Source organism: Burkholderia sp. AU31624 (genome assembly GCF_020420065.1).
In the GTDB taxonomy this organism is placed as follows: domain Bacteria; phylum Pseudomonadota; class Gammaproteobacteria; order Burkholderiales; family Burkholderiaceae; genus Burkholderia.
The window spans coordinates 229,735-600,817 of sequence record NZ_JAIZRT010000007.1 but is presented as its reverse complement, the minus strand read 5'-3'; the positions used below and the strand labels follow the sequence as shown (position 1 = coordinate 600,817).

297 protein-coding genes and 5 pseudogenes (1 of these 302 cut by a window edge) are annotated in these 371,083 nt (G+C 66.0%); 146 read left to right on the top strand and 156 right to left on the bottom strand.

Features of this window, described 5'->3' with window-relative positions:
- A pseudogene (locus LGM89_RS27050) lies at positions 1-508 on the top strand (ISNCY family transposase); the annotation flags it as partial.
- A gap of 29 nt (positions 509-537) precedes the next feature.
- Here LGM89_RS27050 and LGM89_RS27045 read toward each other — a convergent pair.
- The 8 genes from LGM89_RS27045 to LGM89_RS27010 form a co-directional block, all read right to left on the bottom strand.
- Complete coding sequence (locus tag LGM89_RS27045) at positions 538-1,539, bottom strand: LysR substrate-binding domain-containing protein (protein WP_226274521.1); 1,002 nt, start codon at positions 1,537-1,539, stop codon at positions 538-540.
- Positions 1,540-2,060: 521 nt separating this feature from the next.
- Positions 2,061-3,554: an aldehyde dehydrogenase gene (locus LGM89_RS27040; RefSeq protein WP_226274520.1), complete on the bottom strand. Its 1,494-nt coding sequence runs from the start codon at positions 3,552-3,554 to the stop codon at positions 2,061-2,063.
- A gap of 16 nt (positions 3,555-3,570) precedes the next feature.
- Positions 3,571-4,902, bottom strand: a complete 1,332-nt coding sequence (locus LGM89_RS27035) for an NAD(P)/FAD-dependent oxidoreductase (RefSeq protein WP_226274519.1) — start codon at positions 4,900-4,902, stop codon at positions 3,571-3,573.
- Positions 4,903-4,908: 6 nt separating this feature from the next.
- Positions 4,909-5,796 carry a dihydrodipicolinate synthase family protein gene (locus LGM89_RS27030; RefSeq protein ID WP_226274518.1) on the bottom strand — a complete coding sequence of 296 codons (888 nt, stop codon included), beginning with the start codon at positions 5,794-5,796 and terminating at the stop codon, positions 4,909-4,911.
- A 161-nt stretch (positions 5,797-5,957) separates the two neighbouring features.
- Positions 5,958-7,253, bottom strand: a complete 1,296-nt coding sequence (glyA, locus tag LGM89_RS27025) for a serine hydroxymethyltransferase (RefSeq protein ID WP_226274517.1) — start codon at positions 7,251-7,253, stop codon at positions 5,958-5,960.
- A 128-nt stretch (positions 7,254-7,381) separates the two neighbouring features.
- Complete coding sequence (locus tag LGM89_RS27020; RefSeq protein WP_226274516.1) at positions 7,382-8,263, bottom strand: glycine betaine ABC transporter substrate-binding protein; 882 nt, start codon at positions 8,261-8,263, stop codon at positions 7,382-7,384.
- A gap of 153 nt (positions 8,264-8,416) precedes the next feature.
- Positions 8,417-9,304 carry an ABC transporter permease gene (locus LGM89_RS27015; RefSeq protein WP_226274515.1) on the bottom strand — a complete coding sequence of 296 codons (888 nt, stop codon included), beginning with the start codon at positions 9,302-9,304 and terminating at the stop codon, positions 8,417-8,419.
- Complete coding sequence (locus tag LGM89_RS27010) at positions 9,301-10,590, bottom strand: quaternary amine ABC transporter ATP-binding protein (protein WP_226274514.1); 1,290 nt, start codon at positions 10,588-10,590, stop codon at positions 9,301-9,303. The genes LGM89_RS27015 and LGM89_RS27010 overlap by 4 nt, the downstream gene beginning before the upstream one ends.
- A gap of 601 nt (positions 10,591-11,191) precedes the next feature.
- On the opposite strand from LGM89_RS27010, the gene LGM89_RS27005 reads away from it, so the two are divergent.
- Positions 11,192-11,782 (top strand): dimethylsulfonioproprionate lyase family protein, encoded by a 591-nt coding sequence (locus tag LGM89_RS27005; RefSeq protein ID WP_226274513.1) that lies wholly within the window; start codon positions 11,192-11,194, stop codon positions 11,780-11,782.
- A gap of 17 nt (positions 11,783-11,799) precedes the next feature.
- Here LGM89_RS27005 and LGM89_RS27000 read toward each other — a convergent pair whose 3' ends face one another.
- From LGM89_RS27000 to LGM89_RS26990, 3 genes are read right to left on the bottom strand one after another with little or no spacing between them, the layout of a single operon-like run.
- Positions 11,800-12,954, bottom strand: coding sequence for a porin (locus tag LGM89_RS27000; protein ID WP_226274512.1), 1,155 nt, complete (start codon positions 12,952-12,954; stop codon positions 11,800-11,802).
- Between the two features lie 34 nt (positions 12,955-12,988).
- Positions 12,989-13,960 carry a sulfonate ABC transporter substrate-binding protein gene (locus tag LGM89_RS26995; RefSeq protein ID WP_226274511.1) on the bottom strand — a complete coding sequence of 324 codons (972 nt, stop codon included), beginning with the start codon at positions 13,958-13,960 and terminating at the stop codon, positions 12,989-12,991.
- A gap of 47 nt (positions 13,961-14,007) precedes the next feature.
- Positions 14,008-15,330 carry an LLM class flavin-dependent oxidoreductase gene (locus tag LGM89_RS26990; RefSeq protein ID WP_226274510.1) on the bottom strand — a complete coding sequence of 441 codons (1,323 nt, stop codon included), beginning with the start codon at positions 15,328-15,330 and terminating at the stop codon, positions 14,008-14,010.
- A gap of 143 nt (positions 15,331-15,473) precedes the next feature.
- On the opposite strand from LGM89_RS26990, the gene LGM89_RS26985 reads away from it, so the two are divergent.
- Positions 15,474-16,526 (top strand): LacI family DNA-binding transcriptional regulator, encoded by a 1,053-nt coding sequence (locus LGM89_RS26985; protein WP_226274509.1) that lies wholly within the window; start codon positions 15,474-15,476, stop codon positions 16,524-16,526.
- Between the two features lie 161 nt (positions 16,527-16,687).
- Here LGM89_RS26985 and LGM89_RS26980 read toward each other — a convergent pair whose 3' ends face one another.
- Positions 16,688-17,257, bottom strand: a complete 570-nt coding sequence (locus LGM89_RS26980; RefSeq protein WP_226204766.1) for a lipocalin family protein — start codon at positions 17,255-17,257, stop codon at positions 16,688-16,690.
- A gap of 250 nt (positions 17,258-17,507) precedes the next feature.
- Between LGM89_RS26980 and LGM89_RS26975 the strand changes: the two genes are divergently transcribed.
- The 14 genes from LGM89_RS26975 (at position 17,508) to LGM89_RS26910 (ending at position 30,089) form a co-directional block, all read left to right on the top strand.
- Complete coding sequence (locus LGM89_RS26975) at positions 17,508-18,119, top strand: sigma-70 family RNA polymerase sigma factor (RefSeq protein ID WP_226274508.1); 612 nt, start codon at positions 17,508-17,510, stop codon at positions 18,117-18,119.
- Positions 18,116-18,850 carry an anti-sigma factor domain-containing protein gene (locus LGM89_RS26970; RefSeq protein WP_226204769.1) on the top strand — a complete coding sequence of 245 codons (735 nt, stop codon included), beginning with the start codon at positions 18,116-18,118 and terminating at the stop codon, positions 18,848-18,850. The genes LGM89_RS26975 and LGM89_RS26970 overlap by 4 nt, the downstream gene beginning before the upstream one ends.
- Positions 18,851-19,001: 151 nt before the next feature.
- A complete protein-coding gene (locus tag LGM89_RS26965) occupies positions 19,002-19,835 on the top strand; it encodes a DUF1295 domain-containing protein (RefSeq protein ID WP_226274507.1) in 834 nt (277 codons plus the stop codon).
- Complete coding sequence (locus LGM89_RS26960) at positions 19,832-20,932, top strand: SAM-dependent methyltransferase (protein ID WP_226274506.1); 1,101 nt, start codon at positions 19,832-19,834, stop codon at positions 20,930-20,932. Before LGM89_RS26965 ends, LGM89_RS26960 begins: the two co-directional genes overlap by 4 nt.
- The gene (locus tag LGM89_RS26955; RefSeq protein WP_226274505.1) at positions 20,929-21,549 is read left to right on the top strand and encodes a lipocalin family protein; all 621 of its coding nucleotides are present in this window, start codon (positions 20,929-20,931) and stop codon (positions 21,547-21,549) included. The genes LGM89_RS26960 and LGM89_RS26955 overlap by 4 nt, the downstream gene beginning before the upstream one ends.
- Positions 21,550-21,659: 110 nt before the next feature.
- A complete protein-coding gene (locus tag LGM89_RS26950) occupies positions 21,660-22,946 on the top strand; it encodes an NAD(P)/FAD-dependent oxidoreductase (RefSeq protein ID WP_373452573.1) in 1,287 nt (428 codons plus the stop codon).
- The gene (locus tag LGM89_RS26945; protein WP_226274504.1) at positions 22,943-23,797 is read left to right on the top strand and encodes a DUF1365 domain-containing protein; all 855 of its coding nucleotides are present in this window, start codon (positions 22,943-22,945) and stop codon (positions 23,795-23,797) included. Before LGM89_RS26950 ends, LGM89_RS26945 begins: the two co-directional genes overlap by 4 nt.
- Complete coding sequence (locus LGM89_RS26940) at positions 23,794-25,011, top strand: SAM-dependent methyltransferase (RefSeq protein ID WP_226274503.1); 1,218 nt, start codon at positions 23,794-23,796, stop codon at positions 25,009-25,011. Before LGM89_RS26945 ends, LGM89_RS26940 begins: the two co-directional genes overlap by 4 nt.
- A gap of 1 nt (position 25,012) precedes the next feature.
- Positions 25,013-25,549, top strand: coding sequence for a chalcone isomerase family protein (locus tag LGM89_RS26935; RefSeq protein WP_226274502.1), 537 nt, complete (start codon positions 25,013-25,015; stop codon positions 25,547-25,549).
- Positions 25,550-25,647: 98 nt separating this feature from the next.
- Complete coding sequence (locus LGM89_RS26930) at positions 25,648-25,818, top strand: DUF2256 domain-containing protein (RefSeq protein ID WP_089498701.1); 171 nt, start codon at positions 25,648-25,650, stop codon at positions 25,816-25,818.
- A gap of 440 nt (positions 25,819-26,258) precedes the next feature.
- Complete coding sequence (locus LGM89_RS26925; protein WP_226274501.1) at positions 26,259-27,206, top strand: hypothetical protein; 948 nt, start codon at positions 26,259-26,261, stop codon at positions 27,204-27,206.
- Between the two features lie 133 nt (positions 27,207-27,339).
- Complete coding sequence (gene folE / locus LGM89_RS26920; protein ID WP_226274500.1) at positions 27,340-28,071, top strand: GTP cyclohydrolase I; 732 nt, start codon at positions 27,340-27,342, stop codon at positions 28,069-28,071.
- 116 nt (positions 28,072-28,187) lie between these two features.
- On the top strand, positions 28,188-28,892 hold the full coding sequence (locus tag LGM89_RS26915; RefSeq protein WP_226274531.1) for a sigma-70 family RNA polymerase sigma factor: 705 nt from the start codon (positions 28,188-28,190) through the stop codon (positions 28,890-28,892).
- A 225-nt stretch (positions 28,893-29,117) separates the two neighbouring features.
- Positions 29,118-30,089 (top strand): MerR family transcriptional regulator, encoded by a 972-nt coding sequence (locus tag LGM89_RS26910; protein ID WP_226274499.1) that lies wholly within the window; start codon positions 29,118-29,120, stop codon positions 30,087-30,089.
- An 85-nt stretch (positions 30,090-30,174) separates the two neighbouring features.
- Here LGM89_RS26910 and LGM89_RS26905 read toward each other — a convergent pair whose 3' ends face one another.
- A complete protein-coding gene (locus LGM89_RS26905) occupies positions 30,175-31,134 on the bottom strand; it encodes an alpha/beta hydrolase (RefSeq protein ID WP_226274498.1) in 960 nt (319 codons plus the stop codon).
- Between the two features lie 354 nt (positions 31,135-31,488).
- Here LGM89_RS26905 and LGM89_RS26900 point away from each other — a divergent pair, with 354 nt between their 5' ends.
- The 5 genes and pseudogenes from LGM89_RS26900 to LGM89_RS26880 all read left to right on the top strand — a co-directional run.
- Complete coding sequence (locus tag LGM89_RS26900; RefSeq protein ID WP_226274497.1) at positions 31,489-32,106, top strand: DUF2878 domain-containing protein; 618 nt, start codon at positions 31,489-31,491, stop codon at positions 32,104-32,106.
- A 266-nt stretch (positions 32,107-32,372) separates the two neighbouring features.
- Positions 32,373-33,062: a hypothetical protein gene (locus LGM89_RS26895; RefSeq protein WP_089498706.1), complete on the top strand. Its 690-nt coding sequence runs from the start codon at positions 32,373-32,375 to the stop codon at positions 33,060-33,062.
- On the top strand, positions 33,050-33,751 hold the full coding sequence (locus LGM89_RS26890; protein ID WP_226274496.1) for a hypothetical protein: 702 nt from the start codon (positions 33,050-33,052) through the stop codon (positions 33,749-33,751). The genes LGM89_RS26895 and LGM89_RS26890 overlap by 13 nt, the downstream gene beginning before the upstream one ends.
- Before the next feature lie 179 nt (positions 33,752-33,930).
- On the top strand, positions 33,931-34,245 hold the full coding sequence (locus LGM89_RS26885) for a hypothetical protein (RefSeq protein ID WP_046546935.1): 315 nt from the start codon (positions 33,931-33,933) through the stop codon (positions 34,243-34,245).
- 76 nt (positions 34,246-34,321) lie between these two features.
- Positions 34,322-34,527: pseudogene (locus tag LGM89_RS26880) on the top strand (MFS transporter); the annotation flags it as partial.
- A gap of 74 nt (positions 34,528-34,601) precedes the next feature.
- On the opposite strand, the gene LGM89_RS26875 reads toward LGM89_RS26880, so the two are convergent.
- From LGM89_RS26875 to LGM89_RS26865, 3 genes are all read right to left on the bottom strand, one after another.
- Positions 34,602-35,045, bottom strand: a complete 444-nt coding sequence (locus tag LGM89_RS26875; RefSeq protein WP_226274495.1) for a hypothetical protein — start codon at positions 35,043-35,045, stop codon at positions 34,602-34,604.
- Between the two features lie 181 nt (positions 35,046-35,226).
- Positions 35,227-36,519 carry an NRAMP family divalent metal transporter gene (locus tag LGM89_RS26870; protein WP_226274494.1) on the bottom strand — a complete coding sequence of 431 codons (1,293 nt, stop codon included), beginning with the start codon at positions 36,517-36,519 and terminating at the stop codon, positions 35,227-35,229.
- Between the two features lie 103 nt (positions 36,520-36,622).
- On the bottom strand, positions 36,623-37,006 hold the full coding sequence (locus LGM89_RS26865) for a hypothetical protein (RefSeq protein WP_089429691.1): 384 nt from the start codon (positions 37,004-37,006) through the stop codon (positions 36,623-36,625).
- 255 nt (positions 37,007-37,261) lie between these two features.
- Between LGM89_RS26865 and LGM89_RS26860 the strand changes: the two genes are divergently transcribed.
- The 3 genes from LGM89_RS26860 to LGM89_RS26850 all read left to right on the top strand — a co-directional run bounded on the left by LGM89_RS26860 (position 37,262) and on the right by LGM89_RS26850 (position 38,896).
- A complete protein-coding gene (locus LGM89_RS26860; RefSeq protein ID WP_226274493.1) occupies positions 37,262-37,702 on the top strand; it encodes an Hsp20/alpha crystallin family protein in 441 nt (146 codons plus the stop codon).
- A 15-nt stretch (positions 37,703-37,717) separates the two neighbouring features.
- On the top strand, positions 37,718-38,125 hold the full coding sequence (locus tag LGM89_RS26855; RefSeq protein WP_226274492.1) for an Hsp20/alpha crystallin family protein: 408 nt from the start codon (positions 37,718-37,720) through the stop codon (positions 38,123-38,125).
- A gap of 207 nt (positions 38,126-38,332) precedes the next feature.
- On the top strand, positions 38,333-38,896 hold the full coding sequence (locus tag LGM89_RS26850) for an Hsp20/alpha crystallin family protein (RefSeq protein ID WP_226274491.1): 564 nt from the start codon (positions 38,333-38,335) through the stop codon (positions 38,894-38,896).
- An 83-nt stretch (positions 38,897-38,979) separates the two neighbouring features.
- Here the strand turns inward: LGM89_RS26850 and LGM89_RS26845 are convergent, their stop codons facing one another.
- The 5 genes from LGM89_RS26845 to LGM89_RS26825 all read right to left on the bottom strand — a co-directional run bounded on the left by LGM89_RS26845 (position 38,980) and on the right by LGM89_RS26825 (position 46,053).
- Entirely contained in the window at positions 38,980-39,234 is a 255-nt protein-coding gene (locus LGM89_RS26845) for a hypothetical protein (RefSeq protein WP_226204794.1), read from the bottom strand.
- A gap of 111 nt (positions 39,235-39,345) precedes the next feature.
- On the bottom strand, positions 39,346-40,968 hold the full coding sequence (groL, locus tag LGM89_RS26840; protein WP_226274490.1) for a chaperonin GroEL: 1,623 nt from the start codon (positions 40,966-40,968) through the stop codon (positions 39,346-39,348).
- Between the two features lie 75 nt (positions 40,969-41,043).
- Positions 41,044-41,361, bottom strand: coding sequence for a co-chaperone GroES (gene groES / locus LGM89_RS26835; RefSeq protein WP_089430123.1), 318 nt, complete (start codon positions 41,359-41,361; stop codon positions 41,044-41,046).
- Between the two features lie 208 nt (positions 41,362-41,569).
- The gene (locus LGM89_RS26830; RefSeq protein ID WP_226274489.1) at positions 41,570-43,900 is read right to left on the bottom strand and encodes a putative bifunctional diguanylate cyclase/phosphodiesterase; all 2,331 of its coding nucleotides are present in this window, start codon (positions 43,898-43,900) and stop codon (positions 41,570-41,572) included.
- 53 nt (positions 43,901-43,953) lie between these two features.
- On the bottom strand, positions 43,954-46,053 hold the full coding sequence (locus tag LGM89_RS26825; protein WP_226274488.1) for a putative bifunctional diguanylate cyclase/phosphodiesterase: 2,100 nt from the start codon (positions 46,051-46,053) through the stop codon (positions 43,954-43,956).
- 107 nt (positions 46,054-46,160) lie between these two features.
- On the opposite strand from LGM89_RS26825, the gene LGM89_RS26820 reads away from it, so the two are divergent.
- A complete protein-coding gene (locus LGM89_RS26820) occupies positions 46,161-46,370 on the top strand; it encodes a hypothetical protein (RefSeq protein WP_226274487.1) in 210 nt (69 codons plus the stop codon).
- Positions 46,371-46,575: 205 nt separating this feature from the next.
- On the opposite strand, the gene LGM89_RS26815 is transcribed toward LGM89_RS26820, so the two are convergent.
- A complete protein-coding gene (locus tag LGM89_RS26815; protein WP_226274486.1) occupies positions 46,576-48,273 on the bottom strand; it encodes a M4 family metallopeptidase in 1,698 nt (565 codons plus the stop codon).
- A gap of 675 nt (positions 48,274-48,948) precedes the next feature.
- On the opposite strand from LGM89_RS26815, the gene LGM89_RS26810 reads away from it, so the two are divergent.
- Together LGM89_RS26810 and LGM89_RS26805 are read left to right on the top strand one after the other, a co-directional pair.
- A complete protein-coding gene (locus LGM89_RS26810; RefSeq protein WP_179254973.1) occupies positions 48,949-49,479 on the top strand; it encodes a toxin in 531 nt (176 codons plus the stop codon).
- A gap of 119 nt (positions 49,480-49,598) precedes the next feature.
- On the top strand, positions 49,599-49,841 hold the full coding sequence (locus LGM89_RS26805; RefSeq protein ID WP_226274533.1) for a hypothetical protein: 243 nt from the start codon (positions 49,599-49,601) through the stop codon (positions 49,839-49,841).
- Between the two features lie 81 nt (positions 49,842-49,922).
- On the opposite strand, the pseudogene LGM89_RS26800 reads toward LGM89_RS26805, so the two are convergent.
- The 21 genes and pseudogenes from LGM89_RS26800 to LGM89_RS26700 form a co-directional block, all read right to left on the bottom strand.
- Positions 49,923-50,440: pseudogene (locus LGM89_RS26800) on the bottom strand (c-type cytochrome); the annotation flags it as partial.
- Between the two features lie 97 nt (positions 50,441-50,537).
- Positions 50,538-50,834: an EthD family reductase gene (locus LGM89_RS26795; RefSeq protein ID WP_226274485.1), complete on the bottom strand. Its 297-nt coding sequence runs from the start codon at positions 50,832-50,834 to the stop codon at positions 50,538-50,540.
- A gap of 36 nt (positions 50,835-50,870) precedes the next feature.
- Positions 50,871-51,602: a hypothetical protein gene (locus tag LGM89_RS26790; RefSeq protein ID WP_226274484.1), complete on the bottom strand. Its 732-nt coding sequence runs from the start codon at positions 51,600-51,602 to the stop codon at positions 50,871-50,873.
- 22 nt (positions 51,603-51,624) lie between these two features.
- Positions 51,625-52,302, bottom strand: a complete 678-nt coding sequence (locus tag LGM89_RS26785; protein WP_226274483.1) for a hypothetical protein — start codon at positions 52,300-52,302, stop codon at positions 51,625-51,627.
- Positions 52,303-52,335: 33 nt separating this feature from the next.
- Positions 52,336-52,992 carry a c-type cytochrome gene (locus tag LGM89_RS26780; RefSeq protein WP_226274482.1) on the bottom strand — a complete coding sequence of 219 codons (657 nt, stop codon included), beginning with the start codon at positions 52,990-52,992 and terminating at the stop codon, positions 52,336-52,338.
- Positions 52,993-53,002: 10 nt separating this feature from the next.
- Complete coding sequence (locus LGM89_RS26775) at positions 53,003-54,502, bottom strand: FAD-dependent oxidoreductase (RefSeq protein ID WP_413227481.1); 1,500 nt, start codon at positions 54,500-54,502, stop codon at positions 53,003-53,005.
- Between the two features lie 131 nt (positions 54,503-54,633).
- A complete protein-coding gene (locus tag LGM89_RS26770; RefSeq protein ID WP_226274481.1) occupies positions 54,634-55,566 on the bottom strand; it encodes an electron transfer flavoprotein subunit alpha/FixB family protein in 933 nt (310 codons plus the stop codon).
- A 16-nt stretch (positions 55,567-55,582) separates the two neighbouring features.
- Positions 55,583-56,332, bottom strand: coding sequence for an electron transfer flavoprotein subunit beta/FixA family protein (locus tag LGM89_RS26765; protein ID WP_226274480.1), 750 nt, complete (start codon positions 56,330-56,332; stop codon positions 55,583-55,585).
- Positions 56,333-56,387: 55 nt separating this feature from the next.
- On the bottom strand, positions 56,388-56,759 hold the full coding sequence (locus LGM89_RS26760) for a DUF4148 domain-containing protein (RefSeq protein WP_226274479.1): 372 nt from the start codon (positions 56,757-56,759) through the stop codon (positions 56,388-56,390).
- A gap of 144 nt (positions 56,760-56,903) precedes the next feature.
- Positions 56,904-58,193 carry an acyl-CoA dehydrogenase family protein gene (locus LGM89_RS26755; RefSeq protein WP_226274478.1) on the bottom strand — a complete coding sequence of 430 codons (1,290 nt, stop codon included), beginning with the start codon at positions 58,191-58,193 and terminating at the stop codon, positions 56,904-56,906.
- A 38-nt stretch (positions 58,194-58,231) separates the two neighbouring features.
- Positions 58,232-59,731: an NAD(P)/FAD-dependent oxidoreductase gene (locus LGM89_RS26750; RefSeq protein WP_413227480.1), complete on the bottom strand. Its 1,500-nt coding sequence runs from the start codon at positions 59,729-59,731 to the stop codon at positions 58,232-58,234.
- A 12-nt stretch (positions 59,732-59,743) separates the two neighbouring features.
- On the bottom strand, positions 59,744-60,985 hold the full coding sequence (locus tag LGM89_RS26745) for a thiolase family protein (protein ID WP_226274477.1): 1,242 nt from the start codon (positions 60,983-60,985) through the stop codon (positions 59,744-59,746).
- A 25-nt stretch (positions 60,986-61,010) separates the two neighbouring features.
- Positions 61,011-62,564, bottom strand: coding sequence for an AMP-binding protein (locus tag LGM89_RS26740; RefSeq protein WP_226274476.1), 1,554 nt, complete (start codon positions 62,562-62,564; stop codon positions 61,011-61,013).
- Positions 62,565-62,606: 42 nt separating this feature from the next.
- Entirely contained in the window at positions 62,607-63,740 is a 1,134-nt protein-coding gene (locus LGM89_RS26735) for a saccharopine dehydrogenase family protein (protein WP_226274475.1), read from the bottom strand.
- A gap of 141 nt (positions 63,741-63,881) precedes the next feature.
- Complete coding sequence (locus LGM89_RS26730; protein ID WP_226274474.1) at positions 63,882-64,850, bottom strand: WD40/YVTN/BNR-like repeat-containing protein; 969 nt, start codon at positions 64,848-64,850, stop codon at positions 63,882-63,884.
- A 30-nt stretch (positions 64,851-64,880) separates the two neighbouring features.
- Positions 64,881-65,165, bottom strand: a complete 285-nt coding sequence (locus LGM89_RS26725) for a hypothetical protein (RefSeq protein WP_226274473.1) — start codon at positions 65,163-65,165, stop codon at positions 64,881-64,883.
- Positions 65,166-65,196: 31 nt separating this feature from the next.
- A complete protein-coding gene (locus LGM89_RS26720) occupies positions 65,197-67,557 on the bottom strand; it encodes an efflux RND transporter permease subunit (RefSeq protein ID WP_226274472.1) in 2,361 nt (786 codons plus the stop codon).
- 63 nt (positions 67,558-67,620) lie between these two features.
- The gene (locus tag LGM89_RS26715) at positions 67,621-69,471 is read right to left on the bottom strand and encodes a DUF1302 domain-containing protein (protein WP_226274471.1); all 1,851 of its coding nucleotides are present in this window, start codon (positions 69,469-69,471) and stop codon (positions 67,621-67,623) included.
- A 78-nt stretch (positions 69,472-69,549) separates the two neighbouring features.
- Positions 69,550-70,914 carry a DUF1329 domain-containing protein gene (locus LGM89_RS26710; protein ID WP_226274470.1) on the bottom strand — a complete coding sequence of 455 codons (1,365 nt, stop codon included), beginning with the start codon at positions 70,912-70,914 and terminating at the stop codon, positions 69,550-69,552.
- A gap of 221 nt (positions 70,915-71,135) precedes the next feature.
- Positions 71,136-71,549: a RidA family protein gene (locus LGM89_RS26705; RefSeq protein ID WP_226274469.1), complete on the bottom strand. Its 414-nt coding sequence runs from the start codon at positions 71,547-71,549 to the stop codon at positions 71,136-71,138.
- 17 nt (positions 71,550-71,566) lie between these two features.
- A complete protein-coding gene (locus LGM89_RS26700; RefSeq protein WP_226274468.1) occupies positions 71,567-72,409 on the bottom strand; it encodes a phytanoyl-CoA dioxygenase family protein in 843 nt (280 codons plus the stop codon).
- Between the two features lie 569 nt (positions 72,410-72,978).
- Here LGM89_RS26700 and LGM89_RS26695 point away from each other — a divergent pair.
- Together LGM89_RS26695 and LGM89_RS26690 are read left to right on the top strand one after the other, a co-directional pair.
- On the top strand, positions 72,979-74,421 hold the full coding sequence (locus LGM89_RS26695) for a TetR/AcrR family transcriptional regulator (protein ID WP_226274467.1): 1,443 nt from the start codon (positions 72,979-72,981) through the stop codon (positions 74,419-74,421).
- Between the two features lie 55 nt (positions 74,422-74,476).
- Complete coding sequence (locus tag LGM89_RS26690; protein WP_226274466.1) at positions 74,477-74,764, top strand: hypothetical protein; 288 nt, start codon at positions 74,477-74,479, stop codon at positions 74,762-74,764.
- An 84-nt stretch (positions 74,765-74,848) separates the two neighbouring features.
- On the opposite strand, the gene LGM89_RS26685 is transcribed toward LGM89_RS26690, so the two are convergent.
- Complete coding sequence (locus LGM89_RS26685; RefSeq protein WP_226274465.1) at positions 74,849-78,463, bottom strand: YadA family autotransporter adhesin; 3,615 nt, start codon at positions 78,461-78,463, stop codon at positions 74,849-74,851.
- 1,138 nt (positions 78,464-79,601) lie between these two features.
- Here LGM89_RS26685 and LGM89_RS26680 point away from each other — a divergent pair.
- Positions 79,602-80,408, top strand: a complete 807-nt coding sequence (locus LGM89_RS26680) for a response regulator (RefSeq protein ID WP_226274464.1) — start codon at positions 79,602-79,604, stop codon at positions 80,406-80,408.
- A 21-nt stretch (positions 80,409-80,429) separates the two neighbouring features.
- On the opposite strand, the gene LGM89_RS26675 is transcribed toward LGM89_RS26680, so the two are convergent.
- Positions 80,430-82,622 carry a TonB-dependent siderophore receptor gene (locus tag LGM89_RS26675; protein ID WP_226274463.1) on the bottom strand — a complete coding sequence of 731 codons (2,193 nt, stop codon included), beginning with the start codon at positions 82,620-82,622 and terminating at the stop codon, positions 80,430-80,432.
- A 397-nt stretch (positions 82,623-83,019) separates the two neighbouring features.
- On the opposite strand from LGM89_RS26675, the gene LGM89_RS26670 reads away from it, so the two are divergent.
- On the top strand, positions 83,020-83,976 hold the full coding sequence (locus tag LGM89_RS26670; protein WP_226274462.1) for a mannuronate-specific alginate lyase: 957 nt from the start codon (positions 83,020-83,022) through the stop codon (positions 83,974-83,976).
- 31 nt (positions 83,977-84,007) lie between these two features.
- On the opposite strand, the gene LGM89_RS26665 is transcribed toward LGM89_RS26670, so the two are convergent.
- Positions 84,008-85,033, bottom strand: coding sequence for an AraC family transcriptional regulator (locus LGM89_RS26665; RefSeq protein WP_089498724.1), 1,026 nt, complete (start codon positions 85,031-85,033; stop codon positions 84,008-84,010).
- 352 nt (positions 85,034-85,385) lie between these two features.
- Between LGM89_RS26665 and LGM89_RS26660 the strand changes: the two genes are divergently transcribed.
- From LGM89_RS26660 to LGM89_RS26640, 5 genes are all read left to right on the top strand, one after another.
- The gene (locus LGM89_RS26660; protein ID WP_226274461.1) at positions 85,386-86,633 is read left to right on the top strand and encodes a dienelactone hydrolase family protein; all 1,248 of its coding nucleotides are present in this window, start codon (positions 85,386-85,388) and stop codon (positions 86,631-86,633) included.
- 40 nt (positions 86,634-86,673) lie between these two features.
- Complete coding sequence (locus LGM89_RS26655) at positions 86,674-87,462, top strand: SDR family oxidoreductase (protein WP_089429707.1); 789 nt, start codon at positions 86,674-86,676, stop codon at positions 87,460-87,462.
- A 70-nt stretch (positions 87,463-87,532) separates the two neighbouring features.
- Entirely contained in the window at positions 87,533-88,771 is a 1,239-nt protein-coding gene (locus tag LGM89_RS26650; protein ID WP_226274460.1) for a styrene monooxygenase/indole monooxygenase family protein, read from the top strand.
- A 5-nt stretch (positions 88,772-88,776) separates the two neighbouring features.
- Entirely contained in the window at positions 88,777-89,304 is a 528-nt protein-coding gene (locus tag LGM89_RS26645) for a flavin reductase family protein (RefSeq protein WP_089498727.1), read from the top strand.
- A gap of 36 nt (positions 89,305-89,340) precedes the next feature.
- Positions 89,341-90,297 carry a transporter gene (locus LGM89_RS26640; RefSeq protein WP_226274459.1) on the top strand — a complete coding sequence of 319 codons (957 nt, stop codon included), beginning with the start codon at positions 89,341-89,343 and terminating at the stop codon, positions 90,295-90,297.
- A 49-nt stretch (positions 90,298-90,346) separates the two neighbouring features.
- On the opposite strand, the gene LGM89_RS26635 is transcribed toward LGM89_RS26640, so the two are convergent.
- The 18 genes from LGM89_RS26635 to LGM89_RS26550 all read right to left on the bottom strand — a co-directional run bounded on the left by LGM89_RS26635 (position 90,347) and on the right by LGM89_RS26550 (position 108,398).
- Positions 90,347-91,321, bottom strand: a complete 975-nt coding sequence (locus LGM89_RS26635; protein WP_226274458.1) for a hypothetical protein — start codon at positions 91,319-91,321, stop codon at positions 90,347-90,349.
- Positions 91,318-91,836, bottom strand: coding sequence for a (2Fe-2S)-binding protein (locus tag LGM89_RS26630; protein WP_226274457.1), 519 nt, complete (start codon positions 91,834-91,836; stop codon positions 91,318-91,320). Before LGM89_RS26630 ends, LGM89_RS26635 begins: the two co-directional genes overlap by 4 nt.
- Complete coding sequence (locus LGM89_RS26625) at positions 91,833-94,568, bottom strand: xanthine dehydrogenase family protein molybdopterin-binding subunit (RefSeq protein ID WP_226274456.1); 2,736 nt, start codon at positions 94,566-94,568, stop codon at positions 91,833-91,835. Before LGM89_RS26625 ends, LGM89_RS26630 begins: the two co-directional genes overlap by 4 nt.
- Before the next feature lie 834 nt (positions 94,569-95,402).
- Positions 95,403-96,383 carry a type II secretion system F family protein gene (locus LGM89_RS26620; protein WP_226274455.1) on the bottom strand — a complete coding sequence of 327 codons (981 nt, stop codon included), beginning with the start codon at positions 96,381-96,383 and terminating at the stop codon, positions 95,403-95,405.
- Between the two features lie 36 nt (positions 96,384-96,419).
- Complete coding sequence (locus tag LGM89_RS26615; protein WP_089498731.1) at positions 96,420-97,397, bottom strand: type II secretion system F family protein; 978 nt, start codon at positions 97,395-97,397, stop codon at positions 96,420-96,422.
- Positions 97,398-97,430: 33 nt separating this feature from the next.
- Positions 97,431-98,798 carry a CpaF family protein gene (locus LGM89_RS26610; RefSeq protein ID WP_089498732.1) on the bottom strand — a complete coding sequence of 456 codons (1,368 nt, stop codon included), beginning with the start codon at positions 98,796-98,798 and terminating at the stop codon, positions 97,431-97,433.
- A gap of 18 nt (positions 98,799-98,816) precedes the next feature.
- Complete coding sequence (locus tag LGM89_RS26605; protein ID WP_089498733.1) at positions 98,817-100,025, bottom strand: AAA family ATPase; 1,209 nt, start codon at positions 100,023-100,025, stop codon at positions 98,817-98,819.
- Positions 100,026-100,047: 22 nt separating this feature from the next.
- The gene (locus LGM89_RS26600) at positions 100,048-100,491 is read right to left on the bottom strand and encodes a TadE/TadG family type IV pilus assembly protein (protein ID WP_089498734.1); all 444 of its coding nucleotides are present in this window, start codon (positions 100,489-100,491) and stop codon (positions 100,048-100,050) included.
- Positions 100,488-101,021 carry a TadE/TadG family type IV pilus assembly protein gene (locus LGM89_RS26595; RefSeq protein ID WP_089498735.1) on the bottom strand — a complete coding sequence of 178 codons (534 nt, stop codon included), beginning with the start codon at positions 101,019-101,021 and terminating at the stop codon, positions 100,488-100,490. The genes LGM89_RS26600 and LGM89_RS26595 overlap by 4 nt, the downstream gene beginning before the upstream one ends.
- Positions 101,022-101,034: 13 nt before the next feature.
- Positions 101,035-102,306: a pilus assembly protein TadG-related protein gene (locus tag LGM89_RS26590; protein WP_089498736.1), complete on the bottom strand. Its 1,272-nt coding sequence runs from the start codon at positions 102,304-102,306 to the stop codon at positions 101,035-101,037.
- A 25-nt stretch (positions 102,307-102,331) separates the two neighbouring features.
- Positions 102,332-102,634 (bottom strand): hypothetical protein, encoded by a 303-nt coding sequence (locus LGM89_RS26585; protein ID WP_089498737.1) that lies wholly within the window; start codon positions 102,632-102,634, stop codon positions 102,332-102,334.
- Positions 102,635-102,654: 20 nt separating this feature from the next.
- Positions 102,655-104,583: a type II and III secretion system protein family protein gene (locus LGM89_RS26580; RefSeq protein ID WP_226274454.1), complete on the bottom strand. Its 1,929-nt coding sequence runs from the start codon at positions 104,581-104,583 to the stop codon at positions 102,655-102,657.
- Positions 104,584-104,682: 99 nt separating this feature from the next.
- Complete coding sequence (gene cpaB, locus LGM89_RS26575) at positions 104,683-105,522, bottom strand: Flp pilus assembly protein CpaB (protein WP_089498739.1); 840 nt, start codon at positions 105,520-105,522, stop codon at positions 104,683-104,685.
- Positions 105,523-105,557: 35 nt separating this feature from the next.
- Complete coding sequence (locus LGM89_RS26570; RefSeq protein ID WP_089498740.1) at positions 105,558-106,958, bottom strand: ATPase; 1,401 nt, start codon at positions 106,956-106,958, stop codon at positions 105,558-105,560.
- Between the two features lie 32 nt (positions 106,959-106,990).
- Positions 106,991-107,530 (bottom strand): prepilin peptidase, encoded by a 540-nt coding sequence (locus tag LGM89_RS26565; protein WP_089498741.1) that lies wholly within the window; start codon positions 107,528-107,530, stop codon positions 106,991-106,993.
- A gap of 54 nt (positions 107,531-107,584) precedes the next feature.
- Positions 107,585-107,791 (bottom strand): Flp family type IVb pilin, encoded by a 207-nt coding sequence (locus LGM89_RS26560; protein ID WP_089429729.1) that lies wholly within the window; start codon positions 107,789-107,791, stop codon positions 107,585-107,587.
- An 82-nt stretch (positions 107,792-107,873) separates the two neighbouring features.
- Positions 107,874-108,065 (bottom strand): Flp family type IVb pilin, encoded by a 192-nt coding sequence (locus LGM89_RS26555; protein WP_089476198.1) that lies wholly within the window; start codon positions 108,063-108,065, stop codon positions 107,874-107,876.
- A 141-nt stretch (positions 108,066-108,206) separates the two neighbouring features.
- Positions 108,207-108,398, bottom strand: a complete 192-nt coding sequence (locus tag LGM89_RS26550; protein ID WP_039355485.1) for a Flp family type IVb pilin — start codon at positions 108,396-108,398, stop codon at positions 108,207-108,209.
- 1,054 nt (positions 108,399-109,452) lie between these two features.
- Between LGM89_RS26550 and LGM89_RS26545 the strand changes: the two genes are divergently transcribed.
- From LGM89_RS26545 to LGM89_RS26520, 6 genes are all read left to right on the top strand, one after another.
- Positions 109,453-110,691: a glycosyltransferase family 87 protein gene (locus tag LGM89_RS26545; RefSeq protein WP_226274528.1), complete on the top strand. Its 1,239-nt coding sequence runs from the start codon at positions 109,453-109,455 to the stop codon at positions 110,689-110,691.
- The gene (locus tag LGM89_RS26540) at positions 110,688-112,067 is read left to right on the top strand and encodes a glycosyltransferase family 87 protein (RefSeq protein WP_226274453.1); all 1,380 of its coding nucleotides are present in this window, start codon (positions 110,688-110,690) and stop codon (positions 112,065-112,067) included. Before LGM89_RS26545 ends, LGM89_RS26540 begins: the two co-directional genes overlap by 4 nt.
- A 24-nt stretch (positions 112,068-112,091) precedes the next feature.
- Positions 112,092-113,135: a glycosyltransferase family 2 protein gene (locus LGM89_RS26535; protein ID WP_226204825.1), complete on the top strand. Its 1,044-nt coding sequence runs from the start codon at positions 112,092-112,094 to the stop codon at positions 113,133-113,135.
- A gap of 15 nt (positions 113,136-113,150) precedes the next feature.
- A complete protein-coding gene (locus tag LGM89_RS26530; RefSeq protein WP_089498745.1) occupies positions 113,151-113,534 on the top strand; it encodes a GtrA family protein in 384 nt (127 codons plus the stop codon).
- Between the two features lie 301 nt (positions 113,535-113,835).
- The gene (locus LGM89_RS26525) at positions 113,836-114,339 is read left to right on the top strand and encodes an inclusion body family protein (protein ID WP_011349899.1); all 504 of its coding nucleotides are present in this window, start codon (positions 113,836-113,838) and stop codon (positions 114,337-114,339) included.
- 65 nt (positions 114,340-114,404) lie between these two features.
- Positions 114,405-115,295 carry an AidA/PixA family protein gene (locus LGM89_RS26520; RefSeq protein ID WP_226274452.1) on the top strand — a complete coding sequence of 297 codons (891 nt, stop codon included), beginning with the start codon at positions 114,405-114,407 and terminating at the stop codon, positions 115,293-115,295.
- Between the two features lie 28 nt (positions 115,296-115,323).
- Here the strand turns inward: LGM89_RS26520 and LGM89_RS26515 are convergent, their stop codons facing one another.
- Both LGM89_RS26515 and LGM89_RS26510 read right to left on the bottom strand, forming a co-directional pair.
- On the bottom strand, positions 115,324-116,262 hold the full coding sequence (locus LGM89_RS26515; RefSeq protein ID WP_089498747.1) for an ABC transporter substrate-binding protein: 939 nt from the start codon (positions 116,260-116,262) through the stop codon (positions 115,324-115,326).
- A 99-nt stretch (positions 116,263-116,361) separates the two neighbouring features.
- Positions 116,362-117,480, bottom strand: coding sequence for a TauD/TfdA family dioxygenase (locus LGM89_RS26510; RefSeq protein ID WP_089498748.1), 1,119 nt, complete (start codon positions 117,478-117,480; stop codon positions 116,362-116,364).
- 434 nt (positions 117,481-117,914) lie between these two features.
- On the opposite strand from LGM89_RS26510, the gene LGM89_RS26505 reads away from it, so the two are divergent.
- The gene (locus tag LGM89_RS26505) at positions 117,915-119,348 is read left to right on the top strand and encodes an MFS transporter (RefSeq protein ID WP_226274451.1); all 1,434 of its coding nucleotides are present in this window, start codon (positions 117,915-117,917) and stop codon (positions 119,346-119,348) included.
- A gap of 52 nt (positions 119,349-119,400) precedes the next feature.
- The gene (locus tag LGM89_RS26500; RefSeq protein WP_226204835.1) at positions 119,401-120,669 is read left to right on the top strand and encodes an ATP-grasp domain-containing protein; all 1,269 of its coding nucleotides are present in this window, start codon (positions 119,401-119,403) and stop codon (positions 120,667-120,669) included.
- 47 nt (positions 120,670-120,716) lie between these two features.
- Here the strand turns inward: LGM89_RS26500 and LGM89_RS26495 are convergent, their stop codons facing one another.
- Positions 120,717-121,592 carry a LysR family transcriptional regulator gene (locus LGM89_RS26495; protein ID WP_226274450.1) on the bottom strand — a complete coding sequence of 292 codons (876 nt, stop codon included), beginning with the start codon at positions 121,590-121,592 and terminating at the stop codon, positions 120,717-120,719.
- 167 nt (positions 121,593-121,759) lie between these two features.
- Between LGM89_RS26495 and LGM89_RS26490 the strand changes: the two genes are divergently transcribed.
- Positions 121,760-122,704: a hypothetical protein gene (locus tag LGM89_RS26490; RefSeq protein ID WP_226274449.1), complete on the top strand. Its 945-nt coding sequence runs from the start codon at positions 121,760-121,762 to the stop codon at positions 122,702-122,704.
- 49 nt (positions 122,705-122,753) lie between these two features.
- Positions 122,754-123,977, top strand: coding sequence for an ATP-grasp domain-containing protein (locus tag LGM89_RS26485; protein WP_226274448.1), 1,224 nt, complete (start codon positions 122,754-122,756; stop codon positions 123,975-123,977).
- 70 nt (positions 123,978-124,047) lie between these two features.
- Here the strand turns inward: LGM89_RS26485 and LGM89_RS26480 are convergent, their stop codons facing one another.
- The gene (locus LGM89_RS26480) at positions 124,048-124,572 is read right to left on the bottom strand and encodes a GNAT family N-acetyltransferase (RefSeq protein WP_226274447.1); all 525 of its coding nucleotides are present in this window, start codon (positions 124,570-124,572) and stop codon (positions 124,048-124,050) included.
- Positions 124,573-125,072: 500 nt separating this feature from the next.
- Here LGM89_RS26480 and LGM89_RS26475 point away from each other — a divergent pair, with 500 nt between their 5' ends.
- From LGM89_RS26475 to LGM89_RS26465, 3 genes and pseudogenes are all read left to right on the top strand, one after another.
- Positions 125,073-126,275 (top strand): ATP-binding protein, encoded by a 1,203-nt coding sequence (locus LGM89_RS26475; protein ID WP_226274446.1) that lies wholly within the window; start codon positions 125,073-125,075, stop codon positions 126,273-126,275.
- 4 nt (positions 126,276-126,279) lie between these two features.
- Positions 126,280-127,992 (top strand): cobaltochelatase CobT-related protein, encoded by a 1,713-nt coding sequence (locus LGM89_RS26470; protein ID WP_226274445.1) that lies wholly within the window; start codon positions 126,280-126,282, stop codon positions 127,990-127,992.
- 257 nt (positions 127,993-128,249) lie between these two features.
- A pseudogene (locus LGM89_RS26465) lies at positions 128,250-129,295 on the top strand (alpha/beta fold hydrolase).
- Positions 129,296-129,341: 46 nt separating this feature from the next.
- On the opposite strand, the gene LGM89_RS26460 reads toward LGM89_RS26465, so the two are convergent.
- The 4 genes from LGM89_RS26460 to LGM89_RS26445 all read right to left on the bottom strand — a co-directional run bounded on the left by LGM89_RS26460 (position 129,342) and on the right by LGM89_RS26445 (position 133,703).
- Positions 129,342-131,111: a histidine kinase gene (locus LGM89_RS26460; RefSeq protein ID WP_226204849.1), complete on the bottom strand. Its 1,770-nt coding sequence runs from the start codon at positions 131,109-131,111 to the stop codon at positions 129,342-129,344.
- A gap of 80 nt (positions 131,112-131,191) precedes the next feature.
- Positions 131,192-132,613, bottom strand: a complete 1,422-nt coding sequence (locus LGM89_RS26455; RefSeq protein WP_226274444.1) for an HD domain-containing phosphohydrolase — start codon at positions 132,611-132,613, stop codon at positions 131,192-131,194.
- Positions 132,614-132,724: 111 nt separating this feature from the next.
- Positions 132,725-133,174, bottom strand: coding sequence for a GNAT family N-acetyltransferase (locus tag LGM89_RS26450; RefSeq protein WP_226274443.1), 450 nt, complete (start codon positions 133,172-133,174; stop codon positions 132,725-132,727).
- A gap of 91 nt (positions 133,175-133,265) precedes the next feature.
- Complete coding sequence (locus LGM89_RS26445; protein WP_089498760.1) at positions 133,266-133,703, bottom strand: tetratricopeptide repeat protein; 438 nt, start codon at positions 133,701-133,703, stop codon at positions 133,266-133,268.
- 386 nt (positions 133,704-134,089) lie between these two features.
- On the opposite strand from LGM89_RS26445, the gene LGM89_RS26440 reads away from it, so the two are divergent.
- Both LGM89_RS26440 and LGM89_RS26435 read left to right on the top strand, forming a co-directional pair.
- Positions 134,090-134,581 carry a hypothetical protein gene (locus tag LGM89_RS26440; protein ID WP_226274442.1) on the top strand — a complete coding sequence of 164 codons (492 nt, stop codon included), beginning with the start codon at positions 134,090-134,092 and terminating at the stop codon, positions 134,579-134,581.
- A gap of 214 nt (positions 134,582-134,795) precedes the next feature.
- On the top strand, positions 134,796-135,419 hold the full coding sequence (locus LGM89_RS26435) for an ATP-binding cassette domain-containing protein (RefSeq protein ID WP_089498762.1): 624 nt from the start codon (positions 134,796-134,798) through the stop codon (positions 135,417-135,419).
- Positions 135,420-135,665: 246 nt separating this feature from the next.
- Here LGM89_RS26435 and pntB read toward each other — a convergent pair whose 3' ends face one another.
- From pntB to LGM89_RS26415, 4 genes are all read right to left on the bottom strand, one after another.
- Positions 135,666-137,078 (bottom strand): Re/Si-specific NAD(P)(+) transhydrogenase subunit beta, encoded by a 1,413-nt coding sequence (gene pntB / locus LGM89_RS26430; protein ID WP_226274441.1) that lies wholly within the window; start codon positions 137,076-137,078, stop codon positions 135,666-135,668.
- 13 nt (positions 137,079-137,091) lie between these two features.
- Complete coding sequence (locus LGM89_RS26425) at positions 137,092-138,684, bottom strand: Re/Si-specific NAD(P)(+) transhydrogenase subunit alpha (RefSeq protein ID WP_226274440.1); 1,593 nt, start codon at positions 138,682-138,684, stop codon at positions 137,092-137,094.
- A 631-nt stretch (positions 138,685-139,315) separates the two neighbouring features.
- The gene (locus LGM89_RS26420) at positions 139,316-140,119 is read right to left on the bottom strand and encodes a lipid II flippase Amj family protein (protein ID WP_089498765.1); all 804 of its coding nucleotides are present in this window, start codon (positions 140,117-140,119) and stop codon (positions 139,316-139,318) included.
- A gap of 99 nt (positions 140,120-140,218) precedes the next feature.
- Positions 140,219-141,124 carry a LysR substrate-binding domain-containing protein gene (locus tag LGM89_RS26415; protein ID WP_226274439.1) on the bottom strand — a complete coding sequence of 302 codons (906 nt, stop codon included), beginning with the start codon at positions 141,122-141,124 and terminating at the stop codon, positions 140,219-140,221.
- Between the two features lie 166 nt (positions 141,125-141,290).
- On the opposite strand from LGM89_RS26415, the gene LGM89_RS26410 reads away from it, so the two are divergent.
- The 6 genes from LGM89_RS26410 to LGM89_RS26385 all read left to right on the top strand — a co-directional run bounded on the left by LGM89_RS26410 (position 141,291) and on the right by LGM89_RS26385 (position 145,608).
- Complete coding sequence (locus tag LGM89_RS26410) at positions 141,291-141,833, top strand: sugar ABC transporter (protein ID WP_089498767.1); 543 nt, start codon at positions 141,291-141,293, stop codon at positions 141,831-141,833.
- 6 nt (positions 141,834-141,839) lie between these two features.
- Positions 141,840-142,166 carry a hypothetical protein gene (locus LGM89_RS26405; protein WP_226274438.1) on the top strand — a complete coding sequence of 109 codons (327 nt, stop codon included), beginning with the start codon at positions 141,840-141,842 and terminating at the stop codon, positions 142,164-142,166.
- 18 nt (positions 142,167-142,184) lie between these two features.
- Positions 142,185-143,030, top strand: coding sequence for an MBL fold metallo-hydrolase (locus LGM89_RS26400; protein WP_226274437.1), 846 nt, complete (start codon positions 142,185-142,187; stop codon positions 143,028-143,030).
- A gap of 215 nt (positions 143,031-143,245) precedes the next feature.
- Entirely contained in the window at positions 143,246-143,992 is a 747-nt protein-coding gene (locus LGM89_RS26395) for an SDR family oxidoreductase (protein ID WP_089444350.1), read from the top strand.
- Between the two features lie 153 nt (positions 143,993-144,145).
- Positions 144,146-145,000: a DJ-1/PfpI family protein gene (locus LGM89_RS26390; protein ID WP_226274436.1), complete on the top strand. Its 855-nt coding sequence runs from the start codon at positions 144,146-144,148 to the stop codon at positions 144,998-145,000.
- Positions 145,001-145,125: 125 nt separating this feature from the next.
- Complete coding sequence (locus LGM89_RS26385) at positions 145,126-145,608, top strand: YybH family protein (protein WP_226274435.1); 483 nt, start codon at positions 145,126-145,128, stop codon at positions 145,606-145,608.
- Positions 145,609-145,706: 98 nt separating this feature from the next.
- Here LGM89_RS26385 and LGM89_RS26380 read toward each other — a convergent pair whose 3' ends face one another.
- Both LGM89_RS26380 and LGM89_RS26375 read right to left on the bottom strand, forming a co-directional pair.
- Positions 145,707-146,654, bottom strand: a complete 948-nt coding sequence (locus LGM89_RS26380; protein ID WP_226274434.1) for a GlxA family transcriptional regulator — start codon at positions 146,652-146,654, stop codon at positions 145,707-145,709.
- Between the two features lie 165 nt (positions 146,655-146,819).
- A complete protein-coding gene (locus tag LGM89_RS26375; RefSeq protein WP_226274433.1) occupies positions 146,820-147,803 on the bottom strand; it encodes an AraC family transcriptional regulator in 984 nt (327 codons plus the stop codon).
- Positions 147,804-148,009: 206 nt separating this feature from the next.
- Between LGM89_RS26375 and LGM89_RS26370 the strand changes: the two genes are divergently transcribed.
- Positions 148,010-148,846, top strand: a complete 837-nt coding sequence (locus tag LGM89_RS26370) for an alpha/beta hydrolase (RefSeq protein WP_226274432.1) — start codon at positions 148,010-148,012, stop codon at positions 148,844-148,846.
- Between the two features lie 243 nt (positions 148,847-149,089).
- Here the strand turns inward: LGM89_RS26370 and LGM89_RS26365 are convergent, their stop codons facing one another.
- The gene (locus LGM89_RS26365) at positions 149,090-149,638 is read right to left on the bottom strand and encodes a glutathione peroxidase (RefSeq protein ID WP_226274431.1); all 549 of its coding nucleotides are present in this window, start codon (positions 149,636-149,638) and stop codon (positions 149,090-149,092) included.
- A gap of 305 nt (positions 149,639-149,943) precedes the next feature.
- The gene (locus LGM89_RS26360) at positions 149,944-150,270 is read right to left on the bottom strand and encodes an EthD family reductase (RefSeq protein ID WP_089444557.1); all 327 of its coding nucleotides are present in this window, start codon (positions 150,268-150,270) and stop codon (positions 149,944-149,946) included.
- A gap of 356 nt (positions 150,271-150,626) precedes the next feature.
- On the opposite strand from LGM89_RS26360, the gene LGM89_RS26355 reads away from it, so the two are divergent.
- Positions 150,627-152,534: a DUF3857 domain-containing protein gene (locus LGM89_RS26355; protein ID WP_226274430.1), complete on the top strand. Its 1,908-nt coding sequence runs from the start codon at positions 150,627-150,629 to the stop codon at positions 152,532-152,534.
- Positions 152,535-152,664: 130 nt separating this feature from the next.
- Here the strand turns inward: LGM89_RS26355 and LGM89_RS26350 are convergent, their stop codons facing one another.
- Complete coding sequence (locus tag LGM89_RS26350) at positions 152,665-153,129, bottom strand: GNAT family N-acetyltransferase (RefSeq protein WP_226274429.1); 465 nt, start codon at positions 153,127-153,129, stop codon at positions 152,665-152,667.
- 150 nt (positions 153,130-153,279) lie between these two features.
- Between LGM89_RS26350 and LGM89_RS26345 the strand changes: the two genes are divergently transcribed.
- The 3 genes from LGM89_RS26345 to LGM89_RS26335 all read left to right on the top strand — a co-directional run bounded on the left by LGM89_RS26345 (position 153,280) and on the right by LGM89_RS26335 (position 155,746).
- Positions 153,280-153,942: a GntR family transcriptional regulator gene (locus LGM89_RS26345; protein ID WP_089498778.1), complete on the top strand. Its 663-nt coding sequence runs from the start codon at positions 153,280-153,282 to the stop codon at positions 153,940-153,942.
- Positions 153,926-155,167: a dicarboxylate/amino acid:cation symporter gene (locus LGM89_RS26340; protein WP_089498779.1), complete on the top strand. Its 1,242-nt coding sequence runs from the start codon at positions 153,926-153,928 to the stop codon at positions 155,165-155,167. The genes LGM89_RS26345 and LGM89_RS26340 overlap by 17 nt, the downstream gene beginning before the upstream one ends.
- Before the next feature lie 174 nt (positions 155,168-155,341).
- A complete protein-coding gene (locus LGM89_RS26335; protein ID WP_089498780.1) occupies positions 155,342-155,746 on the top strand; it encodes a hypothetical protein in 405 nt (134 codons plus the stop codon).
- A 387-nt stretch (positions 155,747-156,133) separates the two neighbouring features.
- Here the strand turns inward: LGM89_RS26335 and LGM89_RS26330 are convergent, their stop codons facing one another.
- Positions 156,134-156,448: a hypothetical protein gene (locus tag LGM89_RS26330; protein WP_089498781.1), complete on the bottom strand. Its 315-nt coding sequence runs from the start codon at positions 156,446-156,448 to the stop codon at positions 156,134-156,136.
- A 201-nt stretch (positions 156,449-156,649) separates the two neighbouring features.
- Here LGM89_RS26330 and LGM89_RS26325 point away from each other — a divergent pair, with 201 nt between their 5' ends.
- The 3 genes from LGM89_RS26325 to LGM89_RS26315 all read left to right on the top strand — a co-directional run bounded on the left by LGM89_RS26325 (position 156,650) and on the right by LGM89_RS26315 (position 158,887).
- Positions 156,650-156,865, top strand: a complete 216-nt coding sequence (locus LGM89_RS26325; protein WP_089444558.1) for a hypothetical protein — start codon at positions 156,650-156,652, stop codon at positions 156,863-156,865.
- Positions 156,866-157,295: 430 nt separating this feature from the next.
- A complete protein-coding gene (gene pstS, locus LGM89_RS26320) occupies positions 157,296-158,303 on the top strand; it encodes a phosphate ABC transporter substrate-binding protein PstS (RefSeq protein ID WP_226274527.1) in 1,008 nt (335 codons plus the stop codon).
- 98 nt (positions 158,304-158,401) lie between these two features.
- Positions 158,402-158,887, top strand: coding sequence for a hypothetical protein (locus LGM89_RS26315; RefSeq protein ID WP_226204895.1), 486 nt, complete (start codon positions 158,402-158,404; stop codon positions 158,885-158,887).
- On the opposite strand, the gene LGM89_RS26310 is transcribed toward LGM89_RS26315, so the two are convergent.
- From LGM89_RS26310 to LGM89_RS26285, 6 genes and pseudogenes are all read right to left on the bottom strand, one after another.
- Positions 158,868-159,467 (bottom strand): DJ-1/PfpI family protein, encoded by a 600-nt coding sequence (locus LGM89_RS26310; protein ID WP_089498782.1) that lies wholly within the window; start codon positions 159,465-159,467, stop codon positions 158,868-158,870. The two genes, LGM89_RS26315 and LGM89_RS26310, sit on opposite strands and share 20 nt — an antisense overlap.
- A gap of 218 nt (positions 159,468-159,685) precedes the next feature.
- Complete coding sequence (locus tag LGM89_RS26305) at positions 159,686-160,099, bottom strand: hypothetical protein (RefSeq protein WP_226274428.1); 414 nt, start codon at positions 160,097-160,099, stop codon at positions 159,686-159,688.
- Between the two features lie 340 nt (positions 160,100-160,439).
- A complete protein-coding gene (locus tag LGM89_RS26300; protein WP_226274427.1) occupies positions 160,440-161,036 on the bottom strand; it encodes a hypothetical protein in 597 nt (198 codons plus the stop codon).
- 267 nt (positions 161,037-161,303) lie between these two features.
- A complete protein-coding gene (locus tag LGM89_RS26295; RefSeq protein WP_226274426.1) occupies positions 161,304-161,678 on the bottom strand; it encodes a hypothetical protein in 375 nt (124 codons plus the stop codon).
- 140 nt (positions 161,679-161,818) lie between these two features.
- Positions 161,819-161,984 (bottom strand): annotated as a pseudogene (locus tag LGM89_RS26290) (IS30 family transposase); the annotation flags it as partial.
- Between the two features lie 268 nt (positions 161,985-162,252).
- Positions 162,253-162,636, bottom strand: coding sequence for an ATP-dependent protease (locus tag LGM89_RS26285; protein ID WP_175240651.1), 384 nt, complete (start codon positions 162,634-162,636; stop codon positions 162,253-162,255).
- 111 nt (positions 162,637-162,747) lie between these two features.
- Here LGM89_RS26285 and LGM89_RS26280 point away from each other — a divergent pair, with 111 nt between their 5' ends.
- Positions 162,748-163,188 (top strand): hypothetical protein, encoded by a 441-nt coding sequence (locus LGM89_RS26280; protein ID WP_226274425.1) that lies wholly within the window; start codon positions 162,748-162,750, stop codon positions 163,186-163,188.
- 371 nt (positions 163,189-163,559) lie between these two features.
- On the opposite strand, the gene LGM89_RS26275 is transcribed toward LGM89_RS26280, so the two are convergent.
- Positions 163,560-165,005: a DEAD/DEAH box helicase gene (locus LGM89_RS26275; protein ID WP_226274424.1), complete on the bottom strand. Its 1,446-nt coding sequence runs from the start codon at positions 165,003-165,005 to the stop codon at positions 163,560-163,562.
- A 379-nt stretch (positions 165,006-165,384) separates the two neighbouring features.
- Here LGM89_RS26275 and LGM89_RS26270 point away from each other — a divergent pair, with 379 nt between their 5' ends.
- A complete protein-coding gene (locus LGM89_RS26270; RefSeq protein WP_226274423.1) occupies positions 165,385-166,119 on the top strand; it encodes an ABC transporter substrate-binding protein in 735 nt (244 codons plus the stop codon).
- Positions 166,120-166,343: 224 nt separating this feature from the next.
- Here the strand turns inward: LGM89_RS26270 and LGM89_RS26265 are convergent, their stop codons facing one another.
- The gene (locus LGM89_RS26265) at positions 166,344-166,988 is read right to left on the bottom strand and encodes a carbonic anhydrase (protein ID WP_089476248.1); all 645 of its coding nucleotides are present in this window, start codon (positions 166,986-166,988) and stop codon (positions 166,344-166,346) included.
- A 364-nt stretch (positions 166,989-167,352) separates the two neighbouring features.
- On the opposite strand from LGM89_RS26265, the gene LGM89_RS26260 reads away from it, so the two are divergent.
- Complete coding sequence (locus LGM89_RS26260; protein WP_089498786.1) at positions 167,353-168,144, top strand: MHYT domain-containing protein; 792 nt, start codon at positions 167,353-167,355, stop codon at positions 168,142-168,144.
- A 163-nt stretch (positions 168,145-168,307) separates the two neighbouring features.
- Here LGM89_RS26260 and LGM89_RS26255 read toward each other — a convergent pair whose 3' ends face one another.
- Positions 168,308-169,237 carry a LysR family transcriptional regulator gene (locus LGM89_RS26255; protein WP_226204904.1) on the bottom strand — a complete coding sequence of 310 codons (930 nt, stop codon included), beginning with the start codon at positions 169,235-169,237 and terminating at the stop codon, positions 168,308-168,310.
- Between the two features lie 112 nt (positions 169,238-169,349).
- Here LGM89_RS26255 and LGM89_RS26250 point away from each other — a divergent pair, with 112 nt between their 5' ends.
- The 5 genes from LGM89_RS26250 (at position 169,350) to LGM89_RS26230 (ending at position 173,779) form a co-directional block, all read left to right on the top strand.
- Complete coding sequence (locus tag LGM89_RS26250) at positions 169,350-170,522, top strand: acyl-CoA dehydrogenase family protein (protein ID WP_226274422.1); 1,173 nt, start codon at positions 169,350-169,352, stop codon at positions 170,520-170,522.
- 39 nt (positions 170,523-170,561) lie between these two features.
- Positions 170,562-170,768 (top strand): FAD-binding protein, encoded by a 207-nt coding sequence (locus LGM89_RS26245; RefSeq protein WP_413227483.1) that lies wholly within the window; start codon positions 170,562-170,564, stop codon positions 170,766-170,768.
- A gap of 76 nt (positions 170,769-170,844) precedes the next feature.
- A complete protein-coding gene (locus LGM89_RS26240) occupies positions 170,845-171,714 on the top strand; it encodes a MaoC family dehydratase N-terminal domain-containing protein (protein ID WP_226274421.1) in 870 nt (289 codons plus the stop codon).
- A 10-nt stretch (positions 171,715-171,724) separates the two neighbouring features.
- Entirely contained in the window at positions 171,725-172,924 is a 1,200-nt protein-coding gene (locus tag LGM89_RS26235) for a CaiB/BaiF CoA transferase family protein (RefSeq protein WP_226274420.1), read from the top strand.
- 3 nt (positions 172,925-172,927) lie between these two features.
- Entirely contained in the window at positions 172,928-173,779 is an 852-nt protein-coding gene (locus tag LGM89_RS26230; protein ID WP_226274419.1) for an HpcH/HpaI aldolase/citrate lyase family protein, read from the top strand.
- Between the two features lie 50 nt (positions 173,780-173,829).
- On the opposite strand, the gene LGM89_RS26225 is transcribed toward LGM89_RS26230, so the two are convergent.
- The 3 genes from LGM89_RS26225 to uvrA all read right to left on the bottom strand — a co-directional run bounded on the left by LGM89_RS26225 (position 173,830) and on the right by uvrA (position 180,661).
- Entirely contained in the window at positions 173,830-174,165 is a 336-nt protein-coding gene (locus LGM89_RS26225; protein WP_226274418.1) for a hypothetical protein, read from the bottom strand.
- A gap of 16 nt (positions 174,166-174,181) precedes the next feature.
- Positions 174,182-174,469 carry a DUF1330 domain-containing protein gene (locus LGM89_RS26220; RefSeq protein ID WP_089429785.1) on the bottom strand — a complete coding sequence of 96 codons (288 nt, stop codon included), beginning with the start codon at positions 174,467-174,469 and terminating at the stop codon, positions 174,182-174,184.
- 297 nt (positions 174,470-174,766) lie between these two features.
- A complete protein-coding gene (gene uvrA / locus LGM89_RS26215) occupies positions 174,767-180,661 on the bottom strand; it encodes an excinuclease ABC subunit UvrA (RefSeq protein WP_226274417.1) in 5,895 nt (1,964 codons plus the stop codon).
- A 368-nt stretch (positions 180,662-181,029) separates the two neighbouring features.
- Between uvrA and LGM89_RS26210 the strand changes: the two genes are divergently transcribed.
- The 3 genes from LGM89_RS26210 to LGM89_RS26200 all read left to right on the top strand — a co-directional run bounded on the left by LGM89_RS26210 (position 181,030) and on the right by LGM89_RS26200 (position 183,478).
- The gene (locus LGM89_RS26210; protein WP_226274416.1) at positions 181,030-182,007 is read left to right on the top strand and encodes a chromate resistance protein ChrB domain-containing protein; all 978 of its coding nucleotides are present in this window, start codon (positions 181,030-181,032) and stop codon (positions 182,005-182,007) included.
- Complete coding sequence (locus LGM89_RS26205) at positions 182,004-183,182, top strand: chromate transporter (protein ID WP_226204923.1); 1,179 nt, start codon at positions 182,004-182,006, stop codon at positions 183,180-183,182. Before LGM89_RS26210 ends, LGM89_RS26205 begins: the two co-directional genes overlap by 4 nt.
- Positions 183,183-183,283: 101 nt before the next feature.
- Positions 183,284-183,478 (top strand): hypothetical protein, encoded by a 195-nt coding sequence (locus LGM89_RS26200; protein WP_226274415.1) that lies wholly within the window; start codon positions 183,284-183,286, stop codon positions 183,476-183,478.
- A 121-nt stretch (positions 183,479-183,599) separates the two neighbouring features.
- Here LGM89_RS26200 and LGM89_RS26195 read toward each other — a convergent pair whose 3' ends face one another.
- The 12 genes from LGM89_RS26195 to LGM89_RS26140 all read right to left on the bottom strand — a co-directional run bounded on the left by LGM89_RS26195 (position 183,600) and on the right by LGM89_RS26140 (position 194,515).
- Positions 183,600-185,042 carry an amino acid racemase gene (locus tag LGM89_RS26195; RefSeq protein ID WP_226274414.1) on the bottom strand — a complete coding sequence of 481 codons (1,443 nt, stop codon included), beginning with the start codon at positions 185,040-185,042 and terminating at the stop codon, positions 183,600-183,602.
- A gap of 14 nt (positions 185,043-185,056) precedes the next feature.
- Complete coding sequence (locus LGM89_RS26190) at positions 185,057-186,331, bottom strand: dicarboxylate/amino acid:cation symporter (RefSeq protein ID WP_226274413.1); 1,275 nt, start codon at positions 186,329-186,331, stop codon at positions 185,057-185,059.
- A 183-nt stretch (positions 186,332-186,514) separates the two neighbouring features.
- Positions 186,515-187,429: a LysR substrate-binding domain-containing protein gene (locus LGM89_RS26185; RefSeq protein WP_226274412.1), complete on the bottom strand. Its 915-nt coding sequence runs from the start codon at positions 187,427-187,429 to the stop codon at positions 186,515-186,517.
- A 246-nt stretch (positions 187,430-187,675) separates the two neighbouring features.
- Complete coding sequence (locus tag LGM89_RS26180) at positions 187,676-187,996, bottom strand: high-potential iron-sulfur protein (RefSeq protein ID WP_226274411.1); 321 nt, start codon at positions 187,994-187,996, stop codon at positions 187,676-187,678.
- A gap of 139 nt (positions 187,997-188,135) precedes the next feature.
- The gene (locus LGM89_RS26175; protein WP_206136804.1) at positions 188,136-188,477 is read right to left on the bottom strand and encodes a cytochrome C oxidase subunit IV family protein; all 342 of its coding nucleotides are present in this window, start codon (positions 188,475-188,477) and stop codon (positions 188,136-188,138) included.
- 7 nt (positions 188,478-188,484) lie between these two features.
- Positions 188,485-189,204, bottom strand: coding sequence for a heme-copper oxidase subunit III family protein (locus LGM89_RS26170; protein ID WP_226274410.1), 720 nt, complete (start codon positions 189,202-189,204; stop codon positions 188,485-188,487).
- Positions 189,201-189,812: a cytochrome c oxidase subunit 3 gene (locus LGM89_RS26165; RefSeq protein ID WP_226274409.1), complete on the bottom strand. Its 612-nt coding sequence runs from the start codon at positions 189,810-189,812 to the stop codon at positions 189,201-189,203. The genes LGM89_RS26170 and LGM89_RS26165 overlap by 4 nt, the downstream gene beginning before the upstream one ends.
- Entirely contained in the window at positions 189,809-191,569 is a 1,761-nt protein-coding gene (gene ctaD, locus LGM89_RS26160; RefSeq protein ID WP_226274408.1) for a cytochrome c oxidase subunit I, read from the bottom strand. The genes LGM89_RS26165 and ctaD overlap by 4 nt, the downstream gene beginning before the upstream one ends.
- A 31-nt stretch (positions 191,570-191,600) precedes the next feature.
- Positions 191,601-192,749, bottom strand: coding sequence for a c-type cytochrome (locus tag LGM89_RS26155; RefSeq protein ID WP_226274407.1), 1,149 nt, complete (start codon positions 192,747-192,749; stop codon positions 191,601-191,603).
- A 104-nt stretch (positions 192,750-192,853) separates the two neighbouring features.
- Positions 192,854-193,369, bottom strand: coding sequence for a hypothetical protein (locus LGM89_RS26150; protein ID WP_089444395.1), 516 nt, complete (start codon positions 193,367-193,369; stop codon positions 192,854-192,856).
- Between the two features lie 218 nt (positions 193,370-193,587).
- Entirely contained in the window at positions 193,588-194,097 is a 510-nt protein-coding gene (locus LGM89_RS26145; RefSeq protein ID WP_089429798.1) for a DUF1269 domain-containing protein, read from the bottom strand.
- 202 nt (positions 194,098-194,299) lie between these two features.
- Positions 194,300-194,515: a DUF3820 family protein gene (locus LGM89_RS26140; RefSeq protein WP_089498805.1), complete on the bottom strand. Its 216-nt coding sequence runs from the start codon at positions 194,513-194,515 to the stop codon at positions 194,300-194,302.
- Between the two features lie 123 nt (positions 194,516-194,638).
- On the opposite strand from LGM89_RS26140, the gene LGM89_RS26135 reads away from it, so the two are divergent.
- Entirely contained in the window at positions 194,639-194,827 is a 189-nt protein-coding gene (locus tag LGM89_RS26135; RefSeq protein ID WP_069250279.1) for a hypothetical protein, read from the top strand.
- 269 nt (positions 194,828-195,096) lie between these two features.
- Here LGM89_RS26135 and LGM89_RS26130 read toward each other — a convergent pair whose 3' ends face one another.
- Together LGM89_RS26130 and LGM89_RS26125 are read right to left on the bottom strand one after the other, a co-directional pair.
- A complete protein-coding gene (locus LGM89_RS26130; protein ID WP_089498806.1) occupies positions 195,097-195,438 on the bottom strand; it encodes a hypothetical protein in 342 nt (113 codons plus the stop codon).
- A 718-nt stretch (positions 195,439-196,156) separates the two neighbouring features.
- The gene (locus tag LGM89_RS26125) at positions 196,157-197,284 is read right to left on the bottom strand and encodes a hypothetical protein (protein WP_226204946.1); all 1,128 of its coding nucleotides are present in this window, start codon (positions 197,282-197,284) and stop codon (positions 196,157-196,159) included.
- Between the two features lie 725 nt (positions 197,285-198,009).
- On the opposite strand from LGM89_RS26125, the gene LGM89_RS26120 reads away from it, so the two are divergent.
- Positions 198,010-198,813: a hypothetical protein gene (locus tag LGM89_RS26120; protein WP_226274406.1), complete on the top strand. Its 804-nt coding sequence runs from the start codon at positions 198,010-198,012 to the stop codon at positions 198,811-198,813.
- Between the two features lie 309 nt (positions 198,814-199,122).
- On the opposite strand, the gene LGM89_RS26115 is transcribed toward LGM89_RS26120, so the two are convergent.
- Together LGM89_RS26115 and LGM89_RS26110 are read right to left on the bottom strand one after the other, a co-directional pair.
- Positions 199,123-200,151 (bottom strand): methionine synthase, encoded by a 1,029-nt coding sequence (locus LGM89_RS26115; RefSeq protein WP_226274405.1) that lies wholly within the window; start codon positions 200,149-200,151, stop codon positions 199,123-199,125.
- A 26-nt stretch (positions 200,152-200,177) separates the two neighbouring features.
- Positions 200,178-201,164, bottom strand: coding sequence for a DUF1852 domain-containing protein (locus LGM89_RS26110; RefSeq protein WP_226274404.1), 987 nt, complete (start codon positions 201,162-201,164; stop codon positions 200,178-200,180).
- Positions 201,165-201,433: 269 nt separating this feature from the next.
- Here LGM89_RS26110 and LGM89_RS26105 point away from each other — a divergent pair, with 269 nt between their 5' ends.
- Entirely contained in the window at positions 201,434-202,342 is a 909-nt protein-coding gene (locus tag LGM89_RS26105) for a LysR family transcriptional regulator (protein WP_226274403.1), read from the top strand.
- A gap of 394 nt (positions 202,343-202,736) precedes the next feature.
- Here the strand turns inward: LGM89_RS26105 and LGM89_RS26100 are convergent, their stop codons facing one another.
- Complete coding sequence (locus LGM89_RS26100) at positions 202,737-203,399, bottom strand: OmpA family protein (protein ID WP_226274402.1); 663 nt, start codon at positions 203,397-203,399, stop codon at positions 202,737-202,739.
- Positions 203,400-203,524: 125 nt separating this feature from the next.
- Positions 203,525-208,252 carry a YadA-like family protein gene (locus LGM89_RS26095; RefSeq protein WP_226274401.1) on the bottom strand — a complete coding sequence of 1,576 codons (4,728 nt, stop codon included), beginning with the start codon at positions 208,250-208,252 and terminating at the stop codon, positions 203,525-203,527.
- Between the two features lie 1,443 nt (positions 208,253-209,695).
- On the opposite strand from LGM89_RS26095, the gene LGM89_RS26090 reads away from it, so the two are divergent.
- Together LGM89_RS26090 and LGM89_RS26085 are read left to right on the top strand one after the other, a co-directional pair.
- Complete coding sequence (locus tag LGM89_RS26090; RefSeq protein ID WP_089476273.1) at positions 209,696-210,532, top strand: response regulator; 837 nt, start codon at positions 209,696-209,698, stop codon at positions 210,530-210,532.
- A complete protein-coding gene (locus LGM89_RS26085) occupies positions 210,525-212,870 on the top strand; it encodes a sensor histidine kinase (protein WP_226274400.1) in 2,346 nt (781 codons plus the stop codon). Before LGM89_RS26090 ends, LGM89_RS26085 begins: the two co-directional genes overlap by 8 nt.
- A 139-nt stretch (positions 212,871-213,009) precedes the next feature.
- Here the strand turns inward: LGM89_RS26085 and yjfF are convergent, their stop codons facing one another.
- From yjfF to LGM89_RS26065, 4 genes are all read right to left on the bottom strand, one after another.
- Positions 213,010-214,098: a galactofuranose ABC transporter, permease protein YjfF gene (gene yjfF / locus LGM89_RS26080; RefSeq protein WP_089498810.1), complete on the bottom strand. Its 1,089-nt coding sequence runs from the start codon at positions 214,096-214,098 to the stop codon at positions 213,010-213,012.
- Positions 214,095-215,135, bottom strand: coding sequence for an ABC transporter permease (locus LGM89_RS26075; RefSeq protein WP_226204956.1), 1,041 nt, complete (start codon positions 215,133-215,135; stop codon positions 214,095-214,097). Before LGM89_RS26075 ends, yjfF begins: the two co-directional genes overlap by 4 nt.
- Positions 215,132-216,646 carry a sugar ABC transporter ATP-binding protein gene (locus LGM89_RS26070; RefSeq protein WP_226274399.1) on the bottom strand — a complete coding sequence of 505 codons (1,515 nt, stop codon included), beginning with the start codon at positions 216,644-216,646 and terminating at the stop codon, positions 215,132-215,134. Before LGM89_RS26070 ends, LGM89_RS26075 begins: the two co-directional genes overlap by 4 nt.
- A 73-nt stretch (positions 216,647-216,719) precedes the next feature.
- Positions 216,720-217,682, bottom strand: a complete 963-nt coding sequence (locus LGM89_RS26065) for an ABC transporter substrate-binding protein (RefSeq protein WP_226274398.1) — start codon at positions 217,680-217,682, stop codon at positions 216,720-216,722.
- 654 nt (positions 217,683-218,336) lie between these two features.
- On the opposite strand from LGM89_RS26065, the gene LGM89_RS26060 reads away from it, so the two are divergent.
- A complete protein-coding gene (locus LGM89_RS26060) occupies positions 218,337-219,383 on the top strand; it encodes a DNA topoisomerase IB (RefSeq protein ID WP_226274397.1) in 1,047 nt (348 codons plus the stop codon).
- 275 nt (positions 219,384-219,658) lie between these two features.
- A complete protein-coding gene (gene proP, locus LGM89_RS26055; RefSeq protein WP_226274396.1) occupies positions 219,659-221,128 on the top strand; it encodes a glycine betaine/L-proline transporter ProP in 1,470 nt (489 codons plus the stop codon).
- Positions 221,129-221,203: 75 nt separating this feature from the next.
- On the opposite strand, the gene LGM89_RS26050 is transcribed toward proP, so the two are convergent.
- The 4 genes from LGM89_RS26050 to LGM89_RS26035 form a co-directional block, all read right to left on the bottom strand.
- Entirely contained in the window at positions 221,204-222,028 is an 825-nt protein-coding gene (locus LGM89_RS26050) for an alpha/beta fold hydrolase (RefSeq protein ID WP_226204965.1), read from the bottom strand.
- A gap of 195 nt (positions 222,029-222,223) precedes the next feature.
- Positions 222,224-223,216 carry a LysR substrate-binding domain-containing protein gene (locus tag LGM89_RS26045; protein WP_089498818.1) on the bottom strand — a complete coding sequence of 331 codons (993 nt, stop codon included), beginning with the start codon at positions 223,214-223,216 and terminating at the stop codon, positions 222,224-222,226.
- Between the two features lie 614 nt (positions 223,217-223,830).
- The gene (locus tag LGM89_RS26040; protein ID WP_226274395.1) at positions 223,831-224,703 is read right to left on the bottom strand and encodes a ferritin-like domain-containing protein; all 873 of its coding nucleotides are present in this window, start codon (positions 224,701-224,703) and stop codon (positions 223,831-223,833) included.
- A 37-nt stretch (positions 224,704-224,740) separates the two neighbouring features.
- Positions 224,741-225,688, bottom strand: coding sequence for a fatty acid desaturase family protein (locus LGM89_RS26035; protein WP_089498820.1), 948 nt, complete (start codon positions 225,686-225,688; stop codon positions 224,741-224,743).
- A 418-nt stretch (positions 225,689-226,106) separates the two neighbouring features.
- On the opposite strand from LGM89_RS26035, the gene LGM89_RS26030 reads away from it, so the two are divergent.
- From LGM89_RS26030 to LGM89_RS25920, 23 genes are read left to right on the top strand one after another with little or no spacing between them, the layout of a single operon-like run.
- A complete protein-coding gene (locus LGM89_RS26030) occupies positions 226,107-227,870 on the top strand; it encodes a fatty acyl-AMP ligase (protein WP_226274394.1) in 1,764 nt (587 codons plus the stop codon).
- A complete protein-coding gene (locus LGM89_RS26025; protein WP_089429816.1) occupies positions 227,867-228,577 on the top strand; it encodes an ABC transporter ATP-binding protein in 711 nt (236 codons plus the stop codon). Before LGM89_RS26030 ends, LGM89_RS26025 begins: the two co-directional genes overlap by 4 nt.
- Positions 228,549-229,766 carry an ABC transporter permease gene (locus tag LGM89_RS26020; protein WP_226274393.1) on the top strand — a complete coding sequence of 406 codons (1,218 nt, stop codon included), beginning with the start codon at positions 228,549-228,551 and terminating at the stop codon, positions 229,764-229,766. The genes LGM89_RS26025 and LGM89_RS26020 overlap by 29 nt, the downstream gene beginning before the upstream one ends.
- On the top strand, positions 229,763-230,503 hold the full coding sequence (locus tag LGM89_RS26015) for an outer membrane lipoprotein-sorting protein (protein WP_226274392.1): 741 nt from the start codon (positions 229,763-229,765) through the stop codon (positions 230,501-230,503). Before LGM89_RS26020 ends, LGM89_RS26015 begins: the two co-directional genes overlap by 4 nt.
- Positions 230,493-231,812, top strand: coding sequence for a hypothetical protein (locus LGM89_RS26010; RefSeq protein WP_226274391.1), 1,320 nt, complete (start codon positions 230,493-230,495; stop codon positions 231,810-231,812). Before LGM89_RS26015 ends, LGM89_RS26010 begins: the two co-directional genes overlap by 11 nt.
- Positions 231,813-231,827: 15 nt before the next feature.
- The gene (locus LGM89_RS26005) at positions 231,828-232,937 is read left to right on the top strand and encodes a hypothetical protein (protein WP_226274390.1); all 1,110 of its coding nucleotides are present in this window, start codon (positions 231,828-231,830) and stop codon (positions 232,935-232,937) included.
- Positions 232,938-232,995: 58 nt separating this feature from the next.
- Positions 232,996-233,250, top strand: a complete 255-nt coding sequence (locus LGM89_RS26000) for an acyl carrier protein (RefSeq protein ID WP_011350104.1) — start codon at positions 232,996-232,998, stop codon at positions 233,248-233,250.
- Positions 233,251-233,257: 7 nt separating this feature from the next.
- Entirely contained in the window at positions 233,258-234,142 is an 885-nt protein-coding gene (locus LGM89_RS25995; protein ID WP_226274389.1) for a hypothetical protein, read from the top strand.
- 1 nt (position 234,143) lies between these two features.
- The gene (locus LGM89_RS25990) at positions 234,144-234,767 is read left to right on the top strand and encodes a hypothetical protein (protein WP_226274388.1); all 624 of its coding nucleotides are present in this window, start codon (positions 234,144-234,146) and stop codon (positions 234,765-234,767) included.
- A gap of 1 nt (position 234,768) precedes the next feature.
- Entirely contained in the window at positions 234,769-235,752 is a 984-nt protein-coding gene (locus tag LGM89_RS25985; protein ID WP_046547055.1) for a ferritin-like domain-containing protein, read from the top strand.
- 3 nt (positions 235,753-235,755) lie between these two features.
- Positions 235,756-236,739 carry a 3-oxoacyl-ACP synthase gene (locus LGM89_RS25980; RefSeq protein ID WP_226274387.1) on the top strand — a complete coding sequence of 328 codons (984 nt, stop codon included), beginning with the start codon at positions 235,756-235,758 and terminating at the stop codon, positions 236,737-236,739.
- A complete protein-coding gene (locus LGM89_RS25975) occupies positions 236,729-237,904 on the top strand; it encodes a PLP-dependent decarboxylase (protein ID WP_226274386.1) in 1,176 nt (391 codons plus the stop codon). The genes LGM89_RS25980 and LGM89_RS25975 overlap by 11 nt, the downstream gene beginning before the upstream one ends.
- 24 nt (positions 237,905-237,928) lie before the next feature.
- Positions 237,929-239,503 (top strand): acyl-CoA ligase (AMP-forming), exosortase A system-associated, encoded by a 1,575-nt coding sequence (locus LGM89_RS25970; RefSeq protein ID WP_226274385.1) that lies wholly within the window; start codon positions 237,929-237,931, stop codon positions 239,501-239,503.
- Positions 239,500-240,591, top strand: coding sequence for a hypothetical protein (locus tag LGM89_RS25965; RefSeq protein ID WP_226274384.1), 1,092 nt, complete (start codon positions 239,500-239,502; stop codon positions 240,589-240,591). Before LGM89_RS25970 ends, LGM89_RS25965 begins: the two co-directional genes overlap by 4 nt.
- On the top strand, positions 240,591-242,441 hold the full coding sequence (locus LGM89_RS25960) for an acyl-CoA dehydrogenase (RefSeq protein WP_226274383.1): 1,851 nt from the start codon (positions 240,591-240,593) through the stop codon (positions 242,439-242,441). The genes LGM89_RS25965 and LGM89_RS25960 overlap by 1 nt, the downstream gene beginning before the upstream one ends.
- Position 242,442: 1 nt before the next feature.
- A complete protein-coding gene (locus LGM89_RS25955) occupies positions 242,443-243,699 on the top strand; it encodes a citrate/2-methylcitrate synthase (protein ID WP_226274382.1) in 1,257 nt (418 codons plus the stop codon).
- Between the two features lie 35 nt (positions 243,700-243,734).
- The gene (locus LGM89_RS25950; protein WP_039347774.1) at positions 243,735-244,397 is read left to right on the top strand and encodes a class I SAM-dependent methyltransferase; all 663 of its coding nucleotides are present in this window, start codon (positions 243,735-243,737) and stop codon (positions 244,395-244,397) included.
- Between the two features lie 3 nt (positions 244,398-244,400).
- Entirely contained in the window at positions 244,401-245,474 is a 1,074-nt protein-coding gene (locus tag LGM89_RS25945; protein ID WP_089498835.1) for a TauD/TfdA family dioxygenase, read from the top strand.
- A 13-nt stretch (positions 245,475-245,487) separates the two neighbouring features.
- The gene (locus tag LGM89_RS25940; protein ID WP_226274381.1) at positions 245,488-246,501 is read left to right on the top strand and encodes an ATP-binding cassette domain-containing protein; all 1,014 of its coding nucleotides are present in this window, start codon (positions 245,488-245,490) and stop codon (positions 246,499-246,501) included.
- Positions 246,494-247,573: an ABC transporter permease gene (locus tag LGM89_RS25935; RefSeq protein ID WP_226274380.1), complete on the top strand. Its 1,080-nt coding sequence runs from the start codon at positions 246,494-246,496 to the stop codon at positions 247,571-247,573. Before LGM89_RS25940 ends, LGM89_RS25935 begins: the two co-directional genes overlap by 8 nt.
- A 53-nt stretch (positions 247,574-247,626) precedes the next feature.
- Positions 247,627-248,169 (top strand): hypothetical protein, encoded by a 543-nt coding sequence (locus LGM89_RS25930; protein WP_059590725.1) that lies wholly within the window; start codon positions 247,627-247,629, stop codon positions 248,167-248,169.
- Positions 248,170-248,171: 2 nt separating this feature from the next.
- The gene (locus tag LGM89_RS25925; RefSeq protein ID WP_226274379.1) at positions 248,172-249,590 is read left to right on the top strand and encodes an FAD-binding oxidoreductase; all 1,419 of its coding nucleotides are present in this window, start codon (positions 248,172-248,174) and stop codon (positions 249,588-249,590) included.
- A gap of 32 nt (positions 249,591-249,622) precedes the next feature.
- Positions 249,623-249,865 (top strand): hypothetical protein, encoded by a 243-nt coding sequence (locus LGM89_RS25920; protein WP_226274378.1) that lies wholly within the window; start codon positions 249,623-249,625, stop codon positions 249,863-249,865.
- Positions 249,866-249,973: 108 nt separating this feature from the next.
- Here the strand turns inward: LGM89_RS25920 and LGM89_RS25915 are convergent, their stop codons facing one another.
- From LGM89_RS25915 to LGM89_RS25905, 3 genes are read right to left on the bottom strand one after another with little or no spacing between them, the layout of a single operon-like run.
- Positions 249,974-251,326: a TRAP transporter large permease gene (locus LGM89_RS25915; RefSeq protein WP_089429834.1), complete on the bottom strand. Its 1,353-nt coding sequence runs from the start codon at positions 251,324-251,326 to the stop codon at positions 249,974-249,976.
- Positions 251,327-251,330: 4 nt separating this feature from the next.
- Positions 251,331-251,903, bottom strand: a complete 573-nt coding sequence (locus LGM89_RS25910) for a TRAP transporter small permease (protein ID WP_226274377.1) — start codon at positions 251,901-251,903, stop codon at positions 251,331-251,333.
- Complete coding sequence (locus tag LGM89_RS25905; protein ID WP_089429836.1) at positions 251,900-252,886, bottom strand: TRAP transporter substrate-binding protein; 987 nt, start codon at positions 252,884-252,886, stop codon at positions 251,900-251,902. Before LGM89_RS25905 ends, LGM89_RS25910 begins: the two co-directional genes overlap by 4 nt.
- Positions 252,887-253,653: 767 nt before the next feature.
- Here LGM89_RS25905 and LGM89_RS25900 point away from each other — a divergent pair.
- The 3 genes from LGM89_RS25900 (at position 253,654) to LGM89_RS25890 (ending at position 255,561) form a co-directional block, all read left to right on the top strand.
- Positions 253,654-254,040 carry a hypothetical protein gene (locus LGM89_RS25900; protein WP_226205010.1) on the top strand — a complete coding sequence of 129 codons (387 nt, stop codon included), beginning with the start codon at positions 253,654-253,656 and terminating at the stop codon, positions 254,038-254,040.
- Positions 254,041-254,386: 346 nt separating this feature from the next.
- On the top strand, positions 254,387-254,965 hold the full coding sequence (locus LGM89_RS25895) for a DUF4337 domain-containing protein (RefSeq protein ID WP_089498842.1): 579 nt from the start codon (positions 254,387-254,389) through the stop codon (positions 254,963-254,965).
- Positions 254,966-255,078: 113 nt separating this feature from the next.
- Positions 255,079-255,561, top strand: coding sequence for a hypothetical protein (locus tag LGM89_RS25890; RefSeq protein WP_089498843.1), 483 nt, complete (start codon positions 255,079-255,081; stop codon positions 255,559-255,561).
- Positions 255,562-255,780: 219 nt separating this feature from the next.
- Here the strand turns inward: LGM89_RS25890 and LGM89_RS25885 are convergent, their stop codons facing one another.
- Positions 255,781-256,866, bottom strand: coding sequence for a helix-turn-helix transcriptional regulator (locus LGM89_RS25885; protein WP_226274376.1), 1,086 nt, complete (start codon positions 256,864-256,866; stop codon positions 255,781-255,783).
- Between LGM89_RS25885 and LGM89_RS25880 the strand changes: the two genes are divergently transcribed.
- Positions 256,848-258,389: a histidinol-phosphate transaminase gene (locus tag LGM89_RS25880; RefSeq protein ID WP_226274375.1), complete on the top strand. Its 1,542-nt coding sequence runs from the start codon at positions 256,848-256,850 to the stop codon at positions 258,387-258,389. The two genes, LGM89_RS25885 and LGM89_RS25880, sit on opposite strands and share 19 nt — an antisense overlap.
- Positions 258,390-258,452: 63 nt before the next feature.
- Here the strand turns inward: LGM89_RS25880 and LGM89_RS25875 are convergent, their stop codons facing one another.
- Positions 258,453-258,704 carry a hypothetical protein gene (locus LGM89_RS25875; protein WP_226205293.1) on the bottom strand — a complete coding sequence of 84 codons (252 nt, stop codon included), beginning with the start codon at positions 258,702-258,704 and terminating at the stop codon, positions 258,453-258,455.
- 505 nt (positions 258,705-259,209) lie between these two features.
- Entirely contained in the window at positions 259,210-259,698 is a 489-nt protein-coding gene (locus tag LGM89_RS25870) for a RidA family protein (protein WP_226274374.1), read from the bottom strand.
- Positions 259,699-259,979: 281 nt separating this feature from the next.
- Here LGM89_RS25870 and LGM89_RS25865 point away from each other — a divergent pair, with 281 nt between their 5' ends.
- Positions 259,980-260,279, top strand: coding sequence for an H-NS family nucleoid-associated regulatory protein (locus tag LGM89_RS25865; RefSeq protein WP_011350136.1), 300 nt, complete (start codon positions 259,980-259,982; stop codon positions 260,277-260,279).
- Between the two features lie 163 nt (positions 260,280-260,442).
- Here LGM89_RS25865 and LGM89_RS25860 read toward each other — a convergent pair whose 3' ends face one another.
- From LGM89_RS25860 to LGM89_RS25835, 6 genes are all read right to left on the bottom strand, one after another.
- Positions 260,443-260,775 (bottom strand): cupin domain-containing protein, encoded by a 333-nt coding sequence (locus tag LGM89_RS25860; RefSeq protein ID WP_226274373.1) that lies wholly within the window; start codon positions 260,773-260,775, stop codon positions 260,443-260,445.
- 221 nt (positions 260,776-260,996) lie between these two features.
- The gene (aroE, locus tag LGM89_RS25855; RefSeq protein ID WP_089498848.1) at positions 260,997-261,836 is read right to left on the bottom strand and encodes a shikimate dehydrogenase; all 840 of its coding nucleotides are present in this window, start codon (positions 261,834-261,836) and stop codon (positions 260,997-260,999) included.
- 7 nt (positions 261,837-261,843) lie between these two features.
- Positions 261,844-263,058 carry a CaiB/BaiF CoA transferase family protein gene (locus LGM89_RS25850; RefSeq protein WP_226274526.1) on the bottom strand — a complete coding sequence of 405 codons (1,215 nt, stop codon included), beginning with the start codon at positions 263,056-263,058 and terminating at the stop codon, positions 261,844-261,846.
- Positions 263,055-263,516, bottom strand: coding sequence for a MaoC family dehydratase (locus LGM89_RS25845; protein ID WP_089498850.1), 462 nt, complete (start codon positions 263,514-263,516; stop codon positions 263,055-263,057). Before LGM89_RS25845 ends, LGM89_RS25850 begins: the two co-directional genes overlap by 4 nt.
- Position 263,517: 1 nt before the next feature.
- On the bottom strand, positions 263,518-263,910 hold the full coding sequence (locus tag LGM89_RS25840) for a VOC family protein (RefSeq protein ID WP_226274372.1): 393 nt from the start codon (positions 263,908-263,910) through the stop codon (positions 263,518-263,520).
- Positions 263,907-264,857, bottom strand: a complete 951-nt coding sequence (locus LGM89_RS25835; protein WP_226274371.1) for a ketopantoate reductase family protein — start codon at positions 264,855-264,857, stop codon at positions 263,907-263,909. Before LGM89_RS25835 ends, LGM89_RS25840 begins: the two co-directional genes overlap by 4 nt.
- Positions 264,858-264,961: 104 nt before the next feature.
- On the opposite strand from LGM89_RS25835, the gene LGM89_RS25830 reads away from it, so the two are divergent.
- Together LGM89_RS25830 and LGM89_RS25825 are read left to right on the top strand one after the other, a co-directional pair.
- Complete coding sequence (locus LGM89_RS25830; protein WP_226274370.1) at positions 264,962-265,882, top strand: LysR family transcriptional regulator; 921 nt, start codon at positions 264,962-264,964, stop codon at positions 265,880-265,882.
- A gap of 355 nt (positions 265,883-266,237) precedes the next feature.
- Complete coding sequence (locus LGM89_RS25825) at positions 266,238-266,777, top strand: cytochrome b (RefSeq protein WP_226205028.1); 540 nt, start codon at positions 266,238-266,240, stop codon at positions 266,775-266,777.
- Between the two features lie 281 nt (positions 266,778-267,058).
- Here the strand turns inward: LGM89_RS25825 and LGM89_RS25820 are convergent, their stop codons facing one another.
- A complete protein-coding gene (locus LGM89_RS25820) occupies positions 267,059-268,225 on the bottom strand; it encodes a porin (RefSeq protein WP_089498855.1) in 1,167 nt (388 codons plus the stop codon).
- A gap of 115 nt (positions 268,226-268,340) precedes the next feature.
- Here LGM89_RS25820 and LGM89_RS25815 point away from each other — a divergent pair, with 115 nt between their 5' ends.
- From LGM89_RS25815 to LGM89_RS25805, 3 genes are all read left to right on the top strand, one after another.
- Complete coding sequence (locus LGM89_RS25815) at positions 268,341-268,877, top strand: hypothetical protein (RefSeq protein WP_226205030.1); 537 nt, start codon at positions 268,341-268,343, stop codon at positions 268,875-268,877.
- A gap of 681 nt (positions 268,878-269,558) precedes the next feature.
- Positions 269,559-270,443, top strand: a complete 885-nt coding sequence (locus LGM89_RS25810; protein WP_226274369.1) for a DUF4365 domain-containing protein — start codon at positions 269,559-269,561, stop codon at positions 270,441-270,443.
- Positions 270,444-270,496: 53 nt separating this feature from the next.
- On the top strand, positions 270,497-271,423 hold the full coding sequence (locus LGM89_RS25805; protein WP_226205034.1) for an HNH endonuclease: 927 nt from the start codon (positions 270,497-270,499) through the stop codon (positions 271,421-271,423).
- 448 nt (positions 271,424-271,871) lie between these two features.
- Here LGM89_RS25805 and LGM89_RS25800 read toward each other — a convergent pair whose 3' ends face one another.
- Entirely contained in the window at positions 271,872-272,765 is an 894-nt protein-coding gene (locus LGM89_RS25800; protein ID WP_226205035.1) for a LysR family transcriptional regulator, read from the bottom strand.
- Positions 272,766-272,871: 106 nt separating this feature from the next.
- On the opposite strand from LGM89_RS25800, the gene LGM89_RS25795 reads away from it, so the two are divergent.
- The gene (locus LGM89_RS25795; protein WP_226274368.1) at positions 272,872-273,480 is read left to right on the top strand and encodes a short chain dehydrogenase; all 609 of its coding nucleotides are present in this window, start codon (positions 272,872-272,874) and stop codon (positions 273,478-273,480) included.
- On the opposite strand, the gene LGM89_RS25790 is transcribed toward LGM89_RS25795, so the two are convergent.
- Positions 273,474-274,880: an MFS transporter gene (locus LGM89_RS25790; RefSeq protein WP_226274367.1), complete on the bottom strand. Its 1,407-nt coding sequence runs from the start codon at positions 274,878-274,880 to the stop codon at positions 273,474-273,476. The genes LGM89_RS25795 and LGM89_RS25790 overlap by 7 nt on opposite strands.
- A gap of 24 nt (positions 274,881-274,904) precedes the next feature.
- Here LGM89_RS25790 and LGM89_RS25785 point away from each other — a divergent pair, with 24 nt between their 5' ends.
- Positions 274,905-275,849, top strand: a complete 945-nt coding sequence (locus LGM89_RS25785; RefSeq protein WP_319001518.1) for a LysR family transcriptional regulator — start codon at positions 274,905-274,907, stop codon at positions 275,847-275,849.
- A 125-nt stretch (positions 275,850-275,974) separates the two neighbouring features.
- Here the strand turns inward: LGM89_RS25785 and LGM89_RS25780 are convergent, their stop codons facing one another.
- The gene (locus LGM89_RS25780) at positions 275,975-276,898 is read right to left on the bottom strand and encodes a LysR family transcriptional regulator (protein ID WP_226274366.1); all 924 of its coding nucleotides are present in this window, start codon (positions 276,896-276,898) and stop codon (positions 275,975-275,977) included.
- A gap of 67 nt (positions 276,899-276,965) precedes the next feature.
- On the opposite strand from LGM89_RS25780, the gene LGM89_RS25775 reads away from it, so the two are divergent.
- Positions 276,966-277,583 (top strand): LysE family translocator, encoded by a 618-nt coding sequence (locus tag LGM89_RS25775; RefSeq protein WP_089434031.1) that lies wholly within the window; start codon positions 276,966-276,968, stop codon positions 277,581-277,583.
- Positions 277,584-277,660: 77 nt separating this feature from the next.
- Here the strand turns inward: LGM89_RS25775 and LGM89_RS25770 are convergent, their stop codons facing one another.
- On the bottom strand, positions 277,661-278,293 hold the full coding sequence (locus LGM89_RS25770; protein ID WP_226274365.1) for an FMN-dependent NADH-azoreductase: 633 nt from the start codon (positions 278,291-278,293) through the stop codon (positions 277,661-277,663).
- A gap of 132 nt (positions 278,294-278,425) precedes the next feature.
- Here LGM89_RS25770 and LGM89_RS25765 point away from each other — a divergent pair, with 132 nt between their 5' ends.
- Positions 278,426-279,304 carry a LysR substrate-binding domain-containing protein gene (locus LGM89_RS25765; RefSeq protein WP_226274364.1) on the top strand — a complete coding sequence of 293 codons (879 nt, stop codon included), beginning with the start codon at positions 278,426-278,428 and terminating at the stop codon, positions 279,302-279,304.
- Between the two features lie 119 nt (positions 279,305-279,423).
- On the opposite strand, the gene LGM89_RS25760 is transcribed toward LGM89_RS25765, so the two are convergent.
- Positions 279,424-280,899, bottom strand: coding sequence for a coniferyl aldehyde dehydrogenase (locus LGM89_RS25760; RefSeq protein ID WP_226274363.1), 1,476 nt, complete (start codon positions 280,897-280,899; stop codon positions 279,424-279,426).
- Between the two features lie 99 nt (positions 280,900-280,998).
- On the opposite strand from LGM89_RS25760, the gene LGM89_RS25755 reads away from it, so the two are divergent.
- Complete coding sequence (locus tag LGM89_RS25755; RefSeq protein ID WP_226274362.1) at positions 280,999-281,652, top strand: TetR/AcrR family transcriptional regulator; 654 nt, start codon at positions 280,999-281,001, stop codon at positions 281,650-281,652.
- Positions 281,653-281,783: 131 nt separating this feature from the next.
- Positions 281,784-282,467, top strand: coding sequence for a type 1 glutamine amidotransferase domain-containing protein (locus tag LGM89_RS25750; RefSeq protein ID WP_226274361.1), 684 nt, complete (start codon positions 281,784-281,786; stop codon positions 282,465-282,467).
- Positions 282,468-282,490: 23 nt separating this feature from the next.
- Here LGM89_RS25750 and LGM89_RS25745 read toward each other — a convergent pair whose 3' ends face one another.
- From LGM89_RS25745 to LGM89_RS25730, 4 genes are all read right to left on the bottom strand, one after another.
- Positions 282,491-282,982, bottom strand: coding sequence for a MerR family transcriptional regulator (locus LGM89_RS25745; protein WP_226274524.1), 492 nt, complete (start codon positions 282,980-282,982; stop codon positions 282,491-282,493).
- Positions 282,983-283,111: 129 nt separating this feature from the next.
- Positions 283,112-284,356 (bottom strand): saccharopine dehydrogenase family protein, encoded by a 1,245-nt coding sequence (locus LGM89_RS25740; RefSeq protein WP_226274360.1) that lies wholly within the window; start codon positions 284,354-284,356, stop codon positions 283,112-283,114.
- Positions 284,357-284,399: 43 nt separating this feature from the next.
- Complete coding sequence (locus tag LGM89_RS25735) at positions 284,400-285,317, bottom strand: acetoacetate decarboxylase (RefSeq protein WP_089476322.1); 918 nt, start codon at positions 285,315-285,317, stop codon at positions 284,400-284,402.
- Positions 285,318-285,649: 332 nt separating this feature from the next.
- Complete coding sequence (locus LGM89_RS25730; RefSeq protein ID WP_226274359.1) at positions 285,650-286,312, bottom strand: glutathione S-transferase family protein; 663 nt, start codon at positions 286,310-286,312, stop codon at positions 285,650-285,652.
- Between the two features lie 123 nt (positions 286,313-286,435).
- Here LGM89_RS25730 and LGM89_RS25725 point away from each other — a divergent pair, with 123 nt between their 5' ends.
- Positions 286,436-287,416 (top strand): helix-turn-helix transcriptional regulator, encoded by a 981-nt coding sequence (locus tag LGM89_RS25725; RefSeq protein ID WP_226274358.1) that lies wholly within the window; start codon positions 286,436-286,438, stop codon positions 287,414-287,416.
- A 198-nt stretch (positions 287,417-287,614) separates the two neighbouring features.
- On the opposite strand, the gene LGM89_RS25720 is transcribed toward LGM89_RS25725, so the two are convergent.
- The gene (locus tag LGM89_RS25720; protein WP_226274357.1) at positions 287,615-288,259 is read right to left on the bottom strand and encodes an HD domain-containing protein; all 645 of its coding nucleotides are present in this window, start codon (positions 288,257-288,259) and stop codon (positions 287,615-287,617) included.
- A gap of 168 nt (positions 288,260-288,427) precedes the next feature.
- Between LGM89_RS25720 and LGM89_RS25715 the strand changes: the two genes are divergently transcribed.
- Positions 288,428-288,835 carry a DUF3224 domain-containing protein gene (locus LGM89_RS25715; RefSeq protein WP_226274356.1) on the top strand — a complete coding sequence of 136 codons (408 nt, stop codon included), beginning with the start codon at positions 288,428-288,430 and terminating at the stop codon, positions 288,833-288,835.
- Between the two features lie 205 nt (positions 288,836-289,040).
- Here LGM89_RS25715 and LGM89_RS25710 read toward each other — a convergent pair whose 3' ends face one another.
- Positions 289,041-290,279: an SfnB family sulfur acquisition oxidoreductase gene (locus tag LGM89_RS25710; protein ID WP_226274355.1), complete on the bottom strand. Its 1,239-nt coding sequence runs from the start codon at positions 290,277-290,279 to the stop codon at positions 289,041-289,043.
- Between the two features lie 292 nt (positions 290,280-290,571).
- On the opposite strand from LGM89_RS25710, the gene LGM89_RS25705 reads away from it, so the two are divergent.
- Positions 290,572-291,849, top strand: a complete 1,278-nt coding sequence (locus LGM89_RS25705; RefSeq protein ID WP_226274354.1) for an acyl-CoA dehydrogenase family protein — start codon at positions 290,572-290,574, stop codon at positions 291,847-291,849.
- On the top strand, positions 291,846-293,240 hold the full coding sequence (locus tag LGM89_RS25700; RefSeq protein ID WP_226274353.1) for an LLM class flavin-dependent oxidoreductase: 1,395 nt from the start codon (positions 291,846-291,848) through the stop codon (positions 293,238-293,240). The genes LGM89_RS25705 and LGM89_RS25700 overlap by 4 nt, the downstream gene beginning before the upstream one ends.
- A 262-nt stretch (positions 293,241-293,502) precedes the next feature.
- Here the strand turns inward: LGM89_RS25700 and LGM89_RS25695 are convergent, their stop codons facing one another.
- Positions 293,503-294,930, bottom strand: a complete 1,428-nt coding sequence (locus LGM89_RS25695; protein WP_089429876.1) for an MFS transporter — start codon at positions 294,928-294,930, stop codon at positions 293,503-293,505.
- 347 nt (positions 294,931-295,277) lie between these two features.
- Between LGM89_RS25695 and LGM89_RS25690 the strand changes: the two genes are divergently transcribed.
- Genes LGM89_RS25690 through LGM89_RS25680 form a run of 3 tightly spaced genes read left to right on the top strand, consistent with a single transcriptional unit; the run spans position 295,278 to position 297,953 of the window.
- Positions 295,278-296,270 (top strand): aliphatic sulfonate ABC transporter substrate-binding protein, encoded by a 993-nt coding sequence (locus tag LGM89_RS25690; RefSeq protein ID WP_226274352.1) that lies wholly within the window; start codon positions 295,278-295,280, stop codon positions 296,268-296,270.
- A 10-nt stretch (positions 296,271-296,280) separates the two neighbouring features.
- Positions 296,281-297,135: an ABC transporter permease gene (locus LGM89_RS25685; protein ID WP_226274351.1), complete on the top strand. Its 855-nt coding sequence runs from the start codon at positions 296,281-296,283 to the stop codon at positions 297,133-297,135.
- Positions 297,132-297,953, top strand: coding sequence for an ABC transporter ATP-binding protein (locus LGM89_RS25680; RefSeq protein WP_089498878.1), 822 nt, complete (start codon positions 297,132-297,134; stop codon positions 297,951-297,953). The genes LGM89_RS25685 and LGM89_RS25680 overlap by 4 nt, the downstream gene beginning before the upstream one ends.
- A 198-nt stretch (positions 297,954-298,151) precedes the next feature.
- Here LGM89_RS25680 and LGM89_RS25675 read toward each other — a convergent pair whose 3' ends face one another.
- The 3 genes from LGM89_RS25675 to LGM89_RS25665 all read right to left on the bottom strand — a co-directional run bounded on the left by LGM89_RS25675 (position 298,152) and on the right by LGM89_RS25665 (position 301,407).
- Positions 298,152-298,682, bottom strand: a complete 531-nt coding sequence (locus LGM89_RS25675; RefSeq protein WP_089429879.1) for an OsmC family protein — start codon at positions 298,680-298,682, stop codon at positions 298,152-298,154.
- Between the two features lie 475 nt (positions 298,683-299,157).
- The gene (locus LGM89_RS25670) at positions 299,158-300,723 is read right to left on the bottom strand and encodes a methyl-accepting chemotaxis protein (protein WP_226274350.1); all 1,566 of its coding nucleotides are present in this window, start codon (positions 300,721-300,723) and stop codon (positions 299,158-299,160) included.
- Positions 300,724-300,996: 273 nt separating this feature from the next.
- Positions 300,997-301,407 carry a VOC family protein gene (locus tag LGM89_RS25665; RefSeq protein WP_226274349.1) on the bottom strand — a complete coding sequence of 137 codons (411 nt, stop codon included), beginning with the start codon at positions 301,405-301,407 and terminating at the stop codon, positions 300,997-300,999.
- A 505-nt stretch (positions 301,408-301,912) separates the two neighbouring features.
- Here LGM89_RS25665 and LGM89_RS25660 point away from each other — a divergent pair.
- The 15 genes from LGM89_RS25660 (at position 301,913) to LGM89_RS25590 (ending at position 355,912) form a co-directional block, all read left to right on the top strand.
- Positions 301,913-302,632: a thioesterase II family protein gene (locus LGM89_RS25660; RefSeq protein ID WP_226274348.1), complete on the top strand. Its 720-nt coding sequence runs from the start codon at positions 301,913-301,915 to the stop codon at positions 302,630-302,632.
- 155 nt (positions 302,633-302,787) lie between these two features.
- Positions 302,788-303,738, top strand: coding sequence for a UDP-glucuronic acid decarboxylase family protein (locus LGM89_RS25655; protein ID WP_089498882.1), 951 nt, complete (start codon positions 302,788-302,790; stop codon positions 303,736-303,738).
- Positions 303,739-303,945: 207 nt separating this feature from the next.
- Positions 303,946-305,256 carry a diaminobutyrate--2-oxoglutarate transaminase family protein gene (locus tag LGM89_RS25650; RefSeq protein WP_226274347.1) on the top strand — a complete coding sequence of 437 codons (1,311 nt, stop codon included), beginning with the start codon at positions 303,946-303,948 and terminating at the stop codon, positions 305,254-305,256.
- A 76-nt stretch (positions 305,257-305,332) separates the two neighbouring features.
- Entirely contained in the window at positions 305,333-306,319 is a 987-nt protein-coding gene (locus LGM89_RS25645; RefSeq protein ID WP_226274346.1) for a TauD/TfdA family dioxygenase, read from the top strand.
- A gap of 193 nt (positions 306,320-306,512) precedes the next feature.
- Entirely contained in the window at positions 306,513-310,928 is a 4,416-nt protein-coding gene (locus tag LGM89_RS25640) for a beta-ketoacyl synthase N-terminal-like domain-containing protein (RefSeq protein ID WP_319001517.1), read from the top strand.
- The gene (locus LGM89_RS25635; protein WP_226274344.1) at positions 310,925-314,248 is read left to right on the top strand and encodes a bifunctional LLM class flavin-dependent oxidoreductase/SDR family oxidoreductase; all 3,324 of its coding nucleotides are present in this window, start codon (positions 310,925-310,927) and stop codon (positions 314,246-314,248) included. Before LGM89_RS25640 ends, LGM89_RS25635 begins: the two co-directional genes overlap by 4 nt.
- Entirely contained in the window at positions 314,245-327,678 is a 13,434-nt protein-coding gene (locus LGM89_RS25630; RefSeq protein ID WP_226274343.1) for a non-ribosomal peptide synthetase/type I polyketide synthase, read from the top strand. The genes LGM89_RS25635 and LGM89_RS25630 overlap by 4 nt, the downstream gene beginning before the upstream one ends.
- A 10-nt stretch (positions 327,679-327,688) precedes the next feature.
- Complete coding sequence (locus tag LGM89_RS25625) at positions 327,689-329,305, top strand: MBL fold metallo-hydrolase (RefSeq protein ID WP_226274342.1); 1,617 nt, start codon at positions 327,689-327,691, stop codon at positions 329,303-329,305.
- The gene (locus LGM89_RS25620) at positions 329,293-333,213 is read left to right on the top strand and encodes a non-ribosomal peptide synthetase (protein ID WP_226274341.1); all 3,921 of its coding nucleotides are present in this window, start codon (positions 329,293-329,295) and stop codon (positions 333,211-333,213) included. Before LGM89_RS25625 ends, LGM89_RS25620 begins: the two co-directional genes overlap by 13 nt.
- Positions 333,210-342,299: a non-ribosomal peptide synthetase gene (locus LGM89_RS25615; protein WP_226274340.1), complete on the top strand. Its 9,090-nt coding sequence runs from the start codon at positions 333,210-333,212 to the stop codon at positions 342,297-342,299. Before LGM89_RS25620 ends, LGM89_RS25615 begins: the two co-directional genes overlap by 4 nt.
- Positions 342,300-342,386: 87 nt before the next feature.
- Positions 342,387-351,905 carry an amino acid adenylation domain-containing protein gene (locus LGM89_RS25610; RefSeq protein ID WP_226274339.1) on the top strand — a complete coding sequence of 3,173 codons (9,519 nt, stop codon included), beginning with the start codon at positions 342,387-342,389 and terminating at the stop codon, positions 351,903-351,905.
- Positions 351,902-352,564: a glycosyltransferase family 25 protein gene (locus tag LGM89_RS25605; protein ID WP_226205096.1), complete on the top strand. Its 663-nt coding sequence runs from the start codon at positions 351,902-351,904 to the stop codon at positions 352,562-352,564. The genes LGM89_RS25610 and LGM89_RS25605 overlap by 4 nt, the downstream gene beginning before the upstream one ends.
- A 54-nt stretch (positions 352,565-352,618) precedes the next feature.
- Positions 352,619-353,101, top strand: coding sequence for a hypothetical protein (locus LGM89_RS25600; protein ID WP_089429894.1), 483 nt, complete (start codon positions 352,619-352,621; stop codon positions 353,099-353,101).
- A 16-nt stretch (positions 353,102-353,117) separates the two neighbouring features.
- The gene (locus LGM89_RS25595; RefSeq protein WP_226274338.1) at positions 353,118-354,821 is read left to right on the top strand and encodes a cyclic peptide export ABC transporter; all 1,704 of its coding nucleotides are present in this window, start codon (positions 353,118-353,120) and stop codon (positions 354,819-354,821) included.
- Positions 354,818-355,912, top strand: a complete 1,095-nt coding sequence (locus tag LGM89_RS25590; RefSeq protein ID WP_226274337.1) for a helix-turn-helix transcriptional regulator — start codon at positions 354,818-354,820, stop codon at positions 355,910-355,912. Before LGM89_RS25595 ends, LGM89_RS25590 begins: the two co-directional genes overlap by 4 nt.
- A 304-nt stretch (positions 355,913-356,216) precedes the next feature.
- Here LGM89_RS25590 and LGM89_RS25585 read toward each other — a convergent pair whose 3' ends face one another.
- Positions 356,217-357,038 (bottom strand): helix-turn-helix domain-containing protein, encoded by an 822-nt coding sequence (locus tag LGM89_RS25585; protein ID WP_226274336.1) that lies wholly within the window; start codon positions 357,036-357,038, stop codon positions 356,217-356,219.
- Positions 357,039-357,145: 107 nt separating this feature from the next.
- A complete protein-coding gene (locus LGM89_RS37225) occupies positions 357,146-357,277 on the bottom strand; it encodes a hypothetical protein (protein WP_256990202.1) in 132 nt (43 codons plus the stop codon).
- 1,165 nt (positions 357,278-358,442) lie between these two features.
- Here LGM89_RS37225 and LGM89_RS25580 point away from each other — a divergent pair.
- On the top strand, positions 358,443-360,191 hold the full coding sequence (locus LGM89_RS25580; protein WP_226274335.1) for a cholesterol oxidase substrate-binding domain-containing protein: 1,749 nt from the start codon (positions 358,443-358,445) through the stop codon (positions 360,189-360,191).
- Between the two features lie 351 nt (positions 360,192-360,542).
- Here the strand turns inward: LGM89_RS25580 and LGM89_RS25575 are convergent, their stop codons facing one another.
- The 6 genes from LGM89_RS25575 to LGM89_RS25550 form a co-directional block, all read right to left on the bottom strand.
- Positions 360,543-361,361 (bottom strand): aspartyl/asparaginyl beta-hydroxylase domain-containing protein, encoded by an 819-nt coding sequence (locus tag LGM89_RS25575; protein WP_226274334.1) that lies wholly within the window; start codon positions 361,359-361,361, stop codon positions 360,543-360,545.
- Positions 361,362-361,453: 92 nt separating this feature from the next.
- The gene (locus LGM89_RS25570; protein WP_226274333.1) at positions 361,454-362,701 is read right to left on the bottom strand and encodes an MFS transporter; all 1,248 of its coding nucleotides are present in this window, start codon (positions 362,699-362,701) and stop codon (positions 361,454-361,456) included.
- Entirely contained in the window at positions 362,698-363,141 is a 444-nt protein-coding gene (locus LGM89_RS25565) for a GNAT family N-acetyltransferase (RefSeq protein ID WP_226274332.1), read from the bottom strand. Before LGM89_RS25565 ends, LGM89_RS25570 begins: the two co-directional genes overlap by 4 nt.
- 7 nt (positions 363,142-363,148) lie before the next feature.
- Entirely contained in the window at positions 363,149-364,594 is a 1,446-nt protein-coding gene (locus tag LGM89_RS25560; protein WP_226274331.1) for a serine hydrolase domain-containing protein, read from the bottom strand.
- A gap of 89 nt (positions 364,595-364,683) precedes the next feature.
- Positions 364,684-366,279, bottom strand: coding sequence for an MBL fold metallo-hydrolase (locus LGM89_RS25555; protein ID WP_226274330.1), 1,596 nt, complete (start codon positions 366,277-366,279; stop codon positions 364,684-364,686).
- A gap of 1 nt (position 366,280) precedes the next feature.
- Positions 366,281-371,083: the final stretch of a non-ribosomal peptide synthetase/type I polyketide synthase gene (locus LGM89_RS25550; protein ID WP_226274329.1), read on the bottom strand. 9,210 nt of this gene lie beyond the right edge of the window; 4,803 of the gene's 14,013 nt are visible here — the last part of the coding sequence; its start codon lies off the right edge, out of view; the stop codon is at positions 366,281-366,283.

Below are 371,083 nucleotides of genomic sequence, written 5' to 3'. Positions count from 1 at the left end.
GGCCAACGAGAGTCTGGACCGGGCGCTGACGTGGCGCGAGCCACGGAAGGTAACGAAGTCGCTCACGGTTCAGTACGACCGGGTGATGTACTTGCTGGACGATACGCCGGAGAACCGGAAGTTGATCCACCGTCAGATCGAGGTATGGGAGTACCCGGATGGGCGGATCGAGATTCGGGCTGACGATCGTGCGTTGAGCTGCAGGCAATACGATCGCCTGGCCGAAATCGATCGAGGTGCCGTCGTCGAGCACAAGCGCTTGAGTCATGTGCTGCAGGTCGCGCAAGCGCTGCAGGCGCAACGCGATAACAGTCGAATCGGTAAAGCTCCGTCACGAACACATCGCGGCGACTCAACCCGGACCGACCGAAACGAACCCCAAGCGGGCAAGAAGAAGCAACGTGAGATCACGCAGGCCGACGTCGAGCATGTGATCGTGGAGCTGGCGCAACGTAGGCAACCCGCCAAGCCAGCAGACAAACCTGGCCGTCGGTCTCCAAAAGCCGGATGCCGATTGGCGCTGGCCGGGGCAGCGTGTCATCGACCGATCTCGACGCCGGCATCGAGCCAGCCGCGCATCATGATAGCGACCTCGTCACGCAGCCACTGGCGGAACAGTCGGTACTCCGGGCGCGAGTGCGCATTCCTGTGCGTGATCAGGTAATGATGGCGATCACGAAACACGAGGACATCCTGCACCGGGCGCACCAGCACGCCCGCATCGATCTGCCGGTGCACGAGGTGGTGCCAGCCCAGCAGCGTGCCCTCGCCGGCCTCGGCCTGCGCGACGAGGAGCCGGTAATCGTTGCTTTCCAGATACTTGCTCCCGGCCAGCGTATCGGTGCCGTCGCTCTGCTGGAACCAGTTGCGCCACACGCGCCAGTCGACGTGCTCGCACACCTGGGCACGGCCGAGCATCGACAGGTTCAGCGTCGGACACGACAGCAGGTCCAGCGGCTTCAGCGACCTGCCATGAAAATGCCGCTCGCGAAACGACGGGCTGCACACCGGATACACGATGTCGTGGAACAGCGGTTCGGCTTCGAACTCCGGGGCGCGCGGCGGGTTCTTCGTAATGATCACGTCAGGCTCGATGAGGCCGTCGAGTTCCATGAAATGCTCGGTGACGATCACGTGCAGCTGGATATCCGGAAACCGCTCGCGAAACGCGGGCAGTCGCGACGACAGCCACAGTGCGGAAAACGTGTGCGACGCACAGACCATCAGCGCGTGCTTGTCGGTCCGGCGCACAGCCTCCGCCGCCTCGGCGATGTTCATGATCGACAGGTACGACGCGTTGTACAGGACCCGCCCGGCATCCGTCAGCGCGATATGCCTGCCCGTGCGCTCGAACAGCGCGACATCGAGCGAATCCTCGAGTTCCTTGATCTGCCGGCTGATCGCGGCCTGCGTCACGCACAGTACCTCGGCTGCCTGAGTGAAGCTCTCGTAGCGCGCCGCCGTCACGAAGCAGCGCAGCGCGCGCAGCGACGGCATCTGCGCGAGAAGTCGGTCGGCAAACAATTGCTTCTTCAACATGGCTTCCACTCTCAAAACGGCGGTCGGACGCTGCGCCGACGAACGCGTCGACGGCAGTCCCGCCGGCTGCCCTCAGTCAGTCTCGTCGCCAACCTTTCAATTAGCCGATATTGCAGCTTGCGCATCGGCCGGGTGACTCGCAAGAGCGGCTCGGCCGTGGAAACGGCGTCACGACGATGCTATTTTCGATCGATTGTGCACCGCATCGCTATTATCGGAAGCGATGATGGGGACGGCAACACGCACGTCGGGCAGACACCTCCGCTCCGTGCCTGGCCGGTGCGCAGCAAACGCAGCCGGTACCGTCACGATGTCGCGCCACGCCGCCAAGTGCGGATCGCGCTTTCCCTCGTGCGTCACCTGCGGGGCGCTCGCCGGCGATCGGCCTGTGACCATTCCCGCGCAACAGGGTGCAGCACGACATCGCGGTCGATCGTCGGCAGAGCGCGCCCCGCCGAAACCGCTCCGCCAACCGGCAACGCGGGCCGTGCGGGCCTGCGATGCCGCGCGCTCCGCATCGCTCAGTCGAGCTTCAGCCAGGTAGTCTTCAGTTCGCAGTATTGATCGTGCGCGTACACGGATTTGTCGCGACCGCCGAACCCCGACTGCCTGAATCCGCCGAATGGCGTCGACAGGTCGCCTTCGCCGAAGCAGTTCACCGTGACCGTTCCCGCGCGAATCCGTGCCGCGACCTTGTGCGCACTGTTCACGTTGTCGGTCCAGAGCGACGCAGCGAGCCCGTAGCACGTATCGTTCGCGATCCGCACAGCATCTTCGACGTCCTCGTACCCGATGAAACAGACGACCGGCCCGAACACTTCGTCGCGTGCGATGCTCATCTCCGGCGTCACCTGGTCGAAGATCGTCGGTTCGACGAACCAGCCGCCGGTTTCGGCGAGAATTGCCTGCCCGCCGCACACCACGTGCGCGCCTTCCGCCTTCGCCTTCTCGATATGGCCGAGCACCTTGTCGTAGTGCTTCTGCTCGATCAGCGCACCGAGCTTCACGTCCGGGTCGAGCGGGTCGCCGGTCTTCCAGCCGCCGAGCACCACCCGAACCTTCTCCAGCAGTTCCGCCTTGAGGCTCGAAGGCACGAGGATCCGCGAACCGGCGCTGCAGTTCTCGCCCATGTTCCAGAACGCGGCCGCGACCGCCTGTTCGGCGACCGCGTCGAGATTCGCGACGTCCGGCAGGATCACCTGCGGGTTCTTGCCGCCGCATTCGAGCACGACGCGCTTCAGGTTCGTATCGGCCGAGTAGTGCAGGAAGCGCTTGCCGGTCGAGGTCGAGCCGGTGAACGCGACGAGATCGACGTCCGGATGGCGGCCGATCGCCTCGCCTGCCTCGCCACCGAACCCGGTGACGACGCTGAACACGCCCGGCGGCACGCCGGCTTCCCGCGCGAGATCGGCGATGCGCAGCGTCGACAGCGACGTCTGCTCGGCCGGCTTCACGACAACGCTATTGCCCACCGACAATGCGGGGCCGATTTTCCACGCGAGCATTAGCGCCGGGAAATTCCACGGCAGCACGGCGCCGACGACACCGATCGGCTCGCGCGTGATCATGCTGACGACACCGCTGCCGGACGGCGACAACGCGTCGTAGCGCTTGTCCGTCACCTCCGCGTGCCAGCGAATGCACGCGGCCGACTCGGGAATGTCGAGCCCCAGGCACTCGCCGATCGGCTTGCCGGCTTCCAGCGCCTCGAGCAGCGCGAGTTCCTCCGCATGCTCGTCGATCAGCTGCGCGACGCGCAGCAGCACCGCCTTGCGATGCGCGGGCGCGGACTTCGACCAGACACCCGACTCGAATGCTTCGCGCGCAGCCGCGACCGCGCGATCGACGTCGCGCTCATTACAGCGCGCTACTTCGGCGAGCACCTTGCCCGACGCCGGGTTGAGCGTCGCGAACGTCTCGCCCGACGCCGCCGCACTGCGCTCGCCCGCGATGAACGCGCGGCCGTCGAGCGACAACGCGTTCGCCTTCTGCTTCCAATCCTGATGGGTCGTCATGTCGTTTCCTTAATGATCAAAGCTCGGCACCGGCCGAGAATTCCTTCGCCCAGATCGTCGCCGACACGGCAAGGTCGACGAGCGGCCGAACCGGCAGCGGCCGCGGATGCGGCTGCTTCAGCAACTGCTGCACGAGACTGTTCGATTCGCCGAGCGCGTATTCGGCGATCAGCTTGCCGGACGACGACCCGCGGCTCAGCCCGAGACCGTTGCAGCCGATCGCCTCGTAGAGACCGTCATCGCGCTTGCCGAACAATGCGCCGTTGTTCGCGGACAGGCACAACGGCCCGCCCCACGTATATTCGAGTTCAACGCCACCGAGCATGGGGAAGCGGCGCTCGAACGAGCGCTGATGCAGATGCCGCGCCTTCGCGAGATCCGCAGGCGACACCCTCACGTCCGGCCGGAACGCGAAATGGTTACGCACGCAAATGCGATCGGTGATCAGGCGCCGCACCGTCGTGCCCATCGGATCGGCCGGAATCACCGCCCACGACCGCGTTCCGCCGAGCTTCGCGACTTCGTCGGCATTCATCTGCCGCGTGAGCGACGCGAACGTATAGACGGGCAGCAATCCGTTCGAATGGATGCCGAAGGTCGCTGCGTACGCATTCGTGCACAGGATGACCTGCTTTGCGACGAGGGTGCCGCCGGCGAAATGCAGCGCGCGCGTGTCGCCGCGCGGCTCGATCCGCGTGACCGGGCTGAGCTCGAACACCGTCACATTGTCCGGCTGCGTGGCCGCGAGGCCGCGCATCAGCGCGGCGGGCTGCACCGTGCTGCAGCCCGGCGTGAACAGCGCGCCCGTGTAGAAGTCGGTGCCGGTCACGGCCCGGATGGCCGGCAGGTCGAGCCACTCGAACGCTTCGCCGATACGCGACAGGCCGTCCGCGAAATGCGCGAGCGCCGCGGCGCCCTTCCTGTTGACCGATGCGTGGAATTTGCCGTCGTCGCGCCAGTCGCAATCGATACCGAAGCGCCGCACGATGTCGCGCACATAGTCGATGCCGTGGCGCTGGAACCGCACGTCGGCGCGGTCCTCGTCGATGCTGCGCGAGTAGCTTTCGCTGCTGATGTCGTGCGGCAGGTCGACGAAGAATCCGGAATTGCGCCCGGCGGTCGTGCGGCCGATCCGGTCGGCCTCCACGAGCGCGATCGACGCGCCGGGCGCGAGCTCCGCGAGCCGGCGAGCCGCGCACAGCCCCGTGATGCCGCCGCCGACGACGACCCAGTCGAACCGGCCATCGGACGTGACGGTGCGCGCGTCCGGTGCGGGCGGCAGGCTCTCCCACCAGCCGTTCATACCGTCCGGCGCCGGAAACCGCGCGAATTCCAGATTCGAACGCATGATGAATTACCGGCCGTCGCGCAGCAGCGGCTTCACGAGCTTCGCGAACGCGTCGCGCTCGTCGCCCGACAGCGCGCCGAGCGGTGCGCGTGCGACCCCGACCGGCAAACCGGCGAGCTCACACCCGTAACGCACGTACTGAATGAACTTGCCGCTGCGCTCGAGCAGTTCGAGCACCGGCAGCAATTGCGCCATCAGCTTGCGGCCGGTCGCGAAATCGCCGCGCGTCACGCACGCATCGAACAGGGCGGTGTGTGCTTCCGGCAGGAAATTCGACGCGCCGCCGACCCAGCTGCGCGCGCCCCATGCGAAGAACTCGAGCGCCTGGTCGTCCATGCCGCAGCTCAGCACGAGCCGGCCGCTGAAATGCGTGGACAGGTGATGCAGATGCGCGATGTCGCCGGTGCTCTCTTTCATCGCAACGAAATTCTCGCGCTCGAGCAGCGTCTCGAGAATCCCGTCACCGATTTCGGTGCCGGTGCGGGCCGGAAAGTTGTACAGCATGATCGGCATGTCGAGCGCGTCGTCGATCGTGAGCAGGTGCGCGAGCAGTTCCTGCTGCGTCGGCTGCGCGTAGTACGGCGCTGCCACGAGCAGCGCATCCAGCCCCGCACGTTTCGCTTCGCGGCCGAGGCGCAGCACTTCCTTCGTCGTCGTCGCGTTGATGCCCGCGGTCAGGAACGTCATGCCGCCGGCAGCAGCCGCGACGGTGTCGAACGTGCGCACGCGCTCGTCGAAGCTCAACGCGTAGTATTCGCCCGTCGTGCCGCCGACGCCGAGACCGGACACGCGGCCGGCGAGATCAGCCGCATGCCGGCCCAGCAGTGCGTGATCGATTTCGCCGTCCGCGTCGAACGGGGTGACCAGCGGTGTGTGTACGCCCTCGAAGCTCATTTCAATTCCTCATTCAGGTGAGTGGGTGCCCGGTTCCCGTCGTCACGCAGGAGCCGGCACTGGACAAGACGTCGGCGCGCGCCACGCGTGTTTCGCGCAGCCACGCCGATCGATTCGTCATGCGGTTCTAACCATGCGTCCGCCCGATCCGGTTCCGGCGATCAGGCAAACGCGTCCGCGTGTGCATAGATCGGAAACTGGGCGCACAGATCGCGCACGCGAGTGCGGACCGCGCGCTCGACGCCCTCGTCCCCGTCCGGATTGCGCTCGAGCGCCGCCACGACCGCGAGGATCATGTCGCCGATCTGCTCGAACTGCGCGGGCCCGAAGCCGCGCGTCGTGCCGGCGGGCGTGCCGAGCCGGATCCCGGACGTGACGGTCGGGTTTTCCGTATCGAACGGAATTCCGTTCTTGTTGCAGGTGATGCCGGCACGCTCCAGCGCCCTCTCGGCCTGCATGCCGGTAATGCGCCGCGCGCGCAGGTCGACGAGCAGCAGGTGGTTGTCGGTGCCACCGGTAACGAGCGTCAGGCCGCCGGCCGTCAGCACCTGTGCGAGCGTTTGCGCGTTGAGCAGCATCTGGTCGATATAGCGCGTGAACTCCGGGCGCAGGGCTTCCGCGAAGGCCACCGCCTTGCCCGCGACGACATGCATCAGCGGGCCGCCCTGAAGCCCCGGAAATACCGCCGAGTTGATCTGCTTCGCGACGTCGGCGTGGTTCGTCAGGATGAAACCGCCGCGCGGGCCGCGCAGCGTCTTGTGCGTGGTCGACGTCACGACGTCGGCGAACGGCACCGGGTTTGGGTGGCGGCCGGCCGCGACGATGCCGGCGATATGCGCCATGTCGACCATCAGCTTCGCGTCGACGCTGTCAGCGATCTCGCGGAACGCAGCAAAATCCAGCGCGCGCGGATACGCGGAATAGCCCACGATGATCAGCTTCGGCCGATGGCGCTGCGCGAGCCGGCGCACGTCGTCGTAATCGATGCGCAGCGTGTCCGGGCTCACGCCGTACTGCACCGCGTTGAACCACTTTCCCGACAGCGCGGGGCGTGCGCCATGCGTCAGGTGGCCGCCCGCATCGAGCGACATCCCCATCACCGTGTCGCCCGGCTTGACGAGCGCGAGCATCACCGCGCCGTTGGCCTGCGCGCCCGAGTGCGGCTGCACGTTCGCGTGGATCGCGTCGAACAGCGCGCACGCGCGGTCGATCGCGAGCGCCTCGATCCGGTCGACATGGTCGCAACCGCCGTAGTACCGGCGCGACGGATAGCCTTCCGCGTACTTGTTCGTCAACACGGTGCCCTGGGCTTCCAGCACCGCCGCGGACGCGATGTTTTCGGATGCAATCAGTTCGATCTGCGTCTGCTGGCGACGCAACTCCAACGCGATTTCAGATGCGATCACCGGATCGCGGCTCTGAAGAGTTTCGGAAAAAAAGCGGGCGTTCTCGTTCACTTGGTGACTCCGCGACGCGATTCGTTACGTGCTGCGTGGATTCAATGCACCGCGCGCTGCCAGGCCGGCGCCGTCGTGACGGCCCCCGGCCCCGGGCCGCCGGCATCGGCGAGCGCACGCGCGTGGCCCTATTGCTGCAGCCAGGCCTTCAGCTTCTCCGGATGGGTGTCGACGAACTTCTTCGCGGCGCTTGCGTAGTCGTTCGTGCTGTTGCCTTCGAACTCAATCGCCTCGACGTCGGCCAGCGTCAGCTTCAGGTGCTTGAAGAACACGTCGGCGCGCGGAAACTTGCCCGCGAACCTCTTCGATGCGAACGCGTGGATCTGCTCCTCACCGCCCAGCGTGCCCTTCGGGTCCTTCAGGTAACGCATCTGCCACTTCTGGAACAGCCAGTGCGGGCTCCAGACCGTCGCGACGATCCACTGCTTCGACTGGTACGCACGCGACACGCTGGCCAGCATCCCGGCCTCGCTCGACGCCTGGAGGGTGTAGCCGTCCAGGCTGTAGCCCTTGATCGTCCGCTCCGACGCCTGCATCAGGCCGCCGCCCGGTTCGATGCCCTGGATCGTGCCGTTCAGCTTGCTCTTGACCTCCGGCTTGTTCAGGTCGGCGATCGACGACAGCTCCGACTCCGGAACGTAGGTCGGCACGGCCCAGCCGTTCTTGCCGCCGGTGTAGATAACGCCCACGTCATCCAGGTCGTTCTTGTACTTCGCGTAGTACGCACCGTGCGTGAGCGGCAGCCAGCCACCGACCATGATGTCGAGATCGCCACGCGCGACGCCCTGATACTGGATGCCGATGTCGGCCTGCACGAACTGCACCGGCTGCTTGAGTTGCGTCTCGAGCACGTACTTCGCGACGTTGGCCACCGCGAGCACGTCCGCCCAGTTGGTGACCGCTATCTTGACCGGCTCCGCCGCCGACGCGGCACCCACACTTGCGCTGCAGGCGACCACCGTCGATATGGCAAGTTTCGCGAGAAGCGACTTGAACGTATGGGTATTCATCTAGTACTCCTTTTTAATCACGCGAATCTTTCGAAGATGAGGAACGCCTTCGATCGGCGTTTCCGGTCTCCACGCACTGCTACACCGGTTCCGCCGCGACACCGTGGCCGCGGCGCTTCATCGTCCTTCAATGATCGTCGACTGCCGTGTCCGTCAGGTCCGTGCCGCGTCGCGCGGCTCAGCCTTGCCGGCGCGCGCGAGCGGCCTTTTCACCTTCTTCTTCGCCTTCACACCGAAGCTCTCGGTCAGGCGATCCAGCACGATCGCGAGCAGCACGACGCCGAGCCCGCCTTCGAAGCCGATCCCGATGTCGAGACGCTGGATCCCGCTCAGCACGTATTCGCCGAGGCCGCCCGCACCGATCATCGACGCGACCACCACCATCGATAGCGCCATCATGATCGTCTGGTTCACGCCGGCCATGATCGACGGCAATGCGTTCGGCAGCTGGACCTTCCACAGCAGCTGCCAGTCGGTGCTGCCGAACGAACGGCCGGCCTCGATCAATTCCTCGCGCACCTGCCTGATGCCGAGTGTCGTCAGCCGCACGACGGGCGGCATCGCGAACACGATCGTCGCGATCACCGCCGGCACGCGTCCGAGCCCGAACAGGATCACGGCCGGGATCAGGTACACGAATGCGGGCATCGTCTGCATGAAGTCGAGCAGCGAGCGCAAGATCATGCCGATCCGGTTGTTGCGCGCCCCCCAGATGCCGAGCGGCACACCGATCACTAGGCTGAAGAATGTCGCCGCGGTAACGAGCGCGAGGGTCGACACCGTCTGCGCCCACAGGCCCATGTAATGGATGACGAGCAGCGCGCAACCGACGAAGATCGAAAACACGACGCCCCGGCGCCACAGCGCGAGGCCCACCAGGATCACGACCATCGCGATGAACGGCACGGCGGCGAGACCGTCCTCGAGTAGCTTCACGACTGCGCCGAGGCCCGCCGAGAACGTGTCGAAGCCGCCACGGAAATGCAGAAACAGAAAGTTGACGACATTCTCCGCGAACTTCCCGATCACCGACGAATTCATGCTGCCCTCCGTTGCATCATCTGCTTGAGTATCGTCCGGCAGGACACGACGCCCGCCAGTCGCCCCGCTCCGTCCGTCACCGGCACGTCGTGCTGCTGCGTCAGCGCGATCGACGCGAGCCGATGCAGGTCCGTATCGATCGACACCGCGTTAAAGTCTTTCAGGAACGCGTCGCGAATCGGCTTCGCGCCGGACCGGTGCAGCGCGGCGGGTGTGACGCAGCCAAGGTAACGGCCGGATTCGTCGCACACGTAGCCGCATTCCGCACCGCTGTCGATCAGCTGGTTCAGATAGCGGTCGGACGGCGTGAGCGCATCGCAGCGAAGCAGCCCGCGCTCGACCGGCGTCATCATGCTCGATGCCTTCATGAAGCGCGACACGTCGACGTTGCGGAAGAAGTCCTGCACGTACGCGTCGGCCGGCGTCTGGATCAGTTCGGCGGGCGTGCCGACCTGGATCAGGCAACCGTCCTTCATGATGCCGATGCGGCCGCCGATCTTGACGGCTTCCTCGATATCGTGGGAAATGAACACGATCGTGCGCTGCTCTTCCTTCTGCAGGCGCAGCAGCTCGTTCTGCATTTCGAAGCGGATCAGCGGGTCGAGCGCGGAGAATGCCTCGTCCATCAGCAGTACCGACGGATTCACCGCCAGTGCGCGGGCAAGGCCCACACGCTGCTGCATGCCGCCGGACAACTCGCTCGGCAGCAGTTTCTCGTACGAGCCGAGGCCAACGCGCTCCAGCGCCGCGCGCGCGACTTCGTAGCGCTGTGTCTTCCTGATCCCCGCGACTTCGAGCCCGTACGCGATGTTGTCGAGCACGGTGCGGTTCGGCAGCAGCGCGAACGACTGGAACACCATCGCCATCTTCTGGCGCCGGACGTCGCGCAGTTCCGGCGTCGACATCGGTGCGATGTCGCGGCCTTCGAGCACGACCTGCCCGGCCGTCGGCTCGATCAGCCGGTTCAGCAATCGGACGAGCGTCGACTTCCCCGAACCCGACAGCCCCATGATCACGAAGATCTCGCCGGCGCGCACGCTCAGGCTCACGTCGTTGACCGCGACCATGTTGCCGGTTTCCGCGAAGATCTCGTTGCGCCCGACGCCGCGCTTCATCATCTCGATCGCACGTTCGGGCTTCGGCCCGAAAATCTTCGACAGGTGCTTGACGGTCAGGATGTCCGCTCCGGTCGCGATACTTGACCGTGCAATCGACGGCGCATCGCCGGCGTGGATTGCTCCGGGGGGAAGTACGTCGCCCGGCGCAAACGTCATATTTGGAGCCATTCTGTCATCCCGACTGACTGGTAAGGGAAGCCGCGAACTTCGTCCGGGTCGTCATCGATCTCCCGCCTGGCGTGGGCCCGATGCCGCTCCTGCGTGGTTGACGGCGCTGATGCAGTGAATGCAGCGTATCAATCCAATTTCGTCGCTCCAGATACATTTTCTGTGCGCTTTTCCATACCTTTGGTAATGCATCGTTTCGGGGCGAAAAAGCGTGATCGCCGCAAAACGGTGCGAAATAGGCGAAAAGCAATACCGGCGCGGCTGTGTGGCATTTTGCGGGGACGGCGGCCCAGCGGAGCGCGCAGCGCGCCCAAGCGTCCGCTAGGGGAAAATCCCGACGCGGGGACCTAAGGGAAACTACCGGGAAATCAGGCCAGCGACTTCGCGAGCCGCTTTGGATCATTCGTACATGACGAATTGCCCGCTGCCCCCTATCAGGGTGCCGGCGGCTGTCGATCGACTGCGCGCCTACCGCGCGGCAACCGCGGCACGCAGATGGCGGCCAATGCCAAGCCCGTCACGCTTTTTCGCTGCCCGCATCGACAGGTTTTGCCTAGACTTTCGCTGATTGGCCTACATCACTCAGGGAGCAGCAAGCAGCATGCATGAACGCCCGAAGCCCATCGCGGATTTCGTCCGGATCGCCGGCGAACTGTTCCAGTCGGAAAAGCTGCCCGCCGCCGCGCGCGCGTTCGCACCGCACGTATTCGCACGATTGCAGCAGCCGTCGGACAATGGCGTGCGCAACGCAGTGCGCTACCCCGCATGCGAATGGCTTGGCCCGGCGCTTCAGGCCGTCGCACGCGTGAACCCGACGTTCGCAGCCGTCGCGCGGCTGATCGTGTCGCTGGAGCCGGTAGTCGGCTGGACGCGGCGTACGTCCGGAAAGGACGGGAGCCCGAACTACATTGATGGGCACGTGAACGGAATGATCTGCGGGCCCGGCGGTGCCGAAAGCCGCGACGACATTCAACTCGGCTTCTCGCTGATGATGCCCGGCGTGCGATACCCCGATCACGGCCACGCGCCGGAGGAAGCCTACGTGCTGATGACCGCCGGTGAATTCCGGCAGCAGAACGGCGAATGGTTCGATCCCGGGGTCGGCGGCGGCATCCACAACCCGCCCGGCGCGCTGCATGCGATGCGCTCCGGCGACGTGCCGTTCCTCGCGATCTGGTGTCTGCTGAATTGAACCAGCGATCGTCGCGATCAGAACGACGTTCGAATGCCTGCCGTCACCGCCCATGGGTCGAATCCCGGCGTCACCGTCGCCGCCGGGTTGTTCAGAAGCGCGAATCCTTGTGTCGAATGACTGTTGTTCAGGATCGTCGTCGCGAAGCCATACAGCTGCGTGCGCTTCGACAGGTAGTACACGTAGCCGACATCGCAAGCGATCGCGCGCGCATCGCCATTCTCGATACGCCGCGACACGCCGACGTTGATGTCGCCGAACCCGACGCGCACGCGCGCATTAAGCAACGCGGCGGAGGCGAACCATCTCGTGCCGTCGGTACGCTTCGAATACACGTAATTCCCGCCCACCACCATGCGACCGAAGTCGTATGCGGCGGTCAGTACATGCGTGAGCTGCGACGACGCGTCGGATGCCGTCGCGCTCGCGTAGTACTGGTAACGGTTGAAGCCATAGCCGACCAGCACGCCGTTCTTCGCGTACTGGAGGTTCGCGCCGACGTTGCGCGCGTTCAGCGTCTGCCCGGCAGGATCCTGCGCACCGAACGAATAGCCGATCTCGCTCGACCAGCCGCCGAGCGCTTCCGGCGTCCGGTAGCGCACCGCGTTCCGGTAGAACCCGCCGGTGCCGCTCGAACCGAGCGTCGTCGTGTGTTCGAGCGACATGATCGCGGCTGGATTCGCGAGCCCGTACGTGCCGACGTCGGACGCGAGAAACACCCAGTAGATCGGCAGGTACAGATAGCCGGCGTCGACGCTGCCGAACGGCCCCGACAACCCGACCGATGCGCCCCGATTGAACTCCGTCGCGCCGCCTCCCATCCCCGATTCGATATTGAAGCCCGTCTCGAGCCGGAAATTCGCGCGATAGCCGCCGCCGAGATCTTCCTTGCCGAGCAGCCCGAAGCGCGATGCCTGCAGGTTGCCGCTGGCCGCCGACGCGGTCGTTCCAGTCGTGCTGTTGAAGCGGCCGTACTGCACGGCTGCATCGACGATGCCGTACATGACCAGCGTCGACTGCGCATGCCCGGCGTGGCTGGCGCAGGCGAGCGCGACGGCACCGGCCGTGCGCAGCCCGGTTTTCAGTCGGGGCGTGAAGCGAAGGCGCCAGCGCAATGCGGCGGCGCGGCGAACGGGACGGATGGCGGCGGTACGGGAAGCGAGTCGGTTCATGACAGCGGCTCTGCGAGGCGAGTGGAGTATCGAGTCAGCGGGTGAAGGAAACCGGGTGTGCAATATCAGAAACCTGGATCGCACGCGGAATGACGTTCGCTCGACGGAACGTATCCGCAACGCGTTGCTGTGCGCCGAGCACGGTCGAATTGACGGGCAGCAGCCCGAATGCGGATCGTGCGAGATAGCGCTCGACGACGGGCTGCGGCACCCCGATCTCGCGAGCAATCAACTGTGCGGCGTCGCTGCGATGAGCGGCCGTCCACGCGTCGCCTCGCGCGACCGCCGACAGCACATCCGACAACACCTCGGGGTGGGCCTTCGCGAAATCCGGCGCACCGAGAAAGAAGCTGTACGGCTGCACGATGCCCGACGCATAGTCGGCGATCGTGCGCACGCCGAGCGTCTGCTGGACGACCGCGAGATACGGATCCCAGATGACCCACGCGTCGACCTTGCCGCCTTCGAAGGCCGCGCGTGCGTCGGCGGGCGACAAAAAGGCGGGCTTGATGTCCGCATAGGTCAGGCCGGCTTTTTCGAGCGCGGCAACGATCAGGTAGTTCGAACTCGACCCGCGGGCGAATGCCACCGTCCGCCCTTTCAGGTCGGCGACCGATTTGAGCGGCGAGCCGTCGAGCACGATGATGGCCTCGTTGTGCGGACCGGCGGGTTCGGCCGCCAGGTAGACGATCCGGGCGCCCGCCGCCTGCGCGAAGATCGGCGGTGGCGAGCCCGTATAGCCGAGATCGATCGAGCCGGCATTCATCGCCTCGAGCAGCGGCGGCCCGGCCGGGAATTCGGTCCATGCGATGTCGAAGCCGCGCGCGGCGAGCGGCTTGTCGAGCGAGCGCTGCGCCTTCAGCAGCGTGAGCGGCGTGCCCTTCTGGTAGCCGATGCGCAGCGTTCGGCCGGTGTCGGCATGCACGCCGCCGGCGAATGGCGCAGCGAACGCGGCCACGGCTGCAGCCTGTGCGGTGCGGAGAAACGAACGTCGGGAAAACTTCATGATCGGAGGTTCCTTATCGGATGGATTCGACGGGAAGAATGTGTGCGCTACGCACGCACCGGTCGCTGGAGCCCAAGATGCTCGCGCAACGTAGAGCCGGTGTAGGCCGTGCGGAACAGCCCGCGCCGCTGCAACTCGGGCACGACGAGCGAACAGAACGCATCGAGGCCGCCCGGCAGTTCGGCCGGCATCACGTTGAAGCCGTCGGCCGCGTCGCGCTCGAACCACGTCTGCATCAGGTCGGCCACGGTTGTCGCACTGCCGACCACCGTCACGTGCCCGCGTCCCGCCGCGATGCGCAGCACCAGTTCGCGGATCGTCAGGCGCTCGTCGCCGGCCAGCGCGGTCAGGAGTGCCTGGCGGCTGCGCTGGCCGCTGTCCGTGAGCGGCAAATCCGGCAACGGACCGTCGAGCGGATAGCCGGACAGGTCGAAGTTGCCGAGCATCCGCGCCAGCATCGCGACGCCCGCGACCGGATCGACGAGCGCCTGCAGCGCGTCGAACCGCTCGCGCGCCTCGTCGTCGGTACGCGCGACGACGACCGACAGGCCCGGCATGATCTTCACGTCGCCCGGCGCGCGGCCCGCGGCAACCGCACGCGCCTTCATGTCGCGGTAGAACGCCTGCGCGGCATCCAGCCGTGCGTGCGCGGTGAACACGACGTCGGCCGTCTGCGCGGCGAGGTCGCGCCCCGCCTCCGATGAGCCCGCCTGCACGACGACGGGCCATCCCTGCACCGGGCGCGGCACGTTGAGCGGGCCCGCCACGGAGAAATGCGGGCCTCGATGATCGAGCACGCGCAGCGTGGACGCGTCGTAGTACACGCCGCTCGCCTTGTCGCGCACGAAGCTGTCGTCGGCCCAGCTATCCCACAGGCCCGTCACGACGCGATGGAATTCCCTGGCGCGCGCATAGCGCTCGTCGTGACCGACGTGTTCGGCGCGGCCGAAGTTGCGCGCCTCCGTCGCGTTGTCGGACGTCACGAGATTCCAGCCGGCCCGCCCGCCGCTGATGTGGTCGAGCGACGCAAACTTGCGCGCGATGTGATACGGCTCGTTGTAGGTCGTCGTCGCCGTGGCGATCAGGCCGATGCGCTCCGTGACCGCCGCGAGCGCAGGCAGGAGCGTCAGCGGATCGAGCCGGTCGGAACGGGCCGATCGCGCGGCGCCGTCACCCACGTTCGCGGCGACACTGTCCGCGACGAAGATCGCGTCGAAGCACGCGCGTTCCGCCGTGCTCGCCAGCGCCGCATACGCACGAAAATCCGTGCCGCCACCGGCCTGCACGTCCGGATGCCGCCACGCGGCTGCATGGTGTCCGGTCTCCATCAGAAAGGCCCCAAGGTGCATGAGGCGGGAAGCTGTCGTCATCCGATATCCTGTCGCGAAAGCAGCGCCTCACCACCCGGCCACGCATCGTTTCGTGCTGGCGACCGCGCTTGGTTAGCGCTAACATTGACACGCAGTTTCCCGTGGCGAATTTGCCGCGTCAAATAACGAAATCAGCGGAACATATGTCCGATTCGACTAAAAGCGATGCCCGGCCACGCCGCACGTCGGGACGCCTGACCCTGCGCGATGTGGCCGATCACGTCGGCGTGTCGCAGATCAGCGTGTCGCGCTATTTCCAGGATCCGGCGCGGCTGTCCGCGCCGCTGCGCGAGCGGATCGCCGATGCGGTAGCGGAACTCGGCTACGTGCCGAATCTCGTCGCCGGCGGGCTCGCATCGGCGCGCAGCCGTGTCATCGGCATGGTGATTCCGAACATCTCGGGGCCCATCTTTGCGAACACGATCCAGAGCTTCAGCGACGAGGTCACGGCACACGGTTACCAGTTGCTGCTCGCATCGAGCTATTTCTCGACGGATCTCGAGGAGAACGCGGTGCGTGGATTGCTCGGGTGGTCGCCGGCGGCGCTCGTGCTCACGTCGCACTTCCATTCCGCGGGAACCGAGGAACTGATCGAACAGACGCAGGTGCCCGTGCTCGAAACGTGGGACTTCCAGCCACGGCGCAAACCGCTGCAGATCGGCTTCGTGCACCAGGAAGCCGGACGCATCGCGGCGCGTCATCTGGTGGAACGCGGCTATCGACGCATCGCGTTCGTGCTGAACAGCGCGGCGGGCGACGCAAGCGCGCGCGAGCGTTGCGATGGTTATACCGAGATCATGCGCGAGCATGGGCGTCAGCCGATCGTGTTTGCACCGACCGAAGCGCAACCGATGCACGCAGGGCGCGAGGCGCTGCTCGCGCTGTGTTCCGTACGCCGCACGGCCGACGCGATCATCTTCGCGAACGACAATCTCGCGTTCGGTGCGCTGCTGTCCGCGCCCGGCGCAGGCGTTCGCGTTCCGGAGCAATGCGCGATCGTCGGCTTCGGCGACTATCCGATGGCGGAAATGCTGACGCCGGGCCTGACGACCGTGCGGCCACCCGCGCGTGAAATCGGCATCACGGCGGCCACGCGGATCTTCCAGCTTCTGCAGGAGGATCCGCCGGCGTTCGACACGCTTCGCAAAGGCCAGCGACCGATGTCGTGCCAACTGATTATCCGGGCGAGCAGTTAACTGCCGAAGGCAACGAACCGGATTTCGCGTTCAGCGACCGTAGGCCAAAGGGCATCATCCCGCCTTTCGCCGCCGCCATCAGCCACGGCCGCGCGCAACCGCGGCGCTCGGCGTTGCTCCAGGCCCGACGGCCCCATGCACGCATGCCGCACGCGGCCGCCCTAATGCACAGTGCGCCGCAACATCGTCGTGTCGTAACCGAGCGCCCGCACCCGTTCGACAAGCGCCGCGGCCTGTTCAGCGGAGGGCTTCGCATCGCGCGTCAGGATCCACAGGAACCGCCCCGACGGTTCACCGACGATCGACCATGCGTAGTCGTCGGCGCGATCGAGCACCCAGTAATCGCCGAAGAAGAACGGCCCGAAGAACGACACTTTCAGCTTTGCGCCGCCGCTGTCGGCCACGATCTTCGCGCGGCCGTCGGCGCTTCGCGCGCGGCCGACCGGCCCGCCTTCGCGGCAGGTATTGCGCACGCCGACGAGACCGTCTTCCCGCTTCGCATACTCGGCCGTCACGCCGTCGCATCCGCGCTCGAAGCGGTTTTCATACCGCGCGAACTCGTACCATCTGCCGACGTAGCGATCGAGATCGACGGATTTCGCGGGTTGCGGAACGTGTGCATTCCCGCTGGGCCCGCCGGCAAGGCCTGCACATCCCGCCAGCACCAGTGCGGCGCCCGCCACGATCACGCCCGCCGCCCACAGCGGTCGGCCAACGCTACTTCGCTTCATCGAATGACTCTCCAGACACGAAACCCGGTCATTGTGCCCTCAACCGACGGTAGCCGGCCGCATTCGCCGCACGTTGCGGCTGCCTGCATCCGCGCGGACGCGTCGCTCGTATCTGGTTGAAAATCTCACAGCGGGCGTCGCGCTGCACAACGTGCAGCGGGCGCACCGCCGATCGTTCGATCAGAGGCATCCGGGAGTGCTATATTTCGCTCGACATTCACATCATGGCGGTCCGCGCCATCCACTTCGCATGAGCGACACGCCAAGCGGTGCCAGCGGCTTCGATCAGTCAACCCCTTCGCGCGATGCCGATGCGGATGTCGCGCGCCGCGAACATCTGAATCGGGTGATGCTTCAGGCAGCAACCGGCGATCAGGGGGCTTTCGCGGAGGTGTATCAGCTGACCGCGTCGCGGGTGTTCGGGACAATCGTGCGCATGCTTCACGATCACGGCGAAGCCGAGGATATCCTCCAGGAGGTCTACACCACCGCATGGCGGCGCATCGACGCGTTCGACCCGGCGCGCGGCGGCGCGATGACGTGGCTGATCACGCTGGCGCGCAACAAGACGATCGACCGCTTGCGGCAGCATCGCGACGCGCAACTCGACGACGAACAGGCGCTGGCGCTTCCCGCCGAAGATCCGACGCCCGCCGCGCTGGCGGAAGCCTCGCAGGAACGCCTGCGCCTCGAGCGCTGCCTCGCGCAACTCGATCCGCAGCAGGGCCGCGCGGTGCGCGAGGCCTTCTTCAGCGGCGCAACCTACAGTGAGCTGGCAGCGCGACTGCGTGTGCCGCTCGGAACCATGAAGAGCTGGATCCGGCGCAGCCTGATGCAGCTGAAGGTGTGCCTGGAGCAATGAATACGCCGGCCGATCACAATCCCGAATTGCGCTGCGCCGAATACGCGCTCGGCGTGCTCGACGCAGACGCGCGCCGCGAGCTGGAGCAGTCCGCCGCGCGCGACCCGGCGTTGCAAGCCACGCTCGAGCGCTGGCAGCGCCATCTCGCGCCGCTCGCGGACGACGTCACGCCCGTCGACCCGCCCGCGCGAACCTGGACGAGGATCCAGCACCAACTGGGCTTCATCCCGCCGCCGCACCCACGCAGCGCCGCGCCGTCCGCCGGATGGTGGAACAGCCTGCGACTGTGGCGCTGGGTCGGCATGGGCGCGAGCGTGGCGGCGCTCGGGCTGCTCACGGTCAACGTGATCCGGGTGGGCGAAGCGCCGCCGCGCCCCGCTGCCGAGGACAGCCACTACATGGCAGCCACGTTGGCACAAACGGATGGCGTCGCACGGTGGACCGCCACGGTCGACTTGCGGCGTGCCCGGATGGTCGTGGTGCCCGCGAACACGCCAACCGTCGCCGCGGACCGCTCGACGGAGCTCTGGCTGATTGCGCCGAATGCGAAGCCGATCTCGCTCGGCGTATTCGCGTCGAACGCACCGGCGTCGATGACGCTACCGCCAGCGATCGTCGCGCGACTCGATGCACGCGCGGTGCTCGCCGTCTCGCTCGAGCCCCACGGCGGCTCGCCGAGCGGCCAACCCACCGGGCCGGTGCTCGCCACCGGCGCGATGCACACCACTTGACGCGCGCAACGCGCGCTCGACCCGTCAAGCGCGGCGGCGTGCCGCCCGCCGCCGTCTCGCTCGACGGGATCACGCCGCATCTCGTCGCATCCGTCTGCATCCGTTCGGTCGCCGGCTCCGTATAAGGGGATATCGCGCCCCCGGAGCCTGTATGCCCGCCGTCGTCGTTGCCCTCCTCGCCTTCGTCGGACTGATCCTGTCCTTCACCGCGGTGTGGATTACCCAATTGCATTCCCGCAACGCCGGGATGATCGATCCGGTCTGGGCCGTGACGCTCGGCGGCGTCGCCGTGTTCGTCGCCGCGCTGGCGACCGGCCCGGAATTGAATCGTGCGCTCGTCGCCGCCGGCGGCAGCATCTGGGGGCTGCGACTCGCGCGGCACCTGTGGCGGCGCAATCGCGGGCAGCCGGAGGACCCGCGTTATCGACAGTTCCGCCTGCAGTGGGGCGACGCCGCGCCGCGCAACATGTTCTGGCTGTTCCAGTTGCAGGCGCTGATCTCGATGCTGCTGTCGATCGCGTTTTTCATCCCCGCATACAGCATGGCAGCCCCGTCCCGGTTCGCGATCGCTGCGGCGGTGGCGATCTGGATCGCCGCCGTCGCCGGAGAGACGGCCTCCGACCGGCAACTCAAGCGGTTTCTCGCGGATCCCGACCACGGCGGCCAGGTTTGTCGCGCCGGCTGGTGGCGCTATTCGCGGCACCCCAACTATTTTTTCGAGTGCGTGCACTGGCTCGCCTACACGGCCCTGTCGATCGGCATGCCGTGGGGCTGGCTGACGCTGTTCCCGCCCGTCCTGATGGCATGGCTGCTGCTCAAGGTTTCCGGCTTGCCGCTGCTCGAAGCGCGTCTGGTGCAAAGCCGGCCGGGCTACCGCGAGTACATGCGCACGACCAGCGCCATCGTTCCGTGGCCGCCGAGGCCGGCGCCCGGCCCTTCCCCCACTCGATCCGATCCCCCTGAAGACCGGAGCACGCGATCATGACCGCTACCACCTCGCCACCGTCGCCGGCCTCGGCGGCGGCACCCCACGACACCTGGCTGATCCGCTGCTGCGAGCGCGGCTGGCTGCCGGACCGGCTGATCCGGGCCGGCATGCGCTCGCTCATGCGGCAACGCCTGCGCGCCGAACACGCGTATGACGGCGAACAGCGTGCGGCGGCGCACGACACGCTGGTGCGTGAACTGGGTGCGAGCCCGATCGCAATCGAGACGCTCGCGGCGAACACGCAGCATTACGAAGTGCCCGGCAGCTTCTTCGAGGCCCATCTCGGCCCGCGGCTCAAATATTCGTGCGGCTATTACCCGCGTGGCGACGAAACGCTGTCGCAGGCGGAGGAGGCCATGCTGGCGTTGTACGCGCAGCGCGCGAGGCTGGCGGACGGCCAGCGCATGCTCGACCTCGGATGCGGCTGGGGTTCGCTGTCGCTCTGGCTCGCCGAACGGTATCCGGCGGCGCAGATCGTCGGCCTGTCGAATTCACACGGCCAACGCCACTTCATCGAGCGATGCGCGGCGCAGCGCGGGCTGACGAATCTGCGCATCGTGACCGGCAACGTGGTGGAGTTCGACTTCGATCCCGCGGATGCCGGTTTCGACCGCGTGCTCTCGATCGAGATGTTCGAGCACATGAAGAACTACGGGCAACTGCTCGCCAAAATCGCGCGCTGGATGCACGACGACGGCAAGCTCTTCGTGCACATCTTCGCGCACAAGCTGCTCGCCTATCACTTCGCGGTGCGCGACGACACCGACTGGATGTCGCGCCATTTCTTCACGGGCGGGACGATGCCGTCGGCCGACCTGCTGCTGCGGTTCCAGGACGACGTGCGCATCGCCCGCCAATGGTGGCTCGACGGGACGCACTACGCCCGCACGGCCAATCAGTGGCTCGCGTCGCTCGATGCGGCGCGCGACCGGATCATGCCGATTTTCGAGACGGTCTACGGCGCCGACGCCCGCCTCTGGTTCCAGCGCTGGCGGATGTTCTACATGGCGGTCGCCGAGCTGTTCGGCTATGCCGACGGGCAGGAATGGGGCGTCGCCCACTATCTGTTCGACAAGCGCCGGGTGCTCGCATGAGGGCCGCGATCGCGCATCGGGTTCTCCGCCGCGTCGCCGTCGCGGTCGTGACGGCGCTCGCGATCGGGGCCGCCGGGTGCTCGGGCAGCCCGCCGAACCCGAATCCGCGCGCCGCCGTTCCGTTGTCGACCGTACCCGTCGACTTGCCGCGCTACATGGGCCGCTGGTACGTGATCGCGAACATCCCGTATTTCGCGGAACGCGACTACGTCGGCAGCCGCGCCGAGTGGAACCTGCGTGACGACGGCCGGATCGACGACGCATTCGTCGGCCGCAAGGGCGGCTTCGACCAGCCCGAGAAGCGCTATCGGTTCGTCGACACCGTGAAGCCCGGCAGCGGCGGTGGCGAATGGCGCGTGCGGCTGTTCTGGCCGGTGTATGTCACGCAACTGACGCTCTACGTCGACCCCGACTACCGGTACACGATCCTCGGCTACCCGGGCAAGACGCTCGGCTGGATCTTCTCGCGCGTGCCGACGATGGACGAGGCCACCTATCGCTCGCTGCTCGCCCGGCTCGATGCAATGGGTTACGACACGTCGCGCTTCAGGCGGGTGCCGCAAACACCGGACCAGCTCGGCAAGCCGGGCTTCGCGTCGCCCGGCGATCGCGAATGACGGCCGCTCCTGCATCCGCCGCGCGCGGTGCGACGTATATCAGCACAAGTGATTCCAGAACCTGCACGTGTGACTGACGGAGACCCTTCGCGATGCACCCGGAACTTTCAATGTCGCGGCCCGGCCGGCGGATCGCCGTCGTCGGCGCCGGCATCGCGGGCCTGGCCAGCGCGTACTTGCTGGCCCGCCGTCACCGCGTGACGCTGTTCGAGGCCGCCGACTATCTCGGCGGTCACACGCACACGGTCGACGTCGATCTCGACGGCGCGCGCCACCCCGTCGACACGGGCTTCCTCGTGTTCAACGACCGGACCTATCCGAATCTGGTCGCGCTGTTCGACGAACTGGGCGTGGCCGCCCATTCGACCGACATGTCGTTTTCGGTTTCGGTCGACGGCGGCCGGCTCGAATGGGCCGGCAGCAACCTGAACACGGTGTTCGCGCAACGCCGCAACCTGTTCTCGCCGACCTTTCTCGGGATGTTGCGCGACATCCTGCGCTTCAACGCGTCCGCGCACGATCACCTGGAATCGGCGAGCCGGCAGCGCCTTTCGGTCGGGGAACTGCTCACGGCCGGCGGTTACGGCGCATCGTTCCAGCATCACTACCTGCTGCCGATGGCGGCCGCGATCTGGTCGAGCGCGGCCAACGACATCCTGCGGTTTCCGGCGGCGACGTTCCTGCGCTTCTGCCTGAATCACGCGTTGTTGCAGGTCAACAACCGGCCGACCTGGCGCACCGTCGCGGGCGGCGCACGGCAGTACGTCGAGCGCATCGCCGCGACGCTCGACGACGTGCGCGTGAATACGCCGGTGCGCGCGATTCGGCGCGACGACGCGGGCGTGACGGTGGCGACCGATGCAGCCGGTCACGAGCGTTTCGACGCGGTCGTGCTCGCGTGCCATGCGCCGACCAGCCTGGGGCTGCTCGCGGATGCCAGCAAGGCCGAGCGCGACGTGCTCGGCGCCGTGCGCTACCAGCACAACGTCGCGGTGCTTCATACCGATACGGCGTTGCTGCCGCGCCGGCGGCGCGTGTGGTCGGCGTGGAACTACCTGGGCGCCCGGCCGAGACGCACGGGCGGCGAGTCGCCCGTGTGCGTGAGCTACCTGCTCAACCAGTTGCAGCCGCTGCCGTTCCGCTCGCCGGTGGTCGTCACGTTGAATCCGGTCGACGAGCCCGCGCCCGACACCCTGCTCGGCCGCTACGATTACGCGCACCCGCTGCTCGACCTCGCGGCCGTGGATGCGCAGCATCGTCTGCCGATGCTGCAGGGGCGGCGCAATACGTGGTATGCGGGAGCGTGGACAGGCTACGGGTTCCACGAGGATGGGCTGAAATCGGCGTTGCGCGTCGCCCGCAGCTTCGGCGTCGCGCCGGCCTGGGCGCGCCCATGAACGCGCCCTTCGCCCGCGATGGCATGGCCGCCCGGCTGCTCGTCGGTACCGTGATGCACGAACGGCTGCGGCCGGTGCGCCACGCGTTCGCGTACCCGATATTCCAGGTCTGCTGCGACGTCGAGCGGCTGGACGAGATCGACGCCGGCTGGTTCGGCATCGATCGCCGGGCCCCGCTCGCGCTCGCTTCCCGCGACTACGGCCCGCGCGACGGCCGCGCGCTCGGCCCGTGGATGCGCGATGTCCTCGCGCACGCCGGCATTCCCGCCGACGGCCCGATCTGGCTGCAGACGATCCCGCGCGTCTTCGGCTACGCATTCAATCCGGTGAGCTTCTGGTACTGCTACGACCGCGCGGGCCGGCTGCGCGCGCTGTACGCCGATGTGCGCAACACGTTCGGTGCGCACCACGGCTACCTGCTCAGCGCGATGCGTCACGCGCCGATCGACGCCGACACCGTGCTGGTCTGCCGCAAGACGTTTCATGTCTCGCCGTTTTGCGACATCGTCGGGGATTACGCGTTTCGCGTGCGTCAGTGCGGCGACCATCTGAGCGTGGCGATCGACTATCGCGACGACGATGGTCTGCTGCTGCGCACGGCGATCGGCATGCGGTCCGCGCCGCTGACGGCGGCACGCGCATGGCGCGCGCTGGCCCGGCAGCCGCTGAACGCGATCAACGTCGTCATTCGCATTCATTGGCAAGCGCTGCGGCTGTGGCTCGCGCGCGTGCCGTTCCACGGCAAGACGCCCCCCGGCCGTTCCGCCGCTGCCGATTCGCCATTGTCCCGTTCGCCGGGCGCGTCGCCACGCGGCCGCTCGGCGATGTCCGATCACGAGGCTCGCCCATGACCTTGCTGCGCCTGCTGTCTTCCGCCTCGCAACCGGCGATGCCGCTCTCGGCCCGGTTGTTCATCGCGCTGCTCCGGCAAATCCACGACGGTCACCTGACGCTCGTGACGCCCGAAGGCGCGCAGCATGTGTTCGGCGATCCGCACTGCCAGCCGGCCGCGACGCTGCTGGTCCGCGACTGGCGGGCGTGCCGTGCGATCCTGCGCGCGGGCGACATCGGATTCGCGGAAGCGTATCGCGCCGGCTGGATCGACACGCCCGAGCTCGTCGCGCTGCTGCGCCTCGCGATCCGCAACCAGCCGGTGATCGCGAAGACGGTGACCGGCGGCCGCCTGGCACGCCTCTGGTACGCGCTGCGTCACCGGCTGAGGATGAATACGCGGGCCGGCAGCCGCCGCAACATCCACGCGCACTATGATCTCGGCAACGACTTTTACGGATTGTGGCTCGACGACACGTGGACGTATTCGAGCGCCTGCTTCGACGGCGACACGCAGCGTTCGCTCGCCGACGCGCAAACGGCCAAGTATCAGCGCATCGTCGCTTCGCTCGGCCTGCGCGCCGGCATGCACGTGCTCGAGATCGGCTGCGGCTGGGGCGGGTTCGCCGCGCATGCCGCACGGCAAGACATCCGCGTGCATGGCGTCACCGTCTCGCAGGCGCAATACGCGCTGGCCCGCGAGCGCATGGCGCGCGACGGGCTGTCCGATCGCGTCACGCTCGAATTGCGCGACTATCGCGACGTCGACGGCCAATACGACGCGATCGTGTCGATCGAGATGTTCGAGGCCGTGGGCGAAACGTTCTGGCCGGTGTACTTCGACACGCTCAGGCAACGCCTGAAGCCCGGTGCGCGCGCGCTGATTCAGTCGATCACGATCATCGAGTCGCTCTTCGACGCGTATCGCACGTCGAGCGACTTCATTCGCGAGTTCATCTTTCCCGGCGGGATGCTGCCGAGCCCGGAGCGTTTCGTCGATGCCGCACGGCGGGCCGGCCTGGCCGCCGAACCGGTGTTCGCGTTCGGTGACGACTACGCGCGCACGCTGCGCACCTGGCGGGCCGCGTTCGAGGCGCGCATCGACTCGGTGCGCGCGCAACGGTTCGACGAGACGTTCATTCGCACCTGGCGCCTCTATCTCGCCTATTGCGAAGCGGGATTTGCCGAGCGGCGGACCGACGTGATGCATTTCATCGTGTCGTCGGGCGGCTGACATGAGGCGCCAGCTTGCGATGCTCGCCGCGGCGGCGGCGGCTGCCGCGCTGGCCGCGCCGTTGTTCGCCGGCGCGAGCTGCGTCGACGACATCCCATCGGCGCGACTGATCGGATCCGGCCGGTTCTGCATCCTGGGCATCTGTCTTTACGACGCCGAGCTGTGGGCACCCCGGCCGCCGGGCGCGTTCGACACGCCGTTTGCGTTGTCGCTGGCCTACCGTCACGACGTGAAAGGCGAGCGGCTCGTCTCGACGGGCATGGACGAGATCGAGCGCCTCGCACCCGCGCCGTTGCCGGCTGCGACGCTCGATGCATGGCGCCGCGATCTCGAACGGGCGTTCACCGACGTATCGCGCGGCGACGTGCTGTGCGGCGTGTATGTGCCCGAGCGCGGCGCACGCTTCTACACCAACGGCCGCCTCACGGCCGACGTGACCGACCCGGCGTTCGCGCGCGCCTTCTTCGCGATCTGGCTCGACCCGCGCACGCGGGCAAAATCGTTGCGCCGTCAGTTGCTGGGCGACGATGCGCGCTGATTCGACGGTGAGCGATGGCGATGGCTCCGGTGTATCGACGCGGCAACGTCGCTCGGCCGGGCAGTTCGTCAGAGATCCGTCTCGACGCGTGATTCGCCATGGTCGACAAGATGCACTTGCCTGAGAAGATCTGCGAGACCTGCGGCTTGCCTTTCAGCTGGAGAAAGAAATGGAAAGCCGCTTGGGACGAAGTCCGATATTGCTCGGAGCGTTGCCGTCGGAACCGGCGGCCGCGTACCCGCATCAAGGCAAACGCTGCACGTCGTTGACTCCGCGTTGATGAGCCGGTCGCGAGCAGCGCGCGGGCCCGGATAGCGCTTCGATTGGGCCGAGACTGAATGTTTGCCCCTGTTTCGGACACCGGGGATCGATCGGCACCGGTGCGCGCAGGCGTACTCGTGAGAACGGCCCTCCCCCTCCCCGCGGCCGTCTGGATTGCCGCATGCCCGGTTGCCTCCAGACGGTTCACTCCGCGCTGCCTCCGTTGCACCACGCTTGCGTGAACGCGCGGTCATGTTCGTTGGCGCGAGCGGCCGCGGGCCGGATCCCGCCGCGTCGACTCACAAATGTGAGACACGCTCGATTCATGCATCGAAATCGCATGCCTTCCTGCGTACTTCCTGGCCCATATTGACCCATCTTGGTCAGTATTCCATTGACCCCAAAAGTCGTTTCGCATGCACCAAAGACACGCAATACGCTTATAAAAATGAGCATTCACGGGCTGAAAACTCAATCTCCCGATACCGAATCGGTAGCTGACGCACAAACTTCCGGTACAAATTATTTCATGAATCATTTTTCCGCTTCACTTTCCGGAAAATTTGCATACAATCCAGCTGTGACGCATGAATCGACCGAGGGAGGCCCCGTGCCAACACGCAATCACGACATCAAGCCGCGCCGGTTTCCGGCGTGTCCGGCTTCAGTGATGGCGCGCGTGTCCGTCGCCCCGGCACGCAGCCCGTCACACCACGCCGGTGCGGCACCCGACCGGCCGATTGCATCGCGCTTGCGGGTCGCCGCGCAACAGCGCGGCCAACGCTGCCGGCGCCGCTCGCCACAGGTGACCGACCGGTGCGCAGGCGCCAGCCCGAACGGCGCACTGTCCGAACGGCGATCGAACGCCGCCACGGCTCGTGCATGTCCGACGCTGCTCGTCACCGGCGGCCTGACTGCCTCCGACGAAACGATCGAGCGAGTCGGCCTGCACGTCAGCGAGCGCGTCGAATCGGTGTCACGGGCGCTACGACAGCCCGGCCAGGCCGTCGACGCGCTGATCGCCGAGGTTTCGTCGTTGCAGATGAATCTGGCGATTCAATTCGTGTCGCTGGCGCAGGCGCGCCGTGTCCGCGCGGCCGCGATCATCTATGAGTACGGCAGCGTGCAGGCCCTCGCGTTGATCCGCCTTGCTGGGTTCCACCTGTTTCACTCGGTCGGCGGCCGCATCGACCACACATTCGTCCTGGCCACGTTGCAACAATCCGCCGCCGTCATGCTCGCAGCCAAGCCGACGGCGAATGACCCCATGGTGCGGTTCCGGCGGGACGTTGGCGGCTGGGCCCCGGCAACGCCAGTGGGTCCGCCGTGCGGGATCCGGGCCGGATCTCCGGTGACATTGCCGAGCCGCCATGCACGCCCGCGCGCGCGCCGGTGAGCGCCACCCGGTCGGCGCGTCGTCGAAATAGCGGCGGCGTTCGCCCGATTTTTACGCAACGAATACAGGCAAATCATCGCATCGCCTCAGTCGCGATCCATCGCATCCCCCTAACCTCGAGAAACGAACCGAAATGGGCAATCTGATCGACGCTCCCGAGCACACCTTGACTGCGATCGACGAGGGCATTCCCCTGTCGCACATCATCCGTCGTCGGCTCGAGAACGCGGGCGCGCGCTTCCATGCAAACGACAACATCGCCGCGCACCTGCGCGACGGAGAACTGGATGCTCTGCAGAACGAAGTGGCGCAGGGAATGGAAGCGGTGCTGCGCTCGCTCGTGATCGATGTCGACAACGACCACAACACGCGGGAAACCGCGCGGCGCGTCGCGAAGATGTTCATCCGCGAAGTGTTCGCGGGCCGCTACGACACGGCGCCGTCCGTCACCGAATTCCCGAACGTCGAGCGGCTGGACGAGCTGCTGATCGTCGGGCCGCTGCGCGTGCGCAGTGCCTGCTCGCATCATCTTTGCCCGATCATGGGCCGCATCTGGATCGGCGTGCTGCCGAGCGCCGCGTCGAATCTGATCGGCCTGTCGAAGTACGGCAGGCTGGTGAACTGGGTCATGACGCGCCCGCAGATCCAGGAAGAAGCGGTCAAGCAGATCGCCGACCTCCTCGAATCGCGCATCTCGCCCGATGGGCTTGCCGTCGTACTCGAGGCCGAGCACTTCTGCATGCATTGGCGCGGCACCAAGGACGACCAGGCAAAAATGACCAACAGCGTGATGCGCGGGAAATTTCTCGCGGACGCATCGCTTCGCCGAGAGTTTCTCGCCTTGTTGTCCGGAAAGCATGCGTAAAGCGCGCGACAGGCATTCGCGACGAATGCGCCGGCACCGTGCCCGGCCATGAGCCGCGCCCGCTCGTCACGGCGGGCGCGCAACAGCAGGAAGCGCAAAGCCATACGGAGTTCCCGATGAACTGCTCGCACGACTCGCTCCGCCCGTCTTCCGGCCAGGGTCGATCGACGAAGCCGCATTCAGGCAGGCAGCCACGCCGGGGCGCGTCCCGCGGGAGGTCGCGCCCGGGCGGCAGAGCCGAATTCACCGCCGATGCGGTCGTTGAGCCCGACGAAGCATCCGACGCGCAGGCGGAGCTCAACCAATTGCTGTCGCGCGTCGCCGCCGGCGACGAGCACGCGTTCGCGCAGCTGTATCGACTGACGGCGGCGCGGCTGTACGGCGCGATCGTCCGGATGATCCGCGACCGCCACGAAGCGGAGGACCTGCTTCAGGACGTGTTCACGACGGCGTGGCGTCGCGCCGGTTCATTCGACGCCGGACGCGGCACGGCGATGACATGGCTGATGACGCTCGCACGCAATCGGACCATCGACCGGATGCGGCAGCACCGCGAGCTTCCGCTCGACGACGAAGTGGCGCTGTCGATCCCCGACGAAAACCCGACGCCCGATCTCGGCGCGCAGGCGAGCCAGGAGCGCCTGCGTCTGGAGCGCGGGCTCGCGCATCTGGGCGAGCGGCAGGCGTATGTGCTGCGGGAGGCGTTTCATGGCGGCGCGTCGTACGCGGAGCTGGCCGAACGCATGCAGGTGCCGCTCGGCACGATGAAGAGCTGGATTCGCCGCAGCCTGATGCGACTCAAGGTGTATCTCGAGCCATGAGCGCGCGAATCGCTTCGCGGCTCGAGGGCACTCGAAACACCTCCGCGCGTCCTGACCACCTCGCGACACCGAGCGGTGCCGCTCCGAGGCAGGCTAGCCGGCTCGCGCTTCACGAACCACCTTTCCGGACGAAAAACCGCCTATTGAATCACTTTCCTGCTTCGTATTTCGCGCAAACTGCGTACAATCCCGAGACAACAGCAGGTCGACTTCAGGAGAGCCACGATGCCCCCTCGCAAGGATCGCGATACGCCCCATCGCTATCGCAGCGGCGAGGCCGCGCGCCTCGCGCGCATGCCGGCAGCCACGCTGCGAATCTGGGAAAGGCGCTATGGCGTGATTGCGCCGCCCAAAACGCCGTCCGGACAACGGATGTACTCGGACGACGACGTCCAGCGGATTCGATTGCTGAAGACGCTCGTCAATCAGGGCCACGCGATCGGCTCGATTGCCAGCCTGAGCCACGAGGAACTCGAAGCGCTGTCGTTGACGAATACGCGTGACGCGGCGTTTCACGAGGCAAGCGTGAGCCTCGCGGTCGTCGGCGCGCTGTCGATTCCGGAATCCGCGATCGAGCGAATGGGAATCCGGATCGCCGCGCGAATCGACTCGCTCGACGGCGCGAGCGCGCATGCGGGGACGCCGGTCGACGCCCTCATCGCGACGACCACGTCGCTCCATGAGGATGTCGTTTCGCAGCTCGCTGCCGTGGCGCAACAGCTCAACGCGCATGCCGTGGCCGTCGTGTACGCGTTCGGCACGGCAGAGGCGGTCGAGCTGGCACGTCTGTCGGGGTTCGAGCTGTTCCGGTCGACGGAAGGCCAGACCAACCCGATCGCCATCATGTCGAAACTGGCGCAAGCCGTGGTCAAGTCGCGCCAAGCGAATGACGCGGATCGCGGGCTCTGGCTGCGCACGCGGCGACGCTTCGACGATACGACGCTCGCGTCGCTCAGCGGCCTGTCCACCACCGTCAAGTGCGAGTGTCCGCGGCATCTGTCCGAATTGATCATGCAGCTCGGCGCGTTCGAGCGATACAGCGACGAATGCGTGTCGCGATCGCCGGCCGATGCGCTGCTGCATCGCCACCTTGGAGACGCCGCGAATCGGGCCGCCGAATTGCTCGAGACGGCGCTGGCCGTCATTCTTCGCGAAGAGGGATTGGGCGGAACGACGCCGGAGCTGAAGGCGCTGTAACGCGGCAAGCGCCGCCGGCCGTTCCGGCCTGCCCACGACGACAGGCGGCGATGCGCTTTCGCGTGCAATGCGGGGCTTGCCTCCATCACCGAGCCGAAACCGAAGCACGAGCCACTGCGGCAGGCGATGTCGGCTGTCCGCTCGTGGTGCCGGCATTCGACGCATTCGCGACGCGATCCACGAATGCGGAGAGATCGTCGAGCACGGGCGCCACGCCTCGCAACGGCGCGCCCAGCACACCGACGATCGACGCATGGCTCACGTTCCTGTAACGCATGACCACGACGGTATCGCCCCTGTCTTGCAGCGTGCGCGCGAAGCGGGTCGTGTTGCCGGGCTCGACCACCGTGTCGTTCTCCGCGACGGCCAGCCACATCGGCGGCTCCGTACCCTCGATGAATCGAATGGGCTGGCTCGCGGCGCGCGCTTCCTCCGGGAAGATCCTTTCAAGCGTCGCGTCACGCAGCGGCAGGAAATCGTAAGCGCCGGCCAGGCCGATCACGCCGGCGATATCGCTCTTGCGCATCGCCTGGGCCGCCAGATAGCGGCCGTCGGTCGCAAGCAACGCGGCAATCTGCGCACCCGCGGAGTGCCCCATCAGAAACAGGCGACGCGGATCGCCGCCGAACGCAACTGCGTGCTCGCGCGCCCACGCCACCGCCTGCGCCGCATCGTCGACGAAACCGGGAAAGGTGGTCGCCGGATACGTCCTGTAGTCGGGTAAGACGGCAACAAAGCCCCTCGACGCGAGCGCCTCGCCCACGAACAGATAGTCGTTGCGCTCGCCCGACTGCCAGCTTCCGCCGTAAAAGAACACGACCACCGGGGCGCCCGCACTCGCATCGGCCGGCCAGTGATGCAAGACGCGCGTGGGCAAGTAGACGTCGAGCACATGGCGTTCGCCGGATCCGTACGGGATACCGGCGAACAGGCTGAACGTGTAGCTCGGCGTCAGCGCATTCAGGAGCCGCACCGGGCTGCACGCGGCGAGGAGACCGGCCGCGAGCAGCACCGACAGGACGGCAAGTCCGGCTTTCATGTTCATGAAGATCCCCATCCCCGACGATTCCGGCCGCATCCGCCGCCTTGTATGTCGTTTACGGAGCTTGCGCACAAGCGGATGCATTCATTGCACGGCAGCCGCCCCCTTAACGACATCCCGAGCTTCCCTGCGCAAGTGCATCCGTCCGCAATGGAGAGCCGTATGTGGAATGGATAAGTGAATCAACGCGGAATGCCGACAATCGCTCCCTGCGTAGCAATCGTGCGGTGGTGGATCCGCGCGTCGACGATAGTGAGAGCCGTCTGCCATGAACGTTCTACCTGCCGCTTTCCCCGCGATGCAACGTCGACCGGGCGGCATGGCGACCATGCCGTTGCCGATCCCGCGCGAGCGATCATGAGAAGCAGTTCCAATCAACTGACGTCCGGCACGCAGAAGTCTGATGCCGTTCGCGTGTACGTCTATCTGGTGACAACCCAAACAGGATGGCTGGTCTGCGTGATGACGGCCGCAGCGCATCACGCCGCGTGGGGCGTCACGTATGCGCTGATCGCGACAGTCGGCCATCTTCTCTTCGCGCGCCGACCCGCATCCGAAGCGCGGATCGTGATCACGGTCACGGTGTCCGGATGGTTATGGGACAGCGCCGTTGCCCATTCCGGCCTGCTCGTGTACCCGAACGGCGTTTTTCTCAAAGGGACAGCGCCGTACTGGCTCGCGGGGCTGTGGGCGCTGTTCGCGATTCAACTCAATACCGTGCTGCACTGGCTTCGAGCGCGACCGCTCATCTCGGCGCTCGTCGGCGCATTCGCAGGCCCGGCGTCCTTTCGCGCCGGTGCGGCACTGGGAGCCGTTCATTTCAAGGATCCGGCTGCAGCGCTCGTCGTTGTCGCAACCGGCTGGGCGTTCATCTTGCCGGCCGCGCTGGCGATTGCAAGCCATTGGGATGGCGTAACGAACCATCCTCCTGCGCCAATCGGCGCAGACGACATGAACGACGCCCGCGCTGGATAGCGCCGGGAGCCTGGCAAGCCGGCTTAGTCTCCGATCATGCGAAGCACGCGCATGGTTCGCAGTGACGATGCCAAAAACGAGTCGTCGAACAAGTGCTTTAGTGAATTCGGATGGGGAAAATTCTCGTATTACCTTCTCCATCACTGCAAACCCGCCCCTGCATCCGCCCTCGCTCCTCCGCCGTATCTGCGTATGTCATCCAGCCAAGGTGCTTGGTGTCCCACCTCGGGAAATGGCGTCGCGATGGCATCCAGAGGAGACAACTCATGAAGCTTTTCATCGGTATCGTCGTTGCCGCTGCGGCGCCGTTCGCGCTCAGCGCTTGCGGAGGCGGAGATGACATTGCTCCCGTGGCCGCGCAACATCCGGAGAATCTGGCCATCTGGACCGCGCTCGGCGGTGATTCGGCGGCCCCCGGCGTGGTGGCCGGCGTGGTCAATGCAGCGGTCGCGGGCCTGTTGGCGGACCCGGTCGAAGCGCCCTATTTCGCAGCGGTAACCGGTAATGCCAGCCACAGCAGTGCCGCCCATGACACCCCTGCGCGGCTTGAAGCCTGTCTCACGCTGCAGTTTGAATCGCTCCTCGGCGGTCCGTACACCTACCCAGGCCCCGTCAAGGTGGCCGGAGACATCGACGCCCAACCGGAGATGTGCCAAGACATGACGACGGCCCATAACGACGTTGGCGTTCCAGGCTGCGTGTTCGATCAGTTCATGGTGGATCTCGTCGCGACGCTGCAAAGCAAGCTCCCGGCCGCGGACTTTGCCGCACTGACGTCGACGACAAATGGAACGTACACGCTCACCGAGAAAAACTCGGCCGGCATCCCGGTCGGCACGAAATTCCAGTTCAGTGCGGTACCCACCCTCTTCAACCTGCGTAATACCATCATCAGCGCCACACCCGGCGGCCCGGTGTATCTTCCCCCGACGGTTGCAACATCATGTACGGGCTGACGGCGGTGCGAAGGACCCACGTGATCGCGTGGGTCGTTGCGGCACTCTCCGTGAGTGTTGCCGGGATCGGCGGGTTGCACACGACACAAGGGCGACGGCTCCTCACCGAGCTGGGCGTGAAGTGTCCAGTGGATTCCGTCGATTCCCGAACGGTGCTGTCGATTCGCAACAAGGCGATTTTGCAGGAGAAAGGGGTATCGGCGGCCGCCCACCGTCCTGCGTTCGGCCTGCAGCTCGATCGCAGTACTGAAGCGGAAGTGCTGGAAAGAATGTCGCGATACAACGCGCAGTGCGTCGCATTGTCCCGAGGCTTGCGCTACCTGCGCTGTCGAGGCGTGCCTGCCGAATCGCTCGGCTCGAATGGCCCGCCCGTGAGCGAAATATGGTTCAGTTTCGCGCCGGATCGCACGTTGATGGCCATCAATGTGTACCGTCGTGACATGTCCGTAGATGAAACGCGACGGAGCTGGCAGATCGCCGTGCGGAATCTGCACGATGTGCTCGGCGCACCCACATCCGTGTCGGGAGATACGACGCTGGAATCGCTGATAGGCAAACCCGTGGCGGTTGCACGAGTGAGCTACGCCTATTCGGATTACGTAGCGACGGTCACCGCATCCCACCTGCCATACGGAGGGCTGGCAGTCCGCGAACAGTACATGTCTACCGTGGTCAGGCAAGAGGGATAACCCGGGCTCGTGAACGGGAGGCTCGATGTCACGCAGGTACAACGAGAAAAGGATCAAGATCTCGCGTGGGGCATTCGCCTCGGGCTGACGACACAAACCAGTCCAGGAATTCCGCCGCGCGACGCTCGGTGCATCCTCGCGCGGCGTTAGAATAGCGCCCCTTCTCACAGGAGACGAAAATGTCCTGGTTCGTTTACGAAGTGCCCGAATACCACGAAGACGCTGCGCGCATCGAGCCCTTCAGTGACCTGCGTAGCCGTGTGCTGCAAATCAGTGGCCCGGCCATGGCTGACGAACTGGAAAGCGTTCGCGAGAACGCCGCGGCGACGGTCGACAGCCCCGAGCGCCCGCTGCGCACGCCGGAAAATCCGCATGTCTTTCCGATCCCTTACGCCGACTCCATGATCCTGGTCGGGTTCATCTTCGATCTGAAACGCGAATTCCGGCAACTGGTCGTGTCACCCGTGGAAATGCCCTGGTTGAAAGACGCATAAAGGGCGAGCAGGCCTGGTCGGTCCACCGCCGATCACCTCGATCGCATGGCCGCTGGCCGCTGTTTTCCGACTTGCCGCTGCGATCGGCATCCGGGGCGCCGTTATCCCCACGGTATTGCGTTTCATCCAGGGCGTTGGCGTGGGCGGCGAATGGGGCGGCTCGGCCCCGATGTCGATGGGATGGGCGGCACCCATGCGTATCGCGGTTTTGTCGCGTCGTGGCCGCAGTCCGGCTGGCCGGCGGGCTTGTTTCTCGCCAACCTTGCCGTGCCGGCCATGAGCCGGTCTGACATTGAAAAAGCCGCCGGACGGCGCGATCGCCGCTATCGCGCGGCGGCTCGTCCGGCGTCACCGGATTATCGTTCGCTGACCTTCACGCGCGGCAGCCATTCGGCCTCGGCGCCCTGCGTGCCTTTCAGATGAGCAGGCGTCGCGTCCTGCGTGTGCGCGTCGAAGCGGCGTGCCGCCTCGGTGTCGAGATGCCGGCCATCGAACGTCGACTGGCGACGAGTAATCATGTTGATGCGAAGGCGTTTTGCCGCCATGGTCGGTATTCCTTGAGAAAAACGGTACTTCGCCGACTGGCGAAATGCCATAGATTTACGCGAGAAAGATGTCGCTGCGATGACGCGGCGCGCGAGGCGAATCCGCCGCCATCGCATGGCTTGCCGCCTGCACCGCAGCGGCCGGTGCCCGCGCCGCCCGCTCCATCGCCTCAAGGTAGCGATGGACGCAAGCCACTCGTGATGGACAAGCAGCAGCGCGTCGAGTTCAGATTGCTCGGCGGTCGCCAAGGTCACGCGTCACCGCTCTGCGCCCCTTCGTCCATTTGACGCTCCAGGTGAAGACCGGTGCCGAATGAATCGGCTATGTCGAATACCGAAACCAACCGGCACCCGCCACGCATCGGGGGCCGCCATGCGGGAATAGGACGCCGAGCCAATCGATCTTTTTGGCGACTCCGGGGCCGCCTGCCGGACTTCATCCCGGCACAATAATCCCCACGGCTGCAATTGCCATTGCAAGTGTTGCAAGCCACCCTCCCCACGCAAGCGGTCCCGCAATGGCGAACTCACCCATGACCCGCTTGCTCCGAGCCATCAGCATCATGATGACCATGATGGGAGCCGCCGTTACCCCGTTGATCACCGCGCTCCAATACAACGCCCGGATCGGATCGAAATGCATGAACGTGATCGCAACGCCACCCACGGTTGCCAATGCGATGACCGCATAGAATTCTCGCGCGAGCGTCAACTTCAGGGCGAGGCTGTTGCGCCAGCGGAATGTGCCGGCCGCCGCGTATGCGGTCGATCCGGCGAGCACCGGCAGCGCCAGCAGGCCGGTGCCGACGATCCCGAGCGCGAACAGCATATAAGCGAAGCGACCCGCGATCGGCGCAAGGGCCCGCGCGGCGTCAGCCGACGTCTTGACCTCGATGTGGTGCGCATGCAGCGTCGCCGCCGCGGTGAGCACGATGAAGAAGGCAATGACATTCGATACGCCCATCCCCAGCCAGGTATCGAAACTGATTCGGCGCAGTTGCGCCGGGGCCTGGTGGGGAACGCGGCGAAGCGGCCCCTCGCGCGGCGCGGATTGCAGTTCCTCGACTTCCTGCGAGGCCTGCCAGAAGAACAGGTACGGGCTGATGGTCGTGCCGAGGACAGCGACGACCGTCGTGAGATAGTCCGATTCCAGCACGATATGCGGCCATACGATCGCACGGCCCACCTCGGTCCACCGGATCGGGACGATCAACGCCACCGCCACATACGCGAGCAGGATCAGCGCCGTCCACTTGAGAAGGCGTGCGTACCGTTCATAGGGAACGAACACCTGAAGCACGACCGACAGGCCACCCAGCCCAACCACGTAGAGCTGGTGCGGCCCGGGGAACAGCAAGCCGGCCGCGGCGCCCATCGCCGACAGGTCGGCGGCGATGTTGATGACGTTGGCGATCATCAGCAGCACGACCGCGCTGTAGAGCAGCCACATCGGGTAGTGAGCCCGCATGTTCGATGCAAGCCCCTTGCCGGTCACTCGCCCGATCCGCGCGCTCACCAGTTGGATGGCCGTCATGAGCGGGTAGGTCAGGAGGAGGGTCCACAGCAATTCGAATCCGAACTGCGCGCCGGCTTGCGAATACGTACCAATGCCCGACGGATCGTCGTCGGCCGCGCCGGTAATCAAGCCGGGACCAAGCCGACGTACCCAGTTCGGGCCGGTGGGCTTATGCGCGGTTTTATCGAATTCGAGCGGTTCAGGGTCGTTCATGATGGCGGCCTCCCGATACGGCCTCAGCAATTCACGTACCCGTCCCATGCGCTCGCCATCCGATACGTGCTGTGGGTGCACCGCCCCATGCCGCCCCGGCCGATCATTGGATCGGCGACGTCGTACCCAGCTTCTCCGACAGCATCCGCTCATACACGCCGAAGTGCAGATCGACCTCCTTTTGCGTGACGGGCGTGACCGTGATGTTGATCTGGTCGGGCAACAGGCCCAGCACCACCGCCACGGCCGCTTCGAGTTGCGGCGCACAAAACTTGTCCTCCGCCATCGTGGTGCCAACGACGACGTCGTAAGTCTTTTCCTGCCGGCAGACGACCTCGACGAGCCGCGCCCGCGCGCTCATGTTGTTGTCGATCGCAAGCCGGACGACCTCCGCCACGGTGCGCATCGACTCGGTCGGAAACCCCCTCGTCGAACGCAGCCGAATACGGTGTCTGCCGAGCGTGATCCAGTCCGTGTCGAATTCCATGGCGTCCTCCGCAATGCAGTACCGATTCGCCGCGATGATAGGGTCCAGCGCGACAATTTCAAGGGCAAAAAATGGCGGTTTCCCCCTTGAAATTCTCCGCAGACTTCCTATCTTAAGTTTCGCTCAGGCAGACGCGCGGGTCGCTTCATTCCGCGCGCTGCGTGTTTCGATTTGTTTGCCACGCAGTCCGGCAGGCGAACTGGAGCGCGTAGGCCCGTTCGCCTCCATGCTGCGACAAGCCAGGAGGATAAGATCATGAGCGATCTCTATTTCGGAACCGACCTCTTCAGCGAGTTCGACCGCCTGCAGCAACAGATGGCGCAACGCTTCGGCGGTTTCCCGTCCAGCATTCGCGCGAGCCGTTTCGGCACGTTCCCTCAGATCAATATCGGCGCGACAGACGATTCGATCGAGATCGTCGCGTTCGCGCCCGGCGTCGACGCCGCCGCGCTCGATGTGTCGATCGACAAGGGGCTGCTGACTATCGGCGGCGAACGCAAGCCGGCACAACGCGACACCGGGGGTGAGCGGCGCACCTATGCGCAAGAGCGCTTTGCCGGAACGTTCCGGCGGGTCATCGAGTTGCCCGAGGCCGCCGATCCCGACAAGGTCCAGGCGCACTACGAAAACGGATGTCTATCGATCAGCATTGGCAAGCGCGAATCGTCCAGGCCGCGTGCCATCGCTATCCAGTAAGAGAAGGAGCCGATCATGAACGACACGACCCAATTGGCAGAACGCGACTCGTCTACCGTGGCGCGTCGCGAAACCGGACAGCCCGTGCGCCGGATGACACTCGTGCCGGCCGTCGACGTCTACGAGGACAGTCAAGGCGTCACGCTGTGGGCCGATTTGCCCGGCGTGACGAAGGACAAGCTGGACGTGAAGGTTCACGACAGCAGCCTCCTGATCGAAGCCGAGGCCATGGTGCCGACGCCGGCCAATCTGCGGCTCCAGCATGCCGAGGTTCGGGAGCCGCATTTCGCCCGCACGTTTACGCTGTCGTCGGATCTCGACGCGTCCCGGATCGAGGCGAGCCTTCAGGACGGGGTGCTGAAGCTGACCATCCCGCGCCGCGACGAAGCACGTCCACGACGCATCGAAATCAAGACCCGCTGACACGTGACGAGCCAAGGCGCAGCGTGCGCCCCTGCGTCGACGCAGAGCACGATCAGCGACGCTTCGCTGCCTGAGTTGACGCGGGCGTATGGGTGAGGACACGCGCTCCGGATTCGCAGATCCCCGTGACACGAATCACGGCGCGCGTGTCCGCACCGGACGGCCAGGCCAGGCTCAAAACAGACTGGAGATCAACCGGAGGACGCCATGAATGCCGATCCGAAAAAGTGGAACCCGTTCAAGTTCCTTCGCGGGGCTACCCGCAAGTCCGATGCGGAAGGCCCGGACAGTCCGCCGACAGGCGAGCCGGGGCGTGCGTCGTGGCCCGACATTTCGCGACTGTTTTCACGAGAACCATGGCGCGCCATGGAGGAATTCCTTCATGACCCGTTCGCCGGCCACGGCGCGCTCGAACGGTGGTTCGGCGACTTCAGCTCGTCGCGCTTCCAGCCGCGCATCGACGTCGTCGATGAAGGCCCGGTGCTGCGCGTGACCGCCGAACTGCCCGGAATGGCGCGCGAGGATCTGAAGGTGAGCGTCGAGGATGGGGCGATCGTGCTGCGCGGAGAGAAAAGGCAAGACGTGCGCAGTGAAGAAAACGGCTGCTACCGGCTGGAGCGCGCCCATGGAAGCTTCGTGCGCACGATCCCGATGCCGGACGATGCCGACCCTGAGCACACCTTGGCAAAGTTCGACAACGGTGTCCTCACGTTGACCGTGCCGAAATCGGAGCCGGTCAGGCCCACCAGTCGCACGATCGATATCGGCTGATCGGGTTTCCCGTGCCATCGACGCGGCCAGATCAGGAGGACAACTGATTGCCCCGCGGGTCGCCTGGAACCGGCGAGACCGATTCAGTCTTCATCCATCAGATAGCGAATCACGAGTGCCGGATCGGCGATATCGAGGATCAGTCGGCGCAGAATCCGTCGGCGCATGTGGTCCGCGTCGAGGCTCCAGGGCGCCCCCTTCTCGTTGAGATAACGGGTGATGGCGTCCCGGTGATCGGCGTTTGCCGGCAAATCGAGCCGAACAGCCAGCAGCCCCGCCACGACGTCGTCAAGCTCGATGTCGAGCGGTTTCGAGTCAATGCAAAGGTCGAGTTTCATGTCGATCATCGGCAAAAAAGGGCGCCGCATGAAGTGAGGCAGCCTGCGGCGCCAAACGACTCGCACCGGCCGCGACTGTTGGCCGGTGCGTACACGACCCGCTGCCGGAGGTCAGTGCTCGAACTCGGGTGCGGCCGACTGCGCCGGTTTCGGATCCTTCGGCGCTTCGGCCACCGTTGCGTCCGTCGTCAGGATGAGCCCGGCAATCGATGCGGCGTTCTGCAATGCCGTGCGCGTGACCTTGGTCGGATCGACCACTCCCGCCTCGACAAGATCGCCATATTCACCGGTGGCCGCGTTGTAGCCAAAGTTGCCCTTGCCTTCAAGCACTTTCGCCACGACGACCGACGGTTCATCCCCGGCATTCGCGGCGATCACGCGCAGCGGCGCTTCGAGCGCGCGCAGCACGATTTGAATACCCGCATCCTGATCGCCGTTGGCGCCTGTCAGGCTCGTCGCCGTGGAGCGCGCGCGCAGCAGCGCCACGCCGCCGCCCGGCACGATGCCCTCCTCGACCGCCGCGCGGGTGGCATGCAGCGCATCGTCGACGCGATCCTTTTTCTCCTTCATTTCGACTTCGGTGGCGGCCCCGACCTTGATGACGGCCACCCCGCCGGCCAGCTTCGCCACGCGCTCCTGCAGCTTCTCGCGATCGTAGTCGCTCGTGGCTTCCTCGATCTGCGTACGGATCGACTTCACGCGCGCCTCGATGTGCTGCGCGTCGCCCGCGCCGTCGATGATGATCGTGTCGTCCTTGCGAACCTCGACGCGCTTCGCGCCGCCGAGATCCTCGAGCGTGGCCTTCTGCAGTTGCTTGCCGGTTTCTTCCGAGATGACGGTGGCGCCGGTGAGGATCGCGATGTCTTCCAGCATGGCCTTGCGCCGGTCACCGAAGCCGGGCGCCTTGACGGCCACGACCTTGAGGATGCCTCGCATCGCGTTGACCACGAGCGTGGCCAGCGCTTCGCCATCGACGTCTTCGGCAACGATCAGCAGCGGCTTGCCTGCCTTGGAGGCCGCCTCGAGGACCGGCAGCAGATCCCGGACGTTCGAGATCTTCTTGTCGTGCAACAGGATCAGCGCGTCGTCCAGATACGCCGCCTGCTTTTCCGGATCGTTGATGAAGTACGGGCTGACGTAGCCGCGATCGAACTGCATCCCTTCGACGACATCCAGCTCGTTCTCGAGGGACTTGCCATCCTCGACCGTGATGACCCCTTCCTTGCCGACTTTCTCCATGGCGTCCGCGATGATCTTGCCGATCGCCTCGTCGGCGTTGGCCGAGATCGCACCCACCTGCGCGATTTCCCGGTTCGTGGAAATCGGCCTGGACAGTTTGCGCAGTTCATCCAGCACGGCGGCCACGGCCTTGTCGATGCCGCGCTTGAGGTCCATCGGATTCATGCCGGCGGCAACGTGCTTCATGCCTTCCTGCACGATCGCCTGCGCGAGCACGGTGGCCGTGGTGGTGCCGTCGCCGGCCACGTCGGCGGTCTTCGATGCGACCTGCTTGACGATCTGCGCGCCCATGTTTTCGAAGCGGTCCTTCAGCTCGATTTCCTTCGCGACCGACACGCCGTCCTTCGTGATGGTGGGCGCGCCGAAGCTGCGCTCGATCACCACGTTGCGACCTTTCGGCCCGAGCGTGACCTTCACGGCATCGGCCAGCACGTTCACGCCGTCGACGATACGGGCGCGGGCGCTGTCGTGGAATTTGACGTCTTTTTCACTCATCTTGTGGCTCTGGATAGAAGTCGTTGATTCGATGTGTCGCGAACACCCGGTGGGGGGCGCGATCTGCCCGGGATCTCAGGCGGCCTGGCGGGACGCGCCGGTATCGGCCTCGAGGACGCCCATGACGTCCTCCTCGCGCATGACGAGGAGTTCCTCGCCATCGACCTTGACGGTCTGGCCCGCGTATTTGCCGAAGAGAACCTGGTCACCGGCCTTCAACTGGAGCGCGCGAAGCGTTCCATCCTGCAGCAGCCGGCCACTGCCGACCGCGACGACTTCACCCTGCTCGGGCTTTTCCGCGGCCGAATCGGGAATCACGATGCCCGAGGCCGTCGTCCGCTGCGTCTCGATTCGCTTGACGATAACCCGGTCGTAGAGGGGACGAATCTGCATTCTCATCTCCTGAGCGATTAAAGGTTCGAAAAAGGAATCCGCCTGCCGGGCATGGCGACGCAAGCGTCGCTACCGGGCAGCCGTGCCACTGTCTGGCGGAAAGCGAAATAGAGGTGCTCGTCGCCGACTTCAAGGGGGGAGAAATCGGCTCTATGTAACAAATTGTTTCAGCTCGCCAAAGCGATGGCCTTGGCCGTCCCGCCGCCGCTCACGCCTGCCTGGATGTGGCCTGGGCCGCCAGCGCGGCCCGCTCGATCCAGCGGACGGCCGGCGCATCCTGCTCGCCCGGCGCGGGCTTGCCGATCAGGAAGCCCTGCACCTCGCGGCAGCCGGCATCGGTGATGCACGCCAACTGCTCCTCCGTCTCGACGCCTTCCGCGACGGTCGTCACGCCGAGGCGCTTGCCGAGATCGGCCACCGTGCGCACGACGGCCGCGCAGTCCGGGCGCGTGACCGCATCGCGCACGAAGCTGCCGTCGATCTTGATCTTGTCGAACGGGAACGCGCGCAGATGCGCGAGCGACGAGAAGCCGGTGCCGAAGTCGTCGAGGGCGACGCGCACGCCCATCGAGCGCAGTGCGCGCAGGTCCGCGATGGCCTTGCCCTCGTCGTGCAGCAGCGCGGTTTCCGTCACCTCGATTTCCAGCCGGTCGGGCGCGAGGCCCGCGCCGGCCAGCGCCGCCGCGAAGGTCGGCGCGATCGTGCCGTGACCGAGTTGCCCCGCCGACACGTTGACGGCAACGCGCGCACCGTCGGGCCAGCGCGCCGCCTCCCGGCAGGCCTGCTCGAGCACGAAGCGGCCGAGCCGGTCGATCAGGCCGCCGCGCTCGGCCACCGGAATGAAGCAGCCCGGCGAAATCCAGCCGGCGCGCGGATGATGCCAGCGCAGCAGCGCCTCGCGCGCCGTGACCTGGCGGGTGAGGACATCGACGATCGGCTGGTAGAACACGTACAGCCCCTGGTTCTCGTCCAGCGCGACGCGCAACTTCGATTCGAGCGCGACCCGCTCCTGCGCGCTCGTCTCCATGTCCGGCGAGAACATCCGGTAGGTGCCCTTCCCGGCTTTCTTGGCCGCATAGAGCGCCATGTCCGCGCGGGACAGCAGCGCGCCGGCGTCGTTGCCGTGATGCGGCGCCAGCACGCAGCCGATCGATGCACCAATGCGGAACGGCCGGTCGGGCGACGGCGCATAGGGGGCGACGAGCGTGTCGACGAGCCGCGCGGCCGCGCCCATCGCGCGATCCGCGTCGGTGTCGCGCAGCAGCACCGCGAATTCGTCGCCGCCGATGCGCCCCAGCATCATCCCGGGCTCGGGGCACTGCCCGCGCAGGCGCTCCGCGACCTGGCGCAGCACCGCGTCGCCCGCCGAATGCCCGCACGCGTCGTTGATCAGCTTGAAACCGTCGAGGTCGATGAAGAGCAGCGCGAGCAGCTTGTCCGAGCGGCGCAGGCTCGCGTCGAATTCGGCCAGGAAGGTCGCGCGGTTCGGCAGGCCGGTAAGCGAATCGTGATGCGCGAGCTGGTGGATGCGCGCCTCCGCCTCGGCCTGCTGCGTGACGATCGACCACGACAGCATCGGGCCGATGTAGCGCCCCTGGGCGTCGCGCACGGCCGAGACCTGGATGTCGAGCACTTCCGGCCCGAGCGGAATGCGGGCGCGATGCGGCAGGTTCGCCGGATCGGCGAGCAGGCGGCGCTGGTGCTGCGGATGCGGGTGGAAGAAGTCGATCGACGCGCCGAGCGCGTCGTCCGCGCGGATCGGCAGCAGGTGCTCGATCGAGCGCAGCAGGTTGCGCGACGTCGCGTTCAGGTAGTTGATGCGGAACGTCTCCGGGTCGGCCGTCATCACGGCCACCGGCATGTCGTCGATCATCCGCATCAGCCGCGTCTGCGCCTGCTCGCGCAGACGCGATTCGTCCTGCGCGTCGACGGTGCGCAGGACGCTCCGGTAGTTGACGGAGATGACGGCGATCAGCGACGCCGACACGAAGGCCATGTTGACCGCGGTGGCGACGAGCGTCGGCTGGCCGGTCGAGATGAAGAACACGATGAACGCGACGTTGACGATCAAGGCCACGCTCAGCGCGGCCGTCCGCAGGTACATCAGGCTGAAGACGCAGCCGATCATCGTGATCGCCATGTAGAACGCCACCTGGGCCTTTTGCCACGCATCGCCGTACGGGAACAGCAGCAGCGCCCAGGTGGTGAACGTTACCGCGACCGGGATCACCAGCCAGTTCGTGACCGTGAGCGCGCGCATCACGGTGTCGGGCGTCGGCGCCAGCAGCCGGGTGCGGTGCCAGTGCAGCAGCCGCGCGAGCGCCGCGAGCGTCATCGCGGCCGGCATCGCGACCGACAGCCACCACGGCGTGCTGCCGAGGTGCGTGACCGCGAGGCTCCAGGTGCTCGAGATGAGGATCAGGTACGACACCGGGATCTGGCCGGCGAATACCCGGTATTGCGCCGCGAGCAGGTCCGGGTTCCGGTCCGGCGCCGCGAGGCTTGCCAGTCTTGCCATCCGTGCGTAGAGGATTTTCATGTGAGCCTGCCGGTGGCAACCCGGGAGCGGGCGGCCGTGTCCGGCGTCGAGGGTTACCCGCGCGGGTCCGGGTCGAGATCGGCCGCGACGGCCGATTCGGACGCAGGAACCGCCGTGCGGACGCGGTCGCCGCCGGTCAGCGCAATCTGCCCGCTGCCGACGATCTCGTTGAGGGGGGCGGGCCTGCCGAGCAGGAAGCCCTGTGCTTCGTCGCAGCCTTCGTCGGCCAGCAGCGCCAGCTGGTCGTGCGTCTCGATGCCTTCGGCCAGGATCGGAATGCCCAGGCTCTTGCCGAGCGCGAGCACGGCGCGGATGATCGCGCGATCCTGCGGTTTCGCTTCCGCGTCCGCGACGAACGACTGGTCGAGCTTGATGCGGTCGAACGGGAACGAGCGCAGCGTGTCGAGCGACGAATAGCCGGTGCCGAAATCGTCGAGCGCGATGCTCACCCCCAGCGCCTTGATCTGCCGCAGCGTGTCCAGCGCGCGCTCGCGGCCGGCGAAGATCGTCGATTCGGTCAGCTCCAGCTGCAGGCGCGACGCCGGCAGGCGGGTGGCTTCGAGCACGTCCGCCACGAGCGCCGTCAGGTCCGCGTGCATGAACTGCACGGCCGATACGTTCACCGCGACCGCATAGGGCGGCTCCCACGTGGCCGCCCGCGCGCAGGCCTCGCGCAGCACCCAGGCGCCGATGTCCAGGATCACGCCGTTTTCCTCGGCGAGCGGAATGAATTCGGCGGGCGGAATCGTGCCGAGCGTCGCGTGCTGCCAGCGCAGCAGCGCCTCGTAGCCGCGGATCTCGCCGGTCGCGAGCGACGTCTGCACCTGGTAGTGGATGCTCAGCTGGTTGTCGGCCACCGCGCGGCGCAGGTCGGCGGCGAGGCTGCGGCGCGCGCGGACGATCAGGTCCATCGCCGGCTCGTAGAAGCAGATCGATTGCGCGATGCTGCCCTTCGCGCGGTACATCGCGAGGTCCGCGTTGTTGATGAGGATGGCCTTGGTGGCGGCGTCGTCCGGGTAGATGGCGACGCCGAAGCTCGCGCCCGGCACGACCTCGTAGTCGTCCAGCCTGACCGGCTTGTAGAGTGCCGGCTCGAGCCGTTCGAGCAGATCCATCAGGCGCGTGTCGTCGTCCATCCGGCAGAGCGCCGCGAATTCGTCGCCGCCGATGCGGGCAACGAATTCGCCTTCGCGCAGCAGGTTCGCCATGCGGCGCGCGAGGATGCGCAGCACCTCGTCGCCGGCGTGGTGGCCGCGCAGGTCGTTGATTTCCTTGAAGCGGTTCAGGTCGATGCCGATCAGCGCGAGCTTCGTGCGTTGTTCCTGCGCAAGCGCGATCTCGAGGTCGAGCCGCTCGTTGAAGCTGGCCCGGTTGGGCAGCCCGGTCAGCATGTCGCTCAGCGCCAGCCGGCGCAGGTGTTCGAGCGATTCGGCCCGCACGTTGCTGTCGATCACGTAGCTCACGAGCCCCGTGCAGACGATCACGAGCGACGTGCCCGCGACCGCCAGCGCCAGCGGACGCAGCTCGCTCATGTCGGTCCAGTTGCCATCGAGCATCAGCGGCGTGATGCGCAGCGCGGACATTCCGGTGAAATGCAACGCGAGGATCGCGAGCGACAGCACGCCGGCCATCTGGTTGACGGCGTGCGGCGACGGTCGCATCGCGACGTGCAGCGCGAGTGCGGCGAGCGTCATCGCCAGGACCACCGACGCGATCAGGTAGCCGACGTCCCACGACACGATCCCCTCGACCCGCCACGCGAGCATGCCGGTGTAGTGCATCAGCACGATCGCCACGCCGACGATCGCGCCGCCGAGCGCGGGCGCGACCTTGACGATGCGACAGGTCGTCAGCGCGAAGCCGATCGTGCTGCCCACGACCGCGATGAGCAGCGACACGAGCGTGAGCGGCAGGTTGAAGTGCACGGGCGCGCCGGCGTCGAAGCCGAGCATCGCGATGAAGTGCGTGCACCAGATCGCCACGCCGGCCGAAATGGCCGTCAGCACCTGCCAGCCGAGCCGCTGCGTGCCGGAGGTGTTCACCGTGCGCTGGAACAGGCGCGCGGTGACCCACGAGCCGCCGCCGCACAGCAGTGCGGCAAGCAACACCAGCCAGTGGTTGTGCCGATGAACGATGCACCCGAAAACTGTCACCAAAACCTTTCTTCCCCTATCCGTCGCATGGGCCGATGCCATGCCCGATCGACGCGGCGGGAGCCGTGCCGCGTCGATCAGGCGCGCCCACCAGATATCGGCACGTGATGAATAAACTGAACGCCGCGCGGCCGGGCGCAAACGATTGCACGACAGATATTTTTTGGAAAAAAGTGCCGGAACGAGACGGGGTGGGATGGGTAGCGGAGGTTCGGGCTGCGACGTCGCCCGAGAATATCGCGCTCAAATGGCACGCCAGCGAACCGGTGATCGACCGGACGGAACGCGTGCGTTCCGACGAACGGCGCGACGGGTGACGCGCCGCGACGAGATCCGCGCGACAGGCGGCGGGTGGAATGAAAACCGGATGCTGGAAATCGACCGCCTGCAATCGCAGGCGGTCGATCAACGGCTGGCCTCTATTCGCCCGGGCATCGCGCGGCTTCGACCGGTTCGCCCTTCTTCGAAGCAAAGGGTCCACCACGCGCGCGCCGGGCGTTCAACGCACTCACACGGGCACGATCAATTCACCCCGACCGCACTCCACGCGCGAGCGACCGCGGCGCTTTCGGCCGAGTTCGTGCCATACAGGTCGTTCGCCGCCTGGATCGACGCACGACGCGCGTTCGGGTAGCTGGAGTTGGCGTTCAGGTACACGGTCAGCGTCCGGTACCAGATCTTCCCGGCCTTCTCGCGACCCACGCCGCTGAAGGTCGTGTCGCCGTTGCAGACCAGCTGCGCCTTCGTCAGGCCGGTATCGGTCGACGGCACCGTCGGGCCTTCCGCGAGCAGGTAGAACAGGCGGTTGCCGACGCCCGACGTGAAATGCGGATCGTGGCGCGGATTCGACCACGAGAATCCGCCGGACGGGTAACAGCTGAACGACCGGCCGTCGAGATCCTGCTTGTACATCTTGCGCAGGCCGCCGCTCACCACGCGCGCACCGATCACGTAGTTGCCGGGATCGTTCGGGTTGTTGGCGTAGTACTTCACGAGCGTGCCGAAAATGTCGGACGTCGACTCGTTCAGGCCGCCCGCGTCGCCCGAGTAGTTCAGGTTGGCCGTGGCCTCGGTCACGCCGTGACTCATCTCGTGTCCGGCGACGTCCACCGACACGACCGGTTTCGGCAGGCTGGTGCCGGGCTGGCCGTCTCCATACACCATCACGTGCGAATCCAGCCATGCCGCATTCGCGCCGGTCGTGCCGCTGCCCGTGTTGAACACCACGTGCGCGTAGCTCTTCACGCCGCGGCCGTCATTGAAGATGCCGTTGCGGTTGTGCGTCGTCTTGTAGTAGTCCCAAGTCAGCGCGAGACCATAGTCGATGTCGGCGGCGACCGTCTGCCGGTCGGTGGTCGTATTGTTGCCCCACACGTTCGTGCTGCTCGTGAAGATCGGCAGGTCGGTCGCCCGCTCGACGTCGTCCGAGGTCAGCCCGCGGCCGTCGTAGACCGAGCCGGAGCCGCGGCTCGGATCGAGCATCCGGTACGCGTTCGTGCCCGTCTGGTCGGTGGTGAGCGTCAGGTTGCCGTAGTACAGCGAGCGGCCGGTGCCGGTCGCGGCGGCCGTCTTGATCAGGTCCTGCGCGTCGAGCACGGTGCCGGTGCGCGCATCGACGTAGTACAGCACCGCGTCGCCATGCACGTCGGTCGCCTTGCCGTAGACGCGTACCGCATAGGCCAGCGTCGGCGTGACGTCGCGTGCGAACACGACGAGTTCCGCGTCATCGACGCGGCGCACGTCCGAGTTGAAACGCGCGGCTGCGATGCGCTTGACCCGCGCAGCGCCGATGTCGGGTGCGTTGCGTACGACCGCGCGGTCACCCACCTTGCCGATCGTGCCGGCGAGATTGATCGGCGCGAGCTGGGTCACGCTCGCCTGCTTCAACTGCCCCTTGCTCGAATGGACGACCACGTCGCCACCGATCACGGGCAGGCCCGCGTAGAAGCGGTCGAAACGCACGTGCTCGGTGCCGTCGGGGTCGACGATCACGTCGCGCACCTGGAACTGATCGCCATCCGCCGGCGCGCTCGCCTGCGGCCCTGCGAACTTCAACGTGCGTGCTGCGCCGCCGGCTGCGAGACTGAAGGCGGACGGGTTCTGCTGGATCAGTTGCAGTGCCTTGTCGACCGTAGCCGACGGGTCGCCGGCCTGGGCAAAAGCACTGAGACTCGCGACGGTAATCGCGGAGATGGACAGCAGACGAGACAGTTTCTTCATGTAATCCCCCGGGTTATAAGTGGGTGATGTTCGAGGAATGCATCAAGTACAGACTTTGATGTAAGACATGTCACGAACCGCAGAGGGATGCTAGAAGGTCATTTTTATAATTACAAGATATTTTCTGACAGTTTATTTTTTACTGTCATTGGCGTTAATCGAGTCATTGTTTGGTGAGAAATTTGAAATGGTCTCGTCGGCTGCGATAGCGGGATCGACAAGGTTGCATCGGGGGAATGTGTCGGAGAGGCTCGTGCTGCCTTGGCGAGGCGGCGCTCGGCACGCGTCGGGGAGGACGGATGAGGCGAAGCCGGGATAAAGCGGCGGACACTACTTGCTTTATTAAATATTTATTTGGATTGTTGCCATTGCCGGCGAGCCAATGAAACGCTTGACAGCCCTTCGATTCTCGATTTTGACGGCGATGCCTTTGAATTCGTAGTTAAAGGCTGCCGAGCGACGCACGAGATAATGCTTTCTACGAATCCTCCGCTTCAGCGGCGCGTTCGTGCGCATCGCTGACGGCGGTCGCCATGCTGTTCGGAAACCGTGACCGTTGCACGGGCAACCATCGGGGAACGGTGTGCCGGCGGCGTCGAACCGATCGAGGATGCAGCGCCGCTTCGGGGCATGAGGCACAATACGCGGCTTCAATATTCAACCGCGGTCAAACCCATGCGCGTCGTCGTCGTTGGAACCAGCGGAGCGGGGAAATCCACTTTCTCCAGCGCGCTGGCGGCAGCAGCCGGCTGCCCTTACATCGAGCTGGATCGACTCTACTGGGGCCCCGACTGGTCAGCCGTGCCGCCGGCGCAGTTCGAGAACGCCGTGCTGGCCGCGACCGCCGGCAACCGCTGGGTCGCCGACGGCAACTACAGCGCCGTGCGCGACGTGCTCTGGTCGAGAGCCACGCACGTGGTCTGGCTCAACTTCGGACGCCGAACGGTATTCTCCCGGGTGCTCTGGCGCACGTTGAGCCGCGGGCTCATGCGCACCGAGCTTTCGCACGGCAACCGCGAATCGCTGCGGATGGCGTTCTCCCGGGAGTCGGTGCTGCTGTGGTCGTACACCACGTTCGCCAGGAATCGCATCAAGTTCGCCGCCCTGCGGGACGACCCGACCTTCGCGCATCTGCACTGGACGGAAATCACCCGGCCGTCGCACACCCGCGCGGTCATCGACAGGCTGGCCCGCGCCGGCGGTTGAGCACTGCGCGAAGCATCAAGCGTCAATGGCCCGAGGGTGGCAAACCCACTGACCTGAGACGTTTCTTGTAGCCAACCGGCAAGTGAGTTCTCTTTTATCTTACGGACGAGGAGGACTCGATGAAGAAGCGATTTACCGACGAGCAGATCGTCCGCTTCTCGCGCGAGGCCGAGAGTCGGGACGAGCCGGTGAAGGACCTATGCAAGCACTGTCTGAATGATCGTCAGCAATTGCGCGTTCGTTCCGGCGTACCGCCGCGCTTTCAACGTTCGAACATGAACCGTGTAGTGGATCCGACGATAGCGATCACGCCTCGCATCACACGTGAACACTTTGCCACTAGCGACCCGATATCCGATTGACTTGCAGAACACACCGATCGGAACCGGGTCCTGACGGCCACTGACGAATCGGAGGCCGAGCCGATGGACGTGCATGTTTGATCATCGGCTGGGATGCATTCCGGCGAGGTAGCGCGCCACGATCGAAATGTCTTCGCTGGACAGCATCGCCGCAAGGCCATTCATGGCACCCGTGGGATCCTTGCGTGCGCCGTTTTGAAGTCGGCAAGCTGCTTTGCGAGATAGTCCTGCCCTTGTCCTGCCAAACGCGGCGCCCGGTCTTTACCCCTCAGCGTCGCGCCGTGACAGGCCTGGCAACTTCTCGCCTGGACCAACGTCAGACCACGCTTTTCGAGCTCGGCATCGGCCGGAACATTTTCGTTTCGGGCTGGCGTCTGCTGGGCGAAGTAAGTGGCGAATGCGTCAATCTGCGCATCGGTGAGGCCCTTCGCGAGCGGCCCCATGTACGGGTTGGGCCGCTGGTCATTGGCAATCGCGTGCAACTGGGCTGCGATATAGGCCTTCGGCTGGCCGGACAGCGCCGGGTACCACGTGTTGAGCGACTGGCCCTGTGGGCCGTGGCAAACGAAGCAGGTCTCCTGGATCGGACGGCGCGCGCCTTCCGGCTGGCGCGCGCCCGCTTCAAACTACGGAAAGCACGGAGATCAGTGGCCGGCTGGGGCGGAAATGGCCAAGTATGGTTGGCCACGCAACCGATCAATCGTTCGCGCAGAAGATCGTCGGTGTGATATTTGTGAAGTTCTTCACATCGCCGATCACCTCGGCCGTTCGTGCGGAGGAAAGGGCCATGTTGATCCCCTCCTGATTACCGAACCGCAGTATCGTCACGCATTCGAATGGTTGTGCAGCAGATGCTGGAAACAGCACCTCCGCCGATTGCAAACCGAACTCACTCCATGCCGAGTGGACGAGCGAAGCGTGACTCGATAGGTAATACGCGCGGTCAAACGTTGCGCCTTCAGCAGCCGCGTAGCTCACGATCAGGGTAGTCATATTCAAGTCCGTGTTGAGATGAGGTTGAGAATTGCCTTAAGTAGTTGCGCTGGCGCTCTGCAAACTTGCCGGTGACATTCGTGCCCGGCGCAGCAACTGCCCCCCGAACAGCAACATCCACAACGGCAGCGCTAGCACGATAACCATCTCGCAAACATTCGAGAAATCGTCGAGATCCGGAAAGAAGCCAAACACGAAGAACAACCCAAAAAACCACCCGACAACCTTCAACAGAATCGAGCCTTTCCATCCCGTTTTCTTCAACTGGTTGGCAGCAATCGGTGCCCAGAAGAGCACGAGCGGGCCCTCGCACCACCACAGTCCGTTTTGCGTGCCATTTGCAATGGCCGTCCAAGCGGCTGCTGCAGCGGCCCTCGTCGCATCGTCGCCACCGGCATAAAGGTGTGCAAGTGGGTGATAGACCGCCAACTGGATAGCCGCTCCGCTGATTCCGAGCATCGCATAGAGCCCGATCGCAAACGCAATCATGTTCCCTAGTGCGCCCAGTTCCTCACGAAAGACGAACAGGAAATATCCACCGATGATCAGTACCGCAAGATAAAAGCCAAACACATCTGCCAGCATGGATAGGCGAAATACATCGCGCGTTTCGGGCGGCAGTGCCAGCATCGTTGCGCCGTGAAGCACCATGCCTGCGTCCGAGCCGGTCACCATCGCCGACAACCCGACGTTCGTGTAAGCCAGGATGCCGCCAAGGATGGCGCTCCAGGCGGTAAAGCGCGTCACATTGCGTGAGGTTGCATTCATCACGTTTCTCCGGGCGACGATGTCAATGTCTGCAGGCAACGGGACGGTTCAGCACGATCCCCTCGTTTTGCTTGCGCTCCAAAGCGCAATACGCGTAATAGATTGCGGGCATGAAGTAAGCCCATGCGTTCAAGGCAAGTACAAAAAAATTGAATACGACATTCGTTTCTTCGCCCGGAATCTTGTAAAAATCATAGATACACGCAATGGATCCAGATGAAATCAGCGCGAGCAGTACCGCAAATGCCTGCACCACTGCCCCGATACTCATCAGTCTCTTGATGATATAGGCGAGATAAATCGACAGCAGGGTCCACATCACCACATAGTAGTAGGGCAAAAGCGCCTCGACAAAGTGGGCTGTCACCAAGACGAACGTTCCAGCGGTGGACAACACGAAAAACAGTACGTCCTGGCGGGCGGAAGGCTTATATCCATGCGTGATGGTCATCAGGCCCGCAACTGCAATGATCGGTATGCCAAACCCTCTTGAAAACGAATCAAAGAAGTGCGCAATTTCATACGAAATGGCCGACCCTGTTGAAAAGAAAATAATGGCGTTTGTCGCCGACACTCCAACAACCCACATCTCAATTCCGAGAAGATAATTTCTCTTCCGGATGAATTTACTTCCATAGAAGAATGAGCTCGATGCCAGAATGGCGCTTGAAAGACAAAGAACCAGTGATCTCATATCCATGAAAAATCTCCCTGTTTATATTTGCATCAAGAATCAGTTGTTCTTCGGTGCCAGGCTCGCCAGATAGCTGGCGATCGCCTTGCGGTCCTCCGCAGAAGCGCGTGTCGCGACGATCTTCATCATGCCGGTAGGCTCAGTGCGCGCGCCGGAAGCAAATTCGTCGAATTGGGCCAGCATGTAGTCGTATCCTTGGCCGGCGAGGCGTGGGAATTGATCATGTCCCATCAGTTGCGCGCCGTGGCACGCAGCGCAATTACCCTCGTCCACCAAATGCTTTCCTCGCTCACGCAACTGCTGCTGCGGCGCGAAGTAACGATTTTCCATCGGAGTCGCTCTGGAAAAGTAATCAGCAAGGCCCTTGATCTGGCTGTCACTCATCGTCATCGCCAAAGGCCCCATGTTCGGATTACGTCGGGTCTCGTTGGAAAAATTGTGCAACTGCGTTTTCAGATAGCGCGCCGGTTGACCCGCAAGGCTCGGATAACTTTGATTGAGAGAATTGCCATTGACGCCATGGCAAGCAACACAGGCGTCGGTCAGGTGGGGCCATGATCCGCCATCGGCACCGGAAGCCTCTGCCGACGCCGTGATAAAGCTCTGCAGTCGATAAAGGCCAAGGAGGTCGGAACCGAATACCGCGAGCAACAAGGCAAAAATGACGGGAATGCCGAACAGGATGGTTTTCTTCATCGTCGCTCTCCTACGCCCGACGCAGACCATTCAGCGCCTGCAGGGCGCCTTGATGACCGGAGCGCACGGCCCCGTCCATGTAACCGGCCCAAATATTCGCCGTCTCCGTTCCCGACCAGATCAAATTGCCGCACGGCGGACGCAGCGCTTCACCATGAGTACTCCAGAAGCCCGGCGGAATGGCGGACACACACGTGATGGTCCACGGATCGGCTTTGCCCCAGTCCTGATCGTGATAGGCAATCGGCGAAAGCGCTTCCCGCCCCCACGCCTGGGCATAGAGTTGCACCTGCATGTCCTTCGCGGCATCTAGCTCCGATGGAACCATCGCCCCCTTGAGGAAGGCATTGATGACACCGATCTCCCCTCCGGGCGGAGAGTTGTCGTAGGCCCAGAGAATCGGTCCGTTTACCTGAAAGATGCTGCCGTTCAGGCCTTTTTCACGCCAGAACGGACGACGGTAGACCATCACGGTCTTCCGCGCAGGCGAATAGGCAGGCCAAGCGCGCTGCAGAGCGGCACGCTTTTCCGGCAGGGGCGGATTGAACTGCACCTGATGGCACAGAGCCGGATGGATCGCCATGATGACGCGTCGGGCCCGCACCATGCCGTGATTGGTTTGCAGCGTCACGACATCACGGTTCCAGTCGGAAATCTGCCGAACGGGAGTCGACAGGCGCACCTTGTCGCCCAGCTCCTGCGCCATCCTGGTGCTGAGGATTTGCGAACCGCCAATGAACCGGGTTTCCTGGGCGCTATGCTTGATGCTGTCGAGCTGGAAGTAGTCGCAGTCCGCCGAATTGATCATCGAAAGGAAATGCAACAGCCCCATCTTGGCCGGTGCCACACCACCGGAAAGCATGATGCTGACGTTCCATCCGACCTGATCTTCCGGCTTGATATTTTGCTTGGCGAGCCAATCCCCGACAGAGAGCCGGTCAATCTCGCCAACCTTCGACGATGTCCAGGGAGCCCCGGACGGAACGTCACGTGACAGCTTGCTGAGTTTGGCCGCGATCGTTTCGTCGGTGCCGGCCGTCCCTTTGAGATCGACCGCGACTCTACCGTCACCGCCTAGAATGACCGTCTTTCCGTCGTAATAGGTCGGGAAGGTGCCTATTCCGAGTTCACGTGCAATATCCGCAACAGCGGTCTGGCCTGGACCGATCCACTGCCCGCCGACCTCGGACACATATCCTCCGTCGATGTTGTAATTTAACGTGCGTCCTCCGACACGGTCGCGAGCTTCCAATACCAGAAAAGACTCGCAGCCTGCGTTGCGGAGGTCTCGAGCTGCGGTCAATCCCGCAAGCCCGGCACCCACGATGACAACGTCAAGCACATCGTCCGAATTGCCCTGAGCGATGGCACCGCCTGCACTTGTACTCAAAGCGATACCGCCAACGGCAGCCGAGGCGCTCGCATATTTGAGCCATTTCCTGCGCTGCAGATTGGCCGGGGGATCAGAGAAAGGCCCTTCTTTCATGGTGATTCCGCCACTGTTCTTCATCTAATTAAACGGTCCTTGCCTTCACATCGAAGCAACGAGATCCTTGACCTGGTGCGCGACCGAATGCACAGGCGAGGTCATTTCTCTGTTGCGTGTACGAATCAGGATTTCCGAACTGGTCGATCCGTCACTCAGATCGCGGATGCCAGCTCCGGCACTAGTTGAAAAAGGTCGCCGACGAGGCCGTAGTCGGCTACTCTGAAGATCGGCGCTTCCGGATCCTTGTTGATCGCGACAATCACCTTCGAATCCTTCATCCCGGCCAGATGCTGGATCGCCCCCGAGATGCCGACCGCGATGTACAGTTGCGGCGCGACGATTTTGCCGGTCTGGCCGACTTGATAGTCGTTCGGCACGTAGCCGGCGTCGACGGCCGCGCGCGATGCCCCCAACGCCGCTTGCAGCTTGTCCGCCAGCGGTTCCAGCACCTTCGTGTAGTTTTCGCCGCTGCCGAGGCCACGACCGCCCGACACGATGATGCTTGCCGACGTCAGTTCCGGGCGGTCCAGCTTCGTCACCTCACGGCTCACGAACTGCGACTTGCCCGTATCAGCTGCCGCTTCGATTTTCTCGACCGCCGCGCTGCCACCTTCCGCTGCCACGGGATCGAAACCCGTCGCACGTACCGTGATGACCTTGATCGGGTCGCTCGACTGCACCGTCGCGATTGCGTTGCCCGCGTAGATCGGGCGCTCGAACGTGTCGGCCGACTCGACGGCCGTAATGTCGGAGATCTGCGCGACGTCGAGCTTCGCGGCGATACGCGGCGCGATGTTCTTGCCGTAGACGGTAGCCGGCGCAAGGATGTGCGAGTAGTCCTTCGCGATGTTCAGCGCGGTCGCTTCGACATTTTCCGCGAGACCCGCTTCGAGTTGCGGCGCATCGGCTAGCAACACCTTCGAAACGCCTGCGATCTTCGCTGCCTCATCGGCTGCGCCTTGCGCATTGTGGCCCGCGACCAGCACGTGAATGTCACCGCCAATCTTCGCTGCCGCCGCCACCGTGTTCAACGTCGCGGCCTTGATCGACGCGTTGTCGTGTTCTGCAATCACCAGAATCGTCATTTCTTTCCGCTCCCTCTTACAGCACCTTGGCTTCGGTCTTCAGCTTCTCGACCAGCGTCTTCACGTCCGGCACCTTCACGCCGGCTGCGCGCTCCGGCGGCTCGACCACCTTCAGCGTCTTCAGACGCGGCGTAACGTCGACGCCCAGGTCTTCCGGCTTCACGGTTTCGAGCGGCTTCTTCTTCGCCTTCATGATGTTCGGCAGCGTCACGTAGCGCGGCTCGTTCAGGCGCAGGTCGGTCGTGATGACGGCCGGCAGCGACAGCGACAGCGTTTCCGCGCCACCATCGACTTCGCGTGCGACCGTTGCTTTACCGTCGGCCACCGTGACCTTCGATGCGAACGTCGCTTGCGGCAGGCCTGCCAGCGCGGCCAGCATCTGGCCGGTCTGGTTCGAATCGTCGTCGATCGCCTGCTTGCCGAGGATCACCAGTTGCGGCTGTTCCTTGTCGATCAGCGCCTTCAGGATCTTCGCAACAGCCAGCGGCTCGACGCTGTCGTTCGATTCAACGAGGATCGCGCGATCCGCGCCGATCGCCAGCGCCGTGCGCAGCGATTCCTGCGCTTGCGCGACGCCTACCGACATCGCGATCACTTCGGTCGCGACGCCCGCTTCCTTCAGGCGCACCGCTTCTTCAACAGCGATTTCGTCGAACGGGTTGACACTCATCTTGACGTTCGCCAGATCGACACCGGATCCGTCTGCCTTGACGCGAACTTTCGCGTTGGCGTCCACGACTCGCTTCACTGCCACCAGCACTTTCATTGCTGCTCCTGATTCGATACGTTGATTCCGACTGCCCATTCGATAACGGGATCATTCAATTCGCCTGCCATGCGTCCTCCAGACGCAGGAAGCGCACCCGATTACGTGCCCGTGTCTCGGCACCGGGCGGATAGTCGAATCTGGGCGTCGGAAGCAGGCCGGCCTCGCCGGCCTGCAGGATTTCTGCCTGAACTTGAGCCCGGGTCTTCACCGACGCCGGCCCGACACCTTCCGTCTGGAATCCACCAGACTTTCCCGTATCGACCCCGTCCCTTCCGTCGGCTTGCTCTGCCGTCGACAGCGATACCGAATGCGGAATCGACCGGTCTGGACGAAGATGATTTCCGCCCTGCGCCTGTGCCGAGTCGGTCACGAAAACCACCAACGCGAGAGAAACCGCAAAATTCAATACGGGCACCTTATTCATATGGACTCCAAATATAAGACGTCACACTTTGATGCCGACGTCAGACACCGAGTACGACGGGGCTACGCGCTTCCCCCTGAGGGTGAGTCGGGCCATTGAGCGTGATACTGCCCAGGACCCGCCGCCCTAAACCCTCGGCAATCGTTATTCCTTCGTCCATCCGTTTTGATAGAGCTGTCCGGCCAGCACGCCCAGACGCATCGTGAGATGGTAATTTTCACCGTCTTCGATCAGCGCAGACCGGACATCCCGGAAGATCTTCTCGATCGGATACTCGCGGGTGGTGCCGTTGCCGCCGAAGAGCTGGAGGGCTTCATGCGTGATCTTCATCGCTTCTTCCGTCACGCTGACCTTGGCTTGCGCAGTCGCGTAGGGATGGGTCTGCGGTGACAACCGCGCGAATGCGAGGCTGCGCCGGGCAATGGCACGTGCCATCTCGAGACGGCGCAACATTTCACCAAGACGCAATTGCGTCATCTGATGTTCGATGAGAAGCGTGCCTCCCTGCTTGCGCTCGTGGCAATAGGCCAGCGCCAGTTCAAACGCAGCACGAGCTGCACCGGTGAACACCTGACACATATGCGTTCCGCCGAAAGACCAGGTCGATGCCAGGTTGCCGAGATAGTCATCCTTCAGCGCGATAGCGAAGCGCCTCGGCACCTTGACATTGTCGAAAAAGATCTCGCCCTGCGGCAGCGAGCGCTGGCCAATCTTGTCCAGTGGCTTGCCGCGCGAAATCCCCGGCAGATCAAGCGGAATGATCAACCCGATACCGTTCGTGAATACGCCATGCTCCCCAGTGCTGTAGAAGCCGTCACCGTAATCCGCAGCCATGTACGCGAGCGCGACCTGTGCCACGGCACCGTTCGATACCCACGACGAAAACTGCCCATTGATGACGATTTCGTCGGCACCGACCTTCGCTGAGACGTTTCCAATCGGTTGCTTGCTATCGTGGGCAAGTTCCTGGCGATACAGAACTGCGGCGTCTGAACCGCGATCGGGCTGAGTGTTAGCCCAGCAGCCGACTTTTCCGGAACAGATGTCGATCAGCTCCTGGTTGCCGACCGACTGTGCCATCATCAGCGGCATCCCCGCGGCGCCAATTGACACGGCCAGACCCGAATCGCCCCAGCCGAGCTCTTCGCCGATCATCGATTCGATCCGCACGGCCATCTCTGGCGGGAACTGCGCAATCAGTTGCGGATCGAGCCCGAGCTTTGCGCTCTCGATGATCGCGGCCCAGTAAGGCGATCCGGGGGCGATCACTTCCTCCGGCGTCATGCGATCGAGTTCCCGGCCGATCGGGCGCAGGACGTCACGTGCAAAGCGGTGGACGGTGCTCTGGATCGCACTTTCCTCTTCGCTCAACGGCGTCTCGAAACCGGTCAGTCCGACCGACGGAAATTCCACGTTTTTCTTGAGGCGAATCACGATGTACTCCTTAATTTTTGATATCGGAACAATTTCCGTCATGCGCGCCGAGCGACAGCATTGCGCGCACTACGGTTCACCCAGTCGTCCATTGCATTGACGGCCGCCAATGCCCCATTGACGACACACCATCGAATCGGCTCGGGAAACGTCGACGGCGTCTCGTGATCGATTCCCGCAAGCAGCGGGTTCTCGGTTCCACGAATGCGCTCGGCGATCAATTGCCCAACCATGGACTGCGCACCAACACCATGCCCGGAGCATCCCGCGGAATAATAGATATTCCTGTTCTCGCCGGTTGCGCCGACGACCGGCAACGCATCGTTGGCGAGGCTGATATAGCCGCTCCAGCACGCGCGGATCGGCTGATCCTTCAATGCCGGGAATCGATCCCGCAATGCGATCATCAGTTCGCGATACGCGTCGTAATCCGGCACGCTGGGCGTCCGCGAACCATATTCGTAGTGGAGCCGCTTCGTTGTCACCAGGAGCGTATTGGACGCAGTCAGACGATGACTTTCCATCGTCCAGTGCGGTGTGACGATGCCTTCGCGTCGCGGCCAACCCAATGCAGCCAGTTGTGCTGCGGACAGCGGCTCAGTCTCTATCGCCGAGACCCGCAGCGGTATCACCTTGTCCGCGAGCAGGCCGAGCTGCGGCGTATAGGCGTTTGTGGCCAGCATCAGGACGGGGGCACTTGCGCTCCCTCGCGGCGTCTTCACCTTGATGACCGGCCCTTCGGTGTATGACAACAGAGGCGTGTTCTCGTAAATCTTCACGCCAGCCCGAATGGCCGTACGTCGCAGTCCCATCACGTACTTGCCGGGATTGAGCGTGCCACCGCGCGGTACGTAATTGCCGAATAGAAACGCTGGCGGAATCCCGCGCGCGCGCATCTGGGCATGATCGAGAAACTCGGACTGGAACCCCAACTCGGTGGCAACACGCATGTCCTCGCGCACCTTCTTTTCCTGTGACGGGTCGATACCCGCACGGATCAAGCCGGACTGAACGTAGTCGCAATCGATGCCGTGCTCCTTGAGCTTTCCCTCGACGAAATCGACGGCACCTTCGTAGTATCGGACGATCCTCTTCGCCTTCTCGATTCCAACGTTCTTGAGGAAAAGGTCATATTCGAGCGCCAGCGCGCCGGCAAGATAGCCCGCATTGCGCCCGCTGGCCCCAAACCCGGCAAACTCACGCTCCAGGACGATCACTTTCGCCCCATTCCTGACCAGATCGAGCGCAGCGGAAAGGCCCGCAAACCCAGCGCCGACGATCACCACATCCGCACTGACATCCCCCTCCAGTACGGGCTGCGGATCATCCGGCTTCTCGACCCAGCCGCCAATCGTCCGGTACTTCTCCAGGTCGGCGGTCACTTTGGCTTCCTCCACCGGCTCGGCGTTTGCACTTTGCGTGGCTGCCATGGCCGGCACGACGACCGCAGCTGCCACTGCGCCCTTGACGAAATCACGGCGGGTAATGCCCTTGTGGCTTACCCCATCGTCCTGCTTGCTGTTCGGCTCCTTAACCATGTCGTTCCCCAATCAATGCTTCGTCAGGACGTGAACAGCGAGTGCAGCCTCTTCAACGCCTTGAAATCCACCGCCGTTTTCCTGAATCGCATGACGCGCGCCCTGCACCTGCCGCGCGCCGGCTTCCCCACGCAATTGAGTGACCAGTTCGTAGAGCTGCCCGATACCTGTCGCACCGAGCGGATGGCCTTTCGATTCAAGACCTCCGGATGTGTTGATCGGGATACGCCCGCCGAGTGTGAATTCACCACGCTCGGCTGCCGGGCCGCCCTGGCCGAGCGGCGCCAGGCCAAGGTTCTCGGCCTGGATGATTTCGCCCATCGCTGACGCGTCGTGCACCTCGGCGACATCCATGTCATCCGGACCGAGGCCGGCTTGTTCATAGGCTTGAAGCGCGGCAAGTCGCCCAATGTTCTTCTCCGGCTCCTCAATACGCCGATGCGTGAAACTGCGAATCACGCTCGCTGCGACCCGAATGCAACGGCTGCGATCAACACCGATACGCCGCAGCCCCTCCTCCGTACAAAGGATCGCCGCAGCTGCTCCGTCCGTCACCGGCGCGCACATCGGCAGCGTGATCGGATAAGAGATCGGCGCTGCCGCAAGTACCTCGTCGACCGTGAACGGTTGGCGAAATTGCGAAAGCGGGTTATGAACGGAATGTCCGTGGTTCTTCGCGGAGACCGCGGCGATTTGACGTTGCGTCGTGCCGTAGGTCTTCATGTGATACCGGCACAGTGCGGCGTAGACCGACATGAAGCGGCTGTACGGACGGTCCGATTCCGAGCCGGGAGGCGGCTCGATACCCTCACCCAGCTTCATCAGGTTCGCGAAGTTCTCGTCGACGCGGGACACGTCCCAACCGCCCTCGAACAACGCGAACGACTTCGCCTTGTCCGGAACGTTCATCTTCTCCGCGCCAAGCGCGAGCGCGACGTCGCACGTCCGGGCCTTCAGGCTCTGCACGGCAAGATGCACCGCCGTGCTGCCAGACGCGCATGCATTTTCGACGTTGAACACCGGAATGCCTTCGATCCCGATCTTGCCGAGTACAACCTGCCCCGGAATCGACAACTGGCCTTGCAGCGGCCCGTTGGTAATGCCCGCATAGAAAGCCGCGCCGATCACCTCCGCGCTGCAGCCAGCATCCTTCAGCGCCCCGCGCAGCGCCTCACCGGCGAGATCGTCGAGACTGCGCTCGAAATGCCGGCCGAATACCGTCATCGCGATACCGGCAATGTAGATGTTGCTCATGATGTGTCGCTCGTAGAAAGTAAGCTCAGATCCTGCGTTGCTGCCCTTGCCAGTACTGCTCGCGCAGATCCTTCTTCAGCACCTTTCCGGCCGTACTGCGCGGGAGTGCGGCGACGAAGTCCACACTCTTCGGCGCCTTCACCGAGCCGAGCTTCTCCTTGCACAAAGCGACGAGCTCATCGGCGCTCACTTGCTGGCCGGCATTGAGTTCCACAACTGCCTTCACCGCCTCGCCCCACTTGTCGTCGGGCACGCCGATCACCGCGCAGTCCTGTACGGCCGGATGTGCCCAGATCACCTGCTCGACCTCGCTCGGGTAGACGTTGAAACCGCCGCTGATGATCATGTCCTTCTTGCGGTCGGTAATATGCAGATAGCCTTCCGAATCGAGATGGCCGATGTCACCGGTATGCAGCCAGCCGTCGATAATCGTCTCGGCCGTCTTGTCCGGTGCACGGTAGTAGCCCTTCATCACGAGATCACCGCGCACGCAGATTTCGCCGGTCTCGCCCTGCTTCAGTACTTCGCCGCGATCGCCGAAGACTTCGACTCGCACCAGCGGATTCGGGCGGCCGACCGACGACAGCCGCTCGTCGGATGCCAGCTTGCCGTCGACGAAATGCTCCGACGGCGTCAGGTACGAGATCGACGCTGGCGCTTCCGTCTGGCCGTAGCCGCCCGTCATCACCGGGCCGAACACGTCGATCGCGCGCTTGAGCTTTTCGACCGACATTGGCGCCGCGCCGTACAGGAAGTAGCGCAGTGACGAGAAATCGACCTTGTCGATACCCGGGATGTCGAGCAGCCGATAGATCACGGTCGGCGGCAGGAAGAACTCCGTCACGCGATGCTTCACGATCGCGCCGAGCAGCAGCGCCGGATCGGGCTTCGGCAGCACGACCACCGTGCCGCCACGCGCGGTGCACGGAAGCGACAACATGCCGGCCGTGTGCGTCATCGGCGCCGCGGCGAGATTCACCGGACGCTCGTTGGCGTACGACATCGCGATCATGAATTGCGCGAAATACGTTTGGAGTGAGCGGTGCGTGTTCATCACACCCTTAGGCGCTCCGGTCGTACCGCCCGTGGCCGACAGCGCCACGACGTCGTCCAACGCGTAATCGACGACGGGCGGCGTTACCGGCTGGCCCGCGCTCCAGGTGGCCAACGACGGCGCCCACGGCAGATCGGCGTCGAGGCACACCCACAGCCGAACCTTCGGCAGGCTCGGCCGCAGCGCGTCGATCGATGCCGCGAACGCCTGGTGGAAGAACAGCACCTCGCAGTCGAACGCTTCGAGCACGTACTGGTTCTCGGCCGGCGCGTTGCGCCCGTTCACCGGGATATACGCGAGCCCGGCTCGCCACATCCCGAGCGCGCAGCTCCAGCCAATCACGTCGTTGTCCGCCCACACCGCAGCCTTCGCCTCCTTCGCGAAGCCGGCAGCAAGCAGCCCGTTGGCGATGCGGCACGACAGCTCGCCGATCTCCTGGAACGAGTAGCTGCGGTCGCCCTGGATATACGCAATGCCGTCGGGATTGCTGCGCCACCCGCGGTCGTAGAAATCGATAATGGCCATTTCACAGGTTCCGTTGAGTCTGTACCGATACAGCGGCGGTCGTCACAGTTGAGTGACCGTGGCGCGCGCGAGCCCGCGTTGTTCGAGAAAACCGAGCAGGTAGCGATGGCCGAACGCTTTCGAACCCGATGCGAAGCCAACCTTCGCGGTATCGCCATCCAGGAGCTTGACGGCGGCCGCTGCATGCAACGCGCCGGTCGCGATGTACGGCGTGATACCGTGCAGCGTCGCGCGTACTGCGTTGAGCTGACCGCGACCGATCGCGGAATCGACCGTGCGGTGAAGCGTCGTACGCTCGCGCGGCGGCATCGACGGCGTCGTCGAATCGACGATCTGCTTCAGTACCGCGTCCTGCTGCTCGCGCGGCAGGTCCTTGTACTCCGCATCCCATTTTTGGCCGAGTGCGTGCACCATCTGCATCGCGTTGTTGTCGTAGAAACCAACGCACGAGACACAGCTGCGCACGCGCGAGTCATGCTCGAAGTACACCGGTAGCGACGTGCCGCCCCACGGCAGCGCGAACACCGGCTGCATGAAGTCCGGCGAAACGACGCTGAACGAAGCATGCTGTTCGTGCGGCACCAGTTTCTTTTCCCACAGATAGCAGGCTTCCTGTCGATACCCTTCGAAGATAGTTGCCGTCGAACCCACGCTCACGCCGGCGCCAGCACCACGCGGGCCACGCGTCAGCGTCGAGGTTTCCAGCGCATCGATGCCGGGTGTCTCGAGTGCGAGTTCGGCGGCGATTTCCGCGAACGAGTACATGTACGCATTCGACGGGGACAGCAACAGACCAGCCTGCCGATACTGTTCGTCGAACTGTTCGCGCACCTGGCGAATAAAGTGCTGTTCGCCAGTGGTGTCGAGGTAATGGCAACCTGCCTTGAGCGCAGCTTCGACCGCTACCAGCCCGAAATTGAAGAATGGGCCGACCGTGCTGCACACGACCTTTGCACCACTGAATGCGTGAACGAGCGAGTCGACGTTGTGCTCGGCTTCGATAATTTCGTACGTTGCCGATTCGAGGCGCACGACACGCTGCGCCATCATTTCCTTGGTTCGCCCTGCATTGCGTGCAACGGCCGTGAACGGAATGTTCTGGTCGATCAGCCAGTCCATGATCAACATACCGGTGTAACCGCTTGCGCCGTAGACGACGACGGGATGCTTAGCCATGTTTGTCTCCTGATACGTGGTGGGTGAAAAACTGGATTTCTCGAATCAATCGGTTATGACTTCCTTCCGGGAAAAGACCGAAGCCATGGAATGGACTACCGTGCGCATGATCTCCATTGCGGGTGAAGGGATCGAGCGTGCTCACTGAGCCGCCAGCACGCCGTCGTGCGCGAACAGCATCGTTTTGCCCCTCGCATTGACCAGCGCGGTGGTGAGCGTTGCGCGGTCCTCTCGCTGCGTGACGTCGAACGGGTCGCCAGCCACGCGCTGCGTGAGCGTCAGCCCGTCAAGCCCGACCCCGACCAGCCCGCCACCGGTCGCAACGAGATCGGTGATCGAGCTGTGCACACCCGCGTTCAGTGCGGACCACGTCGCGCCACCATCGCGGCTCTCGAACAGGCTGCCGAGCAAACCGCCGACCACGATTCGGCCGTCGGGCATCGCGACGCCCGACCAGAGCGTCCCTTTCCCGCCCGTCGGCAAATACGCCCAGTTCGTGCCGCTATCGGTCGACTTCAGAACCATCCCCTGTTCCGACACGATGTAGAGCGCGTGTGCAGCATCGGCGAACACGTGATAAAGATTGCGGTCTGCCTTGCCGCCGCCAGGCGGCTTCGGCAGCGTCGTGCGCGTCCACGTCTTGCCACCGTCGTGCGTTTGGAGCATCAGTGACCACAGGCCGACAGCAATGCCATCGTGCTCGCTCGTGAACAGCACAGAGAAAAGCGGCTGGTCGACCGACGTATCGAGCCGTTGTGCTGCCCACGTTTCGCCGCCGTCCTCGGTCGCGAGAATCGAACCCCACTGACCGACCGCCCAGCCGTGCTTCGCATCGGCAAACGTGACGGCCGACAGCGTCGCCGACACGGGCACTCGCCGCGCCTGACGCCAGTTCTTGCCGTCGTCGTCCGACAGCAGCACGACGCCGTGTTCGCCGACTGCGACGATGCGCTTTCCCGCGTACGTCGCGTCCATCAGCATCATGTGTGTAGGCGCGGGCCACGCATGGGCTGGCTTCGCGGCCCACGCGGCAATCGTCCCGTCTCCAGGTTGTGCAAGGACTGCCGAGGCCAAGCAAAACCCAATACCGGCAAATAGAGTCTTAATCATGGTGAATCTCATTAGTGGTGTGCGCGAATGTCAGTGGCTAAACAGAAGCGACCAACCTGATTTCGCTTCGCCGAGCACGGCGGTCGACGGCTGATTCCATACCTGCATGACCGGCGTCCACCGCCAGGTTGCTCCGCCGTCCGACGACGGAGCGACGTCCGAGGCTTCGACTGTGGCGATGTGCGCGCTGTCGTCTCTTGCGGTGGCAGTGATCGACAGAACCGATACGGCCGACTCCGAAAACGCGCCATGAAAGTGAGCGAACGCCGCCATTGCGAAGCAGAAAGTGCCTAAAACAACCAGTGTCTTGCCCATGACCGAGTCTCCGTCAGGATGTTCGTAAGCTTCAGTGACTGAACAGGCCCGGCGCACGCGCCGGCTTGCGACGCGGGAACCAGCGCTCGAGAACAGATGCCAGCGCGGGCAGCGCAGTCATCGCCATCAGCAGATTGACGAGGAACATGAACGCCAGCAGCTTGCCCATGTCGGCCTGAAACTTCAGCGCGGAAAAGCTCCAGGTCGCGACGCCGATCGCCAGTGTGATCGCCGTGAAGATCGTCGCTACGCCGACTTCGAGCATTGCGTGCTGCACTGCTTTCACGATGTCCTGCCCGCCCGCGAGATGTACCTGCAGCCGGTTGTAGATGTAGAACGCGTAGTCGACGCCGATCCCCACGGCCAGCACCATCACCGGCAGCGTCGCCACCGTGAGGCCGATCTGCAGTTCCTTCATGAACCAGTACCCGATGAAGGTTGCAACCGACAGCGGCACGCAGCATGCGATCATTGCCCGCCAGTCGCGGTATGCGAGAAACACGAGAATCAGGATCGCCGCATAGACGTAGAGCATCATCGGCAGCTCGCTTTTCTCGACCTCATCGTTAGTCGCCGCGAGCACACCCGCGTTACCGGCCGCTAGACGCACGGTGATGCCCGGGAACGGGTGTGCCGCCCGGTACTGCTTCACGTCGTCGAGAATCCGGTTGATCGTCGTCGCCTTGTGGTCGGTCAGGAACAGGTGAACGGCCGTCATGCGGCAGTCGCTGCTCATGAAGCCCTTCAGGCGAGACACGTCGACCGACACCTGCCCGTAGTTTTCCGGGTCGATCGGCACGACGTTCATCTTTGGATAGTCCTCGTTGTAGCCCTGGTTGTACGTGCGAAGCAGCGCCGAATACGACTGCACGGACACCACGCCCGGCTCGGTGCGCATCGCCGCCGAGAAGTCGTCCTCGTACAGGCCAACCGCCGGGTTATTGCAGGCGTTGCCGGTCGACTCGACGGCGACCGTCAACCAGTCGAGGCCCATGTCGTAGTTGCCGGCGATCGACGTCGCATCCCGGTTGAAACGCGCATCCGCGCGCAGTTCCGGTGCGCCCGGCTGCAGCGTGCCGATCACGCGGTCGCGGCTTTGCCATGCGGCCAGCGCGAACACCACCAGCGTCAGCGCGAGCGTCACACCCGCCACCTTCGGCTGAGCAACGCGGGCAAGCGGGCGCAGCCACGCCGCGCGGCGCTCCGCGCGCTGCAGCGCGCTGCTTGCATAGCCCTTCGTGAAGTTGAAGCACGACGCGGCGACCGGCAGCAGGATCAGGTTCGTGACGATCTTGTAGGCCACGCCGAGCGACGCGGTGATCGCGAGCTCGCGCACCATTGGAATCGGGATCAACAGCAACGTGATGAACGACACGAACGCGGTGATCAACGCCAGCACGCCCGGAATCAGCAACCCGCTGAAACTGCGTCGAGCAGCGTCATACGAACTCTGCCCATGCGCGATTTCGCGCACGATGAAGTTCACCTGTTGCACGCCATGCGACACGCCGATCGCAAACACCAGGAACGGCACCAGCACCGCGAGCGGATCGAGACCGAAGCCGAGCAGCTTCAACGTGCCGAACTGCCAGACCAGCGAGGTCAGCGAGCAGGCGATCAGCAGCACCGTGAAGCGCACCGAATGGCAGTACCAGTAGACCGCGAGCGCGGTCAGCAGCAGCGCAACGCCGCAGAAGCCAAGCACGGCCGTCGCGCCATCGGCGATATCGCCGATCTGCTTGGCAAAGCCGATGATCTGGATCTCGTAGCCGGCGTCCTCGAACGGCTTGCGAATCTGCTGCTCGAGCTGGTGATTGAACGCCACGTAGTCGAGCACCTTGCCGGTCCGATCGCGCTCGTTCAGCTCGGCCGTGATCATCGCGCTGTCTTCGCCGTGCGATACGAGCGTGCCGACATAGCCGCCAAGCGTAGTCGCGCGCCGGATCTTTTCGACCACCTCCGGCGTCAGCTGGTCCGGCGTGATCGTGCCCGGGATGATCGGCTCCGCGCGGAAGCCCTCGTCGGTCACTTCGTTGACGAACGCGTTCGGCGTCCACAGCGAGCGCACACCGATCCGGTCGACATTTGGCAGGTAGGTGACGGCCTGCGTGACCTTGTAGAGCCGCGTCAATCCCGCCGGCGTCCAGATCGAGCCGTGCTTCGCGCGGACGACGACGGTGATCCGGTTCGCGCCGAGCAGATCGTTCCGGTATTGCTGGAACGTCCGGATATATTCGTGGCCGATCGGCATCTGCTTCTCGAAGCCGGCATCCATGCGCAACTGCACCGCGAACACGGCCATCGCGGCGGTGAACAGGCCGATCACCGCGAGCACGATCGCGCGATGACCGAAGAAGAGCCTTTCCAGGCGGCTGACCAGACGATTGAGCACGTCGTAACCCCTTCAATTGTTGCGGCAGCGCACGACGTGCGCTGCACCGAACCGATGCACCCGTCAGAAGTTCCGGGTCACGAACAAGCCGACGAAATTCCGGTCCGCATATGGCTGCCCGACCGTCTGATGTCCGCCGAAGAACGCGGTGAAATTGATACCGGCCTGCCAGTTCGGCGGATTCTGGTTGAACAGCACATAGACGTTCAGCGACTTCGCACCCTGCATATAATTCGCGGTGAACGTCGGGGTATAGCCGTAAAGGCCGTCCGAGAAAGTCACGCCGGGCGTCACCTGCCAGCCGGGGATCAGCGTGCCGTCGTAGGTCCAGTTGAAATCGATCGTCGCCCCCACCGAGCTTGCCGTGCCCTGCGCCATCGTGATCGGGTAGCCAAGCCCCGAGCTGTTGTTCAGCCACGGCAGATAACCGGTGGCCGGCACCTGCGTCACGGGTTGACCGTCGATCGTGCGCGTTACGCCATTCGCGTTCAGGCCCGGGTAGTAGATCCACGTCAGTTCCCACGTCAGCGCGGCCGAATCCGCACCAAGCCACTTCAGGAACGGGTACTCGCTGCGCGTGAGTGCAAGCAGGCCGTTGAGGTCGTACTGGAACTTCTTCTTGTCGGCCCATTGCTGGCAATTGATGCCGGCCACGCCGTTCGTGTTCAAGTCGGGCGGACCACCCGCGCCGTAGCAGCTCGACAGCGCGACCGCGTCGCGCGGCCGGTACGACAGCTCGGTCCCGATCGCCCACGGTCCGAGACCAAAGTTCGCGCTCACACCGAACAGCTGCCGACGGCCGAGATAGGACCATTGCTCGGTTCCGTTCGCGAGCGACGTCAGTACCGGCGATTTGTCCGTGTAGTTCAGGTAGTAGAACGCGAAGTTCGCATCGAACGAACGTGGCGAATAGTTGAACTTCACGCCGAACTGCGGACGGTATTTCGCCGGCAGGTTCGTCGTGCTGGGCAAGCCGATGTCGTTGAACGGCGGGCCCGCATACGCGCCGTTCACGAGCCCGTTCTTGATCGCGTTGAGCGTGTCCTGGTTGCCCGCGGCGGCTCCTCCGCCAATCGCATTGGCAATCGTGCCAGCGCTCGGGCCAATCACGTTCAGGTTATTCGTGTTGATCGTGAACGGTTCCGCACCACGACCGAAGCCGTTGGTCACCGACCAGTACGAACCGACGGGCGGATAGCGGTTTCCGTTCCACTGAAACTGGTAATAGGCTTCGGTGCTGAACCCGTGCGACAGGTCGGCGGCGACGCTCAGCATCGGTGCCGGCAGCAGTGCCTGCTTGAGTTGCGAACCGGGGATCAGCAACTTCTGCGTGTCGATCGAGTTGGTCGCGTTGATACCACTCTGGGCGAACATGCTCTCGCCCCAGTTGATCACCTGGTTGCCTAGCCGCACGTGCGCGCTCCTGCCGTCGATCGTGAAGTCCTTCTGCGCCCACAGATCGAGCAATTGCGCGTTGTACACCACCTGCGCCGAGGCCGTGCTCGACAGCGGCGTTCTGGCCGTTCTCCCAGCGAGAAAGTCGTACATCCCCGTGCCGCGCACCATGAACTTCAGTCCCTGGCTCGGCATTTTCAGCAGCAGCTCGCTGGTCGCACTGACGTACGTGCTGAACGGTTGGCCCTTGCGGTAGTTCAAGTCGCCGTTGTCTGCATAACCCCATTGATTGGTATTCGCAGCCGCACCGCAGCCGTATGCGTTCGGGTCGCCAGTGAGCGAACAACTGGGGCTCTTCGTGCGAAGCCCCATCCCGGCCGTGAGATTGCTGACCCACGACCCCTGGATGCTTCCGTCCGATATCGTGAAATCGTAGCCGTACGCATTCGACGTCGCGATGCCAGCGCTCGTGGCCGCAATCACGACCGTAGTATTCCTTATTATTTTCGCTGATTTCATGACCTGTCTCCTCCCCTGTTTCGACGCCGGCACGCGTCGTTGCGCGTGCCAGCCTTCGAGTCAATCGGTCCGCGACCGTCAGCGTTCGCTGACCGAGCGCAGCGACTCTGCGGTGTAGAAATCGGACTTGAAGCGCGGATCATCTGCCTGATCGAACCAGCGAATGTCCTTGCCCTGCCCGATCGACGACGCGTCGAGCAAGTAGCGGCCGGTGATCATGTCGTACTGCGCCATCGGCTCGTTGTCGCATGTCCCGCCGAGCTCCCATACCGGAATCGGGTAGCTCTCGCGCACCTTCCACAGCTTGCCCTGCGCGTCGTAGTCCTCGCCGACGAGTGCGAGCCAGCTGTCTTCATCGAGATAGAACACCTTCTTCGACGCAACATGACGCGCGCTCGGCTTCAACGTCGCCTCGACCACCCATACCCGGTGCGTCTCGTAGCGGCGGTTTGCGGCAGCGATACCATCGGACGTGGCGACGTCGTGCAGCTTGCTCTTGAACTTGTACATGCCGAACGCGTTGTACGGCACGATCAATTCGCGCTTGCCGACGAGCTTCCAGTTGAATCGGTCGAGCGAGCCGTTGATCATGTTCGCCTCATCGATCAGGTACTGGTTCTCGAACCCGATCAGAGGCGCGTCATGCGTATAGGCCGGCATACGTCTCACGCGCCGCTGGCCCGGAAAGTAGTAATAAGTCTCCGAGTCCTTGTTGAAGTACTGTCGCTGGACGAAAGCCTGACCGGCCAGCGCAGCGGGCGAATTCATCTGAAAGTACACGGCCGTGCTCAACTGGTCGACGTCCTGCGGCGAGCGCTTGCCGAGCTTGCCCGATGGGAAGTAGAACGTCTGCGGACCAACCGCGTCGATCCAGTCGCTGCTGCCTGGGCGCGGCGAAATAGCGGTCACGACCTGCGCCCAGTCGATTCCTTCGCCGCGATAGCGCATCTCGTAGTTCAGGATCGCTTCCACGCCGCTCTTCGGCTGCGGAAACGGTACGCCCGGCAACACGGCGGCCGCGAGGTTCTCGCCGGTCGAATCCAGTTTCGCCGCCGTCAGGTTCGCCTTCGAGTTCTGCTCCGCGGCATCCGGCAACTGGCATTCCCGATGCGACGGATAGACGTCCATCCGGTAGCCCTTCTTCTGCTTGATCAGTGCGACCTGACCTGGCGACAGCTTGTCCGCATACTTGTCGACGTTCGCGGCATCGATCGAATACAGCGCCTTCTCGTTGCGGTGCTTCCAGAAATCGGCGCGCACCTTGCCCCACTCCCACCCGGAATCGGGCGATTGCTTGCCGGTGTATGCCGACACTGCGCCGTCCTTGCTTGCCGCGCGATCGGAACCTGTCGGCGTCAGGTCGTCGGCCGCAACCGCCGTACCGATCGCGAGACATGCAGCGGCCGTGATCGCGGACACGGTCCAGATTTTAGGCTTCATCATCACTGTTCTCCTTCCACTCCGCCTTCGCTCGCCCATCGCGGACGAAACGCACTAATTTCGATCGCCTTCGTCAGCCGACGATTGCGTCGCTCCCTGACAATGGCCGGCCCCGGTTTCGACCAGCCGCCTGCCGACCACCTTTGTTTTTCGATGTAGATTCTCTTTATATTTAGGATTGCGATATTTTTTATATGCAATCCATCGAAAAAATGGTAAGCCGGTTAGTCCTTGCCTGACCCCGCGACCGCCACGGCGCGAACCTCGACGCAAAGGCCCGGCAGCGCCAGTTGCGTGACGCCGACGGCCGTCCACGACGGATAGCGGGTCGGAAAGTACTCGTCCTTGACCGTGGCGAAGCCTTCCGTTTCTCGCTGAAGATCCGTGTGGAAAGTTGTCAGTTCGACAACGTCGGCGAGGCTCGCGCCCGCTTCTTCGAGGATCAGCTTGAGCGATTCAAACGCAATCCGCGCCTGGGCTTGCACACCGTCGGCCGGTTGCATCTGTGCATCGAGACCGACCTGTCCGGACACCCAGATCGTGTCGCCGACGCGTGTGGCCGGTGAGAAGTGATACGCGTCGTACCAGGGTTGGAATGCAGACGGGACAATCGACTGCCGTTTGGGAGTTGCGGCCATCACGAGAATCTCCTTGTTCAGACAACTTGACGGAAACACGGTGCGCGAAACGGATCGCCAGCCTTCAGATGGGCCAGCTCCTCGACGAACAGCACGCCGGCCGGTGTATAGCCAGAGCGACTCCCTTCGGGCAGCGGGCTATACACTGCATCGTCGCCAAAGAAGCGCAGCACGAGCGTATGGCGATCCGGGAAATCGGCATCGACCGATCCACCGCCATGCAGCGAATGCGGATGCAGAACCAACACATCGCCAGGCGTCGTCGCCCAGGAAGCGATGTCGTACTTTTCCGGATCAGCGCGCCGTTCTGCCTCGATATTTGGCAGCCGCGGCCAGGTCGGTACGGCGGCGTCGCCATGCAAAGGATCAGTCGGATCGTCGGCATTCTGGAACGTCGTGCCGTCATGTCGAACGCCGCGATGCGACGCCTTCACGATCTCGAGGGCGTTCTTCTTCGGGACAGCCTCGAAGCTGATCCATGCATTGCCGAAATGCTCGCCTTGCCACGGCAGATACGACGTGTCCTGATGCCACGGCGAACGCTTGGCCTTGCCACCTTCTTTCAGGAAAAGTTCTTCGGCGAAATACCAGACGTTCTTGGAACCCCACAGCTCGGCAAACATCCGGCCAAGCGGCAGTGCAGCAACCATCTCGTCCAGGCGTGCCTTAGCGTACGGATTCGCGTTATCGACCAGCGATTTGTGCTCCGTGCCGTCGAACATCGTCACCGACATCGGCCCGGGGTTTTCGACGCCCCAGTTGAAGGCTTGCCGGCATGTTGCCAACTGATCTTCGTTCAGCAACCCTTCCATCAGAACAGCACCGTTTTCGCGGAATGCCTTGCGTTTGGACTCGTCCATCACCGTCTCCTGATTTTCAAATGACAACCTGATCGAAGCGCTTTCGGCACGCATCTTTCCCGGGTATGCGCCGGCGAGTCGTGTCGGAACGGTCAGGCACCCTGGCGGCCACCTCACGATCCAATCCGATGGACATCCACCTGGTGGACCGAACTTTCCGACTCGGTCGCTTCACGACACCGGCAAATACGTATGATCGACCTACAAATTACGTTTCATTGACCTAATATTAGTTGTGACGCGACCTAGAATCAAGGCTGTCAAAAATAGGGAAAACACCGACTTCGGCGAATGGTTTCTGTAAGAAATTGCCGAGACGAAAGCGATTCCGGTCGACCAACTTTGCTAGGAGGAAGCGGCCGTGGGGCCATTCGGAGCTCTCCATGAGAGAGAGCGAAGCAAACTGAAACCGGCAGCTCACGGCCTACCATCTCCGGGCACCGGCTCGGAGCGTGGCAGCGCACGTCTCACGTGGACAGGCCGTGCAGCGGAAGCGCAGCTGTGTTTTGCGCTTCCGTCGAATCGACCTATAATTTCGGACAGTACTCTGAAAGCTTTGGAGAATCGACGTGCAACAAGAGGCAGTCAAGCGTAAAACCTCCGACCATTCCGAGGACCCAGGACTCAATACGCGGCCGGCAGCGCGACGAAACCGGGAACTGCGCATCAAGGAGATCATCTTTGCCGCCAGGCAAGTGTTTCAGGAGGACGGGTATACCGGTTTCGCAACCCGCCGAGTAGCAGACCGTGTCGGAATTACGCAAGGCAATCTCCAGTACTACTTTCGAACGAAAGAAGAACTGTTGCGCGCCGCACTGCTGGCGTTCATGAATCAGACAGTCGACGATTACGCGGCAATCGCCAATCAGCCGGGTATCAGCGCTACGCGACGTTGCACTGCTTTGGTAGAACGCATATTTCGCAACGTCAACGAAACGGACCTGCCGAAGTTCATGGTCGAAGTCTGGGCTTTCGCTCGGCATGAGCCATATGCCGCAGAACTGATCGGCGATATGTATGCCCGGTATCGGGGCATCTTTGAGGCGTTGCTATCGGAGATTCATCCGGAGCTGACCAGCGACGAAAGCATGGTGCGTGCGTCCGTCATCGTGTCGCAGATCGACGGAATGACGATCTTCGCTTCCCACGGCGAGTTTCCAGAGAAGGACTACGCCGAATTCGTTCGCCTGACAAAGCGAGTTGTAAAAGCGATCGTAAGCATGCCGGCACAGATGCTGGAACGGGAGCGCTCTCTTCTCGTTCCGAGCACTCGCCACCTTCGGGACAGCAACCTGCATGCCGGCATCATGGGTTCCGACGGACCAAGCCAGCAAGGGCGGTTGGACCTGAGGACGCACCAATCTGCGCAAGATGCACTCTATTACCGGCCAACTGCCCAGGGCAGGCGCAGAGAGATAAAGATCAACGAGATCATCTCGACTGCCACGACCCTTTTAGCTTCAGAGGGGTATGCGAACTTTACCCTGGCAGGCGTAGCCAGGGAGCTTGGAATCCTGCCGTCGGCTCTCCAGAATTACTTTCCGACGCATGACGACCTGCTGCGCTCGACAATCGGTGCGATAGGGAAGCTCTATTTAGACCGCTATGCCGAAATCGGGAAACCGAGCAGCAAACCGGCACTGGAGCGACTTTGCGAAATAGCCGAGGATGTTTTCGAGGAAGCCCGTGATCCAGAGGCGTCCCGACTCTGGGTCGAGATGTTTGCGTTGGCTCTGCACTCGGACTTGGCGCGTGAACTTGTCAGAAGCGTCTACGTTGCCTATCGAGCGCTCTGTGCAGATCTGATACGCGAGATCGACCCGTCTGCAACCGCGCGAGAATGCCTCGCTCGAGCGACACTCATTGCCGCACAGGTGGATGGCGCCGGGACGCTGATGCTTGGTGAGCAAAAGCGTTTGGCGAATATGGACCACGTTTTTAGCCTGATGATGAATGTGGCAATTCGCATTGCTCATGGAAGCATGACGACGGGTGAGCTCGCTCCGACATGAGCGAACATCCGGAGCAGTGCACGACGTCAGCGTCCATCAGTTGCGCAATCCTGCGATGTTGCTGGTCCTGACACGAATCAGCGTGCGGGACATCGCGCTCGTGAAGCTCAAATCGATCCCCGCACGACCAGTGAAAAAAATTTGCCGCGTGACGTGCAAACAGCAGTATCAAGAGCATGCCCTCGATCGCATCGAAGCCACGCCCCCCCTCGCTCTCAAACGAGGCAGCCTACTGTACGCGCAGTTCACCTCGGAAGGCTTCCTGGATAGCCGAATTCATGACGGACTCGGGGCACCCGTCTTTGATGAAAAGACTGCGGCACGAGAGCTTTCACGCATATGAGTACCCGAAAGATGTAAACAACGGAAAAAGCCCGTATTCACAAGGGAAAACGGGCTTTTAGTTACATCATTACAAACATGCCTGCTAGAACTGGTAACCCGCACCCACCACCGCGCCGAAGTCCGAACGCGCATTGCCCGTCACCGACGCCTTGACGACCCAGCGGTTGCTTTCCGTCACGTACGAGTATCCGGCGGCGAAACCTTGCTGGCCGTGATAGTTCGACGTCGCCGCCGAGACCATCGAGCGGCCCGCGCCCGTCGGTTGCGGCAGGCCGGCCACGGCCATGGCCGATGCCACGCCGCCGTACATATCCTTCTTCAGGTCGTTGAACGAGTTGTACACCTGGCCGATGCGCTGATCGGTGTAGCCCTTCGCCTGATTCGACGCGGCCGACAGGTTGTCGTTCAGCTGCTGCACGTTCACCGCGTCGGTGGGCGCCGTGCCGGCCGCGACGTTCGTGACCTGGCGCTCGCTGCCCTTCGCGCCGACCGAGAACGAATTGTCGCGATCGGCGACCGAGCCCTGGCCGACCGCCACCGCGTTCTTGCCGGTTGCGGTTGCCGTCGACCCGATCGAACCCGCATCGGCTCGCGCGATCCACGTGGTGTTCGCATCGGTCGCCGCCGCACGGATCTGGTCATTGGCCGCGACGTTCTTCAGCGCATTGTTGAACTGGCCCATGTTGACCGCGTCGTTGTTGTTCACCCCCGCCGCGACGCCGGTCAGCACGCGGTCGCCCGACGTGCCGGAGAAGTTCACGCTCGCGCCGCCGGTGTCCTTCCCGACCGTGATCGCGCCATTCGGATCCTGCTGCTGCACGAGGCCGGCCTTGCCGTTCGCGATGTTGGTCACGTTCCCCTGCAGGTTCGTGATATCGGTCGTGTTCTTCGCGACCTGCTGGTTGGTCGCGTAGAGCTGCGAACCGTTCACCGCGTCCGTGCTGGTTGCGCTGAGCGTGCCTGCCTGCACGTTGGTGATGCGCGTGCCGCCGGCGCCGCCGAGCGTGATCGAGTTCTTCGAGCTGTCGTCGTACTGCACCGCAAGCGCGCCGAGCTGGTTGAGACTCGACTGCACGCCCTTCAGCTGCTTCACGTTCACCGCGTCCGTATCGTCGGTGCCCGCGGCGACGTTTTTCAGCACGACGGCCGCATTCGTGTCGCCGCCGATCAGCGAGACCGAATTCAGCCGGTTGCCGTTCGGGTCGACGTCGTACTTGACGACGTTCTTCACGGCCTCGCCCGCCTGGTTGGACACCTGCGTGATCTGCTGTTCGAGCGACGACTTCACGCCCGACAACTGGCCGCCGTTCACCGCGTCCGTGCTGCCCGCGGCGATGCTGCCGTCGGCCACGTTCGTCAGCTTCGTCGGTGCGCCGCCGCGCGCCGCGTTGTAGGCACCGGCCTTCGGGTCGAACTGAAGCGCGTCCTGTTGCAGCCCGGCGATCGCGGCCGTGTTGCCGGCGATGTTCGTTTCGGCGTTGCCGATGCGCGTTTCGTGATTCTCGAGCGTCGTCGTGTTGCTGCCGACGCGGCCGTCGAGGTTCGTGAGCGCGTCGCCGACGTTGTTGAACGAGCCGCCGCCGACTTTATAGGCCGGCGCGCTGATCGAGCCGTCCGGATTCGCCGTTGCACCGCCGCCCAGCGCGGCTACGGTGCCGTCGGTCGCGCGGCGCAGTTGCGCGCCGTTCACCGCGTCCGTGCTGCCGGCCGCGACGTTGCCTGCCGCGATATGGGTCAGTCGCACCGGGCTCCCGCCGTTGCCTGCACCGAGCGAAACCTGCTTCTTGCTCGCGTCGTCGTACTTCACCGCGAGCGCGTCGAGCTGGCTCGTGCCGTCCTGAATCGCCGCGTTCAACTGGTCGACGTTGACCGCGTCCGTGCCGTTCTTGCCGGCCGCGACGTTGCCGATGCGTTGCGGGCCGTTGCCGCCGTGGCTCGCATCGTATGCGCCGAGGTTCGTGTTCCACAGCAGTGCGTCCTGCTGGAGTGCCGCGATGTTGCCCGTATTCGTCGTCACCTGGTTGCCGAGCGTCGTGACGCTGTTGCCGACATTCGTGATCGACTGGTTCAGCGTGTCGGTGGCCTTGCCGAGCTGGCCGACGTTCACGGCGTCGCCCGCGGCAATGCCGTCCGCCACGTTGTGCAGGCCGACCGGCGACTGCGCGCCCTTTCCACCGAGCGTCACGCCGCTGTGCGCATCATCGTCGTACTGCACGGCGTTCTTCGTCGCGTTGCCGATCTGGTTCGTGATCGACGTGCTCAGGTTGCCGAGCGTCGTGCTGAGGTTGTTCGTCACGCTCGTGCTGAGCGACGACAGACCGCCGTTCAGTTGCCCGACGTTCACCGCATCGGTGTTCGCGACACCGGCCGCGACGTTGTGCAGCGTCGTGCCGTTCGTGCCGGCGAACGTCACCGAGTCGAAGCCGCTCTGGCCGTCGTACTTCACGTTGCGGGCATCGGCGGCCTGCAGATTGCCGATATTCGTCGTCGCCGTGCTCAGCGACGTGTTGATGCCGGTGACGCTAGTCTGCAGGTTCGCGATGTTCGACGCTGCCGTCGAAATGGACGTCTGCAGCGGCGCGACGCTGCCCTTCAGCTGGCCGACGTTGACGGCATCGGTGTCGGCGACACCGGCCGCGACGCCGTTGATCGTCGTGCCGTTGGCGCCGTCGAGTGCGATCGCCGCATGCGAATCGTCGGTGTATTTCACGACGTTCTTCGTGGCGGTCACGATGCTGGTGCTGAGGCTGTTGCCCACGTTGGTCACGCGCTGGTCGACGTTCGAGATCGTGGTCGACAGCGAATTGCCGACCGACGTCACGCGCGCGTCGACCGTGGCGATGCTCGTGCTGAGCGTGCCGTTCACGTTCTTCAATTGCTGGACGTTGACGGCGTCCGTATCGGCCGCGCCTGCCGCGACGTTCTTGAGCTGGCGCTCGTTGCCGATCGCGCCGAACGACACCGCGCCGCCAACCGGCGCGGCCGTGCCTCCGAACACCGGCGTGCCCCCATTGTTCGCACCGACGCTGCCCGAACCGATCGCCACCTGGTTGTTGTCGTTCGTCTGCGCGCCCGCTCCGATCGCGACGGATTGCGTGCCGCCGGCGCGCGTCTGGGTGGCCGCGTCGTACGACGCGCCGGCCGACACGCCGTCGCTCGACGTCGGGTTGGCGCCGCCGATCGCAACCGAACGATCGCCGCTGGCGAGCGCCGAGTGGCCCAGCGCGATCGAGCTCGTGCCGTGTGCATCGGCGACGTTGCCGAGCGCCATCGAGAAATCGCCGACCGCGGCCGACTGGCGACCGATGGCGAGCGCCGTGTTGCCCTGCGCGACGGCTACCGTGCCGATGGCCGTGGCCGAGTTCGCCAGCGCCTGCGCACCGACGCCGACCGCGATCGCGCCGCCGCTGCTGGTGCCGCCATTGCTGCTTGCATTCGACTGGTCGCCGATCGCGATCCCGCTGGTGCCGGCCTTGGCATTCGTGCCCATCTTGACGTTGGCCGTGCTCACTGCCACGTAACTCCCGCTCTTGGTCGCGACACACAACGGGTTCGTGCCGTCGATGCACTGACCGCTCAGCGCGTTGTCCGGGTTGCCGCGATCGACGAAATTGTCCGCATGCGCGGCACCCGCGATCAGCACACCTGCACCCGTGAACATGGCGGCGGCAAGCGCCGAAATCTGCTTCCTCTTCATGGTCTTCTGCTCCGTTTTGTAGCGTTTGGTTTGAATACGGACTACTTAGTTTTGTTGAAGACTTCAGCTGCGACTGCGATTGCGATTACGACTTCAGTGCGGAACCCGATGCCGTGCGCGGCTCGAGCGTGCCGAAGGCGGCGCGCATCGTCCGCCCGTGGCGACGGGACGTTCGAAAGCGCGGGCCCGTCGTTCGTGCGACGGCCCGTTCCGTTAATCCAGGTAATGCATTAGGAATGCATATCGTTTTATATGGACGAATTCGCCCAGCGACTGAATCCGGAGATTCAACCCGCCGTTATGGACACCCCTGATTTGATGTCGCGTTGACCGCGACCCACCCCGCTTCTTTTATTTCATCCACGGCAACCGGATTTTCGCTTGCGCGCAACGGACATGCGCTCGGAGTCACATCAACTGATGCCTCGGACCCGAATCGCACAACGTCCGCCACAACCCGCCGTGCCTTGCGTTGCTCGGTGCAACCCTGCACTCAAAGTTCGGACGAATTATGAGACACGAATTAAAATTGTTGAAGGTGACATTCTTTATAGATTGTAAAATTCAATATATTCAAATAGTTGCGTTTAAAACGCACATCTCGCAAACGATTTCGAGCCATCGAAATTAATCGAGATGTTTTGCCGGGCGGATAAAATCTTTGCTGAGGCGGATTAAAAAAAGATTCCTTGGAATATTTTTTAAAAAAGCCGTGGAACTACGCGATTGCACGTAGCAGCGCCAAATGAAAATGGCGGAAATGGACAGGCATCGGCGCGCCATACTGTAAGCGCCATTCACGATGCACGATGAAGCATCCGAAAAGCGGAATGAAGCAGATAGAGTCAATGCATCTGGCAAGAATTGAAATATGCCCCTACAATTCGGCTCGCATCGATACCGGCGGGCGCGCATTTCTCAGCGCGCGACGCCGGCAACGCTCCGCGCCTTTACCGGGTCAGTGATCAAAACCAGCCATGCAAGGCATTACGCCGACCGGTTGTCCTTCGTGTAGCGGGGCGACATTCGAATATCGATGTGCTTGTACGTCGCCATAGCGCAGCTTCCGACGATTGATCCGAACCGGGCCGGCCACCCGCAGGAACGCAGCCAGCAGCCATTCCAGAACAGGTGCACGATGCATCCATCGATCTCCGCATTGGGCGACGCCCATATCCTGATCGTCGACGATCAACCCGACCAGCTTCGCTTGCTGATCGACATCCTGCGCGGCACCGGGTGCCGGATCAGCATTGCATCCGACGGGCTGCAGGCGTGCCAGCGCGCGCAGGCGCTCCTGCCCGATCTGATCCTGATGGATGTCCGCATGCCGCGCATGGACGGCTTCACCGCGTGCCGGCTGCTTGCCGCCGATCCGCTGACGTGCGCGATTCCAGTGATTTTCCTGACCGTGGCCGGCGCGTTGCACGAGCGCCTCGAGGGGTTCGACATCGGCTGCGTCGACTATGTGGTCAAGCCGTTCGAGCCCGCCGAAGTGCTTGCGCGGATTCGCGTGCAGCTCGCGCGGGAGAAGCGCGAGCAGCCCGTCGACATGGACAGCGCGTTCGTGGCCGGCAAGGACGACGACATCATCGTGCGCGCGGCCATCCGCCACCTGGCACGGACGCTGAACGATCCGCCGACGGTGGAGCAGCTGGCCCGCGCGGTCGGCACGCACGAAAAGCGGCTGTCACGCGCGTTTCGCGACAACCTCGGCCAGACGGTATTCGAGTATCTGCGGCACGAGCGGCTGCGGATCGCGCAGGACCTGCTGGATTCGACGTCGCTCAGCATTGCCAGCATCGCGAAGGAGATCGGCTTTTCCACGCCGGCGAATTTCGCAACCGCATTCCGCGAACGTTTCGGCCTCACGCCGACCGAGTGGCGGCGCCAGCGTCACGCCGGCGAACGCGCGGTGCGCCGGGAACCGCAACGCGACGCGTAGGACCGTTCCGCGCGTTCGCGACTACCAGGTGTATTTCGCGGTGGCCAGCACGGTCCGCTCGTTGCCGAACACGCAGACGGTATACGACGTGCAGCCGCTGACATAACGCCGGTCGAACAGGTTCGCGACGTTCAGCGCGAACCGCCAGCGCGGCATCTCGTAGTGCAGCGCCAGGTCAACCAGCGTCACGCTCGGCACGGTCAGCGAGTTGTCGGGCGCGCCGGCCGACGCACTCTGGTAGCGCACGCCGCCGCCGATCCCGAGGCCCGCCAGCGCGCCCGTGCGCCAGGTCCAGTCGGCCCACATCGACGCCATCTGCCGCGGCAGCGGCACCGCCACCGGCCAGTGGTTCAGCGACGCGTCGTTCGCCTGCACGTTCTTGACGTCCTGATACACATACGACGCGACGACCGACAACTCGCGGGTGACCTTGCCGAGCGCGCTCAGCTCGATCCCGCGCGAGCGCACCTTGCCGGTCTGCACGGACGTCGTGCCGGTCGGGTCGAGACTCACCGGTGCCGGCGTCGCGACGTTGGTCTGATCGATCTGGTAGACGGCCGCACTCAGCAGCAGGTTCCTGCCGGGCGGCTGCCAGCGCAACCCGGCTTCCGTCTGCTTGCCGCGTGTCGGCTTCGGCAAGCCGCCGCCGACCATCCTCACGCCGATGACGGGATCGAACGACGTCGAATAGCTCACGTACGGCGACAGCCCGGCGTCGCCCTGATAGGTGAGCCCGACGCGCCCGGAGAACGCACTGACGTCCTGCCGCGCCTGCGTGCCGGCCGTCCGGTCGTCGAACCGCGCATTGACGAAATCCTCGCGGCCGCCGAGCGTCAGCGTCCAGCGCCGCCAGCGGATCTGGTCCTGCGCATACACGCCGAACGTGTTCATCGCCGTGTACTGGTCGACGTGGCCGAGCGACGTCGGGCCGGAGAAAATCGCGTCCGTGACGGGCCGGTAGACGGGTTGATACAGGTTGAGCGACGGCGCCAGCGCGAGCCACACGCTGTTGGTCGTCGTCTGCCGGTCATATTGCGCGCCGAGCAGCAGCGTATGTTCGAGCGGCCCCGTGCCGAAGCGCGCCTGCGCGTGGTTGTCGATGTCGAACCGGCTGTAGTTGAGCTGGAACAGCCCCGCATAACGCATCATGTCGGTGCTGCTGCGGGGCACGAAGCCGATACCGAACACCGTCGCGTCGTCGAGCGACAGGTGCGACCAGCGCACGTCCTGATGCAGCGACCAGATCGCATTCACGCGATGCTCCAGCGCGTAGCCGAGCGACCACTGCTTCTTCCGGTAGTCGTTGAACCCGGGCGCACCCATGTAGATGTCCTGCGACAGCGGGCCGTTCGGGTTCGGCAACACGGTGCCCGACGCGGGCAGGAAGTTCGACGAAATATCGCTGCCGTCCTGCAGGAACGTCGCCGAGAGCGTCAGCGACGTATCGGCGTTCGGCCGCCATCGGAACGACGGCGCCAGCGCGATGCGCCGGTCGCCGTTCGGGCCGGTGACCGCGTTGCCGTCGCGCGCCACGCCGACGAAGCGGTACGCATGGCGGCCGTCCGGATCGAGCGTATCGCCGACATCGAGCATGAATTGCTTGCGCGCGTCGTTGCCGATCTGCACGCCGGCTTCGCGGACGCGCTCGCCGTCGGCGAGCTTCGTGTGTGCGTCGACGATCGCGCCGGGTTCGCCCGCGCCGTACAGCACCGACGTCGGCCCGCGCAGCACGGCGATCGAGTCGATCGTGTACGGGTCGACGCGCCAGTTCGCGATCACGGCCGTATTCGGCGCGGCCACACCGTCGACGTACAGCGTCGGCGTGAAGCCGCGCAGCGCCGCATACCAGTCGGTGCGGCTGTCGGCGCCGAACGTGGCAAATCCCGGCACGTAGCGCAGCGCCTGGTTCAGGTCGGTCGCGCCGGTCATCTCGATCTGCTGCGCGGTCACGAGATTGATCGTTTGCGGGATCTCGGCCACCGGCGTGTCGGTCTTCGTGCCGGCCGTGGTGCGCAGCCCGACGAGCCCGCTCGATGCGCCGTCGGCCTTCCCGGTCACGTCGATCGTCGGCAGCACGGTCGCCGCCGCGCCGGCCGGCGGCGTGACTGCCGCACCCGATGCCTGCGCGTGTGCGCCGCCCGCCGCCGCCACGACCCACGCGCCCCCTGCCGCGATCGCCCTCGCGCGTCGCGCCGCGCCCGTCCCCGTTACCATCGTTCCTTGCTCCGTCGTGCTGGTGGCCGATTCGGCCCGATCGCGGCGCGACGCGCCGTCGGCGTCCGCCCTGGGTTGTCTTCTTGGCGATGCAGGTTGCGCGCGAGTCGGCATGCACTGGCCCATGGCGTCGGTCGCGAGCGCAGCGATGATACCGGGCGAATGGGGCGCAGTCTTAAAAAAATGCGTCGTCGGCCGGCGCCAGGCAAGGCGGATGAAAGACGGGGACGCTAGACTGCCTGCGCCACGGGAAGCGGCCGCGGGCTGCACGGCCCGCGCGCGTCACCGGGGTTCGTCGTGCCTTGGCGGCCGCGCGCGTCCTGCATCGCGAGGTTGTCCGCCCCCGGTTCGGCTTCCGTGTTTGCCGCGTCACCGTCACGTCACCACCGAGGACCGTATGCGCCGCCTGTCGACTCGCCCCCTCCTCGCCGCGTGGCTCGCGGTGAGCGCGCTTTGCTGTGCCGTGCCGCCGGCCCGCGCGTGTGACGTCCCGGCGGCCGTCACGACGATCGATCCGCCCGGCTACTATGACGACGCCGCCGGCTATGCGCGCGCGGTCAAGCCGATGCGCGATTTCATTTCACGGCTCAATGCGTCGGCGGACAAGGGTGACTGGTCATGCGCGGTGAGCCTGCTGGAAAGCTGGGCCCAGGCCGACGCGCTGATGGGCCGGATCACCGGTTACCAGGGCAACTACGAGCGCTCCTGGGCCGGCACCGACTTCGCGATGGTGATCCTGCGCATGCCGCGCGACGTGCGCGACGCGAACCGCGCGCGCTTCGACGCGATCGATCCGTGGCTCGAACGCATCGCGATCGCCACCCGCGATGCGCAAGCGATCAACCATCTGCACAACAACCTCGTGTACTGGGCCGGACTCGACCTGATCGCCATCGGCACCGTGACCGGCAACGCGAGCCTCGTCGATTCGGGGCTGCTGCGGGTACGCGAAGGCATCCGCGACATCGGCCCCGACGGTTCTCTTGCACGGGAAGTCAAACGCGGCAACCGCGCGCTGCACTATCACACGTTCGCGCTGCTCCCGCTCGTGTTCGCGGCGGAACTCGTGCAGCGGCGCCATATCGATCTCTATCGGGAAAACGACGGCGCGATCGGCCGCCTGGCGAACCTGGTCATCCATGCGGTCGTCGATCCCGCCAGCTTCACGGCCGTCACGCCGGTCAGGCAGGACCTGTTTCCGTGGACGTTCCGCGATGAACTGAGCTGGGTCGAGCCGTACTACGCGCGCTTTCACGACGCGCGGCTGCCGGCGATCATCGCACCGCGCCGCCCGTTCACCGAATGGCGGCTCGGCGGGGACGTGACGGCGGTCTGGGGCGCGCCGCTGCCGTAGCGGAACCGCGAGCGGGCTGCCGCATGAGCCGCTAGGCGCGCCCGCGCCGCATCCTGAGCGTCGCGGACGGCGACTCGCCGAACGCCCGCTTGTACTCGATCGCGAACCGCCCGAGGTGCGCGAAGCCCCATTTCAGCGCGACGTCCGTCACCGACGCGAGGCCCGGCGACGCATCGGCCAGCAGTTCCTCGCGCACATGTTGCAACCGCAACTGCCGCACGAAGCCCATCGGCGTGGTGCCGTGGCGATGACGAAAGCCGGCGAACAGCGTGCTCGGGCTGACGCCGGCGAGTTCGGCGAGCCGTTCGATCGTCAGCGGCTCGTCGAGATGCGCGCGGATGTAGTCCTCGACGCGCCGCACGTAGAACGGCGCAATCGCTACCGCCAGGTGCCGCGTGCCGTTTCGCGCGCTGTTCGGGTGGCCGTGCAGCAGCAGGTTGAGCAGCGTCGATTCGAGCTGCTCGAACGCGAGCGGATGACGCAGCGGATGCGCGTCCGTCGCGATCGCGCCGGCGAGGATCGGCAGCATCTGCATCAGACACGCGCCCTGCGACGACGACAGGCTGAATGCCGGCTCGAATTCGACCGGCGCGCGCCGGTCGTCGCCGAAATGCCGCTGCGCGTGGCGCTCCATCACTTCGCGCTCGATCCGCAGGATGACTTGCGGACACGCGTCGCCCCAGCGCATCTTCAGCGGCAGCGTCGGCGAGATCAGCGACGCGGTGCCCGGCGACGACACGAAACGCGCCGACCCGCACTCGATCTCCGCGTCGCCGCGCAACGGGATCTGCAACAGGAAGAAGTGCTCGAGCGGCCCGGGCTCGATGCTGACGCCACCGCCATAATCGAGCAGGTTCAACGACAGGTTGCCCCAGCGCGCGTGGTGCATGCAGCTGTGCAGCGCGCGCGATTCGCCGGTCGGCGTGAGCCGGTGCGGCTTGAAGACGTCGGCGACGCGTGCGCGCACCTCGTCGACGTCGTTCGACTGCAGCAGCAGGTTGTCGTGATTGAAACAGGCCGTATCCGGCAGCCAGCCCGTTTCGGAAAATTGCGCCATCGAAGTTCTCCCGTCATGCTCGATTGCACTCGCGCCGTGCATGCGTTCCCGGTATGGGGGCATCCGCCGCACGATCCGGATAGCGCCCGGCGTATCCGGACAGTCCGGCCGCCCCAGCACACGAGTCCTGCCCACATGACGCAAGAAGCGGACCGTTCGCGCATCGTAGAAAACTGTGCGGGGCTTCCGCATCCGCACATACCCGCAGTCAGCCGCGCGCCTGCCCATGCGCGGCGGCCGGTGCAACAGGTTTCCGGAATTCGCGGATACCGGCCGAAGAAAGCGGATAGAAGTGCCCATTTCGTCCGCCAATACTGGGCCCGTCGCAGCAAAAACTGGAATGGAGGGACACATGCAAGGACGTCACATCGAGATTCCGTCGCCGGACGGCGGCACGTTTCGCGCATACCTGAGCACGCCGGCCGGCGGCACCGGGCCCGGCATCGTGCTGTGCCACGAGATCTTCGGCGCGAACGCGACGATGCGGGAAGCGGCCGACTACTACGCGGAGGAAGGCTATACGGTGCTCGTGCCCGACCTGTTCTGGCGCCAGGCGCCGGGGATCGAACTCGGTTACTCGGCCGCCGACGTGGAACGCGCGATGGCCCTTTACCGCGAATACGACGAGAACAAGGGTGTCGAGGATGTTGGCGCCACGCTGGACGTGCTCAAGCGGCTGCCCGAATGCACGGGCGAAGCCGGCGTGCTCGGCTATTGCCTCGGCGGCAAGCTCGCGTATCTCGCCGCGTGCCGGCTGCCGGACGTGGCCGCGGCGGTCAGCTACTACGGGGTGGGCATCGAGCAGGCGCTCGACGAGGCGGCGCACCTGCACGGCCGGCTCGTGCTGCAGATCGCGGGGCAGGATCGCTTCTGCCCGCCCGACGCGCAGCAGCGCATTGCCGGAGCGCTGGCCGGGCGCGACGGCGTCGACGTGTACGTGTATCCCGGGGTCGATCACGCGTTCGCACGCGCCGGCGGCGATCATTTCGACAAGGCCGCCGCGAGCATGGCCCATCAGCGCGCGATTGCCGCGTTCCGTACCGCGCTCGGCCCGCACTACGACCTGTCCACACTGTGGGAAGCGCATCTTCAACACGAATTCGACACGCGCAACGTCGATGCCACGATGGCGACGATGGTCGCCGAACCGTACGTCAACCATATTCCGACGCTGACGGGCGGCGTCGGCTACGACGAGCTCAAGCGCTTCTACACGCATCATTTCGTGCACGCGAATCCGCCGGACACGACGATCACGCCGATCTCGCGCACGGTCGGCGCGAGCCAGATCGTCGACGAGCTGCTGTTCTGCTTCACGCACACCACCGAGATCGACTGGATGCTGCCGGGCGTCGCGCCGACCGGCAAGCGCGTCGAGATTCCGCTCGTCGCGATCGTCAAGTTTCGCGGCGACAAGCTCTATCACGAGCACATCTACTGGGACCAGGCGAGCGTGCTCGTGCAGATCGGCCTGCTCGATCCGGCCGGCCTGCCGGTCGCGGGCGTCGAAACGGCCCGCAAGCTGCTCGACGAAACCGTGCCGTCGAACGGGCTGATGCGCCGCTGGCAGGACAGCGAACCATCGACCGGCGTGCATTGACGCGCCCACTCCCTCACCCAACGATTTCCGGAGACACCCCATGACTGCCCTTGCTGGCAAAGTCGCGATCGTCACCGGCGGCGCCACGCTGATCGGCGCCGCGGTCGCGCAGGACCTGAGCCGCGCCGGTGCGTGCGTCGCGATCCTCGATCTCGATGCGGAGAATGGCGCGCGCGTGGCCGACTCGCTCGGCGAACGGGCGATGTTCGTCGCGCTCGACATCACCGACGATCGCGCGATCGAGCATGCGGTCGCGGCCATCGTCGAGCGGTTCGGCGCGATCGACGTGCTCGTCAACCTCGCGTGCAGCTACGTCGACAACGGCATCCAGGCAACCCGCAACGACTGGCTCGCCGCGATGGACGTCAACGTCGTGTCGGCGGCGATGCTCGCCAAGGCCGTGCATCCGCAGATGGTCCGGCGCGGCGGCGGCGCGATCGTGAATTTCAGCTCGATCTCGGCGCAGTGCGCGCAAACCGGCCGCTGGCTGTACCCGACATCCAAGGCGGCGATCCGCCAGCTCACGCGCAGCATGGCGATGGATCTCGCGCCCGACCGCATTCGCGTCAACTCGGTGTCGCCGGGCTGGACGTGGTCGCGCGTGATGGACGAGCTGACGCACGGCGACCGTGCGAAGACCGATCGCGTCGCCGCGCCGTTCCACCTGCTCGGCCGGGTCGGCGATCCGTCCGAGGTCGCGCAGGTCGTGACGTTCCTGTGCAGCGACGCGGCGAGCTTCGTGACCGGCGCCGACTACGCGGTGGATGGCGGCTATGCCGCGATGGGCCCCGAACAGGCGGTGCCGGCCATTCCGCGTCTCGCGGAGTGACCGTTCCTCGCCGCCGCATCCCGCCATCATTTCCATCCCGGCCGGCATCCGGCCAACCAAGGACATACTCATGAGACGCATCGCCATCGTCGGCGCCGGCCAGTCCGGCCTGCAACTCGCCTTCGCCCTGCTCGACCAGGGTTACCACGTCACGCTCGCGACCAACCGCGACGCCGAGCAGATCCGCACCGGCAAGGTCATGTCGAGCCAGTGCATGTTCCACACGTCATTGCAGATCGAGCGCGATCTCGGCCTGAACGCGTGGGAGGAAGCGTGCCCGTCCGTCGAAGGGATCGGCATCGCGGTGCCGCATCCGGACGGCAACGGCCGCAAGGTGATCGACTGGTCGTCGCGGCTGACGCGCTATGCGCAATCGGTCGACCAGCGCGTGAAGATGGCCGACTGGCTCGACGGCGTGAAGCGCCGGGGCGCGGACGTGCGCATTGCCGACGTCGGCGTGCCCGAACTCGAGGAACTGGCGCGCAGCCACGACCTCGTGCTGCTCGCGGCCGGCAAGGGCGAGATCGTCAACCTGCTCGGCCGCGACGCTGCACGCAGCGCGTTCGACCGCCCGCAACGCGCGCTGGCCCTCACCTACGTGAAAGGGATGACGCCGAGCCAGCCGTATTCGCGCGTGCGCTTCAACCTGCTGCCGGGCATCGGCGAGTATTTCGTGTTCCCCGCACTGACCACGACGGGCCCCTGCGAAATCATGGTGTTCGAAGGCATTCCGGGCGGCCCGCTCGACTGCTGGGCCGACGTGAAGACGCCCGACCAGCATCTGGACCGCAGCCTGTCGTTCCTGCAGCAGTACGTACCGTGGGAATTCGAGCGCTGCCGCGACGTCGAGCTCACCGATCCGAACGGCACGCTCGCCGGACGCTTCACGCCGACGGTGCGCAAGCCGTTCTTCCGGCTGCCGTCGGGCCGCACGGTGTTCGGGATGGCCGATGCGGTGGTCGTCAACGATCCGATCACCGGCCAGGGATCGAACAACGCCGCGAAATGCGCGAAGGCGTATTTCGATGCGATCGTCGCACGCGATGCCGCGCCGTTCGGCGAAGACTGGATGCATCAGACCTTCGAAGGCTACTGGGCGTATGCGCAGCACGTCGTGCGCTGGACCAACTCGCTGCTCACGCCGCCACCGCCGCACATCCTCGAACTGCTCGGCGCGGCCGGCCAGTTGCCGTCGCTCGCCGCGGCGATCGTCGACGGCTTCGACGATCCGCGCCGGTTCTCGCCGTGGTGGTTCGAGCCGTCGGCCTGCGCGGCGATGATCCGCGAACACAGCGCACGCACGGAGTGACCGACATGGAAACGACCGCTACCGATCGCCCGGCGCTCGACCCGCTGCAGTTGCGCGCCGCGTTCGGGCAATTCCCGACCGGCGTGACCGTGATCACCACGTGCGCGGCCGACGGACGCAAGGTGGGCCTCACCGCCAATTCGTTCTCGTCGCTGTCGCTCGATCCGCCGCTCGTGCTGTGGAGCCTGCGCAAGGTCGCGCCGAGCCGCCCGGATTTCGTCGCGGCCACCCATTTCGCGATCAACATCCTCGCGCACGACCAGATCGACCTGTCGCGCCGCTTCGCGACGCCACGCGCCGACAAGTTCGACGGCGTGCTTCACGTCGATTCGGAAACCGGCGGCGTGCCCTGCCTCGATGGCGCGAGCGCGCGCTTCGTGTGCCGCAACGTCGGCCATTACGAAGGCGGCGATCACCTGCTCTTCATCGGCCAGATCGAACAGTTCGACGCAAACGGCCGTGCGCCGCTGGTGTTCCATGCGGGCCAGTATCGTGCGATCGCCGATCATCCCGATCTTTTTCGTGCTGATTGATTAGTTATACCAATAAACCAACAGGAGGTGGTGAACATGAAACTCGGCTCTCGCGTGCTCGTCGTCGCAGGCCTCACGATCGCCGGCATGGCCGCAAGCGCACCGGCCGGCGCAGCGGACCTGCCGGCGGTCAACCTCGGCATGACCAGCTTCCTCGACGGAATGCCGCCGGCCGGTGCCGGCTGGTACGGCACGCAGTACCTGCAGTACTACACGGCCGGCCGCGTCAACGACAATGCGGGCAACAAGGTCGGGTTGCCGAAGCAGGAGGTCGACCTGTTCGCGGGGCTGAGCCAGCTCGTCTATCAGTCGCCGCGGACGTTCGCGGGCATGCATCCCGGCCTCGACGTGATCCTGCCGTGGATCGCGGCCGCGCGAACCGACGACGGCATCGGCAACGTCGCGCTGAATGCACGCGCCGGCTTCGGCGACCTGCTGATCGGCCCGTTCATCCAGTTCGACCCGGTGATGGGCGCGCAAGGCCCGCGCTTCGCGCAGCGCGTGGAATTCCAGTTCATCGCGCCGACCGGCGCGTACGATCCGTCGCGCGCGATCAACCCCGGCAGCCATGTCTGGTCGTTCGATCCGTACTGGGCGGCGACGCTGTGGCTCACGCCCAAGTGGACCGTGTCGTGGCGGCTGCATTATCTGTGGAATGCGACCAACCATCAGCCGGCCACGTCGCTCGGCCCGGACGTGACGTCGACGCAGGCCGGCCAGGCGATCCATGCGAACTTCGCGACCGAGTACGAAGTGCGCCCCGGCCTGCGGCTGGGGCTCAACGGCTACTGGCTGCGCCAGACCACCGACATGAAGGAAAACGGGCAGGACGTACCGGGCACGCGGGAGGCCGTGTTCGCGATCGGCCCGGGGGCGATGGTCAGCTTCTCGCCGCAGGATCATCTGATGTTCAACGCGTACTTCGAGACCTATGCGCGCAACCGGCCGCAGGGCACGCGGATGGTGCTGCGGTATGTGCATCACTTTCAGTGACGGCCGCGAACGGGTGAACGGGCACGACGTTCCGCCGCCCGGCGGCCTCCTACTTCGCCGCCTGCGCCGCGGGCGTAAAGGTGCACATCGGATCGTTCTTGCCCCGCGCCGAACAGCACGCGAGCAGATCGCTCACCGACTTCACGTTGGCCGCGTTCCACTCGTCGCGGCTGCGGTTGTTGTCGATCGGCATCCAGTGCGTCAGCGGATAGCGGCTCGCCAGCGGGTTGCTGCCTTTCGGCGGCGGCAGCAACCCGGCGGCGAGCGGCACGTAGATCTTGCAACTGTTCTGGTCGCCGATCCGGTGGCAGCCGATGCAGGTGTTACCGGGCGTGCTGATCGCGTGCGACGTCCATGACGCGAAGTCGGCCCCGAGATTGACGTACTTGCCCCACGGATCGGTCGGCACGCGGTTCCATACCTGCCCGATCCACGGGCTGTACATGACCGGGCTCGCATCGTGGCACGACACGCAGCGCTTCGTCGCGGTCGCAGCCGGTTTCCACCAGAATTCCGCGGCCGACGGCCGACCGGGCGGCGGGGTCTTCTCGTTCGGCGGCGGCACGCGCGACGCGTCCATGCCGCCCGTGCCGCCCTTGTCGGCATGAAACCAGCAGGTCTTGCCGTTACGCACGTGGTGCAGCACGATGTCGACTTCGTCGTAATACGGGCTGCGGTTCTCGCGGATCTGCTTGCGACGGCAAAACGCCGAGATCTGCGTGTCGCCGTGAGACAGGTCGAGGATCTTCGAGTAAGGCGTGCATTGCCCGGAGGTCGGCGCGTCGTACGGCAACAGCGCCGGGCGATCGCAGGTCATGTGTGCCGCGTACCGCGCGGGCACGCTGCCGTTGACGGTGATCGGCACGTCCGTCCCGCTGTTGCAGTCGAACGCGGGAATCTCGCCGATTTCGTCGGTGCACTGCTGCGCGTATTCGTGCAGGGACGCATCGGCGCCTTCCGCGGCAAACGGGGCGGGCGCGGCCAGCAGCAGCGCCAGCGCCGCGACGCAGGTCCTGATCGTCATGCCGCCTCCTTCGTGTAGCGCATCGCCACCTTGCGGATGGCCTCGATGTATTTGACGTAGCCGGTGCATCGGCACACGTTGCCGCCCACCCACGTCTCGATCATCGCGTCCAGCTCGGCGGCGGGCACCGGCTGCGCGCGCAGATGATCGAGCATCGCGGTGGCGGCCATCAGGAATCCCGACGCGCAGTAGCCGCACTGGAACGCGAACGATTCGAGAAAGCTCTGCTGCAGCGGCGACAGCGTGCCGTCCTGCGCGAGCCCTTCGATCGTGTACACGTGCATGCCGGCCATCGCGCTGACCGGCGTCGAGCACGACAGCGTCTTTTCCATCGGCGCATCGGGCGTGTTGCGCACGCCGACCGTGCACGCCCGGCACACGCCGATGCCGCAGCACAGCTTCGTGCCGGTCAGGTCCTGTCGTTCATGCAGGAAGTCGATGAGGTTCATGTCGGCGTCGGCGGCGGCTGCCTCGACGGGCTGGCCGTTCACGACCATGCGGACCGGATCGCTCATTGCAGTGCCTCCCGAATCTTGTCCGGCGTGACCGGCGTGACCCTGAACCTTCGCCCCGTCGCCATCGCCAGCGCATTGAGCAGCGCCGGCGCGATCGGGCACATCACCGCTTCCGCGATACCGCGCGCATTCGCGGGATCGTTGCCGGGCGGCGGCAGCGCGATCAGCTCCTGCTCGGGAATGTCGGGCAGGCGCGTCACCTCGTAGCGGTCGAGGTTCCATCGGCCACCACCCGGGCCGTCCGGGCCGAGCGGGCACGTCTCGGTCAGCACGTTGCCGATCCCCATCGCGACCGCGCCCTGCGACTGGCCTTCGACGAGCTCCGGCGACAGTTGCCGCCCGACGCTCACCGCCGACACCACGCGCTCGACCTTCACGCGCCCGTTCGCCGGATCGACGGACACGCCGACGAGCGACGCCGATGGCGCGTAGGTCGTGCGTCCGTAGAGGCTCGTGTCGACCGGCGGCGCCTGCAGCGTGCGGTACAGCGGCGTCAGGAAGTAGGGATCGAGGCCGACCGCCACGTAGTCGTAGTCGATTTGCGCACTGCCCGACGCGAACGGATAGGTGCCCTTCCAGAAGTAGCCGGCATAGCTCGCATGCACGGCCGCCACCGTCTGCAGGCCCAGCTTCGTGATGGTGCCGAACAGCGCCGGCCACGAAATCGGCGCGAGGCCGTTCGCGACGAGCGCACCATTGGCCCAGCGCACGTCCTCGGCGCGCACGGGCACGCCCCACCACGCACGGGCGGCCGGCAGCACGCTTTGCAGGAACAAGGCCTGTGCCGCCCCCTTCACTGCGTGGTACTGATGGAATGCGCCGAGACAGGCGCTCGACGAACCGTACGTGTAGCGCACCGTCTTCGGATTGGCCGACGGGTTGCTCGAACGCGTGAGCCCGAGTGCATTGAACGGCCCGATCTCGCTCATGGCGATCGTCTGCGCGTTCTGCCCGAGAAATTCGGACGGTGCGAGACCCAGCGTCGTGGCCGCGCCGTTACCCATGTCGGTGTACGGCGTGACCACGCGCAGCCGGCTGTCGGGCAGGATCTGCACCATCCCGAACATGCCGTCGCCGGAGGTGCCGTAGGCCTCGTTCGCCATCGCGAGCCCAACGCCGTAACGGAGATGACGCGCACCGCGTTCCGCGCGGGTGCGCTCGCGCTCGCGCCACAGCGGGTGCTGTTCGAGCCGGTCGAGCAGCGCGTCGAGCTGCAGGTCGAACAGGATCGGTGCACCCGTGATCGCGCGCCCCTTGCCGAGCCCGGGCGTGCCGCCGAGAAAATTGGCGCGACGGATCGCGAACGGCGACAGCCCGAGCCGGCGCGCGGCCTCGTCCATCAGCGTCTCGACGGCCATGAACGCCTGCGGGCCGCCGAAGCCGCGCTGCGATCCGCCGAACACTTCCCGCGTGTAAGTCGAGGCCGCCTGCGCGCGTGCGCGCGGAATCTCGTAGCAGCTCATCGCGCTCAGCGCGGCGAGCTGCGCGACGTACGGCGACAGGTTCTTCTTGCCGCCGCCGTTCATCAGGAAATCGCACGTGATCGCTTCGAGCTTGCCGCGCCGGTTGAACCACAGCGATTCGGAAAACTGCGTCTCGCAGCGCTTCAACCCGACCTGGAACTGCTCGTAGCGCGACTGTTGCCAGCGTAGCGCGCCCTTCGCGAACGGCGCCGCGAGCGCGAGATAGAGCGGGAAATAGGACTTGTCGCGCCCGCCGAAGCCGCCGCCCGGATAGCATGCGATGACGTGGGCCTCCTTGACCGCGACGTCGCTACCCTGGAACAGCCCGAGCGCGCCGGTCGCATCGTCGTTCGCCGACTGCGTACCGAGCACGAGGCTCATTTTCGCGCTGGACGCGTCGTACCATGCGAGCCCCGCTTCCGGTTCCATGAACATCGGGTCCATCGCCGGCGTCTCGAATCCTTCGTTGCCGGTCGCGCGCACGCCGATCCACGCGCCGGCGGCCGCGTTGCGGGCGATCGTCGCGTCGATGTTGGCGACCGCCTCCTCGCGTTGCTTCAGGTATTCGGCGGTCGGCTTGCCGCTGCTGTCGGTCTGGTAGTTGTCGACGTAGTTGAAGCCGCGTTCGTCGTCACGCACGTAGATCGTCACGGGGGAAAACGGCACGGCCTGCGCGGCCGTCGGGCGCGTGACCGGCGCGCCGTAACGGATCACGCCGCGGTTGAAATCGAGCAGCTTCTTCGCGCGACGATAGACATCGAAGTTCTCGAACACCAGCAGCGCGGCCGGTTGTCCGTAGCAATCCGCCGGGTGGCCGGTGCGCGCAAGCCAGTAGATGTCCTGGTTCGCGATCGGGTCGGCCTCGGGGGCCAGCGGAATCCGTCGCGCGCTCAGCAGCGCGTTGTCGACGACGGCGATCGGCCGCAATTCGGCCGGCAGCACCCCGAGGTCATAGCCTTCGTACACGGCGTCGACCCGATCGCACCGCAACGCATAGAGCCAGTTCTCCTGCTGCGGCCAGCCGACGAAGTCGCGCGACTTGAAGTCGCGTGCGTAGATCTTCTGGCCCGTGACCTTCGGGATGCCGTCGATGCGCCAGCGCGCCTTGCCGGGCACCGGCGCCCAGCCCGGCCCGGCCGCGTCGTCGCCTGCCTGCCCGGCGGCGCCGAGCGCCAGCGCCGGCAAATGGGTGATCGAGATCGCGACGAGCGCGCCGCTCCCGGCCAGCTTCAGAAACGTCCGGCGTGTCACAGGCACATCGATGGCCATGCTGGGTCCCTCGTTCGAATGGTCGTGCCGGCACGGTCGACGCGCGACGCGACGACGGCCGGGTGCGGGCCGCTTCGCGTGTGCTTCGTCGTGCGGGATGTCGGTGCGGAAACGGTCTTGCGGACGCGGTCGCGTGCCGGTGGTCAGGAATCGGGGGGAAGCGGACCGGGGAACGTGCGCGGCGGATTCGCGCGGGCGCCGCGGGCCCGTGGATGTCTGCTGGATGAAGCGTCAGGCCGCCTGCTTGCCATTGCTTGCTCGTTCATGTTTCCCCCGGCCTTGATCGTGCGTGACTGGCCTGTTTTCCGTATTGTCGGGCCGTCTCTTGATTTTCAAGTGTTGTTGTTCGGTATTGCCGGCACGTGCAACGTTTGCGTCGTCAGTACCGCGATGCAGACATGATTTCCAATAATGTAGAAATTCGGGCCGGGTATTTCAAGGAGATTTTCGGATGGCGCGCAGCGGTGCGCAAAAGAACGAACGAGAAGCCATTGCAATGAACGACTAAGTCAACAATCCCGCCAATCATTGCCGTCGTTCAATATCAGGCGCAGCATCGCCGTGCCGTTTCATTCGAGCGCACAACGCGATGCCGGCAAACTTCGCCGGCATTCAGGTTAGCAGTAGGGGGCAGCCGCTGAGGCGGTGGACTACGGCTCGTTCCATGGCCGACCATGGATCCAGGATGCCTTGACGCCGCTATGGTCAACCTGTCTCGCGGCGCCGCCTGGGGAGGGAGCCTCCATGAAGCCTGCTACCGTGCCGGCCGGCGGGGGTGGCCATCCGGCACGCAACACCTTGATCGACGCAACCGGCACAACGCCGCTGCGTCACTCACTGCCCGATGCCCACGAACGTCGGCAGCAGCACGCGATAGACGTGAATCATCGCCGGCCCGAGCAGCACCATCATCAGTGCGGGGAAAATGCAGAAGATCAGCGGAAACAGCAGCTTCAGCGCGATCTTCGCGGCCCGCTCTTCCGCGCGCATCCGCCGCCGCGTGCGCAGCAGGTCGGACAGCACGCGCAGCGATTCGCCGATGCTCGTGCCGAAGCGGTCGGCCTGGATCAGCATCGCGCAGAACGACTCGATGTCCTCCACGCCGGTACGCAGCGCGAGATTGCGCAGCGCCGTCTCCTTCGTGAAGCCGGAGCGCATCTCGAGCAGCAGCAGGTCGAGTTCGCTCGCGACCACCTCGCTGCTGAACCGCAGTTCCTCGCTCACCTTCATCAGCGCCGCATCGAGCCCGAGCCCCGCTTCGACGCACACCGTCAGCAGGTCGAGCGCGTCCGGGAAATCCTCGAAGATCTTGCGCTGGCGCACCTTGACCCGCTGCGACATCACGATGTTCGGAATGTAGTAGCCGATCCCGGCGAGCGCGACGAGGATCGCCGACAGGATCACGCGTTCGTCGCCGAGCGACGTCGGGATCAGCACCAGCAGCGCCGCGCACGGCAGCCCGAGCGCGAGCGCCGTCTTCGCGGTGAAATACAGCGCGGCCGCGCTCTGGTTGCGCCAGCCGGCATTCATGAGCCGGATGCGCAGCGGCGAATTCTCCCAGCCGTCCTTCGGCACCGACAGCTTCGAGATCGGCGTGGACAGCTCGACCAGCTTCGCGACCCAGCGCGACGCCAGGTCGTCGCCGTCGCCCGCGCCGGCCACGCCAGCCGCGCCCGCCCCGGCCCCGCCGGCCTGCTGGACCCGGCGCTGGATGCTGCGCGGCGCGAACAGCAGCATCGCGACGAGCGCGCCGCCGGCCACGAAGAGGAACAAGCCGCCCAGCATCACGGCCTGGACTACGCTCAGGTTTTGCATGACAGCCTCGCAACGGTTCGTTATACGGCTCGCGCGTCAGACGCGAATGCGGACGATACGGCGGATCCAGATCAGCCCGAACAGCATCGACACCAGCATCGTGCCGACCATCCGGATCCCCGCCGGGTCCTCCCAGAGCACGGACAGGAATTCGCGGTTCAGCAGCGCCATCACCGCGGCGGTGCCGAACGGCAGCAGCCCGAGAATCCACGCCGACAGCCGCCCTTCCGCCGACAGCACGCGCACCTTGTCGAACAGCTTGAAGCGCTCGCGGATCAGCGCGGCGATGCTGTCGAGCAGCTCGGCCAGGTTGCCGCCCGTCTCGCGCTGGATCAGCACCGCGATCACGAAGTAGCGCAGGTCCTGCACCGGCACGCGCGTGACGAGGTTCAGCAGTGCGTCGTGCAGCGACACGCCGTAGTTGACCTCGTCGAACGTGACGCGGAACTCGCCGCCCATCGGCTCGGGAAACTCGTCGCCGACCATCCCGAGCGTGCTCGTGAACGAGTGGCCGGACCGCAGCGCGCGCGCGATCATGTCGCAGATGTCCGGCAACTGCCGCTCGAGCTTGCGCATCCGCTTCCCGCGGCAGCGCATCACGTACATCATCGGCAGGCATCCGGCGAACAGCGCGACCGGCAGCGCGGCGAGCTGCGGCAACGTCGCGAAGCTCAGCGCCAGCCACGCGAACGCCGCGAACACCGTGCTGAGCATGATCAGCTTCGGCAGCGTCCAGTCGAGGCCCGATTGCTGGATCACGAGATCGAGCCGATGCACGCGCGGCATGCGCAGCAGCAGCCGGTCGAACGGCTTCGATTCGTCGAGCATCCGCTTCTTCAGGATCGACAGCCGTTCCTGCTGCACGTTGCCGCCGGCCGACATCGCCCGGATGCGCGATTCGATCCGGCGCGCGGCCGCGCCATGCCGCGCGTTCCACCATTGATAACCGCCTTCGATCGCGAGGACCACCGCGACGAAGGTGAGAATCACAAAACCGTAAAAGATCGTGTTCATGAAGCCTCCCCGGCAGCGAACGGCGCCCTGTCGTCAGTTCGTCTCGTACCGCTGAGACGGGTCGTACAGCGAATCCGGCAGGTTGATGCCGAACGCCTGCAGCCGCTCGACGAACTTCGGCCGCACGCCCGTCGCGCAGAAGTGGCCGCGTACCGAACCGTCGCGGTCCACGCCCGTGCGCTTGAACGTGAAGATCTCCTGCATGTTGATGATGTCGCCCTCCATCCCGGTCAGTTCCTGGATGCTGACGATCTTGCGCCTGCCGTCGGTCAGCCGCGCGGCCTGCACGACCACCGAGATCGCCGATGTGATCTGCTGGCGCATCGTCTTCGGCGGCAACGTCAGGCCGGAGACGCTGACCATGTTCTCGAGCCGCGTCAGCGCGTCGCGCGGGGTGTTCGCGTGGATCGTCGCGAGCGAGCCTTCGTGGCCGGTGTTCATCGCGTTGAGCATGTCGAGCGCTTCGGCACCGCGCACTTCGCCGAGGATGATCCGGTCCGGGCGCATCCGCAGCGCGTTGCGCACCAGCGTGCGCTGCGTGATCTCGCCCTTGCCCTCGATGTTCGGCGGGCGGGTTTCGAGCCGCAGCACGTGCGGCTGCTGCAGTTGCAGTTCGGCGGCATCCTCGATCGTCACGATCCGCTCGTTGCGCGGAATGAAGCCGGACAGGATGTTGAGCAGCGTCGTCTTGCCGCTGCCGGTGCCGCCCGACACCAGCACGTTCACCTTCGCGCGCGACAGCGCGTCGAGCAGCTCGGCCATCGGCGGCGTCAGGCTGTGGTAGCGCACGAGGTCGTCCATCTTCAGCGGATTGACCGCGAAACGCCGGATCGACATCAGCGGCCCGTCGATCGCGGACGGCGGGATGATCGCGTTCACGCGCGAGCCGTCGGGCAGCCGCGCATCGACCATCGGGCTCGATTCGTCGATGCGGCGCCCGACGCGCGACACGATCTTCTCGATCACCTTCATCAGGTGCGCGTCGTCGTAGAACGTCACGTCGGTCAGTTCGAGCTGGCCGAAGCGCTCGACATAGACCTGCCGGTACGTGTTCACGAGGATGTCGGAAATGCTCGGGTCGCGCAGCAGCGCTTCGAGCGGGCCGAAACCGAACATCTCGTCGTACACGTCGATCGCGAGCTGCCGCCGTTCGATGTCGTTCGCCGGCAGCCGCTCCTCGTCGAGGATGCGCGTGATCAGCAGGCCGATCTCCATGCGGACCGATTCCTGCGGCATCCGCGACAGGCGCTCGAGCTCGACACGTTCGAGCACGGCCAGGTGAATTTCGCGGCGCAGCTTCTGGTATGCGTCGCGCACCGACGAATGGGCCGGGCCGGCCGGTTCGCTGCCCGTCGCCAGCGGTTGGGCCCGTTGCAAGGACATCTGTTCGCGCAATGACATGATGGTTCCCCGAAAGATTTACATGGACTTGAGCTTCGGCGTGGCCTTGCGGCCGAACAGCCGGGACATCAGCGGTTCGCTGTGCGTCGCGCCGTGCCCCGCCCGCACCTCCCCTTCGACGAGTTGCTTCGCATACCCCTGCAACGCACGGACGACCCCCGTGCCACGCGCGACCCGCGACACCGGATGGCCCTGGTTGATCGCTTCGAGCACGGTATCGGCATCGTCGGGAATCGTGCAGGCCGCGTGCAGGCCGAGCACTTCCTCGAGCGCCGTGCGGGTGCGCTCGCTCGCGCGCGTCGCGCGGTTCACGATCAGCCGCATCTGGTCGGCCGAGTAGCCGAGCGACACGAGGATCTCCAGCAGCCGGCGCCCGGCCCGCACGTGCGGCATCGCGGGCTGCAGCACGAGCGCGATCTGGTCGCTGCGATCCAGCGCGACCATCGACAGCGGATTGATGCAGACGCCGACGTCGAAGATCACGTAGTCGTAACGCGGCGCGGCGACGCCCAGGATCCATTCGAGCGCGTCCTCGCGCATCTCGGCGGCCTTGACCGGGTCGCCGGCGCCCGCGAGCACGTGGAAGTTTTCCGTCACGTGCGCAACGCTCGCGTCGAGGAACGCGCTGTCGAGCCGTTCGATCTGCGCGCACAGCTGCGGCAGCGTCGACGGCGGGGTTTCGTCGCTGACGAGGAACGCCGCGTCGGCGAACTGCTGGTTCAGGTCGATCAGCAGCACGCGGCGCTTGAAGCCTTCCGCGATCTCGAACGCGAGGTTGCTGGCCGCGAAGCTCGTGCCGGCCCCGCCCTTGCACGACATGAACGACACGATCCGCGTGTCGTCGGTGTCGCGCCGCGTGCTTTGCGCGGCGGCCCGTTCGAGCGCGTGGCCGAGCGCCTGCGGGTCGAGCGGCCACTGCAGCACGTCGCGGGCGCCCGCACGCATCGCGTCGAGCAGCACGTGCGGCGAGGTGTCCGCCGTCACGAGAATGCAGGTCAGGCTCGCGTGCGCGCGGCAGATCCGTTCGATAGCCGACAGCTCGGACGGGTCGAGCGACGTGCCGTCGACCAGCAGGATGTCGAACGCGTCGAGCCCGTCGGTGCGATGTTCGATCTGCGACGGGCGGCCGGTCGCGCGTGTCGCGCGATAGTGTCCGCAGTCGGCCACGAGGCGCGCGATCTGCGTGAGTCGCGCGGTGTCGTCGGAAGCTACGAGGATGTTGATCATGTCGTGTGCCTCGCCTGTTCGATCAATTGCAGTTGGCGCCGCCGGTCGCGGAAGTCAGGCTTTCGCGCGGCAGTGTCGTCGTGAACGGCGGCATCGTCACCGTGATGTTCACGAACGGGATCATCGTCTTGACGGTGACGTTCGTGACGCTGACCGTCACGAACGCGCACGAATTCACGTCACAGCTCGCGGGCGAGTAGTTCACCGACACGTTCGCGGCCTGCAGCAGCGGCAGCAGCGATCTCACCCGCTTCACGACGCCGGCCGCATTCACGTCGCACACCACCGCCGTGCGCGCGCCCAGGCGCACGGCTTCGCTCGCGGTGCCCCAGTAGAACAGCACGCGGCCGAACTCGAAGATGCCGATCAGCAGCATGATCAGGATCCACGCGATCAGCGCGAACTCGACGATCGCCGAGCCGCGCTGGGCACGCCGGCGTGACGGGGGGGCATGGCGCGCGTTCATGACACTTGCCTCATCACGGTGACGATGTTGTTGAAGGTGATCGACGGCAGCCCCGGGAACGCGGGGATCGGCTGGTACTTGTAGCCCGTGATCTTCACTTCGACGACGTTGATCGCGCCCGTCGCGGTGCCGCCCGACGCATTGTTGTTCGAGTCGTAGGTCGGCAGGTTCGCGAACTGCGACGGGTCGGACGTGTCGCTGCAGCCGGTCGTGCGCTGCGCGTCGCAGATCGTCACCATCGACGTCTTGAGCCCCGGCACCAGCTCGGTGCCGGAAGCCCCGCACGTCGTGCTGCCGTAGACGACGAGGCACTGCGCCTGCGAGGCCGGATACGCGCTGTCGGTCGGCAACCAGACCGACAGGTAGCGCGCCGCGTCGCGCGTCGCCTTGGTCAGCGTCTCGAACTGGTAGATCGCGCGGCCGAACTCGGCCACGCCGGTCGCGAGCATGATCATCGGCATCAGCACGAGCGCGAACTCGACGGCGACGGCGCCGCGGGTGCGCGAACGGCGAAACGGGGGCTTTTTCATGATCCGCTCTCCGCTATTGAACGAGCATCGGGACCTGGGTCCCGGACGCGCTGCCGCTGCCCGGCAAGCCGTGCGTCGCGCACGGACTGTTGCCGGAGACCGACGAGCCGAGGTATTCGAGGTGCGCGACGATTCCGCCTTTTCCTGGACTGAACGGCACCGGGTCGAGCATCAGCACGCAATCCCATTGCGTGACGTGCACCTTGCCGCTGCTCCCCTTCAGCGTCGAACAGTCGCCCTCCGGTGCGAGCGCGACGCGGCGGTCGCCGCCGAAGGTCTGGTAGTTGCTGGCCGTCGCCGTCCCGCTGGTGGCGATCCCGCTGCCCGAAGGCGGCGCGCCGTCGCCCTGGTAGGACTTGAAGGCTGCGCGGTCGGCGACGAACTGCGTGTACGCGTCGCCCTTGATGCCTGCCGTTCCGGGCGGCCCGTAGTTCGGGCCGACATACGCGTAGCCGGTGAAGTCAGGCTGGCCGCTCGAACCGTTCGCGCCATTCGTATAGATGCCGAAGCGCGTGTTCCAGGCACGCAACGATGCCGACTTCAGGCCCGTTGAACCGAGGTCCGGCGGGCTCGTGATGTTGCAGGTGTTGCTCGACAGCTCGCTGGCGATGGTCGGTTCATTCGTCGAGCCGTCGAGCGCCGCCCAGCCGAAGTTGCCCGGCCCGTAGGTCGTCGACGAACCGGACAGCGACGAGATCCAGTCGCCGACCTTGTAGGCCGGATCGGACGGGCCGCGGCACACGAACACCGGAATCGCGCAGGTCGTCTGCCCGCCGCCGACGGTGGCGATCGCGCTGGCCGACACTTCCGCCGCGTTCGCGAGCTTCGTGCCCGGCAGCACGTTCAGTATCTCGATGAACCAGTGCGCGATGTTGCTCAACGTGGCGGTGCACTGCACGTACTTGATGTTCGCCGGCGTCGTGACCGAGTTCTTCGTGAGGAACGCGTTGGACAGCGAGTCGCTGAACGTGACGTTCGCGTTCGTCGACATCTGCACCGACTTGTTCTGGAAGAACACGAAGTTCAGGTGGCCGGCGGCGATGCCGTCCGCCTCGGCCACCGACAGGCTGATGGCCGAAGTCAGGTCACGCGCAGCCGACAGCGCGCAGGCATCGGCGCTGTTCTGCAGTTCGCTGCGCGTGACGTACAGCTTGCCGAGATCCAGCGCGAGGCCGACGAACCCGATCATCACCGCCAGTGCGAGACCGACGATGATCGCGACGGCACCGCGCTGGCGATGCAGGCTGCGACGCATGACTTTCGGATGGCGAGCTGCGCTGTTCATGGCGTTCTCCCTGAGCGTGCCGTCGTTACTGGGTGGACTTGCCGATGCCGATCACGAACGCATTGGCGGGCGGCACGGTCTGCTTGAACGACTTGTCGTAGTTGTCGAGCGCGGCCGCGGCGGCAGCGCCGTCGACCCCCGGCGCCGACACCGAGGCCGCGTGTTCGGCGGCATGCGGGTCGATGATCTGGGCCTGGGTCACGGCGCGGACCGAATCGCCGAAACGGGTGTCCCACACCGGGGTCGAGGACATGCAGCCGGCAAGCGCGAACGCGAGCGGTGCGGCGAGCGCCACGCGGCGCACGATGACGAGGTAGGCGGATTTCATGAGCGTCCCCTTGGATGGCTTCAACGATCGGTGGATTCGGGTGCCGCGCTCACGCGCACGACCTGCTGCGCATGAACCGCCGCCGGTGTCCGGCGCTTCGGCTGCCCCGTGGGCTGGGCCGGCGTGTCGGAACCGGCTGCCGCAAGACGGGCGGCGGCGGCTTCGATACGCGCGATGCGGGCCGCGTTGTCGGGTTCGTGCTGCGGGACGGCGGCGGCAACCGGTGCAGGCGTCTTCTGCGGCTCGGCCGGCGCCGGCGGCTGCGCGTCCGTCCCCTGCGGCACGCGCGGTGCGGGCAGCGCGGCGGCCGGGCCGGCGGGCGCTTCCGATTGCGGTGCCGGTGCGGGGGCCGGTGCCTGGGCCGGGGTCTGCGGTGAGGCCGCCGCGCCGTTCGCCGGTTGAGCACCGTGCTTGCGGAGGCCACCGCGGCCTTCCATGTTGCCCGTCGCATACACGTCGATTTCGTTCGGCTTCGTGAAGCTGTCGGTCGGCAGCGGCACGTCGGCGGTCTGCAGCGGCTTCACCAGGTGCGGCGTGATCACGAAGATCAACTCGGTGCGGTCCTGCTGGAACGAGGTACTGCGGAGCAGCGCGCCGAGCACGGGAATTTCGCCGACACCCGGGAGCGCCTTCAACGCGCCGGTCCCGTTGTCCTTGATCAGCCCGCCGATCGCGAACGTTTCGCCGTCGCCCATCTGCACCGTCGTCGATGCACGCCGCGTCGTGATCAGCGGCAGGATCGACGTGCCGCCGATGTTGGACGCGCTCAGCGTGACGCCCGTCTGCGACAGCTCCGACACTTCCGGCGCAACCTTCAGGCTGATCCGGCCATTGCCCAGCACGGTCGGCGTGAACTTCAGCGCGACGCCGAATTCCTCTTCCTGCAGCGTGATCGACGAGACGCCGTTGCTGCCGCTCTGCGGGATCGGGATGAAGATCTTGCCGCCGGCGAGGAACGTCGCTTCCTGGCCGCTGATCGTCACGAGATTCGGCTCCGCGAGGATCTTGACCAGGTTGTCGGTGTTCTGCGCATCGGCCGCGAGGTTGAACGGCCTGTTGTTCGCCTTGCTGAAGGCGATGCCGGTCGCGACGCCCGCGAGCAGGTTGCTGACCAGCGCGCCGCTCCACGAACCGAAGCCGCCCTGGATGTTGAGCGCGCTGCCCATCTGGTTGATCAGCGTCTTCGACACCTCGGCCACCTTCACCTCGAGCATCACCTGCTGCGGCGACGTGACGTTCAGCATGTTGAGCACCCCGCCCGCCTTGCCGCCGCTCGCCGGATCGCCCGCGCTGTCGCCGTACGCCCGGGCGATCTGCATGGCCTGCTGCGCGGCCATCGAGCTCGACACGGTGCCGGCCAACACGATCGTGCCGGCGGCGGTCGACACATGGATGTCGCGCTCGCTCGGCATCAGCTGCATCAGCGACGCCTGCAGGCCGCCGGCATCCGCGCCGACCGCGACGTCGATCACGCGACATGCCCCGCTCTTGCCCTGCACGATCATGTTGGTCGTGCCGACCGCGAGCCCGAGGATGTACAGCGTCTGCGGCGACACCATCGTGGCCTGCGCGACGGCCGGATTGCCGATCGTCCGATTACGGACCGGCTCCGGCATCGGCACCAGCAGCGACTTGCCGAGCGGCACGCTGACGCTGGTCGATTCGCGCACCGCGCCGACGCAGTTCGGTCCGCGCAGCGGCCCCGCCGCCGCCGCGGGCGCGGCGGCCGCCACCGGCGCCATGCTGATCGTCATCTGCATCGGCCCCTTGCCGACCGCGGCCGGCGCGCTGGCGCCGCCCTTGGTCAGCGCGGCCGACTCGACGCCTTCCTGCGCGAGTGCGCCATAAACGGTCAGCCATCCTGAACAGAGGATCGCGGCCATCATCGTGCCCCGTGCGACGCGTGTCTGCAGCGGGCCGGTACCTGTGCGTTGCGGTTTGATCTTCATTTCGTCTGATCCCCCGAGAGACCGGCGTCGCGCCGGTTATCGACTGCCAGGGCCGCCGCGCGTTGCCGGCGGCCGTTTATGTGACTTCAAAGAACCGATTCAGAAACACTCGACGCTGCCCTTCACGCCCGTCAGCACGCCGACGCAGTCGCGCCGCACTTCCGGCCCCGCGTGCGATGCGACGTGCACGCGGACCGTCTTCACGCGGGCCGGTGCCGGCGGCGCTTCGGGTGCGGGTTCCTTGCCGAGCAGCGTCAGCTTGGTCGCCCCGTCGGTGTTCAGCGTCTTCTGGTCGACCTGGTTGCGCAGCACGAGCGACAGCGTGCCGACGCTGCGCGCGAGGTCGAGCCGCTCGGCCTGGTCGGGCGTGACTTCCAGCGTCACCGCGTTGACGACTTTCGGCGCCGTGTCGTCGCGGCTGACCTGCTGCGCGACGGCGAGCACGAGGATGTGCTCGAGCACGATCTTCGAGATGCTCTGCCCGTCGGTCTTGCCCTGTTGTTCCTGCGTGTTGACGATCACGTCGACGTAGTTGCCCGGCAGCGCGAAGCCCGCGACGCCGACCACGTCGTTCACGCGCACCGTGATCGCGCGGCTGCCGTCGGCGATGACCGCGGACAGCCCGCCCTTCGTGCCGACCGGCGCGAGCTTCGACTCGATCACCGGCTCGCCGCGTGCGAGGCTGGTGCGCACGACGCGCCCTTCGAGCCCCTTCGTATCGGTGAACGCGCCGGTGGGCACGCTGCCCGACGGCCAGCTGACCATGTGGATCTGGTTCGGCCCGAGCGGCTCGCCCAGGTTCAGGTCGGTGGTGGCCACCGCGACCGGCGTAACCGAGCTCGTGGACGTCTGCACCAGCCAGTGGGACGCGAACACGACCGCGGCAAGACCCGCGACCATCGCGACGACCAGCATCATGACCGCTCGACTGTTTTTCATGGCAATGCTCCTCGACGAATCGTGAAAGAAACGGCTCAACCGGTGACGTAGGTGCGCCCGCCGCGCTCGACGGGCGGCGGATGGCTGCCGTCCCGTTCGGGCACCGTGCCGAAATAGCTCGCCCATGCGTCGTACAGCGCGTCGTGCGTCACCTCGGGCGGATCGCCGCGGTAACGCGCGCCGGCGGCCACGAGACGCAACAGGTCCGCCGGGAAACAGGCGAGAAACGCCTTGCCGGTCGGCAGGTGCAGCCGATGCAGCAGGTAGTCGAATGCATCGCTCGCCGAGACGAGCCCGAGCGATGCGCAGGCCGCGTTGTACACCGCGCGGTAGTCGTCGATCGACATCGCGCCGACGTGCAGCTTCGAACCGAGGCGGCGCAGGAACGCGTCGTCGCCCAGCTGCTCCGGCGACAGGTTGCTCGAGAACACCGGCCAAACGTCGAACGGCATCACGAAGCGGTTGCCGGATTCGAGCGTCAGCAAATCGACGCCGCGATCGAGCGGGCGCAGCCAGCGATTGAGCAGGTCGCGCGGCTCGACGCGCTGGCGGCCGAGATCGTCGACGACGTACATGCCCAGGTTCGCCTTCATGTGCGGCGGCGCCTGGTAGAAGCCGGCGGCCTCGTCGCGGCGCAGGTCGAGCTCGTCGAGCGTCAGTTCGCCGCCCGACATCACGACCGGCCGGTGGCACAGGCGCCAGCGGCGATCGACCGACAGGCCGCCGGACGGCGTGTCCGCGTCGACGTGCACGAGCGGGTCGTAGATCTGGATCACTTCGCCGGCCGCCCAGATCGCGTGCGGCACCGGCACGCGGCCGCGCATCAGCGAGCCGAGCCGCTCGGCGAGGAAGGTCTTGCCGCTGCCGGCCGGGCCGTGGATCAGCAGCGGACGGCCCGCGTTCAGCGCGGCCGCCGCCGCATCGAGCAGCGACGTGTCGATCACGATCCCTTCGAACGCCGCCCACACTTCGTCCTGGCTGATGCGCAGCTTGCGTACCGAATGCGCGTCCAGGCACGCGATATAGGCATCGAGCGTCACCGGTGCGGGCCCGCTGTAGCCGCTGCGGGCCCGTTCTTCCAGCGCGAGCACGCGGCCCGCGTCGGTCAGGCGGAACGTGACGTCGAGATCGGTCGCACCTCGGTGCGTGAGTTCGACGAGATGCTCGCGCACCAGGAATGCGAAGACGTCGTCGAGCACCGCGAGCGACAGGCAGTGCCGTTCGACCAGGTCGCCGTAAGACGGGCGGCCGAGCATCAGCGTCGACTTCAGCACGAGGCCGGCAACGAACGTCATGCTCAACCCGGTTTCCTCGAGCGAGCGCGGCGCCACCGGCAACTGCGCCCCCAGCTTCGTATGCACTTCCCGCGACGGCAACGGATCGGGCAGGCGTGCCACCTGTGCGTCGCGTCTCGGTTCGGTGTGATTCGTGTTCATGATCGTTGCGTCCTCGTTGCGGATGCGTCGCGCTATGCGCACGACGCGAACAGCATGCCCAGCGTGCCGGCCGCGATCGCCACGCCGTACGGCAGCGTGCCGACCGATGCGATGTCGACGGGGCCGCCGGCGGCCTCGGCGCTCGCGCCCGGCGAGCGCCGCGCGAGCAACGCGCGCACGTTCGCCCACATCTGGCGCATCCGCCCGCGCAGCAGCGCGAAGGCGATGGCGCCGACCCCGCCGGCCAGGAAGGTGGCCAGCACGATGTAAAACGTCATTTCCGCGCCGACCCAGGCGCCGATCGCGAGCATCAGCTTCACGTCGCCGGCGGCCATGCCGCGCAACAGGTAGAACGGCAGCAGCATGCCGAAGCCGGTCGCGGCGCCGGCGAGCCAGCCGAGTGCACCGGCCACGACACCGTGCAGCAGGCACTGGGCAACCAGCGCGCCGGCCAGGCCGAGCAGGACGAGACGGTTCGGAATGCGACGGGTCGCGATGTCCGTGCTGGCCGCGGCGACCGCGAGCAGCGTCACGCACAACGGAACCGGGTACGGCGGCGCAACGGGGAGCATGGCGAACCTCGCAGTCGAAACGGTGGAATCCGTGGAATCAGTGGAATCGGCGGATCAGGAAACCATTGCCAGCGCGGTGGCCACGGCAGCCGTCACGGCCGTCGCGATCACCTCGTACGTATCGGCAAGCGAGCCTTTCAGCGTGACGACGCTGCCCAGCACCGCAACGGCGAACATCGCGCCGAGCAATGCATATTCGGTCGACGTCACCCCCTGCTCGTCGCTGATCCAGCGACGTACGACGCGCATCGTGGCTTGCATGATGGTCTCCGGTTCCGGGTCGATCAGATGACCGGGGACGGCTCGAGCGCTGCACCGGCCGAGCCGTCCGCGGCACGATCCATCAGATGGCTGCGACCGCCGAATCGAGGTCGTCCGCGATCGTGGTGAACACGGTCTTGAGGTCCTTGCCGACCGTCGTCAGCGCGGCGATGATGCCGATGGCGATCAGTGCGGCGATCAGGCCGTATTCGATGGCCGTCACACCGTCTTCGTCGCGGATGAAACGGCTGGCTTGTTGAATGAACTTGGACATGATGATCTCCTTGCGTAGTCACTTTCAGATCCCTCGCGTGCCGGCAGGATCGATTGATCCGGCATCGATACGTCGAGGCATGGTGTTAATGCCGTGTGGCGCCAACGAACGAATCGGACGAGCCGTTCGCCGCACCGTCCATCAAATCGCAGCAACGATCGAATCCAGATCGTCGGCGACCGTGCTGAATACGGTCTTCAGATCCGTACCGACCGTCGTCAACGCGGCGACGATGCCGATCGCGATCAGCGCGGCGATCAGGCCGTATTCAATGGCCGTCACGCCGCCCTGATCCTCGACGAGCCAGGCGATCTTCTCGATGATTCTTGACATGAGCACTCTCCTTTCGGACTGCTATGAAATACCCTTCGTCCGTCAGGACGTCGGGGGTGGGCACCACCGGCACTACTCGAAAAATCGGAACGCGTCGCTCAGCCGCGGGAGCGGGGATCGACACCCCTGCCCGTGCGAACGGGTATCAGTGAGGCAGTGAGCGAGAGAGGCGTGTACGGTGCGACCGGCCGGACGAACCGGACGATCGGATCGACCGGAACGGCACGACGGCCGTTCGACGCATGGAATCCAGTTGAACGGGAGACAAACTCCCGGAAAATCCGCAATGTGTCTTTAATGCGGTTTGCGATCCGCAATATGCCGTGGCCTTTCATTTTTTATTCCCCATATGCTGCCATGCCGATTTCTTATTGCCCTGACGATACCGGGTCTCTTGGGTCATTCGACGAAGTCTTGTCCGGTTGATCGACCTGGAGCCGCGTGTTCATCGTCGCGCTCCGGCCTTTCTTTCCGCAGGTGATTCCGAAGCGGATTCCGTCCGACTTTGCTGGAACCACCCGGTCGTCACCTCGTCGACTGCCGTGCCAACGCTTACGCAAAGAGCAGGCCACCCCGAACGAAATCCAGGCGTATCAAGCGTTCCAGCGATGCCGTTGCTCCCCGGCCCGAGGCCCGATGCGCGAAATGTTTCAAAATTGATCTATCCCGCCGGCGCCAGCATTGCACGCCTGAACGGCCGCAGCCGCCCTGCAGCAAGGGGCCAAATTTTTTTTCTCGGGACTTTCCCGAACACGTCAGGCCGCCCGGGCGCCGCGATATCGGCGGCGCGCAAGCCCGGTAAAAAATGCGGAATGTTTCAAGCCAGATACATGAAATCCGGTCGAGCCGTTTTCTCATACGTGAAAACGCGGTTTTCACGCGCATCGCTGAACAATTTAAATACCCGCCGCCCGTGTGCGGTTTGCATCGCGCGATTTTTTCTTCAACAATGAATTCACCGGACAACGCGATTTCAGCGCGATTCGATCCGCGGGCACGCCAACATGAAGACGGCTGTGAAAGACCACGCAGCCTTCACTACAGACGGGGAATCATGTACACAGCCAACCGTGAAATCCGCGGGCGTGCAATACGCCGCGTCCAATGGCTGACAGCCGATCGGATCGTTCCGTACAGCTGCATCATGCTGATGCTCTTCATCGCATTGCTGATCGTATGGGGAATCGTGACCGACGGCTTCACGTCGACCACCACGGTCCGCCCCGGCACCGACTTCTCCGTCTTCTGGACCGCATCGCATCTCGTGTTGCAAGGCCACGCCGCATCGGCCTACGACATTTCGTCATTCAAGCAGGCCGAGTTCGCGCACTTCGGTGCGTCTCTGCAGCACCAGCCGCTTCCCTGGCTCTATCCGCCGACGATGCTGCTGTTCATCGCGCCGCTTGCCCTTGTGCCTTTCCTGCCCGCGTATTTCCTCTTTTTGGCGGGCAGTCTTTTATGCTACGCGTTCGCCGTCTCGCGGTTGTCGGGATTGCGCGCGCATCTTCCCCACCCGCGCGCCGCCACGCTCGTCGTGGTCGCGTACTCGGGGGTGTGCCTGTCCGCGCTGTTCGGCCAGAACAGCGTCCTGACCGCCGGCCTCGCCGCGCTCGCGCTGCATCTGCTGGGCAAGCGCCCGGTCCTGGCCGGCGTGGTGATCGGGTTGCTTGCGATCAAGCCGCAACTCGCCGTCGTGTTCCCGTTCGTGCTGATCGCGGCGCGGGCATGGCGCACGTTCGCGGCGGCCGCGCTGAGCGCGATGCTGTTCGCGGCGGCCGGGATTGCACTGACCGGCCCCGGCGCGCTGCACGGTTTGAGCCAGGCCATGTCGACGGTACGCGACATGCATTTCATGCTCGCGTCGTACTGGTACGCGTCGCCGACGCCGTTCGCCGCGTTGCGGCTCGCCGGTGCGCCAGTAGCCGCCGCGCTGGCCGCGCAAGCGGCCGTCGCACTGCTCGCCATCGCCGCGGCTGTCGATGTATGGCGCCGTACGCCCGACATGCGCCTGCGCGGCGCGGCGCTGGCGGTCGCCACGCTGCTGACGACGCCCTATCTGTGGCATTACGAACTGACGTGGCTCGGCATCGCGATCTTCTGCCTGATCGCGCGCGGCCTCGACGAAGGCTGGCTGCCCGGCGACCAGGGCATCCTCGTGCTCGCATGGCTGCTGCCGGTCTTCGAGATGTTCAACCGGTTGACGAAGCTGCCTCAGATCGGGCCGGTCGTGTTGCTCGCGGTGCTGTTCGTCGTCGTGCGTCGCGCGGCCCTCGCGTCACGGAATACGCGATGAAAGCGCCTTCGTTCGCCCGCCACGCGCATGCCGCCGCCGCTGTGCATCCGGAACTCCCGATCGCGGGCCCGCGCCGCTATCCGCACTGGCTCAATCGCGAACGCGTGCGCCTTTATGCGGCCGCCGTGCTGATGGCGGAACTGCTGTTCATCGGCATCTACTCATTCCGCGTGTTTCTGTCGCACCCCGGCGCACCGGAACCGCTGTCGCCGGATTTCTCGCCGATCTGGAGCGCGGCGTGGCTCGCGGCGCACGGGCATGCGGCGGACGCATGGCATTTTCCCGCGCTGTTCGCGGTCCAGAAGCTCGCGATTCCGGCGATGAATCTCGCGGACGGCACAATGCCGTGGCTCTATCCGCCGTCCATGCTGCTGCTCGTGCTGCCGCTCGGCTGGCTGCCGTACACATTGGCGCTCGTGCTGTGGCTCGGGCTCACGTATGGGCTGTTCGCGGCGACGATCCGCGCGACCGTGCAGCGCGATGCCGCGTGGCTGTGCGCGCTCGCGTTCCCCGGCGCGTTCCTCACGGTGATCGTCGGGCAGACCAGCCTCTTCACCGCGTTGCTTGCCGGCGTCGGCCTGCTCGCGCTGAACCGCCGCCCTGTGTACGCCGGAATCTGCTTCGGTTTGCTGACGATGAAGCCGCAGCTCGCGGTGCTGTTCCCGCTCGCGCTGCTGTGCGCGGGTCAATGGCGCGCGCTGGCCGCTTGGGCCGCGACGCTCGCGTGCAGCGTCGCGCTCTCGACCCTCGCGTTCGGGTTCGGCCCGTGGCTCACGTTCGCGCATGTGATCGACAACGTCTACGCGATCGTCGGCGCTGGCCAGGCCACGCTCGTGCGCATGCCGTCGGTGTTCGCGCTCGCCACGCTGGCAGGCTGGCCCGCCTTCGTCGCGAACGGCCTTCAGCTGCTGTCGGTCGCGACCGCGGCCATCGCCGTCATCTATGCATGGCGCGGCGCCTGCTCATACGCGCTGCGCGCCGCGACCCTCGCCTGCGCCTGCCTGCTCGTCAGCCCCTACCTGTACGACTACGACCTGACCTGGTACGGCATCGTGATCGCGTGGTACGCGCGCTATGCGTGGACGCATGGCTGGCGGCGCTTCGATCGCGAATGGCTGCTGCTGCTGTGGCTGATGCCGCTCGCGGGCCTCGCGGTCGTGCCGCATCTGTCGTTCCAGTTCATGCCGCTCGTCACGCTGGCGTCGCTCGGTCTGCTCGTCAGCCGGATTGCCCGGGAACGACACGACGTGCCGTCGATGCCGGACACCCACGACAACGCGACCGAAACCGCGTTCACGCATCAGGCCCGAACGCACCACCGCCCGGCGTACGGAATGCGCCGCACCGGCCGACCGACCATCGGCGCGCATCGGTGAAACGACATCACAAGGGGAATCATCATGCGGGAACCACTCTATGCACCGCTCATCTCGCTGGTCGTGCCGTTCTATAACGAAGGCGAGGCCGTCGAGCACTTCTTCGACGTCGTGATGCCGCTGATGACGTCCATCGACGCGATCCGGTTCGAGATCGTCTGCGTGAACGACGGCAGCCGCGACGACACGCTCGACCGGCTGATCCGGATCAGCAGCGCCGAGCGGCGCGTGCGCGTGATCGATCTCACCCGCAACTTCGGCAAGGAAGCAGCGCTCACGGCCGGCCTCGACGAAGCGCTCGGCGACGCGGTGATCCCGCTCGACGCCGACCTGCAGGATCCGCCGAGCCTGATCCCCGTGATGATCGAGCACTGGCGCGACGGCGCGGAAGTCGTCGCGGCGAAGCGCAGCAACCGCGCGTGCGACTCGTTCGCGAAACGCACGGCGGCCGCGATCTACTATCGCGTGCACAACCTGCTGTCGGACGTGAAACTGCCGGAGAACGTCGGCGATTTCCGGCTGATGGACCGCAAGGTCGTGAACGCGCTGCGCAACCTGCCCGAGCGGCATCGCTTCATGAAGGGGCTGTTCGCGTGGGTCGGCTACCGCACCGTGATCGTCGAATACCAGCGCGACGCGCGCAGCGCCGGGCACTCGAAGTTCTCCGGCTGGAAGCTGTGGAATTTCGCGCTGGAAGGCATCACCAGCTTCAGCACCGTACCGCTGCGCAGCTGGACCTACATCGGCGTCGGCATCGCCACGCTCGCGTTCCTGTACGGCGCGTTCATCATCTTCCGCACGCTGCTGTTCGGCAATCCGGTGCTCGGCTACGCATCGCTGATCTCGGTCACGCTGTTCATCGGCGGGATCGAGCTCATCGGAATCGGTGTCGTCGGCGAATATGTCGGGCGGATCTACGACGAGTCGAAGCAACGGCCCGTCTACCTGATCCGCCGCCGCTACCAGGCGCACGGCAAGGTGATCGAACTCCCGGTCGCGCGCGATGCACGCCGCCAGATCGCCCGCCGGCGCGTGCAGCCGACCCGTACGCGGATCGGCGCACGCTGACCCGCGCCGCCGGCCATGATCGCCCTGCTCCATGCCGAGCGCACGCGGCTCGTGCGCTTCGGCGTGTCCGGACTCGGCTCGACCGCGATCCACACGCTGGTGGCTGCGGCGCTGTTCGCGCGGTTCGACGCGACGCTGGTGACGGCGAACGCGATCGCCTTCCTCTGCGCGACGGCCTTCTCGTATCTCGCGAATACGCTGTGGAGCTTCTCGTCGACGGTGGGCACGCGCAACGCGGTGCGCTTTCTCGCGGTCACGCTGGCCGGCTTCGTCGAAACGATGCTGCTCGCGCGTGCGGCCGAAGCGCTCGAAGGCTCTCGCGGAATGAGCATCGTCGCGATCGCGCTGCTGGTTCCGCCGACCACGTTCGCGCTGCACCGGCTGTGGACCTACCGGTAAGCGATCCTTCCCCGCCCGCCTTTGCCGGACATCATCGGCCATTCGATTAACAGATTCAATGTCGTTATATTTATGTAACGCATCGAGCCGATTGAAGCCGATTTTAAAATTACCGCCTGAAATAATATTAATACCCTGTTTACCTTTACAGCTTCCGGAATTAACCGAACGGGATAATCTGCATTCGCCATCTCGCCTGCACGTGCCTTGATCGGCACGAAGCCTTGCAGGACAAGGCGATGGCGGCCGCACGAAGAAATTCGCGCAACAATAAGTCCCATTCATTCAAACGGGAGCTTCTATGTCACGCGTCACTGATGTGCTCGTCTCTTTCGATACCGAAACCATTCTCAAAAAATATCCGAATCCCAGCAAGAACCCGGCCGCACCGACGCTGATCGATTGGCGCTATGTCTATATGGTGACCAACCAGGACAACGTCATCTCCGGGCAGGCGGGCGGCGAACTCGACCTGAAGGCGCAGGTCGGCGACCTGATCCGCTGGCGTGAAACGAGCCTGTCGCTGGGCTTCGAGAACCAGGTCGTGTTCTACAAGTTCGTCGGCAACGTCGGCAACGAACTGATCTCGACGCCGACGCCGCGCGTCGCGGAAGCGTCCATTCCGGTGCCGAACACCAGCAAGCCCGAGGTGCCGACCTGCCAGAAGGTCGCGAACTACTACTGGTCGTCGGAATGCCTGAAAGTCGGCCGCGTGACGTACCACTTCCAGTTCCAGATCATCGATCGCAACTGCCAGAGCCAGGGCTGCTTCTCCTGGGATCCGTTCATCTCGATCCATAACTGATCGCGGCAGGCGGGCGGCCGCGCGGCGGCTGCCCGCGTCATCCACTTGTTGCGGAGGAAGCGCTCATGTCTGGTCTTCGTTGCGATGTGCTGGTGATCGTCGACGCCGTCACGTTGCTGTCGGCCTACCCGGAGGCAAGCCGGGACCCGGCCGCGCCGACCGTGATCGACGGCCGGCACCTCTATGTGGTGAGCCCCGGCGACGCCGCGCAGCTCGGCCACAACGACAGCCGCCTCTTTACCGGCCTCTCGCCGGGCGACCAGCTGCGCCTGCGCGAAACCGCGCTGGCCTTGCGTGCCGAGGCAAGCGTGCTGTTCGTCCGGTTCACGTTGAAGGATGCGGGCATCGTCGCGCCGATCGAACCCGAAGTGCGCGACGCGGCCACGCCCGTGCCGAATGCCGACGACCTGCTGCATCCGCCCTGCCATCCGATGAAGGACCACTACTGGCGCAGCGACGTGCTGGCCGCGGGCGCCACCACGTGTACGGCCGATTTCGGCGTATACGACCGCGACGGCAACGTATCGGGCTATTTCCGCTGGGAAACGTCGATCGAGATCGCGGGGAGCCGGCCGGACACGAAGCAGCCCGGTTTCAAGCCGTCGTCGGATCGCAATGGCCACTTCACGCTGCCGCCGAATACGGCGTTCAAGGCGATCTTCTACGCGAATGCCGCCGACCGGCAGGACCTGAAACTCTTCGTCGATGACGCGCCGGAACCGGCCGCATCGTTCGTCGGCAACAGCGAGGACGGCGTCAGGATGTTCACGCTGAACTCGAAAGGCGGCAAGATCCGGATCGACGCGTCGGCCAACGGCAGGCCATCCGCGACCGATGCGCGCCTCGCGCCGCTGTCCGCGGGCGACTCCGTCTGGCTCGGCTGGCTGGGCGCCGAGGACGGCGCCGATGCCGACTACAACGACGGCATCGTGATCCTGCAGTGGCCGATCACGTGAGCGTCGCGGCAATCGGCACGCGGGCGGTTCAGGTACGCGGCAGCCCCGGCGGATTGGTCTGCGACCGCTCGATCGCTTCGGCGTCGAGGCTCCAGCGGCCGAGCACCTTCCGGTAGCTGCCGTTCGCGATCAGCGCATTGATCGCGACCGTCAGCGGATCGGCGAGGCCGCTGCCCTTGCGCGTCGTGATCGCGATGTCCGCGGTGCGCGGCCAGCCGCCGCTCACCGTGCCGATCAGCTTCGCATCGCCGCGCAGCGACGCCTGGTACGCGAGCATCGAATTCACGCTGAAGATCGTGTCGACGCGCCCCGACTGCAGCGCGACCCAGCGCTCGGCCGCGTCCGCGTAATACTGGATCTCGACCGGCGCGAGGCCGCGCGCGACGTTTTGCCGGTTCCACTCGAGCAGGATCTTTTCCTGGTTCGTGCCCGAATCGGTCACGACGCGCAACCCTGCAACATCTTTCGGCTCGCGGATCGCGGCGATCCGGCTGCCGTTCTTCACGTAGAAGCCGAGCTGATCCTTCCGGTAGGTCGAGAAGTCGAATTTCTCCTTGCGCTGTTCGGTCACCGTCACGTTCGAGATCACCGCGTCGACCTTGCCGGACTGCAGCGCGAGTGGCCAGTCGGCCCACGACAGCGGCACGAGCTTCAGCTTGCGGCCGATGCTGTCCGCGACGAGCTGCGCGAGATCGGGATCGAAGCCGACCACCGTTCGCGCATCGGTCGCATAGGTGCTGAGCGGCGGCAGGTTCGGCGCGATGCCGATCGTCAGCGTGTTCGCCTCGGCAAAGCGGAAGCCGGCGGGCAACGCCTGCTCGACCGCCGGGTTCACGGTGCCGCGCTGGCGGCCGGGCTGCTCGGGGCTCAGGTCGAATGTCGCGGCCTGCGCGGCCGCGCAGCCGCCGATCAGGACGGCGGCCAGCACGCGAACGACGCGCACGACGGGAAATGCTGTTCTTTTCATATATTCTGGATTCCTTTATTTTTTGATGACGCGTGCGCGGAACGCGGGCGGGGCCGAACGATGTTCACCGTCCGTCGCCGCCTGGCGTTCGCGGCCCGCTCAGGCGGGCGTCGCCTCGAGTTCGGCCGCGGCCGCGCGTTGCGTCACCGGCTGGGCGACCGGCGACGGGCGGGTTGCCTGCGACTCGCCCGCATACAGCGCCTTCGGATCGAACACGCGCGCCTGCAGCGGCGTGAACGCGCGGAAGTTCCACAGGCTGCGCGCGACGAACACGCGCTGCACCCAGCGGAATGCCCGGTCGTTCTCGTCGTATTGCGGATCGAAACGGTCGCGCGAATGCAGCGTGAAATGATTGTTGATCAGCACCAGCTTGCCCGGTTGAATCTGCACGCCGAACGACACCTCGCGCACCGCGCGATACAGGTTGGCCAGCGCCTCCTGCGCGCGCGTGTTGACCGCCAGCACCATGTCCGGATAGAACGCGACCGTCACGCGCGGCGCCTCGAGCGGCCCCGACAGCACCGCGCTCAGGTCGGTGTTGTCGCGCGGCGTCGGCGCCGCCCCGCGCCACCGGTACGGCACGCGGATGATGTAGTGCTCGCCGTAGAGTTGCGCGATATCGTCCGGCGACAGCAGCTGCAGCGCGCGACGCGCATCGGCGAGCCGCGTGTACGGGCCGCCGCCGGCTTCGCTGCGCACGCCGAGCAGCAGCAACGCGAACGGCGACGTATCGCCTTCCGGCATGTGCGCTTGCGCGGCGTTCTCGATATGGAAATCGAGCTCGACCTCGGAGCCCAGGCCCGTATAGTCGCGCGCGGTCGCCTTGTGCGGCGTGAGGTTGTTCACGAGCTCGCGGCCTTCGTGCGCAATCGAATACGGCTCGCCGGCCAGCGTGCTCAACGCGACCAGCACGTTCTCGCTCAACACGCCGGCCTTGAACGAGCGGCCGGTTTCCTCGAACCGCGGGCTGCCCTTTACGTCGTCGTCGATCGGCAGGTTGTCGATCTCGATCGAGCCGTGCGCATCGGCGGTGGGCGCCTTCGCGCGATCGAACGCGTCGACGACCCGGTCGGGAAACGCGGTGTAGGCAAGCTTGCGCACCGCGCTGATGTAGCCCGCGCCGCCCGCCGGATCATAGGGCAGTGCGCCGAGCGTCGTCCGGATGTGACCGGATTCCGCTGCCGTCAAAACGATGCGTTCATCTGCGAGATAGGTCATAGGTCTCTCGTATAAAGATCGGGGGTCGATAAGCGGTAGGGCACTACCGCCGCGCGTGGCCGTCCTCGGGGCCCGGCGCTCGACAAGACTAGGAGACCGTCATTGCATTTCGAAATGATATTAATTCGATTGCAAACAAAAATTTTAGATATAAGTTCAGCAACGCGGCGAGCGGCGGGCCGCGTCGTTCGTACCGTCGCTTAACACGAATGGTTGTTAAATAATCGCCGGTTATTATTTGTATTCGCTAACGAGTCGATGCTAGTTTTCTGTCGGATTCGACGATGCGCCGGCCGTCGATCGGCAGCCGGCGCCCTTCCTCCGCCCACGGAAATCCGTTAGATGAACCGATTCCCTCTGCTGCGCAGTACGCCCGGAAACGACGCGCCGTTGGCTGCGTGCCGCCCCACCCGCCACGCGGCGCGGAGGCCCCGATGAGCGATCGCGCGCCGGCACTCGAGCCCACGCTAGCCGCCGGTGCGCCGCCGCATCGCACGTCGCTGCGCGCGATCTTCCCGACCGTCGCGGCCGCGAGCCTCGGCTTCGCGATCGTCCAGCTCGACGTGACCGTCGTCAACGTCGCGATTCCGAGCCTCGGCCATTCATTCGGATCGAGCGTCCACGGGCTGCAGTGGATCGTCGATGCGTACACGCTGTCGTTCGCCGCGCTGCTGCTGACGTCCGGCACGCTGGCCGACCGCTTCGGCAGCCGCCGGCTGTTCGCGTACGGCCTCGCGCTGTTCCTGCTGGCATCGCTCGGCTGCGCGCTCGCGCCGTCGCTGGCCGCGCTGATCGCCGCGCGCGTCGCGCAAGGCGTGGGCGCCGCGATGATCCTGCCGACGTCGCTCGCGCTCATCACGCACGCGTGCGCGAACGATGCCGCCGCCCGTGTGCGGGCCGTCGCGTGGTGGAGCGCGACGGGCGGCGCGATCAGCGCGGCCGGGCCGACGCTCGGCGGCCTGCTGATCGATTCGCTCGGCTGGCGCGCGATCTTCTTCATCAATCTGCCGATCTGTGCAGGCGGCCTGTGGCTCACGCTGCGCCATGTGCGTGATTCGGCCGCCGCGCGCACGCGGCTGTTCGATCCGGCCGGCCAGATCGTCGCGGTGCTCGTGCTCGCGCTGCTGACGGGCGGGATCATCCGGGCCGGCGCGCAGGGGGTTCGCGATCCGTATGCGGCCGGTGCGCTGGCCGCGTCGGTCGTGCTCGGCGCGCTGTTCGTCGCGATCGAGCGGCGCGTGGCCGCGCCGATGCTGCAGCTCGCCTTCTTCCGGATCGCGCGCGTGCCGGGCGTGCTCGCGATCGGCGCGATCACGAATGCCGCGTTCTACGGGCTGATCTTCTCGCTGAGCCTCTATTTCCAGAACGCGCGCGGCTTCACCGCGACCGGGTCGGGGCTCGCGCTCGCGCCGCTCACGATCATCATGCTCGCCAACATCGCGAGCGCGCGTCTCGCCGTCCGCCATGGCTTCCGCGCGACCGTCATCGTCGGCCTCGCCGTGTCGTTCGCGGGCTACGTGTGGCTGTGGCAAACGCTCGGCGCGCACACGCCGTATGCGCTGCTGGCGCCCGGGCTCGCGGCGATGGCGATCGGCGGCGGCATCGCGATTCCCGCGCTGACGTCGACGATGCTCGGCAGCGTCGAGGCCGGCCGCTCGGCCACCGCGTCGGCGATCCTCAATACCGCGCGCCAGGTGGGCGCAGCCGTCGGCGTCGCGGCGCTCGGCGCACTGGTCGCGGGCCAGGGCGCGGCGATCGTGGCCGGCGCGGCGCGCGGGTTCGCGGTCGCGGCCGTGCTCGTCGCCCTCAGCATCGTGCTGGCCGCGCGCTGGCCCGGCGATGCGCCCGATAGCGGCCCGCGGGCGTGAGCCCGTGCCGTCGGCCCTCCTTCAACCGATCCCACAGCCCAGCGAGGAATCCATGCCGCATCGTTTCATCGATACCGTCCTGATCGTCGACGGCGCGTCGACCGCCGCCTATCTGGCGCCCGCGTTCCGCGCCTACGGCATCCGTTGCGCGCACGTGATCAGCGACCCCGATCTGCCGGAGATCTACCGGAACCAGTTCGTCCCGTCCGACTATATCCGCCAGGTCCAGCATCACGGCGACGTCGACGCGACGCTCGCGCAGTTGAGCGACCTGCGGATCGGCGCGGTGCTGCACGGCCTCGACGCGGCGCTCGAACTGGCCGACACGCTCGCCGAGCGGCTCGACGTGCCGACGCGCAATCCGCTCGCGACGTCGGCCGCGCGGCGCGACAAGTACGCGATGAACGAGCGGATTCGCCAGGCCGGCCTGCGTGCCCCGGCCCATTTCCACAGCACGTCGGTCGACGCCGCCCTCGAATGGGCACGCGCATACGGCAAGCTGCCGCTCGTGGTGAAGCCGGCGCGCAGCGCGGGCGTGACCGGCGTGAAGATCTGCCGGACGCTCGACCAGGTCGAGGCCGCCGCGCGCGACGTGCTGGCCACCCGTTCGCTGTACAACCAGCCGAACGACGACATCGTGATCCAGAGCTATTCGGAGGGGCAGGAATACATCGTCGATTCGGTGTCGTTCGAAGGCCGCCACCGGGTGGTCAGCCTGTGGGAAGTGCACCGCGACCGCACGCATGCACCGCGGCTCGACAAGATGCTGGTGCTGAATCACGCCGATCCGCGCTACGCGCCGCTGCTCGACTACGCGGCCGCCGTGCTCGACGCGCTGGACGTGCGTTTCGGGCCGACCCATCTCGAACTGTTCGATACGGCCGACGGCCCGACGATCGTCGAGCTGAACGCGCGGCTGCACGGCAGCCTCGATCCGCGGCTGACGAGCGCGGTCAGCGGCGAGAATCACGTGTCGGCCGCCGTGGAAGCGGTGCTGCATCCGGAGCGGCTGTTCGGTGACGTCGCCGCGCCGACGGATTTTCGCGGTTACTGCGGGCACGTGCTGCTGCTGTCGTCGCGCAACGGCGTGCTGCGGCAGGACTTCACGTGGCAGGCGATCCAGGCGCTGCCCTCATTCGTCGGGCTCAAGCAATGGGCGAAGGTGGGCGACACGCTGCGCGTGACCACCGATCTGCAGACGGCGCTCGGCACCGTCGGCCTGTACAGCCCGACGTTCGAGCGGCTACTGGAGGATTGCCGGCGGATTCGCGAGATCGAGGCTGAATTCTTCGCGGATGAACGGGTGATTGCGCCGGCGTAGCGCGATCGGCGCCGCGCGCGCGGCGCGGGGCGCCGGGGTGCGCTCCGCTAGCGCCCGAGCAGCGCCCCCGCCTGCCGCCCCAGCACCGCACGCAATGTCTCGAACTCGGGCAGCTCGGGCGCTGCTTCGGACGTGACGAGATAGGTCGTCACACTGTCGAGATCATCGAACGAATGCGCCCGCAGTTCCTTGCGCGCCACGTGCTCGGTCGTGATCCGCTTCGGCAGGATCGCTATGCCCATGCCCGCCGCCACGCAGCCGAGGATCGCGCCGAACGTGCCGAACGACGCCACCGACTCGATCGCGATACCGCGCGCCTTCAGCCAGTGCTCCGCGACCGCGCGATACGGGCAGCCGTCGTGAAACGCGAGCAGCCGCACCGTATTGTCGGCCAGCACCTGCCGCCGCGTGGCCGTGGTCGCGCTCACCAGCACCATCTCTTCGGCGAACGCCGGCTCGTAGCGCAACCCGGGCCGGACGACCGCGCGCGCGGTGAGCGCGGCGTCGATCCGGCCGCGCAGCAGTGCGTCGGCCAGATCCGGTTCGCTGCCGATCTGCACCGCGAGGCCGAGCGCCGGGTCGCGCGCCTTCAACGCGGCGGCGAGCGCCGGCAGCCGCGTGGCCGCCGTGCTTTCCATCGAGCCGAGCCGGAAGCTGCGCGCGACCGGTGCTTCGCGCACCACCTGCGTCGCTTCGTCGACGAGGCGCAGGATGCGATCGCAATACGGAATCAGCCGGCGCCCGGCGTCGTTCAGCACCAGCCGCTTGCCGTGCCGGTCGAACAGCGGCGCGTCGAGCGACGCTTCGAGCAGGCGCAGCCGCGCGGTGACGTTCGACTGCGTGCAGCCGAGCCGTTCGGCCGCGCGCAGCGCACTGCCTTCCTGAACGACGGCCCGGAAGGTTTCGAGCAGAGGGATGTTCATATCACTTTCTCTTGTTACTGATCGCGGTAATATCATTTTACTTCGCCAAAAATACGGATTAGCCTTGCGGATACCCGGTGCCCGACGGCCCGCTCCCGAGGAATCCGCATGCCCTTCTCCGCCTGCCCAGGTCGTCCGACCGTCCGCCGTCGCTCCGAGGCTTGCCCGTGCGCACGCTGATCGCCGCGCTGGTGCGGCGCGGCCCGACCGTGCTCGCGTGCGGTGTCGGCCTCGGGCTGCTGGTGCCGCCGCTCGCGGCTCTCGCGCGGCCGCTGATGCCCGTCACCGTGTTCCTGTTCGTGCTCGGCACGCTGTTGCGCGTCGAGCCCAGCGCGGTGCGCGCGGTCGCGCGGCGGCCGGCCGTGTCGCTGCTGCTGCCCGCCGCGACGATGATCGCGTGCCCGGTCGCGCTCGGCATCGCCGCGCGGCTCGCCGGCATGCCGTACGACTGGGTCGTCGCGCTGGTGATCGCGTACTGCGCGCCGCCGTCGAGCGGCACGTCGACGATCGCGCGGATGCTGTCGCTCGACGCCAGCGTCGCGCTCGTCGCGACCCTCGCGTCGATGGTGTTCGTGCCGCTCACCGCGCCGCTGCTGACGGCCTGGTTCAGCCACGATGCGGCCGTGTCGATTTCACCTTTGACGCTCGCGTTACGGCTCGCGCTGCTGATCGGCAGCGCGGAGGGCGTCGCGCTGCTCGTGCGGCGCTTCGCCGGCTCACGGCTCGACCGCTATGCGACGCCGATCGATGCGACCGTCGTCGCCGCGCTGCTGGTGTTCGCGCTCGGCACGATGGCCGGCATGCAGCAATCGATCATCGACGCGCCGCACCGCGCGCTGACCGCGATCGCCCTCGCGTTCGCCGTCAACGCGGGCTTCCAGGTCATCGCGTACGGGCTCACGCCCGGCGACGTCCGCACGCGGCTCAATGTCGCGCTGATCGTCGCCAATCGCAACGTCGGCCTGATGTGGGCCGCGCTCGGGCTCGCCGCGACGCCCACCATGGCGCTCGTGTTCACCTGCGCGCAGTTGCCGATCTACACGCTGCCGCGCGTCGTCCAGCATCTGCTGCCGCGCCTCGAAGCGCAGCGCCTGCGCCGCCGTGTGCGCTAGCCGGCACGCGATGCCGTTCCCCTCTTCCGCCTTCGATCAAGGATCCAGCATGAAGCGACTCATCGTGATCGGCGCCCGCGCCACCGGCAGCAGCCTCGCGCTCGTACGCGGCGCCCTTGCGCGGCAAGCGGCCGTGACCGTGATCACCGCCCCCGGGCACCGTCTCGACGGCGTCTTTCCGGCGGGCGTCGAGACGATCAACCTCGAGCCCGATGCCGGCCAGCTCGCCGGCTGGCTGCGCACGCGCTATCCGGACGAGCTCGACACGCTGCGCGTGACGACCGCGCACGACACCTACGCGCGCACCGCCGCGTGGGTCGCCGATGCGCTCGGCCTGCCCGGCCCCGATGCGCGCCACGTCGCGCATGCGGTGTCGAAGTCGAACCAGAAGGCGCTGCTCGCCGCGCACGGCATCCCGGCCGCCCACTTCGTCACGGGCACGCTGGCCGCGCCGGCGGCGCTCGCGGCCGCGGCCGACCCGCTGCGTTTCCCGGTCGTCGTCAAGCCGTCGGAAGGCTCGGCGAGCGACGGCGTGCGGCGCTGCGAGAGCATCGCCGAGGTCCGTGTGCAGCTCGACGCCCTCGCCGCCGGGCAAGCCGACGCGCACGCGCGCGCGACCGAGCGCGTCGTGATCGAGGAATTCCTGAGCGGCAGCGAATACTGCGTCGAGTATTTCGACGGCCGGTACGTCGGCGCGCTGCGCAAGCTGAAACGGCATGGGGCCGGCTTTGTCGAGCGCGGCTATACGTCCGAACTCGACCTCGACGCGGGCACGCTGCGCGCACTGATCGACGTCGGGTCGCGCGCCACGGCGGCCGCCGGGCTGACCTGGGGGCCCGTGCACCTGGACTGCATCGTGCACGACGGCGTGCCGCACGTGATCGAACTGAATCCGCGCATCGCGGGCAGCTTCATCTGCGACATCGTGCGCGACGGCTATGGCTTCAACGTGGTCGAAGCGTTGCTCGACAAGCTCGCCGGACGCCCGGTGGAGATTCCCGATCTGTTCGAACCGCATGCGTATGCGCGCGCCGAATTCCTGCTCGACAGCGATCCCCGCGCCTGGCGTTTCGCGCAGGCGGGTGAGATTCACGACGGCACGGTCACGATCAGTTATGGGCCGCAGGTGCTGCCCGATCGCGAGCGGCGCGCGTTTCTTTATGTGCGGGTGGCGCTGCCGGTCGCGCACGGTGTGGAGGGTGCGCCCGCGCATTCCGGTTCGTCGGCCCACGGGCATCCCGTCGGGCAGCCCACCGTTTCCGGCCAGGCGTAAGACGATCGACTGGATGCCGTCCCGGCCTCGGCCGCAAGCCGCCGTGCCGCGTGGCTTCGGTCAGGCACCGTCACAAACGACGCCCCAGTAGCTGCCCCGGCCACCCTTCCACGTCGAAGGGTGCAATTCGCTCATAGCCGCACGACTCGTAGAAACGCACCAGCGCGCCGGTCCCGCCGCCATAGCAGTCCACCCGCAAGCGCGCCACTCCGGCCGCGCGGGCACGCTCGTCCGCGAAGGCCATCAGGCGCCGGCCGACACCCCGCGCCCGCGCATCGCGCGACGCCACCAGCACGCGCACGTAGATTTCCGGCTCGGTCGCGGGCGGCACGTAGGGCATGGACTCGCCGAGGATCAAGGCGCCGAGGACGCGGCCGTCCTGATCCTCTGCGACCCACGCGTCGGGCAGCGCGCAGGCGTCGGTCACGAGTGCGATCCGCCGGGGTTGCGTCGACCAGGGCTCGCGGCCCCATTGCCCGTCGTTGCCGATGGAGACGAACCACGCAATCACGTCGTCGAAGATCGCCAGCACGGCCGGGGCATCAAGTGCGCTGGCACGACGGATCGTCACCTTGTCCACGCCTGTCGACGTCACGTTCAACACTCCTTCGCCAGCGTCATCAGCCGGCGTGCAATGGGATGTCACGCCGGGCTGCCCAGCGACACACGATGGTAGCCCGACGATCAAGCCTGCTACGGTACTGACATTCCACCCGATTGATCAAGGTGTGGCGGCCCGCGATTCGACATGACGGGTTGTTTTCGTGAAAAACCCGGGAGATCGGCGCAAGGCGGAGCGGGGGCGATCGACCTTCGCATGCATGGACGTGGCCGCCCCCTACCAACGAGCCGCTCCGCTGCAGGCGAATCAGCACGGCAAACGTGGTTCGAGGCGTAGCAAGGAAGCCGAAAGATCGTGCTGCAGCGCATTGCCCACGGCGCGCCCCCGATTTGGCGCAACGACCCGCCGCCTGCTCCGCCCCGGATCGCAGCGGATCGATTCCCGCGCGAATGTCGCCGTTCACGGCAAAAATATACAATCGACGCGATGCATCGCAGGTATGAAGCGCCAGCCGCCCACTCTCGCTCGCCACCATGAACGCACCCGCTGATTCCACCTCTTCCGCCCCGTCGGTACTCGGCGTCTATCGTCAACTGGCGGAGCCGTCCGCCGGGCAATGGATCGTCAGCCGCTCCGAACGCGCGCACCTGTACCGCATCCAGCATCACCGGCCTGACGGCAGCACCTCGGTCGATACGGTCGTCGATGCGGACAACCTCGATGCGAAGCTGCACAAATGGATCCAGGAAGGTTTCGTCCGGCGTGAAGCCGGCGATCGCGCGGCGCCCGCTCATCGCGGCACGTTCATGCAGGCGCTGCGAAGCGCGCACGCGGCGCGACCGGCTGCAACCGGCGACGCGGCGCACGTCGCGCAGGTGGGCGGCGTGCCGATGCCGCGCGGCCCGGGCGGGCCGCTCGTGCCGCCGCTGAACCCGGCCTACCTGTTCACCGCGCGCGTGACGAACGTGCTGGAAGACATCGTCGAGAACCGCCGCATCCTGCTGATCGGCCACACCGGCACGGGCAAGACGAGCCTCATCGAGCAGGCCGCCGCGCTGGCCGGCCATGGCGTGCTGCGCTCGAACATGAACGGGCAGACGACGGTCGGCGACTTCGTCGGGTTCTGGACCGTCAAGGGCGGCGAAACGATCTGGGTCGACGGCGTGCTGCCGACCGCGATGCGTGAAGGGCTGTGGCTGATCGTCGACGAGATCGACTTCGCGGAACCGGCGATCCTCGCGGTGCTGACCGCCGTGCTCGAACCGGCCGGCCGCTTGTTGTTGAAGGAGAAGGGCAACGAGATCGTCGTCCCGCATCCGTCGTTCCGGCTGTTCGCGACCGCCAATGCGGTGGGCGCGATGGGGCAGTTCCGCCATCTGTACCAGGGCGCCAACGTGATGAACGAGGCGTTTCTCGACCGCTGGCGCGTCTACCGCCTCGACTACCTGCCGCCGCCCGACGAGGCGCGCGTGCTGCAGCGCACGTTCGGGCCGGCCATGACCGCGGCGATGGCCGACACGCTCGCGGCCATCGCGGCCGACTGCCGCGCCGCGTTCGTCCGCGAGGATCTGGCCAGCGCGTTCTCGACGCGGCGCCTGATCGACTGGGCCGAGCTGATGCTGCGCACCGGCGATCCCGAATCGGCCGCCGGCCCGACGATCTATGCGAAGGTCGGCGCGGAAGACGCCGACCTGATCCGCAGCATCATTCGCCACTACATCGACGTCGAGGCCTGACGCGATGGACCGGGACGACGACGCGCGGTCGCTCCACCTGACCCGGCTGGCCCGCACGCTCGCGCAACGGCACGGCATCGAGGTGCGGTTCGCGCGCCACGGGTCCAGCGCGCAGCGCGACCTGCTGGTGCTGCCCGACACGCTGCTTGCCGGCGACGACGACGTCGACGACGATGCGATCACCGGCCTCGTCGACCTCTACGCGGCGCGCGTCCGTTTCAGTGCGATCGATGACCTTGCCGCCCTGGCGTCGCCCGTGGTGCGGGCCATCGCGCAGGCGATCGACGACCGGCGCGCGGCCAGCCGCCTCGCTGCGCTCTATCCCGGCGCGATGACGTTTCTGCGGCGGATGCGCGCGGCGACGGCCGCCGACACCCTCCATCGGTGGCCTCGCATGGCGTGGCGCGACAAGCTGGTGTGGCGCATCGAACGTGCGCTGTGGGACGAACCGCCGCCTCCAATCGAGCGCGTGCCGTCGCTCGACGCGACGATGGCCGCAGCGGGCGATCTCGTCGACGCAGCGCGCGCAGCCACATCGACCGCCGACAGTATCCGCGCCGCGCACCGGATCGTCGAACGCGTGCGTGCGCTGGCGTCGGCCGGTGCGAACAACATGATGTTCACGGCCGATCCGGGCAGCACGATCGACAGCGACAGCATCGCCGCCGAATTCGAGTCGGACGGACAGCACGCGCCGGACGACTCCCGTGCGCCCGTTTCCGCCGAATCGGGCGCCGGGGCGATCGCCGACACGGCATCGTCCGCCGAAGCACCGACGCCGGGCGACGCGATGCCGCCCCGCACGATCCGCCTGTCCGCGGACAACCGGCCGCTGCTGTCGGTCCCGCTGACCACCGCGTTCGACACGGTGACGGACTTCACCGGCAACGGCGAACCGGCGCGCTGGCACCGCCTGCGAAGCGCGGCCCGCGCGCAGACCGAGCCGCTCAAGCGACGGCTCGAACGGGCATTGAAAGTAGACGAGCAGACGCGCTGGAAACGCGAACAGGAACGCGGCGAGCTCGACCGGATGTCGCTCGCCCGCCTCGTCACGTCGCCCGGCTATCGCACGCCATTCCGCGTCCTGCGCGCCGCACCCGGGCGCGACGCGGCCGTCAGCCTGCTGATCGATTGCAGCGGGTCGATGGCCGGCAGGAAGATCGAACTCGCCAGGCTGTGCGCGGCAGCGCTGTGCGATGCGCTGACGCAGCTCGGCTTCGCATGCGAAGTGCTCGGCTACAGCTCCGTCGAGGACGCGGCGATGCGCGCGCACTACCAGCGCTGGATCGACGCCGGCCGCGACACCTTCGGCTACAACCGGTTCGTCGAACGGCTCGACCTGCGCGTCTACAAGCGGTTCGATTCCGACAACCCGAGCGGCCTCGCGTGCATCGAATGCGGCCACGAGAATCCCGACGGCGAGGCGTTGAGCTGGGCCGCCGGGCGGCTGCTGGCGAAGCGGGCGCGGCGGCGAATCCTGATGGTGCTGTCGGACGGCTATCCGGCCACCGGCGACGGCAACCCGGCGATCCTGCGCACCGACCTGCATGCCCGCGTCGATGCGCTGCGCGAGCGGCACGTCGAGCTGATCGGTGTCGGGATACTCGACGATGCGGTGGAAACCTTCTATCCGGTCAGCAGCGTGGTCGAGCATCTGCACGAGTTGCCGGGCGCGGCGTTCAGTGTATTGAGCGATACACTGCTGGATCGGCGCTAGCCTCGCGCGCGACAGGGTCGAAGCACACTTCAATTCGCCGGCGCGTCACATCGGACGGTTAGCATCGCCGATGGCCGACTCGAATCGCCGCGATGACGCAGGATCCCGCGTTCCGTGGCATTCGACCGGCCGACCGGTTTCGATGTGCACGCGGCCGGCAGCACGATCCTTGCTCCGCGCCTCCTTTCGATTGTCAACGCGACGGCGGAGTCGGCCGCATCTTCCTGCCACGGTCGGCCGCCGGCACGAAACTGCACATGCCCAGGAAAAAAGCCAGCCTCTGGTTGCGGCCCCTCGAACTGCTCTCCGTCGCCGCCGGCACGCGCCCGACGAAGCGCACGAGCAAGCCGCGGCCGGCCGCCAAGCGGGCGGTCAAGCCGGTCGCCCGGCCGGCCGCCACCGTGCGCCCCGCCGGACGCACCGGCACCGTGCATCCGGCCCGAGTGCCGGCCGCTACGTGAATCATCTTGCCTACGCGTTGTATCTCCCCGCCGCACCGGCGACGACAGCCGGCATACCGGTCGTCGTCATGCTGCACGGCTGCAAGCAGAGTGCCGAATCGTTTGCCGCGGGCACGCGCATGTGCCGTCTCGCCGAGCGCTCGGGGTTCGCCGTGCTGTTTCCCGAACAGGCCAAGACCGCGCACGCGCACCGCTGCTGGCACTGGCATGGCGACGCGACGGAGTCGGAAGCCGCGGCCGTCACGTCGCTGGTCGACGCCATCGTGCGACAGCACGGCTTCGACCGCGACCGGATCTACCTGGCCGGCATGTCCGCCGGAGCCGGGCTCGCCGCCGCACTGGCCATCCGGCATCCCGACCGCTTCGCGGCCGTCGGCCTGCACTCCGGCCCGGCCATCGCCCCGCCGTCGTCGACGTTGGCGGCGATGAACCTGATGCGTCGCGGCCTGCGCGACGATCCGATACGCGCGGTCGATGCGTGCGCTGATATCGCGTCCTATCCCGGCATGCCGGCCCTCGTCATGCACGGCGCACTCGATACGGTCGTGACCGACCGGAACGCGACGCAGCTCGGCATCGCGTTCGCGCGGCTCAACCGGCTCGTCGACGAGCACGGCGCGATGCGGGTGGGCGAGCAACGCACCTATGCGCGCGACGATGCCGACTATGTCGACTACCTGAAGGCCGGGCGTCTCGTCGTCAGGGTCTGCATCGTCCGCCGGCTGCCGCATGCGTGGAGCGGCGGCGACCCGCGCGAGCCGTTTCATTCCGCCACGGGGCCGGACGCCACCGCGATGTTCTGGCATTTCTTTCGTCGCCAACGCCGCAAGCGGCTGCGATGACGTGCGACAACCGCGCCGGCCCGTGGCACGCAACGCCGTCATGCGATCACGCCCGGTGCGCCAGCTCCGCCGTGTTCGCGCGATCGCCGGCGCGCCGGATCGGTATCCGGACGCAGAACGTCGTGCCCCGCCCGGGCTCGCTCGTCACGTCGATGGTGCCGCGATGGCGCTTGACGATGCCGTGCGACACCGACAAGCCCAGCCCCGTGCCCTGCCCGACCGGCTTCGTCGTGAAGAACGGATCGAAGATTCGCCGGACGACGTCGGGCGTCATCCCCGTCCCGGTGTCGCTGATCGCGATCGACACCTGCTCGCCGTCGCTCGACGTGCGGATCGTGATCACGCCGCGCTCGGGAATCGCGTGCGCCGCGTTCACCAGCAGGTTCATGAACACCTGGTTCAACTGCGACGGCAGGCATTCGACCTGCGGCACCTCGCCGTAATCGCGCACGATGTCGGCCTTGTACTTGAGTTCGTTGTGGACGACGTTGAGCGTGCTTTCCAGGCCCGCGCGGAGATCGACCACGCTCCACTCGTCGCTGGCCGGACGCGAGAAATCGCGCAGGTCCTGCACGATGCGCCGCACGCGCAACGCGCCGTCGATCGATTCGTCGATCAGCGTCCCGATCTCGCCGCGCACGTAGTCGAGGTCCGCCGCGCGGCCCGTCGCCGCCAGCGCGTCGCGCGCGGCCGGGTCGAGCTGCGGCAGCGCGGCCTCATGTGCGGCGATCACGTCGAGCAGGCTGTGCACCCACGTCTTCAACGTGTTGAGGTTCGCACTGACGAAGCCGATCGGATTGTTGATCTCGTGCGCGACACCGGCCGCGAGCTGACCGATCGACGCGAGCTTTTCCGACTGCAGCAGTTGCACATGGGTTTCCTCGAGCGCGTGCAGCAGGCGCCGCTGCTCGTCCTTCTCCTGTTCGAGCCGCGCCTGCGCGGCCTTGCGTTCGTCGATCTCGGTCGCCATGTTCTCGCGCGTGCGCTGCAGCATCGCCGTCGTCTGCTCGTAGCGATGCAGCGCGCGCTCCAGTTCGACGGTGCGCAAGCGCACGAGCCGCTCGAGCGTATCGGTCATCCCGCGCAAAAAGGTTGTGCGCGCATCGAAGCGGGTCAGCAACAGCGTGACGACCAGGGTTCCCGTCGTGAACAGCGTGACCGTCGTCGCGAGCCACGGCGTGTCGACCCCGTTCGCGGCCCCGCACCGCGCGTCCGGCGCGAAATGCGCGGCCGCCATCGCCGTGTAGTGCATGCCGGTGATGCCGACACCCATGATGAAAGCCGCACCGACCCGCTGGGCGGTCGCATGGCGTGCCTGCTGCGCGCGCAACGCCTGTGCGATCCACAACGCGGCAGTCGACGCGATCACCGCGATGCCGATCGACGCGGCGAATAGCGCGGCATCGTAGCGGATGCCCGGCTCCATGCGCATCGCGGCCATCCCCGTGTAATGCATGCCGGCGATCCCGGCGCCCATCAGTACGCCGCCCACGAGCAGCCGCCGCCAGCCTAGCCGTGCGCGCGTGACGACCGTCAGCGCGAAGTACGACACGAGCACGGCAATCGCCAGCGACGCGCCTGTATCCGGCCATGCGTAGCCGAGCGGAATCGGCAGCGAAAACGCGAGCATGCCGACGAAATGCATCGACCAGATGCCGGTGCCCATGGCCATCGCGCCGCCGCCCAGCCACGCACGCTTGAGCTTCGGGTTGTCGAGCAGCGCAATGAAGGCGGCCAGGTCGAGTGTCGTATAGGAGGCCAGCGTCGCGATCGCGAGCGACAGCAGGACGAGCGGGAGATGGTAGGTGCCGTGCATGATCGAGCGCCCGGATCGAGGTGAGTGCGTTGCCGCGGCGCGCCGTCGTGCACCGCGGCCATCAGGCCGCGCGGCCGGGCTCAGGCCGGCGCCGCGCCCGCATTCGGCGCGCTCTGCGCCGGCTTCGCCGCGGCCTGGCCGGCCAGCACGAGGATGTCGAACGACGTGCCCTCGCGCGTCTCGAAGCGGCGCACGAGCTCGATCTGGTGCGCCGACATCACGCTGCCCTTGGTCATCAGCAGCACGCCGCGATGCGTGCGCAGATCGTCGGCGAGCTGCATCCCTTCGCGCAGCTGCGCGGACTTGACTTCCGCGACGGACGCCGCGATGCCGAGGCTCGCCGGGTCCCGCATCAGTTCGGTCAGGCCGTCGACGATCCGCGGGTCGTAACGCACGCCGGCCTGCGAGCGCAACGCGTCGAGCGCCTGCTCGACCGAATGCGGCGCGCCGATGTCGCCATTGCGCAGCCCTTCGAAGTCACGCGCGATCGCCAGGATTCGCGAGCCGAGCGGGATCGTGTCGCCCGCCAGGCCGTCCGGCGTGCCGCGTCCGTTGAAGCGCTCGTACTGGTGCAGCACGATCGACGCGACCTTGTGCAGTTGCGCGACCGGTGTCAGCACCATCTGCGCGCGCAGCGGATGCTGCAGGAACAGGCCGTGCTCTTCCGCCGTCATCTTCGCGAGCGGCTTGCGCAGCAATTCGTCCGGCAGCGACAACTTGCCGATGCCGTGCAGCAGCCCCGCGAAATAGACGTCCTGCGCATGCAGCTCGCTCATCCCGGAGGTCAGCGCCAGCCGCCGCGCGATTTCGCCGACCCGCATCGCATGACCGCTGGCCGACCCGCAGCGCATCTCGATCATGCTCGCGCAGACCTGGACCATCGCGGTGAAGCTGCTTTTCAGGTCGCGTTGCGCGGCTTCGAGGAACATCACGGTCTGGCCGAGTTCCTCCGTGCGTGCGCGAACCTGAGTTTCGAGCTCCGTATTGAACCGGCGCAGCGCGTCGTTCTGCGCTTCCGTCAGCGCGGCGAGCCGGGCCGCTTCGCGCCGCAGGCGCCGTTGCTCCAGCGCCTGTTCGAGGGTCAGCAGCAGGTCGTGATCGTCCCACGGCTTGTTCAGGTAGCGATAGACGCCGCCGTCGTTGACGGCCTGCACGACCGACGCGATTTCCGCATAGCCGGTCAGCAGGATGCGCATCGTGTCCGGGTAGAGCGCCCGTGCGCGAGCCAGGAACTCCGCGCCGCTCATGCCCGGCATCCGCATGTCGGACACGATCAGGTCGACTTCGGTCGACGCCAGGATCTCGAGGGCCGCCTCGCCGCTTTCCGCGGTCAGGATCGCGTAGCCGGCGGGACGGAACACGCGCCTGAGCGCCGACAGCACGCTCGGCTCGTCGTCGACCAGCAGGATCGTCGGTACGCCACCCGCATCGTCGGATGTCGCTGCCGCCCCGGTCGTTTCAGGCGATACCGCATTCAGTCCGTTTGTTGCAGATGTCGTCATGATGGCCTCGGATCATGTATTTATAGTCTCTCTGCATCATCGGCATGCGCCGCGCATTCCGTATCCGGGAAAACGCTGACGCGCTCACCCGGATCGCACCGCGGATGCGATCTACACCATCGCCGAACCCGGTGCGCGCACGTAGTAGATGTCCCACTCCGCTTCGTCGGCCTGCACGAAGCCGTGCCGGGCATAGAAACGATTCGAATCGCTGCCGCGCAGCGCGCCGACGCGAACGGGCACCCGCTGCGAATCGGCGTCGGCAAAGATCTTGCGCAGCACCGCCGCGCCGATCCCCTTTCCCTGATGCTCGGGCACGATGTACAGATGGTCGAGCAGCCAGTGATCTTCCTGCGGCCGGACCACGAAAAAGCCCGCGTTCACGCCGTCGACTTCGATCAAGCGGCATCGCGCCGGATCGAACGACGCGAGAAACCGGTCGCGCGCACGCTGGGGATCGAAGCGGCCGATGCGCTCGAGGCTGTCGCGCATCGCGGCGATGCGGATGGCGACCAGCGTCTCGGCGTCGGATCGGGTGGCGAGGGGAAAGGTCAGGTTCATTGGCAAGTTGTGCTCATGCGGAGAAACGCCCGGCATCCCGGCGCAGGCGTCGATACCCACTCTCGACGCCGGCCGGCACGAACCACGCGCGTCAGGGCGTCTCGATGCCTTCCGCCCGCGTCGCCAGGAATCGCAGGTACTTGCCGTCCTCGTCCTCGAACAGCTCCGGCCCGCCGCTCGCATAGGCGCGCATCAGCTCGTCGGCTGCGCGATCCAGATCGCCCAGTTCGAACTGGCACTGACCGAGCCTCAGGTGCAGGAACGGGTTGCCGATCGCGTTGGGGAAATGCATCGACTGGGCGAGATTGTCGCGTCCGGCCGCGTAGTTCTCTTGATGGAAATTCACGTCGCCGATGGCGGCCATCAACCAGGTGCCGGCTTCCCAGTTGGTCTTGGGTTCGGGAAGCAGGTCGAATCCCGCCCAGAATTTCTCGAGCGCGCCTGCGTAGTCGCCGTCTTCCATCAACGCATCGCCCGCGTCGCTCAGCGCGCCGATCCGTTCGTACAGCGCGTTGTCCAGTTCTGCCATGTCGAGTCCCTGTTCCGGAGTTGAAATCGGCCCGGTGCGGCCAGTGGTTGCGATACGATCGCGGTGATTGTTTGCAGTTTTGCCGTGCGGGTCGGTCGTCCGGACGGCATTCATCCAGCATACCCGAGCCATATGACGCGCGCGTCCTGACTTTCGGCGTAGCAGCACGTGCGGCTTGGGAAACGATCGCCCAATCCAGGGCGATGCTGCCGAATTTGCTTGCAGGCGGCACCGTTCTACAATTGGCCGCCGGCCGCGATCGCCTGCAACTGGCTGAATGGCGGACGTCGAGTGCACCCTTGCGGGCCGCATGCAAACTCGGGCTGCCAAAGCAACCTTTCGCAGTCACATGAGCACCCAACCCCCAACCTATCCGCGCCACCAACATGCTCACCGCCTTTGAACTCGCTGGTTTTATCGCTGCGCATGCCGTCTGGTGTGTCTCCGACGCAGATGGCCTTGTCCCTATGGTGGCATTTCAGACTGACGATGGTCAGCGAAAATTCGAGCGGCTGGTGTTCGACGACGCAGGCGAGGCCGTCGAGCACGGCCGAAAGCAGCTCGAGGGCGACCCGTTCAACGCAAATGACGGCGTGCTGGCATACGACGGCCGGATCGCGACGCCAGAAGGCAAAAAGGTTGACGCGATCATTCTGGAAGCGCGTTCCTACGCTTTCCCGTGGGCAAAGGCGGCCATTGCGGTGGCCTACACGCCGAAGAGCAGCGGCGACTTCCGTGTACACAAGCCCAAACTGATCTTGTGGGACAAGTGTGATGACTTTGATATCGGCGCCGCCATTGACTCATTCTTCAACGGCATTGCTTCACATGAGCAGGGCGCGAAGATTTGGAACGATGCGTTGGACGAGAGCAAGTAGGAATCGCCCGCTGCCGTTCTTTACTGCCGGCACGTGGCCGCGGGCGCGTCGCGTGTCGCGTGTCGCGTGTCGCGTGTCGCGTGTCGCGTGTCGCGTGTCGCATTACACTATCGGCCGCCACGCTACGCGTCCCGACCATCCGTGTTGCCCGGCCTGCTGCCGACCGTGATGTCGGTCGCGCACACCTGGCGAATTTTCGTTTGACTACCGACCCATGCTCCGCTTCGACAATCTCGGCAAGCGCTACGACAAGCGCGTCATCTTCAAGGGACTCCACTACGCATCCGGCGCCGGATGCGTAGCGCTGTGCGACGAAACCGGCAGTGGCAAATCGACGTTGCTCGCCATGCTCGCCGGCACGCTCGACGCGGACGAAGGCGAGGTGTGGATCGGCGGCCATTCGCTGCGCACCGCGCCGCACGACGCGAAATCCGCGCTGGCGTACGTGCCTGACGATTGCCTGGCGTATCCGCTCCAGACGGGCCGCGCGTTTCTCGATCTCGTGGCGGCCGGCAGGAAGACCGTCGTCGACGCCCGCACGCTCGAGCTGGCCGACCGATTCGGGCTCGGCCCGCATCTTGAGAAGCGCTTCGAGCAGATGTCGTTCGGCACGCGCAAGAAACTGTTCCTGACGGCGACGACGCTCGGCGCGCCCGCCGTCGTGATCGCCGACGATCCGGACAGCGGGCTCGATGCCGCGTCGCGTGCGGTGCTGGTCGATCTGTTCAAGACACTGGCCGCAGACCGTGCCGTCTTTTTTTCGACTTACGATCCGGCGTTGGCGCGCGCCTGTGACGCAAGGGTCATCACTTTTGCGGAGCTTGGATTCGCTGGATAGACGGCATCGTCGCCGGCGCAGTCGCTGGCAAGGATCGGGGGTGGCTGATGGTTGGAGGGAGAACGACGCAGCGACAATTGATCGCCGTCTTTTACCGCAAGGACGTGCGAAACGGCCCCCTCCCGCCTCGCACTTCCGTGACCTTCGCGATACGCACGGCCGGTGCGCGGAGCCTCGATCAACCGACTGTCCGACACCCCAGCCGGTAATCGTTCGCCCCGCGCATACGCCCGGCCATGCGGCCCGTCAGGCCTTCAACGCCCCGAACACCTCGTCCAGCATCTTCTTCGCGTCGCCGAACAGCATCCGGTTGTTGTCCTTGTAGAACAGCGGATTGTCGACGCCCGCATAGCCGGACGCCATGCTGCGCTTCATCACGATCGAGGTCTTGGCCTTCCACACCTCGAGCACCGGCATGCCGGCGATCGGGCTCGCCGGATCTTCCTGCGCCGCCGGGTTCACGATGTCGTTCGCGCCGATCACCATCGACACGTCGGCTTCGGGGAAGTCGCCGTTGATCTCGTCCATCTCCATCACGATGTCGTAAGGCACCTTCGCCTCGGCGAGCAGCACGTTCATGTGCCCCGGCATGCGCCCGGCCACCGGATGGATCGCGAAACGCACGTCGACGCCCTTCTCGCGCAGCACCTTCGTGAGTTCGTGCACGGTGTGCTGCGCTTGCGCCACGGCCATCCCGTACCCCGGCACGATGATCACGCTCTTCGCGTCGCGCAGCAGCTCGGCCGTCTCCAGCGCGCTCACCGCCACCACTTCGCCGGCCGGCTGCGCACTGCCGCCGGCCGCCGCGGGCGCACCGCTGCCGGTGCCGAAGCCGCCGGCAATCACGCTGATGAAGTTGCGGTTCATCGCACGGCACATGATGTACGACAGGATCGCACCCGACGAGCCCACCAGCGCGCCGATCACGATCAGCAGGTCGTTGCCGAGCATGAAGCCGGTAGCCGCCGCCGCCCAGCCCGAGTAGCTGTTGAGCATCGACACCACGACGGGCATGTCCGCGCCGCCGATCGCCATCACCATGTGCACGCCGAACAGCAGCGACACCACCGTCATCACGATGAGCGGCGTCATGCCGTCCTGGACCGTCTCCGCATGCAGGAACGCGCGGCCGAACACGATCACCACCACCAGCGCGGCCAGGTTGAGCCAGTGCCGCGCTGGCAGCAGCAACGGCTTGCCGCCGATCTTGCCGGAGAGCTTGCCGAACGCGATCACCGAGCCCGCGAAGGTCACCGCACCGATCAGGATCCCGACATAAATTTCCACTTCGTGGATCGCGTGCTCGGCGCCCGTGAACTGCACCGACGTATCGATGTAGCTCGCGAAGCCCACCAGGCACGCCGCCAGGCCGACCAGGCTGTGCATCAGCGCAACCAGCTCGGGCATCTGCGTCATCTGCACCTTCTTCGCGGCGTAGAGCCCCACCGCGCCGCCGACGACCAGCGCCGCCACGATGTACGGAACGCCCTCAACCGAGACACGCGGGCCGAGCACCGTGGCGAGCACGGCGATCAGCATGCCGATCATGCCGAGCAGGTTGCCGCGCCGTGCGGTCTCGGGATTGGCCAGCCCGCCGAGGCTGAGGATGAAGAGGATGGCCGCGCCGATATAGGAGACGGTAGTCAGATTGGAAGTCATTGTTATCGTCTCCTTACTTGCGGAACATCGCCAGCATGCGACGCGTCACCGCGAAGCCGCCGAACATGTTGACGGCCGTGAGCGTCAGCGCGCCCACCGCCAGGCCCAGGATCAGCCCGGACGGACGGCCCTCCGCCGCCGCGTCGCCCAACGGCGGCGCGACCTGTACGAGCGCGCCGATCGCGATGATCGACGAGATCGCATTGGTGACGCTCATCAGCGGCGTATGCAGCGACGGCGTGACGTTCCAGATCACCATGTAGCCGACGAAGCAGGCCAGCACGAACACCGTGAAGTGCGCGAGGAACGTGGCCGGCGCGAACTGGCCGACCAGCAGGAACAACAGTGCGCCGACCGCGAACGTGATCGCGAGCGACTTCGCCGACATCGGCGCGCCGCTGCCATGGCCGTGGCCCTTGGACGCGGTTGCCGCGACCGGCGGCGTGGCGGGTTTCGGGGCGGCAGCCGGCTGCTGGATCGGCGGCGGCGGCCACGTGACGCTGCCCTCCTTGACGACCGTGAGGCCACGGATCGCGTCGTCGCTGAAGTCGACGTTGATCGTGCCGTCCTTGCCCTTGCACAGCTCCTCGACCACGCGCAGCAGGTTGGTCGCATACAGCGTCGACGACTGTCGTGCCAGGCGCGACGCGAGATCCGTGTAGCCGACGATGGTCACGCCATGACGCACCACCGCTTCGCCCGGCACCGTCAGCTCGCAGTTGCCGCCTTGTTCGCCGGCCATGTCGACGATCACGCTGCCCGGCTTCATCGACTGCACCATCTCGGCCGTGATCAGCTTCGGCGCCGGCTTGCCGGGAATCAGCGCGGTGGTGATGATGATGTCCGCCTCCTTGGCCTGCTGCGCGTACATCGCGCGCTGCGCCTGCTGGAAGCCTTCGCTCATCACCTTTGCGTAACCGCCGCCGCCCGAGCCTTCTTCCTCGTAGTCGACCTTGACGAATTCGCCGCCCAGCGACTTGACCTGGTCGGCCACTTCCGCGCGCGTGTCGTTGGCGCGCACGATCGCGCCGAGGCCCGCGGCCGTGCCGATCGCCGCGAGGCCGGCGACGCCCGCGCCGGCGATGAACACCTTGGCCGGCGGCACCTTGCCCGCGGCCGTGATCTGCCCGTTGAAGTAGCGGCCGAACGCATGGGCCGCCTCGATGACGGCGCGGTAGCCGCTCACGCCGGCCATCGACGTGAGGGCGTCCATCTTCTGCGCGCGCGACAGCGTGCGCGGCAGCGAATCGATCGCCAGCACCGTGGCCCGCTTCGCGGCCAGCTGCTGCATCAGTTCAGGGTTCTGGGCCGGCCAGACGAAGCCGATCAGCGTGCCGCCCTCGCGCATCAGCGCGACTTCGTCGCTGCTCGGCGGCCGCACCTTGAGGACGATGTCGCTGCGGCCCCATAGATCGGCGGCCGTGGCCACGACGTCGGCGCCGGCCGTGCGGTAGTCGTCATCGCTGAAGTTCGCGCCGGTGCCGGCACCGCTTTGCACGGCCACCGAGAACCCGAGCTTGATCAGCTTTTCGACCACGTCGGGAACGGTCGCTACGCGCCGCTCCTCGTGGGCCGTCTCCAGAGGGACCCCAATCAGTAATGTCATATCCTGAACTGTCAGTAGTGGCCGTCGCGAGGAATTACGGCCTGCGTTTCACGTCACCCAACTCAATCCGTGTACGACCTTGCTCCGCGCGCAGCTTGGCACTCCCGCGCGGATTTCACAAACGATCGATCCTCTAATCGATGGTCTTGTCAGAGCAAACCCGTTCGTGCTCTTGCCTGATTATGCCGACGAATATCCGGCGTACGTTCCGATCGGATAAAACCCGTCAAGCATATCCCGTGCCAGAGTCTTTCCAAAATTTATCTTTTGAATCGGCGCGCATTCAATCCATGAATCCCCTGTCTGGACACGACGGGGCTGGCACGTCGCGCTCACCGGCCAGAACCCCGCCGCACGGGCCGCCGGCACGCGAATCCGTTTGAAACGTGAATAATCGGCGATCGGCATACGAGCACCGGAATCGGTTTCATCGAGAATCCCCCCGCTTGTCGGCACAATGCCATTTGTCGCGCGCCAACGACATAATCCGTGTGGCCGACGCGCTTCAGTGCCGGCGAGTTTAATGGAGAATGCTGACTGACTGCCGGGCCCCATCCGGCGACGATCATTCACGCTGCGTGTCGACGTGGGCACGAATGCGGCGCCGGTACCCGATTCTCTCGTTGCCGCGCTAGATCAGTTCGGCGACGCGCACGATAACGAGCGCGGCCGGCACGAGCACCGCCTGCGCACACAACGTGCCGAGCACGCGCGCACCCGCGAGCGTCGTGATGGCGCGCCGAAAGCTGTTCTCCGAGATCCGGCCTTCGATGACGTCGTCGGTCATGACTGAAACCTGCGGGTCGATGACGACCGCCAGCACGACGGTCGCGAAACCGTTGATGACGGACGACAGGTTCGCGCACGTCACTCGCAGGTCGGGCTTCAGGTAGCCCGCGTACAGCGACGCGAATACGCCGACCGTCCAGATCGCCATCGCGGCAACGTTCAATGCGATCACGCGCCACGACACGCCGGTGTTCGCGGTCAGTTGCGTAACGTTCTGGCTGGAAGGCAGTCGTGCGCCGACGCGCAAATAGTTGATCCCGGCGCGACTGCACGCATCCAGCAGCAAGCGGGGAATCGAGCGGTTCACCTGGAAGTGTTCGACGGCGCGACTGAAATAACGCTGGAACGTCGGGATCAGGAACGACCCGACGATGGTCGCCACGGTGGCGGACAGCAGGAACCACCGGAAGTCGGCCAGCAAGCCGCTCCCCATCCGGTGCGCGATATCCATTTCAACGCGTTTCGCGATGAACGGCCCCTGAAAGGAATTGGCCGTGCGGGACACGAGCGCGATGATCCCGAACAACGAAAACGACAACGCGATGCGACGGGTGCGCACGCCGGCGATCCGCACGGCATAAGCCAGCGTCGCGATCACATGGATGACGAAGGTGAGCCCGCAGATGATCCAAAGCTGACTGTCCATGCTGGTGCCGCGTGCGTGACGGGATCACGAGTGTACCCGAGCACGGCGCATCAGCCTGGCGAGGCCGCCTTCGCAAGCGTAACGATTGGACGATGAGCGTCAGGCACCCCCGCGCGGCGCCAATCCCCGCGCTTCATCCAGCATCCAGGTCGCGAAGGCCCGCAACGGCCCGTCGGCCAGCTCGATCGGTTCGGGCAGCACGAGGCAGAAGTTTTTCGTCACCGTCTTGCCCTCCGGCCAAGGCGCAACCAGCCGCCCTTGCTCGAGCTCCGCGTCGATGTACAAGCGCGGCACCAACGCGACGCCCAGGCCCGCCAGCGCCGCTTCGATCAGCATCGAATGGAGGTCATAGCGCGCGCCCACCGCTGAATTGGTCAGCACGATGCCGGCCGCCTGCGCATAGGCCTGCCATGCGTCGGGATTCTGTCGCCGATGAAGACGCGGCAGTGCGTCCAGCGACGGCTTCGCCCCGGCGCCGGCGAGCAGCGCCGGACTGCAGACGGGCACCAGCACTTCCTCCAGCAGCGGATGCGGATGCATCCCCGCCCAAGCCGGATGCTCGAAATGAATCGCTGCGTCGAAACCGCTCCCGGCCAGCAGGAACGGCTCCATCCGCTCGGCGATATGCACGGTGATGTTCGGATGCCGCGCCTGGAAATGTTTCAGCCGCGGGATCAGCCAGCGCGTCGCGAAGGTTGGGATGGCGGCGATATCGAGGCTCGCGCCTTCGATCGGCTGCCCCATCAGGTACAGGCTGTCCCGTTCGAGCCGATCCAGAATCTCGCGAACCTGCACCGCGTATCGCGCACCGTTCGGCGCCAGCCGTACCCGGTTGCCGATCCGCTCGAACAGCGTGACGCCCAGGAACGCCTCCAGCCGGCCGATCTGGCGACTGACGGCACCCTCGGTCCGCGCCAGCTCCTCGGCGGCTCGGGCAAAGCTGCCGTGTCGGGCCGCGGCTTCAAACGCCTGGAGCGCGGAATTGCTTGGGATCTTGCGGGACATGGGCGTCTCGTTGGTCGGAGTGTGTTCACCATCAGCTTGATCAAATATCACTGAAGGCTGACTTTATTTCGTTTTATGGCGCGGAATGGCGAGCTTAGCATTACGTTACCGCACTGAACATCACACGCTCCCCGATGGATGTGCATCCTGCCCAAAGGACGATCCCATGATCTACACCGTGGAATGCAGCTTCGCCGACCTCGACAGCGAAGCCGAATGGAACGACTTCTACAGCCTTGAAAAGCTGCCCGCGCTGATCTCGGTCACGGGGTTTCACACGTCGCAGCGGTTCAAGGCGATCACCGGTGGTTGCCCGGTTTATCTGGCGATCCACACGATCGACGGCCTCGATGTCCTGACCGGCGACGAATATCGCCGCAAAGGCGGCGGCAATTTCGCGAAGTGGCAGCAACACATCACCGACTGGCACCGGAATCTCTACAGCGATATCGGCTTCGCGCCGGCGGTAAAGGACGGTGAGCATCTCGCACTGAGCGCCGGCGGCCCTGATTCGCTGATTGGATTGGGCCTCCCACCGCTGGCCATGCAGGCCATTGCACTGGAGAAGTTTCCAGCGTGCCGTTGGCTCGCCGTCGTGCCTGGCAACAGCGCGCGGCTTGTCGAGGCGCTCCCGGAAGGCATTCACCTTTACGCGCCGATGACGGCGCAGTTGACGAGCACACGCGCCCTTTCGATTGCGCAGGAGTAGACCGCGATGCCGAACGTCACTTTCTCGATCGATGCGACGCGGATGCCGGCTGATGAAAGCCTTGCCGCGCTGTCGCGCGATTGCGTCGAACTCTGCACGCAGGTGCTCGAGGCTGAACTCAAGAACGTCCATGTCATTTTCCTGGCGGTTCGGCACGGGCATGGGCATCCCGTCTTCGCCGACATCCGGTATCGCGTCGGCACGTCTCGCACGCCGGAGGTCATGAACCGGTTCATGGACGCGCTGGATCAGGCGATCGTTCGCCGCACCGGCCTCACCGCACGCATTCGGTGCTTTGGTTACACCGCGTCGACCATTCACGTCCGCAATTAGCCGATTCGGAGCAACACGATGTCCACCCTTACCTTTCCTGTTCAGCAAGTCGGGGATTTCACGATCACCGCCATCAGCGATGGATATCTCACTGCCAGTCTCGACTTCCTGTCGAATATCGATTCGGATGACGCATCAAAAATGCAGCGTGATGCCGGACAGAAAGAACCCGCGGCCGTTCATATCAATTGCTACGTCGTACGCGGAGCGGGCCGCACCGTTCTCATCGACGGTGGGGCTGGCGGGTTCAAGCAATGGGGCGGCCAGCTTAAAACGAACCTGGTGCTTGCCGGTATCGAACCCGCTGCGATCGACACCATCCTGCTGACCCATGCGCATCCCGATCACGTCGGTGGGCTGGTGAACGGTGCGGGACAGGGCGCGTTTCCGCATGCGGAACTGGTCGTGCATCAGCGAGAGGTCCAGTTCTGGCAGGACGACGGAAATCTCAGTCGCGCCAGTGAGCGGGCTCGCGGCAACTTTGCAAAGGCGCGTCAGGTATTCGATGCCTATGACGACCGACTTCGCCTGTTCGAAGACGGACACGTGCTCCCTGGCATCCGCGCGCTGCCGCTGCCGGGACACACCGATGGACACACCGGATATGTCCTTGAATCCCGCGATCAAGGCCTGCTTGTGTGGGGGGACGTGGTGCATTTCCCGCATATCCAGATTCAGCGGCCGGACGTATCGATTGCGTTCGATCACGATGCGTCGCTGGCAGCATCGACACGGTCACGCCTTCTCGATCAGGTCAGCGCGGACGGTCTTCTGATCGCGGGGATGCATCTGGGGGAACTCGGATTCGCACGTATCAAGCGGACGAACAATGGGTATGGGTTGCTTTACGAGAACGAAAGCTGAAGCCACACGTGTACAGATGTGCGACGCCGCCACCTCACGCCGACATGCATGAGTCATTCGTTTGATCCAGGTGGCGCTTTTTGAGGGTTATACGACCTTTGCGCCATCCGCTTCGCGTTCCATACTGCACGTGAAGATCGAGCAGCGAAAAGCACAAACGCCATCGCGTCTTGCGCTTTCGGCCCGATCAATCACGACGTAGAAAGGAGCAGAAGATGAGGCTTAAAGACAAGTCGGCGTTGATCACCGGTGGTACCAGTGGCATCGGTCTTGCCACCGCGAAGCGTTTCATTGCGGAAGGCGCCCGCGTCGCGGTGACGGGTCGCGACGAAGCGGTGTTCGAGCGCGTGAGGGCCGAACTCGGCGAGCATGCGCTCGTTCTCAAGGGCGACGTGCGTTCGATCAACGACATGCGGGCGATTGCCGCTGAAGTCGGCGAGCAGTTCGGCGGCCTGGATATCGTGTTCGCGAACGCCGGCTGGGCGTTCCCGTCCGCAGTCAACGATATCGACGACGCGCTCTACGACGAGATCATGGACATCAACGTCAAAGGCGTGGTGTTCACGCTTCAGGCGGTGCTGCCGCACTTGCGAGCGGGCTCGTCCTTCATTCTCAACACCTCGTTCGTCGCGCAGACCGGCAAGCACGGCATCTCGTTGACCGCAGCCGCGAAGGCCGCCGTGCGATCGCTTGCCCGCAGTTGGTCCTACGAGTTTCTCGACCGGAAAATCCGCTTCAACGCGATCGCGCCCGGTGCGATCGACACGCCGCTGCTGACCAAGTGGGGCATGCCGGACGAATGGGTACGCGACCGCAAGGCCGAGTTCGCCGACGCCATTCCGGTGGGCCGCATGGGCAACGTCGAGGACATCGCCAACGCCGCGCTCTATCTCGCCAGCGACGAATCCGCGTACGTCGTCGGCACCGAACTGGTCGTCGACGGCGGCGCCTCGCAGCTTTGAGCCTGCGGCGCCCGATTCCGGCGCCCTGCGTGTCATCGCGGCTCATCCACCTGTCTGACCTCACGTCCGCCACGCTTTGAGTCGCGGCGGCGATTTCATGCGGCCCAGCCTGGTAGCACGCGCAGCAGGGCCGACCCGCAAGGAGAATTGATCTTGACCGACAGTAGCGAAAACAATACTTCCGGATCGCCACTCACCCGAGCCGGCCGTTCCCGCCGCGATGTGCTCAAGTTCGGCAGCATCGCGACGCTCGGCGCCGTCCTCGGCGGCGGCGCCCTGCTTGGAAACGCCCCCTCTGCGCTTGCACAGCCCGGCAGCGACGGCGCACTTGCCCCGAACGACCCGCTCGATATCCTGATCGTCAATTACGACGGCGGCACGCTGCTCGACTTCGCCGGCCCCAGCGAGGTCTTCCATCGGCTACCGAATACGAACGTTCGCTACGCGAGCCTCGATGGCGGCAACGTGACGCTCGAATTCGGCGTCGTGTACGGCAAGACCGAGCGGCTGGCCGATATCGACAAGACGGACGTGCTGCTGGTCCCTGGCGGGTCGAATCTGTCGGCGCCGATGCGCCCCGCGTATCAGGCGCAGATCCGGCGCCTGGCGGAAAGTGCCAAGCATGTGACGTCGGTCTGCAACGGATCGCTCGTGCTGGCCGCAACGGGCATTCTCAACGGCAAGCGAAGCGCCTGCCACTGGGCCTTCGTCAACAAGCTGGCCGAATACGGCGCCATTCCCGTGCCCGATCGCTTCGTCGAAGATGACAACGGCCGGTTCATGAGCGGCGGCGGCGTGACGGCAGGCATCGACTTCGCCCTTCGCGTGGCAGCGAAGCTGCGCGGTCAACAGGCCGCCGAACTCACGCAGCTCGTGATCGAATATGATCCCGCGCCGCCGTTCCATTCCGGTCATCCGAGAGAGGCGCGGCCGGAAGTCATCGCGATGGTCGACAAGAAACTGCCCGGTGCATCCAGGGGGCTCGCACGCGTCCCGGGCGTTCGTTGAAGCGCTTGCAGGCAATGTGGGCCAACCCATCGAAAGACTGCGACGAACACCGCGACCGACATTGCCTGTTTCATCCTATAACTTTCGCAGTCCTTTACATTAAAACCATGCACGGAACTCACTCGATGCAACAGACTCGTATTTTCACGGCTGCCCTTGCGGCCTGCGTCACTTTCTTCGCGTTCGCCGCGCCCGCGACTGCCGCTGGTTCGCCACGTCCGCCCGAAGCGGCCATCAAGGCCGAGAATGCGCGATGGGCGGATGCCTTTGCGCGAGCGGATTACGAGGCGATCGGCCGCCTCTACACCCGCGACGGTACGCTCTTGCCGCCCGGAGGCGACAAGATCACGGGACGCAACGCGATCGTCGGGTACTTCATCAAGGGGTATGCCGGATCAAAGCCCGCCACCGTATCGTTCAGCAATGACGAGTTCTACGGTAACGACCGGATCGTGACAGAGGTGTCGGATGTGGAGGTCCGCGACCACGATGGACAACTCAAATTCCGCGGCAAGCAGACGCTCGTCTTTCTGAAAGAGGGCGGCGCGTGGAAGTTGCATCGCGACATGTGGAACGATGACGGCCCGCTGACGGCGGATGGCCATTGAGCGTCTGGTGAAACGCTTGGCGATCTACCCAACGCGCCGCTAGTCCGTGAGAGGGGCCTCGCCCAGGCAGCGCGGATCGGCCGGCTGAGGATAGTCGATCAGCGCGCGCCGTTCGCTCGGCTCTCGCGTCGAATCGCTTGCGGCGGGTGCCCATGCAGTTTGATGAAGGCCCGCCGCATCCGCTCCGGATCGGTGAACCCGACCGCCAGCGCAATCTGTTCGATCGGTTCGCTGCCCCCCTGCAGGCGCAGCCGTGCCGCTTCGACACGCAAGCGCTCGACCGCCTTCGCCGGTGTTTCTCCGGTTTCCCGGCGGAATGCGCGCCCGAACTGCCGCAAGCTCAAACGTGCGGCCTCGGCGAGCCGCTCGACAGGCAACGCTTCCGCCAGGTGTTCCCGCGCAAAATTCAGCGCGATGCGGATGCGGTCCGATTCCGGCTCCATCTGCGACATCGCCGAGAATTGGGACTGACCGCCCGGCCGACGATACGGAACCACCAAAAGCCGGGAGACAGCGCGCGCAACCTCCGCGCCCAGATCTTTTTCAATCAGGCCGAGCGCCAGGTCGATGCCGGACGCGATACCCGCCGACGTCCAGATGCGCCCCTCCTCGATATAAATGCTATCGCCCTCGACCTTGGCGCGCGGAAAGCGCGACTGCAATTGAGCCGCGTACCGCCAGTGCGTCGTCACGCTCACGCCGTCCAGCAAACCGGTTTCCGCAAGCAGAAACGCCCCCGTACACACGCTTGCGACCCGCGCAGCCCTGGCGCCCAGTTTTTTGGCGGCGGCAATGTTCTCCAGCGTCTGCATCGGATCGATGTCGCCGCCCACGAAAATGACGGTGTCGAACGTGCGCCTTCCGATCGGCTTCGTGTCGACCGACAGGCCCGTATTGCCCGGCACCGGGCCGCCGGACTGCGAGATGACGTGGAGATCATAGGGCGCGTGGCCCGCGGCCGTGGCGACCTGGTTGAAGGCCGACAGTGGCCCGCCCAGATCGAGCGCATCGTAGCCACGGCAAACGAAGAATCCGATTCGATGCATGACGAAGTCGCTGACTGAAAATCCCGTAAAGTCGCATTTTACAAGGAACCCTCAAATAGCGCCATTCAGCCGGAAATGAGGGAAATAGGTCGTTTACGTCGTGATCGATTGTCCGTATGTCTAACCGCCGGCATCTGCCGGGCCGGGATGGCCGTCACGCCCACCCTACTCCGCATTCACCTTCCGCCACTGCATCGGCGACATCTCGTACCGTCCTCGAAACGCGCGACTGAACGCCGCTTCCGACGTATACCCAACCCGACCGGCGATGTCCGAAATCGGCGCACGGCTGTACCGCAACAACTCCGCCGCCCGATCGAGGCGCCAGGTCGTGAGATAGCTCAACGGCGCCTGCCCCACGACACGCTGGAACCGGTCCGCAAACGCCGACCGCGACAGATTCGACAACTCGGCAAGATCATTCACGCTCCACGCCCGCCCGGGATCGGCATGAATGGCCGACATCGCCGGGTTGATCCGGCTGTCGATCGCGCCGGACAGCCACCCGTGCCCTGCCGAGCCCTCCGTCGCCCAGGTGCGCAGCAACTGGACGAAGATGACGTCCAGCAATCGGGAGATCATCGCGGCGGCGCCCGCGCGCGGACTCAACGCCTCGTCGAGGATGAAATGGCAGCTCAGCTCCAGCCACTCGAACGGCCGCTCCCGCAACCCCTTCAACACCAGCACCGGCGGCAGCACGGACAGCAACCGTTGCGACAGCACGCCGTCGAATCCGAAATCGCCGCACAGCCACGTGGTGTCGCCGCTCCCGATCGTCAGGCGCTCGCGATCGTAGTACTTTGGCGCGAGATCCGTGACGAGACTCGCGGAGCGGCCCGGCCGGTCGGAAATGACATGGCCGTGGCCATGCATCAGCATGACCAGGTCGCCCTGCGACGCGTGATAGCGCTCGTCGAGCCCCTCCACTTCGATCGCCACGCTGCCGCTACGGATGATGTGCAGACGATACTTGCCGGCAGGAAAGCGCAATCCGAAAGGCGCCGAGGCCGCGCACGTGAAGACCGTATTGCCGCGGATGCGGATCAGCTCCAGCACGTCGGAAAAGGCATCCCGCTTGAAGGCGAACGGATCTACCCCATCGTCCAGCGTCGTCGGCGTTTGAGCAAAGAATTCCGGCTTCTTGGCCATGTCACGTACCCGGATGGTCTTTATGATGGGCACATCATTCACGCTGAATGACGCCGGTGTCAAAGACTATTCTCGAGGTGCGCGGCATACGGCAATCGCGTAGTACCCCTTGTTTCGTTGCTGGCAAGCACGGGGCAGACGGCTCCGAAAATACCGCGGTGTCGTGGGCGTGACGTTCGTCATTCAGCGATCACAGGAGCAGGGATATGAATCCGGAAACGCGTACCGACACGGTTGTACTGATTCACGGTCTGTGGATGACACCGTTGTCGTGGGAACATTGGGTCACGCGCTACGAGCAGCGCGGCATGCGCGTCATCACGCCGGGGTATCCGGGCGTCCAGCCGGGCACGGCCGGCGTCGAGGCGCTCCGTCGCGACCCGTCGCCGCTGGTGAATCTGGGCGTGCGCGAGATCTTCGACCACCTGGCCCGGACCATCGCCGCACTCGACACCAAGCCGATCATCATGGGGCATTCGTTCGGCGGCGCGTTCGCCCAGCTTCTTCTCGACGCGGGCTACGGCTCGGCCGGCGTCTCGATCGACGGCGCCGGGGTGAAAGGTGTATGGGCGCTGCCGTTCAGCCAGATCAAGGCGGCGTTCCCGGTCCTGCGCAACCCGGCCAACGTGCATCGCGCGGTGCCCATCACCGAGAGAGAGTTTCACTACGCGTTCACGAACAACCTGAGCCTCGAGGAATCGAAGAAGGTCTATGACCGCTACGCGGTGCCCGTGTCGGGGCGGATCCTGTTTCAAGGCGCGTTCGCGAACGTCAACCCGAATGCCCCGACGCGCTACAACTTCGCGAACGACGAGCGCGCACCGCTGCTCTTTATCGCCGGCGGCAACGACAACATCCTGCCGCCTGCTGTTCAGCGCGAGAATTTCGAAAGGAATGCGAAGGGTTCGCAGGCCATCTCGGCGTACAAGCTGTTCGACGGCCGCAGCCACTACACCTGTGGCGAGAAAGGCTGGGAGGAGGTTGCCGACTTCGCACTCGACTGGGCGCAGGCGCCTGTGGCGGGGGATCTCGGCAAGCGCTAAGTTATCGGCCAATGGCCCAATTCCCGAACGATGTCGTGCAACGTCAACAGGCCATTGAACGACTTGTCGGTCTGACGCATTCTCCGGTTCGCCAGTCGAGGCAGGCCCCCCTCGCGTTCCGGTTTTCAATGTGCGAGTGGCAAGTCGGCAGACATGGTGTTGGATTGCCCCGTCCTGGCACCCTCGACCACGGGTGCAGGTCAGGCAATCCGTTCCGGCACGGCACGCGTTACGCGCGCCGGCTTACGCGGCCTTGGCCAGCTCCGCGTCGATGGCGGCGACCAGCTTCGGGTCGTCCGCGGTCGTATCCGGCGAGAAACGCGCGACCACTTCGCCGGTGCGGCTCACGAGAAACTTCTCGAAGTTCCACAGCACCTCGGGCGCCGGGTTCGGTTGGATGCCGTAGCCTTCGAGGCGCGTACGGAACGGGCCGTCACCGGTCGCCTGCGGCTGCGCCTGGGTGAGCGAGCGATAGAGCGGATGCTTGTCGTCGCCGATCACGGAGATTTTCGAGAACAACGGAAACTTCACGCCGAAGGTGGCGGTGCAGAACGACTGGATCTCCGCATCGGTGCCCGGCTCCTGGCCCTTGAAGTTGTTGGCGGGGAACGCCAGCACTTCGAGGCCTTCCGCGCGCTTGCCTTCGTAGAGCGCCTCCAGACCTTCGTATTGCGGCGTCAGCCCGCATTTGGACGCCACGTTCACCACCAGCAGCACTTTGCCTTCGTACGCGCGCAGGGTTGTTTGCGCGCCGTCGATGGCGTTGACGGGAATATCGTAAATCGTGCTCATGTCTTCATCCTTCAATGGATCAAATTGATGGCGAGCCGCAGGAATCGCGGTGTATCGCGTTCATTGGAAAACCCTGGACGTCGGTCAGCGAAGGCACGTAATCGACGCTCGTGATCTGCGCGTAGCAGAGCCCTATCCTACTGCGAACGGTCAACTTCCTGCTTGCAGGCGCGGACCGTGGGGTCCGACAGGCGACCTGGAAAGGCCCAGGCTTCGATACAACGGCGGAATGGACGCATAAGCGTCGCCCCGTTGCAGGGGTACGCCATCAGCGGATGCGGTGCGCGGCGATATTCGAGCCTTGGTCAGACTTCCGAACGCTCTACGACCACCTCACTGATTTGAAGCACGGGCTGTATATCCGTGTAATTGGCGATGTCGGCCATGATCTCCTGCGCGTGCGGGTCGCGCGCCGCCTGGAAGGCTTCGACAGACGTGCAGACGAAGTCGCACTTGGCCACGTAGACAGGCTCAGTGCCCGGAGCACCGCCTGCGATGCCCTTGTCGACCGTGTAGTACAGACATGCCGCACCGAGCCGCTGCTTCACCATTGGCATGTGCTTGTCGCGGTAGTAAGCATGATCGAATCGTGCGCCTGCGGCGTACGGGTACATGACACTGACTTTGATCATCGGGTTCTCCTGTTGCTGCATGGGAATCGAGGCGCCAACGCTCGCGAGACGACATCGAGGCTGCCGAGATCGGGCGTGGCGAACGCTTCTTGCAGAAGACGTACTGACTCTTCCGATTGCGCGCCGATGAACCCGTCTCGCCGTTTTGGCGGCACTGAGTGTACCCGGCTACGACATGCCGCGGATGCTGGCGACATGGCTTGCAATCAACCGACAACTTCCTGTCGATGCAGACAAGACGCGCGCAAGTCAATTTCGCACGCGCACCGCGATTCGTAGCGGCATGCTCGTCGTCGTGGTAGTTTCTTGCTTCCCTCCTCGCAAGAGGAAGATAAGAAACCACGAGGGCAATCCACATGCTGATTGCACGAGACGGCCGATCCATTTCAATCGGCTGCATGCGACTGTCACACCTCGCGGTGGCGGTAGTCGCCATGCACGCGGCTGCCGCTTTTTCCGCTGATTTCTCTCCACCCGCAACCGTCTTGTCCGATGACACGGTCTACACGGTGAATCGCGACAGTTCGTCGATTCGTGACCAATCCAGGTCGATCCGGATAGAGACGGAACAGGGCGTCAGGTCGTACGGTCAGGTTTCGTATCGATATAGTCCCGAGTTGCAGAAGTTCGACGTGATCGAGGCTTACACCACCACGCGCGACGGCGTACGGATCGACGTCCCGTCCAATGCAATTTTCACTCGTCAAAGCGCGTCGAGCATCCACGCCGCCACCTTCGACGACAACCTCGTCAAGACGATCGTCTTTCCCGGCGTAGAACCTGGCGCGACCGTGACCATGCACACGCGTGAGACGCAGGTCACGCCGCTTTTCCCCGGCAATTTCTCGGCCGACGACACGTTTCCGAACAACAAGCCGATCCAAAGCGCCAGCATTACGATCAATGGGCCATCCTCGATGAAGCTGTATACGGATGTCGTCGACATGCAGGGCGGACGGGTTGCAACCGATGCCGACGGCCGGCAAACATGGCGCTGGACGATAAAGGATGCAGCTGCGCAGCCATTCGAAGCCAATGCGCCGAGCATCGAGGATCGCAGCCCGCGGATCGTGGTCACGACGTTCCCGGGTTACGCGGCGCTCGGGCAGGCATACGCCGCCCGTGCGCAGCCGCAGGCGACCATTACGCCCGACGTGCAAACGCTGGCCGACGAGGTCACGAAGGGAATCGCCGGCCGGCGCGATCAGGCAGATGCGCTCTATCAATGGGTCAGCCGAAACATCCGCTACGTCGCAGTGTTCCTCGGTTTCGGCGGCGTCGTTCCGCATAGCGCACAAGACGTCCTGCATGCACGCTATGGCGACTGCAAGGACCATACGACGCTGCTGCAGGCGCTGCTGGCAGCCAAAGGCATCGCGAGCGACACGGTGCTCGTGAACGCGGACAGCCGCTATTGGCTGCCTTCGGCCGCCAGTCCGTTGGCCGTGTTCAATCACGCGATCACCTACGTTCCCGAGTTCGATATCTACCTTGACTCGACCGCGGGCACGGCGCGATTCGGCACGCTTCCTTTCAACGAGCAGGGAAAGCAGGCGTTGTTGACCGGCGTCGGCAATGAGCAGTCTCGCTTGGTCGTCCTTCCCGTTGCTCGCCCCGATGCCGACACGGTGACGGTCGTTACGCACGTCGCGCTCGACAAACTCGGCACCGTTCGTGGCGATAGCGAAGTCAAGAACGGCGGCGAATACGACTGGGTCGCGCGCTCCATATTCTCCCGGCTGCCGGCTGGTTCGGAACCGGTGTTTGCGCAGGCGTTACTGACTGCGAGCGGGTTGGACGGCACCGGCCGCTACATCCATGGCGACATCAATGATCTCTGGATGGCGTTTTCGTTTTCCAGTGTGTTCGAACTACCGGACTACACCGCGCTCCCTGGCCCCGGCGCCATGCGCGTCCCAAGGGGATTGGGCGGCCTCAACACGATATCCAGTGCCATTGACGGGGTAGGTTCGGCCAAGCGCAAAACTCCGTTCCTGTTCAAGGCAGGACACTTCAGCGAAATCACGAAACTGGAATTGCCGGCCTCGATGAAAGTGTTGAGCCTGCCCAAGCCCGTCACCGTCACTTCGCCGTTCGGGACTTATGCGTCGTCCTATGCGATGGAAGGCAGAACCATCAGCGTGACCCGAACGCTTGATTTGACATCGAAAGTGCCGTATTTGCAGCCGGACGAATATCCCGAGTTCGGAAGAATGGCGACATCGATCAAGCGTGACCTTGCAGCGCAGATCGTCTATCAATGAGCGGTTTTGCGGCGCGACAAACCCAGCGGCCAACGTGCCATGAAGAGGCACTGAGATTGAGATGTCGAATGGCACTGGACTAGACCACGCATAAACCATCTGGTCGTCTGACGTCAGTAGCAACCGAAAATCAGCCCGCGATCTGGCGCTGCATGAGATAGAACCTCATGTCGTCGCGCCCCTGCATTGAAACCGGTTTCGGATCGCGATTAAAGCCGAGCATTTCATAAAATGGGTATGCCGATTCCCGCGCCGTACACCAGAGCAATAATCCACGCTGATCGCGGACATAACGAATGGATAGATTGACCAGAAGGCGTCCGAATCCCAGACCACGCACCGATGGATGGACGGCCATGCCGCGAAGGCGCCAGGCTTCAGCGTTCAAAACACCGGATTGTCCTTCTTGACACACCGACGCCACCGCCACAATGCCGTCGTTATCACGCACGGCAAAGTGCCTTGTCGTCGGGGCGAGGTCTCCGGGTAGCGCACTCCCTTCTTCATCTCCGGCCATCAAGATTGCGGCCCTGAGGGGATAGGTTTCTTCCGCGCGAACGGCGCAGATGGTAAAGCGCACATCTTGTGAAGTCATCTAATTGTCGGCTCGCTTCGTGACTCAGATAGTCTTCCGGTTCGCTTTCAGCATACCCACTCGCAAAATTATCAGTTGCCGGGCGTTACCAGTAAGGGTAATTTCCTATCCGTTATCTCTTTTTCAATCATACGCTAACTGCGATCACAGATGACGTCGAAAGTCTCGACAGATGCAGAGCTTGCCTACGACGAGATCCGATCGAGGATCTTTGACGGCCGCCTTGCGCCTGGGCAGAAAGTATCCCATCGAGGACTATCGGACGAACTCGGTTTCGGCCAAATGCCTGTGCGCAGCGCATTGCATTTGCTCGAGTCCGAAGGGCTGGTTGTCGTGATCGAAAAGAGTGGGACCTATGTCGCTTCGCCAACTACGAGCGATCTCCGCGAAATTTTTGAAATGCGGCTGGCCCTCGAGAGTACAGCGGCGTTTCTTGCAGCCAGGTCGGGCGTAACGGCAGACCTTCGCGACGCGGCAGAGAAAATGCAGGTGCTGATTGACCAGGACGTCGCGGACATCATGCTCGAGCAACGTGTTGGTTGGGTCTTTCATCAAGCGTTGTTTGCTGCAGCAAGGAACATCCGAATCTCATCGGCGTATGGTCTATTGCGAGCCCAAACCTTGGCGCTGAACGAACTCCCGCGTAGCGACGCCGAAACCGTTCGGCGCGGAACGATCGAGCACCTGAAAATCTTTCACGCAATCGAAGCAAACGACGGCGAGCTTGCGCGTCAGCATATGTGGAATCACATCGTTGACGGCACGCCCGCACGGATAAAACTACTCAAGGCGCGGCATGAACACGAAAAATAAGGGACTTTCCCTCCCGCTGCAAATGCTTGGCGGGCTTGTCCTGGGCGTCGCTTGCGGCGTATTTGCTCCTGGTTTTGCCGGGAAGCTGGGCTTTCTCAGTGCAATGTTCGGCCACGCGATCAAGATGGTCGTCATGCCGTTGATCTTCCTGTCGGTCACGGTCGGTGTCTTTCGTGCGGGCCGACTGCGCGAACGGCTCGGAAAGGTCGCACTATCCAGCATCGTCTTCTTCGTTTTGATGACTGGCCTGGCTGCGTCACTCGGCCTGCTGCTCAACTTCGCATTTCGACCGGGTCTCGGTGCGAGCCTCACGCACTCCGGATCGATGCCCGCAGCCCTCGCATCCAGCATCGACTGGACGAAATTTCTCGTTGATTTGATCCCCGCGAACATCGTCGCTGCGCTCGCTGCAGGGAATTCTCTCCCGGTGCTCGTTTTCGGTGTCATTTTCGGTGCCGCATTGGCGGCTGCCCCGGAGCGTGCCGAGCCCGCGATTGCCGTTTTCGAGGCGCTGCTGTCCGGCCTGTTCAAGATGACCCAGTGGGTGATCGCATGGTCGCCGCTCGCGATCTTCGCCGCGATCGCGCAGTTGCTGTCGGCCAAGGGCTTTGCCGGCGTGCACTCGCTCGTCGAGCTTCTGGGCGTGGCCTATCTCGGCATGGCGATTCTGGCGGTGGTACTCACCCTCGTCATTCGCGTCGCCGGTCAGTCGCCTCTCGCCGTTCTCAGGAAAGTGAAGGAACCGCTGATCCTGGGTTTCACGACGCGGTCGTCCGAAATTACCTACCCGTTGCACCTGAAGAAGCTGGTTGAATTCGGCGTTCCCCACGGCGTGGCGTCCACGATCTTGCCGCTCGCCTATATTTTCAATCGCGACGGCGCGGTCCTCTACACGGCCCTCGCGGTCGGCTATCTGGCCGACGCCTATCATCTCGCCTGGTCCTGGCCGCTGGTGATCACGATCTTGATTTTGACGATCATCACCATCGACGGGGCTGCCAATGTGCCCTCCGGAGCGATCGTCGCCATCACCATCGTGCTGACGTCGATCGGGTTGCCGGCCGATGCGGTGCTGCTGCTGTTGGGCGTCGACGCCTTTTTCGACATGGGGAGAACCGCCCTCAACGTCTACGGGAGCACGGCGGCGGCAGCTGTGGCGGTGAGACTTTCCGGTTCGGAGGACAGTATCGCCGCCGAAACCGCGACGCGTCAGGCGAGCGTGTGAGTGATTCGGAAGCGACGGGCACAGGGCGCTTCACTGTTGCGCCCGCCCATTGCAAGGCGCCGGGGCACATCCACTCGAGCATCCAGGTACGACGACGAGAACAGGATTGGATGATCGTTCGTTTCTATTGATCTTCGGTTAGCAGAACGACGGATCTTTTGCAGGAGAAACAGTATGGTTGGTTCAGAGTCCGCAGATTATTTCATGCTGCGCCTAGGCACGCCGCATCCGACATGGGCGTTAACCGATGACAGCAACGTGATTGGCATCGGCAATTGTGACGGCGTGGTGAGTGCCCTGTTCGAGCTGGATCGCAACCAAATCGCGCGGATTAGAGCATTGGGCCAATCGGTGGAGAGAATCAGGTGTATTTGCGACCGCGCGGGCCGGGAGCTGCACTTTTATCTCCACGGCAGACAGGTGTCTCCCGGCGTCTGGGCCGGAGTCGCGTCGGCCGATCCCGACTATCTGCCGACGGCCGCGATGATCGCAACATGGACAGTACCGACGAAGCCCTGCGATGCCTTCAAGTTTCCGAGCGTGAGTGCACGTCCGGTCGCATCCGTTAGCCCAGCCTAAACTGCGATCACAGATTATTGCGCAGGATCGAGCCGGGTAAGCCCCGACTGTCGGGGCCGATCGTTTGACATGCTCGTCCGGCTGCTCGCGCACACCGTTCAGTGCCTTTGGTTCTGGCACACTCAACCTCGGATCGCCAGGACCACTTTGCTGGCCAGTTCACCGGCCAGCGCTTTTCATTCATGGGTATTCGGTCATCGAGCGACGCCCTTTCATCGCGAACCTCAAGCACGAGACTACGCGGAAGCCTGCAAAACCATCCCGCCAATACTGCAGCAATCCCTGCGCCGCGCGTGACAAGACGCAACGCGTGAAGCTCGCCAAGCCCCACGCCCGTCCGCTCCAAGACCGAAAACTCCGCTCTCTTCAACCGCCCCCCTGCAGCGCTCACCGCATCGCCGCCCAAGCCCCCTGCTCGCCCCGAGCGCTACCGGTTCGAACAAAATCCGAAACATTCAGCGAAACCGTGTCGGCCTTCGCCTTTGAGCGCGTCTTTCGCGCGACTGCCAGGATCGGCGTCAAATGCTCGTAAAAGCATTCGAGCTGTCGTGCGTCAGACGCCAGTCGCTCAAGGTCGCACGCCTTCTCGAGAATCAATCGAGCAATATGAAAACGCTGAAGGCCGTGGCCGACCCGAATCTGAAACACGACGCCATCGCTGCTATGCGGCACCCCCGCCCACACAAGCGAACTGCGATCCATAAAGCCTCCGAAATATCCCAATCGTCACACCAATATGCCAGCCATCTCCGATGTTGCATATTTGTATTTCAAAATTGTGGCGTTTCACACATTGGCATTTTCGTAAAACACGAATATTGCGCCGCAGCAAAAGTGCTCGTAGACTGGGTTTGCGCGTCCGATGTAGTTGCCCGCAGTCGTCCCATGACGGGAGAGCACGCGATGACGACTTCTTCACCAGCACTGAACCCAGCACCCCCTGCGCTCCACGTGTTCCAGCAAGATGGCGGCTGGCACTGGGGCATCACGGTTCCTCGCTCCGCGGGATCCGGCTTCAAACTGATCGCATTCAGTACCGACATCTTTTCCACGGAAGACACCGCACAACGCGACGGCGATCGGGCGTTGGCCTCCATCGTCGCCCGTGACGTGCATTGAATCTGGCGGATCGGGCAATTGCGCCTTCCTTGAATTTTCACAGCCAACTGCAATACTCCTATCACCCTTCGTTGCGGGACCCTTTACCGCGCACGATGACGGCCTTCGTCCCTTGTCTGACCTATCCGATCGTCGGTGACGATCCAGCCCAGCCGGTCGCTGCCTGCGGCCTCGGTTGCGGTACGTTGCAATCAGGCTCCCGGCGAACGTCATACGAGAAAAATGCGGCACTGAGGCTGCTGCACCCACGCAACGGCGCATCGTGCTCGAAAGCAATCGAGAGACGATCATTGCCGCGGTCAATCGACAGGCGTTGCCGAAAGGCGGCCCGCAGACCCCACCCAACCAGTCAGACTGCTCGACCGAGGCCTGCGTGCGGGCCGGCATGCCGATAGCAGACAGGAGGCGTTACGTGAACATCCGGATCTTGATGCCCTGCACCCTGATTCTTGTTGCCCTCCATGCTCACGCGGTAGATATCACCGGCGCAGGCAGCACGTTTGCAGCACCGATCTACGCAAAGTGGGCCGATGCGTACAAGAAGGCGGGCGGCGGCAAGGTCAACTATCAAGGCATCGGCTCGTCGGGCGGCCTGAAGCAGATCAACGCGAAGACGGTCGACTTTGCCGGTTCGGACGCTCCGCTGAAGGATGACGAGCTCGCGAAGGCCGGCCTGTTCCAGTTCCCGACGGTGGTCGGGGGCGTGGTGCCGGTCGTCAACGTACCGGGCGTGAAGGCCGGCGAACTGACATTGTCGGGCCCGGTGCTCGCCGACATCTACCTCGGCAAGATCAAGAAGTGGAACGACCCGGCGATCGCCGCGCTGAACCCGAAGGTCAAGCTGCCGGACACGGACATCGCCGTGGTTCGCCGCGCTGACGGCTCGGGCACGAGCTTCATCTGGACGAACTACCTGTCGAAGGTCAACGACGAGTGGAAGTCGAAGGTCGGCGAAGGCACGACGGTCAACTGGCCGACGGGCACGGGCGGCAAGGGCAACGACGGCGTCGCAGCGTTCGTGCAGCGCCTGCCGGGCGCGGTCGGCTACGTCGAATGGGCGTACGCGAAGAAGAACAACATGGTCTACACGGCCCTGAAGAACTCGACGGGCACGGTGGTCGAGCCGAAGACGGAAACGTTCAAGGCCGCCGCTGCAGGCGCGAACTGGTCGAAGTCGTTCTATCAAATCCTGACGGACGAGCCGGGCAAGGACGCGTGGCCCGTCGTCGGCGCGACGTTCGTGCTGCTGCACGCAACGCAAGAGAAACCGGCACAAGGTGCGGAAACGCTGAAGTTCTTCGACTGGGCATTCCACAACGGCAGCCAGGCCGCCACGGAATTGGACTACATCTCGCTTCCCGAATCGGTGGTGTCCGAAATCCGCTCGCAATGGAAAACGCAAATCAAGGATGCGTCCGGTAAGCCGATTGCAAACTGAGGAGTCCGGATGAGCCGCGCAATCGCCCGCATTCGCCTCGCAGCGCAGGAGGACGCAACCGCCGATCGACGCACACCGCGATGGTGAGCGCGGCCTGATTGAAGCATGAGACGGACGCACTGCCGATCACGTTGCAATCAACGGACGATTTGAGCCATGCGCGAAGAAGCGCTTCACCGATCCAACGCGTTCCTGAAAAGCTGACCTCCATGCCTTGCGAAGCCTGCACGACCCTGCACGCGACGGCCGATCCTGTCGCCCATCGGGAACTGGTGGAATTGCACGAGCCAACGAAATTGCGGCCGCTAGGACGGCCTGCAATCGTCGTGCGACAGTATCGCTGCCGTCTTTGTCATACGAACTGGCTGGTGGAGTCCGATCCATTGCGAGCCGGCGTCACTGAATGGCTCTGCCTGAACGGGTCAGCGAACATTCTCGCGCCCTCTTCCACACCGCAGCCGAACGACATGGCACCCGGGCACCTGGGTGAAGCCGGTGTCGGGAATCCGACGTTGCCGCTGAACCCGGCCCACTGCGATGGGGGCAGCGCCATTTTTTTGCGCGCTACGGCAGGTAAGGCGTGATGTTCGTCAACGCGCGAGCAACGTATTCCTCCTTCTCCCCCACCGGCGCCACGTAGTGCAGTGCGCTCCGTGCGGCTTCCTCGCCCTCCAGGCGCGCAATGATCCATGCGGCCAGATACTGCGAAGCAAAGCAGCCACCTGCCGTTGCGACATTGCCTTGTGCGAAGAAAGGCTGATTGAGGACTTCGACGCCCGCCTCGACGACCCACGGCTTGGTCGTGAGGTCCGTGCATGCCGGGATGTTGTCGAGGAGGCCGAGTTTTGCCAGAACGAGCGTGCCCGAACATTGGGCACCAATCAGTTGCCGGGTCGGATCGAGATTGAGCTGCGCCATCAGCGTCGCGTCGTTGACGACATCCCGGGTTTGAATACCGCTCCCGACGATGACGGCATCCGCCGCGCGTGCGTCCGCCAACGTCGACTGCGCCTGAACGGTCACCCCGTTCATCGATGTGACGAAATGCTCCGGGCATGACAGCGTCACCCGCCAGTCGGGCTTCTTGATTCGGTTGAGTACGCCCAGCGCGATGAGGGAATCGAGTTCGTTGAAGCCCTGGAAGGTCAGAATCGCGATGTGCATGAGGTGCCCTGGCTGAGGTCTGTCGATGCATATTGCCAGATCGGCGCGATGGACGGATTGACGTTGACGAAAACTGATGGTTGCTGTTTCGGCCACGGGGGCGGGGTCGGAAGGTGCACGTCGCGTTCTCGCATCGGCGCGGCTTTCCGGGCCGGCAGTTCATGAAGCGTAGCTTCACCGGGGAATCGCTTTCCGTTTGGCCCGGTGGGTTCGGAAAGTCAGCGGACGGGCTGTCCGACAATCCGAGCCCACATCGCCCGAACGCGTCGCGCGCGGTCTTCGAAGAGATATGACGCCGCAAGCGTCAAGACACCTGAAATTGCACCCGTCACGATGTGCTCGACATAGGGGATGCGGTAGTGACTCGTGTGCGAGTAGGCGTCGCCCAACGTGGTCAGAACGCCAACGACCAGCGCATTGCCGTATCGATTCGCGTAGAGTTTTGCCACAGGCGTGAACGTCAGCAGTACAGCCAGGAGTCCGGTCAGCAGACCCGTATGAAATGCGATAGTCCAGTGGGCGAGGCTCATGATATTTCCCCAGCTCCCCGGCATGCACGTCATGCACGCACTGGTCGGCTGCCAGAAACGCTGGACAAACAGTCTGACGCGGTGATTCCACTCGGTTGACATGATGCATTCCCATCCATGCCGTCGCCACGGCCGGAGCCGCCATACGTATCGTTGAAACAGTTCCCGAACGCTGTAGCGAGCTCGCCGCCGTCGTCACGGATCAGTCGGCTGTGTGCCGTAGAGATTTGGCAATGCCGGACATGGAGGAATACTACTCCACGATTAGACGGCCGCTGTTTCGATCGAGACCGAAATTTCAACGCTCGAGTCTATCGGGGCGGCCCCGTCCGTGATGCGTGTCGAACGAGGTGCTTGTGTGCGAAGTCGCGGGCCGGCATCGATCCGTTGCGGTCATCGGCCCCGCTCCGAAGCAGTCATGCGACGCGGCCGCAATACTTGGTCAGACAACACGGCGAGCACGTGGCTTCCAGATGTTCGTACGTGGCACGTATTTCTCATACCCCGTTCCGTCATCGACGCCGACGACCTGATGGCCGAAACACTCAACCATCGCAACAAGGCTGCCGGTGCCGCCATATGGATAACCATGCGGGTTGAACTCCAACACATGCTGTGTTGCTCGCGGTCGGATTGCAATGAGGTCGTAGTCTCCATTCCAGAATGCATCAAGCATGGACGCTAGGTCCCATCCAGGCGTCGGCATCTCAGGAGAATGTCGCTTCGGCAGCGGAGTGGAAAACCAATATTCGTTCCACTCAGCCATTTCCTCCGCGGTCAGGCTCGGGAAGTAGGCGCGTTCAGCCTCGGTCAGATAGGCTGATAGTTGCGACTCGTCGGCGGGCTCATCGCTATCTTTTGCAGCCTTCACGAGGTCAAAGAATTCCGTCAGTCGCTGTAAGGCCTTCTCGCCATTCGATTCGAACTCAACATAGCAGTAAACCGGACCGCCTGGAGCGGCGGTTGCTTCTATGATCTTGTCTAAGGACGAGGCGGGACGTGTAGCCGAAGCCGTAACACGCTTTTTGAAAGGCCACATATGTGATTCGAATCAGTATACGTAGTTGGTGCATCAGGGCGCTTTGACTACCTATTGTCCGCGATTTATGTGGCTGCGTCGAATGTCTCAAGCTGGCCGAACCCGGCCCCGCGACGAAGGTCGCGTTGCGTCGACGGAGTCCTTGGACGCCGAAGGCGGATGCCGATCCGAAATGGTCAGTTTGAATGCCCCGAATCACTGGAGCGGGCCAGGTACTGCCCGAGGTAATTGACCACAACAGTCCTTGTCGACGACGTTCAAATTTCATTAGACAGGATATGAAAACGTCGAAATCTGGATAAACGGTTGAATCTGCAATTGAAATCCGTAGGGGGGCGTATGTGCGTGGTCGAAACGCCCTCCGAACAGCCGTGCAGCAGAAAATTCGATATGCGTGCGTTGATCATCTCGAATGACACGCGCCCCCGGACAATTGAGCAGGTTAAGCCGAACAAATGGCTCTGCAAACCCTTCATTCTTGAACAAAACCTCGACGTCGCAATCGAGCGGCCATATCGTTAGACTCACGGAAAGAGGCGCTCTCGAAACGAGATACTGATAGTAAATTCCATACTCGCCCACCACCGGAACGACTTCAAGTGCTTCAAGAAAATCCAACGGTTCCCACGAGAAATTTGGCATTGAGCTTCCTGTCGTATCGCAGCCGGGCCTTGTGTGGGCTCGACCCCAGCGCATCTGATCCTCGTTTGGATCGACCTCATAGTTGTTAGATTTTCTGCGATCTCCCCAACGATGTCGAACGACCACTTCTGGCTGCGGATTCAACCCGTCGATGCAACGAATTGGTGAAAGCGCTCAGCCGGTGTATCGAAGTCTAGCGTCTTTCGAGGACGCTCATTGAGCCGCCTGGCAACAGCGTTGAGCTGTGGCCTGTGAATAGGCCGAGAGGTCGATCCCTTTTGGGAAATACTGTCGGACGTGCCAATTGTCGGCAACTTCAACCCAAGTGTCGACTGACCGTTCGTGACCGGCCGCTATCCAATGCGGCCGCCCAAATACGCCCCGTTGCTGCAGATCGAGCCGTTGCATCTCGACGGCAAGTGTCAGAGCACAACGGCCACGCGTTCCGAAGCTCCGAAAGCTTGCCCTCCCTCGACGGATCGGCTTCAGCAACTGAAAGCCCGGCGCATCTCGCGATTGACCTGACTCCAGCCCCGCACGCAGCACGACTTGCGCCCCCAATGGCAAGCAACGATCAGAGATCTCCGCGCACTTCACCGGTTCCCAGCGCGCTCCGCTGCCGGTTGACTTCCGCCCAAAGCTCATCGCTGTCGTCGTTGCGCAGCACGACCATCCAGTCCAGTTGATCGTCGGTCACGCCGAAATATTCCAGGATTTCCCGGCGAGCCGCATCGATGAACTGCGCGTATTCCGGAGTTGCCTGCGCCCGCGCGTGCAAGGCGTCATATTCGGCATCGTCCGCGCCGCCGCCGTGCTCGTCGATATAGCGCGAGATCCACTGGTCCCGTTCGTGGTCGTAGTCCGCCTCGGCGCGCATCGCCTGCAAAGCCGTGTAAAGATCCAATTGGGCAAACGCGGCGATCGCCGCCGTTGTCGCCTCGTCGAATGGTGTCGTCATTTCATCTCTCATGTCGTTCATCGCACATCATCGCACGGGCCGCACCCGGGCCGGCCCCTCGAATACGAACCGCGCGCACATGCCATAATTCGCCCGTTCCCGAGCTACCGGATGCATCGTGTCATACGCGAAATGATTTTGATCAGATCACTTGCCGCCTGTCTGTTGATGGCTGGATGTCTTGCTGCGGCGCACGCCGAGACGTATCCACCCGAAGTATCGAGAAACATCGACAAGCTTCAGTCCCAATGTGCCCGCAAGTCCAACGATCCCAAGGCGCCCGCCTGCATCGAATACAAGGCGACGTTGGCCCGCACCATTCCCTCTGCCGTCCAGGCATTGATGCATCAGGAAGAAGTCGCCAATGACCAATGCCGGAACGGTCCGGCACCGAAGTTGTTGCCTGACGGGCAATATGCGCCGGGAAGCGCGTGCGCACAACGCGAACAACTGATGAAGACCCTTCACCAGCACAACTGGTGCTGGGGTCACACGGACATGGATAGCTACCTTCCGGGTTGGGTGATCTGTCATCCCGGTGAATGGCAGTAAGGCCGCACCGATAGCGGGACAGCATTCCGCAAGGCTGTGCAGGCGGATTGCAGGTTCCGCCTTCGCCGGCGATGCTCGCACCTGCTGGTGCCGCAGCAAACAGTCGAACAGGTTTCCCGGCCATCCGTCCAGTCGCTCGATCTGCCTTTGCAGCGCTAATCCTCGCCGCCGTCCTGGCATCAGCAACGGGCGCTTGTCCCGGCGGACTTTCCTGAACCTCCCGTTTCAGCCTGAAACGGCGGTCCTGAAATGTGCGTCGACGGATCGCAATGGGCTGCAGATTCAACCCGACGACGCCACGCACTCGAAGTTGCCTTCAGCCGCCAAACCGCCAGCCATATTCAATGGCTGGCGAGCCGCATCCCCACGCATCAGGACGGACGTTTCCCACGGGGGCCAGCGGGTTTGCCCGCCGGCTTGCGTGCGCCCGCCGCCGGCTTGCCGGCAGATTTGCCACGCGGCTTCTGCGCGCTGAACGGACTGCCGATGGTGTAGTCCGGTCCGTTACCGGCCGGCTTCCCGTGCGGCGCGGCAGCCTTGCGCTTGTTCTCACCACCTTGCGGACGCGGCTTTTTACCCGCCACCGGCACGGCAGCCGACGCAGCGTGCGGCACTTTCGGCTTCTTGGGCTTTTTGGGTTTCTTGATGATCTCGCCCGTCGCGCTGGTTTCCGGCACGCGATGTTCGGCCTCGAAACCCGGCTCTTCTTCACGGCGCAGCGTTTGCTTGATCAGCGCTTCGATCGCGGCCAGTTGCGGCGCCTCATCCGCGCACACCAGGGACACCGCCACGCCGCTGGCGCCCGCGCGGCCGGTACGGCCGATGCGGTGCACGTAGTCTTGCGCCACGATCGGCAGGTCGACGTTGATCACCAGCGGCAGGTCGTCGATATCCAGCCCGCGCGCCGCGACATCGGTGGCCACCAGCATCTGGACTTCGCCCGTCTTGAAGCGCTCCAGCGCACGCAGGCGCGCCGGTTGAGGCTTGTCGCCGTGGATGGTGTCGACGGCATAGCCCGCTTCGTCCAGCATCGCCGCCAGGTAATCCACGCCATTGCGCGTCTTGACGAACACCAGCGCATGCTCCCACTTGTTCTCGGCCACGAGGTGCATGAAAAGATCGGGCTTGTTCCGCTTGTCCACCGTCACCACCCACTGCTTGATCTTGCTGGCCGTGGCATTGGGCGGGCTGACGCTGATGTTGACCGGACTGCGCAGAATGGTCGCCGCCATCGCGCGGATATCGTCGCTAAACGTGGCCGAGAACAGCAGCGTCTGGCGCTGCACGGGCAGCGCGGCAAAGACGGCGTTGAGCTCGCGTGCAAAGCCGAGATCCAGCATGCGGTCGGCTTCGTCCAGCACCAGCGTCTGCACCTGATCGAACTGCACCGCGTTCTGGCGATTGAGGTCCAGCAAACGGCCCGGCGTGGCCACGAGCACATCCACGCCCTTGCGCAACTTCATCATCTGCGGATTGATGCTCACGCCGCCGTAAGCGGCCAGAAACCGCAAATCGAGGCCCTTGCCGTAAGCGATGAAGCTTTGCAGCACCTGTTCAGCCAGTTCACGCGTGGGCACCAGCACCAGCACACGTGCGCGGTTGCTGGACACCGCCGGGCCGTGTTGCACCAGCCGCTGCAACAGCGGCAGCGCAAAACCCGCCGTCTTGCCCGTGCCGGTCTGGGCGCCCGCCATCACGTCCTTGCCACCGAGCACGGCAGGAATCGCCTTGGCCTGCACCGGCGTGGGGGCCTGGTAATTGAGGTCCTGCAGGTTACGCAGCAAGGGATCTATCAGGCCGAGCGAGGCAAAAGACATGGACGTATTCCGGACTAAAACCGCAATTCTAGCGGTTGCCGGGCGGATCAAGGCCCACAACGCCGTCTGGGCGGCGCCGACGGGGAGCGACGCCACGGCCAACCGACAGCCGCCGCTGGCGCGAAGCAAGCAAATCAACTCCCTCTTCCCGCATCAAATCGTCTCTCGCAGCCACGCAATCCCTTGGCCCGTCCATCGCTGGTGGGGGCACAAGATGAGGGGAACGCACCTGTCTCGCGCCTCCCGATTGGCGCCGAAGGCAGGCTTGCGCCGCTCGACGCCGCTCGATGACGAAAGCCAGGTGATAAGCTCGATGCCGACGCGCGATCGCACATCGACGCGCGCCACACCCTGCCCCTACGACCGCCACGAGCCTGCCATGCCCCTCGCCCCTTCCGTCCTCTCCGCGTTCACGCCGACCGGCAAGCTGCGCGCGTCGATCAACCTCGGCAACCCGATCCTCGCGAACCGCGACCCGGCGACGGGCGAACCGTTCGGCGTGTCGATCGACCTTGCGCGCGCGTTCGCCGAGCGCCTGTCGGCCGAGCTGGAACTGGTCGTGTTCGACACTGCCGGCAAATCGGTGCAGGCGCTGACCGACGAGCGCGCCGACTTCGGCTTCTTCGCGGTCGATCCGCTGCGCGGCGAAACGGTCGCGTTCACGGCGCCGTACGTGCTGATCGAGGGGTTCTATCTCGTGCGCGACGCGTCGCCGATCCGCACGAACGCGGACGTCGACCAGCCCGACCACCGCGTGACCGTCGGCAAGGGCAGCGCCTACGACCTGTTCCTCACGCGCGAACTGAAAGCCGCGCAGATCGTGCGCGCGCCGACGTCGCAAGCGGTCGTGCAAACCTTCGTCGAGCAGCAACTGGAAGTGGCCGCAGGCGTGAAGCAGCAGCTCGAGACAGACGCCGCTAAAACGCCTGGCCTGCGCCTGCTCGACGAGCGGTTCATGGTGATCCGGCAGGCCATGGGCGTGCCGAAGAGCCGCGGCGAAGCGGCCGCGGCGGCATTGAATGCGTTCGTCGAGGAAATGAAGGCGTCGGGCTTCGTCGCGGATTCGCTGCGGCGGCATGGCATCTCGGGCGCATCCGTCGCGCCGCAAGCGTGACGGCACGGGGCGTCACGCAGCGATCTACAGCGGCGATCGCCCCGCTTTGCGGCCGCCCGACTCCGCGCGGCCGCGTCGGGTGCAGGAAGCCGTGATCGAGATGAAGACGTCGGGCATGGGCGGAACCGACCTTCGCGACTGCCGATACAGATCGGACCGCAGATCGGCGCTTCCGATTGTCCGACTCGGCCGGGTGGATACGACCGGCCGGGAAGCGCCGGCGCTCAGTACGACTTGACCGCCACCGTGGCCGGCGACTCGCTCAACGGGACAAATTGGCGCGTCGCGCCGTCGAGTGCGTCGATGCGCCCCATCTCGATGTCGTAGACCCAACCGTGCAGGTTCATGCGTCCTTGTTCGAGCGCAAGCGCAACCGACGGATGCGTGCGCAGGTTGGCGAGCTGCGCGATCACGTTCTCGCGCACCAGACCGTCGAGCTTGTCCCGAGGGGAGTCGAACTGATGCGCGGCATTGATGGCTTTCGCGGCATCGGAATGGCGCAACCAGTTCGCAACAGCCGGCATATGGTCGAGACACGTACACCGTGAGATCGCGCCCATCGCGCCGCAATCCGAGTGCCCGCAAATGACGATATCCCGCACGCCGAGCACGGCGACCGCATACTCGACCGTGGCCGACACGCCGCCCGGTTCCGGTCCATACGACGGGACGATGTTGCCCGCGTTGCGAATCACGAACAGTTCGCCCGGCTCGCGCTGCGTCAGCAGCTCGGGCACCACGCGGCTGTCCGAGCACGTCACGAACAGCGCCTTGGGATTTTGGGCGGTGGCGAGCTGCTTGAACAGCTCGACACGTTGCGGATAGACCTCGCGCTGAAAGCGCAGGAAGCCGTCGATGATGTCGCGCACGGGACTCTCCTGATACGAATTCACGGCGGGCGGGCAACGCGATCGTACGCTGCCGTCCGCCAGGGCGGGCGACATTATCGCAGATCGGCGACGTCGTGATGAGGCCGGCGCGGACGTCGGTCAGCCGGACTACCTCGGCGCCCCCCATGCGCGCGCGGCGCATTCGATCCGGTCCCCCCGGGACCGAAAACCCGGCACGCTCCGGGGAAGTCCGCCGCACCGACGCACCACCCTAAGTGGCCGGCGGCGCCCTTGATTCGATTGCGGGTTTCGGTATATTTGCGGGACACACGAGGGGATGGCGCACTCGCAAAAATAGGGCGCCCTCAAACGACCAAAAAGCCTATAACCGAGAACAACGATCATGTCCGGCACCTACGACCTTACGCTCGTCGTACTTTCCTGCCTGCTTTCGATCCTCGCATCGTTCACGGCACTCAATATCTCCGATCGCCTGAATCTCATCGGGAATCGTTCGATCTGGCCCTGGATCGCGTTCGGCGGGTGCATCATGGGGCTCGGCATCTGGTCGATGCATTTCGTCGCCATGCTGGCATTTCACCTGCCGGTCGCTGTCGGATACGATATTCCCACCACCGTCGCTTCCTTGCTCATCGCGATTGCTGCTTCGACAGTCGGCTTCGCCCCGCTCGCCCGCTTCGCCCTGCACTGGCCGCAACTCATTGTCAGCGCAATCGTCATGGGGCTGGGCGTCGCCGGCATGCACTATCTCGGCATGCAGGCAATGAGCATCTGCTCCGGTATTCGATACCAGCCCTGGTTGGTCGTGCTGTCCGTCATCATCGCGATCCTGGCAAGCGGCGCCGCCTTGTTGCTGGCCTTCGACCTGCGCAGGCCGAGCACCTTCGGCAGGACACGCCAGATCGGTTCGGCCATCGTCATGGGCGTGGCCGTGTGCGGGATGCACTATTGCGGCATGGCAGCAGCCAGTTTCGAACGAGGCAGCGACGCGACCGCAACCCTCGCCAATCTACCCGCACCGTGGCTGGCCGGTATCGTCGTGACGGTCAGCCTGGTGATTTTCCTGGTTGCCGCCGTGATCATGCTGCTGGATGCCAGGATCAACACCCAGGCGCGAGAACGCGTTCAGGCAACATTGAGCACCCATCTCGATCGACGGAATCCGACTCGCTAAGAGCGCACGCTCGACTGCATCCGGGCCCGTCAAACGGGCCTTTCCCCCCCGCTCTCCCGGCCCGGCACACCCGGTGCACGGGTGGCCGGCCGCTTCGGCGCGCCGGCCTGTCCCGCCGGGGTAAGACCGCATCCGAGGGGGCTCACCCCACAACGAACTCGCCCTAGCCCAGCCAGCGCGCATCGGGCCAGTCGCCCTGGTCGAACGTCGCCTTCACGCAATCGAGCAGCACACCGACCACGCAGCGAACGGGTGCGGTCGCCTGCCGGCTGCTGGGCGCCGCGAGCACGATCGTGCGCCGGACGCCCGGCGACGCGAGCGGTGCCGCGCTCAGGATCCCGCGCTCGACCTCCTGCGTCACGCCGACGGCCGGCAGGATCGTCCAGCCGTGGCCTTGCGCGACCAGTTCCTTCTGCACGCTCAGCGCATTGGTTTCGGCGAACACCTGCAACGTCACGCCCGCCTCGGCCGCCGCGTGCTCGATCGCCGCCCGCAGGCCCTGCGGCGCGGAGGGCAGGATGAACGGCTCGCGTGCGACCCGATCCAGCGACACCGGCCGCTTGTGCGACAGCTTGGCCGACGGCGCCGCGACGGCCCACAGACTCTCGTCGATCAACGCCTTGACGTGCAGCGCGGGCGTCTCCTTCTGCCCGTACAGCAGCGCCGCATCGACATCCCCCGCTTCGAGCCAGTCCTGCAGGTGGCCCGCATAGCCGATCGTGAGCCGCAGCCGGATGTGCGGGTAGCGCCGTGCCACCTCGCCCGCCAGCCGCGTGGCCAGGAGATCCGACGTGCTGGCCAGCAGCCCGATGCTCACGATGCCCGCCACCGGCCCGTCGGTCGGCTGGATCTCGGCCTTGGCGCGCGCCACCTCGTTGAGGATGCGGCGCGCGTATTCGAGCATCGTCTTGCCCGACGACGTGAGTTGCATCCCGTGACGGCTGCGGTCGAACAATTCCGTCCCCATGTCCTCCTCGAGCAGGCGCAGCTGGCGCGACACGGCCGGCTGCACGAGATTCAACAGGCCCGATGCCCGGGTGACGTTGCCCGTTTCGGCCACGGTGACGAACGCACGCAATTGCTTGAGATCCATCGCGGATACCTCGATACCAAAAACTGATTCGACGATCAGGAAATTCTATTGTTTAAGAAATCCATCAAAACTTATTATGGACTCGACCCATGCCAATGACGAGACACGATTCATGAGCGCCTCCGTTTTCTCCGCCCCCGACCAGTACCAGGCAATCCGCGACGCGATACGCAGCCTGTGCAATCAGTTTCCGGCCGACTACCACCGCAAGATCGACGAGGCGCGCGGCTATCCCGACGCGTTCGTCACCGCCCTCACGCAGGCCGGCTGGCTGGCCGCGCTGATTCCGCAGGAATACGGCGGCCCGGGGCTGTCGATGGCCGAGGCGTCGGTCATCATGGAAGAGATCAACCGCTCCGGCGGCAATTCGGGCGCGTGCCACGGCCAGATGTACGTGATGAACACCATCGTGTTCAGCGGCACCGACGCGCAGAAGCAGCGCTACCTGCCGCGTATCGCAGCGGGCGAACTGCGCGTGCAGTCGATGGGCGTGACCGAGCCGACCACCGGCAGCGACACCACCAAGCTCAAGACCACGGCCGTGAAGAAGGACGGTCGCTGGGTCGTCAACGGCCAGAAGGTGTGGATCTCGCGGGTTCAGCACAGCGACCTGCTGATCCTGCTCGCACGCACCACGCCGCTCGACCAGGTGCAGAAAAAGAGCGACGGGCTGTCGTGCTTCATCGTCGAGCTGGACAAGGCGATCGGCAACGGCCTCACGGTGCGCCCCATCCTCAACATGGTCAATCACGAGACCAACGAGCTGTTCTTCGACAACCTGGAGCTGCCGGAAGACGCGCTGCTCGGCACCGAAGGCAAGGGGCTGAAGGTGATCTTCGACGGCCTGAACGCCGAGCGCACGCTGATCGCGGCCGAGTGCATCGGCGACGGCTACTGGTTTCTCGAGAAAGCGCGCGACTACGCGAGCGAGCGCAAGGTGTTCGGCCGCCCGATCGGGCAGAACCAGGGCATCCAGTTTCCGCTCGCGGAATCGTTCATCGAGCTGGAGGCCGCGAACCTGATGCGCTGGCGCGCCTGCGAGAAGATCGACGCGCGCCAGAACGCCGGGGTCGAGGCCAACATGGCCAAGTACCTGGCGGCCAAGGCAAGCTGGGAAGCGGCCAATGCGTGCCTGCAGACGCACGGCGGCTTCGGTTTCGCCTGCGAATACGACGTGGAGCGCAAGTTCCGCGAAACGCGCCTTTACCAAGTTGCGCCGATTTCCACCAACATGATCCTCGGGCACGTAGCCGAGCATGTGCTGCAGCTGCCCCGTTCCTACTGATTCCGGAAGGATTCCTCTCCATGAAGATGCTCGTCCCCGATCGGCCAGAACGGCAAGATCGTCGCGCCGCAGCGGTACGTCGCGGTCGGTATCTCGGTGGCGATCCAGCATTTGGCCGGCGTGAAGGAATCGACGGTAATCGTCGCGATCAACAAGGATTCCGAATCACATATCTTTATCGTGATCGACTGCAGCCTCGAAGTCGATCTGTTCGCGGCCGTGCCCGAACGAGTCAACGCATGGTGACGGCCAGGGGAGCCGGCACCGGAAATACAGGCGCCGGCTGCCTGCCGGACACTTCCATCATCGAGCACGAAACACCATGAGTGTCGCGCCTTCCGAATCCTTCGACGCGTGGGTCGGCCGCAGTGAAGACAGCGCGGACCGGATTACCCAGGCACCCATCCGCCTGCTGCAGGCGGCACTGGACTACGCGAACCCATCCGAACTCCCCGCGACACTGCCGCCGCTGTGGCACTGGCTGTACTTCCTGCCGGGCGAGCGTCAGTCGAACATCAGCGTCGACGGTCACCCGCGGCGCGGCGGCTTACTGCCGCCCGTCACGCTGCCACGCCGCATGTGGGCCGGCGGACGGCTGCAGTTCCTGCGGCCGCTGGCCGTCGATGCGCCCGTGCAGCGCCGGTCGACGATCCTGAGCGTGCAGAGCAAGTCCGGCCGCAGCGGCCGGCTAGTGTTCGTGACTGTGCTGCATGAGATCGGCGACGCGCAAGGCGTGGCGATCCGCGCAGAACAGGACATCGTGTATCGCGACGCGCCGCCTCCCGCCGCTGCCGGCGCACCGGCACCGGCACCGGCACCGCAGCCGGCACCCGCGCCGACGGACGAACAGTATTCGCGCATCGTCACGCCCGATCCGGTGCTGCTGATGCGCTTCTCCGCGCTCACCTTCAACGGCCACCGGATTCACTACGACCGGCCTTACGCGATGCAGGAAGAAGGCTATCCGGGCCTCGTGGTGCACGGCCCGCTGATCGCGATGCTGCTGCTGGAGGAACTGCGCCGCACGCATCCCTGCAAGATTATTCGCCGCTTCGAGTTCAAGGCTGTGAGCCCGCTGTTCGACACCGCGCCGTTCACGGTAAACGGCAAGCTCGAAGGACATGCCGCCCGCCTGTGGGCGCGCGGCCCGCAAGGGCAGCTGGCCATGCAGGCCAGCGCCGAACTGGAATAACGATCCGACCATGCAAGCTCGCAAAGCTCAACCCGGCCCGCTCAGCGGGATGACCGTCGTCACGCTCGAACACGCGATTGCCGCGCCGTTCTGCACGCGCCAGCTCGCCGACCTCGGCGCCCGCGTCATCAAGGTGGAGCGCCCCGGCGTGGGCGATTTCGCGCGGGCGTACGATCACCGCACCCGCGGTCTCGCGTCGCATTTCGTGTGGACCAACCGGTCGAAGGAAAGCCTCACGCTGGACCTGAAGCAACCGGCCGCGCAGGCGGTGCTGGGCGAACTCGTGGCCCAGGCCGACGTGCTGGTGCAGAACCTCGCGCCCGGCGCGGCCGCGCGCATGGGCCTGTCGTTCGATGCGCTGCACGCGAAGCACCCGCGGCTGATCGTCTGCGACATCTCGGGCTATGGCGCCGATGGCCCCTACCGCGACAAGAAAGCGTACGACCTGCTGATCCAGAGCGAGGCGGCGTTCCTGTCGATCACGGGCACGGCCGACGAGCCCTGCAAGGCCGGCATTTCAATCGCCGACATCGCGGCGGGCATGTATGCGTACACGGGCATCCTCAGCGCGCTCCTGCAGCGCGGCGTCACGGGCATCGGCTCGCACGTGGAAATTTCGATGCTCGAGGCGCTGGCCGAGTGGATGGGCTTCCCGATGTACTACGCCTACGACGGCCAGCAACAGCCGGGCCGCAACGGCGCCGCGCACGCGACCATCTACCCGTACGGCCCGTTCAAGGCCGGCGACGGCCGCGTCGTGATGCTCGGCCTGCAGAACGAGCGCGAATGGAAAGCGTTCTGCGATGTCGTGCTGCGCGACCCGGCGCTCGCGACCGATCCGCGCTTCGACGCCAACGTGCACCGCTCGGAACACCGTGCGGAACTGAAGGCCGTGATCGAACAGGCGTTTTCCGCACTCACCGCGCAGGACGTGATCGCGCGGCTCGACGAAGCGCAGATCGCGAACGCCGCCGTGAACCGGATCGGCGATCTCTGGACGCATCCGCAACTGCACGCGCGCCAGCGCTTTCGCACGATCGACTCGCCGGCCGGCGAACTGCAGGCGCTGCTGCCGCCCGCCACGATCGACAGCTTCGACGTGCGCATGGATGCGGTGCCCGCGCTGGGCGAGCACAGCGCGGCCATCCTGCACGAACTCGGGCGCACCGACGCCGATATCGAACAACTGCGCGCCGCCGGCGTGATATGAGCCATGTCCAAGCCCCTCTCCCCCGTCCATCACGCGCGCAGCCTGCTGTTCGTGCCGGCCACCCGCCCCGAGCGCTTTGCGAAGGCGCTCGACTCGGGCGCCGACTGCATCATCGTCGACCTCGAGGATGCCGTCAGCCCCGACAGCAAGGACGACGCACGCGCGCAGCTTGCGCAGCACCTGCCGCTGCTGACGGCCGAGCAGCGTGCGCGCACCGTCGTGCGCGTGAACGCGGTCGGCACGCCGTGGCACGACGCGGACCTCGCGCTGCTGAGCGACTGGGTCGCGGACGGCGTGGTCGTGATGCTGCCGAAGTCCGAGGATGCGGGCGCGCTGCGCTCGGTGGCGGCGCAGCTCGGCGAGCACGCGCAACTCGTCGCGCTGATCGAATCGCTGGCCGGGCTCGACGCGGCCGATGCGCTGGCGCGCGACCCACAGGTCGTGCGCGTCGCGTTCGGGCATCTGGATTTCCAGCTCGACGTCGGCATGCGCGCGACGCCCGACGAGCCGGAGCTGGCCTTTGCGCGCAATGCGATCGTGGCCGCGTCGCGTCGCGCGCAGTTGCCCGCGCCGATCGACGGCGTGACCACGCGCACCGACGATGCCGAGCGCCTGACGGCCGATGCGCGGCGTGCGCGCGCGTTCGGTTTCGGCGGCAAGCTGTGCATCCACCCGGCGCAGGTCGCCGGCGTGAACGATGCGATGGGTTATTCGGAAGACGAGCAGGCGTGGGCGCGCCGCGTGATCGACGCAGCCACGAAACACGGCGGCGCCGCGTTCAGCCTGGACGGCCGAATGGTCGATCTTCCGGTGATCCGGGCGGCCGAGGCGATCATCGCCGGTACGCGGAAATAATCGATCGCGACTACGCGGCGCGCTCCATCGGCCCGCATCCGCGCCGCCGCTCAGGCCGCAACCGGTTCGCGCCGATCGGCGGGCCGCCACCCGCGTGCCGGCGCGATATGCGTGATGACATCGTCGAGAAGCTGCAGATAATTCTCGAACGGCAGGTTGTAGGGCAGTTCGACGCGCAACTCCCGCATCTGGCCGACCACCGGATCGGCCAGCAGCCGCTCCAGGATTTCGTCCGAGGTGCCGACGAGATCCGGCGCCGACGCCTCGCACTTCGACACCTTTGCGTGACAGCGCTGCCGGGAAGCCGTCGGGCGGAAAGCCCAGCTCGCCCTTGAACAGCGACACGACGGTCCCGCCGAAGGTGGAGTCGCCGCGACGATCGACAAGCGGCTCGCGCCCCGGTCAGACGCCTTCGACCAGCACGGCCCGAAAGCGGGCGCCCTTGAAGCGATGCGGAACGATGGCCTGGTATGCCGGGCTGCCATACCACGCGTGCGCGGCGTCCCTGGACGGGAACTCGACGATCACCACCCCTTCCGGGCCGTCGCCCTCGAGCGTTTCCTGCGGGCCATAGGCGGCCAGCACCTTCAACGGATGGCCGGCGGTCGTCGCGCCGACCTTGTCCTGGTAGAGATCGAGTTCCTGCTGATCCTGCGTGCTTTCATGCGTGAAGACGATATAGGTCGCCAAGATTGCACTCCTGATGCGTTCGAGAATGATGGGACGATCCGGAGATCGTCCGCCGGACAACGGCACTCATCCTAACCATCGGGCGCGCGTTCTCTTAGCCCCCTGCTTCCAACTCTCTATTCGAGCCGGATTAACAATGGACGCACCCGGTCGGCCGGGCGCGTGTCGCGGCACCAAAAGAAAACACCCCTCGACGAGGGGTGCATGAGCCGGATCGCGGTGCGCCCCCGGCCGATGGCAAGTCAGCTGGGGGAAATCACTGCCCGGCGCCGGGGCCGTCGAGACGCAGCGTCGCGCTCACCCTACCCGCGCTTCGCCCTCGCGCTCGGCTTCCCCTTCGTCCGACCCCGTTCGCGCCAGCACCGGCTTGAGCGCCTGCCCGGTGTGGCTTGCGCTCACCCGCGCGAGCGCTTCCGGCGGCGCCGCCGCGACGATCGTGCCGCCGCCCACACCGCCCTCCGGCCCGAGATCGATGATCCAGTCGGCCTCGGCAATCACGTCGAGGTCATGCTCGATCACGACGACGCTGTGCCCCGCATCGACGAGCCGGTGCAGCACGCGAATCAGCTTCGCGACGTCGGCCATGTGCAGGCCGACCGTCGGTTCGTCGAGTACGTACAGCGTGTGCGGCGCCTTCTGGCCGCGCCGCGTGATGTCATCGCGCACCTTCGTCAGCTCGGTGACGAGCTTGATGCGCTGCGCCTCGCCGCCCGACAGCGTCGGCGACGGCTGGCCGAGCGTCAGGTAGCCGAGCCCGACATCCTTCATCAGCTGCAGCGGATGCGCGATGTTCGAGATCGGCGCGAAGAATTCCACCGCCTCGTCGATCTCCATCGTCAGCACGTCGCCGATGTTCCGGCCGCGCCATGTGACGGCGAGCGTCTCCGGGTTGAAGCGCTGCCCGTGGCACACGTCGCACGGCACCTTCACGTCGGGCAGGAAGCTCATCCCGATCGTGCGCACGCCTTGCCCTTCGCATGCGGGGCAGCGCCCGTCGCCGGTATTGAACGAGAAGCGCGATGCCGTGTAGCCGCGCGCCCGCGCTTCGAGCGTATCGGCGAACAGCTTGCGGATCGTGTCCCACACGCCGATATAGGTGGCCGGGCACGAGCGCGGCGTCTTGCCGATCGGCGTCTGGTCGACTTCCAGCACGCGATCGATCTGCTCCCAGCCGCTCAGCGAATCGCAGCCCTGCCACGCATGCGTGACGTTCAGCGACGGCCGCGGCGCGCTGCGCGCCAGCACGCTCGAACGACGGTTGGCGGCCGGCGCGTCCTGCTGCGCGGCCTTGCGTGCGCGGCGCGTGGCCGGCGACGACAGCACCGAGCGGCCCACCGCGTCGAGCAGGTTCGTCATCAGCACGTCGCGCGCGAGCGTCGACTTGCCCGAGCCGCTCACGCCCGTCACCGCGACGAGCCGCGCGAGCGGAATGCCGACCGTGACGTCACGCAGGTTGTGCAGCCGCGCGCCATGCACGGTCAGCCAGGCCTCCGGCACGGCGGCGCCGCCTTGCTTGCCCGGCAGGCTCACGCTGCGGCGCGGCTGCAGCGGGTGCGTCATCGGCCGCGCGAGCAGGCGCCCCGTGACCGAATCGGACTGCGCGGCCAGATCCGCGACCGCGCCCTGCGCGACCAGCGTGCCGCCGCGCTTGCCGGCGCCCGGGCCCACGTCGATGATGTGATCGGCGCGGCGGATCGTGTCCTCGTCATGCTCGACGACGACGAGCGTATTGCCCTTGTCGCCGAGCTTGCGCAGCGCGTCCAGCAGGATCTGGTTGTCGCGCGGATGCAGGCCGATCGTCGGTTCGTCGAGCACGTAGCAGACGCCCTGCAGGTTGCTGCCGAGCTGCGCCGCGAGCCGGATGCGCTGCGCTTCGCCGCCCGACAGGCTCGGCGCCGCGCGATCGAGGCTCAGGTAACCAAGCCCGACTTCCTCGAGAAACGCGAGGCGGCTGCCGATCTCGCTGACGATGTCGCGTGCGATCTGTGCGTCGCGCCCCGTCAGTTCCAGCCCGTCGATCCAGCGGCGCGTGTCGGACACCGTCCATTGCGCGACCTCGACGATCGGATGCGCGTCGAACGTGACCGCGCGCGCGGACGGGTTCAGCCGCGTGCCATGGCAATCCGGGCACGGCTCGTTGCCCACGCCTTCCGGTTCCTGCTCGTCGGACGGCAGCGTCTGCTCGCGGCCACGATCATCGCCGGCGAGCACCGTGTCGTCATACGCGGCGCGCTGTTCGCGCGTGAGCGTGACGCCGGTGCCGACGCAGGTCGTGCACCAGCCGTGCTTGCTGTTGTACGAGAACATCCGCGGGTCCAGCTCCGGGTAGCTCGTGCCGCACACCGGGCACGCGCGCTTGACCGACAGCACCTTGACCGTGCCGACCCGCGCGGTCGAATGATCGTTCTGCATCGCATCGTGCAGCCCGTCGAGCGGCGCGAGCAGATGCATCACGCCCTTGCCGAGCTCGAGCGTCTCGTCGAGCACGCGCCGCAATTCGGCCTCGTTGTCCGGCGACACGACGATGTCGGCGACCGGCAGCTCGATCGTGTGCTCGCGGAAGCGGTCGAGCTTCGGCCACGGATCGACCGGCACGAACTCGCCGTCGACGCGCAGATGCGTGCTGCCGCGCGCCTTCGCCCACTTCGCGAGATCCGTATACACGCCCTTGCGGTTGACGACGAGCGGCGCGAGCAGCCCGACGTGCTCGCCGCGATGATCGCGCAGCAATTGCGCGGCGATCGATTCGACCGACTGCGACGTGACCGGCGTGCCGTCGTGGATGCAATGCTGCAGGCCAAGCTTCACATACAGCAGCCGCAGGAAGTGCCAGACCTCGGACGTGGTCGCGACCGTGCTCTTGCGCCCGCCGCGCGACAGCCGCTGCTCGATCGCGACGGTCGGCGGAATGCCGTACACCGCATCGACTTCGGGGCGGCCGGCCGGCTGCACGATCGAGCGTGCATACGCGTTCAGCGATTCGAGGTAACGGCGCTGCCCTTCATGGAACAGGATGTCGAACGCGAGCGTCGACTTGCCGGAACCCGATACCCCGGTGATCACGTTGAACTTGCCGTGCGGGATGTCGACGTCGAGCGCCTTCAGGTTGTGTTCGCGCGCATTGACGATCCGCACGACGTCTTCGCCTTCGATCGCACGCCGCTCGCGCGCCGCGTTCAGCACGGCCTGCAGCGGCTTGCCTTCGTCGGCGAGCGCCAGCTCGGCGTCCATTGCGCGGTCGTACTGCAGCAGCGCCACGCCGGTATGCGATTCGGCGCAGGCCTTCACGTCGTCGGGCGTACCCGCGCACAGCACGAGGCCGCCGCCGTCGCCGCCTTCCGGGCCGAGATCGATCAGCCAGTCGGCCGCACGGATCACGTCGAGGTTGTGCTCGATCACGATCAGCGAATGGCCGGCCGCGAGCAGCTTGCCGAACGCCTGCATCAGCTTCGCGATGTCGTCGAAGTGCAGCCCGGTGGTCGGCTCGTCGAACATGAACAGCTTCGCGCGCGCGATGCGCGCTTCTTCCGTGACGACCCGGCGCCCATTGACGGCCGCCGCCGATTCGGCGAGGAAGCCGGCCAGCTTCAGCCGCTGCGCTTCGCCGCCCGACAGCGTCGGCACCGGCTGGCCGAGCTTCACGTATTCGAGGCCGACGTCGACGATCGGCTGCAGCACGCGCAGCACCTCGGCGTCGGTCGCGAAGAACGCGGCCGCTTCGCTGACGGTGAGATCGAGCACGTCGGCGATGCTCAGCGCGCGGCCGTTGCGCTCGATGCGCACTTCGAGGATCTCGGCGCGGTAGCGGCTGCCGTCGCAATCCGGGCAGCGCAGGTAGACGTCGCTCAGGAACTGCATCTCGATGTGCTCGAAGCCCGAGCCGCCGCAGGTCGGGCACCGGCCATCGCCCGAGTTGAAGCTGAACGTGCCGGCGCCATAGCCGCGTTGCAGCGCGAGCGGCGCCTTCGCGAACAACTTGCGGATCTCGTCGAACGCGCCGACGTAGCTCGCCGGGTTCGACCGCGTGGTCTTGCCGATCGGCGACTGGTCGACGAACACGACGTCGCCGACCTGGTCGGCGCCCCTGAGGCTGCGGTACGCGCCCGGCGACTCGGTCGCCTTGCCGTGGTGCCGCGCCATCGCCGGATAGAGCACGTCCTGAAGGAGCGTGGACTTGCCGGACCCCGACACGCCCGTCACGCAGACGAGCCGCTGCAACGGGATCTCGACGGTCACGTCGCGCAGGTTATGTTCGCTCGCGCCTTCGAGCACGATGCGCGGCGTGTTCGCGTCGACCACCCGGCGCGCCCAGTTCGACGCATGCGCGACATGCTTGCGGCCGCCGAGATACTCGCCCGTCAGCGTGTGCGCGGAGCGGATGTCGGCGGGCGTGCCGTCGTAGACGATCGTGCCGCCGCGCTCGCCCGGGCCGGGCCCCATGTCAATCAACCGGTCGGCCGCGAGCATCACCGACGGATCGTGTTCGACCACGACCAGCGTATTGCCCGCGTCGCGCAGCCGCTGCATCGCCTCGACGATCCGCGTGAGATCGCGCGGATGCAGGCCGATACTCGGTTCGTCGAGCACGAACAGGGTTTTCGTGAGCGACGTGCCGAGCGCCGTCGTCAGGTTGATCCGCTGCACCTCGCCGCCCGACAGCGTGCGGCTCTGCCGGTCGAGCGTCAGGTAGCCGAGCCCCACGTCGCACAGGTATTTCAGGCGCGTGCGCACCTCGGCGAGCAGCAGCTTCAGCGCATCGTCGAGCAGCGCGCTCGGCAGCGTGATGTCGTCGAAGAAGCGGCGAATGCGCTCGATCGGCAGCAGCATCAGGTCGTGCACGGTCAGGCCCGGCAGCGCTTCGAGCTGCGCGCGACTCCAGTCGACGCCGCGCGGCATGAAGCGGCCGGCCGGCGCGAGCACGCCGTCGGCGTTTTCCTTCGAGCCGAGCCGCCATTGCAGCGACTCCGTCTTCAGGCGCGCGCCGCCGCACACGTCGCACGGCGTGTAGCTGCGGTATTTCGACAGCAGCACGCGGATATGCATCTTGTACGCTTTCGACTCGAGATAGCCGAAGAAGCGCTTCACGCCGTACCACTGGCTCTGCCACTTGCCGTTCCAGTCCGGCGACCCGTTGACGACCCAGTCGCGCTCGGCGTCCGACAGCTCGGACCACGGCGTGTCGCGCGGGACGCCGGCTTTCGCCGCGTAGCGCATCAGGTCGTCCTGGCATTCCTTCCAGGCAGGGGTCTGCATCGGCTTGATCGCGCCGCCGCGCAGCGTCTTGCGCGCGTCGGGGATCACGAGGCCGAGATCGACGCCGATCACGCGGCCGAAGCCGCGGCAGGTTTCGCATGCGCCATATGCCGAATTGAACGAGAACAGCGCCGCCTGCGGCTCCGCGTAGCGCAGGTCGCTGTCGGGATCGTGGAGCCCGGTGGAGAAGCGCCATACCTGCGGCTCGGCAACCGCGTTCTCTGCGTCGGCCGGCAGCACATAGACATTCACGCGCCCGCCGCCGCGCTTCAGCGACGCCTCGATCGCCTCGACCACGCGTACCTTGTCGGCGCCCTGCACGCGGAAGCGGTCGGCCACCACGTCGAGCACCTTGCGCGGCCCGGTGGGCGACGCGACCTCGCGCTGCGCCTGCACGCGCGTATAGCCGCTCGCCGACAGCCACTGCGCGATTTCTTCATCGGACACCGCTTCCGGCAGCTCGACCGGGAACGTGACGACGACGCGCGGATCGTCCGCCTGCGTGCGCGCGACGAGCTCCGCGTAGATCGTCTCCGGCGTGTCGTGCCGCACCTGCCGCGCGGTCTTGCGGTCGAACAGCTCGGCCGCGCGCGCGTACAGCAGCTTCAGGTGATCGTTCAGCTCGGTCATCGTGCCGACGGTCGAGCGCGAGCTGCGCACCGGGTTGGTCTGGTCGATCGCGATGGCCGGCGGCACGCCGTCGACACGTTCGACCTGCGGGCGATCCATCCGGTCGAGGAACTGCCGCGCGTACGCGCTGAACGTCTCGACGTAGCGCCGCTGGCCTTCCGCGTACAGCGTGTCGAACACGAGGCTGGACTTGCCGGAGCCCGACGGGCCGGTGACGACCGTCATCTCGCCGGTGCGCAGGTCGAGATCGAGATTCTTGAGGTTGTGCTGACGTGCTCCGCGAATGCGGATCAGATTGCTGGATGACAATTTGCCTGCCCGTCTGAATGAGTTAGCCAGAGTGCTCGGTGCCGGAACGCTGCGGCGGATGCCCGCAGGCGCGGCGCACGGGCCGCCACGGTTACACGTGTGCGGCTCGATTGCGACGGACACTATACTGTATATTCATACAGTTTTCCATGACGACCCTGGCGCCGTCATGGGCAGGCGGGCGGCGAGGGAGCGAGATGCCTGCCGAACAGGCCACCCGCTGCGTGCCGGTTCGCAGCGGTCATGGGCGCATCCCGCCAACCATTCGAATCCCCCGTCTCCGGCTGACGACGGGTGCAGCCCTCCCCGCGTGTAACGATCGAAAAGTTAACTTGTAGAAGTTGTGACGCATTAGTAGCATTTGCTACATGAATACTTTATCGATCTGGTCGCTCCTCGTTCTGACCCTTCCGACAGAAAACGCGACGGCCCGCATGCGGTTCTGGCGTGCGCTGAAGGCGAAGGGGTGCGCGGTGCTGCGCGACGGCATCTACCTGCTGCCGTACACCGCAGAGCATGAGGCGACCCTGCGCGAGCTCGCGGCGGCGATCGCCGACAGCGGCGGCACGGCCCACCTGTTGCGCGCGCCCAGTCTCGACGCGTCACAGGAACAGGAATTCCGCGCGCTGTTCGATCGCGACGCCGACTACGCGACCTTCACGCGAACCCTCATCGACGCGCGCAAGACACTGGCCGGGCAGTCCCCCACGGAGCTCACCCGCCTGCTGCGTCGCCTGCGCAAGGATTTCGACGCCATCCGGGCGATCGACTATTTCCCGGGCGATTCGGCCACCCGTGCCGAAGTCGCGCTGCAGGATTTCGTCGCGCTGGTCGACACCGTGCTGTCGCCGGGCGAGCCGCACGCCGCCGACCGCCCGATCCGTCCGCTGGCGACCAACGAATATCAAGGCCGAACCTGGGCGACACGGCAACGGATGTGGGTCGATCGCGTCGCGAGCGCGTGGCTGATCCGTCGATTCATCGACGCGCGCGCCCGCTTCCTCTGGCTGGCGGCGCCGGCGGATTGCCCGGTCGATGCGCTCGGCTTCGATTTCGACGGTGCGACGTTCACGCACGTCGGCGAGCGCGTGACATTCGAGGTGCTACTCGCCAGTTTCGGACTCGAAGACGACGCCGCGCTGATGCGGCTCGGCGAGATCGTGCACGCGCTCGACGTAGGCGGCCCCGCCGCGCCCGAAGCGGTGGGCTTCGAGGCCGTGATGGCCGGCACGCGCCAGCGCACGGAGAACGACGATCAGTTGCTCGAGCAGATGGGCGCCGTGCTCGACGCCCTGTACGCGCACTTCACGTCGAACGGCAAAAACCCAACCACGGCCAGATCATGACTCCTACCGTCGCCACCACCGAACCGACCTACTCGCTGGGCGAGCTGGTCGCCTACATGCTGCGTCTCGGCACATTCGGTTTCGGCGGGCCGGTCGCGCTCGCGGGCTACATGCGTCGCGACCTGGTCGAGCGTCGCGGCTGGATCACGGAGGCCGACTACAAGGAAGGCCTCACGCTGGCCCAGCTCGCACCGGGGCCGATGGCGGCCCAGTTGGCGATCTATCTCGGCTTCGTCCACTACCGCCTCCTCGGCGCGACGCTGGTCGGTTTCGCGTTCGTGCTGCCATCGTTCCTGATGGTGGTCGCGCTCGGGTTCGCGTACGCGCATTTCGGCGGGCTGTCGTGGATGCAGGCCGTCTTCTACGGCGTCGGCGCGGCGGTGGTCGGCATCATCGCGATGAGCGCGTACAAGCTCACGACCAAGACCGTCGGCGACGACAAGCTTCTCTGGGCGATCTTCCTGACCTTGGCCGCGGTGACCTTCATCACGGAATCGGAAATCGCGTGGCTGTTCGTCGCTGCCGGCCTGATCGGCTGGCTGTGGCGTGCTCCACCGAAGTGGCTGCACAAGGGCGGCCCGAATGCCGTTGCCGCTGCCCAACTACCCGCAGTCAGCGGGTGGCTGAGCGGCATCGATTTACCGCAGCTCGTTCAGCTCGGTGCTTTCTTCATGAAGGCGGGTGCGTTCGTGTTCGGCTCCGGACTCGCGATCGTGCCGTTCCTCTATGGCGGCGTCGTCACCGAGCATCACTGGTTGAACGACAGGCAGTTCGTCGACGCCGTCGCGGTCGCGATGATCACGCCCGGCCCGGTCGTGATCACCGTCGGCTTCATCGGGTATCTGGTCGCGGGATTCCCGGGCGCACTCGTCGCTTCGCTCGGCACGTTCCTGCCTTGCTATCTGTTCACGGTCATTCCGGCGCCTTACGTGAAGAAATACGGGCACCGGCCGGGCGTCAAGGCGTTCGTGAACGGCATCACGGCGGCGGCCGTCGGGGCGATCACGGGCTCCGTTCTCGTGATCGCGAAGCGATCGATCGTCGATATCCCGACTGCGCTGCTCGCCGTCGCCACCGTGCTTTTGCTGTGGCGCTTCAAGAAATTGCAGGAACCGGTGATCGTGATCGCTGCCGCCGTCATCGGGCTCGTGGCGTTCCCGCTGCTTCATCACTGACTCGAGTCGACGTGCGGTGGAGGTGACGTACCGGATGAACGCGCGGGCAAGCGATCGCCACAGATACGGCTCGATTTCGGCTGACACGATACGGTATCTCCATGCAGCCACCGATGAAGGCGGTTCGCGCGACCGTGACGGTCAAGGAGATCCTCGCGAACCGGCGTCGGGTCGTGCTGGAAACCTGCTTCGAAGTGAACGGGCTCGTCGTCGTGGAAGGCACGGCGGCCGTCATGCCCACGAACGCCGAAGCCCGCCGGAAGGAAGCGGAAAACGCCCAGGATCACGAGGCTTGACGGTCGCGCGGAGCGGGACGGCCGGCGGCGTCGGGCTCGCGATGTACGGTCACGCGAGCCGCTTCGCGCGGGATGATCCGCGTCCACGAATCCGGTCGCGATGCGTCACACGGAAACCGGCTCAGCCGGCCGCCGCCATCGCGTGGGCAACGCACGTCCGGGCCAGCACGTCGGTCGGGTCGACCAGCGTTGCCCGACTGCCGTTTCGCGTCACGTATTCGCCGCCGGGCAGCAGGATCGGCAGCTCGGTACACCCGAGCACGATCACGTTCACGCCTTCGGCAATCAGCGCGTCGACGGCAGCGTCGATATCGTCCTTGCACTGTCCGGCCGTAAAGCCCGCCTTGACACCCGCCTTTCCGTAGATCGCTTCCATCACGCGCGCCTGCAACGCCGGGGCGGGCGCGACTTGCCGGAGTCCTTGCTGCGCCAGCGCCTTTTCATACACCCCGCTTTCGATCGTGCCGGATGTCGCCAGTACACCGACGTCGCTTAGCGCCGGGTAGGTGTCGCGTAAGTGAGCGACGGTGACGGTCAGCATGTTGACGATCGGGATGTCGAGATACGGCTGGATCCGCTCGACGAATGCATGCGCGGTATTGCACGGAATCGCGATGACGTCCGCATCGCCGTCCTCGAGCTTCTTGCAGGTCGCGTACAAGGCGATCGTCGGGTCCACGCCGACACCTAAAAGATTCTCGGTTCGATCGGGGATTTGCGGATTCTGTTCGACCAGCAGCTTGATATGGTCCTGATCGCGCGACGCCGGTGTGTTTCGAACGATCTTGTCCAGGAAATCGACCGTTGCGGCCGGACCCACGCCGCCGACCACGCCGATCTTGAACGTCGATGCACGGGAGCCGTGCGGCGCCGATACCGCGTACTGCGCGTAGGCGAGATTCGAATCGATCAACGGCACCGGCAACGGGCCGATTTCATCCGCGACCAGCGCAATCTCGGTCAGCCCCGGGACGATGACCTGCACGCCCTGATCGACCAGGTCCTCGCAGGCGCGGCGCAACAGCTCGACCGGCCGCCCTCGAAGCGTGCCGCGCTTGATGCCGTCGGCACCGTAGACGGCTTCCGTCACGAGATCGACGCCGTCGTACGAACGCGGATGGACGATGTCGAATGGCGGCGACGGGAAATACGCATCGAAGAGCCGCTTGTCCCGCACGTAATCGGAAGCGAGCACGCCGATGCGTGTCGCGTCGGGATACTTGCGTTGCACATGGCTGCGAACGGCTTCGACGATATCCACGATCGGCAGCTTCGTATTCGCTTTCAGCTCGTCGATGAACGTGTGGCTCAGGAAACACGGGAGCACGACCGTCGTCACGCCGCGCGCCTCGAACGCCCGGATCATGTCGAACACGTACAGCTTGCGTTCGATGGTCGCGGCACTGCCCGACCCCGCGCCATTGAACGGGTATTGCTCGAAAATCGCTTCGACATGCTCATCGTCGGACGACGCCGGCGTCGCCTTCACCATCTTGAAGAACACGTCGGCACTCCCCAGCGGCCCGAGGCCGCCGACCACGCCGAATTTTCTTCGGGTGTTCATGCTGGCCGTGCCCATCATGCATTCAGCTCCGGCTCGTCGAATACGGCGCCGTTCGACTTCACGGCTCGCCGGCCCTCCCACTTCGCGATCACGGCTGTCGCCACGCTGTTGCCGATCACGTTCGTCATCGTGCGCCCCATGTCGAGGATCTGGTCGATCGCGAGGACCATCGCGACGCCGGCCACCGGCAGATGGAACATCGGCGCGACCGCCGCGACCACGACCACCGAGCCGCGCGGCACGCTCGCCATGCCCTTGCTGCTCAACATCAGCACCAGCAGCATGAACACCTGCTCCGACAGCGGCATGTGCACGCCGAACGCCTGGGCGATGAAGATGGCGGCAAACGCCTGGTACATCATCGAACCGTCGAGGTTGAATGCGTAACCCAGCGGCAACGTGAAACCCACCACCTTCTTGTCGACGCCGAACCGCTCGAGCTGCTCGGTCAGGCGCGGATAGGCGGCCTCGCTGCTCGCGGTCGAGAAGGCGATCAGCGCCGGTTCGCGCACGGCCTTCAGCAGGCTCACGACGCGCCGACCGAGAAACGCATAGCCGGCGCCGATCAGCAGCATCCAGAGGACGATCAAGCCGAGATAGAACGCGCCGATCAGCTTTCCATACGTGTAGATCACGTCGAGCCCGCGCAGCGTGACCGACGACGCGATCGCACCGAATACGCCGAGCGGCGCCGCGCGCATCACGTAGTTCGTCAGGCGCAGCATCACCGGCACCATCCCGTCGATCGACTGGATCACGACGCCGACGCGCTTGTCGTGTTTGAGCGCACTCAGCGCGACGCCGAGAAAGACCGAGAACACCAGGATCTGCAGGATGTCGTTGCGCGCCATCGCGTCGAGCAGGCTGGTCGGGAACGCATGCGTGATCACGTCCCGGGCGTTCAGCGCGGCCGTATTCAAGCCGGTATTGGCCTCGCCGGCGGTTGCCGTGAGATTCAGGCCGGCGCCCGGCTGCAGCGCATTGGCCATGACGAGGCCCAGGCTCAGCGAAATCAGCGACGCGCAGATGAACCACCCGATCGAGCGCAGGCCGATGCGCCCGACGTCCTCGCCACTGTCCATGCCGGCCAGGCCCGACACGAGCGTCACGAACACCAGCGGCGCGATGATCATCTTGATCAGGCGCAGGAAGATGTCGGTGACGATCGAGAAATAGCCGGCAGTCGTCTTGAGCGCGCCCGGGTCCGCGATGTGGGTGTGGCAGAGATAGCCGGCGACGACACCGAGAATCATGCCGACTGCGATGCTTAAGGTAAGGCGATTTTTCATGTCCATCCGTCCGTGGTGGCACCCGGCCGCCGGAAGGCGGGCCGCCGCTGCGATGCAGGCAGCGCGACGCGGGTCACGCATCACATCTGCCGTTGGAACGAATGGTAGGGATCGTCGATAAAACCGTGATGCCGGTGCGACATGGCGGTATGCGAGCGCCGCATAAGGCGGGAAAACCCTGACTCAGCCGAGCCGCGAAGGCGCCGCGCGCAGGTGCTGCCAGAGCGTGTCCAGGAATTCACTCCGATTGGACACGTCGCGATACACGCGCAGTTCGACGTCGAGGTTCCACGCCGCCGGCCCGGCCGGCACGAGTTCGCCGGCCGCCAGTTCCGCCGTGATCGCGCTCCGGGGCAGCCACGCGACACCCTCGCCTTCCATCACGAGTTTCTTCAGCACCTCGGCCATGTCGGATTCGTAGTGCAGTTGCAAGGCCGGCGCATCCGGTGCGCGACCGAGCAGCAGCGCGAGGCACCGCCCGAAGTAACTGGTTTCCGTATAGGAAATCAGCGGCAGCGGATGCTGCTTCGTCCCGGGAAGACGAAAGGCCGGCGCGGATCGACGGTTGGGCCTGCATGCCGGCATCAGCGTGTCGAGGCCCACGGTCAGGTGTTCGTATTTCACCGGATCGAGATGGAGCGGCAGTTCCGGGTGGTGATACGCAAACATGAGCTCGCAATTGCTGTTGACGAGCATCAGGATCGAATCGTGGACATTGGTCGGAATCACGCGCGCCCGCACTTCGCCGAAATGCGGCGCGAGCGCCTTGAGCCACGCCGGCAGGAAACTCAGCGCGATCGTGTGGCCCGCGGCGATCTGCAGGCTCTTGCCGGCGATCCGCTGCTCGGTGCGGATGATCGCGCGCGTGTCGAACAGGCGGCTGAGCACATCTTCGGCCGTCTCGCGAAACAGGCGGCCCGCCGGCGTCAGCACCGGCGGAAAGCTGCTGCGGTCGATCAGTTCGGCCCCGATCCACTGTTCGAGCGACTGGATGCGACGGCTGAAACCCGACTGCGTGACGTTGCGGAACTCCGCTGCCCGGGAAAAGCTTTGATATTGAGCGAGGGCGAGGAAATCCTCGATCCATTTGATTTCCATATCGGCCTTGGAGGATCGCGGTGGGATCGGCCTGCGCGTCACCGAAGTCGGGGGGACGCGCAGGCCGGCGGACGCTCACATTGTATGTGCTCGATCCGGCGCATCGCGTCGGCGTTTGCCATGGCGCCCGTGGCCGATCTGGACGTCGCCGTTCTGCGGGCTCGCCGACGGCGACGATATGCGCGGGCGACAACCCCGGCGGCGACGGCATTTCAGTTGCACGGCCGCCAGCCCATCCCTGCCTGGCTAAGCCTTCTTCGTATAACTGTTGCACCAGCCTTTCGCACTCACCTGCTTGCCGCCGAAAATCGCGCACGCCCCCGTCGTGGCGCCGGCCTTGCCCTGGAAGAACCGACAATTCGCACAGGCCTCGCCTGCCTGGAATTTCGGGTACTTCGCATGATCGACCCGTCCGGCATCCGCCTTGTAGCCGAGCGCCTGGGCATTGGCATCGGCTTCCTGCACGACACCGGCCCCGGCATCCGCCGCCGTCGCGCGGCGTCCAACGGCGAGCGCGGAAGCGAGCACGGTGGTGACTGCAACGAAACGTCGGCGTGAAAATTTCATGGTTCCCCCTTCAGGTTCGCGTGAACGGATGTCCGGAATGCGCCGTTCCCCGATGACGAAACGCCGCCCGCTCCTAGACGGCGCCCGTCGATCGCGCAGGCATCGCGCCCATCACGCCGACGCACGCTCGACGACGGAATCAGCGAAAGAACAACGCCCGCATCCCGAACGTGTGATGCGCTTCCGCCGCCATCAGCACCATGAGCACCAGCAGGCTCAGCGGCGGGATCAGGATCGCGTACACGAGCGCCAGCCGCTCCCACATCATGTGCATGAAGATCGACACGATCAGCCCGGCCTTCGCGATCATCAGCACGACGATCAGCACCCAGCGCATCAGGCCCTGCACGTTGAAGTAGTCGACCAGGTACGACAACGTGCTCAGCACGAACAGCAGGCCCCAGATCTTCAGGTAGAGGCCGATCGGATGCTGCTGGCCGTGCGCGGCGTCGGGTCGATCGGCGGGATCGGTATGCTCCATGGCTGCCTCACCACAAATAGAACAGCGCGAAGATGAACACCCACACCAGGTCGACGAAGTGCCAGTACAGCCCGGCGATCTCGACGATCTGGAAGTTGCCGTGCTCGGTGAATCCGGGCTGCAGGATCTTGCGCGCGATCAGCAGCAGGTAGATCACGCCGCAGGTCACGTGAAAGCCGTGGAACCCGGTGATCGTGAAGAAGCACGCGCCGAACTGCGCCGCGCCGAGCGGATTGCCCCACGGGCGGATGCCTTCACGGAAGATCAGGTTGCTCCATTCGAACGCCTGCAGCGACACGAAGGTCGCGCCCAGCAGCGCGGTCGCCAGCAACAACGCGGCGGCGGGCCGTGCGTTGCGCCGGTAGCCGAAGTTGACGGCCATCGCCATCGTGCCGCTGCTGCTGATCAGCGTGAACGTCATGATCGCAATCAGCAGCAACGGCACTTCCACGCCGCCCACGCTGAGCCCGAACACTTTCGCGGTATCGGGCCATGGCGCCGTGGTCGACATGCGCACCGTCATGTAGCCGATCAGGAAGCTGCTGAAGACGAAGGTGTCCGACAGCAGGAAGATCCACATCATCGCCTTGCCCCACGGCACCCTGAAGGCTTCGCGGTCGGACGACCAGTCGGTGACGATGCCGCGCCAGCCGTCGGGCCGCGCGTCGGCGGGCGGCAGCGCGGACGATTCGGCTGTGGATTCGGTGTGAGCCGTGGGCGCGGTCATGGCGCGGCTCCGTATAGCGGCCCGCAGACGGCGGCGACGATCCCGGGGGTCAACCACTGCATCGCCGCCAGCAGCACGAGCCAGACCGCGAGCAGGAAATGCCAGTAGCGCGCGCACAGCGCGATGGCCCGTTGGGCCCGGAACGGGTCCGCGCGCCGGAGTTGCGCGATCGTCACGGCCCACGCCGCCAGCCCGCCCAGCACATGCACCCCGTGCAGGCCGGTGAGCAGGTAGAGGAAGCTGTTGGACGGATTGACGGTGACCGTCTCTCCGGCTGCCGACAGCGTCTGCCACGCAACCAGCTGCCCGATCACGAACACGGCCGCCAGCACGCCGCCGGCTGCCAGCCACACCGTGCGGGACGGGCCGATCCGCCGGGCGCGCTGCATCGCGATGCTGGCCAGCGCCAGCGCGCCGGTGTTCCACCCCAGCAGCGCCGGATGCGGGATCGGCTGCCAGTCGGGTTCACGCATGCGCATCGCATAGGCGAACAGCAGCAGCGAGAACAACGTCGTCGCCACCGCCATGAACACGGTCAGGCCAGTGCGGCCCGCATTCGGCAAGCCGGGTGGCGCATCGGGAACGAAGGGGCGCGGCAGCGTGGTCATTCGTGTGCCTCGCCCGGGTGCAGCGTCGGATGGGCCGCTTTGGATTGAGGCGCCGTCGCCGGCGGCTGGTTTTGCGGCACGAAGTCTTCCTCCTGCCCCGGCGGACTGTATTCGTATGCCCAGCGGTAGACGACGGGAAGCGTCGGCCCCCAGTTGCCGTGTACGGGCGGCGTTTGCGGCGTCTGCCATTCGAGCGTGGTGGCGCGCCACGGGTTGCCGTCCGCACGCCGCCCGTGGCGAAGGCTCCACGCGAGGTTGAACAGGAACAGCAGCTGTGCCGCCGCGACGATCAGCGCGACGATCGTGATGAACGTGTTGAGCGTCTGCGCCGAATGCGGAATGAAGCTGTAGCCCTGATACGCGTAATACCGCCGCGGCATGCCGAGGATGCCGAGATAGTGCATCGGGAAGTAGATCGCGTAGGTGCCGACGAAGGTGATCCAGAAGTGCGCGCGCCCGAGCGTGTCGTCGAGCAGGCGGCCCGTCACCTTCGGGTACCAGTGATACAGGCCGCCGAACACCACGAGGATCGGCGACACGGCCATCACCATATGGAAGTGCGCGACCACGAAATACGTGTTCGACAGCGGGATGTCCACGCTCACGTTGCCGAGGTATAGCCCGGTGAGCCCGCCCAGCACGAAGGTGCTGATGAAGCCGATCGCGAACAGCATCGGCACGGTCAGGTGGATATCGCCGCGCCACAGTGTCAGCACCCAGTTGTAGACCTTGAGGGCGGTCGGGACGGCGATGATGAGCGTCGTGGTGGCGAAGAAGAAGCCGAAGTACGGATTCATGCCCGCGATGAACATGTGGTGCGCCCAGACCACGAAGCTCAGCGCGCCGATGATCACGATGGCCCACACCATCATCCGGTAGCCGAAGATGCTCTTGCGCGCGTGCGTGCTGATGAGATCCGACGCGATGCCGAAGGCCGGCAGCGCGACGATGTAGACCTCCGGATGCCCGAAGAACCAGAACAGGTGCTGGAACAGCAGCGGGCTGCCGCCGGCGTGCTTGAGCGTCTGCCCCATCGACACCACGGCCGGGACGAAGAAACTGGTGCCGAGCGTCCGGTCGAACAGCATCATCACCGCCGACACGAACAGCGCCGGAAACGCCAGCAGCGCCATGATGGTCGCGATGAAGATGCCCCACACCGTGAGCGGCATGCGCATCAGCGTCATGCCGCGCGTGCGTGCCTGCAGCGTGGTGGTCACGTAGTTCAGGCCGCCCATCGTGGCCGCGACGATGAAGATCGCCAGCGACACGAGCATCAGCACGATGCCCCATTCCACGCCCGGCGTGCCCGGCAGGATCGCCTGCGGCGGATACAGCGTCCAGCCCGCACCGGTCGGCCCGCCCGGCACGAAGAAGCTCGCCACCAGCACCAGCACGGCCAGCAGGTAGACCCAGTAGCTCAGCATGTTGAGAAACGGGAACACCATGTCGCGCGCGCCGAGCATCAGCGGGATCAGGTAGTTGCCGAAGCCGCCCAGGAACAGCGCCGTCAGCAGGTAGATCACCATGATCATCCCGTGCATGGTGACGAACTGGTAGTAGTGGTTCGCGTCGATGAACGCGAACTTGCCCGGAAAGCCGAGCTGCAGCCGCATCAGGTCCGACAGGACGAGGCCGACCAGGCCAATCGCGATGGCCGTCATCGCGTACTGCACGGCGATGACCTTGTGGTCCTGGCTCCACACATAGCGGGTCCAGAAGCTATGCGGGATGGGGTCGGTATGCGCGTAGGTCATGGCGTCTGCTCCGTCTGCTTCGTCCGTTCCGCTAGGGCTGGGCGGCGGTGCCGGCGGGCGTCCCGCCTTGCGCCTCGATATAGGCCACCAGCGCGCTCAGTTCCTGCTCGCTCAGGTCGAAGTGCGGCATGATCGGCGAGAAGCCCTTCACGACGCGAGCCGTCGGATTGCGGATGAACGCGCGCAAATAGGCTTCGTCCACCTTCGCGGTGCTGCCGTCGGCCATCGTTTCGGTCTTGCCGTACAGGCCCTTCCAGGTCGGGCCGACGAGCGGGCTGCCGTCCACGGTATGGCAGGCGACGCAGCCCTTGGCTGCCGCGAGCGTCTTGCCCAGGTTGGCCAGCGCCTGCGCGCTGCCGCCCGCGGCGGCGGGTGCGGCCTGCACGTGGGCCATCTGCTGCTGCGCGAACGTGGCCTGCTGCGCCAGCCAGCGCGAGAACGCGGCTTCGTCTTCCACCACCACCACGCCGCGCATGCCGGAATGCCCGATCCCGCAGAGCTGCGCGCACAGGATGTCGTAGCGCCCTGCCTGGGTCGGCGTGAACCAGAAGGTGGTCACCATGCCCGGCACCATGTTCATCCGCGCCCGGAACGGCGGAACGTAGAAGTCGTGCAGCACGTCGCGCGACCGGGCCAGGACCTGGACCGGCCGGTTGAGCGGCAGGTGCACCTCGGGACCGTCGATCAGGTAGTTGTCACGGCCGTTCGGGTCGGCGGGGTTCAGGCCGAACGGGTTGTCGTTGCTGATGTAGCGCACGTCGGTCGTGCCCAGCTTGCCGCCAGGCCCGGCGAAGCGAAAGCGCCATTGCCATTGCTGGCCGAGCACCTCCATCTGCAGCGCGTTGCGCGGCGGCCGGATGTAGTCCGCGTAGACGAACAGGCCCGGCGCCAGCAACGCCGCCACGCCGACGATGGTCAGGCCGATCAGCCACCATTCCAGTTTCCGGTTGTGCGGTTCGTAGGCCGCACGATGCCCGCTGCGGTGGCGATAGCGCACCAGGGCGACCACGATGAACAGGTTGATGGCGATGAAGAATGCGCCGGTGATGACGAGCGTGATCGTCAGCATGTCGTCCATGCGCACCCAGTTCGACGCGATCGGCGTGATCCACCACGGACTGGCAAAGTGAAACCCCACCGCCAACAGGATGATCAGGACCAGGGCAATCGCAAGGGCCATAGGCCGCCTCGCTGCATCTCACTCGCCGGCGCCGCCGGCACCCGGTTCCGTGTCGCCCGTGGGCGCCGCGTGTTCAAGCGCGGCGCGGCGGGAGACGCGATGGGTCAGTCGTCCACGTTCTGCTTGCGCAATCGCTCCAGCCTGCCGTAGGTGATGGCCGCCACCACGCCGAACAACAGGTTGGCCAGCAAGGGCCCTGAACCGCGCTCGGAGACGAACCACGGGAACACGGCCGTCATCACGTAGAAGTTCCATCCATACGCAACGATCCCGAACGCCAGCCCGATGACGGCTTCCATGCCCACGCTCGAATCGAAGCGGAAAGGCGCCATGATCGCGGCGAGCATCATCCCCATGATCGCGCCGAGCACGTAGTGCAACAGCAGCGCCATCGCCACGATTTCGAGGTTGAATTGCGTCATCTGGCCGAGCGCGCTGCGGCCCATCACCATCGCGGCGATCTTGTGGGTCGGTTGCCACGGGCTCGAGCCGAGCACCAACGTCGACCAGACGAATTCCAGCGCGATCACCAGCGCGCCGCCCGCGAGACCGGCCACGGCAGCGGCGACCCAGTCGGGCGTACGACGCGCCCAATGGTGCGATTGAATGTGCAGTTCCATACGGCCTCCTTGCCGACGGTTCGACGTTGGCACTTCGATTCCCCCAGGCATTACGCGCGTCGGCCCCGCGTCTCTTGCGCGCTTCGGCATGGCGGACAGGGGTTGCCTGCGCAACGAGCGCACGCCCCGCTCCCCGTGCGGCCCGCGGCCGCGGCCGTGCGCCCGGCGAACCGCGTCGATCGACGCGGTTGTCGGGCAAGCCGATTGGCTGTCGCCTGTCAGGGGAAGATCGGTGACGTCGGTTCGGCGCCCTCCAGGTCCGCCTTCGGAAAATGCTGAGCGACCATCTCTTCGATTTCCTGCTCTCGCAATGCCGGCACGTCGGCCATGATCAGGATCTGGCCTGCCTGGATCGCCTCGCGAAATCGCTGGAGTCGCGCGTTCGGCTCGGCGATGCCGATCATCGCGGCGGTCCACGCCCCGAAACCCGCGCCGGCCAGCGTCAAGCCGACGACGGCGCCGCCCGCGATCACGAGCTCCGCCGGCGGAAAGACGAGCGCGACGAGGCCGATCAGCGCACCGGCCGCGCCGCCGAGCGCGACGCCGCGCTCGAGTGCATGCACGACGTCGCTGCTTTGCAGCAACGATGCTTCGGGTAACTGATCGAGTGTGACGCTATGGTCGGCGAGAACGTGGATATGGCGCCAGACGATACGCGCGCGCAATAGATCGTCGACGATGGCCTTCGCCATCTGGGTATCGGGTACGAGGAAATAAAGGCGTCTCATGTTGGCACCCCTTTTCTTGCCATCAACGCGTCCAAGGGACTGCTTTATATTCTATGTCAGCATCGGCAACGTGCCAGGTGCATGCGAGCCGCGGACGGGGTCGCATGCGAGCATTCGGCACGCGTGGCAAGTGGGGTTGAAGCGCGGCGATGTTCGCGGTCGATCGATCCGGGGGGCCCGGGACGTTCGCCCCCGATGGGCGCTAAACGCGTTTGCGCAACGGCGCCAGCAAGTCCCGCAGGCCGTTGTGGTCGATCTCGTGCATCAGCGCGAGCTGCCGTCCGATTTCGCCGCGCGGAAACCCTTCGCGCGCCAGCCAGTTGAGGTAAGGCCCGGGCAGGTCGGCAATCAGCCGGCCTTTGTATTTCCCGAAGGGCATGGTGACGGTGACGAGCTGTTCGAGGTCTGGATTTTGCATGCGGGTATTGTGCACGGCTTTTCGGTCCTGTCGCCGACCTCGCGAAAAGGACTCGGCGAACCACCTGCGCCCCTTTTCTCGCCTGCTAGACTGGAATTCCCCCTGCACACGATGGAGGGAATCATGTTGTCCGTCTACGTCGTGAAGACCGGCGAGCAGTTCCTTTGCACCGCCGAGGATGGCGATATCGGCATGGCGCCGGCGGTTGAGGATGCCACGTCGTTTGGTTCGTATGAGGAAGCGGAAAAGGCGGCACACGTGCATGCCGACCCCGGATACGAAATCGTCGCCGTCTGTGTAATCAGGCACTGACAGGGCGCCCGCTGCCGGGCGCCCGGCGACGAGATGCGGCTCGCAGTTCCGCTGGCGCCACGCGATAGGGGTGGCGCGATGGGCTGTGCCCGGAATGACCTGGCACCGCATGGATGGCGTGCCGGGGTGCTCAGGAGGGGATCGCCGCGCGCGTCGGCAGCTCCGGTGCGTACGCTCCGACGCTACGCGCCCTCCCTGAAACGCCTGGCATCCGGCGCGCACGCCTCGTATGCGGCGCTGCGGGAATTCGGAGCGTCGCTGCTCCGCTGTTATCGCCTCGGCCCTTTCATGCCCTCCGACTCCATGGCCGCATGCCACTCCTCATTCGCCTCGATGGGGTCCATCGCTTCGTCGACCGAGGCCGTCGCGCGCTCGGCGGCGGCTCTGGCTTCGTCTGCCGGGGAGGCAAAATCACCGTCGCCTTCGCGATCGCCATCGCCATCACCGTCGCCCGGGGGATGCAGCATGTCCTTGAGCATCGCGCTTAGCTCCGGCGTGTCCCACGGCAGCCCACGCCGCGTCCGATCCTTGATGTAGTGCCTCACTTCCGCGTCCTGCTCCACGGTCAGCGGCAGCCCTCGGAAGGTGCTTTGGGGGCCAGCGTCGATCATCGCTTTCTCCTGTTTCTAGGGCATTTTCAGTGTACTCGCCATTGCAAGCCCGTGAGCAGCGATTACGGCGCGCTTGCGGCGGATCAAACGTGTGGGGACGACAGGCGAGTGGCGGTGAATTTCAGGCACCCGACTATAGGGGCGAGTGCCTGAAATTCGCCGTCAACCTTGAGCACGCGATTGCCATGGGTCAATATCGATGAAAGTTTCGCGAGATTTCGGGACCGTTGTCCGGCGGGCTGCGCTTGCGGCCTGGCATGGGGTGCCGCCCTTCACGTCGGGCGGCATTCGGCCAGCTTGAGACGTTCGAGACCAACCGCAGATTCGACGACAATTGGGGGGATGCGCGCTAGCCACCACCCGTTGACCTGCACCTGACGTTGCGTACATTCAATGCCGACGCGCAGCAGTCGTGTCAAGGTTCGGAGAGGGAGACTCTCGGTTGGCCACAAAACTGTTGGAGAAAACGTAATGGTAGGTTGGAAAATCCAGCCATTCGCGTCCTGATTGACGTATACGGAACCAGTTTGGGTGAAACTCCGGTCGGGCAATGAAGGGGCTTGTGCGTTTCCTGATTGCGTTGATATTGAGCGGCAATCGTCAGGTGCTGACCAAGTGACTTTGTGGCACCTTGGCATCTGTTTGCAGGGTGGCGGTCCTAAAGCACACCATTTGGGGGGACTTGGATCGCGTCCGTGCCGATTTCTCGCTTCACGATTCACTCGTTTGGAGGGGCTACCCTCATGACACCTTTTTTGAGATTGCTTCCGGGGATCACGTTTCCATTTGAATCGCACCAGACAATTAAATTTGGACTATCAGGATCGCGACATTTGAATGAAGGGATATTGGAATTGGATGTCTGCGCAACCGAAATAGCCGAAGCATCATTCGCTGCCCGAGTGATTCCCGAGTCAGCAGCCGATGCCGCTGAGGGAGATGTGACGTTCACCACCTCCACCAAATTTCGGATATGTTCAGATGAGGTGACGAACCCGATGGGATCGGTACGCAATACGCGGTTCGCTTGGGTTGCCGAAAAAGTATTTGGCGGCACGGCAGGTTTAGAGTCCAACGAGATTTTTTTCCCCATGGGTATGCTTTGCGCTCCACTCGGCACAAAACTAACTTGGATCGTATTTTGATTTGTAATTTTCGACTCTACGCCGCCGCCTACGGTGAACGGGCCAATTCCCAATGACACTTGCCCATTTGCGTCGACAAGGTACTTGATGTCTATTGTGAAAGTGTCGCCGGGATCAGTGCCGGCATTCGCCAATCGATCCACCGCAGAAAAACATGGTAATTGACTGTCGTTGACTTGATCTCTCTGTGCGGCAGCTATCAGTCCTTGTCTGAGTGTCAAGAGTGCTTGAGCTATAGGAGCATCGTCAATGCTCGATTTATTCAGAGAGGGATTGGTATATATGTTTGAGTAGTATCCATCTGGCTCAAGCCACTCACTAAAGACAAGCGTGCTGGTTGAAACGTTTTCTAGTGAAAGCGATGGCTTGATTGTCAGGATTGGACTGGTTTTCCCGCTTGCGTTTCCCGATGTGGTTGTGTCCGCGACCGTAAGCAGAGTGACTTTTACTCTGGAAATATCAAAATCCACGGAACCGTTCCCACACCAGTACCCGTCTGCAGCTGCAGTCGTCGCTATCTGAGCTTTATTTTTTTGAACCAAATAGACGCCAACCTGACGCTTTATGTCGGTCTGAACGTCTTGAACCTTGTCAAGTCGAACGGCAGTTACGGTAGTTCCACATCCCCAAAGAAATACAGAAAGCAATGGGCAGATAACTGTTAAATTCGAGAAACTGCGCCGTATGCGTACCGCCATCATGTTGATCCCCTAGCCAATTTTTTCTTGAATATTATTCTAAGTAAAAGTGAGCTTAGTACAGTTTTCCGACAATTCAAGATGCATTTGGAATGACGGTGACGTGCAAGTAAACGTAAGGCGGAGGATTGTTTGTTTATCGGTCGCGGCTTCAGATGCATGAGTCGAACCGCCGAGGCTTGCCAACGGCAGTCGGCAACATCAGCACGTTCACCGCGACAGCCTCCGCACGATCTCGATCAGGGTTCCGGCGGGAATGCCGCCGCTCACGTGCAGTCGTGCATCGCCGCACTCGATCTTATACACATGATCGACGGGGGGCGGTGGGCATGCTGGCACTCCGGATGGCCAAACTTAACGGTTAGTTACCGACGGGACCGGGAACTCGCTTACGCCAGGCGCGATACGAATGGCCAGTTTCGAGAAAGCCGGGAGTCCCTTGTGGGTCGAAAATGCCTATTCACTGAACCCGACACCAGACGTTCAATACAGATCCTCAGCCGAACGTCCGCAAGGTAGCGTCAAGTCGACCTGCCGCGGCCAACACGTGAACGCCTGCAACCGCCGGGCACTTGCCGCTCAGCCTATAGGCACGGGGCCACTGATATCCGGTTGAACAGTCGCCGAGGCTGCGCGAGCTTCAACGGCGGTAGTGGATCGATTGATCGCCATGTCCTCCACGAAACAATCGACAACCTGGAACTATACTGGGCAACCTGGAGGCTTCCATGACCGATCACGACAGACTGCATCCACTCCGTCCGCTCCTGAAAAATTGGGTTTGGGAGCATGGTCGAATCGGGACTCGCTATCTCCACTGCGTAGATGGCGAAATCAGGTTTGACGAGGGCAAGAAGTCGCATTTCGCGGCCGAGAAATATATCTATGTGCCCCTCGGCAAGGGCGCCGAAGACGATGCATCTGCGGAGGGTCCTGCGATCCATGAGGCTGGACTCGCCCGGTTTTTGCGGGCCGCGCAGTTGGGTACGCCGGAGGAAGCCGGTTCTGCAGCGGATGTCCAGCGCGCAGTGCAGGACTGCGTGGAGATTGGCCTGTTCAGCGCATATCAATGGGAGGCCCGAAAGGCGTTTGCCCGATACGCGCAGGAACCCATGTTCGATGACGAGATCCGCGCGGCGGTTGTCGACGACATCCGGCGTATTTACGTCGGCATGCGGGAGCAACTGGCGCTGTACGATTTCAGTGTGCTCCACGGCTTGCCCACGCCGCTGCTCATCGGCGACACGCCCTTCATCGACTGGCGCGTGCGTGCCAGTCCCGCACTTCCGTTTGTATCGCTCCCGCTGGGTCCTTACTGTCTGCTGGTAGGCGCGCCGTCAGGCAGGAAAAGCCGAATCGCGCCGGTCGTCTGGAAGGCCGCTGCCGCGATGGGCCCGTTGAAGGATCACAACCGCCAAATCGAGGCGCAGGCACGTCTGTGGCTGGTGGCGACCACGGATGACCAACTCGTCGCCGCGCAAAGCCGCATTGCCGCGGCCATCGGCTCCAGGCAAGGGAATGAGAAACCCTGAACGAAGTTGACCTTAAGCAGATCGTCGGCGGTGGCTGAGTGAAAGACCGGCACGTGAAGCCGACCGGCTCGCCATCGACGCGTGATGCAATCACCGTGATACCGGATGCATAGTGGCCGAGCGCCTCACGAAAGCTCAAAGGCTCGATGGCCATGCTGGAAAATGACATGGTGGATACCGAATACCGGGTGCGGTTCGGAAATACCAAGGCGGTGCGTTCCGACAGATTCAGGGAGCCGTTTCAACGCACTCCCTGAAATCTACACGGCCTTCAATTCCCCGATCACACCCTCCAACGTCAGCCTGGAACTAGTTCGAGCATTCCTTGCGGACGATTTCCGCACCCGCGCTCAAAGCACTCAGCTTGCCTCGCGCGACTGCACGCGACAAGGGCGCCATGCCGCAGTTGGTGCAAGGATAGAGCTTGTCGGCGTCCACGAACTGAAGCGCCTTTCGCAACGTAGCGGCGACTTCCTCGGGGGTTTCGATGATATCGGTCGCCACATCGATGGCCCCCACCATCACCTTCTTGCCCCGAATGAGTTCGATCAGATCCATGGGAACGCGCGAGTTGTGACATTCCAGCGAGACCATGTCGATACTGGATTTTTGCAGCTTGGGGAAGGCTTCCTCGTATTGTCGCCACTCCGACCCCAGCGTCTTCTTCCAGTCCGTGTTGGCCTTGATGCCATAGCCATAGCAAATATGCACGGCGGTTTCACACTTGAGACCTTCGATGGCTCTTTCCAGGGTCGCGACGCCCCAATCGTTCACCTCGTCGAAGAAGACATTGAATGCGGGCTCGTCAAATTGAATGATATCGACGCCGGCAGCCTCCAGTTCCCTGGCTTCCTCGTTCAGGATCTTCGCGAACTCCCAGGCCAGTTTTTCGCGACTCTTGTAATGATCGTCGTACAGCGTATCGATCATCGTCATCGGCCCCGGCAATGCCCATTTGATGGGCTGGCTGGTTTGCTGGCGCAGGAACCTGGCATCTTCAACGAAAACCGGGTTCTGTCTCGCCACCGCATCCACGACCGTCGGCACGCTGGCGTCATAGCGATCGCGAATTCGAACGGTCTTGCGGTTCTCGAAATCAACGCCGCTGAGGTGCTCGATGAACGTGGTCACGAAATGCTGGCGCGTTTGCTCGCCGTCACTGACGATATCGATGCCCGCATGTTGTTGCTCTTGCAACGACAGGCGCAACGCATCCTGCTTGCCCTCGATCAACCCGTCGTCTTGCAGTTTCCACGGCGACCAAAGTGTCTCCGGTTGGGCGAGCCACGAAGGCTTAGGCAAACTGCCGGCGGTTGAAGTGGGTAGAATTTTTTTCACGGTAGACGACCTTGCGATTTTTTTAGTCAAAGAGCGTAGTTCACGGACCACTGCTCAAGAATGGCCTGGTATGGCTTGATAAATTGCTCTTCCACGAACCTGCCCTGTTCGATAGCCAGCCGGCTACGCTCGTCCCGATCGTAAACAATTCGGGTGAGCGAAAAATCCTGATGCTTCAAACTCGGCTGGTAGGATTTTCCCGCCGGCGAATTCGCATTGTAAATTTCGGGGCGGTAAATTTTCTGGAAAGTATCCATCGTGCTGATGGTGCCGATGAGCTCCAGATCGGTGTAATCATCCAGCAAATCACCGGTAAAATAAAAAGCCAGCGGCGCGACACTATTCGGGGGCATGAAATAGCGCACCTTCATCCCCATTTTTTCGAAATACTCGTCAGTCAAGGAATACTCGTCCTGCCGGTATTCGATACCCAACACGGGGTGCCGATTTGCCGTCTGATGATAGGTCTTGCTAGTCGAAACGCTCAGGCATATAACGGGCGGTTTCGAGAAATGATCCTTGTAGGCGCTCGACTTCACGAAGGACTTGAACAGATTCCCGTGCAGGTCGCCAAAGTTATCCGGCGTGCTGAAGCCGGGCCGATCCCTGTTGTGCTCCAGCAATACCACACTGAAATCGTAATCTCGCACATAAGAGGAAAAATTATTTCCCGCGATGCCGTCAATGTGCTTGTTGTTTTTTCGATCGAAAATATTCGTCTTCAGTATTTCGATCAAGGGCAGCGCGGCGCTGCTCCTTTCACCGCCGATATTCATTTCGACTGAAATTATTTCAAGCTTGACGGCATAGCGATCGCCTTTAGGATTGTCCCAATGCGCCAGCGCATTGAAGCGATTGTCAATCATCCTGAAGGTATTGCGCAAATTCTCCTGACGACGCTTTCCTCTGGCGAGGTTCGCAAAATTGGTTGTGATGCGCGTATGGTCGGAAGGCTGATAGTCCTCATCGAAACAGACGCTTTTAATAGCAAATGTAAACTCTTGACTCGTCATGATCTTGCGCCCCGGATTCCGAAATGAAACTGCATCTGCTCCATGCCTTTCGATGCGGCTCGCTTTTCTGTTCCGATGAACGAATGTGACGTTGGCCCATGGTCGACTGGATATGAATCGATTTCATCCAACCATGAGCCATGCTCACGGTGCGGTGTGTCGGGTTCACATCGGAAGAAAAGTAACTGGCAGCGATGATATAGTTTCCGTTGCATGAATAAAAATGGATTTATTTCATGCAAACATTAAATTCGTTCATGGAGTAGCCGATGCTGGATCGCAATCATCTGATGGTCGTGCGGGAAGTGGAGCGGCAGGGCTCGCTCACGGCCGCCGCCGATACGCTCAATCTCACGCAGTCGGCGCTCAGCCATGCGGTGAAGAAGCTGGAGCAGCAGCTCGGTACGCCCGTGTGGGCGCGCGAAGGACGGACCATGCGGCTCACGCAGGCCGGACAGTACCTGCTGAGCCTCGCGAACCGGTTGCTGCCGCAATTCGAACTCGCCGAGGAGCGCATGAGGCAGTACGCGCAGGGCGAGCGCGGCACGTTGCGGATCGGCATGGAATGCGCGCCGTGCTATCAATGGCTGCTGAAGGTGGTGTCGCCGTATCTCGCGCACTGGCCGGATGTCGATGTCGACGTGAAGCAGCGCTTCCAGTTCGGCGGCATCGGTGCGTTGATCGGCTATGAAATCGACGTGCTCGTCACGCCCGACCCGCTCAAGAAGCCCGAACTGCATTTTGAGCCGGTGTTCGATTACGAGCAGGTGCTGGTGGTTGCCGACGATCACCCGCTGGCCGAAGAGGCGTATGTCACGCCGGAACAGCTGACGCACGAGGTGCTGATCACGTATCCCGTCGAAACGGACCGGCTCGATATCTACACGCAGTTCCTCACGCCCGCGAACCGGGTGCCGAAGCGCCACAAGGTGATCGAGACGACCGACATCATGCTGCAGATGGTGGCGAGCGGCCGTGGCGTGGCGGCATTGCCTCGCTGGCTCGCGGAAGAATATGCGGGCTGGATGCCGCTTACACCCGTGCAACTTGGAAAGAAGGGGATTGCGAAGCAGATTTTCCTCGGCACGCGCAAGACGGATGACGACGTCGATTATCTTGCGGCGTTTGTCAAGGCTGCGCGGGAGTGGAAATGGGCGGACGCGAAGATGCGAGACTAGTTTTGCATCTGGAACATGAACAAAACGCATGGCTCCCGCAACGGGTCGCTTTCCGCGCCTTCGTGCTTGTCGACCCTTGCTGAAGACGAACCCGTTTCAGCCACGCGACTATTGCAGCCCCGCACCCGGCCGCAGTCCCCCCCATCCCTTTTCACGCGGCAGCACGGGCATTGCTTGCGCCCCGCGCGGCAACGCGTTGGCAGACGCCGATGAACCTACGACATCGGCGCCCGCGGGCCGTCGTGCCGCATCGTCTTCCAGGCGACGTCGGCACCGCACACGCCGGTCGTGACGCGTTGCCCGACTCGGCTGCCTGCGGCGCGGGCGGCACCGCTGTCGCAGGCGAGCTGTCCTTTCTCGACGGCCACGCCTGCGGCAAGCCAGTGGCTACGTCTTACTTCTGCAGCGAGATTTCCACCCGGCGATTGCGCGCCCGCCCTTCGGCGGTCTCGTTCGACGCCGCCGGGTTGGTTTCTCCATGCCCCGTCGCCGCGACCGAATCCGCCTTCAGCCCGTGTTCGCGCAGATACCCCGCGACGGCATCGGCCCGGCGCTTCGACAGGGCCTGGTTGTGTGCATCCGAGCCGGTCGCGTCGGTATAACCGTCCACTTCCACACGCGAGAAATGCCGGTCGCCCTGCTGGTTCAGCAAACTGTCGAGCGCGGCGGTGGCGGCGGGCGTCAGCACGGCGGAGTCGGTCGCGAAGTACGCATCGCCGGTCAGGCTCACCTTCTCGACCGCGGCGGGCGCCGGTGCGGCCGCCGCGGCCACCGGCGCGGGTGCCGCGCCGCACTGGAACACGATCGAGTGCGGATCGGCGCCGTCGCGGTACGGCGTCGTGGAATCGACCTTGCGCACGGTCTCGTTGCCGCACATGCGCGTCGCGACCTTCATGCAGGTATTGGCGCTCGACAGGATGCCGTGACAGTCGACACGGAACGTCCGGATGCCGTCGCGCGGCTGAAGTTCGTATGCGTTGTACGTCGGTCCCGATGCGCTCGAACAGGCCGCGAGGGAAACGACGGACGCCAGCAGTGCAAGATGAATGTTTTTCACGTGAGGACTCCGAAAATGCGAGGGGCGCAGCGCGGGCGGCGCAATGGCGCAGCCGCATCCGCGTGCGTTTGCGTTCGACGCGGTCCGCCCCGGCAGTGCGTGCCGGCGCGAACCGCAGCGCGCGATTACTTCCACTGATACAGCATGCCCGCGCCGACGACGCGCTGGCTGCCGGCGAAGCCGCCGTTCAGCGTCGCCTTCAGGTTTTCCGTGACGCGCGCCTGCACGCCGACCGCCATCGCCTTCTGCCCCTGGAACGTCGCCGTACCGACCCCCATCGCGAAGTTCGAGTCGCGGTCCATGTGCGGGATCGACGCCATCGCCGCGGTGGCCGCGATCCCCTCGCGTGCCATCGAATCGGTCTGCTGGATCTGCTGCTGCATCTGCGTGAGCTGATTGTTGACCGTGTTCAGCGACTGCGTGAACTGGTTCGACACCGCATTCAGCTGGTTCACGTTCACCGCATCCGTGCCCTGCGTACCGGCCGCGACGTTGACCACCTGGCGCGCCGATTCCGCCGAACCGACCGCGACGACGTTCGAGCGCCCGCCGTCGTTGCTGCCCGTGCCGATCGCGGCCGAATTGCTGCCCGATGCCGTCGAGCCCACGCCGATGGCGGTGGAGCCGTTGCCCGATGCAAGCGCATTGTTGCCGACCGCCGTGCTGTTCGAGCCCGATGCCACCGCGCCCGACCCACCCGCCGACGAGTTCGGGCCGGTCGAGCCCGGCGGCACGTTCGCGCCGTTCGGGTTCGTCGTGTACTGGCCGCCGAGGTTGGTCGTGCGCTGGTCGATCAGCGTCGTCAACTGGTTCGCGACCGAGTCGAGCTGCGACACGTTCACCGCGTCCGTGCCGTTCTTGCCGGCCGCGAGGCCCGTGATCTGCCGGTTGCCGATGTTCACTTCGCCGGCCGACGATTGCGGGCTGCTCAGGCCGTACGCGACGTAATTCGTCAGCGCGCCGACCGTCGTCAGCGAACCGGCGCCCAATGCCACGCTGTTCGCGAACGTCGCGGACGCACCGGCGCCCAGCGCGAGCGCATCGGTTGCGTTGCCGAGCGCGCCGGAGCCCAGCGCGACGCTGCCCACGCTGACCGCCTTCGCATTCGCGCCTTGCGCGACCGACTGCGCGCCCAGTGCCGTCGCGCCGCTGCCGAGCGCGAGCGCGTCGGCCTGCGCGGCACTCGCCGCCTGCCCGATCGCGATGCCGCCAGGCGCGGTCTGGTCGACGATCGCGCCGTTGCCGATGCCCACGCCGTTGTCGCCGTTGACGACCGTCGTCGGCCCCACCGCGACCGATTCCGCGCCGACGGCGAGCGAGTCGGCCGCCGTCGAATTCGCGTGGAAATACTTCTGGCCCGTAACCGCGAACGACTGCAACGCACCGGCCAGCTGCCGCACGGTCACCGCATCCTGCTGCCCGGTGCCGTCCGCGACGTTGGTGATCTGGCGATACGTCTTGCTGGTCGCGTCGCCGACCGATACCGCGCCGAGCAGCGTCTGGTCCGTCGTGTTGAACGGGATCGATGCGGTGCCGTTGCGGAGGATGCCCGACGCCGGCGTCGTCGCGCGGTCGGATACCGACCCCGCACCGAGCGCGATGCTGCCGTCCACCTTCGAGACCGCATTCGGGCCGATCGCGACACTGTCGAGCCCGATCGCCTGGCTGTCCGGCGCGGTCGAGTTCGCGTGGAAATACTTGATGCCGTGCGCGTTGATGTTGTCGATCGCCGAGCCGACGTTGTTGTTGATCGTCGTCGAACCGTCGCTGTTGTACGTCACGTACGACGGGGCCGAAATCGTGCCGGTCGTCGGATCGTAGGTGGCCCCGCCGCCGATCGCGCCCGCCGTGCTGTTGCCGAGGTTGGTGTTGTTGTTGGCGATCGAGCTGAGGCCGGTGGACAGCGAGCCGAGGCCCGTCGACGTCGCGGTGGACAGCGACGTCAGGTTGCTGTTCGTGCTCGACAGCCCGGTGGACAGCGAGCCGACGGTCGTCGAGGTCGACGTCGACAGCGACGCGATCGAGCTCGTCGTCGAACTGAGCCCGGTCGACAGCGAACCGATGCTCGTCGAGGTCGCGGTCGACAGCGACGTGACGGTGCTGTTCGTCGTGCTCAGGCCGGTAGACAGCGAACCGACCACCGTCGAGGTGGACGTCGACAGCGACGTGATCGAGCTGTTCGTCGAACTCAAGCCGGTGGACAGCGAGTTGATGCCCGTCGACGTGGACGTCGACAGCGACGTGACAGAGCTGTTCGTCGAACTCAGGCCCGTGGACAGCGAACTGATGCCCGTCGACGTGGACGTGGACAACGATGTCACTGAGCTGTTCGTCGAACTCAAGCCAGTGGACAGCGAGCTGATGCCCGTCGACGTCGAAGTCGACAGCGACGTCACCGAGCTATTGGTCGAACTCAGGCCGGTCGAAGTCGACGTGGACAGCGACGTGATCGCGCTATTGGCCGACGACAGGCCGGTCGACGTGGATGTCGACAGCGACGTCACGGCGCTGTTGGTCGAACTCAGGCCCGTCGACAGTGAGCTGATGCCCGTCGAGGTCGAAGTCGACAACGACGTGATCGCGCTATTGGCCGACGACAGACCGGTCGACGTGGATGTCGACAGCGAAGTCACTGCGCTGTCGGTCGAGCTCAGGCCCGTCGACAGTGAGCTGATGCCCGTCGAGGTCGAAGTCGACAACGACGTGATCGCGCTATTGGCCGACGACAGACCGGTCGACGTGGATGTCGACAGCGACGTCACCGAGCTGTTGGTCGAACTCAGGCCCGTCGACAGCGAACTGATGCCCGTCGACGTCGACGTGGAAAGCGACGTGATCGCGCTATTGGCCGACGACAGACCGGTCGACGTGGATGTCGACAGCGACGTCACCGAGCTGTTGGTCGAGCTCAACCCCGTCGACAGCGAGCCGATGCCCGTCGACGTCGAGGTCGACAACGACGTCACCGAGCTGTTGGTCGAACTCAACCCCGTCGACAGCGAGCTGATCCCGGTCGAAGTCGACGTGGAAAGCGACGTGATCGCGCCGTTGGCAGACGACAACCCGGTCGACAGCGACGACACCCCCGTCGACAACGAACCGACACTCGACGCCGTGGAAGTCGACAGCGAATTCACCGCCTGATTCGTCGCATCGAGCTGCGACCCGTTGATCGCATCCGTGCTCGCCGAACTGATGCGCCCGGCCGCGACATTGGTGATCTGGCGCTCGGTACCCGCGGCACCGACACTGACGACACTGGTCGGATTCGTGCCCTTGAACGTGTACGTCACGCCGCCGATCGTCGCGCTTGCGGTGGGATTCGGCGCCGCCGTCGTCGAGCCCGAGCCGAGCGCGACGTCGCCGGCATTGTTCGCCACGGCCGACGCACCGAACGCCAGCGCACCGGCCGCCGCGGCCGTCGACGTGTTGCCGAGTGCGAGCGAACCGGTGCCCTGCGCGCTGTTCGAATTGCCGATCGCGACCGCGCCGTCGCCGTTCGCCGTGTTGTTCGACCCGGCCGTGACCGCGCCGGTGCCGATCGCGGTGCTCGGGTCGCCGATCGCCACCGCACCGTTGCCGCTGACCGTCTGCCCCAGGCCCAGCGCGACCGCGCCGATGCCGCCCAGCACCTTCGAGTTGTTGCCGCCGGCAATCGAGCCCGCCCCCGCCGCGGCCGCGACCGAATTCGAATCGCCGATCGCCACGGTCGACCCCGCCGCCGCGACGCTGTTGATGCCGATGGCCGTCGCATTCGTAGCCGACGCCGTCGCGCCGGCCCCCAGTGCGCTCGCCGACACGCCGGTCGCCACCGCGGTATTACCGAGCGCGGTCGCGAACTGCTGCGTCGCGCTCGACTGGACGCCCATCGCAATCGAACTGATACCCGTCGCCTTCGTGCTCGTGCCGAGCGCCATCGAGGTATCGGCGCCAGCCGTCGTATTCGAGCCCAGCGCGATCGAGCTGGTGCCAAGCGACTGCGTGCCCGAGCCGGCCACCCCGGCGACGCCGCCCCAGCCGATCGCGATCGACGTCGTGCCCTTCCCGCCGCTGTTGACACCCAGCGCGAGCGCAGAATTGCCGGAAGCCAGCGAGCCGCTACCCACCGCTACACCGGCCGCGCCGGAACTGGTGGACTGGTTGCCAAGTGCAATCGCGCCCTGGTTGGTCGCCTGAGCTGAAAAGCCGAGCGCAACGCTGGCGAGGCCCGACGAAACCGCGCCGAGACCCAGCGCGGCGGCATCCTGTCCGGAGGCCGTGGCATTGTTGCCGAGCCCGATGGCAGAAACGCCGGTCGCGGTCGCGCCACTGCCCATCGCTACCCCACCGGATTGCGTCGCTTGCGCCTGGTTGCCGACGGCAACCGAAAATGCGCCCGAACCGATCGCCTGCACGCCCATCGACGTGCTGTTGACGCCGGTCGCCTGCGCGTTGATGCCGACGGCCGTCGAAGCGTCGCCCATCGCATGCGCCCCCGGGCCAAGGGCCGTGGCCGACACGCCCTGCGCCGTCGACAGGTTGCCCAACGCGGTGGAATTCGTCTGCGCGGCGCTCGACCCGACGCCGATCGCGATCGACGAGACGCCGCCGGTGGCGGTACCGCCATCCGGGTTGTACTGCGCATGCGCGCCGGCATGGCACAGCGCGAGATACGCGGACGCCATCAGCATGGCGAGCCGCCTGAGCGACGGGGCCGAGGTCGCGCCTGCGCGAACCGCGGCCGCTCCTGCGACGTCACGCTCCGGCGTGCCACGCGACGACGCAACGCGCTTGCCGCGCGCGCGATCAAGCTCCGAAGCCGCAACCCAGGCTCCCAATGCTTCGTTCCAGATCGACTTGAACGACTTGTTCATCTTGTCTTCCCTCGGTTCTCATGTGCTGGATGACGCAACGGCGAACACGACAGCCGGCGAGAACGTCCTCTGCACGTTCCCGTCCGCCTCGCGACGCCCGCCACTCACTTTGGATCACTAACTAAACAGCCGGGTAATGCTGCACGACACGCGCGATGGATATCGCGATCACGCAATCGCGCGCCGCCCGTGCCGGTCGACACGAGGCGAGGCGACGATCGCCGGTTATCGAATCATGGAAGCCGACACGGCCAGCCCGGCGGCTCGACGCGGGGCGTGCGGTTCATCCGCGCACGCGCGCGCCATCGCGCCGAACCCGCGACGACCTCATATCTCATGGGAAAGCGTCATTCAGACGCCGGATGGGCGGAAGCCGGCCCGCACTCCGGGGCGGCCCGCCCTGTTTCATTCAGGAGGAGGATGACGCCGTGCGATCCCCGGGACTGAAGCATGCGCCACCGGTTCGTGCGAACCGGTGCGTTGGCCTGTCATGCCTGTTGTGTTCATCGTTTTCGTACCCGCCTGGTTCGAGAGCGCGCCGCGCGCGACCGTCCCCCGATGGATCGAACCCTCGGACGGCCCACGCGCAGCCACTCACCCTTTTTCGTCCCGCATTCAAACGCATTTCCGGAATCCCGGAACGGCATCGACGACTTGCCGGACGACCCCTGCACCGAATTAATCGATCGAATTTCCTTGACGATTTCGTCTCGACCGGTGCGTCATTCCCAACCGCATTCCAGAACTCACCGATTTCTCTTATATAGCAACGTATTCGGTGAAGGACGGAATCTGCATTACCCTCGTGCCAGTTATTCGTTCGCCGATGCAGCCCCACATCATGGGATCTGACATCGATCAATGTCTCATTGGTATCGCATGCCTCGGAATAGAATTTCGGCGTGCGATCCGCGCGATCACGACCGTTTGAAAGAACCGATTCCAGCCGCGCCGGGGCTAGTTTGCCGGCATCCGTCGGAACGAACCTTTTCCAGAGCGGAAAAATCCTTTTCCCGAGCAGACAGCATTTACATTCATACATTCCAACGCAAAATGCGATTTCACGACTAACACGATTCCGACCCGCCATCAGAAAAAAATTAATCATGCAACCCACAATTTCTTCATTCTTTTCACATAGAAGGCATCGACTTCGTAACGCATGTCAAACTGATTCACCCGCCCCATTCCATTCCAATTATTCCGAATTGATCCGGAAATTAAGACCGATTATTAAAAGCCAATTCGGCATGTTTTTCCACTTCCTTTTCTTCCGGCCGGACGCCGCGGCGGCCAACACGCAGCACCCCGCCGCACAAGCCCCCACATGCCACACGGAATCCTCACTATGTGACCTGTTGTCGGCATATAATTTTTCGCAACAATCGTGCAGACCGCGATGCACGTCATCTGACCGGCCACCCTTCCACTGCTTCCGCAACCATGTCATCCCGCTCGTCCAGTTCGGCGTCGCCTCGTCCCACGCCGGATCTTGCTGACGCACATATTCTTGTCGTCGACGATCGCCCGAACGACCTGCGGCTCCTCACCGAAATCCTGCGGGCCGCACGGTGCCGGATCAGCGTCGCGTTCGACGGGCTGCAGGCGTATCACCGTGCCCAGGCGATCGCGCCCGACCTGATCCTGATGGACGTCCGCATGCCGCGCATGGACGGCTTCGCCGCGTGCCGGCTGCTGGCGTCGACGCCGTCGACGCAATCGATCCCGGTCATCATCCTGACGGCCGCGGGCGATCTCGAGGATCGCATCGCGGGGCTCGAAACCGGCGCGATCGACTACATCATCAAGCCGTTCGAGCCGACCGAAGTGCTGGCCCGGATCCGCAATCACCTGAAACGCGCGCGGCGCAGCCAGCCGTTCGCGCATCTGCCCGAGCTGCCCGACAACCCGGATGCCGCCCTCGTGCGCGCGGCGTCCGAGGTCCTGCTGCGCGACCTGCGCCATCCGCCGGCGCTCGAGGATCTCGCCAGACAGGTCGGCACGCACGAGAAGCGTTTGTCCCGCGTGTTCCGCGACCATCTCGGCCAGACCGTGTTCGAATATCTGCGCGACACGCGCCTGCGCGCCGCGATGCACTTTCTCGCGGAGACGTCGATGGGAATCGGCGACATCGCCGAGGAAATCGGCTTTTCCACGCCCGGCAACTTCGCCACCGCCTTCCGCGAACGCTTCGGCATCACGCCGTCCGACTGGCGGCGCCAGCGCCACGCGGTCAATGCCCCGCCCGCCGCACCCGGGGCGCACCATCACGATGGGTAGGCGCCACGCGGCATGGGCAGCAGGATGTCGCGCGGTGCTGCTGCTCCTGCTCGCGATGGCCGTCACCTGCGCGACGGCGCGTGCCGCGTCGACGCCGACCCCCGCGCAACTGGACGCCGTGTCGGTCTTCGAGGACGCGAGCGCGACGATGTCCGCCGCTCAGGTCGCCGCACGGCTCGCTGATCCCGCGCATGGCATGCCGGTGGCCGGCACGTCGTCGTTCAACGTCGAGTTCTCGCGATCGGCGTGGTGGATCCGCGCCACGCTCACCAACCGCGACAGCGCCGCGCGCCCGCTGGTGCTGGTGATTCGCGACGCCCGCGTCGACCAGGCGGACTTCTATCTCGGCCGGAACGGCGGGTGGCTGCTCGACAACCGCTTCCCGGCCGCCGGCGCCGGTAGTGACGCCCGGCCGTCATCGCGCTACCCGGCGCTCGACGTCACGTTGCGTGCCGGCGAAAGCGTCCCCGTGCTGATCCGCGTCACGTCGCGCAAGGAAATGCGGCTCGCGCCGGCCGCGTTCACGCGTGCGGCGTGGGATGCGCTGGAGCGGCGCGCGACGATGTGGGACTTCGGCTTCTTCGGCGGGCTGCTCGCGCTGATGTGGTGCGCGCTGCTGATCGGGTTCTTTTCGCGCAGCGGCGTGTTTCACGTGCTGGCCGCGGTGGCGCTCGGCACGACGCTGTTCGAAGCGGCTTACCGCGGCTACCTGGCGATGGCGTTGCCGCCCGCGCTGCGTGAATGGTCGGCGCGTGGCGAAGTCATCTTCGCGTACCTGGCGGTTTCCTGCTTCTTCCTCTTCATCCTGATGGTCGCCCGGCGCGAGCAGGCGAAGCTGCCGATGCGCGCGATCTACATGGCATTCATCGCGCTCGAAGGCGTCGGCATGGTCGGCGCCGCCTGCGGCGACCTGCTGACGTTCACGTGGTTCTGCCTGCGGCTGAACGCGTTGACCGCGATCGTCAACATCAGCCTCGCGCTGCTGCTCGCGATCCGCCGGACGCCCACCGGCCGCGTGATGCTGATCGCCATTGCGATCGCCAGCTTCAACATGCTGATCCGCGTGCTCGACGGCAGGAACACGCTGCCGCCGGCGCTCGCGTGGCTGAAATCCGACATCTTCCCGAACCCCGTCATCGCGGTCGTCGGGCTCGCCACGCACCTGCTGGTGCTGGCCGCATGGATTCATCACGTCGGCCGCCAGCGTACCGAGGCGAGGAAACGGCTCGAGCACTGGCAGCTCACCGAACAGGATCGCCTGCGCGACGAAGTCGCACGCCGCACGCTCGCGCTCAACGACGCGCTGCAACAGGTGACGACCCACATGCAGCAGAAGATCGAGACGCTCGGCTACGTCAGCCACGACCTGCGCGCGCCGCTGTCCACGATCAACGGCTATGCGAAGCTGCTGCTGCAAGGCGCGACGCGCGGCCAGGCGCGGCTGATCCGGTCGATCGACCGCAGCATCCGCTATCAGCTCACGCTGATCGATGAGCTGCTCGCGTTCACGAAGGCCGAGCTGCAGCCGCTCGGCGTGACGCCGGACACGACCGACCTGCCCGGCCTGCTCGACGACATCGGCCACTATGCGCTCGCGCTGTGCGCGCAGCAGGACAACCGGTTCGTCTACCGGCCGGCCACGCCGCTGCCGCGCACGGTGTCGATCGACGGCATGCGGCTGCAGCAGGTGCTGCTCAACCTGCTGTCCAACGCATCGAAGTTCACGCGCGACGGCACGGTCACGCTGTCGATTCATGCCGCGCGCGAGGGCGACACCTGGCGGCTGCTGTTCGAAGTGGCCGATACGGGCATCGGGATCGACATCAGCGGCAACCGCGACATCTTCCGCGCGTACCAGCAAGTGCAGGCCGTGAACGGCGGCACCGGGCTCGGCCTGTTCATCGCGCAGCGCATCGTCGGCGCGATGGCGGGCGAGCTGGCCGTCGCCAGCCAGCCGGGCGTCGGCACGGCATTCTCGTTCGCGATCGTCGCGCCGGCCGTCGGGCACGCGCTCGTGCCGGTGTCGGAGCTCGTCCGGCGGTTTCATCCGGACGGCGAGGCCGAGCCGGACGTCCCCGCGCCCACGATGCCGTGCCCGCCCGACGATGCGCTCGACCAGCTGATCCAGCTGGCCGACAACGGGCAGCTGACCGATATCGAGGCATGGCTCGGCCCGTATGCTGACGAGCCGGATTACGCGGCCTTCGTGCGGGACGTGCGCGACCACCTCGATGCACTGGACCTGGACGCGATCGGGAAACTGGCCGGCTCGCTGAAACAGGCGCGCCGCGCCGCGACGGCGTTCGACGCCGAAACCGACGCGGCCGGGCCGGCCTGACGGCACGGGCCGCCGTGGCGCGCACGCGCCGATCGTGGTACCGGCCGGCCGCCGGATGCGACCGCCCGCGCACCGGCACCGGCCACCGTCGGGTCAGGTTGCTTCGTGCCGCGGCCGCCCCCGCCGGCCGATGCGTGCGCTACAGCCGCCGCATCGTCGAAACCAGCGCGGCATCCTCGTCGGGCGATGCTGGCCGCGCCTGTGCGGGGCTGCGTTTCGGCCTCGGCGCCCCAAGCCCCGTGCCGCCCGTGCGCCGCCGCGCGGCGTGCCGTTCGATCACCCGTTGCAGCACGCAGAACACGCACAGCAGCGCGCCGATCACGATCCGCGTCCACCACGAACTCAACGTGCCGTCGAACGTGATCAGCACCTGGATCGTGCCGAGGATGCCGACACCGAATACCGAGCCGAGCACATAGCCCACCCCGCCGGTGAGCAGCGTGCCGCCGATCACGGTCGCGGCGATCGCGTCGAGTTCCATGCCCTGGGCCTGCAACCCGTAACCCGACAGCACGTACAGCGTGAACACGACGCCGCCGAGCGCCGAACAGAAGCCGCTCAGCGCGTACACGCCGACCTTCGTGCGCGCGACCGGCAGCCCCATCAGCAGCGCCGAACGCTCGTTGCCGCCGATCGCGTAGACGTTACGGCCGAAGCGCGTGAAATGCGCGACGTAGATCGCGCCGGCCAGCGTCGCGAGCGCGATCAACGCGCCCGCGCTCAGCGTGCCGCCGCCCACCGGCACGCTGAAGCCCGCGATTGCATGAAACACCGGCTCGTTGATCGTGATCGACTGCGTCGTGATCAGGAAGCACGCGCCGCGCGCGAGAAACATCCCGGCGAGCGTGACGATGAACGGCTGCAGCCGGAAATAATGGATCAGCGCCCCCATCGCCGCGCCGTACAGCGCGCCGAACGCGAGCACCAGCGGCACGATCACCCACACGGGCCAGTGCAGCCGCTCGGCGCCGACCGCGCAGAAGATCGTCGTCAGCGCGACGACCGAGCCGACCGACAGGTCGATGCCGCCCGACACGATCACGAACGTCATCCCGAGCGCGACGATCAACAGGAACGCATTGTCGACGAGCAGCCCGGTCAGCACCTGCATCGAGAAGAAGCCCGTGTAGGTCACGGACCCGAAGCCGAACAGCGCGGCGAACAGCACGATCGTCACGACGATCGGCAGCGTGCGCGGGTCGGCGAGCCGGCCAAGGAATCGGTTCATCGCGGCGTGGCTCCGGAAGTGGCGCGCGAACGCGCGGAAGGCAGCAGCCGCGACGCGTGCCGGACGACCGACGCACGGGCGGCCTCCGACTGGATCAGCGTCACGACGATCACGACGACCGCCTTGACGACGAGCGTCGCCTCCGGCGGCACGCCGATCGAGTAGGTCGTGTAGGTGAGCGTCTGGATGATCAGCGCACCGAGCACCGAGCCGGCGAGGCTGAAGCGGCCGCCGAGCAGCGACGTGCCGCCGAGCGTCACCGCGAGGATCGCGTCGAGTTCGAGCAGCAGCCCCGCGTTGTTGCCGTCGGCGCTGCGCACGTTCGAGCTGGCCAGGATGCCCGCGAGCGCCGACATCACGCCTGAAAACAGATACACGCCGAACACGATCGCCCCCGAGCGCAGCCCGACGAGCCGTGTCGCGACCGGGTTCACGCCGATTGCGCGGATGAACAGCCCGAGCGCGGTGCGGTTCACCAGCAGCGCGGTCGCGGCGATCGTCGCCAGCGCGATCCACACCGCGCACGGCACGGCCGCGAGATAGCCGCCGCCGAGCGCGAGGTAGCCGGGCGCGCCGATCGGGATGATCTGGCCGCCCGTCAGCAGTTGCGCGACGCCGCGGCCGGCCACCATCAGGATCAGCGTCGCGATGATCGGCTGCATCCCGACGAACGCCACCAGCAGCCCGTTCCATGCGCCGGCCAGCAGCCCGACGCCGAGCGCGGCGGCCAGCGCCACGCCGATTCGCGACGGGTCCGCGTCGAGCACGATCGCCGCGGCCGCCCCTGCGATCGCGACGATCGCGCCGACCGAGATGTCGATCCCGCGGGTCGCGATCACGAGCGTCATCCCGAGCGACACGATCACGAGCGGCGCCGCGCGGTTCAGGATATCGATCGGCGCGCCGAACAGGTGAGCGTCGAGCAGCGTGATCGACAGGAAGCCCGGGCGATACGCGACGTCGAGCGCGAACAGCAGCGCGAGCGTCAGCACCGGCCACACGAGCGAATGACGGAACAACGTGCGCAGCCGCGTCATGACTGGCCTCCCGCGATCAGCCGGTACACCTGCTCCTCGGATGCGTCGGCGCCGGTCAGTTCGGCGACCTTGCGCCGGTCGCGCAGCACCGCGATCCGGTGGCTCACGCGCACGACCTCGCTGATCTCCGACGAGATGAACAGGATCGCGAGCCCTTGCGCGCACAGCGCGAGCACGCGCTCCATGATGTCGAACTTCGCGGCGACGTCGATGCCGCGCGTCGGCTCGTCGAGGATCAGCAGCTTCGGTTCCGTCGCGAGCCAGCGCGCGAGCAGCACCTTCTGCTGGTTGCCGCCCGACAGCAGCCCGATCGGCTGCTCCGCGTCGCGCGCCTTGATGCCGAGCCGCGCGATGTACGTATCGGCGAGCTCGCGCTGCCGCGCGCGCCCGATCAGCCGCCACCAGCCGCGCCGCGCCTGCAGCGCGAGAATGATGTTCTCGCGGATCGACAGCGCGGCGACGATCCCCTCCTTCTTGCGATCCTCCGGGCAATACGCGATGCCGTTGCGGACCGCGTCGTGCGGCGACGCGAGCCGCGTGCGCGCGCCGTCGATCTCGATCGCGCCGGTGTCGGCGCGCTCCGCGGCGAATGCCAGCTGCGCGGTTTCGGTGCGCCCCGAGCCGAGCAGCCCGGCCAGCCCGACGATCTCGCCGGGCCGCACGTCGAGATCGAGCGGGCTCATCATTCCGCGCCGGCCGACCTGCTGCATCGACAGGAACGGTTCCGCGTCGCCCGTGGTGCGTTCGACCGCCGCCGCCCCCGCCTGCAGCGTGTCGGACATCCGTTCGCGGCCGGTCATCTTCGCGACCAGCACGTCGACCGGCAGGTCGCGCGCGAGATACTCGCCTTCGCGCTCGCCGTTGCGCATCACGGTGATCCGGTCGGACACCGCATAGGTCTGCTCGAGAAAGTGCGTGACGAACAGGATCGCGATGCCCGACGCCTTCAGCCGGCGCAGCACGTCGAACAGCCGCGCGACCTCGCCGTCGTCGAGGCTCGACGTCGGCTCGTCGAGAATCAGCACGCGCGCGTCGACCGACACGGCCCGTGCGATCGCGACCATCTGCTGCACGGCGATCGGATACGCGTCGAGCGAACGCGTGACGTCGAGCGCCAGGTCGAGTTCGGCCAGCGCCGCGCGCGAGCGTGCATGAATCGTGTTCCAGTCGATCGCGCCGCGCCGCATCGGCTGCCGGCCCGCGAAGATGTTCTCCGCGACCGACAGGTTCGCGCACAGGTTCACTTCCTGGTAGAGCGTCTGGATGCCGGCCGCCTCGGCTTCGCGCGGCGCGGCGAAATGCACGACCCGGCCGCCGACGCGAATCTCGCCCGCGTCGTGCGCATGCACGCCGGTGAGCACGTTGATCAGCGTCGACTTGCCCGCGCCGTTCTGGCCCATCAGCGCGTGGATCTCGCCCGGAAACAGCCGGAAGTTCACGCGCTGCAGCGCGTTCACGCCCGGAAACGACTTGTCGATGCCGATCATCTCGACCACCGGCGCACTCTCCATGCATCCTCCCTCGAAGCGGTTGGCGCCCGGGCGGCCGCCACGCCGCCGCCCGCGCCGGATCGTCGTATGTGGCTCAGTACTTGCGGGTCGGCAACACCTGGGCCGCGACGTTCATCGGGAACACGGTCTCGTTCGTCACGATGCGCTTGGGCAGTTGCTTGCCGGCGACCACGTCCTTCACCGCGGTCATCAACTGCGGGCCGAGCAGCGGGCTGCATTCGACGTCGACGTTGATCTTGCCCGCGACCATCGCCTGGAAGCCGCCCTTCGTCGCGTCGAACGACACGACGCTCACGTCCTTGCCGGGCTTGATCCCCGCCTCTTCCATCGCCTGGATCGCGCCGAGCGCCATGTCGTCGTTGTGCGCGTAGACGACGTTGATCTGCTTGCCGTAGGTCTTCGCGAACGCTTCCATCACCTGCTTGCCGCCCGCCAGCGTGAAGTCGCCGCTCTGCGACGCGATCACCTTGAACTTAGGATTGCTCTTGATCACTTCGAGCAGGCCGGCCCGCCGGTCGTTGGCCGGCGCCGAGCCGACCGTGCCCTGCAGCTCGACGATATTGATCGGACCGGGGTCGTTCTTGTAGCGCTCTTCCATCCAGTGGCCGGCGCGCCGCCCTTCCTCGAGGAAGTCCGAGCCGATCATCGTCACGTACAGCGACGGGTCCTTCACGTCGACCCCGCGATCGGTCAGGATCACCGGGATGTGTGCGGCTTTCGCTTCGGTCAGCACGGGCTCCCAGCCCGATTCGACGACCGGCGAGAACGCGATCACGTCGACCTTCTGCGCGATGAACGAGCGGATCGCGCGAATCTGGTTCTCCTGCTTCTGCTGCGCGTCGGAGAATTTCAGGTTGATGCCGGCGTCCTTTGCCGCGCCCTTCACCGACACGGTGTTCGCGGTGCGCCACGCGCTTTCCGCGCCGACCTGCGAGAAACCGAGCGTGATCGGCTTCTGCTGCGCGTGCGCGCCGCCGGCCAGCGCCGTCGCCGCGGCAACGATCGCGCCCGCCGCCAGCTTCCTGATGAATGTCATGGTTCGTCTCCGATGATGTCGTTGTCTGCCGTTGCGCTGTTCTGTTTCTGCGTGGCGCAGGCACGGGTCGGGGCGGTGCGCCGGCCGGGGGCGTCGCGCCGGCCCGGTCTGCATGCCCCGCATCAGTCTAGAAACAAGTCCGATAACCTTCTAATGAAATATTGGATTGGGGCGATATCGGATTCGGCATACGTATAAACACCTAAGCATGTGGGCAGGCCCGTTCTAGCCGGCCTTGGCCGCGTTTTGCGCGGCCTTTGCACGCGCCACGCGCACCACTGGCGCGTGGCCTCGCGGCATCGTCAAACGCTCGTTCCAGCCGACATCGACGATCTGCTTGGGAGCGTCGAGGTTCGTTGAACGCGACACGGCATCGACACGATCCGCCCGATGCCGGCACCGGGCCGCAGTCATCTTGGCCGGGCGAAGCCGTTGCGTGATTTCGTCGGTGCAGCGGTAACAAACACCCGAACGCCCGCCCGGCGCGCACTTGCGCCGGGTCTCCTCGGGCGCGCCTGGAACGGCGCACGGTTCTTGCTGCGCGACGCCCGAACGTACGCATAAACAGGAGAAAACCGTGCGCGCAGGATGTCCACCCGGAACGCAGCCCGACGATACGCGGATCGGCCCCGACGTCGATCGCCGCGCCGCAGCATGAAGCAGCGCGCCCCGTCGCAGCCGAATGCACGCATGCCCGCCGGGCCGCTGCGTCATGTCGACGACCGCCGCCCCGGCTATACGCGCCGGCCGCTCCGCAACGGCTTCGCGTATTACGGGCCGGACGGTGTGCGAGTGCGCGATGCCGACGAAATTGCCCGTATCAACGCGCTGGCGATTCCCCCCGCGTACACCGACGTGTGGATCTGCATGGACCCGCGCGGTCATCTTCAGGCAACCGGCCGCGATGCACGCGGGCGCAAGCAGTATCGCTATCACCCGCTGTGGCGCGAGACGCGAGATGCGAACAAGTACGCGCGGATGGCCGCGTTCGCGCGTGCGCTGCCGCGCATCCGCGCGCGCGTCACGCGCGATCTGGCGCTGACGGGCATGCCGCGCGACAAGGTCGTGGCGACGATCGTCCGCTTGCTCGACACGACGCTCGCGCGGATCGGCAACGCGGAATACGCGCGCGAAAACGGCTCGTACGGGCTGACGACGCTGCGCAAGCGTCATTTGAAAATTCGGCCCGGCCAGGTGCAGTTGCGCTTCGCCGGCAAGAGCGGGATCGAACACGACGTGACGGTCGACGACGCGCGGGTCGCGCGGATCGTACGGCGCTGCGCCGAGCTGCCCGGGCACGAGTTGTTCCAGTATGTGGACGACGACGGCGTACGCCATCCGGTCGGGTCGTCCGACGTGAACGACTACCTGCGCGAGGCCGGCGGCGCGGATTTCACCGCGAAGGATTACCGGACCTGGGCCGGCAGCGTGCATGCGCTCGGGTTGTTGCGGCGCACCGAGCATCGCGGCGTCACGCACGCGCGCAAGCAGATCGTCGAGACCGTGCGCGCGGTGGCCGAGCTACTGCGCAACACACCGGCCGTGTGCCGGCGCTGCTACATCCATCCGGCCGTGCTCGACGCGTTCGAGGCAGGCACGCTCGCCGCGCTTGCGGTCCGGCGGACGCCGCGCGGCTTGCGCGCGGATGAAGCGGCGTTCGTGGCGTTGCTCCGCAGCGCACGCCGGCGCATGGGGACATGACTGCGCACATCGCCCGGACACCCGCTTCGACGCAGCCGGCCCCACACGAACCCGATGTCGTTTACCACCGGGTTCCGGGCGCATGACCGATAGCCGCTCGCGCCCGTTTCCCTAAACTGGTTCGCACAACACACCTGCCCGGTGTCGTCCGCTACGCGCGGCACGCCACCGGCATCGACGCATCCCCGAGACATCCGCCTTCGCTGTCCGTCGGCCCGCACACCCCCGCTGCATTCCCGCCGGCCGCGCCGCCAAGGCCATTCCAGGAGAGTTCATTGAGCCCGTCGCAAGCGCGCCCCGCGAAAACCCGATCTTCGCGCCAGTCCGTCAAGCTGGATGACATCACGATCGTCGACCCCGCCGTCCTCAAGCGCGCGGTCGGCGCCATGGCGTTCGGCAACGCGATGGAATGGTTCGACTTCGGCGTCTACAGCTATATCGCCGTCACGCTCGGCAAGGTGTTCTTCCCATCCAGCAGCCCGTCCGCGCAGCTGCTCGCGACCTTCGGCACGTTCGCGGCCGCGTTCCTCGTGCGCCCGCTCGGCGGCATGGTGTTCGGCCCGCTCGGCGACCGCATCGGCCGCCAGCGCGTGCTCGCCGCCACGATGATCATGATGGCCGTCGGCACCTTCGCGATCGGCCTGATCCCCAGCTACGCGTCGATCGGCATCATGGCGCCCGTGCTGCTGCTCGTCGCCCGCCTCGTGCAGGGCTTCTCGACCGGCGGCGAGTACGGCGGCGCCGCCACCTTCATCGCCGAATTCTCCACCGACAAGCGCCGCGGCTTCATGGGCAGCTTCCTCGAGTTCGGCACGCTGATCGGCTATACGCTCGGCGCGGCGACGGTCGCGCTGCTCACCGCGTCGCTGTCGCAGGAAGCGCTGCTGTCGTGGGGCTGGCGCGTGCCGTTCTTCATCGCCGGCCCGCTCGGCCTCGTGGGACTCTATATCCGGCTGAAACTCGAGGAAACGCCCGCGTTCAAGAAGGAGGCCGAAGCACGCGAAGCGGACGAACGCACGCGGCCGAAGCAGCGCTTCGCGACGCTGCTCGTCGAACAGTGGAAGCCGCTGCTGCAATGCGTCGGCCTCGTGCTGATCTTCAACGTGACCGACTACATGGCGCTGTCGTACCTGCCGAGCTACCTGTCGGCGACGCTGCACTTCCGCGAATCGCACGGCCTGTTCCTGGTGCTGCTCGTGATGGTGCTGATGATGCCGATGACGCTCTACGCCGGGCACCTGTCGGACAAGGTCGGCCGCAAGCCGGTGATGATGGCCGGCTGCGTGGGCCTGCTCGTGCTGGCCGTGCCGGCGCTGATGCTGATCCGCACCGGCGGCATGCTGCCCGTGTTCGGCGGGATGCTGATCTATGGCGTGCTGCTGTCGACGTTCACCGGCGTGATGCCGTCGGCGCTGCCCGCGCTGTTCCCCACGCGCATCCGCTACGGCGCGCTCGCGATCGGCTTCAACGTATCGGTGTCGCTGTTCGGCGGCACGACGCCGCTCGTCACCGCGTGGCTCGTCGATCGCACCGGCGACCTGATGATGCCCGCGTACTACCTGATGGGCGCATCGTTCATCGGCATCGTGTCGGTGCTCGCGCTGCGCGAAACGGCACGCCAGCCGCTGCCCGGCTCCGCGCCGTGCGTCGCGAGCCGCGCGGAGGCGCTGAGCCTCGTTCGCGGCCCGGCCGACGAAGCGCGCGGGCAGGACAGGAAGCTCACGCCGGTCAGCGAACGCGCGTGATGCGGGCGCGGGTGGCGCTGGCGCTCATGAGGTGGCGCGACGCCGCGCGACATGCGCCGCGTCGCGCGCACCGCGTCAGCCTGCCGACAGCCGCTGCGCGTCGAACCAGTCGAACAGCATGCGCGTGACGAACGCGGGATTTTCCAGATTCGAGATGTGGCCGGCGTCCGGCACCAGCGCGTGGGTGCAGCCGATCACGCTCGCCATCTTCACGGTTTCCGACGGCGGGCGCGCCATGTCGCCCGCGCCGCACATCAGCAGCGTGCGTTCGGCGTCCAGTTCGGCGAGCGCCGGCAGCGTGTCGGGCCGACCAAAGATCAGTCGGCCGAGCGGAACGATCGATTGCCGCAACCGGTCGGCCGGCAGGTTCGCGAGCGCGTCGCGAAACGCGGACGGCACCGGGCCCGCCAGATTGACATCCGGCCGGAAGAACAGCGGCACGATCGCATCGAGCAGCGGCGGCGCGATACGGCCCGCGGCGGCGATGGCGTCAAGCATTCCGAAGTAGCGCAGCCGCGTCGCCTCCGGCTCGGCCTCGAGCGACGCATCCATCAGCACGAGCGAGCGCACGCGCTGCGGTTCGCGCAACGCGAGCCGCGCACCCCACATGCCGCCGACACTGAGCCCGACGAGCGCGCACTGTTCGATCGCCAGCGCGTCGAGCAGCGCACTCGCCTGCGCGGCGAGATCGTCGAGCGTCTGCGTGCCTTCCGGCAGTACGCCCGATGCACCGTGCCCCCACAGGTCCGGCACGATGACACGATACCGGCGCGACAGCGCGTCGATCTGCGGCGCCCACATCGCCGCATCCCACAGATAGCTGTGCCCGAGCAGCACCGGGAACCCGGTGCCGTGATCCTGGTAATGCAGGGTGCTGCCATGAATGTTCACTGCGGGCATGTCGTCTCCGGTGTCGGTGCGATCGGCAGCGGCCCGGAACCGGGCGCCGCGCTCGGCGGCGTGCTGCAACGAAGGCGAAGCGGCGCATCATCGCACAGGTTGCAGGCGCGGCGCATGACGGTTCGCACCTGCGTGCGCGTCGACCCTGCCGCATGCCCCTTCGACACGCACGCGCGACGACGTAGCGCGACCGCACTATCCGACGCGATACATCGGCACCACGTTGCTGCCGGCCGTTTCCGGGTCCGACGCGAGCGGATGACTCGCCTGTTCGAGCAGCCAGTTGGTCAGCACCGCGATATCGAACTCGTTGCATGCATCCGGGTTCTGCACCAGCACGTAGCTGCCCGATGCGACCGTGCAATGCGGGAACAGCTCGACGAGCCGGCCCTGCTTCAGCAGCCCGTCGACCAGCGGCCGCCGCCCGATCGCGATGCCGTGCCCGTCGACCGCGGCCTGCACCAGCTGGTCGTACTGGCTGAAATGCAGCGCGCCGGCGGGCCGCAGGCGCGGCACGCCCAGCTCCTTCAGCAGATGGCTCCATCCGTGCCACGGCCACTCGCCGCGCGGATCGTCGAGATGCAGCAGCACGTGCCGGTCGAGATCCTCCGGCTTCATCGACGCGACGTCGCCCGCCGCCGGCATCAGGCTCGGGCTGCAGACCGCCACGACGCGCTCGCGAAACAGCACGTCCGTCTCGTCCGTCGACGTATACGGCCCAGCATATCGCACGGCCAGGTGCAAACGTTTGCGTTTAAGATCTTCAATTTCGCTCGTGGCGGACACGCGTACGTCGATGTCGGGGTAGCTGGCGCGGAACGAACCGAGGCGCGGAATCAGCCACAGCGCCGCGAACGAAACGGTGGTCGACAACGAGATCGCGCGCTGGCCCACGCTCGACGACAGCTTGCCGATCACCGATTCCAGGTCGGACAACGCGAACGAGATCGCGTCGTACAGCTCGCGCCCCTTGTCGGTCAGCGTCAGGGAACGAATGTGCCGGTGAAAGAGCTCGATCCGGAGCTGCTCCTCGAGCGCCTTGACCTGCCGGCTCACGGCGGATTGCGTGACGTTCAGTTCCTGCCCGGCACGCGTAAAGCTCAAATGACGCGCCGCGCATTCGAAGCCTCTCAGGAAATCCAGGGAAGGCATACTTCTCAATCGCTTTGCCAATCTCACATTAGCCATACCGCCGCCTCAAAGTTGCACCCACCGACAGGCAAGTCGCCGTTCGTCTCCCTGACTCGTTTCTCCTTTTTGGATTCGGAAACGATTTTATATTGAAGCATGGATGCGGATCATTCTTATTTTCAATCGTGACACTCGTATTTATCTATCGATTTTCATCGGCCAGATAATCTTACATTACCATTATCAAGTAGTGATTTTGTAAATCAATAAGCGACCAGAATGGCGCGAATGATGACAGACAAAGTCGCGCAAAAACAGCACATTACGGGCAAAAATCGACGTCACGACAGCGATACGGACGTTTCGGCAGACGTGCATCCGCATACCTACAATTCAATTTCAGTCACCAAACGATTTTATTCATTTACCGTATTGCGAAAAGAAAACGCACTCCAACATACACGCCGAATACCATTTAAATCCATGATTTCATGTTTATAAAAACATACTAAACGCATGAAATTGAATTGCGCCGTGCAATTCCCGTAAATTGATGAACCAATTATGTCCGGTAATGAATATTCCGCGGACCGGAAACGGCAACCCGCGTGCATGACGCCACCCCGTCGTCCGGAATCGGTTCCGCCCTTTACCGGACTGGATGCGCGCCGCTATACCGCGTCCACCACGCCGTCCGTCACACGGGGCGTTCGCGCGGTCACTTCGCGGCGATAGCGGTTCAGCTCCTGCGCGGTCGCGAACGGACGCTCGAACAGGATCGACAGGTTGTGCAGGATCCGCTCGACCACCTTCTTTTCCCATTCGCCGTCGAAGCGGATCTGCTCGTCGAGCCAGCGCTCGAGCCATTCCGGATCGGGCAGGCGCGACTGCACGGTGTCGCGCGGGAACAGCGCCTGGTTCACGTGCAGGTTGGTCGGGTGCAGCGGCTTCTCGGTACGGCGCGCTGACGCCATCAGCACGCCGATCTTCGCGAACGCGGCACGCGCGACGTCGCCGCAGTCGTTCAGCGCCTTCTTCATATAGCGCAAGTACGCGCCGCCATGGCGTGCTTCGTCGCGCGAGATCGTTTCGTAGATCTGCTTGATGACCGGCTCGGTGTGCCAGTCGGCCGCGCAACGGTACCAGTGATTCAGGCGGATCTCGCCGCAGAAGTGCAGCATCAGCGTCTCGAGCGGCGGCGCCGGGTCGAATTCGAAGCGCACCGCGTGCAGTTCCGCTTCGGTCGGCACCATTTCCGGCTTGAAGCGGCGCAGGTATTCCATCAGCACGAGCGAATGCTTCTGTTCCTCGAAGAACCACACGCTCATGAACGCGGAAAAGTCGCTGTCGTGCCGGTTGTCGCGCAGGAACATTTCCGTCGCGGGGAGCGCCGACCATTCGGTGATCGCGTTCATCCTGATCGTCTCGGCCTGCTCGTCGGTGAGCAGCGACGCGTCGAAGCGGTCCCACGCAATGTCCTTCTCCATGTCCCAGCGCACCGCTTCCAGCGACCTGAAAAGTTCCGGATAGAGCATCGTCGTCACCGTCGTTGAAAGGCATTCGGGCCCGGCACCGGCCCGGTCATGCCGATTGCGTGGACGCCGGCGCCGTCGCTTCGGCGTCGGGTGCGCGGTCGTCCGCATCGTCGTCCACTGTGCGCGGCGACAGCCTGCCGCGCAGCAACGCGTAATAGAACTGCCGGTAGGTGCGGTGGTAATAGCGGATGCGCGGCCCGATCGCGCCATGCAGATCGTGCAGCCGCTCGATCGGCAGGTTCGGCATCATGTGGTGCTCGACGTGATAGTTGTTGCCGTTCGTGAACCACGTCATGAATGCATTGCTCTCGATCGTCCGCGTGTTGCGGAACGGATCGGTGCTCGTCAGGTCGCAGCGGTAATGCTCGGGCATCTCGACCAGCGCATGCACGGGCGCGGCCACGAACACGAGCGGCACGACCCACACCCACACGACGAACCACGTGTGCAGCGCGATCGACACGCCGGCCAGCAGCGCGATCGCCGCGACCATCAGCAGGTGATCGCGGCGGATCGCGCGCGACACGAGCGGGTTGTCGCCGAAGCGTGCGCCCGGCAAGACGAGCTTCGCGACGTTCTTCGCGAACTGGATATAGTGCGCGGCCATCGACAGCCGCCACGCCCACAGGCCGAGATTCACGACGGGGCGCGCGCCGTACTGGTCGCCGTAGTCGAAGAACTCCTTGTTCTCGGGCGTGCCGAGCAGCCGGTGATGGCGCAGGTGGCTGTCCTGGTACGCATGAAACGACACGAGCATCGGCATGCCGAGCAGCACGCCGAACACCATGTTGAGCCGCTTGCTCCTGAATCCCTGGTAATGCAGCGCCTGGTGCTGCAGCTCGACCCCGTGCGCGTACATCGCCCCGATCAGCAGGATGCCGACGATCTTCAGGACCACGACCGTCGACAACGCGAACAGCATGCCGTGCGCGATGAGTGCGACGTAGACCGCGAGCTTCAGCGAGAAGACGACGCCGCTCGGGCGGCTCTTCATGTCTGCAACCGGTTTCTGACGGGCGAGAAGCGATGAGGTGACGGACAAAATGCTCTCCTTGGCCGGACCCTGCCCGGCACGATGACGCGGCGACACTGGCGCGCTGCCGGGTTGCAATTCTTCTGTGTGTCGATGCTTCGGACAAACGAATTTTCCGAACGCATTGCATGACGCCCGCGCATGAGCGCACCACATCGTGAACTAGACGACCGGTCGAATGCGTACCGACCATTCACCTCGCACGGGCTCGCACGTATACACACATGGCAGTGCCGAGTGGATGCGTGCCGCTCATGCATAGCCTGCAAATATTCCGTTTGTCGTGCCATGTCGATCCGGCAAGAATCCCCCTCACTCGACGAACGGCGCCGCCGGCACCGTGGCGCGAGCGGCCGTGTTCCTCAAGGGGAGAATCCTCGTGACGAAGTGCGCATCCACCATTCATCGCCTCATCGAATCGCTCGAGGACGTCCCGGGCGCCATGCATCGCATGACGTTCGTCGACGACGCCGGCAACGAGGCGAGCATCACGTACCGGCGCTTCGCGGAAGAAGTGTTTCGCCAGGCCGGCGCGCTGCGCGAACTCGACGTGCGCGAGAACGACATGGTGATGCTGGCCTTGCCCGCGTCGGTCGAGCATGCGGTCGCGATGATGGCCTGCGTGATGACGGGCGCACTGCCCTGCACCGTGCCCGTTCCCGCGCGCCGCGCCACCACCGGGCGCCAGGTGATCGACGTGGCATGCGAGCTGTACCGGCCGCGCCTCGTCATCGCCGCGGATGCGCAGGCCGCCGCATGGCGCGACGATGCGTTTCCCGCTTCGTCCACGCGCGTCGTCGATCTCGACACGCTGTCGCTCGTCGCGGATGCCGGTGCGCGCGCGCTGATCAGCGCGAAGCATGGCCGCGATCCGCATCATGTCCAGCTCACGTCCGGCTCGACATCGCATCCGAAGGCCGCGGTGCTCAGCCACGAGAACGTGATCGCGAACGTGCTCGGCATCGGTGGGTCGGTGCGTTTCGACATTGCGGCCGGCGACGGCACCGCGTCGTGGCTGCCGCTCTATCACGACATGGGGCTGCTCACGCTGCTGTCGAACCTGCATTACCGTGCGCCGCTGCTGATGATGCAGCCGAACAGCTTCATTCGTAATCCGCTCGGCTGGTTGAAGCGCATCGCGTCGGCGCGCGCGACGACGACATCGGTGCCGACCTTCGCATTGCGCTACTGCGTGCGCCGTTTCAATGCCGCCGCGATGGAAGGCGTCGATCTTTCCGCGTGCCGCAACATCTTCATCGGCGGCGAACGCGTGGACGACGCGACGCTGCGCGACTTCGCCGCGACGTTCGCGCCGTACGGTCTCGCGGCATCGGCGCTGCAGCCGTGCTACGGGATGGCCGAATCGACGCTCGCGGTATCGATGCATCGTGCGTGGCACGACGGCGCCGTTGACGGCGCGCCGTACGTGATCGCCGACACGCTCGACCGTCGCGCGCTGATCGAGCGCCGCGATGCGCAACCGGCCGCCGCGAACGACGGCGCCGACACCGACACCGAAACCGTGCTCGCGATGGGCACGCCGATCGAGGGCATGGCGTTCCGGATCCTCGACGACGGCGACCACGCGCTGGCGAACCGCGCGGTCGGCGAAGTCGCGATCCGCGGCACGTCGGTGATGCTCGGCTACCTGAACCCCGACGACGGCTCGATCGCTGCGCCGCTGACGGCCGACGGCTGGTTCCGCACCGGCGACATCGGCTACGTCGCGGATGGCCAGCTGCATATCCTCGGGCGCAAGAAGGAAGTCATCATCATTCGCGGCAGCAACTACTTCCCGCATGAAATCGAGGAGGCGTTGGCCGCCCATCGCACGCTGCGCAAGAGCACCTGCATCGCGTTCGGGCTGCCCGATCCGGAGACGGGCACCGAGCGGCTGGTCGTCGCGATCGAGGCGCGGCCCGTCGATGCAACGCCGCAGACGCGCGCCGAGTGCCAGCAGCTGCTCGCCTCCCGGATCGGCTTCGCCGCGCAGGATCTGTGCTTCGTCGAACCGGGCTCGCTGCCGCGCACGACGAGCGGCAAGCTGCAGCGCCTGAAGTGCCGCGACCTCTATGCGAGCGGCGCGCTGTCCGTGATCCACGCGACGGCCGCCGCCGAAGCCGGCCAGGGAGCGTACGCATGACGACCGCCACGCTCACGCCGGTGCTCGAACTGCGCGACGTCTCGCGCGTGTACGAGGGCGCGGGCCGCGTCGTCGCGGTACGCGGCGCGACGATCTCGATCGGCCGGCGCGACGTCGTCGCGCTCGTCGGGCCGTCGGGCAGCGGCAAGAGCACGCTGCTCAACCTCGCCGGCTTTCTCGACGTGCCGAGCAGCGGCGAACGCTGGCTCGAAGGCCGCCGGATCGACGATGCGCCGGACACGCTCGAACGGATTCGCCGCGAGCGCATCGGCTTCGTGTTCCAGCAGTTCAACCTGATTCCGGTGATGTCCGCGCTCGAGAACGTCGAGCTCGGCTGCTTCGCATGGGGCACGCCTCGCACACGGCGCGAGCGCGCCCGCGCGATGCTCGACGCGGTAGGGCTCGCCGCGCGCGAACGCCATCGCCCCGGCGAGCTGTCCGGCGGCGAGCAGCAGCGGGTCGCGCTGGCCCGCGCGCTCGCCAAGGAGCCGGCGATCGTGATCGCGGACGAGCCGACCGCCAGCCTCGACAGCACCAACGCACGGGCGGTGGCCGAGCTGATCCTCGACACCAACCGCACGCTGGGCACCGCCTTTCTGATTGCGTCGCACGACGATCGTCTGTGCGCGCACCTGCCGCGCCGCATCGAGATGCGCGACGGCGTACCGGGAGTGAATCGTGAACTGGTCGACGTTTGCGTGGCGTAACCTCTGGCGCAACAAGCGCCGCACCGTGCTGACGATGGCGATGATCGGCGTCGCCGCGTTCGCGTCGAGCCTCGCGCTCGGCTACGTGATCGCGACCTTCGACGCGGTGCGCGAAGGGTCGATCGACAGCGGCGTCGGCCACGTGCAGGTGCTGCACCACGGCTATCTCGACCTGATCGGCGAGCGTCCGCTGCAGTACGGGCTCACCGCCGACGAACAGGCCACCGCCACGCATGCGATCGCGGCACTGCCCGGCGTCGCGACCACCGCGCGCGGCATCGACTTCGACGGGCTGATCTCGAACGGCGATCTCAGTTACGGCTTCGTCGGCGAAGGCATCGAGCCGAACCGCGAGCCGCCCGGCTTCTTCGACTATCACACGGTGCTGTCGGGCCGCTACCTGTCGCCGACGAATCCCGGCACCGAAGTCGTCGTCGGCGCGGAACTCGCGCGCAAGCTCGGCGTGCACGTCGGCTCGGTCGTGCAGTTGATGGCGTCGACCGCGCACGGCGGCATCAACGCGACCGATGCGCAGATCGTCGGCGTGATGAGCACCGGCAACAAGGACGTCGACGAGCGGATCGTCAACGTGACGTTCACGGCCGCGCAGGCGCTGCTGCGCACCGACCGCGCGTCGCGCATCGCGGTGTTCCTGTCGGACACCGCGCTTACGCCGGCCGCCGCCGCGACGCTGCGCGCCGCGCTGCCGACGCTCGACGTGAAGACCTGGGACCAGCTCGTGTCGCTCTATCACCAGGTCGTCGCGCTGTACAAGAACCAGTTCTCGGTGTTCGGCGCGATTCTCTGCCTGACGATCCTGCTGTCGATGAGCAACTGGATCCTGATGAGCATCGTCGAGCGTCGCCGCGAGATCTCGACGCTGCGTGCGCTCGGCGTGCCGGCCGCGACGGTGCGCGGCGTGCTGATCCAGGAGACCGCCTTCCTCGGCCTGCTGGGCGCGGCCGCCGGCATCGCGGTGGCGCTGCTGACGATGGTCGCGCTCAATCACGCGCAGATCCACCTGCCGCCGCCGCCGGGCCGCGTGAAGTCGATCCTGCTCGAATTCACGGTCTCGCCGGCCGCCGTGGCCGCCGTCGAAGGCGCGTTCGTCGTGCTCGGGGTGGCCGCCGCGCTACTCGCGACGCTCGGCCTCGCCAAACGCAACATCCTCGAAGGACTCGCCCCATGATTCGCATTCGCCACCTGGCCGCCGCGCTCGTCGTGTGCGCGCCGATCGTGCATGCCGCCGACGCCCCGACGGCCCAGACCATGCTCGCCCGTGCCGACGCGTACCGCAGCACGGCCGCCGATACGCAGACGAACATCCAGATCACGAACGAAGTGGGCGGCCAGTCCGGCGACGCGACGCGCTACCTCGTCTATACGCGCGGCAACGGCGACACGCTCGCGCTGACGCGCAGCGGCGAGAACGACGGCCAGAAATACCTCGCGACGACGCGCGGCCACTGGTTCTACGTGCCTAACACGCGCAGCGCGGTGCGCATCAACGGGATGCAGCGGCTGCAGGGCGAGGTCGTGATCAGCGACATCACGCGCACGCACTGGGCGGACAGCTATCGCGCATCGGCCGCGCCGGGCGCGACGACGATCGCCGGCAAGCCGGCCACCGAGCTCGATCTGACCGCGACCGATCCCGACAACGTCTACCCGACGATCAAGCTGTGGGTCACGCCCGACACCGACGTGCCGGTGCGTGCGCAGTTCTTCCTCGCGAGCGGCCTGCTGTTCCGCAGCGCCGATTTCTCCGCGCCGGTCGACGCGAACGGGCGCAAGGTGATCCGCAAGATCACGTATCGCAACGAGATCGAAAAGCAGCGCGCGAGCGTCGTCGACATCCTCGACGGCCAGCCGCGCAAGATTCCGTCGGGCTGGTTCAACCCCGACACGCTTGCCGATGGCCAGTGACAACCACGCCCATGTCGACGCCCATCGTGACCGCCGCCTTCCATCATCCGGCCGACTCTGGCCCGCCGCCGCGCTCGCCTTCCCGCTTGCGCTGGGCTGCACGCTCGCGCACGGAGAATCGCTGATGGAACAGTTGAGCACACTGAACGGCATCGCGTATGCAAGGTCGGTCGACAGCATGGACGGGCACGCGCTGCTGGGCAACCTGATCGGCGATCAGCCGCGCAACCTGCAGGAGGCGGGCCTGCTCGCGCGCATCGACGGCGAGAACCTGTTCATGAACGCGCGTGCCGTGGCCAGCAACCACTCGCTCGGCGCGCAGGCCACCCGCTTCAACGAGGCCGGTGTGCGCTACGCATTCGACAACGGCATCACGCTCACCGCCGGCAAGCGGATCGACCCGCTCGATACGTCGCAGGCGTTCTTTCCGCTCGGCTTCTTCCAGAAGCGGGCCGCGACGGCCGACATCTACGATCGCTACGGCGATGTCGAGGGCACGCCGCTCGTCGAAGCGAAATGGGCCGGCGAACAGACCACGCTGCAGTTCATCGCCGGGGAAAACCGCACGCTGCGCAGCGACGTCGACAACCGCGACGTGCAGGGCGCGACGCAGCTCGTGCGCGGCGCGTACAACTGGTCGGGCGGCTCGGCCGCGTTGCTCGCGGGCCGGCACGCAGGCCACGGGGGCGCCGGCGCGACGCTGTCGTTCGACGTAGCGCGCTCGAACACCGTCTATGCGAGCGCGTGGCTCGAGCGCGGCACGACACGGCCATTGCCAGCGTTCATCGCGAACGGCACGCCGCTCGATTCGCCGGCCGCGTACGACGCGGTCGATCGCCGCAACGATCGCCAGATCATGTGGCGCAGCGCGGTGGGCATGCAGAGCGCGCTGCCCGGCAACTTCTCGCTGATCGTCGAGTGGTCGCACGACGAGGCGCGCTACGACGCGAACCAGTGGCGCCAGATGGTTGGCGCGGTCCGCGTGAACAACGCGCTGCTGCCCGTCGCGCCCGACGCGGCGCTGGGCGGCCTCGGCGGCACGGCCGATTTTGTAAGCGTCGACGGTAACCTACGCGACTACCTGTTCGCCCGGCTCGGCAAGAAGATCGGCCGCGTCGAGTATTCGCTGCGCGGCGTCTATTCGCCGCAGGACAAGGGCCTGCTCGCGATCGCGCAGGTCGTCGCCGACGTGAACAAGCGCGTGAGCGTCGATGTCGCGGTCACCCGCGCGTTCTCCGACAGCAACTCCGAGTACCGGATGGTCGGTCTCGGCACCCGTATCGACGCCGCCGTGCGCGTGCGCTTCTGACAGGAACCCAGCCCCATGTCCACGCTTTCCGCTCCCGCTTCGTCCGCCGCCCCGCTCGCGCCCACGCCGCTGCTGCTGCGCGTGGCCGACCAGGCCGCGTATCCGGTGCTGCGCCACTTCGACACGATCGCGTCGCTCGGCACGCCGCCGCGCGCGGCGGCCCGGCTCGTCGAAGCGGCTGCCGTCCGGCTGCTCGACAGCGAGATGGTGATCGCGCTACATGCGGCCACGCCGGACGTGCTGCCCGATTCGTCCGCATCGACGCCGCTGCGGCACGACGAAGCGCCGCTCACCGAAGCACTGCTCGAACAGATCGGCCGCGAAGGGTTTCATCACCTGTTCAAGCCGTTCATGCGCGCGTTCATCCGCATCATGTTCGGGCTGTTCTTCTCCGACGACCAGAACCGTCGCGCGTGCGACTGCATCGACAGCGGCCACAACTTCGCGTTCCTGATGAGCGACGGCGGCGGCCCGACGCTCGCCGCATGGCGCACGGTCGTGCGCAGCGACGACAACGGCCTCGCGCTCACCGTCGACAAGGTATGGGGCATCGAAGCGCATCGCGACTGCATGGCGGTGGTCGCCGCGCGGTTGCCGGGCGTGATGTTCCCGGCCGCCTACCTCGTGTGGCCCGACGAGTACCGGAAGCTGAAGCGCACGACCTGCGGCGCGCCGTTCCTCGCCGGCAACCTGCAGCTCGCGAACGTCGGCGGCCAGGTGCGCGCCCATGCCGAGGATCGCCTGCGCATCGGCGGCCCGACCGTGTTCAACAAGTACCTGACCGTCGTGCGCCCCTACTTCGTCCGCGCGCTGATGGCGCACGTCGGCTGGCTCGCGCAAACGGGCCGCGTCGAACTCGACGCCGACGCCCGCGCCGTCCACCAGTTCATCGCCCACGCCGCGCGCAGCCAGACCGACGACGCGCACTACAGCTTCGGCAAGGTGCAGCGCGTGCTCGCGATCAAGCTGCTGTCGAACGAGTTCCTGACCGCGCTCGTGCGCGACGGCAGGGTGGCGACCTTCGACGACCAGCGCGACCTGCTGGCGTTTTCGAAGATGGAAGGCAGTTCGTACCGTTGTTATCACGAGCTTCGCAAGAGCCTGCGCTGCGAAGCCGGCAGTTGACCCACGCGACAGGCCGATCGATCCCGATCAACCCACTTCATTTTCAGGAGCTCCTCTCATGACGACCCAGAACGTTCCGGCCGACGCGCTCGACATCCTGTCCCGCGAAGTCGCGAAGATCCTCAACGTCGAGACCGTCGACACCGACGCCGGCATCGGCGAACTCGGCATCGATTCGCTGAACATCGTCGAGCTGATCGTGTTCTGCGAACAGCTCTACGGTTCGATCGACCCGGAAGCGCTGAACATCACGCAGTACACGACGCTGCAGCAGCTCGACGCGCAACTGCGCCGCCAGCAGCACGCTGCCTGACACGACGATGCTCGCGCCCCTTGCGACCGTGGCGGCCCCCGCCGCCCAGCCGGCCCCGGCCACCGCGCTGACCGTGCAGGCGCTCGCGTACCAGCGCGTCGCGCCGTCGCGCGACGGCGCGGCCGTGCCGCTCGACGACACGGCCCGCGCGATCGGCACGCTCGCGTGCGCCGAACGCGAGCGGCTGTGCGGCGCGGTCGGCGCGGACGACTACGTGGTCAGCTCGACGATCCTGTCGATGCTGCTGATGAACGATTCGCCGCAGCATCGCGTGTTCGCACAGGCACTGGCCGGCGCGAACGACTACACGCCCGACTGGATGACCTGCTCGTACGAATGCGCGGGCTGGGGCTACGTATTGCGCCGCTCGCTCGCCACCGCGGCCGAGACCGGGCCGCGCACGCTGCTGCTGCAGATCGTCGACATCGACGTGCACGGCTTCACGTACTGGCACGGCAACCCTGCGTGGGGCCGCTCGGGCTTCGGCGTGTGCTCGCTGCTCGTCGATGTCGGCCGCGAAGCGGCATCGTCGGCGCCGTCGGTGTTGGCTGAGGCCGCGCCGCCGGCCAGCGCAGTCGTGCGGCTGGGCCGCGACATCCGCACCTTCTGCGCGGCCCGCCCCGGCTTGCACGCGGCGCTGCCGTTCTTTCCGGCGACGTCGCGCCGCGCGTTGCTCGCGTCGGTCGGCAAGACGCCGCTGCTGCCGGACGGCCATGAGCAGTTCGGTCATGCGTTCGGCAGCGATCCGTGGCTGTCGGTGCTGCTCGCGCATCGCGACGGCGACACGCCGCGCCGCGCGGCCGTCTGCTCGCTCGCGCTGAACGGCTATTACGCGATCGCCGACGTTGCGTTCGCGCCGGACGCAACGTTTTCTCTCGACGACGAGGCGTGACATGGTGCGACCCGTTCATTTCACCTACCGGATCGAGCGCGACGCGCGGCAGCCGGTCGCGGTCGCCGCGAGCGCGTACCGGATGCCGCTCGACACGCCGGCCGACTACGCGCGCGCCGCGCTCGCGGAATCGGCCGGCGACGTCTATGACGCGGGCGATGCACTCGGCGGCGAGCGCCGCGTGCTGCTCGACCACGTCCAGTACTTCGCATTCCTTGCCGAAATCACGGCACGCATCCGCGACGCCGTGCATCCGGACGCACGCGTATTCATCGAAGTCTGCGCGCCGTACTTCGGCGCGCTGCCGGCCGAACTGCTCGCGCCGCACGTGCTGCTCGGCGTGCACCTGTACGACGAAGCGTTGCGCGACGCCGCGCGCGGCGCACCCGTCGTGTGGATCGGCGACCGGATCCTGCGCGACGCGGAGTTCGCCGGCGACAACCGCGTGTGCTGCGCAATCTGGCCGGCGCGGCTCGCCGACGCGTTCGACGCGCAGCTGCGCGGCCCGTGGCCGGCGTATGCGATCCGCCTCGACCCGCACCCGGCCGCGCCGCGCGCCGCCGCCATGACGCTTACCGATTCCGCCCATCATTCCGGCGCCGCCGCGCGGCCGGGGAGACCTTGAAATGACTGACACGCTCACCGTAATGCAGGACACGGCCGACATCCGCTGGTCGATGCCCGTCGACGCCCTGATGTCGAACGACTACGCCCTGCGCGAAGAGGCGCTGAACCGGTTGTACGAAAAGGCGAAGGCCGCGCAGTGGGACGTCGCGACCGACGTCGACTGGAGCCACGATCTCGATCCGGCGAACCCGCTCGGCATGCCCGACCCGACGCTGCTGATCTATGGCACCGAGCTGTGGGGCAAGCTGTCGGACACCGACAAGCGCGAGGTGCGCCATCACGCGCAGGGCTGGCTGCTGTCGCAGATCCTGCACGGCGAGCAGGCCGCGCTGATCTGCGCATCGAAGCTCGCGTCGGCCGAGAACGGCCTGAGCGCGCGGCTGTGCGCGGCCGCGCAGATGATGGACGAAGCGCGCCACGTCGAAGCCTACGCGAAGCTCGTGAACGAGAAGCTCGACGTCAGCTACCCGATGAGCCGCTCGCTGAAGGGGCTCTTGCACGACACGATCACGAGCAGCGCGCTCGACATGACGAACCTCGGGATGCAGGTGCTCGTCGAGGGCATCGCGCTGTCGATCTTCCAGAGTGTGGTCGCGTACAGCACCGATCCGTTCATCAAGGACCTGTTCGTGCGGATCCAGCGCGACGAGTCGCGCCACTTCGCGGTCGGCCGGATCACGCTGTGCCGCGTGTATGCGGAGATGAGCGCGGTCGAGCTGCGCGAGCGCGAGGAGTTCGTCTGCGAAGGCGCGGCCGTACTGTACGAGCATCTGTGCGCGGACGACATCTGGGAACCGATGGGGCTGTCGAAGCGCGAATGCAGCGCGATGGTGCGCGAGTCGCCGGTCTCCAGCTCGATCCGCCGCTCGATCTTCCGGCGCCTGGTGCCGACGATCCGCGAGATGGGCCTGCTCACGCCGACCGTGCAGGCGACCTTCGAAAAACTCGACGTCCTCGACTACGCGGCGATGCCGCTCAACTGAACCATGACGACGACCTCCTCCCAAGCGTCACGCGATTTCTGGATCGGCATCGACGCGGTGGCCTACGAGCTGCCGGGCCTGCCCGTCGACATCGAGGCCTGGGCCGCCGAGCGCGACTACCCGGCGCAGCGGGCCGCGGCGATCGCGCGGTCGGGCAGCCGCTATTTCCACATGGCGCTCGACACGAGCGAGACCGACCTCGCGATCGCGGCGGCCGGCCGCCTGCTCGACACCGCGCGCGTGCATCCGTCCGACATCGGCGCGATCGTGCACGTGCACACGCAGCAGTTCAGCGTGCCGCCCGCGCCGCGCAGCCTGCCGCACGAGCTGGCCGCGCAGCTCGGCATCGAGCCGCTGTGGCTCGGCTCGGTCGCACAGCTGAACTGCGTGTCGGTCGCGGCCGGCATCGAGACGGTGCGCGCGCTGATGCGCCGCTATCCGCAGCTCGACGCGGCGCTCGTCGTGTCGTCCGATCGCGTGTACGGCGAGGATTACCGGATGCGGCAGATGACGGGTGTGCAGTGCGACGGCGCGGCCGCGATGCTGATCGCGCGCAACAGCACGAAGAACCGGCTCGGCGGCATCGCGATCGAGACGCATGCGAAATGGCATCGCGGCTCGGACACCGTCGCCGCGAACGAGGCCGACCTGATCATGATGGAGTGGCCGTACACCCGCAAGGCGATCGACGCGGCGGTCGCGCTCGAGCCGTACGCGCTCGACGCGTACGAGCTCGTGCTGCCGCACAACGCCGACCTGCCCGGCTGGAACGCGCTGTGCCGCGCGATGCGCGTGCCGGCCGAGCGGCTCTATGCGGAAAACATCCATGCGCGCGGCCATGCGTGCTGTTCGGACTTTCCGATCAACCTGGCCGACGTCGGGCTCGACGCGGTCGCGCGCGGCCAGCGCGTGCTCGGCGTGATGCAGTCGAACTGCGGCGCGTACGCGGCCGCCACGCTCCATCCGGTGGGCCGCCATGACGCCTGAGCGCCCGCTTCCGCCCGCCGGCGACCACGCGTGGATCGCCGACCTGCGCACGCCGTGCTACGTGTACGAGCCGGTGGTCGCGATCGCGCGCTACCGGTCGCTGAAGGCGCGGCTCGGCACGCGGCTGATCGTGTCGCTGAAGGCGAACCCGAACCAGGACATGCTCGCGCGCTGCGCGCATGCGTACGAGGATGGCGTCGAACTCGCGAGCCGCGGCGAACTCGATGCGGTGATCGGCCGGATCAAGACGCCGCGCTACCTGAACAACCCGTCGATGGACGAGATGTTCATGCGCGCCGGGCTCGCGTCGCGCTGCCATTTCGTGCTCGACAACCCGGACGCGGTCGCGCGCTTCGTGCCGCTGGCGCGCGAGGCGGCGGCCGGCGGCAGCACGCCGGGCGCCGTGCTGCTGCGCGTGAATGCCGGCGCGCTGGCTGGCGACGATGCACGCGCACTGTGGCACGACCACTTCGGGATGACGCCGAACGAGGCGCACGACGCGGTACGCACGCTCGCCGCCGCCGGTTTGCCGGTGGCCGGGCTGCACGTGTTCTCCGGCCCGCATTCGTTCGTCCGCCAGGACGCGACGCAGCCCGACACGCTCGTGCTGCCCGAGCGGCTCGCGGCGCTCGCCCGCGATCTCGCGCCCGCCAACGGCGCGCCGCTCGCGTCGCTGAGCCTCGGCGGCGGTTTTGCCGACGATCACCCGGGCGATGCCGCGTTCGAGCGCTATGCGACTGCGCTCGCGCCGCTGGCCGGCCAGTACTCGCTCGCGCATGAATCGGGCCGCGCGATCTTCGCCGATGCGGGCGTGTTCGCGACGCGCGTCGTCGCGGTCAAGACGTGGCAGGACCGCACGATCGCCGTCTGCGACGGCGGGCTGTCGCATGCGTTCCTGCTGGCGCAGACCGAATCGGTGATGCGCCGGCTGGCCGCGCCGTCGCTCGTGCGCCGCACTGCGGAGCCGCCGGTACGCGGCGTGCCGACGATCTACGTCGGCAGCACCTGCAGCCGCGCGGACGTGATCGGCCGCGACGACACGGGCGCCCCGCCGCAGGTCGGCGACATCGCCGTGTTCGCGCGCTGCGGCGCGTATCACCGCACGTACTCGATGGCGCATTTCCTGTCCCACGAAGCCGCGCACGTGTACGTGCGGCCTGCCTAGACCCACCTGAGAGAGGAGCCGATCATGAACGCCCTGATCAGCGTCGCCGACCTGCTCGAACACGGCGCCGCGCGCTGGCCGCGGCATCCCGCGTATGCCGACGGCGGCGGCACGATGACCTACGAACAGCTCGCCCGCGCGGTCCGCCGCGCGGCTGCCGCACTCGCGTCGCGCGACGTGCAGCCCGGCGAGCGCGTCGCCATCTACGCGCCGAAGCGCATCGAAACCGTGGTCGCGATGCTCGCGGCCAACGCGCTCGGCGCGATCTTCGTGCCGGTCAATCCGCAGTTGAAGGAAGCCCAGATCGAACACATCGTCGCCGACAGCGGCGCGGCGCTGTTCATGACCGGCGCGCAGCGGTTGAAGCGCCTGCCGGCCCTCGCCGCGCTCGTCGGCGAACGCGCGATGCTGATCGAGGAACTGGCCGACGCGATCCACGCGCCCGGCGCCGACACACCGGCACCGCTTCCCGCCGGCCGGCCGGTGGACGACGATCCCGCCGCGCTGCTCTACACGTCCGGCTCGACCGGCAAGCCGAAAGGCGTGGTCGTGTCGCATCGCAATCTCGTGTCGGGCGCATTCAGCGTCGCCGCGTACCAGGGGCTGGCCGATGACGACGTCGTGCTCGGCGTGCTGCCGCTCAGCTTCGACGCGGGCCTGAGCCAGCTCACGACCGCGCTGGCCGCCGGCGCGTGCTATGCGCCGCTCGACTTCCTGCAGCCGGCTGAAGTGCCGCGCCATTGCGACGCGTTCGGCGTGACGTCGATCACCGGCGTGCCGCCGTTGTGGATGCAGCTCGCGTCCGCCGGCTGGAGCGACACGGCGCGCACGCGGATCCGCCGCTTCGCGAACACCGGCGGCCATCTCGCGACGCCGCTGCTGCACCGCCTGGAGGCAGTGTTCACGAACGCCGCGCCGTACCTGATGTACGGATTGACCGAAGCGTTCCGCTCGACCTACCTGCCGCCGGCCGACGCAGCACTGCGCCCGACGTCGATCGGCAAGGCCGTGCCGAACGCCGAGATCCTCGTGCTGCGCGCCGACGGCAGCGAATGCGCGGCCGACGAACCCGGCGAACTCGTGCATCGCGGCGCGTTCGTCACGCTCGGCTACTGGAACCGGCCCGAGCTGACCGCGCAGCGCTTTCGCCCGCTGCCGCGCCGGCACGGCGAGATCCCGCGCCCCGACGTCGCCGTGTGGTCCGGCGACATCGTGCGGCGCGACGCGGACGGCTACCTGTATTTCGTCGCGCGCGGCGACGACATGATCAAGACGTCCGGCTATCGCGTCAGCCCGACCGAGGTCGAGGACGTGCTGTTCGCGCTGCCCCACATCCGCGAGGCCGCGGTGTTCGGCGTGCCGCACGCATCGCTCGGCGAGGCGATCGCCGCGTGTGTCGTATCGACGCTCGACGCCGACGCATGCCGCGCCGACATCGCGCGCGCCTGCCGCGACGCATTGCCGACCTACATGAGCCCGCTCGTCGTCGAGCCGCTGCCGGCGTTGCCGCGCAACCCGAACGGCAAGATCGACCGCCCCGCGCTGAAAAACCAGTATCGCGACGCGTTCGCGCCCACGAACGAGGAGACCGCCGCATGACCCTGTCGACGCTCGATGAAACCTGCCTCGGCGCGCGCCGCATCGCCGAACCCGGCACGCTGGCCCTGTCGGGCGGCGTCGTGGTGCTGCCGCCCGCCGTCGTGTTCAGCGCGATCCAGGCGCAGGAACGCCATCCCGGCTACCGGCACCTGCTGCTGCCGCAGGCGCGCTTTGCGCGGCCGCGCGGAATGGGCGCACTGACGCCCGAAGAAGGCACGCGCCTCGCGCCGGGCGGCCGGCCCACGCTGCGGGTCGCGCCGCCCGGGCGCAGCCTCGCCGATCTCGCGGCCGACGCGGCCCTCGACCTGCGCGACCAGCTCGGCTCCGGGCAACTGGCCCGCACGACCCACGTGATCGTCGCGAGCTGCGCGCTCAACGAAGGGATCGGCGATTCGGTCGTCGGCCGCATGCAGTACGAGCTGGGCCTGCAGCGCGTGACGCCGTTCGCGCTCGGCCAGAACGGCACGCTCGGCTGGTATTCGGCGCTGATGCTGCTCGACGGGCTGCTCGACGAAGGCGACCAGGCGCTCGTGATCCTCAGCGACAAGTGGCTCTACCCGTTCTTCCGCCAGTTCGGCGACCTGGTCGGTTACGGCGACGCGGCCGCCGCGCTGCTCGTGTCGCGCGCCGGCCCGACACCCGAGCCGGCCGACTGGGGCGGCGTGCGGTCCGTGGCGATGGAATTCGGGCCGTCGATCGCCGATCCATGGGCCGACGCGCCCGGCACATTGCGCGACACGCTCGCGCCGGTCGCCGCGCGTGCGATCCGCCGCGCGCTCGACCTGGCCGGGTTGCGCGCCGGTGAGATCGACTGGTGCGTGCCGCCCGGCTTCGATCCCGGCTTCGCGGCGCGCGTGGCCGACGCCGCGTCGATCCCGGTCGCCGCCCGCATCCAGCATGAAGCCGCCGGCCACCTGTCGTCGGCTGAATCGGCGGCCGCGCTGATCCGGCTCGCCGGCGCACTCGACGAAGGCGAACGCCGCACGGTGCTCGTGTGGGATGCGGCACTGCATGGCGCGGCGGCGGCGGCCGTCGTCGACCTCGCCGGCGGCCTCGATGCCGCGCTCGATATCGAAGGGGACGCGTGATGAGCGCCTACAAGGTGAGCCTGCGCGAACTGCGCTTCTTTCTGTGGGAACTGTTCGAAGCCGACAAGCGGTTTCTGGCGGAACACGGCCTGTACGGCACGCATGACCGCGCATCGATCGACGCGCTGCTCGAACGCGCACGCGATTTCGCGCTCGACCTCGGGCGCAGCTATCAGCAGGCGGACGTCGAGGGCTGCACGCTGCTCGACGACGGCCAGGTGCGCATTCCGTCGCATTTCCACGCGCTGTGGGCGCGCTTTCGCGACGAATGGTCGAACACGCTGTTCGGCACCGCGCACGGGCTGCCGCCGATCGTCACGCAGATGATCTACGAGATGTTCATGGGCGCGAACCCGTCGTTCATGACGTACGGCGGCTTCACGCGCCCCGCGATCAAGCTCCTGCAGATGCACGGCACGCCGCACCAGAAGGCGCTGATCGCGCCGCTCGAGGCGTACCGCTGGGATGCCTGCTTCTGCGCGACCGAACCGCAGGCCGGCACCGACCTCACCGCGGTCGCGCTGCGCGCGACACCGCTCGAACGCGACATCTACGCGATCGACGGCGAGAAGGTCTACATCTCGGCCGGCATGCACGAGCTGACCGAGAACACGCTGTATTTCGTGCTCGGCCGCATCGACACCGCGTCGCCGGACTCGTTCTCGCTGTCGTGCCTCGTCGTGCCGCGCTTCTGGCCAGACGAGGAAACGGGCGAGCTGCAATCGAATCATGTCGACTGCATCGGCCTGCCGCGCAAGATGGGGCTCAAGGGCTGCGCGAACACGCATCTCGTGTTCGGTTCGAACGGCACGACCAGGGGCTGGCTGCTCGGCGGCCGGCGCAACGTCGGCCTGCTGCAGCTGATGCCGCTGATGAACCAGGCGCGGATGAGCACCGGGATGTTCGGCGTCGGCGTCGCGTCGAGCGCATACCTGCATGCGGTCGAGTATGCGGGCCGCCGGCTGCAGGGCCGGCCGATCGAACGCGCGTCGAACACCCACGCGGCCCGCGTCGCGATCGTCGAGCACGCGGACGTGCAGCGCATGCTGGTCGACATGAAGAGCCGCGTCGACGGCTGCCGCGGCCTGCTCGGCAAGCTCGCCGCCACTGCCACGCGCGCGGCGATGCTCGAAGCGACGCCCGACGCCGACCCGGCCGAGATCGAGCGCCACCGCAAGCTCCAGCTGCTGCTGACGCCGATCTGCAAGGCGTTCATCTCCGACCAGGCGTGGCGGATCTGCGAAACCGCGATCCAGGTGCACGGCGGGCTCGGCTATACCGATGCAAGCCCCGTCGAGCAGAACGCGCGCGACGTGAAGATCCTGTCGATCTGGGAAGGCACGAACTACATCCAGGCCCAAGACCTCGTGCGCGACAAGCTCGGCTTCGGCCGCCATTCGCGGCTGATCCAGTACTACCGCGACGAACTCGACGTGTTCCTCGCGCGCCAGCATCACACCGGCACGCATGCGGAGCTGCGCCCGCTGTTCGACGCGCTGCGCACCGGCGCCGACCGGATCGCCGCCGCGCTCGACGACATCGCGCGCGACGTGCAGGACGGTCACACGCACCGCAGCAGCCAGTTCTACACGCGCTTTCTCGAGATGTTCGGCGTCGTCACGTCGGCGTGGGTGCTGCTCGAATCGGCGACGATCGCCGCGCGCCGGCTCGACGCGCCGGACACCGCCGACACGCCGGCCGAACTCGCGTTCTATCGCGGCAAGCTGAAAAGCGCGCGCTACTACTTCGCGAACGTGCTGCCCGTGGTGGACCAGCACGCGGCCGTGATCGCCGCGATGGCGCATGCGGCGATCAGCGTCAGCAGCGACGAACTCGCGCAGGTGGAATGACATGGAGACGACGCTCGATTCCGGTACGTCCACCACGACGGCCCCGCCCGCGTCAGCCGGCGACGCGCCGCGCAACCTGCTCGGCCGCCCGGCGACGCGCCATCGCGGCACCGACATCGACGGCGCGACGCTCGAACCCGAAGCGCTGCGCGTGCGCGATCTCGACCTCAACGCGCTGATTGGCGCAACGACGTTCGAAGGCGCGCTCGCGCACCTGTGGTTCGACGTCGCGCCCGGCAGCGCCGCGCATCGCGCACACGAAGCGGCCATCGGCGCGCGGCTCGCGGCGTTCGCCGATGCGCTGGCGCCCGGGAGTGCCGCGCAATCCGTCGCCGCGGATCTCGGCGCGGCGGGTGTCGCGCCGGTGTTCGCGGCGGCGTCCGGCCTGCTGCGCGGCTTCGACGACGTGACGGCCCGCACGCATGGCGACGCACCGGACGACGCCGATCTCGACACGATGCTGCTGTGCGCGGCCGCGGCACCGTTCCTGCTGAACGCGGCGATCGAAGGCCGCCCGTTCGCCGCACGCCACGACTCGACCGGCGCCTCGCTCGCCGGCACGTCGAACCAGGCGCAACGCATGCTCGTACTGACCGGCGCGACGCGCACCGATGCGCCGGCGCGAGCCGCGATGGACATGCTGCTCGTCGCGTGGCACGCCGGCTTCGGCTACATCACGCCGACCGTGCTCGCGCCGCGGGTCGCGATCGGCACCGGCGTCACGCTCACGCAGGCGATCGCGTCCGGTTTCCTCGCAAGCGGGCCGTCGCACGTCGGTGCGGCGCTCGAAGCGATGCAGTGGCTCGCCGCGCTCGCGCAGTCGGTCCCGGGCGACACCGGCGCACCGCCTGCCGCGCTCGACGCAGCCGGGCGTGCGGCAATCGATGCCACGCTCGATGCGAAACGCACGCTGTACGGCTTCGGCCATCCGCTGTTCGTCGCCGACCCGCGTCCGCCGCACATGCGCGCGCGGTTCGCGGCACAACGCTTCGACGGCGCGTACGTGACGCTGTTCGACGCGTGCTGCGCACAGGCCGATGCCCGCCGCTCGCTTCGCCCGAACATCGATTTCCTGACGGCCGCGACGCTGCTCGAACTCGGTGTCGCCGCGCCGTCGTGGGGCGTCGGCGTCGGGCTCGGCGCACGCATCGCGGCGATGGCCGCGCATGCGGTCGAGCGGCGCCGCCGCCCGGCTTTCGGCGTCAACAGCGCGACCGCGCGACGGCTGCTGGCCGCCGTGCCGGTCGGCTGGCTGTGAACCCTCATCCCTCCGCACTCCGCAAAAGGACCGTCATGCTGCTCAAGAACCTGCGCCCGGCGAACGACTACGATCGCTTCGCCACCGAAACGCTCGAACCGTGGGACCTGCTGTTCATCAGCCGCATCCGCCAGCTCGCACGCGGGATGACGCCCGGCGTGATCGCCGACATCGGCACGGCCACCGGCGTCGTGCCGGTGCGCCTCGCGACCGACCCGGCGATGCGCGGCTGGCGCTATGTCGGCATCGACCTCGATCCGGCGATGCTCGACGAAGGCCGCCCGCGCATCCACGAACTCGATCTCGACGACACGATCGAGATGCGCGTCGGCGATGCGCTGGCACTGCCGTTCGACGACGGCACGCTGACGATGGCCGTCGGCCGCGCGACGCTGCACCACCTGCCGGACAAGGCATTGAGCCTCACCGAGATGTATCGCGTGCTGGAACCGGGCGGCATCGCGCTCGTGCACGACATGCGCCGCGACGCGCCGCAGCACCTGCTCGACCGCTTCACCGAGATGCGCGCCGCCGCCGACTATCCGCCGACCCACGTCGAGGAAAAGATCACGCTCGACGAAGCGCATGCGCTCGTCGCCGAAGCCGGTCTCGCGGCAGTCGCGTCGATCTACAGCCCGAGCGCCGGGCTCGGCGCGCTCGGCTTCGAGATCCTGCTGAAGAAACCGGCGCTGGCCTGAGTGATGACCGACCTCGCCTTCCTCGCCGCGCACGCCGCCGTGCGGCTCGGTGCCGACGACGTGCACTGCGCGGCGGTCGCGCCCGGCGCGACGCTGCCGCTGTGCGTGACGCCGCGCAGCGCCGAACTCGCGACCTCGCCGGAGATGTTCGTCGCGTGGTACCGCTCGCGGCTCGACACGATCGACACGCTGCTCGACGCGTGCGGCGCGCTGCTGTGGCGCGGCTTCGCGGTGCCCGACACCGCCGCGTTCGGCCAGCTCGGTGCGCTGTATCCACCGCACGCGAACGGCTATACGGCCGGCGCCGCGCCGCGCAAGCAGATCGACGGCCAGGTGTACGAGTCGACCCGCATGCCGCCGCCGTTCAAGATCGGGCTGCACCAGGAGATGGCCTACATGCCCGCGTTCCCGCGCCTCGTCGCGTTCTATTGCCGGCAGCCGGCCGACGCGGGCGGCGAGACGCCGATCTGCGACATGCGCCGCGTGACAGCGCGCGTGCCGGCCGCGCTGCGCGAACGGTTCGCCGAGCGCGGCGTGATGTACCTGCGCAATTTCGCGGCGCCCGGCGCGCGCGCGGACAGCCTCGCCGCCCATCCGGGCATGCCGTTCGCCGAATACCACCGGCCGTGGGACGACGCGTTCGGCACGACCGAGCGCGACGAGGTCGAGCGGCTGTGCGCGGAGCGCGGCGTCGGCTGCCGCTGGCTCGACGACGGCAGCGTGACGGTGTCGCACGTCGGCAGCGCGCTGCGCACGCATCCGCGCACCGGCGAAACCGTGTGGTTCAACCAGGCGAGCGCACAGCACCCGAACCCGCGCTCGATGGGCGAGCTCAGCTACCGCTACCTGCAGCGCATGTACGCCGGGCGCGCGGCGTTCCCGTACGAGATCCGCTATGGCGACGGGTCGCCGATGCCGTTCGACGATCTCGTCGCGATCTACGACGCGTTCGACGACGAGGAGCGCGCGTTCCCGTGGCAGGCCGGCGACGTGCTCGTCGTCGACAACATGCTGGTCGCGCACGGCCGCAACCCGTACCGGGGCGCGCGCGACACGCAGGTCATGCTGTTCGACTGACAGGAAGCCGACGATGAGCGATTCGTTCCTCGCCTCCGTGCGCGCGCTGTTCGGCCCGCACACCGCGTTCGACCGGCCGCTGCGTGCCGGCACGCAGCCGCTGCCCGATGCGCACTCGCCGGGTGCTGCGCTCGGCGCGCGCGCGATCGACGTCGCGGCCGGCGATTTTCATTTCTCCGCGCGGCATGTGCGGTTCCGGCTCGGCGCCGTCACCGCGATCGTCGGGCCGAACGGCTCCGGCAAGACCACGCTGCTCGAAACGCTGCTCGGCTTCCGGCGCGGCGGCACCGACGTGCGCGTGCTCGACGTGCCGGCCGCGCGCTTCATGCGCGATACGCCGTCGTTGCGGCGCATCGGCGCGCAATTGCAGAAGGTCGAGTATCCCGACCATCTACGCGTGTCGGAGATCGTCGCGCTACACCGCGCGATGTACGTGCGTGCGGACGCCGCGGTCACGGATGCGCTCGGCATCGCCGAACTCCTCGACAAGCCGTGCCGCGCACTGTCGAAGGGGCAGCGCCAGCGCATCGACCTCTACGTCGCGCTCGCGCACCGGCCCGAGCTGGCCGTGCTCGACGAGCCGTTCACGGGCCTCGACCGTCGTTACGCGGGCGTCGTGATCGACCTGCTGCGCCACCGTGCACGCGGCACGAGCGTCGCGATGATCTGCCACGCCGAGGAAGAGCTGGCCGTCGTCGACGATCTCGTGTGGGTGCGCGACGGCGGCGTGCGCTACCAGGGCGACAAGGACACGCTGCGCGCCGAGCTCGTCGGCGAGGCGCGCGCGGTCCTGCACTGCCGCGACGAAGTCGACGCACGCGCGCTGCGCAAGCGGCTCGCGGCGCTGCCGGGCGTGACCGGCGTGCGCGTGTCGGCCGCGCATGTCGTCGAGGTGTTCGGCGATGCGACGCTGCATCCGAACGTGCACCGCATCGTCGGCGAACAGGGCATCCAGCACCTCGCGCTCGCGCCGAGCACGCCGGGCGACCTGCTGCGCCTCTGTACCGAGGGCCCCATCCATGACTAAGGTGTTCCTGATTCTCGTGCGCAACGAGCTGCTCGGCTATCTGCGCAGCCGCTCGTCGCTGTTCTGGACACTCGTGTTCCCGGTGTTCCTGCTGAGCGTGATGCTGTTCGCGTTCGGCGGCTCGGGTTCGCTCGGCACCGCGGACATCGCGTTCGTCGTCCCCGGCGGCGCGACCCCGTACAGCCGCGCCTGCGAAGCGCAGATCGTCGAGAGCCTCACGCACAGCGACACGGTGAAGGCGACCTTCGACGGCCGCGGCGCGGCGGCCGACCGCGTGACCGTCGTGCTCGGCACCGACGAGCGCACACCGGCGACGATCCGCTACGACTTCAACGGCTCGCTCGCGGTCAAGGCCGCATCGCGCGTCGTCGAGATCGCGCTCGCGCGCTGCGCCGCGCAGCGGCTCGGGCTGCCGGCCGCGCAGGCACGCTTCGAGAACGCGGCACCCGCGCGCCGCCCGTTCGACTATGGCGCGTTCTTCGCGACCGGCATTCTCGTGATGGCGTTCATGGCGATCGGCCTCAACTCGACGACGACCGCGATCGCGTCGCTGCGCGAACGCAATACGTTCAAGCTGTACGTGTGCTTCCCGGTCTCGCGTGGCGTGTTCCTCGCCGCGCTGATCGTCGCGCGGATGATCATGATGGCGCTGTCGGCGCTCGTGCTGCTGACCGTCGCGCGCGTCGCGTTCGGCATCGCGCTGCCGATCGCGACGCCCGACGGGCTGCGCGCGCTGCCGATCGTGCTGCTCGGCGCGGCGATGGTGCTCAGCATCGGCGTGCTGCTCGCGAGCCGCGCCAAGTCGCTCGCCGCCGCCGAACTCGCGTGCAACGTCACCTACTATCCGCTGCTGTTCTTCAGCGACCTGACGATCCCGATGCACGACGCGCCGGCCTGGCTGAAGGCGGTGCTCGCGTTCCTGCCGACCAACCAGTTCGCGGTCGCGCTGCGCGGCGCGCTGGTCGACGGCGCCCCGTATGCGCAGCTCGCGCCGCAACTGCTCGGCATGACCGCGAGCACGGCGCTGTTCCTGTTCGCCGCCGCGCGGCTGTTCCGCTGGCACGACGCTTGACGCGTCGCCCGCTGTTTCACTGTTTCGAAGTTTCGACGAAGGAGAATCCCCCGATGAAATCGAGCAATCCCATCACCGACTACCTGCTGCATGCGAGCAACTTCCTGCCGGCGATCGTGTTCCTGTTCTACGGCCGGCTCGGCCCCGAACAGCCGGACGTGCGCTGGACGCACGCGTTCCTGATCGGCGGCGTGCTCGCGCTCGTGCACGGCGCATGGCTGATCCGCCGCGCGGACCGCAACAGCATCGCGATCGGCGTCGACCTGTTCCTCGTGATCGGCGCGGTGCTGGCGCTCGTGTCACCGACAGGTAGCCGTTTGTGGGGCGAGGAACTCGGGCCGGCCGCGATGCTCGTCTGCGTGCTGGTGGTCGGCATCGTGCATACCGCGTGGTCGGACGGCGGGTTCGTCGACGGCACGTTCGTCGACCATGCGCGCGCACGCTCGCTGTCGATCGTGCTGCTCGCGGTCACCGTCGTCGCGCTCGCGGTGTCGATCGCGATGCGCCACAGCCCGCTGTGGGGCGGCGTCGTGCCGCTGATCGCGCTGGTCGTCGTGCGCGGCCGGCTGCGCAAGCAGCTCGTGCGGGCCGGCTGACGATGAGCGCGCTGCCCGACCGCGCCGCGCAGCGGCACGCGCTCGCCGCGACGCTCGGTGACGGCTGGCTCGACGGGGCATCTTCCGACGAGTGTTCATCGTATGTAACGGACGTGACGCTCCACGGCGGCATCGCGCTCGGCGTCGCTCGGCCGGGCTCGACCGCCGACACGAGCGCGCTCGCGCGGGTTGCCGTCGCGCACCGCATCGCGCTGGTTGCGCAGGGCGCGCGCACCGGGCTCGTCGGAGCGGCCGTGCCCGATCGCAGCAGCACGCAATGCGTGGTGTCGTTCGACCGGATGCGCGCGGTGCGCGCGTTCGACGCGGCGAATCGCAGCATCACGGTCGAGGCCGGCGTGCGGTTGTCCGACATCAACCGCTTGGCGGCCGAAGCCGGCCTCTGCCTGCCGATCGACCTCGGCAGCGATCCCACGGCCGGCGGCCTCGTCGGCGCGAACGCGGGCGGCAGCCGCCTGATCAAGTACGGCGACGTGCGCCGCAACGTACTCGGCGTCGAAGTCGTGCTCGCCGACGCGGCGGGCACCGTGATCGACGCGCTCGCGCCGCTACGCAAGCGCAACGCGGGCTTCGACGTCACGCAGTGCTTCATCGGCGCGAACGGCGCCAACGGGCTCGTGACGGCCGTGTCGTTCGCGCTTGCGCCGCTCGAACGATCGTCGTGCGCGGCGTTCGTCGCGTTCGCGTCGTACGACGCGGCGCTCGCCGGCCTGCTCGCGTTCGAGCGTGCATTCGGCGAGATGCTGTCGGCATTCGAATTCATGTCGGCTGCCGCCGTCGGCTGTGTCGCTACCGCGTTTCCGGCGGCACGCATTCCGTTCGAAGCCGACGCTGCCGCGTGCTATGCGCTCGTCGAGATCGCGACCGGCATGCCGGGGCTCGATGCGCTGCTCGAGGAACGCACGATCGCGACGCTCGACACGCTCGCGGGCGAACACGTGGTGCTCGACGCGGCCTGCGCGCCGGCCGAACGGTTCTGGCGGATCCGCGACGCACTGCCTGCCGCGGTGGCGCAGGACGGCATGCCGCTGTCGTTCGACGTGTCGTTTCCGCGCGGTGCGCTGGCCGCGTTCGTTGCCGACGCCGAGCAGTGGATCGCGACCGCGCACCCGTCGCTGCGCTGTCACACGTTCGGGCATTTCGGCGACGGCGGCTGCCATCTCGTCGTGTCGATCCCGCACGCCTGCGCGGAGCGCTACGGGCCGCTGCAGCAGGTGGCGCTGCGCGGCGCGCTGTACGACCGCGTCGTGCGGGCCGGCGGCTGCTTCAGCGCCGAGCATGGCGTAGGGCCGGTCAACGTCGCGTACTACCGCAAGCATGTGCCGGCCGCTCAACGGCAAGTCGCAGCCGCCATCCAGCACGCCGTCGACCCGCTGGGTCTGATCGGGCGTGTCCGCTATTGATGCGCCGTCAAGCGGCGCCACGGAGAATTCGCATGATCCTTCGACACCCGCCCGGCCCGGGTACCGATTCCGAACCGGATGACGAACCGACGTTCGCCGGCATCCCGGCCACGCTGCCTGACTCGGGGGTCGTGGTCAACGTGCGAGGGGTGGCGTACGTGATCCAGCTGCCGCCGCGCGATCATGCGCGCCCGGCGCTGTGGCGCGAGCTGGCGGATTGGCGCGACGACCGGTCGGCAGGCGGCAACGGCGAGCCGGAGGCGCGGCAGGATTGAGCGTCGATGTGCGTTCCGGTGCCTTGAAAGGCCACCGCAGAAACGACCGCGGCGCCGGACAACCTCGGTCGTCCGGCGCCGCGTCGGGCGAAGCACGCGATTCGAAAATCAGAACACCGCGTGCCCGCTGATCAGGCTCGGCAGCCACGTCGAGAAGAACGGCAGGTACGTGACGATGTTGATCGCACTGAAGATCGCGAGGTAGTACGGCCACGCCATCTTCGTGGTCTCGCCGATCGACACGTTGCCGATCGCGCAGCCGACGAACTGCACCGAGCCGATCGGCGGATGCACGAGGCCGAGCGAGCAGTTCAGCAGCAGCATGATCCCGAACTGCACCGGCCCGACGCCGCACGCCATCGCGATCGGCAGGAACAGCGGCGTCGTGATCAGGATGTGCGCGGCCATGTCGACGAACGTGCCGAGGAACACCTGGATGATGTTGATGTACAGCAGCATCAGCCACGGCGCGGCGGTCGACTGCTTCAGCAGCCCTTCGATCGCATCCGGGATCTCCAGGTACGACATCTGGAAGCGCAGCATGTTGGACACCGCGATCAGCAGCAGCACGACGCCCGTCGTGCGCGCCGCATGCGACAGCGCGCGACGCAGCTTCTCCGCCGTCAGCGTCCGGTAGACCACCGCGGTCAGCACGAGCGAGTACACGACGGCGATCGCGGCCGCTTCGGTCGCGGTGGCAATCCCCTTCGCGACGCACACGAGGATGATCGCGATCACCATCAGCCCGGGCACCGCGCCGACGAAGCTGCGCAGCACCGCATACCAGCCGGGGAACGCGGGCAGCGCGGACGAACCGTCTTCACGGCGCGGATAGCCGTGACGCACGGCCTGCCAGTATGCGGCGGCCAGCACGAAGCCCATCACCCACAACACCGGCAGCAGCCCCGAGAACAGCAGGTCGCCGATCGACACGCCGCTCACCGGCTGGCCGTGCAGCATCCCGGTGATGCCCTGCGCGGCGAACGCGTAGATGATCATGTTGGTCGACGTCGGCATCAGCGCGCCGGCGAGCGACGCATGCGTCGTCACGTTGACCGCGTACGCGGCGCTGTAGCCTTCGCGCTTCATCAGCGGAATCACCACGCCGCCCATCGCCGACGTATCGGCGGTCGGCGAGCCCGAGACGCCGCCGAACAGCGTACAGGCGACGACGTTCGCCATCCCGAGGCCGCCGCGGAAGTGGCCGACCGTCGCCTGCGCGAAGCGCAGGATCCGGTCCGCGATGCCGCCATGCAGCATCAGTTCGCCAGAGAAGATGAAGAACGGCACCGCGAGAAACGAGAACGCATTCATTCCCGAGATCATGGCCTGCATCGCGGTCGCGATCGGCAAGCCTTCGACCAGATAGGTCAGCACGCAGGCGATGCCGAGCGCGAACGACACGGGCACGCCCAGCACGAGGAAAATCAGAAAGCTGACGGACAGGATCGCGAGTTCCATGGCGTTATTGTCCCGGCGTAGAACGACGAAGCGCGAGCAGGTGCTCGAGCGAGAAGAGGATGATGGCGATCGCCGCGGGCATCGCGATCAGGTAGCGCACGCCTTCGGGCAGCCCGATGATCGGGATGCGGTCGCCCATCGTCTCGGCGGCCATGCTGCCGCAGCCGATCATGATCATGATCGCGAACGCGATCAGGCTCAGGTGCTGGATCGCGATGACGACCATGCGCGCCTTCGGCGACAGCCGGCGCACGAGCGAATCGAGGCCGATATGGCCACCGTCGCGCACCTTCATCGCCGCCCCGAACATCGCGATCACGATCACGAGCAGCAGCGCGATCGGCTCCACGAAATCGGGCGCGTTCTCGAACACGTAGCGCATCACGACCGCGTAGAACACCAGCACCGTCAGCACCGCGAGACACGCCGACGCGATCACGGCCAGCACGCGGAACAGCACGTCGTTCACGCAGCGCAACAGCGGCGCGGCATGCGGGCGTGGCGCTGTTGCGCCGTCCGGGGCGGCGGCCCCGCCGCCCGAGGCGGTTGCGCCGTTCAGGGAAGTGCGACGTGTCACTTGGTGGCCTCGATCTCGTCGACGATCTGCTTCATCTGCGGCGTCTTTTCATACTTCGTCCACAGCGGCTGCATCGCCTTCACGAACGCCGCGCGGTCGATCTGCGCGGCCGGCAGGATCTTCGCGCCGCCCTTCGTCACCAGCTGCTGCGCGGACGCTTCGCGTGCCGTCCAAAGCTTCTGGTAATACGGCACCGAATCGGCCGCCGCCTTCCTGATCGCCGCCTGCTCCTGCGGCGACAGCGTGTCCCAGACCTTCTTCGAGAACACCAGCACTTCCGGCGTCATCGCGTGCTGCGTCTCCGAGTAGTCGGGCGCCACTTCGTAGTGCTTGGTTTCCTCGTACGACGGCAGGTTGTTTTCGGCTGCGTCGACGAGGCCCGTCTTCAGGCCCGTGTACACCTCGGCGAACGGCATCGGCGTCGGCGTGCCGCCCATCGCCTTGATCTCGTCGACCATCAGATCCGACGGTTGCACGCGCACCTTCAGCCCCTTCATGTCGGCCGGCGAGCGCACCGGGCGCTTCGCGTAGATCGAGCGCGCGCCGCTCTCGTAGAACGTCAGCGCGATCATCCCCTTCGCGGTGAACGCGTCGAGGATCTTCTGGCCGGCCGGGCCGTACATCGCCTTGCGGAAATGATCGACGTCGCGGAACAGGAACGGGAACGACGGGATCAGCGATTCCGGCACGATCTCGTTGAACGACGCGCCGTTCACGCGCGCCATGTCGATCGCGCCGATCCGCACCTGGTCGACCGTGTCCTTCTCCGAGCCGAGCGCGCTGTTGCCGAACACCTTGATCGAATCCTTGCCGCCCGTCTGCTTCGACAGCTCGTCACCCATGAACTTCACGGCCATGTTGGTCGGGAAGTTGTCGCCGTGCACGTCCGCCGAGCGGAACACGCGCGCCTGGGCGGACATCGCGAAGCCGGCCATCAGCGCGACGGCCAGGGCGATACGGGAGCGGTTGAATCGGTGCTTCATCGTCAGTCTCCTTGATGGTTGTGCTCGTTGTTGCGCGGCGATCCGTCGGCATGCGCATTCTTTGGCGCCGTGCTCGCTGACCGCTGAGTCATACGTCGTATGACGTGTTGACGCGAATGTACGTCGGTTAATCGTTTAACTCACTTGGTGCATACCCGTAGAGCGGCTGCTGTGGCGGGGTTTGGGTGCATTTCAGGGAATCGTTTTCTCTGTTTAGGCGAGTTTGGGCGAAACGTTTTCTGGGAAGGGGTTTGTGTTCAAGCCGGGCGACCGACCGGCCACTTCCATCGGAACCGGAAAACAAACTTTCGCTTCGTTTTCAATTGTCGTAGGATGACTGATCACAATTGCGACCGGTCGGCACGATGTGAGGAGCGCATGCCGGCCATGCACCGCCGCGCACGTCACGACCAGGAAGGAACACACAGAATCCGGGTACCGGCTGGCGCCTACGCCTACCCCGCCGTAGGGCGCCAGAGTACGTGCGACTGGCGCCACGGTGTTGCGACTCAGCGTGACCAAGTAACTGCGACCGCTCTACGCATTGCCGACAACACCCCGTGATGTCGCCGCCCGGACTCATACCGCATAAGTCGCATGTTCGCGTAGGGCGCACGGCTGGCACCATGCTTGTCGGACTTTCGACCAAGTCGATGTAACCGGCTTGGCTCGGAACTCCAACGGCGGCTCCGGGCCACGAGCAGTCGCTCGACGCTGCAGCCCAGATCACCGACAATTGGATGTCGATAGTCCACTCAAACGTTGCTATGAACGCCAGGAGTTCCCGCTTCTTTGTCGCTGGTTGTATTGAGGAGCCTGTTTTTGTCCTGGATGGGGTCGCTTCGGAATGGTTGTTCGTTTCAAAATTCTGGCAAAAGGCAAACACCTTGCTCGGGACAATGTTCGATCAGTTCGAAGAGGAAGTGGCCGAGCCCGCGATACTTGGCCAAATCGCATGTGAGCTGGCACATCAAATTTGCGAACTTGTGGAGCGGGAAGACGAGACTATTAGCTTCGTCTACAGATGGACCCCACAAGGGGACGTCCATGTTCTGGAGACGCGCCGAGCGACCCTTATCTCGCAGTTGGAAGCAGTCCGTGACTTCCTTTTCCTGGCGGCCAAAAATGATGAAGCACTCGAGTTGAGCCTTTAGGTAGATCAACAATCAGATGGCTTGCCTCTCCGGATGCAGCAAAATTTCTTGGTGTCGGAGTGACCGAAGTTGGGCGGTGGAATTGTCCGCTGCGGGGCGACTGCTGTCGACTCATACTGCGGAAGTGGCAATTCATGCACAATGTCGAACCGTCGCCCCTTTGGTGGGAGTCGGCGTTCAAACAGCGTGAGGTCCGCACACCATGGTGCGTTCGTTCACACTTTCGCACGGACGGACTGCCCCAACTGAGCTGCGACCCAGCGATAGCGCTACCACTTTTGCTACACGCTCCTCACGTGCGTGGGAACCGCGTACAAGCCCTTCAACTCATGTGAACGTTCTTGTCATGCCAGAAGATTTCGAAGTTCACGGCCCGCACGATCATGCAGTAGAGCACCCTGCGGCGCATGAAGAAAGCCATGGAGCGGCGCGCATCGCCGTGATGACTGCTGTCCTCGCCTGCGTCGGCGCGATTTCCGCATACCAGAGCGGTGCGGAAGAGAATTTCGCGTTGCTGCACAAGAACGAGGCCGCGATCCAGAAAACCGAGGCGGCTAACCTGTGGGCCTATTACCAGGCAAAGGGCGAGAAGCAGAATCTAGCCGAGCTCGGTGCAGCGTTGAGCCAGGAAGCATTGCCGCAAAGAAAGCGTTTCGAAGCAGACGCGGCGCGGTATCGCGAAGAGAAGGAGCCGATCCGCAAGCGCGCCGAAGCGCTCGAGCAAGAGGTTGTGAAGAGCAATGCTGCAAGCGAGGAGCGGCTACACCGGCATCATCGTTGGGCGCAGGCCACTACCATCATCCAGATCTCGATCGCACTTGCTGCGATCACGATCCTCACGCGGCGGAAATGGATGCAACACCTGTCGATGGGTGCTGCCGCGATCGGCGTCGTACTGGCAGGGCTGGCGCTCTTTGGTGTGTAGCGGCCCGACGAGCGGGCACTTGTGGGCCAAGAGCGGTCGTCGACACCACGGAGGTCGCAGGGGAGCGGAAAGACCTATCCTGCACAACTTCCATGGGCTAAACCTGACACGTCATGAACGCAAATCTAGGTATTGTTCTTCATAAAAGCGAACGGGAATCGACGCTACGACAATTGCCTCCCGAGACAAGATCCTGGGGCGATGAGGTCGTGGAGGTTGACGCACCCAATCGCTATGCATTTCCAGGCCTTGATGGCGTCGAATTTCATATTTATCCAGTCACCGACTTCATTCGGAGCCGGTTGCCAGCAAGTGAAAGGTCTGCAAGCCTGGAGTATGCCTGGATGACCGGCGCTGCCTTGAGCAGTTACGCATCTTGGAGCCAGACACACCACGACGAAGCGGCATTCGTCCCGCTCGAACTCGGTTTCGTCACGTTGCTACGTCAACTTTGTTTTTGGGCCGTATTGTTTGCCCCCGAAGGGGAAAGGGTTGGCGAGATTGCCGCCCTTAGCGCGGAAGATACGGTGCGCCTTCTGAGGCATGGTGTGCAGAGCATAGCTGAATGCCCAGGGTTTTTAGCGCTGAGCGAATAGCCTGTCAGCGTTGCCGAATGGACGTCCGCTTTGGGTCAGCTGCAGTCACCTGAGTACAACGAAATGCCACTACGTTGGCGCCGCAGTAAGCCAATCGCACGACCTCCGACGCACCGCCCCAGCACCGGTGGCGCGACTAGACGTAAGTCGCCGATTTTCTGCGCACGCCGTTGCCGATACCCTGGCCCCCTACGCCCACGCTTGCCCCACCCCGCCCCCTCACGTCTGCATAACCAGCGACGTCAACTGCGCCGCCCGCCCCACCGCCGTCTTCGCATAGATCGACTTGATCTGCGTGCGGATCGTGCCGATCGACACGCCGCGCAACCCGGCGCATTCCTGCGGCGACAACCCGTCGCAACACAGCAGCACCGCAAGATCAGCCTCGGCCGACGACAGCCCGTAAAACACGCGCAGCCGCTGCGCGCGGGCCGACGGCGAACGCAGATCGGCGGCCGTCATCAGCGTCGCGACGCCCGGCCGCTCGCGCATCAGGCGCGACTGCTCGGGCACCGGCATCAGCGCCAGCGGCAACGGTTCGCCCGTTGTACGCCGTAACAGCAGCCCGCCGCGCGCGTACGCGTGCCGCCATTGCGCGTCGTCGACACAGCCTTCCGGCGCGAATCGCCCGTTCACGACCCGCAGCGCCGGTTCCGCCGCGATCAGCTGATCGGCCGCGCGATTCGTATAGCGCAGCTCACGCTGCGCGCCGAGCAGGAAGACCGGCACCGGAATCGCATCCAGCGCCGATTCGGCAGCGGCCACGCGCGCCTCGAGCTCGCCGATCCGCGCCTGGATCTGCAGCGCACGGCTGATGTGCATGCCCATGTTTTCGATCGCGTGGCGCTGATCGTCGGACAGCCCCTGCGATTCGAGGCCGCCCTGGACGCTGAGGAATGCCCCCGAGCCCTCGCCGCGATGGATGTACAGGCCCGAGATGCTGCCGAGCCCGAAAGGGTGAAGGAATTCCTGATAGAACGCGCTGTGCGCGCGCTGGTGCGCGGAAAGGTGCTTGACGTCCTCGAACCAGCGGCCCGCCGGCCAGTCGGCGGCGACCGGCACGACCGGGTCGTACCGATAGAACTCGGTGTTGTAGGTGTGATGACACGCGGCGACCCATGACGCGTCGTCACCCGCCGCCTGCTCGATCGCCGGCACCCGCGCCGCGTCGTCGAAAGACAGCAGCGTGACCATGCGCACGCCGACCCACGATCGCAGCCCGTCCAGCACCGTTTCCCATCGTTGATCGCCCAGCGCCGCAGCGTAGACGTCATCGATCCATGCGGATGGAATCAACCCGTTCATTGGCATCTGGCCACCCCGCGCCGTGCGTTTTTGTCGAACGTCTCCTGCGCATCTTAGTCAATCGGCGCCCGCGTTTAAATCACTCGTTCGCGTTTGATCGAAATACCACGTTTGTTACCGCTTATCGTCAGACGTATTGGCCGTTATTCCGGCCCGCACGGTGCCGCCCGCTTTTCATCCGGATCACGGTATGCCATGATGCAGCGCATGATGATTCGAAACACCACGCTCTCGCTGCACCATCACCACGGACGCACGCTGTTGCGCCGTGGCTCGTTTCGCATCTAGCAATTGCATCGGGTGAATGCCCGATCAAGACGACAACCAAGGCGCCTCCGGCGCCTTTTTTGTTTTTTGCCGCCTTGAAAGCGGACTGCGCCGATCAATCGAACCCGTATGGAGTGTTTTCAATGCAACAGCCCTGGAAAGACATCGCCTTGTCGGATTTACCGCTTCGCGAGGATCTCAAGTTGCGGCACGCGTACGGGGCGCCGCAACTCGATGTGCCGGTCTGCCTGAACGTCAACGAGAACCCCTATCCGCCGTCGCCCGCGCTCGTCGAGCGCATCGCGACCGCGGTGGCCGACGCCGCGCGCGCGGCGAACCGCTATCCCGACCGCGACTTTGCCGAGCTGCGCGCGCATCTGGCGGCGTATCTGATGCACGACACCGGCGTGGCGGTCGACGCATCGAGCGTCTGGGCGGCCAACGGCTCGAATGAAGTGATCCAGCAGATCCTGCAGGCATTCGGCGGCCCCGGGCGATCGGCGCTGGCCTTTACGCCCGCGTATCCCATGTATGACGAATACTGCCGCACGACTTTCACGCGCCTGCATACATTGCCGCGCACCCGGGATTTCGCGCTGGATCTGGATCAGGCCCTCGACAGCATCCGCGAGCACCAGCCGAGCGTCATCCTGCTGACGTCGCCGAACAACCCAACCGGCACCGCGCTGCCGGTCGACGATATCCGCGCGATACTCGACGTCGCGCCGGGCGTGGTGGTCGTCGACGAGGCCTATGCGGAATTCCGGCGTCACGGCGTCCCCAGCGCGGTGACGCTGCTGCCGGAGCATCCCCGGCTCATCGTCACCCGCACGCTGAGCAAGGCGTTCAAGTTCGCGGGCGGCCGCGTCGGGTATTGCGCGTGTGCGCCTGCGATCGTCGAAGGTCTGAAGCGGGTTCGATTGCCCTACCACCTGTCCGCGTTCACCCAGGCGGCGGCCTGTGCGGCGCTGGTCGCGCGCGACGAGATGCTGTCGCAAGTCGAGGCGATCAAGGCCGAGCGCGATTCGACCGTCGACTGGCTGCGTGGCCTGGGCCTCACGGTGGCCGATTCCGATGCCAACTTCGTGATGTTCGGCGAGTTTGCGGATCGGCACCGGATCTGGAGCGGCCTCCTGCGTCACGGGGTCCTGATTCGGGAGTCCGGCCCGCCGGCGTATCTTCGCGTGTCGATCGGCACCGGCGCGGAGATGGCCGCGTTTCGTGCGGCGCTGCTCGACGTGATCGCGCTCGAATAAGCTACCGGCCATCCGGTCGACGACGCGATGAAGCACATGCGTGTGCCGTATCCGATGATGTGCTTACTTCATCGTCGCGAACCGCATTTCCATCGTGTGGATCTTCGCGAGCACCGCTTCGCTGAGCTTTCTGACGTGGCGCGGCACATCGGGCGCCGACAGCAGCTCCTCGATTCGCCCGCGCCAGTAGCTTGGATGCCGCACGCGCCCCGCACCCGACATCGACACATCGTCAGCGTTCGTCTCGCTGTCCAGGAGAGCCACCATTCTCTGAATGTGAGAAAGCTCTCGTTCCGCATAGTCTCGTGCCAGCATATTGATTGAAATTCCCCGAAATACGACAGCAGGCCTTCCGTCATCAACGCGCCATCGTGTTGCGGTGTAAAGCATTCACCGCACACGTCTGTCGCCATCGTACGCAGGCGCTGTGTCAGTAAACCGCATGGGCATTTGCTGATTTCGATACGGAATGGGGAGCCTGTCCGATTGTTCCGACGACTTCCGGCCCCGATGCCCTGTGGTCAATCGTAGGCTGACTGTTGGCCGATGACATCTCCCAAAGTGGGGATGCGGGGCGATATTGGCCGGGCGGTATTTTCCGGAATTGTCAGGTCGTCGGGCGGTGCGCGGAAGGCATGCGGTTGCCGCCTGAAGCTTCGCGAGATCCTCCTCGACGAGCAGCCTGTCGAAGTCCCTTGGCGGCAATTGCTTGCTTTGCTTTCCGTATCGCCGGCGCGTGCTTTCACCGGCAGGCGCGTCGTGCGTCGAGTATGGGAATGTTTCGCGCAACTACACACTCACGAGACAGGGTCCGCTGAAGTCAGATACCGACATCGCCCTGCTTCAGCCCGAAAACGAAATCGACTTCCACCGACGCCCCTTTGGGCAATTGCAGCACGCCGACCGACGTACGCGTATGAACGCCTGCTTCGCCAAGCACCGCGTACAGCATGTCGGATGCGCCGTCGGCGACTTCGCTTTGCATCGTGAAGCCGGGTGCGCTTCGCACATACACGGTGATGCGCGGCACGGTTGCTATCGCGTCGAGCGTGCCGCGGTGCTTCCTGATCAGCGACAGCGCACGCAGCACCGATACGCCGGCGGCCCGGCGACCTTCGTCGAGCGAAACGGATTCCCCCACTACGCCCACGAAATGCACCACGTCGCCGATCCGCGGAATCTGGCCGGCAATGTAGGCCGTGTTCCCGTCCACCAGAATGGGCGTGTACTTTCCGCCGATCCTGATTTCCTCGTCCGGATTGAAGCCGAATTCGGCCGCGACCTGCATCAGCTTATCGTCTCTGTTCATTGGTGAATTCCCCGATACTTCAGAAAAATGTAAAGAATAATTAAGTCTCGTCCGCTTGTCTCGACGAAAAAATCCCGCCGCGTCCGATCAAAGCGACGTGCCACCGCCGTTAAAAGTTTCCGGGTAATCCTCTACGCTTTCTCATACATGACACACTTTTCAGGTGTTCGAAGCAGTCCTGCATTGCTTTATCGATGACAAATCTCGTAGTCGAAGAGAATTTCCTCAAAACTTTCCGCTGAAACCGCTATCATATGTGTACTCAACCTGAAGAGTGATACATGGCAACGTACAAGGAACTGAAAGCCCAAATGGAAGCTTTGGCCGAGAAAGCCGAAGCTGCACGTGCCGCGGAATTCCAGGCGATCGTCGACGACATCCGCACCAAAGTTGCGGAATTCGGCATTACCGAGAAAGACATTTTCGGTACGCGTCGTGGTCGACCGGCCAAGCAAGCGGCCGCCCCCGTGCAGGCAAAGTATCGCGACCCGAAGACCGGGGCAACCTGGTCGGGCCGCGGTCGCGCGCCCGCATGGATCAAGGACGCGAAGAATCGCAATCGATTCCTGATCCAGGAATAAGATTCTCGACGCGCACCGGCGCGCGCACGAGCGCGCCGTCCTGCTATTTGGGCATCGATACCGGCGGTATTTAAAAGCCGTTCCGGTGTGGTGAAGATTTGCGCCATCCGGCGCGTGGTTGCACGCTACGCGCCGGATTTCGTGTCGCCCAAACTTTCCTGATTCAAGGTTCGTAATAAATCGCAAGCCAGACGGATTGCGTTGTTTCGTGCGTCCATGCAACGCGATGTCGGCAATGCGGCTCGATCAGCACGTAGTCGCCGGGATGCATTTCATGGCGCGTCGGGCCTTCTTCGAATTCGAGTACGGCTGCGCCCGACAGCAATACGACCCATTCGGCGCGTGAGTCGTCATACCAAAAGCCATCGGGGCTCGTGTGCCCCATCGACACGATTCGCTCTACGTTCAGACGCTGCCCGGTGACGAGGCGGTCGATTTGTTCATCGTTGCCGCGCTGGCCATCGGTGGTGAAAAGATTGCCGGTTTGAAGTTGCATGGGGTGGCCTCGTCGATGATCGTCGAGGAAAGAATCGTGCGTTGAGTGACGCAGACTTTCACCTCCGTCTAACGATCACCATTGACGCTGACTCGTTTCATCGGAAACAGCATCATAGCGTTCCACATGCCTGAAATCGGCCGTGGATTCAACCCGTCGACACATCGAATTGATGAACGCGCTCAGCAGATGTATCGAAGTCCCGTATCGCTCGCGGACGTTCACACGCGATCCAGCGGAACGGTAAGCAGGTCGATCACCGCTTGCGTCTCGGGGCGCACGCCGCGCCACCACGCAAAGGCTTCCGCCGCCTGCTCCACCAGCATGCCAACACCATCGGCTACACCGGCGACCCCGGCATTGCGCGCCAGTCGCAAGAACGGTGTGAGGTGCTTGCCATAGGCCAGTTCATAGGCTGTACCACGCGGGCTGAATACGCCGGGCGGCACGGGCGGCAAATCGCCGGTAAGACTCGCGGACGTCGCGTTGACCACCAGATCGAAGCGCCCCATGCGATCGAGTTCCCCGTAAGCGCACGCCGTGATCGGCCCATACGAAGCCAATTGCGATGCCAGCGCTTGCGCTTTCTCGACATGACGATTAGCCACCACCAGTTGTGCGGGGCGCGCGCCCAGGAAGGGAAGCAACGCGCCGCGGGCCGCGCCGCCGGCGCCCAGCAGCAACACACGCTTGCCCGCGAACGGCGTGTGAAGATTCACCTCGATATCACGCAGCAGACCGATGCCGTCGAAGTTGTCTGCGAGAATCCGGCCGCCCTCGAACTTGAACGCATTCGCCGCGCCTGCAAGCGTCGCGCGCTCGCTGCGCTCATCGGCCATGTCGAATGCCGCAAGCTTGAACGGCGCCGTGATGTTCATGCCCTTGCCGCCGGCCGCGATAAATGTCCGCACCGTTGCCGCGAACGCGTCATCCGGTTCGCACGGCCCCTCGATAGCCGTGTAGTGCATCGCCTGTTGCGTCGCTTCGGCGAAAAGACCATGAATCAGCGGGGATTTCGTATGGCCGATCGGATTGCCGATCACCGCATAGGTATCGCTCATCGTCGCCTCACTTGTCGAACAGCACGCCGTCGGTTTGCATCGCATCGATCTCGGCGGGCGTGAAACCCAACGATTGCGCGACTTCGCTATTGTGCTGCCCCAGATCGGGGGCAACCTCACGGATCGTGGTATCGCACGCGGAAAACCGGAACGGCAGATTCGGCAGGCGCAGCGTGCCGTAACGCGGATGCTCCTGCTCGACGATCATGCCGCGTGCCTGGATTTGCGGATCGGCGATCACTTCGTCGATACGTTGCACCTTCGCGCAAGGCACATCGATGCCGTCGAGCAGTTCGAGAATCTGCGTCACCGTGCGCGCGGCGACCCACGGCTCGACCACGCCGAGAATGTCCAGCCGATGAGTATTACGACCCACGCTATGGTGAAACCGCTCGTCGCTGCCGAAGCCGCGCGGCCCGCCGCTCGCTTCGATCAGCGACGCGAAGCGCTTCCACGCATCGTCCACCTGCGCGGCGATCACCAGATCGCCATCGGTCGCGCGAAACACACCATACAGCGTCGAGCCGGGCATGTCGTGCCCGGTCTGCTCGGGCAGCACATCGGCGAGCGTGTAGCACTGGACCGCATATTCGTGCATCGAGACGAGCGTGTCGTAAAGCGCCATGTCGATGTGCTGCCCTCGCCCGCTTTTCACGCGGCCGAGCAGCGCCGCATTGATGGCCGCGACCGCATGAATGCCCGTGTACATGTCCCCGAGCGAAATACGCAGCAGCGGTGGGCGATCGCCCGGCGTGCCGACCATCTGCATGATGCCGCTCTTGGCCTCGGCGATCAGGCCGAAACCCGCGCGATGCGCATCCGGCCCGGTGTGGCCATACGCGGAAATGGAGCAGTAGACCAGCCCCGGATTGCGCACGGAAAGCGCTTCGTAGCCGAGCCCGAGTTTGTCGAGCGCGCCGGGCCGATAATTCTCCACGAATACGTCGGCCGAATCGCAAAGCCGCTCCATGAAGGCCTTTCCGCGCGGGTCCTTCATGTTCACGCTGACACCGCGCTTGCCCATATTGAGCTGCAGAAAATAGCCGCTCGAGCGATCGTCAAGCACGGTCGCGTGCTGGCGTCCCGCGTCGCCGCTGCCGGGTCGCTCGACCTTGATCACTTCCGCACCCAGCGCCGCGAGGCAACGCCCCACATACGGACCCGCGAGAAAGTGGCTGTAGTCGACGACACGAATCCCTTCCAGTGGACGCGCCTGTTTCATCGTTCGGCTCCCGGCCGGCGCGGCACCATCAGACGATGCTCGCCTCGCTGCACGACTTCGCCGTGCTGATTGATCAGCTCCGAAGGAAGCGTCACGATGCCCCAATCCGGGCGGCTCTTGCTCGGGCGCATCGCGCCGATGCGAAACTTCACATGCAACACGTCATCGACCTTGATCGGCAGAACGAAGTCCCAGCTCCAGCCCAGCGACATGCCCGGCACAAAGCGATAATCGCTGCGGGTCTTCAGACCATCGGCAATCGAAAGACCAAACAATCCATGCGCGACGAGGCAGCCAAAGTGGCTCGCGTTCGCATACGCTTCATCGACGTGCACAGGAGTGTGATCGCCGGTGAGATCGGCATACGCGAGAATACGTTCCTTCGTGACGATGTAGTTCGGGCTCACGCATTCGTCGCCTTCGCGTGCGTCGTCCCAGTATTTTTCGACGATGGTCATGTCATGCCTCCGCGCGCGGATCGATGGCGAGCGCCTGCTCCACGCAGTGCGCGGGTTTCGCCTGAATGAATTCGATGGCGAGACCATCGGGCAAACGCAGCCAGTTCGCACCTTGCGGCATGGGCTGCACGTCGTGGCGGCGGGCGGCGGCGAGCGACGCTTCGACGTCCTCGCACATGATGCCGAGATGGCCAAGCCTTCCTTCGGGGCCCGAAAAATCCGGCTGGTGGATGAACTGCATGCCGCCGAGGGTCCAGTACTGACGCGGCGCTTCGGTCGTGCCGTCGACCTCGCGCATCGTCATGCCGAACACCTCCTCGAAAAAACGGATGTGCCAGTGGATGTCGCGCACGAAGATGGCGACGTGTTCGAGATAGGCTTTCGGTTGGCTCATGCTTGCGCCTCCGCTTTCCGGCGGTCGACCATCGCGCGCTCGATGCCCTTGATGCACGCAACCAGCGTGGCGTTGACCGGCGTCGGCACACCGTAACGCGCGCCCCAGCGCACGACCGAGCCGTTGATGAAGTCGATTTCGGTCATGGACCCTTTTTCGAGGCTTTGCAGCATCGACGTCTTGAACGCAGCGGGCAAGCCCTCGGCGGCAAGCGACCACGCCTGCTCCGGATCGGTCATCGACAGGGTGACGCCTGCCGCCTTCGCGGCCGCGATTGCTTCCGCGACGGCCGCCAGCGAAGTGGCCTTGAGCAGCGGCTCGTCATAAAGCTGGCCGTAAGTCAGCGACGTGATGCCGGTCAGCGCGCCCGTCGCGACGTTCACGAGCAGCTTGTCCCACATGGTGCCGACGATGTTGTCGCTGACCTGCGTGTCGAGGCCCGCGTGGCTGAATGCGTCGGCAATACGTCGAACGCGATCCGTCACGCGCCCGTCCAGTTCGCCGATGATGGTGTGCTTGCCCACGACGCCCGACTCGATATGCCCGATGCCGCGCAGTACGCCGCCCACATAGGTCTTGCCCGCGAGCACGCGTTCGCGGCCCACGGCGTCGGCAAGAATGTCTTCGTGACCGAGGCCGTTTTGCAGCGACAGCACCAGCGTTTCAGGTCCCACCAGCGCATGCGCGCCGCGAATCGCCGCATCGGTGTGGAACGATTTGACGAGCACGATCACGACCTCGGCCACCCCTGCTTCGTCCGGCCGGGTGGTCGCGCGGACTTGCACCTGGCGCGTGCCGCTTGCGTCATCGACGCGCAGGCCGTGGGCCCGCATCGCATCGACATGCTCGGGCGAGCGGTCGATCAGCCAGGTCTCGTGGCCGCCTTCGGTGAGCGTCGCGCCAATCGCGCAGCCCAGCGCGCCGGCACCCAGAATGGCAATTTTCAAGTGCGTCTCCTTAACGTGTGACGTCACGATAGGAGCCGCCGCATCATGTCGCAATACAATGGATACAATGACATCATTGCATCACGCAATAACATAGACCTGCGATGATCCCGACCGATCTGCCCGACCTCAAGCTGCTGCAGTTGTTCGACCTGCTCTACGACACGCGCAGCGTCACGCGCGTGGCCGAGCAACTCGGTCAGAGCCAGCCGACCGTCAGCATCTGGCTCGCGCGGTTGCGCGAGCATTTGCACGATCCCCTTTTTATCCGGACGCCCGGCGGCATGGCGCCCACACCGCAAGCGGATGCGCTGATCGGCCCATGTCGGGAGATTCTCGAATCGTTGCGGCGCTTCTCGGCCTGGGAAATCGCCTTCGATCCGGCGACCGCGCAGAGACGTTTTCGCATCTGCATGACCGATGCGAGTCACGTGACGCTGCTGCCGCGTCTGCTCGCCTATGTCCGCGCGCAAGCGCCTCGCGTGCGCCTGGAAGCCGCGCGGATCGACGGCCACACGGAACGCGCGCTCGAATCGGGCGAGGCCGATCTTGCGATCGGATACGTGCCGTGGCTGAGCGGCGGCATCTATCAGCAACAGCTATACGAGCAGGATTGGGTGTGCCTGGCGAATCGCCATCATCCGCGTATTCACAAGCGGCTCGGCGTCAAGGCCTATCGCACCGAAGGCCATGTGGCGATCACGGGGGGAACGGGCACGGCGCTGCTCGAGCAGGCGCTCGTGCGGGAACGCATTGAACGGCAGGTGGTGCTTGAATTGCCCGGTTTTCTGGGGCTCGGCGCCATTGTGCAGACCACCGATCTGATCACGACCTTGCCGCGCCATATCGGCGAGACGCTGGCCCAGGCCAGCGATCTTTCGGTACATCCCTGCCCCATTCCCGTCGAGAGCTTTGCCGTTCGGCAACACTGGCACGCGCGCTACCACCAGGAGGCCGGCAATCGCTGGCTGCGTTCGGTCGTCGCGCGGCTGTTCGGCATGTCTGGAGCGGACGTTACAGGCTGACGATTTACCGTTTCGGCATCGATGTCGGCGGATCCATCGCAACGATCGCGCGCACGCTCGCGGCAGGATGGGCGCCGTGACGGAAAGCGACCGTTGGCATGGCCGTCGAACATCGGTGATGGTCGCGCCGAAACAAACCGCCCCTCATGCGTTTCGGGTATTGCGGCCGGTGCAATGCCGCCAAGGACACCCGATACCTTTCAAGACATTTCGATTGCCTTCCACACGAAAAGCATCGCGATCGATCCGTGCCGCGGGAATAAAACCATGCCGGCTCCGGTATATCGGGGCGTCAGGCCGCTCACCACGCCGAACGAGCCGGTGCACGACGCCCAACCGAAACGGAGAGACCGCAATGTCACACCCCAACCACGCCGCCTACACACGCTTCGCGATCGCCATGCACTGGTCGATCGCCATCTTGATCCTGTTGAACCTGATGATCGGGATCTACATGGATACCTTTCCGCACAACTCGTCTCAGTTCAACGGCATCCTGTTCTATCACGCATCGATCGGCAGCCTGATCTTCATGCTGACCGTGCCGCGCCTCGCGTGGCGTGCGACACATACGCCGCCGCCGCTGCCGGCCAGTGTTCCGGCATGGCAGGCCCGGATCGCCGGTGCACTGCACGGCGTGCTGTACCTGCTGCTGTGTCTCGTGCCGCTGACCGGCTACGTGCACCGCCTCGCTGGCGCCCATCCGGTCAGTTTCTTCGGCATCACGGAATTGCCGGTGCTGGTTGGCCGCGACGAACCGCTGCGACTCCTGACCGATTCGCTGCATCGCGCGCTGGTGCTGACGCTGGGCTTGCTGCTGGTCATGCACGTCGCGGCCGGGCTGAAACACAAGTTCGTCGATCGGGACGGTGTCGCGGAGCGGATGGGAATCTGAGCGCAACCTGGCGGTTGATGTCCGCCGGAAGCGGGTCCTCGATCATTGGAAACGCCAGCAACCGCTATTCGCCGGTGACCGCAATGCGGATGCGGATGCGGATGCGGATGCGGATGCGGGATCATCGTCCCGCCATGCAGCGACTTCGTCACTGTCTGCAGAACGACCTACCGACAAGGGGAATTTTCAGCTCCCGACACCCGCTCGAGGGGAGGCGCTGCCAAAGGAATGCTGCTTTGCCGGAGTAGTGCAGCCACTACTCCGGACTTCCACGCCGACGATCAGAAGCCGTGGTACATACCGATGTTGACTTGAACCTGGTTGCCGCCCGATGCGGTGTTGCCAAAGTCCGCAACGGAAGCCTGAGCGCCCTTGGCATGAACGTACCCGCCCATCGCGTACAGCGCGGTGCTCTTCGACAGCGAGTACGTCGCACCCAGCGACACCTGGTTGATCGACGCCATCGTGCGGCCTTCGGCAGCCAGCGCAGGCGTGGCCGCGGAGCCGTACACATACGTGTATCCGGTCGCCAGCGACAGCGCCGGGTTGACCTGGTACTGCAGAAGGGCACCCAGCACGTTGAAGTGGATCGACGGTTGGCCGGCGTTGCCCTGGTACTGGGCGTTCGAGTAGCGCAAGCCCGCCGTGTAAGGACCAATCTGGTACTGAGTCGCGACTTGCGCGATGCCCGCGCTCTTGAATGCATTGCCGCCGTTGTAACCCGAACTCGGATAGCCCAGCGCACCGCCGAAACTGGGTTGCGCCGTGGCGTTCGTCCACCCGTTCGCACCCTGGTTGACAGCACGGAAGTAGCCGCCGGCGACCGTCAGACCACCTTGAGCGTAGTTCGCGGCCACCGACCACGACTGACCCGAACCCGTCGAACCGGCCACGCCGCCGAACGAGTACGCGCCTTCAGCCTGGAAGCCGTGGTAAAGCGGTGAAATGTACTTCACGGCGCTGTTCTGGTTCGTCGTGTTGTCGTTGTTGTCCACGTCGCCCGGGGTCGAGAACGTCGACGCCGAAATGGCGTCGCCCGTCAGGACCTGAACCATTTCCGTCACGGCGTCGAGCTGGCGCCCCAACCGCACGGTACCGTACTGATCGGAAGAGAGGCCCACGTAGGCCTGGCGGTTGAACAACGAACGCGTGGAGCCGATGGGCCCCTGGCCGCCTATGCCGCCCGTACCAATGTTGAAGCCGTTTTCGATCTTGAAGATCGCCTTGAGGCCGCCACCGAGATCTTCCGTCCCCCTGAGGCCCCACTTGTTCGAACCTGCGGCACCACCATCGAGGCCGAACCGCTTGTGGCCATTGATGTTCGACGTGTAGCCGATACCTGCATCGAGCATGCCGTACAGGGTGATCGACGACTGCGCCATTGCTGCCGACGACGCTGCGAAGGCGGCAACAGCGATAACGCTGACCTTGATTTTCTTGTTGTTCATCTGTATTTCACTGTCAGGAGTGGTTGCGGGATTGTTTGAAACGGGTTTTGTTGTATTCGAATGCAGATGACGGCGCACGGCCCGCGCGTCGTCTCAGGTTGCAACAGCCGGCTTCATGTTCTCCAGATCGGCATATTCGACTCGATCATTTCGTTATCCTCAAAATTTCATGCAGGAAGGCGCCTCGCATCTCGACCTGTCCGGCATGCCCTCGATTGGAACCATCGCGGCGTCCCGCCTGGACGAAAGCCGCTGCCTTGCTTCCGTTGCCGCTCCAGCTGCTATCGAATTCGCCATCCGGACGAACAGACGTGCCGAATCCGCGAAGCCGAAAAACTCGAGCGGATCACCGCGCGGAACCGAAGGTTTCTTCGATGGCAATTCGAAGAAACGCTGCATCGTCACGTGCCACACTCGCGCCATCCCCACGAGCGAGGTCGGCGAAGACGAAACCGGGCCACGCTCCACCCGCGACAACAAGCGGGTTGGGAATGCCGACCGCCGTCGCAGGCTGATCGAGCGTCCGGTTCAGCCGCTGGCGAAGCACGCGAACTTTTCGCCGAGCGCCAACGCAACCGGGACGCGCTTTGCAGGTGCGAAAAACCATATCAGGAACATAAATCGTCGTCAAAATTTGTTTGATATAAGTTAATCGCGTTTGATAACCCTTAGCTTTACCGGGATTTCCCTAATAGAAACCGGCACCAAGTCAAGGCGCTAGCGAGATACGCGCCGCTACTCCGATTGATACACGATCAGGCAAAAAATCGGGTATCGAACGGGAGCGCCTCGTGGTAGCTGCAGCCGATTTCAACCCTGACGTTGAGCCGCATCTAAAGTGGCGCGAGAGGCCGGTATTCTGGTTGGCATCGCGGGGAGCCCCATCCGTTACCACTCGAGATGCGCCCCGCTCGCGCGACGTGCGTGCGAATGCCGAGGCTTCGTCTGACTCATGAGGAGTCGAGCGGTCGGATGCAGGCTTCTCCGAACGTGTCGTTAGGCCCGCCGGAGGGGCCTATCGAGACGAGCGCTTGGCTGCTTCCAGTACCTCAATGAATTCATGCCCCATTCGGCTCTGCAAGCGCGCGCCGTCCGACCTCGATCGATTTTGCGAATTGCTTACGAGTTCGCAAGTGCTCCGCCATATGTCGTGGCTCCCGCGCGCGAGAGCGCAATGTGAGCATGCGTTGGCCGATGCGATCACACAGCAACGTTCCGCGGAGCGGGTGCGCGTGTGATTTCAAGTGGTTTATTGACGGCCGCCAGTTTTTCTGCAAATCTTTGAAGGCATAAAATCAACTCAGAGATATTTTTTTGATACCGCGCACCGACGATGACCAAATCCAATCCAACGAAGAGCGCAAATAACGTAAAGAAACCCACTCAACCCACTTTGACTCAATTGCCAGCCCGGGGACCGACGCACAAAGTGGACACACGGGCAGTTCGCCTGGTGATGAGTCAACTTGACGAAAACTGGCTTATTCGAAGCCTTGACGAGCGAGATTATGGAATTGATCTGCAACTAGAATATTTTGACAGCGATCTACCGACAGGACTGGTGACGTTCATTCAAATAAAAGGTACCGAAGAGTCGTTCGAAAATGAAGAAAGCTTTTCTCTACCGGTGAAGACGCTACTTTATGCCGAGCTTTTTTCGGCTCCGTTTTTCTTATTCCGCACCTCGTTGACCGATAAATTAACGAGGTTCGCGTGGCTGCAAAAATTCTCAACAACTGCCTTACCGCTAACGTCACCCAATTGGCGTTATCAAGAGAGCGTCGAGATTACGCTTCCAGCAGACAACGATCTTGTTGATAATTGTGAAAAATTCAAGAATATTGTTCTTGACCAGCGACGCCAGAGAATGGCGATAGAATTCCTAAGAATCGAATATGCACTTTCACTGCATAGCAAACAGGTCGTCGACAACGGGGAAATTTCCCTATCTGCTTTTTGTTCTGAAGCAGCGAAGAAGCTGACTTCTCTCGCCCCCTTCATAATCGGGTCTGAATTCAGCGGAAAAGAAGATGCCGAAAAGCTCGCAAACTTGTACAAAATATTCGACAATATTTTATTGTCGAAAAAAGTGACGACACCTCAACGGATCCAAATTATGGAATCCCTGGACATAATGGACACCATCAAGATTTCCTTTATGAACGAAGATGAAATTCATGCTTTTACGACAAAAAATTCAGGCACCGTTTACTATTAACTTCAATCTACCGTCGTGCACTCACCGACATTGATACCCGACCACATATACCCATGCCGGATCTGACCATCTACACAGGTGCCGCACCGAACGACTTCGCCCGACGCGTCTTCGACGTGCTCGAGGCTAACGGCTTCTGGATTGCGTCCACGCCAAGGAGTCCGGTCGAGTCGAAATCGAGAACCCTGTGCGTCACTTACCGCGGCATCTACGTTGGACAGATGAGGTCGAATTGGTGGGGGGCTCGGAAACCAACCGCAATTCTCTATCGTTTCCCCGACGCGTCTCGTATTTCCGTTGCTCATGCCCCAAAAGACTTTGATACCCATACGTTCGCAAAAGAGCACGGCGTCGATCCGGCGACGCTCTTTCTCAGGGTCGATCGGGGAGAAAACAAGTCTTACCTTCTCGTGCGAGACATCGGCACGGCGCTAAAGCTTATGCAGGCCTGGGCACGATCGATCGACCATGAACTACTCCCGCAGGTCGATGACGCAGATGATATTAATCTCGAAAGCGATTTGCATGAGATTCTGACGGACACAAAAAAATCCGACAAGCACAAAAGAGTCGAGATAGATGCCCGACTCGGGCAAGGTAAGTATCGAGCGGACCTGCTGAGGGAGTTTCGTAACGCCTGCGCGGTGACGCAACTCTCGCTAGCCCCAGCGTTACGCGCCTCGCATATCGTGCGGTGGCGAGATTCCGACGATGACGAAAAGGTCAATGCTAAAAATGGTCTGCTGTTGTCCGCCAACATAGACGCGCTTTTTGATCGACATCTCATCACCTTTGAACCAAACGGCAACCTTCGCAAGTCGATTTTACTTACAGACCATGATTGCGCAAAGCTCGGTCCTCTGAACAACCTCTTGGAGACTCCGTGTGACGAACGTGCCGCTTTTTTACGTCGGCATAACACGAAATTCGACACCCTTGAGCGCAAGCGCATTGAATACGTGAAACGATCGACGACATAGCGCCGGTTGTCAAACGTTCACGGACTCGACAACGACATCTTTGCTCGGATGACCGTTAAAGCCTGTGGATCCTATCAATAGTCACGTTGCGCATTGCATCGTTGAAAGATCGGGTCACGGTTAACACAGCAAGAGCTCGACGCTGCCACGCGCGCGACCTCGGCCAGTCTTTCGTTGAACAAGCGAGCTCTATGGAATGGCGGGAACGTTGGACAAAATTCGAAAGCGCGGCCCGACCGCACAAACGTCGTCGGCCCGCTTGTCTGGCGCGCAGGACCGTGACATGCATCGGTGCGCGATAGCTGACCCGCGAAGCGTTGCGAAAGTGCTGGCTTTATATGTAGCAAGAGACGAATCAACGACCGAGCGTTGAACGGCTGAGAAGGGTCGCAAACGTACATCAAAGTTGTATGAAAGCGACCGGTGGCTCCGGGTCATCTACAGTCCCCTAAGCCCCCTCCCTTCCCCCCACCTGCTCAAGCAAATACTCGACAAATCGAGTCAGCTTCGGCAGCGGCCGCCGGTCCTGCCGATACACGATATGAATCGTGTGCGGCTCGGGCACGTACGCTTGCAACACCGGCACCAGCGCCCCACTCGCCAGATCGTGCGCGACCAGCACTTCGGGCTGCAACAACAACCCCGCGCCCGCGATGGCTGCCATGCGCAGTCCGTTCCCGTCGTCGCACGTGAAAACCGGATCCGTCAAAACCTGCGGCCCATCCCACCCACCGAGTTTCCACCCGCTACGACCATTCCACACCGAATGAGACAGACAGTGATGCGCGCCCAGGTCCTGCGGCGTCTCCGGACGACCATGCCGCGCGAGATAGCCCGGCGAAGCGCAGATCACCATCCGGTATAGGGCCAGCGGCTTCGCGATGAGATCGACATCGCCCAGCTCACCAATACGAATGGCCAGATCGAACCCCTCGTCAATCAGGTCGACGACACGATTGCTCAACGCCAGTTCGATGCGCACAAGCGGGTACATCTGCTGGAACGTCGCCGCCAACGGCGCGACGACACACGCGCCAAAGGTAATCGGCGCACTGATACGCAACGTGCCTGACGGCGACTCGCGCAACCGTTCGACCGACGTCTCGGCGATCCGCACTTGTTCGAGCGCACGCTTGGCATCTTCGTAGAACACGCGCCCCGCATCCGTCAGGCTCTGCCGTCGCGTGGTGCGCTCCAGCATGCGCGCCCCGAGGCGCTCTTCAAGTTCACGCACATACTTGCCCACCATGACCGCCGAAATGCCAAGCCGCTGCGCCGCCTCGGTGAAGTTGCCGCCTTCCACGACGGCAACGAAGGTTTCCATTGAACGCAGCTTGTCCATATTCCGAACTGGTGATTAGGCGTGTCGGAAATTAGAGCACATTTATCCCAATATTGGTTCGCTGAACAATGACTGCTCCAACCCGAAATCGAAAAGGAATCATTCCATGAAGATCGTTGTAATCGGCGCCGGCGGGGACGTCGGTCGTGCCGTGGCGGATGAGCTGGCGCGTAACGAAACACACGACGTCATTCGCGTAGGTCGCACCTCCGGCGACCACCAGGTCGACATCACCCGCGACGAGAGCGTGAGTGCGCTGTTCGGGACGATCGGGCCAATCGACGCGATCATCGTTGCCGCGGGCAATGTCATCCTGGCGCCGATCGAAAAAATGACGGCGGCCGAGTTCCACAAGGGATTGCAGGACAAGCTACTGAGTCAGGTGCGTGTCGCGCTGGTGGGTCAGCACTATCTGTCCGATCACGGGTCGATCACACTGACCTCGGGCATCGCGGTCGATGACCCGATCGCGCAAGGCGCCAACGCCGCAACCTCGAATGCCGGGATTGAAGGATTCGTGCGTGCTGCCGCGTGCGATTTTCCACGGGGCATCCGGATCAATGCCGTGAGCCCGACCATGCTGACCGAATCCGTGGACCGGTTCGGTCCGTTTTTCCCCGGCTGCGAGAGTGTGCCGGCGTCACGTGTGGCAATGGCCTATCGACGCAGCGTGGAAGGCGTGCATAGCGGCCGCGTTTATCGGGTAGGTCACTGACGTTGAGGGCTCGCCCCGCGAGCCCGAATCCCGCGCTCTCCCACCCGCCCCAGATTCCGCCAAGCCATCATCGCCCCCACCCCCAGCAGCAGAACCGAAACGATCAACGCCCGCTCCATCCCATGGACGAACGCCACACCCCCTGCCTCACGAACGAAGAAACCAAACAACGCGACGCCCATCACGCCGCCCACCTGTCGCGCCGTATTCAACAACCCCGACGCCACACCCGACTGCGCGCCGCTCACCGCCGCGAGCGCCGCGTCCGTGATGGTCGGTATCGTCAACGCGATGCCGCTGCCTGCCAGCAGCATCGGTATCGCGAGCAACCCGTTGGATTGCGCGGCGATCGCCGGCCACATCGCCAGATAACCGAACGCTGAAATCGACAACCCGGCCGTCGCCAGCGTGCGCGCGCCCAGCCTGCCGGTCAGTCGTCCGGCGACGATGCTCATGACCATCAGCACTCCCATCATCGGCAGAAACGCGACACCCGCGCGCACGGGCGTCATATGCCAGACCGACTGAAACAGCAGGCTCAACGTAAAGACGATGCCGTAGAAAACCAGGTTCGCGATCGCACCGATCACGATCGAGCTGCGGACGATCCGGTCCTGCCACAACCCGGCCGGCAGCATCGCGTCCGGATTGCGCGCTTCCAGCCGGACGAACGCGATGCCCAATGCAACGCACGACGCGAACGCACTCACGATGACCGGACTGCGCCATCCCAGCGCACTGATCTCGGTCGACGCGAACGTGAGCGCCGCCAGCGCAAACGCACCGGTCAGTTGCGCGGGAAGATCGAGACGCATGCCGCCCTGCGCTTGCGTGTCGGGCGCGAACCGCCACGTCATCCAGATACCGGCGATGCCGACCGGCACGTTGACCAGGAAAATGCTACGCCAGCCGACTGCGGCGATGAGCAACCCGCCGGCCAGCGGCCCCGCAGCCAGCGCGATGCCGCCGCCGGCGCCCCACCAGCCGATCGCGCGGCTACGCGCTGCCGCGTCGTCGAAGGCGAGACGCAGCACGGCCAGCGAGTTCGGCACCAGCAGCGCAGCGCCGATCCCCTGAACGAGACGCCAGGCGATCAACGCGCCGATGGCATGCGCGGTGCCGCACCCGATCGACGACAGCGCGAAGATCGCGTAACCGGCAATGAACACGCGCTTTGCCCCCAGCCGGTCGCCGAGCGCGCCCGCCATCAGCAGGGTCGCCGCGAACACGAGCGCATACGCGTTGACGACCCATTGCAGGTCGGTGAGGGCGGCGCCAAAGGACGTTCGCAACGCATCGAGCGCAACGTTGACGACGCTGACGTCGATCAGGACGACCGCATAACCGAGGCACGCCGCGGTTTGAACCAGCCGCGGATGAGGGGTGGATGAGGTCTGCATCGGCAATCCTTCGCATTCGGAGGATTGAAGCGTAGAGGATCGCCTTCTGTGCGAATATTCCACAAAACAGCACAGCAACCTGGAGAAAATGCACCGATGTTCGACTGGGAAAACCTGCGTTACTTCGTTGCCGTCGCTCAAGCGGGGAGTCTTTCCGCCGCCGCCCGGCGATTGAACGTCGACCACGCGACAGTCAGCCGTCGCCTGGCCGCACTCGAATCGGAATTGAAGATGCGCGTGATCGACAGGTTGCCGCGCGCGTGCCGGCCGACTGCCGCCGGCCGGCAGATCCTCGAATTCGCCGGGAAAATGGAGGAGCACGCGTTTGCAATCGAGCGCCTCGCGCTCACGGAACACCTGCCGATGCACGGCACCGTGACGATCAGCGTGCCGCCCGTGCTCGCCAACAATTTCTACGCGAATCATCTGTATGCGTTCGCGCAAATGCATCCGGGCATTCGGCTGTCGATGGCCAGCCAGGCGCAAAGCGTATCGCTCGCCCGTCGTGAAGCGGATATTGCCGTGCGCCTGTTCCGCCCCGAGGAGCCGCAAAACGTGACGCGCAAGCTGGGCGAGATGGCTTTCGGGCTCTATGCGAGTCGCGACTACGCGCACGCGTCGACGCCTGACGATTGGGCGTTCATCTGCTACGACGCGCAATTCGCGGAAATGCCGCATCAGAAGTGGCTCGAGTCGATCGCTCGAGGTCGCCGCATCGCGTGCGAAGTCAGCGATATCACGACGCAGCAGGTCGCGGCCCGCACGGGCATCGGCGTAGCGGGCCTGCCCGTGTTCATGGGCGATGACGATCCGGGGTTGCAGCGCTTGCCGTTCGACGGAGAACCGTACTACCGCGACATCTGGCTGGTCGTGCATGCCGATCTCCGGCATTCGCCGTCGATTCGCGCGGCGATCGACTTCATCGCTGACGTGACGGGCAGGACCTTCGCGCCGGATTCGAGGCAGTAGCGACTGCGTATCGCCGTGGCGTGCGATACCGGGCGATGGGATCGATCGCGATGCCTGCGCCGAGCCTCACCACGCCCCTTCCTGCGGGCGCGCGGCGTCAACCCTATCTGCACACACACGCGCCATCAAACCACCGCCCTCAACCACCCCAGCACCTCCGCCTGCGCACTCCCCGCCGCCACCGGTTCCGGCGTCAACAAGCAGTAATCCGAACCATCCTCGACGAACCCCATCGGCGCGACGAGCACACCGCTTTCGATGTCATCGCGAACGAGGTGCCACGGGCCGATCGCGACACCGAGCCCCGCAACCGCCGCCTGCAGACTGAAATAGAAATGGTCGAACGTCTGCCCGCGCCCGCCCGCGGCCGGCTGGTTCGCCGCCACCGCCCATTCCTTCCACGCGTCCGGCCGTGTCCGCGTGTGCAGTCGCGGAACATCCGCCTTCAACGATCGACTGCCACGACGCGCGGAAAACCATGCATCGACCTTATCCGGCCGGCAGACCGGCCCCACCTGCTCCGCGAACAGCCGCTCCGCGTGATAACCCACCGGCCACGCAAAGTCATTGCGTCGAATCGCCATGTCGATGCCGCTGTCGAATGAGAACGGACCGCCTGCGGCAGCCAGGTGAATGTCGACGCCCGCATGCCGCGCCTGAAAATCCGGCCAGCGCGGAATCAGCCAGCGCATCAGGAGCGTCGGTTCGCACGACAGCACCCAGCGCCGCGCCCGGGCGGCCTCGGTACGCAATTCCTGCGCGGCGTGACGCATCAGCCCCAGCCCGTCATGGACGGCCTGCGCCAGCTTGCGGCCCGCATCGGTCAGGAACACGCGACGGCTGCGCCGCTGGAACAGCGCGACGCCCAGGTCGTCCTCGAGCAATCGCACCGCGCGGCTGACCGCGCCATGGGTCAGGCACAGCTCGTCGGCCGCACGACTGAAATTCTCATGACGCGCCGCCGCCTCGAAGCAACGCAGCGCCATCAGCGATGGCAGGTTCGTGCGAACGGACTGTGAGTCAATCTCACCATGCTGGTCAGAAATCATCGCTTTTCCCGATGGAACATGACCCATAAGATTGCGCCATTAAGCCATCAATCGCAAGGACAAGACGATGACCGAACTGATAGTTGTAGTCACCATCACGCTGCTGGCCGTGATCAGCCCGGGGCCGGACTTCGCGATGGTCACGCGCAACAGCCTGATGCTGTCGCGCCGCTCGGGCGTGCTCACCGCGCTGGGGATCGGGCTCGGCGTGACGGTGCACGTGAGCTACACGCTGCTGGGCGTCGGCCTGCTGATCCGCCAGTCGCTGTGGCTCTTCAATGCCGTCAAGCTGGTCGGCGCGATCTACCTGATCTACCTCGGCGTGAAGATGCTCATGACGAAGGCCGGCAACGGGCAGACGGATGCACCGGCCGCACCGCTGTCCGACCTGGCCGCGCTGCGCACCGGCTTCCTGACCAATGCGCTGAACCCCAAGACCACGGTGTTCATCGTCAGCCTGTTCATGCAGGCCGTGCGGCCCGACACGCCGTTGATCGTGCAGATCGGCTACGGCGCGTTCATCGCCGTCGCGCATGCCGGCTGGTTCAGCCTGGTGGCCCTGTGCTTCTCCGCGACGGCCGTCCGCGATCGCCTGCTGGCGCTACGGCACTGGATCGACCGTACCTTCGGCTGCCTGCTCGTGGGCTTCGGCGTCGCGCTTGCCATCGCGCGCGGCGGGCGCTGATTCGAAACGGCGCGCCACCCGTCGATGCAACCGACCGGCGCGCTTCGCCGGCGCGCCGGATGCGCCACGCGGTCGCTTTAGAACGTACGCGCGATCGTGCGGGCTTCGTCGATCGCGCGACTGCGATCGACCGCTCCGTCGGGACCAAACAAGGTGCGCTCGACGACGATCCCGGTGACGTCCTTCACGCCCACGAACTTGAGCCAGGTCTCCATGTACGGGCGCTGCAGATCGAATTCGGCCGCCGGGGTAAATGAGCCCGGCGACTGATAACCGAGCCCGCGCGCGTAGACCACCGCCGCCTTTCTCCCGGCCAGCTTGCCGGCGAAACCTGTGCCGTCGAACGTGAACAGCACGTCCTTCTGCGAGATCACGTCGATCAGGTGCTTGAGTTTGTACGGAATACTGAAATTCCACAGCGGCACGCCGAACAGGAGCTTGTCCGCTTCGTGGAACGGCGCCGCGAGCTGCTCGATCCGTTGCCATGCCGCCGCCTGAGCCGGCGTCAACGCGTTGCCGCTCAGTCCCGCATATTTCGCGGCCAGCGCGGCTTCGTCGAATTCGGGTATCACCAGATTCCAGATGTCGAGCTTCTGTATTTCGTGATCGGGATGCGTGTGTCGGTAAGCATCGAGAAAGGCATTGCACACGTCGATGGACGCCGAATAGTCCTTGTTGGGTGAGCCTTCGATATAGAGCACGCGTGTCATGAAACCGGTCCTTGCCGAAAGTGACGGCGACGCGCGGGATGCGCGATCGCCCACTGCGCTTCGCAGCCTATCGGATCGACCTATAATCCGGAAACGATATGAATTGATCGAATTAACCCGAATTGGTGATAAATGAACACGCCGCTCGACACCTCACTGCTTCATACGTTCGTCGCCATCGCCGACGTACGGAGCTTTACCGGCGCAGGTCGCAGGCTGCATCTCAGCCAGTCCGCGGTCAGCGCGCAGATCGCTCGTCTCGAGGAGCAGGTCGGCCGGGCGCTGCTCGCCCGCAATACGCGCAGCGTCACGCTCACCGAGCATGGCCGGATGCTGCTCGGCTACGCGCGCGCGATGCTCAACCTGAGCGAGGAAGCGAAGACGAAGCTAGGCAGCGGCAACGCAGTCGATGTCACGCTGCGCATCGGCGCATCGGAGGATGTGGCGGGAGGCTGGCTGCCCGACGTGATGCGCCGTCATGGCGCCGCGCGGCGCGGCTTGCGGCTGAATCTGACGGTCGACATCGGCGACAGCCTGTTTCAACGGCACGCCGACGGCGAATTCGATCTCGTGATCGGCAGCCGGTGCGCGCACACGGGCCAGGGCGCGACGTTGTGGCGAGAGCCGCTCGTCTGGGCGTTTGCGCGCCACGAGCCGCTGCCGGAAGGCGATGTGCCGCTCGCGTGCTTCCCCGATCCGTGCCCGTACCGGGGCGCGGCCATCAAGGCGCTCGCGCTGGCCGGCATGCCCTATTTCATCGCATGCGAAAGCCCGAGCGTCACGGGCATCCGCACGTTCGCTCGCGCCGGCATCGCGATTGCGCCGGTGCCGCGCAGCGCGATCGACGACACGCTCCGCGAGCTGGGCGTATCAGAAGGCTTGCCGGCGCTGCCGGACATGGAATTCGTGATGATGCATGACGCGGGAATGCCGGCCGCCGTCGAATTTGCTGCGACGCTTGTCGATGAAACCGCCATTCGCAACGGGGCCGGCGTGCGCAACCGGCCCTAGCGTGCAGTTCGGTCACGGCCGAGGTTCGATCACATGCACTTACCGACGCATGCGCGTTCGACCATCATGGCGCGCCGCGTGCGAAGCAGCCGCGCGCCGGTCGCGGTGTGGCGGCGGTCTCAGCGCTTCGCGCTCAATCCCGCCCGCACACCCGCCGGTTCCCGGCCGCGCCCGAGCAGCGCCGCCAGCGACAGATCAGCGAGCTTGCCGAACGGCGCACGCAGCAGGCTCGGCAGGTTCCAGCGCCCCAGCACGAACACGCCCTTCGCATGGCTCATCGCGCGGAATCCCTCGATGCCGTGATATGCACCCATCCCGCTCGGACCGACGCCGCCGAACGGCAAGTCTTCCTGCGCGACATGCAGGAGCGTGTTGTTGATGCCGACATTGCCCGACGTGGTGCGCTTGAGCAACGACTCGCAGTCGCTGTCCTGCGCGCCGAAGTAGTACAGCGCGAGCGGCCGCGGACGCGCATTCACGTAGTCGACGACTTCGTCGATCGTGCGATACGTGCGCACCGGCAGGATCGGCCCGAAGATCTCTTCCTGCATGACGCTCGTATCGTCACCGGCCCCGACGATCAGCGTGGGCGCGAGCGTCCGCTTGCGGGTGGCCGCCTGCTGCGGGTTCACGCCCGCCTCGATCACGCGCGCGCCCTTGCTGCGCGCTTCGTCGATGAGACCTTTCAGGCGATCGAAATGCCGGTCGCTGACGATCGACGTGTAGTCCGGGCTGGTCGGCCCGCCCGGATAGAAGCGCGCGACGGCCGCATCGTATTGCGCGACGAACGCGTCGAGATCGTCTTCATGCACCAGCGCATAGTCGGGCGCGACGCAGGTCTGCCCGCCATTCGACAGCTTGCCGAACACGATGCTGGACATCGTCCGGCCGTCGACATGCCCTCTCGCGACGATCGCCGGGCTCTTGCCGCCGAGTTCGAGCGTCACCGGCACCAGGTTGTCGCTGGCCGCCTTCATGACCTTGCGGCCCACCTGCGTGCTGCCGGTGAACAGCAGATGATCGAACGGCAAGCCGCTGAAGGCGGCGCCGACTTCCGGGCCGCCGAGCACGACCGCGACTTCCTCGCTCGGGAAGGTTTCCGCGAGCATCCGGCGCATCACCTCGCTGGTGCGCGGCGTCAGTTCCGACGGCTTGAGCATCGCGCGGTTGCCCGCGGCCAGCGCGGTGGCCAGCGGAATGAACGTGAGCGCGAACGGGTAATTCCACGGCGCCATCACGCCGATGACACCCAGCGGCTGGTACTCCACGCGCGCGTGCCCGGCCCGGTAAAAGATCCCGACGTGCCGGCGCTGCGGCTTCGTGAAGCGGCGCAGGTTGCGCGTCAGATAGTCGATCGCCTGGATCACGCCGACCAGTTCCATGATCGCGGTTTCGTGGCGCGAGCGGTGCCCGAAATCGGCGCTGACCGCCTCCTCCACTTCGCTGCGATACGCGAGCACCACCGCGCGCAGCCGCGCGAGCCGCGCCTTGCGCTGCTGCACGCTCGGCGGCCCCTCGCTGACGAACGCGTTGCGCTGGCGGGCCAGCAACGCCGCCGGGTCGAAACTCGAGCTGGATTCTGCCGAAACGGCCATGGTGCACCTCACGAGGTTGCGTCGATGTAGACACTGTCAACTTGCATGCGGCGGATCATAGGCTCACAATGTGTTCCCTGTCAACATGGGAGCAACGCGATGTCGTCGGATGAGGCTGCGGACGCCGGGCAAAAGGCTTATCACCACGGGGATCTGCGGCGCGCGATCATCGACACGGCGCTCGACACGCTGCAGGAGCAACAGGGCTGGCAGTTCACGCTGCGCGAAATCGCGCGGCGCGCGAACGTCAGCCACTCGGCGCCGTACCGGCATTTCCCGGACAAGGCCGCGTTGCTGCACGAGCTCGCGCTGATCGGCTTCGATCGGCTGAACGCAGACCTCGCCGCGTCCGTCGATCCCGCGGCGGATGCACCGGACGTGCTGCGCGCGCTCGCTTACGCCCATCTCGCGTTCGGCCAGCGCAACCCGGATCTCTATCGACTGATGTTTGCCGCGGATGCCGGCGAGCCCTCGGACATCCATCTCGATCCGCGCGTGCAGGCGCCGTTCCTGCTGGTCGTCGAGATCCTGGAACACGGCCAGCGCGCCGGCACGATCCGCCCGCGCCCGGCGCTCGGCCAGGCGACCGCCTGCTGGGCGCATCTGCATGGCCTGACGATGCTGGCGATCGACGGTCGGCTGGTGCGCGAGAAGGTCGGCGATCACGCGATCGAAGATGCGCTGACCACCTTGCTGGACGGTCTCGTGCTGCCCGTCAGCCCCGCGCGGTCCGCGAAGACGAAAAGGCCTTGACCTTCAACTTCGCTTAAAGGTTATGGTTTGCGTCGGCAGCGTATCGAGGCCATGAGTATGGGTACTGCCATCCGACAATCCGGCGGCGCGTCGACGACGTCCGCCCGTGGCCGATGAAAGGGAACCGCATCATGAGCAAGCGCATCCTTCACGTGGTCAGCAATGTTGCGCACTACGCCGATCCGTCGCAACCGACCGGCCTGTGGCTGTCCGAGCTGACCCATGCCCATCACATCTTCGCGGCGAAAGGCTATGAGCAGCGGCTGGTGAGCCCCAAGGGCGGCGTGTCGCCGCTGGAGCCGCGCTCGCTCAAATGGCCGCACGCCGACGCCGCCGCGAAAGCGTGGCGCGCCGACAAGGCCAATGAAGCGCTGCTCGCCACCACCGCGCGCCCCGACGAGATCGATCCGGCCGATTTCGATGCGATCTACTTCACCGGCGGCCATGCGGTGATGTGGGACTACCCGGACGACGCGGAGCTGCAGCGGCTCACGCGCGAGATCTACGAGCGCGGCGGTGTCGTGTCGTCGGTCTGTCACGGCTACTGCGGATTGCTGAACACGACGCTGTCGGACGGCTCGCTGCTGGTGGCCGGACGCCGGATCACCGGCTATTCGTGGGTCGAGGAAATCCTGGCCGGCGTCGCGAAGAAGGTGCCGTACAACGTCGAGAAGCAGATGCAGCTGCGGGGCGCGCGCTACGAGAAGGCGCTGCTGCCGTTCACGTCGTACGTCGTCGTCGACGGCCGGCTCGTGACCGGCCAGAATCCGCAATCGGCGAAGGCGACCGCGGAACAGGTCGTCGCGTTGCTGTGATGGGATGCGCCGGCGCGACGCCGCTAAGAGCGGGGCGACCGGCGGCGCACAACCGCTTCATCGCGATCGGCGGCGGCAGTCGCAGCCTCGCCGTCACTGCCCTCCGCCGCATGCCCCGGCGGGACGCGCGACAGCAATTGCTTCGCATGGGTTGCACAATCGACCGACTCCGGTTTCGCGGCGATGTCGGCGATCAGCGACACGATCTGCGCCTTGCTTTGCGCGAGCCGCGCCTCCAGCGCCTCGATGTCCCGCACCTTGCCGCACAGCGCATCCAGTAACGAAGCGCAGGGCCACTGCGCGAGGTCGGCCGGCATCAGCGTGCGAATCTCGTCGAGACTGAAATCCGCCTTCTGCGCGGCCGTGATCAGGTCGAGCACCGTCACCGCTTCCTGCGGATAGGTGCGATAGCCGTTCGCTTCGCGCTCGACGAGCGTCAACAGACCGATGCGTTCGTAAAAGCGGATGCGCGAAGAGGTCAGGCCGGTGCGTTCCGCCAGTTCCCCGATCTTCATGTTCCGATACTCCCCGGCCGGATCGCGTCCGGCCATCTGCCCCGTCGTGACTGTCTTTTGTCTCCCGATGTTGTTTCGCAATCCGATCTTTATCGGCTTCCTGTCGAATGGCGACCTGACGGCGCGCGCTCAAATCACTTCAAAACGCAACCCCGCGTGGCGCACCAGACGCTCGATATAGCGCGCGTCGAACATCGTCGCGGGCGTCCAGAAGCCGCCGCCGCGGCCGGTCTTCACGCCGTCGCCGGCGCAATCCAGCGCGAGACTGATCGCGGCCTGGCCGAGCATCTTGCCGGTGGAGCCGTAGCCGGGATCGCGATCGCCGGTGACTTTCACGCGCAGGGTCTTCCCGTCGTCGGTACGGCCGAAGAAGCGCAGATCGTAGCGGCCGGCCAGTTGCGCTGCGGCGCTCGGCCCCTCGCCGGGTTTCGGCAGCAGGAAGCGCTCCATCAGGCCGCGCACCGGCTTGATGACGACACCCACCATGAACGCGCCGAGACCGGCCACCATCGTCACCGCGGTCAGTCGGCCCTTGAGGCCCGTACCCGTCATCACCGCTTCGTCATACGTGAAGCGGCTGCCGTACGCGTTGCCGGCGAGCGCATTGGAGCGATGCACGACACGCTCGTTGATCGCCGCCATCACGAACGGGGCGATCCACGCGTCGAAGTCGCGATCGAATGCGGCGGATCGCACCGCATGCTGGCGGGCCGTGAAGCCATGCCCCGGCGGGCACAGCGAATACGGATCGAGCAGTTCCCGGCGCAACGCAGGATCGGCCGCCGCTTCCCGGACGACGTTGATCACGCTCGCCACCGTGCCGCCCGACGCGCCGCCCTTCAGCGTTTTCACCCGCATCTTCACCTGCGCGGCCGGCACGCCCCACTGCTGCCGCGCCTGCTGCTGCAGGAAGAACACGCCCATGTCCGACGGCACCGAATCGAAGCCGCAGCAATGGACGATGCGCGCGCCGGACTGACGCGCCGCAGGCTCGTACCTGTCGATCATCCGCTTGATCCATTGCGTCTCGCCCGTGAGGTCGCAGTAGTCGGTGCCGGTTTCCGCACAGACCCTGACCAGCGGCTCCCCGTAAAGCGCATAGGGGCCAACGGTGGACACGACCACCCGCGTCTGCGCGCAGAGCGCGCGAAGCTGCGCTTCGTCGGCCGCGTCGGCGACGATGATCGGCACCGACTGCCCGGCCGCGCCCAGCGTATCCCTGACCTGCCTGAGCTTCGCTTCGGAGCGGCCGGCGATGGCCCAGCGCAGCGTTTCGCCGCTGCCTGACAGGTACGCGGCCAGGTAGCGGGCGAGGATCTGCCCGACGAAACTGGTGGCGCCGAATACGACGAGATCGTGGGTCGGACGGGTCATGGGCGATTCCTTCGGCGCGGGCGTGCCGTGAAGTAGCGTGGCGTCAGCGTGGTTTTCCGGGTTCATCGAAGGCCTTCAACGGGGTCGGCAGGTTCAGCACCAGCTGCGCGTCCTTCACCACGTCCAGACGCAGGATGGTGGATGCGCCCAGCCCGTCGAGCAACTGGCTCAGCGGGCCGCCGTGCCGCACGAGCTCGACGTTGCGCGGCAGCAGGCGCTGAGCGAACGATAGCGCATTCGTCTGCACGAATGTCTGGTGCCATTCGCCGTCGATGCGGTTGATCATCGTCGACGTGCCCATGTGCGACTGCGACGCGACGTTCGTCAGCTCGGGCATCGGCACGCTCAGGCTCAGGTCCGGCCGGCCGCCGGGGCCGGCAATGCGGGCGCTGGCGGTGGCGTCGAGTTTCACGTCGATATCGGCGAGCCACTTGGGCAGCTGATAGCCGTGCACGCCGCGCACCCGCGCGATTTCCGTGGTGACCGGCAGCGCGAGCACGTGCGCGAAGAAGCTCCGGCGCCGCATCGAATCGAGCAGCTCGAGCGCGTGCGATCCGGTCGAGCCGGGCCGCCGGATCACCACCGCGACCGACACTTCGTCATACGGATCGTTGTCGCACACCGAATACGAGAAGAAGGTCAGCGCGACCAGCCCGTACCCGGGGAGCGCGCGCAGCGGCTCGAGCGGCACCGGCAGCGTGGTCCGCAGGCGTTCGAGCGGCGCAAGGAACAGCAGCTGAATGCTGCTGGAACGGTAGTAGAAATTCGGCGCCCAGGTCGGTCCGACCCGCGACGCAACCTGACGCTTCGGAATCCGACGGAAAAAATCGATGTTCCCCGCCGCGGGATCGCGCGCCACTTCGTCGAGGTCAGGATTCATCCGGAACCGGTCGTAGTACCCGCCTTCGGGCACGTCGACCTTGTGTGGGCCGAATTCGACCTGTGTAAACCGCCTGTCCATGTTCGTTGCCTCCCGTCGATGATCGACCGTGGCAGGCAACACCCGATGCCCGCTGACTCACCGCCGTCAGCAAGCACTCTAAGATTTAAGTCAACTTTAAGGTCAAGGCCCCGAGTAGAGGGGCACGTCGGATTGCGTTTGAGCGACTGGCCGGCGCTCGCCGTGCCGGCGCCGGATCATTTGGCGGTCGTGCGACGGCCCTTGCCGGGTGTCGACGCCTCTTGTCGGTTACGCAACCGCACCCATCACCCGGCGTGTGCACGCCTGCAATTCTTCCGCTCGAATCGCAGACTGAAGGTCGTCCACTCCGCAAGGCCGGAGGCCGGAAGGCGCTAGTCGAGCCCGCAAAGAAAATCGGGAACCGCTTCATCGATCGAGGCAAGATAGCCGGCCATCGCGCCGGCGACCTTGCGCACGGCGGGGCGTGCCGTCATCCGTTCACGCCACGCGAGCAGGCGGGGCGTCTCGTCCGTCATCGGTGCGCCCTTGCGCGCGCCGAACAACTGCGCCATGTAGAACGCGATGTCGGCATAGGAATACGTTCCGGCCAGAAACGCGCGATCCGCCAGCACGTGCTCCATGCGCCGATAGTATTGCGCCGCCGCGGCGCGTGCAGCCTGTGCCGCCGGATCGTCCGGTGTCTCCTCCAGCCCCATCAGCCTGACGACATGCGGAAAATAGATTTCGTCGCTGCAATGTTCGAGCTGACGCGCGATCGCGCGCGCCGCCGGATGCGCCGGCCATAGCGCGGGATCGGGCTTCAGGTCCTCGAGATACTCGAAGATTTGCGTGGAATCGAAGAGATCCAGATCGCCGTCGATCAGCACCGGCACCTGCCGCTTCGGGTTGATCCGCAACACGTCCGGATGCCTGGGATCGTAGCCGCGACGCTGGCTGAACGGCACCATCACCAGCTCGAAGTCGATGTCCTTCTCGTGCGCGGCAATCTCGACCTTCGCCCCAAACATGCTCAGCGGCCCGGAAATGATCTTCATTGTTTGATCCCTCGTGATGTCATGCTGCGTCACCCGCGTCGATGAAACGGATCGGGAATGCGCGAAAGCATAAGCCCGATAACATGACACCTCATGTCAGATATTTGAGGTAACGTGTCGCTCATGAAAGCGAGCCGCCTGTTGTCGATCATGATGATGCTGCAAGCGCGCGGCCGGATGACCGCACCGGCGCTCGCCGAAGCATTGGAAGTATCCGAGCGCACGATCCTGCGCGACATCGACCAGCTCTCCGTGGCCGGCGTGCCGATCTGGGGCGATCGCGGCCGCAACGGCGGCTTTCAGTTGAGCGACGGCTGGCGTACCGATCTCACCGGGCTCACCGAGCACGAAGCGCACGCGCTGATTCTGGCGGGCCTGCCCGGGCCGGCGAGAGAACTGGGCCTCGACGGCATGGCGACTTCCGCGCGGCTGAAGATGATCGCGAGCCTGCCGCCCGGCTCGCGCGAGCATGCCGATCGCGTCGCCAGCCGGCTGCACGTCGACACCGTCGACTGGTACCGCGCGCAGGAAACGCCGGCATTCCTGCGTGAAGTGGCCGATGCGGTGTGGGGTTCATATCGTATCGACGTGAAATACCAGAGCTGGCGCGGCGCGTCCCGCCGCGCACTCGAACCGCTCGGCCTGGTGCTCAAGGGCGGCGCGTGGTACCTGGTTGCCAGGGTGGCCGGCAAGCCCGGCGCACTCACGTTCCGGCTCGCGAATATCCTCGAACTCGATGCATCGCGCCGCCGCTTCAAGCGGCCCGCGCGATTCGACCTCGCGACGCACTGGCGCGACGCGATGAGCCGGTACGAAGCCGACCTCAATCGGCTGACCGCCCATATCGCCGTGTCGCCGCGCGGCGAAACTTGGCTGGCCAACGCGCGGATCAAGGCCGAGCCTGTCGCGCAGGAACAAGGCGACACGGAGGTGCCGCCGGGATGGACGGCGTTCCTGATGCCGATCGAATCGATCGAGCACGGCGCGCGGAAATTGCTGGGGTTCGGCGCGCACGTGAAGATCCTCGGGCCGCAAGCGCTCAAGGATCAATTCATCGACGAGTTGGCGCAGGTGCAGGCGCTATATCAGGCCGGTGACGATTGAAGCATCGCGTTGCGCGACGACGTGGACACGACGATTCGAAACAATGGAACCGTTGAGTCTTCGTCAAGTTTGACGTCGCGCGTTTCAATCCAACGGAGGTTCGCGGGCAGAGCCGATGCTCTCGCGTCGACGCGACCGTCATCCGCATCGAGCCGTGCGCGTCAGACACCGTCGGTATCTGAAGGCGCATCGGCACAGTCAGATCTCGTCGGAGAACTCGTCGAGAAAGCGCTGCAATCGATCGCGGCGCACGATCGCCATACGCGTGCCGGTGACGGTCTGAAAACCGGTTGAAAGCCTCAGCAGTTTCGTGCGGAAGTGATCGATCGCGAATCGCGTGTCGTCGAGTTCCCGTGCAGATGCATGCGGATCGGCCGGGTCATACAACGCGCTGCACAGCCGGCCCGCGACATAGAAACACCGTGCGACGCCCACCATGCCGATCGCATCGAGCCGGTCGGCATCCTGCAGCACCTTGGCTTCAATCGTCTTCGGCACGACACCGGCCGAAAAACTGTGCGCCTCGACCGCATGCGCAACCGCGTCGACCTTCGCATCCGGCCAGTCCAGCGACTTCAGCACCTGCCGGGCCTTCTCCGCCGACAGCCGCGATGCCTGCGCGCGAAGTGGCGAATCCTTCTCCACCGCCACGCAGTCGTGCAGCAGCGTCGCCGCCAACAGCACCTCCGCGTCGCCGCCCTCCTGCGCCTGGATCGCGGCCGCGCTCTTCCATACGCGTTGGAGATGCGACGTATCGTGCGAGCCGTCGCCATTGGCATCGCGCCAGTGCGCCAGCAAGGTGTTGGCCAGATCCTGAAAGGGTGCGAACGCAGGGAGAGTCATCGGGGAAAGCGGTCGAGGTCGGGATGCCGATTATCGCCGCAAGCGCCGCGCGGCATACGACCCGCCATCCGTTCCGCCCGTGATTCCGACCTGTCAGGCAAACCGTTACCTCCGGTGGCACCCGGTTGACTTATAGTGCGGGTTGCCAATTCGACGAGGAGCGCTGCAATGACACTGCTGGCCAATGGTCCGTTTGAAGTGAAGCTGAACCCGGAATCCCTGAGTGCCGTCGCGGAACAGACCGGGCTCGGCCGCATGTCGCTGGACAAGCAGTATCACGGCGACCTGGAAGCCGTCAGCCAGGGAGAGATGCTCGCGTTTCGAAGCAGTGTCCCGGGCTCCGCCGGCTATGTGGCAATGGAAACCGTGCAAGGCGCGCTGGGCGGCCGCCACGGCAGTTTCGTCCTGCAGCACAGCTCCACCATGACGCGCGGGCAGCCGCAGCAGTCGATCACCGTCGTGCCCGATTCGGGCACCGGAGAATTGCTGGGGCTCGCCGGCTCGATGACCATCACCATCGACAACGGCCTGCATTCGTACCGCCTCGACTACACGTTGCCCGAATCGCCTCGGTAAGCCGGCTCATGCAACGGATACGGCTGCTTCGTAGTGTCGCCGCGCCAGGGTATTGACGCCCTCCATGCAGCATTCAGCTGCCCGGTACCCGGCAATTGCGCTTCGACGAACGCATTGCCGGTTTCGCTCGTGAACACGCGGATGCGTTCGACCGCGGCGACGCACTCCCCCTTCACCGAGCCATGACACCACGATCGCAACGCGTTCAATTCCACGCATGGCGCGCCGGTCGCACGCCGTTCAGGTAGTAGTTGCCGACGAGGTGATATTTCCAGCGCACCGGATCGTGCAGCGTATGCGTGCGTGCATTGCGCCAGTGCCGGTCGAGGTTGTGCTCGGCCAGCGTCGACTGCGTGCCCGCCAGCTCGAACAGCTTCTCGCCCGCGAGCAGCGCGATTTCCGTCGTCAGCACCTTCGCCTCGCCCACCGCCACCGATGCGCGCGCGACGTCATCCTCGGTCACGTCGCCGCGCGCCGCGATCTCGTCGAGCGTACGCGCCGCGCGCTCGAGCAGCGCCTCCGCCGCATGCAGCTGGATGTGCAGATGGCCGACCTCGCGAATCGTCAGCGGATCGTCCGCCGCCCGCTCGACGCCGCTGTCGACCCACGGCCGCGTGCGCGAGCGCACGAACGCCAGCGTATCGTCGAGCGCGGCCTTCGCGATGCCCGCGTCGATCGCGGCCTGGATGATCTGCGACAGCGGGCCGTTCAGCGTCGGCAGGTCGGACACGCGCTGCGCCGGCAGCACGTGCGACGCCGGCACGCGCACGTTGTCGAGCACGACGGTGCCGCTCGCGGTGGTCCGTTGCCCGAACCCCGACCAGTCGTCGATCACGGTCAGTCCCGGCGCGGGCTGGCGAATGTACGCGAGCCACGCGTGGCCCGTGTCGTCGAGGCCGAGCACCGGCACGTAGTGCGCGAACAGCGCGCCGGTCGAATAGAACTTGGTGCCGTCGACGACGTAATCGTCGCCGTCCCGCCGCACGCGCGTCTTCAGGTCGAGCACGTGCTTCGTGCCCTTCTCCGAAAAGCCGTTGCCGAACCGCTTGCCGCTCAGCACTTCCGAGAACAAGTGGCGCTTCTGCGCGTCGGTGCCGGTCAGCGCGATCACGTCGACCAGCCCGAAATGATTCTGCGGCAACTGCCCGAGCGACGGATCGGCCGCCGCGACGATCTTCACCACCTCGGTCAGCGTCACGTGCGACACGCCCGCGCCGCCGTAAGCCTTCGGCACGGTGATGGCCCACAGCCCCGACTGCGAGAACCATTCGATCTCGTCACGCGGCAGCCGGCGCTCCCGGTCGCGCACGGCCGCCCCTTCCGCGAGCCGCTGCGCAAGCGCATGCGCGGCCGCGATGGCCTGCGCGTCGTCGGCGATCACGCGGGCCGCTTTCGGTTGCGGATCGGCCGGCCGTTCCTGGATCGTGGCGCTCGTCTCTGACATCGGGCTCTCCTGCTGATTGACGGAAACGTTCAATCTAGCAGCGCCGCGCACGCCGGCAAACCGAGCGATTCGCACAACGATATTCCTTCGCATGACAAACGATGCAGTGCGCGGCCCGCAATGCACCGCGCGTCAGCGACGATATCGACGCCCCCGCATCGATGCCACGCCGCCTCGCCTGCGTAATGCCCGGTGACGATAACGATGTACGAATCCGTTATTGGATCGTCAGCAGCGTGCTTCCTATACTGGCCTGCCGGCATCGACGGCCCTGCCTTTCAAGGATCACCGCATGACTTCGTCTCCCGCAGCAACCGAACTTTCCACCGGCACCGATTATGACGCGCTTGCCAGCCGCTTCAGGCCGATCTTCGAACGCATCGCGGCCGGCACCGCGGAACGCGAACGGCGTCGAGAACTGCCCCACGAGGCGATCGGCTGGCTGAAGGACGCCGGCTTCGGCGCCGTGCGGCTGCCGGTGCGCGATAGCGGCGCCGGCGCGTCACTGCCGCAGCTGTTCCGGCTGCTGACCGAGCTCGCTACCGCCGATTCCAATCTGCCGCAGGCATTGCGCGGGCACTTCGCGTTCGTCGAGGACTGGCTGAACGCGCCGCTCGGCGCCGATCGCCAGATCTGGTTCGACCGCTTCGCGAGCGGCCAGCTCGTCGGCAATGCATGGACGGAAACCGGCGACGTGGCGCTCGGCCAGACCATCACGAAGGTATCCGAAAAAAATGGCCGGCTCGTGCTGAACGGCCGGAAGTTCTACAGCACCGGCAGCCTGTTCGCCGACTGGATCGACGTGTTCGCGCAGCGCGCGGACGACGGCCGCGACGTGATCGTCGCCGTCGCGACCGCGCAGCCCGGCGTGATCCGCGAAGACGACTGGGACGGCTTCGGCCAGACGACGACCGGCAGCGGCACCACGCGCTTCGAGGACGCGACGGTCGACGCGCGGGACGTGATCGACTTCGCGCGACGCTTCAAGTACCAGACGGCGTTCTACCAGCTCTTCCACGTCGCGACGCTGGCCGGCATCGGCCACGCGATCGTGCGCGACGCGGGCGACCTGGTGCGCCGCCGCACCCGCGTGTACAGCCACGGCAACGCCCCGCGCGCGGCCGACGACGCGCAGCTGCAGCAGGTGATCGGCGAAATCGCGTCGTGGGCCTATGCGGCCGACGCGCTCGCGCTGCACGCCGCGCAGCCACTGCAACGGGCCTACGAAGCGCACTTCGGCGGCGACGAGGCGGCCGAGCACGATGCGAACGTCGCGGCCGAGATCGAATCCGCGCAAAGCCAGCTCGTCGTGTCGGACCTCGTGCTGCGTGCGGCGACACGCCTGTTCGACGCGCTCGGCGCGTCGGCGACCCGCAGCACGACGGCGCTCGATCGTCACTGGCGCAACGCGCGCACCGTGTCGTCGCACAATCCGCTCGTCTACAAGGCGCGGATCGTCGGCGACTGGGTCATCAACGGGCGCACGCCGCCGTTCGTCTGGCAGATCGGCAACGGCCCGGGTGCGAGTTCAAACACGAGCACCCATGCAGAGACAGGAGCCGCCCAATGAGCAAGACCATCCGCTTCAATGCGTTCGAGATGAACTGCGTCGGCCACCAGTCGCCCGGGCTGTGGGCCCATCCGCGCGACCGGTCGTGGCAATACAAGGATCTCGACTACTGGACCGACCTCGCGCGCGTGCTCGAACGCGGGATTTTCGACGCGATCTTCATCGCGGACGTGATCGGCTACTACGACGTCTACAAGGGCAGCAATTACCACGCGCTGCACCAGGCCGCGCAGATCCCGGTCAACGATCCGCTGCAGCTCGCCGCGCCGATCGCGATGGCGACCGAGCATCTCGGCATCGGCATCACCGCATCGACGACGTTCGAGCACCCGTACACGTTCGCGCGCCGGCTGTCGACCGCCGACCATCACACGAAGGGCCGGCTCGCGTGGAACATCGTCACGTCCTACCTCGAAAGCGGCGCGAAGAACGTCGGCGATCACGGCCTGCGCACGCACGATGACCGCTATGCGGTCGCGGCCGAATACGTCGAGGTGCTGTACAAGCTGTTCGAGGGCAGCTGGGAAGACGGCGCCGTCGTGCGCAATCGCGACGGCCGCGTGTTCACGCATCCGGAGAAGGTGCACGAGATCGGCCACAAGGGCCGCTTCTTCGACGTGCCGGGCTACCACCTGTGCGAGCCGTCGCCGCAGCGCACGCCGGTGCTGTTCCAGGCCGGCGCGTCCGGCCCCGGCAAGGCGTTCGCCGCGCAGCACGCGGAATGCGTGTTCGTCGCCGCGCCGACCCGCCCGCAGCTCGCGCGCTACGTGGCCGATGTGCGCGCGCAGGCCACGGCCGCCGGGCGCGACGCGAGCAAGGTCCTGATCTACAACCTCGTCACCGTGATCGTCGACGAGACCGACGAGAAGGCGCAGGCCAAGTTCGACGAATACCGCAAGTACGTGTCGTACGACGGCTCGCTGGTGTTCATGTCCGGCTGGACCGGCATCGACTTCGGCCAGTACGCGCCGAACGATCCCGTCCGGCGCGTCGAAACGAATGCGATCGTGTCGGCGGTCGAGCACCTGGCGGGCGGTGACACCGCGTGGACGATCGAGGAGCTGGCGGCCTGGGGCGGCATCGGCGGCCTGGGGCCGGTGTTCGTCGGCTCGGCGGAAACCGTCGCGGACATCCTGCAGGAATGGGTCGCCGCCACCGACGTGGACGGCTTCAACCTCGCGTATGCGGTGGCGCACGAAACCTTCGAGGATGTCGTGCGTTATCTCGTCCCCGAATTGCAGCGGCGCGGCGTGTATCCGACCGGCTATGCGCCGGGCACGCTGCGCGAGAAACTGTTCGGCGGGTCGGCGCGGCTGCCGGACGAGCATCCGGCCGCGCAGTATCGCGACATCGAGCAGGTCAAGCGCGATGCCGAGCGGGTGGCCGCCTGAGCGCGACGACCATTCGGCAGCTGGTCGTCCTGCTGTGTGCGGGCCGGCCGGCTTCACGATGAGCAACAACCGGTGCGTCGGGCCACGACTCGCCCGACACGCCGCTACCTGATCACCCCTCTCCCCTCATTCGACACCCGATGCGGGCTGCGCTTCCGCGCTCGTCCATCGAGCGGGCGAAACGTGCGGCTGCGGCAACCCACGACGACGCGCGCACCCACCGTGCGCGCGTTTCCCTGAGGAAGACTAACCTCGACCGCGTTCAAACACCGCCGTCATCATCGATATCCCGCGCCGTCGGCTCATAACGCACGATCAACAGGAACACGATCGGCGTGGCGGCGCTGATCGCGACGACCCAGAACATGTCCGTGCCGAGCCGCGCCTGCAGGATCGGCAGCACGAACAGCGCGAGCGCCTGGCCGATGCCGCACAGCGAACGCCCGAAGCCGACGCCGGTGCCGCGGATCGCCGCCGGATACGACAGCGTCGGATAGATCATCATCTGCGCGCCGGGCCCGAACCCTTCTGCGAACAGCCAGGTGCCGAGCATCAACAGCACGAAGCCGATCGCGAGCGCGCCATGCGGATGCCCTGCCAGCGCGAGCGCCACGAGCGCGACGAACTGCAGCGCGAAGCCCGCAATCGCGACATGCCGCGACGCATGGCGATGGGCAAGGCGCATGCCCAGCAAGCCGCCAGTGAATGCAAACAGCACGTTCAGCGCCAGCGACGCCGCGATCGTTTCGAACACGCCCGCGCCGAGAAACTGCGACAGGATCGACGGCAGGAAGAACGCGATCGCCGTGTATTCGAACGGGATGCACAGGTTCATCACGCTGGCGACGATCGTACGCCCCAGGTACGGTCGCTGGAACAGCACGCGAATGCGCACGGGCGGCTGGCTCGGCGCGCGTCGGGCGTCCTCTGCTTCGTGTGCATGAATCCCGTACGACTCGCGCAGGATCCGCGCGGCATTGGCCAGGTCACCCTGGTTCGCGGCCCACAGCGGCGATTCGTTCATGAACCGGTTCCTGAACAGAATGATGACGAGCGCCGGCACCGCACCGAAGATCAACGACGCGCGCCACAGCCATCCCGCATGCTCGGCGGGCAGCAGGAAATACAGCCCGAAGATCAGCAGGAAGCAGGCCGACGACGCCACGTACCACATCGGGCACCACGCCGCGAGCCGCGACGCCTTGTTGCCGCGGCCGTTGAACTTCGAGAATTCCGCGAGAAACGCCATCGCGACGGGCAGGTCGATGCCGACCCCGAGCCCCATCACGAAGCGCGCGCCGATCAGCACCCAGACGTTCGGCGCGAGCCCAGCCGCGATTGCCGCGACCACGAAAAACAGCATGTCGGCCATGAACACCTGATAGCGGCCGATCTTGTCGGTCAGCCATCCGCCGATCAGGCTGCCGAAGATCGTGCCGATCATGATCGCCGACCCGACCAGCCCGGTCAGCGCCGGTGTCAGGCCGAACTCGCGCGCCACGTCGTCGATCCCGTAGGACAACGTCGTCAGGTCGTACGCATCGAGAAACACGCCGCCCAGCGCCAGCAGCACGATCATCCGGGCATGGCTGACCGAGCTGTCCACCGTGTTGATCAGCCGCGCGACGTCGCTTGCCGAGCGAATGGGCGAGGATACCGGTGTCACGGCGTTCAGATCGATCGAACTCATCGCATTCCTTAGTTTTTCGCCGAATGATCGGCGATGTCCGCATGGAGCCGGAAGTCGGGCGTATTCAATCGCGACCGGTAGAGAACCCAGGCAGCCGAGCGCTTCCCACCACGCGACGCCATTACGTTCCGGCAGCACGCATTCTGTTCTCCCGATTCCGTTATCCCAAGCGATATAAATCGATAAATTAATCGGCCCGCGTCATAAAGTTGCTCGTCATCCACGCTTAGCAGCAGCGTGCATGTTCAATCGCGAATTGCTTCGTTCACGGCGCGCCGCTGCTTCGTTACATTGTCCGGTCACCCTTCCTGTTCGCGGCACCTTGCCGCCCTTCCGGAGAATCCCCGATGAAGCTGTCCTGGTCCCGCGCGTGGCAATCCGCGGCCCTCGTCGTTGCCGCGTTCGCCAGCCTCGTTTCGGTGCATGCGCGCGCCGCGACGCCCGCGGAGATCCGCGTCGACTACGCGTACTACTCGCCGGAGAGCCTGGTGATCCGCCACTTCGGCTGGCTCGAAGACGAATTCAAGGCCGACCGCACGTCGATTCGCTGGGTGCTGAGCCTGGGCAGCAATCGTGCGCTCGAATACCTGAACAGCGGTGCGGTCGATTTCGGATCCGCCGCGGGCCTCGCGTCGGTGCTCGCGCGCGCGAACGGCAACCCGATCCATACGGTCTACGTGTTCTCCCGCCCCGAGTGGACCGCGCTGGTGGTCCGCAAGGATTCGCCGATCGGCTCGCTCGCGGACCTGAAGGGCAAGAAGATCGCCGCGACGCGCGGCACCGATCCGTTCCTGTTCACGCTACGCGCGCTGCACACGGTCGGCCTGACCCGCGACGACGTCGAGATCGTCAACCTGCAGCATCCGGACGGGCGCACCGCGCTTGCGAACGGCCAGGTCGATGCGTGGGCCGGCCTCGATCCGCACATGGCCGCGGCGCAGCTCGACGACGGCGCGCGCTTGCTCTATCGCAATGTCACGTTCAACACCTATGGTTTCCTGAACGTCCGCGACGCGTTCGCCAGCCAGTACCCGCAGGCGGTCACGCGCGTGCTGAAAGTCTACGATCGCGCACGACAGTGGATCATCGCGCACCCGGCCGATACCGCCCAGATCGTCGCCGACGAATCGAAGGTGTCGCTGCCGGTGGCGAAACTGCAGCTGCAGCGCAACGACTTCAGCGATCCCGTTCCGGGCGACACCCAGCGCGCGGCGCTGAAGGCGGCCGCCCCGGTGTTGACGGCCGAACAGCTGACCAAGCCCGGCGTCGATCCCGCGAAGATCGTCGATACGCTGATCGATCCGTCGTTCGCGCGCCCGCTCGTCGACGCATCGCGCTGAGCTGCCGCCCATGACCGACACCGCCGCCCGCGACGACACGCTCGCGCCCCGCCGCCCCGCTTCGCCAACCGCCCGCCGGCGCGATCCGCTCCGCCGGTGGCGGATCGCGGGCCTCGCGCTGCCGTTCGCGGCGCTCGCGTTGCTGGAGGTCGTCGTGCGGCAAGGCTGGCTGCCGAATCATCTTGTCCCCGCACCGAGCGAGATTCTCGACACGCTCGCCCGCCTCGGCGTCACACGCGTGGCGCGCCATGTCGGCGCGAGTACGCTGCGGGTCGCGGCGGGGTTCGCGGCGGGCGCGGGACTCGCGCTCGTCGTCGGCGCGGCGATGGGCCTGAGCCGCCGGATCGACGCACTGTTCGAGCCGACGTTCCAGGCGCTGCGCGCGATTCCGTCGCTCGCGTGGGTGCCGGTGTTGCTGCTGTGGCTCGGCATCGACGAAGCACCGAAGATCACGCTGATCGCCATCGGCGCGTTCTTCCCGGTCCATCTCGCGGTGGTCGCCGGCATTCGCGACGTCGACCGCAAGCTCGTCGAACTCGGCGCGGTGTACCGGCTCGGCCCGTTCGCGCTGTTCCGCCGCATCCTGCTGCCGGCCGCGCTGCCGCAGATCGTCACCGGCTTGCGCACCGGCCTCAGCCTCGCGTGGATGTTCATGGTCGCCGCGGAGCTGATCGCGGCCACGCGCGGGCTCGGCTTCCTGTTGAGCGACGGCCGCGAAACCGGCCGCCCGGATCTCGTGTTCGGGGCGATCCTGCTGCTGGCGCTGCTCGGCAAGCTGACCGACGGCGCGATGGCGCGCATCGAGTCGCGCTGGCTCGGCTGGCGCGACGCATTCGACCCCACGCCACGTAAGGGGTCTCTATGAGCACCCGTTCTTCCGTACCCACGGCGGCGCGCTCCGCGACTCCGCTGCTCGACGTGCGCATCACCCGCAAGCTTTACAGCGATCGCACGATCCTCGCCGACGTCCCGCTGCAGGTCGCGCGCGGCGAGATCGTCTGCGTGGTCGGTCCGAGCGGTTGCGGCAAGAGCACGCTGCTGCGGATCGTCGCCGGCCTCGACACCGATTACCGCGGCAGCGTGAAGCTGGGCGGCGTCGCGCTCGACGGCCCGTCCCCGCGCGCCGGCGTGATCTTCCAGGAGCCGCGGCTGCTGCCGTGGCTATCGATCGCGGACAACGTCGGCTTTGCGGCCGGCCCGCGCGGCGGGCGCGAGCCGGCCGTCGCCCGGCTGCTCGACGAAGTCGGCCTGGCCGGGGTCGCCCGGCAACTGCCGGCCACGTTGTCGGGGGGAATGGCGCAGCGCGCGGCGATCGCGCGCGGGCTGTTCGGCGAGCCCGACCTGCTGCTGCTCGACGAACCGTTCAGCGCGGTCGATGCGATCACCCGGATGCGGCTGCAGACGCTGCTGCTCGATGTCGTCGCGCGGCACCGGACGGCCGCGATCGTCGTCACGCACGATCTGGACGAAGCGCTGTATCTCGGCGATCGCGTGCTGATGCTCGCGCCCAATCCGGGCCGCATCGACGACGAGATCCACGTCGGGGTCGCCCGGCCGCGCGATCGGCGCGACCCGACGCTGGCCGTGCTGCGCGCGCGGCTGCTGGACGCATTCCAGCAGCTTCAGGATCGTGCCGACGAGACGACGCGCCGAACGCGCGACCTTCAGGCCTCCGAAGCCTGACTTCGCGCCGGCCCATTCACGACGGGCGTCGCCCGGCCACGATTCGGCACGCGTTCAGCGCCGGGGGCGACGCATCCGTCATCGAATACCGGTGCTGCAGGAATCGCAGCCGTATCGGAGCGCCGCCAGGGTGCGCGAGGTATCGCGCGCCTGCTCACCGCTCAGCGAGGTGACATGCTGCAACCCACCGGGCGCACTTCAACCGTGCGTATGCCGCAACTCGCCGTCGATCGTCTGCGGCAGTCTCAGCAGGTTGAAGATCGGGCAGATGGCCTCGACCGCCTGATGCAGTGCCCGAATCGTCTCCGGCGGTTCGGGCGACACGATATCGAGCGTGTAGCGAAGGTTATGCGGGAACACCGGCACATGCTCGAACCCCGGTTGCTGCGCGAGCGGATGCTGGTCGCCGGTCACCTCGACCTCGATCGAGTCGATCTTCAGGCCGCGCTCCGCGGCCTGGATCAGCGTGATGTGCGTCAGGCAACTGCCGAGCACGCCGAGCTGCAGCTCCGGCGACGCCGGCCCGAGGTTGTAGCCCGCGAAATCGGGCGGGCTGTCGCTGATCACCTGGAAGTCGCGAATGCGGATCTCCCGCACGCCGCTGCGGCCCAGCGCGCGCACGGTCGCTTTCAGCGGGGTCGCCTTGAGTTCGGGATTGCTGCGGGCGGCTTCCTTTTTCGCGAGCCACGCGTCGCGCTTTTGTTCGAGATAGTCGTTCAGTGTCGTCATGTCGGGCCGATACGGTCGCAATGACTGGCCACGCATACGGCGGCCAATCGAGAGGAGCTTCATGCTATTCCCTTCCGCGACCGCCACTAAACGATCAATCCAGCAAAGCAATTCGCCGGATGTGATGTCACATTGCGGCATGCGCGCTCGGCAATTTTCGGCTGTCGTTCATCTCCTCGAGTTATCCACAATTTCCGTGCATAACCCTGTGGAGAACGTTGAAGAAATTCCCCGTCCGCCTTGACCGGCAAGGATCGCGGCGACGCCGTGCTGCCTCGCGGCCCCTGAACGCAGACCGCGTCGCATCGCGTTCGGCGATCGGCCGATCGTCGTGCTTCACCGCGCCGGTGCAGGGATCGCGTCGACACCGGCAGTCAGGAAGTCCGCACCAGAAATGTGCCGCTTCGACGCCGGTGCACCGCGTTCGCGGCAAGCCGGCCCGTCGATCCCGCTCCCGGTCGCCCGTATCGGTGCATCAGGCGAGGGCTTCGTCACGCAGACGGAATTGCGCAACCGCCGCACTCAGCCGCGCGCCCTGTTCGTCGAGCGACAGCGCCGCGGCCGCGGCCTCCTCGACCAGCGCGGCATTGCGCTGCATCGTCTGCTCCATCTGGATGACCGCGGCGTTCACCTGCTCGATGCCCGACGCCTGCTCCTCGAACGCCTGGCCGGTTTCGCTCATGATCATGTTGACGCGCTCGACCGCCGCGACGAGCTCGGCCATCGCCGAACCGGCCAGCGCGACGAGGCCGCTGCCGTCCTCGACACGCTGCGCGGAATGGCCGATCAGTTCGCGGATCTCCTTCGCCGCCGACGCGCAGCGCTGCGCGAGCCCGCGCACCTCCGTCGCGACGACCGCGAAGCCGCGCCCCTGCTCGCCGGCGCGCGCGGCTTCGACGGCAGCGTTCAATGCAAGGATGTTGGTCTGGAATGCGATGCTTTCGATCACGCCGACGATCCCGGAGATCCGCGTGGAACTGAGCGAAATCGCCGACATCGTCTCGACCACGCGCTGCATCGCCTCGCCGCCGCGCGACGCGATCCCGGCCGCGCCTTCGACATAGGTGCGCGCATCGCGCGCGTTGTCCGCGTTCTGGCGCACGGCCGCCGTCAGCTGCTCGACGCTCGCCGCCGCCTGTTGCAGCGAAACGGCCTGCTGCTCGGTGCGCGCCGACAGGTCGACGTTGCCGCTCGCGATCGTGCGGACGTCGCCGACGATCGTCTCCGTGCTCGCGCGCACCTGGTTCACGGTGACGACGAGGCCGTCCTGCATCCGCTTCAGCGCATGCAGCAGATAGGCCATCTCGTTCTCGCCGGGCACGACGACCGTTCCGGTCAGGTCGCCTGTCGAGATCTTCTCGAACTGGCCGACCGCGAGCTTGATCGGCTCGATGATCGCCTTCGCAAGCACGCGCTGCGCAAGGAAGCCGACGACGAGTGCGAAGGCCGCGACCGCCGCCATCCCCCACACGATCCGGTGGAACTGCACGCCGGCCGCGTCATAACGCGCCTTTTCGCGCGCGACCTGGAACGCCTCGAGCGCATCGATCGCCTCCTGGTAGGCGGCGAACAGTTCGGGCGGCGCGGTACGTTGCGTGTCGAGGAAGCCGAAGCCGTCGTCGCCGTCGAGTTGCGAGAGCGCCTTCAGGAACACGCCGTCGAGCAACGCCCGACGGCGATTCTGCAGCGTGTCGAACAGCGCCTGCTCGTCGGCGTTGCGCGCGTGCAGCCCCGCATAGGCATCCAGTTCGTCGTTGCTCTGCTTGAGAAGCGTGCGGAGTTTCGCGATCTCTTCCTTGCCCGAGTGGCCGGCGCTGATGATCTGCGCGACGTCGCTCATGCGTTCGCGCAGCACGAGCATGCGCTCGGAGCTGGTCTTCAGGTGCAGCAGCGACGCGGTGTCGTCGCGGTACATCGCCTCGAGCGAACCGTTGCCCATATAGAGGGCCGCGATGCTCGCGCCGACCACCAGCACGAGCAGCACGGTATAGCCGGCGATGGTCGCGACGAGGCCACCACGGATAGTGAGTTGTTTTCGCATGACGTTCCCTTGCGCCGGCCGGGCGCGGCCAGCGGCGGATGTGGATTCCGGATCACGAAAGACGCGCGCCGTGTCGCAACACGGGGCGCATGGGCTGCGAACGGGTTAACGGCGGCGGGAACGGGGAGGTTTTACCGATACGCGACGTGAATCTTGACGATTGCGACAGGCGCAGCGGCGAAGCGGTACGCGACGGGCGCACGAAGCCGTGCCGATGATCCCCTGGGAGTGAAGAAAGGCATCCTGATCACTTCGACGCACCCCGACGGGTATCTAGCCGCCGTTCGTCAGCCTCGAACGAATCTCGTCCACCGACAGGTCGCGCTGATGCGTTGCGATCTGCCATCGATTCCCCCACGGATCCTGCACCATCGCCCGCCTGTCGCCGTATGGCATGTCGGCGGGGGCTTCGAGCGCGGTCGCACCCGCTGCAAGCGCCCGCCGATAGGTCAGGTCGGCATCCTCGACATACACGTACAGGAATGCCGGCATCGGCTCACGCAGGCCATCTTCCCCGCTGATCATCACGACGGAATCGCCGATCCTGATTTCCGCAGGCAACCCCGGGCGGTACTCGCCCCGCGCGTGAAATACCGTCCGGATGAATTCGATCAGGTTTTGCGGATCCGGCACGACGATCCGGGGCGTGACGGTGTGCCATCCATCGGGCTGGAACCTGGCCATGTCGGGCAGCCTCCGAAGAGATTTCCGGGGGTATTGTGCGCCGCGCTCTTTCTGTCGGCAAAGGGGGCGACGCTGCGCTCCGCGGTGTTCACGCCGCCATCCATTCAGATAGGGACGGATTCGACATGGCCGACGACGCGCGTCCCCTCTTCCTACGACATACATCCGCGCGGCCTCATGTTTAACTCATGCCGAGCCGGATCGGGCGCATTCCGAACCCGGGCGGCACGCACACCTTGAATTTCCATGAAGCCAATCAGTGCTTCGATGACTTCCGACGTGCTTGACGCACGGCTTGTGCACAGCGACGACGAACCGGCTATCGACGTGTAAGCCAACACGTGCGTCGCTGCCGCACCCGTTGCTCTCCAAGTGAGGCTTGCCGACGCATCGCCATGCCAACAACGACTGGAACCTGAATGGTGAAAAACGCCGAACACGTGAATTTGAATAGCGCCATCGCCGGTGCGCCGGCAGCCAACGAGCCGCTCGAGTCCCCACCCGCATGCGTCTGATCTGTTTTCCCTATGCGGGCGGCTCGGCCGCCGTCTATCGCGCGCTGCAAGCGTCGTTACCCGGCATCGAAGTGTGCCGTCATGAACTTGCCGGCCGAGGCAGCCGCCTGTCCGAGCCTGCCGTCCGCGACATGGCGACGCTGGTCGACACGTTGCTGCGCGACCTGGACGACTGCTTCGATCGTCCCTTCGCGCTGCTCGGACACAGCATGGGCGCGGCCATTGCGGCCGAACTGGCGCTGCGGCTTCCCGCCCACGCACGACCGAACCTGCGGCATCTGTTCGTGAGCGCGCGTGCCGCACCGGGCCAGGAGCGCCACGATCGGCGCATGCAGGCGCTGGACGATCGCGCCTTCATCGATGCGCTGCGCGGGATGGGCGGCACACCGAGAGCGGTGCTGGACAACGGCGAACTGATGGCGCTGCTGATGCCGGCGCTGCGTGCGGATTTCACGCTGATCGAAAACCACCGGCCCGTGCCCGGGCCCCGGCTGGCAGTGGACATCACCGCGTTCGCGGGCCGGGCCGATAAAGAGGTGCCCGTCGATGCCGTTGAAGGTTGGGGCGCCGCGACGACCGGGCGCTTCGATTTTCACGTCTTCGACGGAGATCATTTCTTTCTGAGAAACGAAATGCGGACGATGGCCGGCATCATCGCGGCGCGCATGCGGCGTGCGGAGCACGCCGCGTCGAGCGCGCTGCGGGCATGACGGGCCGATCCTCGCGATCGGCGTGCCGGCCGGTGCCGTAATCGTCGAATGAAAACGCCCGCGCGCCTGATCCGCTCCCCTGCCGGCGCCGCGGGCCGGCCACGCATGCGGGGAGGCCGCGTCGCTTCCCTGCGCGCGATACCTGGAGTGCCATTGTGCAACGTAATCGAAAGCGAATCCTCGTAACGGGTGGTGCGGGTTTCCTCGGTTCGCATCTTTGCGAGCGTCTCGTCGAACTCGGTCACGACGTCTTGTGCGTCGACAACTATTTCACCGGCACGAAGCAGAACGTCGCGGCGCTGCTCGGCAACCCGAGCTTCGAGGCGCTGCGCCACGACGTGACCTTTCCGTTGTACGTGGAGGTGGACGAAATCTACAACCTCGCCTGCCCGGCTTCGCCGATCCACTATCAATTCGATCCCGTGCAGACCACCAAGACCAGCGTGATGGGCGCGATCAACATGCTGGGGCTCGCCAAGCGCACGCATGCGCGCGTTCTGCAAACCTCGACGAGCGAGGTGTACGGCGACCCCGACGTGCACCCGCAACCGGAAAGTTACCGCGGCAACGTCAACCCGCTCGGGCCGCGCGCCTGCTACGACGAAGGCAAACGTTGCGCGGAGACGCTGTTCTTCGACTATCACCGCCAGCAGAACGTGCGAATCAAGGTGGTACGCATCTTCAACACGTACGGGCCGCGCATGCATCCCAACGACGGCCGCGTGGTGTCCAACTTCATCGTGCAGGCGCTGCGCGGCGACGACATCACGCTGTATGGCGACGGCAGCCAGACCCGGGCCTTCTGCTATGTCGACGACATGGTCGACGGTTTGATCCGGATGATGGCCACGCCCGCGGACCTCACCGGCCCGATCAACCTCGGCAATCCGCACGAGATCGCGGTCAGCGAACTGGCGCAGATCATCCTGCGCCTGACCGGCTCGAAGTCGCGGCTCGTGTTCCGTCCGCTGCCGAAGGATGATCCGACCCAACGTTGCCCCGACATCAGCCTCGCACGCGCCCACCTCGACTGGGAGCCGACGATCGGGCTCGAAACGGGGCTGCGGCGGACCATCGATTATTTCTGCTCGACCCTCGCTGCCTGATGTCGCGCCTGGAAGCCCCGCTTAGACGATCGGAAGGCAATGGCATGACGGGGTGACGTCGCCTGGCCGATGTCCCATTTTTACGTGACAGACGGGATACGGAGACCATGCTCCAATCCGGTCGTACCGTTAACACCATTGGCCAGGATGAAGCGATTCTCGTGCGCCAGTGTCCATCAATCCGCCTCGCAAGCCGGATCTTCGCGCATGGAAAAACTCGAGTATCTTAAGCAGGTCGAATCGAACGCGCGAACCTACGCAAGCTCTTTCCCGCGGCTGTTTACCCATGCCAAGGGCATCCGCGTACGCGACGCCGACGGGCAGGAATACATCGACTGCCTGTCGAATGCGGGCACGCTCGCGCTCGGACACAATCACCCGGAAGTCAATGAAGCCGTGATGCGGTTTCTGTCGTCCGACCAGATGCAACAGGCACTCGACCTGGCGACGCCGGCCAAGCATGCGTTCGTCGAGCAGCTCTTCTCGCTCCTGCCCGGGAAGATCGCCGAATCCGGCAAGATCCAGTTTTGCAGCCCCAGTGGTGCGGATGGCGTCGAAGCGGCGATCAAGCTGACCCGGCACCATACGGGCCGCCCGACGATCATGGCGTTCCACGGCGCCTACCACGGCATGACGGCCGGCGCACTCGCCGCGTCGGGAAACCTCACGCCCAAGTCGGCCGGCGGCAACGGACGCGACGTTCATTTCCTGCCCTATCCCTATGCCTTTCGCTGCCCGTTCGGCACCGACGGCTCGGCGACCGATCAACTCAGCATCAACTACATCCGGACCGTCCTGTCCGATCCCGAGAGCGGGATCACCAAACCGGCGGCGATCATCGTCGAAGTCGTGCAAGGCGAAGGCGGCTGCATCCCCGCTCCCGACACCTGGTTGATCGAGTTGCGTGAGCTGACGCTGCGGCATGAAATCCCGTTGATCGTCGATGAAGTGCAGACCGGACTCGGCCGAACCGGCGCGCTGTTCGCGATCGAGCATTCCGGCATCCGGCCGGACGTCCTGGTGCTGTCGAAGGCATTCGGCGGCGGCTATCCGTTATCGGTGGTGGTCTATGACGAGCGCCTGGACACCTGGCCGCCCGGCGCGCATGCCGGCACCTTTCGAGGCAACCAGATTGCGATGGTGGCCGGCTTGTCGACCATGCGCATCGTCGAACGGGAGAATCTGTCGGCGCACGCGGACCGGGTCGGCAAACTGCTGGTTGCCGGCCTCGAGGGGCTTGCCGAACGCTTTCCGTGCCTGGGCCAGATTCGCGGCCGCGGCCTGATGATCGGCGCCGAAGTCGTCGTGCCCGGCACCCATGGCCGAGCCGGCCCGTCCCACACGGAACGGGCCAAGGCCATCAAGCGGAACTGCCTGCGAAACGGGCTCATCGTCGAAACCGGCGGCCGCAACGGCGCGGTACTCCGGTTCCTGCCGCCGCTGATCGTTTCGGAAGCGGATATCCACGAAATCCTCAATCGCTTCGAGCATGCCGTGGAAACGGCCTGCCGTGCATAGCCGCACCGCGGCGCGACCACGCAGGCCGACCCGTTCGGCTTCGCCGTGATCCACGTACAGGAAAGGACTATTGACGATGCTGGGCATGACGGAACGCAAGCTGCTTGCCGAGGGTAGCTCGCCGTGGCTGCTGGAACCCGTGTCGAACGGGCGTGATCTCGCGCAGGCGGTGAACGACAACCGGGCGGCACTCGAATCCCGGCTCCTGGAACATGGTGCACTGCTGTTTCGCGGCTTCGACGTTTCATCCGTGGGCGGCTTCGAAGCGTTTGCTCACGCGATTTCGGCCCGTCAGTCCGACTACGTCTATCGTTCCACGCCGCGCACCTCGATCGGCAACGGCATCTTCACCGCGACCGAGTATCCGCCGAGCGAGACGATCGCCCTTCATTGCGAAAACGCATATCAACGAAGCTGGCCGCTGAGAGTCGCATTCTGTTGCCTGACGCCGGCCGCGAGCGGCGGCGAAACGCCGATTGCCGACATGCGGGAGGTGAGCCGCCGGATCGGGCCGCGCCTCCTGGATCACTTCGAAGCGAAACAGGTCCGCTATGTCAGGCACTACCGGCGGCACGTCGACATTCCGTGGGAAACCGTGTTCCAGACCCGCGACCGCAGCCAGGTTGCCGCCTTCTGCGCGGACAACGGCATCGAGCACGAATGGCTCGACGACGACACGCTGCGCACCGCCCAGATCAACCAGGGCGTGGCCTACCATCCGGTCACCGGCGACCGGGTGTTCTTCAATCAGGCTCATCTGTTCCATCTGTCGAACCTGGACGCCTCGCTCGCCCGCTCGATCGTCAGCCTGTTCGGCGAGGATCGCGTTCCGCGCAATGCCAGCCATGGCGACGGGAGTCCGTTCGATCTCGCCGACCTCGAGCAGATCCGCCACGCGTTCCGCGAATGCGCGATCACGTTCCCATGGCAGCGCGGCGACGTCCTGCTGGTCGACAACATGCGCTTCGCGCATGGCCGCAACCCGTTCGAAGGCGAGCGCAAGGTCGTCGTGTCGCTGCTGGACCCGTACGCGCCCGACCTCGAAGGAAGCGCCGATCGTTAGCGAGCGCGAGCGGGCACCTCAATAGCAAGCCGTATTGATCCGGTGCGCGAAACGCCGTGTCCTTGGATTACGGGGCAGACGTCGGATTAGAGCGATGCTCTAATTTCAATACCGTCCGATGAAGCATCGCTTGGCAGGATCGCCACGACCGGTCCCGAGATATTCAACGTTTAGAAGACAACGAAGGTTGAGCATGCTTCCCGATACAAAATTCAGGACTGTTACAGAAATTCTGTTGTTTCGCGGCAAGGTCGAACCGGAGAAGACCGCATTCATTTTCCTCGAGAACGGCGAAGCGGAACTGACCCGGCTCACGTTCGGCGACCTCGACAAGCGGGCGCGCGGCATCGCCGCCAGGCTGCAGGACATCGCGCAACCGGGCGATCGCGTCCTGCTGGTCTATCCGCCCGGGTTGGAATTCATCTGCGCATGGGTCGGTTGCCTGTACGCCGGCCTGATCGGCGTACCCGCCTATCCGCCGCGCAGGCATCGCCCCGCCGATCGTCTCAAGGCGATCGTCGCCGATGCCGGGCCGGTCGTCGCGCTGACCGACGCCGCCACGCTCGACGGCATCGCGCATCACGCGGACGGTTATTCCGACACGCTGGAACTGAAGATCCTCGCGACGGACCAGCGCTTCGACGCGCCGGCCGAACACTGGCGCGCACCGGACATCGCGCCGCAGACGCTGGCGCTTCTGCAATACACGTCAGGCTCCACCGGTACGCCGAAAGGCGTGATGATCAGTCACGCGAACATCCTGAGCAACATGGCGGTCATCGCCGAGGCGAGCGATGCCGATGCGTCGACGGTGTTCGTCAGCTGGCTCCCGGTGTTTCACGACATGGGGTTCTTCGGGAAGGTGCTGCTGCCGATCTATCTCGGCGTGCTGTCGGTGCTGATGGCGCCCGCGGCGTTCGTGCAGAAGCCCCTCCGCTGGCTGCAGGCCATCACGAAGTATCGCGGCACGCATTGCGCCGCGCCGGATTTCGCGTATGACCTGTGCGCGCGCAAAGTCTCCGACGACGCGCGCGCGCAGCTCGATCTGAGCAGTTGGCGGGTAGCATTCAACGGCGCGGAGCCGGTGCGCGCGGAGTCGGTGGCGCGTTTTTCGCGTGCCTTCGCCGCATGCGGCTTCCACGCGCACACCATGCGCCCGGTCTACGGGATGGCCGAGGCCACCTTGTTCATCTCCGGTCAGCCCGCACGCTCGCTGCCGCGCGTGGCGGACTACGACGCCGACGGCCTCGCACAAGGCGTGGCGACGAGAAGCGACGCCGGCAAGCGCCACGCGCTGGTCTCTTGCGGTCGGACCTGGGCGGAGCACCGCCTGCGGATCGTGAATCCGGATACCGGTGAGCGCTGCGCGCCCGGCCGAATCGGCGAAATCTGGCTGACCGGCCCGAGCGTCGGCGTCGGCTACTGGAACCGTATCGAGGAAACGGAACGCACCTTTCGCGCGAAGCTGGATGGTGACGACGCGCGTTACCTGCGCACGGGCGATCTCGGTTTCGTCGATGGCGAGGATCTGTTCGTCACCGGCCGGTTGAAAGACCTCATCATCGTCGCCGGCCGCAATCACTACCCGCAGGATCTCGAACAAACCGCGGAGGGAAGCCACCCCGCGCTGGCGCCCAATGCATCGGCGGCTTTCTCGATCAACGTCGACAACGTGGAGCGAATCGTCGTCGCCTGCGAAGTGCGCCGGGAAGCGCTCAATACGCTGGACGCGGAAGCCGTCGCCGCGGAGATCCGGCGCATGCTCGCCGAAGCGCACGACGTCGATCTGTATGCGGCCGTCCTGCTGAAGCCCGCCACGATCCTGCGCACGTCCAGCGGAAAAATCCAGCGAAGCCGGATCAGGCAGGCATTCCTCGATGAACAGGGTCTCGCGATCGCGGGCGAGTGGCGGCGTGCGTTCTCCGCGCCGCCGGCCGCCCCGCAGACGGCCACGCCACGCGACACGCAAGCGCTGGTGCAATGGTGCGTCGAGCGTGTCTCGCGTCTGTCGGGAATCGATGCCGGCAAGATCGACCCCGACGCGCCGTTCAGCATCCACGGGCTCGATTCGAAGGACGCCATCCAGCTCTCGGGCGAGTTGCAGGACTGGCTCGGGCGGCCGGTTTCCCCGACCGTCGTCTACGATTTTCCGAGTATTTCACTGCTGGCGCGCCATTTGAGCGGCACCGGGAACGCCATGCCGAACCAGGCGCCCAGCCCGGCCGCGGCACGCGCGGATATCGCGATCGTCGGCATGGGATGCCGTTTCCCCGGCGCCGGCAATCCCGACGCATTCTGGCAGCTGCTGCTGGAGGGCCGGGACGCGGTCGGCGCGTCGACGCAGCGCGGCGCCGACCTTCCGCCCGCCGGACTGCTGGAACAGGTCGATCAGTTCGATGCGGCATTCTTCGGCATCAGCGCCCGCGAAGCCGAATCGATGGATCCGCAACAGCGTCTGCTGCTGGAGGTGGCCTGGGAGACGCTCGAGCATGCGGGGATCGCACCCGGCAGTCTCGCTGGCGGGCGCACCGCGGTCATCGTCGGCATCAGCAATTCGGACTACATCCGGCTGGCGCAGGACGAAGTCGCGGACGTCGGCCCTTATGTCGCGACGGGCAATGCGCTCAGCGTCGCCGCCAACCGCATTTCCTATGCGCTCGATTTGCGCGGCCCGAGCTGGGCGGTCGATACCGCGTGTTCGTCGTCGCTCGTCGCCGTGCATCAGGCGTGCCGCGCGCTGCAGCGCGGCGAGTCCGATGCGGCGCTGGCCGGCGGGGTCAACCTGATTCTGGCGCCGCAATTGAGCGCCTCTTTCACGCAAGCTGGCATGCTGTCGCCGGATGGTCGATGCAAGGCGTTCGATGCGACAGCGAACGGCTATGTGCGCGGCGAAGGCGTGGGCATGGTGCTGCTCAAGCGGCTCGATGATGCGCTCGCGAACGGCGACACCGTGTTCGCCGTGATCCGCGGCTCCGCGGTGAACCAGGATGGACGCAGCCATGGCCTGACCGCGCCCAACGGCCCGGCCCAGCAGGCCGTGATTCACAGTGCGCTGCGCGATGCCGGCGTACGCGCGCAGGACATCGGCTTCGTCGAGGCGCACGGGACGGGCACGCCGCTCGGCGACCCGATCGAATTGAACGCGCTGGCGGCCGTCCTGGGCGAATCCCGCCGGCCGGACGAGCACTGCTGGATCGGCTCGGTCAAGACCAACATCGGCCACCTGGAATCGGCGGCGGGCATCGCCAGCCTGATCAAGACCGCCCTTGCGCTACACCATCGCGCCATTCCGCCGAACCTCCATTTCCGGTCGATCAATCCGCAGATCGCGCTCGACGGCTCGCCCTTCCGCATGCCGCAGCAGGTCACGCCGTGGCATTCGGAACACGGGCCGCGCGTGGCCGGCGTCAGTTCGTTCGGCTTCGGCGGCACCAACGCGCACCTGATCCTGTCTGAAGCACCCCGGCCCGCAGCGATCGAAGCCGACCCGGCAACGCCCGAGGCGCGCGTCGTGACGCTCTCCGCGCGCACGCCGGAAGCGTTGCACGCGCTGGCCGCGTCCTATGCGGCCTACCTCGACGCCCATCCCGAGGCCCGTGTGCGGGATGTCGCATTCACGGCCAATACCGGGCGCACTCACTTCACGCGGCGCGCGGCCATCGTCGCATCGAGTCTCGATTCGTTGCGTTCGCAACTTGACGCCGTTTCGTCCGGCGAGCCTGCGGAAACACCGCCTGCGGTGACGTTCCACTTTTGCGCCGACGACGGCGGCAGCGCCGACGCGGTTCGACAATTGCGCTCGGCCTGCCCCGCTTTCGGTGCGCTGATGCAGCGGCAATCCGAGACGCCCGGGCTCGCTCCCGCCGAAGCCGGGTTCACGGCGTTCCAGCGCGCGCTCGCGCAACTGTGGATGTCGTTCGGCATCACGCCGGACGCCGTCAGCAGCACCGGCGACGGGCATCGCGCCGCAGCCTCGTGGGCGGACGTGCCGCAGACGCCGGACGGCGGTGCGGCGGGAAACCACGTCGTGATCGACATCGGCGCGCACACGGCCGCGTGGGACGCGATCCTGCACACGCTCGCCGCACTCTATGTACGCGGCGCATCCATCGACTGGGATGCCGTGGAGCAGGGCGCACCGCACCGCCGGCTCGCCTTGCCGACCTACCCGTTCGAGCGTCGCGGCTTCTGGATCACGCCACGTGCACCGCGGCATCCGTTGCTCGGGCGCCTCATGGAGCAGCACGCGCATGCGCCGGCCACGTGGATCTGGCAATCGCGTCTCGATGCGCCGGCCACCACCTTTCTCGACGGTCATCGCGTCAAAGGCTCGCCCGTCCTGCCTTATTCGGCCTTCGTGGAAATGGCGCTGTCGGCCACGTCGGAAATCGGCGCTGCCGGCCATACGACGTTGAAGGACCTCGCGCTGCATGCGCCGTTGCCGCTGCATCCGCATGCATCGCGCACCGTGCAGACCGTGCTGAGCCGCCGGTCCTGGGGACCGTTTTCGTTTGCCGTCTATCACCGGATCGACGACACCCGCGCCGCCGCGACGTGGCAGATGTGCGCGAGTGCCGAAATTCACGAATCGGATCGGAGCCACGCATGAAATTCGGCCTGATGTTCTTCGCCAGCAGTGAAGAGGCGCTGTCCGGCAACAAGTACCAGCTCGTGATGGAAAGCGCGCGCTTCGCCGATGCGAACGGGTTTTCCAGCGTCTGGGTGCCGGAGCGCCATTTCACCGAATTCGGCTCGCTGTACCCGAATCCCGCCGTCCTGCACGCCGCGCTCGCGGCGGCCACCCAACGCGTGAAGCTGGTCGCGGGCAGCGTGGTCGCCGCGCTGCACAACCCGATCCGGATCGCGGAAGAATGGTCGATGGTGGACAACCTGTCGAACGGCCGCGTGGGCGTGTCGTTCGCGTCCGGATGGAATCCTGACGACTTCGTGTTCGCCCCGGACAAATATGCGAGCCGGCAGGACGACATGCTGGCGACGATACGCACGGTCCAGCATCTGTGGCGCGGCGGCCTGCTGGATGCGACGAACGGCGTCGGCAAGCCGGTGCAGTTGCGCATCTATCCGACGCCGGTGCAGCCGGAGCTGCCCGTGTGGGTGACCGCCGCGAGCAATCCGCAGACGTTCGTGCGCGCCGGCGAAACCGGCGCCAACCTGCTGACCCACGTGCTCGACCAGGATCGCGACCAGCTCGCGCACAAGATCGCCCTCTACCGCGACGCGCGCGCGAAGCACGGCTTCGATCCGGCGGCCGGCACCGTGTCCGTGATGCTGCACACGTTCGTCGGCGACGATGCGGCGCAGGCGCGCGAACAGGCGCGTGTGCCGTTCTGCAACTACATCCGCAGCAATATCGGGCTGTTGAACGGGCTGGCGCAGAGTCGCGGCCAGTCGGTCGACGTGCGCGCGATGGGCGCACGCGAACTGGACGAGTTCGTCGAGTTTCTCTATGAACGCTTCGCGCAATCGCGCGGGCTCATCGGCACGCCGGAAACCTGCGTCGACCTGGTGCGGGATCTCGCGTCGATCGGCGTGGACGAAGTGGCCTGCCTGCTCGATTTCGGTCCGCCGGTCGAGCGGATCCTCGGCAATCTTCCGCAGTTGCGTCGACTGCGGGAGTTGTGCGCTCCGAGGCAAGCCGCCGCGCCGATGCGATTCGATGCCGCCGAGGTGCAGGCTCGCTGCCCGGAAACGACGTCGGGCGCGGACTTCAACGGCGAAATCCGGCAGCACGGCGTGCAGATCGACGGCGTGTTCGACGCGATCCGGCAGATCTGGCGCACGACCGGCGAGGCGCTGGGGAAAATCAGCCTGCCGGCCGACGCGCTGGCGTCGTCGCCCTATCAGATCCACCCCGCCTTTCTCGACGCGTGCAGCCGCGTGCTCGCCGCCGCCATCGATCCGGACGCGCTGGAGGCCGGCGACCTGTACCTGCCCAGTTCGATCGGGGCGGTACGGGTCCATCAGCCGCCGTCGTCGGCCGATGCATGGAGTCACGCCACGCTGCGCAAGCCGGTCGGGCACGGTGCGCTGGAGGGTGATATCCGCGTCCATGACCTCGCCGGGCGACTGCTGATCGAGATCGATGCGCTGCGGTTGCAGCAGGTGCGCGCGGGCCGCGCCGCCGAGCGGCACGACTTCGCCGCGCTGCTTTATCAACGCGTCTGGAGACCGTCGAACGTCGACGCGGCCACCAGCGGTTCGGCGCACGGCGAATGGCTGATTCTCGCGGACCGCGGCGGCGTGGGCGCACAGCTGTCGGCGCTGCTGGAAGCCAACGGCGATACGTGCACGCTGCGCTTCGCCGACGCGACGCCGGACCTGCCCGCGCCCGACCGCCCGCTGAAGGGCGTCATCCACCTGTGGAGTCTCGATCTCGCGCCCGCCGACATCGCGGCGAGGCGGCGTGCCAGCGCGAGCGTGCTGCACCTGGTCAGGGCGCTTGCGTCACGCGCGCCGTCGGCCCGGCAGGCGCGTCTGTGGCTGGTGACGTCGGGCGCGATGAATGTTCTGGACGGCGAATCGATCGCGGTGGCGCAGGCCCCGCTGTGGGGATTGGGCCGGGCGATCGCGGTCGAGCATGCGGCGCTGTGGGGCGGGCTCGTCGACCTCGATCCCGCGCAGCCGTCGGCGGCGCACATCGTGCAAGCGGTACAGGCGGGCAGCCGGGAAGACATGATCGCGTTTCGCCGCGACCAGCGCTACGTCGCGCGCATCGCCCGCGACAATCGCGAATTCGTCAGCCACCGGCCGATCCGGTTCCACGATGACGCGACGTATCTCGTGACCGGCGGGCTCGGCGGGCTCGGCCTGCGGCTCGCGTCCTGGCTCGCCGACCACGGCGCCGGGAAAATCGCGCTGCTGGGGCGCGGCGAGCCTTCCGCCGCGCACGAGAAAATCCTGCGCACGCTCGACGCGCGGTTCATTCGCGCCGACCTGTCGCGTCGCGAGGACGTCGAGCAGGCGCTCGGTGAAATCGCGCAGTCGATGCCGCCGCTCAAAGGGGTCTTTCACCTCGCCGGCGCGCTCGACGATGCGCTGCTGATACGCCAGGACGACGACCTCTTCCATCGCGCCGGCAGCGGCAAGGCCGACGGCGCCTGGTATCTGCACGAGCTGACGGCCGGCTTGCCGCTCGACCATTTCGTGCTGTTCTCGTCGATGGCCGCGCTGATCACCATGCCGGGCCAGGGCAACTACGCGGCGGCGAACAGCTTCCTCGACGCCCTCGCCCAGCATCGGCGCGCACAGGGGCAACCGGGGCTCAGCGTCAATTGGGGGCCGTGGGCGGAGATCGGCCACGCCGCCACCGACTACGGACGCCGCGCGCACGAACAACTCGGCGCGCTCGGCGTCGGCACGCTGCCGCCCGAGCTGGCCATCGCGACGCTGGAACGGCTGATGGCGTCCGGCGTCGCCCAGTCCGGGGTCGCGCAAATCGACTGGCCGACCCTGTTCCGGGTCGATGCGCCGGCCGCCGGGTCCGCGCTGTTTTCCGAGCTGGCGCAACCGGCCGCGCAGCCCGTGCAGCAGGACACGGCGTTGCTGCGCCAGCTGCATGCATGCGCGCCGCGCGAGCGGGTCGAGCTCGTCACCGGCACGCTCGCGGCGATGCTCGCCGAGACCTTGCGTCTGTCCGGCCCCGACGCCATCGCGCCCGAGCAATCGCTGCTCGATCTCGGCCTGGATTCGCTGGTCGCGCTCGAACTGACCGATCGCCTCACCAAGGTGTTCGGCCGGCCGTTTCGCGCGACGCTGTTCTTTTCCTATCCGAACCTGCGGGCGCTCGCCCAGTACGTGCTCAACGAACTGTCGCCGTCGCTCCCCGCGCCGGTCGTCGACGAAGCATCCGACGACCTCGACGAGGACGACCTTTCCGAACTGATCGCCCAGGAGATCGGCGCCCAATGAACGCCAAGGCCACGCATGCACTGAAAGCCGCGCTCGACGAATTGCGCCTGCGGCGCGCGGAAATCGCGGCGCTGCGTTCGGACCGCAACGAGCCGATCGCCGTCATCGGCATGGCTTGCCGCTTCCCCGGCCGCAGCGATACGCCGGACGCGTTCTGGCAACTGCTCGACGGCGCGCGCGATGCCGTCACCGAAGTGCCGGGCGAACGCTGGGACATCGATCGCTATTACGACCCCGATCCGTCCGCGCCCGGCAAGATGGCGACCCGCCACGGCGCCTTTCTCGAACGCGTGGATCAATTCGACGCGGCCTTCTTCGGGATCGCCCCGCGCGAAGCGACCTACCTCGATCCGCAACAACGGCTCCTGCTCGAAGTGGCGTGGGAGGCGCTCGAGAACGCCCATCTCGCGCCCGAGCGCTTCCGCCAGTCGGCCACGGGCGTGTACGTCGGCATCACCTGCTTCGACCACGCGATCCAGGTGTCCAATGCGGCGATGCCGTCGAGCAGCTACGCGGGCACGGGCAGCGCGCTGAACATGGCCGCGGGCCGGCTGTCGTTCGTGCTGGGCCTCACCGGCCCGAGCATGGCGATCGATACCGCCTGCTCGTCGTCGCTGGTGTGCCTGCACCTGGCCTGCGAAAGCCTGCGCTCACGCGAAACCGGCATGGCGCTCGCGGGCGGCGTCAACCTGATGCTGTCGCCCGAGGTCATGGTCAGTTTCTCGCAGGCGCGCATGCTGTCGCCGGACGGCCGCTGCAAGACCTTCGACGCGGCGGCGGACGGCTACGTGCGCGGCGAAGGATGCGGCATGGTGGTGCTCAAGCGCCTCGCCGACGCGCTCGCCGACGGCGACCGGGTGCTCGGCATCGTGCGCGGCACGGCGGTCGACCAGGGCGGCGCGGGCGGCGGGCTGACCGTGCCGAGCCGCGATTCGCAGGAACGGGTGATCCGCCGCGCACTGAACCAGGCCGGCCTCGCGCCCGGCGACGTCTCGTATGTCGAAGCCCACGGTACCGGGACGTCCCTCGGCGACCCGATCGAGGTCGAAGCGCTGGCCGGCGTCTACGGCGCCGGGCGCGCGGCGAACGAGCCGCTCGTGATCGGTTCGGTCAAGACCAATATCGGGCATCTGGAGTCGGCTTCCGGCATCGCCGGCCTGATCAAGGTCCTGCTGTCGTTCGAGCACGACCGGATTCCGGCGCATCTGCATTTCACCCGACCCAATCCGCATACGCCGTGGCAGGAGATCCCGATCCGCGTCGCCGCCGATCCGGTCGCGTGGCAGCGCGGGGAACGCAGGCGCATCGCCGGGGTGAGCGCGTTCGGATTCAGCGGCACCAATGCCCACGCGATCGTCGAGGAGCCGCCCGTCGCGCCGGCGCACGCCGCGCAGCGCGCGCTGCTGCTGCTGTCGGCCCGATCCGAAGCGGCGCTGGCGGCGCTCGCGCAACGCTACGAGCGCGCGATCGCCGGTGCGACGCCGCAGGAGCTGGCCGCCATCTGCCGCGCCGCCGCCACCGGACGGAGTCACTATCCGTTTCGCGCGGCCTATGTGTCGGGCGTGACGGTAGCGTCGGCAGCAGCGCCGCGCACGGGCAAGGCGTTGCGCGTGGGCTTCGGGTTCGGTGCGGCGGACACCGGCGCCGCACGCGCGCTCCACGCGTCGGAACCGCTGTTCCGCGATGCGTTCGAGCGTTGCGCACTGCCGCTGGAGGCAATCGATACCGACGCGGGCCGCTTCGCGATCCAGTTCGCGTGGGCGGAACTGTGGAAGGGCTGGGGCATCCGCCCGGCCGTCGTGTCGGGCCATGGCATCGGCGAATTTGTCGCGGCCTGCGTGGCGGGCGTCGTGAGCATCGCCGACGCGCTGCGCGTCGTGGCCGCCCGTTCGGATGCCGAAACGTTGCGCGCCGTGCTTCAGGACATCTCGCTTGCACGGCCGTCGGTCCGCCTGATTTCCGGCTGTCTCGGTGCCGAAGTGACCGACGAGGTGACACACCCGCAGTACTGGTTGCAACTGGCCGGCGCATCGGATCAAGCCGACGCGCCGCACCCGCCGGAAGGGCTCGCCGACGACTGGCTGCCGCCGCCCTGCGCGGGCGATGCACTGGAACACGCACTCGCGGCGCTGTACGTGCAGGGCGCGCAGTTCGACTGGCGCGCGCTGTTCCCGGCGCCCGCCCAGCCCGCCACGACGCTGCCGAACTACCCGTTCGAGCGGCAGCGCTTCAGCCTGGAGAAGATCCCGTCGCCCGTCGTCGGCATGGATGCGGGCAGCATCGACGCCGCGGTGCGGCACCTCAAGTCGTCCGGCAAGTACCCCGAGGACATGCTGAACGCGCTGCCGGACCTGCTCAGGACGGCATTCGCCTCCGCCGAAACCACCGCGTCGAACGAAAGCCCGCTCTATCACGTGGTGTGGGAGCCGCAGGACGCGTTGCCGGCGGCACCGGTCGCCGCCGACGCGTCCCCGTGGCTGATCTTCGCGGACGCGAGCGGTGCCGGCGAGCGACTTGCGGCGCTGCTGCGCGCGCACGGCGCAGCCTGCTCGCTGGTGCGCCCCGGCCCCGCCTTTGTCGCCGACGCGGAAGCGGGCTGGCAGGTCGCGCCCGAGCGGCCGGACGACTTCGTCCGCCTGCTGAACGAGACCGCCGCCCCCGGCCAGCGCATCGTCTTTCTGTGGGCGCTGGACGAAGCCGTCGGCGAGACGCGCATGTCCACGGCGCTGCTGCATCTCGTGCATGCAATGGTCGGCGGCGAGCGCGAGTGGGCGCCATCGACCCGGCCCAGGATCTCGGTGGTCACGCGCGACGCGGTGGAGGCCGGCGCAGCGCCGCAGGTATCCGGGCTCGCGCAGGCTGCGCTGTCGGGCCTGGCACGCGGGGCGATGATCGAGCATCCGGAATGGTTCGGCACCGCGATCGATCTCGACCCGGCCGCGCCGGAAGACGAGACGCAGGCGCTGCTCCAGGAACTACTCGGCGAGAGCCGCGAGGAACAGGTGGCATTGCGGCACGGCGCGCGCCATGCCGCGCGCCTGAGCCCGCTCGCGCCAGCCGAAACCGCCGCGCTGCCGGTCGACCCGGACGCGGCCTACCTGATCACCGGCGGGTTCGGCGCGCTCGGGCTGCACACCGCCCGGTGGCTGGCGGCGCGCGGCGCACGCACGCTGATCCTGGTCGGCCGGCAAGGGGCCGCGAGCGACGAGAGCCGGCGGGCGATCGCCGAGCTGAGTGAGCGCAACGTATCGTTGCGCTGCGAGCGCGTCGATATCGCCGACCCCGCGGCGGTCGCTGCTTTCTTCGCCGCGCTCCGGCGCGACGGCGTGCCGCTGCGGGGCATCGTGCACGCGGCCGGCGTCGTCGGCTACAAGCCGATCACGCAGGTCGGGCGCGACGAACTGGACGCGGTGCTGCAACCGAAGGTCGCCGGCGCGTGGCTGCTCCATCAGCATAGCGGGCACTTCCCGCTCGATTTCTTCATCCTGTTTTCGTCGATCGCGTCCGCGTGGGGTTCGCGCGAGCAGGCGCACTACAGCGCCGCGAACCGCTTCCTTGATGCGCTCGCGCATCATCGTCGCAGCCAGGGCCTGCCGGCGCTGAGCGTGAACTGGGGGCCGTGGGCGGATGGCGGCATGACGTTCCCCGAGGCGGAAGCGCTGCTGCGGCGGGTCGGCATCCGGTCGCTGGCGGCGGATCGCGCGCTCGACGTGCTGAATCGCCTCCCCGCCGTGCCCCAGGTCGCGGTCGTCGATATCGACCTGGCGCTGTTCCAGGGCTCCTACGAGGCGCGCGGACCCAGGCCGTTCCTCGACCGCGTGCGAGTGGCCCAAAGCGCGCCCGGCGCGCCGTCGATGCCGGCGTTGAGCGACGCGTCGCCGCGCGAGCGCAAGCGCCTGCTGGCGGACAGCATCGATCGCGCGGTGGCCCAGGTGCTCGGCTACGGCGCGGGGACGCTGGATCGTGATCTCGGCTTCTTCGAGATGGGCATGGATTCGCTGATGGCGCTCGACGTGCGCACGCAGCTCGAAAATGCGCTGGGCATCCCGTTGTCGGTCGCGCTGCTGTTCGATCATCCGACGGTCAACGCCCTCGCGGATTTCCTGGCGGAGCAGGCGTCCGGCACGGCGGCGGACGCGCATGCGGCGCCGGCGCCGGCACAGGCCGTGCCACCGCAGCAGCAGCCGCAACCGATCGCGCCGGCCATCGAGTCCCGCGACGCCGGCACGCCGGAGCCGATCGCGATCGTCGGCATGAGTTGCCGGTTTCCGGGCGCCGCGCACGATCTCGACGCCTACTGGAACTTGCTGAACGACGGGGTGGATGCGATCTCCGAAGTGCCGCGCGAGCGCTGGGATGTCGACGCGTACTACGATCCCGATCCTGAAAAGCCGGGGCGCATGTATTGCCGCTTCGGCGGTTTTCTCGACGACGTCGACCAGTTCGATCCGGCGTTCTTCCGCATCACGCCGCGCGAAGCGAACGCGATGGACCCGCAGCAGCGCCTGTTGCTCGAAGTCAGTCACGAAGCGCTGGAGCACGCCGGCATTCCGGTCGACAGTCTCAAGGGCACCCGCACCGGCGTGTTCGTCGGCATCACCACCAACGATTACGCGAACCTGCAGCTTCGCAACGGCGGCGGCGCCGGCATCGACGGCTATTTCTTCACCGGCAATCCGCTGAACACGGCGGCCGGCCGCATCTCCTACGGACTGGGCGTGCAAGGGCCGAGCATGGCGATCGACACCGCGTGCTCGTCGTCGCTCACCGCGATCCATACCGCCAGCCAGAACCTGCGCAGCGGCGAGTGCGATCTCGCCATCGCGGGCGGCGTCAACCTGATCCTGTCGCCGGACAACTCCATCGCCGTCTCGCGCACGCGGGCGCTGGCGCCGGACGGCCGCTGCAAGACCTTCGACGCGTCCGCGGACGGCTTCGTGCGCAGCGAAGGCTGCGGCGCGCTGGTGCTCAGGCGCCTGTCCGATGCGCTCGCCGCGGGCGATCGCGTGCTGGCCGTGCTGCGGGGTTCGGCCGTCAACCACGACGGCGCGTCGAGCGGCTTTACCGCGCCCAACGGACGGGCGCAGGAAGCCGTGATCCGCCAGGCGCTGGGCGGGCTGCCCGCCGCGTCCATCGATTACGTGGAAGCGCACGGCACCGGCACCCCGCTTGGCGATCCGGTCGAGTTGCAGGCGCTGGCGACGGTGTTCGGCGCGGGCCGCGACGCGGACCGGCGGCTGCGCGTCGGCTCGGTGAAAACCAACATCGGCCACACGGAGTCCGCCGCCGGCATCGCGGGCGTCATCAAGGTCGTGCTGTCGCTGAACCACGACCGCCTGCCCGCCCACCTGCATTTCCGCCAGCCGAGCCCGCTGGTGCAGTGGGACACGCTGCCCCTCGAGATCTGCGCCGAGGCGAGCGCGTGGCCGCGCGGCGAGCGGCCGCGGCGAGCCGGCGTCAGCGCGTTCGGCGCGAGCGGCACCAATGCTCACGTAGTACTCGAAGAAGCGCCAGCGTCGGCGCGGCCGGTGACACCGTCCAGGCACAAGATGCATCCGCTGGTGCTGTCGGCCAAGACCCCGGCGGCGTTGCGCGAGCTTGCCGGGCGCTATCAGCGGCGGCTCGAAGCCGAACCCGGTCTCGACATCGCGGCCGTGGCCTTTTCGGCGGCGACCGGCCGCTCGCATTTCGCGCATCGGCTGGCGTGGCCGGTGACGTCGCTCGACGACGCCCTCGACAAGCTGCGCGCCTTCCACGCGAAGGAACCCGCCGGTACGACGCAGCCCGCGCCCCGCGTGAAGATGGCCTTCCTGTTCACCGGCCAGGGCTCGCAATACGCCGGCATGGGCCGCCGCCTGTACGACGCGTATCCGGTGTTCCGCGACGCCATCGACCGTTGCCGCGCGGTGGCCGATCCGCTGCTCGACAAGCCGTTGCTCGACGTGCTGTCGGCCGCGGGCGAGGACATCCACCAGACCGGCTACAGCCAGCCGGCCCTGTTCTCGCTGCAGTACGCGCTCACCACGTTGCTGGCGTCGTTCGGCGTGGTGCCCGACGCCGTGATGGGCCACAGCGTCGGCGAGTACGCGGCGGCGTGCGCGGCCGGCGTCTTCTCGCCGGAAGACGGCCTGCGGCTGATCGCCGAACGCGGCCGGCTGATGCAGGCGTTGCCCCGCGACGGCGAGATGGCGGCGATTTTCACCGACCTCGCCACCGTCGAGCGCGCGATCGAAGCGTGCCCGCACGAGGTCGCGGTGGCGGCCGTCAACGGTCCGGCGAGCATCGTGATCTCCGGCAAGCGCGAACGCATCGCGATGCTGGTCGACGGGTTCGCCGCGCAAGACATCCGGTCCGTGCCGCTCAATACGTCGCACGCGTTTCACTCGCCGCTGCTCGAGCCGATGCTGGACCGCTTCCAGGCCGCGGCGAAAGCCGTGCCCGTCGCCCGTCCGGCGATCCCGTTCTATTCGAATCTCACGGGCGCCGTGATGGACGACGCGCCCACCGACCTGTACTGGCGCCGGCACTGCCGGGAGCCGGTGCAGTTCGCGCGCAGCGTCGAGCGCCTCGCCGAAGCCGGTTTCAACGTGCTGGTCGAAATCGGCCCCAAGCCGGTGCTCGTCAACCTGGCCCGCGCGTGCTGTGCGCCGGATGCCGGGATCCAGTTCCTTGCCCTGCAGCGGCCGCAAGTCGAGCAGCAAGCGCTGATCGAAACGCTGTCGAGCCTGTATGCCCGCGGCGTCGATGTCGACTGGGCCCCGACCGAAACACCCGCGCCCGCGCGTATCGCATTGCCGTCCTATCCCTTCCAACGCAGCCGTACCTGGTTCCAGAAAGCGGACACGTCCATGACTCAGACAAGCGCATCACCCCTCGCCACCGCACCGACGCACAATCGCAGCGGCGAGGTGCTCGAATGGCTTCGCGGCAAGATCGGCGAATTGATCCAGGCCGATCCCGCCACCATCAACATCGAACTGCCCTTCCTGGAGATGGGCGCCGACTCGATCGTGCTGATCGAGGCTATCCGGCACATCGAGGCGGAGTACGGCGTGAAGCTGGCCATGCGCCGCTTCTTCGAAGACCTGGCGACGGTGCAGGCGCTCGCCGAGTACGTCGCGGACCACCTGCCGGCGGCCGCTACGTCGACCGCGGCCGAGTCCGTGGCCGCTTCCGAGGCTGTGGCGGAACCGTCCGCGGCGGCGGTCGCGGCCGCGCCGTCCGCGCAGGCGCTTGCGCCGCTCGCCGCCGCCCCGGTGGAATGGGTGGCGGCCGAAGGCGGCTCGACGGTCGAGCGCGTGTTGCGGGAGCAGAATCAGCTGCTGTCCCATGTGATGAGCCAGCAGATGGAACTGCTGCGCACGTCGCTGACCGGGCAGGCCGGCGTCCGGCCGGCGACGGTCGCCACGCAAGCCGTCGCGAGCACGGCGAGCGTCGCTCCCAAGGCGGCGATCGCGGCCCCGGCCGCCGCGGCTGCAGCGAAGCCCGCGCCGGCAACTGCCGCGGCGCCCGCCGCCGACAATGCGCCGCCCAAGCCGATGATGCCGTGGGGCAGCCCAGTCCAGCAGCGGGCGCGCGGCTTGTCCGCCGCGCAGCAAGAGCATCTCGAAGCGCTGATCGTGCGCTACACGACGCGCACCCGGAAATCGAAGGACTCGGTGCAGGCGTCGCGCCCGGTGCTGGCCGACAGCCGCGCCACGGTCGGCTTCCGCTTTTCGACCAAGGAGATGCTGTATCCGATCGTCGGCGATCGCGCGGCCGGTTCGCGGCTGTGGGACATCGACGGCAACGAGTACATCGATTTCACGATGGGCTTCGGCGTGCATCTGTTCGGCCACACGCCGGATTTCATCCAGCACCAGGTCACCCGCGAATGGCAGCGCCCGCTCGAACTGGGCGCGCGCTCCAGCCTCGTCGGCGAAGTGGCCGCGCGCTTTGCCCGCGTGACCGGCCTCGATCGCGTGGCGTTCTCGAACACCGGCACCGAAGCCGTCATGACCGCGATGCGGCTCGCGCGCGCCGTGACCGGGCGCGACAAGATCGTGATGTTCACGCATTCGTATCACGGCCATGCCGACGGCACGCTCGCCGCGGCGAACGCGGACGGCGTGACGGAAACCATCGCCCCCGGCGTGCCGTTCGGCTCGGTCGAGAACATGATCCTGCTCGACTACGGTAGCGACGCCGCGCTCGACGCCATTCGCGGGATGGCGTCGACGCTCGCCGCCGTGATGGTGGAGCCGGTGCAGAGCCGCAACCCGTCGCTGCAGCCCGTCGCATTCCTGAAGGAACTGCGTCGTATCACCGAGGAGGCCGGCGTCGCGCTGATCTTCGACGAAATGATCACCGGCTTCCGCGTCCATCCGGGCGGCTCGCAAGCGATGTTCGGGATCAGGGCCGATCTCGCGACGTACGGCAAGATCATCGGCGGCGGCCTGCCGCTGGGCGTGATCGCCGGCACCAGCCGCTTCATGGATGCGATCGACGGCGGCATGTGGACCTACGGCGACCACTCGTTCCCCGCCGTGGACCGCACCGCGTTCGGCGGCACCTTCTGCCAGTACCCGCTCGCGATGTCGGCCGCGCTGGCCGTGCTGGAGAAGATCGAACAGGAAGGCCCGGCGCTGCAGGCCGCGCTCAACGAACGCACCGCGCGGATCGCCGACACGTTGAATGCGTTCTTCGTAGAGGCCGAGGCGCCGATCAAGGTCACGTGGTTCGGCTCGATGTTCCGCTTCGAATTCACCGAGAACCTCGACCTGTTCTTCTATCACATGCTCGAAAAGGGCATCTACATCTGGGAATGGCGCACCTGTTTCCTGTCCACCGCGCATACGGACGAGGATATCGACCGCTTCATCCGGGCGGTGAAGGACAGCGTCGCCGACCTGCGCCGGGGCGGCTTCATCCGGCCGCACTCGAAACACGGCACGGTGGCCGCGCTGAGCGAAGCGCAACGCCAGCTGTGGGTGCTGTCGGAAATCGATCCCGAAGGGTCGCTCGCGTACAACGTCAACACCACGCTCGAACTGAACGGCCGGCTCGACGAAGCCGCGATGCGCGCGGCCGTCCAGAGCCTGGTCGATCGGCACGAGGCGCTGCGCACCACGGTGATGGCGGACGGGTCGGGCCAGATCGTGCATCCGTCGCTGACACTCGAGATCCCGCTGATCGACACGGAGCAGGACGCATGGCGGGAGCAGGAAAGCCGCCAGCCGTTCGATCTGGTGAACGGCCCGCTCTTTCGGGCCGCGCTCGTGCGCCTGGGCAGCGAGCGTCACCTGCTGGTGATGACGGCCCATCACATCATCTGTGACGGCTCGACGTTCGGGGTCCTGCTCGAGGACCTGGCCCGCGCGTATGCCGGTGCGGCGCCGGCCGACGCGCCGCTGCAGTTTCGCGCGTACCTGAAGCAGCTCGACGGCCAGCGCCACAGCCCCGAAATGAAGGCGAATCGCGCGTACTGGCTGGCGCAATGCGCGCACCAGGCCGCCCCGCTGAATCTCCCGGTGGACTACCCGCGGCCCGCGGTGAAGACGTTTCACGGCGGGCGCGTGTCGCTGCATCTGGACGCGGCGGCGGCCGCGACGCTGCGCACCGCGGCCCGTCAGAACGGCTGCACGCTCTACATGGTGCTGCTCGCGGGCTTCAATCTGTTCCTGCACCGCGTCGCCGGCCAGCAAGCGATCGTCACCGGCATCCCGGTGACCGGCCGCTCCGTGGCCGGCAGCGACCGCCTCGCCGGCTACTGCACGCATCTGCTGCCGCTGCGCTCGACGCTGCCGGAGCAGGCCACCGTGGGCAGCTTCCTGGCCGGCACCCGGCAGAACCTGCTCGATGCGCTCGAACACCAGGATTATCCGTTCGCCGAACTGGTCCGCGAAATCGGCGCACAGCGCGATCTCAACGCCGCGCCGCTGGTATCGGCGGTCTTCAACCTCGAACCCGTGTCGGCGCTGCCCGAACTGCCGGGCCTGACGGTCGGCCTCGTGGCGCCGCTGATCCGCCATACCGCGTTCGACCTGAACGTCAACGTGCTCGACGCGGGGCAGGCCCTCCTGATCGATTGCGACTACAACACCGATCTGTTCGACGCGAGCACGGTGCAGCGTTTCCTCGACATCTACCGGACCCTGCTGACGCATCTCGCGGACGATGCGTCGGCCGCCGTTGCCAAGCTGCCGTTGACGAGCGACGCGGAGCGGAACCGGGTGACCGTCGAGTGGAACCGCACCGACACGGATTTCGGTGAAGCCGCCGCGCAACCGCTGCATCGGTTGTTCGAACAGCAGGTCGAGCGCACGCCCGATGCCGTCGCGGCCGTCTTCGATGACGTTTCGCTCACCTACGCCGAACTCAACCTGCGCGCCAACCGCCTCGCCCATCACCTCATCGCGCTCGGCGTCGGCCCCGATGCCCTCGTCGGCGTCGCCATGGAGCGCTCGCTCGACATGAGCGTCGCATTGCTCGCGATCCTCAAGGCCGGCGGCGCCTACGTCCCCGTCGATCCCGACTACCCCGCCGAGCGCGTGCGCTTCATGATCGACCACGCGCAGTTGCGCTGGCTCCTCACCCAGCAGTATCTGCGCGACGCGCTGCCCGAGACCGACGCACACGTGATCGTCGTCGATAGCGACTCGCTCGACCTCGATGCCACTGCTGCGTCCAACCCCGCGCCCGCGCTCGACGGCGACAACCTCGCCTACATGATCTACACGTCCGGCTCGACCGGCCGGCCCAAGGGCGCGCTCAACACCCATCGCGCGATCACCAACCGCATCCTGTGGATGCAGCACGCCTACGCGCTCGACGCTGACGATACGGTGCTGCAGAAGACCCCGTTCAGCTTCGACGTCTCGGTCTGGGAACTCTTCTGGCCGCTCGTCACCGGCGCGCGCCTCGTGTTCGCCCGCCCCGGCGGCCAGCGCGAGACCGATTACCTGGTCGAGCTCATCGAGCGCGAACGCATCACCACGATCCATTTCGTGCCGTCGATGCTGCGTGCGTTCCTCGACCATCCCGACCTCGACGCGCACTGCGCATCGCTGCGCCGCGTCGTGTGCAGCGGCGAGGCGTTGCCCCATGACCTGCAGCAACGTTGCCTCGAGCGCCTCGACGTCAGGCTGTACAACCTCTACGGCCCGACCGAGGCCGCTGTCGACGTGACCGCGTGGGAATGCCGCCGCGACGATCCGCACCGCATCGTCCCGATCGGCCGGCCGATCGCCAACACCCGCCTCTACATCGTCGACACGCAGATGCAGCCCACGCCGATCGGCGTGCCCGGAGAATTGCTGATCGGCGGCACGCCGGTCGGGCGCGGCTATCACGGCGAACCCGAGCTGAGCGCCGAAAAGTTCATCGCCGACCCGTTCTCCGCCGACCCGCTCGCGCGCCTCTACCGAACCGGCGATCTCGCGCGCTACCGGCCCGACGGCAACATCGAGTTCCTCGGCCGCATCGATCACCAGATCAAGCTGCGCGGCCTGCGCATCGAACCCGGTGAAATCGAGGCGGCGCTGACTTCGCACCCGCTGGTCGATGCCGCCGTCGTGGCGCTGCGCGGCGTGGACGACGGCGCGAGACTGGTCGCATGGCTGTGCTCGTCGCACCCCGAAGCCGAACTGGTCGACGCGGTGCGTGGCCACCTGCGGCAGCGGCTGCCCGATTACATGGTGCCCGCCGCGTTCGTCGTCGTGAGCGCGTTCGAGCAGTTGCCCAACGGCAAGCTCGATCGCGCCAGGCTGCCCGAACCCGGCGACGGCCTGGACCACGTCGCGCCCGTCAACGCGCTCGAAGCGCAGTTGACGGCGATCTGGCAGGAAGTGCTCGGCAAGGTTCGGATCAGCACGACCGCCAATTTCTTCGAGCTGGGCGGCAATTCGCTGCTGGCGACGAAGGTCGTCGCGCGCATCCGTCGCGACCTGCATGCGAAGCTGGAAATCCGCAGCCTGTTCGCACTCCCCACCATCTCGAGCCTCGCGAAGCGCATCGCCGATACACAGCCGATCGATTACGCGCCGGTGACGCCGCTGCCGGCGCAGGCAAGCTACGCACTCTCCCCGGCCCAGACGCGGCTGTGGGTGCAGGATCGCCTCCATGCGGCGCAAGCCGGCGGCCCGCTGCCCACGTCGCTGCTGTTCGAGGGCGTGCTGGACGTGGACGCGCTCGTGCGGGCGTTCCGCGCGTTGAGCGAGCGTCACGAGATCCTGCGCACGCGTTTCGTGCTGGAAGACAACCAGCCGGTCCAGCAAGTCCTGCCGCCCGGCGAAGCCGCGTTCCCGGTCGAGGTCGTGGATCTGCAGGAGGCCGAGGACCGCGATGCCCAGGCCGCGTCGATCCAGGCGAGCGAACGGCTCGCGCCGATGGATCTCGCCGCCGGCCCGCTGTTCCGCGTCAAGCTGCTCAGGCTCTCCGAAGTCCGTCACGTCTGCATCTGCACGATGCATCACATCGTGAGCGACGGCTGGTCCACGGAGGTCCTGCTTGACGACCTGTCGGCGCTCTACGACGCATTCGTCCAGCGTCGCGGCGATCCGCTGCCCGCCCTCCCGATCCAGTACAAGGATTACGCCGGCTGGCTGAACCGCCTGCTCGCCGGGCCGGACGGCGCGCGCATGAAGGACTACTGGCTGACCAAGCTGGGCGGCGGCCTGCGCGCGCTGGACCTGCCGGGCGACGTCGCGCAGCCGGCCGCGCCGAGCTGGAAATCCTGGCGATTCGAGCTGCCCGCCGCCGAGACGACGGCGCTGGAGTCGCTCGGCAAGCGCCACGGCGCGACCTTGTTCATCGCGCTGCTGTCCGCGATCAAGGCGCTGTTCTACCGCCGTTCCGGCCAGGAGGACATCGTCGTCGGCACGCCGGTCGCGGGCCGCGAGCTGCCCGAACTCGAGTCGCAGGTCGGCCCCTACCTGAACGTGCTGGCGCTGCGCGATCGCGTCGCGGGCGACGACCGGTTCGACACGCTGCTCACCCGCGTGCGGGACACCACCCTCGAAGCGTTCTCGCACCCGCTGTATCCGCTGGACCGCCTGCTCGACGCGCTGCACGTCAAACGCGTGGCGGGACGCAATCCGCTCTTCGACATCGGCCTGACGCTGCAGAACCAGCGGCACGGCCCCGTCGATCGCTATGCGGGACAAGTGCATATCGCCGAGCTGCCGGATCACGACCCGCAGGGCGCGGACACCGAAGCCGCGACGGACTTCTGGTTCCTGGCCGAGCCGCGCGCCGAGGGCCTCGCGATCCGCGTCGTCTATCACGCGGGGCGGTTCAGCGAAGCGCTGGTGCAAGGCCTCGCCAACGAGCTGACGTCCGTCATCGGCGAAGTACTGGCCAATCCGGGCGTTCGCATCCGGAACCTGACCCTGGGGCAACGCGCGCTGCACGCCGACGCCCGCCAGCCCACCGTCGAACTCAGCGCATTCTAAGGAGCCTTCGTTGACCATTTCGTCGAGCACGCAGGTCTACCTGCGACACAACATCCAGTTCGAACCGCTGATCAACAGCTGGTACGCGTGGTATCACACGCTGCCGCCGTTGACCGCCGCCCTCAACGTGGCCGAACGGTTCCTGCCGCTGCTGAAGTCCTATGCCGCATCGCCGATGATGCATGCGGCGGCCTGCAAGGACCCCGCGATGCGCGGCGGGCCGTTCCTCGACCTGGGCGGCCAGCGCGTCGATGAAATCCGCGCGCTGATCGAGCAGACCACCCAGCGCGCGACCCGGCAACTGGAACTGGCGAAGGCCTACAAGGCGTTCTCCACGCTGCTGCTGGAACAGGCCACGGGGATGGCGTCGGACCCGCTCTACCCCGAGATTCCGGAGGTGTTGAAGGGCTATGTCGAGATCTACTACGACCTGAACCACAACCCGTCCTTCCGGGTGTTCGAAAGCCTGCTGTACGCGAGCCCGTTCTATGCGCGCGATGCGCAGAGCATCGCGCTGTCGGCGATCGAGGAGCACACGCCGCGGCCGTTCATCCTCAGCACGCCCCGGCTCCGCGACGATCGCACGGTGTTCTGCAACATGGCGTTCGACGACCGCGCGCTCGACACGCTGTTCCGCATGCGCGACACGCCCGGCAGCTACGCGAAGATCGTCGACCTGATGCGCGTGGCGGAGCAGGACGAGCCGCTGTTCCGCTCGTTCTTCACCGAGGAGGCGCCGGCGCCGAAACCGGATCGTTCGTTCGACGGCGACGACATCCGCATCCGCTACTACGGCCACGCGTGCGTGCTGATCCAGAGCCGCGGCGTGAGCATCCTGATCGATCCGGTGATCAGCTACGGCTACGACACCGCGCTGCCGCGCTACACGTTCGCCGACCTGCCGGACCAGATCGACTACGTGCTGATCACGCACAGCCATCACGATCACATCGTCCTCGAGACGCTGCTGCAGCTTCGCCACAAGGTCAAGACCGTGGTGGTCGGCCGCAATCTCGACGGCTTTCCGCAAGATCCGTCGATGGAACTGGCGTTGCGCAAGCTCGGCTTCCACGACGTGCTGGAAGTTCGGGATGCGCAGGAAATCAAGCTGCCCGGCGGCGCCATCACCGCCATTCCGTTCATGGGCGAACACAACGACCTGGCGATCCACAGCAAGCAGAGCTTCATGATCCGCTTCGGCTCGCGCTCGGTGCTGTGCATCGCCGATTCGTGCAACCTGGACCCGCGCCTCTACGAGCATGTGTTCCGCCTCGCCGGCAAGCCGGACACACTGTTCGTCGGGATGGAAACCGAGGGCGCGCCGCCGTCGTGGGTCTATGGCCCGCTGTTTCCGAAGGCGCTGCCGCGCGACATCGACCAGTCGCGCCGGGCGCGGGGCTGCCAGTTCGGCGAGGCCGCCGCGCTGGTGGACGATTTCGCGTTCAACGCGGCGTATGTCTATGCGATGGGTCAGGAGCCGTGGCTGAACCACCTCCTCGACAACACCTTCGACGAAAACTCGCCCAGCCACATCCAGTCCACCCAGTTCGTCGCGCACTGCCGGGCCAAGGGCATCGCGTCCGAAATCCTGTACGCGAAGAGGGAGATCGTGCTTTGTCAGAACTGAATCTCAACGCGCTCTCGACGAGCGGGCAATACCAGGAACACGTGGCGTTCTGGACCGACGCGCTCGGCCGCCTCGACGAAGATTTCCGCCTTCAGCAGGCGTGGCAGGCGTATGCGCTGCCGCTCGGCCCCGAGCCGACCCTGACGTTCGCGCTCGACGGCGACGCGGCGCCGGTGCTGGAGAGGCTGGCAGCCGGCAACGCGCTGGGTGCGTTCGTCGTGCTGCTGGCCGCGCTGTTCCGCGTGCTGGGGCGCTACGACGGTGCGGCCGGCCTGTTCGTGACGTCGCCGCCCCTGATCGCCGGACCCGCGAGCGGCGCCGCCGAGCCCGTCCCGCTGCTCGACGCCGGCGCGCCCGGCCCCTCGGTTCGCGCGTACCTGAACCAGTTGCGCGACGCGGTGCAGCGCAGCTATTCGTACCAGGATTTCCCGATCGCCGCCCTCGCGCACAAGCTGCATGGCGAACGGCGCGCGACCAACGTCGGCGTGCGCTTCGACGGCCTTCACGAAGCCTGGGCGTCGGCCGACCACGACCTGTCGATCGAGATCCGCCATCGCGAGCGCTACGAGATCGTGCTGACGGGCCGGCCGACGGTGTTCACGCTGCATTATCTGCAGCATCTCGCGCGGCACCTGCACAACGTCGTGGCCGGCTTCGGCGCACTGGACGCGCCGCTCGACACCGTCTCGCTGCTCGACGACGACGAGCGCGCGCGCCTGCGTTCGCAGGCAGCGCCCGTCGCGGTAGAGGGCACCTTCCTGGAACAGTTCGCGCAACGGGTCGCGGCCGCGCCGGACAGCGTCGCGGTGGTGACCGCCGACGCGTCGCTGACCTATGCCGAACTCGACGACCAGGCGTCCCGGCTGGCGAGCTTCCTGCTCGCGGAATACGCGATCGAACGCGGCGACGTGGTGGGCGTGGTGGCCGATCGCTCCGAGCGCTGGATCGTCGGCCTGCTCGGCGCGCTCAAGGCGGGCGCGGTGTATCTGCCGCTCGACCCGGAATTTCCGCGGGAGCGGCTGCGCTTCATGATCGAGGATGCGAAGGTCAAGGCGCTGCTGACGCACTCGGAACACCTGCCGTTGCTCGCCGACTTCTGGGCGATCCCGATGTTCGCGCTCGACTTCCAGCTCGACACGCTGGCACCCGCGTCGGCATCGGCGCCGGTCGAGGTCCGGCCGGACGATGCGGCGTACATCATCTACACGTCCGGCTCCACGGGCGTGCCCAAGGGCGTCGTGCTCGAACACGCAGGGCTCCTGAACATGGCTCGGTACCATGTGGACGCATTCGGTTTCGATGCGGCCGACCGCTTCGTGCAGTTCTACTCCCCGGGCTTCGACGGCTCGATCATGGAGATCTTCGTCACGCTGCTCGCGGGCGCGCGCCTGGTGCTGGCAAAGCCCGCCATGATCCGGGACGTCCCGCGTTTCGTCGACTACCTCGCGCAGCAGGGCGTCACCACGATCAACGCGACGCCGGCCTATCTCGCCGCGCTCGACTGGCAAGCGCTCGGCACCGTGACCCGCGTCATCAGCGCGGGCGACAACGCCCGCGTGGCGGATCTGCGCGAGCTGGCCCGGACCCGCACGTGCCACAACTCGTACGGCCCGACCGAGGCAACCGTGTGCATCGCGGACTACGTGGTCGACCCGGCCGTCGCCTACGGGGCCCGCCTGCCGGTGGGCCGCCCGATCCGCAATACGCACCTGTACCTGCTCGACGAACACGGCGGGCTGGCCCCCGAGGGCTGCACGGGCGAGATCTGCGTGTCCGGCATCGCACTGGCGCGCGGCTATGTCGGCCGGGACGACCTGACGGCCGCCGCGTTCGTCGACCATCCGTTCAAGGCGGGCGCGCGCCTCTATCGCACCGGCGACCTCGGCGTCTGGCTGCCCGACGGCAACCTGGAAGTCACCGGCCGGCGCGACACGCAGGTGAAGATTCGCGGCTACCGGATCGAAACGGGCGAGATCGAGGCGGCGCTGAGGCAGCACGCCGGCGTCGCCGATGCGATCGTGTTCGTGCGCGAGGACGCGCCGCAGCACAGGCAGCTGGTGGCCTGCGTCGCGACGGCTGCGGCCAGCGTCGCCAGCCTGCGGGAACACCTGAAGGAGCGTCTGCCCGAGTTCATGGTGCCGGCGTCGATCGTGACGCTCGAGCGCCTGCCGCTGACGCCGAACGGCAAGCCCGACCGCAACGCGCTCGCCGCGCTGGAACTGGCGCCCGTGCCGAGCGAAGCCGCGTACGTCGCACCGGCCAATGACGTCGAGGCGCGCCTGGGCAGGATCTGGTCCGACGTGCTGGGCCGCGAGCCGATCGGCGTGCACGACAATTTCTTCGAGCTGGGCGGCGACTCGATCCTGATCATCCAGGTGATGTCGCTGGCCCAGCAGGTCGGGCTCAAGTTCACCGCCGACCAGTTCTTCGCGCATCCGACCATCGCCGAGCTTGCCCGGGTCGCGACGGAGGCGCCGTCGCTGCGGATCGCGCAGGAGCCGGTGGTCGGCCCCGCCCCGCTGACGCCGATCCAGCACTGGTTCTTCGCGCAGGACGTCGCCGATCCGCACCACTACAACCAGTCGACGATGATCGAGGTGCCCGCGTCGCTGCGGCCGGACACGATCGAGCGCGCGCTCGCGGCCGTCACGACGCATCACGACGCGCTGCGGCTGAGTTTCGAGCGCGTCGCCGGTGCGTGGCAGCAAGCGCATGCGGCGCCGCCGCTGGCCGTTCCGCTCGGCGTCACGTCGCTGGCGGACGCGGCGCCTGCCGCGCGTGAGGCCGCGATGCTCGCGACCGCCACCGCCATACAGGGAAGCTTCACGCTGTCGGCGCCGCCGCTGCTGCGCGCGCACCTGTTCCGGTTCGGCCCCGACGCGCCGCAGCGCCTGCTCGTGGTCGCGCATCACCTGGTGATCGACGGCGTCTCGTGGCGCATCCTGTTCGAAGACCTGTACACCGCGTGCCGCCAGCTCGAAGCGGGCGAAGCGGTGCAGCTCCCGGCCAGGACGACGGCGTGGCGCGACTGGTCGACGCGCCTGTCCGAACTCGGCGCGACCGCGCTCGACGGACTGGGGCTCGACTACTGGCTCCACGGGAACACCGGCGAGCCGGCGTGCTTCGACGACATGCCGGTCGGCACCCGCGCCCAAGCCGGCTCGACGGTCGTCGAGTTCGACGCCCAGCAGACGCTCGCGCTGTTGCAGGACGTGCCGCGCGCGTTCAACACGCAGATCAACGAAGTGCTGCTGACGGCCCTGCTGCTCGCGTTCGGCGACTGGACCGGCAACGCATCGCTGGTCGTCGATCTCGAAGGCCACGGCCGCGAGGCCCTCTTCGACGGCGTCGATACGTCGCGCACGATCGGCTGGTTCACCACCCACTATCCGGTGTTCCTCAACGCCGGCGACGCCACCGTGGCGGTCGACGCGCTGCGCCACGTCAAGGAGCAACTGCGCGCGGTCCCGATGCGCGGGCTCGGCTACGGCATCGCCCGCTACCTCGGCCGCGACGCCGGCATCGCGGCCGCGCTGGAACGGCAGCCGCCGGCGCCGGTGCGCTTCAACTATCTCGGCCAGGTCGATCGCGTGCTGGCCGACGACACGGGCTGGAAGCCGGTGCTCGACTTCCAGAGCCCCGAGCACAGCCCGCGCGCGCGTCGCGGCCATCCGTTCGAGATCGACGGGATGGTGTTCGACGGCCGCCTGCGCCTGACCTGGCACTACAACCGCGAGGCCTGCGCACCCGATGTCATCGAGCAGCTGACGCAGTGCTACCGCAGCCGTCTGCTGTCGATCGTCGCGGCCAGCGGCGACGGCCCGCGCGCGCTGAGCCCGTCGGATTTTCCGGCCGCGCGCATCAGCCAGGCAGCGCTGGACGCCCTCGTCTCAAGGATCAAATCGTGACATCCCCGACCATTGCCGATATCTACGCGCTCTCCCCGATGCAGGCGGGGATGCTCTTTCATGCCGTGCACGAGCCCGGCGCGAGAAGCAGCTTCAACCAGCTTAGCTGCCGGATCACCGGCAGCCTCGACACCGCGCGGTTTCATGCCGCATGGCAGCAGCTCATCGATCGGCATCCGGTGATGCGTACGTCGTTCCATTGGGAGGAGTTCGACACGCCCATGCAGGTCGTGCACGCGCACGCCACGCTGCCGTGGGGGCAGGACGACTGGCGCGACCTGCCGGAACACGAGCAGCGCACGCGGTGGCAAGCGCACCTCGAAAGCGACCTGGCCGAGGGCTTCGCGCTCGATCGCGCGCCGCTCGTGCGCTGTCGCCTGGTGCGCGTGGCCGCCGACGCCTACCTGTTCAGCTGGAGCCACCATCACATCCTGGCCGATGGCTGGTGCCTGTCGCTCGTCATCGACGAGATTTTCCAGGTGTACGGCGCGCTCGCGCGCGGCGTGCCGCCGGCGCTCCCGCCGGTGCGCCCCTATCGCGACTACATCCAGTGGCTGCAGCAGCACGAGCCGCAAGCCGCGCAGCAATACTGGACGCGCTATCTCGAAGGGTTCCGCTCGCCGACCCCGCTGCCCACGGCCGCACGCGCGGACGCGGGCGAGCGCTTCGGCCAGGGCCTCGCGCAAGTGCAGGCCGACCTGTCGGCCGACCTGAGCGCGCGCCTGCGGCAATTCGCGGCCCGCCATCACGTCACCCTCAATACGCTCGCGCAAGCGGCCTGGGCGCTCGTGCTGTCGCGTTACAGCGGGGAGACCGACGTGGTGTTCGGCGCCGTCGTGTCCGGGCGCGGCGCCCCTCTGCCGGGGATCGAAACCATGCTCGGCCTGTTCATCAATACGGTGCCGGTGCGGGTGCGGGTCGACCCGAGGCAGCCGCTGGTGCCGTGGCTGAAGATGATCCAGGCGCGCGTGGCCGCCCGTGCGCCGTTCGAGCACACCCCGTTGCCCGACATTCAGCGCTGCAGCGAAGTGCCGCCGTCGACGCCGCTGTTCGAGAGCAACATCACGTTCATGAATTACCCGCTCGACGCGTCGCTCACGCATGGCGCGCACGGGCTGGCGGTCGACGAGGTGCAGCTCTACAACCGCGCCGACATTCCGCTCGAATTCGTGGTGACGGCGCGCGACGACTGGAAGATGGAACTGTCGTTCGACCCGCGGCGCTTCGACGAAGACACGATGCAGCGGATGCTGGGCCACGTGGCGGCGACGCTCGACGCGTTCGCGGCCGAGCCGAACCGGCTGCTCGGCCGCGTGCCGATCTTGCCCGAGGCCGAACGCCGGCAGTTGCTGGAGACCTTCAACGACACCGCCGTGCCGTTCGACGCCGCGCTCACCGTGGTGCATCGCCTGGAGCAGGCCGCCGCGGACCACCCCGAGCGGCCGGCGGTCGAGTACCGCGATAGCGTCCTGAGCGCGGGCGAACTGAACGCGCGCGCCAACCGCATCGCGCACCGCCTGCTGGCCGCGGCCGAGCTGGGGCCGGACGCGCTGGTCGCAATCTGCATGCACCGGTCCGCCCAGCTGATGGAGGCGATCCTCGCCGTCTGGAAATGCGGCGCCGCCTATATTCCGATCGACCCCGACTATCCGGCGGCGCGCATCCGCACCATCCTCGAGGATTCCGGCGCCGCCCTCGTGATCACCTGCGACGGGCTCCTCCCTCCGGAGCTGGCCGCGATCGCGCCGGTCGTGTCGCTCGACGCCGTCACCGATATCGACAACGACACCAATCCCGGCCGCCCCGTGTCGCCCGACAGCCTCGCGTACGTGATCTACACGTCCGGCTCCACCGGCAAGCCCAAAGGGGCGATGGTCGAGCACGCCGGCATGCTGAATCACATGCTCGCCGAGATCGACGAGTTCTCGATCTCGGCGCATTCGGTGATCGCGCAAACCGCGCCGCATTGCTTCGATATTTCGGTCTGGCAATTTTTCACGGCGCCGCTCGTCGGCGGCAAGACCGTGATCGTCGACGACGAATGCATTCGCGATCCCGCGCGTTTCGTCGCGTACCTGGACACCACCCAGATCAGCATCCTCGAACTGGTGCCGTCCTATCTGTCCGCCGTGCTCGACCGTGCATCGGAACAGCCGGCGCTGCTGCGGCACCTGCGACACCTGCTCGTCACCGGCGAGATGGTCAGCCCGGCCCTGGTGAAACAGTGGTTCGACGTGTTCCCGGCGATTCCGCTGGTGAACGCGTACGGCCCGGCCGAAGCGTCCGACGACGTCGCGCAGCACCGCATGACGTGCGCGCCGGTCACGCCTTACGTACCGGTCGGCAAGCCGATCCGCAACGTGCGCCTCTACGTCGTCGACCCGCAGATGAACCTGTGCCCGATCGGGATTCCCGGCGAGCTGTGCGTGTCCGGCGTCGCCGTCGGCCGCGGCTATCTGAACGACGAGGCCGCCACGCGGGACGCGTTCGTCGAGGATCCGTTCCATCCGGTGCGCGGGGTCCGCCTGTACCGCACCCGCGACATCGGCTGCTACCTGCCCGATGGAACGATCGTGCTCCACGGCCGCCAGGACCACCAGTTGAAGATCCGCGGCTACCGCATCGAGCTCGGGGAGATCGACAACGCGCTGGCCGCCATTCCGGAAATCCGCCAGGCGGCCGCGCTCGACTATCGCGACGAGGCCGGCCGCGCCGCGCTGTGCGCGTATGTCGCGTTCCGCGACGGCGCGTCGCTGAGCGACGCCGCGATCGCCGCCGCGCTGTCCGCCACGCTGCCGGACTACATGGTGCCCGGCATCTACGTGGTGCTCGACGCGCTGCCGCTGAGCGGCAACGGCAAGATCGACCGCAAGGCGCTGCCGCCGCTGGACCGCGCGCGACTCGCCGCCACCGCGCACGCGCCGACGCCGCCGCGCACGCCTACCGAGACGCTGCTGTGCCGCATCTGGGGCGAGGCGCTGGGCATTCCGTCGCCCGGCATCCACGACAACCTGTTCGCGCTGGGCGGCGATTCGATCCTGAGTATGCGCATCGTGTCGCTGGCCGCGAAGGCGGGCCTGAAGCTCACCACCCGGCTCATCTTCCAGCATCCGACGGTGGCCGAACTCGCCGCCGTGGCCACACGCGGCACGGTCGGCGCGGCGACGTTCGTCGCGTCGTCCGGCCCGCTGCCGCTGACGCCCATCCAGAAGCGTTTCTTCGCGCAGCACCAGGACGACCCGAACCAGTACAACCAGGCGGTCCTGCTCGACGTGCCGGCGGATGTCGATCCGGTCCTGCTGCGCCAGGCGCTGCGGCACGCGGTCAAATGGCATGACGCGCTGCGGCTGCGCTTTCGCGCAGGCGCGTCCGGCTGGAGCCAGGAAGTCGTCGACGATCCGGAAGTCCCCGTCGTCGTGTCCGACATCGCGCGCGATCAGCTCGCGCAGCACGTCGCGCAAGCGCATGCGAGCCTGAATCTCGCGGACGGCCCCGTCGTGCGCGCCGACCTGTTCCGCCTGGACGCAGGCCGTTCGCTCCGCCTGCTGCTGGTCGCCCATCATCTGGTGGTCGACGGCGTGTCGTGGGGCGCGCTGCTCGAAACCGTGTACGACGCCTATACCCGCCTGCGCCACGGCAAGGCGCCCGAATTCGCGGGCGGCAGCGCCACCTGGACCGACTGGACCCGGGCGATCTCGACCTGGGCCGATTCCGGCGCCGCCGACGCCGACCTCGCTCACTGGCAGGCGCTGGCGCGTTCCGCGCTGCCGGGCCTGCCGCTCGATCGCGATGCGCCTGCCGACGCCAATACCGTGGCGTCCGCCGAAACGATCGTGGTCGAGCTCGGCGAAGCCGCGACGACGGCGTTGCTGGGCGCCGCGCCCCGCGCGTACGACGCACAGATCAACGACGTGCTGCTCGCCGCGCTCGCGCGGGCCGTCAGCGACTGGAGCGGATGCGCCGACGTCCTGCTGGATCTCGAAGCGCACGGGCGCGAGGAACTGATCGACGACCTCGACATCTCGCGCACGGTGGGGTGGTTCACGTCCGTGTTCCCGGTCGTGCTGACGGTCGATGCCGGTTCGCACGATCCGGCCGGCCTGGTCGCATCGGTCAAGGCGCGACTGCGCGCGGTGCCGAATGCGGGCATCACCTGCGGCCTGCTGCAAGACCGGCTCGACGGCCCGCTTCCGCAGCCGCGACTGCAGTTCAACTACCTGGGGCAGACCGACCAGCTGTTCGCCGCCGCACGCGACTGGAAACAGGCCGCGGAGCCGAGCGGGGACGGCCGCCACGCGACCCAGCGGCGCGAGCACCTGCTCGACATCAACGCGTACGTGACCGGCAACCGCCTGCACGTGGCGTGGGAATTCAGCCGGGCCTGCCACGACGCGGACACCATCCTGCGCGTCGCGCACGCCTACATCGCGGCGCTCGAATCCCTGGTCGCCGGCCATGCCGTCCCGTCCGCCTCGTCCCGGCCCGCGACCGGCTTGCCGCAGGCGCCGGCGTCGGTGCGGCCGGACGAGGTCGCCGACGTCTACCCGCTGACACCGACCCAGCAGGGCATGCTGTTCCACAGCCTGTACGAACCCGCGTCGGATGCGTACTTCAGCAGCCTGAATTTCCGGATCGACGGGGCGCTCGACGTCGAACGGTTCCGCCGCGCGTGGGATACCGTGGCGCACCGGCACGACATCCTGCGCACCGCGTTTCACTGGGAAGACATCGAAAGCCCCGTGCAGGTCGTGCATCGCCGTGTCGACTTGCCGTGGCATGAAGAGGATCTGCGCGCGGCGTCCGCCGCGGAGGCCGAGCAGCGCTGGGACGCCTACGTGGCGCAGGACCGGGCGCGCGGCTTCGACTTTGCCCGCGCGCCGCTGATGCGGCTCGCGCTGTTCCGCGTGGGCGAGCACGCGTGGCGCTTCCACTGGAGCCATCACCACATCCTGCTCGACGGATGGAGCTCCGCCCGCCTCCTGAGCGAAGTGGCCGCCGCCTATCAGGCGCCGCCGGCCGAAGGCGCGCCGCAGCGGGACACGCCGCCCGCCTTCGCCGATTACGTGCGCTGGCTGGCGCGCCAGGACGCCGCCGCCGCGGAACGTTTCTGGAAGACGAAGCTCGCCGATTTCCCGGCGACGACGCCGCTCGTGCTGGGCCGCCCCGAACTCGACGGCACGGCCGCGCCGGGCGCGTACGTGGAAGAGGCGCTGCTGCTCTCCGAAAGCGCCACGCAACGGCTCGTCGCGTTCGCGCAAACCCGCCGCCTCACCCTGAATACACTCGCGCAGGGCGCGTGGGCGCAATTGCTGAGCCGCTACAGCGACGAATCGGACGTCGTGTTCGGCACGATCGTGTCCGGTCGTCCGGCGTCGCTGCCGGCGTCGGACGAAATGGTCGGGCTGTTCATCAACACGCTGCCGGTGCGGGTGCGCATCGACGCGCGCCCGACGTCCGCGTGGCTGGCGCAATTGCAGCTGGATCTCGCGCAGCAGGAAGACTATGCGCACTATCCGCTGGCCGACATCCAGAAATTCGCCGGCCTGCCGCCCGGCGTGCCGCTCTTCGACAGCCTGCTGATCTTCCAGAACTATCCGGTGGAAGAAGCGCTGGCCGATGCGCTGCCCGGCCTGCGGATCGGCGCCTTCCAGGTGTCCGATCCGAACAATTACCCGCTGACGCTGGTCGTGACGCCGGGCAAGCGCCTGTCGCTGCAGGTGCTGTACGACGACGGCCGGTTCGATCGCGACACGATCGTCCGCCTGCTGCGCCATGTCGAGACCCTGCTCACCGGCCTGGCCGGCGCGGACGATCGGCCGAACCGCAGCGTTGCGCTGCTCACGGGCGCCGAGCGGGACGCGATCCTGCTCGGCTGGAACGACACGTTCGCGCCGGTTCCGGCCGACCGGACGCTGCCCGAACTGATCGAGGCCGTCGCCGCCGCGCACCCGGAGCGCATCGCGGTGCGCTACGGCCCGGAGGTTCGCACCTATCGGGCGCTCGTCGAAGGCGCGAACCGGATCGCCGCGCAGCTTCTGCACATGGCGACGCTGCAGACGGACGACCGGATCGCCGTCTGGATGCCGCGCTCGCCGCTGATGCTGGAAACGATCCTGGCGATCTGGAAGTGCGGCGCGGCGTACGTTCCGGTCGATCCGGCCTATCCGGCCCAGCGGGTCGAGACCCTGCTGACGCTGGCCCGGCCGGCCATCATCGTCGGCACGGACTGCCGGCCGCCGCCGGCGCTGGCGTCGATCCCGCTGGTCGATCCGGCCCGTCTGCCCGCCCATCAGGATGCCGAAGCGCCGACGCCGCGCTGCCGGCCCGCGGACCTCGCCTACGTGATCTTCACGTCGGGTTCGACCGGCCAGCCGAAGGGCGCGATGGTCGAACATCGCGGCATGCTCAATCACGTGCTCGCGATGGCGCGCCGGGTCGGGCTCGACGCGCGGAGCGCGGTCGCCCAGACCGCTTCGCACTGCTCCGATATTTCGGTCTGGCAGTGCTTCGCGGCGCTGGCATCGGGCGGCACGACGGTGATCTACCCCGATGCCGTGATCCTCGAGCCCGCACGCCTGATCGACAGCCTGCACCGCGACCGCATCACGGCGATGCAATTCGTGCCGTCCTATCTCGCGACCTTCCTCGGCGAACTGGAACGGCACGCGGCACCGGCCTTCCCGCACCTCGACACGCTGCTGACGATCGGCGAAACGCTGCAGCCCGCCACCGCGCAAGCGTGGTTCCGCCTGAATCCGTCGGTCCGGCTCATCAACGCGTACGGGCCGACCGAAGCGTCGGACTCGGTCGCGCATTACGGCATGACACGCGCGCCGGATCGGCCGGCGATTCCGATCGGCCGGCCAATCGAGAACCTGCGCCTCTACGTCGTGGACGCCGACCTGAATCCGTGCCCGGCCGGCGTCAAGGGCGAGATCTGCATCGGCGGCGTCGGCGTCGGGCGCGGCTACCTGTTCGACGAAGCCCGCACCCGGGCGGTGTTCCGCGACGATCCGTTCAGTCCGGAACCGGGCGCGCGCCTGTATCGCACCGGCGACGTCGGCTGCTTCGACGCGGATGGCACGCTCCATTTCTTCGGCCGCCGCGACTTCCAGGTCAAGATCCGTGGCTATCGCATCGAGCTCGGGGAAATCGAAGCCGCGCTGACCGGTCTCGCGGGCATCTCCCACGCCGTCGTGGTCGCCCGGGAAACGTCGGATGCCGAAATGACCCTGTGCGCCTACGCGTCGGGAACCGGCTGGACGCCCCCACGCGTGCGCGACGCACTGCGCGACACGCTGCCGGCGCATATGGTGCCCGACACCGTGATGCTGCTGCCGGCGCTGCCCGTCATGCCGAACGGCAAGGTCAACCGCGCCGCGCTGCCGCTCCCCGATGCCGCGTCGGTGCCCGACGGCGTGCCGGCCGAACCGCGCACGCCGGTCGAAGCGGCGCTGCTGCGCCTCTTCGCCGAGGTGCTCGGCCGCCGGCCGAACGGCGTCGACGCCGATTTCTTCGAGCAGGGCGGCCAAAGCCTCAAGGCGATCCAGTTGGTCAGCCGGATCCGGCGCGAACTGAAACGGGACGTCACGGTCGCCGACATCTTCCATGCGCCGACGCCGCGCGCGCTCGCGCGGAAGCTGGCTGCCACGCCGGCCGACGGCGCCGCCGCCGACGACGCGTTCATCCCGGCGCTGGCCGCGCAGCCGTCCTACGCGGTGTCCCGCGCACAGAAGCGGATCTGGCTCGCCAGCCGCGGTGCGGATCCGTCCACGTACAACATGGCGGGCGCGCTGCAACTGGACGGCGCCGTCGACACGGCGCGCCTCGTCCGTGCGTTCGACCTGCTGGTCGATCGCCACGAGAGCCTGCGCACCGTGTTCGCGATGATCGAAGGCGAGTTGCGGCAACGCATCCTCACTCGCGAAGCCTCCGGTTTCCGGGTCGAGCAGCGCGATCTCGCGGACGACGCCGGGCCGCAGGCGATCGATGCGCTGATTCGCGCGGCAGGCGAGCAGCCGTTCGATCTCGCGTCGGGGCCGCTGTTTCGCGTCACGCTGGTGCGGCTCTCGCCGGTGAAGCATCTGCTGCTGCTGAACATGCACCACGTGACCTCGGATGCGTGGTCGATCCGCGTGCTAACCGACGACCTGCATGCGCTGTATGCCGGACACGACCTGCCGCCGCTGTCGATCCAGTATCGCGACTACGCCGCGTGGCACAACGCGAGCCTCGCGGGTCCGCGTGCCGCCGCGCATCGCGCGTACTGGCTCGCGCAACTGGCGGCGCCGCTGCCCCGCCTGCAACTGGCATCCGACTTCCCGCGTCCCGAGCGGCTCGGCCATGCCGGGCAGACGCTCGAAGTCGAACTGCCGGCGCCGCACGCGGCGGAACTCGCCGCGCTGGCCCGCGCGCACCATACGTCGCTTTACGCGGTGCTGCTGGCGTCGTTCTGCGTGCTGATGCACCGCTATACGGGGCGCGAGGACATCGTCATCGGCAGCGTGTCGGCCGGGCGCGACAGCGAGCCGCTCGAATCGCAGATCGGCGTGTACCTCAACACCGTCGTGCTGCGCGTGCCGGTGCGGACCTCCGCGACCGTCGCGGAGGTGATCGACGGCGTGGCGACCGCCTCCGCGCAAGCGCTGGAGCATGCGTCCTATCCGTTCGACGTGTTGCTGGAAGACCTGAAGATCCGCACCCCGGCGGGCCATTTTCCGATCTTCGACATTCAGGTGAACCACGTGTCGATGCCGGCGCCGCAGCCCGGCCTGCGCATCACGGACCTCTCGCCGGCGGACACGACGGCCAAGTTCGACCTGTCCTTCCAGGTCGTGGAAAGCGAAGGCCGGCACCTGATCCAGTTCACCTACAACACCCACCTGTTCCGCCCGTCGACCATCGCCGCGATGCGCGATCGACTGCTCGCGATCCACGACGTCTTCCGCCGCGACCCGGCCACGCCGGTCGATCGCATCCCGCTCTCCGGCGAGGCCCCCGCCGCCGGCCCACGGGCCCGCGTCGGCCTGCGCCTGAAGCGCGCGCCCGAGGTCACGGCCGACGACGCGCTCGAGGAGAAGACGTGATGCGGATCGTCCGGAGTTCGAGCGGCGCGCGCCGTGCGCGCCGCTTCGGGTTGTTTCAGGTGAACAAAACGTTTCAAGGAGTGTCCTGTGCAAGACCATAACGTGCTGGTCACCGACCATCGCTATGCCTCCACCGCGCGTTTCTGGCGCGAAAGCCTTTCCCGGGTCGCCGGCGTCTACCGGATCGCGGCGTACGCCCCGAATCAGCAGCCGGGTCGCCCGCTGTCCCGCACGGTGCGGCTCACGCCCGCGTCGCTCGACCTGTTGCGGCGCATCGGCGACGGCGAGCTTGCCGAATTCGCCGTCACGGCGGCGAGCATTGCGTTCCTGCTCTGGAAATACTTCCGGATTCCGGTCACGGTGCTCGGCACGCCGGCGCTGGCCGCGCATCCGTCGGCCCGCGCCGCCACCGTGCCGCTGATCATCGAGGTCCGTCCCGACGAGCGCGTCGAGGACTACCTGTCGCGCGTGGCCGCGATCGTGGAAGACAGCTACGCCGAGCCTCACTTCCCGCTGGAAACGCTCGTGCGCAACGAAAAGGACATGGCGCTCGCGCAGCTCACGAAAGTCGCGCTGTCGGACGACCGGGTGCACCACGCACCGGCCGGCCGGGACGACGACCTGCAGTTGCATCTGCGGCTCGCGCGCGGCGAAATCGAGCTTCGTTACAGCGCAGCCATCGAGCCTTTCATCATCGACGGCTTCGCCGGCAGCCTCGGCGCGGTGCTGGCGGCATTCGAACACCTCGACACGCCCGTCGGCGACATCGCATCGGCGCCGCCGGAAGAGGGCCCGCTGCTGGCCGCCTTCAACGAAACCGCGACGACCGGCCCCAGCCACCCGACGGTCGTCGCCATGTTCGAAGCGCAGGTCGCCCGCACGCCGACGGCGCCGGCCCTGGTCACCGACAGTGCGCTGATGACCTACGCCGACCTGAATGCCCGGGCCAATAGCCTCGCCCATCAATTGCGCGAACACCACGGCGTCGGGCCGGAATCGCTGGTCGGCATCATGCTCGACCGTTCCGAATGGATGATCGTCGCGATTCTCGGCATCCTGAAGGCGGGCGCGGCATTCGTTCCGCTGGACCCGGCGTATCCGGCCGAGCGGATCAATCACATCCTCGGCGACACCGGCCTGTCGCTGCTGGTGACCCAATCGAATCAGCTCGCGCAGTGGTATGAATTCTCCGGCGTGACGCTGCTGCTGGACCAGGAACTCCCCGGCTGGACGCCGCTGCCCGACAACCCGCCGTACCGTGCCGAACCGGCGCACCTCGCCTACGTGCTCTACACGTCCGGCTCGACCGGGAAACCCAAAGGCTGCCTGCTCGAACACCGGAACCTGGCCCACTACATCGCGTGGGCCGCCGCGTATTACTTTCCGGACGGCACGACCGGCAGTTTCGGCCTGTACAGCTCGCTCTGCTTCGATTTCACGCTCACCAATATCTTCTGCCCGCTGGTGCGCGGCAAGACGCTGCGCATCTACCCGCAGTCGGAAAGCATCGACACCATCCTGGCCCGGATGTTCCAGCCCGGCAGCGGCGTCGACACCCTCAAGCTCACGCCCACCCACATTCACCTGCTGGAATACATGAACCTGGCACGCTCCGGCGTGCGCAAGGTGATCGTGGGCGGCGAGGAACTGACGCCCCAGCACATCGCCACGCTGCGCAAGATCGATCCCGCGATCGAGATCTACAACGAGTACGGCCCCACCGAGGCGACGGTCGGCTGCATCGTCGAGCGCGTCGAGCACGCGCCGTCGACGGTGCTGATCGGCCGGCCCATCGCCGACACCCGCGTGTACATGCTCGACGACGCGCTGCGGCCGGTTCCGCTCGGCGTGCCCGGGGAAATCTGCGTCGCCGGCGCCGGCCTCGCGCGCGGCTATCACCAGCGGCCCGACGTCACCGCCGCGAAATTCGTCGAGCATCCGTTCCCCGGCGAAGCGCGCCTCTATCGCACCGGCGACATCGGCCGGTGGCTGCCCGACGGACGTATCCAGTGCTACGGACGCATCGACCACCAGGTCAAGATCCGCGGGCACCGTGTGGAACTCGGCGAGATCGAGGCCGCGATTGCCGCGCACGAGGATGTCGTCGGCGCGGCGGTCATGCTGCGCGAATCCGCCCACGGGGTGCGCAAGCTGGCGGCCTACGTCAAGGGCGCGCCGAGCCTGAACGTGCCGGACCTGCGGGCCTATCTGGCCGGGAAGCTGCCGGACTACATGGTCCCGTCCGACATCATCCCGATCGCCGAATTTCCGCTCAACGCCAACGGCAAGCTGGATCGCCCGGCGCTGCTGGCGCTGGAGCCCAACGCCGCGCCCGACGACGCCCGTCTCGACGCCACGCCGCTCGAAGGGACGCCGATTCAGCTCGAGCTGGTGCGTATCTGGCGCGACGTGCTCGACAATCCGGCCGTCGATCTCACCGGCCGCTTCTTCGACTACGGCGGCGATTCGCTGCAAGCCATGCAGCTGGTCTCGCGGATCTGGAGCAGCTTCTCCGTCGAGATCGGCATCGACGCGATCTTCGAACTCCAGACCATCAGCGCGGTGTCCGACCTGATCGAAGCGTCGTCGCCGCACGCCGGTTCGACGGCCGGCGCCATCGTGCCCCGCTCGCGTGCGAACGACCTGCCGCTGTCCTTTCCGCAGCAGCGGCTGTGGTTCCTCGCGCAACTGGAAGGCCCGTCTGCCACCTACAACATCTCGAGCGCGCTGCGCTTCGACGGCGAACTGGACATCGCGCGCCTGCAGGCCGCCGTGTCCGAGATCAGCCGGCGTCACGAGATCCTGCGCACGACGTTTCCCGCCGTTGACGGCCGCGGGGTTCAACGCATCGCGCCGCCGGCGCCGGTCACGCTCGACGTCGTCGACGCCGCCAGCGAATCCGACACGCTCGCGCGGCTCGCGGAGGAAGCCGACCGCCCGTTCGATCTCGCCGTCGGGCCGCTCTATCGCGTCGTGCTGTATCGCGTCCATGAGCGCCTGCACGTCTTCGGCATCGTGATGCATCACATCGTTTCCGATGCGTGGTCGTCAGGTATCCTGATCGAAGAACTGGCCGCGCTCTATGCCGGCGAGTCGCTGCCGGAACTGGCGGTCCAGTACGCGGACTACGCGGTGTGGCAGCACGAACGCCTGGCGTCCGCCGACACGCATCGGGAACTGGCGCTCCTGAGCGCCGCGCTGGCCGATGCGCCGGACCTGATCGAGCTGCCCACCGACCGCCCGCGGCCCGCCATCCAGCAGTTCCGCGGCGCGGTGCTGCCGTTCCAGCTGAGCGGCGAACGCGCCGACGGCCTGCGCGCGATTGCCCGCGCGTCCGGCACCAGCACGTTCATGGTCGTGCTCGCCGCGTATGCGCTGCTCCTGTCGCGATACAGCAACCAGCAGGACCTCGTCATCGGCTCCCCGATCGCCAACCGGCGTTCCAGCATGACCGAGCCGCTGATCGGCTTCTTCGCGAACATGCTCGCGCTGCGTGTGGACCTGTCGGGCGATCCGACCTTCGGCGAACTGCTGGCGCGCGTGAAGCGCGTCGCGCTGGACGGCTACAGCCGCCAGGAGATTCCGTTCGAGCAGGTGGTGGATTCGCTCGCGCTCGAACGCAACCTGAGCCGCACACCGGTGTTCCAGGTCGTGTTCGCGTACGAGAAAGCGCCGTCCGAGGCGGTGAGCTTCCCCGGTCTCGTGGCCACGCCGGTGTCGGTCGAGACCCACACCGCGAAGTTCGACCTCACGCTGCATGTGCAGGATGCCGACGACGGCCTCGCGGGCTCGCTCGAATACAACCTCGACCTGTTCGACGCCGCCACGATCGATCGCATGGCGGAGCACTTCCGCACGCTCGTCGATGCCGTGATCGCCGATCCGGACGCGCCGCTCGGCGCGCTGCCGTTGACGAGCGACGCGGAGCGGAACCTGATGACGGTCGAGTGGAACCGCACCGACACGGATTTCGGCGACGCCGCCGCGCAACCGCTGCATCGCCTGTTCGAACAGCAGGTCGAGCGCACGCCCGATGCCGTCGCTGCCGTCTTCGATGACCAGACGCTCACCTACGCCGAACTCAACCTGCGCGCCAACCGCCTCGCCCACCACCTCATCGCGCTCGGCGTCGGCCCCGATGCGCTCGTCGGCGTCGCGATGGAGCGCTCCCTCGACATGAGCGTCGCCCTGCTCGCGATCCTCAAGGCCGGCGGTGCCTACGTCCCCGTCGATCCCGACTACCCCGCCGAGCGCGTGCGCTTCATGATCGACCACGCGCAGTTGCGCTGGCTTCTCACCCAGCAGCATCTGCGCGACGCGCTGCCCGAGACCGACGCACACGTGATCGTCGTCGATACCGACTCGCTCGACCTCGATGCCGCGGCGACGTCCAACCCCGCGCCCGCGCTCAACGGCGACAACCTCGCCTACATGATCTACACGTCCGGCTCGACCGGCCGGCCCAAGGGCGCGCTCAACACCCATCGCGCGATCACCAACCGCATCCTCTGGATGCAGCACGCCTACGCGCTCGACGCTGACGATGCGGTGCTGCAGAAGACCCCCTTCAGCTTCGACGTCTCGGTCTGGGAACTCTTTTGGCCGCTCGTCACCGGCGCGCGCCTCGTGTTCGCCCGCCCCGGCGGCCAGCGCGAGACCGATTACCTGGTCGAGCTCATCGAGCGCGAACGCATCACCACGCTCCATTTCGTGCCGTCGATGCTGCGCGCCTTCCTCGATCATCCGGACCTCGACGCGCACTGCGCATCGCTGCGGCGCGTCGTGTGCAGCGGCGAGGCGTTGCCCCACGACCTGCAGCAGCGTTGCCTCGAGCGCCTGGACGTCAAGCTGTACAACCTCTACGGCCCGACCGAGGCCGCTGTCGACGTGACCGCGTGGGAATGCCGCCGCGACGACCCGCACCGCATCGTCCCGATCGGCCGGCCGATCGCCAACACCCGCCTCTACATCGTCGATGCGCAGATGCAGCCCACGCCGATCGGTGTGCCCGGAGAATTGCTGATCGGCGGCACGCCGGTCGGGCGCGGCTACCACGGCGAACCCGAGCTGAGCGCCGAAAAGTTCATCGCCGACCCGTTCTCCGCCGACCCGCTCGCGCGCCTCTACCGCACCGGCGATCTCGCGCGCTACCGGCCCGACGGCAACATCGAGTTCCTCGGCCGCATCGATCACCAGATCAAGCTGCGCGGCCTGCGCATCGAACCCGGTGAAATCGAGGCCGCGCTGCGCACGCATCCGTCGGTCGACGACTGCGTCGTGATCGCGAAAACCGCAGGAGCCCGAACGTTCCTGATCGCCTATGTCGCGACCGCCGCGCCGGACATCGCCGGACTGCGCGAGTATCTGGGCGGCAAGCTCGCCGACTACATGGTGCCGTCGCAGTTCGTCGTCCTTGCATCGTTGCCGATGCTGCCCAACGGCAAGATCAACCGCAAGGCGCTGCCCGCGCCGGCCGACGGGGTCAACATGGTCAACGTGGCCCAGCCGCACGCGCCCGCCGTCACGCCCCGGGAAATCCTGCTGGCGTCGATCTGGCAAGACGTGCTGCAGCTGCCTGCCGTCGGCATCCACGACAATTTCTTCGAACTCGGCGGCGACTCCATCCTGAGCATCCAGGTGATCGCGCGCGTCAATCAGGCGGGGCTGCGCGTGACGGCGAAGCAGCTGTTCCAGCATCAGACGATCGCGCAGCTGGCCGCCGCGCCCGAGGAGCGGGCAGCCTACGTGCCGACCCTGAGCCCGCTGGGCGATGCGCCGCTCACGCCGGTGCAGCACTGGTTCTTCGACCAGGAGATCGACGCGCCGTCGCACTTCAATCAAACGGTCCTGATCCAGGTGCCGGCGGATCTCGACGCATCGCGGCTCGCCGACGCGTTCCGGCAAGTCTACGAACATCACGACGCGTTGCGACTGCGTTTCTTGCACGATGCGGGCCGCTGGACCCAGCACGTCGTCGCCGGCGGCGAGATGCCGGTGCTCTTTGCGAAACAGGTGATTGCCGGCGACGCCGGCGAGCGCCTGGCGGCGATGCGCGCCGCCGCCGCTGACGCGGAGCGCGGCATCGACATCACGCATGGCCCGTTGCTGGCCGCCCGGCTCTTCTGCGTGGCCGGCGAACCGCTCGCCCGCCTGTTCGTGTCGATCCATCACCTGGCGGTGGACGGCGTGTCGTGGCGCGTGCTCCTCGAGGACTTGCATGCCGCCTACCACGGCCAGCCGTTGCCCGCGAAGACGACGTCGTTCCGCGAATGGGCGCTGCATCTGCAGCAACGGGCCCGGTCGCCCGCCATCGGTGACGAAGCGCGACAGTGGCAAGCGCTCCTCGCGCAGCCCGTCGAGCCGATGCCGCTTGACTATCCGGCCGCAGGTGCGCCCAACAACGCGGTCGGCGACGCGTCGTCCGTTTCATTCGAGCTGGACGAAGCCGACACCACCGCGTTGCTGCGCCGGCTGCCACGGGCCTATGACACCCGCATCAACGACGTGCTGCTCATCGCGCTCGCGCAAGCCTGCAGCATGGTCACGGGCAACGCCCGCACGCGGATCGATCTCGAGAGTCACGGCCGTCACGTGGCGGATGCGCCGCTCGACCTCACCCGGACGGTGGGCTGGTTCACGTCCATCCACCCCGTCGTGCTCGACGCCGACGCGATGCACACGCCGGAGCAAGCGCTGCGCGCCGCGCGGCAGCAGCTGCGCCGGATTCCGGCCGACGGTCTCGGTTATGCGCTGCTCCGCTACCTGAGCCCCGACGCCGCCGTGCGCGACAATCTCGCCGCGTTGCCGCAGGCCGATATCCTCTTCAACTATCACGGGCAGCTCGATACCGTGTTGCAGCAATCCGACGGCTGGCGCCCGGCGGCCGAAGACCTCGGTTCGCTGCGCGCCGGGCGGTCGCAGCGCACGCACGCGTTCGAGATCGTCGCCGCCGTGGTCGACGGCAAGCTTCAGGTGGACTGGCGCTACGGCGAGCGGCTCCACCGGCGGCAGACGGTCGAGAACCTGGCCGCGCACTTCAGGGACCGGTTGCTCGACTTCGCGGCGTCGGTCCCCGACACCGCAGCCGACGACATCGACGACAGCTACCCGCTCTCGTCGCTGCAGCAGGGCATCCTGTTCCATTCGCTGTACGACCTGGATCCTGCCGCCTATTTCCAGCAGTTCAGCTTCGTCGTCAGCGGCCCGCTCCAGGTGCCGGCGCTCCGGCAGGCGTGGGCCCATGCGCTCGCGCGCCATGCCGTGCTGCGCACCGCGTTCGCGTGGGCCGATCGCGAGCAGCCCGTCCAGACCGTGCTGCACACGGTCGAGCTGCCGTGGACAGTGCTTGACTGGCGGCACCGCGATGCGTCCCACCGTGCGCAGGACTTCGATACGTTCCTCGCCGACGACCGCAAGCGCGGCTTCGATCTGCAGCGGGCGCCGCTGTTCCGCTGCACGCTGATCCAGGAAACGGACACGCGCCATCGCTTCTGCTGGAGCGCGCACCACATCATCCTCGACGGCTGGAGCACCGCGACCCTGATGAAGGAGGTGTTCGACGACTACCTGTCGCTCGCCCGCACCGGCACGCCTGCGGTCGCGGCGTCGGCGCCGGGATACCGCGCGTACATCGACTGGCTCGCGCGCCATCCGCGCGCCGCCGACGAAGCCTGGTGGCGCGCCGAGCTGGCCGGCTTCCGTGCCGCCACGCCGATCGCGGCCAGCCCGGCCCGGCAGACGACCGGCGACGCCGCGCGGCAGGACAAGCGCCGAACCCAGCAATTCCTGCTGGACGAGGCGCTGACCGAGCGGCTGCACGCGCTCACGCGCACGCATCGCGTCACCCTCAACGTGCTGATCCGCGCGGTCTGGGCGTTGGTGCTGCGGCGCCACGCCGGAACGGACGACGTCGTCTTCGGCGTCACCGTGTCCGGTCGGCCGCCGCTGCTCGACGGCGTCGAGTCGATCGTGGGGCTGTTCATCAACACGCTGCCGCTGCGCCTGCGTATCGCGCCGGAGCGGCCCTTCATCGAATGGCTGGCAGAGGTTCACGCGGCCCAAACGGCGATGGAGCCGCATTCGTACAGCTCGCTGGTCGACATCCAGTCGTGGAGCGAAGTGCCCGCCCGCGACAGCCTGTTCGACAGCCTGCTGGTTTTCGAGAACTTCCCGGTTGCCGCCGCCCCCGATCTCGGGCCGGACGACATCGAGATCCTCGACACCCGCGCGTTCGCGGAATCGAACTACCCGCTGACCCTCACCGTACACCCGGACGCGCGCATCGGCTTCCATATTTCGCACGATGCGCACCGCGTCGCGCCGGATGTCGTGCGGCAGATGCTCGACACCCTGCGCGCGTTGCTGGAACGATTCGCCGACGACCCGACCCGGCTGACCGGCCAGCTCGCCGATCCGCCGGCCGCCGACGGCCAGCCGGGCGCGCCGCGCGGGGCAGCCGGGCCGACGATCGAAGCCGCCGCCGGTGCGGCCACGACGGCACGCGCCGTCGCGCCCACCGCGGACGAACGCACGTTGCTGGAGATCTGGCAGCGGATCTTCAAACGGGACGACATCGCGGTCACCGACAACTATTTCGACCTCGGCGGCCACTCGATCATCGCGATCCAGCTGATGGCCCATGTCGAGAAGGCGTTCGATCGCCGGCTGCCGATTTCCTGTCTCTTCGAGAATCCGACGATCGAGAAACTGGCGGCGGCGCTCGCCGCGAAAGAACCGTCCGCGCCTGCCGGCGGACTCGTGCCGATTCGCGACGGCGGCCCCGCCGCGCCGCTCTTCCTGCTGCCGGGCGCCGGCGGGAACGTGGTCTACTTCCATCCGCTCGCGCACCACCTGAGCGGCGCCCACGCGATTCACGGGCTGGAAGCGCTCGGCCTCGACGGCGCGTGCGAGCCGCTCACCCGCGTGGAAGACATCGCGACCCGTCATGTCGAACGCATCTGGCCGCTGGTGGGCGCGGGTCCGTACTACCTCGCGGGCCATTCGTTCGGCGCGCACGTGGCGCTGGAGATGAGCCGGCAACTGGTCGCCAAGGGCGCCGACGTGAAGCTGCTGGCGATCCTCGACGCGTCCGCGCCCATCGACAGCCCGGCCGCCATGTACTGGCAGGACTGGGACGACACCGAATGGCTGGTCGCGATCGCCCACGAAATCGGCACCTTCCTCGGCGCCGACCTCCAGGTGACGCGAGCCGACCTCGTCCCGCTCGATCCCGACGGCCAGGCCGACTTGATCCTCGCGCGGATCGGCGACCGCGGCAGCTGGTTCGCGGACGCCGGGCCCGACCGCCTGCGCGCGTACCTGCGCGTCTATCAGGCCAACTTCAAGTCGCACTACGCGCCGCACGCCACGCCGCTGCCCGTGCCGATCGCGTTGTTCCGCAGCACCGAGCACGATCCCGACGACTACGCGCCGTCGCCCGAGATCGCGCAGCTTCGCCTGGACCCGGCCTGGGGATGGTCCCGCTTCTCGACGCTCCCCGTCGCGGTGACGGACGTCCCCGGCGACCACCTGACCATGCTGCTCGATCCGCATGCCGGCGCCCTCGCCGCCCATGTCAATTCGTTCCTGGAAAAACAACCCTCATGAAACTGAAATCAACGCCGACGATCGACAACACTTTCGCCCGCAAGGTCTGCATCAACCTGGACCGGCGTCCCGACCGCTGGGAAGCGATGCAACGAAAATTCGCAGAGCAGAACATCCTCACGGTGGAACGGCTGTCCGCCGTCGATGCAAAACAGGTGAGCGTGCCGGAATCGTTGAGCCACATGCGTCCGCAGGACTACGGCTGCACGATGAGCCATCTCGCCGCGGTGAAACAGGCGAAGGCCGCCGGCGCGAGCGAAGTCCTGATCTTCGAGGACGACGCGTTCTTCGACGCCGAGTTCGCCGCGCGCTTCCCCGAGTTCATCGCGCAAGTGCCGGACGACTGGCACATGCTGTTCCTGGGCGCGTATCACTTCACGCCGCCCATTCCCGTCGCGCCGAACATCGTCAAGGCCGTGGAGACGCTCACCGCGCACGCGTACGTCGTCAGGGACTCGCTTTACGACGCGTTCATCGCGATCAACGAAAACCCGCCGGCGATCAACGACCGCAACAACCTCGTGCTGCAGCAGACGTTCAATTGCTACTGCTTCGAGCCGAACCTGGTCGGACAGGAGTCCGGCTACTCCGACATCATGGACGAAGTGATGCCGGAAAAGCCGCTGACCTATTCGATGCCCATTCCGGACGGCTGGTGACGCCTGCCGCCCCGTGCTCGCCGCGAACCCTCACTCGACAGGCCATTGAACCTCATGCAAACCACCACCGTTGACCTCGAAGCGGCGTTCGTACAGGCCGCGCTGGATGCGCTTCACCGGGACTGCAAGCTCGGCGACGCGATTTCACTGGCTTACGGGAAATGCGAATCGACCGCCGGCGTGATCGACCTGATTTTTCCGTTGATCACGAAGAAACTGCGGATCGACTACATCCTCATGTACAGCATCGAAAGCAATCCCCGCACGCTCCTGCAATTTCTTCGGCAGGTCGAGTCGCGGCTGGCACGGAACGAAAACTGGACGGCCGCGTCGGTCGAGGCCGCGTTGCGGAGCGTGGCCGATTCAACCGACAGCGTCGGCTGGGCGCGTGCGCAGCGCCTGCTGAAGTGCTGCATCCTGTTTTCCGATTCGCCGCTGGGCATCGTGGAAAGCATCACGTTCCTGGGCCAGCACGAAACCTCGTCGAGGTTGAGATCAGCGGCAAGCAATGTCGAACTCAGCCACCTGATCAACTGAGACCTATGGGCCATTCATGGATTCCGCTCAAAGCAAATCGCCGCCCTGGCATTCCGCCGTCACCCTGATGTGGCGCAGTCATCCCTGGCTGACGCTGGGCACGGTCCTGACGGGCCTCGTCAGCGGCATCGCGTCGATCGTGGGCGTCGGGTTGATCAGCACCGTGCTGCACGACCCGTCCGATCGACGGACGCTGCTGCTGATGTTCATTGCGGTGAACGTCATCGCGGTGGTCTGCAGGAGCGGCGCGGCCGTGATGCCGTCCTATGCATGCATGAAGGTCATGACGAGATTGCGCGTCAACCTGTGCAAAAGGATCCTGGCGACCCCGCTCGATGAAATCGATCGACGCGGCGCCCCCCATGTGCTGACCATGCTGACGCAGGACATTCCGCAACTGAGCCAGACGCTGCTCACCATCCCGACGATCATCGTTCAATCCGTCGTGCTGATCTGCAGCATCGTCTATCTCGCCTATCTCTCGTGGATCGTTTTCGCGTCGACGATGATCCTGACCCTCGTCGGCCTCGTGCTTTACCTGTTCTTCTATCGGAAGGCGGTCAATTTCACGGAGCGGGTTCGCGATGAATTCGTCCAGTTCAACGAATACACGCATGGCCTCGTGTTCGGCATCAAGGAGCTCAAGCTCAACCGGGCGAGACGCCGCTGGTTCACCCGGGCCGCGATCGAACTGTCATCGAAGCGCGTGGCGGGATTCAATTACATCGAACGCTTCTGGTTCATGAGCGGCGACAGCATCGGCCAGATCACCGTCGCGGTCCTGCTCGGCTTCCTGTTGTTCGGCGTGCCTTCGCTCGGCGTCGTGGATCCGTCCGTCCTCACGGCGAGCATTCTGGCCGTGCTCTACATGATGGGTCCCTTGACCATGCTGATCAATATCCTGCCGGTGGTGGCCGAAGGCAAGACCGCGCTCGCCCGGCTGGCGGAATTCGGTTTCCTGATCGATGACACGCAGGACGCACGCAATGAGCCGCCCGTTCCGGGCACCGTGGCATCCCCATCGCCGAAGTCATGGAAGGTCATCGAGTTGAACGAGGTGACGATGAACTACCGCGACAATGAATCGTCGGCCGACTTCGTGCTCGGCCCCATCAACATGACGATTCATGCCGGAGAACTCGTCTATGTGATCGGCGGCAACGGCAGCGGCAAGAGCACGTTGGGCAAGGTCCTCAGCGGCCTCTATGCACCGACCGGCGGCACCATTTCGCTCGACGGAAAAGTCATCGACGACGATGCCCGGGAACGCTACCGCAACCTGTTTTCCGCCGTATTCACCGATTTCCATTTGTTCAATCGCATCATCGGGCCGGATCGGGGCAATGACAGCATCGAGCTTGCCCGGAAGTACCTCGACACCCTGAAGCTGGCGGACAAGATCGAGATTTCCGGCCGCACCTACTCGACCACCCGGGCGCTCTCGACCGGGCAACGCAAGCGCCTGGCGCTGCTTTGCGCGTACATCGAGGATCGTCCGATTTACATCCTGGACGAATGGGCCGCCGATCAGGATCCGGTCTTCAAGCGATTTTTCTATGAGGTGCTGGTTCCCGACCTGAAATCCCGCGGGAAATGCGTCGTCATCATTACCCACGACGATCAGTACTTCAAGCTGGCGGACCGGGTCATTCGCCTCGATAGCGGCCGCATCTTCTCCGATACGGCCGTGTGCGCCGTCCCGGCCGAAGCCGCCGGATGAGCCGCGATCCTGATGGGGACGCGATGCGCGCCGTCCGTCGCAGACGGGCGGAACGCTCGCCGTGCGCCGTACCGGATTCGACGACCGGCGATGCGTCTGTCCCGGCAAACCGTTACAGACGCATTCGCACGCGGGTGTTTAAATCACGTCGGCATCCATGCGCGCACGCGCAGCTTCAACGTCTCATCAGGAATCCTTTCATGGAGTTCAGCAGATTGTTCGCACACGTCGGCGAAGCGATCTCGAGCAGCGGGAGCCGACGTTTCCCCCGAATGATGTACAACCTGATCGCCGCGGCGGTCCCCGTCGACGAGATCCGCATTGCGGAGCTGGCGGTCGACGACTCACCTGACGGCCATCCCGCGGTGCGCAGCCTCGGCGCGGTCGGCGCGGCGCTCGCGAAAGCCGGCGTAGCCGCCGCCTGTTGCGGGCCGCAGATGCCGCCGCGCCCGGGCGCGAGCCCCCTGCACGTCGACGACACGCTCGCCGGCCACGGCCCGATCCACGCGCAGCTCGACCGCTTCATCGTCATGCAGGCGGCGGTCGTGTCGCCGCGTTACGCGCAATTCCACCTCGTGACCCGCAAGCGGGGCCACTGTTACGTGATCTCGTTGTATCGCACCTGTACGTTCGACGATTTCTCGCCGCAGGAGCGGACCTTCCTCAAGGAACTCTCGCACGTGCTGTTTCCGATCGTCGAGAGCCATGTCGCGGCGCTCGATTCGACGCCGCCGCCCGCCCAGGTGACGATCGCCGCGCCGCCGGCAACGCAATCGGGCCGGGAGCGCGTGGCGCGGCGATTCGCCGAGCGTCTGCAGCAGGCCGGCGTCAAGCTTTCGATGCGCGAGATCGAGGCCTGCACGGCGCTGTTGGCCGGCGACACGGTGCCCGCCATCGCCATGCGTTTCGCGCTGCGCGAAAGCACCGTCGAGACCTACCTGAAGCGGGCCGCCGTCAAGCTGGGCTTCAGCGGGCGCCATGGCCTGACGCGCTGGATGCTCGACGAGACGGCCGGGGCCGCGACGGAAGCGGGCGGGAACGGCATGCGAAGCGTGCGGCGCGACTACGCGTCGCCGCGCATCGGAACCTGAGGGCACGCGGCCCGTACACGCTCATCCGGCGGCACCGCGTGCGTCAGATGCGGCACGCCAGGCACTTCAGCGCGCGCGACGCCGACGCAGGCGCAGGCGACGCGCGAAACTCCATGGGAAGACTGCCGCCGGTTTCCATCTCGCATCGGACGTCGGCAATCTAGCCGACGCCGCAACCCGCGCTGCCGCCCCCGGTGACATCGTCGTCATCGCCCTCGCCGACGCGCGTCGACGCAGGCCCGCGCGGCAGCGATCCCGGCCAGCCGGCCGGCGGCGTGCGTCGCACGTCGGCGGCATGTCGGCGTCACGCCGCCGACGCGCACGGGACGGAATCGTCGATCATCCATTTCGTGAGCCCGTGCCGGCCGCTGATGCCGAGCTTCACCGCGGCGCGCTTGATGTACGTCTCGATCGTGCTCTCCTTCACGCCGAGCTCGCCGGCCATTTCGCGCAGCATCTTGCCCGCGAGCAGGCCGAGGCACACTTCGTTTTCACGCGCCGACAGCACGACCCGCGCGCGCGCGAGCCGCGATTCGAACTCATGGCGCAGCGCGTCGACGCCGGGCAAGCCTGCCGTCGCACCGGGCGCCGTCACGCATTCGAGCGTGCCGTGCCGACGCGTCGACGCATGCCACTCGACGAGCGGCAGCAGCGTATCGGCGAAATTCTTCAGGAACGACATCTCCTGCAACGAGAAGTCGCGATGCGATGCCGTGCGATGCAGCGAGATCACGTAGCGCCGATTCGCCTTGCCCGACACGAGATGGCACTGAAATCCGCCGCCCGGCCCGCGCGGCGGCGCGACGTCGCCGCCATTGCCACGCCGCAACAGCGGATTGATGTGAATGAGCTGCCGGTCGCAGGCCGCCAGGATCCGGTTCAACGGCGGATGCGCGGCCGGTTCCCGCTCGCCGTGCGCGGCCGGCGCGCCGCGCCCGTCGCCGCCCGGCGCGCCGAACGCGCCGAGCGATTGCACGTGGACGACTTCGCCCGCCGGCTCGTCGAGCGTCCATTCAGTCATCCGGGTGATCGCGAGCGGAATCGATTCGACCAGCAATGCATGCATGTCGGATGCGAACCGCTCACTGCCGGCGCTCGAAATCACCTTCCCGAGCTTCGCGAACATCTGACTCTCCTTGTTGTGCGTGCTTGAGGACCTGGCGCCACGCCGGCGCGCGCGAGCCGGCACGGTTGGCGCGGCGCGCGTCGGGTCGCGCTGTGTCGCACGCGTTCTCAGGCGGGCAACGCGCGCCGCCGGCGCGCGATCCGGAACACGCCATGCGCGTACGAACGATCGTCAGGCACGGCGAGCGCCGCCGCGTCACCGACGATCGAACCGACCGATGACGAACGGGAAACCGGCACGATGTTTCCACCGTATCGGACCGCGCGCGGCGATGGGCGTCGCATCGATGGACGTTCATGACGGGCGACGCTGCCAGCAGCCGAAACGTCCATTTCGGTCGATGCGCGTGGCGGGACGAAAACGCGCCGCCGCCGGACGTGCTGAAGACCTGAATCGGACAACCCGGCGCCGGCTCGACGCAGGCGCGCTCCCGGCGAATTCAACGAAAAATCGCGATCAAAAAGCGAAACGATTCTTTCCATTGAATTTGGTCCATGTATATCCCAGCCGCGTATGATAGCGATGATTTAAGACATTTGCAGTTAACCCGACATCCATTTTTTTAAAACCACATCGCCCGCTAACCGGAAATCGATCAATCCGCAAGCCACTCATCGGCACTATTATCAACGCACGAATAAATCAATCTCCGTTTACCACGAACTTTGGTAATAATCGCCCCGGCGACGCATACCACGAATTTTCATCCGGAAGCGCCATTCGAGAGAGGAATTGTTGGATTTCAACCGTACCCTGCTTATCGATCTGGTTTCAAGTCATATCTTCCGGACGTTATTTCGATTCGCTCAACAATCGATTCAATATACGCGGCGGCGAAGCATAATTTCCGCTCCAAGCCCACGGTTGCGGGCCTCCGAGACCGGCGTTGCAAAATACCCACAAAGGACGAAGCCATTTTCCGTCATAAAATTTCCATATTAAATGACTCGAAATTCGTCAACTCCGCGGCTTGTCACCCGATAGATAAATTGTTACGCTTTCGACCGAAATATACGACACACCTTCAATCAACCTTGAATTGCGGCCGGGTTTATTTAAAAAATCGAAACATGGCGATTAATATTCACGTGAAGTCATCTTTTATCGATCGCCACGGCTAGCGCTTCGCCGCACGCGATTCCGTCGAATTTCCCTATCCGCTTGTCGACAGAACAGGCCGACGGTCAATTGCAGCAATCTCCCGGCGGCTTTTCGATTTCCTTTTAGACGCCCGTGGTGATGCGCGGCCGCGCATTGCCGAACGCATCGTTATTTTTCAATCCTGCCCGACCCGAGCGCGACGCTTCCCGAGCGTCACGCCTGCATCGATTGCCACACCAGTCTCAACGCGTCATTTGTCGTCTTTCCAATCTTCAAAACAATGCCGAAAAATTGGAGCACACCATGAGTCACGACTTCCGAGACGAACCTGCGCCGCGTCGCGCCTTCCTGGCCGACATGGCGAAGCTCGCGGCGGCCGGCATCGTCACCGGCTGGACACCGCTCTACCAGATCGCGGCGCATGCGCGGACAGCCGGCGACACACCGCCCGGCTTCCCGGCCGACATCCCGCTTTACAAGCAGGCGTTCCAGAACTGGAGCGGCGAGATCGCCGTGCAGGACGTATGGACCGCCGCGCCGCGCTCCGCCGACGACGTCGTCGCGACCGTCAACTGGGCGCGCGCGAACGGCTACCGGATACGCCCGCGCGGCTACATGCACAACTGGTCGCCGCTGACGCTGGACCCGGGCGCCGGCGCCGCGAACCTCGTGCTGCTCGATACGACGAAGTCGCTGACGGCCGTCGCCGTCGACACGTCCGCACGTCCGGCGCGCGTCACCGCCCAGACAGGCGTCTCGCTGGAGTCGTTGCTCGCGACGCTCGAGCAATATGGCCTCGGCGTGATTGCCGCGCCGGCACCGGGCGACATCACGCTCGGCGGCGCGCTCGCGATCGATGCACACGGCACCGCCGTGCCGACGGCCGGTGAAACCCTGCAGCCGGGCCATACCTGGGGCTCGCTGAGCAATCTCGTGGTCGCGCTCACCGCGGTCGTATTCGATCCGGCCCGGCAGCAATACGTGCTGCGCCGGTTCGAGCGCGGCGATCCCGAGATCGGCGCGTTCCTCGCGCACATCGGGCGGGCGTTCGTCGTCGAAGTCACGCTGACGGCCGGCCCGAACCAGCGGCTGCGCTGCCAGAGCTACGTCGATATTCCGGCATCCGAACTGTTTGCGCCGGCCGGCTCGACGGGCCGCACGATCGCGTCGTTTCTCGATCGCTCGGGCCGGGTGGAAGCCATCTGGTTCCCGTTCACGACCAATCCGTGGCTCAAGGTCTGGACGCCGACGCCCAGCAAGCCGCTCCTGTCGCGCGCCGTCACGCAGCCGTACAACTACCCGTTCTCCGATTCGATCTCGCAGACCATCTCGGATCTCGTCAAGCGGATCGTGATCGGCGGCGAAGGCGCGTTGACGCCGCTGTTCGGCCAGACGCAGCTCGCCATCACGACGGCCGGTCTCGCACTCACGCTCAGCGGGGATATCTGGGGCTGGTCGCGCACCGTGCTGCAGTACATCCGGCCGACGACGCTGCGCGTCACCGCGAACGGCTACGCGGTACTGGCGCGGCGCGCCGACGTGCAGCGCGTGATCAGCGAATTCGTGCAGTTCTATCAGAACCGCGTCGACGCGTACAAGGCGCGCAACGCGTATCCGATGAACGGTCCCGTCGAGATCCGCGTCACCGGTCTCGACAAGCCGGCCGATGCCGGCGCGGGTGCGGTCGTGCCGGCGTTGTCCGCGCTCAAGCCGCGCCCCGACCGGCCGGAATGGGATACCGCCGTGTGGTTCGACATCCTGACGTTACCGGGCACGCCGGGCGCCGATCGCTTCTATCGCGAGATCGAGCAATGGATGCTCGCGAACTACACCGGCTCGTATGCGACGGTGCGCCCCGAATGGTCGAAGGGCTGGGCCTATACCGACACGGCCGCCTGGCAGGACGACACGATGCTCACCACCACGATTCCGAACCTGCATCGTGAAGGCCAGCCGGCGTCGAGCAGCTGGGATACGGCGCGCGCGACCCTCGAACGCTACGACCCGCACCGGATCTTCCGGTCGCCGCTGCTCGACCGGCTGATGCCGTAGGGAGCCCGGCGGAAGCCGGCTGCCATGGCCGCCACGGAACGGATGACGATGCGCGAACCGTGCAGGTTCGCCAGGTCATTCAGGATGTGGCGGCCGGCAGGCTGGAACCGTGGCGAGCGGCGGCGCGGCTGAATCGACGACCCGACAGGCTCGCCTGCGGATCGCCAGGCCGCGGCGGGAGCACGGCCTCCAAGCGCTCCGGCCAATGCACGACTGTCGAAGCGATTGCCGGATGCGGCGCGTGATTCGACAACGGCTCCGCGCAAAACCGCGTCGGCACCCCTGTCACACTGCCATCGGTCGATCGTCAAAAGGCGACCGGTCGCCCGCAACCAGTCGCCCCTCCCCGCCTTACGCCGCGGCCGCTTCCGCCCACGGCGGCCGGAAATCCAGCCCGAGATGCTGGCTGATCGCGGCGTCGAGCCGCTCCACCGCGTCCCGCTCGATACGCGTGATGCCCGGATGCCAGATGTCGACGAGCAGGCAAACCCGCGGCTCGTTGCTGTCGTTCCAGCTCTCATGCTCGAACGTATCGTCGAAAATGATCGCGCGCCCGTCCGGCCACTCGCGAATCTCGTCGCCGACGCGCAGCCGCGAGCCGCGCGGCACGATCAGCGGAAGCTGGCAGGTCAGCTTGAGATTCGTCGTGTCCGTATGCGGCGGAATCCGCGTCCCGCCCTGGATCACCGAAAAGATGAAGGCGCCGCTCGGGCTGAGGGAGTCCTGCACCTGCCGCATCAGCGCCGCGGTGCGCGGGCAGCGGCGGCAATTCTCCTCGACCTCGGGCTCGCCCTTGCGCCTGAAATAGAACGACCCCCAGTCGTTGCGCCGGATCGATTCGAAACGCCCTGCCACCTGCTCTTCGTACGGCAGCAGCATCGGCGTGGTCACCTGGGCGAGAAACTCCTCGCGCAGCACGTCGACCGACGCCTCGAGCGTCGACGTGAACGCCTCGAGCGCCGGATAATCGGACGCCTCGTACCACGGCTTGCCGTCCAGCCCCGGGAAATAGAACAACAGCGGCCGCTGATGTTTCGGCAACGCGGGCAGCGGAACCCGCCCCGTGTTGATGTCGACGAACTCGATCACGCGTTCGAGCTCCGCTGTCCCGTACTGCGACACGAGCGCCTCCAGCGTCTCGTGAATCGCGATGCGCATCTCCTGTTTCAAAGTCGATCTCCTTGGCTATCGTGGGGTGACAAACAACAAAATTGCCGCTTCCGCATGACGCATCACACATGAATCGAAACGGTGCGCCCGGCCTACGCGCGCGCCGTCGTCTTCGCCTCCTCCATCGGGTCGGCGGCCCAGCCGCCGATCGACGCGCCGTACCCGGCGGCCGCCGCGACCAGCACGCCGACGCCGCACCACACCGCCTGCACGCCCCACTGGCTGACCAGGTAGCCGAGCAGGATCGACGCGATCATGCTGCCGAGCTGGAACACCAGCGAAAAGAACGAGACGGCGCGCGATCGCAACGCATCGGGCGTCCGGTGATGCAGCACCGCGTTGACCACGGCGCCGGCGATGCCGAGGAACAGCGCGACCCCGCTCAGCACGGCGCCGAACGCGACCACGTGATTCGCCCAGCGCGTCAGCACGAGGCTCGCGGCGAGCCCGGCGAACGGCAGCGACACGGCAAGCGCCGGCCGTGCGGCGCAATGCTTCATCACGCGATACGACACCCAGCCGCCCGCGCCCTTGACGACCAGCATCAGCGTGAGGAACAGGCCGAACGCCCAGGTCGCGCCATGCATCGGCACGAGCGTCTTCAGCACCACCGGCCAGTAGCTCTCCAGCACCGACACGACGCCGCCGAGCAGCATGCAGAGCAGGATCAGCGGCCGCACCGCGCCGCCGTGCCACGCGAAGCGCACCAGTTCGCGCAGGTCGTCGCGCATCCGGCCGGCCGGCGCGGCCTCGGGTGGCGCCTGCTCCGCCTCGGCGAAAAACCACGATGTCAGGCCCAGCAGCACGATGAACAGGCCGCCTGCGAGCGCCAGGCCGATCCGGTACGGGTTGTCGAACAGCCGGCTGCCGATCAGGTCCGGGAGCACGCCGCCGACCAGCGACATGCTCGCCAGCCCGAGCGCGGAGGCCAGCTCCGCGCGGCCGAGAAAATAAGGAATCCGGTTCGTCTCGCCGTGCTCGCGCAGCAGGCCGACATACCACGCGTCGACGGTGCCGGAACTCATCGCGCGCGCGACGCCGAAGCTCGCCGCGGCGAGGTACAGCACCGGCTTCTGGCTGAAGCACAGCATCAGCGCGCAGCCGATGCTGTTCATCAGCAGCGAGACGCGATAGGTCCGGATCCGGCCCACGCGGTCGGCCATCGCGCCGAACGGCAGTTCCAGCGCGATGGTCGACAGGCTGAACACCGCCGCGTAAAGCCCGATCTCGAACAGCGTGAAATGGCTGTGCAGCAGGAACAACGTGACGACCGGCAGCACGAGGCCGAAGGTGCCCCACAACGCCGCCTGCTGCAGGCAGTACCGCAGGTGGACGGTCATCGGCCGTCCTTGCCGCCGGACTCGAGCAGGAGGTACTCGCCGTCTTCCGAGCTGCCGGCGCCGATCTCGACGAAGCCGCACGCGGCATAGAACGCCAGCGCCGGCACGTTGGCGCGCAGGCACTTGAGCCGGTAACGCGTGGCCGGCCAGCCCGGCAACGCGCGCAGCAGCGCCCGGCCGATGCCGCTCCGGTGGTGCGACCGGTGCACGTGCAGGTGATGGATGAAATGGTCGGGCTCCCAGACCGACACGAAGCCGGCGAGTCGCCCGCGGTCGTCCTCGGCGACCCTCAGCCGTTCGCCTTCCGTCTGGGCCTCGAAATCGGCCAGCTGGAACGCGCCGGCCGGCTGCCAGACGAAGGTCTCGCTGCGCGAGCGCAGGAACAGTTCGCACAGGGCCCGCGTATCGGCGGCCACGGCGTCACGTACGATGATCTTCATGATGCGCTTACCTCGCGGCAGTCGTGGTTGCCGGGCCCGTACAGCCCGGCAGGCTCGCCATCACGTCGGCGACGAAACGTTCGGTATCCCAACTGTGGTCCACCGTCGCGCCCAGCCGCGTGATGACCGCGCGGCACGACGGCACGATCACCACCAGCTGGTGATTGAAGCCGTCCATCATCATCAGGTCCGCCGGCAGCGACGGAAACCGGCGCGCGGCGCCGACGCCGGCGTTCAGCCACAGATGCGCGCCGAGCCGGCCGTCGTGCCGCGCCGCCTGGGGCGTCGCCATGAAGCGCACCCAGTCCGGCTCGACGATGCGCGTGCCGCGCCACACGCCTTGCTGCAGGATCAACTGGCCGAGCTTCGACCAGTCCCGCGCCGACGCCAGCATGTAGCTGCCGCCGACCAGCGTGCCCGACGCGTCGGGCTCCATCATCGCGGTGCGGATGCCGAGCGGCTCGAACAGCCGCGCCCGCGCGAACGGCACGATGTCGAGCGGCCGCGGCGAGATCGCGCGCGCGACGATCTTCGCGACCAGCACGCTGCCGCCGCTCTGGTAGTCCACCTCGCGGCCGGGCGCGACCTTCAGCGGCCGGCTCGCGACGAAGCGCGCCATGTCGGTCGACTGGTACAGCATCTTCGTCGTGTCCGAGCCGGGCAGATAGCCTTCCTGGTAATCCAGCCCGCTCGTCCATTGCAGCAGGTTGCGCAACTGGATCGCCTGGCGCGGATCGCCGGGTTGCGCCCAGTCGTCCAGCAGGTGATCCTGCGTGAGCGTCAGCTTGCCGTCGCGGGCCAGCACGCCCGCCAGCAACGCGGTGACGCTTTTCGTCATCGACCAGCCGAGCAACGGGGTGTCGGCCGTGACGCCCGGCGCGTACCGCTCGCCGACGAGCTTGCCGTCCTGCCGCACGACCACGGCCAGCGTGTTGCGCAGCGACGCGGGCGACGGCTCCGCCATCGCGCGATCCAGCACGGCGCTCAGCGCCGGCAGCGGATCGGCCGGCGCGACATCGTCGGCGTTGCCGTAGTGGTCGACGTAGCCGGCATCGGCCACGGCGGGCGGCAGCGCGAGGCCGCGGCCATCCGCGCGCAATGCGTCGATCGCGCCGGCCGGCGCGATCGTGCAGCCGAGGCCCGGCCGGTACAGCGCGACCGTCGAACGCAACACGCCGAGCCCGGCGGCCTCGACGGTCTGTCGCGCACGGTCGATCCGGTACGTGACGAAGTTGAACAACGGATTGATCGGCTTGACTTCGCGCGCGAACAGCGCACGTGCATCGCCGTCGCCGCCGGCGAGCGCGCGCACGCACAGGTAGTGCGACGCGTAGCCGGTGGCGGCGGGCAGCGCCCAATACAGCAGGCCCGCGGCGATCACCAGCAACAGCACGGCCGTGGCGGCGAGCATCTTGAAGGCGGCAGCGACACGGGACGGATGACGATCCGGCATGGGAGTGGGTTCCTGGTTCGACGATTCGACGAGACGAGACGAGACGAGACGACACGAAACGATGCGGGCGGCCGCGCGGCCGCCCACGCTCAGAGGATGATTTCCTTCTTCAGGTACAGCCGCTCGGACTGGATGTCGTGCGCGTGACAGCGGGCGATCAGCTTGTCCGATTCGACGATCGGCAGCGACGTCGGCGCGTATTCGATGCTGGAGATGAACTTGAGCCACGGCTCCGCGCCCATCGCATAGACGAACACCTGGCGCGGCGCGAAGCACTCGACCAGCGGCCACGCGCGCGCGCAGTCGGAGCCGTTCAACCGGCGGTTCTGGTCGAACTGCCGCCCGAGCGGCTCGTTCAGCAGCGCGCCGTACAGCCAGGACATCGGCGCGCCTTCGCATTCCATGCCGATGAACAGCGTGCCGATCCGGCCGATGCGCTGCGCGATACGCTGGTACAGCTCCGGCTGCAGGTTGTTCGAGTCGGCCGCGAACAGCATGCTCTTGCCGTCCACCTTCAGCGCGAACGCCATCTTCGCGGCGATATGCAGATCGCCGTGCTCGCCGAGGAACGGCAAAGCCACGATCTCGCCGCCCGGCACGGGCACGCTGTCCAGCTCGCCGACCTCGACCACCCGCTCGAACCCGCACGCCTCGAGCGCGAGCCGGATCGACGGGTCCTGCAGGAACCCGCCGTGGCTGCGCGGCACCACCAGCGTGCCGATCCGGTGCCGCAGCTGCAGCAGGCTCTCGAGCACGATGTGATCCTGGTGGTTGTGGGTCAGCAGCACGTAGTCGATGCGCTCGGGCAGATCCGCGAACGTGAACGGATCGTCGCCCTGGCCGAGCGGATAGCCGACGATCGGATCGGTCAGCAGCGAAAATTCCGCGGTTTCGACCAGCACCGTCGCATGGTTGAAGTAGCGCACCCGCACCGGCTGCCCCGCACGCGCCGGCGCCGACGGCGGGCGCGGCGGCGGCGCGTCGGTAAACCACGTTTCGAGCGCCGCGCGCCGCTCGGCACCGCCCTCCGCGTGAACCAGCAGGCGATCGATCAGGTCCGGCGCGGCGCCCGCGTGGCGGGCCGCGAACAGTTCGTCGTACAGCACGTCGCGGAATGGCAGGCGGATCTGCACCATGTGCTCGTCGGGAAAGCGCGGCGTGCTGAGCATGAAGCTCCGGTCGTCGCTGGTCGCGAGGAAGCCGTTCACGCTCTGCAGCGCGTCGAGATAGCCGGCGCTGTCGTACAGCAGCCGCTCGAACAGCCGGTACGACGCGTGGCCGCGCAGGTCGTAGCCCAGCTCGACGACACCCTTCAACGGCTCGGGCACCCGCGCATACAGCGGCGACAGCGTGTCGCCGCCCCCTTCCCGCGCGAGCAGCTCGTCGAGCTCGCGCAGCGCGTCCGCCAGCGCCAGCAGCGGCGCGGCGCGCGTGCGGGTGTCGCGGATCAGCGCGTCGACCGCCGGCACGAGCTCCCGGCCGCCGTTGAGGAACGGCCCGCCGGCCATCTTCGCGGCGGAACGCCGGTGCAGCTCGGGTGCGCGGATGAAGGATTCCATGATGCGCAGGTGCACCTGCTTCATCACCAGCGCGCAGGTCGCCGGCTGCAGCAGGAACGTCCACGCATACCACTGATTGACCAGCGGTTCGAAGACGACGTTCGGTTTCAGGTAGATCGGGGTCATGTCAGGAATGATCGTGTTCGACTACGGGAACGGCGGCGTCGGCGACGAGCGCGAGCGCAGCCTCCATGTGCTCGCGCCACCGGCGCAGCAACCGTTCGGCGGTGGCGCGCGTGTGCACGGTGTCGCTGTAACGGCACTCGAACGTGAGTTCGCCGTCGCCCGCGACGCAGACGAGGTTCAGCAGGTGCGAACGTTGGTCGGTCGCCGCGCGGTCCGCGCCCACCGCCTCGGGCGCGGCGGAGAACCACGCGGAAGGGCGCGCGGCGGCCGCCGAGACGAAATCGACGCTGACCTGCGGCTGCACGCAGCGCCGCCACGCGTCGGCATCGACGCCGGCGGGCGGCGGCACGTCCGCGCCGCCCAGCGCGGCCGGCGGCAGCGCGGCGAGCGCCGCCTCCCATGCGCGCAGCGCGGCGACGCCCGGCGCGCCGGCGGGCTGCGGCAACAGCAACGGCACGTCGCAGACGAAGCAGCCGAGCGCGCGCTCGACCGCCGGCCCGTCGTCGAGCCAGTCGCGGCCGTGCCGGCCGAGATCCGCGACCACCGCGCCGCCCGCCCACTCGGTCAGCGCGCGCGCGGCCGCCGCGATGGCGACGGTGGCGGCTTTCACGCGCAGGCGCTGCGGCACGACGGTGAGCATCCGTCGCGCCGCGTCGCCCGTCAGCCGGTCGCGCACGACCTGCTGGCTGGCCTCCGCGTTGTCGCCGGGTGCCGCGTGCCGATCCCGCGGCAGCGCGACGTTGGCCGCCATCGACGCGAAGTACGCGGCGGTCTCGCCCGCCGCCCGCGCGGCGGCAATGCGCGCGTCCAGCGCACGCAGATAGGCCGGGTACGCGAGCGTCGGCGCGGCCAGTGCCGGCGCCCGGCCGTTCGCATGCGCCGCATATGCGTGGGCCAGGTCGTCCAGCAGCACCGCCCAGCCATGGCTGTCCGCCACCAGCCCGTGCACGACGAGCAGCAGCCGGTCGCCGGCCGCGCCGCACCGGTAGTGCGCGATCCGCACCAGCGGCCCGTGCGCGAGATCGAAGCCCTGCTGCAGCGTCGCGCCGTGCGCGGCGATGAAGCGGGCCGCGTCGTCCGCCGTGCCGAGGTCGTGGCTGCTGAAGCAGCGCTGCACGGCGTCCGCGTCCGCCGGCGCGATGCGGCCCGCCAGCGCGTGGGCATCGAATACGCAGCGCAGCCCCGGGTGCGCGTCGAGCAGCGAGCGGAACGCGGCCCGCAGCGCGTCGGCGTCGAGCGGCTGCGCCGCCTGAACGAGCAGCGAGCGGTTCCAGTGGTGCGCGTGCGGGCGCTGCAACACGCGCCGCTGATACGGCGTCAACGGGAACCCGGACGCGTCGTCCGCCTCCGGCCGCACCGCCAGCGGTCGCAGGCAATCGGCCAGGTCCGCGAGGGTCGAGGTCGAGAAGAAGTCCTGAGGGTCGACCGTCCAGCCCGCCCGGTTCAGTTGCGCGACGGCGCGCAACACCAGGATGGAGTCGCCGCCGAGCCCGAAGTAGTTGTCGTCCCGGCCGATCCGGTCCAGCCGCAGCACGTCGCGCAGCACCGCCAGCAGCGCGCGCAGCGGCGGCGCTTCGTCGCCGTCCGCGGCTTCGTCGGGCAGCACCGCCGTCGACACCCACTGGCGGTCGATCTTGTCACCGGACGTCTTGGGCAGCGACGGCACGATGGCCAGCGCATGCGGCACCAGGTGCGCCGGCGCCACGCGGCGCAACGCACGCAGCCGCGCGCGCGCCGCATCGCGTGGCGTGGCCGGCGCATCCGACGCGTCGGGACCCACGACGATGAACGCCTCCACGCGCGGCGCCGGCGCATCGGGCCCGCTCGACAGCCGCACCGCCGCCTCGCGCACGCCGTCCTGGTCGAGCAGCAGCGCCTCCACCTCGGCCAGGTCGACGCGAATCCCGCGCACCTTGATCTGGCGATCGCTGCGGCCGAGGTAGACCAGCGCGCCGTCCGCGTCGCGACGCACGAGGTCGCCGGTGCGATACATGCGCGCGCCCGGCTGGCCGGCGAACGGATCGGGCAGGAAGGCGGCGGCCGTCTGCCCGGGCCGGCCCGGATAGCCGCTCGCGAGCGCACTGCCGCCCAGGTAGAGCTCGCCGCGGCACAGCGGCGGCACCGGTTGCAGGTGCGCGTCGAGCACATAGGCGGTGGTGCCCGGCAGCGGCGCGCCGATCGGCACGTCGCGTTCGTCCGGGCGCGCGGCGGCCGGCACGTCGTGCACGACGGACGTGATCACGCTTTCCGTCAGCCCGTACGCGTTCATGAGCGCCACGCGGCCGCCCGTCACGGCGCGCCATGCCTGCACCGCCGCGAGCGGCACCGTCTCGCTGCCCGTCACGACCAGGCGCAGCCGCGCCGGCAGCGCGGCCTCGCCGAGCCGGATCGCACGCACCCATTCGCGCCAGAACGACGCGGGCAGGTTGAGCACGGTCGCGCGCCGCGCATCGAGCAGGTCGCTGAACGCACCGAGCGTCGGCCATGCCGCGCGGTCGAGCAACAGCAGGCAGGCGCCGGCGGACAGCGTCGTGAAAATCTCCTCGATCGACACGTCGAACACGAGCGACGAGAACTGCACGACGCGGTCGTCGGCGGTCATCCGGTACGCGGCGCACAGCGCCTGGATCTTGTGCGCGACAGCCCGATGACTGACGTCGACGCCCTTCGGCACGCCGGTCGAGCCGGACGTGAACAGCGTATAGGCGGCCTGCCGCGGATCGATGCACGCGGGCAGCGCGCCGGCGGGCGCGTCGCCCAGCGCGGCGAACGCGATCGCCGCGCATCCGGGCCATGCCGGCGCCGCCGCCGTGGCGTCGTGCACGAGCAGCACCGGCGCCGCCTGCGACAGGATCGCGTGCTGCCGCGCGGCCGGCGCGGCGGGATCGAGCGGCAGGTAGGTCGCCCCGGCGCGCAGCACGCCGAGCAGCGCCACCAGTGCGTCGAGCCCCGTCGGCAAGCACAGCGCGACGCGGTCGCCGGTGCGCACGCCGTGCGCGAGCAGCGCGCCCGCGACCCGGTCCACCCGGGCCCGCAGCGCCCCGTAGCTGAGCGTCTCGTGCGCGGTGGCGACCGCGGGCGCGGCGTTGCCGGCCGTCAGCGTGCCCGACAGCAGCGACACGAGGTCGGACGCCGCCCGCGCAGGCGCGTCGACGGTCCCGGACGCCGCCTGCCATGCCTGCCGCTGCGCGGCCGACAGCACGCCCGCGTCGCCCAGCGGCGCATCGTCCGGCAGCGTCAGCAGCAGGTCCAGCGCCGCGTGGAACTGTTCGACCACCTCGTCCGCCTCGCCCCGCTCCAGCGCGCCGTCGCGTGTCAGCAGCACGCCGCCGTAGCCCGCGCCGTCGCGATGCAGGTTCATCGTCAGGTCGTATTCGGTTTCCGTTTCCGGCGTGTCCTCGAACGCGACGTCCAGCGCACCGATCCGCACATGGCGAACCGGCGCCTCCTGCATCGAGAACACCACCTGGAACAGCGGCGTCAGCGACGCGTCGCGCGGGCCGGCGAAACGCTCGACCAGCTTTTCGAACGGATAGTCCTGATGCGCGTGCGCGGCCATCACGCAGTCGCGCACCCGTTCGATCCATGCCCGCGTGCTGCTGGCCGCCGGGAACGCCACGCGCAATGCGAGCAGGTTGACGAAAAAGCCGACGAGCTCTTCGGTGCGGCTCGACGCGCGGTTGGCGACCGGCGAGCCGACCACCAGGTCGCGCTGCCCCGTGCGCCGCGACAGCATCAGCAGGAACGCGGACAGGAACACGACGTACGGCGTCGTCCGCAAGCGCCGCGCCAGCGCGTCGACCTGCGCGGCGCGCCCGGCGTCCACCGCGACGCGGCCGCTGTGCGCGAGACGCCCGGGCGTGCGCGCGCGGCGTCGGTCGCCGCCGAGGTCGAGCACCGGCGCACCGTCCAGGTGCGCCCAGAACGCCTCGTGCGCCGCGTCGTGCCCGGCGGCGAACCGCGCCGCCTGCTCCTCGCTGTAGTCCGCGTAGTCCCACGCGGGCGGCGCGGCCTCCGGCGCGCGCCCCTGGCTCGCCGCGCCGTACAGCGACGCGAGATCCTGCGCGATCAGCCGGAACGACCAGCCATCGACGACGATGTGATGGAACGACATCAACAGGCACGCGCGGCGCGGCCCGAGTTCGAGTAGCCGCGCGCGGAACAGCGGCGGCCGCGCGAGATCGAACGGCTCCGCCCGCAGCGCGTCGCGATGCTGCGCGATGAACGCGCGCAGCGCGTCGTCCGTGTCGTCCGTGTCGCCGGTGTACGCATGGATCGACAGCGCGACCGCCGCGTCGGCGTGCACGTGCTGCTCGCCGCCGCCGTCCGGCCCCTCGTGGAACGACGTACGCAGCACCGGATGGCGCGCGACCAGCCCGCCGAGCGCCGCGTGCAGCGCGGCGCGGTCGACGTCGCCGTGCAGATGCAGGCATTGCGGCAGGTGGAAGACCGAACCGCCCATGCCGAGCCGTTCGAGCGTCCACAGCCGGCGCTGCTGGAACGACATCGGCGCGCGGCGCGGCCCGGCGGCCGGCGGGCCATCCGGCGTTGCCGCCCGCTCGGCGGGCTGCGCGGGTTCGGCCTGCATGCGAATCGCGCACGCCAGCCCGTCGATCGTCGGCGCACTGAAGAACGCCTCGAGCGTCAGCTCCGCATTCAGCCGCTCGTGAATCCGCGCGAGCACGCGCCCGGCCAGCAGCGAATCGCCGCCCAGCGCGAAGAAATCGTCGGTCGGCGTGATCCGCTCATGGCCGAGGCCTTCCGTCCAGATGCGCGTCAGCGCATGCCGCACGTCGTCGGTTTC

What these genes read in the sequence shown, in the direction of transcription:
- LGM89_RS26740 (WP_226274476.1), bottom strand. Translation starts at nt 62,564, where the DNA reads ATGGCCATTATCGATTTCTACGACCGCGGGTGGCGCAGCAATCCCGAC.
- LGM89_RS25905 (WP_089429836.1), bottom strand. Translation starts at nt 252,886, where the DNA reads ATGAAGCACCGATTCAACCGCTCCCGTATCGCCCTGGCCGTCGCGCTG.
- LGM89_RS26280 (WP_226274425.1), top strand. Translation starts at nt 162,748, where the DNA reads ATGCATCGTGTCATACGCGAAATGATTTTGATCAGATCACTTGCCGCC.
- LGM89_RS26205 (WP_226204923.1), top strand. Translation starts at nt 182,004, where the DNA reads ATGACTCCTACCGTCGCCACCACCGAACCGACCTACTCGCTGGGCGAG.
- LGM89_RS26750 (WP_413227480.1), bottom strand. Translation starts at nt 59,731, where the DNA reads ATGGTTAAGGAGCCGAACAGCAAGCAGGACGATGGGGTAAGCCACAAG.
- LGM89_RS26130 (WP_089498806.1), bottom strand. Translation starts at nt 195,438, where the DNA reads ATGATCGACGCTGGCCCCCAAAGCACCTTCCGAGGGCTGCCGCTGACC.
- LGM89_RS26975 (WP_226274508.1), top strand. Translation starts at nt 17,508, where the DNA reads ATGAGCGACACGCCAAGCGGTGCCAGCGGCTTCGATCAGTCAACCCCT.
- LGM89_RS25885 (WP_226274376.1), bottom strand. Translation starts at nt 256,866, where the DNA reads ATGAACGGGTTGATTCCATCCGCATGGATCGATGACGTCTACGCTGCG.
- LGM89_RS26000 (WP_011350104.1), top strand. Translation starts at nt 232,996, where the DNA reads ATGACGACCCAGAACGTTCCGGCCGACGCGCTCGACATCCTGTCCCGC.
- LGM89_RS26845 (WP_226204794.1), bottom strand. Translation starts at nt 39,234, where the DNA reads ATGAAACTCGACCTTTGCATTGACTCGAAACCGCTCGACATCGAGCTT.
- LGM89_RS26350 (WP_226274429.1), bottom strand. Translation starts at nt 153,129, where the DNA reads ATGACTTCACAAGATGTGCGCTTTACCATCTGCGCCGTTCGCGCGGAA.
- LGM89_RS26135 (WP_069250279.1), top strand. Translation starts at nt 194,639, where the DNA reads ATGTTGTCCGTCTACGTCGTGAAGACCGGCGAGCAGTTCCTTTGCACC.
- LGM89_RS25810 (WP_226274369.1), top strand. Translation starts at nt 269,559, where the DNA reads ATGACCAAATCCAATCCAACGAAGAGCGCAAATAACGTAAAGAAACCC.
- LGM89_RS26805 (WP_226274533.1), top strand. Translation starts at nt 49,599, where the DNA reads ATGAAGAAGCGATTTACCGACGAGCAGATCGTCCGCTTCTCGCGCGAG.
- LGM89_RS26125 (WP_226204946.1), bottom strand. Translation starts at nt 197,284, where the DNA reads ATGATGGCGGTACGCATACGGCGCAGTTTCTCGAATTTAACAGTTATC.
- LGM89_RS26785 (WP_226274483.1), bottom strand. Translation starts at nt 52,302, where the DNA reads ATGGATATGAGATCACTGGTTCTTTGTCTTTCAAGCGCCATTCTGGCA.
- LGM89_RS26765 (WP_226274480.1), bottom strand. Translation starts at nt 56,332, where the DNA reads ATGAAAGTGCTGGTGGCAGTGAAGCGAGTCGTGGACGCCAACGCGAAA.
- LGM89_RS25900 (WP_226205010.1), top strand. Translation starts at nt 253,654, where the DNA reads ATGAACGCCAGGAGTTCCCGCTTCTTTGTCGCTGGTTGTATTGAGGAG.
- LGM89_RS26885 (WP_046546935.1), top strand. Translation starts at nt 33,931, where the DNA reads ATGTCCTGGTTCGTTTACGAAGTGCCCGAATACCACGAAGACGCTGCG.
- LGM89_RS25840 (WP_226274372.1), bottom strand. Translation starts at nt 263,910, where the DNA reads ATGAGCCAACCGAAAGCCTATCTCGAACACGTCGCCATCTTCGTGCGC.
- LGM89_RS26250 (WP_226274422.1), top strand. Translation starts at nt 169,350, where the DNA reads ATGAGCGCCTCCGTTTTCTCCGCCCCCGACCAGTACCAGGCAATCCGC.
- LGM89_RS26025 (WP_089429816.1), top strand. Translation starts at nt 227,867, where the DNA reads ATGACGACCGCCACGCTCACGCCGGTGCTCGAACTGCGCGACGTCTCG.
- LGM89_RS25825 (WP_226205028.1), top strand. Translation starts at nt 266,238, where the DNA reads ATGTCACACCCCAACCACGCCGCCTACACACGCTTCGCGATCGCCATG.
- LGM89_RS25940 (WP_226274381.1), top strand. Translation starts at nt 245,488, where the DNA reads ATGAGCGATTCGTTCCTCGCCTCCGTGCGCGCGCTGTTCGGCCCGCAC.
- LGM89_RS25750 (WP_226274361.1), top strand. Translation starts at nt 281,784, where the DNA reads ATGAGCAAGCGCATCCTTCACGTGGTCAGCAATGTTGCGCACTACGCC.
- LGM89_RS26260 (WP_089498786.1), top strand. Translation starts at nt 167,353, where the DNA reads ATGTCCGGCACCTACGACCTTACGCTCGTCGTACTTTCCTGCCTGCTT.
- LGM89_RS26540 (WP_226274453.1), top strand. Translation starts at nt 110,688, where the DNA reads ATGAAAGCGCCTTCGTTCGCCCGCCACGCGCATGCCGCCGCCGCTGTG.
- LGM89_RS25555 (WP_226274330.1), bottom strand. Translation starts at nt 366,279, where the DNA reads ATGACCCCGATCTACCTGAAACCGAACGTCGTCTTCGAACCGCTGGTC.
- LGM89_RS26325 (WP_089444558.1), top strand. Translation starts at nt 156,650, where the DNA reads ATGACGACTTCTTCACCAGCACTGAACCCAGCACCCCCTGCGCTCCAC.
- LGM89_RS26360 (WP_089444557.1), bottom strand. Translation starts at nt 150,270, where the DNA reads ATGATCAAAGTCAGTGTCATGTACCCGTACGCCGCAGGCGCACGATTC.
- LGM89_RS25730 (WP_226274359.1), bottom strand. Translation starts at nt 286,312, where the DNA reads ATGAAGATCATTTCCGGGCCGCTGAGCATGTTTGGGGCGAAGGTCGAG.
- LGM89_RS26780 (WP_226274482.1), bottom strand. Translation starts at nt 52,992, where the DNA reads ATGAAGAAAACCATCCTGTTCGGCATTCCCGTCATTTTTGCCTTGTTG.
- LGM89_RS27035 (WP_226274519.1), bottom strand. Translation starts at nt 4,902, where the DNA reads ATGCGTTCGAATCTGGAATTCGCGCGGTTTCCGGCGCCGGACGGTATG.
- LGM89_RS26515 (WP_089498747.1), bottom strand. Translation starts at nt 116,262, where the DNA reads ATGAAAAGAACAGCATTTCCCGTCGTGCGCGTCGTTCGCGTGCTGGCC.
- LGM89_RS26300 (WP_226274427.1), bottom strand. Translation starts at nt 161,036, where the DNA reads ATGTGGCCTTTCAAAAAGCGTGTTACGGCTTCGGCTACACGTCCCGCC.
- LGM89_RS26165 (WP_226274409.1), bottom strand. Translation starts at nt 189,812, where the DNA reads ATGACCACGCTGCCGCGCCCCTTCGTTCCCGATGCGCCACCCGGCTTG.
- LGM89_RS26685 (WP_226274465.1), bottom strand. Translation starts at nt 78,463, where the DNA reads ATGAAGAGGAAGCAGATTTCGGCGCTTGCCGCCGCCATGTTCACGGGT.
- LGM89_RS26960 (WP_226274506.1), top strand. Translation starts at nt 19,832, where the DNA reads ATGACCGCTACCACCTCGCCACCGTCGCCGGCCTCGGCGGCGGCACCC.
- LGM89_RS26635 (WP_226274458.1), bottom strand. Translation starts at nt 91,321, where the DNA reads ATGACGATCAGGACCTGCGTCGCGGCGCTGGCGCTGCTGCTGGCCGCG.
- LGM89_RS25560 (WP_226274331.1), bottom strand. Translation starts at nt 364,594, where the DNA reads ATGCCGGATCGTCATCCGTCCCGTGTCGCTGCCGCCTTCAAGATGCTC.
- LGM89_RS26170 (WP_226274410.1), bottom strand. Translation starts at nt 189,204, where the DNA reads ATGACCGCGCCCACGGCTCACACCGAATCCACAGCCGAATCGTCCGCG.
- LGM89_RS26715 (WP_226274471.1), bottom strand. Translation starts at nt 69,471, where the DNA reads ATGAAATCAGCGAAAATAATAAGGAATACTACGGTCGTGATTGCGGCC.
- LGM89_RS26955 (WP_226274505.1), top strand. Translation starts at nt 20,929, where the DNA reads ATGAGGGCCGCGATCGCGCATCGGGTTCTCCGCCGCGTCGCCGTCGCG.
- LGM89_RS26585 (WP_089498737.1), bottom strand. Translation starts at nt 102,634, where the DNA reads ATGAAATCCGCCTACCTCGTCATCGTGCGCCGCGTGGCGCTCGCCGCA.
- LGM89_RS26905 (WP_226274498.1), bottom strand. Translation starts at nt 31,134, where the DNA reads ATGAACATGAAAGCCGGACTTGCCGTCCTGTCGGTGCTGCTCGCGGCC.
- LGM89_RS26035 (WP_089498820.1), bottom strand. Translation starts at nt 225,688, where the DNA reads ATGAAGAGCCGCCCGAGCGGCGTCGTCTTCTCGCTGAAGCTCGCGGTC.
- LGM89_RS26440 (WP_226274442.1), top strand. Translation starts at nt 134,090, where the DNA reads ATGCTCACCGCCTTTGAACTCGCTGGTTTTATCGCTGCGCATGCCGTC.
- LGM89_RS26745 (WP_226274477.1), bottom strand. Translation starts at nt 60,985, where the DNA reads ATGAGCAACATCTACATTGCCGGTATCGCGATGACGGTATTCGGCCGG.
- LGM89_RS26675 (WP_226274463.1), bottom strand. Translation starts at nt 82,622, where the DNA reads ATGGTAACGGGGACGGGCGCGGCGCGACGCGCGAGGGCGATCGCGGCA.
- LGM89_RS26545 (WP_226274528.1), top strand. Translation starts at nt 109,453, where the DNA reads ATGTACACAGCCAACCGTGAAATCCGCGGGCGTGCAATACGCCGCGTC.
- LGM89_RS25830 (WP_226274370.1), top strand. Translation starts at nt 264,962, where the DNA reads ATGATCCCGACCGATCTGCCCGACCTCAAGCTGCTGCAGTTGTTCGAC.
- LGM89_RS26590 (WP_089498736.1), bottom strand. Translation starts at nt 102,306, where the DNA reads ATGAACAGCGCAGCTCGCCATCCGAAAGTCATGCGTCGCAGCCTGCAT.
- LGM89_RS25980 (WP_226274387.1), top strand. Translation starts at nt 235,756, where the DNA reads ATGACGACGACCTCCTCCCAAGCGTCACGCGATTTCTGGATCGGCATC.
- LGM89_RS27020 (WP_226274516.1), bottom strand. Translation starts at nt 8,263, where the DNA reads ATGAATACCCATACGTTCAAGTCGCTTCTCGCGAAACTTGCCATATCG.
- LGM89_RS26305 (WP_226274428.1), bottom strand. Translation starts at nt 160,099, where the DNA reads ATGTCAACCGAGTGGAATCACCGCGTCAGACTGTTTGTCCAGCGTTTC.
- LGM89_RS26150 (WP_089444395.1), bottom strand. Translation starts at nt 193,369, where the DNA reads ATGGAACTGCACATTCAATCGCACCATTGGGCGCGTCGTACGCCCGAC.
- LGM89_RS26255 (WP_226204904.1), bottom strand. Translation starts at nt 169,237, where the DNA reads ATGGATCTCAAGCAATTGCGTGCGTTCGTCACCGTGGCCGAAACGGGC.
- LGM89_RS25955 (WP_226274382.1), top strand. Translation starts at nt 242,443, where the DNA reads ATGGAGACGACGCTCGATTCCGGTACGTCCACCACGACGGCCCCGCCC.
- LGM89_RS26155 (WP_226274407.1), bottom strand. Translation starts at nt 192,749, where the DNA reads ATGGCCCTTGCGATTGCCCTGGTCCTGATCATCCTGTTGGCGGTGGGG.
- LGM89_RS25925 (WP_226274379.1), top strand. Translation starts at nt 248,172, where the DNA reads ATGAGCGCGCTGCCCGACCGCGCCGCGCAGCGGCACGCGCTCGCCGCG.
- LGM89_RS25895 (WP_089498842.1), top strand. Translation starts at nt 254,387, where the DNA reads ATGCCAGAAGATTTCGAAGTTCACGGCCCGCACGATCATGCAGTAGAG.
- LGM89_RS26725 (WP_226274473.1), bottom strand. Translation starts at nt 65,165, where the DNA reads ATGGGCAAGACACTGGTTGTTTTAGGCACTTTCTGCTTCGCAATGGCG.
- LGM89_RS26665 (WP_089498724.1), bottom strand. Translation starts at nt 85,033, where the DNA reads ATGGCGCAATTTTCCGAAACGGGCTGGCTGCCGGATACGGCCTGTTTC.
- LGM89_RS25970 (WP_226274385.1), top strand. Translation starts at nt 237,929, where the DNA reads ATGAACGCCCTGATCAGCGTCGCCGACCTGCTCGAACACGGCGCCGCG.
- LGM89_RS26770 (WP_226274481.1), bottom strand. Translation starts at nt 55,566, where the DNA reads ATGACGATTCTGGTGATTGCAGAACACGACAACGCGTCGATCAAGGCC.
- LGM89_RS26795 (WP_226274485.1), bottom strand. Translation starts at nt 50,834, where the DNA reads ATGACTACCCTGATCGTGAGCTACGCGGCTGCTGAAGGCGCAACGTTT.
- LGM89_RS25975 (WP_226274386.1), top strand. Translation starts at nt 236,729, where the DNA reads ATGACGCCTGAGCGCCCGCTTCCGCCCGCCGGCGACCACGCGTGGATC.
- pntB (WP_226274441.1), bottom strand. Translation starts at nt 137,078, where the DNA reads ATGACTTCCAATCTGACTACCGTCTCCTATATCGGCGCGGCCATCCTC.
- folE (WP_226274500.1), top strand. Translation starts at nt 27,340, where the DNA reads ATGGGCAATCTGATCGACGCTCCCGAGCACACCTTGACTGCGATCGAC.
- LGM89_RS26810 (WP_179254973.1), top strand. Translation starts at nt 48,949, where the DNA reads ATGCGCGTCGTCGTCGTTGGAACCAGCGGAGCGGGGAAATCCACTTTC.
- LGM89_RS25845 (WP_089498850.1), bottom strand. Translation starts at nt 263,516, where the DNA reads ATGACCATCGTCGAAAAATACTGGGACGACGCACGCGAAGGCGACGAA.
- LGM89_RS25565 (WP_226274332.1), bottom strand. Translation starts at nt 363,141, where the DNA reads ATGAAGATCATCGTACGTGACGCCGTGGCCGCCGATACGCGGGCCCTG.
- LGM89_RS26620 (WP_226274455.1), bottom strand. Translation starts at nt 96,383, where the DNA reads ATGCAAAACCTGAGCGTAGTCCAGGCCGTGATGCTGGGCGGCTTGTTC.
- LGM89_RS25890 (WP_089498843.1), top strand. Translation starts at nt 255,079, where the DNA reads ATGAACGCAAATCTAGGTATTGTTCTTCATAAAAGCGAACGGGAATCG.
- pstS (WP_226274527.1), top strand. Translation starts at nt 157,296, where the DNA reads ATGCCCTGCACCCTGATTCTTGTTGCCCTCCATGCTCACGCGGTAGAT.
- LGM89_RS25875 (WP_226205293.1), bottom strand. Translation starts at nt 258,704, where the DNA reads ATGCTGGCACGAGACTATGCGGAACGAGAGCTTTCTCACATTCAGAGA.
- LGM89_RS26600 (WP_089498734.1), bottom strand. Translation starts at nt 100,491, where the DNA reads ATGAACGCGCGCCATGCCCCCCCGTCACGCCGGCGTGCCCAGCGCGGC.
- LGM89_RS26855 (WP_226274492.1), top strand. Translation starts at nt 37,718, where the DNA reads ATGAACGACACGACCCAATTGGCAGAACGCGACTCGTCTACCGTGGCG.
- LGM89_RS25760 (WP_226274363.1), bottom strand. Translation starts at nt 280,899, where the DNA reads ATGGCCGTTTCGGCAGAATCCAGCTCGAGTTTCGACCCGGCGGCGTTG.
- LGM89_RS25600 (WP_089429894.1), top strand. Translation starts at nt 352,619, where the DNA reads ATGCAAACCACCACCGTTGACCTCGAAGCGGCGTTCGTACAGGCCGCG.
- LGM89_RS26010 (WP_226274391.1), top strand. Translation starts at nt 230,493, where the DNA reads ATGGCCAGTGACAACCACGCCCATGTCGACGCCCATCGTGACCGCCGC.
- LGM89_RS25800 (WP_226205035.1), bottom strand. Translation starts at nt 272,765, where the DNA reads ATGGACAAGCTGCGTTCAATGGAAACCTTCGTTGCCGTCGTGGAAGGC.
- LGM89_RS26950 (WP_373452573.1), top strand. Translation starts at nt 21,660, where the DNA reads ATGTCGCGGCCCGGCCGGCGGATCGCCGTCGTCGGCGCCGGCATCGCG.
- LGM89_RS27015 (WP_226274515.1), bottom strand. Translation starts at nt 9,304, where the DNA reads ATGAATTCGTCGGTGATCGGGAAGTTCGCGGAGAATGTCGTCAACTTT.
- LGM89_RS26355 (WP_226274430.1), top strand. Translation starts at nt 150,627, where the DNA reads ATGCTGATTGCACGAGACGGCCGATCCATTTCAATCGGCTGCATGCGA.
- LGM89_RS26120 (WP_226274406.1), top strand. Translation starts at nt 198,010, where the DNA reads ATGACCGATCACGACAGACTGCATCCACTCCGTCCGCTCCTGAAAAAT.
- LGM89_RS26470 (WP_226274445.1), top strand. Translation starts at nt 126,280, where the DNA reads ATGGACCGGGACGACGACGCGCGGTCGCTCCACCTGACCCGGCTGGCC.
- LGM89_RS26815 (WP_226274486.1), bottom strand. Translation starts at nt 48,273, where the DNA reads ATGAAGAAACTGTCTCGTCTGCTGTCCATCTCCGCGATTACCGTCGCG.
- LGM89_RS26965 (WP_226274507.1), top strand. Translation starts at nt 19,002, where the DNA reads ATGCCCGCCGTCGTCGTTGCCCTCCTCGCCTTCGTCGGACTGATCCTG.
- LGM89_RS25710 (WP_226274355.1), bottom strand. Translation starts at nt 290,279, where the DNA reads ATGTCAGAGACGAGCGCCACGATCCAGGAACGGCCGGCCGATCCGCAA.
- LGM89_RS27040 (WP_226274520.1), bottom strand. Translation starts at nt 3,554, where the DNA reads ATGACGACCCATCAGGATTGGAAGCAGAAGGCGAACGCGTTGTCGCTC.
- LGM89_RS26425 (WP_226274440.1), bottom strand. Translation starts at nt 138,684, where the DNA reads ATGACATTACTGATTGGGGTCCCTCTGGAGACGGCCCACGAGGAGCGG.
- LGM89_RS26615 (WP_089498731.1), bottom strand. Translation starts at nt 97,397, where the DNA reads ATGAACACGATCTTTTACGGTTTTGTGATTCTCACCTTCGTCGCGGTG.
- LGM89_RS25780 (WP_226274366.1), bottom strand. Translation starts at nt 276,898, where the DNA reads ATGATTTCTGACCAGCATGGTGAGATTGACTCACAGTCCGTTCGCACG.
- LGM89_RS25685 (WP_226274351.1), top strand. Translation starts at nt 296,281, where the DNA reads ATGACCGACACCGCCGCCCGCGACGACACGCTCGCGCCCCGCCGCCCC.
- LGM89_RS26005 (WP_226274390.1), top strand. Translation starts at nt 231,828, where the DNA reads ATGTCCACGCTTTCCGCTCCCGCTTCGTCCGCCGCCCCGCTCGCGCCC.
- LGM89_RS26860 (WP_226274493.1), top strand. Translation starts at nt 37,262, where the DNA reads ATGAGCGATCTCTATTTCGGAACCGACCTCTTCAGCGAGTTCGACCGC.
- LGM89_RS26435 (WP_089498762.1), top strand. Translation starts at nt 134,796, where the DNA reads ATGCTCCGCTTCGACAATCTCGGCAAGCGCTACGACAAGCGCGTCATC.
- LGM89_RS25990 (WP_226274388.1), top strand. Translation starts at nt 234,144, where the DNA reads ATGGTGCGACCCGTTCATTTCACCTACCGGATCGAGCGCGACGCGCGG.
- LGM89_RS26925 (WP_226274501.1), top strand. Translation starts at nt 26,259, where the DNA reads ATGAGCATTCACGGGCTGAAAACTCAATCTCCCGATACCGAATCGGTA.
- LGM89_RS25880 (WP_226274375.1), top strand. Translation starts at nt 256,848, where the DNA reads ATGGAATCAACCCGTTCATTGGCATCTGGCCACCCCGCGCCGTGCGTT.
- LGM89_RS25790 (WP_226274367.1), bottom strand. Translation starts at nt 274,880, where the DNA reads ATGCAGACCTCATCCACCCCTCATCCGCGGCTGGTTCAAACCGCGGCG.
- LGM89_RS25605 (WP_226205096.1), top strand. Translation starts at nt 351,902, where the DNA reads ATGAAACTGAAATCAACGCCGACGATCGACAACACTTTCGCCCGCAAG.
- LGM89_RS26070 (WP_226274399.1), bottom strand. Translation starts at nt 216,646, where the DNA reads ATGGAGAGTGCGCCGGTGGTCGAGATGATCGGCATCGACAAGTCGTTT.
- LGM89_RS25700 (WP_226274353.1), top strand. Translation starts at nt 291,846, where the DNA reads ATGAGCAAGACCATCCGCTTCAATGCGTTCGAGATGAACTGCGTCGGC.
- LGM89_RS26705 (WP_226274469.1), bottom strand. Translation starts at nt 71,549, where the DNA reads ATGGCCGCAACTCCCAAACGGCAGTCGATTGTCCCGTCTGCATTCCAA.
- LGM89_RS25930 (WP_059590725.1), top strand. Translation starts at nt 247,627, where the DNA reads ATGAAATCGAGCAATCCCATCACCGACTACCTGCTGCATGCGAGCAAC.
- LGM89_RS26200 (WP_226274415.1), top strand. Translation starts at nt 183,284, where the DNA reads ATGCAGCCACCGATGAAGGCGGTTCGCGCGACCGTGACGGTCAAGGAG.
- LGM89_RS26550 (WP_039355485.1), bottom strand. Translation starts at nt 108,398, where the DNA reads ATGTCAAGAATCATCGAGAAGATCGCCTGGCTCGTCGAGGATCAGGGC.
- LGM89_RS26995 (WP_226274511.1), bottom strand. Translation starts at nt 13,960, where the DNA reads ATGAAGTTTTCCCGACGTTCGTTTCTCCGCACCGCACAGGCTGCAGCC.
- LGM89_RS25680 (WP_089498878.1), top strand. Translation starts at nt 297,132, where the DNA reads ATGAGCACCCGTTCTTCCGTACCCACGGCGGCGCGCTCCGCGACTCCG.
- LGM89_RS26370 (WP_226274432.1), top strand. Translation starts at nt 148,010, where the DNA reads ATGAATCCGGAAACGCGTACCGACACGGTTGTACTGATTCACGGTCTG.
- LGM89_RS26460 (WP_226204849.1), bottom strand. Translation starts at nt 131,111, where the DNA reads ATGCACGGCACCTACCATCTCCCGCTCGTCCTGCTGTCGCTCGCGATC.
- LGM89_RS26475 (WP_226274446.1), top strand. Translation starts at nt 125,073, where the DNA reads ATGAACGCACCCGCTGATTCCACCTCTTCCGCCCCGTCGGTACTCGGC.
- LGM89_RS25995 (WP_226274389.1), top strand. Translation starts at nt 233,258, where the DNA reads ATGCTCGCGCCCCTTGCGACCGTGGCGGCCCCCGCCGCCCAGCCGGCC.
- LGM89_RS26195 (WP_226274414.1), bottom strand. Translation starts at nt 185,042, where the DNA reads ATGAACACCCGAAGAAAATTCGGCGTGGTCGGCGGCCTCGGGCCGCTG.
- LGM89_RS26235 (WP_226274420.1), top strand. Translation starts at nt 171,725, where the DNA reads ATGCAAGCTCGCAAAGCTCAACCCGGCCCGCTCAGCGGGATGACCGTC.
- LGM89_RS26410 (WP_089498767.1), top strand. Translation starts at nt 141,291, where the DNA reads ATGATCTACACCGTGGAATGCAGCTTCGCCGACCTCGACAGCGAAGCC.
- LGM89_RS26945 (WP_226274504.1), top strand. Translation starts at nt 22,943, where the DNA reads ATGAACGCGCCCTTCGCCCGCGATGGCATGGCCGCCCGGCTGCTCGTC.
- LGM89_RS26270 (WP_226274423.1), top strand. Translation starts at nt 165,385, where the DNA reads ATGCCCCTCGCCCCTTCCGTCCTCTCCGCGTTCACGCCGACCGGCAAG.
- LGM89_RS26775 (WP_413227481.1), bottom strand. Translation starts at nt 54,502, where the DNA reads ATGAAGAACAGTGGCGGAATCACCATGAAAGAAGGGCCTTTCTCTGAT.
- LGM89_RS25670 (WP_226274350.1), bottom strand. Translation starts at nt 300,723, where the DNA reads ATGCGAAAACAACTCACTATCCGTGGTGGCCTCGTCGCGACCATCGCC.
- LGM89_RS26520 (WP_226274452.1), top strand. Translation starts at nt 114,405, where the DNA reads ATGTCTGGTCTTCGTTGCGATGTGCTGGTGATCGTCGACGCCGTCACG.
- LGM89_RS26050 (WP_226204965.1), bottom strand. Translation starts at nt 222,028, where the DNA reads ATGCCCGCAGTGAACATTCATGGCAGCACCCTGCATTACCAGGATCAC.
- LGM89_RS25630 (WP_226274343.1), top strand. Translation starts at nt 314,245, where the DNA reads ATGAACGCCAAGGCCACGCATGCACTGAAAGCCGCGCTCGACGAATTG.
- LGM89_RS26405 (WP_226274438.1), top strand. Translation starts at nt 141,840, where the DNA reads ATGCCGAACGTCACTTTCTCGATCGATGCGACGCGGATGCCGGCTGAT.
- LGM89_RS27010 (WP_226274514.1), bottom strand. Translation starts at nt 10,590, where the DNA reads ATGGCTCCAAATATGACGTTTGCGCCGGGCGACGTACTTCCCCCCGGA.
- LGM89_RS26630 (WP_226274457.1), bottom strand. Translation starts at nt 91,836, where the DNA reads ATGAGCGATCCGGTCCGCATGGTCGTGAACGGCCAGCCCGTCGAGGCA.
- LGM89_RS25725 (WP_226274358.1), top strand. Translation starts at nt 286,436, where the DNA reads ATGAAAGCGAGCCGCCTGTTGTCGATCATGATGATGCTGCAAGCGCGC.
- LGM89_RS26700 (WP_226274468.1), bottom strand. Translation starts at nt 72,409, where the DNA reads ATGGACGAGTCCAAACGCAAGGCATTCCGCGAAAACGGTGCTGTTCTG.
- LGM89_RS25945 (WP_089498835.1), top strand. Translation starts at nt 244,401, where the DNA reads ATGACCGACCTCGCCTTCCTCGCCGCGCACGCCGCCGTGCGGCTCGGT.
- LGM89_RS26595 (WP_089498735.1), bottom strand. Translation starts at nt 101,021, where the DNA reads ATGAAAAAGCCCCCGTTTCGCCGTTCGCGCACCCGCGGCGCCGTCGCC.
- LGM89_RS26650 (WP_226274460.1), top strand. Translation starts at nt 87,533, where the DNA reads ATGAGACGCATCGCCATCGTCGGCGCCGGCCAGTCCGGCCTGCAACTC.
- LGM89_RS26340 (WP_089498779.1), top strand. Translation starts at nt 153,926, where the DNA reads ATGAACACGAAAAATAAGGGACTTTCCCTCCCGCTGCAAATGCTTGGC.
- LGM89_RS25650 (WP_226274347.1), top strand. Translation starts at nt 303,946, where the DNA reads ATGGAAAAACTCGAGTATCTTAAGCAGGTCGAATCGAACGCGCGAACC.
- LGM89_RS26640 (WP_226274459.1), top strand. Translation starts at nt 89,341, where the DNA reads ATGAAACTCGGCTCTCGCGTGCTCGTCGTCGCAGGCCTCACGATCGCC.
- LGM89_RS25795 (WP_226274368.1), top strand. Translation starts at nt 272,872, where the DNA reads ATGAAGATCGTTGTAATCGGCGCCGGCGGGGACGTCGGTCGTGCCGTG.
- LGM89_RS25920 (WP_226274378.1), top strand. Translation starts at nt 249,623, where the DNA reads ATGATCCTTCGACACCCGCCCGGCCCGGGTACCGATTCCGAACCGGAT.
- LGM89_RS25755 (WP_226274362.1), top strand. Translation starts at nt 280,999, where the DNA reads ATGTCGTCGGATGAGGCTGCGGACGCCGGGCAAAAGGCTTATCACCAC.
- LGM89_RS26605 (WP_089498733.1), bottom strand. Translation starts at nt 100,025, where the DNA reads ATGATCAACATCCTCGTAGCTTCCGACGACACCGCGCGACTCACGCAG.
- LGM89_RS26275 (WP_226274424.1), bottom strand. Translation starts at nt 165,005, where the DNA reads ATGTCTTTTGCCTCGCTCGGCCTGATAGATCCCTTGCTGCGTAACCTG.
- LGM89_RS25715 (WP_226274356.1), top strand. Translation starts at nt 288,428, where the DNA reads ATGACACTGCTGGCCAATGGTCCGTTTGAAGTGAAGCTGAACCCGGAA.
- LGM89_RS25870 (WP_226274374.1), bottom strand. Translation starts at nt 259,698, where the DNA reads ATGAACAGAGACGATAAGCTGATGCAGGTCGCGGCCGAATTCGGCTTC.
- LGM89_RS26760 (WP_226274479.1), bottom strand. Translation starts at nt 56,759, where the DNA reads ATGAATAAGGTGCCCGTATTGAATTTTGCGGTTTCTCTCGCGTTGGTG.
- LGM89_RS26415 (WP_226274439.1), bottom strand. Translation starts at nt 141,124, where the DNA reads ATGTCCCGCAAGATCCCAAGCAATTCCGCGCTCCAGGCGTTTGAAGCC.
- LGM89_RS26525 (WP_011349899.1), top strand. Translation starts at nt 113,836, where the DNA reads ATGTCACGCGTCACTGATGTGCTCGTCTCTTTCGATACCGAAACCATT.
- LGM89_RS25665 (WP_226274349.1), bottom strand. Translation starts at nt 301,407, where the DNA reads ATGGCCAGGTTCCAGCCCGATGGATGGCACACCGTCACGCCCCGGATC.
- LGM89_RS26105 (WP_226274403.1), top strand. Translation starts at nt 201,434, where the DNA reads ATGCTGGATCGCAATCATCTGATGGTCGTGCGGGAAGTGGAGCGGCAG.
- aroE (WP_089498848.1), bottom strand. Translation starts at nt 261,836, where the DNA reads ATGAGCGATACCTATGCGGTGATCGGCAATCCGATCGGCCATACGAAA.
- LGM89_RS26395 (WP_089444350.1), top strand. Translation starts at nt 143,246, where the DNA reads ATGAGGCTTAAAGACAAGTCGGCGTTGATCACCGGTGGTACCAGTGGC.
- LGM89_RS26735 (WP_226274475.1), bottom strand. Translation starts at nt 63,740, where the DNA reads ATGGCTAAGCATCCCGTCGTCGTCTACGGCGCAAGCGGTTACACCGGT.
- LGM89_RS26330 (WP_089498781.1), bottom strand. Translation starts at nt 156,448, where the DNA reads ATGGATCGCAGTTCGCTTGTGTGGGCGGGGGTGCCGCATAGCAGCGAT.
- LGM89_RS26365 (WP_226274431.1), bottom strand. Translation starts at nt 149,638, where the DNA reads ATGAGCACGATTTACGATATTCCCGTCAACGCCATCGACGGCGCGCAA.
- ctaD (WP_226274408.1), bottom strand. Translation starts at nt 191,569, where the DNA reads ATGACCTACGCGCATACCGACCCCATCCCGCATAGCTTCTGGACCCGC.
- LGM89_RS26145 (WP_089429798.1), bottom strand. Translation starts at nt 194,097, where the DNA reads ATGAGACGCCTTTATTTCCTCGTACCCGATACCCAGATGGCGAAGGCC.
- LGM89_RS26555 (WP_089476198.1), bottom strand. Translation starts at nt 108,065, where the DNA reads ATGTCCAAGTTCATTCAACAAGCCAGCCGTTTCATCCGCGACGAAGAC.
- LGM89_RS26915 (WP_226274531.1), top strand. Translation starts at nt 28,188, where the DNA reads ATGAACTGCTCGCACGACTCGCTCCGCCCGTCTTCCGGCCAGGGTCGA.
- LGM89_RS25705 (WP_226274354.1), top strand. Translation starts at nt 290,572, where the DNA reads ATGACTTCGTCTCCCGCAGCAACCGAACTTTCCACCGGCACCGATTAT.
- yjfF (WP_089498810.1), bottom strand. Translation starts at nt 214,098, where the DNA reads ATGAACCGATTCCTTGGCCGGCTCGCCGACCCGCGCACGCTGCCGATC.
- LGM89_RS26190 (WP_226274413.1), bottom strand. Translation starts at nt 186,331, where the DNA reads ATGAAAAATCGCCTTACCTTAAGCATCGCAGTCGGCATGATTCTCGGT.
- LGM89_RS25570 (WP_226274333.1), bottom strand. Translation starts at nt 362,701, where the DNA reads ATGACCGTCCACCTGCGGTACTGCCTGCAGCAGGCGGCGTTGTGGGGC.
- LGM89_RS25735 (WP_089476322.1), bottom strand. Translation starts at nt 285,317, where the DNA reads ATGGACAGGCGGTTTACACAGGTCGAATTCGGCCCACACAAGGTCGAC.
- LGM89_RS26285 (WP_175240651.1), bottom strand. Translation starts at nt 162,636, where the DNA reads ATGACGACACCATTCGACGAGGCGACAACGGCGGCGATCGCCGCGTTT.
- LGM89_RS26075 (WP_226204956.1), bottom strand. Translation starts at nt 215,135, where the DNA reads ATGACGCGGCTGCGCACGTTGTTCCGTCATTCGCTCGTGTGGCCGGTG.
- LGM89_RS26645 (WP_089498727.1), top strand. Translation starts at nt 88,777, where the DNA reads ATGGAAACGACCGCTACCGATCGCCCGGCGCTCGACCCGCTGCAGTTG.
- LGM89_RS25770 (WP_226274365.1), bottom strand. Translation starts at nt 278,293, where the DNA reads ATGACACGCGTGCTCTATATCGAAGGCTCACCCAACAAGGACTATTCG.
- LGM89_RS25950 (WP_039347774.1), top strand. Translation starts at nt 243,735, where the DNA reads ATGCTGCTCAAGAACCTGCGCCCGGCGAACGACTACGATCGCTTCGCC.
- LGM89_RS26085 (WP_226274400.1), top strand. Translation starts at nt 210,525, where the DNA reads ATGGGTAGGCGCCACGCGGCATGGGCAGCAGGATGTCGCGCGGTGCTG.
- LGM89_RS25740 (WP_226274360.1), bottom strand. Translation starts at nt 284,356, where the DNA reads ATGACCCGTCCGACCCACGATCTCGTCGTATTCGGCGCCACCAGTTTC.
- LGM89_RS26790 (WP_226274484.1), bottom strand. Translation starts at nt 51,602, where the DNA reads ATGAATGCAACCTCACGCAATGTGACGCGCTTTACCGCCTGGAGCGCC.
- LGM89_RS25965 (WP_226274384.1), top strand. Translation starts at nt 239,500, where the DNA reads ATGACCCTGTCGACGCTCGATGAAACCTGCCTCGGCGCGCGCCGCATC.
- LGM89_RS25660 (WP_226274348.1), top strand. Translation starts at nt 301,913, where the DNA reads ATGCGTCTGATCTGTTTTCCCTATGCGGGCGGCTCGGCCGCCGTCTAT.
- LGM89_RS26935 (WP_226274502.1), top strand. Translation starts at nt 25,013, where the DNA reads ATGAGGCGCCAGCTTGCGATGCTCGCCGCGGCGGCGGCGGCTGCCGCG.
- LGM89_RS26625 (WP_226274456.1), bottom strand. Translation starts at nt 94,568, where the DNA reads ATGGCCATCGATGTGCCTGTGACACGCCGGACGTTTCTGAAGCTGGCC.
- LGM89_RS26095 (WP_226274401.1), bottom strand. Translation starts at nt 208,252, where the DNA reads ATGAACAAGTCGTTCAAGTCGATCTGGAACGAAGCATTGGGAGCCTGG.
- LGM89_RS26610 (WP_089498732.1), bottom strand. Translation starts at nt 98,798, where the DNA reads ATGTCATTGCGCGAACAGATGTCCTTGCAACGGGCCCAACCGCTGGCG.
- LGM89_RS27045 (WP_226274521.1), bottom strand. Translation starts at nt 1,539, where the DNA reads ATGTTGAAGAAGCAATTGTTTGCCGACCGACTTCTCGCGCAGATGCCG.
- LGM89_RS26565 (WP_089498741.1), bottom strand. Translation starts at nt 107,530, where the DNA reads ATGCTCCCCGTTGCGCCGCCGTACCCGGTTCCGTTGTGCGTGACGCTG.
- LGM89_RS26505 (WP_226274451.1), top strand. Translation starts at nt 117,915, where the DNA reads ATGAGCGATCGCGCGCCGGCACTCGAGCCCACGCTAGCCGCCGGTGCG.
- LGM89_RS26335 (WP_089498780.1), top strand. Translation starts at nt 155,342, where the DNA reads ATGGTTGGTTCAGAGTCCGCAGATTATTTCATGCTGCGCCTAGGCACG.
- LGM89_RS26185 (WP_226274412.1), bottom strand. Translation starts at nt 187,429, where the DNA reads ATGGAAATCAAATGGATCGAGGATTTCCTCGCCCTCGCTCAATATCAA.
- LGM89_RS26485 (WP_226274448.1), top strand. Translation starts at nt 122,754, where the DNA reads ATGAAGCGACTCATCGTGATCGGCGCCCGCGCCACCGGCAGCAGCCTC.
- LGM89_RS26570 (WP_089498740.1), bottom strand. Translation starts at nt 106,958, where the DNA reads ATGAACACGAATCACACCGAACCGAGACGCGACGCACAGGTGGCACGC.
- LGM89_RS25580 (WP_226274335.1), top strand. Translation starts at nt 358,443, where the DNA reads ATGAGTCACGACTTCCGAGACGAACCTGCGCCGCGTCGCGCCTTCCTG.
- LGM89_RS26090 (WP_089476273.1), top strand. Translation starts at nt 209,696, where the DNA reads ATGTCATCCCGCTCGTCCAGTTCGGCGTCGCCTCGTCCCACGCCGGAT.
- LGM89_RS25915 (WP_089429834.1), bottom strand. Translation starts at nt 251,326, where the DNA reads ATGGAACTCGCGATCCTGTCCGTCAGCTTTCTGATTTTCCTCGTGCTG.
- LGM89_RS26510 (WP_089498748.1), bottom strand. Translation starts at nt 117,480, where the DNA reads ATGACCTATCTCGCAGATGAACGCATCGTTTTGACGGCAGCGGAATCC.
- LGM89_RS25695 (WP_089429876.1), bottom strand. Translation starts at nt 294,930, where the DNA reads ATGAGTTCGATCGATCTGAACGCCGTGACACCGGTATCCTCGCCCATT.
- LGM89_RS26680 (WP_226274464.1), top strand. Translation starts at nt 79,602, where the DNA reads ATGCATCCATCGATCTCCGCATTGGGCGACGCCCATATCCTGATCGTC.
- LGM89_RS25745 (WP_226274524.1), bottom strand. Translation starts at nt 282,982, where the DNA reads ATGAAGATCGGGGAACTGGCGGAACGCACCGGCCTGACCTCTTCGCGC.
- LGM89_RS26820 (WP_226274487.1), top strand. Translation starts at nt 46,161, where the DNA reads ATGAATAAACTGAACGCCGCGCGGCCGGGCGCAAACGATTGCACGACA.
- LGM89_RS27000 (WP_226274512.1), bottom strand. Translation starts at nt 12,954, where the DNA reads ATGAACCGACTCGCTTCCCGTACCGCCGCCATCCGTCCCGTTCGCCGC.
- LGM89_RS26990 (WP_226274510.1), bottom strand. Translation starts at nt 15,330, where the DNA reads ATGACGACAGCTTCCCGCCTCATGCACCTTGGGGCCTTTCTGATGGAG.
- LGM89_RS25690 (WP_226274352.1), top strand. Translation starts at nt 295,278, where the DNA reads ATGAAGCTGTCCTGGTCCCGCGCGTGGCAATCCGCGGCCCTCGTCGTT.
- LGM89_RS26295 (WP_226274426.1), bottom strand. Translation starts at nt 161,678, where the DNA reads ATGCCAAATTTCTCGTGGGAACCGTTGGATTTTCTTGAAGCACTTGAA.
- groES (WP_089430123.1), bottom strand. Translation starts at nt 41,361, where the DNA reads ATGCAGATTCGTCCCCTCTACGACCGGGTTATCGTCAAGCGAATCGAG.
- LGM89_RS26065 (WP_226274398.1), bottom strand. Translation starts at nt 217,682, where the DNA reads ATGACATTCATCAGGAAGCTGGCGGCGGGCGCGATCGTTGCCGCGGCG.
- LGM89_RS26495 (WP_226274450.1), bottom strand. Translation starts at nt 121,592, where the DNA reads ATGAACATCCCTCTGCTCGAAACCTTCCGGGCCGTCGTTCAGGAAGGC.
- LGM89_RS25805 (WP_226205034.1), top strand. Translation starts at nt 270,497, where the DNA reads ATGCCGGATCTGACCATCTACACAGGTGCCGCACCGAACGACTTCGCC.
- LGM89_RS25640 (WP_319001517.1), top strand. Translation starts at nt 306,513, where the DNA reads ATGCTTCCCGATACAAAATTCAGGACTGTTACAGAAATTCTGTTGTTT.
- LGM89_RS26890 (WP_226274496.1), top strand. Translation starts at nt 33,050, where the DNA reads ATGTACGGGCTGACGGCGGTGCGAAGGACCCACGTGATCGCGTGGGTC.
- LGM89_RS26175 (WP_206136804.1), bottom strand. Translation starts at nt 188,477, where the DNA reads ATGGAGCATACCGATCCCGCCGATCGACCCGACGCCGCGCACGGCCAG.
- LGM89_RS26660 (WP_226274461.1), top strand. Translation starts at nt 85,386, where the DNA reads ATGCAAGGACGTCACATCGAGATTCCGTCGCCGGACGGCGGCACGTTT.
- LGM89_RS26730 (WP_226274474.1), bottom strand. Translation starts at nt 64,850, where the DNA reads ATGATTAAGACTCTATTTGCCGGTATTGGGTTTTGCTTGGCCTCGGCA.
- LGM89_RS26420 (WP_089498765.1), bottom strand. Translation starts at nt 140,119, where the DNA reads ATGGACAGTCAGCTTTGGATCATCTGCGGGCTCACCTTCGTCATCCAT.
- LGM89_RS26380 (WP_226274434.1), bottom strand. Translation starts at nt 146,654, where the DNA reads ATGCATCGAATCGGATTCTTCGTTTGCCGTGGCTACGATGCGCTCGAT.
- LGM89_RS26535 (WP_226204825.1), top strand. Translation starts at nt 112,092, where the DNA reads ATGCGGGAACCACTCTATGCACCGCTCATCTCGCTGGTCGTGCCGTTC.
- LGM89_RS26850 (WP_226274491.1), top strand. Translation starts at nt 38,333, where the DNA reads ATGAATGCCGATCCGAAAAAGTGGAACCCGTTCAAGTTCCTTCGCGGG.
- LGM89_RS26865 (WP_089429691.1), bottom strand. Translation starts at nt 37,006, where the DNA reads ATGGAATTCGACACGGACTGGATCACGCTCGGCAGACACCGTATTCGG.
- LGM89_RS25585 (WP_226274336.1), bottom strand. Translation starts at nt 357,038, where the DNA reads ATGTTCGCGAAGCTCGGGAAGGTGATTTCGAGCGCCGGCAGTGAGCGG.
- LGM89_RS26385 (WP_226274435.1), top strand. Translation starts at nt 145,126, where the DNA reads ATGCAACAGACTCGTATTTTCACGGCTGCCCTTGCGGCCTGCGTCACT.
- LGM89_RS26140 (WP_089498805.1), bottom strand. Translation starts at nt 194,515, where the DNA reads ATGCAAAATCCAGACCTCGAACAGCTCGTCACCGTCACCATGCCCTTC.
- LGM89_RS26870 (WP_226274494.1), bottom strand. Translation starts at nt 36,519, where the DNA reads ATGAACGACCCTGAACCGCTCGAATTCGATAAAACCGCGCATAAGCCC.
- LGM89_RS26655 (WP_089429707.1), top strand. Translation starts at nt 86,674, where the DNA reads ATGACTGCCCTTGCTGGCAAAGTCGCGATCGTCACCGGCGGCGCCACG.
- LGM89_RS26400 (WP_226274437.1), top strand. Translation starts at nt 142,185, where the DNA reads ATGTCCACCCTTACCTTTCCTGTTCAGCAAGTCGGGGATTTCACGATC.
- LGM89_RS26450 (WP_226274443.1), bottom strand. Translation starts at nt 133,174, where the DNA reads ATGAACCTGACCTTTCCCCTCGCCACCCGATCCGACGCCGAGACGCTG.
- LGM89_RS26110 (WP_226274404.1), bottom strand. Translation starts at nt 201,164, where the DNA reads ATGACGAGTCAAGAGTTTACATTTGCTATTAAAAGCGTCTGTTTCGAT.
- LGM89_RS27005 (WP_226274513.1), top strand. Translation starts at nt 11,192, where the DNA reads ATGCATGAACGCCCGAAGCCCATCGCGGATTTCGTCCGGATCGCCGGC.
- LGM89_RS26015 (WP_226274392.1), top strand. Translation starts at nt 229,763, where the DNA reads ATGATTCGCATTCGCCACCTGGCCGCCGCGCTCGTCGTGTGCGCGCCG.
- LGM89_RS25635 (WP_226274344.1), top strand. Translation starts at nt 310,925, where the DNA reads ATGAAATTCGGCCTGATGTTCTTCGCCAGCAGTGAAGAGGCGCTGTCC.
- cpaB (WP_089498739.1), bottom strand. Translation starts at nt 105,522, where the DNA reads ATGAAAAACAGTCGAGCGGTCATGATGCTGGTCGTCGCGATGGTCGCG.
- LGM89_RS25860 (WP_226274373.1), bottom strand. Translation starts at nt 260,775, where the DNA reads ATGCAACTTCAAACCGGCAATCTTTTCACCACCGATGGCCAGCGCGGC.
- LGM89_RS26240 (WP_226274421.1), top strand. Translation starts at nt 170,845, where the DNA reads ATGAGTGTCGCGCCTTCCGAATCCTTCGACGCGTGGGTCGGCCGCAGT.
- LGM89_RS26230 (WP_226274419.1), top strand. Translation starts at nt 172,928, where the DNA reads ATGTCCAAGCCCCTCTCCCCCGTCCATCACGCGCGCAGCCTGCTGTTC.
- LGM89_RS25595 (WP_226274338.1), top strand. Translation starts at nt 353,118, where the DNA reads ATGGATTCCGCTCAAAGCAAATCGCCGCCCTGGCATTCCGCCGTCACC.
- LGM89_RS25850 (WP_226274526.1), bottom strand. Translation starts at nt 263,058, where the DNA reads ATGAAACAGGCGCGTCCACTGGAAGGGATTCGTGTCGTCGACTACAGC.
- LGM89_RS26970 (WP_226204769.1), top strand. Translation starts at nt 18,116, where the DNA reads ATGAATACGCCGGCCGATCACAATCCCGAATTGCGCTGCGCCGAATAC.
- LGM89_RS26670 (WP_226274462.1), top strand. Translation starts at nt 83,020, where the DNA reads ATGCGCCGCCTGTCGACTCGCCCCCTCCTCGCCGCGTGGCTCGCGGTG.
- groL (WP_226274490.1), bottom strand. Translation starts at nt 40,968, where the DNA reads ATGAGTGAAAAAGACGTCAAATTCCACGACAGCGCCCGCGCCCGTATC.
- LGM89_RS26940 (WP_226274503.1), top strand. Translation starts at nt 23,794, where the DNA reads ATGACCTTGCTGCGCCTGCTGTCTTCCGCCTCGCAACCGGCGATGCCG.
- LGM89_RS26580 (WP_226274454.1), bottom strand. Translation starts at nt 104,583, where the DNA reads ATGAAGATCAAACCGCAACGCACAGGTACCGGCCCGCTGCAGACACGC.
- LGM89_RS26980 (WP_226204766.1), bottom strand. Translation starts at nt 17,257, where the DNA reads ATGAAGCGAAGTAGCGTTGGCCGACCGCTGTGGGCGGCGGGCGTGATC.
- LGM89_RS25960 (WP_226274383.1), top strand. Translation starts at nt 240,591, where the DNA reads ATGAGCGCCTACAAGGTGAGCCTGCGCGAACTGCGCTTCTTTCTGTGG.
- LGM89_RS26375 (WP_226274433.1), bottom strand. Translation starts at nt 147,803, where the DNA reads ATGGCCAAGAAGCCGGAATTCTTTGCTCAAACGCCGACGACGCTGGAC.
- LGM89_RS26455 (WP_226274444.1), bottom strand. Translation starts at nt 132,613, where the DNA reads ATGACGACATCTGCAACAAACGGACTGAATGCGGTATCGCCTGAAACG.
- LGM89_RS25815 (WP_226205030.1), top strand. Translation starts at nt 268,341, where the DNA reads ATGTTCTCCAGATCGGCATATTCGACTCGATCATTTCGTTATCCTCAA.
- LGM89_RS26500 (WP_226204835.1), top strand. Translation starts at nt 119,401, where the DNA reads ATGCCGCATCGTTTCATCGATACCGTCCTGATCGTCGACGGCGCGTCG.
- LGM89_RS25865 (WP_011350136.1), top strand. Translation starts at nt 259,980, where the DNA reads ATGGCAACGTACAAGGAACTGAAAGCCCAAATGGAAGCTTTGGCCGAG.
- LGM89_RS26045 (WP_089498818.1), bottom strand. Translation starts at nt 223,216, where the DNA reads ATGGCTAATGTGAGATTGGCAAAGCGATTGAGAAGTATGCCTTCCCTG.
- LGM89_RS25775 (WP_089434031.1), top strand. Translation starts at nt 276,966, where the DNA reads ATGACCGAACTGATAGTTGTAGTCACCATCACGCTGCTGGCCGTGATC.
- LGM89_RS26710 (WP_226274470.1), bottom strand. Translation starts at nt 70,914, where the DNA reads ATGATGAAGCCTAAAATCTGGACCGTGTCCGCGATCACGGCCGCTGCA.
- LGM89_RS26830 (WP_226274489.1), bottom strand. Translation starts at nt 43,900, where the DNA reads ATGAAAATCCTCTACGCACGGATGGCAAGACTGGCAAGCCTCGCGGCG.
- LGM89_RS26060 (WP_226274397.1), top strand. Translation starts at nt 218,337, where the DNA reads ATGAAGCAGCGCGCCCCGTCGCAGCCGAATGCACGCATGCCCGCCGGG.
- LGM89_RS25720 (WP_226274357.1), bottom strand. Translation starts at nt 288,259, where the DNA reads ATGACTCTCCCTGCGTTCGCACCCTTTCAGGATCTGGCCAACACCTTG.
- LGM89_RS26310 (WP_089498782.1), bottom strand. Translation starts at nt 159,467, where the DNA reads ATGCACATCGCGATTCTGACCTTCCAGGGCTTCAACGAACTCGATTCC.
- LGM89_RS26530 (WP_089498745.1), top strand. Translation starts at nt 113,151, where the DNA reads ATGATCGCCCTGCTCCATGCCGAGCGCACGCGGCTCGTGCGCTTCGGC.
- LGM89_RS26985 (WP_226274509.1), top strand. Translation starts at nt 15,474, where the DNA reads ATGTCCGATTCGACTAAAAGCGATGCCCGGCCACGCCGCACGTCGGGA.
- LGM89_RS26910 (WP_226274499.1), top strand. Translation starts at nt 29,118, where the DNA reads ATGCCCCCTCGCAAGGATCGCGATACGCCCCATCGCTATCGCAGCGGC.
- LGM89_RS26345 (WP_089498778.1), top strand. Translation starts at nt 153,280, where the DNA reads ATGACGTCGAAAGTCTCGACAGATGCAGAGCTTGCCTACGACGAGATC.
- LGM89_RS25590 (WP_226274337.1), top strand. Translation starts at nt 354,818, where the DNA reads ATGAGCCGCGATCCTGATGGGGACGCGATGCGCGCCGTCCGTCGCAGA.
- LGM89_RS26930 (WP_089498701.1), top strand. Translation starts at nt 25,648, where the DNA reads ATGGTCGACAAGATGCACTTGCCTGAGAAGATCTGCGAGACCTGCGGC.
- LGM89_RS26180 (WP_226274411.1), bottom strand. Translation starts at nt 187,996, where the DNA reads ATGAAATTTTCACGCCGACGTTTCGTTGCAGTCACCACCGTGCTCGCT.
- LGM89_RS26900 (WP_226274497.1), top strand. Translation starts at nt 31,489, where the DNA reads ATGAGAAGCAGTTCCAATCAACTGACGTCCGGCACGCAGAAGTCTGAT.
- LGM89_RS25765 (WP_226274364.1), top strand. Translation starts at nt 278,426, where the DNA reads ATGAACACGCCGCTCGACACCTCACTGCTTCATACGTTCGTCGCCATC.
- LGM89_RS25935 (WP_226274380.1), top strand. Translation starts at nt 246,494, where the DNA reads ATGACTAAGGTGTTCCTGATTCTCGTGCGCAACGAGCTGCTCGGCTAT.
- LGM89_RS27030 (WP_226274518.1), bottom strand. Translation starts at nt 5,796, where the DNA reads ATGAGCTTCGAGGGCGTACACACACCGCTGGTCACCCCGTTCGACGCG.
- LGM89_RS26895 (WP_089498706.1), top strand. Translation starts at nt 32,373, where the DNA reads ATGAAGCTTTTCATCGGTATCGTCGTTGCCGCTGCGGCGCCGTTCGCG.
- LGM89_RS26560 (WP_089429729.1), bottom strand. Translation starts at nt 107,791, where the DNA reads ATGCAAGCCACGATGCGCGTCGTACGTCGCTGGATCAGCGACGAGCAG.
- LGM89_RS25820 (WP_089498855.1), bottom strand. Translation starts at nt 268,225, where the DNA reads ATGAACAACAAGAAAATCAAGGTCAGCGTTATCGCTGTTGCCGCCTTC.
- LGM89_RS25645 (WP_226274346.1), top strand. Translation starts at nt 305,333, where the DNA reads ATGCTGGGCATGACGGAACGCAAGCTGCTTGCCGAGGGTAGCTCGCCG.
- LGM89_RS26690 (WP_226274466.1), top strand. Translation starts at nt 74,477, where the DNA reads ATGTTGCTGGTCCTGACACGAATCAGCGTGCGGGACATCGCGCTCGTG.
- LGM89_RS25675 (WP_089429879.1), bottom strand. Translation starts at nt 298,682, where the DNA reads ATGACGACACTGAACGACTATCTCGAACAAAAGCGCGACGCGTGGCTC.
- LGM89_RS26210 (WP_226274416.1), top strand. Translation starts at nt 181,030, where the DNA reads ATGAATACTTTATCGATCTGGTCGCTCCTCGTTCTGACCCTTCCGACA.
- LGM89_RS25985 (WP_046547055.1), top strand. Translation starts at nt 234,769, where the DNA reads ATGACTGACACGCTCACCGTAATGCAGGACACGGCCGACATCCGCTGG.
- LGM89_RS26445 (WP_089498760.1), bottom strand. Translation starts at nt 133,703, where the DNA reads ATGGCAGAACTGGACAACGCGCTGTACGAACGGATCGGCGCGCTGAGC.